Origin of the sequence: Enterobacter cloacae complex sp. FDA-CDC-AR_0164 (assembly GCF_003071645.1) — a bacterium.
GTDB classification, from domain to species: Bacteria; Pseudomonadota; Gammaproteobacteria; order Enterobacterales; family Enterobacteriaceae; genus Enterobacter; species Enterobacter ludwigii.
Genome location: NZ_CP028950.1, coordinates 632851 through 1094223, shown reverse-complemented (window position 1 = coordinate 1094223; position 461373 = coordinate 632851). Strand labels below are relative to the sequence as shown.

At 55.2% G+C, this 461373-nt stretch carries 427 protein-coding genes, 9 tRNA genes, 3 rRNA genes, 5 pseudogenes, 1 riboswitch and 1 other annotated feature (2 of these 446 cut by a window edge); of the genes and pseudogenes, 225 read left to right on the top strand and 219 right to left on the bottom strand.

Annotation, left to right across the window (positions count from 1 at the left end):
- From AM410_RS05350 to AM410_RS05340, 3 genes are all read left to right on the top strand, one after another.
- Nucleotides 1-428: the 3' portion of a glutathione S-transferase family protein gene (locus AM410_RS05350; protein WP_020882836.1), read on the top strand. The gene continues 244 nt to the left of window position 1, outside the view; 428 of the gene's 672 nt are visible here — the last part of the coding sequence; the start codon falls outside the window, past its left edge; it ends in the stop codon at nt 426-428.
- A gap of 296 nt (nt 429-724) precedes the next feature.
- Complete coding sequence (ghxP, locus tag AM410_RS05345) at nt 725-2074, top strand: guanine/hypoxanthine transporter GhxP (protein ID WP_020882835.1); 1350 nt, start codon at nt 725-727, stop codon at nt 2072-2074.
- A gap of 152 nt (nt 2075-2226) precedes the next feature.
- Nucleotides 2227-3873 carry a Na+/H+ antiporter gene (locus tag AM410_RS05340; protein ID WP_014168228.1) on the top strand — a complete coding sequence of 549 codons (1647 nt, stop codon included), beginning with the start codon at nt 2227-2229 and terminating at the stop codon, nt 3871-3873.
- A gap of 48 nt (nt 3874-3921) precedes the next feature.
- Here the strand turns inward: AM410_RS05340 and AM410_RS05335 are convergent, their stop codons facing one another.
- Nucleotides 3922-4803 carry a LysR family transcriptional regulator gene (locus tag AM410_RS05335; protein ID WP_025206385.1) on the bottom strand — a complete coding sequence of 294 codons (882 nt, stop codon included), beginning with the start codon at nt 4801-4803 and terminating at the stop codon, nt 3922-3924.
- A 102-nt stretch (nt 4804-4905) separates the two neighbouring features.
- Here AM410_RS05335 and AM410_RS05330 point away from each other — a divergent pair, with 102 nt between their 5' ends.
- Nucleotides 4906-5316: a CidA/LrgA family protein gene (locus AM410_RS05330; protein ID WP_032679393.1), complete on the top strand. Its 411-nt coding sequence runs from the start codon at nt 4906-4908 to the stop codon at nt 5314-5316.
- Complete coding sequence (locus tag AM410_RS05325) at nt 5309-5998, top strand: LrgB family protein (RefSeq protein WP_023310063.1); 690 nt, start codon at nt 5309-5311, stop codon at nt 5996-5998. Before AM410_RS05330 ends, AM410_RS05325 begins: the two co-directional genes overlap by 8 nt.
- A 32-nt stretch (nt 5999-6030) precedes the next feature.
- Here the strand turns inward: AM410_RS05325 and actP are convergent, their stop codons facing one another.
- The 3 genes from actP to acs form a co-directional block, all read right to left on the bottom strand.
- Nucleotides 6031-7680: a cation/acetate symporter ActP gene (actP, locus tag AM410_RS05320; protein WP_014168232.1), complete on the bottom strand. Its 1650-nt coding sequence runs from the start codon at nt 7678-7680 to the stop codon at nt 6031-6033.
- Entirely contained in the window at nt 7677-7991 is a 315-nt protein-coding gene (locus tag AM410_RS05315) for a DUF485 domain-containing protein (protein WP_014168233.1), read from the bottom strand. Before AM410_RS05315 ends, actP begins: the two co-directional genes overlap by 4 nt.
- Nucleotides 7992-8063: 72 nt before the next feature.
- Nucleotides 8064-10022, bottom strand: a complete 1959-nt coding sequence (gene acs / locus AM410_RS05310) for an acetate--CoA ligase (protein WP_020882831.1) — start codon at nt 10020-10022, stop codon at nt 8064-8066.
- A 423-nt stretch (nt 10023-10445) separates the two neighbouring features.
- On the opposite strand from acs, the gene gltP reads away from it, so the two are divergent.
- Entirely contained in the window at nt 10446-11759 is a 1314-nt protein-coding gene (gltP, locus tag AM410_RS05305) for a glutamate/aspartate:proton symporter GltP (protein ID WP_013095082.1), read from the top strand.
- A gap of 74 nt (nt 11760-11833) precedes the next feature.
- Here gltP and AM410_RS05300 read toward each other — a convergent pair whose 3' ends face one another.
- Together AM410_RS05300 and fdhF are read right to left on the bottom strand one after the other, a co-directional pair.
- Nucleotides 11834-12508 (bottom strand): tetratricopeptide repeat protein, encoded by a 675-nt coding sequence (locus tag AM410_RS05300; RefSeq protein ID WP_014168236.1) that lies wholly within the window; start codon nt 12506-12508, stop codon nt 11834-11836.
- Nucleotides 12509-12832: 324 nt separating this feature from the next.
- The gene (fdhF, locus tag AM410_RS05295; RefSeq protein ID WP_080471945.1) at nt 12833-14980 is read right to left on the bottom strand and encodes a formate dehydrogenase subunit alpha; all 2148 of its coding nucleotides are present in this window, start codon (nt 14978-14980) and stop codon (nt 12833-12835) included.
- A gap of 255 nt (nt 14981-15235) precedes the next feature.
- Between fdhF and AM410_RS05290 the strand changes: the two genes are divergently transcribed.
- A complete protein-coding gene (locus tag AM410_RS05290) occupies nt 15236-15967 on the top strand; it encodes a response regulator (RefSeq protein WP_025206379.1) in 732 nt (243 codons plus the stop codon).
- Here AM410_RS05290 and AM410_RS05285 read toward each other — a convergent pair.
- The 6 genes from AM410_RS05285 to AM410_RS05260 all read right to left on the bottom strand — a co-directional run bounded on the left by AM410_RS05285 (nt 15964) and on the right by AM410_RS05260 (nt 22094).
- Nucleotides 15964-16971 carry a carbohydrate kinase family protein gene (locus AM410_RS05285; RefSeq protein WP_108647613.1) on the bottom strand — a complete coding sequence of 336 codons (1008 nt, stop codon included), beginning with the start codon at nt 16969-16971 and terminating at the stop codon, nt 15964-15966. The two genes, AM410_RS05290 and AM410_RS05285, sit on opposite strands and share 4 nt — an antisense overlap.
- Entirely contained in the window at nt 16968-17828 is an 861-nt protein-coding gene (locus tag AM410_RS05280) for a ketose 1,6-bisphosphate aldolase (protein ID WP_025206378.1), read from the bottom strand. Before AM410_RS05280 ends, AM410_RS05285 begins: the two co-directional genes overlap by 4 nt.
- 10 nt (nt 17829-17838) lie before the next feature.
- Nucleotides 17839-18525 (bottom strand): D-lyxose/D-mannose isomerase, encoded by a 687-nt coding sequence (locus tag AM410_RS05275; RefSeq protein ID WP_059306578.1) that lies wholly within the window; start codon nt 18523-18525, stop codon nt 17839-17841.
- Nucleotides 18526-18609: 84 nt separating this feature from the next.
- Nucleotides 18610-19551 carry an ABC transporter substrate-binding protein gene (locus AM410_RS05270; RefSeq protein WP_014168243.1) on the bottom strand — a complete coding sequence of 314 codons (942 nt, stop codon included), beginning with the start codon at nt 19549-19551 and terminating at the stop codon, nt 18610-18612.
- A 30-nt stretch (nt 19552-19581) separates the two neighbouring features.
- On the bottom strand, nt 19582-20577 hold the full coding sequence (locus AM410_RS05265; protein ID WP_014168244.1) for an ABC transporter permease subunit: 996 nt from the start codon (nt 20575-20577) through the stop codon (nt 19582-19584).
- The gene (locus AM410_RS05260; RefSeq protein WP_108647612.1) at nt 20574-22094 is read right to left on the bottom strand and encodes a sugar ABC transporter ATP-binding protein; all 1521 of its coding nucleotides are present in this window, start codon (nt 22092-22094) and stop codon (nt 20574-20576) included. The genes AM410_RS05265 and AM410_RS05260 overlap by 4 nt, the downstream gene beginning before the upstream one ends.
- A gap of 181 nt (nt 22095-22275) precedes the next feature.
- Here AM410_RS05260 and AM410_RS05255 point away from each other — a divergent pair, with 181 nt between their 5' ends.
- Entirely contained in the window at nt 22276-24564 is a 2289-nt protein-coding gene (locus tag AM410_RS05255; RefSeq protein WP_108647610.1) for an ATP-binding protein, read from the top strand.
- Here AM410_RS05255 and alsK read toward each other — a convergent pair.
- The 6 genes from alsK to AM410_RS05225 all read right to left on the bottom strand — a co-directional run bounded on the left by alsK (nt 24509) and on the right by AM410_RS05225 (nt 30602).
- Nucleotides 24509-25453 carry an allose kinase gene (alsK, locus tag AM410_RS05250; RefSeq protein ID WP_025206375.1) on the bottom strand — a complete coding sequence of 315 codons (945 nt, stop codon included), beginning with the start codon at nt 25451-25453 and terminating at the stop codon, nt 24509-24511. The two genes, AM410_RS05255 and alsK, sit on opposite strands and share 56 nt — an antisense overlap.
- Nucleotides 25437-26132, bottom strand: a complete 696-nt coding sequence (gene alsE, locus AM410_RS05245; protein ID WP_020882821.1) for a D-allulose 6-phosphate 3-epimerase — start codon at nt 26130-26132, stop codon at nt 25437-25439. Before alsE ends, alsK begins: the two co-directional genes overlap by 17 nt.
- Nucleotides 26133-26142: 10 nt before the next feature.
- A complete protein-coding gene (gene alsC, locus AM410_RS05240) occupies nt 26143-27123 on the bottom strand; it encodes a D-allose ABC transporter permease (RefSeq protein ID WP_014168249.1) in 981 nt (326 codons plus the stop codon).
- Nucleotides 27102-28634, bottom strand: a complete 1533-nt coding sequence (alsA, locus tag AM410_RS05235; protein WP_073397721.1) for a D-allose ABC transporter ATP-binding protein AlsA — start codon at nt 28632-28634, stop codon at nt 27102-27104. The genes alsC and alsA overlap by 22 nt, the downstream gene beginning before the upstream one ends.
- A gap of 76 nt (nt 28635-28710) precedes the next feature.
- Nucleotides 28711-29646: a D-allose transporter substrate-binding protein gene (gene alsB / locus AM410_RS05230; RefSeq protein ID WP_014168251.1), complete on the bottom strand. Its 936-nt coding sequence runs from the start codon at nt 29644-29646 to the stop codon at nt 28711-28713.
- A gap of 65 nt (nt 29647-29711) precedes the next feature.
- Nucleotides 29712-30602: a MurR/RpiR family transcriptional regulator gene (locus AM410_RS05225; protein WP_014168252.1), complete on the bottom strand. Its 891-nt coding sequence runs from the start codon at nt 30600-30602 to the stop codon at nt 29712-29714.
- Nucleotides 30603-30953: 351 nt separating this feature from the next.
- Between AM410_RS05225 and rpiB the strand changes: the two genes are divergently transcribed.
- Both rpiB and yjdP read left to right on the top strand, forming a co-directional pair.
- Nucleotides 30954-31403: a bifunctional allose-6-phosphate isomerase/ribose-5-phosphate isomerase RpiB gene (rpiB, locus tag AM410_RS05220; RefSeq protein ID WP_032681899.1), complete on the top strand. Its 450-nt coding sequence runs from the start codon at nt 30954-30956 to the stop codon at nt 31401-31403.
- 69 nt (nt 31404-31472) lie between these two features.
- Nucleotides 31473-31796, top strand: coding sequence for a DDRRRQL repeat protein YjdP (gene yjdP, locus AM410_RS05215; RefSeq protein ID WP_014168254.1), 324 nt, complete (start codon nt 31473-31475; stop codon nt 31794-31796).
- A 54-nt stretch (nt 31797-31850) separates the two neighbouring features.
- Here the strand turns inward: yjdP and phnP are convergent, their stop codons facing one another.
- From phnP to AM410_RS05135, 16 genes are all read right to left on the bottom strand, one after another.
- Nucleotides 31851-32609, bottom strand: a complete 759-nt coding sequence (gene phnP / locus AM410_RS05210) for a phosphonate metabolism protein PhnP (RefSeq protein WP_014168255.1) — start codon at nt 32607-32609, stop codon at nt 31851-31853.
- A gap of 9 nt (nt 32610-32618) precedes the next feature.
- Nucleotides 32619-33053, bottom strand: a complete 435-nt coding sequence (phnO, locus tag AM410_RS05205) for an aminoalkylphosphonate N-acetyltransferase (protein WP_014168256.1) — start codon at nt 33051-33053, stop codon at nt 32619-32621.
- On the bottom strand, nt 33046-33597 hold the full coding sequence (gene phnN / locus AM410_RS05200; protein ID WP_040018699.1) for a ribose 1,5-bisphosphokinase: 552 nt from the start codon (nt 33595-33597) through the stop codon (nt 33046-33048). The genes phnO and phnN overlap by 8 nt, the downstream gene beginning before the upstream one ends.
- Nucleotides 33594-34730, bottom strand: coding sequence for an alpha-D-ribose 1-methylphosphonate 5-triphosphate diphosphatase (phnM, locus tag AM410_RS05195; protein WP_108647608.1), 1137 nt, complete (start codon nt 34728-34730; stop codon nt 33594-33596). Before phnM ends, phnN begins: the two co-directional genes overlap by 4 nt.
- A complete protein-coding gene (gene phnL, locus AM410_RS05190; protein ID WP_020882817.1) occupies nt 34727-35407 on the bottom strand; it encodes a phosphonate C-P lyase system protein PhnL in 681 nt (226 codons plus the stop codon). Before phnL ends, phnM begins: the two co-directional genes overlap by 4 nt.
- A gap of 9 nt (nt 35408-35416) precedes the next feature.
- Nucleotides 35417-36172, bottom strand: coding sequence for a phosphonate C-P lyase system protein PhnK (gene phnK, locus AM410_RS05185; RefSeq protein WP_014168260.1), 756 nt, complete (start codon nt 36170-36172; stop codon nt 35417-35419).
- A complete protein-coding gene (phnJ, locus tag AM410_RS05180; RefSeq protein ID WP_014168261.1) occupies nt 36169-37014 on the bottom strand; it encodes an alpha-D-ribose 1-methylphosphonate 5-phosphate C-P-lyase PhnJ in 846 nt (281 codons plus the stop codon). Before phnJ ends, phnK begins: the two co-directional genes overlap by 4 nt.
- A complete protein-coding gene (locus AM410_RS05175) occupies nt 37007-38071 on the bottom strand; it encodes a carbon-phosphorus lyase complex subunit PhnI (protein ID WP_108647606.1) in 1065 nt (354 codons plus the stop codon). Before AM410_RS05175 ends, phnJ begins: the two co-directional genes overlap by 8 nt.
- Complete coding sequence (phnH, locus tag AM410_RS05170) at nt 38071-38655, bottom strand: phosphonate C-P lyase system protein PhnH (RefSeq protein WP_014168263.1); 585 nt, start codon at nt 38653-38655, stop codon at nt 38071-38073. The genes AM410_RS05175 and phnH overlap by 1 nt, the downstream gene beginning before the upstream one ends.
- Entirely contained in the window at nt 38652-39104 is a 453-nt protein-coding gene (gene phnG / locus AM410_RS05165) for a phosphonate C-P lyase system protein PhnG (RefSeq protein ID WP_047355928.1), read from the bottom strand. Before phnG ends, phnH begins: the two co-directional genes overlap by 4 nt.
- A complete protein-coding gene (gene phnF, locus AM410_RS05160) occupies nt 39105-39830 on the bottom strand; it encodes a phosphonate metabolism transcriptional regulator PhnF (protein WP_025206370.1) in 726 nt (241 codons plus the stop codon).
- A 20-nt stretch (nt 39831-39850) separates the two neighbouring features.
- The gene (phnE, locus tag AM410_RS05155; protein WP_025206369.1) at nt 39851-40630 is read right to left on the bottom strand and encodes a phosphonate ABC transporter, permease protein PhnE; all 780 of its coding nucleotides are present in this window, start codon (nt 40628-40630) and stop codon (nt 39851-39853) included.
- A 52-nt stretch (nt 40631-40682) separates the two neighbouring features.
- The gene (gene phnD, locus AM410_RS05150) at nt 40683-41699 is read right to left on the bottom strand and encodes a phosphonate ABC transporter substrate-binding protein (protein ID WP_014168267.1); all 1017 of its coding nucleotides are present in this window, start codon (nt 41697-41699) and stop codon (nt 40683-40685) included.
- A 24-nt stretch (nt 41700-41723) separates the two neighbouring features.
- Nucleotides 41724-42512 (bottom strand): phosphonate ABC transporter ATP-binding protein, encoded by a 789-nt coding sequence (gene phnC, locus AM410_RS05145; protein WP_108647604.1) that lies wholly within the window; start codon nt 42510-42512, stop codon nt 41724-41726.
- A gap of 136 nt (nt 42513-42648) precedes the next feature.
- On the bottom strand, nt 42649-43086 hold the full coding sequence (gene yjdN, locus AM410_RS05140) for a VOC family metalloprotein YjdN (protein WP_014168269.1): 438 nt from the start codon (nt 43084-43086) through the stop codon (nt 42649-42651).
- An 80-nt stretch (nt 43087-43166) separates the two neighbouring features.
- Entirely contained in the window at nt 43167-43502 is a 336-nt protein-coding gene (locus tag AM410_RS05135) for a zinc ribbon domain-containing protein YjdM (protein ID WP_020882810.1), read from the bottom strand.
- Between the two features lie 596 nt (nt 43503-44098).
- Here AM410_RS05135 and crfC point away from each other — a divergent pair.
- Entirely contained in the window at nt 44099-46453 is a 2355-nt protein-coding gene (crfC, locus tag AM410_RS05130; RefSeq protein WP_108647602.1) for a clamp-binding protein CrfC, read from the top strand.
- Complete coding sequence (locus AM410_RS05125) at nt 46450-47328, top strand: diguanylate cyclase regulator RdcB family protein (protein ID WP_014168272.1); 879 nt, start codon at nt 46450-46452, stop codon at nt 47326-47328. The genes crfC and AM410_RS05125 overlap by 4 nt, the downstream gene beginning before the upstream one ends.
- A 32-nt stretch (nt 47329-47360) precedes the next feature.
- Here AM410_RS05125 and kdgT read toward each other — a convergent pair whose 3' ends face one another.
- Nucleotides 47361-48353, bottom strand: coding sequence for a 2-keto-3-deoxygluconate transporter (kdgT, locus tag AM410_RS05120; RefSeq protein ID WP_014168273.1), 993 nt, complete (start codon nt 48351-48353; stop codon nt 47361-47363).
- Nucleotides 48354-49000: 647 nt separating this feature from the next.
- Here kdgT and proP point away from each other — a divergent pair.
- The gene (proP, locus tag AM410_RS05115; RefSeq protein WP_020882807.1) at nt 49001-50503 is read left to right on the top strand and encodes a glycine betaine/L-proline transporter ProP; all 1503 of its coding nucleotides are present in this window, start codon (nt 49001-49003) and stop codon (nt 50501-50503) included.
- Nucleotides 50504-50536: 33 nt separating this feature from the next.
- Here the strand turns inward: proP and AM410_RS05110 are convergent, their stop codons facing one another.
- Nucleotides 50537-51490, bottom strand: coding sequence for a nickel/cobalt transporter (locus AM410_RS05110; RefSeq protein ID WP_025206367.1), 954 nt, complete (start codon nt 51488-51490; stop codon nt 50537-50539).
- A gap of 493 nt (nt 51491-51983) precedes the next feature.
- On the opposite strand from AM410_RS05110, the gene AM410_RS05105 reads away from it, so the two are divergent.
- The 4 genes from AM410_RS05105 to rrf all read left to right on the top strand — a co-directional run bounded on the left by AM410_RS05105 (nt 51984) and on the right by rrf (nt 56961).
- Nucleotides 51984-53523 (top strand): 16S ribosomal RNA (locus tag AM410_RS05105).
- 85 nt (nt 53524-53608) lie between these two features.
- A tRNA-Glu gene (locus AM410_RS05100) sits at nt 53609-53684 on the top strand.
- 192 nt (nt 53685-53876) lie between these two features.
- Nucleotides 53877-56782, top strand: a 23S ribosomal RNA gene (locus AM410_RS05095).
- Between the two features lie 63 nt (nt 56783-56845).
- Nucleotides 56846-56961: ribosomal RNA gene (gene rrf, locus AM410_RS05090) — 5S ribosomal RNA — on the top strand.
- The 16S, 23S and 5S rRNA genes sit together here with 1 tRNA gene alongside, the layout of an rRNA operon.
- A 315-nt stretch (nt 56962-57276) precedes the next feature.
- On the opposite strand, the gene AM410_RS05085 is transcribed toward rrf, so the two are convergent.
- The 6 genes from AM410_RS05085 to aspA all read right to left on the bottom strand — a co-directional run bounded on the left by AM410_RS05085 (nt 57277) and on the right by aspA (nt 63074).
- Nucleotides 57277-57352, bottom strand: a tRNA-Phe gene (locus AM410_RS05085).
- Between the two features lie 126 nt (nt 57353-57478).
- Nucleotides 57479-58054 (bottom strand): transcriptional regulator, encoded by a 576-nt coding sequence (locus AM410_RS05080; RefSeq protein ID WP_020882970.1) that lies wholly within the window; start codon nt 58052-58054, stop codon nt 57479-57481.
- A gap of 49 nt (nt 58055-58103) precedes the next feature.
- A complete protein-coding gene (locus tag AM410_RS05075) occupies nt 58104-59807 on the bottom strand; it encodes a protein-disulfide reductase DsbD (protein ID WP_032681891.1) in 1704 nt (567 codons plus the stop codon).
- Nucleotides 59783-60106 (bottom strand): divalent cation tolerance protein CutA, encoded by a 324-nt coding sequence (gene cutA, locus AM410_RS05070; RefSeq protein WP_014168278.1) that lies wholly within the window; start codon nt 60104-60106, stop codon nt 59783-59785. Before cutA ends, AM410_RS05075 begins: the two co-directional genes overlap by 25 nt.
- 113 nt (nt 60107-60219) lie before the next feature.
- On the bottom strand, nt 60220-61521 hold the full coding sequence (locus AM410_RS05065) for an anaerobic C4-dicarboxylate transporter (RefSeq protein ID WP_006178930.1): 1302 nt from the start codon (nt 61519-61521) through the stop codon (nt 60220-60222).
- Nucleotides 61522-61637: 116 nt separating this feature from the next.
- Nucleotides 61638-63074: an aspartate ammonia-lyase gene (gene aspA, locus AM410_RS05060; protein WP_020882968.1), complete on the bottom strand. Its 1437-nt coding sequence runs from the start codon at nt 63072-63074 to the stop codon at nt 61638-61640.
- Between the two features lie 335 nt (nt 63075-63409).
- Between aspA and AM410_RS05055 the strand changes: the two genes are divergently transcribed.
- The gene (locus AM410_RS05055; protein WP_032681890.1) at nt 63410-63874 is read left to right on the top strand and encodes an FxsA family protein; all 465 of its coding nucleotides are present in this window, start codon (nt 63410-63412) and stop codon (nt 63872-63874) included.
- A gap of 42 nt (nt 63875-63916) precedes the next feature.
- On the opposite strand, the gene yjeH is transcribed toward AM410_RS05055, so the two are convergent.
- A complete protein-coding gene (gene yjeH, locus AM410_RS05050) occupies nt 63917-65155 on the bottom strand; it encodes an L-methionine/branched-chain amino acid transporter (RefSeq protein WP_083599676.1) in 1239 nt (412 codons plus the stop codon).
- A gap of 178 nt (nt 65156-65333) precedes the next feature.
- On the opposite strand from yjeH, the gene AM410_RS05045 reads away from it, so the two are divergent.
- The 3 genes from AM410_RS05045 to AM410_RS05035 all read left to right on the top strand — a co-directional run bounded on the left by AM410_RS05045 (nt 65334) and on the right by AM410_RS05035 (nt 67794).
- Complete coding sequence (locus tag AM410_RS05045) at nt 65334-65627, top strand: co-chaperone GroES (protein WP_003855929.1); 294 nt, start codon at nt 65334-65336, stop codon at nt 65625-65627.
- Between the two features lie 32 nt (nt 65628-65659).
- Complete coding sequence (groL, locus tag AM410_RS05040) at nt 65660-67303, top strand: chaperonin GroEL (RefSeq protein ID WP_014168284.1); 1644 nt, start codon at nt 65660-65662, stop codon at nt 67301-67303.
- Nucleotides 67304-67440: 137 nt separating this feature from the next.
- Nucleotides 67441-67794, top strand: coding sequence for a DUF4156 domain-containing protein (locus AM410_RS05035; protein WP_020882965.1), 354 nt, complete (start codon nt 67441-67443; stop codon nt 67792-67794).
- A 63-nt stretch (nt 67795-67857) separates the two neighbouring features.
- Here AM410_RS05035 and epmB read toward each other — a convergent pair whose 3' ends face one another.
- On the bottom strand, nt 67858-68886 hold the full coding sequence (gene epmB / locus AM410_RS05030; RefSeq protein ID WP_108647601.1) for an EF-P beta-lysylation protein EpmB: 1029 nt from the start codon (nt 68884-68886) through the stop codon (nt 67858-67860).
- A gap of 40 nt (nt 68887-68926) precedes the next feature.
- On the opposite strand from epmB, the gene efp reads away from it, so the two are divergent.
- The 3 genes from efp (at nt 68927) to ecnB (ending at nt 69938) form a co-directional block, all read left to right on the top strand.
- On the top strand, nt 68927-69493 hold the full coding sequence (gene efp, locus AM410_RS05025) for an elongation factor P (RefSeq protein WP_014882207.1): 567 nt from the start codon (nt 68927-68929) through the stop codon (nt 69491-69493).
- 58 nt (nt 69494-69551) lie between these two features.
- Entirely contained in the window at nt 69552-69683 is a 132-nt protein-coding gene (locus tag AM410_RS05020; protein ID WP_086533154.1) for an entericidin A/B family lipoprotein, read from the top strand.
- Nucleotides 69684-69791: 108 nt separating this feature from the next.
- On the top strand, nt 69792-69938 hold the full coding sequence (ecnB, locus tag AM410_RS05015; protein ID WP_014168289.1) for a lipoprotein toxin entericidin B: 147 nt from the start codon (nt 69792-69794) through the stop codon (nt 69936-69938).
- 38 nt (nt 69939-69976) lie between these two features.
- Here the strand turns inward: ecnB and AM410_RS05010 are convergent, their stop codons facing one another.
- Complete coding sequence (locus AM410_RS05010; protein WP_014168290.1) at nt 69977-70576, bottom strand: LuxR C-terminal-related transcriptional regulator; 600 nt, start codon at nt 70574-70576, stop codon at nt 69977-69979.
- Between the two features lie 262 nt (nt 70577-70838).
- Here AM410_RS05010 and sugE point away from each other — a divergent pair, with 262 nt between their 5' ends.
- Nucleotides 70839-71156: a quaternary ammonium compound efflux SMR transporter SugE gene (sugE, locus tag AM410_RS05005; protein WP_014168291.1), complete on the top strand. Its 318-nt coding sequence runs from the start codon at nt 70839-70841 to the stop codon at nt 71154-71156.
- Here sugE and AM410_RS05000 read toward each other — a convergent pair.
- Together AM410_RS05000 and blaACT are read right to left on the bottom strand one after the other, a co-directional pair.
- Entirely contained in the window at nt 71153-71683 is a 531-nt protein-coding gene (locus AM410_RS05000; RefSeq protein WP_014168292.1) for a lipocalin family protein, read from the bottom strand. The genes sugE and AM410_RS05000 overlap by 4 nt on opposite strands.
- A 98-nt stretch (nt 71684-71781) precedes the next feature.
- Nucleotides 71782-72927 carry an ACT family cephalosporin-hydrolyzing class C beta-lactamase gene (gene blaACT, locus AM410_RS04995; RefSeq protein ID WP_108647599.1) on the bottom strand — a complete coding sequence of 382 codons (1146 nt, stop codon included), beginning with the start codon at nt 72925-72927 and terminating at the stop codon, nt 71782-71784.
- Between the two features lie 132 nt (nt 72928-73059).
- Here blaACT and ampR point away from each other — a divergent pair, with 132 nt between their 5' ends.
- On the top strand, nt 73060-73935 hold the full coding sequence (gene ampR / locus AM410_RS04990; protein WP_047743138.1) for a LysR family transcriptional regulator AmpR: 876 nt from the start codon (nt 73060-73062) through the stop codon (nt 73933-73935).
- 29 nt (nt 73936-73964) lie between these two features.
- Here ampR and frdD read toward each other — a convergent pair whose 3' ends face one another.
- The 4 genes from frdD to frdA are packed head-to-tail and all read right to left on the bottom strand — an operon-like array spanning nt 73965 to nt 77258.
- Nucleotides 73965-74324 (bottom strand): fumarate reductase subunit FrdD, encoded by a 360-nt coding sequence (gene frdD / locus AM410_RS04985; RefSeq protein WP_020882959.1) that lies wholly within the window; start codon nt 74322-74324, stop codon nt 73965-73967.
- 10 nt (nt 74325-74334) lie between these two features.
- Entirely contained in the window at nt 74335-74730 is a 396-nt protein-coding gene (gene frdC / locus AM410_RS04980) for a fumarate reductase subunit FrdC (RefSeq protein ID WP_014168296.1), read from the bottom strand.
- A 10-nt stretch (nt 74731-74740) separates the two neighbouring features.
- A complete protein-coding gene (gene frdB / locus AM410_RS04975) occupies nt 74741-75475 on the bottom strand; it encodes a fumarate reductase iron-sulfur protein (protein WP_020882957.1) in 735 nt (244 codons plus the stop codon).
- Nucleotides 75468-77258, bottom strand: coding sequence for a fumarate reductase (quinol) flavoprotein subunit (gene frdA, locus AM410_RS04970; RefSeq protein WP_063925743.1), 1791 nt, complete (start codon nt 77256-77258; stop codon nt 75468-75470). The genes frdB and frdA overlap by 8 nt, the downstream gene beginning before the upstream one ends.
- Nucleotides 77259-77568: 310 nt before the next feature.
- Between frdA and epmA the strand changes: the two genes are divergently transcribed.
- Nucleotides 77569-78546, top strand: coding sequence for an elongation factor P--(R)-beta-lysine ligase (gene epmA, locus AM410_RS04965; RefSeq protein ID WP_020882955.1), 978 nt, complete (start codon nt 77569-77571; stop codon nt 78544-78546).
- Nucleotides 78547-78746: 200 nt separating this feature from the next.
- Nucleotides 78747-80246: a glutamate/gamma-aminobutyrate family transporter YjeM gene (gene yjeM / locus AM410_RS04960; RefSeq protein WP_108647597.1), complete on the top strand. Its 1500-nt coding sequence runs from the start codon at nt 78747-78749 to the stop codon at nt 80244-80246.
- Nucleotides 80247-80285: 39 nt separating this feature from the next.
- Here the strand turns inward: yjeM and mscM are convergent, their stop codons facing one another.
- The 3 genes from mscM to rsgA form a co-directional block, all read right to left on the bottom strand.
- Nucleotides 80286-83609: a miniconductance mechanosensitive channel MscM gene (gene mscM, locus AM410_RS04955; RefSeq protein ID WP_073396999.1), complete on the bottom strand. Its 3324-nt coding sequence runs from the start codon at nt 83607-83609 to the stop codon at nt 80286-80288.
- Between the two features lie 19 nt (nt 83610-83628).
- Nucleotides 83629-84597 (bottom strand): archaetidylserine decarboxylase, encoded by a 969-nt coding sequence (gene asd / locus AM410_RS04950; protein WP_020882952.1) that lies wholly within the window; start codon nt 84595-84597, stop codon nt 83629-83631.
- A gap of 97 nt (nt 84598-84694) precedes the next feature.
- A complete protein-coding gene (rsgA, locus tag AM410_RS04945; RefSeq protein WP_020882951.1) occupies nt 84695-85747 on the bottom strand; it encodes a small ribosomal subunit biogenesis GTPase RsgA in 1053 nt (350 codons plus the stop codon).
- Nucleotides 85748-85854: 107 nt separating this feature from the next.
- Here rsgA and orn point away from each other — a divergent pair, with 107 nt between their 5' ends.
- The 4 genes from orn (at nt 85855) to AM410_RS04925 (ending at nt 86915) form a co-directional block, all read left to right on the top strand.
- A complete protein-coding gene (gene orn, locus AM410_RS04940; RefSeq protein ID WP_025206260.1) occupies nt 85855-86400 on the top strand; it encodes an oligoribonuclease in 546 nt (181 codons plus the stop codon).
- A 215-nt stretch (nt 86401-86615) separates the two neighbouring features.
- Nucleotides 86616-86691: transfer RNA gene (locus AM410_RS04935), tRNA-Gly, on the top strand.
- A 36-nt stretch (nt 86692-86727) separates the two neighbouring features.
- Nucleotides 86728-86803, top strand: a tRNA-Gly gene (locus AM410_RS04930).
- Between the two features lie 36 nt (nt 86804-86839).
- Nucleotides 86840-86915 (top strand) — tRNA-Gly (locus AM410_RS04925).
- A 269-nt stretch (nt 86916-87184) separates the two neighbouring features.
- Here the strand turns inward: AM410_RS04925 and queG are convergent.
- Complete coding sequence (gene queG, locus AM410_RS04920; protein WP_020882949.1) at nt 87185-88324, bottom strand: tRNA epoxyqueuosine(34) reductase QueG; 1140 nt, start codon at nt 88322-88324, stop codon at nt 87185-87187.
- Here queG and nnr point away from each other — a divergent pair.
- The 14 genes from nnr (at nt 88323) to rlmB (ending at nt 104103) form a co-directional block, all read left to right on the top strand.
- Nucleotides 88323-89846, top strand: a complete 1524-nt coding sequence (nnr, locus tag AM410_RS04915) for a bifunctional ADP-dependent NAD(P)H-hydrate dehydratase/NAD(P)H-hydrate epimerase (RefSeq protein ID WP_040018457.1) — start codon at nt 88323-88325, stop codon at nt 89844-89846. The two genes, queG and nnr, sit on opposite strands and share 2 nt — an antisense overlap.
- The gene (gene tsaE, locus AM410_RS04910) at nt 89839-90300 is read left to right on the top strand and encodes a tRNA (adenosine(37)-N6)-threonylcarbamoyltransferase complex ATPase subunit type 1 TsaE (protein WP_020882947.1); all 462 of its coding nucleotides are present in this window, start codon (nt 89839-89841) and stop codon (nt 90298-90300) included. Before nnr ends, tsaE begins: the two co-directional genes overlap by 8 nt.
- A 16-nt stretch (nt 90301-90316) precedes the next feature.
- Nucleotides 90317-91654, top strand: a complete 1338-nt coding sequence (gene amiB / locus AM410_RS04905; RefSeq protein ID WP_014168308.1) for an N-acetylmuramoyl-L-alanine amidase AmiB — start codon at nt 90317-90319, stop codon at nt 91652-91654.
- A gap of 9 nt (nt 91655-91663) precedes the next feature.
- Entirely contained in the window at nt 91664-93508 is a 1845-nt protein-coding gene (gene mutL, locus AM410_RS04900; protein ID WP_025206257.1) for a DNA mismatch repair endonuclease MutL, read from the top strand.
- On the top strand, nt 93501-94451 hold the full coding sequence (gene miaA / locus AM410_RS04895; RefSeq protein WP_108647595.1) for a tRNA (adenosine(37)-N6)-dimethylallyltransferase MiaA: 951 nt from the start codon (nt 93501-93503) through the stop codon (nt 94449-94451). Before mutL ends, miaA begins: the two co-directional genes overlap by 8 nt.
- Before the next feature lie 85 nt (nt 94452-94536).
- On the top strand, nt 94537-94848 hold the full coding sequence (gene hfq, locus AM410_RS04890; protein WP_014168311.1) for an RNA chaperone Hfq: 312 nt from the start codon (nt 94537-94539) through the stop codon (nt 94846-94848).
- A 74-nt stretch (nt 94849-94922) separates the two neighbouring features.
- Nucleotides 94923-96203 (top strand): ribosome rescue GTPase HflX, encoded by a 1281-nt coding sequence (hflX, locus tag AM410_RS04885; protein ID WP_073397005.1) that lies wholly within the window; start codon nt 94923-94925, stop codon nt 96201-96203.
- A 56-nt stretch (nt 96204-96259) separates the two neighbouring features.
- Nucleotides 96260-97522, top strand: coding sequence for an FtsH protease activity modulator HflK (gene hflK / locus AM410_RS04880; protein ID WP_014168313.1), 1263 nt, complete (start codon nt 96260-96262; stop codon nt 97520-97522).
- A gap of 2 nt (nt 97523-97524) precedes the next feature.
- Complete coding sequence (gene hflC, locus AM410_RS04875; protein WP_014168314.1) at nt 97525-98529, top strand: protease modulator HflC; 1005 nt, start codon at nt 97525-97527, stop codon at nt 98527-98529.
- Between the two features lie 71 nt (nt 98530-98600).
- A complete protein-coding gene (locus tag AM410_RS04870) occupies nt 98601-98798 on the top strand; it encodes a DUF2065 domain-containing protein (protein WP_014168315.1) in 198 nt (65 codons plus the stop codon).
- A gap of 104 nt (nt 98799-98902) precedes the next feature.
- Nucleotides 98903-100201 carry an adenylosuccinate synthase gene (locus tag AM410_RS04865; RefSeq protein WP_025206256.1) on the top strand — a complete coding sequence of 433 codons (1299 nt, stop codon included), beginning with the start codon at nt 98903-98905 and terminating at the stop codon, nt 100199-100201.
- Nucleotides 100202-100393: 192 nt separating this feature from the next.
- Nucleotides 100394-100819, top strand: coding sequence for a nitric oxide-sensing transcriptional repressor NsrR (gene nsrR / locus AM410_RS04860; protein WP_014168317.1), 426 nt, complete (start codon nt 100394-100396; stop codon nt 100817-100819).
- A gap of 38 nt (nt 100820-100857) precedes the next feature.
- Entirely contained in the window at nt 100858-103299 is a 2442-nt protein-coding gene (gene rnr, locus AM410_RS04855) for a ribonuclease R (RefSeq protein ID WP_041162388.1), read from the top strand.
- A 69-nt stretch (nt 103300-103368) separates the two neighbouring features.
- Nucleotides 103369-104103: a 23S rRNA (guanosine(2251)-2'-O)-methyltransferase RlmB gene (gene rlmB, locus AM410_RS04850; RefSeq protein WP_014168319.1), complete on the top strand. Its 735-nt coding sequence runs from the start codon at nt 103369-103371 to the stop codon at nt 104101-104103.
- 67 nt (nt 104104-104170) lie between these two features.
- Here the strand turns inward: rlmB and AM410_RS04845 are convergent, their stop codons facing one another.
- Nucleotides 104171-105445: an MFS transporter gene (locus AM410_RS04845; protein WP_063214271.1), complete on the bottom strand. Its 1275-nt coding sequence runs from the start codon at nt 105443-105445 to the stop codon at nt 104171-104173.
- 194 nt (nt 105446-105639) lie between these two features.
- On the opposite strand from AM410_RS04845, the gene AM410_RS04840 reads away from it, so the two are divergent.
- Complete coding sequence (locus AM410_RS04840; protein ID WP_073397010.1) at nt 105640-107262, top strand: isovaleryl-CoA dehydrogenase; 1623 nt, start codon at nt 105640-105642, stop codon at nt 107260-107262.
- Here AM410_RS04840 and AM410_RS04835 read toward each other — a convergent pair.
- The 3 genes from AM410_RS04835 to bsmA form a co-directional block, all read right to left on the bottom strand.
- Complete coding sequence (locus AM410_RS04835) at nt 107259-109190, bottom strand: methyl-accepting chemotaxis protein (protein WP_047355591.1); 1932 nt, start codon at nt 109188-109190, stop codon at nt 107259-107261. The two genes, AM410_RS04840 and AM410_RS04835, sit on opposite strands and share 4 nt — an antisense overlap.
- Nucleotides 109191-109361: 171 nt before the next feature.
- The gene (yjfN, locus tag AM410_RS04830; protein WP_025206250.1) at nt 109362-109637 is read right to left on the bottom strand and encodes a DUF1471 family protease activator YjfN; all 276 of its coding nucleotides are present in this window, start codon (nt 109635-109637) and stop codon (nt 109362-109364) included.
- Nucleotides 109638-109785: 148 nt separating this feature from the next.
- Nucleotides 109786-110115, bottom strand: coding sequence for a biofilm peroxide resistance protein BsmA (gene bsmA, locus AM410_RS04825; RefSeq protein WP_025206249.1), 330 nt, complete (start codon nt 110113-110115; stop codon nt 109786-109788).
- A 137-nt stretch (nt 110116-110252) separates the two neighbouring features.
- On the opposite strand from bsmA, the gene yjfP reads away from it, so the two are divergent.
- Nucleotides 110253-110975 (top strand): esterase, encoded by a 723-nt coding sequence (yjfP, locus tag AM410_RS04820; protein WP_025206248.1) that lies wholly within the window; start codon nt 110253-110255, stop codon nt 110973-110975.
- Here yjfP and ulaR read toward each other — a convergent pair.
- Nucleotides 110972-111727: an HTH-type transcriptional regulator UlaR gene (ulaR, locus tag AM410_RS04815; RefSeq protein ID WP_014168326.1), complete on the bottom strand. Its 756-nt coding sequence runs from the start codon at nt 111725-111727 to the stop codon at nt 110972-110974. The genes yjfP and ulaR overlap by 4 nt on opposite strands.
- Nucleotides 111728-111838: 111 nt before the next feature.
- The gene (ulaG, locus tag AM410_RS04810) at nt 111839-112903 is read right to left on the bottom strand and encodes an L-ascorbate 6-phosphate lactonase (protein WP_073397013.1); all 1065 of its coding nucleotides are present in this window, start codon (nt 112901-112903) and stop codon (nt 111839-111841) included.
- Between the two features lie 358 nt (nt 112904-113261).
- Here ulaG and ulaA point away from each other — a divergent pair, with 358 nt between their 5' ends.
- From ulaA to AM410_RS04780, 6 genes are read left to right on the top strand one after another with little or no spacing between them, the layout of a single operon-like run.
- Nucleotides 113262-114662, top strand: coding sequence for a PTS ascorbate transporter subunit IIC (gene ulaA, locus AM410_RS04805; protein ID WP_073397016.1), 1401 nt, complete (start codon nt 113262-113264; stop codon nt 114660-114662).
- A 12-nt stretch (nt 114663-114674) separates the two neighbouring features.
- Nucleotides 114675-114980, top strand: coding sequence for a PTS ascorbate transporter subunit IIB (gene ulaB / locus AM410_RS04800; RefSeq protein WP_014168329.1), 306 nt, complete (start codon nt 114675-114677; stop codon nt 114978-114980).
- A gap of 9 nt (nt 114981-114989) precedes the next feature.
- Entirely contained in the window at nt 114990-115457 is a 468-nt protein-coding gene (gene ulaC / locus AM410_RS04795) for a PTS ascorbate transporter subunit IIA (protein WP_014168330.1), read from the top strand.
- Between the two features lie 13 nt (nt 115458-115470).
- A complete protein-coding gene (ulaD, locus tag AM410_RS04790) occupies nt 115471-116121 on the top strand; it encodes a 3-keto-L-gulonate-6-phosphate decarboxylase UlaD (RefSeq protein ID WP_008502901.1) in 651 nt (216 codons plus the stop codon).
- 9 nt (nt 116122-116130) lie between these two features.
- Complete coding sequence (locus AM410_RS04785; RefSeq protein ID WP_073397018.1) at nt 116131-116991, top strand: L-ribulose-5-phosphate 3-epimerase; 861 nt, start codon at nt 116131-116133, stop codon at nt 116989-116991.
- Nucleotides 116984-117670, top strand: a complete 687-nt coding sequence (locus AM410_RS04780; protein ID WP_032679424.1) for an L-ribulose-5-phosphate 4-epimerase — start codon at nt 116984-116986, stop codon at nt 117668-117670. The genes AM410_RS04785 and AM410_RS04780 overlap by 8 nt, the downstream gene beginning before the upstream one ends.
- 141 nt (nt 117671-117811) lie before the next feature.
- On the opposite strand, the gene yjfY is transcribed toward AM410_RS04780, so the two are convergent.
- Entirely contained in the window at nt 117812-118087 is a 276-nt protein-coding gene (gene yjfY / locus AM410_RS04775) for a DUF1471 family protein YjfY (protein ID WP_025206244.1), read from the bottom strand.
- 341 nt (nt 118088-118428) lie between these two features.
- On the opposite strand from yjfY, the gene rpsF reads away from it, so the two are divergent.
- From rpsF to AM410_RS04750, 5 genes are all read left to right on the top strand, one after another.
- Nucleotides 118429-118824 (top strand): 30S ribosomal protein S6, encoded by a 396-nt coding sequence (gene rpsF / locus AM410_RS04770; protein WP_014068637.1) that lies wholly within the window; start codon nt 118429-118431, stop codon nt 118822-118824.
- Nucleotides 118825-118830: 6 nt separating this feature from the next.
- On the top strand, nt 118831-119145 hold the full coding sequence (priB, locus tag AM410_RS04765; RefSeq protein ID WP_003856035.1) for a primosomal replication protein N: 315 nt from the start codon (nt 118831-118833) through the stop codon (nt 119143-119145).
- Between the two features lie 4 nt (nt 119146-119149).
- Nucleotides 119150-119377 (top strand): 30S ribosomal protein S18, encoded by a 228-nt coding sequence (gene rpsR, locus AM410_RS04760; RefSeq protein ID WP_000135199.1) that lies wholly within the window; start codon nt 119150-119152, stop codon nt 119375-119377.
- Between the two features lie 41 nt (nt 119378-119418).
- Complete coding sequence (gene rplI / locus AM410_RS04755; protein WP_014168334.1) at nt 119419-119868, top strand: 50S ribosomal protein L9; 450 nt, start codon at nt 119419-119421, stop codon at nt 119866-119868.
- A gap of 149 nt (nt 119869-120017) precedes the next feature.
- Nucleotides 120018-120947: a DMT family transporter gene (locus AM410_RS04750; RefSeq protein WP_108647593.1), complete on the top strand. Its 930-nt coding sequence runs from the start codon at nt 120018-120020 to the stop codon at nt 120945-120947.
- Between the two features lie 45 nt (nt 120948-120992).
- Here the strand turns inward: AM410_RS04750 and AM410_RS04745 are convergent, their stop codons facing one another.
- Complete coding sequence (locus tag AM410_RS04745) at nt 120993-121637, bottom strand: OapA family protein (protein ID WP_108647591.1); 645 nt, start codon at nt 121635-121637, stop codon at nt 120993-120995.
- 233 nt (nt 121638-121870) lie between these two features.
- Here AM410_RS04745 and fklB point away from each other — a divergent pair, with 233 nt between their 5' ends.
- A complete protein-coding gene (gene fklB / locus AM410_RS04740) occupies nt 121871-122491 on the top strand; it encodes an FKBP-type peptidyl-prolyl cis-trans isomerase (protein WP_025205816.1) in 621 nt (206 codons plus the stop codon).
- A gap of 312 nt (nt 122492-122803) precedes the next feature.
- Nucleotides 122804-124213, top strand: a complete 1410-nt coding sequence (cycA, locus tag AM410_RS04735; RefSeq protein ID WP_014168338.1) for a D-serine/D-alanine/glycine transporter — start codon at nt 122804-122806, stop codon at nt 124211-124213.
- Nucleotides 124214-124277: 64 nt separating this feature from the next.
- Here the strand turns inward: cycA and ytfE are convergent, their stop codons facing one another.
- A complete protein-coding gene (gene ytfE, locus AM410_RS04730; protein ID WP_014168339.1) occupies nt 124278-124940 on the bottom strand; it encodes an iron-sulfur cluster repair protein YtfE in 663 nt (220 codons plus the stop codon).
- Between the two features lie 245 nt (nt 124941-125185).
- Here ytfE and AM410_RS04725 point away from each other — a divergent pair, with 245 nt between their 5' ends.
- Nucleotides 125186-126835, top strand: coding sequence for a methyl-accepting chemotaxis protein (locus AM410_RS04725; protein WP_014168340.1), 1650 nt, complete (start codon nt 125186-125188; stop codon nt 126833-126835).
- Here the strand turns inward: AM410_RS04725 and AM410_RS04720 are convergent.
- The 3 genes from AM410_RS04720 to AM410_RS04710 form a co-directional block, all read right to left on the bottom strand.
- Nucleotides 126832-127797, bottom strand: coding sequence for a DMT family transporter (locus AM410_RS04720; RefSeq protein ID WP_032679428.1), 966 nt, complete (start codon nt 127795-127797; stop codon nt 126832-126834). The two genes, AM410_RS04725 and AM410_RS04720, sit on opposite strands and share 4 nt — an antisense overlap.
- A gap of 75 nt (nt 127798-127872) precedes the next feature.
- Nucleotides 127873-128697 (bottom strand): AraC family transcriptional regulator, encoded by an 825-nt coding sequence (locus AM410_RS04715; protein ID WP_025205813.1) that lies wholly within the window; start codon nt 128695-128697, stop codon nt 127873-127875.
- 81 nt (nt 128698-128778) lie between these two features.
- A complete protein-coding gene (locus AM410_RS04710; protein WP_025205812.1) occupies nt 128779-129627 on the bottom strand; it encodes an SDR family oxidoreductase in 849 nt (282 codons plus the stop codon).
- 84 nt (nt 129628-129711) lie between these two features.
- Here AM410_RS04710 and AM410_RS04705 point away from each other — a divergent pair, with 84 nt between their 5' ends.
- Nucleotides 129712-130098: a winged helix-turn-helix transcriptional regulator gene (locus AM410_RS04705; RefSeq protein WP_014168344.1), complete on the top strand. Its 387-nt coding sequence runs from the start codon at nt 129712-129714 to the stop codon at nt 130096-130098.
- Nucleotides 130099-130142: 44 nt separating this feature from the next.
- Here the strand turns inward: AM410_RS04705 and AM410_RS04700 are convergent, their stop codons facing one another.
- The gene (locus tag AM410_RS04700) at nt 130143-132086 is read right to left on the bottom strand and encodes a bifunctional 2',3'-cyclic-nucleotide 2'-phosphodiesterase/3'-nucleotidase (protein WP_025205811.1); all 1944 of its coding nucleotides are present in this window, start codon (nt 132084-132086) and stop codon (nt 130143-130145) included.
- Between the two features lie 190 nt (nt 132087-132276).
- On the opposite strand from AM410_RS04700, the gene cysQ reads away from it, so the two are divergent.
- Nucleotides 132277-133017 (top strand): 3'(2'),5'-bisphosphate nucleotidase CysQ, encoded by a 741-nt coding sequence (gene cysQ, locus AM410_RS04695; protein WP_014168346.1) that lies wholly within the window; start codon nt 132277-132279, stop codon nt 133015-133017.
- On the opposite strand, the gene AM410_RS04690 is transcribed toward cysQ, so the two are convergent.
- Nucleotides 133011-133568 (bottom strand): YtfJ family protein, encoded by a 558-nt coding sequence (locus tag AM410_RS04690; protein WP_014168347.1) that lies wholly within the window; start codon nt 133566-133568, stop codon nt 133011-133013. The two genes, cysQ and AM410_RS04690, sit on opposite strands and share 7 nt — an antisense overlap.
- Before the next feature lie 324 nt (nt 133569-133892).
- Here AM410_RS04690 and AM410_RS04685 point away from each other — a divergent pair, with 324 nt between their 5' ends.
- Entirely contained in the window at nt 133893-134099 is a 207-nt protein-coding gene (locus AM410_RS04685; protein ID WP_003856054.1) for a DUF1107 domain-containing protein, read from the top strand.
- Between the two features lie 78 nt (nt 134100-134177).
- Here AM410_RS04685 and AM410_RS04680 read toward each other — a convergent pair whose 3' ends face one another.
- The 6 genes from AM410_RS04680 to AM410_RS04655 all read right to left on the bottom strand — a co-directional run bounded on the left by AM410_RS04680 (nt 134178) and on the right by AM410_RS04655 (nt 141787).
- Nucleotides 134178-135515: a hemolysin family protein gene (locus tag AM410_RS04680; RefSeq protein WP_014168349.1), complete on the bottom strand. Its 1338-nt coding sequence runs from the start codon at nt 135513-135515 to the stop codon at nt 134178-134180.
- A 193-nt stretch (nt 135516-135708) separates the two neighbouring features.
- Nucleotides 135709-137256 carry an MFS transporter gene (locus AM410_RS04675; protein WP_073397028.1) on the bottom strand — a complete coding sequence of 516 codons (1548 nt, stop codon included), beginning with the start codon at nt 137254-137256 and terminating at the stop codon, nt 135709-135711.
- Nucleotides 137257-137323: 67 nt separating this feature from the next.
- Nucleotides 137324-138358, bottom strand: coding sequence for a Gfo/Idh/MocA family protein (locus AM410_RS04670; protein WP_020882923.1), 1035 nt, complete (start codon nt 138356-138358; stop codon nt 137324-137326).
- 12 nt (nt 138359-138370) lie between these two features.
- Complete coding sequence (locus tag AM410_RS04665) at nt 138371-139438, bottom strand: Gfo/Idh/MocA family protein (protein WP_032679504.1); 1068 nt, start codon at nt 139436-139438, stop codon at nt 138371-138373.
- A 2-nt stretch (nt 139439-139440) separates the two neighbouring features.
- Entirely contained in the window at nt 139441-140619 is a 1179-nt protein-coding gene (locus tag AM410_RS04660; RefSeq protein ID WP_108647590.1) for a Gfo/Idh/MocA family protein, read from the bottom strand.
- Between the two features lie 16 nt (nt 140620-140635).
- Nucleotides 140636-141787: a Gfo/Idh/MocA family protein gene (locus AM410_RS04655; RefSeq protein ID WP_032681857.1), complete on the bottom strand. Its 1152-nt coding sequence runs from the start codon at nt 141785-141787 to the stop codon at nt 140636-140638.
- 193 nt (nt 141788-141980) lie between these two features.
- On the opposite strand from AM410_RS04655, the gene AM410_RS04650 reads away from it, so the two are divergent.
- Nucleotides 141981-143039 carry a LacI family DNA-binding transcriptional regulator gene (locus AM410_RS04650; protein WP_014168356.1) on the top strand — a complete coding sequence of 353 codons (1059 nt, stop codon included), beginning with the start codon at nt 141981-141983 and terminating at the stop codon, nt 143037-143039.
- On the opposite strand, the gene msrA is transcribed toward AM410_RS04650, so the two are convergent.
- Nucleotides 143040-143681 carry a peptide-methionine (S)-S-oxide reductase MsrA gene (msrA, locus tag AM410_RS04645; protein ID WP_020882919.1) on the bottom strand — a complete coding sequence of 214 codons (642 nt, stop codon included), beginning with the start codon at nt 143679-143681 and terminating at the stop codon, nt 143040-143042. It lies immediately after the preceding gene.
- A 225-nt stretch (nt 143682-143906) separates the two neighbouring features.
- Here msrA and tamA point away from each other — a divergent pair, with 225 nt between their 5' ends.
- The 3 genes from tamA to AM410_RS04630 are packed head-to-tail and all read left to right on the top strand — an operon-like array spanning nt 143907 to nt 149760.
- Complete coding sequence (gene tamA / locus AM410_RS04640) at nt 143907-145640, top strand: autotransporter assembly complex protein TamA (RefSeq protein ID WP_073397034.1); 1734 nt, start codon at nt 143907-143909, stop codon at nt 145638-145640.
- Entirely contained in the window at nt 145637-149413 is a 3777-nt protein-coding gene (tamB, locus tag AM410_RS04635) for an autotransporter assembly complex protein TamB (protein WP_073397036.1), read from the top strand. The genes tamA and tamB overlap by 4 nt, the downstream gene beginning before the upstream one ends.
- 2 nt (nt 149414-149415) lie before the next feature.
- Entirely contained in the window at nt 149416-149760 is a 345-nt protein-coding gene (locus tag AM410_RS04630; RefSeq protein WP_014168360.1) for a gamma-glutamylcyclotransferase family protein, read from the top strand.
- 42 nt (nt 149761-149802) lie between these two features.
- On the opposite strand, the gene AM410_RS04625 is transcribed toward AM410_RS04630, so the two are convergent.
- The gene (locus tag AM410_RS04625; protein ID WP_059306513.1) at nt 149803-150096 is read right to left on the bottom strand and encodes a hypothetical protein; all 294 of its coding nucleotides are present in this window, start codon (nt 150094-150096) and stop codon (nt 149803-149805) included.
- A 511-nt stretch (nt 150097-150607) separates the two neighbouring features.
- The gene (gene ppa, locus AM410_RS04620) at nt 150608-151138 is read right to left on the bottom strand and encodes an inorganic diphosphatase (RefSeq protein WP_020882913.1); all 531 of its coding nucleotides are present in this window, start codon (nt 151136-151138) and stop codon (nt 150608-150610) included.
- A gap of 309 nt (nt 151139-151447) precedes the next feature.
- Between ppa and ytfQ the strand changes: the two genes are divergently transcribed.
- From ytfQ to AM410_RS04590, 5 genes are all read left to right on the top strand, one after another.
- Entirely contained in the window at nt 151448-152404 is a 957-nt protein-coding gene (ytfQ, locus tag AM410_RS04610) for a galactofuranose ABC transporter substrate-binding protein YtfQ (RefSeq protein WP_020882912.1), read from the top strand.
- 124 nt (nt 152405-152528) lie between these two features.
- Nucleotides 152529-154031, top strand: a complete 1503-nt coding sequence (ytfR, locus tag AM410_RS04605; RefSeq protein ID WP_020882911.1) for a galactofuranose ABC transporter, ATP-binding protein YtfR — start codon at nt 152529-152531, stop codon at nt 154029-154031.
- Nucleotides 154032-154041: 10 nt separating this feature from the next.
- Nucleotides 154042-155067, top strand: a complete 1026-nt coding sequence (gene ytfT, locus AM410_RS04600) for a galactofuranose ABC transporter, ATP-binding protein YtfT (RefSeq protein ID WP_025205793.1) — start codon at nt 154042-154044, stop codon at nt 155065-155067.
- Nucleotides 155054-156055, top strand: a complete 1002-nt coding sequence (gene yjfF, locus AM410_RS04595) for a galactofuranose ABC transporter, permease protein YjfF (protein ID WP_020882909.1) — start codon at nt 155054-155056, stop codon at nt 156053-156055. Before ytfT ends, yjfF begins: the two co-directional genes overlap by 14 nt.
- 93 nt (nt 156056-156148) lie before the next feature.
- The gene (locus AM410_RS04590) at nt 156149-157720 is read left to right on the top strand and encodes a methyl-accepting chemotaxis protein (protein ID WP_025205790.1); all 1572 of its coding nucleotides are present in this window, start codon (nt 156149-156151) and stop codon (nt 157718-157720) included.
- Here the strand turns inward: AM410_RS04590 and AM410_RS04585 are convergent.
- Nucleotides 157692-158048, bottom strand: coding sequence for a helix-turn-helix domain-containing protein (locus tag AM410_RS04585; RefSeq protein WP_025205788.1), 357 nt, complete (start codon nt 158046-158048; stop codon nt 157692-157694). The genes AM410_RS04590 and AM410_RS04585 overlap by 29 nt on opposite strands.
- A 148-nt stretch (nt 158049-158196) precedes the next feature.
- Nucleotides 158197-159195, bottom strand: a complete 999-nt coding sequence (gene fbp / locus AM410_RS04580) for a class 1 fructose-bisphosphatase (protein WP_020882906.1) — start codon at nt 159193-159195, stop codon at nt 158197-158199.
- Nucleotides 159196-159392: 197 nt separating this feature from the next.
- On the opposite strand from fbp, the gene mpl reads away from it, so the two are divergent.
- Nucleotides 159393-160769, top strand: a complete 1377-nt coding sequence (gene mpl, locus AM410_RS04575) for a UDP-N-acetylmuramate:L-alanyl-gamma-D-glutamyl-meso-diaminopimelate ligase (protein ID WP_044866774.1) — start codon at nt 159393-159395, stop codon at nt 160767-160769.
- A 91-nt stretch (nt 160770-160860) separates the two neighbouring features.
- Here mpl and yjgA read toward each other — a convergent pair whose 3' ends face one another.
- Complete coding sequence (yjgA, locus tag AM410_RS04570; RefSeq protein WP_014168373.1) at nt 160861-161412, bottom strand: ribosome biogenesis factor YjgA; 552 nt, start codon at nt 161410-161412, stop codon at nt 160861-160863.
- A gap of 95 nt (nt 161413-161507) precedes the next feature.
- Here yjgA and pmbA point away from each other — a divergent pair, with 95 nt between their 5' ends.
- The 14 genes from pmbA to AM410_RS04500 all read left to right on the top strand — a co-directional run bounded on the left by pmbA (nt 161508) and on the right by AM410_RS04500 (nt 172868).
- Nucleotides 161508-162860, top strand: coding sequence for a metalloprotease PmbA (gene pmbA, locus AM410_RS04565; protein ID WP_108647588.1), 1353 nt, complete (start codon nt 161508-161510; stop codon nt 162858-162860).
- 41 nt (nt 162861-162901) lie between these two features.
- Nucleotides 162902-163288, top strand: coding sequence for a cytochrome b562 (cybC, locus tag AM410_RS04560; RefSeq protein WP_014168375.1), 387 nt, complete (start codon nt 162902-162904; stop codon nt 163286-163288).
- A 318-nt stretch (nt 163289-163606) separates the two neighbouring features.
- Nucleotides 163607-163945, top strand: coding sequence for a glycine dehydrogenase (locus AM410_RS04555; RefSeq protein WP_014168376.1), 339 nt, complete (start codon nt 163607-163609; stop codon nt 163943-163945).
- A gap of 10 nt (nt 163946-163955) precedes the next feature.
- Nucleotides 163956-164318, top strand: coding sequence for an SFCGS family glycine-rich protein (locus tag AM410_RS04550; RefSeq protein WP_003830384.1), 363 nt, complete (start codon nt 163956-163958; stop codon nt 164316-164318).
- A 2-nt stretch (nt 164319-164320) separates the two neighbouring features.
- Nucleotides 164321-164620 (top strand): DUF4312 family protein, encoded by a 300-nt coding sequence (locus AM410_RS04545; RefSeq protein WP_006810338.1) that lies wholly within the window; start codon nt 164321-164323, stop codon nt 164618-164620.
- 22 nt (nt 164621-164642) lie between these two features.
- The gene (locus AM410_RS04540) at nt 164643-165419 is read left to right on the top strand and encodes a DUF4311 domain-containing protein (RefSeq protein WP_014168378.1); all 777 of its coding nucleotides are present in this window, start codon (nt 164643-164645) and stop codon (nt 165417-165419) included.
- 13 nt (nt 165420-165432) lie between these two features.
- Nucleotides 165433-166074 carry a DUF4310 family protein gene (locus tag AM410_RS04535; RefSeq protein ID WP_014882285.1) on the top strand — a complete coding sequence of 214 codons (642 nt, stop codon included), beginning with the start codon at nt 165433-165435 and terminating at the stop codon, nt 166072-166074.
- Between the two features lie 42 nt (nt 166075-166116).
- On the top strand, nt 166117-167250 hold the full coding sequence (locus tag AM410_RS04530) for an amidohydrolase/deacetylase family metallohydrolase (RefSeq protein WP_108647586.1): 1134 nt from the start codon (nt 166117-166119) through the stop codon (nt 167248-167250).
- The gene (locus AM410_RS04525) at nt 167234-168352 is read left to right on the top strand and encodes a DgaE family pyridoxal phosphate-dependent ammonia lyase (RefSeq protein WP_104440427.1); all 1119 of its coding nucleotides are present in this window, start codon (nt 167234-167236) and stop codon (nt 168350-168352) included. Before AM410_RS04530 ends, AM410_RS04525 begins: the two co-directional genes overlap by 17 nt.
- Nucleotides 168349-169089, top strand: coding sequence for a 2-dehydro-3-deoxy-phosphogluconate aldolase (gene dagF, locus AM410_RS04520; RefSeq protein WP_059306432.1), 741 nt, complete (start codon nt 168349-168351; stop codon nt 169087-169089). Before AM410_RS04525 ends, dagF begins: the two co-directional genes overlap by 4 nt.
- A gap of 118 nt (nt 169090-169207) precedes the next feature.
- Entirely contained in the window at nt 169208-170344 is a 1137-nt protein-coding gene (locus AM410_RS04515; RefSeq protein WP_108647584.1) for a lactonase family protein, read from the top strand.
- Between the two features lie 19 nt (nt 170345-170363).
- The gene (locus tag AM410_RS04510; RefSeq protein ID WP_014168384.1) at nt 170364-172274 is read left to right on the top strand and encodes a BglG family transcription antiterminator; all 1911 of its coding nucleotides are present in this window, start codon (nt 170364-170366) and stop codon (nt 172272-172274) included.
- A 77-nt stretch (nt 172275-172351) separates the two neighbouring features.
- Nucleotides 172352-172594, top strand: a complete 243-nt coding sequence (locus AM410_RS04505; protein WP_108647582.1) for a type II toxin-antitoxin system RelB/DinJ family antitoxin — start codon at nt 172352-172354, stop codon at nt 172592-172594.
- Nucleotides 172584-172868, top strand: coding sequence for a type II toxin-antitoxin system RelE family toxin (locus tag AM410_RS04500; protein WP_108647580.1), 285 nt, complete (start codon nt 172584-172586; stop codon nt 172866-172868). Before AM410_RS04505 ends, AM410_RS04500 begins: the two co-directional genes overlap by 11 nt.
- Before the next feature lie 3 nt (nt 172869-172871).
- On the opposite strand, the gene nrdG is transcribed toward AM410_RS04500, so the two are convergent.
- The 5 genes from nrdG to AM410_RS04470 all read right to left on the bottom strand — a co-directional run bounded on the left by nrdG (nt 172872) and on the right by AM410_RS04470 (nt 180514).
- Nucleotides 172872-173336: an anaerobic ribonucleoside-triphosphate reductase-activating protein gene (nrdG, locus tag AM410_RS04495; RefSeq protein ID WP_059306428.1), complete on the bottom strand. Its 465-nt coding sequence runs from the start codon at nt 173334-173336 to the stop codon at nt 172872-172874.
- A gap of 92 nt (nt 173337-173428) precedes the next feature.
- The gene (gene nrdD, locus AM410_RS04490; RefSeq protein WP_020885401.1) at nt 173429-175567 is read right to left on the bottom strand and encodes an anaerobic ribonucleoside-triphosphate reductase; all 2139 of its coding nucleotides are present in this window, start codon (nt 175565-175567) and stop codon (nt 173429-173431) included.
- Nucleotides 175568-175934: 367 nt separating this feature from the next.
- Nucleotides 175935-176507, bottom strand: coding sequence for a PTS sugar transporter subunit IIA (locus AM410_RS04480; protein ID WP_108647578.1), 573 nt, complete (start codon nt 176505-176507; stop codon nt 175935-175937).
- 1 nt (nt 176508) lies between these two features.
- Complete coding sequence (locus tag AM410_RS04475; RefSeq protein ID WP_108647577.1) at nt 176509-179106, bottom strand: glycoside hydrolase family 38 C-terminal domain-containing protein; 2598 nt, start codon at nt 179104-179106, stop codon at nt 176509-176511.
- Between the two features lie 10 nt (nt 179107-179116).
- The gene (locus tag AM410_RS04470; RefSeq protein ID WP_073397052.1) at nt 179117-180514 is read right to left on the bottom strand and encodes a PTS fructose transporter subunit IIC; all 1398 of its coding nucleotides are present in this window, start codon (nt 180512-180514) and stop codon (nt 179117-179119) included.
- Nucleotides 180515-180693: 179 nt separating this feature from the next.
- Between AM410_RS04470 and AM410_RS04465 the strand changes: the two genes are divergently transcribed.
- On the top strand, nt 180694-181353 hold the full coding sequence (locus tag AM410_RS04465) for a MurR/RpiR family transcriptional regulator (protein WP_014168392.1): 660 nt from the start codon (nt 180694-180696) through the stop codon (nt 181351-181353).
- An 8-nt stretch (nt 181354-181361) separates the two neighbouring features.
- Here the strand turns inward: AM410_RS04465 and AM410_RS04460 are convergent, their stop codons facing one another.
- From AM410_RS04460 to treR, 4 genes are all read right to left on the bottom strand, one after another.
- Entirely contained in the window at nt 181362-182108 is a 747-nt protein-coding gene (locus AM410_RS04460) for an oligogalacturonate-specific porin KdgM family protein (RefSeq protein ID WP_025205757.1), read from the bottom strand.
- A 134-nt stretch (nt 182109-182242) separates the two neighbouring features.
- Nucleotides 182243-183898, bottom strand: coding sequence for an alpha,alpha-phosphotrehalase (treC, locus tag AM410_RS04455; RefSeq protein WP_108647575.1), 1656 nt, complete (start codon nt 183896-183898; stop codon nt 182243-182245).
- A gap of 51 nt (nt 183899-183949) precedes the next feature.
- Nucleotides 183950-185368 (bottom strand): PTS trehalose transporter subunit IIBC, encoded by a 1419-nt coding sequence (gene treB, locus AM410_RS04450; RefSeq protein WP_025205752.1) that lies wholly within the window; start codon nt 185366-185368, stop codon nt 183950-183952.
- Between the two features lie 128 nt (nt 185369-185496).
- Complete coding sequence (treR, locus tag AM410_RS04445) at nt 185497-186444, bottom strand: trehalose operon repressor TreR (protein ID WP_014168396.1); 948 nt, start codon at nt 186442-186444, stop codon at nt 185497-185499.
- Between the two features lie 392 nt (nt 186445-186836).
- Between treR and mgtA the strand changes: the two genes are divergently transcribed.
- Nucleotides 186837-189545, top strand: a complete 2709-nt coding sequence (gene mgtA, locus AM410_RS04440; RefSeq protein WP_050737609.1) for a magnesium-translocating P-type ATPase — start codon at nt 186837-186839, stop codon at nt 189543-189545.
- 151 nt (nt 189546-189696) lie between these two features.
- Nucleotides 189697-192081 (top strand): beta-N-acetylhexosaminidase, encoded by a 2385-nt coding sequence (locus tag AM410_RS04435; protein WP_108647573.1) that lies wholly within the window; start codon nt 189697-189699, stop codon nt 192079-192081.
- A 65-nt stretch (nt 192082-192146) separates the two neighbouring features.
- Here the strand turns inward: AM410_RS04435 and ridA are convergent, their stop codons facing one another.
- From ridA to AM410_RS04415, 4 genes are all read right to left on the bottom strand, one after another.
- Nucleotides 192147-192533, bottom strand: a complete 387-nt coding sequence (gene ridA / locus AM410_RS04430) for a 2-iminobutanoate/2-iminopropanoate deaminase (RefSeq protein ID WP_014168399.1) — start codon at nt 192531-192533, stop codon at nt 192147-192149.
- 74 nt (nt 192534-192607) lie between these two features.
- Nucleotides 192608-193069, bottom strand: coding sequence for an aspartate carbamoyltransferase regulatory subunit (gene pyrI / locus AM410_RS04425; RefSeq protein ID WP_025205744.1), 462 nt, complete (start codon nt 193067-193069; stop codon nt 192608-192610).
- A 12-nt stretch (nt 193070-193081) separates the two neighbouring features.
- The gene (pyrB, locus tag AM410_RS04420; RefSeq protein ID WP_014168402.1) at nt 193082-194014 is read right to left on the bottom strand and encodes an aspartate carbamoyltransferase; all 933 of its coding nucleotides are present in this window, start codon (nt 194012-194014) and stop codon (nt 193082-193084) included.
- Nucleotides 194015-194048: 34 nt separating this feature from the next.
- Nucleotides 194049-194153, bottom strand: a complete 105-nt coding sequence (locus tag AM410_RS04415; protein ID WP_168769597.1) for a pyrBI operon leader peptide — start codon at nt 194151-194153, stop codon at nt 194049-194051.
- Between AM410_RS04415 and AM410_RS24320 the strand changes: the two are divergent.
- Nucleotides 194133-194250 (top strand): annotated as a pseudogene (locus tag AM410_RS24320) (hypothetical protein). The gene AM410_RS04415 and the pseudogene AM410_RS24320 sit on opposite strands and share 21 nt — an antisense overlap.
- Nucleotides 194251-194253: 3 nt before the next feature.
- On the opposite strand, the gene AM410_RS04410 reads toward AM410_RS24320, so the two are convergent.
- The 5 genes from AM410_RS04410 to arcA (AM410_RS04390) form a co-directional block, all read right to left on the bottom strand.
- Entirely contained in the window at nt 194254-194733 is a 480-nt protein-coding gene (locus AM410_RS04410; RefSeq protein WP_025205741.1) for an arginine repressor, read from the bottom strand.
- An 80-nt stretch (nt 194734-194813) separates the two neighbouring features.
- A complete protein-coding gene (locus AM410_RS04405; RefSeq protein WP_020885390.1) occupies nt 194814-196217 on the bottom strand; it encodes a YfcC family protein in 1404 nt (467 codons plus the stop codon).
- 46 nt (nt 196218-196263) lie between these two features.
- Nucleotides 196264-197268, bottom strand: a complete 1005-nt coding sequence (gene argF / locus AM410_RS04400) for an ornithine carbamoyltransferase (protein ID WP_108647571.1) — start codon at nt 197266-197268, stop codon at nt 196264-196266.
- A 90-nt stretch (nt 197269-197358) separates the two neighbouring features.
- Nucleotides 197359-198270: a carbamate kinase gene (gene arcC / locus AM410_RS04395; RefSeq protein ID WP_108647569.1), complete on the bottom strand. Its 912-nt coding sequence runs from the start codon at nt 198268-198270 to the stop codon at nt 197359-197361.
- A gap of 10 nt (nt 198271-198280) precedes the next feature.
- Complete coding sequence (arcA, locus tag AM410_RS04390) at nt 198281-199501, bottom strand: arginine deiminase (RefSeq protein WP_020885388.1); 1221 nt, start codon at nt 199499-199501, stop codon at nt 198281-198283.
- Nucleotides 199502-200176: 675 nt separating this feature from the next.
- On the opposite strand from arcA (AM410_RS04390), the gene AM410_RS04385 reads away from it, so the two are divergent.
- The 5 genes from AM410_RS04385 to AM410_RS04365 all read left to right on the top strand — a co-directional run bounded on the left by AM410_RS04385 (nt 200177) and on the right by AM410_RS04365 (nt 207087).
- Nucleotides 200177-200629 carry a YhcH/YjgK/YiaL family protein gene (locus AM410_RS04385; RefSeq protein WP_014168409.1) on the top strand — a complete coding sequence of 151 codons (453 nt, stop codon included), beginning with the start codon at nt 200177-200179 and terminating at the stop codon, nt 200627-200629.
- A gap of 218 nt (nt 200630-200847) precedes the next feature.
- Nucleotides 200848-201756 (top strand): 2-keto-3-deoxygluconate aldolase, encoded by a 909-nt coding sequence (gene yagE / locus AM410_RS04380; protein WP_108647567.1) that lies wholly within the window; start codon nt 200848-200850, stop codon nt 201754-201756.
- 14 nt (nt 201757-201770) lie between these two features.
- Nucleotides 201771-203738 carry a xylonate dehydratase YagF gene (gene yagF / locus AM410_RS04375; RefSeq protein ID WP_108647565.1) on the top strand — a complete coding sequence of 656 codons (1968 nt, stop codon included), beginning with the start codon at nt 201771-201773 and terminating at the stop codon, nt 203736-203738.
- A 335-nt stretch (nt 203739-204073) separates the two neighbouring features.
- Nucleotides 204074-205456, top strand: coding sequence for an MFS transporter (locus tag AM410_RS04370; protein WP_072126504.1), 1383 nt, complete (start codon nt 204074-204076; stop codon nt 205454-205456).
- Nucleotides 205457-205467: 11 nt separating this feature from the next.
- On the top strand, nt 205468-207087 hold the full coding sequence (locus tag AM410_RS04365; RefSeq protein ID WP_108647563.1) for a glycoside hydrolase family 43 protein: 1620 nt from the start codon (nt 205468-205470) through the stop codon (nt 207085-207087).
- A 4-nt stretch (nt 207088-207091) separates the two neighbouring features.
- On the opposite strand, the gene xynR is transcribed toward AM410_RS04365, so the two are convergent.
- From xynR to argL, 3 genes are all read right to left on the bottom strand, one after another.
- Entirely contained in the window at nt 207092-207850 is a 759-nt protein-coding gene (gene xynR, locus AM410_RS04360; RefSeq protein WP_068795274.1) for a DNA-binding transcriptional repressor XynR, read from the bottom strand.
- A 133-nt stretch (nt 207851-207983) separates the two neighbouring features.
- Complete coding sequence (gene argF / locus AM410_RS04355; RefSeq protein ID WP_108647561.1) at nt 207984-208988, bottom strand: ornithine carbamoyltransferase; 1005 nt, start codon at nt 208986-208988, stop codon at nt 207984-207986.
- Nucleotides 208958-209032, bottom strand: coding sequence for a putative translational regulatory protein ArgL (argL, locus tag AM410_RS24015; RefSeq protein WP_223399268.1), 75 nt, complete (start codon nt 209030-209032; stop codon nt 208958-208960). The genes argF (AM410_RS04355) and argL overlap by 31 nt, the downstream gene beginning before the upstream one ends.
- 120 nt (nt 209033-209152) lie before the next feature.
- On the opposite strand from argL, the gene rraB reads away from it, so the two are divergent.
- The 4 genes from rraB to AM410_RS04335 all read left to right on the top strand — a co-directional run bounded on the left by rraB (nt 209153) and on the right by AM410_RS04335 (nt 211331).
- Nucleotides 209153-209578: a ribonuclease E inhibitor RraB gene (gene rraB, locus AM410_RS04350; RefSeq protein ID WP_014168417.1), complete on the top strand. Its 426-nt coding sequence runs from the start codon at nt 209153-209155 to the stop codon at nt 209576-209578.
- A 46-nt stretch (nt 209579-209624) separates the two neighbouring features.
- Complete coding sequence (miaE, locus tag AM410_RS04345) at nt 209625-210383, top strand: tRNA isopentenyl-2-thiomethyl-A-37 hydroxylase MiaE (RefSeq protein WP_108647559.1); 759 nt, start codon at nt 209625-209627, stop codon at nt 210381-210383.
- 30 nt (nt 210384-210413) lie between these two features.
- The gene (locus AM410_RS04340; RefSeq protein ID WP_108647557.1) at nt 210414-211142 is read left to right on the top strand and encodes a topoisomerase II; all 729 of its coding nucleotides are present in this window, start codon (nt 210414-210416) and stop codon (nt 211140-211142) included.
- 104 nt (nt 211143-211246) lie between these two features.
- Nucleotides 211247-211331 (top strand) — tRNA-Leu (locus AM410_RS04335).
- Between the two features lie 149 nt (nt 211332-211480).
- Here AM410_RS04335 and AM410_RS04330 read toward each other — a convergent pair.
- The 4 genes from AM410_RS04330 to AM410_RS04315 all read right to left on the bottom strand — a co-directional run bounded on the left by AM410_RS04330 (nt 211481) and on the right by AM410_RS04315 (nt 215485).
- On the bottom strand, nt 211481-212407 hold the full coding sequence (locus AM410_RS04330; protein ID WP_032681767.1) for a tyrosine-type recombinase/integrase: 927 nt from the start codon (nt 212405-212407) through the stop codon (nt 211481-211483).
- Nucleotides 212397-214016: a MobH family relaxase gene (mobH, locus tag AM410_RS04325; protein ID WP_032681766.1), complete on the bottom strand. Its 1620-nt coding sequence runs from the start codon at nt 214014-214016 to the stop codon at nt 212397-212399. The genes AM410_RS04330 and mobH overlap by 11 nt, the downstream gene beginning before the upstream one ends.
- Nucleotides 214017-214194: 178 nt before the next feature.
- Nucleotides 214195-215106, bottom strand: a complete 912-nt coding sequence (locus tag AM410_RS04320; RefSeq protein WP_108647555.1) for an ArdC family protein — start codon at nt 215104-215106, stop codon at nt 214195-214197.
- A gap of 85 nt (nt 215107-215191) precedes the next feature.
- A complete protein-coding gene (locus AM410_RS04315; RefSeq protein WP_032681764.1) occupies nt 215192-215485 on the bottom strand; it encodes a hypothetical protein in 294 nt (97 codons plus the stop codon).
- Between the two features lie 531 nt (nt 215486-216016).
- Here AM410_RS04315 and AM410_RS04310 point away from each other — a divergent pair.
- From AM410_RS04310 to AM410_RS04300, 3 genes are read left to right on the top strand one after another with little or no spacing between them, the layout of a single operon-like run.
- Nucleotides 216017-216985, top strand: a complete 969-nt coding sequence (locus tag AM410_RS04310; protein WP_032681763.1) for a DNA-methyltransferase — start codon at nt 216017-216019, stop codon at nt 216983-216985.
- Nucleotides 216982-218994, top strand: a complete 2013-nt coding sequence (locus AM410_RS04305) for an ATP-binding protein (protein WP_032681762.1) — start codon at nt 216982-216984, stop codon at nt 218992-218994. Before AM410_RS04310 ends, AM410_RS04305 begins: the two co-directional genes overlap by 4 nt.
- On the top strand, nt 218994-220382 hold the full coding sequence (locus tag AM410_RS04300) for a hypothetical protein (RefSeq protein WP_032681761.1): 1389 nt from the start codon (nt 218994-218996) through the stop codon (nt 220380-220382). Before AM410_RS04305 ends, AM410_RS04300 begins: the two co-directional genes overlap by 1 nt.
- A gap of 111 nt (nt 220383-220493) precedes the next feature.
- Here AM410_RS04300 and AM410_RS04295 read toward each other — a convergent pair.
- Both AM410_RS04295 and AM410_RS04290 read right to left on the bottom strand, forming a co-directional pair.
- A pseudogene (locus tag AM410_RS04295) lies at nt 220494-221982 on the bottom strand (conjugal transfer protein TraG N-terminal domain-containing protein).
- Nucleotides 221980-222200: pseudogene (locus AM410_RS04290) on the bottom strand (hypothetical protein); the annotation flags it as partial. The pseudogenes AM410_RS04290 and AM410_RS04295, both read right to left, overlap by 3 nt.
- 348 nt (nt 222201-222548) lie before the next feature.
- On the opposite strand from AM410_RS04290, the gene AM410_RS04280 reads away from it, so the two are divergent.
- Nucleotides 222549-223490 carry a hypothetical protein gene (locus AM410_RS04280; RefSeq protein WP_108647553.1) on the top strand — a complete coding sequence of 314 codons (942 nt, stop codon included), beginning with the start codon at nt 222549-222551 and terminating at the stop codon, nt 223488-223490.
- A 538-nt stretch (nt 223491-224028) separates the two neighbouring features.
- A complete protein-coding gene (locus tag AM410_RS04275; RefSeq protein ID WP_108647551.1) occupies nt 224029-224481 on the top strand; it encodes a SymE family type I addiction module toxin in 453 nt (150 codons plus the stop codon).
- A 95-nt stretch (nt 224482-224576) separates the two neighbouring features.
- On the opposite strand, the gene AM410_RS04270 is transcribed toward AM410_RS04275, so the two are convergent.
- The 4 genes from AM410_RS04270 to AM410_RS04250 all read right to left on the bottom strand — a co-directional run bounded on the left by AM410_RS04270 (nt 224577) and on the right by AM410_RS04250 (nt 227498).
- Nucleotides 224577-225323: an SAM-dependent methyltransferase gene (locus AM410_RS04270; RefSeq protein WP_108647549.1), complete on the bottom strand. Its 747-nt coding sequence runs from the start codon at nt 225321-225323 to the stop codon at nt 224577-224579.
- A 10-nt stretch (nt 225324-225333) separates the two neighbouring features.
- Nucleotides 225334-225591: a YjhX family toxin gene (locus AM410_RS04265; RefSeq protein ID WP_014168433.1), complete on the bottom strand. Its 258-nt coding sequence runs from the start codon at nt 225589-225591 to the stop codon at nt 225334-225336.
- A gap of 288 nt (nt 225592-225879) precedes the next feature.
- The gene (locus tag AM410_RS04255) at nt 225880-226452 is read right to left on the bottom strand and encodes a DUF1349 domain-containing protein (protein WP_047356922.1); all 573 of its coding nucleotides are present in this window, start codon (nt 226450-226452) and stop codon (nt 225880-225882) included.
- A gap of 50 nt (nt 226453-226502) precedes the next feature.
- A complete protein-coding gene (locus AM410_RS04250; protein WP_108647547.1) occupies nt 226503-227498 on the bottom strand; it encodes a LacI family DNA-binding transcriptional regulator in 996 nt (331 codons plus the stop codon).
- 241 nt (nt 227499-227739) lie between these two features.
- Here AM410_RS04250 and AM410_RS04245 point away from each other — a divergent pair, with 241 nt between their 5' ends.
- From AM410_RS04245 to AM410_RS04220, 6 genes are all read left to right on the top strand, one after another.
- Nucleotides 227740-228978, top strand: a complete 1239-nt coding sequence (locus tag AM410_RS04245) for an MFS transporter (protein ID WP_014168436.1) — start codon at nt 227740-227742, stop codon at nt 228976-228978.
- Nucleotides 228979-228997: 19 nt separating this feature from the next.
- Nucleotides 228998-230431, top strand: coding sequence for a glycoside hydrolase family 32 protein (locus AM410_RS04240; protein WP_050737550.1), 1434 nt, complete (start codon nt 228998-229000; stop codon nt 230429-230431).
- 92 nt (nt 230432-230523) lie between these two features.
- Nucleotides 230524-231789 carry an OmpG porin family protein gene (locus tag AM410_RS04235; RefSeq protein ID WP_108647545.1) on the top strand — a complete coding sequence of 422 codons (1266 nt, stop codon included), beginning with the start codon at nt 230524-230526 and terminating at the stop codon, nt 231787-231789.
- 14 nt (nt 231790-231803) lie between these two features.
- A complete protein-coding gene (locus AM410_RS04230; RefSeq protein WP_108647543.1) occupies nt 231804-233297 on the top strand; it encodes a glycoside hydrolase family 32 protein in 1494 nt (497 codons plus the stop codon).
- A gap of 12 nt (nt 233298-233309) precedes the next feature.
- A complete protein-coding gene (locus AM410_RS04225; protein WP_063925699.1) occupies nt 233310-234323 on the top strand; it encodes an OmpG porin family protein in 1014 nt (337 codons plus the stop codon).
- Between the two features lie 108 nt (nt 234324-234431).
- Entirely contained in the window at nt 234432-235382 is a 951-nt protein-coding gene (locus AM410_RS04220; RefSeq protein ID WP_108647541.1) for an aminoimidazole riboside kinase, read from the top strand.
- Nucleotides 235383-235654: 272 nt separating this feature from the next.
- Here AM410_RS04220 and guaD read toward each other — a convergent pair whose 3' ends face one another.
- The 5 genes and pseudogenes from guaD to trpS form a co-directional block, all read right to left on the bottom strand.
- Nucleotides 235655-237034, bottom strand: coding sequence for a guanine deaminase (gene guaD / locus AM410_RS04215; RefSeq protein WP_181012751.1), 1380 nt, complete (start codon nt 237032-237034; stop codon nt 235655-235657).
- Nucleotides 237035-237095: 61 nt separating this feature from the next.
- Complete coding sequence (locus tag AM410_RS04210) at nt 237096-237542, bottom strand: hypothetical protein (protein ID WP_108647537.1); 447 nt, start codon at nt 237540-237542, stop codon at nt 237096-237098.
- A gap of 401 nt (nt 237543-237943) precedes the next feature.
- A complete protein-coding gene (locus AM410_RS24290; RefSeq protein WP_108647536.1) occupies nt 237944-238282 on the bottom strand; it encodes a hypothetical protein in 339 nt (112 codons plus the stop codon).
- Nucleotides 238283-238322: 40 nt separating this feature from the next.
- A pseudogene (locus AM410_RS24075) lies at nt 238323-238490 on the bottom strand (hypothetical protein); the annotation flags it as partial.
- Between the two features lie 173 nt (nt 238491-238663).
- On the bottom strand, nt 238664-239668 hold the full coding sequence (trpS, locus tag AM410_RS04195; RefSeq protein ID WP_108647534.1) for a tryptophan--tRNA ligase: 1005 nt from the start codon (nt 239666-239668) through the stop codon (nt 238664-238666).
- A 199-nt stretch (nt 239669-239867) separates the two neighbouring features.
- Between trpS and fosA the strand changes: the two genes are divergently transcribed.
- On the top strand, nt 239868-240293 hold the full coding sequence (gene fosA / locus AM410_RS04190) for a FosA/FosA2 family fosfomycin resistance glutathione transferase (RefSeq protein ID WP_047743480.1): 426 nt from the start codon (nt 239868-239870) through the stop codon (nt 240291-240293).
- Here fosA and AM410_RS04185 read toward each other — a convergent pair.
- Nucleotides 240279-241286 (bottom strand): LacI family DNA-binding transcriptional regulator, encoded by a 1008-nt coding sequence (locus tag AM410_RS04185; protein WP_014168446.1) that lies wholly within the window; start codon nt 241284-241286, stop codon nt 240279-240281. The two genes, fosA and AM410_RS04185, sit on opposite strands and share 15 nt — an antisense overlap.
- A gap of 185 nt (nt 241287-241471) precedes the next feature.
- Here AM410_RS04185 and AM410_RS04180 point away from each other — a divergent pair, with 185 nt between their 5' ends.
- The gene (locus AM410_RS04180) at nt 241472-242560 is read left to right on the top strand and encodes a cellulase family glycosylhydrolase (protein WP_108647532.1); all 1089 of its coding nucleotides are present in this window, start codon (nt 241472-241474) and stop codon (nt 242558-242560) included.
- A gap of 45 nt (nt 242561-242605) precedes the next feature.
- Nucleotides 242606-244000: an MFS transporter gene (locus tag AM410_RS04175; protein WP_020885339.1), complete on the top strand. Its 1395-nt coding sequence runs from the start codon at nt 242606-242608 to the stop codon at nt 243998-244000.
- 33 nt (nt 244001-244033) lie between these two features.
- Here the strand turns inward: AM410_RS04175 and AM410_RS04170 are convergent, their stop codons facing one another.
- A complete protein-coding gene (locus AM410_RS04170) occupies nt 244034-244420 on the bottom strand; it encodes a VOC family protein (protein WP_108647530.1) in 387 nt (128 codons plus the stop codon).
- 93 nt (nt 244421-244513) lie between these two features.
- Between AM410_RS04170 and AM410_RS04165 the strand changes: the two genes are divergently transcribed.
- The 3 genes from AM410_RS04165 to AM410_RS04155 all read left to right on the top strand — a co-directional run bounded on the left by AM410_RS04165 (nt 244514) and on the right by AM410_RS04155 (nt 247187).
- Nucleotides 244514-245284 (top strand): DeoR/GlpR family DNA-binding transcription regulator, encoded by a 771-nt coding sequence (locus AM410_RS04165; RefSeq protein WP_108647528.1) that lies wholly within the window; start codon nt 244514-244516, stop codon nt 245282-245284.
- A 63-nt stretch (nt 245285-245347) separates the two neighbouring features.
- Nucleotides 245348-245950 (top strand): ATP-dependent Clp protease proteolytic subunit, encoded by a 603-nt coding sequence (locus tag AM410_RS04160; protein WP_014168451.1) that lies wholly within the window; start codon nt 245348-245350, stop codon nt 245948-245950.
- Nucleotides 245951-246065: 115 nt separating this feature from the next.
- Nucleotides 246066-247187: a ribosomal protein uL16 3-hydroxylase gene (locus AM410_RS04155; protein ID WP_040018535.1), complete on the top strand. Its 1122-nt coding sequence runs from the start codon at nt 246066-246068 to the stop codon at nt 247185-247187.
- A 38-nt stretch (nt 247188-247225) separates the two neighbouring features.
- Here AM410_RS04155 and AM410_RS04150 read toward each other — a convergent pair whose 3' ends face one another.
- On the bottom strand, nt 247226-247420 hold the full coding sequence (locus AM410_RS04150; protein WP_020885335.1) for a DUF2767 family protein: 195 nt from the start codon (nt 247418-247420) through the stop codon (nt 247226-247228).
- A gap of 229 nt (nt 247421-247649) precedes the next feature.
- On the opposite strand from AM410_RS04150, the gene AM410_RS04145 reads away from it, so the two are divergent.
- The 3 genes from AM410_RS04145 to foxA all read left to right on the top strand — a co-directional run bounded on the left by AM410_RS04145 (nt 247650) and on the right by foxA (nt 251205).
- Nucleotides 247650-247883 carry a DUF2171 domain-containing protein gene (locus AM410_RS04145; RefSeq protein WP_020885334.1) on the top strand — a complete coding sequence of 78 codons (234 nt, stop codon included), beginning with the start codon at nt 247650-247652 and terminating at the stop codon, nt 247881-247883.
- A 138-nt stretch (nt 247884-248021) separates the two neighbouring features.
- Nucleotides 248022-248975, top strand: coding sequence for an AraC family transcriptional regulator (locus tag AM410_RS04140; protein WP_108647527.1), 954 nt, complete (start codon nt 248022-248024; stop codon nt 248973-248975).
- A gap of 121 nt (nt 248976-249096) precedes the next feature.
- On the top strand, nt 249097-251205 hold the full coding sequence (foxA, locus tag AM410_RS04135) for a ferrioxamine B receptor FoxA (RefSeq protein WP_108647525.1): 2109 nt from the start codon (nt 249097-249099) through the stop codon (nt 251203-251205).
- A gap of 66 nt (nt 251206-251271) precedes the next feature.
- Here foxA and AM410_RS04130 read toward each other — a convergent pair whose 3' ends face one another.
- On the bottom strand, nt 251272-252687 hold the full coding sequence (locus AM410_RS04130) for an aminotransferase-like domain-containing protein (protein WP_014168456.1): 1416 nt from the start codon (nt 252685-252687) through the stop codon (nt 251272-251274).
- A gap of 176 nt (nt 252688-252863) precedes the next feature.
- Here AM410_RS04130 and AM410_RS04125 point away from each other — a divergent pair, with 176 nt between their 5' ends.
- Nucleotides 252864-253025: a DUF1127 domain-containing protein gene (locus AM410_RS04125; protein WP_014168457.1), complete on the top strand. Its 162-nt coding sequence runs from the start codon at nt 252864-252866 to the stop codon at nt 253023-253025.
- Nucleotides 253026-253084: 59 nt separating this feature from the next.
- On the opposite strand, the gene AM410_RS04120 is transcribed toward AM410_RS04125, so the two are convergent.
- Nucleotides 253085-253339 carry a DUF4282 domain-containing protein gene (locus AM410_RS04120; protein WP_020885330.1) on the bottom strand — a complete coding sequence of 85 codons (255 nt, stop codon included), beginning with the start codon at nt 253337-253339 and terminating at the stop codon, nt 253085-253087.
- An 81-nt stretch (nt 253340-253420) separates the two neighbouring features.
- Nucleotides 253421-254809, bottom strand: coding sequence for a MocR-like pyridoxine biosynthesis transcription factor PdxR (pdxR, locus tag AM410_RS04115; protein ID WP_014168459.1), 1389 nt, complete (start codon nt 254807-254809; stop codon nt 253421-253423).
- A gap of 102 nt (nt 254810-254911) precedes the next feature.
- Between pdxR and AM410_RS04110 the strand changes: the two genes are divergently transcribed.
- Entirely contained in the window at nt 254912-255391 is a 480-nt protein-coding gene (locus tag AM410_RS04110; protein ID WP_032679560.1) for a carboxymuconolactone decarboxylase family protein, read from the top strand.
- Here the strand turns inward: AM410_RS04110 and AM410_RS04105 are convergent.
- Nucleotides 255378-256280 (bottom strand): LysR family transcriptional regulator, encoded by a 903-nt coding sequence (locus tag AM410_RS04105; RefSeq protein ID WP_108647523.1) that lies wholly within the window; start codon nt 256278-256280, stop codon nt 255378-255380. The two genes, AM410_RS04110 and AM410_RS04105, sit on opposite strands and share 14 nt — an antisense overlap.
- Nucleotides 256281-256380: 100 nt before the next feature.
- On the opposite strand from AM410_RS04105, the gene AM410_RS04100 reads away from it, so the two are divergent.
- The 7 genes from AM410_RS04100 to AM410_RS04070 all read left to right on the top strand — a co-directional run bounded on the left by AM410_RS04100 (nt 256381) and on the right by AM410_RS04070 (nt 262022).
- On the top strand, nt 256381-257796 hold the full coding sequence (locus AM410_RS04100) for an aldehyde dehydrogenase family protein (RefSeq protein ID WP_108647521.1): 1416 nt from the start codon (nt 256381-256383) through the stop codon (nt 257794-257796).
- A gap of 108 nt (nt 257797-257904) precedes the next feature.
- Complete coding sequence (locus AM410_RS04095; protein ID WP_059306417.1) at nt 257905-258228, top strand: antibiotic biosynthesis monooxygenase family protein; 324 nt, start codon at nt 257905-257907, stop codon at nt 258226-258228.
- Nucleotides 258221-258598, top strand: a complete 378-nt coding sequence (locus tag AM410_RS04090; protein WP_108647519.1) for an amino acid-binding protein — start codon at nt 258221-258223, stop codon at nt 258596-258598. The genes AM410_RS04095 and AM410_RS04090 overlap by 8 nt, the downstream gene beginning before the upstream one ends.
- Nucleotides 258591-259286 (top strand): ArsR/SmtB family transcription factor, encoded by a 696-nt coding sequence (locus AM410_RS04085; RefSeq protein WP_108647517.1) that lies wholly within the window; start codon nt 258591-258593, stop codon nt 259284-259286. Before AM410_RS04090 ends, AM410_RS04085 begins: the two co-directional genes overlap by 8 nt.
- A gap of 135 nt (nt 259287-259421) precedes the next feature.
- Nucleotides 259422-259892 (top strand): MarR family winged helix-turn-helix transcriptional regulator, encoded by a 471-nt coding sequence (locus AM410_RS04080; protein ID WP_025205651.1) that lies wholly within the window; start codon nt 259422-259424, stop codon nt 259890-259892.
- Nucleotides 259889-260956, top strand: a complete 1068-nt coding sequence (locus AM410_RS04075; protein ID WP_086533213.1) for an HlyD family secretion protein — start codon at nt 259889-259891, stop codon at nt 260954-260956. The genes AM410_RS04080 and AM410_RS04075 overlap by 4 nt, the downstream gene beginning before the upstream one ends.
- Nucleotides 260946-262022 (top strand): DUF2955 domain-containing protein, encoded by a 1077-nt coding sequence (locus tag AM410_RS04070; protein WP_014168468.1) that lies wholly within the window; start codon nt 260946-260948, stop codon nt 262020-262022. The genes AM410_RS04075 and AM410_RS04070 overlap by 11 nt, the downstream gene beginning before the upstream one ends.
- Here the strand turns inward: AM410_RS04070 and AM410_RS04065 are convergent.
- From AM410_RS04065 to AM410_RS04055, 3 genes are read right to left on the bottom strand one after another with little or no spacing between them, the layout of a single operon-like run.
- Entirely contained in the window at nt 262019-263290 is a 1272-nt protein-coding gene (locus AM410_RS04065) for a DUF445 domain-containing protein (protein ID WP_014168469.1), read from the bottom strand. The genes AM410_RS04070 and AM410_RS04065 overlap by 4 nt on opposite strands.
- Nucleotides 263291-263293: 3 nt before the next feature.
- The gene (locus tag AM410_RS04060; RefSeq protein ID WP_086533214.1) at nt 263294-263947 is read right to left on the bottom strand and encodes a LysE family translocator; all 654 of its coding nucleotides are present in this window, start codon (nt 263945-263947) and stop codon (nt 263294-263296) included.
- A 39-nt stretch (nt 263948-263986) separates the two neighbouring features.
- A complete protein-coding gene (locus AM410_RS04055; protein ID WP_032681723.1) occupies nt 263987-264739 on the bottom strand; it encodes an AraC family transcriptional regulator in 753 nt (250 codons plus the stop codon).
- Nucleotides 264740-264893: 154 nt separating this feature from the next.
- Here AM410_RS04055 and AM410_RS04050 point away from each other — a divergent pair, with 154 nt between their 5' ends.
- Nucleotides 264894-266264: an NAD-dependent succinate-semialdehyde dehydrogenase gene (locus AM410_RS04050; protein ID WP_032679567.1), complete on the top strand. Its 1371-nt coding sequence runs from the start codon at nt 264894-264896 to the stop codon at nt 266262-266264.
- A gap of 44 nt (nt 266265-266308) precedes the next feature.
- Here AM410_RS04050 and AM410_RS04045 read toward each other — a convergent pair whose 3' ends face one another.
- A complete protein-coding gene (locus AM410_RS04045) occupies nt 266309-266629 on the bottom strand; it encodes a hypothetical protein (RefSeq protein ID WP_020885318.1) in 321 nt (106 codons plus the stop codon).
- The gene (locus AM410_RS04040; RefSeq protein WP_108647515.1) at nt 266629-267174 is read right to left on the bottom strand and encodes a YfaZ family outer membrane protein; all 546 of its coding nucleotides are present in this window, start codon (nt 267172-267174) and stop codon (nt 266629-266631) included. The genes AM410_RS04045 and AM410_RS04040 overlap by 1 nt, the downstream gene beginning before the upstream one ends.
- A 412-nt stretch (nt 267175-267586) precedes the next feature.
- Between AM410_RS04040 and AM410_RS04035 the strand changes: the two genes are divergently transcribed.
- Nucleotides 267587-268945 (top strand): esterase-like activity of phytase family protein, encoded by a 1359-nt coding sequence (locus AM410_RS04035; RefSeq protein ID WP_044859180.1) that lies wholly within the window; start codon nt 267587-267589, stop codon nt 268943-268945.
- A 46-nt stretch (nt 268946-268991) separates the two neighbouring features.
- On the opposite strand, the gene yjiA is transcribed toward AM410_RS04035, so the two are convergent.
- The 14 genes from yjiA to hpaG form a co-directional block, all read right to left on the bottom strand.
- Nucleotides 268992-269945 carry a GTPase gene (yjiA, locus tag AM410_RS04030; RefSeq protein WP_020885316.1) on the bottom strand — a complete coding sequence of 318 codons (954 nt, stop codon included), beginning with the start codon at nt 269943-269945 and terminating at the stop codon, nt 268992-268994.
- 10 nt (nt 269946-269955) lie between these two features.
- Complete coding sequence (locus AM410_RS04025; protein WP_003856610.1) at nt 269956-270159, bottom strand: YbdD/YjiX family protein; 204 nt, start codon at nt 270157-270159, stop codon at nt 269956-269958.
- Nucleotides 270160-270255: 96 nt separating this feature from the next.
- Nucleotides 270256-272409, bottom strand: coding sequence for a carbon starvation CstA family protein (locus AM410_RS04020; RefSeq protein ID WP_020885314.1), 2154 nt, complete (start codon nt 272407-272409; stop codon nt 270256-270258).
- A 190-nt stretch (nt 272410-272599) separates the two neighbouring features.
- Nucleotides 272600-273517, bottom strand: coding sequence for a helix-turn-helix transcriptional regulator (locus AM410_RS04015; protein WP_020885313.1), 918 nt, complete (start codon nt 273515-273517; stop codon nt 272600-272602).
- Between the two features lie 178 nt (nt 273518-273695).
- On the bottom strand, nt 273696-274205 hold the full coding sequence (locus AM410_RS04010) for a 4-hydroxyphenylacetate 3-monooxygenase reductase subunit (RefSeq protein WP_047743336.1): 510 nt from the start codon (nt 274203-274205) through the stop codon (nt 273696-273698).
- 17 nt (nt 274206-274222) lie between these two features.
- Nucleotides 274223-275785, bottom strand: coding sequence for a 4-hydroxyphenylacetate 3-monooxygenase, oxygenase component (hpaB, locus tag AM410_RS04005; protein ID WP_014168483.1), 1563 nt, complete (start codon nt 275783-275785; stop codon nt 274223-274225).
- A 164-nt stretch (nt 275786-275949) separates the two neighbouring features.
- Entirely contained in the window at nt 275950-276861 is a 912-nt protein-coding gene (gene hpaA, locus AM410_RS04000; RefSeq protein ID WP_020885311.1) for a 4-hydroxyphenylacetate catabolism regulatory protein HpaA, read from the bottom strand.
- Nucleotides 276862-276870: 9 nt separating this feature from the next.
- The gene (gene hpaX / locus AM410_RS03995) at nt 276871-278223 is read right to left on the bottom strand and encodes a 4-hydroxyphenylacetate permease (RefSeq protein ID WP_020885310.1); all 1353 of its coding nucleotides are present in this window, start codon (nt 278221-278223) and stop codon (nt 276871-276873) included.
- Nucleotides 278224-278244: 21 nt separating this feature from the next.
- Nucleotides 278245-279042 (bottom strand): 4-hydroxy-2-oxoheptanedioate aldolase, encoded by a 798-nt coding sequence (hpaI, locus tag AM410_RS03990; RefSeq protein ID WP_050737530.1) that lies wholly within the window; start codon nt 279040-279042, stop codon nt 278245-278247.
- A gap of 9 nt (nt 279043-279051) precedes the next feature.
- Entirely contained in the window at nt 279052-279855 is an 804-nt protein-coding gene (gene hpaH, locus AM410_RS03985; protein ID WP_014168488.1) for a 2-oxo-hept-4-ene-1,7-dioate hydratase, read from the bottom strand.
- A 78-nt stretch (nt 279856-279933) separates the two neighbouring features.
- Nucleotides 279934-280314 carry a 5-carboxymethyl-2-hydroxymuconate Delta-isomerase gene (locus AM410_RS03980; protein WP_020885308.1) on the bottom strand — a complete coding sequence of 127 codons (381 nt, stop codon included), beginning with the start codon at nt 280312-280314 and terminating at the stop codon, nt 279934-279936.
- A gap of 9 nt (nt 280315-280323) precedes the next feature.
- Nucleotides 280324-281181: a 3,4-dihydroxyphenylacetate 2,3-dioxygenase gene (gene hpaD / locus AM410_RS03975; RefSeq protein ID WP_020885307.1), complete on the bottom strand. Its 858-nt coding sequence runs from the start codon at nt 281179-281181 to the stop codon at nt 280324-280326.
- A gap of 2 nt (nt 281182-281183) precedes the next feature.
- The gene (gene hpaE / locus AM410_RS03970) at nt 281184-282650 is read right to left on the bottom strand and encodes a 5-carboxymethyl-2-hydroxymuconate semialdehyde dehydrogenase (protein WP_014168491.1); all 1467 of its coding nucleotides are present in this window, start codon (nt 282648-282650) and stop codon (nt 281184-281186) included.
- Complete coding sequence (gene hpaG, locus AM410_RS03965) at nt 282647-283924, bottom strand: 4-hydroxyphenylacetate degradation bifunctional isomerase/decarboxylase (protein ID WP_025205621.1); 1278 nt, start codon at nt 283922-283924, stop codon at nt 282647-282649. The genes hpaE and hpaG overlap by 4 nt, the downstream gene beginning before the upstream one ends.
- 269 nt (nt 283925-284193) lie before the next feature.
- Between hpaG and hpaR the strand changes: the two genes are divergently transcribed.
- The gene (hpaR, locus tag AM410_RS03960; RefSeq protein ID WP_014168494.1) at nt 284194-284634 is read left to right on the top strand and encodes a homoprotocatechuate degradation operon regulator HpaR; all 441 of its coding nucleotides are present in this window, start codon (nt 284194-284196) and stop codon (nt 284632-284634) included.
- 85 nt (nt 284635-284719) lie between these two features.
- Nucleotides 284720-286384, top strand: coding sequence for a methyl-accepting chemotaxis protein (gene tsr, locus AM410_RS03955; protein ID WP_032682055.1), 1665 nt, complete (start codon nt 284720-284722; stop codon nt 286382-286384).
- Nucleotides 286385-286452: 68 nt separating this feature from the next.
- Here tsr and AM410_RS03950 read toward each other — a convergent pair whose 3' ends face one another.
- The 13 genes from AM410_RS03950 to AM410_RS03885 form a co-directional block, all read right to left on the bottom strand.
- Entirely contained in the window at nt 286453-286959 is a 507-nt protein-coding gene (locus AM410_RS03950; RefSeq protein ID WP_108647512.1) for a GNAT family N-acetyltransferase, read from the bottom strand.
- 29 nt (nt 286960-286988) lie between these two features.
- Complete coding sequence (locus AM410_RS03945; protein ID WP_020885303.1) at nt 286989-287462, bottom strand: hypothetical protein; 474 nt, start codon at nt 287460-287462, stop codon at nt 286989-286991.
- A 1-nt stretch (nt 287463) separates the two neighbouring features.
- Nucleotides 287464-288204, bottom strand: a complete 741-nt coding sequence (locus AM410_RS03940) for a winged helix-turn-helix domain-containing protein (RefSeq protein ID WP_032679574.1) — start codon at nt 288202-288204, stop codon at nt 287464-287466.
- A 270-nt stretch (nt 288205-288474) separates the two neighbouring features.
- Nucleotides 288475-289014: a helix-turn-helix transcriptional regulator gene (locus AM410_RS03930; protein WP_040018564.1), complete on the bottom strand. Its 540-nt coding sequence runs from the start codon at nt 289012-289014 to the stop codon at nt 288475-288477.
- Nucleotides 289015-289275: 261 nt separating this feature from the next.
- On the bottom strand, nt 289276-291567 hold the full coding sequence (opgB, locus tag AM410_RS03925; protein ID WP_014168500.1) for a phosphatidylglycerol--membrane-oligosaccharide glycerophosphotransferase: 2292 nt from the start codon (nt 291565-291567) through the stop codon (nt 289276-289278).
- 269 nt (nt 291568-291836) lie between these two features.
- Nucleotides 291837-292319: a DUF2501 domain-containing protein gene (locus tag AM410_RS03920; RefSeq protein WP_020885299.1), complete on the bottom strand. Its 483-nt coding sequence runs from the start codon at nt 292317-292319 to the stop codon at nt 291837-291839.
- Between the two features lie 85 nt (nt 292320-292404).
- Nucleotides 292405-293142: a DNA replication protein DnaC gene (gene dnaC, locus AM410_RS03915; RefSeq protein ID WP_014168503.1), complete on the bottom strand. Its 738-nt coding sequence runs from the start codon at nt 293140-293142 to the stop codon at nt 292405-292407.
- Entirely contained in the window at nt 293139-293684 is a 546-nt protein-coding gene (dnaT, locus tag AM410_RS03910) for a primosomal protein DnaT (protein WP_025205613.1), read from the bottom strand. The genes dnaC and dnaT overlap by 4 nt, the downstream gene beginning before the upstream one ends.
- A 147-nt stretch (nt 293685-293831) precedes the next feature.
- A complete protein-coding gene (locus tag AM410_RS03905; RefSeq protein ID WP_108647510.1) occupies nt 293832-294260 on the bottom strand; it encodes an organic hydroperoxide resistance protein in 429 nt (142 codons plus the stop codon).
- An 84-nt stretch (nt 294261-294344) separates the two neighbouring features.
- Entirely contained in the window at nt 294345-294797 is a 453-nt protein-coding gene (locus AM410_RS03900; protein WP_014168505.1) for a MarR family winged helix-turn-helix transcriptional regulator, read from the bottom strand.
- Nucleotides 294798-294838: 41 nt separating this feature from the next.
- Nucleotides 294839-295480: a TetR family transcriptional regulator gene (locus AM410_RS03895; protein WP_108647508.1), complete on the bottom strand. Its 642-nt coding sequence runs from the start codon at nt 295478-295480 to the stop codon at nt 294839-294841.
- Between the two features lie 67 nt (nt 295481-295547).
- Nucleotides 295548-296021 (bottom strand): threonine/serine exporter, encoded by a 474-nt coding sequence (locus AM410_RS03890; protein WP_020885295.1) that lies wholly within the window; start codon nt 296019-296021, stop codon nt 295548-295550.
- Nucleotides 296012-296788 carry a threonine/serine ThrE exporter family protein gene (locus AM410_RS03885; RefSeq protein ID WP_014168508.1) on the bottom strand — a complete coding sequence of 259 codons (777 nt, stop codon included), beginning with the start codon at nt 296786-296788 and terminating at the stop codon, nt 296012-296014. The genes AM410_RS03890 and AM410_RS03885 overlap by 10 nt, the downstream gene beginning before the upstream one ends.
- Before the next feature lie 411 nt (nt 296789-297199).
- On the opposite strand from AM410_RS03885, the gene AM410_RS03880 reads away from it, so the two are divergent.
- A complete protein-coding gene (locus AM410_RS03880; protein WP_014168509.1) occupies nt 297200-297937 on the top strand; it encodes a helix-turn-helix transcriptional regulator in 738 nt (245 codons plus the stop codon).
- On the top strand, nt 297934-298569 hold the full coding sequence (bglJ, locus tag AM410_RS03875) for a DNA-binding transcriptional activator BglJ (protein WP_108647507.1): 636 nt from the start codon (nt 297934-297936) through the stop codon (nt 298567-298569). Before AM410_RS03880 ends, bglJ begins: the two co-directional genes overlap by 4 nt.
- Nucleotides 298570-298607: 38 nt before the next feature.
- On the opposite strand, the gene AM410_RS03870 is transcribed toward bglJ, so the two are convergent.
- Nucleotides 298608-299066, bottom strand: a complete 459-nt coding sequence (locus AM410_RS03870; protein WP_108647505.1) for a YbaK/EbsC family protein — start codon at nt 299064-299066, stop codon at nt 298608-298610.
- Between the two features lie 328 nt (nt 299067-299394).
- On the opposite strand from AM410_RS03870, the gene AM410_RS03865 reads away from it, so the two are divergent.
- Complete coding sequence (locus AM410_RS03865) at nt 299395-300741, top strand: PTS sugar transporter subunit IIC (protein ID WP_025205610.1); 1347 nt, start codon at nt 299395-299397, stop codon at nt 300739-300741.
- A 47-nt stretch (nt 300742-300788) separates the two neighbouring features.
- On the opposite strand, the gene fhuF is transcribed toward AM410_RS03865, so the two are convergent.
- Both fhuF and AM410_RS03855 read right to left on the bottom strand, forming a co-directional pair.
- The gene (gene fhuF, locus AM410_RS03860; protein ID WP_108647503.1) at nt 300789-301577 is read right to left on the bottom strand and encodes a siderophore-iron reductase FhuF; all 789 of its coding nucleotides are present in this window, start codon (nt 301575-301577) and stop codon (nt 300789-300791) included.
- 94 nt (nt 301578-301671) lie between these two features.
- Nucleotides 301672-302736: a GGDEF domain-containing protein gene (locus AM410_RS03855; protein WP_020885291.1), complete on the bottom strand. Its 1065-nt coding sequence runs from the start codon at nt 302734-302736 to the stop codon at nt 301672-301674.
- Between the two features lie 215 nt (nt 302737-302951).
- Between AM410_RS03855 and AM410_RS03850 the strand changes: the two genes are divergently transcribed.
- A complete protein-coding gene (locus AM410_RS03850) occupies nt 302952-303221 on the top strand; it encodes a DUF1435 domain-containing protein (protein WP_062777987.1) in 270 nt (89 codons plus the stop codon).
- A gap of 40 nt (nt 303222-303261) precedes the next feature.
- Here AM410_RS03850 and AM410_RS03845 read toward each other — a convergent pair.
- The 4 genes from AM410_RS03845 to rsmC all read right to left on the bottom strand — a co-directional run bounded on the left by AM410_RS03845 (nt 303262) and on the right by rsmC (nt 304785).
- Nucleotides 303262-303348 (bottom strand) — tRNA-Leu (locus tag AM410_RS03845).
- A gap of 32 nt (nt 303349-303380) precedes the next feature.
- Nucleotides 303381-303467 (bottom strand) — tRNA-Leu (locus tag AM410_RS03840).
- A 28-nt stretch (nt 303468-303495) separates the two neighbouring features.
- A tRNA-Leu gene (locus AM410_RS03835) sits at nt 303496-303582 on the bottom strand.
- 174 nt (nt 303583-303756) lie between these two features.
- Nucleotides 303757-304785, bottom strand: a complete 1029-nt coding sequence (gene rsmC, locus AM410_RS03830; protein WP_014168516.1) for a 16S rRNA (guanine(1207)-N(2))-methyltransferase RsmC — start codon at nt 304783-304785, stop codon at nt 303757-303759.
- Nucleotides 304786-304887: 102 nt separating this feature from the next.
- Here rsmC and AM410_RS03825 point away from each other — a divergent pair, with 102 nt between their 5' ends.
- The 8 genes from AM410_RS03825 to AM410_RS03790 all read left to right on the top strand — a co-directional run bounded on the left by AM410_RS03825 (nt 304888) and on the right by AM410_RS03790 (nt 311255).
- Nucleotides 304888-305301, top strand: a complete 414-nt coding sequence (locus tag AM410_RS03825) for a DNA polymerase III subunit psi (RefSeq protein WP_014168517.1) — start codon at nt 304888-304890, stop codon at nt 305299-305301.
- On the top strand, nt 305270-305713 hold the full coding sequence (gene rimI, locus AM410_RS03820) for a ribosomal protein S18-alanine N-acetyltransferase (protein ID WP_020885288.1): 444 nt from the start codon (nt 305270-305272) through the stop codon (nt 305711-305713). The genes AM410_RS03825 and rimI overlap by 32 nt, the downstream gene beginning before the upstream one ends.
- Nucleotides 305714-305732: 19 nt before the next feature.
- Nucleotides 305733-306410, top strand: coding sequence for a pyrimidine 5'-nucleotidase (gene yjjG, locus AM410_RS03815; RefSeq protein WP_014168519.1), 678 nt, complete (start codon nt 305733-305735; stop codon nt 306408-306410).
- Nucleotides 306411-306501: 91 nt separating this feature from the next.
- A complete protein-coding gene (gene prfC / locus AM410_RS03810; protein WP_014168520.1) occupies nt 306502-308091 on the top strand; it encodes a peptide chain release factor 3 in 1590 nt (529 codons plus the stop codon).
- 303 nt (nt 308092-308394) lie between these two features.
- A complete protein-coding gene (gene osmY, locus AM410_RS03805; RefSeq protein WP_020885287.1) occupies nt 308395-309012 on the top strand; it encodes a molecular chaperone OsmY in 618 nt (205 codons plus the stop codon).
- Nucleotides 309013-309141: 129 nt separating this feature from the next.
- Nucleotides 309142-309303, top strand: a complete 162-nt coding sequence (locus tag AM410_RS03800) for a DUF1328 domain-containing protein (RefSeq protein WP_003856556.1) — start codon at nt 309142-309144, stop codon at nt 309301-309303.
- 120 nt (nt 309304-309423) lie between these two features.
- Nucleotides 309424-310476, top strand: coding sequence for a patatin-like phospholipase family protein (locus AM410_RS03795; protein WP_020885286.1), 1053 nt, complete (start codon nt 309424-309426; stop codon nt 310474-310476).
- On the top strand, nt 310473-311255 hold the full coding sequence (locus AM410_RS03790; RefSeq protein WP_047356946.1) for a TatD family hydrolase: 783 nt from the start codon (nt 310473-310475) through the stop codon (nt 311253-311255). Before AM410_RS03795 ends, AM410_RS03790 begins: the two co-directional genes overlap by 4 nt.
- Here the strand turns inward: AM410_RS03790 and AM410_RS03785 are convergent.
- On the bottom strand, nt 311250-312110 hold the full coding sequence (locus AM410_RS03785; RefSeq protein WP_020885284.1) for a YjjW family glycine radical enzyme activase: 861 nt from the start codon (nt 312108-312110) through the stop codon (nt 311250-311252). The two genes, AM410_RS03790 and AM410_RS03785, sit on opposite strands and share 6 nt — an antisense overlap.
- Nucleotides 312085-313632 (bottom strand): YjjI family glycine radical enzyme, encoded by a 1548-nt coding sequence (locus AM410_RS03780; RefSeq protein ID WP_040018574.1) that lies wholly within the window; start codon nt 313630-313632, stop codon nt 312085-312087. The genes AM410_RS03785 and AM410_RS03780 overlap by 26 nt, the downstream gene beginning before the upstream one ends.
- Nucleotides 313633-313893: 261 nt before the next feature.
- On the opposite strand from AM410_RS03780, the gene deoC reads away from it, so the two are divergent.
- The 4 genes from deoC (at nt 313894) to deoD (ending at nt 318156) form a co-directional block, all read left to right on the top strand.
- The gene (gene deoC, locus AM410_RS03775; RefSeq protein WP_020885282.1) at nt 313894-314673 is read left to right on the top strand and encodes a deoxyribose-phosphate aldolase; all 780 of its coding nucleotides are present in this window, start codon (nt 313894-313896) and stop codon (nt 314671-314673) included.
- A gap of 56 nt (nt 314674-314729) precedes the next feature.
- Nucleotides 314730-316052 carry a thymidine phosphorylase gene (gene deoA, locus AM410_RS03770; RefSeq protein WP_014168528.1) on the top strand — a complete coding sequence of 441 codons (1323 nt, stop codon included), beginning with the start codon at nt 314730-314732 and terminating at the stop codon, nt 316050-316052.
- A gap of 53 nt (nt 316053-316105) precedes the next feature.
- The gene (gene deoB, locus AM410_RS03765; RefSeq protein ID WP_020885280.1) at nt 316106-317329 is read left to right on the top strand and encodes a phosphopentomutase; all 1224 of its coding nucleotides are present in this window, start codon (nt 316106-316108) and stop codon (nt 317327-317329) included.
- A 104-nt stretch (nt 317330-317433) separates the two neighbouring features.
- Nucleotides 317434-318156, top strand: a complete 723-nt coding sequence (deoD, locus tag AM410_RS03760; protein ID WP_013095492.1) for a purine-nucleoside phosphorylase — start codon at nt 317434-317436, stop codon at nt 318154-318156.
- Nucleotides 318157-318202: 46 nt separating this feature from the next.
- On the opposite strand, the gene AM410_RS03755 is transcribed toward deoD, so the two are convergent.
- The 9 genes from AM410_RS03755 to AM410_RS03715 form a co-directional block, all read right to left on the bottom strand.
- A complete protein-coding gene (locus tag AM410_RS03755) occupies nt 318203-318904 on the bottom strand; it encodes a DUF1120 domain-containing protein (RefSeq protein ID WP_040018575.1) in 702 nt (233 codons plus the stop codon).
- 117 nt (nt 318905-319021) lie between these two features.
- Nucleotides 319022-319591, bottom strand: a complete 570-nt coding sequence (locus tag AM410_RS03750) for a hypothetical protein (protein ID WP_223398459.1) — start codon at nt 319589-319591, stop codon at nt 319022-319024.
- Nucleotides 319588-322002, bottom strand: a complete 2415-nt coding sequence (locus AM410_RS03745; RefSeq protein WP_108647502.1) for a fimbrial biogenesis usher protein — start codon at nt 322000-322002, stop codon at nt 319588-319590. The genes AM410_RS03750 and AM410_RS03745 overlap by 4 nt, the downstream gene beginning before the upstream one ends.
- A 15-nt stretch (nt 322003-322017) precedes the next feature.
- Nucleotides 322018-322722: a fimbria/pilus chaperone family protein gene (locus AM410_RS03740; protein ID WP_073397139.1), complete on the bottom strand. Its 705-nt coding sequence runs from the start codon at nt 322720-322722 to the stop codon at nt 322018-322020.
- A 72-nt stretch (nt 322723-322794) separates the two neighbouring features.
- The gene (locus tag AM410_RS03735) at nt 322795-323511 is read right to left on the bottom strand and encodes a DUF1120 domain-containing protein (protein WP_014168534.1); all 717 of its coding nucleotides are present in this window, start codon (nt 323509-323511) and stop codon (nt 322795-322797) included.
- A gap of 251 nt (nt 323512-323762) precedes the next feature.
- On the bottom strand, nt 323763-324473 hold the full coding sequence (locus AM410_RS03730; protein WP_020885275.1) for a DUF1120 domain-containing protein: 711 nt from the start codon (nt 324471-324473) through the stop codon (nt 323763-323765).
- 271 nt (nt 324474-324744) lie between these two features.
- On the bottom strand, nt 324745-325437 hold the full coding sequence (locus AM410_RS03725; RefSeq protein ID WP_020885274.1) for a DUF1120 domain-containing protein: 693 nt from the start codon (nt 325435-325437) through the stop codon (nt 324745-324747).
- A 408-nt stretch (nt 325438-325845) separates the two neighbouring features.
- A complete protein-coding gene (gene lplA / locus AM410_RS03720; protein ID WP_073397141.1) occupies nt 325846-326862 on the bottom strand; it encodes a lipoate--protein ligase LplA in 1017 nt (338 codons plus the stop codon).
- A gap of 39 nt (nt 326863-326901) precedes the next feature.
- Nucleotides 326902-327546 (bottom strand): YtjB family periplasmic protein, encoded by a 645-nt coding sequence (locus AM410_RS03715; protein ID WP_020885273.1) that lies wholly within the window; start codon nt 327544-327546, stop codon nt 326902-326904.
- A gap of 117 nt (nt 327547-327663) precedes the next feature.
- Between AM410_RS03715 and serB the strand changes: the two genes are divergently transcribed.
- Genes serB through nadR form a run of 3 tightly spaced genes read left to right on the top strand, consistent with a single transcriptional unit; the run spans nt 327664 to nt 331297 of the window.
- Nucleotides 327664-328632, top strand: coding sequence for a phosphoserine phosphatase (gene serB, locus AM410_RS03710; RefSeq protein WP_020885272.1), 969 nt, complete (start codon nt 327664-327666; stop codon nt 328630-328632).
- An 11-nt stretch (nt 328633-328643) separates the two neighbouring features.
- Nucleotides 328644-330029: a DNA repair protein RadA gene (gene radA / locus AM410_RS03705; protein ID WP_014168542.1), complete on the top strand. Its 1386-nt coding sequence runs from the start codon at nt 328644-328646 to the stop codon at nt 330027-330029.
- Nucleotides 330030-330064: 35 nt separating this feature from the next.
- Nucleotides 330065-331297, top strand: coding sequence for a multifunctional transcriptional regulator/nicotinamide-nucleotide adenylyltransferase/ribosylnicotinamide kinase NadR (gene nadR, locus AM410_RS03700; protein WP_014168543.1), 1233 nt, complete (start codon nt 330065-330067; stop codon nt 331295-331297).
- Nucleotides 331298-331357: 60 nt separating this feature from the next.
- Here nadR and AM410_RS03695 read toward each other — a convergent pair whose 3' ends face one another.
- A complete protein-coding gene (locus AM410_RS03695; RefSeq protein ID WP_108647500.1) occupies nt 331358-332359 on the bottom strand; it encodes a zinc-binding alcohol dehydrogenase family protein in 1002 nt (333 codons plus the stop codon).
- Nucleotides 332360-332467: 108 nt separating this feature from the next.
- Here AM410_RS03695 and AM410_RS03690 point away from each other — a divergent pair, with 108 nt between their 5' ends.
- Nucleotides 332468-333367 carry a LysR family transcriptional regulator gene (locus AM410_RS03690; protein WP_032681692.1) on the top strand — a complete coding sequence of 300 codons (900 nt, stop codon included), beginning with the start codon at nt 332468-332470 and terminating at the stop codon, nt 333365-333367.
- Between the two features lie 64 nt (nt 333368-333431).
- Here AM410_RS03690 and ettA read toward each other — a convergent pair whose 3' ends face one another.
- Complete coding sequence (ettA, locus tag AM410_RS03685; protein ID WP_014168546.1) at nt 333432-335099, bottom strand: energy-dependent translational throttle protein EttA; 1668 nt, start codon at nt 335097-335099, stop codon at nt 333432-333434.
- Nucleotides 335100-335326: 227 nt separating this feature from the next.
- Between ettA and sltY the strand changes: the two genes are divergently transcribed.
- Nucleotides 335327-337264 carry a murein transglycosylase gene (gene sltY / locus AM410_RS03675; RefSeq protein WP_073397143.1) on the top strand — a complete coding sequence of 646 codons (1938 nt, stop codon included), beginning with the start codon at nt 335327-335329 and terminating at the stop codon, nt 337262-337264.
- Between the two features lie 54 nt (nt 337265-337318).
- Nucleotides 337319-337648 carry a trp operon repressor gene (gene trpR, locus AM410_RS03670; protein ID WP_020885267.1) on the top strand — a complete coding sequence of 110 codons (330 nt, stop codon included), beginning with the start codon at nt 337319-337321 and terminating at the stop codon, nt 337646-337648.
- Here trpR and yjjX read toward each other — a convergent pair.
- On the bottom strand, nt 337639-338154 hold the full coding sequence (gene yjjX / locus AM410_RS03665) for an inosine/xanthosine triphosphatase (RefSeq protein WP_014168549.1): 516 nt from the start codon (nt 338152-338154) through the stop codon (nt 337639-337641). The genes trpR and yjjX overlap by 10 nt on opposite strands.
- A 50-nt stretch (nt 338155-338204) precedes the next feature.
- Here yjjX and gpmB point away from each other — a divergent pair, with 50 nt between their 5' ends.
- A complete protein-coding gene (gpmB, locus tag AM410_RS03660; RefSeq protein WP_014168550.1) occupies nt 338205-338852 on the top strand; it encodes a 2,3-diphosphoglycerate-dependent phosphoglycerate mutase GpmB in 648 nt (215 codons plus the stop codon).
- Here the strand turns inward: gpmB and robA are convergent.
- A complete protein-coding gene (gene robA / locus AM410_RS03655) occupies nt 338849-339718 on the bottom strand; it encodes an MDR efflux pump AcrAB transcriptional activator RobA (RefSeq protein ID WP_014168551.1) in 870 nt (289 codons plus the stop codon). The genes gpmB and robA overlap by 4 nt on opposite strands.
- Nucleotides 339719-339929: 211 nt before the next feature.
- Between robA and creA the strand changes: the two genes are divergently transcribed.
- Genes creA through creD form a run of 4 tightly spaced genes read left to right on the top strand, consistent with a single transcriptional unit; the run spans nt 339930 to nt 343937 of the window.
- Nucleotides 339930-340400, top strand: coding sequence for a protein CreA (gene creA, locus AM410_RS03650; RefSeq protein WP_014168552.1), 471 nt, complete (start codon nt 339930-339932; stop codon nt 340398-340400).
- Between the two features lie 14 nt (nt 340401-340414).
- A complete protein-coding gene (gene creB, locus AM410_RS03645; protein WP_014168553.1) occupies nt 340415-341104 on the top strand; it encodes a two-component system response regulator CreB in 690 nt (229 codons plus the stop codon).
- Nucleotides 341104-342528, top strand: coding sequence for a two-component system sensor histidine kinase CreC (gene creC / locus AM410_RS03640; RefSeq protein ID WP_073397145.1), 1425 nt, complete (start codon nt 341104-341106; stop codon nt 342526-342528). Before creB ends, creC begins: the two co-directional genes overlap by 1 nt.
- Before the next feature lie 56 nt (nt 342529-342584).
- Nucleotides 342585-343937, top strand: a complete 1353-nt coding sequence (gene creD, locus AM410_RS03635; protein WP_014168555.1) for a cell envelope integrity protein CreD — start codon at nt 342585-342587, stop codon at nt 343935-343937.
- Nucleotides 343938-343980: 43 nt separating this feature from the next.
- Here creD and arcA (AM410_RS03630) read toward each other — a convergent pair whose 3' ends face one another.
- Complete coding sequence (gene arcA / locus AM410_RS03630; protein WP_003856501.1) at nt 343981-344697, bottom strand: two-component system response regulator ArcA; 717 nt, start codon at nt 344695-344697, stop codon at nt 343981-343983.
- 95 nt (nt 344698-344792) lie between these two features.
- Here arcA (AM410_RS03630) and yjjY point away from each other — a divergent pair, with 95 nt between their 5' ends.
- The 7 genes from yjjY to AM410_RS03595 all read left to right on the top strand — a co-directional run bounded on the left by yjjY (nt 344793) and on the right by AM410_RS03595 (nt 351574).
- Complete coding sequence (gene yjjY, locus AM410_RS03625; protein ID WP_001541509.1) at nt 344793-344933, top strand: protein YjjY; 141 nt, start codon at nt 344793-344795, stop codon at nt 344931-344933.
- Nucleotides 344934-345332: 399 nt separating this feature from the next.
- Nucleotides 345333-346019: a tRNA/rRNA methyltransferase gene (locus AM410_RS03620; RefSeq protein WP_032679596.1), complete on the top strand. Its 687-nt coding sequence runs from the start codon at nt 345333-345335 to the stop codon at nt 346017-346019.
- 211 nt (nt 346020-346230) lie between these two features.
- Nucleotides 346231-346299 carry a thr operon leader peptide gene (thrL, locus tag AM410_RS03615; RefSeq protein ID WP_015572623.1) on the top strand — a complete coding sequence of 23 codons (69 nt, stop codon included), beginning with the start codon at nt 346231-346233 and terminating at the stop codon, nt 346297-346299.
- Nucleotides 346238-346355, top strand: a sequence feature (Thr leader region). Its footprint overlaps the gene before it by 62 nt.
- 24 nt (nt 346356-346379) lie before the next feature.
- A complete protein-coding gene (gene thrA / locus AM410_RS03610; RefSeq protein WP_059306843.1) occupies nt 346380-348842 on the top strand; it encodes a bifunctional aspartate kinase/homoserine dehydrogenase I in 2463 nt (820 codons plus the stop codon).
- Nucleotide 348843: 1 nt separating this feature from the next.
- Nucleotides 348844-349773: a homoserine kinase gene (gene thrB / locus AM410_RS03605; RefSeq protein ID WP_014168558.1), complete on the top strand. Its 930-nt coding sequence runs from the start codon at nt 348844-348846 to the stop codon at nt 349771-349773.
- A 3-nt stretch (nt 349774-349776) separates the two neighbouring features.
- Nucleotides 349777-351063, top strand: a complete 1287-nt coding sequence (gene thrC, locus AM410_RS03600) for a threonine synthase (RefSeq protein ID WP_020882536.1) — start codon at nt 349777-349779, stop codon at nt 351061-351063.
- 211 nt (nt 351064-351274) lie between these two features.
- Nucleotides 351275-351574, top strand: a complete 300-nt coding sequence (locus tag AM410_RS03595) for a DUF2502 domain-containing protein (RefSeq protein WP_020882537.1) — start codon at nt 351275-351277, stop codon at nt 351572-351574.
- 31 nt (nt 351575-351605) lie between these two features.
- On the opposite strand, the gene yaaA is transcribed toward AM410_RS03595, so the two are convergent.
- Complete coding sequence (yaaA, locus tag AM410_RS03590; RefSeq protein ID WP_108647499.1) at nt 351606-352379, bottom strand: peroxide stress protein YaaA; 774 nt, start codon at nt 352377-352379, stop codon at nt 351606-351608.
- A 66-nt stretch (nt 352380-352445) separates the two neighbouring features.
- Nucleotides 352446-353876, bottom strand: coding sequence for an alanine/glycine:cation symporter family protein (locus AM410_RS03585; RefSeq protein ID WP_032681687.1), 1431 nt, complete (start codon nt 353874-353876; stop codon nt 352446-352448).
- Nucleotides 353877-354138: 262 nt separating this feature from the next.
- On the opposite strand from AM410_RS03585, the gene tal reads away from it, so the two are divergent.
- From tal to AM410_RS03570, 3 genes are all read left to right on the top strand, one after another.
- Complete coding sequence (gene tal, locus AM410_RS03580; protein ID WP_014168563.1) at nt 354139-355092, top strand: transaldolase; 954 nt, start codon at nt 354139-354141, stop codon at nt 355090-355092.
- A 111-nt stretch (nt 355093-355203) separates the two neighbouring features.
- Nucleotides 355204-355791, top strand: a complete 588-nt coding sequence (gene mog / locus AM410_RS03575) for a molybdopterin adenylyltransferase (protein WP_020882540.1) — start codon at nt 355204-355206, stop codon at nt 355789-355791.
- 122 nt (nt 355792-355913) lie between these two features.
- A complete protein-coding gene (locus tag AM410_RS03570; protein WP_068795223.1) occupies nt 355914-357236 on the top strand; it encodes an MFS transporter in 1323 nt (440 codons plus the stop codon).
- Here the strand turns inward: AM410_RS03570 and satP are convergent.
- Nucleotides 357213-357779 (bottom strand): acetate uptake transporter, encoded by a 567-nt coding sequence (gene satP / locus AM410_RS03565; protein WP_020882542.1) that lies wholly within the window; start codon nt 357777-357779, stop codon nt 357213-357215. The two genes, AM410_RS03570 and satP, sit on opposite strands and share 24 nt — an antisense overlap.
- Before the next feature lie 297 nt (nt 357780-358076).
- On the opposite strand from satP, the gene dnaK reads away from it, so the two are divergent.
- The 4 genes from dnaK (at nt 358077) to nhaR (ending at nt 363538) form a co-directional block, all read left to right on the top strand.
- Nucleotides 358077-359990, top strand: a complete 1914-nt coding sequence (gene dnaK, locus AM410_RS03560; RefSeq protein WP_014168568.1) for a molecular chaperone DnaK — start codon at nt 358077-358079, stop codon at nt 359988-359990.
- Nucleotides 359991-360077: 87 nt separating this feature from the next.
- A complete protein-coding gene (dnaJ, locus tag AM410_RS03555) occupies nt 360078-361223 on the top strand; it encodes a molecular chaperone DnaJ (protein ID WP_020882543.1) in 1146 nt (381 codons plus the stop codon).
- A 182-nt stretch (nt 361224-361405) separates the two neighbouring features.
- Nucleotides 361406-362581, top strand: a complete 1176-nt coding sequence (nhaA, locus tag AM410_RS03550) for a Na+/H+ antiporter NhaA (protein WP_014168571.1) — start codon at nt 361406-361408, stop codon at nt 362579-362581.
- A gap of 57 nt (nt 362582-362638) precedes the next feature.
- A complete protein-coding gene (gene nhaR, locus AM410_RS03545) occupies nt 362639-363538 on the top strand; it encodes a transcriptional activator NhaR (RefSeq protein WP_014168572.1) in 900 nt (299 codons plus the stop codon).
- A gap of 59 nt (nt 363539-363597) precedes the next feature.
- Here nhaR and rpsT read toward each other — a convergent pair whose 3' ends face one another.
- A complete protein-coding gene (rpsT, locus tag AM410_RS03540; protein ID WP_008502037.1) occupies nt 363598-363861 on the bottom strand; it encodes a 30S ribosomal protein S20 in 264 nt (87 codons plus the stop codon).
- A 102-nt stretch (nt 363862-363963) separates the two neighbouring features.
- On the opposite strand from rpsT, the pseudogene AM410_RS24070 reads away from it, so the two are divergent.
- From AM410_RS24070 to AM410_RS03500, 8 genes and pseudogenes are all read left to right on the top strand, one after another.
- A pseudogene (locus AM410_RS24070) lies at nt 363964-364182 on the top strand (DUF2575 domain-containing protein).
- Between the two features lie 7 nt (nt 364183-364189).
- Nucleotides 364190-365128, top strand: a complete 939-nt coding sequence (ribF, locus tag AM410_RS03530) for a bifunctional riboflavin kinase/FAD synthetase (RefSeq protein ID WP_014168574.1) — start codon at nt 364190-364192, stop codon at nt 365126-365128.
- 34 nt (nt 365129-365162) lie between these two features.
- Nucleotides 365163-367979 carry an isoleucine--tRNA ligase gene (ileS, locus tag AM410_RS03525; protein WP_073397151.1) on the top strand — a complete coding sequence of 939 codons (2817 nt, stop codon included), beginning with the start codon at nt 365163-365165 and terminating at the stop codon, nt 367977-367979.
- Nucleotides 367979-368479 (top strand): signal peptidase II, encoded by a 501-nt coding sequence (lspA, locus tag AM410_RS03520; RefSeq protein ID WP_020882545.1) that lies wholly within the window; start codon nt 367979-367981, stop codon nt 368477-368479. Before ileS ends, lspA begins: the two co-directional genes overlap by 1 nt.
- 92 nt (nt 368480-368571) lie before the next feature.
- Nucleotides 368572-369021: an FKBP-type peptidyl-prolyl cis-trans isomerase gene (gene fkpB / locus AM410_RS03515; protein ID WP_020882546.1), complete on the top strand. Its 450-nt coding sequence runs from the start codon at nt 368572-368574 to the stop codon at nt 369019-369021.
- A 1-nt stretch (nt 369022) separates the two neighbouring features.
- The gene (ispH, locus tag AM410_RS03510; protein ID WP_020882547.1) at nt 369023-369973 is read left to right on the top strand and encodes a 4-hydroxy-3-methylbut-2-enyl diphosphate reductase; all 951 of its coding nucleotides are present in this window, start codon (nt 369023-369025) and stop codon (nt 369971-369973) included.
- A gap of 158 nt (nt 369974-370131) precedes the next feature.
- Nucleotides 370132-370686, top strand: a complete 555-nt coding sequence (locus AM410_RS03505) for a glucose-6-phosphate isomerase family protein (protein WP_047955031.1) — start codon at nt 370132-370134, stop codon at nt 370684-370686.
- Nucleotides 370679-371449 carry a glucose-6-phosphate isomerase family protein gene (locus AM410_RS03500; protein ID WP_073397153.1) on the top strand — a complete coding sequence of 257 codons (771 nt, stop codon included), beginning with the start codon at nt 370679-370681 and terminating at the stop codon, nt 371447-371449. Before AM410_RS03505 ends, AM410_RS03500 begins: the two co-directional genes overlap by 8 nt.
- A 26-nt stretch (nt 371450-371475) precedes the next feature.
- Here AM410_RS03500 and AM410_RS03495 read toward each other — a convergent pair whose 3' ends face one another.
- From AM410_RS03495 to AM410_RS03475, 5 genes are read right to left on the bottom strand one after another with little or no spacing between them, the layout of a single operon-like run.
- Complete coding sequence (locus AM410_RS03495; RefSeq protein WP_025205463.1) at nt 371476-372294, bottom strand: PTS system mannose/fructose/sorbose family transporter subunit IID; 819 nt, start codon at nt 372292-372294, stop codon at nt 371476-371478.
- A complete protein-coding gene (locus AM410_RS03490) occupies nt 372294-373091 on the bottom strand; it encodes a PTS mannose/fructose/sorbose/N-acetylgalactosamine transporter subunit IIC (protein ID WP_025205460.1) in 798 nt (265 codons plus the stop codon). Before AM410_RS03490 ends, AM410_RS03495 begins: the two co-directional genes overlap by 1 nt.
- 10 nt (nt 373092-373101) lie before the next feature.
- Complete coding sequence (locus AM410_RS03485; RefSeq protein WP_025205458.1) at nt 373102-373596, bottom strand: PTS system mannose/fructose/N-acetylgalactosamine-transporter subunit IIB; 495 nt, start codon at nt 373594-373596, stop codon at nt 373102-373104.
- A 9-nt stretch (nt 373597-373605) separates the two neighbouring features.
- Nucleotides 373606-374034 carry a PTS sugar transporter subunit IIA gene (locus tag AM410_RS03480; protein WP_025205457.1) on the bottom strand — a complete coding sequence of 143 codons (429 nt, stop codon included), beginning with the start codon at nt 374032-374034 and terminating at the stop codon, nt 373606-373608.
- Between the two features lie 2 nt (nt 374035-374036).
- Complete coding sequence (locus AM410_RS03475; RefSeq protein ID WP_108647497.1) at nt 374037-375779, bottom strand: class I mannose-6-phosphate isomerase; 1743 nt, start codon at nt 375777-375779, stop codon at nt 374037-374039.
- 188 nt (nt 375780-375967) lie between these two features.
- Between AM410_RS03475 and AM410_RS03470 the strand changes: the two genes are divergently transcribed.
- From AM410_RS03470 to folA, 8 genes are all read left to right on the top strand, one after another.
- Nucleotides 375968-376975 (top strand): LacI family DNA-binding transcriptional regulator, encoded by a 1008-nt coding sequence (locus tag AM410_RS03470; protein WP_073397157.1) that lies wholly within the window; start codon nt 375968-375970, stop codon nt 376973-376975.
- Between the two features lie 133 nt (nt 376976-377108).
- Nucleotides 377109-377930, top strand: coding sequence for a 4-hydroxy-tetrahydrodipicolinate reductase (gene dapB / locus AM410_RS03465; protein ID WP_073397159.1), 822 nt, complete (start codon nt 377109-377111; stop codon nt 377928-377930).
- A 454-nt stretch (nt 377931-378384) separates the two neighbouring features.
- The gene (gene carA / locus AM410_RS03460) at nt 378385-379533 is read left to right on the top strand and encodes a glutamine-hydrolyzing carbamoyl-phosphate synthase small subunit (RefSeq protein ID WP_020882556.1); all 1149 of its coding nucleotides are present in this window, start codon (nt 378385-378387) and stop codon (nt 379531-379533) included.
- 18 nt (nt 379534-379551) lie between these two features.
- On the top strand, nt 379552-382776 hold the full coding sequence (gene carB, locus AM410_RS03455; protein WP_014168589.1) for a carbamoyl-phosphate synthase large subunit: 3225 nt from the start codon (nt 379552-379554) through the stop codon (nt 382774-382776).
- A gap of 138 nt (nt 382777-382914) precedes the next feature.
- A complete protein-coding gene (locus AM410_RS03450; RefSeq protein WP_010427047.1) occupies nt 382915-383148 on the top strand; it encodes a YgdI/YgdR family lipoprotein in 234 nt (77 codons plus the stop codon).
- A 105-nt stretch (nt 383149-383253) separates the two neighbouring features.
- The gene (kefF, locus tag AM410_RS03445; protein ID WP_020882557.1) at nt 383254-383784 is read left to right on the top strand and encodes a glutathione-regulated potassium-efflux system oxidoreductase KefF; all 531 of its coding nucleotides are present in this window, start codon (nt 383254-383256) and stop codon (nt 383782-383784) included.
- Entirely contained in the window at nt 383777-385642 is a 1866-nt protein-coding gene (gene kefC / locus AM410_RS03440) for a glutathione-regulated potassium-efflux system protein KefC (protein WP_073397161.1), read from the top strand. Before kefF ends, kefC begins: the two co-directional genes overlap by 8 nt.
- A gap of 114 nt (nt 385643-385756) precedes the next feature.
- A complete protein-coding gene (gene folA / locus AM410_RS03430; RefSeq protein ID WP_008502023.1) occupies nt 385757-386236 on the top strand; it encodes a type 3 dihydrofolate reductase in 480 nt (159 codons plus the stop codon).
- A gap of 39 nt (nt 386237-386275) precedes the next feature.
- Here the strand turns inward: folA and apaH are convergent, their stop codons facing one another.
- From apaH to lptD, 6 genes are read right to left on the bottom strand one after another with little or no spacing between them, the layout of a single operon-like run.
- Nucleotides 386276-387124: a bis(5'-nucleosyl)-tetraphosphatase (symmetrical) ApaH gene (gene apaH / locus AM410_RS03425; protein ID WP_025205445.1), complete on the bottom strand. Its 849-nt coding sequence runs from the start codon at nt 387122-387124 to the stop codon at nt 386276-386278.
- A gap of 4 nt (nt 387125-387128) precedes the next feature.
- Nucleotides 387129-387506, bottom strand: a complete 378-nt coding sequence (apaG, locus tag AM410_RS03420) for a Co2+/Mg2+ efflux protein ApaG (RefSeq protein ID WP_014168594.1) — start codon at nt 387504-387506, stop codon at nt 387129-387131.
- Nucleotides 387507-387509: 3 nt separating this feature from the next.
- Entirely contained in the window at nt 387510-388331 is an 822-nt protein-coding gene (gene rsmA / locus AM410_RS03415) for a 16S rRNA (adenine(1518)-N(6)/adenine(1519)-N(6))-dimethyltransferase RsmA (RefSeq protein ID WP_014168595.1), read from the bottom strand.
- Complete coding sequence (gene pdxA / locus AM410_RS03410) at nt 388328-389314, bottom strand: 4-hydroxythreonine-4-phosphate dehydrogenase PdxA (RefSeq protein WP_020882559.1); 987 nt, start codon at nt 389312-389314, stop codon at nt 388328-388330. Before pdxA ends, rsmA begins: the two co-directional genes overlap by 4 nt.
- Nucleotides 389314-390600 (bottom strand): peptidylprolyl isomerase SurA, encoded by a 1287-nt coding sequence (surA, locus tag AM410_RS03405; protein WP_014168597.1) that lies wholly within the window; start codon nt 390598-390600, stop codon nt 389314-389316. Before surA ends, pdxA begins: the two co-directional genes overlap by 1 nt.
- A 53-nt stretch (nt 390601-390653) precedes the next feature.
- Nucleotides 390654-393005, bottom strand: a complete 2352-nt coding sequence (gene lptD / locus AM410_RS03400) for an LPS assembly protein LptD (protein ID WP_049023061.1) — start codon at nt 393003-393005, stop codon at nt 390654-390656.
- Between the two features lie 239 nt (nt 393006-393244).
- Between lptD and djlA the strand changes: the two genes are divergently transcribed.
- Complete coding sequence (gene djlA, locus AM410_RS03395) at nt 393245-394060, top strand: co-chaperone DjlA (RefSeq protein ID WP_014168599.1); 816 nt, start codon at nt 393245-393247, stop codon at nt 394058-394060.
- A gap of 30 nt (nt 394061-394090) precedes the next feature.
- Here djlA and rluA read toward each other — a convergent pair whose 3' ends face one another.
- The 6 genes from rluA to araB all read right to left on the bottom strand — a co-directional run bounded on the left by rluA (nt 394091) and on the right by araB (nt 404200).
- On the bottom strand, nt 394091-394750 hold the full coding sequence (gene rluA / locus AM410_RS03390) for a bifunctional tRNA pseudouridine(32) synthase/23S rRNA pseudouridine(746) synthase RluA (RefSeq protein ID WP_014168600.1): 660 nt from the start codon (nt 394748-394750) through the stop codon (nt 394091-394093).
- 12 nt (nt 394751-394762) lie between these two features.
- Complete coding sequence (rapA, locus tag AM410_RS03385; RefSeq protein ID WP_040018606.1) at nt 394763-397669, bottom strand: RNA polymerase-associated protein RapA; 2907 nt, start codon at nt 397667-397669, stop codon at nt 394763-394765.
- A gap of 128 nt (nt 397670-397797) precedes the next feature.
- Entirely contained in the window at nt 397798-400155 is a 2358-nt protein-coding gene (polB, locus tag AM410_RS03380) for a DNA polymerase II (protein WP_073397163.1), read from the bottom strand.
- A gap of 74 nt (nt 400156-400229) precedes the next feature.
- Entirely contained in the window at nt 400230-400925 is a 696-nt protein-coding gene (gene araD / locus AM410_RS03375) for an L-ribulose-5-phosphate 4-epimerase (protein WP_032679615.1), read from the bottom strand.
- Between the two features lie 52 nt (nt 400926-400977).
- Nucleotides 400978-402480: an L-arabinose isomerase gene (gene araA, locus AM410_RS03370; RefSeq protein ID WP_014168604.1), complete on the bottom strand. Its 1503-nt coding sequence runs from the start codon at nt 402478-402480 to the stop codon at nt 400978-400980.
- Nucleotides 402481-402490: 10 nt separating this feature from the next.
- Nucleotides 402491-404200 (bottom strand): ribulokinase, encoded by a 1710-nt coding sequence (gene araB / locus AM410_RS03365; RefSeq protein WP_047356973.1) that lies wholly within the window; start codon nt 404198-404200, stop codon nt 402491-402493.
- Between the two features lie 336 nt (nt 404201-404536).
- Here araB and araC point away from each other — a divergent pair, with 336 nt between their 5' ends.
- Together araC and AM410_RS03355 are read left to right on the top strand one after the other, a co-directional pair.
- Nucleotides 404537-405382 carry an arabinose operon transcriptional regulator AraC gene (araC, locus tag AM410_RS03360; RefSeq protein WP_025205437.1) on the top strand — a complete coding sequence of 282 codons (846 nt, stop codon included), beginning with the start codon at nt 404537-404539 and terminating at the stop codon, nt 405380-405382.
- A gap of 128 nt (nt 405383-405510) precedes the next feature.
- Nucleotides 405511-406278, top strand: coding sequence for a DedA family protein (locus tag AM410_RS03355; RefSeq protein ID WP_014168607.1), 768 nt, complete (start codon nt 405511-405513; stop codon nt 406276-406278).
- A 27-nt stretch (nt 406279-406305) separates the two neighbouring features.
- On the opposite strand, the gene thiQ is transcribed toward AM410_RS03355, so the two are convergent.
- The 4 genes from thiQ to sgrR form a co-directional block, all read right to left on the bottom strand.
- Entirely contained in the window at nt 406306-407007 is a 702-nt protein-coding gene (gene thiQ, locus AM410_RS03350; RefSeq protein ID WP_020882567.1) for a thiamine ABC transporter ATP-binding protein ThiQ, read from the bottom strand.
- Nucleotides 406991-408601 (bottom strand): thiamine/thiamine pyrophosphate ABC transporter permease ThiP, encoded by a 1611-nt coding sequence (gene thiP, locus AM410_RS03345; protein ID WP_073397165.1) that lies wholly within the window; start codon nt 408599-408601, stop codon nt 406991-406993. The genes thiQ and thiP overlap by 17 nt, the downstream gene beginning before the upstream one ends.
- A complete protein-coding gene (gene thiB, locus AM410_RS03340) occupies nt 408577-409560 on the bottom strand; it encodes a thiamine ABC transporter substrate binding subunit (protein WP_063925655.1) in 984 nt (327 codons plus the stop codon). Before thiB ends, thiP begins: the two co-directional genes overlap by 25 nt.
- Nucleotides 409561-409591: 31 nt before the next feature.
- Nucleotides 409592-409692: riboswitch (TPP riboswitch) on the bottom strand.
- Between the two features lie 36 nt (nt 409693-409728).
- Nucleotides 409729-411384 carry an HTH-type transcriptional regulator SgrR gene (gene sgrR / locus AM410_RS03335; protein ID WP_047743405.1) on the bottom strand — a complete coding sequence of 552 codons (1656 nt, stop codon included), beginning with the start codon at nt 411382-411384 and terminating at the stop codon, nt 409729-409731.
- Nucleotides 411385-411472: 88 nt separating this feature from the next.
- Here sgrR and sgrT point away from each other — a divergent pair, with 88 nt between their 5' ends.
- Nucleotides 411473-411625: a glucose uptake inhibitor SgrT gene (sgrT, locus tag AM410_RS03330; RefSeq protein WP_014168612.1), complete on the top strand. Its 153-nt coding sequence runs from the start codon at nt 411473-411475 to the stop codon at nt 411623-411625.
- 119 nt (nt 411626-411744) lie between these two features.
- The gene (locus tag AM410_RS03325; protein ID WP_032679619.1) at nt 411745-412923 is read left to right on the top strand and encodes a sugar efflux transporter; all 1179 of its coding nucleotides are present in this window, start codon (nt 411745-411747) and stop codon (nt 412921-412923) included.
- Nucleotides 412924-413125: 202 nt separating this feature from the next.
- Here the strand turns inward: AM410_RS03325 and leuD are convergent, their stop codons facing one another.
- The 5 genes from leuD to leuL all read right to left on the bottom strand — a co-directional run bounded on the left by leuD (nt 413126) and on the right by leuL (nt 417985).
- A complete protein-coding gene (leuD, locus tag AM410_RS03320) occupies nt 413126-413731 on the bottom strand; it encodes a 3-isopropylmalate dehydratase small subunit (RefSeq protein WP_014168614.1) in 606 nt (201 codons plus the stop codon).
- A 10-nt stretch (nt 413732-413741) separates the two neighbouring features.
- The gene (gene leuC / locus AM410_RS03315; RefSeq protein ID WP_047743406.1) at nt 413742-415142 is read right to left on the bottom strand and encodes a 3-isopropylmalate dehydratase large subunit; all 1401 of its coding nucleotides are present in this window, start codon (nt 415140-415142) and stop codon (nt 413742-413744) included.
- A gap of 2 nt (nt 415143-415144) precedes the next feature.
- The gene (gene leuB / locus AM410_RS03310) at nt 415145-416236 is read right to left on the bottom strand and encodes a 3-isopropylmalate dehydrogenase (protein WP_025205430.1); all 1092 of its coding nucleotides are present in this window, start codon (nt 416234-416236) and stop codon (nt 415145-415147) included.
- Nucleotides 416236-417807, bottom strand: coding sequence for a 2-isopropylmalate synthase (leuA, locus tag AM410_RS03305; RefSeq protein ID WP_014168617.1), 1572 nt, complete (start codon nt 417805-417807; stop codon nt 416236-416238). Before leuA ends, leuB begins: the two co-directional genes overlap by 1 nt.
- Before the next feature lie 91 nt (nt 417808-417898).
- Entirely contained in the window at nt 417899-417985 is an 87-nt protein-coding gene (gene leuL / locus AM410_RS24315) for a leu operon leader peptide (protein ID WP_071530973.1), read from the bottom strand.
- A 635-nt stretch (nt 417986-418620) separates the two neighbouring features.
- Between leuL and leuO the strand changes: the two genes are divergently transcribed.
- From leuO to mutT, 23 genes are all read left to right on the top strand, one after another.
- Entirely contained in the window at nt 418621-419565 is a 945-nt protein-coding gene (leuO, locus tag AM410_RS03295; RefSeq protein WP_108648572.1) for a transcriptional regulator LeuO, read from the top strand.
- Nucleotides 419566-419945: 380 nt separating this feature from the next.
- Nucleotides 419946-421670 (top strand): acetolactate synthase 3 large subunit, encoded by a 1725-nt coding sequence (gene ilvI, locus AM410_RS03290; protein ID WP_014168620.1) that lies wholly within the window; start codon nt 419946-419948, stop codon nt 421668-421670.
- 1 nt (nt 421671) lies between these two features.
- Entirely contained in the window at nt 421672-422163 is a 492-nt protein-coding gene (gene ilvN / locus AM410_RS03285; protein ID WP_003856371.1) for an acetolactate synthase small subunit, read from the top strand.
- Nucleotides 422164-422342: 179 nt separating this feature from the next.
- Nucleotides 422343-423350: a catabolite repressor/activator gene (gene cra / locus AM410_RS03280; RefSeq protein WP_014168621.1), complete on the top strand. Its 1008-nt coding sequence runs from the start codon at nt 422343-422345 to the stop codon at nt 423348-423350.
- 598 nt (nt 423351-423948) lie between these two features.
- Nucleotides 423949-424407, top strand: coding sequence for a division/cell wall cluster transcriptional repressor MraZ (mraZ, locus tag AM410_RS03275; RefSeq protein ID WP_025205427.1), 459 nt, complete (start codon nt 423949-423951; stop codon nt 424405-424407).
- A gap of 2 nt (nt 424408-424409) precedes the next feature.
- The gene (gene rsmH / locus AM410_RS03270) at nt 424410-425351 is read left to right on the top strand and encodes a 16S rRNA (cytosine(1402)-N(4))-methyltransferase RsmH (RefSeq protein WP_014168623.1); all 942 of its coding nucleotides are present in this window, start codon (nt 424410-424412) and stop codon (nt 425349-425351) included.
- On the top strand, nt 425348-425713 hold the full coding sequence (gene ftsL / locus AM410_RS03265; protein ID WP_008501989.1) for a cell division protein FtsL: 366 nt from the start codon (nt 425348-425350) through the stop codon (nt 425711-425713). Before rsmH ends, ftsL begins: the two co-directional genes overlap by 4 nt.
- Nucleotides 425714-425728: 15 nt before the next feature.
- A complete protein-coding gene (locus AM410_RS03260) occupies nt 425729-427495 on the top strand; it encodes a peptidoglycan glycosyltransferase FtsI (RefSeq protein WP_014168624.1) in 1767 nt (588 codons plus the stop codon).
- Nucleotides 427482-428969: a UDP-N-acetylmuramoyl-L-alanyl-D-glutamate--2,6-diaminopimelate ligase gene (gene murE, locus AM410_RS03255; protein WP_014168625.1), complete on the top strand. Its 1488-nt coding sequence runs from the start codon at nt 427482-427484 to the stop codon at nt 428967-428969. The genes AM410_RS03260 and murE overlap by 14 nt, the downstream gene beginning before the upstream one ends.
- Complete coding sequence (murF, locus tag AM410_RS03250; RefSeq protein ID WP_073397167.1) at nt 428966-430324, top strand: UDP-N-acetylmuramoyl-tripeptide--D-alanyl-D-alanine ligase; 1359 nt, start codon at nt 428966-428968, stop codon at nt 430322-430324. Before murE ends, murF begins: the two co-directional genes overlap by 4 nt.
- Nucleotides 430318-431400 carry a phospho-N-acetylmuramoyl-pentapeptide-transferase gene (gene mraY / locus AM410_RS03245; RefSeq protein WP_008501985.1) on the top strand — a complete coding sequence of 361 codons (1083 nt, stop codon included), beginning with the start codon at nt 430318-430320 and terminating at the stop codon, nt 431398-431400. Before murF ends, mraY begins: the two co-directional genes overlap by 7 nt.
- Nucleotides 431401-431402: 2 nt before the next feature.
- Nucleotides 431403-432719 (top strand): UDP-N-acetylmuramoyl-L-alanine--D-glutamate ligase, encoded by a 1317-nt coding sequence (gene murD, locus AM410_RS03240; RefSeq protein ID WP_025205419.1) that lies wholly within the window; start codon nt 431403-431405, stop codon nt 432717-432719.
- A complete protein-coding gene (gene ftsW / locus AM410_RS03235; RefSeq protein ID WP_014168628.1) occupies nt 432719-433963 on the top strand; it encodes a cell division protein FtsW in 1245 nt (414 codons plus the stop codon). Before murD ends, ftsW begins: the two co-directional genes overlap by 1 nt.
- Nucleotides 433960-435024: an undecaprenyldiphospho-muramoylpentapeptide beta-N-acetylglucosaminyltransferase gene (murG, locus tag AM410_RS03230; protein ID WP_049023069.1), complete on the top strand. Its 1065-nt coding sequence runs from the start codon at nt 433960-433962 to the stop codon at nt 435022-435024. Before ftsW ends, murG begins: the two co-directional genes overlap by 4 nt.
- 58 nt (nt 435025-435082) lie before the next feature.
- Entirely contained in the window at nt 435083-436558 is a 1476-nt protein-coding gene (gene murC / locus AM410_RS03225; protein WP_014168630.1) for a UDP-N-acetylmuramate--L-alanine ligase, read from the top strand.
- Nucleotides 436551-437471 carry a D-alanine--D-alanine ligase gene (locus tag AM410_RS03220; protein WP_020882578.1) on the top strand — a complete coding sequence of 307 codons (921 nt, stop codon included), beginning with the start codon at nt 436551-436553 and terminating at the stop codon, nt 437469-437471. Before murC ends, AM410_RS03220 begins: the two co-directional genes overlap by 8 nt.
- Nucleotide 437472: 1 nt before the next feature.
- The gene (gene ftsQ, locus AM410_RS03215) at nt 437473-438315 is read left to right on the top strand and encodes a cell division protein FtsQ (protein ID WP_014168632.1); all 843 of its coding nucleotides are present in this window, start codon (nt 437473-437475) and stop codon (nt 438313-438315) included.
- Complete coding sequence (gene ftsA, locus AM410_RS03210; RefSeq protein ID WP_006173845.1) at nt 438312-439568, top strand: cell division protein FtsA; 1257 nt, start codon at nt 438312-438314, stop codon at nt 439566-439568. Before ftsQ ends, ftsA begins: the two co-directional genes overlap by 4 nt.
- Nucleotides 439569-439631: 63 nt before the next feature.
- The gene (gene ftsZ, locus AM410_RS03205) at nt 439632-440783 is read left to right on the top strand and encodes a cell division protein FtsZ (RefSeq protein WP_008501978.1); all 1152 of its coding nucleotides are present in this window, start codon (nt 439632-439634) and stop codon (nt 440781-440783) included.
- A 101-nt stretch (nt 440784-440884) separates the two neighbouring features.
- A complete protein-coding gene (gene lpxC, locus AM410_RS03200) occupies nt 440885-441802 on the top strand; it encodes a UDP-3-O-acyl-N-acetylglucosamine deacetylase (RefSeq protein WP_014168633.1) in 918 nt (305 codons plus the stop codon).
- Nucleotides 441803-442085: 283 nt separating this feature from the next.
- Nucleotides 442086-442589 carry a secA translation cis-regulator SecM gene (gene secM / locus AM410_RS03195; protein WP_072126512.1) on the top strand — a complete coding sequence of 168 codons (504 nt, stop codon included), beginning with the start codon at nt 442086-442088 and terminating at the stop codon, nt 442587-442589.
- Between the two features lie 60 nt (nt 442590-442649).
- The gene (gene secA, locus AM410_RS03190) at nt 442650-445355 is read left to right on the top strand and encodes a preprotein translocase subunit SecA (RefSeq protein WP_014168636.1); all 2706 of its coding nucleotides are present in this window, start codon (nt 442650-442652) and stop codon (nt 445353-445355) included.
- Between the two features lie 57 nt (nt 445356-445412).
- The gene (gene mutT, locus AM410_RS03185) at nt 445413-445805 is read left to right on the top strand and encodes an 8-oxo-dGTP diphosphatase MutT (protein ID WP_014168637.1); all 393 of its coding nucleotides are present in this window, start codon (nt 445413-445415) and stop codon (nt 445803-445805) included.
- Between the two features lies 1 nt (nt 445806).
- Here mutT and yacG read toward each other — a convergent pair whose 3' ends face one another.
- Genes yacG through coaE form a run of 3 tightly spaced genes read right to left on the bottom strand, consistent with a single transcriptional unit; the run spans nt 445807 to nt 447374 of the window.
- Entirely contained in the window at nt 445807-446001 is a 195-nt protein-coding gene (gene yacG / locus AM410_RS03180) for a DNA gyrase inhibitor YacG (protein ID WP_020882580.1), read from the bottom strand.
- 9 nt (nt 446002-446010) lie between these two features.
- Nucleotides 446011-446754, bottom strand: coding sequence for a cell division protein ZapD (zapD, locus tag AM410_RS03175; protein ID WP_014168639.1), 744 nt, complete (start codon nt 446752-446754; stop codon nt 446011-446013).
- Nucleotides 446754-447374: a dephospho-CoA kinase gene (gene coaE / locus AM410_RS03170; RefSeq protein WP_014168640.1), complete on the bottom strand. Its 621-nt coding sequence runs from the start codon at nt 447372-447374 to the stop codon at nt 446754-446756. Before coaE ends, zapD begins: the two co-directional genes overlap by 1 nt.
- Nucleotides 447375-447602: 228 nt before the next feature.
- Between coaE and AM410_RS03165 the strand changes: the two genes are divergently transcribed.
- Nucleotides 447603-448646 carry a GMP reductase gene (locus tag AM410_RS03165; RefSeq protein WP_014168641.1) on the top strand — a complete coding sequence of 348 codons (1044 nt, stop codon included), beginning with the start codon at nt 447603-447605 and terminating at the stop codon, nt 448644-448646.
- A 33-nt stretch (nt 448647-448679) separates the two neighbouring features.
- Here the strand turns inward: AM410_RS03165 and hofC are convergent, their stop codons facing one another.
- The 4 genes from hofC to nadC all read right to left on the bottom strand — a co-directional run bounded on the left by hofC (nt 448680) and on the right by nadC (nt 452751).
- Entirely contained in the window at nt 448680-449864 is a 1185-nt protein-coding gene (gene hofC / locus AM410_RS03160; protein ID WP_049023071.1) for a protein transport protein HofC, read from the bottom strand.
- Entirely contained in the window at nt 449854-451236 is a 1383-nt protein-coding gene (gene gspE / locus AM410_RS03155) for a type II secretion system protein GspE (RefSeq protein ID WP_073397170.1), read from the bottom strand. The genes hofC and gspE overlap by 11 nt, the downstream gene beginning before the upstream one ends.
- A 10-nt stretch (nt 451237-451246) precedes the next feature.
- Nucleotides 451247-451684 carry a prepilin peptidase-dependent pilin gene (ppdD, locus tag AM410_RS03150; RefSeq protein ID WP_073397172.1) on the bottom strand — a complete coding sequence of 146 codons (438 nt, stop codon included), beginning with the start codon at nt 451682-451684 and terminating at the stop codon, nt 451247-451249.
- 173 nt (nt 451685-451857) lie between these two features.
- Entirely contained in the window at nt 451858-452751 is an 894-nt protein-coding gene (gene nadC / locus AM410_RS03145; RefSeq protein ID WP_073397174.1) for a carboxylating nicotinate-nucleotide diphosphorylase, read from the bottom strand.
- Between the two features lie 87 nt (nt 452752-452838).
- Between nadC and ampD the strand changes: the two genes are divergently transcribed.
- Together ampD and ampE are read left to right on the top strand one after the other, a co-directional pair.
- Complete coding sequence (gene ampD, locus AM410_RS03140) at nt 452839-453390, top strand: 1,6-anhydro-N-acetylmuramyl-L-alanine amidase AmpD (protein ID WP_108647495.1); 552 nt, start codon at nt 452839-452841, stop codon at nt 453388-453390.
- Between the two features lie 9 nt (nt 453391-453399).
- Entirely contained in the window at nt 453400-454254 is an 855-nt protein-coding gene (gene ampE / locus AM410_RS03135; RefSeq protein ID WP_025205391.1) for a beta-lactamase regulator AmpE, read from the top strand.
- 18 nt (nt 454255-454272) lie between these two features.
- Here ampE and AM410_RS03130 read toward each other — a convergent pair whose 3' ends face one another.
- The 3 genes from AM410_RS03130 to aroP form a co-directional block, all read right to left on the bottom strand.
- On the bottom strand, nt 454273-455223 hold the full coding sequence (locus AM410_RS03130; RefSeq protein WP_108647494.1) for a glycoside hydrolase family 43 protein: 951 nt from the start codon (nt 455221-455223) through the stop codon (nt 454273-454275).
- 10 nt (nt 455224-455233) lie between these two features.
- Complete coding sequence (locus tag AM410_RS03125) at nt 455234-456631, bottom strand: glycoside-pentoside-hexuronide (GPH):cation symporter (protein WP_014168649.1); 1398 nt, start codon at nt 456629-456631, stop codon at nt 455234-455236.
- Between the two features lie 164 nt (nt 456632-456795).
- Nucleotides 456796-458166 (bottom strand): aromatic amino acid transporter AroP, encoded by a 1371-nt coding sequence (aroP, locus tag AM410_RS03120; protein WP_014168651.1) that lies wholly within the window; start codon nt 458164-458166, stop codon nt 456796-456798.
- A gap of 537 nt (nt 458167-458703) precedes the next feature.
- On the opposite strand from aroP, the gene pdhR reads away from it, so the two are divergent.
- Nucleotides 458704-459468 (top strand): pyruvate dehydrogenase complex transcriptional repressor PdhR, encoded by a 765-nt coding sequence (gene pdhR / locus AM410_RS03115; RefSeq protein WP_013095596.1) that lies wholly within the window; start codon nt 458704-458706, stop codon nt 459466-459468.
- Between the two features lie 123 nt (nt 459469-459591).
- On the top strand, nt 459592-461373 hold the 5' portion of the coding sequence (gene aceE / locus AM410_RS03110; protein WP_014168653.1) for a pyruvate dehydrogenase (acetyl-transferring), homodimeric type. It continues 882 nt past the right edge of the window; only the first 1782 of its 2664 coding nucleotides appear in the window; the start codon lies at nt 459592-459594; its stop codon lies off the right edge, out of view.

Below are 461373 nucleotides of genomic sequence, written 5' to 3'. Positions count from 1 at the left end.
TTAAGCCTCTGGATCCTGCGCATAAGGTGCAGTACCGCTTCTGGTTGCACTATGCCGAAGGTTCGCTAATGCCGCTGCTGTTGATGAAGCTGGTTTTCAGTAGCCTCGGTAAGCCGCCCGTGCCGTTTGGTATCCGCACGTTGGGTAAAGCGCTGGGGCAGGGAGTGCAAAAAGCGTATCTCAACCGCCAGCTTGAAACCCATGCACGCTTTATTGAGTCGCATCTTGCCCATAACAGCTGGTTTGCCGGCGATACGCTCAGCATGGCGGATATTCAGATGAGCTTCCCGATTTTTGCCCTGCTGGCGCGCGGTGGCATCGATAACCTCCCGCATACCCAGGCCTGGAAGAAAAAAGTGGAGAGCAGCCCTGGCTGGCAAAAAACGCTGGAGCAAGGTGGCCCGTTATCGATTCCGGGTGGGGAGTGAAATGTAAACAAATTGCGCACAGACGATAACGTTTGCGCATCCTCTGTTTATTTCTTCAGCGTCATAAGGGAATTTTAGCGAAAAACGATAAAGTTCAGTTGAAAAGGGCGGGGATTAGGCTAGATAATCGTTTGCCTTAATTTGACCACCCGTTTGTAAGCGCGGAGCTAAACGTTTGCTTTTTCTGTGACGCCCCTTTCGTCGCAAATGCAAAACACGGATTTGACGTTTAGCTGGCAGTGGCGTCTCCACCATGCTTACGGACTTTCTATAAAAACTCTCAGGGGATGTTTTCTATGTCTACGCCATCTGCGCGTACTGGCGGTTCGCTTGACGCCATCTTTAAAATTTCGGCTCGCGGCAGCACCGTGCGTCAGGAAATCGTTGCCGGTCTGACCACGTTTCTGGCGATGGTTTACTCCGTCATTGTCGTTCCGGGTATGCTGGGTAAAGCGGGCTTCCCACCGGCGGCCGTCTTTGTTGCTACCTGTCTCGTGGCGGGCGTTGGCTCCATCGTGATGGGCCTGTGGGCGAACCTGCCGCTGGCAATCGGTTGTGCAATCTCGTTGACCGCCTTTACCGCTTTCAGCCTGGTTCTGGGTCAGCACATCAGCGTACCGGTTGCGCTCGGTGCCGTGTTCCTGATGGGGGTACTGTTTACCGTTATCTCCGCCACCGGCATCCGTAGCTGGATTTTGCGCAACCTGCCTCAGGGCGTGGCGCATGGCACCGGCATTGGTATCGGGCTGTTCCTGCTGCTGATTGCCGCAAACGGCGTCGGCCTGGTGATCAAGAACCCGCTGGACGGTCTGCCGGTGGCGTTGGGTCACTTCGCGAGCTTCCCGGTCATTATGTCCCTGATCGGTCTGGCGGTGATTATTGGTCTGGAAAAACTGAAAGTCCCGGGCGGCATTTTGCTGACCATTATCGGGGTGTCCATTGTTGGCCTGATTTTCGATCCTAATGTTCACTTCTCCGGGATTTTCGCCATGCCGTCGCTGAGCGATGACAAAGGCAACTCTCTGATTGGCAGTCTGGATATCATGGGGGCATTGAACCCGGTGATCCTGCCAAGCGTGCTGGCGCTGGTGATGACCGCGGTGTTTGATGCAACGGGTACCATCCGTGCCGTCGCGGGTCAGGCGAACCTGCTGGATAAAGACGGTCAGATTATCGATGGCGGCAAAGCGCTGACCACCGACTCCCTGAGCAGCGTCTTCTCGGGTCTGGTGGGCGCGGCTCCGGCTGCGGTGTATATCGAGTCCGCTGCGGGTACGGCGGCAGGCGGTAAAACCGGCCTGACGGCCATTACCGTTGGCGTGCTGTTCCTGCTGATCCTGTTCCTCTCTCCGCTCTCCTACCTGGTGCCGGCCTACGCGACCGCACCTGCGCTGATGTACGTTGGTTTGCTGATGCTGAGCAACGTGGCGAAAATCGATTTTGCTGATTTTGTGGATGCGATGTCAGGCCTCATCACGGCGGTCTTTATCGTGCTGACCTGTAATATCGTGACCGGCATCATGATCGGTTTCGCGTCGCTGGTGATTGGGCGTCTGGTCTCCGGCGAGTGGCGCAAGCTGAACATCGGCACCGTTGTGATTGCCGTCGCGCTGGTGGCGTTCTACGCGGGCGGCTGGGCAATCTAAGTTGTCCATTGATGCGAAAACGGGTGGCTCAGGCCGCCCGTTTTTATTTTCAGGACTCATCCCGTTGTCTTTTGCGTTACTCTGGGGAAGATAGAATAATCGGCACGACGCCTTAGGTTTGGCTTTTAAGAAACACAGCAAACAGGGAACGCATGGAAATCTTCTTCACAATACTCATCATGACTCTTGTGGTCTCGCTATCCGGGGTAGTCACACGCGTACTGCCCTTTCAGGTCCCCCTGCCATTAATGCAAATTGCCATCGGCGCGCTGCTGGCGTGGCCGACGTTTGGCCTGCACGTGGAGTTCGACCCCGAACTGTTCCTCGTGCTGTTTATTCCGCCGCTGCTGTTTGCCGATGGCTGGAAAACGCCCACGCGTGAATTCCTTGAACACGGGCGAGAGATATTAGGTCTGGCGCTGGCGCTCGTGGTGGTCACGGTGGTCGGGATTGGTTTCCTGATCTACTGGGCGGTACCGGGCATTCCGTTAATTCCGGCCTTTGCGCTGGCCGCGGTGCTGTCACCAACCGATGCCGTGGCGTTGTCCGGCATTGTCGGTGAAGGCCGTATTCCGAAGAAAATCATGGGGATTTTACAGGGTGAGGCGCTGATGAATGACGCCTCTGGCCTGGTTGCCCTGAAATTTGCCGTGGCCGTCGCGATGGGCACGATGATCTTTACCGTAGGCGGCGCGACCCTGGAATTCTTCAAGGTGGCGATTGGCGGTATCCTGGCCGGGTTTGTGGTGAGCTGGCTGTATGGTCGTTCGCTGCGCTTCCTCAGCCGCTGGGGCGGCGATGAACCGGCGACACAGATTGTGCTGCTGTTCCTTCTGCCGTTTGCCTCTTACCTGATTGCCGAACATATCGGCGTGTCGGGCATTCTGGCGGCGGTGGCGGCAGGGATGACCATCACCCGCTCCGGCGTAATGCGCCGTGCGCCGCTGGCCATGCGCCTGCGTGCAAACAGCACCTGGGCGATGCTGGAATTTGTCTTTAACGGGATGGTGTTCCTGCTCCTGGGCCTGCAGTTGCCGGGCATCATGGAATCCTCGCTGGTGGCGGCCGAGGCCGACCCGAACGTCGAAACGTGGATGTTGTTCACCGATATCGTGCTGATCTACATGGCGCTGATGCTGGTGCGTTTCGGCTGGCTGTGGACGATGAAAAAATTCAGCATGCGCTTCCTGACGAAAAAACCGATGGAGTTCGGCTCGTGGACCACGCGGGAGCTGCTGATTGCTTCTTTTGCTGGCGTTCGCGGGGCGATTACGCTTGCCGGTGTGCTGTCCATTCCGCTGCTGCTGCCCACGGGCGATGTCTTCCCGGCGCGCTATGAACTGGTGTTCCTGGCGGCAGGGGTGATTCTGTTCTCACTGTTTGTCGGCGTGATAATGCTGCCTCTTCTGCTGCAGCATATTGAGACGGGTGACTCGACTCAGCAGCATAAAGAGGAGCGTATTGCCCGCGCGGCGACCGCCGAAGTGGCGATTGTGGCCATTCAGAAGATGGAAGAACGTCTTGCGGCGGACACGGAAGAGAACATCGACAACCAGCTGCTGACTGAAGTGAGCTCGCGCGTGATTGGTAACCTGCGTCGTCGTGCCGATGGCCGCAACGATGTGGAAAGTTCGCTGCAGGAGGAGAACCTGGAGCGCCGGTTCCGTCTGGCGGCGCTGCGCTCAGAGCGTGCCGAGCTGTACCATCTGCGCGCCACGCGGCAAATCAGCAATGAGACGCTGCAAAAACTGCTGCACGATCTGGATTTGCTGGAAGCCTTGCTGATAGAGAATCAGTAGTCCGTGCGGGCTGATGCCCTCACCCTGATCCTCTCCACCCGGAGAGGGTCAGGGAACCCAAAATCCTTCACAGCATTTCAGCCACGCCTGCGCGCTGTGCGATAAATAAACCCCTTCGCGCCAAATCATCCCTAACTGCCAGTGTAAATCGCTTTCCAGCGGGATCCAGCGCAGGGTGTTTTTATCGAGCCGTTCGCAAATCGGCTGCGGCAAAATCGCAATGCCGACACCTGCCTGCACCATCGCGGCCAGGAAATCCCACTGCCCGCTGCGCACCGCAATGCGCGGCTTCACGTTGTGTTGATTAAACAGCGCCATCAGCTGGCGGCTGAGGGCGAAATCTTCGTTGTAAATCAGCAGCGGGTGTTCTCCGAGCCGTTCGGGTTTCACCGTGTCGACCTTCAGCCAGTCACCAGAGCGGGGTACCAGCACGCACAGCGGGTGGCTAAAGAGCGGCAGCGTCGCCAGACCGCTCTCTTCCTCCACGGGGAGGGCGGTCATGGCGACATCCAGCTCGCCGTTGGTGACCGCCTGTTGAACCGTTAAGCCGCCAAACTCGGAAATTTTCAGCTCAACGCCGGGATAACGCTGGCGAAACAGGCTGATGGGGCCGGCCATCATCATCCCAACCATCGGCGGGATGCCGAGGCGCAGCAGCCCTTTTGTCAGGTGATTGATATCGCCAAGCTCCGCTTCCAGCTGGCGGAACTCCGCCAGGATCGCCAGCCCGCGTTCAAAGACGACCCGCCCGGTATCGGTCAGCAGCAGCTTGCGTCCGTCGCGGATAAGCAGGGTGCAGTTCAGTTCATCTTCGAGGTTTTTCAGCATCTTGCTGATGGTGGGTTGGGTGACAAACAACTTCTCCGCTGCGCGGGTAAAACTTTGCTGACGAACCACTTCGACAAAATAGCGCAGCGTTCTTATGTCCATGATTATTCCTCGGAACTATACCTTTGATGATTTTAATTCATTTCAGTCCATTACGTGCGCTCACTATACTGGCGCCTCGTCTCATTTTTGAGGAAAACCCCCATGGCCGTGGCGTTAAGCCGTGTTACGCCTGCCGTTGTGCAACGACTTCAGGTACCGGTTCAGGTACTGCTTTATGCGGGACTGTTTGTTTTCGCGGAATATCTTGTCAACTGGTTGCATCTGCCGCTGCCTGCCAACCTGGTCGGAATGGTGCTGATGCTGACGCTTATCCTCTGTCGCGTTATCCCCCTCAACTGGGTACGCGCCGGCGCGCGCTGGCTGCTGGCGGAAATGCTGCTGTTCTTTGTGCCCGCCGTGGTCGCGGTGGTGAACTATGCGCAACTGCTGAGGGTAGATGGCTGGCGCATCTTCGCGGTCATTGCGCTGAGCACGCTGATGGTGCTGGGGGCCACCGCCTGGGTGGTTGATAAAGTGTATCGGTTTGAAATCAGCAGGCAAAAGCATGACTAACTTCCAGATAAGCGTGTTGTGCCTGATTGCCACCCTGGCGATCTACTTTGCCAATAAACGGCTGTATCGCCGTTTTCACGCGCTGCCGCTGATGCCGCTGGTCTTCACGCCGATCCTGCTGGTCCTGATGCTGGTCTTCGGGCATATCTCCTGGCAGAACTACATTGGGGAATCCCACTGGCTGCTGTGGCTACTGGGGCCTGCGACCATTGCTTTTGCGGTACCGGTGTATGACAACCTGGCGATCATCAAACGCCACTGGATGTCGCTCAGCGCTGGCGTGATCACGGCCACGGTGGTGGCGGTCTGCAGTTCCGTCTGGCTGGCCCGGCTGTTTACGCTGCCCGATGAAATTCAGCGCAGCCTGGCCGTCCGTTCGGTCACCACCCCGTTTGCGCTGGCCGCGGCCAAGCCGCTCGGCGGACAGCCGGATCTGGTCGCGTTATTTGTGGTCGTGACGGGCGTCTTCGGGATGGCGGTTGGCGACATGCTTTTTTTGCGGCTGTCGATCCGTGAAGGAATGGCGAAAGGGGCGGGATTTGGCGCGGCATCGCACGGTGCGGGAACGGCACGTTCGTATGAACTCGGGCAGCAGGAAGGGGTGGTGGCAAGCCTGGTGATGATGCTCTCTGGCGTGGTGATGGTATTGATTGCACCGCTGGTGGCGTGGGTGATGTTCTGATTTCCCCGGCCGGAAAGGCCGGGGAGACGAGGTTAGTGCGCGCGGCCTTGCTCGACGCCCAGACCCGTTTGTGAGCGGATAAACTGGGCGCGGAATTTCTCACGCTCCAGGTTACCTTCCGGCGAGTTATCGGTCGCGGAGAAGACCCAGATACCAATAAACGCCACGGCAATGGAGAACAGCGCCGGGTATTCATACGGGAAGATAGCGCTTTCGTGACCGAGGATCTGTACCCAAATCGTCGGGCCAAGGACCATCAGAATCACGGCCGTCAAAAGCCCCAGCCAGCCGCCAATCATCGCCCCACGTGTGGTCAGTTTTGACCAGTACATGGAGAGCAGGATGATAGGGAAGTTACAGCTTGCCGCAATGGAGAAGGCCAGCCCCACCATAAAGGCGATGTTCTGCTTCTCGAACAAAATCCCCAGCAGAATAGCGACCACGCCCAGCACCAGCACGGTGATTTTCGAGACTTTCAGCTCATCACGTTCGCTTGCTCCTTTGCGGATAACGTTGGCATAGAGGTCGTGCGATACCGCAGACGCGCCCGCCAGCGTCAGCCCGGCAACCACCGCGAGGATGGTGGCGAAGGCCACGGCCGAGATAAAGCCAAGGAACAGATTACCGCCTACCGCGTCGGCCAGATGCACTGCCGCCATGTTGTTACCGCCAATCAGCCCGCCCGCCGCGTCTTTAAACGCCGGATTCGCCCCCACCAGCATGATGGCGCCAAAACCAATGATAAAGGTCAGGATGTAGAAGTAACCCATAAAGCCCGTGGCGTAGAAGACGCTTTTGCGCGCTTCACGCGCATCGCTCACGGTGAAGAAACGCATCAGGATGTGTGGCAAGCCAGCCGTACCAAACATCAGACCCAGACCGAGCGAAAGCGCAGAAATAGGGTCTTTCACCAGCCCGCCAGGGCTCATGATCGCTTCCCCTTTCGGGTGTACCGCCATCGCTTCAGTGAACAGATTATTGAAGCTGAATCCGACGTGTTTCATGACCATAAAGGCCATAAAGCTGGCGCCGAACAGCAGCAGGACCGCTTTGATGATTTGCACCCAGGTCGTGGCCAGCATGCCGCCGAACAGGACGTACATCACCATCAGCACACCCACCAGCACCACCGCGATGTGGTAGTTCAGGCCGAACAACAGTTCGATCAATTTACCCGCGCCGACCATCTGCGCAATCAGATACAGCGCGACCACCACCAGCGAGCCGCAGGCGGAGAGGGTACGAATCGGCCCCTGCTTCAGCCGGTAGGAGGCCACGTCTGCGAAGGTATAGCGGCCCAGGTTGCGCAAGCGTTCTGCGATCAGGAACAAAATAATCGGCCAGCCCACAAGGAAGCCGAGGGAGTAAATCAGACCATCGTAGCCGGAGGTGTACACCAGCGCGGAGATACCGAGGAAGGAAGCGGCGGACATAAAGTCGCCTGCAATCGCCAGCCCGTTCTGAAAACCGGTAATGTTGCCGCCTGCGGTGTAGTAATCATTACGGGAGCGCACGCGTTTCGAGGCCCAGTACGTGATGTACAGCGTCAGCAGCACGAAAATCAGGAACATGATAATCGCCTGCCAGTTGGTTGGCTGGCGCTGCACCTCGCCGGTGATGGCATCAGCGGCGTTGGCGGCAAAGGGAAGTGTGGCGGCAAGCGCCGTCAGGACTCTCTTCATGATGCTTTTACCTCTGCCAGGACTGCTCTGTTAAGACGATCGAATTCGCCATTGGCGCGCCAGACGTACACGCCGGTCAGCACAAACGAAATGATTATCACGCCAATCCCAATCGGAATTCCGCGCGTGACGCTGGTGCCCGCGTGCAGCGGCGTACCGAGCCAGTGTGGGGCAAAGGCAATCAGCAGAATAAAGCCGACGTAAATAATCAGCATGATGATGGAAAGTAAGAAGGCAAACCGTTGCCGTTTATCCACGAGCTCCCTGTAGTGCGCACTATTCTCTATCTGCTGACAAATATCGTTATTCATCAGAGGTCTCCAGAAGTATTTATAGGGGAGGTTTTTTTATTCCCTCTCCCGGGGGGGAGAGGGGAGATCGCGTTACGATGGCATTGCGATGGACTGCTTCTCTTCGAGCAGTTTTTCCACCACGCCAGGATCGGCAAGCGTTGAGGTATCACCGAGGTTGCTGGTGTCACCGGCTGCGATTTTGCGCAATATGCGGCGCATAATTTTGCCTGAGCGGGTTTTCGGCAGAGAGTCGGTCCAGTGCAGCACGTCCGGCGTGGCAAGCGGGCCAATCTCTTTACGTACCCAGTTGCGCACCTCGGCATACAGCTCTGGTGACGGCTCTTCGCCATGATTCAGCGTGACGTAGGCGTAAATCGCCTGGCCTTTAATGTTGTGTGGGATCCCGACGACGGCGGCTTCGGCGATCTTCGGATGAGATACCAGCGCGGATTCAATCTCCGCGGTACCCAGACGGTGGCCGGAGACGTTAAGCACGTCGTCCACGCGCCCGGTTATCCAGTAATAACCGTCCTCGTCACGCCGGGCGCCGTCACCGCTAAAGTACATGTTTTTAAAGGTCGAGAAGTAGGTCTGCTCAAAGCGCTCGTGGTCGCCGAACAGGGTACGCGCCTGGCCCGGCCAGGAATCGGTGATTACCAGATTGCCTTCGGTGGCTCCGTCCAGCGGATTGCCTTCGTTATCCACCAGCGCAGGTTGTACGCCGAAGAACGGTTGAGTTGCTGAACCGGCTTTTAACTGCGTCGCACCCGGCATAGGGGTGATCATAAAGCCACCGGTTTCGGTCTGCCACCAGGTGTCCATCACCGGGCATTTTTCGTTGCCGATTTTCTTCCAGTACCACTCCCAGGCTTCCGGGTTGATGGGCTCGCCAACGGAACCGAGGATGCGCAGCGAAGAGCGGTCAGTGCCTTCAATGGCCTTATCGCCTTCCGCCATTAATGCGCGGATCGCCGTTGGGGCGGTATAGAGAATATTGACCTTGTGTTTGTCGACCACCTGACACATGCGCGCCGGCGTTGGCCAGTTCGGTACGCCTTCAAACATCAGCGTAGTGGCACCACAGGCCAGCGGGCCGTAAAGCAGGTAGCTGTGACCGGTGACCCAGCCTACGTCGGCAGTACACCAGTAAATGTCGCCCGGATGGTAGTCGAATACGTACTTGAAGGTGGTAGCGGCATAGACCAGATAGCCGCCGGTGGTGTGCAACACGCCTTTCGGTTTGCCGGTTGAGCCGGAGGTGTAAAGAATAAACAGCGGGTCTTCCGCGTTCATCTCTTCCGGCTGATGCTGATCGCTGGCTTTTTCAATCAGATCGCTCCACCACAGGTCGCGTCCTTCGTTCCAGTCGATCTTGCCACCGGTACGCTTGAGGACGATGACGTTGCTGACGGTTTTCACGTTCGGATTTTTCAGCGCTTCATCGACGTTTTTCTTCAGGGGAATGCCACGGCCAGCGCGCACGCCTTCATCGGCCGTGATCACCAGTTTCGAGCTGGAATCGACAATACGTCCGGCTACCGCTTCCGGTGAGAAGCCGCCAAAAATCACCGAGTGAATCGCACCGATGCGCGCGCAGGCCAGCATGGCTACTGCCGCTTCAGGCACCATTGGCATATAGATAGCCACCACGTCGCCTTTTTTAATGCCCCTTTCCAGCAGAACGTTGGCAAAGCGGCACACGTCGCGGTGCAGTTCTTTATAAGTAATGTGTTTGCTTTGAGAGGCGTCGTCACCCTCCCAGATAATGGCCGTTTCATTACCGCGTTCGGCAAGGTGGCGGTCAAGACAGTTTGCTGCCAGGTTCAGCGTGCCGTCTTCGTACCATTTAATGGAGACGTTGCCGGGCGCAAAGGAGGTGTTCTTCACCTTCTGATAAGGTTTAATCCAGTCAAGAATATGGCCCTGCTCACCCCAGAAGACGTCCGGGCTGGAGACGGATTGCTGATACTTCTCGTGGTACTGCTCCGGGTTTATCAGGCAACGGTCCGCAATGTTTGCGGGAATGTCGTGTTTATGTACTTGGCTCATGGCTTTTTTTCTCCTTGTAAGATGTTAATAATATGTCGCAAAAACGTTAATAGTAGGGGCTTTACAAGCTTTGTTTATTATTTGGGCTACAGATCACGCATTGTTTGAAGAGTATGAAAAATGAGCGAATGAAACTTTGAAGGAAAATAATTCACCGTGCCGATTATTCACAATTTCCATTAAAAAAGCCTTTTTATAACAAAAAGTTATTGATGGGAATTGTGACAAACTCACGTCATGACCGCTTTTTGTAGCGAAATGTGCCGTTCTTTAAGGCTTGCGCAACATGCCGCGCAAATGATACTCATACGCCGCGTTAAAAAATCCCATAAACCAACGCAACACAATTCATACCCTTTCAGTATGTATCCATATTCATGCAGTTTATGTGAATAGGGCGCTTCATTGAGGAAGTCAGTTTCTATGAAAAACGTTAAAGTCAGCCTGGCCTGGCAAATCTTGCTAGCCCTTGTGCTGGGTATCCTGCTGGGTAGCTACCTGCATTATCACAGCGACAGCCGCGAGTGGCTGATTGCGAACCTGCTCTCGCCGGCAGGGGATATCTTTATTCATCTGATCAAGATGATTGTCGTACCGATTGTTATCTCAACGCTGGTCGTCGGCATTGCCGGTGTGGGGGATGCAAAACAGTTAGGCCGTATCGGCGCGAAGACAATTCTTTATTTCGAAGTGATCACGACGATTGCCATCATTCTGGGGATCACGCTGGCGAACGTGTTCCAGCCAGGATCCGGGATCGATATGTCGCAGCTGGCGACGGTGGATATTTCGAAATATCAAAGCACTACCGCTGAAGTACAGAGCCACGCGCATGGCCTGATGGGAACCATCCTTTCGCTGGTGCCGACCAACATCGTGGCTTCCATGGCGAAGGGCGAGATGCTGCCGATCATCTTCTTCTCGGTGTTGTTTGGTCTGGGTCTCTCCTCCCTGCCTGCCACGCACCGTGAACCGCTGGTCACCGTGTTCCGCTCAATTTCTGAAACCATGTTCAAAGTGACTCACATGGTGATGCGCTACGCGCCGGTTGGGGTGTTTGCGCTTATCGCGGTAACCGTGGCGAACTTCGGTTTCGCCTCCCTGTGGCCGCTGGCGAAGCTGGTGATTCTGGTTCACTTCGCCATCCTGTTCTTCGCGCTGGTGGTGCTGGGAATTGTGGCGCGCCTGTGTGGGCTGAGCATCTGGATCCTGATCCGTATTCTCAAAGATGAGTTGATTCTCGCGTACTCCACGGCAAGCTCTGAAAGCGTACTGCCGCGTATTATCGAGAAGATGGAGGCCTACGGCGCGCCGGCATCGATTACCAGCTTTGTGGTGCCAACCGGCTACTCCTTTAACCTGGACGGCTCAACGCTGTACCAGAGTATTGCGGCTATCTTTATTGCTCAGCTGTACGGCATTGACCTGTCTCTGTGGCAGGAGATCGTGCTGGTGCTGACCCTCATGGTGACCTCAAAAGGCATCGCAGGCGTACCTGGCGTCTCCTTTGTCGTCCTGCTGGCGACCCTGGGCAGCGTAGGGATCCCGCTGGAAGGTCTGGCGTTTATCGCCGGTGTCGACCGTATCCTCGACATGGCGCGTACGGCGTTGAATGTGGTGGGTAACGCCCTGGCGGTGCTGGTTATCGCTAAGTGGGAGCACAAATTCGACCGTAAAAAAGCGCTGGCGTATGAACGCGAAGTGCTGGGTCGTTTTGATAAGACCGCAGACCAGTAAAATAAAAAGGCCGGGGTTAACCCGGCCTTTTCGCATTCCTTCTCTGTCCAAAAGAGAGGGCCGTGTAAGAGACTTTACTCCCCACTCAACGCGTCAAATTCTTCACATCCCGTATCAAACCCTTCGGTACAGCTCAGGTTCAGCCAGTAGAGCGCTTTCTGCTTATTCGGCGTTATAAAGCCTTTCTCGCCCTGCTGGAACAGCATTCCGGCCCAGTACTCCGCGTAACCCGTACGCGAAAGGGAGGAGCTGCGTTTGAACCACGACGCGGCTTTGACGTCGTCCTGCGCCACCTCAACGCCGTTGGCATAAATCATCCCCAGCAGCATTTGCGCATCCACCGCGGAGTCGTTGTCGATATCTTCGGTTGCCGTTTGCAGCAGTGCGATGGCCTGTGGGTAGTCAGTTTTTCCTGCCTGGGTGTTGACCAGCACGCGTGCCAGCATAATTGCGCCGCGTTTACTGCCGGCGATAGTGGCCTGCTGCGCCAGCGCTTTGGCCTGCGCGTAATCGCCCTGTGTAAACTGGATTTGCGATAACAACGCCATGGCGTCGACATCGCCCCCTTTTGCTGCTTTCTCTGCCCACTGCGCGGCCTGCTTGCTGTCGCCGGAACTGAAGTAGGTATCGGCAAGGTAATACTGGGCGCGGGCGTCACCCGCTTCCGCCTGTTGCTTGTACTGGCTGCCAATCTCATCCGCGTGGACGAGTGACGTAAAAAATAACAACATCAGAAAAATTGATTTCATGGATTCTTATCATCTGGGTACACGCCGCGCAGTATAATCGTCGTCGCAGAAGAAAAAAACGGGCGCGGTAAAGGTGAATGAACATTTCCCGGTGTCCGCCGCGTTTCGTCTCACAATAATGCTTGTGAAAGAGGGCATTAGACGCTCGCGGGGGAGATTCTCTCACTGAATTAAAATACAAAGCCGGGTATTTATTTCGGTGCTAATGACATTATTGCTGCGGGGCAGCGTGCACAATATATATTGATAATATAAATAGCTTATTAAGAAATAAAAAAGGGGTGAATAAGTCACCCCCTTTTATTCATCGATTAATTAACAGCATTAACCCAACGCGCTTTCGCGCAGTCTGGCTTTCAGCTTGCTATATTCGTCAATCACATACTGTTCCGCGGCGTGCTGGTCAGCAATCGGCTCCACGCGTACGGCGCAGTACTTATACTCCGGCGTTTTGGTTATCGGGCTTAAGTTCTCCGTCACCAGTTCGTTGCAGGCACCAATCCACCACTGGTAGGTCATATAGACCGCTCCTTTGTTAGGTCGGTCGCTGACCTGCGCACGGGTAATGATGCGTCCTTTACGCGAGTGCACCCAGATCAGGGCTTCATCTTCAATGCCCAGACGCTCTGCGTCAGCGGTGTTGATCTGCGCATAGCCCGGTTCATCCGCCAGTGCCGCCAGCGCAGCACAGTTACCGGTCATTGAGCGACAGGAGTAGTGGCCCACTTCACGCACGGTAGAGAGCACCATCGGATACTCATCGGTGAGTTTATCGATTGGCGCGACCCAGTCGCAGGTGAAGAACTGCGCCAGTCCGTTCGGGGTGTCGAACTTCTCTTTAAAGAGATACGACGTGCCCTGATCGGCCTCTGACTCATCGCGGCATGGCCACTGAATATACCCCAGCTCACCCATTTTCTCATAGGTGGCACCGGTGAAGTCCGGACACAGTTTGCGCAACTCGTCCCAGATTTCCTGGGTGTTGTTGTAGTGCATCGGATAACCCATGCGGGTAGCGATTTCGCTGATGATCTGCCAGTCGGTTTTCAGATCCCACTTCGGCTCCACCGCTTTGAAGAAGCGCTGGAAGCCGCGGTCTGCCGCCGTGTAAACACCTTCATGCTCGCCCCATGACGTTGACGGTAAAATCACATCCGCCGCCGCCGCGGTTTTGGTCATAAAGATGTCCTGGACAATCACCAGTTCGAGATCCTCAAAGCCTTTACGCACCGCTGACAGCTCGGCGTCGGTCTGCAGCGGATCTTCACCCATAATGTAGGCGGCACGCACTTCACCGTGCGCCGCACGGTGCGGCAGCTCGCTGATGCGATACCCGGTATGTTCCGGCAGGCTCTCCACGCCCCAGGCCCTCGCGAATTTCTCACGATTTTCCGGGAACTTAACGTACTGATAGCCCGGATAGGTATCCGGCAGTGCGCCCATGTCACACGCACCCTGCACGTTATTCTGACCACGCACCGGGTTCACGCCCACATGCGGTTTGCCCAGATTTCCGGTCAGCATCGCGAGGCTTGTCAGGGAGCGTACGGTTTCCACGCCCTGATAGAACTGGGTTACGCCCATGCCCCACAAAATGGCCGCGGTTTTCGCCCCGGCGTACATCCGCGCTGCCTGACGGATCTCTTGCGCGCTTACGCCGGTTATCGCTTCAACGGACTCCGGCGTGTAGCCTTCGACAATTTTCCGATACTCGTCAAACCCTTCCGTACGGGTCGCGACGAACGCCTGGTCGTACAGATTCTCCTCAATAATGACGTGGCCCATCGCATTCAACAGCGCGATATTCGAGCCGTTTTTCAGTGCAATGTGCATATCCGCAATACGTGCCGTTTCAATTTTGCGCGGATCGCAGACGATGATTTTCGCCCCATTCTGTTTGGCGCGAATCACGTGGTTCGCGACGATAGGGTGAGAATCCGCCGGGTTATAGCCAAAAATAAACACGAGATCGGTGTTATCTATCTCGTTGATCGCATTACTCATAGCGCCGTTACCGACCGACTGGTGCAGACCTGCAACCGATGGGCCGTGTCAGACGCGAGCGCAGCAGTCGACGTTATTGGTACCAATAACGGCGCGCGCGAATTTTTGCATTACATAGTTGGTTTCATTACCAGTACCGCGTGAAGAGCCGGTAGTCTGGATCGCATCCGGGCCATACTTGGCTTTGATGGCGCTCAGGCGCGTGGCGACATAATCCAGCGCCTCGCTCCAGGAGACGGCTTCCAGCTTGCCACCGCGCTCGCGGCGGATCATAGGGGTTTTCAGGCGTGGGGTAAGGATTTGGGTATCGTTAATAAAATCCCAGCCGTAGTAGCCTTTCAGGCACAGCGTGCCCTGGTTGGTTTTCCCCTGGGCGGCCTCCGCCCGGACGATTTTGCCGTTATCGACCACCAGGTTGATCTTGCAACCCGAGGCACAATAAGGGCAAACCGTGACGACTTTTTTCATCAGTCTGCTCCAGTTAATCAATGCTTACGCCCCACTATGCAGCTTCTATGCCATGTTTTTATTGTGGGTATCAACAGACTTTACGGCCAACTGAGGGGCAAAACCCTGACGAAAAACAGCCAATCGTCAAAATTGACGTGTCGAATGGGCAGTGGATGTGACATGGGTTGTAATTCCGTCATGTAAAAGTCAAATTGGCTGGAGCCGACGGCAGAATAGTTCAGACTTAACATAATCCCCTGATGGAAGCATGCGATGAAACCGGCGATTCTGGTGGTTGATGACGATACCGCAGTCTGCGAGCTGCTGCAGGATGTGCTGAGTGAGCACGTCTTTAGCGTGCTCGTCTGCCATAACGGCCAGGACGCGCTGAGTCTGGTTCAGCATGAGCCACACATCGCCCTTGTCCTGCTGGATATGATGCTGCCGGATATCAACGGCCTGCAGGTATTACTGCACCTGCAAAAGCAACGTCCGGAGCTGCCGGTGGTGATGTTGACCGGGCTGGGCAGTGAGTCAGACGTGGTGGTGGGGCTGGAGATGGGGGCCGACGATTATATTGGCAAACCGTTTAACCCGCGCGTGGTGGTTGCCCGGGTTAAAGCCGTGCTTCGCCGGACCGGGGCGCTGGCCGCAGACACCCCGGTGCCACGCGTGGCGGGCGTGACGTTCAATGGCTGGACGCTGGATACCTCCCGCTGTGAACTCAGCGATCCGCAGCGTAACCCCGTACCGTTGACCCAGGGAGAATATGGTCTGCTGCTGGCGCTCACCCAGAACGCCCGGCGGGTGCTCAGCCGGGAACAACTGCTCGAGCTGACGCACAGCGAAAGTGCCGAGGTGTTCGACCGCACAATCGATGTGTTGATCATGCGCCTGCGCCGTAAAATAGAAGCCAACCCGCATCAGCCCGTACTCATTAAAACCGTCCGTGGGCTGGGCTACGTCTTTGCTGCCGATGTGTCTCACAGCGAGAAAGCGGCTTAAATATTCTCTTTAATAAACAGCTGCAGCTCGGCCAGCGTTTTTGCCCCATCAATGGCGTTCGCAGCCAGCAGGCTTGCCCGCGCGCAGGCATGGGCCAGATAAATACTCTCGACCAGCGGCAACGCTTCATGGCAGCCGTATAAGAAGCCTGCGCAGAAGGCATCACCCGCCCCGACGCTGCCGATAATCTCTTCCCGCTCCAGCAACCAGGAGGAGATCCAGCGCCCTTCATCGTCCGGTGTTAACCCCCACGCCCCTTCCGGACAGTGGATCACCACCCGCTGACGCACGCCAGCTGCCAGAAGCTGTGAGGCGGCTTCCGCGATATGGGCAATGTGCGGGGCATCGTTCTCGTCGCGCATCTCCAGCCCGCTAAACTCGCCGGCTTCCAGTTCGTTGATGACCAGATAATCAAGATGGCGCAGGGCAGGGAGGACCAGCGGCTGATAGCGAGGGTCACCCTTTCGCGAGACCAGATCGAGCGAGGTTTCATACCCCTGATCGCGCATCTGGGCCAGCAGCCGTGCGCTGCGGGTGCCGTACTCGTCATCGGGCATATCCAGGCTGTCGAGCAGTAACAGGTAGCCGAGATGGAAAATCTTCATTGCGCCGTCGAGGCGGTCGAAGGCGGGCAGATCCAGAAGACGGTTGGCGCCCGGGGAGTGGAAAAAAGTGCGCTGCCCGCTGGGGTCGGTCATAACCTGCGACATAGAGGTTGGCGCAAAGGTCGTGCGCTGCACCCGCTGGCGGTTGACGTGATACTGGTCGAGCATCGCCAGGATGTAATCGCCGTCGCTATCTTCGCCAATCAGGCCGACGGCCTGCAGCGGCAGGCCAACGTGCATTTTGGCCAGCGTCAGCAGGACGTTCAGCGGCGCACCGCCGGTTGAACGTTCGCTGTGGGTAATTTCCGCCAGCCAGCCGCGCTCCGGCCATTGCACAATCTGGTGGACGTGATCCACCAGCATATTGCCGGCGGCGATAATCCCTTTACGTTCCATTATGCCTGCCCCGCGCTGCCAAAGATGCGCATTTGCGCGGCGACCGTATCGGTAATCGCCTCTTCTATACCCAGCAACAGTTCTGCAAATTCATCGTACAGAGGCTGACGTTTTGCCATCCGTTGCTCAACGGCGGAGAGCGCGGCCTGTGACATACCGGTATAAAAGTTGATTTTATGGATCCCCAGTTCGATGGCGCGACGAAAATCGGCATCGCTGATGCCGGAGCCGCCGTGTAAGACCAACGGCAGGCCGGTCTGCTGGCGAATGGCGTCCAGACGAGGGAAATCGAGTTTTGGCTCGCCTTTGTATTTACCGTGCGCGTTGCCAATGGCGACCGCCAGCGCATCAATGCCGGTGGCATCGACAAACTCGCGCGCCCGCAGCGGGTCCGTAAACAACGCTTCATCCGCATGGCCATACAACGCGCCACCTTCGTCACCGCCTACCGCACCCAGCTCCGCTTCTACCGATACGCCAACCGCGTGGCACATCTTCACCACCTCCCGCGTCTGGCGAATGTTTTCTTCGTAGCTCAGGGTGGAGCCATCAAACATCACGGAGCTGAAGCCTACGCGCAGCGCACGTACCACCGCCTCGAAATGCAGGCCGTGATCGAGGTTGAGCACCACCGGAATATCATGACGGGCGGCTTCAAACCTGACCGCTTCGACCAGCGACTCCAGGGAGACATACTTAAAGTGGACTTCCGCAATATTAATGATAAACGGCGAGCGTTCCTGTTTCGCGGCAGCAAACAGCGCGCGCAAAAAATGGGAGTCGAGAACGTTAAACGCGCCGAGCGCGTAGCGGTGTTTCCTGGCGTGCTCAAGACCGTCGGCAAGAGAAATCAATGGCATTATTTACTCCTTATTTCCGAAACAGGTTGTACTCGTTGCACAACACCAGCACCGCCGGTTCGTCTTCTTCGATATTGTTATAGCGGGCAATGGGCTGTAAAAAATGGTTATCGTGTTCATCGTCATTCACCGATGACACTTCCCCCACCAGTACGTCGCCAAAACCGCGTTCGCCCCAGAAACTGTGGTACAGGCCGGGGGTGAGGCAGATGCTGTCCCCGGGTTGCAGGCGTAACTGACTGCCGGGCGCGTGGGTTTGCAGACAGCCGTCGAGGGTAACGGTCACGTCGGTATTTTCAGGTTCTTGATGTGCATCGGCATTCCATAACTCGACGATCAGGTTTCCGCCGCCACGGTTGATGATGTCTTCCCGTTTACGCCAGTGAAAATGCATGGGCGTCACCTGACCATCCCGGACGTGCATGATTTTTTCGGCATAGCACTTTTCATAGGGCACGCCGTTCGGTGAGCCATTGCGCAGGGTAAAGAGCGTTAGCCCCTGTGCGGCAAAATGGTCGCCGCCGAATGCCGTTACGTCCCAGCCAAGCCTGAGATCAAACACTTCCTGCCAGGCGGCCGGATCAAGCTGCTGCCATTTCGTCGGCGGAAAACTGGCAAAGGGAGGGAGATGCACGTCGTGCATGGAGAAGAACTGCCGCGTGTGGCCAAGGATTTCATTGATTTCGGAGCGTTTCATGGGGCCCCCTGGACGCTATGTCAGGCCTCACCCCAACTCTCCCGCGAAGAGAAGATCAGGGTGAGGGCATCAAACCGCACTACATCACTTCACTGTCCACCCCTTATAGGATCCGACGTTCTTTTTATCGATCATCGTCACCGGGATCAGCACAGGCTCTTTAGGCGCAGGTTTGCCCTGCAGAATGTCATAGCCGATCTCAACCGCTTTTGCCGCCATTACCTGCGGATCCTGAGCCGGCGTCGCGACAAACAGGGAGTTTTCACGCTTAAGCGCTTCCTCGCCGTCCGGGCTGCCGTCTACGCCAACGATAAAGAATTCATTGCGTTGGGCCTGTTTTGCTGCCAGATCGGCACCGATCGCCGTCGGATCGTTAATCGCGAACACGCCGTCGATCTTCGGATTGGCCGCCAGCAGTGAGGTCATCACTTCCAGACCGCCTTCACGGCTACCTTTGGCGTTCTGGTTATCAGAGAGCACCTTGATATCCGGATGTTTTTTGAACTCGGTCTGGCAGCCTTCGACGCGGTTTTGCACCGCGGACACTGGCGGCCCGTTGATGATGACCACGTTGCCTTTGCCTTTCAGGCGGTCAGTAATGTATTTACAGGCCATTTCCCCCGCCTGGGTGTTATCGGAGGTGATGGTGGCATCCGCCCCTTCCGCCGCGACGTCAACCGCGACAACCACGATCCCGGCCTCTTTCGCGCGTTTAACCGCCGGGCCGATCCCTTTGGAATCCGCGGCGTTAAGGATGATCATGTCCACTTTGGCCGCAATAAAGTTGTCTATCTGCGCCACCTGCTGGCCGAGATCGTAACCGCTGGAGACCAGCGTCACTTTGACGTTATCCCCCGCCAGTTTGCGCGCTTCCAGCTCGGCACCTTTGGTGATCTGCACGAAGAATGGGTTGGCCAGGTCGCCCACCGTCACGCCGATGGACTTCAGATCTTTCGCCTGCGCAAACGGCGTTGCGGCAAGCAGCGCGCCAGCACAGAGCGCGGTCACTAACGGTTTCAAACGCATCTTCTCTTCCTCGCTTGTAGGGTATTGTTGTTATGCACTTTGATGGTGTCGGGTACGGTATTTGTCGATCAGCACCGCTATGATGATCACCGCCCCTTTGATCACCAGTTGCCAGAAGTAGGAGACGCCCATCAGCGTCATGCCGTTGTTAAGCGTGGCGATGATCAGCGCCCCCACCAGCGTGCCGGTGATCGTGCCGATCCCGCCAACAAAGCTGGTACCGCCGAGGATCACCGCCGCAATCGCATCCAGCTCGTAGCCCATGCCCAGGTTGCCGTTGGCGCTGTAGAGACGCGAGGCACTCATCACGCCGCCCAGGCCCGAGAGCAGCCCGCTCATGCCGTACACAAACAACAGCACCAGCCAGACCTTAATGCCTGTCAGACGCGCCGCCTGCATGTTGCCGCCAACCGCATAAATGTGAACGCCAAGCGTGGTGCGACGCAGAATAAACCAGCACAGCACAATGACCGCCAGCGCGATCACCACCAGCCACGGAATGGGTCCAAGGTAGTTATTGCCGATCCACTCAAAGTTAATGTTGGAGTTAATGACGGTCGTACCGTCCGCCAGCAGATAAGCCGCACCGCGCAGTGCCGTATAGGTACCGAGCGTCACGATAAACGGCGGCAGCCCGGCAAAAGCCACCAGCGCGCCGTTGAACAAACCCAGCACAAGGCCGAGCATGAGCGCTGCCGGAATAGAAAGCATGGCGAACTCAGGTATTAACGACACCACCATCGCCGCCACGGCCGTGGTGCCCAGAATGGAGCCGACGGAGAGGTCGATCCCGCCGGTCAGAATGATGAAGGTCATCCCTGCGGCCAGCACGATGTTGATCGACGCCTGGCGGGTGATATTGAGCAGATTACTTTCGGTAAAGAAGTTAGGCGCGATAAAACCAAATACCGCCACAATCAGGATCAAGATGGGCAAAATGCCGACCGTCTGCATCAGATCGCTCATCAGCATTTTTTTGGCAGAGGCGGACTTCGCCACCTGCTGCGGATGGGTTGAATTTGTCATAGTTGCACCGCCTGATGAGGAGAGTCGTTCACGCCGGTCGCCAGCGTCATGATGTTTTCCTGTGAAATTTCTGCCCCGTGAAGTTCACCTGCAATGCTGCCTTCACGCATGACATAGACGCGGTCGCTCATGCCGACGATTTCCGGCAGCTCGCTGGAGATCATCAGGATCGCCACGCCCTTGCGCGCCATCTGGTTCATGATGCGGTAGATTTCACTTTTCGCCCCGACGTCGACGCCGCGCGTCGGTTCATCCAGAATCAGAATGCGTGGGCCGATGGCCACCCAGCGGGAGATAAGCAGCTTTTGCTGATTGCCCCCGGACAGGCCACCCGCGCGGACCTGTGAATGCGGCACGCGGATGTTAAGCAGGGCGATTGCATCGTCAGAAATGGTCTGCGCTTTTTTGCGATTCAGCATGCCGAAGGTGGCGTCGCGCTCCAGCGTCGCCATGGTGATGTTCTCCTGTGCGGCCAGCTCGAGGAACAGCCCTTGTTCTTTGCGGTTCTCGGTGAGAAAACCGATCCCGTTGTCGATGGCGGCACGCGGGGAGTGGATCACCACCGGTTCGCCGTCGACCTCAATCATGCCGCCCGTGGCTTTGCGCGCGCCGAAGATCAGCTGCGCCAGTTCGGAACGTCCGGCGCCCACCAGACCTGCCAGCCCGACAATTTCTCCGGAACGCACCTGCAGACTGCAGGGGAGCACTTTCTTGCCGTCGGTAAGGTGATGCACGTTAAGACGCGGGCTGCCGAGCGGGATATCGCGCTCTTTGTTAAACAGATCGCTTAGCGGACGGCCGACCATCATCTTCACCAGCTCAGAGGCGTTCAGTTTGTCGCGCGTCAGGCTACCGACGTACTGCCCGTCACGCAGAACGCTGACGCGATCGGAGAGTTCATACACTTCCGCCATGCGGTGGCTGATATAGATAATCGCCATTCCTTCCTCTCGCAGGCGCAGTATCAGCTCGAACAGGCGATGGGTTTCACGTGAGGAGAGGGCGGCGGTGGGTTCATCCATCACCAGAATGCGGCTGTTGCGGTGCAGCGCGCGGGCAATTTCAACCTGCTGCTGCTCGGCGATGGTCAGCCTCATTACCAGGTCGGTCGCCTTGAAGTGCGCGCCCAGACGGTCAATCACCGCCTGCGCCTGTGCGGCCATCTCTTTGCGCTGTACCAGCCCCGCGCGCGACAGCTCGCTGCCCAGGAAAATGTTTTCAGCGACGGTCAGATTGGGGGCAAGCTGCATCTCCTGATAAATGAGGGTGATACCCGCGGCCAGCGCATCCTTTGGCCCTTTGATGTGAAACGGCTGTCCGTCAATCAGGATCTCGCCGCTGGTGGCGGTATAGGCCCCCGCGAGGATCTTCATCAGGGTACTCTTTCCTGCGCCGTTTTCCCCCATCAGCGCGTGGATCTCACCGGGGTACACCGTCAAATCCACACCCTTGAGCGCGTGGAAATGGCCAAACGTTTTGGCAATGTTGCGCATCTCCAGTACCGGGGTTCTGCTCATGGCGGATCTCCTTGAATGTCGATATCCGCACTTCATCACAGGTTGGTAAATGCAAAATGTCAGAAGCCGTTCATATTTGTCATAGTTATGAATAGTTAACTTACATCACAATTCCCCGCTTTTTCCCTCTCAGCAGGAGAGGGCCAGGGTGAGGGCATCACATTGCACCGGAGCTTACCGTATGCCATCACACCGTCCGCCCTTCTTTGCCAGCGCCCGTGGTCGCCTGCTGATTTTTAATCTGCTGGTGGTGGCGGTGACGCTGATGGTCAGCGGCGTGGCGGTGCTCGGCTTTCGTCATGCCAGCCAGATCCAGGAACAGGTGCAGCAGCAGACGCTGGATGACATGACCGGCAGCATGAACCTCGCCCGCGATACCGCCAATGTGGCAACGGCGGCGGTGCGGCTCTCGCAAGTTGTAGGCGCGCTGGAATACAAGGGCGAAGCCGAGCGCCTGAAGCAGACGCAGATGGCGCTGCGTCACTCGCTGGAACAGCTTGCCGATGCGCCACTGGCGCAACAGGAGCCCGCGCTGGTGGCGCGAATTATTCAGAGAAGTAATGAGTTACAGCAGAGCGTGACGGGCATGCTGGAGCGCGGGCAGCGGCGTCATCTGGAGCGTAATGCGCTTCTCAGCGCGCTCTATCAAAGCCAGAGCTATTTGCGCCATCTGCAGGACATCAACCGCCGTTACGCCAGCAACGTCCCGGATGCGCAACAGCTTATGGAAATGGACAGGCTCATCATCGCCGCTATTGAAACGCCCTCGCCGCGCGCCACGGTTCAGCAGCTGGATGCCGTGACGGCAACGCTGCCCCGAAGCGTGACGCAGCCCGTGGTGAACGCTATCCTGCCCGATTTTAATGCCGAGCTTCACAAGCTTGTTCCGCTCTCGACGCAGCTGGAGGAGAGCGATCTGGCGATCAGCTGGTATATGTTCCACATCAAGGCGCTGGTGGCGATATTAAACAGCGACATCAATCAGTACGTTGAACAGGTGGCGCAGGCCTCCCGGCTGCGTACTGCCCAGAGTCACCAGGAGCTGCGCTCCATCAGCGTATTTATCAGCGTGTTCGCCGTGCTGGCGCTGATCATCACCGGGTGCGCCTGTTGGTATATCTACCGTAATCTGGCCTCCAACCTGACGGCCATCTCCCGGGCGATGTCGCGCCTTGCTCACGGCGAGCAGGATGTTTCCGTCCCCGGGCTGCAGCGCCGTGATGAGCTGGGTGAGCTGGCGCGAGCGTTTAACGTTTTTGCCCGCAACACCGCCTCGCTTGTCCACACCACCCGCCTGCTGAAAGAAAAAACCACGCAGATGGAGATCGACCGCATCGAGCGTCAGGGGCTGGAAGAGGCGCTGCTGCACAGCCAGAAGATGAAGGCCGTCGGGCAGCTGACGGGCGGTCTGGCGCATGACTTTAACAACCTGCTGGCGGTGATCATTGGCAGTCTGGAACTCACCGATCCTGACTCACATGACGCCCCGCGTATCACCCGGGCACTCAAGGCCGCCGAGCGTGGTGCGGTGCTGACCCAGCGCCTGCTGGCGTTTTCCCGCAAGCAATCCCTGACGCCGCACGCGGTAGAGATGAAACCGCTGCTCGAGAACCTGCGGGAGTTGATGTACCACTCGCTGCCGGCCACCCTGACGCTGGAAATTGAAGCGCAATCACCGGCGTGGCCGGCGTGGATAGACGTCAGCCAGCTGGAAAACGCCATTATTAACCTGGTGATGAACGCCCGCGATGCGATGGAGGGACAGACGGGGGTTATTAAGATCCGCACGTGGAATCAGCGCGTGACCCGCAGTGACGGACGCAGGCAGGATATGGTGGCGCTGGAGGTTATTGACCGGGGAAGTGGAATGTCGCAGGAGGTCAAATCCCGGGTCTTCGAACCGTTCTTCACGACCAAGCAAACCGGGAGCGGTAGCGGATTAGGCCTGTCGATGGTCTACGGTTTTGTACGCCAGTCCGGTGGGCGCGTGGAGATCGAAAGCGCGCCAGGGCAGGGGACCACCGTGCGGCTGCATCTGCCACGCTCGACGCTGCCTGTTCGTTCTGCTGATGAGACCCAGGCCGCCGCGGCTGCCGTTGAAAATGAACGCCTGGTACTGGTGCTGGAAGATGAAGCCGATGTCCGCCAGACCCTGTGCGAGCAGCTGCATCAGCTGGGCTATCTGACGATTGAAGCGGACAACGGCGAACAGGCCCTGAAGATGCTGGACGCGTCACCGGATATTGGCATGTTTATTAGCGATTTAATGCTGCCCGGCAACCTCAGCGGCGCCGAGGTGATCAACCATGTGCGCAGCCATTATCCGCAGCTTCCGGTGTTGCTGATCAGCGGCCAGGATCTGCGTCCGACGCATAACCCGCAACTGCCGGACGTGGCGTTACTGCGTAAGCCTTTTACCCATGTACAGCTGGCGCAGGCGTTGCGCAAGGTGATGACAGGAACTGGCTGAGAGCCAGGGTCGCCGCCCCCTGAGCACCGTTAAAGGATGACGATGATGCTGTAATGAAACGGACTGCCTCATACGGCAGCGGACGGCGCAGATGCTGTTTAATTCTGGCAATCAGCGCGTCGCGTGGAAAATCGACCATATCCATCACGCCGCCGCCGAGGATCACCGCATCCGGGTCGAAGAGATTTACGCTGGTGGCAATGGCTCGGGCTGCATGATTTAAGAGCTGTATGACAAAGGGGTCATGACACGCTGAGGTAAAAATCTCGCCAATCGCGTAATCACGGGGCTGTTGTTCATACCACTGTTTCAGGGCAATACCGGAACAGACGGTTTCCAGACATCCTGTGTTACCACAACCGCAATGGCGTGACATATCGCCCTGCGGAATATGTCCAAGCTCGCCCGCGACCCCGTGTGCACCTGTCCAGGGCGCGCCGTTCAGCCAGATGGCGAACCCCATGCCGGTACCGAGATAGGCTGCCAGAACCTGCTGTTGCTGCAAGTTGTGCTGCATAACATCAAAAGAGAGCTGGAGGTTAACGTCACGGTAGAATTCGACCGGGCATCCCAGCGCGTCTGCCAGTTTGCCCGCCAGGTCCCGTCGGTCTGTTGCCTGTAATGGCAGGTTTGGTGTCGAGATAATGGTGCGTTTGTCTTTGCCGACCAGCGCAGGAAAACCCATCACCAGACCCCGACAGCGAACCTGATAGTGGCGAAGCCTTGCAACGATCATTTCTGCGACGCCGCACATGACGCCTGAACGGATAATGTCTGCTGTACGGTGTTTTTCACAGTGCAGCACGGCCCCCTCGGCTGTAAGCAGGCAAAAACGGATATGGGTAGCGCCCATATCCACTCCGGCAACGACATCAGGCTGTTTTTGCATGAGGAAGGGCCTCGTTCTTTGCCGAAAGAATCTGTCCGGCCATCAGTTGCCATGCGTCGTCGATATTCTCTGCGTGGTTGAACAGTCCTGACGTCCCGACGATAAAGACATCAGCCCCGGCGGCCATCAGTTTTTTGTAGGTGGACTGATTGCAGGAGCCATCGATCTCAATCTCATAGCGCAGCCCTTCACGTTCGCGCCAGGCTTTCAGCTCGGCAATTTTTTCGAGCATTTCCGGAATGAAAGGCTGCCCGGCAAAGCCAGGATCGACGGTCATGACCGTAATTTTGTCCGCCTTGTGAATGTAATATTTCATCGCTTCAACGGGCGTTTCAGGGTTGAGGATCAGACCGACTCTCATGCCATGACGGCGAATTTCGTCAATCAGGCGGAAGGCCTGACCGTTAATCGTTTCCGGATGCAGGGTGATGAAATCCGCTCCGGCCTGTGCCAGTTGACTAATGTAGTCCTGGGGGCGCGTCACCATCAGATGGCAGTCCAGCGGTTTGGTGGCGAGCTTCTTCACCTGGCTGACAAAGAACGGTGATAGCGTCAAATTGGGCACAAAGTGACCGTCCATGATATCGATATGGAAGTAGTCCGCGTGCTGGTCTATGAATTCGATCTGCTCTTTGAATTTCAGCAGGTCCATACACATCAGGGAGGGGGAAATTTTCATCGTCAATTCCTTACTTACTGATCAATCTATCGAGGGCGACAGCGGCGATAATCAACCCGCCCATCACCACCAGTTGGTAGTAGGTTTGTACTTGTAAAATATTGAGTCCGTTATTGATGGTGCCGATGATGAGCCCCCCAATCACGACAGAGAAGATGCGCCCTTTACCGCCAAAGAAGCTGGTTCCCCCGATAATGGCGCTGGCAATGGCGTAGGTTTCAAAGCCCATACCAGCCAGCGGCTCTGCTGCCCCCAGTCGTGCCGTTGACACCACGCCTGCCAGCCCTGCACACACACCGGAGATAATGAAAACCACCAGGATATGAAACTTCACGTCAATACCGGAGTAGAACGCCGAGTTCTTGTTACCGCCCAGCGCGTAGATGTTGCGTCCCAGCCGCATACGGGTGGTGAGGAACCAGAGGATCACCGCCACTACCAGCGAGAAGATCACCGGCACGGGAATACCTAAGAGATTGGCGGCAAAAAAGTTTACAAAGTCGAACGAGAAGCCGTATACCGAGTTGGCATCCGAAATCACCAGCGTAATGCCGCGAAAAATGGCGTTAGTGCCCAGGGTGATAATGAACGGATGCAGCCCGGTCCAGTTGACCAGACAGCCGTTGATCGCGCCTAACGCACCGCCAACCAGCACGCCGCCAATGAGCGCTGCCAGGAACGGGTCGACGCCGGCCAGCATGAGCTTTGCGGTCACCATCCCGGACAGCGCCAGAATCGCCCCGACGGACAGATCGATACCTGCCACCAGAATGGCAAAGAACTCGCCCATCCCGATCAGCACCGTCACCGAACTCTGGACAAAAATCTGAGTGATGTTGTTGGTGGTCAGGAAGTATTCCGACGACAGCGTGCCAAAGATGGCAACGATGATCGCGAGGATGAAAAAGGTGCCGTACTTGTCCCAGAACAGCGCGAAATTAAACGGTTTTTTTTCGTCCATATCGCGTTTCACTCTTGTGGTAATGCCCATGCCATAATCTCCTCTTCGCCCATGTCGTCGCGATTGGTCAGGATTTGCGTCAGTCGCCCTTCGCAGAACACGGCGATGCGGTCGCAGACGGCGATAATTTCAGGTAGCTCGGATGACACCATCAGGATGACCTTGCCCTCGTCAGCCAACTGGCGCATCACCTTGTAGATTTCGGCCTTTGCGCCGACGTCGATGCCGCGGGTAGGTTCATCAAAAATGATGACGTCCGGGTTGCAGCACAGCCATTTGGAAATCAGCACCTTCTGCTGGTTTCCGCCTGAGAGCTCAGTGATGTTTTGCTCCACGCTATGGCACTTTAACGCCAGCAGCTGGCGCTGCGTTTCAGCAGTTTTGCGCTCTTCATGTTCGCGAAACAGGCCCATGGCGCCTTTGTAGCCGCCATTTTTCAGGCTTTGGCTGACCGCCATGTTCTGAGCAATAGAGAAGTTGGGGAAGAAGCCGTTTTCCCGACGGCTTTCAGTGATGTAGGCCATCCCTTTTTTCAACGCATCCAACGGCGAGTGTGGGGAGATGGTTTTACCGTTGAGACGGATTTCACCGCTAGCGCGTTTATCCACCCCGAAGAGGCAGTCCATCAGCTCGGTGCGGCCTGAGCCGACGAGTCCTGCAAAGCCAAAGATTTCACCGCGGTTCACGCTGAACGAGATATCACGTACTTTTTTCTTGTCCCGGCTGGTGACGTTTTTCACTTCGAACACGGTATCGCGTTCGAGGTTGCCGGTACTTTCTTTCATCGCGTTAAAGCGGTTTTGCAACTCGCGGCCCACCATCAGGCGCACAATATCGTCGTTTGTGACATCACTCACCATGCCCGTGCAGACGCTGCTTCCATCTTTCATCACGGTAAAGCGGTCGCAAATGCGGCGGATTTCTGCGAGCTTATGCGAGATATACACAATTGCTGTGCCCTCTTTACGTAATTGATTCATGATCAGGAAAAGATAATCCACCTCTTTATTGGTTAAAGACGATGTGGGCTCATCCATAATGATCGCTTTAGCGTTGAGCATTAATGTTTTTGCAATTTCCAGCATTTGCTTGTGGCTGATGGATAAATTCGCCACCTTTTCATCTAAATCGACTTTCAATCCCACGCGTAAAAGCATCATTGCGCCGCGAATGCGCATCTCTTTCCAGTCGATCATATTGACGCCACAGACTTTTTTCGTCAGATGACGGCCAATATATAAATTCTCCAGAACAGTTAATTCATCGATAACGCTAAGTTCCTGGTAAATTATGCCAATGCCCAACTGTGCTGCCAGTTTATGATCGAGCTTGTCGTAATTTACCTCGTTGATAGTAATAGTTCCTTTGGTCGGTTCATGTATTCCCGACAATACTTTCATTAAGGTTGATTTACCGGCGCCATTCTCCCCTAATAACGCATGAATCTCGTGGGGATAAATAGTTAAATCAACCGACGTTAATGCGTGAACCGGACCAAAGGATTTGCCGATCCCCGCCATTGAGATATATGGCGTGACCATGTTTACTCCTTATGTTTTCCCTCTCATCCTGTGGGAGAGAGCTGGGGTGTGGGCTTCTGACCGCACCGGATATCAGTTATTTCGTCACCAGAACCGAATCAACCAGTTTGAATTCAGGCGTTTTTTCTAGGGGGATCACGTTGCCGGTTTTCGCCGCATCCACCATCAACTTCAGGCCCGTGGCACCAATATCCGCTGGGTTCTGCGCGACGGTGGCGGTCATTTGTCCGGCATCGACCATCTTACGTGCTTCAGGAATGCCATCCGTGCCAACGACCAGTACTTTTCCTGTTTTACCGGCGTTTGCCACCGCCTGTGCCACGCCCATTGCCATGGTATCGTTTGCACAGTAGAAGGCTTTCAAATTCGGGTTGCGTTGCAAAACGTTGGTGGCGACATCCAGGGCTTTAATGCGATCCCAGTCGGCGGGTTGGCTGGCAACGAGCTTGATTTGACTTGCTTTTTTAAAGGTTTCTGTCGCGCCATTGCGGCGTGCCTCTCCCGATGCATTTCCGGCTTTCCCTTCAATAATCGCGACTTCACCGCCCTGCACACCGAGTTTATCAATGATAAAGCCTGCGCCTTTTGCCCCAACGGCTACGTTATCCGTCGTGACAAAACCTTCAACGTTACCGCCGGCTTTTTTCAGGTTATCCATATCGATTTTTTCATCGAGGTTGACCAGAAAAATGCCTTTCTGCCAGGCGCGTGAGACGGGCATCACCAGGTTGACCGAGGAGAGTGGGGCAAAGGCAATGCCTTTGTATTTCTTATTACTCAAGTCTTCAAAAAGCTGCAGTTGAGACTGAAAATCACCTTCTGACGGCGAAGCAAAAATATCAACACTTACCCCCAGGGTTTTTGCTTCATCTTCGATCCCTTTCTTCATATCCACCCAGAATGGATTGTTCAATGTTTTTAATACTACCGCATATTCTGCGGCAGCAAATGCGCTGGTAGATAACATTAAGCCCATAGCGGCGCCGCTGAAATATTTCAGATATTTATTCATAGCAGTGTTCTCAATGTAGGGTATATTTTTGTTGATCCCGTTAATACGGGATCAACCTTTTATCGTTACTTCAGGGCGCCAGGGGAGAAGAAATCCACAATAGCACCGGTTTTTTGCATGTTGAGTGTGGCCTGTTGAATATTCTGTTGTGCAACGGATACAAATAAAGCATCTAATAGTGTGAGTTGTAATATACGCGCGGAGGCGTTACGCCCTAATAAAGGGGTCTCTGGTGCTGGCGAACAAATAATATAATCAGCGAGTTTGGCAATGGGTGAATGATAGCTATGGGTAATGCAGATAATCTTCGCACCGTTCTTTTTCGCTAACTCTACTGCGGCTTTCACATCGCTGGTGCGTCCTGAGTGTGTTACCACCAGCACTACGTCTCCCTCTTTCAGCAGCGATGCTGACATCATCATGATATGGGCGTCCTGATAAGACTGGCAGCGCACGCCGATACGTAAAAACTTGTGCTGGATGTCGGCACAAATGGCGTTAGAGCCACCGACGCCGTACAGATCGCGCTGGTTAGCCTGAGCGAAGAAACGTGCTGCGCGATGAATTTCATCCACATTAACAATCGACTGGCCTTCCATAATGGTGCGAAGCGTAATGTTGAACACTTTATTAACCACATCCTGTGGCGCTTCATCAAAGGCGAGTTCAGCGGGGAGCACCTGCTCGGATTGAGAGAAGTAGTCCACAAGCGCTGCGCGCAGAGTACGAAAACCGCTAAACCCGAGCAGCTTGGCTACTTTGACGATCATCGCTTCCGAGACCAGCAGTGTTTCGGCAACATCTTTAATTGCCGGCGCACCGCTCAGGTTACCTGGCTGAAGCAGCCAGTCGACGATACGGCTCTCGTTGTCGGTCATCCCTTCCTGTTTCATACGCAGGTAAGGTGCCAGACCGATGCCATTAGGCAGCTCTTTTTCAAATTCTGACTGACTCATCGCTCTCTGTTGTCCTTAAAAATGAAGACGACACTATATCATCACAACCTTCCCGGGAAATATGTTGCCAACTTCACAGTATTTATAAATTCATAAAGTTTTATTGGTTGTGAAGTTTTTGGCTGTGTGTTGTTGCTTCATTCGTTGTAAATCAATTACTTAATTTCTTCGGCATTTAATGGCCTAAGACTTACAGGCAAACTTAACCATCAGGTCAGGGTTGAAATGCGATCCTCAGGGGTGTAGAACACGCTCAGAACGCGATGGTTTTGTGGTTTTATTGCACAACTAACCGGTCTTAAATCACAAAATACATCGCGTTCGTAAAGTTTACTCACTGAGAGGCAAATCATGAAAAGGATTGCGTTTGGTTGCGATCACGTTGGCTTCATACTGAAAGAGGACATACTGGCCCATCTGCGTGGGCGTGGCGTAGAGGTGGTGGATAAGGGCACCTGGTCGCCCGAACGCACCGATTACCCGCATTATGCCAGCGCTGTTGCGACCTCCCTGCTCGACGGTGAAGTTGATGGCGGCATCTTAATTTGTGGTACCGGCGTTGGGATCTCTATTACGGCCAACAAATACCCCGGCATTCGTGCAGTGGTATGTAGTGAGCCTTATTCTGCGCAGCTTTCAAGGCAGCATAACAACACCAATATACTGGCATTTGGCTCACGTGTTGTTGGCCTTGAGCTGGCAAAAATGATTGTCGATGCCTGGCTCAATGCAGAATTTGAGGGCGGGAGACATCAGGTGAGAGTGGAAGCGATAGGGGTGATTGAACAGGCGCAGAAATGAGATTCCTCCGCTACCCCAGCCAGCTGTTGTTCATTACCGTAAGGCCAGTCCACCTGCGAGTCTGGTCTTATGAAACGTTACTCTACCGCTCTGTTATTTGGTCTGCTGTCACTTACCAGCCAACTGGCTCACGCCGATGTTATTGATGAAGCCATTGGCAATATTCAGCAGGCGATCAACGATGCCTATAACCCCAGCAGCAGTCGCAGTAGCGATGACGACGACGATCGCTACGATCGCAGCCGCCAGACCGACAGCCGTCAGTATGACGATCGCCGCAGGCAACTGGAGGATCGCCGTCGCCGTCTGGATGAGCGTCAACGCCAGCTGGATGATGACAGACGTCAGTTAGAAGAAGATGAACGCCGGTTAGAAGACGATTACGATCGCTGATACGCGCGGTTTAGCATCCATACGCCTCGCCCTCTCATTCAGAGAGGGAGTGACCTAATCCAGCAACAACGTCATTCCGTCATATCCCGCCTCGAACCCGTCGGGTAGCGGGTTATCCATCATCCATACGTCGAACTGATGACTGATATGGGTCAGGATCACCTGCGGACAGCCGATGATCTCATTTAAGGCAATAACCGTATTCAGATCGCAATGGTTGCGCGGCGTTTCGTCACGCGGCTCGTGGCTGCAGTCGATGATCATCGCCTGCGGCCGGTTATTGAGCAGGAATTTTACCGTTTTATCGGGTAATCCGGCGGTATCGGAGAGCCAGGCCACGCGGCTGTGGGCGGACTCCAGCAGGTAGCCAAAGGTGATTTTCGAGTGATTCAGCGGCAGCGGCGTGACCCGCAGGCCCTGCAGTTCAAACACCACAAACGGCTCTACCGTATGGCTGAAATCCAGAATCCCCGGGTGTTTAAACAGGTCGTCACACCCCGACTCGTCTGGCGGACCGTACACCGGAACAGGGGCACCGACGCCCCAGCGCAGGGGGAACAGCCCCTGGACGTGATCCATATGGTAGTGGGTCAGTAAAAACTGCTGAAAGCTGCCTGCTGGCCAGTCGTCCATCAGGTGCGGGATACCGGCGTCCAGCAGCGTTACCGCATCGTTGAATTTGACTACCGCGCTACAGGGGCGACGGCGATGGTTATCCTGCAGACGCGCCCGGCGACACGCGGCGCAGTCGCAGCCAAACACCGGCACCAGCTGAGCGCTACCGGTTCCCGTTAACGTAATCGTCAGACTCATCGTGCACCTCTACAACAGTTTGGTGAAACGAAAATGGCTCTGCGTATACCCTTCACGCGCATAAAAACGGTGAGCGTCCAGGCGCTTCACGCTGGTGGATAGCTCTGTCAGTTCAGCGCCCGCCTGCCGCGCCACGTTCTCCGCCCAGGCCAACAGCTGGCTGCCCACCCTGAGACCGCGCGCCTGCGGCATGACCACCAGCTCCTGGATCTCGCCAATCCATCTGGCGTGGTGCAGGTGAAACTGCATATGCAGGCCAATCATGCCCACCACCTGGCCGTTTAGTTCAGCCAGCTGGTAGCGCATATTGTGGTCCTGCAGATTGGCAAGATACCCGGCGTGGAACGCCTGATGATCAAACTCACTCTGCTTGAGTTCGCAAATCAGCGCATAAACAATCTGCGCATCGTCGGCAGTGGCGGGGCGAAGCTGGCAGTCAGGCATGCTGTTTCTCCTTCTGACGGATAAGCGTTAAAAAGTTATCGACTGACTGTAGCAAACTTCCGTCGTTATTGAGGATATGACAGTTCGATGGGGTATAGCGCGCCGCACGTTCAAGCCGCTGCTCGATCTCTTTGGCGTTTTCGCGACCCCGGCTCTGCAACCGGCTGCGCAGCACATCAGGCGAGACCTGCAGACAGACCGGCAACAGCGCTGCTTCATAGCGGGCGCGCGCTTGTTGAAGGTGCGCGCGTGAGCCGTTGACCAGCACGTCGAACCCGGCGTGCAGCCACAGGTCTGTCTCGATGCCTATCCCGTAGTAATAACCGTTGGCGTGCCAGCTGAGCGCCAGCAGATTTTGCCCGGCGCGCGTGAAAAATTCCGGCTCGCTCAGGGCGATATGGTTCTCACTCCCGGCATTCGCCGCACGGGTGATATAGCGGTGCGCAACCAGAAGCTGGGGATGTTCCCGCTGCCGTAACGCGGACAGCAGGCTGTCCTTACCAGAGCCTGACGGCCCCATTAGCCAGATTAGTCTTCCCATCAGAACACCCGTTTTCCCTGACGCCAGACGTGGTCGATATGGATGTGCTCGCCCTTACGGTGAACCAGCACCAGATCCGCCCGTTTACCTTCAGCTATCTCTCCACGATCGTGAAGATTGAGTGCCGTTGCCGGGTTTTTCGTTACCAGACGAATCGCCTGCGGCAGCGTAAAGCGATTGTTTTCGTCAGCCGCGACCCGGAAGGCGGCGTCCAGCAGGCTGGCGGGGTAGTAGTCGGACGAGAGGATATCCAGCAGACCTAGCGACGCGAGCGCGCTTGCCGCCACGTTGCCGGAGTGTGAGCCGCCGCGCACGATATTCGGCGCCCCCATCAGGACGTTCATGCCGTGGGTGCGGGAGGCTTCTGCTGCCTCAAACGTGGTGGGAAATTCAGCGATTACGCTGCCAAGCTGGTGTGATTCGCGCACATGTTCATGCGTCGCATCATCATGGCTGGCTAAGGCAATGTTGCGATCCCGACACATGGCGGCAATGGAGAGCCGGTTTGGTTGAGACCACTGTGCCGCAAGCTGTCGCTGTTCCTCTTCATAACGCGCCATTTCCTCGTTGGTCAGCGAGTATTTTCCCTGATAATACTCGCGGTATTTCTCTATTCTGGCGAACTGACGCTGCCCCGGCGAGTGGTCCATCAACGAGACCAGTGAGACCGGTTCGCGGTCCACCAGCTTTTCAAACAGCGGCAGAGTGGTGTGATGCGGGAGTTCACACCGCAGGTGCAGACGATGCTCGGCGCGGTTAAGGCCGCGTTTTTGCGTCTCTTCCACGGCGTTGATCATCTTCTCGAGGTTTTCCAGACGGTCGCCGCCGTCGCGCACGTCGCCAATCGCTACGGCGTCCAGCACGGTGGTGATGCCGCTGGCGACCATCAGCGCGTCATGGCTGCTCATCGCGGAATGGGCAGGCCAGTCGACTTTCGGACGCGGGGTAAAGAATTTATCCAGATTATCGGTGTGCAGTTCGATAAGACCTGGCAGCAGCCAGCCTCCTTCACCGTCCATCGCTTCCGGGGCGCGGCTCTGGGTTTCCGCAAAGGCGCGGATCTCTCCGGCCTGGATCTCAATCGAGCCATCAACGACTTCATTTTCCAGCACCAGCTTTACGTTATTCACGATCATGCGAGCGTCCCCATCGGGTGCAGCCTGTCTGCGACGCGGGAGCGAACGGTGTCGTCGTGGAAGATCCCCACGATCGCCGCGCCGCGTGCTTTGGCCTGTTCGATCAGTTCAACCACCGCCGCGCTGTTCTTGCTGTCGAGCGAGGCAGTGGGTTCATCAAGCAGTAAAATCGGGTAGTCGACGATAAACCCGCGGGCGATATTCACCCGCTGCTGCTCGCCACCGGAAAAGGTCGACGGGGCAAGGTGCCAGAGGTGTTCCGGCACGTTCAGGCGCGTGAGCAGGCCGGCGGCTTTCGCGGCGCAGGTCTCGCGCGGAACGCCCAGGTCCAGCAGCGGCTGCATGACCACGTCCAGGGCGGAGATCCGTGGGATCACCCGCAAAAACTGGCTGACCCAGCCGATCGTCGAGCGGCGCACGTCCAGCACCTTACGCGCCGGCGCCTGCACCAGATCGACCCATTCATTGCCATGACGAATATAGATGTGGCCTTCGTCCGGCAGATAGTTGGCGTACAGGGAGCGCAGCAGCGTCGATTTGCCGCTGCCGGAATGGCCGTGCAACACCACGCATTCACCCTTGCTAACCTCCAGAGAGGCGCTGTGCAGGACCGGCAGGCGCACGCCGTTTTGCTGGTGGAGCACAAAGGTCTTACTGACATTTTCTACGCGGATCATGGGGGCCTCTTAATTCTGTAATACCGATGACACCAGCAGTTGGGTGTACGGATGGTGGGGATCGTCGAGTACGCGGTCGGTCAGCCCACTTTCCACCACCTGACCCTGCTTCATCACCAGAAGACGGTCCGCCAGCAGGCGGGCAACGCCTAAATCATGGGTGACAATCACCACGGCCAGGTTCAGTTCCACCACCAGGCCGCGCAGCAGGTCGAGCAGACGCGCCTGAACGGAGACGTCCAGCCCACCGGTGGGTTCATCCATAAACACCAGCTTCGGGTGAGTGACGAGATTGCGGGCAATCTGCAGGCGCTGCTGCATACCGCCGGAGAAGGTGGTGGGCAGGTCATCAATGCGCGAGGTGGGGATCTCCACATCGCTCAGCCATTGCTGTGCCGTGGCGCGGATGTTGCCGTAATGGCGTGCGCCGGTGGCCATCAGCCTTTCACCGATATTGCCTCCGGCCGAGACCTGCCGGCGCAGGCCGTCCATGGGATGTTGATGCACCACGCCCCATTCGGTGCGCAGCAGGCGACGGCGTTCGGCCTCGCTCATGCCGTACAGCGACCGGCCCTCATATAAAATGTCGCCCTTTTGCGGCGTCAGTCGTGCAGAGATAGATTTCAGCAGGGTGGTTTTGCCCGAGCCGGACTCGCCGACAATGCCCAGCACCTCGCCCGGCCACAGCTCAAACGAGACGCCGCTGAAGCCTTTGCCCGGCGCGTAAAGGTGGGTCAGGTTATTAACCGAAAGCAGCGGTTTCATTGGCTTTTCGCCTCGCTCTGTTGGCGGCAGAAGTCGGTGTCGGAGCAGACAAACATCCGTTTGCCCGTGTCATCCAGCACCACTTCGTCCAGATAGCTGTGTTTTGAGCCGCAAATGGCGCACGGCTCGTCCCACTCCTGCACCGTAAACGGGTGGTCGTCGAAATCGAGACTCTCCACGCGGGTGTAAGGCGGTACGGCGTAGATGCGTTTTTCACGCCCGGCACCAAACAGCTGCAGGGCAGGCATCATGTCCATCTTCGGGTTGTCGAATTTGGGGATGGGGGACGGGTCCATCACGTAGCGTCCATTGACCTTGACCGGATAGGCGTAGGTTGTGGCGATATGGCCGAAGCGGGCGATATCCTCATACAACTTCACCTGCATGACGCCGTACTCTTCCAGGGCGTGCATGGTGCGGGTTTCCGTTTCACGCGGCTCGATAAAGCGCAGGGGCTCCGGAATAGGCACCTGAAAAATCAAAATCTGATCTTCCGTCAGCGGCGTTTCCGGAATGCGGTGACGGGTCTGGATCAGCGTCGCATCTTCGGTTTTTTCGGTGGTATTGACGCCCGTCACGCGTTGAAAGAACTGGCGAATCGACACGGCGTTGGTGGTGTCATCAGCCCCCTGGTCGATGACCTTCAGCACGTCCGACTCGCCAATGACGCTGGCGGTCAGCTGAATGCCGCCGGTACCCCAGCCGTATGGCATGGGCATTTCGCGACCGCCGAACGGCACCTGATAACCGGGGATGGCCACCGCTTTCAAAATGGCGCGGCGGATCATGCGTTTGGTTTGTTCATCCAGATAAGCAAAGTTGTAGCCGCTTAAGTTAGTCATGTGCGCGCTCCCGTTGCAGGCGTTTCAGCAGTTCCAGTTCGGCCTGGAAATCGACGTAGTGCGGTAGCTTGAGGTGGGAAACGAAGCCCGCGGCCTCGACGTTATCCGCATGGGCCAGCACGAACTCCTCGTCCTGCGCCGGGCCGGAGACTGCTTCGCCGTAGTCCGGTGCCTGCAGGGCACGGTCGACCAGCGCCATCGCCATTGCCTTGCGCTCACTCATGCCGAACACCAGCCCATAACCGCGGGTAAAATGCGGGGCCTCGTTCTCGGGGGCGACAAATCCATTCACCATTTCGCATTCGGTCATGAGCAGTTCGCCGACGTTCACCGCAAAACCCAGCTCTTCGGGCACGATCTCGACGTTAAGGTAGCCGCTACGAATTTCCGCCGCGAACGGATGGTTGCGGCCGTAGCCACGCTGGGTGGAGTAGGCCAGCGCCAGTAAATACCCCTCGTCGCCGCGCATCAGCTGCTGCAGGCGCGACGAGCGTGAACAGGGGTAAACCGGCGGCGTGCGGGTGATGTCGTCAGGTTGCGCGCCAGTATCGTCTTCGGCCTTCGCCAGACCCTGTTTCGCCAGCAGGCTAAAAACGTGCGGGGAGGGAATCTGCTCTGCATCCGAGGTGCTCAGCTGGGGCGTTTCGCCGTTCGCCAGCAGGGTGAAATCCAGCAGACGGTGGGTGTAGTCATAGGTGGGCCCAAGCAGCTGGCCACCGGGGATGTCTTTATAGACCGCTGAAATACGACGTTCCAGACGCATTTCTGCCGTATTGATCGGTTCGCTCACCGCCAGTTTCGCCAGTGTGGTGCGATAAGCGCGCAGCAGGAAGATGGCTTCGACGTTGTCGCCGCTGGCCTGTTTCAGCGCCAGCGCCGCCAGTTCGCGATCAGCGACGCCGCCTTCAGTCATTACCCGGTCGACGGCCAGATTGAGCTGCTGCTCAATCTGGGTGACGCTGAGCTCGGGAAGCGCGTCATCACCCCGTCGTCTGTGCGCCTGCAAGGCATGGGCGGCGGCGATAGCTTTCTCGCCCCCTTTGACGGCAACGTACATCAGCACACCTCCACATGAGTGGTACGAGGGATGGCCAGCAGGCGTTCTCCGCAGGTGAGGATCAGGTCAATACCGAGCGGGAACGGGTGCGGGCGTTCGGTCAGTTCATGAATGATGCACTCCGGCAGCTGTGGCGCGACCATGCGCTCTTCGGCAATACCCGCCCCCGTGAGGCGCAGCATGCGGCCACCGCTCAGGCTTGATACCTGCAAAATCAGCGTGGCGCTGGTCTCCGGTGCCACCGCGCTTCCTTCGCTCAGGGCATTAAGCTGCTCGTGGCTGATTTGCTCGTCGGCCACGGCAAACACCGCCTGCCGGGGTTGTTCAACCAGCGGGGCGTTGGTGTGAAAGCGCAGGTTCTGGCTGGCGATATCATTCGATAACGCGCCAGAGAGCCACACCGGGGTGTCGTTGTCGGCGAGCGTCAGCAGTACGCTGGTGGTCGCCAGATTCAGCGGCAGCCAGCCCTGAGAGAGCTGATGCAGCGAGACGATGACGCCCGGCTCGCTCATGGCTTTCAGCAGGCGACGAAAACTTTGTTGGGCATCCTGGACGGCCAGGGTAAAAGCGGGTTGAAGCGTCATGCGTTATCTCCGCGAACGAGCGTAAAGAAGTCGACCCGGCTGGTGTTTATCTGGGCCTGGCGGGCGGCAATCAGTGCAGCACGGTCGGCTTCCAGCGGGGCAATAAGGGTTTCCATCAGGGTCTGGAAATGAGGGTGTTCCTGTAACAGGGCGTCAATCACCGCGCAGCGTTCGGCGTGTGGTTTGTCGCGCCCGAGCACGTAGCTGTAGCCCAGCGTGCCGCTGTTCAGGCGGATCACTGCGCGGGTGAGGGTGGCATCGCCGGCGAAGAAGCGCTCACCGGTACCGCCCATACGCGCCTGGATCTGCACCAGACCGATTTCCGGCGCGCGGATGAGGTCATATTCCGGCGTCAGATTCAGCGCCTGCATGCGGTCCGAAAGCGCAGCGGGCTGGCTGTGCGCCAGTACGCCCATCCAGCGCTGGCGGGTGGAGGTGTCGAAATGCATTCAGTGCTCCATGGTGAATTCGATCATGTCGGCGCGGGTCAGGCTGACGGAGTATTCCGTCGCGTCTATTTCGCCGTCACGGTGGTTGAGGGTACGTACGCAGAGCAGCGGAGCCATGTTGGGGATCTCCAGCACTTTGCTCTCTTTGGCCTGCGCGCGGCGGGCGCTGATGCGCGTCTGGGTACGTTTAAGCGAGATGCCCGTGGCATCCTGAAGAAAATCATGCAGCGAGCCGCTGGAGAAATTTTGCAGCACCGGCCACAGCGCCAGGTCGGCGAAGTAGTGGTCTATCTGGCACACCGCCACGCCGTTGACCCGACGCAGGGTACGCAGGTGGATGACATTGTCGCCCTCCTGAATGCCCAGCGCGTCCGCGACGTGGCTTGAGGCCGGGCGCAGCACCGACAGCAGTTTTTCGCTGGTCGGGTGGCTGCCCTGATCCAGCAGGTTCTGGCTAAAACGCGCCTGCGCATTGAGCGGATAGTCAAACGGGCGCATCAACACCAGCACGCCGACGCCCTGACGGCGCTGCACCCAGCCGCGCTCGACCAGCTGATCAATGGCGCGGCGCAGCGTGTGTCGGTTCACTTCATAGCGGTCGGCAAGCTGCTGCTCGGCAGGCAGGTAGTCTCCGCAGCGGTAGTGGGTGCGAAGTTCCACCTCGAGCTTTGCCGCTATCTCTTGCCAGCGGGTAGGGTAACTGGTCGGATGTCTGGATAAGTGCATACAAATCAAAGCCTCGCTTCTCAGATGAAGTGCTTACGCAAACGTTGAGACATAAAATCCAGCAGGCTGACGGTGATGATAATGAGCACCATCAGGGCGCAGGTTTGCTGGAACTGGAACCCGCGAATCGCTTCCCACAGCGTGACGCCAATACCGCCTGCGCCCACCATGCCGACGACGGTGGCGGAACGAACGTTGGATTCGAAACGGTACAGGGAGTAGGAGATCAGCAGCGGCATCACCTGGGGCAGTACGCCGAAGAGAATCTCTTCAATTTTGTTGGCGCCCGTTGCGCGGATCCCTTCGACCGGGCCCGGCTCGATAGCTTCCACCGCTTCGGAGAGCAGCTTGGAGAGCACGCCGGTGGTATGAATAAACAGCGCCATCACCCCGGCGAACGGACCCAGGCCGACGGCCACCACGAACAGCATGGCAAAGACCATTTCGTTGATGGCGCGGCAGGCGTCCATCAGGCGACGCATCGGCTGGTAAATCCACCACGGAACGATGTTCTCGGCGCTCATCAGGCCGAACGGAACAGAAAGGATGACGGCCAGGGCGGTGCCCCAGACGGCGATTTGCAGAGTGACCGCCATTTCGCTGAGGTAATCCTGCCACTGGCTGAAATCAGGCGGGAAGAAGTCGGCGGCAAAAGTGGCCATATTGCCGGCATCTTTAAACAGCAGCAGCGGATCCATTTCCGCGCCCTGCCAGGAGATAACGAGCACCGCAAGCAAAATGGCCCAGCTAAAAAGCGAGAACCAGCTGCGTTTCGGCGGTGGGAGGGTGATGGTTTGCATGTGTGCCCCTTTGGTCTGAATGCCCTCTCCCACCGGGAGAGGGCGGTAAGCGTTATTGCACCGCTTTATTCACGCTGCTCATGGCGCCGAGCGCCGCGGTCAGGCGGTCAAGGTCTTCGAGCTGAGCCTGAATCGCAGCCACTTTGCTGCTCTTCTCCTCCTCCTTCAGGCCCTTGTTGTCCTTCACGCCCTGCATCTCTTTAAACAGCGCCAGCTGGCGAATCGGGACCAGCTGCAGGTCGCTTGACGGGCGGAAAGGTGCCCAGCCCAGGCGTTCCAGAACCGTTTTTTCTTCCGGCGTTTTGCCGTAATTCATAAAGAAGTCGTACACCTTGTCTTTGGTGGTCTCAGACAGGTTTTTGCGCCAGACAATGGGGTCGCCCGGGATCAGAGGGGATTTCCAGATAACCTTCAGCGCTTTCAGCTTGTCCGGTGCCGAGGTTTTCAGCTTGTCGAGGTTCTCGGTGTTATTCGTGGCGACATCCACCTGCTTATTGGCCACGGCCAGCGCGTTGGTTTCATGGCTGGCGTTCACGGTGCGCTTAAACTCGCTGGCAGAGGCGTTGTTTTTAGCAAAGACGTAATAGCCCGGCACCAGGAAACCTGAGGTGGAGTTGGGATCGCCGTTACCAAACGTCAGCTCTTTACGTTTGGCGAGCATGTCGTTCAGGTTGTTAATAGGGCTGTCTTTATTGACGATCAGCACGCTCCAGTAACCCGGAGAGCCATCTGCGGCAACGGTCTGGGCAAAGACCTGGCCGTTCGCGCGATCCACCGCTTCCATGGCGGAGAGGTTGCCGTACCAGGCGATGTCGACTTTGTTAAAGCGCATCCCCTGGATGATGCCCGCATAGTCCGGGGCGAAGAAGGCGTTCACTTTGATCCCCAGTTTGGTTTCCATATCTTTCAGGAACGGTTCCCACTGAGGTTTCAGGTTCTGCTGTGATTCCGTCGAAATAATGCCAAAGTTCAGCGCTTTTTCCTGCTCCTGGGCGTACGCAGGGCTTAACAGAGTGCTTATGCTGAACATGCTGGTAAACGCCAGCGCGGCAACGGCTTTGTAGCTCATGTACTTTCCTCGGATCGGTTTTAATTAAGCAGCCTGCGCGTTCTCTTCGACGCGGTTAATGCTGCGGTAGAGATGGTCGAAACGGTCGTTATCAAACTGATGGCTTGGGCCATCAAAGAACACATGCCCCTGACGCAACGCGACGATGCGCTCGCAATAGCGCAGGGCGTAGTCCACCTGGTGCAGCGTCACCACCACGGTGATGCCGTCGTTGAGGTTGATGTCGCGCAGGGTTTCCATCACGATGCGAGCCGATTCCGGGTCCAGCGAGGCAATGGGTTCATCGGCAAGAATGATTTGCGCTTTTTGCATCAGGGCACGGGCGATAGCCACGCGCTGCTGCTGTCCACCGGACAGGGTGGCGACGCGCTGGTGGGCGAAATGCGCCATTCCGACGCGGGTCAGCGCCTGCAACGCTTCCTGCTTTTGAGAGGGGGAGAACCAGCGCAGACAGGTACGCCAGAACGGGGTGCTGCCGAGCGCGCCAATCAGCACGTTCTCCAGTACCGTCAGGCGATTGACCAGGTTGAACTGCTGGAAGATATAGCCCGTCTGGGCGCGGCTTTTGCGGATATCCCGCGCCAGGCGTCCTGCACGCTGCACGGTGTTGCCCAGCAGCTCGACGTGGCTTTCTGAGGTCTTATCACAGGTGATAAGGCCGCTTAAATGACGCATAAGGGTGGATTTACCAGAGCCGGATGGCCCCAGGAGCGCCACCATTTCGCCCTGCTGGACGGTCAGATCAACGGCATGCAGGGCCTTGTTGTGATGAAAGGTCTTGCTCAGTTTCTCGACGCGGATAACAGTTTGCATATGCTGGGCCTCACAATAAATGTGGCCTCATGCTGGCGCATCAATATGACATTTGGGTTAAGTCTCGGTTGCGGGAGTTTGAAGAGTTGAGGGGAGTTTGATGACAGGCGGGGGCAGACTGCCCACCGCCAGAAGATCACTGCTGTTGCTTAACGACGTTAATCATCCACGGCACGCCGTATTTGTCGGTGACTTTACCGAAACCGTGCGCCCAGAAGGTCTCCTGCCAGGCCATTTCGATATGGCCTTCCGCGGCCAGATTGTCGAACCAGCGTTTGCCTTCCGCCACGTCCTGGGTGTCCAGCACCAGCGTGAACCCGGCATACTGTGCTTTGCTGCCGGGCGGCTGCCCATCACTCATCATGATATCGCTGCCCGCAATGCGAACATTCGAGTGGGCGATCGCCGAATCCGGAAACTGCATGCCAGACGGACAGCCTTCTTCGCTGCTGTCGCCTTTTGGCATTTCACCGAAGGTGATTTTATAGAGGAGCTCTGCGCCGACGGCGTGCTGATAAAAGGCGGAGGCCTCGGCACAGTTACCGGCGAAAGAGATGTAGGGACTTAACGGCATAATCTATACCTCACGTAAGAAGAGCCCGTTAAGTGTAGTTCTCGCCAGCCCGGTAAGCGAAGCACCACCGGGCGGGTAAATCAGTTCTTTTTCACAAACTCTGATTTCAGTTTCATCGGGCCAAAGCCGTCAATTTTGCAGTCAATATTATGGTCGCCTTCTACCAGACGGATATTCTTCACTTTAGTGCCGATCTTCAGCATGGAAGAGCTGCCTTTAACCTTCAAATCTTTAATCACGGTGACGCTGTCGCCATCAGCCAGCAGATTACCGTTCGCATCTTTTACAACAAGCGTATCAGTATCGTGCGACGGCTCGGCGTCATTCCATTCGTGAGCGCATTCCGGGCAGATGAACATGCCATTATCTTCATAGGTGTATTCAGAATTGCATTTCGGGCAGTGTGGGAGTTGCATAAGGGTATCCTCAAAAAGTGCGTAACACGCTGGAAAGTGCCAGCAAAATGACGGCTGGGTGCCGAAAAAGGGGGCAAGTATAACGCAAATCCACACCGTTGTCGGTGATATTCTATTTAAAAAAAAAGCAAAAAGCGTGTCGCCAGTGACATTTCCTGTCAGTCAGTTAAGCGATGCTTACGGCATTAACACGGTGGAAAGAAATGGCAGTAAATATATCGAATATTTTATTGCAGCAAATTGCTACGCACCTCCATTTCGGATAAGGTGAAGCGACACATTGTTATTTATCTCCTGACTTCCCCGTCATCCATATCTTATGGCGGTGACGCATTACCTCTCTTTTTAGGTGGGTAAATAATGATGATATATCCTGAAGTTTCTTAAAAATGGGCCAGGCTTTTATCTTTTGGCTGTCATGCCAGAGGGGAAGCTTTACACGCCATGCAAGGATAGCGATTTATTTCTGATTATCTTCAATCAGTTATATTTCGGTGAACATGTTTTCCACACGTGATCATATAAGCCTGAACAACATAATTAAAACCAGTGGCTTAATAAAAGTAATAAATTTGCGTTAAGGAAAGGCTTTTATCATGCACACACAGACCATTTTTGAATTAAGCCAGGAAGCAGAGCGTTTGTTACAGCTCGCCCTGCAAAATCTTGATACGTTGAAATCAATGCCGACGGCGAAGCTGGAAAGCACCGCCGCAGCCATTACCGGTGAAAAGAACAACGTCTTACCTTTGCATTTTAGTGCGCGGGGTGTCGAAGCCCAGCAGGCTATGCTGAATAATGAATTACGGAAAATAACCCGTCTGGAAATGGTGCTGGCAATTGTGGGCACCATGAAAGCGGGGAAATCGACCACCATTAATGCCATTGTCGGAACCGAAGTGTTGCCGAACCGCAACCGACCGATGACGGCGCTTCCGACATTGATCCGTCATACGCCGGGTCAGAAAGAGCCGGTGCTCCATTTTGCTCACGTCTCTCCTATCGATGAATTAATCCTCCTGTTACAGAAAAAGCTCTGCGATTACGATCGCGGGAAGCTGGCGCAGCGTCTGGAAATTGATAAGGACATGATTACGCTGCTGGAAAGAATTGAAAATGGTGAGGCTTTCGAGAAGCATCACCTTGGTGCGCAGCCGATATTTCATTGTCTGAAAAGCCTTAACGACCTGGTGAGGCTCTCACAGGCGTTGGGCGTCGAGTTTCCGTTCGTTGAATATGCGTCCATCGAACACATTCCGGTGATTGAAGTGGAGTTCGTGCATCTCGCGGGTCTGGATGCCCACCTTGGGCAACTGACGCTGCTTGATACCCCCGGGCCGAATGAGGCCGGGCAACCGCATCTGCAAAAAATGCTGAGCGAGCAGTTATCACGCGCGTCGGCGGTGCTGGCGGTGATGGATTACACCCAGCTCAAATCGATTTCCGATCAAGAGGTCCGGCAGGCCATTTCAGTCGCCGGTAAATCGGTGCCGCTGTATGCGCTGGTCAATAAATTCGATCAGAAAGATCGTAACAGCGACGATGAAGAACAGGTTAAAGCGATGATCTCCGGCACCTTAATGAAAGGGAATATTTCGCCGGGGCAAATTTATCCCGTTTCGTCGATGTGGGCGTATCTGGCGAACCGCGCCCGTTATGAGATGACTACCCACGGTCAGCTACCGGATCACAAGGAGCAGCGCTGGGTTCAGGATTTTGCCGAAGCCGCGTTGGGACGCCGCTGGCGTACGGAGGATTTGGACGACATCGACCATATTCGTCATGCTGCCGATTTGCTGTGGGAAGATTCGTTATTTGAACAGCCGATCCGCAAGCTTATTTATGCCGCCTATGCCAATGCATCGCTCTTCGCCCTGCGTTCGGCGTCGCATAAGCTGCTTAACTACGCCCAAAATGCCCGGGAGTACCTGGACTTCCGCTACCAGGGGCTGACGGTCGCTTTTGAGGCGCTGGAATTGAATATCGCGCGTCTGGAAGAGGACATGGCTCTGCTGCATACGCGTCAGCGCGTGGTGAGCGACGAAGTGAAGCATGAAGTGGAGCAGGCGCTTAACGCCACCGCTGACTTTATGATGTCGCAGAATACTTCACTCCAGCAGGCGATTAGCCATGTGTTTAGCGCCCGCTCTGTTCTCGACCTGGCGGGCATCGAACCGCGGGATCTTCGCCGTGACGAGCCGCAGGCGCTGAAACAGCTGGTACTGGATGATGAAGGGCAGGCGCAAATTGCGCTGAGTAAAATCCGCTCCTCCTGCGAGCTGATCATGCTGGATGCGCAGACGAAGATCGGCCGGGAGCTGGCGTTACGCTTCGATCAACTGGAGTCGACGCTGGCGCGCTCGCTGAATGAAGCTATGCGGCCAATCGAAACGCGTATTAAAGAACAACTCAGCCATGCGGGTTTTCGCGCGCGGATAAGCTTCCCGGCGTTTCAGGCGCATCAACTTAACTTCAACACCCGGGCCCTGTTTAACGATGCGATTGCGCAGGACCACCGCCCGGCAGGCCAGCCAGCGGGCGCCGCGAGCATGCGTGAAACCGTCTCTCGCTGGCTGAATAACCCGGGCTGGGGCTGGGAAGATTATGTTGTCGCACGCACACGCTATGTCATTGATATTGAACAGCTGCATGAAAAATTCAAGCAGCATATCGACCAGTTCTGTGAACAAATCCGTAAAGCTTTGACCGCCCAGGTCGATGTCTCTGTTACGGCGGGGATGGCAACGTTCTTTGCGGAATTTTCGTTATGCCTGACCGGGTTACAGGAAAGTTTGCGTGATAGCCTCGCAGTACGTCAGCAAAATGAGCATTCGACCCGAGCGCTCAGCCAGCTGTTAAAGCAAAGTATCACGACTGCGACGTGGATACAGGAAGATACCCGACTGTTACGCGATGATATTCAAACCCTATTCGCGGCAGAACAACCATGACAACACAACTACTGGACGGCCCCGGGCGAACGCTGGAGTGTATTCATCCAAAATTTATGGTCGATCTGGTTCAGGGGGTAGACGCGGCGCGTCATCCCCACCCGGGACCACAACAGCTGCAGTTTCGTGAGCGTTTGACCCAGGAGATCATGACGCATACCCGGCTACGGCCCTGGGCGATGGCGGGTATGCTTAATGAAAATGCGGCGCTGCGCCTGGGGCTGGCGGAAAAGCTGGCCGGTATGCTTGACCCCGGGCACCTTGCGCTGACGCTGATGGCAGACAAATTGATTGCGCTGCGTCAGCAGACTAACCCGCGGGCCCAGCAATCGCCCGGCCTGATTCAGCAGTACGCTGAGCTTTCCGCTCATTTTACGCAACGAGCCGCCTATAAAGAGAAGGCGCTCTCCCAGCGAGGGCTGACGGTGCAGGCGGGTGAGCACAGTGAACAAATTTTTACCCGCTGGCGAGCCGGTCACTACGATGGCTGGTCGCTGGCCGGGCGTTGCTATGTCGTCCTGGAAGAGCTGCGCTGGGGTGCATTTGGTGATGCCTGTCGCCTGGCGAATGAAGACGTGGCGGCGATGCTCAAGGATAACTTACGCAGTATGGCGGCAAACTATCTTGCGCAGGGCATCAACGCTTCTCCTTCCACCCGCCATTTCTACCATCAGTGGCTGACAACGCCCGCGTCGCCGGGATTGATAGATCATAAAGACATGCTCGGCTGGCTGGGCGACTGGTGTCAGGCGGATAACCATCCGGTGAGCTGGTCGGTGACGCAAAGCTGGCACACTGTCGCGCTGGGTATGCCGAGGCTGTGCTCGGCAAAACGGCTTGTGGATGGGATGGTGGAAGAGATTTTTGGTGGCTGAAATCCCCCTCTCACCGGGAGGGGGAGCACCGGTTAGTGGTGTGTTTCAACAGGCTTAGGCTCTGTCTGAACCTCAGCAACATGTCCGACACGTTTTGCGTACAGTGCGGTGATGATGGGAACCAGAATCGCGGTCACAATCACGCTGGCTGCAACCAGTGCCGTCGCGGACGCGGCCACCGGTTCAAAAGCCGGGTTAATCTGCGCAATGATCACCGGGTTGGCCACGGCTGCACCTGCGGCAGAAGAGGCGGCGATCCCCGCCGTTCCGTTTCCTCCCCCAATGACCCGGTCGGCAATAATCAGCGGAATACCGGTGATGATGATCACCGCCACGCCCAGCACGATACCCAGCAGACCCGTATCGAGGATGACATTCAGGTTGATGGTGTTACCCAGCGCAAAACCGAAGAACGGGATCAGCACCGGCGTGGCTTTGCTGAAGAAATCACGCAGATCGTGATCCAGGTTACCCAGAGCAAAACCGATCAGGAAGGGCAGGATCGCGCCGATAAAGTGGTGGGGTTCAAAGGACGCCAGGCCAGCAGAGCCCAGAATCAGCATGGTCATCAGCGGACCGGACTCCAGAGACATCAGGACAAATGCACCTGACTCTTCTTTGGTGCCGTACTGGTTCATCAGGCTGGCATACAAACCGCCGTTGGTCATATCCATCGCAGAGACAATTGCCAGAACCGATAATCCGGCGAAGAATCCGGTCTGAATTCCATTCTCCGGAATGAACATCGCACAGATCATTGCCACTACCCAGGCCACGGCAATTTTCGTAATCACCAGCGTGCCGGATTTCCGTAATACGGTGCCTGTTGCCCGTAAATTAATTGAGGCGCCGATACAAAAGAACCAGACGGCCAGAATGGGAACGGTGCCCGTAATCATCCCTTTTGTGAACCCGCCAAAATAAGCGCCGGTTTCAGGAGCCAGGGTATTCAGGATAGCGCCCAGTACAAGCGGAACTAGCATCATACCGCCCGGTATGCGTTCAATCGTGGCTTTAATCTTCATAGATAACCCTCAAATCGTATCCCGCATGGCGGGCGGCAAAAACTAAAATAAATCAATAAATTCAATGAATTGAATGTCTTTGGGTTCGATGGTGTCATTACCCATGCAATAAAACTAAAAAAGCGATCCTGGTAAACGCGGTGCCACAGCACCGGGAACGTGGTATTCGGAATTATCATGCGATCATTGGAATGATGATTCAATTAAAATAAAACAGTGTTTTAGTTATCTGCATCACATATTGACGTAAACGTTTTAAACGCGCGGCGGAGGGTTAGAATTTATGTAAATCTGATGTGAAGTAATGGGGTTTCATTTTCCGTTGTCCGGGAAATAATGACGTGTGTGAGGATGTGTTTTTATGGCGATTGAGAACGTGCAGATTTGCGCTAATTGACAAAAACTGCAGCCAGCTGACGTAACATAAATATATGTGTGAAGTTGATCACAAATATAAACGCTGGTAGGGTAAAAAGGTCATTAACTGCCCAGGCAGGCGTCAACAGGTTCGGTTGTATCGACGTAAAACGTCAATGTAAGTAAACCTGCTACGCTTGAATAAGGCGATTCGCATGGAGCGGATCCCATGGTTCACAGATCGCATACGGGACTGTGAAACGGACAGGGCCGAGTCTACGAGGATAGCTATGCTCAGAAGGAAAAAAATCAAACCCATCACGCTTCGCGACGTCACCATTATTGATGACGCCAAACTGCGCAAAGCGATCACCGCCGCCTCGCTGGGTAATGCGATGGAATGGTTCGATTTTGGTGTTTACGGCTTTGTGGCCTATGCGTTAGGTAAAGTGTTCTTCCCCGGCGCCGACCCCAGTCTGCAGATGATTGCCGCGCTGGGTACGTTCTCCGTCCCCTTCCTGATTCGCCCGCTGGGTGGTCTGTTCTTCGGTATGCTTGGCGATAAATATGGTCGCCAGAAGATCCTTGCTATCACCATTGTCATTATGTCGATCAGTACGTTCTGTATCGGCCTGATACCGTCCTATGCCAGCATCGGCATCTGGGCTCCGATTCTGCTGCTGCTTTGTAAGATGGCCCAGGGCTTCTCCGTAGGCGGTGAGTATACGGGTGCCTCTATCTTTGTCGCAGAGTATTCCCCGGACCGTAAGCGCGGCTTTATGGGAAGCTGGCTGGACTTCGGCTCGATTGCCGGGTTTGTCCTGGGTGCGGGCGTGGTGGTGCTGATTTCTACCGTCGTCGGTGAAGAGAACTTCCTCTCCTGGGGCTGGCGTATTCCGTTCTTCCTGGCGCTGCCGTTAGGGATTATCGGTCTTTACCTGCGTCATGCTCTTGAAGAAACGCCGGCGTTTCAGCAGCACGTTGAGAAGCTGGAGCAGGGCGACCGCGAAGGACTGCAGGATGGCCCGAAAGTCTCCTTTAAAGAGATTGCGACGAAGCACTGGCGCAGCCTGCTGACCTGTATTGGTCTGGTCATCTCCACGAACGTGACCTACTACATGCTGTTGACCTACATGCCGAGCTATCTGTCGCATAACCTGCACTATTCAGAAGACCACGGTGTGCTGATTATTATCGCCATCATGGTGGGTATGCTGTTTGTGCAGCCGATTATGGGGCTGTTGAGTGACCGCTTTGGCCGTCGACCGTTCATTATTCTGGGGAGTGTCGCGCTTTTTGCCCTGGCAATCCCGGCCTTTATTCTGATTAACAGTAATGTGCTGGGTCTGATTTTTGCCGGTCTGCTGATGCTGGCGGTGATCCTTAACTGCTTTATCGGGGTGATGGCCTCGACGCTGCCTGCGATGTTCCCGACACACATTCGGTACAGTGCGCTGGCGGCTGCCTTTAACATCTCGGTGCTGATTGCCGGTCTGACCCCGACGCTTGCCGCCTCGCTGGTGGAAAGTACGCAGAACCTGATGATGCCGGCTTATTACCTGATGGTTATCGCGGTGATTGGTTTGATTACCGGTATTACCATGAAGGAGACGGCGAATCGTCCTCTTAAAGGGGCCACGCCTGCGGCGTCTGATATCCAGGAAGCGAAAGAGATCCTGCGCGAACACTACGATAATGTAGAGCAGAAGATTGAAGACATTGATGCAGAGATTGAAGAGCTGCAGCAAAAACGCTCCCGCCTGGTGGACCAGCATCCACGAATCAACGAGTAATAAAAAAACCCGCCGCTGGCGGGTTTTCTTTTATTAGCAGCCTGCGGCGATGTAATCGCCATTGGCACTGATGGGGAGTACCGTCAGGAACAGCACGGTCGCGAACAGGATCAGGACTATCCCGCCGGCTATTTTAAAGACCGGAACCAGCCAGCTGAGTGAAGCCCCGCCGCCAAACCAGGCCACCGTCCGCTCTCGGGCATAACGTACCGCCAGTGACAGGCCCATAATCGACAACGCCGTTCCCAGCGACATGGTCATGACCGCGGCCATCCCCCAGGTAACAATACCCAGCGCATTTGAAAACATCAGGATCATGATCGCCCCGCTGCACGGACGCGCACCAATCGCCAGTATGACGCCCAACCGGGTTTTCCAGTCGCCTTGCGCCAGATCTGCACCTACACCGTGATGACCACAACCACAGTGTTCATTATGTTGATGAAGGGGCGTGATAGCTGAGATAGCCATCCGGCGAGGTCGCAGGCTTTTCAGCGCCTGGTAAATGACAAATACACCAAATGCACCGATGAGCACCGCGCTGATCTTCTCGACGTACCAGCGGCTGGTACTGATATCCCCCGATGCGAGGTTAAACCCTACCGCCAGAATAAAGACAAAGAGAATGGCGCTGACGCCCTGCATCAGGCTGCCAAGAAAAGGAACGACCCGGGCGGCCCGTTCGCTTTCTTTATTTGTCGTGAGGTAGGTCGTCACAATGAATTTCCCATGCCCCGGCCCGATGGCGTGCAACACGCCATAGAAGAAGGCGCCGGTTAATAGCCATAACCCGCCGCTGTACTGGTGGTTGTTAAGCTGGAGCAGGTACATCACCAGATAACGGTGCAGGGTAATTTGCGTGGCAAGGCACCACTGAAGAAAGGTGTTCCAGTGCGTATGCAGGGTAAACCCGGCTAAGAGGATCGCCAGCAACATGATGCCTGCTGTAGGAAGGCGCCAGTCACGCGTCAGTTGTTGTGTGGTCATGGGGTGGCCTGGTGGGGGAATATTTGTCGCTAGTATAGTTGATCTTGCCTGTTAATCCGTAGGATCGCACAGAGATCCCGCCTCAATTGTGGATAAGTCTGTGCGTAAAAGGGTATAAAGCGGGGTTTTGCTGGGGAATACAGCAGTCAGTCATCTTTTTGCAACTTTTAGGTTGCGGCCTGCAGAGAACTCCCTATAATGCGCCTCCATCGACACGGCGGATGTGAATCACTTCACAGTTAACCCGGTCGGTTGAAGAGAAAAAATCCTGAATTTCAGGGTTGACTCTGAAAGAGGAAAGCGTAATATACGCCACCTCGCGACGGTGAGCTGTAAGCCGCGTCGCAACTGCTCTTTAACAATTTATCAGACAATCTGTGTGGGCACTCAAAGTGACATGGATTCTTAACGTCCTCGGACGAAAAATGAATACCAAGTCTCTGAGTGAACATACGTAATTCATTACGAAGTTTAATTCACGAGCATCAAACTTAAATTGAAGAGTTTGATCATGGCTCAGATTGAACGCTGGCGGCAGGCCTAACACATGCAAGTCGAACGGTAGCACAGAGAGCTTGCTCTCGGGTGACGAGTGGCGGACGGGTGAGTAATGTCTGGGAAACTGCCTGATGGAGGGGGATAACTACTGGAAACGGTAGCTAATACCGCATAACGTCGCAAGACCAAAGAGGGGGACCTTCGGGCCTCTTGCCATCAGATGTGCCCAGATGGGATTAGCTAGTAGGTGGGGTAACGGCTCACCTAGGCGACGATCCCTAGCTGGTCTGAGAGGATGACCAGCCACACTGGAACTGAGACACGGTCCAGACTCCTACGGGAGGCAGCAGTGGGGAATATTGCACAATGGGCGCAAGCCTGATGCAGCCATGCCGCGTGTATGAAGAAGGCCTTCGGGTTGTAAAGTACTTTCAGCGGGGAGGAAGGTGTTGTGGTTAATAACCGCAGCAATTGACGTTACCCGCAGAAGAAGCACCGGCTAACTCCGTGCCAGCAGCCGCGGTAATACGGAGGGTGCAAGCGTTAATCGGAATTACTGGGCGTAAAGCGCACGCAGGCGGTCTGTCAAGTCGGATGTGAAATCCCCGGGCTCAACCTGGGAACTGCATTCGAAACTGGCAGGCTAGAGTCTTGTAGAGGGGGGTAGAATTCCAGGTGTAGCGGTGAAATGCGTAGAGATCTGGAGGAATACCGGTGGCGAAGGCGGCCCCCTGGACAAAGACTGACGCTCAGGTGCGAAAGCGTGGGGAGCAAACAGGATTAGATACCCTGGTAGTCCACGCCGTAAACGATGTCGACTTGGAGGTTGTGCCCTTGAGGCGTGGCTTCCGGAGCTAACGCGTTAAGTCGACCGCCTGGGGAGTACGGCCGCAAGGTTAAAACTCAAATGAATTGACGGGGGCCCGCACAAGCGGTGGAGCATGTGGTTTAATTCGATGCAACGCGAAGAACCTTACCTACTCTTGACATCCAGAGAACTTAGCAGAGATGCTTTGGTGCCTTCGGGAACTCTGAGACAGGTGCTGCATGGCTGTCGTCAGCTCGTGTTGTGAAATGTTGGGTTAAGTCCCGCAACGAGCGCAACCCTTATCCTTTGTTGCCAGCGGTCCGGCCGGGAACTCAAAGGAGACTGCCAGTGATAAACTGGAGGAAGGTGGGGATGACGTCAAGTCATCATGGCCCTTACGAGTAGGGCTACACACGTGCTACAATGGCGCATACAAAGAGAAGCGAACTCGCGAGAGCAAGCGGACCTCATAAAGTGCGTCGTAGTCCGGATTGGAGTCTGCAACTCGACTCCATGAAGTCGGAATCGCTAGTAATCGTAGATCAGAATGCTACGGTGAATACGTTCCCGGGCCTTGTACACACCGCCCGTCACACCATGGGAGTGGGTTGCAAAAGAAGTAGGTAGCTTAACCTTCGGGAGGGCGCTTACCACTTTGTGATTCATGACTGGGGTGAAGTCGTAACAAGGTAACCGTAGGGGAACCTGCGGTTGGATCACCTCCTTACCTTAAAGAACCTGCCTTTGTAGTGTCCACACAGATTGTCTGATGAAAAGTAAATAGCAAGGCGTCTTGCGATTGAGACTTCAGTGTCCCCTTCGTCTAGAGGCCCAGGACACCGCCCTTTCACGGCGGTAACAGGGGTTCGAATCCCCTAGGGGACGCCACTTGCTGGTTCGTGAGTGAAAGTCACCTGCCGACATATCTCAAAACTCATCTTAGGGTGACGTTTGAGATATTTGCTCTTTAAAAATCTGGATCAAGCTGAAAATTGAAACGACACACAGTTAATGTGTGTTCGAGTCTCTCAAATTTTCGCAAACCGGTGATGAATCGAAAGAAACATCTTCGGGTTGTGAGGTTAAGCGACTAAGCGTACACGGTGGATGCCCTGGCAGTCAGAGGCGATGAAGGACGTGCTAATCTGCGAAAAGCGCCGGCGAGGTGATATGAACCTTTGACCCGGCGATGTCCGAATGGGGAAACCCAGTGTGATCCGTCACACTATCGTTAACTGAATACATAGGTTAACGAGGCGAACCGGGGGAACTGAAACATCTAAGTACCCCGAGGAAAAGAAATCAACCGAGATTCCCCCAGTAGCGGCGAGCGAACGGGGAGCAGCCCAGAGTCTGAATCAGCTTGTGTGTTAGTGGAAGCGTCTGGAAAGTCGCACGGTACAGGGTGACAGTCCCGTACACGAAAGCACACAGGCTGTGAACTCGAAGAGTAGGGCGGGACACGTGGTATCCTGTCTGAATATGGGGGGACCATCCTCCAAGGCTAAATACTCCTGACTGACCGATAGTGAACCAGTACCGTGAGGGAAAGGCGAAAAGAACCCCGGCGAGGGGAGTGAAAAAGAACCTGAAACCGTGTACGTACAAGCAGTGGGAGCCTCTTTATGGGGTGACTGCGTACCTTTTGTATAATGGGTCAGCGACTTATATTCTGTAGCAAGGTTAACCGTATAGGGGAGCCGAAGGGAAACCGAGTCTTAACTGGGCGTTAAGTTGCAGGGTATAGACCCGAAACCCGGTGATCTAGCCATGGGCAGGTTGAAGGTTGGGTAACACTAACTGGAGGACCGAACCGACTAATGTTGAAAAATTAGCGGATGACTTGTGGCTGGGGGTGAAAGGCCAATCAAACCGGGAGATAGCTGGTTCTCCCCGAAAGCTATTTAGGTAGCGCCTCGTGAACTCATCTTCGGGGGTAGAGCACTGTTTCGGCTAGGGGGCCATCCCGGCTTACCAACCCGATGCAAACTACGAATACCGAAGAATGTTATCACGGGAGACACACGGCGGGTGCTAACGTCCGTCGTGAAGAGGGAAACAACCCAGACCGCCAGCTAAGGTCCCAAAGTCATGGTTAAGTGGGAAACGATGTGGGAAGGCACAGACAGCCAGGATGTTGGCTTAGAAGCAGCCATCATTTAAAGAAAGCGTAATAGCTCACTGGTCGAGTCGGCCTGCGCGGAAGATGTAACGGGGCTAAACCATGCACCGAAGCTGCGGCAGCGACGCTTATGCGTTGTTGGGTAGGGGAGCGTTCTGTAAGCCGTTGAAGGTGTCCTGTGAGGGGTGCTGGAGGTATCAGAAGTGCGAATGCTGACATAAGTAACGATAAAGCGGGTGAAAAGCCCGCTCGCCGGAAGACCAAGGGTTCCTGTCCAACGTTAATCGGGGCAGGGTGAGTCGACCCCTAAGGCGAGGCCGAAAGGCGTAGTCGATGGGAAACAGGTTAATATTCCTGTACTTGGTGTTACTGCGAAGGGGGGACGGAGAAGGCTATGTTAGCCGGGCGACGGTTGTCCCGGTTTAAGCATGTAGGCGGAGGTTCCAGGTAAATCCGGTACCTTATTAACGCTGAGGTGTGATGACGAGGCACTACGGTGCTGAAGTAACAAATGCCCTGCTTCCAGGAAAAGCCTCTAAGCATCAGGTAACATCAAATCGTACCCCAAACCGACACAGGTGGTCAGGTAGAGAATACCAAGGCGCTTGAGAGAACTCGGGTGAAGGAACTAGGCAAAATGGTGCCGTAACTTCGGGAGAAGGCACGCTGATATGTAGGTGAAGCCCCTGCGGGTGGAGCTGAAATCAGTCGAAGATACCAGCTGGCTGCAACTGTTTATTAAAAACACAGCACTGTGCAAACACGAAAGTGGACGTATACGGTGTGACGCCTGCCCGGTGCCGGAAGGTTAATTGATGGGGTTAGCGGCAACGCGAAGCTCTTGATCGAAGCCCCGGTAAACGGCGGCCGTAACTATAACGGTCCTAAGGTAGCGAAATTCCTTGTCGGGTAAGTTCCGACCTGCACGAATGGCGTAATGATGGCCAGGCTGTCTCCACCCGAGACTCAGTGAAATTGAACTCGCTGTGAAGATGCAGTGTACCCGCGGCAAGACGGAAAGACCCCGTGAACCTTTACTATAGCTTGACACTGAACACTGGTCCTTGATGTGTAGGATAGGTGGGAGGCTTTGAAGCGTGGACGCCAGTCTGCGTGGAGCCAACCTTGAAATACCACCCTTTAATGGCTGGTGTTCTAACGTAGACCCGTAATCCGGGTTGCGGACAGTGTCTGGTGGGTAGTTTGACTGGGGCGGTCTCCTCCCAAAGAGTAACGGAGGAGCACGAAGGTTAGCTAATCCTGGTCGGACATCAGGAGGTTAGTGCAATGGCATAAGCTAGCTTGACTGCGAGAGTGACGGCTCGAGCAGGTGCGAAAGCAGGTCATAGTGATCCGGTGGTTCTGAATGGAAGGGCCATCGCTCAACGGATAAAAGGTACTCCGGGGATAACAGGCTGATACCGCCCAAGAGTTCATATCGACGGCGGTGTTTGGCACCTCGATGTCGGCTCATCACATCCTGGGGCTGAAGTAGGTCCCAAGGGTATGGCTGTTCGCCATTTAAAGTGGTACGCGAGCTGGGTTTAGAACGTCGTGAGACAGTTCGGTCCCTATCTGCCGTGGGCGCTGGAGAATTGAGGGGGGCTGCTCCTAGTACGAGAGGACCGGAGTGGACGCATCACTGGTGTTCGGGTTGTCATGCCAATGGCACTGCCCGGTAGCTAAATGCGGAAGAGATAAGTGCTGAAAGCATCTAAGCACGAAACTTGCCCCGAGATGAGTTCTCCCTGAGACTTTAAGTCTCCTGAAGGAACGTTGAAGACTACGACGTTGATAGGTCGGGTGTGTAAGCGCAGCGATGCGTTGAGCTAACCGATACTAATGAACCGTGAGGCTTAACCTTACAACGCCGAAGATGTTTTGGCGATGAGAGACGATTTTCAGCTGATACAGATAACAGAATTTGCCTGGCGGCTTTAGCGCGGTGGTCCCACCTGACCCCATGCCGAACTCAGAAGTGAAACGCCGTAGCGCCGATGGTAGTGTGGGGTCTCCCCATGTGAGAGTAGGGAACTGCCAGGCATCAATTAAAAGAACCCCGTACCGTATGGTGCGGGGTTTTTTGCTTTGGGGCGCGAAATACACATCTGAATTCCCCAAAGAGTGCCGCCAGACAAGGCGAAGCCACGATACGGTAACCCCAACCCCCATCATCTCCCTTCAGGATCCCCCAAACACTTCAGATCAGTACGGAATTTAGCGTGCACAGGACCACTTTAAGCGCCATGAAATACTGCAGGAACAGGTTTACGAGGATGTGACCAGAGAGTGGTTACAGGAGAGTTTATCAGACGCAGGAAAGCAAAAACCCAGCCATAGGCTGGGTTCTTTAAATAGTGGTGCCCGGACTCGGAATCGAACCAAGGACACGGGGATTTTCAATCCCCTGCTCTACCGACTGAGCTATCCGGGCAACGGAGCGCATTAAACCGCAATCGCGCCTGATCGTCAACACTATTTCGGGAAAAGCCGTTCAACTGCTTAACTTTGCGGCAATCTGACGGTTTACGCGCCGAACAGGTCAAATTCTTCAGACAGATTACGTCAGCGCGCCACCCATACGACACTGTGCAAAACGCAGGATATCTTCGGCCAGACGGTGTGCTGTATCCACATCGGCCTGGCTACGGTTTACCAGCATACGGCTCAGGCAACCTTCCAGTACCAGCTCCATCTGCTTAGCGACCATCGCCGGGTCATCCACTTCGAGCGTGGTCAGCAGTTCGTGCGTGAAATCATGCGCCGCCCGCTTTTGCTGATCCGCCAGTTGATGGATAGGATGGCCGGGGTCAGGGTAGAAGGTGCAGGCGGCAATAAACAGGCAACCCGGATAACGGTTGTTGCTTACGCATTCGCTCAGGGCGGTATAACGCGCCAGCAGCTTTTGCTCCGCAGTCAGTTCTTCATTTAACATTAGCTGCCTGCGCCAGACATCAACCTGCTGGCTGAGATAACGCAGGGCATCGTAAAGCAGCGCCTCTTTATCCGGCCAGAAGCGCATGAGTTCATCCAGAGGATAATCAATACGGTCGGCTACCATCTCAAGCGTGGTGCTGGCGATCCCTTGAATCTCAAGTAATTGCAGGGCTTGTCCCAGTACGTCTTCGCGTTGCACGGTTATCTCCTCCGTTATTCCCAACGGTTTGTCCCGTTTCAAGTGTTGTTTACGGTTGGCGATTGCGCAAATGCGCGCTGAATGCCGTCGCGTCCATAAACCCGGTTACACGCTGTGCAGGCTGCTCCTGGCCCTGTTCGTTGAAGAACAGAATGGTTGGCAGACCCAGCACGTTAAGTTGCTTCAGCAGTGCCTTATCCGCTGTACTGTTGGCGGTGACGTTTGCCTGGAGCAGAACCGTCTCTTTCAGTGCACTTTGCACCTGCGGATCGCTAAACGTGTACTTTTCGAATTCTTTACAGGCGACACACCAGTCAGCATACAGATCCAGCATGACCGGTTTGCCTTTCGCCTGCGCCAGTGCGCTGTTGAGTTCATCCACGTTCTTTATCTGGATGAAGTTCAAATGCGCCTGCGTTTGTCCCGCGGGTGTGCCAAATGCCCAGTCCTGCAGTGGCCGTACGCTCACCAGCGCGGCGGCGAGCAGGAGGATTTGCACCAGACGCATCCACGGCTTTTTCGCTGCCAGGCTTGTGATAAACGCCCAACAGAAGAAGGCAACACCGAGCATTGCCCACAGGCGCATCCCCCAGGCGTCGCCGATAATACGCTCGAGCAAGAACACCGGCAGCGCCAGAATGACAAAACCAAACGCGGTTTTCACCGTCTCCATCCATGGGCCGCTCTTGGGCAGCAGACGGTTGCCGAATACCGTTACCAGAATCAATGGCAGACCCATTCCCAGCGCGTAGAGATACAACGTACCACCGCCGAGCCACATGTTACCGCTCTGGGCAATATATAGCAGGATCGCGCTCAGTGGCGCGGTAGTGCACGGTGAGCAAATCAACCCGGCGATGGCACCCATCACGAACACGCCGCCCGGGGAGCCCCCCTGCTGACGGTTACTCATCAGCGTTAAGCGAGTCTGCAACGCGGACGGCAGCTGTAAGCTGAACAAACCAAACATCGACAGCGCCAGCAGAATAAATACGATCGACAGGCCAGCCAGCACATAAGGGTGCTGAAGTGCAGCCTGGAACTGCAGTCCGGCAGCAGCAACCACGAGGCCCAGTGCGGTGTAGGTTAACGCCATACCCTGCACGTAGATAAAGGCCAGCAGCAGGGCGCGTGCGGTTGAAAGACGTTGCTTGCCGCCAAGGACAATTCCGGAGATAAGCGGATACATGGGCAGCACGCACGGCGTGAAGGCGATGCCGATACCAATCAGTAAAGCCCACAAGGCGGAGAAGGGCAGTGCTGTGTGACCGTCGTCCTTCATTCCGGCGCTCTCATCTGCGGGAGGCGCAGGCATACTGTCGGCCGCTTTAACTTCGCTCAGCGGAATGACTTTGGTTTCCGGCGGATAGCAGAAGCCCGCGTCGGCACAGCCCTGATACGTGACGGTCACTGTGGCGCCTTTATCGGCCTGATTGAGCGTCACGGGCACGCTTAACCGCTGGCGATAGATTTCACTTTTGCCGAAAAACTCGTCTTCATGCCACTCGCCCGCAGGCATCTGAAGTGGGCCTACCTTTGCCTGAGCAGGCGTGATGCTGACCTGCTTGCGATAGAGGTAATACCCCTCTTTTATCTGCCAGGTAAGATTCAGGTCATGCTGGTCTTGTTGAAAATCGAAAACAAATGCCTGGTCGGCAGAAATAACGTTCGAACGGCCGGGAGCGTCAAATAACCCGGCAAAAACTGATGTGCTGCACAGCAGCAGGATCAGCGTAAGGAAGCGTTGAGCCATGAGAGATAATCGTTGTCGCCGTGGACCACTGGCAATACCAGCAGTTCGGGGGTTTGATAAGGATGATGAGATTTGAGGCAGTCCAGGAGTGCCTGCTGGTTCGCCAGATTGGTTTTGAGCAACATCTGGACTTCGTACTCCTGCTCCAGTTTACCTTCCCAGTAGTAAAGGGAGGTGGCGCCAGGAAGGAGCGTCACGCAGGCTGCCAGTTTTTCGGCCAGCACTTTGGCGGCGAGATCCTGGGCAGAGGCTTCATCAGGGGCGGTACAAAGGACAACAACAGCATCAGGCGTGTTCACAAGTCGACCTCCTCATCACGAAAGTCTTCACTATATCACGCAAGGCTATTGGTCATTAATGAAACGGGCCGCAGAGCGGCCCGTTTTTAACTATTTTTACAACCCATCATTGTTTACAGCACGATGCCGCCAATGATAAAGCCGAGGATCACGCACAGCGAGATAGCCACCACGCCCGGGATCAGGAACGCATGGTTAAACACGTACTTACCGATGCGAGTCGAGCCAGTGTCATCCATCTCAACCGCCGCCAGCAGGGTTGGGTAGGTGGGTAAAACGAACAGTGCAGAAACGGCAGCAAACGAGGCAATAGCCGTCAGCGGGGTAACACCCAGCATCAGCGCCGCAGGCATCAGGGCTTTGGTGGTGGCCGCCTGAGAGTAAAGCAGGGTTGCGGCAAAGAACAGCACCACAGCCAGGAGCCACGGATAGTTGTGCAGCAGGTCGCCCGCAACGGTCTGGATATCGCTGATGTGAGCTTTCACGAAGGTATCACCAAGCCAGGCCACACCCAGTACACACACGCAGGCGCTCATACCGGATTTAAAGGTGCTGGCGTTGAGCACTTCGCTGGTGTCGATTTTACAGGTGATGCTGATCAGCGTAGCGATAGTCAGCATGAATACCACAATCGCTTCGTTACGCGGCAGGACCGGGTTTTGGATCAGACCCACGGTGTCACTGATGGCGGTTGCGTAGAACATGACCGCAACGATACCGATCAGGAACAGCAAGACAGAGCGTTTTGCATGCGGCTTCAGTTCGAAGACCTGGCTACCACGCAGTTTCACTTCACCTTTTGCCAGACGCTCCTGATAAACCGGATCGTCTTTCAGTTCGGCGCCGAGGAAGTTACACAGCACGGCGGTGATCATCACTGCAATCAGCGTCACCGGAATACAGATGGCCAGCAGCGTCAGGTAACTCACGCCCATAGGCTCAAGGATACCGGCGAAGAAGACCACCGCAGCGGAGATAGGTGATGCGGTAATCGCAATCTGGGACGCGACCACGGCAATCGAGAGTGGACGAGACGGACGGATGCCCTGCTCTTTCGCCACTTCGGTAATGACCGGCAGCGTGGAGAAGGCGGTGTGGCCAGTACCGGCGAGAATGGTCATAAACCACGTCACCAGCGGGGCAAGGAAGGTAATGTATTTTGGATGGCGGCGTAACATACGCTCCGCCAGGCTCACCAGGTAGTCCATACCGCCTGCCACCTGCATGGCTGCGATAGCGGCAATAACCGCCATGATGATTTCGATAACGTCAAAAGGGATTGCGCCGGGTTTAATCTGAAAGATAAGGGTAAGTACGAGCACCCCGAGACCGCCGGCAAAACCAATGCCGATACCCCCGAGTCTTGCTCCCAAATAAATCGCCAACAGGACGATGACGAGTTCTGCTCCAAACATAAGGACCTGCCTTGCTTATTAACAAGTTGATATTGAATTGTTGTATTTTGGTAACGCCTATAAAGAAAAAAGGCACGTCACAAGTGACGTGCCTTAAGGAAGCCTAGCCTGAACTGCTACTGTTCGCTTTCATCGGTATATCGTTTCGCTTTGTATGCCGGGTGCATCAGGTTCTGGGCCGAGAAGATATCGTCCAGCTCGGCTTCGGTCAACAGTCCACGTTCCAGAACGACTTCACGCACGCTCTTACCTGTTTCGGCGCAAATCTTACCGACGATGTCGCCGTTATGGTGGCCGATGAACGGGTTGAGGTAGGTGACGATGCCGATGGAGTTGTAGACATACCCTTCACAAACTTCTTTGTTCGCGGTGATGCCGTTAACGCATTTCTCCAGCAGGTTGTAGCAGGCGTTGGTCAGAATGTGGATGGATTCAAACATTGCCTGGCCGATGACCGGCTCCATGACGTTCAGCTGCAGCTGGCCGGCTTCAGAGGCCATGGTCACGGTTGTATCGTTACCGATGACTTTAAAGCAGACCTGGTTCACCACTTCTGGCACTACCGGGTTCACTTTCGCCGGCATGATGGACGAACCGGCCTGCAGCTCTGGCAGGTTGATTTCATTCAGACCAGCGCGTGGACCGGAAGAGAGCAGGCGCAGGTCATTACAGATTTTGGAGAGTTTCACCGCCAGACGTTTCAGGGCGCTGTGAACCATAACGTACGCGCCGCAGTCGGAGGTGGCTTCAATCAGATCTTCTGCAGGCACAACCGGCAGGTTAGAGACTTCAGCCAGCTTCTGTACCGCCAGCTGCTGGTAACCGTCCGGCGTATTCAGACGCGTGCCGATGGCGGTTGCGCCCAGGTTCACTTCCAGCAGCAGCTCGGAGGTGCGCAGCAGGTTTTTAGTTTCTTCGTTAAGCAGCACGTTAAACGCGTGGAATTCCTGACCGAGGGTCATCGGAACCGCGTCCTGCAGCTGGGTACGACCCATTTTCAGGATGTCCTGGAACTCAACGGCTTTGCGCTGGAAGCCATCACCCAGCTGATTAATGGCGTCCACCAGTTTCACCACGGAGGCATACACCGCGATACGGAAGCCGGTTGGATAGGCGTCGTTAGTGGACTGACATTTATTAACGTGGTCGTTCGGATTCAGATACTGGTATTCACCTTTCTGATGACCCATCAACTCCAGGCCGATGTTTGCCAGTACTTCATTGGTGTTCATGTTGACGGAGGTACCCGCGCCGCCCTGATAGACATCGACCGGGAACTGATCCATGCATTTGCCGTTGTTCAGCACTTCATCGCAGGCAGCGATAATCGCATTTGCCGCGCTTTTCGGAATGGTTTGCAGCTCTTTATTGGCCAGTGCTGCGGCTTTTTTCACCATCACCATGCCACGTACAAATTCAGGGATGTCGCTGATTTTGTTGTTGCTGATGTAGAAGTTTTCAATCGCTCTCAGAGTGTGAACACCATAGTAGGCATCCGCTGGAACTTCCCTGGTACCCAACAAGTCTTCTTCGATACGAATGTTGTTTAACATGTGAACCTTCTTTTCAAGCTGCCGATGGATTGTACTAAACACACAGTATTTATGTGGTTTTGAATATTTTCTGACCGACGATTATTCCCTCAATCAGCCAGATGTTCGAGATCATATGCTGATGATAGCGAATTGCCGTAATCTGGATCACTTATTATCGACCCGATTCCATGATAATTATTAATCTGTGAAATGAGTCACCGCTTTAAAATTTCCAGAAAAAATATCCGTGCAAACCGATTGAATTTTGGCTAACCGTCACCATTTCTTACAGACGCGTTTCGCGAACACATTCAGACAGGGGCCTGAGGGCGCCTGCCACACAGGAGATGCCAGTGCGCTGGGTACCATTTATTGCTTTCTTTCTCTATGTTTACATCGAGATTTCAATTTTTATCCAGGTCTCCCATGTACTGGGTGTCCTGCTAACGCTGATTCTGGTGATTTTCACTTCGGTGATCGGCATGTCGCTGGTGCGTAATCAGGGTTTCAAAAATTTCCTGATAATGCAGCAGAAGATGGCCGCAGGCGAAAGCCCGGCCGCAGAGATGATCAAAAGCGTCTCGCTGATTATTGCTGGCCTGCTGCTGATCCTGCCGGGGTTCTTCACTGACTTCCTCGGCCTGCTGCTGCTTCTGCCGCCGGTGCAAAAACACCTGACCATGAAGCTACTGCCGCATCTGCGTTTTAGCCGTATGCCGGGCGGTGGCTTCAGTACAGGGCCGGGGGATACTTTCGAAGGGGAGTATCAGCGTAAAGATGAACAGCGCGACCGTTTAGACCATAAAGACGATCGGTAAAAGAGGCCAGGCCCGGTAAGCGAATCGCTACCGGGCTTTGTTTTACAGGGTGCCGCGTTTCGGTAAAAACAGCCACAGCCCCGCCAGCATGCTAATCGCATACAGACTTTTCCACCCCACCATCGCCAGCAACAGCAGGCAAAGCACGCCACCAACCACTGCCAGCGCTTTATAGCGACCTTTCAGCAGACGACAACCCGCCAGCATGCACAGCAGGTAGATCATGATGAAAATCCCGTTGGCGTACACGATCAGGGCATCAAGATTGATATTCAGCGCGTAAATACATAGCGAACTCAAGACGCAGCAGCCCAGCACGGTATTAAGCGCATTCAACGGCAGCTGACGTTTAGACAGGCGCGCAAGGCGGCTCTCTGGTCTACCAAGCGCCTGTGACCATACCAGACGCGCAAAGCTCTGGATGTAGATATTGAGGCTGGCAAAACAGGCCAGATAGCCAATAACACAGGCGACCCACAGCACTTTCAGACCAAACAGTTGCACCACAATGCCCGGCAGCGAGGCAGCGGCCGCTTTATCCGCGGCGAACGCGTTGAAATGCAGTACCAGCACGGTACAGGCCCAGTAAACGGTACCTGCTAACAGCAGGCCAATCATCAGGGCGCGCGGGAAATCCCGTTCCGGTTGTTTAAACTCAGAGGCCAGATGGGCGAACGCCTCCAGCCCGACAAAACACCAGAACATCACCGATAGCGCAGCGAACAGCTGCGAATGGTTGACGTCACTTACCGCGGGGAAGGGGATCTCCTTCAGCGTAATATCCCCTTTCCACCAGATGGCGACAATGAGTGCCACAATCAGTATTGCAACGACGGTTTGCAGGTTGGCACTCGAGCTGGCACCCCGTGAGCCGACCCACCAGACGATGGCCAGCGTACCCAGCTCGGCCAGCAGCAGTTGCTCGTTATGCCAGCCAAACAGCGCCTGGCCAAAACCGGTCGCGATATGCAACGCTGCCGGTAGACCGACCGGAATAACAGAAAGAAACAGCCAGCCGGTGACCCGCTCCAGTCGCGGACCAAACGCCATACCGACAAAGTGCGCTACGCCGCCCGCGCTGGGGAAATGCCGTCCGAGGATGGCAAACACGACCGCGACCGGAAACACCAGCACAATCAGCACTGGCCACGCCCACAGGCTATTATTGCCGGCCACCAGAGCTGCCAGCGCGGGTACCGCAAACACACCCGTACCTAACAAGGAGGTCGACAGCAGACCCACGCCCTGCGCCAGTCCCAACTCCTGTTTTAGTCCACTCATTGACATCGCCCTGCCACGATCAAAAGAGAGGCGATGGTAACACTTTCGCAAATTTTTTTTCGTCTGCCCCTTGAAGGGAGAAAAAGCTATCCCCATCTCTCAGGGCACTAGTCGGAAAACCGCATGCGGACCGGCGTCATCCATAACTGATAATGACTTTCTCAAAGGAGAGCTATCAATGAGTATTCGTCCGTTACATGATCGTGTGATCGTCAAACGTAAAGAAGTTGAAACCAAGTCTGCTGGCGGCATCGTTCTGACTGGTTCTGCAGCAGCAAAATCAACGCGTGGCGAAATCATCGCTGTCGGTAAGGGCCGCATTCTGGAAAACGGAACTGTGCAGCCACTGGACGTTAAAGTTGGTGACATCGTAATTTTCAACGATGGCTACGGCGTGAAATCCGAGAAGATCGACAATGAAGAAGTGTTGATCATGTCCGAAAGCGACATTCTGGCAATTGTTGAAGCGTAATTTTACGCACGAGAATTTGAGGAAATAAGAACATGGCAGCTAAAGACGTAAAATTCGGTAACGACGCTCGTGTAAAAATGCTCCGCGGCGTAAACGTACTGGCAGATGCAGTTAAAGTGACCCTGGGCCCGAAAGGCCGTAACGTAGTGCTGGATAAATCCTTCGGCGCGCCAACCATCACGAAAGACGGTGTTTCTGTAGCACGTGAAATCGAGCTGGAAGACAAGTTCGAAAACATGGGCGCGCAGATGGTGAAAGAAGTTGCCTCTAAAGCGAACGACGCTGCAGGCGACGGTACCACCACCGCAACCGTACTGGCACAGGCTATCATCACCGAAGGTCTGAAAGCCGTTGCTGCGGGTATGAACCCAATGGATCTGAAGCGCGGTATCGACAAAGCGGTTACTGCGGCGGTTGAAGAGCTGAAAGCGCTGTCCGTTCCATGCTCCGACTCTAAAGCGATTGCTCAGGTTGGTACTATCTCCGCTAACTCCGACGAAACCGTAGGTAAACTGATCGCGGAAGCGATGGACAAAGTCGGTAAAGAAGGCGTGATCACCGTTGAAGACGGTACCGGTCTGGAAGACGAACTGGACGTGGTTGAAGGTATGCAGTTCGACCGCGGTTACCTGTCCCCATACTTCATCAACAAGCCAGAAACGGGCGCTGTTGAGCTGGAAAGCCCATTCATCCTGCTGGCTGACAAGAAAATCTCCAACATCCGTGAAATGCTGCCAGTGCTGGAAGCCGTTGCGAAAGCAGGCAAGCCGCTGGTTATCATTGCTGAAGACGTTGAAGGTGAAGCACTGGCGACCCTGGTGGTTAACACCATGCGTGGCATCGTGAAAGTGGCTGCGGTTAAAGCACCTGGCTTCGGCGACCGCCGTAAAGCGATGCTGCAGGATATCGCTACCCTGACTGGCGGTACCGTAATCTCTGAAGAGATCGGTATGGAGCTGGAAAAAGCGACCCTGGAAGACCTGGGCCAGGCTAAACGCGTTGTGATCAACAAAGACACCACCACCATCATCGATGGCGTGGGTGAAGAAGCGGCTATTCAGGGCCGTGTTGCTCAGATCCGTAAGCAGATTGAAGAAGCAACCTCTGATTACGACCGTGAAAAACTGCAGGAGCGCGTAGCGAAACTGGCAGGCGGCGTGGCAGTAATCAAAGTGGGCGCGGCAACTGAAGTTGAAATGAAAGAGAAGAAAGCACGCGTTGACGATGCTCTGCACGCGACCCGTGCAGCAGTAGAAGAAGGCGTGGTAGCTGGTGGTGGTGTCGCGCTGGTGCGTGTTGCCGCTAAACTGGCTGGCCTGACTGCTCAGAACGAAGATCAGAACGTGGGTATCAAAGTTGCGCTGCGCGCAATGGAAGCACCACTGCGTCAGATCGTTTCCAACGCCGGTGAAGAGCCATCCGTGGTTGCGAACATGGTGAAAGCGGGCGAAGGTAACTACGGTTACAACGCTGCAACTGAAGAATACGGCAACATGATCGACTTCGGTATCCTGGATCCAACCAAAGTGACCCGTTCTGCACTGCAGTACGCGGCCTCTGTAGCGGGTCTGATGATCACTACCGAGTGCATGGTGACTGACATGCCTAAAGGCGACGCACCTGACTTAGGTGCTGCGGGTATGGGCGGCATGGGTGGTATGGGCGGCATGATGTAATCGTGCGCTTTACCGCTTAGAATGAGAAAAACCCCCGGGCAGAAATGCTCGGGGGTTTTTCTTTTGGTCATCTTTTTAGTATAAGGTTTACACACGGACAACATCTGCTGTCCAGCTTATTGAAAACGAGGAATAACATGCGCGTAAAAGTCTGTGCAGGGATCGTAGGAGCAGCATTGCTGCTGGCGGGTTGTAGCTCCAGCAATGAGCTGTCTGCTGCAGGTCAGGGCGTTCGCTTTGTTGAAGATAAGCCGGGTAACGAGTGCCAGTTTTTAGGCACGGCAACCGGTGAGCAAAGCAACTGGATGTCGGGTCAGCACGGTGAAGAAGGTGGATCTATGCGCGGTGCCGCTAACGCGCTGCGTAACCAGGCTGCAGAGATGGGTGGCAACGTGATTTACGGTGTGAGCAGCCCGTCGCAAGGGATGTTGTCCAGCTTCGTGCCAACGGCCAGCCAGATGAATGGCCAGGTCTATAAGTGCCCTAACTGATCTACATTGCTGATGGCGCTGCGCCCAACCCCACCGGGCGGATAAGCGTAGCGCCACCTGCCGTTATTGTTGCCGCAGTTGCAAATCCAGCGGTGTCTTACTCGGCTCACCGCCAATCTCTCGCGCCAGCTTCGGCACCATATAGCCTGAAACCAGCGTTAACAGTTCGCGCATAATCTGCCGGGCCTCATTATCCGTGACCATGAAATGCGCCGCGCCTTGCACACGATCCAGTACGTGCAGGTAGTAGGGCATCACGCCCGCATCGAATAACGCATTACTGAGCTCCGCCAGAACCCGGGCATTATCATTCACACCGCGCAGCAACACGCTCTGGTTCAACAGCGTCACCCCCGCTTTGCGCAGACGCGCCATCGCCGCCCGGAATGCCTCATCGATTTCATTCGCATGGTTGATATGGTTCACCAGCAGAACCTGTAAACGAGACTGCTCAAGGCGAGATACCAGACCGTCCGTAATACGTGCCGGAATAACAATCGGTAAACGGCTGTGGATGCGCAAACGCTTGATGTGTGGAATGGCTTCAAGCTGGGTCAACAGCCAGTCCAGCTCATGATCTTTTGCCATCAGCGGATCGCCACCTGAAAAAATGATCTCATCCAGTTCCGGATGGGCGGCGATATAGTCCAGGGCGACCTGCCAGTTGCGTTTATTACCCTGATTTTCGGCATACGGGAAGTGGCGACGGAAACAATAACGGCAGTTTACCGCGCAACCGCCTTTCACCAGCAGCAGGGCACGGTTGAGATATTTGTGCAGTAAACCCGGTACCACACTGTTCTGCTCTTCCAGAGGATCGGTGCTGTATCCTGGCGCTGATATAAACTCTTCCTGCGCAGTAAGCGTTTGTTTTAATAATGGATCGTCAGGGTTTCCTTTCTCCATACGGGCAACAAACGCGCGGGGAACACGCAGGGCAAAAAGTCGCTTAGCCTCGCGGCCTGCAAGCAACTCTGGGTGCTGATCGAGGTCTAACAGACGCAGCAATTCATCAGGACTGGTGATTACATCGGCAAGTTGCGATAACCAATCTTCTCTGGACGGGGTGTTTAGGGTTACAATATGCGCCATTTTGTGGCTTAGCTACCAGTTAACAAATTTAGAGGGCCTTATGGCAACGTACTATAGCAACGATTTTCGTGCTGGTCTTAAAATCATGATGGACGGCGAACCGTACGCGGTTGAAGCCAGCGAATTCGTTAAACCAGGTAAAGGCCAGGCATTCGCGCGCGTTAAGCTGCGTCGCCTGCTGACCGGTACCCGTGTTGAGAAAACCTTCAAGTCTACTGACTCCGCTGAAGGCGCTGATGTTGTCGATATGAACCTGACTTACCTGTACAACGACGGTGAGTTCTGGCACTTCATGAACAACGAAACGTTCGAGCAGCTGTCTGCGGATGCTAAAGCGATTGGCGATAGCGAAAAATGGCTGCTGGACCAGGCTGAGTGCATCGTGACCCTGTGGAACGGCCAGCCTATCGCTGTTACCCCACCAAACTTCGTAGAGCTGGAAATCGTTGAAACCGACCCAGGTCTGAAAGGTGATACCGCAGGTACTGGCGGCAAGCCAGCTACCCTGTCCACCGGTGCAGTGGTTAAAGTTCCACTGTTCGTACAGACTGGTGAAGTGATCAAAGTAGATACCCGCTCCGGCGAATACGTATCTCGCGTGAAGTAATTTACGTCAAGACTGAAGGCGCAGCGCCCGCTGCGCCTGTTTTTTGCAGGCAGGGATGATGAACCGTACCGTTAAAATTCTGCTTCTGTTAGCGCTGTCCAGCGCGTTGCTTTCCGGCTGTAACACCGCGCGTGGAATGGGGGAAGATATCCAGGATCTCGGCCATATCATTTCTCACGCGGCCAGCTAACCCCGTCTAATTTTCCTAAAAATGCGTCCTTTTCCGTCAAACGACGGGATATTGTCTATTCTTAAATTGCTATACACAAAACAACTTTGGCTATAAAAGGACGATATTATGGTTAAGAAGACAATTGCAGCGATCTTTTCAGTCCTGGTACTTTCTTCAGTATTAACAGCCTGTAATACCACGCGTGGCGTTGGTCAGGATATTTCTGAAGGTGGTAGCGCAATCTCTGGTGCGGCAAGTAAAGCACAGCAGTAATTGAATAAACGGTACGGAACCAGACGGGTTTCGTACCGTCAGCTTTCTGATTCCTGCAGGGATAAAAACGGTGAATAACGCGTATCCATATGCAATTTCATGCGGATATTCCGTTTATAGGTATAGACCGTTTTACCGTTAATACTCAGGTGAGCCGCAATTTTCTGATTGCTGGCACCCTCCATCCACAACGTCAGCACTTTCTCCTCCTGGCGCGTCAGCAAAGGCGCGGTTACCTTTGGCTTTTCACTGTTCGCGTGCGAAATGAGTGCGTCGTGGATAACTGTCCCCAGTTGTTCAAGACGGGCATTTTTCAACAGCGATGACCAGACCGGGAATTGCTTCAGCCAGGCGGTCATTTCACTATCCTCACCCGATTGCAGCAAAATAAAGGGCACTCTTTCGCTGGCGTTCAGCAAAGATGAGAGGGACTGAAAGGGATGGACATCCTGTCTGAACCCATGCAGGTCAGCAATGACCAGCGTCGGTTTCCATTGCAGAATGTGCTCTCTGGCGAGGAAAAGATTATTCAGGCCGGTCACAACGACGTTTTCCGGAAATAAACCGGAATGATTGAGCCATGCTTCAAACCCGGTGCGGGTGAAGTGACAACGGTCAATCAAAAGAATTTTGAACATATTATATTCGCAGTCGGCTAGTGGTTTGGCTTCCTGCCATCAGAAAGCACATCATCATAGAGAAGTCGGATGAGTGATAAATGCCTGAACTGCGCGGCATACTGCGGCTATTTCTTGCCTTAACATGTTCAGCACAAAAGGATTGAAAAAAAATCGCACGCTAACCAAAATATGAGGCGTAATCTTTGCCTTGCGGGACGACCCGTAAGCGCTTCCTTCATCGGGGACGGCCCCAACTTGCATTTAAGTTAAGGAGCCTGAAATGTCCTGGATCATTCTTGTTATTGCTGGCCTGCTCGAAGTGGTATGGGCGATAGGTCTGAAGTACACCCACGGTTTTACCCGCCTGACACCCAGCGTCATTACCATCACCGCGATGATTGTGAGTATCGTTTTGCTCTCGTGGGCGATGCGTTCTTTACCGGTGGGGACAGCGTATGCCGTCTGGACGGGAATTGGCGCCGTGGGGGCGGCCATCACGGGGATCCTGCTGTTGGGTGAGTCAGCGAGTCTGGCGCGTATCGCCAGTCTCGCCCTGATTGTGGCCGGTATTATTGGGTTGAAGCTCAGCACCCATTAATGGGGTTGTTCTACCCAGATGAGTTTCGACACATCAAACCCTTGCCGGGTCGCGACGTCCAGCATCTGCTGTTTCATCTCAGGTGAAAGGGTTGGGGTGCGAGAGAGGATCCACAGATAGTTGCGATCCGGCCCGCAGACCAGCGCGTGACGGTACTCTCTGTCGAGCGCGATCACGTTATATCCGCCATAGAACGGGCCGAAGAAGGAGACTTTGAGCGCGGCCCGTCGCGGGTCGCCGGTAAAGTACGCTTGTCCAATCGACTGCTGCCACATTTCCCGGTCCGGATTATAGCCCCGGTTGATAACCTGAATACCGCCGTCATCCATCGGGCTGTAATTTGCCGTGACCTTCTCTAAACCCCGTTCAAAACGGTGGTCAAGGCGCGCGATTTCATACCATGTTCCAAGAAAACGTTGTGCGTCGAAATTGCTGACAACGGTGACGCCGGGAGGGGGAGTAGGGGAGCTGCAGGCAACCACTAAAAACGCGGCTGTCACTGCGGCGATAACAGGCAAAATGCGCATAGGAGTTTCCTTACTGTTTTTTGTTAAGTGTAGATGACAGCAAGGAAAATGCGGGAATTTTGCAGGCCGGGTGGGCATCAGCATCACCCGGCAAGATTTTACTGCAGAGCGCTCAGAATACGGTATGCCGCTTCCACGCGTTCCGGGTTCGGGTAGCTCTTGTTCGCCAGCATAACGATGCCGAGTTCCTTCTCAGGAATAAATGCCACGTAGCTGCCAAATCCGCCCGTCGAGCCTGTTTTATGTACCCATGACGCTTTTACCGGTGGAGCCGGAGGGTTCACTTCTGCCACGGGCAACGGCGCAAGCGCTACCTTGTTGTCGCTGCCCTCCACCACGGTTTTAGCTTCTACCGGCCAGTTGAGCATCTCCCAGCCCAGGCCCTGGTACATCGAGCCTGTGCGCCAGTAGCGAGACTGTGCAAGCACCATGCCCTGCTTCAGTGAGGCATCCTGTACGCCATCGGGAGCCATGTTAGCCATCACCCAGCTCGCCATATCCTTCACGTTGGTTTTCACGCCATACGCTTCGGCGTCGAGCATGCCGGGCGAAACGTGAACCGCTTTACCGTCACGATAACCCCAGGCGTAATGCGGTTCTTCTGACTTCGGAACGTTAATCCACGTATGGTTCAGGTTAAGCGGCTTCAGGACCCGCTCCGTCATCGCCTGCTCAAAGCGCATGCCAGAAGGTTTCACCGCCAGAGCCCCAAACAGACCGATGCTGGCATTTGCATAAAGACGCGTGGTGCCTGGCGCCCACTGTGGTTGCCAGGACTGGTAAAAACGCAGCAGCGAGGCATTATCGGTAACCTCATCGGGCACCTGTAACGGCAGGCCACCGGCAGTATAGGTTGCCAGGTCCAGCATGCGAACGCCCTGCCACTGTTTGCCGGTCAGCTCAGGCCAGTATTTGGTCACCGGATCGCCCAGCGAAATTTCACCGCGAGCAATAGCATCGCCACCCAGAACGCCGGTGAAGGTTTTGCTGATTGAGCCCAGCTCAAACAGCGTTTGTGCAGTGACGGGTGTGTTCGCGGCGACATCGGCCTTGCCGAAGGTGAAGTAGTGCGGCTGGCCCTGATAGATCACGGCGACCGCCATACCCGGAATAGACTGCGCTTTCATCAGGGGCGTAACGGTACGTTCCACGACCTTCGCCAGCTGTGTTTCTGACAGAGGTGCGGCTAATGCAGCGCAGGAGGTGCTGAGCAGCAGGGCGCAGCACAGGGATTTTTTCATCATCAGTTATCTTCCGTAATAGCGAGTCAAGGGAGTGTCCGGGCCCGTCAGACATACCCAGTCTGTTGGATTTGACTGTGGCTGACAAACGGTTAAATTTAGCATTAGCTGTTAATTTTTCTAACGGATGGGTCGATGACACGCAGCTATTTACCGCTTAATTCGCTTCGTGCCTTCGAAGCCGCTGCAAGGCACCTCAGTTTTACTAATGCTGCCATTGAGCTGAATGTCACCCATTCAGCCATCAGTCAGCACGTTAAGACGCTGGAACAACATCTGAACTGTCAGCTGTTTGTCCGGGTTTCGCGCGGATTGATGCTGACGACAGAGGGCGAGAATCTGCTGCCGGTGCTGAACGATTCGTTTGATCGTATCGCCGGCATGCTGGATCGCTTTGCCAGTCATCGCGCGCTGGAGAAGCTTAAAATTGGCGTGGTGGGGACTTTTGCGACCGGGGTGTTATTCGCGCAGCTGGATGATTTCCGTCGCCGCTATCCGCATATCGATCTGCATCTTTCGACCCATAATAACCGCGTCGATCCGGCCGCCGAAGGGCTTGATTACACGATCCGCTACGGTGGAGGGGCGTGGCATGGCACTGAAGCGACGTTTCTGTGTTCTGCGCCGCTGGCTCCGCTGTGCACGCCTGAAATCGCCGTCGGGCTACAAGCACCGGCGGACATACTAAAATTTACGCTGCTGCGCTCCTACCGACGCGATGAATGGTCGGCGTGGATGCAGGCCGCGGGCGAACTCCCGCCGTCACCAACGCATCGGGTGATGGTGTTTGATTCATCCGTTACCATGCTGGAAGCCGCGCAGGCCGGCGTGGGAATTGCTATCGCACCTGTGGGTATGTTCACTCATCTGCTGAACAGCGAACGTATCATTCAGCCGTTTGCAACACAGATTGAGCTGGGCAGTTACTGGTTAACCCGATTGCAGTCACGGACAGAAACCCCTGCAATGCGTGAGTTTGCGCAGTGGCTGGTGGGGAAAATGCAGAAATGAAAGGCCCGCCGGGAGGCGGGCCTGATGTATCAGATAGTAACCACGGCAATCAGCGTAACCACCGTCAGGATGGTTGCCAGACCGTAGAACACCCATTTCCCGCTCGGGACATGGATTTTCAGGTCATGCATCGCGTGGTGAATACGGTGCAGGCCACACCACAGCGGCAGGACGATCATCAGGAAGATGAACACACGGCCAATAAAGCTGCTGGCAAAGGCCAGTACTCGCTCGTAACCCAGCGCATCGCCCGGAAACAGCCCCAGTGGCAGCATAATACCGACCAGCAGGATGATGACCGGCGCGATGATGGCGCTCCACATCCCCCCTGCACCAAACAGTCCCCAGAAGACCGGCTCGTCAGAACGTTTTGGATTTGGATTAATCACAGTAGTCTCCTTACCAGAACAGTGCGACAAACAGAATGACCACAGTGACGAGGATCGTCACGCCCCATAGCCCTTTAATGACCGGCTCTGGCCCCATTTTCTCGTCTTTAATGATGATGTTCGCCGCTTTTGGCGCCAGTTCAAACCAGGTTTTGGTATGAAGCAGCGCTGCCGCGAGCACAATCAGGTTCAGGATCACGATGATGGGGTTTTGCAGGAAGCCGACAAAGCTGGCCCAGGTTTCAGGGCCATGTTTGAGGGCATAAACGCCGTACATCAGCTCCAGGCTGAACCAGACCGCCGGCACTGCGGTGCCTTCACGCAGCATATAGAAGCGATAAAACGGCAGTTTCTTCCACCAGGTGGACGGCATTGGCCGCACGTAGGCTTTGCGTTTAGTCGTCATTATGCACTCCTTAGCGTGGTTTCAGGGTGGCGATAAGAAAGTCTTTCGAGCTTTCCACTTTACCCTGCTGAATAGCGGCGGCCGGGTCGACGTGCTTCGGACAGACTTCGGAGCAGTAACCCACAAAAGTACAGCTCCAGACGCCGTTCTGGCTGTTAAGCTGCGCCATACGTTCTTTTTTACCGTGGTCGCGGCTGTCCTCGTTATAGCGGTGTGCCAGGGTAATGGCCGCCGGGCCAATAAACTCTGGATTCAGACCAAACTGTGGACACGCGGCGTAGCACAGACCACAGTTGATGCAGCCGGAGAACTGATGGTATTTCGCCATCTGAGCTGGCGTCTGGGTGTTCGTCCCCTGATCCGGCGTACGTGGATTGCCGATGATGTACGGCTTAATCGCTTCCAGACTTTCGATAAAGTGGGTCATATCGACCACCAGATCGCGTTCAATCGGGAAGTTACCCAGCGCTTCTACTTTGATGCCTTTGGTGTATTCACGCAGGAAAGTTTTACAGGCCAGTTTCGGCACTTTGTTGACCATCATGCCGCAGGAGCCGCAGATTGCCATACGGCACGACCAGCGGTAGCTCAGGTCCGGCGCAAGGTTATCTTTGATATAGCCGAGCGCATCCAGCAGAGAGGTTTGCTCGTCATAAGGGACTTCATAGAATGCGCTGTGCGGTGCGGTGTCCACTTCCGGATTGTAGCGCACCACTTCGATTTTCAGTTTCTGCATCTCAGCCATTCGCCTTCTCCTTCTTCTCGGCGGCTTCTGCTTCTGCGCCATACACGCGTTTAGCCGGTGGCAACGTCGTGATTTTCACGTCGCTGTAGTCCAGACGGGTGGTGCCATCCGCATCGCGCCAGGCGAGAGTGTGTTTCAGGAAATTGACGTCATCACGTTCGGTGCAGCCTTCATCAAGACGCTGATGCGCGCCGCGTGACTCTTTACGTGCCAGCGCAGAGTGCGCCATACATTCCGCCACGTTCAGGCCGTGACCCAGCTCGATGGTATAGAGCAGGTCTGTGTTGAACACGCTGGAGGTATCGGTAATGCGCACGCGCTTGAAGCGCTCCTGCAGCTCTGCCAGCTTATCCACGGTTTTTTGCATCAGTTCAGGGGTACGGTAGATACCGCAGCCTTCTTCCATCGACAGGCCCATCTCGTCGCGGATTTTCGACCAGTTTTCATTTCCTTCCTGGTTCACCAGGCTCTTCAGCCGTTTTTCGACGTCAACGACCTGGGCATCCAGCGCCGCGCTGTTCGCCTCGCCGGCGGTGGCAGCACGTTCCATCGCGCGTTCGCCCGCCATGCGGCCAAAGACCACCAGCTCCGCCAGTGAGTTTGACCCCAGACGGTTAGCACCGTGCAGGCCGACAGAAGAGCACTCGCCCACGGCAAACAGCCCTTTAATGCGGGTTTCGCACTGCTGATCGGTTTCGATACCGCCCATGGTGTAGTGGGCCGTTGGACGTACCGGAATCGGCTCTTTCACCGGATCGACGCCAACATAGGCTTTTGCCAGTTCGCAAATGAACGGCAGACGTTCCAGCAGTTTCTTCTCGCCAAGATGACGCAGGTCGAGGTAGACCACATCGCCGCGTGGCGTGGCGATGGTGTTGCCTTTGCGCCATTCGTGCCAGAAGGCCTGAGACACTTTGTCGCGCGGGCCCAGTTCCATGTATTTGTTTTTCGGCTCGCCGAGCGGGGTTTCCGGACCCATGCCGTAATCCTGCAGATAGCGGTAGCCATTTTTATTGACCAGGATCCCGCCTTCACCACGGCAGCCTTCCGTCATCAGAATGCCGGAGCCCGGCAGGCCAGTAGGGTGATACTGCACGAACTCCATATCCCGCAGCGGCACGCCGTGGCTAAGCGCCATGCCCATGCCGTCACCGGTGACGATACCCCCGTTGGTGTTGTAGCGGTAAACACGCCCCGCACCGCCGGTAGCCATTACCACCGCGTTGGCGCGGATCTGGACGAGGGTGCCTTCCATCATGTTCATCGCCACCAGACCGCGCGCCTGACCGTCATCAACCAGAATGTCGAGGACGAAATGTTCGTCAAAGCGCTGAATCTGTGGGAACTGAAGGGAGGTCTGGAACAGGGTGTGCAACATGTGGAAGCCGGTTTTATCGGCGGCGAACCAGGTACGTTCGATCTTCATCCCGCCGAAGCGGCGAACGTTGACGCTGCCGTCCGGACGACGGCTCCACGGACATCCCCACTGTTCAAGCTGGGTCATCTCCGTAGGACAATGGTGTACAAAGTAGTCAACGACATCCTGCTCGCAAAGCCAGTCGCCCCCTGCAACCGTGTCGTGGAAATGGTATTCGAAGCTGTCATGATCCTGCGCAACGGCGGCGGATCCTCCTTCTGCGGCAACCGTATGGCTGCGCATCGGATAGACTTTTGAAATCAATGCGATTTTAGCGTTGGGATTAGCTTGTGCTGCAGCAATCGCAGCACGTAATCCAGCCCCGCCAGCGCCTATAACGGCAAGATCGGCTTGAAAAGTTTGCACGACATTCCTCCAGATTTTTGTTATTTCGCAACGCGATAAACTAAAGGTAGTTCACCCGTCCAAAAGGACGATTGCGAAAGCGTTTCCACTGCTCCTTTATGGGTAAAGCAGTATAACCGCGTGGATGTCAGGGAAATTTGACGTGTTCGATTTTTTTGCTGTTCTGTGCGGCGATTTATCGCGGTGAGTAATGAATTTCGTCGCGCAATTGTTCACCTAAATGAAATGCGCTTTTTTACTGCGCAAAATTTGTCTCCGTCCCTGGTAACGAGTAGACTTCGTGCCCTTGTCTGAAATCGGAGAAAAACTCATGAGCGAAACGGCCACCTGGCAGCCGAGCGCATCCATCCCCAACCTGCTAAAACGCGCTGCAATTATGGCGGAGATCCGCCGCTTCTTTGCCGACCGCGGCGTCCTTGAGGTGGAAACCCCGTGCATGAGTCAGGCAACGGTAACGGATATTCATCTGGTCCCGTTTGAAACCCGTTTTGTTGGTCCTGGCCACTCACAGGGCATGAATTTGTATCTGATGACCAGCCCGGAATACCACATGAAACGTCTGCTGGCGGCAGGATGTGGCCCGGTCTATCAGCTGTGCCGCAGTTTCCGTAATGAAGAGATGGGGCGTCACCACAATCCGGAATTCACCATGCTGGAGTGGTACCGTCCGCATTATGATATGTACCGCCTGATGAACGAGGTGGACGATCTGCTGCAGCAGGTGCTGGAGTGCTCAGAAGCGGAAACGCTCTCTTATCAGCAGGTTTTCCAGCGTTACCTGGAAATTGATCCGCTCTCTGCGGATAAAGCGCAGCTGCGCGAAGTGGCGGCAAAACTGGATCTGAGCAACGTGGCAGATACCGAAGAAGACCGCGACACGCTGCTGCAACTGCTCTTCACCTTTGGCGTTGAGCCGCAAATTGGCAAAGACCGGCCGACGTTTGTATATCACTTCCCGGCAAGCCAGGCTTCGCTGGCGCAGATCAGCACCGAAGATCACCGCGTGGCGGAGCGTTTTGAGGTCTATTACAAAGGTATCGAGCTGGCGAACGGCTTCCACGAACTGACCGACGCACGCGAACAGCAGCAGCGTTTTGAGCAGGATAACCGCAAGCGCGCGGCACGTGGTCTGCCGCAGCAGCCCATTGATACCCATCTGCTGGAAGCATTGAAAGCGGGTCTGCCGGACTGCTCCGGCGTGGCGCTGGGCGTTGATCGTCTGGTGATGCTGGCGCTGGGTGCAGAACAGCTGGGCGAAGTGATCGCGTTTACGGTCGATCGCGCATAACGCATCGCATTGCCGGGTAGCGCTGTCGCTTACCCGGCTCACCTCTGATGTCAATTAACCTTTCCATTTCCGCACGACAACATTAAAAACTGCCACATTCTCTGTACGCAGGTCTTTTTCTTAATTTGCCCCTAATAGCCACAATATTAGTCTGGTCTTCTGCTACCATCCGCGCAGTTTAACTTCCTTTGGATGGCGCTATGTCCCAGTCACTTAAAAAGATGACCCTCACCGGGCTCATCCTGATGATTTTTACCTCCGTCTTTGGCTTTGCCAACAGCCCGTCGGCTTTCTATCTGATGGGCTACAGCGCAACGCCGTTCTACATCGTCTCGGCCCTGTTTTTCTTCATACCGTTTGCGCTGATGATGGCTGAAATGGGGGCGGCTTACCGCAAAGAAGAGGGCGGGATCTATTCCTGGATGAACAACAGCATCGGCCCGCGCTACGCGTTTATCGGCACGTTTATGTGGTTCTCCTCGTATGTGGTCTGGATGGTCAGTACGGCGGCCAAGGTCTGGGTACCGTTTTCGACGTTTGTTTTCGGCAGCGATTACACTCAGGTCTGGTCTTTGGCCGGTCTGAGCTCCACGCAGGTGGTCGGGATTCTGGCCGTCTGCTGGATGGTGGTTGTAACGCTGGTGGCGTCTAAGGGCATCAACAAAATTGCCCGCATTACCGCCGTGGGCGGGATCTCGGTGATGTGCCTGAACCTGGTGCTGCTGCTGGTCAGTATTGCCATTCTGTGCCTGAACGGCGGACACTTCGCTCAGGAGGTGAACTTCGTTTCCTCGCCCAACCCGAGCTATCAGTCCGGGCTCGCTATGCTCTCCTTTGTGGTGTTTGCCATTTTTGCGTACGGCGGTATTGAGGCGGTGGGCGGCCTGGTCGACAAGACCGAGAACCCGGAAAAGAACTTTGCGAAAGGCATTATTTTTGCCGCGATAGTTATCTCCATTGGCTATTCGCTGGCAATTTTCCTCTGGGGCGTCAGCACCAACTGGCAGCAGGTACTCAGCAACAACACCACTAACCTGGGCAACATTACCTATGTGCTGATGAAAAGCCTGGGGATGACGCTGGGACAAGCGATGAATCTGACACCGGAAGCGGCGGCAACGATGGGCGTCTGGTTTGCACGCATCACCGGCTTGTCCATGTTCCTTGCCTATACCGGCGCGTTTTTCACGCTGATTTACTCTCCGTTGAAAGCGATAATTCAGGGCACGCCAAAAGCGCTGTGGCCTGCACGCATGACGCAACTGAATACCGCAGGTATGCCCGCCAACGCCATGTGGATGCAGTGCCTGCTGGTCTGCGTGTTCATTTTGCTGGTGTCGTTTGGTGGGGATACCGCGTCAGCGTTTTATAACAAGCTGACCCTGATGGCGAACGTGTCGATGACGCTGCCTTATCTCTTTCTGAGCCTGGCCTTCCCGTTCTTTAAGGCGAAGGAGGATCTTGAGCGTCCGTTTGTGATTTTCAAAACGCGCGCCGCCACGCTGCTGGCAACCGCGGTGGTGGTGCTGGTAGTGGCATTCGCCAACATCTTTACCGTTATTCAGCCGGTGATTGAGGCGAATGACTGGAGTAGCGCACTGTGGATGGTGGGCGGCCCGGTCTTCTTCTCGCTTCTGGCGATGGGGATTTATGAGAATTACCGCCGACGTTCTGTGGCGTTGCTGACGGAAGTGGCGTAGCGGTTAAACATTCCCCTCCCGGAAGGGAGGGGAGAAGGGTTACAGACTTCCTGCCGGGCGTGTGCGCGCCGCTGACGTTAACGTTCTTCCCTTTTTACGCCCGTCCAGGCTTTCCAGACGCATCTGGAACGGTGGGAACGGCATATCAATGCCGTGCTCACGGAACCCTGCCAGAATCAGCTGGTGGATCTCATGACGCAGTGGCATACGGTGTCCCATTTCGGCGGCGTAAATACGCAGTTCGAAAATCTGGATCCCCTGTTGTAAATCCACCAGGAACACTTCTGGCGCCGGGTTATCGATCACGAATGAACAGCGCTCTGCGGCGGTGTAGAGGATCTGAGTGACCTCTTCGCTGTTGGCATCCGCCGGCGCAGGTACCGTCAGCACCACACGCGTGACGGAGTCTGACAGCGACCAGTTGATAAACTGCTCGGTAATAAACGCCTTGTTCGGCACGATGATCTCTTTACGGTCCCAGTCGCTGATGGTGGTGGCGCGCGTGTTGATCCTGGTGATGCTGCCGGTCAAATCGCGGATCGTTACCGTATCGCCAATACGAATCGGTTTTTCGAACAGAATAATCAGGCCAGAGATAAAGTTGGCGAAGATCTCCTGTAAGCCAAACCCTAACCCCACACCAAGTGCCGCCACCAGCCACTGCAGTTTCGACCATTCAATACCAATCATTGAGAAGCCGACCAGCCCGCCAAACAGCATGATCAGATATTTGGTGATGGTGGTAATTGCATATCCCGTCCCCGGGGTTAAATCGAGATGCTGCAGCAGGGCCAGCTCCAGCAGCGCCGGGAAGTTACGCACCAGCTGGGTGGTGATGATCAACACCAGAATGGCAATCAACACCGCGCCTAAGGTAATCGGCTCCAGGCTCTCCACACCTTGTACCGTGGACGTTACGTCCCACAGGGAGATGTTTTCCAGGAAGCCAAACGCGGAGTGAATTTCCGACCACAGAAATATCACCGACAGCAGGGCAATCAGCATCAGGATGGAGCGTACCAGTCGCAGGGATTGGGTACTGATGGCATCCAGATCCAGCTCGACTTCGTCAGCTTCCGTCGTGCCTTCTGTGCTGTTGACATGGTTTGGCTCTTCCTCGCCACGCGCACGCTGGGCGAGGATCTCTGCCCGCCGGTGCTTGGCACGGTCGAATGCCAGACGGCGGCGCTGGATCAGCATCCAGCGGCGTATCACGTGATACACCACCAGAAGCAGGAACCAAATCGCCACCGAGGTTTCAAGCCTCGCCAGCAGCGCCTTGGCGGTCGCCAGGTAACCCACCGTCGCTGCCAGCATGGCAATCAGCGGTGCGCTCAGCAGCAGGTTCCAGAGCAGCCGGTTGAACATGTTGTCGCCGTTACCGGATTTATCCAGATAGAGCGGAATACCGGCGCGTTTCAGGCTGAGCGTGACAATTGCCAGCGCCCCGCATATCAGCATAAAGCAGAGGCGGCCCAGAGACCCTGAGAATTCCCGGTCGTTGAGTTTATCGAACATGATCAGCGCCATAATCAGCGGCACAATCAGTCCGATGCTCATCAGGTAGTAACGCATGGCGCGTGCAACGCGATTACGCGGCCAGCCGAAGTGAGCGATGAACAAACCGTTGGGCCGCGCGAACGTGGCGCAAATCATTACCACCCACAGCAGTGGCACCGTGGCAGTGACGCCATCGCCAATGGCCACCGCGAGCGGGTAGGGCCAGGCTTCCCGCAGGCCATATCCAAGCGTCATCCACAGGACCGGTAGCGGTGAGGCGACGAGAATCGACCAGAAGACGGTGCGTAACGTCAGCCAGAAGTGATCCTGCGTAACTTTCCCCACCCGGGCGCTGGAGCGTTCCAGGAATCGGGTGAAATACCGGCGCGAGTAAATGCTGAAGCCCACCAGAATCAGCGCGGCCAGCAGCGGGAAAATGGTCTCTTTACTGGTGAGCATCATCACGCTGGCCTGGCCCAGCTGGCTGAAGGTATCCAGCGAAATAAGGCGGCGCAGATCCTGGACAATCTCAATCGGCCACGAGAAGGTCATCGGCCGCACGTCGGAGGTCCAGAAGAGATAACGGTGCGTTGCCTCATTCACCTCTTTCAGCGCATCTTCCAGTTGGCTATTAGAGACCTTGAGCTTGGTCAGTTCCAGAATCAGCGTATCCCCGCCCTGGAGCAGGGAGTTCAGCAGTTCACGCTGGGTACGCAACTGGGCTTCCAGAATGCGGTTCTGCTCGCTGGTCAGCGGCTGTCCGTCAGCCTGACGGATCTGGCGGATTTGCGGCTGTTTGTTGAGCAGATCCTCAAAGTGCAGTCGCTGCACGCGCAGCTGAGCCATTTCGGTATCCAGCTGCTGCGGTTTGGGCATTTCCGGCAGGCGTGAGACCTGCGCGCGTAACGCTTCACCCAGCAGGTTTGATGACCCTAGCCACTGGGACTGCTCACGAAGTGTGTTAAGCGCCTGGCGGACCTGCAGGGTTTGATTGGTAGCCTGGCGCTGTTGCGAGGCTACCAGATCCATACGCTGCGCCTGTTGGTTCAGCGCCGCAGAGAGCTCGCGGTTGACCTTAAACTGCTCAACGATGCCGCTGGGCAGGTTCGCGCTGTTTTCCGCCAGCAGCTCGGTGCTTTCAAGCGCACGCTCGGCTTCGCGCTGCCGCTGGCTGTTAAGCTGATTACGCAGGGCCTGCAGATATGCATCCAACTGTTCGCTCTGCTTCTGCGCCAGCTCAGAGCGCATCCGCGACAGCTCCTGGCGGTTATTGGCGGACAGCTGCGCCAGCTCCAGTTCATCGACAAGGGCTTTGAGGCGAGCAGATTCGGCCTGCAGCCCCAGATTCTGCGCCTGCGCTTGCGGCGTGTTGCCGCTTTGCGTGCCAACGCGACGCTCAACTTCATTAAGCTGGCGGCGGGCATCGGTTTGCTGCTGGGGAAGCTGGCTGAGCGAGTCGGCAATTTCACGCGCCCGCTCCTGCTCCTGCTGAGCCAGACGGCTCTTTTCCAGAAGCTGGCTGCTGACCTGGAGGATCTCCTGATTCAGCGCATCAGAAGACATGTCCGCCGGTATATCGCGCGGTTCATCACGCAGATTACTGAGCTGCGAGCGCAGCGTTTGCGAGAGTTTCGGGAAGTTGTCGATAACCTGCTGATATTGCTGCGCACGCTCAAGGGAGCCTTTTCGCTCCGCAAGCGCGTTCAGGGCGGACTGGAGCGACTCAACGGTCTCTGGCTGAGCGGGTTTTGCCGCTTTTGCCTGCTCCAGTTCCTGGGTTATCTGTTTTGCGTCGGGGGCTGTCGCTGCGTACGCCCCCATGCTGAGGCACCAGGCCATCAGTAGAACGATAATCGGGCGCACGTCAGCGATCCTTCTGTTATTAGCCTTCGTCTTTTTTGTCGTCAACCAGCGGGCTGGCGTCGTGCTCGGCGTCGATCTCTTCTTGGGACAACGGTGCAGGTTCTGCCACCGGCGTTACGAAGGTTTCGGTAGAGACGGCCAGCGGCTGACCCAGTTTGGTGACCGACAGGCTTTCAAGCTGTTCGGCCAGCTTAACTTTACCCGGTGCAAACAGGTTGATAACGGTTGATCCCAGCTTGAAGCGACCCATCTCCTGACCTTTCAGCAGGGCGACAGAGCCTTCTTCTTCACCGGCAGGCCAGGTCCAGCGCTTGATCACGCCTTCACGTGGTGGGGTGATGGTGCCAGCCCAGACGGTTTCAATGCTGCCGACAATGGTCGCGCCCACGAGAATCTGCGCCATAGGGCCGAATTCAGTATCAAACAGGCAAATGACGCGTTCGTTACGGGCGAACAGGTTAGGTACGTTCTGCGCCGTGAGGTGGTTCACGGAGAACAGATCGCCCGGAACGTAGATCATTTCACGCAGGATGCCGTTGCACGGCATGTGCACGCGGTGATAGTCGCGCGGTGAGAGATAGGTGGTCGCGAAGGTCCCGTTACGGAACAGATCCGCCATCAGGTAGTTACCTGCCAGCAACGCTTCCAGGCTGTAGTTATGGCCTTTCGCCTGCAGGATTTTGTCGTCTTCGATGTGACCCAGTTGGCTAATCACGCCATCTGCAGGCATCACCAGCACGTTAGGGTCCGTATTCAGCGGGCGCACGTCGTCGCGCAGTGGGCGGACGAAAAACTCGTTGAAGGTGCGGTAGCTGGCGGTATCCGGCTTCTGCGCCTCTTTCATGTCGACCTTGTAATATTTTACGAAAAGGTCGATGACCAGTTTGGTCAGCCAGCCCGCTCGTTTGCTCGCGCCCCAGCCCGCCAGGCGAGTGAGCCACAGTTTCGGCAGAATGTATTGAAGCGAAAGTTTAAATGAGTTTAACAAGGTAGCCTCCAGGCCATTGTTTTGTCGTTCCAGATCCGGCCGCAAAGCGCCGGAACCTGAAAAAAGGGGACGATTTTAGCGATGCTTAGCTTAGTTGTCAGTTATCAGAATCAGAAAAGTTTTTACGCGTTTTTACCTGATCCATGCTCTCGAGAATGCGGTGGTAGTTTTCAAAGCGGGTCTCCGCTATTTCGCCTTTCTCGACCGCTTCACGGATAGCGCAGCCCGGGTCATTGTCATGTTTACAGTCGCGGTATTTGCAAGCGCCTAAATAATCATGGAATTCGACAAATCCGTTGAAGATTTGTTCCGGCTCAAGGTGCCACAAACCGAATTCACGCACGCCCGGGGAGTCAATGACATCGCCGCCGTGCGGGAAGTGATACAGGCGTGACGCGGTCGTGGTGTGCTGGCCCAGGCCAGAAACATCAGACACATCGTTGGTCACGATCTCTTGCTGGAGGCCGAGAAGGTTGTTCAGCAGGCTTGATTTGCCCACACCGGACTGTCCCGCAAAGATGCTGATGCGATCGGTAAGCGCCTCTTCAAGCGGTTTCAGACCATCTTTGGTATAGCTGGAAACCATCAGAACGCGATACCCGATGTTACGGTAGATATCCATCTGCTCGTTGACGAAGTTCATACCGTCTTCATCGAGCAGATCGATTTTGTTGAGTACGATGATCGGTTCAACCTGCAGCGTTTCACAGGCGACAAGGTATCGGTCGATAATATTGAGCGAAAGTTCGGGCAAAATCGCTGAGACGATAACGATCTGGTTAATGTTGGCTGCGATAGGTTTAACCCCGTCGTAGAAATCGGGACGGGTCAGTACCGACGTACGCGCGTGGACCGCCTCAACGATGCCTTTTACCGTGACGCCTTCCGCCGCTTCTTTACCCGGGCGCCAGACCACGCGATCGCCGGTTACCAGAGAACGAATCGTCCGGCGGATGTTGCAGCGGTGAATCTCACCGTTGGCGGATTCCACGTCGGCGTGCATACCGAAACGGCTGATGACGATGCCTTCCATCGGTTCGCCAAACAGGTTGTCGTCGTAATCGACCTTCTCCGAAGTGGTTTTAAGACGGCGCTGGTGATTGGCATTCACACGGCGCTGCTGCCCTTTGGAGAGTTTATTTTTACTCAATCGCGCTGGCTCCTGGTCGCCCGTAAGGGGCAAAACCTCTATGATACACTCTAATTAATACTAGTTAACCTGCTACAGCCGGTTATGCGAGAAGGGTGGAAAATAACATGAGCGCGGATGAAAACAACCTGATTTGGATCGATCTTGAAATGACCGGGCTGGATCCCGAGCGCGATCGCATTATTGAGATTGCAACCCTGGTGACCGATGCCAACCTGAATATTCTGGCGGAAGGGCCGACTATCGCGGTTCATCAGTCCGACGACCAGCTTGCGTTAATGGATGAGTGGAACGTGCGCACCCATACGGGGAGCGGGCTGGTGGAGCGCGTTAAGGCCAGCACCATGGGCGATCGCGAGGCGGAGCTGGCAACGCTTGCGTTTCTGAAACAGTGGGTTCCGGCGGGCAAATCACCTATCTGCGGTAACAGCATCGGTCAGGATCGCCGTTTTCTGTTTAAGTACATGCCGGAGCTGGAGTCTTACTTCCATTACCGCTATCTGGATGTGAGCACCCTGAAAGAGCTGGCGCGTCGCTGGAAACCGGAAATCCTGGATGGCTTTAAAAAGCAGGGTACGCATCAGGCCATGGACGATATCCGTGAGTCTGTGGCCGAACTGGCGTATTATCGCGAGAACTTTATTAAGCTGTAATTCAGGCGGTTGCCGGGGGCGTTGCGCGTTACCCGGCCTACAGAACGCATGAATGGTGTAAAAACGTGCAAAGCGATGAATATTCCATCACTTGAACTGAATTTCACAAAAAACGCTTTTAGGGGGGTTGCAGCTAAACGGATTTCTCGTATAATGCGCCTCCCGTAACGACAGAGAAATACACGTTACGACAGCAACAAAAGCAGTGCAAATTTGCGGGAATAGCTCAGTTGGTAGAGCACGACCTTGCCAAGGTCGGGGTCGCGAGTTCGAGTCTCGTTTCCCGCTCCAAAATTTGAAGGTGCTTCTAAAGCACAGACCACCCAAGCGGGAATAGCTCAGTTGGTAGAGCACGACCTTGCCAAGGTCGGGGTCGCGAGTTCGAGTCTCGTTTCCCGCTCCAAAATTTGAAAGTGCTTCCACAGCACGGACCACCCAAGCGGGAATAGCTCAGTTGGTAGAGCACGACCTTGCCAAGGTCGGGGTCGCGAGTTCGAGTCTCGTTTCCCGCTCCAAATTCTTATCATCTCCAGATTATCCACAGCGGAATGCTTCGTTGGGGACATTTTCTATTGCATCTGAAATACTCTTGTGAACAGAGTTATCCACAGAAGCCCTACTCAGTTACAGACCAGAAGAAAATTAGCAGGGTGAATAATATCTTCGTAACATACTGAATTTAATTAAGTAAATTTCATTTCAAAATGTTATTTAGATCACTTGACCTCATTGCCAGCCCCGATGGCGCTTGAGTTTTTATTTTTATTCACAGGCTGTGAATATATCAAGCATCCCGTACAAGCCCTTTTTCAATCACTCTCACCAGCCGTTGTTTCTTCGGCAGCTGCACCTCGACAACGCAGGCATTACGCTTCTCGATTTGCTGCGCAATCGCCCATTCTATGTGTTCATCAAGAAGTGGGTGCTCACCTCTGCGACTTTCGAGCGCCTGAATATTGGCTTCATCCCAGGGCGCATTGCCCAGCGCAACGGCGACATTTCGTAGCCAGCGCAGATGCCCAATACGCCGAATGGCGGATCCTTCGGTGACTTTCAGGAACCAGGCCTCACTCCAGGCGAAGAGCTCGATAAGCTGAGGCGCATGAAGCGCTTTACGAGGACTGAAATCGTCTTCATCCGTAAGCTGCGAGTAACGATTCCAGGGGCAGATCAGCTGGCAGTCATCGCAGCCGTAGATACGGTTCCCGATAAGCGGACGGAATTCTTCCGGTATCGCCCCTTCGAGTTCAATGGTGAGATAGGAGATGCAGCGGCGCGCATCCACCGTATAAGGCTCAACGATGGCACCCGTCGGGCAGATGGTCATGCAGGCCACGCAGCGCCCGCAACCTTCCTCTACCGGACCATCTACCGGCAGCGGCAAATCTATGAGCAGTTCACCGAGGAAAAAGAACGATCCGGCGTCGCGGCTAAGGATAAGTGAGTGCTTACCTGTCCAGCCAAGCCCGGCTTTTTCTGCTATCGGGCGTTCAAGAACAGGCGCAGAGTCTACAAACGGTCTAAAATTCAGCGACACACAGTGCTGCTGAATAGTTTCCCCAAGTTTTTTTAAACGGTTACGCAGAAGCTTATGGTAATCACGGCCCAGGGCGTACCGGCTGACGTAACCGAGAGCGGGATTTTTTAACGTGCGAGCAAACGCCGCGTTGGCGGGCAGGTAGTTCATGCGTACGCTGATGACGCGTAATGTACCGGGTAACAGCTCGTGTGGGCGGGCACGCATCATGCCATGACGCGCCATCCACTCCATTTCGCCATGGTATTGTTTATCCAGCCATGCCTGCAGTTTCGGCTCGCTGGCGGAAAGGTCGGTATCGGTGATACCCACCTTCTGGAAGCCAAGCTCAGCACCCCACTGTTTAATTTTTTGCGCTAATTCATTGAGATCGAGGGGCTGTGACATGACGGACCATACTGTGAAGAAAAACCCCGAAAGTATACCACATTCCATCTGGCATGCGGATGACCTCCGGCACGCCGAAAAAGAGGCCGCAGACAGCCTCGGCATTACCCTGTATGAACTGATGCAACGCGCGGGCGAAGCGGCGTTTAACGTTACCCGCACGGCTTACCCTGAATCGTCGCATTGGCTGATTTTATGCGGACACGGCAATAACGGCGGTGACGGTTATGTCGTCGCCCGACTGGCGGTTGCCGCCGGGATCCACGTGACGTTGCTGGCGCTGGAGAGCGATAAACCGCTGCCAGAAGAGGCCAGTGCGGCGCGGGAAGCCTGGCTGAACGCGGGCGGTGTTATTCATGCCACCGATATCGTCTGGCCGGAAGAGATTGATGTGATTATTGATGGCCTGCTGGGCACCGGACTACGCAGTGCGCCGCGCGACCCGGTTGCCACCCTGATTGCACGTGCCAATGCCCACAGCGCGCCGGTGGTGGCCCTGGATATACCTTCTGGCCTGATGGCGCAAACCGGCACGACGCCGGGCGCGGTGATTCAGGCCGCGCACACCGTTGCCTTTATCGCCCTGAAACCGGGGCTGCTTACCGGTAAAGCGCGGGATGTCACGGGAACGTTGCACCATAACGCACTGGGGCTGGAGAGCTGGCTTGCCGGACAGGAAACCCACGTTTCGCGCGTTGATGCTTCGCTGCTGGCACAGTGGCTACCGCCGCGCCGCCCGACGTCCCATAAAGGCGATCACGGCAGGCTGGTGATCATTGGAGGTGACCACGGCACGGCGGGGGCTATCCGCATGACGGGGGAAGCGGCATTGCGTTGTGGTGCCGGTTTAGTGCGGGTGCTGACGCGCATCGAAAATAGTGCGCCAATTATTACGGCCCGTCCGGAGCTGATGGTGCATGAATTGACGCCGCAGTCGCTTGAAGAGAGTCTCGAATGGGCGGATGTCGTGGTCATTGGCCCGGGGCTTGGGCAGCAGGCCTGGGGGAAACAGGCCCTGCAGAAGGTCGAGAATTTTCGTAAACCGATGCTGTGGGATGCCGACGCGCTGAACCTTCTGGCAATCAATCCTGATAAGCGTCACAATCGCATTCTGACGCCGCACCCCGGCGAAGCCGCGCGCCTGCTTAACTGCAGCGTGGCAGAAATTGAAAGCGATCGCTTACTTTCTGCCCGGCGTCTGGTAAAACGTTACGGAGGTGTTGCCGTTCTGAAAGGGGCAGGAACCGTTGTCGCCAGCGACGAGGCACTGGGCATTGTCGATGCCGGAAATGCGGGCATGGCGAGCGGCGGAATGGGCGATGTGCTTTCCGGCATCATTGGCGCATTGCTTGGACAGAAACTTCCCCTTTATGATGCAGCCTGCGCTGGCTGTGTGGCCCATGGTGTCGCGGCGGATAAGCTGGCGGCACGTTACGGTACACGCGGAATGCTGGCCACCGATCTTTTTTGCACGCTACGGCGTGTTGTTAACCCGGATGTGATTGACGTAGAAAATGACTAATCGAGCGATTTCTTTACCTGATGAACAAGCCACTTTAGATCTTGGCAAACGCGTGGCACAGGCCTGTCAGGGGGCAACCGTCATTTATCTGTATGGTGATTTAGGTGCGGGTAAAACCACCTTCAGCCGGGGTTTTCTGCAGGCGTTAGGCCATAAAGGCAATGTGAAAAGCCCAACCTACACGCTGGTAGAGCCGTACACCCTTGAAAATCTCATGGTGTACCACTTTGATTTATACCGCCTTGCGGATCCCGAGGAGCTGGAATTTATGGGGATCCGTGATTATTTTGCCAATGATGCCATCTGCCTGGTGGAGTGGCCGCAACAAGGTGCGGGTGTGTTGCCTGACCCGGATGTCGAAATTCACTTAGATTACCAGGCACAAGGGCGTGAGGCACGCATCAGTGCTGTTTCCTCATCAGGTAGTTCCTTACTGGCGCGTCTGGCCGGTTAAGCGTAGGGATGACGGGATGATTAGTCGCGTTAAAGGTTGGTTATTGGCTGCCACGGTGCTGCTGTGCGCGCAGGCCGGGGCGGCAAGCCTGTCGGATATTCAGGTGTCGAACGGCGAAAGCCAGGCCAGGATCACGTTCAGCTTTATGGGCGATCCGGAATATGCTTTTTCACAGCCAGACAGCCACAGCGTGGCGCTGGATATCAAACAAACCGGGGTTATCCAGGGGTTACCGCTCCAGTTCAGCGGCAATAATCTGGTTAAAAGCATTCGTTCCGGCTCGCCAAAAGATAGCCAGTCATTGCGTCTGGTGGTCGACCTAACCGAAAAGGGTAAAACCAGAGCGGTTAAGCAGCAAAACGGTGCGAATTATACGGTGGTCTTTACCATCAACGCTGACGCCCCTCCGCCGCCTCCGCCTCCACCGGTGGTGGCGAAACGCGTGGAAGAGCCGGTTTATACCCCGCGCCCATCTGAACCGGCACGTAATCCGTTTAAAACGGACAGCGACCGCATTACCAGCGTTACCAGCAGCAATACCGTGACGCGGCCGGCGGCCAGCGCACGTCGCGCGGTCAGCGGTGATAAAGTGATTATCGCCATTGATGCGGGGCACGGCGGTCAGGATCCCGGCGCAATTGGCCCGGGCGGTACGCGGGAGAAAAATGTCACCATCGCGGTTGCCCGTAAGCTGCGGACGCTGTTAAACGACGATCCTATGTTTAAAGGCGTGCTGACGCGCGACGGCGATTACTTTATCTCGGTGATGGGCCGTTCGGATGTAGCACGTAAGCAAAATGCCAATTTCCTGGTGTCCATTCATGCGGATGCCGCGCCAAACCGTAACGCCACGGGAGCCTCAGTGTGGGTGCTGTCAAACCGTCGGGCGAACAGTGAAATGGCAAACTGGCTTGAAGAGCACGAGAAACAGTCCGAACTGTTAGGTGGAGCGGGTGATGTGCTGGCAAACAGCCAGGCCGATCCCTATCTCAGCCAGGCGGTGCTGGATTTACAATTCGGTCATTCCCAGCGCGTCGGGTATGATGTCGCTACAAATGTATTGAATCAGCTGCAGGGCATCGGGTCATTGCACAAGCGACGTCCGGAGCATGCGAGCCTTGGCGTTCTACGATCGCCGGATATTCCATCGATTCTGGTGGAAACAGGCTTTATCAGTAATAACGCTGAAGAACGCCTGCTGGGCAGCGACAGCTATCAGCAGCAAATTGCCGAAGCGATCTATAACGGTCTGCGTAAATACTTTGATGCGCATCCGCTGCAGTCCGCGCCACAGGGCGGTGCCGCCCAGACGGCCAGCGCAGCGCAGCCAGGTGAGATGACCGCGACCAACTAAGGAGAATTCATGCCGATTCAGGTTCTACCGCCGCAGCTCGCGAACCAAATCGCCGCCGGTGAGGTGGTTGAGCGCCCTGCATCGGTGGTGAAGGAGCTGGTAGAAAACAGCCTTGATGCGGGGGCCACCCGCATTGATATTGATATCGAACGCGGCGGCGCAAAGCTGATTCGCATTCGTGACAACGGCTGTGGAATTAAAAAAGACGAGCTGGCGTTAGCGCTGGCACGTCATGCCACCAGTAAAATTGCCTCTCTTGATGACCTGGAAGCGATCATCAGCCTCGGTTTTCGCGGGGAAGCGCTGGCCAGTATCAGCTCCGTTTCCCGCCTCACGCTCACCTCCCGTACCGCTGAACAGCAGGAAGCCTGGCAGGCGTACGCCGAAGGGCGTGATATGGACGTGACGATTAAACCAGCGGCGCATCCGGTCGGTACGACGCTGGAAGTGCTGGATCTGTTTTATAACACCCCCGCCCGACGCAAGTTTATGCGTACCGAAAAAACCGAGTTTGGGCATATCGATGAGATCATTCGTCGCATTGCCCTGGCGCGGTTTGACGTGACCATTAACCTTAGCCATAACGGCAAAGTCATGCGCCAGTACCGCGCCGTGGCGGAAGGTGGGCAAAAAGAGCGCCGCTTGGGCGCTATCTGCGGCGTACCGTTCCTCGAGCACGCGCTGGCCATTGAGTGGCAGCATGGCGATCTGGCCATGCGCGGCTGGGTGGCTGACCCCAACGCGAGCAGCGCCGCCTTCGCTGAGATCCAGTATTGCTACGTGAACGGCCGCATGATGCGTGACCGCCTCATCAACCACGCCATTCGTCAGGCCTGTGAAGATAAACTGGGTGCAGATCAGCAACCGGCGTTTGTGCTCTATCTAGAAATCGATCCACACCAGGTGGACGTTAACGTCCATCCTGCCAAGCATGAAGTGCGGTTCCACCAGTCACGTCTGGTGCATGATTTTATCTATCAGGGCGTGCTGAGCGTATTGCAACAGCAGGCTGAACCAACGCTGCCGCTGGAAAAAGAAGAACCCGCCCCGCGCGCGTTTCCGGAAAACCGTGTTGCAGCGGGCCGGAACCATTTTGCTGAACCTGCCGTGGCGCGTGAGCCGGATGCCCCGCGTTTCTCTGCTGCGGGTAGCACACCGCGCCCAACGGGAGCGAACTATCCAAACGCCCAACCTGGCTATCAAAAACAGCAGGGAGCGTTGTACCGCAAATTGCTGGAAACCCCCGCGGTGGAGCGCAAAGCGCCTGTCGCGGTGCCAGCGCCTTCGCTGGATGGCCACAGCCAGAGTTTTGGCCGGGTTCTGACGATTATCGCACCGGATATGGCGCTGCTGGAGCGCGAAGGCCACGTGATGCTTCTGGCATTGCCGGTGGCGGAACGCTGGCTTAAACAAGTGCAGCTTACGCCGGGTGAAAACGCGGCCTGTGCACAACCGCTGCTGATCCCCGTTCGGCTAAAAATATCCCCTGAAGAAACAGGGGTACTGCGTCGCGCAGAGGCCCTGTTGGCGCAGATGGGCATTGAAATGGTGCTCGAACCACAACATGTGACCATTCGCGCAGTGCCTTTACCCTTACGCCAACAAAATTTACAAAACTTGATTCCTGAACTGATAGGCTACCTGGCGCAGCAAACGTCGTTTGATGCCGCCAACACCGCGCAGTGGATCGCCCGCCATCTGGCAAGCGAACATGCGCCGTGGAGTATGGCGCAGGCCATTAGCGTGCTGGCGGAGGTTGAACGCCTTTGTCCGCATCTGGTGAAGACACCGCCAGGTGGGTTATTACAACCTGTTGATTTACAAACGGCGATGAATGCCCTGAAACATGATTGACGTAAGCAAGGCGAGCCTGCCAAAGGCGATTTTTTTAATGGGCCCTACGGCCTCCGGCAAAACGGCACTGGCCATTGAGTTGCGTAAAGTTTTGCCTGTAGAGTTGATTAGTGTCGATTCTGCCCTTATCTACCTAGGGATGGACATCGGCACGGCGAAGCCTGACGCAGACGAACTGCGTGCGGCACCGCATCGTTTGCTGGATATTCTCGACCCGGCTCAGGCATACTCCGCAGCGGATTTCCGCCGCGATGCGTTAGCCGAGATGGCCGAGATAACGGCGGCGGGACGTATACCGCTGTTGGTTGGCGGAACCATGCTTTATTTCAAGGCGTTGCTGGAGGGGCTTTCACCTCTGCCATCAGCGGATCCGGAAGTAAGAGCAAAAATTGAGCAGCAGGCGGCAGAGCAGGGATGGGACGTTTTGCATAAGCAACTGGCCGAGATTGACCCGGTTGCCGCAGCACGGATCCATCCAAATGATCCGCAAAGGCTTTCCCGGGCACTGGAAGTTTTTTTCATTTCGGGTAAAACTTTAACGGAACTGACGCAAACGTCAGGAGACGCTCTGCCGTATCAGGTGCATCAGTTCGCCATCGCCCCGGCGAGCCGTGAACTGCTCCATCAACGAATTGAGCAGCGTTTTCATCAGATGTTAGCTTCAGATTTTGAAGCAGAAGTGCGGGCGCTATTTGCCCGTGGAGATTTGCATACGGATATGCCTTCCGTTCGTTGTGTGGGATACCGCCAGATGTGGTCATATCTTGAAGGCGAGATTTCATATGATGAAATGGTTTATCGAGGTGTTTGCGCCACGAGACAGTTAGCGAAGCGCCAGATCACCTGGTTGCGCGGTTGGGACGGTGTTCACTGGTTAGACAGTGAAAAACCGCAACAGGCGTTAAACGAAGTGATTGAGGTTGTTGGTGATATCGCTCACTGAATGTGTACAATTGAGTCGTATCGTGCGCAATTTTTCAGAATCGCAAGGTTCTAAGTACAAAACAAGCATATAAGGAAAAGATAGAATGGCTAAGGGGCAATCTTTACAAGATCCGTTCCTGAACGCATTGCGTCGGGAACGTGTTCCAGTTTCTATTTATTTGGTGAATGGTATTAAGCTGCAAGGTCAGATTGAATCTTTCGATCAGTTCGTGATCCTGTTGAAAAACACGGTCAGTCAGATGGTCTATAAGCACGCTATTTCTACAGTTGTTCCGTCTCGTCCGGTATCCCATCACAGCAATAACACTGGCGGCGGCACGGGTAGTAACTACCATCATGGCAGCAGCGCGCAGGGTTCTTCTTCTCCTGCGCAGGACAGCGAAGATACCGAATAAGGTTTCAGGCTGTTATCCACACGGGGAGCCAGGGATCCTGCGTTCCCCGCTGATCTTTTTTGAGGAATTTACGCTTGTTTGACCGTTATGATGCCGGTGAGCAGGCGGTGCTGGTACACATCTATTTTACGCAAGACAAAGATATGGAAGACCTCCAGGAGTTTGAATCTCTGGTCTCTTCCGCCGGTGTCGAAGCAATGCAGGTGATTACCGGTAGCCGTAAAGCGCCGCACCCAAAGTATTTTGTTGGTGAAGGTAAAGCATTTGAAATTGCGGATGCCGTAAAAGCAACCGGCGCGTCAGTCGTGTTGTTTGATCATGCGCTGTCTCCGGCTCAGGAACGTAACCTGGAACGTCTTTGCGAATGCCGTGTTATCGATCGCACGGGTTTGATTTTAGATATTTTCGCTCAACGTGCGCGTACTCACGAAGGTAAGCTGCAGGTTGAGCTGGCGCAGTTGCGCCATCTGGCAACGCGGCTTGTGCGTGGCTGGACCCACCTTGAAAGACAAAAGGGCGGGATTGGTTTGCGCGGTCCGGGTGAGACCCAGCTTGAAACCGACCGCCGTCTGTTGCGTGGCCGTATTACCCAGATCCTTTCACGTCTGGAACGCGTTGAAAAACAGCGTGAGCAAGGACGTCGGGCGCGATCGAAAGCTGACATCCCGACGGTGTCGCTGGTGGGGTATACCAACGCCGGTAAATCCACCCTGTTTAACCAGATTACTGAGGCCCAGGTTTATGCCGCAGACCAGCTGTTTGCGACCCTGGACCCCACATTGCGTCGTATTGACGTCGCCGACGTCGGTGAAACGGTGCTGGCGGATACCGTAGGGTTTATCCGTCACCTGCCGCATGACCTGGTGGCTGCGTTTAAAGCCACCCTGCAGGAGACGCGTCAGGCGACTCTGCTGCTGCACGTCATTGATGCTGCAGACGTTCGCTTGCAGGAGAACATCGACGCGGTAAACGTGGTGCTCGACGAGATCGACGCCGACGACATCCCAACGCTGTTGGTGATGAACAAGATCGATATGCTGGAGGATTTTGAGCCGCGTATCGACCGAGATGAAGAGAACAAACCGATTCGGGTCTGGCTTTCCGCTCAGACCGGTATTGGTGTGCCACTGCTTTTCCAGGCTTTGACAGAACGTCTTTCCGGTGAGGTAGCCCAGCACACGCTGCGATTGCCGCCACAGGAAGGCAGGCTGCGCAGCCGGTTTTATCAGCTTCAGGCGATAGAAAAAGAGTGGATGGAGGATGACGGCAGCGTGGGGATGCAGGTGCGTTTGCCGATCGTTGACTGGCGTCGCCTCTGTAAACAAGAACCTGCGCTGGTCGACTATATCGTCTGATCAGAAAGGGGATGCCTGAATAATTCGCCCTTGCATAACAAATATGGAGCATATACATGGCGTGGAATCAGCCCGGTAATAACGGACAAGACCGCGACCCGTGGGGAAGCAGCAATAATCAAGGCGGCAACTCTGGGGGAAATGGCAACAAAGGTGGTCGCGAGCAGGGGCCGCCGGATCTGGATGATATCTTCCGCAAGCTAAGCAAGAAGCTTGGTGGTCTTGGCGGAGGTAAAGGTTCTGGCTCTGGTGGAGGTTCCACTCAGGGGCCGCGCCCGCAGTTAGGGGGCCGCGTGGTGGGCATTGTTGCCGCTGCCGTGGTGATCATCTGGGCTGCCAGCGGGTTCTACACCATTAAAGAAGCGGAACGCGGTGTGGTCACCCGTTTCGGGAAGTTCAGCCATCTGGTTGAGCCAGGTCTGAACTGGAAACCGACTTTCATTGACGACGTGACCGCGGTGAACGTGGAGTCTGTCCGTGAACTGGCGGCGTCCGGCGTGATGCTGACCTCCGACGAGAACGTTGTGCGCGTTGAGATGAACGTCCAGTACCGCGTCACCGATCCGCAGCACTACCTGTTTAGCGTGACCAGTGCAGATGACAGTCTGCGCCAGGCCACAGACAGTGCGCTGCGCGGTGTGATCGGTAAATACACCATGGACCGCATTCTGACCGAAGGTCGTACCGTTATTCGTAGCGATACCCAGCGTGAGCTGGAAGAGACCATTCGCCCGTACAACATGGGTATCACCCTGCTGGACGTCAACTTCCAGGCTGCTCGTCCGCCGGAAGAGGTGAAGGCCGCGTTTGATGACGCGATTGCCGCCCGTGAAAACGAACAACAGTACATCCGTGAAGCGGAAGCGTACACCAACGAAGTTCAGCCACGTGCTAACGGTCAGGCGCAGCGTATTCTTGAAGAAGCGCGTGCGTATAAAACCCAGACCGTCCTGGAAGCTCAGGGTGAAGTGGCGCGCTTCGCGAAGATTTTGCCAGAATATAAAGCGGCTCCGGAGATTACCCGTGAACGTCTTTATATTGAGACCATGGAAAAAGTGCTGAGCCATACGCGTAAGGTACTGGTTAACGACAGCAAAGGTGGAAACCTGATGGTACTGCCGTTGGATCAGATGCTGAAAGGCGGTTCGGCGCCGGCGGCAAAGGCGGATACCAGCGGTGCCAACAACCTGCTGCGTCTGCCACCTGCGGCATCCGGTAGCTCAAGCGCCACAACCACGCCTTCTTCGAACGATGGTGACATTATGGACCAACGCCGTGCTAACGCGCAGCGTAACGACTACCAGCGTCAGGGGGAATAAGGATGCGTAAGTCAGTTATTGCGATCATCATCATCGTATTGGTCGTGCTTTATACCTCTATCTTTGTGGTGAAAGAGGGCGAGCGTGGAATTACCCTGCGTTTTGGTAAAGTTCTGCGCGACAGCGAGAACAAGCCGCTGGTGTTTGAGCCGGGCCTGCACTTTAAAATGCCACTGATTGAATCGGTGAAAACGCTCGACGCCCGTATCCAGACCATGGATAACCAGGCCGACCGTTTCGTGACCAAAGAGAAGAAAGACCTGATCGTTGATTCCTACATCAAATGGCGTATCAGTGATTTCAGCCGCTACTACCTGGCAACGGGCGGTGGCGACGTTTCTCAGGCGGAAGTGCTGTTGAAACGTAAGTTCTCTGACCGTCTGCGCTCTGAGATTGGTCGTCTGGATGTGAAAGACATCGTCACCGACTCCCGTGGTCGTCTGACGCTGGAAGTGCGTGATGCGCTGAACTCCGGCTCTGCAGGAACCGAAGACGAAGTCACCACCCCGGCAGCGGATGATGCCATTGCCAAAGCGGCAGAACGCGTTCAGGCTGAAACCAACGGCAAAGTGCCGGTGATCAACCCGAACAGTATGGCTGCTCTGGGTATCGAAGTGGTCGATGTCCGTATCAAGCAGATCAACCTGCCAGCGGAAGTGTCCGAGGCGATTTACAACCGTATGCGCGCCGAGCGTGAAGCGGTAGCCCGTCGTCATCGTTCACAAGGTCAGGAAGAGGCGGAGAAACTGCGTGCGGCAGCGGATTACGAAGTGACCAAGACGCTGGCAGAATCTGAGCGTCAGGGCCGTATTCTGCGCGGTGAAGGGGATGCCGAAGCAGCAAAACTGTTTGCCGATGCCTTCAGCCAGGATCCCGACTTCTACGCCTTTATCCGTAGCCTGCGAGCTTACGAGAACAGCTTCCAGAGCAACCAGGATGTGATGGTGCTCAGCCCGGACAGCGATTTCTTCCGTTACATGAAGACGCCGGCTAACGCAACGCGATAAACTCAGGCCAGTTTGAGTATTCAAACCACCGCTCTCAACGGAGCGGTGGTTTTCTTTTATAAGGATTAAAAATGAATTCAACGATTTGGCTTGCGCTGGCCCTGGTTCTGGTGCTGGAAGGCCTTGGACCGATGCTTTATCCGCGTGCATGGCGTCGGATGATAGCCTCTCTGAGCCAGTTGCCGGATAATATTTTGCGTCGATTTGGGGGCGGACTTGTGGTTGCCGGCATCGTTATCTACTACATGTTGAGGAAAACGATTGGCTGATCAAAAAGTAATCTGGTTTGGCGTATTTTGAGGTCAAAAAGTGCTGTATATCTGAAAAAGCGATGGTAGAATCCATTTTTAAGCAAACGGTGATTTTGAAAAAAATGGGTAACAACGTCGTCGTACTGGGCACCCAATGGGGTGACGAAGGTAAAGGGAAGATTGTTGATCTTCTGACTGAACGGGCTAAATATGTTGTACGCTACCAGGGCGGTCACAACGCAGGCCATACTCTCGTAATCAACGGTGAAAAAACCGTCCTCCATCTTATTCCATCAGGCATTCTTCGCGAAAACGTCACCAGCATTATCGGTAACGGCGTTGTGCTGTCTCCGGCTGCTCTGATGAAAGAGATGAAAGGTCTGGAAGACCGTGGTATCCCCGTTCGCGAGCGTCTGCTGCTCTCCGAAGCCTGCCCGCTGATCCTTGATTATCACGTGGCGCTGGACGTAGCGCGTGAGAAAGCGCGTGGCGCGAAAGCGATCGGCACGACCGGTCGTGGTATCGGCCCGGCTTACGAAGACAAAGTTGCTCGTCGCGGTCTGCGCGTGGGCGATCTGTTTGATAAAGAGACGTTCGCTGAAAAACTGAAAGAAGTGATGGAATATCACAACTTCCAGCTGGTGAACTTCTATAAAGCTGACGCTGTTGACTACCAGAAAGTGCTGGATGACGTCATGGCGATTGCTGACATTCTGACCGGTATGGTTGTTGATGTGTCCGATCTGCTGGACCAGGCGCGCAAGCGTGGCGATTTCGTCATGTTCGAAGGTGCGCAGGGTACGCTGCTGGACATCGACCACGGTACCTATCCGTACGTCACCTCCTCTAACACCACCGCGGGTGGCGTTGCGACCGGTTCTGGTCTGGGTCCACGTTATGTAGATTACGTTCTGGGCATCATCAAAGCTTACTCCACTCGCGTGGGTGCGGGTCCATTCCCGACTGAGCTGTTTGATGAAACCGGCGAGTTCCTGTGCAAGCAGGGTAACGAGTTTGGCGCGACCACCGGTCGTCGTCGTCGTACCGGCTGGCTGGACGTGGTAGCCGTGCGTCGCGCAGTACAGATTAACTCCCTGTCTGGTTTCTGCCTGACCAAACTGGACGTGCTGGACGGTCTGAAAGAGGTGAAACTCTGCGTAGGCTACCGTATGCCTGATGGTCGCGAAGTGACCACCACTCCGCTGGCTGCGGATGACTGGAAAGGCATCGAGCCAATCTACGAAACCATGCCAGGCTGGTCTGAAACGACGTTCGGTGTGAAAGAGCGTAGCGGTCTGCCACAGGCAGCACTGAATTACATCAAGCGTATTGAAGAACTGACCGAAGTGCCGATCGACATTATCTCTACCGGCCCTGATCGTACTGAAACGATGATCCTGCGCGACCCGTTCGACGCATAATCTTCGTGACTGCTGGCCTGCGGGACAACCCGCAGGCTGGATACGCGTCGCGCCATCCGGCGAACGCTCCTCGATCTCCGCTTTTTCGCCCCGTCTGTCAAATAAATTAGCCGCTTACTATCTGGCTGGTTTATCATCATTAATGAATATCTGTGCGGTTTATCCGCGTTTTCCCTTTTTCCTGAGGTTGATGTGCAGTTAACAAGTTTCACCGATTACGGCTTACGCGCGCTGATTTACATGGCGTCGTTACCCGATGGGAAAATGACCAGTATCTCTGAGGTTACAGAGGTATACGGTGTGTCCCGTAATCATATGGTCAAAATAATCAATCAACTTAGTCGTGCCGGATACGTTGCTGCCGTCCGCGGGAAGAATGGTGGGATCCGTCTCGGTAAACCGGCGCAGAGTATTCGTGTTGGGGATGTGGTACGTGAACTGGAGCCATTGTCTCTGGTGAACTGCAGCAGCGCGTTCTGCCACATTACGCCCGCTTGTCGCCTTAAACAGGCACTTTCTCTGGCCGTGCAAAGTTTTCTCAAGGAACTGGATAACTACACGCTGGCCGATTTGGTTGAAGAGAATCAACCACTTTATAAATTATTGCTGGTGGAATGAAGAAAATTTCCACCGGAGCTGACAACGGAGGAACCGATATGTCACATGATCCTTTCCAGGAACGCGAAGCCGAAAAATACGCGAATCCTATCCCCAGCCGCGAGTTCATCATTGAACACTTAACAAAACGCGAAAAACCCGCCAATCGTGAAGAACTTGCCGTTGAATTAAACATTGAAGGTGAAGAGCAAATTGAAGCCCTTCGCCGCCGCCTGCGCGCGATGGAGCGCGACGGGCAACTGGTCTTTACCCGCCGTCAGTGCTATGCGCTTCCCGAACGTCTTGACCTGCTGAAAGGCACCGTCATCGGCCACCGTGATGGCTATGGCTTCCTGCGCGTAGAAGGCCGTAAAGACGATCTTTATCTTTCCTCTGAGCAGATGAAGATGTGCATTCACGGTGACCAGATCCTGGCGCAGCCGCTGGGCGCGGACCGTAAAGGTCGACGCGAAGCGCGCGTGGTGCGTGTCCTGGTCCCTAAAACCAGCCAGATTGTTGGCCGCTACTTTACCGACGCTGGCGTGGGCTTTGTGGTGCCAGACGACAGCCGCCTGAGCTTCGATATCCTGATCCCGCCTGAAGAGGTGATGGGCGCCCGTATGGGCTTTGTGGTGGTGGTTGAACTCACCCAGCGTCCTACCCGCCGCACCAAGGCGGTCGGGAAAATCGTCGAAGTGTTAGGCGATAACATGGGCACCGGCATGGCCGTTGATATGGCGCTGCGTACTCATGAAATTCCTTACGTCTGGCCGAAAGCGGTTGAAGAGCAGGTTGTCGGCCTGAAAGAAGACGTGCCGGAAGAGTCCAAAGTGGGCCGCGTGGATCTGCGCGATCTGCCGCTGGTGACTATTGATGGTGAAGATGCCCGCGACTTCGATGATGCCGTTTATTGCGAGAAAAAACGCGGCGGCGGCTGGCGTCTGTGGGTTGCCATCGCTGACGTAAGCTATTACGTGCGCCCGCATACTCCGCTGGATAACGAAGCGCGCAGCCGTGGAACGTCGGTCTACTTCCCGTCGCAGGTAATCCCGATGCTGCCGGAAGTCTTGTCTAACGGCCTGTGCTCCCTGAACCCGCAGGTTGACCGCCTGTGCATGGTCTGCGAGATGACCATCTCCACCAAAGGGCGCTTAACGGGTTACAAATTCTACGAAGCGGTAATGAGCTCCCATGCGCGCCTGACCTACACCAAGGTCTGGCATATGCTGCAGGGCGATCAGGATCTGCGTGAGCAGTATGCGCCGCTGGTGAAACACATCGAAGAGCTGCATAACCTCTACAAAACGCTGGATCAGGCGCGTGAAGAGCGCGGCGGGATCTCGTTTGAGAGCGAAGAGGCGAAGTTCATCTTTAACGCTGAACGCCGCATTGAACGTATTGAGCAGACCCAGCGTAACGATGCCCATAAGCTGATTGAAGAGTGTATGATTCTGGCAAACATCTCGGCGGCACGTTTCGTTGAGAAAGCCAAAGAACCTGCGCTGTTCCGTATTCACGATAAACCGTCGACCGAAGCCATCACTGCGTTCCGCTCCGTACTGGCTGAACTGGGTCTGGAACTGCCTGGCGGTAACAAGCCAGAGCCGCGTGATTATGCTGAATTGCTGGAGTCGATTGGCGATCGCCCGGATGCGGAAATGCTGCAGACCATGCTGCTGCGTTCCATGAAGCAGGCGATTTACGATCCGGAAAACCGCGGTCACTTCGGTCTGGCGCTGCAGTCTTACGCCCACTTTACCTCGCCGATCCGTCGTTATCCGGACCTTTCCCTGCACCGCGCGATCAAGTATTTGCTGGCGCAGGAGCAGGGTCATAAAGGTAATACGACCGAAACCGGTGGCTACCATTATTCAATGGAAGAGATGCTGCAACTCGGTCAGCACTGTTCCATGGCCGAACGTCGTGCAGATGAAGCGACGCGCGACGTGGCAGACTGGCTGAAGTGTGACTTTATGCTGGACCAGGTGGGTAACGTCTTTAAAGGCGTGATTGCCAGCGTCACCGGTTTTGGTTTCTTCGTCCGTCTGGATGAACTGTTTATCGACGGTCTGGTGCATGTCTCCAGCCTGGATAACGACTACTACCGTTTCGACCAGGTCGGGCAGCGCCTGATTGGCGAATCTGGCGGCCAGACCTATCGTCTTGGCGATCGCGTGGAAGTGAAGGTCGAAGCCGTTAATATGGACGACCGTAAAATTGACTTTAGCCTGATCTCCAGCGAGCGTGCCCCGCGTAATGTGGGTAAAACGGCGCGTGAAAAGACGAAAAAAGGGGGCAACGGCAACAGCGGTGGCAAACGTCGTCAGGCGGGTAAGAAGGTAAACTTCGAGCCAGACAGCGCGTTCCGCGGTGAGAAGAAACAGAAGCCGAAGGCCGCGAAGAAAGAGGCCCGGAAGGCGAAAAAGCCGTCCACCAAAACGCAGAAAATTGCGGCTGCCACCAGGGCAAAGCGCGCAGCGAAGAAACAGCAGGCGGAGTAATTCTCCCCCTCAACCTGACCCTCTCTCCTGCGGAGAGAGGGAAAAGAAAAGACAGAACGAGAACCATCAATGAGTGAAATGATTTACGGCATCCACGCGGTGCAGGCCCTGCTGGAGCGCGCACCGGAGCGTTTTCAGGAAGTGTTTATTCTGAAAGGGCGTGAAGACAAACGTCTGATGCCGCTGATCCACGCCCTGGAAGCACAAGGTGTCGTGATCCAGCTGGCGAACCGCCAGTTCCTGGATGAGAAAAGTGAAGGTGCCGTTCACCAGGGCATTATTGCCCGCGTTAAGCCAGGTCGTCAGTATCAGGAAAACGATCTGCCGGATCTTATCGCCGGGCTGGAAAATCCATTCTTCCTGATCCTTGACGGCGTGACCGACCCGCACAACCTTGGCGCATGTCTGCGAAGCGCAGATGCGGCAGGTGTTCATGCGGTTATCGTGCCGAGGGATCGCTCTGCACAGCTTAACGCGACGGCGAAGAAAGTGGCCTGTGGCGCAGCGGAAAACGTACCGCTGATCCGCGTCACCAACCTGGCGCGCACCATGCGTATGCTGCAGGAAGAGAACATCTGGATCGTCGGTACCGCGGGTGAAGCAGATCATACTCTGTATCAGAGCAAGATGACCGGCCGTCTGGCACTGGTAATGGGTGCCGAGGGCGAAGGTATGCGCCGTCTGACCCGTGAGCATTGCGATGAGCTGATCAGCATTCCAATGGCGGGCAGCGTGTCGTCTCTGAACGTTTCCGTGGCAACAGGTATCTGCCTGTTTGAAGCGGTACGTCAGCGCGGGGAATAAACAGCAAGGCCGTCCTGAGGACGGCCTTTCGTATTTTCTGTGGGAGGGTCACCAGACGGTGAAAAACTCACTCCTCCAGTGACCGCAAATGGTCATCCTTCCTGAGCGTCATCAGCGCGAAGATACTCACTACCGCTGTCGCCATGACGTAATAAGCCGGAATATCCAGGTTGCCCGTCTCTTTAATCAGCCCGGTAATAATCAGCCCCGCGCAGCCCGAGAAAAGGGCGTTCGACAGGGAATAAGCCAGCCCAAGCCCGGTATACCGTACGCGCGTCGGGAACATCTCTGAGAGCATCGCCGGCCCGGGGCCTGCCAGCATCCCCACCAGACCACCCGCAATCAGCACCACCAGCGCTTTGATGGCCAGCGTGCTGGACTCCGCCTGTAAAACCTTCAGCAGCGGCAGGGCAAGGAGCAGCAGCAACGTGGTGGCGACGATCATCACCGTGCGGCGTCCGATTTTGTCGCTCAGGATCCCGGACGGAATAATCGTCAGCGCAAAACCGATGTTCGAAATCACAGCAATCAACAGCGCCTGATTAAACCCGGTATGCAGCGTCGACTGCAGATAGGTGGGCATAATCACCAGATAGGTATAACCCGCCGCTGACCAGACCATCACCCGGCCAATGCCCATCGCAATGGCATTGAGCGTGGCAACGGTATCAGCCTGAGTGGCAACCGGCTTTTCCTGCTGTTGCACAAAGCTTGGCGTCTCTTCCATACTCACCCGCAGCCACAGCGCCACCACGCCCATCGGTAATGCCAGGAAGAACGGGATGCGCCAGCCCCAGTCATGCAGGGCTTCCGGTGTCAGAAGGGCGGAGAGCAGTGCGACAATGCCAGCGCCTGCTAACAGGCCCAGCGCGACGGTAAATGACTGCCATGCACCGTAGAGGCCCCGCTTGCCGCGTGGGGCAAACTCGGTCATCAGCGAGACGGCGCCACCATACTCACCACCGGCGAACAATCCCTGCAGGATGCGCAGCAGCGTGATAATCAGCGGGGCGGCAATACCGATGCTGGCATAGACCGGCACAATACCGATTGCGGCGGTGGCCAGCGTCATCAGCACCAGTACAATAATCAGCGTCGGTTTTCGGCCTATCCGGTCACCTATTCTGCCAAACACCACCGCGCCCAGCGGGCGAAAGAAGAAGGCGATGGCAAAGGAAGCGTAGGTAAGGATCAGGCTGGTCAGCCCCGCGTCCCCCTCAAGCTGGAAGAAGTTCTTCGCAATTACGGTCGCCAGAAAACCATAGACCGCAAACTCATACCACTCGATAAAGTTACCAATGGAGCCTGCAATTAATGCACGCTTGTGCGCGTCCGGTTGCATAACGTTCCTCACTGAAAGGGGGTAAGAATAAATTATTCAACAAAAGCGAATGCGCGAAATAGTTTATTCTTATGTTCTGTGACCTATTTCACGAATGATATCAGCGGGATCGTCATCGTGTGACCTCACTCCCATGCAGCGTGCACGTGGCCTGTCCATACTTATCTTCATTGCCATTGAAGGAGGGAGACAGCATGCACTGGCAGACCCATACCGTTTTTAATCAACCTGCACCGCTCTCAAACAGCAACCTTTTCCTCTCTGATTGCGCTCTGCGTGACGCGGTTGTTCGCGAAGGCGCCGAGTGGGATATCGAGCTTCTTGCCAGCATCGGCCAGCAGTTAGGAACCGCGGAATCGCTGGAACTGGGCAGGCTGGCGAACGTTAATCCGCCGGAGTTATTACGCTATGACGCCACCGGGGAGCGACTGGATGACGTTCGCTTTCATCCCGCATGGCACCTCTTAATGCAGGGACTTTGCGCCAACCGTGTCCATAACCTGGCGTGGGAAGAGGAGGCGCGCAAAGGCGCGTTTGTCGCCAGAGCTGCACGTTTTGTCCTGCACGCTCAGGTAGAAGCGGGCACGCTTTGCCCTGTCACCATGACCTTTGCTGCTACACCGCTGCTGCAACAGGCGCTGCCCGAGCCGTTCCGTGACTGGATTACGCCGTTAATGAGCGATCGTTACGATCCTCATCTTGCCCCAGGGGCGCAAAAGCGCGGCCTGCTGATTGGCATGGGGATGACAGAAAAACAGGGCGGCTCGGACGTACTCAGCAACACCACCAAAGCGGAAAAGTGCAGTGACGGCAGCTACCGGCTTATCGGGCATAAATGGTTTTTCTCTGTGCCGCAAAGCGATGCGCATCTGGTGCTGGCCCAGGCGAAAGGGGGGCTGTCCTGCTTTTTTGTTCCACGCTTTTTACCTGACGGGCAACGCAATGCCGTACGTCTGGAGCGGCTGAAAGAGAAGCTCGGCAACCGCTCTAACGCCAGCAGCGAAGCGGAGTTCCTGGATGCGTCCGGCTGGCTGCTGGGGGAGGAAGGAGAAGGGGTACGCCAGATCCTCCGAATGGGCGGGCTGACGCGGTTTGACTGCGCGCTGGGCAGCCATGGGCTGATGCGTCGGGCTTTATCCGTGGCGCTTTACCATGCGCATCAACGCCAGACGTTTGGTAAAAACCTTATCGACCAGCCGCTTATGCGCGATGTGCTGAGCCGCATGGCGCTGATGCTGGAGGGCCAGACGGCACTGTTGTTTCGTCTGGCCCGGGCGTGGGACAAGCGTGCCGATCCTCAGGAGGCCGCCTGGGCGCGGCTTTTCACCCCCGCGGCGAAATACAGCGTCTGCAAAGCGGGTATCCCGTTTGTGGCGGAAGTCATGGAAGTGCTCGGCGGCACAGGCTACTGCGAGGAGAGTGAGCTTCCCCGTTTGTACCGTGAGATGCCCGTGAACAGCATCTGGGAAGGGTCCGGCAATATTATGTGCCTGGACGTTCTGCGTGTACTGACGAAGCAATCCGGCATTCTCGACCTGCTTGTGGATGATTTTGCCCAGGTAAAAGGGCAGGACAGGCACTTCGATCGCAGCTGGCGTCAGCTTCAGCAAAAACTGCGAAAACCGCAGGAGGCGCAGGGGCGGGAGATCACGCAACAGCTTTTCCTGCTGGGGGCCGGAAGTCAGATGCTGCGGCACGCATCGCCACCCGTGGCGCAGGCGTGGTGCCGCATGATGCTTGATACCCGCGGCGGTACGCTGATGAGCGAGCAGGTGCAAAATGACCTGCTGTTGCGTGCCACGGGCAGGGTTGGCTAACTCTTTAGCTGGAACAGGCTCACCAGTTGGGTGAGGTGTGAGCCTTTCTCACGCAGCGTGTGTGCGGTTTGTTCGCTACGTAAGACGCGGTCGGCGTTTATGTGCGACGCTTCGCCAATGTGGGTCATGGCCAGATTAACCTGGCCTATTCCCGCGGATTGCTCGCGGGACGCATGGTTAATCTCCGTGACCAGCTTGTTGATGTTATCGATGTGCACGATGATGGAATCCATCGCCAGACGCGTTTGTTCAGACAGCGCATGGCCTTCGCTGACTTTTCTGAGCGTATCACCGATGAGCTGTTCAATCTCCTTCACCGCGTTGGCGCTGCGTCCTGCCAGCGCGCGTACCTCCTGCGCCACCACCGCAAAACCTTTTCCGTGCTCGCCTGCGCGGGCTGCTTCAACCGCTGCGTTAAGCGCCAGAATGTTGGTCTGAAAAGCGATGGATTCAATCACGCGCGTGATGTCTTCGATTCGCTTTGATGCTTCGCGAATATCATCCATGGTAGCGACAGCGTGGGTGACCGTCTCACCGCCCTGGTGTACCGCGCGCGACGTTTCGCCTACCAGCTGCTGCGTTTGCTCCATGTTGGCGGCATTTTGCTGCACGGTCGCGGCCAGTTGCTCCATGCTGGCAGACGTCTCTTCTACACTGCTGGCCTGCTTGTTAATCTGCCCGGAGATTTCTTCGCTATCGGATGCCAGCGCGTTGGTGCCCATATGGATCTCCGCAGCGGCCTCGCGCACCTGAAGAACAATTTTCTGCAGTCCCCCTCCAATACCGTTAATGGCATCGATGAGCTGACCGACCTCATCCTGGCGGGTCACGGGCAGGCTGGAGCGCAGATCGCCTGCGGCATACTGTCGGGCCAGGTGGATCACATTGCGCAATGGGCGTGTCAGTATGCGTCGTATAATGACCACAAACAGACCCGCGAAGAGCACTGACAGCACCACCCCTGCCAGCAGGAAGCGGTCGCGCATGGCGGTCACGCTTGAGAGCAGTACCGATTTATCCACTTCGCCGACAATGGCCCAGTTCCAGCCTGGCAGCGGCGTATACGCCATGGTCAGCGTGCGACCATCGGCACTGACGCGCTCCAGCGTGCCGGATTTATCACTCAACAGCTGTTGCTGGATAGCGCTATCCCACTCCGGTACTTTTCCCTCCGCGCTGGTGTGGAACAGATACTGCCCGCGCGTTTTGCCATGGCTGCGGTCCAGAACAAAGAAGTGACCGCTCTCGCCCAGTCGACGGTTGAGGATTTTCTCGCGCATGACGTTCCAGGAGTGAGTGATGTCCACACCAACAAAGATGATTGCAATGACCTGGCCGTCCGCGTTTTTAACCGGCTGGTATTGGGTGATGTAGCGCTTGCCGAACAGCAGCGCCAGACCGCGATAAACCTCGCCCCGGGTGACGGCAGCAAAAGCCGGGCTGGTGGTATCCAGAACGGTGCCCATTGCCCGCTCGCCGTTCTCTTTGCGCAGCGATGTGGCGACGCGTACAAAGTCGTTACCGCTACGCACAAACAGGGTCGAGATTGCCCCTGTCCGGCTCAGAAAATCGTCTGAAAGGGTATTGTTTTCATGTAGCCCGGTTTCCCCTCCTTTCAGGAGCGGAACGTTAATCCCGTTAATCGTCTGGGTTTGCGTGTTATCAACGCTCAGTGGCTGGGGCAAAAAGGTGGTAAACAGCCGGGTATAACTCTCGACCTCTTCACTCAGGCTGGTGTTAAACATCTGCACCATATCGACCATGCCGGTGGATTGATTATGCAGGTCTTCTATCGCGAGGGCTTCAAGCTGCTGGCTGGCTTTTTGGCTGAGCAGAAAAGTGAAAAACAGAAACAGGATGGCGACACTGGCACCGGTAAGCAGCGACAGCTTTGCACCCAGACCTGCACGACGGAAAAAGTTGATCATAAATTGCTCATCATTGAAAAGGTATGGCTTTTCAACGGCAGAGCAGAGATAACGTTTACTGGTTTAGTGTAACAAAATGTTATTTAATTGTTTTTAATTGGTTTGCTAAAAGATAAAAAATTTGCAAAAACGAAAAGCCACTAAAAGTAAGTGGCTTTTATCGGAGGGGGATTACGCGTAGAGAATGGCCTGTACCCGCCAGTGATCGATGTACTGATCTTCCTGCATCTGGATAATGCGATACCATGAAGCACCCTGCTCATCGGCCTTTAATGCAACGACACGTTCAACGTCCTGCGGGCTCCCCGAGATATTATTCACGGAGATCTGGCCAATTTCATTCAGGCCAGTCACACAATCAGCACTGGCAAATTCAGCTGACTGCGCGGTTGTGCTCACAAGACCTGCTGAGAGCAACAGTGTGGTCAAAGCAAGAGTTCGTTTCATCGTCAGCTCCATTTCACATGTCTCCGGTATCCGCCGGGCAATCCTTCGCGAATAAACTCACTTCCATTGTTGCGGGCATGGAGTTTATTGTGGACAGGAAAGTGTCTATGGACGCAAAGCAGTGTAAATGTCGTTCAAATGAAGACGATCATTGACGATACAGAATGGCCTGTGAGTACCACTGTCCCGTAATGATGGTTTCGTCGATCATAATGATGACGTAATAATCTGCTTTGGCGGCGACGGCTTGTGCCTTTATTGCTTCTTCCGCGTCATCCGGGGAGCCGCGAACCAGCGCAGAGACGGTACCCATACGCTGTAATCCTTCCGTCTGATTACGACGGATTTCCTGCGGGTGATCGGCCACCGGGGGAGCGGGTTGTGGCGTTCCCTGCAGCGCGCTACAGCCACTGAGCAGTAACATCAGCAATAAAGCAGCAAACCTGCGCATAACCATATCTCGTTTCCTGATAGCCATAGTGTAGTTGTCTGTGAATTTAGTTTTGGGGGAATGTTCCCGAAGTGTTAGCTGGGGCGTAATTTTCGAATGAAAATAGCGTGAAATCGTAACCCAGTTCTCAACATTATGAATCATTCATCATTACAGGGTCGACAATGATTGAAATTGAAATACGCCATCTGGGTGATCGTGAAATATTACACGCAACACCCGCCGGAAAACGTGAGGAACCACTGCCTGTTATAGTGTTTTATCATGGATTTACCTCATCGAAGCTGGTCTACAGCTATTTTGCGGTGGCACTCGCGCAGGCCGGTTTTCGTGTGGTCATGCCGGATGCACCTGACCACGGCGCACGTTTTACCGGCAACGAACAGGCGCGGCTTGGGCAGTTCTGGCACATTTTGCACGGTAGCCTGACCGAGTTTGCCGGGCTGCGCGATGCGCTTTACCAGGCAGGGCTGGTGGCTGATAATCGGCTGGCCGTGGCTGGGGCATCGATGGGCGGGATGGCGGCGCTGGGGATCATGACGCACCATCCAGAAGTGAAGTCAGTGGCTTGTCTGATGGGCTCGGGCTACTTTACCTCACTGGCGAAGACGCTTTTTCCACCTCAGGCACTCACAGAGGTTGAGGCGGCGCTTGCAGAGTGGGAGGTTACCCGGGCGTTACCGCGTCTGGCCGATCGTCCTTTGCTGTTGTGGCATGGTGATGCGGACGATGTGGTCCCACCCGGAGAAACGTTCCGGCTTCAGCAGGCGCTGCAGCACGAGGGGCTGGATGGCAACCTGACCTGCCTGTGGGAAGCGGGCGTTCGCCACCGCATTACGCCAACGGCGCTGGACGCTACGGTGGACTTCTTCCGCCAGCACCTTTAAACGCACAGGACGTTGACACCCTGATCTTTCAGTTTCTGGAGGATCTCAGGGTTGGCACCTTTGCCGGTGATCACCATGTCTATCTGTTCAGCACGGCTGAACAGCATTCCTGCGCGTTCGCCCACTTTACTGCTGTCGACCAGCACAACGAGCTTGCCCACCACGTTAAGCATGTTTTGTTCTGCCATGGCGGTCAACATATCGGTTTTGTAGAGGCCATCCGCGGTCAGGCCTTTGCCACTGGTAAACATCCAGTGTCCGGCATAAAGACTGTTTTCGCTGTCCTGCGGGCTGAGCGTAATGGACTGGCTCTTGTTGTACTGGCCGCCCATGATCACCACGCTCTCATGCTCCTGATCGATAAGATAGTTGGCGAGCGGCAAGTAGTTCGTGATGATTTGTACCGGCTTTCCGCACATCTCCCGACCTAACAGAAACGCCGTGGAGCCGCAGTTGATCACCACGCTCTCGCCGGGGTTCACCAGCTGCGATGCCGCTCTGGCAATACGGACTTTTTCATCATGATTTTGCGCCTGATGAATGTTCATCGGCGTCCAGCGTGGACGCTGCTGGCTAATCGCTTCCGCACCGTTGCGGACTTTTTTCAGCTTACCGCTTTCATCCAGCTTATTAATATCCCGCCGCGCTGTTGCCGGGGAAATCCCTAAACGTTCGATCACTTTCTCAACGGTGACAAACCCTGTTTGCGCCAGGAGTTCCAGTAATATTTGATGCCGTTGCGCTTCCGTCATGAGCTATTCCGATAAGAATTGATTTTAAAAGATGATATTTGAAATAGCGTGAAATTACTAAAAGAAATATGAAACCGCCAGACACACGGGTCTGGCGATGGGCCTTAATAATCAGAGGAATGACTTGAACGGCAGGTCTGGCTCAAGAGTAAAGCAATCATCAAAGCCGCGTGGGTAGTGATACTCGAGATTGTCTTTGTCCAGCGGCCAGGTGAACTTACCTCCTACCTGCCAGATGAACGGCTTAAAGCCATACTTCAGGCGGTCTTTTTTCATTTCCCACAGTACGCGTATCTCCTGCGGGTCGGCCTGGAAGTTTGACCAGATATCGTGGTGGAAAGGGATCACTACTTTGGTGTTCAGCGCTTCCGCCAAGCGCAGCATATCGGCGCTGGTCATTTTGTCTGTAATGCCGCGTGGGTTCTCCCCGTATGAGCCGAGCGCCACATCAATCTGATGCTCATTGCCGTGCTTTGCATAGTAGTTTGAGTAGTGAGAGTCACCGCTGTGGTACAGGGAACCGCCGGGCGTTTTAAACAGGTAGTTCACCGCACGTTCGTCCATACCGTCTGGCAGTACGCCTGCGGCTTTCTGATCGGCCGGAAGGGTAATCAGTGCAGTGCGGTCAAAGGCATCCAGCGCGTGGATCTCAACGTCTTTAATTTTGACCACATCGCCCGGTTTCATGACGATGCAGCGCTCTTTCGGTACGCCCCAGCCGATCCATAAATCCACGCAGGTTTGCGGCCCGATGAACGGTACGTCATCGGCACAGTTTTGCATGACCGCTGCCGCCACGTTGACATCAATATGATCGTTATGATCGTGCGTAGAGAGAACGGCATCGATCTGGCGAATGGCGAACGGATCAAGAACAAACGGTGTGGTACGCAGGTTTGGCTGAAGTTTTTCCACGCCCGCCATGCGTTGCATCTGATGGCCTTTTTTCATCAGCGGGTTACCGTGACTCTGTTTGCCGGTGCCGCACCAGAAATCGACGCAAATATTCGCGCCACCTTCTGATTTCAGCCAGATCCCCGTGCACCCCAGCCACCACATTGCAAAGGTACCAGGAGCAACCTGTTCCTGCTCAATCTCTTCATTCAGCCAGCTACCCCATTCCGGGAAAGTGCTCAGAATCCATGATTCACGGGTAATGGTGTTCACTTTACTCATCGTTTTGACTCCTGGTTTAATCAAAAGTAATCAACATGTGATTTGTTGTGATTAATGCTGGCACCATTTCACGCGTATTGCAACGATCAAAATGTGTAATTTTATCTGCATGACGTCACGGACGCTCTTCTCGCTTCTTGTTATCTTTTACCGTATTAATAATTAATTGTATGAATTATATGGAAATAATTTTATATAACATGTCGAAGTGAAAATCATTACTAACACCAGGGAAATAATTTGCGTGATGCGTCACAAATAATCAGATTTAATCTTGTGGTGATTATTTGTGATTAATAGAGTGTTGTCACCAACCGCACAGGGATTGCCCCTCGTGTTCTCATTTCTGGAGAGAGTTATGGAGATCCTCTACAACGTCTTTACCGTGTTCTTTAATCAGGTAATGACTAATGCCCCGCTGTTGTTGGGCATCGTGACGTGCCTTGGCTATATCCTGCTGCGTAAAAGCGTCAGCGTTATTATTAAAGGCACCATTAAAACCATCATCGGTTTCATGCTGTTGCAGGCGGGTTCAGGCATTTTGACCGGCACCTTCAAGCCGGTAGTGGCCAAAATGTCGGAAGTCTATGGCATCAACGGCGCCATCTCTGACACCTACGCCTCGATGATGGCCACCATCGATCGCATGGGCGATGCCTACAGTTGGGTAGGGTATGCGGTTCTGATCGCGCTGGCGCTGAACATCATTTACGTTCTGTTGCGCCGCATTACCGGTATTCGCACCATCATGCTGACTGGCCATATCATGTTCCAGCAGGCAGGGCTGATTGCGGTTTCCTTCTTTATCTTCGGCTACCCAATGTGGACGACCATTATCTGCACCGCGGTGCTGGTCTCGCTCTACTGGGGTATCACCTCCAACATGATGTACAAGCCCACGCAGGACGTCACCGACGGTTGCGGTTTCTCCATCGGCCACCAGCAGCAGTTTGCCTCCTGGATTGCCTATAAAGTCGCGCCGTATCTGGGTAAAAAAGAAGAGAGCGTCGAAGATCTTAAACTGCCGGGCTGGCTGAATATTTTCCACGACAATATCGTCTCTACGGCGATTGTGATGACCCTCTTCTTCGGTGCCATTCTGCTCTCCTTTGGCATTGACGTCGTACAGGCGATGGCGGGTAAAACCCACTGGACTGTCTATATCCTGCAGACCGGTTTCTCCTTCGCGGTGGCGATTTTCATTATCACCCAGGGCGTGCGTATGTTCGTTGCCGAGCTGTCCGAAGCCTTCAACGGTATCTCTCAGCGTCTGATTCCAGGTGCGGTACTGGCGATTGACTGCGCGGCTATCTACAGCTTCGCGCCAAACGCGGTGGTCTGGGGCTTTATGTGGGGCACCATCGGCCAGCTGGTTGCGGTGGGTATCCTGGTGGGCTGCGGCTCTTCCATTCTGATCATTCCTGGCTTTATCCCGATGTTCTTCTCCAACGCCACCATCGGCGTCTTTGCGAACCACTTTGGTGGCTGGCGCGCGGCGCTCAAGATCTGCCTGGTGATGGGGATGGTGGAAATCTTCGGGTGTGTGTGGGCGGTCAAGCTCACCGGTATGAGCGCCTGGATGGGCATGGCCGACTGGTCAATTCTGGCACCACCGATGATGCAGGGCTTCGCCTCTGTTGGCCTGATCTTTATGGCCGTCATCATCCTCATTGCTCTGGCTTATATGTTCTTCGCTGGCCGCTCTCTGAGGGCTGAAGAAGATGCAGAAAAACAAACAGCAGAAGTTTCTGCTCATTAAGGAGTTTCGATTATGACCGTACGTATCCTGGCTGTGTGTGGCAATGGGCAAGGGAGTTCCATGATCATGAAGATGAAAGTGGACCAGTTTTTAACCCAGTCAAACATCGACCACACGGTGAACAGCTGCGCAGTGGGCGAATACAAAAGTGAACTGAACGGCGCGGACATCATCATCGCCTCTACCCACATCGCCGGTGAGATCACCGTGACAGGCAACAAATATGTGGTAGGCGTGCGCAACATGCTGTCGCCAGCCGACTTTGGGCCAAAGCTGCTGGAAGTGATCAACGCGCATTTCCCACAAGATGTGAAGTAAGGACGCAACATGAAACTACGTGATTCGCTGGCAGAGAACAGCTCCATCCTTTTACAGGCCGACGCCAGCACCTGGCAGGAAGCGGTGAAACTTAGCGTTGACCTGCTGGTAAAAGCCGATGTTGTCGAGCCGCGTTATTACCAGGCCATTCTGGATGGTGTTGCAGAGCACGGCCCTTACTTCGTGATTGCACCAGGGCTGGCGATGCCGCATGGCCGCCCGGAAGAGGGTGTTAAAAAAACCGGCTTTGCGCTGGTTACGCTGAAAACACCACTGGCTTTCAACCACGAAGATAACGACCCGGTCGACATCCTCATCACCATGGCGGCTGTTGATGCCAACACCCACCAGGAGGTGGGCATTATGCAGATCGTGAATCTGTTTGATGATGAGGCCAACTTCGACCGTTTACGCGCCTGCCGCACCGAGCAGGATGTGCTGGATTTAATTGATAACGCCACTGCGGCGGCAGTTTAAGAGGGAATTGAAAATGTCATTACCAATGTTGCAGGTCGCGCTGGATAACCAGACTCTGTCTCACGCTTACGAAACTACCCGCCTGATTGCGGAAGAAGTGGACATCATCGAAGTCGGTACCATTCTGTGCGTGGGCGAAGGCGTTCGCGCCGTCCGCGACCTGAAGGCGCTGTATCCGCATAAAATCGTGCTGGCGGATGCCAAGATTGCCGATGCGGGCAAAATTCTTTCCCGTATGTGTTTTGAAGCCAATGCCGACTGGGTCACCGTTATTTGCTGTGCGGATATCAACACGGCTAAAGGTGCGCTGGATGTGGCAAAAGAGTTCAACGGTGATGTGCAGATTGAGCTGACCGGGTTCTGGACCTGGGAGCAGGCGCAGGAGTGGCGTGACGCGGGCATTCAACAGGTGGTTTATCACCGCAGCCGTGATGCGCAGGCCGCTGGGGTAGCGTGGGGGGAAGCGGATATCAGCGCGATTAAGCGTCTGGCCGATATGGGCTTCAAAGTGACCGTGACCGGAGGCCTGGCGCTGGAAGATCTGCCGCTGTTCAAAGGTATCCCAATTCATGTCTTTATCGCAGGCCGTAGCATCCGTGATGCCGCCTCTCCGGTAGAAGCCGCGCGTCAGTTCAAACGCTCAATCGCTCAGCTTTGGGGCTAAGGAGCGGGTATGTTGTCTAAACAAGTCCCGCTCGGCATCTATGAAAAGGCACTCCCTGCGGGGGAGTGCTGGCTGGAGCGGCTGCAACTGGCGAAACAACTCGGCTTCGATTTTGTTGAAATGTCAGTGGATGAGACGGACGAACGCCTGTCTCGCCTGGACTGGAGCCGCGAACAGCGTCTGGCACTGGTTAGCGCCATTGCTGAAACGGGGGTACGTGTGCCTTCCCTGTGCCTCAGCGCCCATCGTCGTTTTCCGCTTGGCAGTGAAGATGATGCTGTGCGTGCTCAGGGGCTGGAGATCATGCGTAAAGCCATTCGCTTTGCCCAGGATGTCGGCATCCGTGTGATCCAGCTGGCGGGGTATGACGTTTACTATCAGGACGCCAATAATGAAACGCGCCGTCGTTTTCGTGACGGCCTGAAAGAGAGCGTCGACATGACCAGCCGTGCTCAGGTGACGCTGGCGATGGAGATCATGGATTATCCGTTAATGAACTCCATCAGCAAGGCGCTGGGTTACGCGCACTACCTGAATAATCCGTGGTTCCAGCTCTACCCTGATATCGGCAATCTGTCAGCCTGGGATAACGACGTGCAGATGGAACTGCAGGCGGGTATTGGTCATATCGTGGCGGTTCATGTCAAAGATACCCGGCCTGGTGTATTCAAAAATGTTCCGTTCGGCACCGGGGTGGTGGATTTCGAACGGTGCTTCCAGACGCTCAAACAGACAGGGTATTGCGGGCCTTACCTGATTGAGATGTGGAGTGAAACGTCGGACGACCCGGCAGCCGAAGTGGCGAAGGCGCGGGACTGGGTCCGTGAACGTATGGCGCGGGCTGGGTTGATGGAGGCTGAGCATGCATAAGCTTAAGCAGCAGGTCTTTGAGGCCAATATGGATCTACCTCGCTACGGTCTGGTGACGTTTACCTGGGGTAACGTCAGCGCCATCGACCGTGAGCAGGGGCGGGTCGTGATTAAGCCCAGCGGTGTGCCCTATGAGTCCATGACCGCCGACGACATGGTGGTTGTGGATCTTCATGGCAACGTGGTTGACGGAAAGTGGCGTCCTTCTTCTGATACCGCCACCCATCTGGCACTGTATCAGCGTTATCCCTCCCTGGGCGGCGTTGTGCATACACACTCGACTCATGCCACGGCCTGGGCGCAGGCAGGGCTGCCCATTCCGGCTCTTGGCACCACGCATGCAGACTACTTCTTTGGCGATATTCCCTGCACGCGGGCATTAACGCAGGCCGAAGTGGAAGGGGAGTATGAACTCAACACCGGTCGCGTCATTATCGACACGCTGGCTGAGCGTGAGCCGCTGCATACGCCGGGTATTGTGGTGTATCAGCACGGTCCATTCTCGTGGGGAAAAGACGCTCACGATGCCGTGCATAACGCGGTGGTGATGGAGGAAGTGGCGCGAATGGCGTGGATCGCCCGCGGCATCAATCCGCAGCTTCAGGGCATTGATGATTACCTTATGAATAAACATTTCATGCGTAAACATGGGCCCAACGCCTATTACGGGCAGAAGTGAATAAGTGCTCTGGAATACCGAAAAACAGTTGTAACCGGTGGTATTTCAGAGCCATTAGCAAAAAAAAGCCCCCGGGCAGGGGGCAAGTTAAACTATGGCTATGTTCTCTTTGTTGGCTTTCCTGGTGCTAGCGTTAAAGCGTTATCGGTAGATATCTGCACTGGCGTGCATATTGCCGTTGCTGCCGGGCTCACGCATCAGTATGACGTGATAATATTGTGCACCCTGAGCATCGGTCTCTTGATTGAGAGCCTGATCTGCTTCACTTTCAGTGGCGAAATTATGATTGATGTAGATTACGCCTAAGCTTTGCACATCATCCATGTTTTGGGCCTGCCGGCCGTCTATCTTGATGGCTGCCATCGCGTTTGCACTGAGCAAAAGTGCAGCCATTACGGCAAATGCGATTTTTTTCATGATATGCGCTCCACGACTGCGTGCTGTGAAAGGGGGTGTTGCTCTCCTTTTATAAATAAGGTCTCTGATTAAAGTGTAATCACTTATCCGGCGGGGATGCGTGACCATTTCTGATGCTGTTGTTCAAAAAAACAACGCTTCCTGATGTGATTAATTTTAAATCACCCACTTAGACCAGCTTTACGCTTTGTGCGAATTATTTGTGCAATCAGCTTGAGTTTCCAGGGGCGCGCAAGTATTATGACGCGTCAATTTTTCAGCCGACCTTTAACACGTTCCTTGCCTCCCCGGGCCTCGGCTGACCCAGACAGGAGGCTGAATAATCCGTAAGGAGCAATTCGATGCGTCATTACGAAATCGTTTTTATGGTCCATCCTGACCAGAGCGAACAGGTTCCGGGCATGATCGAGCGCTACTCTGCTGCCATCACTGGTGCAGAAGGTACGATCCACCGTCTGGAAGACTGGGGCCGCCGTCAGCTGGCTTACCCGATCAACAAACTGCACAAAGCACACTACGTTCTGATGAACGTTGAAGCGCCGCAGGAAGTGATCGATGAGCTGGAAACTACCTTCCGCTTCAACGATGCCGTTATCCGCAGCATGGTTATGCGTACCAAAAACGCAGTGACCGAAGCATCTCCGATGGTTAAAGCGAAAGACGAGCGCCGTGAGCGTCGCGATGATTTCGCAAACGAAACCGCAGATGATTCTGATGCTGGGGATTCTGAAGAGTAATTTCTGATGACCAACCGTCTGGTGTTGTCCGGTACCGTGTGCAGGACCCCCCTTCGTAAGGTCAGTCCATCAGGAATTCCGCATTGCCAGTTCGTGCTTGAGCATCGTTCTGTGCAAGAGGAAGCCGGCTTTCACCGGCAGGCGTGGTGCCAAATGCCCGTTATTATTAGCGGACACGAAAACCAGGCCATTACTCACAGTTTAACGGTCGGTAGCGCAGTAATCGTTCAGGGGTTCATTTCTTGCCACAAGGCAAAGAACGGCCTGAGCAAAATGGTTCTGCATGCCGAGCAGATTGATTTGATAGATTCTGGAGACTAGCCATATGGCACGTTATTTCCGTCGTCGCAAGTTCTGCCGTTTCACCGCGGAAGGCGTTCAAGAGATCGACTATAAAGATATCGCAACGCTGAAAAACTACATCACCGAAAGCGGTAAGATTGTCCCAAGCCGTATCACCGGTACTCGTGCAAAATACCAGCGTCAGCTGGCTCGCGCTATCAAACGCGCTCGCTACCTGTCCCTGCTGCCGTACACTGATCGTCATCAGTAATCGGGCACGGTCCATTAATACGACTTTAAGAGGATAAGGTAATGCAAGTTATTCTGCTTGATAAAGTAGCAAACCTGGGCAGCCTGGGTGATCAGGTAAACGTTAAAGCGGGCTACGCTCGTAACTTCCTGGTTCCACAGGGTAAAGCTGTTCCAGCTACCAAGAAAAACGTAGAGTTTTTCGAAGCACGTCGCGCTGAACTGGAAGCCAAACTGGCTGACGTTCTGGCGGCTGCTAATGCTCGCGCTGAGTCAATCAACGCACTGGGCACTGTTACCATCGTTTCCAAAGCTGGCGACGAAGGTAAACTGTTCGGTTCCATCGGTACCCGCGATATCGCTGATGCAGTAACTGCAGCTGGCGTTAAAGTGGCTAAGAGCGAAGTTCGTCTGCCGAACGGTGTTCTGCGTACCACTGGTGAGCACGAAGTGGACTTCCAGGTTCACAGCGAAGTGTTCGCTAAACTGGTTGTTAACGTTGTAGCTGAGTAATTTTACTCTGCTCACGTCGAAGCGCCGGCCTTGTGCCGGCGTTTTGCTTTTTAAGGGACCAGACTCGCGCTTTAGTGCTTGTAGGGTCGCTATTCCTGGCGCATTCTCTGATAATAAAATGAAACGTAATTTTATTTATGAGATTCGACATGGAAACCGCTCTGCCCACGCCCGTATTTGCCCGTCGAAAGGTGGCCTATGCCTGCGCCACGCTCTGCTGTCTGCTTTGGGGTAGCTCTTACCCGGCCATAAAAAGCGGTTATGAACTCTTCCAGATTGCCACCGATGATATTCCCTCAAAGGTCGTGTTCGCCGGTTACCGTTTTCTGTTTGCGGGTGTGCTGCTGCTTCTCTTTGCGTTAGCACAGCGCAAGCCCATCGGCAGGTTCACGCCCGGGCAGTTTGGGCAATTGACCGTCCTGGGACTGACGCAGACGAGCATTCAGTACATCTTCTTTTATATCGGACTGGCCTACACGACAGGCGTGAACGGCTCAATCATGAACGCCACCGGTACTTTCTTCAGCGTGCTGCTGGCGCACTTCATCTACCACAACGACAAGCTCAGCTATAACAAAACGCTTGGCTGTATTCTGGGCTTTGCCGGAGTGATGCTGGTTAACTTCCACGGCGGGTTAAGCGAATTCAGCTTCGTCTGGAAGGGGGACGGGTTTGTGGTGCTGGCAGCCTTTATCCTTTCTGCCGCCACGCTTTACGGAAAACGCATCTCCCAGACCGTCGACCCGACGGTGATGACCGGCTGGCAGCTGGCTATCGGCGGCGCGGCGCTGGTGGCGGGTGGCTATCTCACGGGAGGGACGCTGGAAGTGCATAGCATGACGGCCGTCGCGGTGCTGGGGTACCTGACGTTACTCTCTTCGGTAGCGTTCGCCCTCTGGAGCGCGCTGCTGAAAGTGAACCGCGTAAGTATGATTGCCCCGTTCAACTTTGTGATTCCCGTTGCCGGGACGGTGCTGTCTGCCATTTTCCTCGGTGAAAACATTCTGGACATCAAATATGCGATTGCGCTGGTGCTGGTCTGCTCGGGGATTTGGTGGGTAAATAAGCGGGGTCACTAAGAAGGGCATTGCCGGGGGGCTGGCTCGCCTTACCCGGCCTGAACATTAACGTGCTCTGATAAAACTGCCGTCAGGCTGGCGGGTAAACAGCACCTGCTGGCCATTTCCCGTATCAATCGTGAGCCCGGTGACGACACCGCTGGCATTCTGACGTATCTGCACCAGCTGGCCATTCTGCAAATTACTGAGCGGCTTACCTGCGCCTTCCACCTGCGCCATGGCATACACATCGGTTGGCGGCAAATTGTGGTCGCGGAACAGCTGCGCAAGGGTTTTACCCGGCTCTACGCGATAGGAACGCCACTGCTGCTCAATGCCGGTTGGCTGCTGAGCCTGTGGCTCTGCCGGGGCCGCTGCCTGTTCCTGTGGCTGTTCATCCTGAATGGGTTCCGGTTCAACAGGCGCAACCTGTCCCGGATCGTTCGACGGGGTGACCAGTTGCGTCTGCACAGGCTGTGTGTCCGGCTGCGGTCGCGTTTGCGACTGAATATCCAGTTGGGCATTGCGGGTCACCGTCGCGGTGTCGGCGTCATCGCCACCGGAAGGAAGCAGGAAGCCCACGATCACCATCAGCGCGCCAATGATGATCCCTCTGCGATGCAGAGGCGGCAGCGGGTCCATGATGCGAAAATTGTCCGGCGACTGCCAGATTTTCGCCAGGGTAGGTTTCAGTTCAAATCGCCCGGGCATGGCTCTCCTCCTGCTCCGCGTCTTTTTTATCCTGTGCTCCGAAGTATAGTTTGCTAACTGCCTGAACGGCGTAGCAAACCCGACATCCGTGACATTCGTTCGGGATTAATCCTGGTTCTCTCTATTGTTTCTGTTTCGTCGCGGTTTGTCACCTTAACTTCAGACAAAGTTTTACCCATAAGGGCATGGCTGATATGCTGCCCGCTACTTTAAATGTGATGGAAGGAAAACCCATGACCACCCCGACTTTTGACACTATCGAAGCGCAGGCAAGTTACGGTATCGGCTTGCAGGTAGGACAGCAGCTGAGCGAATCCGGCCTGGAAGGTCTGTTACCCGAAGCGCTGGTGGCGGGTATCGCTGATGCGCTGGAAGGCAACAACCCGGCAGTTCCGGTTGATGTTGTGCACCGTGCGCTGCGTGAAATCCACGAACGTGCTGACGCCGTGCGTCGCGCGCGTTTCGAAGAGATGGCTGCAGAAGGCGTGAAATATCTGGAAGAGAACCGTGAGCGTGAAGGCGTGAACAGCACCGAGTCTGGCCTGCAGTTCCGCGTGATCAATCAGGGCGACGGCGCAATCCCGGCGCGTACTGACCACGTTCGTGTGCACTACACCGGTAAACTGATCGACGGTACGGTGTTCGACAGCTCTGTAGCACGTGGCGAACCGGCTGAATTCCCGGTTAACGGCGTTATCGCGGGCTGGATCGAAGCGCTGACCCTGATGCCAGTGGGTTCCAAATGGGAACTGACTATCCCGCACAACCTGGCGTACGGCGAGCGTGGCGCTGGTGCGTCCATCCCGCCATTCAGCACCCTGGTGTTTGAAGTCGAGCTGCTGGAAATTCTGTAATCAGCTTTTCTTATTTCCTCTCTCCTTCGGGGGAGAGGAATATAGTGATAAAACCTATAGTTACGACGGAATCAACATTTTATCTTGCAAACGAAACTGTTGCGTGTATTTTTGTGAGCTGTTTCGCGTTGTATGAGTGATATGACACTCACTTTAAACATATTATTAACATAATATCCAAATCATAGTATTCATCCCGCCGATTCTTACCTAATATCGATGAGTCCTTTCATGGGACCGTTATTTTTTTGACGTATTTAAAGGCCAGAAGAGCCTTAACAACACAGACAGGCATAAACAGGAAAATATCACATGGTAGATCAGGTTAAAGTCGTCGCCGACGAAGAGGCGTCGTCTGAACAGTCGCTACGGCGCAATCTCACAAACCGTCATATTCAGCTCATTGCCATCGGGGGTGCCATCGGTACCGGGCTGTTTATGGGGTCAGGTAAAACCATCAGTCTTGCCGGGCCGTCGATCATTTTCGTTTATATGATCATCGGTTTTATGCTCTTCTTCGTGATGCGTGCAATGGGTGAATTGCTGCTCTCGAACCTCGAATACAAGTCCTTTAGCGATTTCGCTTCCGACCTGCTCGGCCCCTGGGCGGGCTACTTCACTGGCTGGACCTACTGGTTCTGCTGGGTGGTGACCGGCATGGCGGATGTGGTCGCCATCACGGCCTACGCGCAGTTCTGGTTCCCGGGATTATCGGACTGGGTGGCCTCGCTGGCGGTGATTGTTCTGCTGCTGAGCCTTAACCTCGCCACCGTTAAAATGTTCGGTGAGATGGAGTTCTGGTTTGCGATGATCAAAATCGTGGCGATTATCGCCCTGATTGTTGTCGGCCTGGTGATGGTACTGACGCACTTCCAGTCTCCAACCGGCGTTCAGGCTTCGTTCGCGCATCTGTGGAATGACGGCGGCTGGTTCCCGAAAGGCATCAGCGGCTTCTTTGCCGGTTTCCAGATTGCGGTGTTTGCCTTTGTGGGGATTGAGCTGGTCGGTACCACGGCGGCGGAAACTAAAGATCCGGAGAAATCCCTGCCGCGCGCGATTAACTCCATCCCGATTCGTATCATTATGTTCTACGTGTTCGCGCTGATTATCATCATGTCCGTGACGCCGTGGAGCTCCGTTGTACCGACCAAGAGCCCGTTCGTTGAGCTGTTTGTACTGGTTGGACTGCCTGCGGCCGCAAGCCTGATTAACTTCGTGGTGCTGACCTCCGCGGCCTCTTCGGCCAACAGTGGGGTGTTCTCTACCAGCCGTATGCTGTTTGGTCTGGCACAGGAAGGGGTTGCGCCACGCGCGTTTGCCAAACTGTCTAAGCGTGCGGTGCCGGCGAAAGGGCTGACCTTCTCCTGTATCTGCCTGCTGGGCGGTGTGGTGATGCTCTACGTGAACCCGAGTGTGATCGGTGCGTTTACCATGATCACCACGGTCTCTGCGATCCTGTTCATGTTCGTCTGGACCATCATCCTGTGTTCTTACCTGGTGTACCGCAAACAGCGTCCGCACCTGCATGAAAAATCGATCTACAAAATGCCGCTGGGCAAGCTGATGTGCTGGGTGTGCATGGCGTTCTTCGTCTTCGTGCTGGTTCTGCTGACGCTGGAAGACGATACCCGTCAGGCGTTAATCGTCACGCCGCTGTGGTTCATCGCGCTGGGGCTGGGATGGTTATTTATCGGTAAGAAACGTATGGCAGGCATGCGTTAATAAAAAAGGCCACAGATGCTGTGGCCGAATGATAACCTCAGGAAGGCGCTCTCGGGCGCCTTTTTTATTCACCTGCGAGGGCACGCGGGAACAGGACGTTGTTCTCAAGACTGATGTGTTCCATCAGGTCGTCGATCATCTCGTTAATGCCGTTGTACATCGCTTTCCACGTGGTGCACGCCTCTGGTGGCGGTGTAACGTTATGGGTAGTGTGTTTAATCACTTCCAGCAGCTCGCCTGCATCATCATGTTCGCTTTCCATGACGCTGATGGGCCCCATCGCCTGGCTGCCCATACCCTGTTTGATCATCGGGAAGAGGATTTGCTCCTCTTTCATCATGTGGCTGGAAAGCTCTTCGTGAAGCAGGGTCAGGTATTTCGCCAGACCGCGCGGTACGGAAGGTTTGTCGGCGTGAACGCGCTCCACTTTTGTCGCCTGCAGGATCAGTTCAGGCAGCTGTTCGCGGTGACGGTCATGAAAACGCACGATGATATGGTCGATGATGTCGGCAAGGGCTGCAGTGCGCCAGTCTTTCTCAATAGGCTGCTCAGCCAGTTGCGCCAGCTCCGCTTCAATGAGCCCCACATCCAGCTCTTTACGCGAGGCGGCACGTGCCAGGGTTTGCTTACCGCCACAGCAGTAATCCATATCGTATTTACGAAACAGCGCGGACGCGCGCGGGATGGAGAGCGCCAGCTCGCCAAGGGGTTGGTCGCGGAAGGCCATAGCAGTTACCTCGTCATCAATAATATAAAGTGCATTTTAAATGCATCTTTAAGGCGGCGCTATAACCCTTTAGAGGGAAGGGGAAAAGTGAGAACCAGATCACAAAAAAATAATGACTTTTAACTTGCTGAATGAATGCAGGAAATTACTTTAGAAAGTTTTTTAACGTGGGGAAACAGTAAACAACTCGCCGTGCCTGCCGATATATCCACGTCAGACAAACCTGCATATAAAAAAGGCAACGCATGTTTAAACGTATAAAAGTCATTACCCTTCTTATTTCGGTGCTGCTTGTGCTCGGCATCATGCAAGTCATTTCCGCCGGCATTTTTATCAACGCGCTGAATAACGACAAAGATAACTTCACCGTCTCGCAGCTCTCAAGCCAGAATGTCGCCGAGTTTACCGATGCATGGATCAGCCTCAACCAGGCCCGCGTGACCCTGAACCGCGGCATGCTGCGTCTGCAAAGCAGCATGGCGTCTCAGATTAACGGCGGCCAGTTGAATGAACTGGTGAACACGGCGAAGAACCTGCTGGCGGATGCGCAGTCCCATTACGATAAATACTACGCTTTGCCTAATACTCCGGGTCTGGACGAGAATCTGGCTAACCGTCTGGAAGAGCAGTACCGCATTTACTCCGCCACGCTAACGCAAATGAACGTCCTGCTGGGCCAGGGCAATCTGGAAGATATGTTCAAGCAGAATGCGGAGCAGAAACAGACCGCGATGCAGAACGTGTACCGTGAATGGCGTGAAGCGCAGGCCGTCCTCACGGACAGAGGGATTAAAGACAACGAAAACGATTATAAACGTATCCTGTGGATCCTCTCTGCGGTCATGCTGCTGGTGATTGCTGTGATCGTCTCCAGCTGGATTGCGATGCGCCGCGTTCTGCTGCTGCCGCTGCAGGATGTGATTGGCCATATCCGCGCCATTGCCGCAGGGGATTTGACCCAGCCGATTCAGGCAGAGGGTAAGAATGAAATGGCAATCCTGGCGCGCAACGTTCAGGAGATGCAAACCTCGCTGGCAAACACGGTGGGCGTGGTGCGTGAAGGTGCAGACACCATTTACACCGGTGCAGGGGAAATCTCTGCGGGCAGCAACGACCTCTCTTCCCGTACCGAGCAGCAGGCTGCCTCTCTGGAAGAGACGGCTGCCAGCATGGAACAACTGACCGCCACGGTAAAACAAAACGCCGATAACGCACGTCAGGCTTCCCGTCTGGCGCTCGATGCCTCCTCAACCGCGAAGAAGGGCGGTAACGTGGTGGAAGGTGTGGTGCGCACCATGGACGACATTGCGACCAGTTCCAGCAAAATTGCGCAAATTACCAACGTAATCGACGGCATTGCCTTCCAGACCAACATCCTGGCGCTGAACGCGGCGGTGGAAGCCGCGCGTGCAGGCGAGCAGGGCCGTGGCTTTGCGGTGGTCGCAGGTGAGGTGCGTACCCTTGCCCAGCGTAGCGCTCAGGCGGCAAAAGAGATTAAAGCGCTGATCGACGATTCCGGCGAGCGCGTGAATGCCGGCTCACAGCTGGTAAACGAAGCCGGGGCGACGATGGCAGAGATCGTGAATGCGGTCACCCGCGTGACCGACATCATGGGCGAGATTGCCTCTGCCTCTGACGAGCAGAGCCGCGGTATCGATCAGGTAGGTCAGGCGGTGGCCGAGATGGATCGCGTGACCCAGCAGAACGCCTCGCTGGTAGAGGAGTCTGCGGCAGCGGCGGCCGCGCTGGAAGATCAGGCGGCACGCCTGAACGAAGCGGTAGCGGTGTTTAAAATTACCCGCAACCCGGTAGTCAACGCCGCGCCGGTGAAAAGCTACACTCCAGCGGCTAAACCTGTCGCGGCGACGTCTGAAGCGAACTGGGAAACGTTTTAACTCTCTGAGGCCGGAACGACCATCGGTTTTTCCGGCTTTGCTCTCACCGCCATCACGACCCCAACGACCAGCAATATAATCCCGCAGGCGGTTAACAGCGGCGGTACGCTCTGGCGCATCAGGAAGGTGTAAAGCAGCCCGGCCAGCGTTTCGAATACAATCAACGGCCCTAAAATCACCGTCGGCAGCTTCTGGCTGGCGATATTCCAGCACAGCGCGCCCACCCACGAGCAGAGCACCGCAATCGCCAGCATCAGCCCGACAAAGACCCACGGTCTCGGCCCGAACGGTTGAGCGAAATCCGGTTGCTGGTGGCCTAACCAGAGACAGGCCCCCACATAGCCCATAAGCGAAACCGGGAGCGTGACCAACGCCTGAGCCGTCGCCCACATCATCGGGTGTTTATCCGGGTTTTCCCGCAGCCAGCGCGCATTGCGCAGGGCATACCACGCCCAGCACACCACGGAAACGAATGCCAGCAGGATGCCAGAACCGTAACGCAACAGTGAGAAGTTCTCCAGCCCATGCTGCAGCTCGGCAATGTTGACGCAGACCAGCCCCACGGCGGTACACACCAACGCTGGTACCATTTTTGACCACGCCAGTTTCCCGTCGCGGTGGCTGTAAAGCAGGTTAGCGAAGACCGGGATCACCACGGGCAGCGTGCCGATAATCATGGTAGATACCGGTGCCCCGGTTCGCTGAATGGCGCTCGCCAGGCAAACATAATAGATAAGGTTGCCCATCATGGTCAGCGCCAGCGCGGTGAACCAGTCCTGCCGGCCGAGCTGACGCAAACGTGCACGACCGAGCCACGCCAGCGGGAGAGCAATCAGTCCCAGTGCCAGATAACGTCCGGTCGACTGCAGTATTGCCGGGTACTCCGGCACGATCAGCGGGCCGACAAAAATCAGTCCCCACATCAGACCCGCAAGCAGGGCATACAACACACCACTAATCATTTTTCCATCCACATCGGTTTATTCTGCGTTCAGTGTAGGAGGGGGAAGGGCGCGCGTATTGTATGAGGTTGCGCATCAGCGCTTAACGACCTGTTTCTGGTAGCGCACGGGGGTAATGCCATAGCGGCGGGTAAAGGCGCGAGTCAAATGGGACTGATCGGTCAGCCCGGTCGCGGCGGCGACTTCGGCGGCGGGCATGCCGTGTGTGAGAAACGCTTTGGCGCGCCACAGGCGGATAGCCATCAGCATCTGATGCGGAGTGACATGGAAATGCGCCTTGAACTGGCGCTGAAAATGGTAGGGGCTGAGTGAGACCACGTTGGCCAGCTCGTCCAGCGTCAGGGCGTGCATGTAGTTGTCGTGCATATACTCACGAACCCGTTCGAACCGGTGTGCACCTTCCCGGGTAACCGGCGCGTGGCGGGCTAACGGCTGGAAGGTCTCGATCAGATCCAGCAGCAAGCCTTTTTGCGCCAGCGGGTCGTCCGTATGCCACAGGCCATAGATAAGCCTGCCGATTTGCTGTGAGCGCAGCGGGTCATGGCGGGTTACGTCGCTAAACCACCAGTGGCGAAGGCCGGTCACCTCTTCCAGCAGATCGGGTTCAATGTAAACCATCCGGTAGCGCCAGCCGCCATCCGTCGCCGACTCCCCGGTGTGGATCTCGTCCGGGTTCATGGTCACGACGGATTTTTCCGCTGCGAGATGCTGAGTACCGCGATAGCGAAAGCGTTCGGCACCGGTTTCAATGGTGCCGATGCCGAAGGCTTCATGCGTATGAGGCTCAAAGGCGTAGTCAGAAATATGCGCGTGATAAAGCTCCAGGCCCGGCAAATGCGCCAGATGGCGAAAGCGCGCGCTGTCTCTCTCATCAATGAACTGTTCCGGTACGCCCTGCACGGTGAACCTCCTCATGAGTCATCTCTCCATTATCAGAGATGCCCCGAGGGGATGCTACAAAAAATAACCATTGTGCAACATTTACAGGATGGCTTTAATGCTCTCTGAAAGCGGTGTGGTTGGACGCCCGATCAGTTTGCTCAGCGTATGGCTGTCATCAAACAGACCGCCTTTAGACGCGCCCACATCGGAGTCCGCCAGCATATCCGCCAGCCCGGCAGGCAGGCCAACGCCCTTCAGCGCCGCGGCAAAATCCGCCTCGCTCATGTTCTGATACGCCACGTTTTTGCCGCTCTGTTTGCTGAGTTCGGCCGCCAGTTCACTCAGCGTCCAGGCGTGGTCGCCGGCCAGCTCGTATACGTTGCCTGCATGGCCGTCCCCGGAGATGACTTTTGCCGCAGCAGCCGCGTAATCCGCACGGGTGGCAGAGGCGATTTTGCCTTCACCGGCCGCGCCAATAAATACGCCATGCTCCAGCGCGGGCGGTGCGCTCGCCAGATAGTTTTCGGTGTACCAGCCGTTACGCAGCAGGGCGTAAGGGATGCCGGACTCCGCCAGCGCCTTCTCCGTCGCGACGTGTTCAACGTGCAGGCCCAGCGGCGATTTATCCGCATGCAGCAGGCTGGTATAGGCGATGAATTTCACGCCAGCGGCTTTGGCAGCATTAATGACGTTCTGATGTTGGGTGGCGCGCTGACCTACTTCGCTGGAGGAGATCAGCAGCAGCTTATCTACGCCTTTAAGCGCGGAGGTCATTGTGCTTTCGTCAGCGTAATCCCCCTGACGAACGGTAATTCCCTGCTGGCTCAGGGCTTCAGCTTTTGCCGGATTGCGGACAATCGCCACAATCTGGTTTGCCGGTACGGTGTTTAACAGCTGTTCGATAACGAGCTGGCCAAGCTGGCCGGTTGCGCCGGTAATTGCGATCATGATGAATCCTCTTCGTGTTTGTCTGGTGTTGTGGCACACTAGCACCATAGCTAACTTTTAGTAAGTACGTACATAAAGGTAAGTATGAAAACAACGATACCGACACTCAGCGAACAAATGCGCGATGGCAACCTCTTCGCGGAACAGTGTCCTTCCAGAGAGGTTCTCAAACATGTCACCAGCCGCTGGGGCGTGCTGATTCTGGTGGCCCTGCGGCAGGGAACCCACCGTTTCAGCGACCTGCGCCGAAAAATGGGGGGCGTCAGCGAAAAGATGCTGGCCCAGTCGCTACAGGCGCTGGAACAGGACGGGTTTGTGAATCGCGTCTCGTATCCGGTTGTACCACCGCACGTTGAGTATAGCCTGACGCCGTTAGGGACAGAGGTGAGTGAGAAAGTGGCCGCGCTGGCGGACTGGATAGAAGTGCATACGCCGCAGGTGATGGCGAACCGGGAAGAACGCGCGGCGTAAAGGCAGGCCGGGTAAGGCGAAGCCGCTACCCGGCACACACCGCGTTACTTGCTTAAATCCACCTGATAAATGGCGAAGCCAATATCATCCGTTGCAACTTTCTTCATCGGATAGTGGGCTTTATCGTTAATAAACGCCGCCGCTTTATCGGACGGTGAAGTTTCAAAACGGATGTCCAGCGGCGTGTCGCTGTGAATGGGAGCCAGGCGCCAGTTGTTGTCCACTGCCGGATGAATGCCCCCCGCTTTTTTGGACTCCGCGCTGATCCACGCCGCCAGCACCGAGCGATTCTCGTCCGGTGAGGCAAAGGCAATATGGCTATCTCCCGTGCCGGCAAACTTGCCGCCGTAGGCGCGGTAGTTATTGGTTACCACCAGGAAGGTGGCATTCGGGTCGATGGCTTTGCCCTTAAAGGTCAGGTTTTTGATGCGCTCGGCCTGCGGGTTAATGACCTGGCATTCGCCGTCATATTTTGCAGGCTGGGTAACATCAATCTGATACTCCACGCCGTCAATCACGTCAAAGTTATAGGTCCGGAACCCGTCCCAGTTAATCAGCGACTGCGGCTTGCTGCTGTGCGGATCAATCTGGTTAAACTGCCCGGCGGAGCACTCCAGCCACGCTTTCACCTCTTTGCCCGTCGCTTTGACCACCACCAGGGTGTTCGGATAGAGGTAGAGATCGGCGGCGTTACGGAAGGTCAGCTGGCCCTTTTCGACTTCAACGTAGCTTGCCGGGTCATTCTTACGCCCGCCCACTTTGAACGGTGCCGCGGCCGACAGCACCGGCAGTTTTGCCAGGTCCGGGTCGCCCTGAATAACGTGTTCGACATAGGCTTTTTGTGCCATGTTAACCACCTGGACAGTCGGGTCATCCTGCACCAGCGCCAGGTAGCTGTACATGTTATCGGCGGATTTACCGATCGGCTTGCTGACGAAGTCGCGGGTGGCGTCGTGGTCATGCTTCAGCACGTCGACCAGTTTTTTATCTTCGGCGGCGAGTGATTTTTTAGCCGCAGCGTCGTAAATCGGGCGCGCCTCTGCTTTTGACTGAGTGACCTTCCAGTTGCCGCCGTCGTTATTGAGGACCAGATCCACCACACCAAGGTGGTCGCCCCACATACCCGGCATCACCGACGGCACGCCATTGAGCGTCCCTTTCTCGATGTCTGCACCCTTAATGTTGGCAAAGTCCTTACCCGGGAAGACCGCGTGGGCGTGGCCGAACAGAATCGCATCGACGCCCGGGACTTCACTCAGATAATAAACGGAGTTTTCCGCCATGGCCTGATACGGATCGGCGGAGAGTCCCGAGTGCGCAACCACCACCACCAGATCTGCGCCTTTTTCGCGCATTTCCGGCACGTATTTGCGCGCAGTTTCGGTAATATCGTTAACGGTCACTTTACCGTCGAGGTTGGCTTTATCCCAGGTCATGATTTGCGGCGGTACAAAGCCGATATAGCCGATTTTAAGCGTCTGTTTTTTACCGTCCTGATCGACAACCTCGGTCTCTTTAATCAGATAGGGGGTAAAGAGCGGCTTCTGCGTCTTAACGTCGATGATATTGGCGTTAACGTACGGGAATTTCGCGCCAGCCAGCGCATCGTGCAGGTACTTCAGGCCGTAGTTAAATTCGTGGTTGCCCAGGTTGCCGACGGTATAGTCCAGGGTGTTCATCGCTTTATACACCGGGTGGATCTCGCCTTTCTTCAGCCCCTTCGCCGCCATATAGTCCCCGAGCGGGCTACCCTGAATGAGATCGCCGTTGTCGACCAGTACGCTGTTTTTAACTTCATTGCGGGCGGCAGCGATCAAACTTGCCGTGCGTACCAGTCCGAATTTTTCCGTCGGGGTATCTTTGTAGTAATCGAAGTCCATCATGTTGCTGTGCAGGTCGGTAGTTTCCAGAATTCGCAGGTCTACCGTCGCCGCCTGTACGCTCACTGCAATCAGCGTCGCCAGGAGCGTTGCGCTAAACTTAATCATCAGAGGAGTCCTTTTTTCGATCCAGGCCACAAAAGAGTATGTATCTATAGCGTGTTGCTTACAGAAATGTGAATCCTGACAGAAAAAAGCGCCATGAAACCAGAATTGCTTCACAGATAGCGGAATTGTTCCCATTACGATATAACTAAAACAAAGAGTTAACCCCACTGCGTTAACAAAGAGGTGGAGAATGTTAGATAAGATTTGTCAGCTCGCACGGGATGCGGGAGATGCCATCATGCAGGTGTATGACGGTGCAAAACCGATGGAGGTCGTCAGCAAGGCAGATGACTCTCCGGTCACCGCGGCAGATATCGCGGCTCACAAGGTGATCCTGCAAGGGCTGCAGGCCTTAACGCCGGATATCCCGGTCCTGTCAGAAGAAGCGCCGCAGAGCTGGGACGAGCGTCAGCACTGGCAGCGTTACTGGCTGGTGGACCCCCTCGACGGCACCAAAGAGTTTATCAAGCGTAACGGTGAGTTCACCGTCAACATCGCGCTGATTGAAAAAGGCAAAGCGGTGCTTGGGGTGGTATACGCGCCGGTGATGAAGGTCATGTACAGCGCTGCAGACGGTAAGGCGTGGAAGGAAGAGTGCGGCGTGCGTAAGCAGATTCAGGTGCGCGATGCGCGTCCACCGCTGGTGGTGATCAGCCGGTCGCACAGCGACAGTGAACTGCAGGAATATCTGCAACAGCTGGGTGAACACCAGACGACCTCGATTGGTTCATCACTGAAATTCTGTCTGGTGGCGGAAGGCCATGCCCAGCTCTACCCTCGCTTTGGGCCAACGAACGTCTGGGATACCGCGGCAGGGCATGCGGTCGCCACGGCCGCCGGGGCACATGTTCATGACTGGCAGGGTAAGCCGCTGGACTACACCCCGCGCGAATCCTTCCTTAACCCCGGCTTCCGCGTCTCTATTTATTGAGCCAGCAGTTTGTGCAGCAGGGCGACAACCTGCTGCACCTCTTCCTGGGTTAATGCCCCGTCTTTCACCCACTGCACGCGGCCGTCTTTATCCAGCACGATGATTGCGGAACTCTCTTCCTCCAGCTGCCACGCCTTACGCGTCACGCCGTTGCTGTCGACAATAAACTGCGACCACGGATAGAGTTTTTTATTGCTCTCAAGGCTTGAACGCACAAACATTCCGGAGCCAGGAATGGCATCGTCAGTATTAACGATCGTGGTGGTCTGGTAGCGGTCGTGTGGGAATTTTGCGGCCTTGATCGCTTCCACCAGGTTGGCATTTTTCTCTTTTGCGGATGTACGACCGGCAATATGTTGTACAACTCTCACTTTGCCTGCGAGCTGCGCGCTATTCCACGCTTTGTAGCTAAACTTATCATTGTCGAGAATCAATTCTCCCCGGTCAGCAATGCCGACTGGTGGTACTCGTTGTCCTTTTTCAATCGCGTGAGCGCTAGCCCACAGGGGCAGAAGCAGGCAGGCTGCTGCAAGGATAGTACGTAGGGTCATGGTGTTTCCTTATTGTTTGCAGGTGATCCGACCACTTGGTCATACGCTTTTAATCATAAGTGCGATCAATGTGGTTTTCCCGCAATCCCGATGCCAGTTTGCGGGTGAACGCACATATCCATGAAAAAACGACGGCTTATACTGCCCTGAGTGAAGCTTTGCAAAGATTATTCTGAATAATTGTAATCAAACGGTAAATAAACTTATGCATACTGGGTAACACCGTAGTTCTGGTCTATAGTTCTTGGGCAACAAAATTTGCGCTCAGGACAGTCGGGCCGATTGTGGCACCGCAAGAGCGTATGATTCGCAGGAGATACAAGAATGAAAATTTTCCAACGCTACAACCCGCTTCAGGTGGCGAAGTACGTGAAGATCCTGTTCCGTGGACGGTTGTATATCAAGGATGTTGGCGCTTTTGAGTTTGATAAGGGCAAGATCCTTATCCCAAAAGTGAAGGACAAGCAGCACCTGTCTGTGATGTCTGAAGTCAACCGTCAGGTTATGCGTCTGCAAACTGAGATGGCTTAATCACCGTGCTATGCAGTAGTTAAAAACGCAGTTGATAAAAAAACGGCTCCCGATGGGAGCCGTTGATGTTTATGGACCTTACGCCGACACTTTCTCTTCTGCGTCAGGCATCCGCGGCACCAGCACGGTCGGTTTATTATCGATACGCGTCACCAGCAGCTGGTCGATGCGGTAGTTATCAATATCCACCACTTCAAACTTGTAGCCAGAGAACTTCACCGAGTCGGTACGTTTCGGGATTTTTCGCAGCATAAACATCATAAAGCCGCCAATGGTCTCGTAATTACCTGACTGCGGGAACTCGTCGATATCCAGCACGCGCATGACATCGTCAATCGGCGTACCGCCGTCGATAAGCCATGAGTTCTCGTCACGCTGAACAATCTGCTCTTCCAGCCCCTGGCCAACCAGGTCGCCCATCAGCGTGGTCATCACATCGTTGAGGGTGATGATGCCCACCACCAGCGCGTATTCGTTCATGATAACGGCAAAATCTTCACCGGCCGTTTTGAAACTTTCCAGCGCTTCAGAGAGGGTGAGGGTATCCGGAACAATCAGGGTATTGCGGATCTGAACGCCGCTGTTGAGCGCCAGGCTCTGGTTAGCCAGCACGCGGTTCAGCAGGTCTTTCGAGTCCACATAACCGATGATGTGGTCGATATCTTCATTACAGACCAGGAACTTGGAGTGCGGGTGCTCGGCCACCTTTTGCTTCAGGCTCTGCTCGTCTTCGTGCAGGTCGAACCAAATCACGTTTTCGCGTCCGGTCATGGATGACGGTACGGTACGGGATTCCAGCTCAAACACGTTCTCAATCAACTCGTGCTCCTGCTTGCGCAGCACGCCCGCCAGGGCACCCGCTTCGAAGACCGCATAGATATCATCAGAGGTGATATCGTCTTTTCGCACCATCGGAATTTTAAACAGGCGGAAAATGCTATTGGCCAGGCCGTTGAAGAACCACACCAGCGGACGGAACAGGAACAGGCAGAAGCGCATCGGGTTGATGATGCGCAAAGCCACAGCTTCTGGCGCAATCATACCGATGCGTTTCGGGGTCAGATCAGCGAAGAGGATGAACAGGCCAGTCACCAGCGAGAAGGAGAGAATAAAACTCAGTTGCTCGGAGAGTTCAGGTGAAAAGTAGCGTGCGAAGAGGCCATGAAATACCGGTGAAAATGCTGCATCCCCCACGATACCGCCCAGGATGGCGACCGCGTTCAGGCCAATCTGCACCACGGTGAAAAACATTCCCGGATTTTCCTGCATTTTGAGTATGCGTGATGCGTTAACGTTGCCTTCGTCAGCAAGCAGTTTCAGTTTGATTTTACGGGAGGCGGCCAGCGAGATCTCGGATATCGAGAAAAATGCACTGACGGCAATGAGACAAAGTATCACTAAAATACTGTTTAACATAGTTTATCCGGCTTCAGCCAGATCCTCGGAAGGGAAGTTAATTACATTTGTGTGAAGACACATAGAACGTCAGCTCGTAGCGTTGAGCTGATTATTTCAGCGGGTAGTATAGCGTAAAGGCGTGTAAATCTGCCAGAGGTCACATTTTGGCATAAAACCGGCCGGACAGCGAAGCGCTGCCCGGTACGTACGGCTATTTTACGGCGGATAAACTGGCGTTTCCTGCCGCCCGGCGCGTGGCATCCCCTCCCCACACCTGGTCATACTCATAGCCGGTGAGCTGTTTGATCACCACGCGGGTGTTGGCGTCGCAGTCGCGATAATCTCCGCCCAGCTTGCGGCGCGCAATCTCCTTCAGCAGCAGCTTGTGCGTCTCGCGGGTCAGTTTAAATTTGTAGGTCGTGAAGAAGCTCACGGCCAGAAGGGCCGCCGTCGCGAAAATCAGCAGGCCGATAATGGCCCCCAGCGCGCTTTCAGGCTGTGCGCCGCTGCCCTTCACAAACCCTGACTCCTGCAGCACCAGGCCGATGATCATAATGGCAATCGCCACGGTGCTTTTGCGGGTCAATACCATCACCCCGGCAAAAATCCCTTCGCGGCGCTGCTGCGTTACAATCTCATCGATATCAGGGATGAAACTGTAGATATTCCACGGGATGTAATAAAGACCAGAGCGGGCGGCACCGAGCAGGATAAAGACCCCCGAGAACAGCAGCGTTGGCACCTGCGTTTTGGTGAGGTAGACCGTAAACAGGAATACCAGCACGGCGAAGATACAGCCATACGAGAGGCGCAGCGCGGCGGACGGCGTGATATTCAGCCGGTTCAAAAGCAGCATAAATCCGTACGTGCCTGGTACCGAGGCAAAGGCGGCAATGCTCAGCCAGCCCGACACGGCCGCCGCATCCTGGCTCAGACAATAAACGACATAATAGGTAAAGACCGAGCCGAAGACGTCCATCGCAGTAAACGAGAAGATATAAATAATGATATGCAGGCGGAATGCGCGGATGCGAAAGGACGAAAAGAGGTCCAGTACCAGATATTTCAGATGATTGGCTACCCCGCTGCTGCGCTGGTTATCTATCTTAAAATCGGACTCCTGATGCACATCTTTCGCTTCCCAGGTGGTGTACCATGTAATAAACACCGCAAGGCAAAAAATGCAGGAAAATATCAGTCCGGTGAGCGTATAGGTAAACGGATTGTCTTTCCCGGTGAACTGCATAATGACGCCGGGGACGGAAACGGCAAGGAACCCCCCAAGCTGAGAGCAGATCATGCGCACCCCTGAAAGTCGGCTGCGCTCTTCGTAGCGGTTCGTCATTTCTGCGGCCAGCGTCTCCCACGGCACCAGCACCATCGCCGACAGCAGTTCAATCGAGAGATAGGTTCCCAGGTAATACCAGTACCCCATATCCGTCAGCCACAGCAGGGCATACAAAAACATTAACGGGGAACTCAGTAATAAAAAGAAACGGCGACGGCCAAATTTACGGCCAAGCCAGGTACCCGCAAAATTATCAGTGATATAACCCATGATCGGGCTTAACAGCGCATCAATGACGCGGGCGATAGCAAATATAGAGCCCGCTTCAATAACAGACAGCCCGCAATAGGTCGTGTAAAAAAATAACAGCCAGGTGCCGATAATGGCGAAAGCGCCTCCGCCAAACAGATCGGTTATGCCGTAGCCAAGCGCCACGCCATAACCAACTCTACGTTCAGTTGGTTTGACCATAATAATATCCAGTGTAGGGTAATGATTAACCCGTTTTACGGGGCGTATTTTTATTAACGTCTGGAATTCAAATTACGTTCTGGTTGTTGATATTTATCCATTGTCTTGTTTGAGATGACCGATAAATAGCCTCCACAAGGGTGAGTGATTTTCCGGCGGTACGGATATCGATATAGTCTCTGTTTTCCGGATGATGAACGGCAGTATAAAACCGGTGGATCGCCTGCTGATGACCCAGCCCCCAGTAGCTTTTTACCGTGCCGTCGGGGGAATCATCGCTTGCCAGTTTTAACCGCTCACCCGGTGTGACGCGCCAGAGAGTGTTGTCATTCAGCAGCAGCGAGCCGTGTTCACAGTGGATCTCCAGCAGGAGAGGGGCGTCCGTGGTGTGGCAATTGCTGGCATAAAACAGGCCGCGGGCGCCGTTGGCGAAGTGTAGCGTGGCCATTGCGCTGTCTTCGCCTTCGGTCACGTCTGCCAGCTCACCGCTATCCACCACGCCTTTCACTCGCGTCACGCCTTCACCGAACCACTGCATCAGGTCGAGCGTATGGATTGCCTGGTTGATCAGCAGACTCCCGCCTTCTGTTGCCAGCCGACCGCGCCAGGGGCTTTGCGTGTAGTAAGCGCCCGCGCGTGACCATGTGAGTACTGCCCTGATGCTGAGCATTTTCCCCAGCTGTCCATGGCCTAACTCCTGCCGAATACGCTGGCTGGTGGGGTTGAGCCGGTTCTGATAGCACACGCCGAGCAGGCTCTGAGCCCGATCGGCGGCACGGGTGATATCAATGAGTTCACGGGTGTTCATGCCCACCGGCTTTTCGCAAAAAACATGCTTCCCGGCGGCAAGTGCCGCCAGAATCATCTCTTTATGCTCGAAATGGGGCGTACAGATGTGTACCACGTCGATGGCATCATCCAGCAGCATTTCCCGGTAATCCTGATAAAAACGGCATTGATAGTCTTTCGCCAGCGCCAGTCCTTTAACGCTGTCGATGTCGACCAGCGCACGCAGTGCGACGTTGGGTATCTGGCGCAGGGCATTGACATGGCAGCCATGAATCGCCCCGCCGCCGATGATAGCGGTATTCAGGATAGTCATCTTCGGCTCCCCTTAACCCGCCGCGTTGGCGAGCATTTGAGCCTTCACGCAGAGCTCCGCAGCCTTGAAGGCGTGCGCCTGCGTCATGGCATTTTCAGTCCGATGGAGACAGTCGAGGATCAGTTCGCCAAAGAACGGGAATCCGACCTGGCCTGCCACCGGATAACGGAACTCCCCCTCTTTATTGACGAGATAAACCACATCCTGCTCGCCACGGGTTAAATCGACGTATTTGCGGATTTCGATGTAACCCTCGGTGCCGAGCAGCGTCAGTCGTCCGTCACCCCATGTGGACAGCCCGTCCGGGGTAAACCAGTCGCAGCGGAAGTAGCCGCTGGCGCCGTTTTCGCCTTTGAGCATTGCGTCGCCAAAATCTTCAAAGGCGGGGTACTGCGGGTGTTTAACGTTCCGGACCTGGCTTGCTATCACGGTGGCATCGCGGTTGCCGGTGTAAAAAAGGAACTGCTCAATCTGATGGCTGCCGATGTCACACAGGATGCCGCCGAAGTATCGCCGATCGTAAAACCAGTCTGGCCTTCCTTCGCCTTCACGGTGTGGGCCTGTCCCCAGCGTTTGTACCACGTCGCCGATGGCACCTTGCTTTACCAGTTGACCGGCAAAGACAGCACTCTCAACATGCAGACGTTCGCTGTAGTAAACCGCGTATTTCTTACCGGTTTTTTCAACCATCGCTTTGGCATCTGCCAGCTGTTCAAGGGTGGTGAGCGGCGCTTTGTCGGTAAAGTAATCCTTCCCCGCCGCCATCGATTTCAGCCCCAGCGCACAGCGCTCAGAGGGGATGGCGGCGCCTGCCACCAGACGCACCTCGTTATCGGCGAGGATCGCCTCCAGCGAATCCGCCACTCTGGCCTGCGGATACTGCTGGATAAATTTATCCACTCTGGACGGATCGGGATCGTAAACCCATTTCAGCGTGGCGCCGGCTTCAATCAGCCCGTTACACATTCCATAAATATGCCCGTGGTCGAGCGCGGCAGCGGCAAAGACAAACTCACCTTCCCGGACAACGGGCTGAGGTTTGCCGACTGGCGCGTAGTTCATTCCGTCATGTTTATTCATCTTCAGATTCCTCGATCCAGATCTTTACCCAGGGGGATAGCGCCCACTTCGCTGAAGTTGGCCACGCTTGTGGATTTCTCATGAAAACGGGGGGCGAGGGTGTTAATCCCGCCGGTACGGTAAAACGGATCGTCACGTGGAATGGGGAGCGAGACCACGGTGCGGGTGATGGCAGATTTATAAATTGCGGTAATCAACTCCAGCGAGCGTTTTCCCTGTAATCCATCCACCAGCGGAGCCGTGCCGCGTTCAATACTCAGCAGCAGGTCGTTAATCTGCCCGGTATGCAACGTCCACGCGAGTGCTGGTGTCTGCGCAAAAACAGCGTTGAGCTGTGCTTCCCGCTGCTGGTCGTGAGTTTCCTGAGGAAAACCGTTATCAGCACTCACGCTGGCACAGGCTTGCCAGGGGGCAGAGATGCGCGCGCGCTCGCCCTGGATGACGATCGTCTGATCTTCGCCGTGATGCACCACCGAGGCGGTAAGCTGCGTGAGTGCGCCGCTGGGATATTTGAATATTGCGGCGCTGAGGTCTTCCACTTCGGCATTGTCATGCGCCACGTTGGTCATCATCGCCACCACCTCGGATGGAAACCCGAGCATCCACTGAATAGCGTCGATATGGTGAACCGCGTGATTGAGCGTGCAGCCGCCCCCCTCTTTTTCCCAGGTGCCACGCCACCACAGATCGTAATAGCAGTGGCCGCGCCACCAGAACGAATCCACCTGCGCATGGCAGATTTTGCCCGCGAGGCCGGAATCCAGCGCTGCTTTTAAGCGCCAGAAGGCATCGGTAAAGCGATTTTGCGCAATGATGGAGAGCGTTTTACCGCTGGCCTGCTGAGCCGCAATCATCGCGTCGCACTCCTCAAGCGAGGCGGCCATCGGCTTTTCACACAGCACATGACACCCGGCCTCCAGTGCATCAATGCTGATCTGTGCGTGGACATACGGCGGGGTGCAGACATCGACGATATCGACGTCTGGCTCGGATGCCAGCATCTGCTGATGGCTCTCATACACGCGGGCCTGCGTCAGGCCATAGCGCGTTTTTTTCTCGTGCGCTTTTTCCGGGTAGATATCCACCAGCGCGACAATCCGGCAGCGCTGACCAAACTGCAAATAACCCTGAATATGGTTATGTGAGATATTGCCTGTACCTACAATGGCGATATTTAGCATCGTGTCGTCTCCGGAGTTACCAGGTGCCTGAGGCATCAAGCGTCACGTTTATGGCCTCTTTAGCAACTGAGGTGCTGATGCGTTGCTGGAGCAGGCGCAAGTAGTGTTTCTCGTTGATCGGCAGTTCGACCCAGTCGTCAGTCCAGGTGGAAAGATGCATGGCATTGGAGAGCGTCAGGCCGTGGATCCCGTCCAGGCCCGGCGCAATCAGCGGTTCACCGCGCAGGATGGCGGCGCAGAAGTTTGCGGTAATGACATGATGTTCGCTGCATTCGGCGGCGACAGGAATGTCGACCTCCCAGCATTCAGGCTCCCCAAAACCGTTTTGCCAGCGGGCGTTAAACGCGGTTTCGGACTCACGTAGCCGCCAGTAGCGAAGCCGTCCCTCTTCGACGACCACTTTGCCGCGATCCCCGACGATCTCCAGGCGATTTGTCCCCGGCGTTTCTGCCACGGTAGTGATAAATACACCGGTAGCCCCATTGGCATACTCGGCATAGGCGGTGACCTCGTCTTCCACTTCAATGTCACGATGTTTGCCGAACTGGCAAAACGCGCGCAGACGGACCGGCATGCCCACCAGCCACTGCCAGAGATCGAGCTGATGCGGATCCTGGTTGAGCAAGACGCCGCCGCCTTCTCCTTTCCAGGTCGCGCGCCAGCCGCCGGAGTTGTAGTAGCTCTGCGAGCGGTACCAGTTGGTGATTATCCAGTTAGAGCGGCGGATCTCGCCCAGCTCACCGCTGTCGATAAGATCCTTAACCTTCCGGTAGAGCGGGTTTGGTCGCTGGTTGTACATGATGCCAAACACCACGTCGCACTCGCGCGCGCAGGCGTTCATCTCCTGCACCTGCGCCGTATAAACGCCTGCCGGTTTTTCACACAGGGTATGAATGCCGTTACGCATCGCCAGCATCGACAGGCGCGGATGTTCGTAATGGGGCGTGGCGACAATCACCGCGTCGATAAGCCCGCTCTGGATCATCTCCTGGGCATCACTGAACAGGGGAATGGCCCCCACCAGCTGGCGAATGGCCGGGTGTTTTTCCGGCGCATTGTCACAAACTGCCGTCAGGCAGGCGTCATTGACCGTACCCGCGAGTAAATAACGTGCGTGGACCGTACCGATATTACCTATACCAATAATGCCAAAACGTACCTTCTCCATGTCACACCTTAATTTCAGTTGAAAAGAAGTGATGACCGGAAAATAGGAAAGGCGAGGCGTAGCGACAATGTGTTTTTGTGAGAATACTCGCAAGGTGAATAAGTAATCTCCAGGCTTTCTGAAATTTGGTTTTAAAATCAAAAGGCTGTTTCTGCAAATATTTGCAAAAACTGATTGAGAGCGAGGTCACACTATGCCGGGCAGGTTAAAAATGGAGGAGATCGCGGCCCTCACGGGATATTCCGTTAGCACGGTGTCGAGGGTATTAAGCGGCAAGTCATATACCAGCGATAAAGCCCGGGATGCGATCGTTCGCACCGCACGAGAGCTGGGCGTGCTGGAGTCCATGGCCAGTGGACGGCTGTTGATTAACGGTATTGCCGTTTTTGCTCCGGAAAGAACCTTTCAGGGGCGCGGCGATATTTTTTATCTTGAGGTGACCAAAGGGATTGCTGAGGCCTGCTCGCCACACAATGTGTGGGTCAGCTGTTGCGGATTAGAAGAACAACACGCCGATGTAAAATTATTTATGGAAAAGGCCAGCCAGAAGAACATCAACGCGATAATTATTATTGGTACTGATGATGCCACCATATTTAAACTGGCCAGCACGCTCAATAAACCCTGCGTCTTAATTAATTCCGTGGACCGGGAGCGGGTACTGGATTCGGTATCACCCGATCACCGGGCGATTGGCTTCACCGCCATGCAGTATCTCTTTGAACAGGGGCATCGGCGGGTCCTGACGCTGACCTGCCTTCGGCGAGATACGCTTTACGCTCGTCTGGATGGCATTAAAGAGGCGTATCGCCATTTTCACGTCGCCTTTGAGCCGCAGCGTGATTTACTCGTGACGGAGTGGTTTACCGCAGACGAAGCCGAGCGGGCGCTGGATGAGTGGCTGCTGAGTCATGACAGAGCGCAGTGGCCAGAGGTGATTTTCCCAAACAGCACCAGCATGACCGAAGGTGTGGTGAGGGCATTAACCCGCCACGGGCTGCGCGTTCCGGAAGACATCTCTCTGATTACCACCGATTTTGCCTGGAATTTAGCGCACCGGCTGGAAAAACCGGTCACGGGGGTCACGGTGCCCTGCCGCGAACTGGGGATTGAGGCCGTGCACCTGCTGCAGACCCGCCTTAACAGGCCGCAGGCACCGGTTTTTAACCTGCTGTTGCAGGGAAAAGTCATGAATTATGGGTCGGTCAGTAATGCCACGCGCCACGCGGCTCGCGTGGCGCTAGACCAGTAATCAGGCCAGCTGTGGCGGCAGGCAGACGCCGATACCCCCGATACCGCAGTAGCCGTACGGGTTTTTATGCAGGTACTGCTGGTGGTCGTCTTCCGCATAGTAGAACGGTTTGGCAGAGGCGATTTCCGTGGTGACCTCGCGGTTGTCACCGGCATCGTGCATCGCTTTCTGGAAGCGCTCAAGGCTTGCGCGGGCGGCCGTCTCCTGCTCAGGAGTGAGAGGGTAGATAGCCGAGCGGTACTGGGTGCCGTGGTCGTTACCCTGACGCATGCCCTGGGCCGGGTCGTGGTTTTCCCAAAACACCTGCAGAAGTTGCTCATAGCTAATGACGGCAGGGTCATACACCACGCGTACGGCTTCGGCATGACCGGTCTCGCCAGAGCACACTTCGCGGTAGGTTGGGTTTGGCGTATACCCCCCCGTGTAGCCCGCCGCGGTGCTGTAAACGCCGGGGAGTTGCCAGAAGAGGCGTTCTACGCCCCAGAAGCAGCCCATGGCGAACAGGGCGATTTCCATTCCATCAGGAACGTTTGTCATTGAATGGCCATTCACGGCGTGTAAGGTCGCCACAGGCATAGGGGTGTTGCGTCCCGGTAATGCATCAGCTTGTGAAACAAGATGCTTTTTGTCGAATAAACTCACGATGGGGGCCTCCCGGGCTGCGATGTTTCGGTTAAGGTTGTCACGAAGCGTTTAATTGAACACAATAAATGCGCTGAATGAGTCTAGATTTAATCATAAGAAATATTTGGGTGTTACACCCGTTTTCAACCCGTGATGTGGGTTTTTGGCTAACAGGCCGTATTTTGCCGCGGAGCGGCACTTCATTTGCTTCCAGGGTGGAAAAAGGGATATTCAGGAGAAAACGTGACAAAAATCCGCCAGTTATGTTTGGTCAGTTTATTGCTGACAAGCGGGGTTGCCAGCGCGGCGAATGTCCGTTTGCAGGTTGAGGGGTTATCCGGGGCGCTGGAAAAAAACGTGCGTGCGCAGCTGTCGACCATTGAGAGCGACGAAGTGACGCCGGACCGGCGTTTTCGCGCGCGCGTGGATGATGCGATCCGCGAAGGGCTGAAAGCGCTGGGCTATTACGAACCCACCATTGATTTCGATCTCCGTCCGCCGCCAAAGAAGGGGCGACAGGTGCTTATTGCCCGCGTTTCACCGGGTGAGCCGGTCTTGATCGGCGGCACTAACGTCATTCTGCGCGGCGGCGCGCGTACGGACCGGGATTACCTGGATCTGCTCAGCACGCGGCCGAAAAACGGTACCGTGCTGAACCACGGTGACTACGACCATTTCAAAAAAGAGCTGACGAGCGTCTCCCTGCGTAAGGGTTACTTTGACAGCCAGTTCGACAAAAGCCAGCTGGGCATTGCGCTCGACAGGCACCAGGCCTTCTGGGATATCGATTATGACAGCGGCGAACGTTATCGTTTCGGCGATGTGACCTTCGAAGGCTCACAAATTCGTGAAGAGTATCTGCAAAACCTCGTGCCTTTCAAAAAGGGCGATTACTACCAGTCGCGTGATCTGGCGGAGCTGAACCGCCGCCTCTCCGCCACCGGGTGGTTTAACTCGGTGGTTGTCGCGCCGGAGTTTGATAAATCGCGCATAACCAAGGTGTTGTCGCTGCATGGCGTTGTTTCGCCGCGCACCGAGAACACCATTGAGACCGGTGTTGGTTATTCGACCGACGTCGGTCCGCGCGTGAAAGCCACGTGGAAAAAGCCGTGGATGAACTCATACGGTCACAGCCTGACCACCAGCGCCAGTATCTCAGCGCCGGAACAGCAGCTCGATTTCAGCTACAAAATGCCGCTGCTGAAAAACCCGCTTGAACAGTATTACCTTGTTCAGGGCGGTTTTAAGCGTACCGACCTGAACGATACCGAGGCAGATTCCACCACGCTTGCGGTATCGCGATACTGGGACCTCTCCAGCGGCTGGCAGCGCGCCATTAACCTGCGCTGGAGTCTGGACCACTTTACCCAGGCCAACGTCACCAACACCACCATGCTGCTCTACCCGGGGGTGATGATCAGCCGTACCCGCTCGCGCGGCGGCCTGATGCCAACCTGGGGCGATTCCCAGCGTTATTCCATCGATTACTCCAACACCATGTGGGGTTCCGATGTGGATTTCTCGGTAATTCAGGCGCAAAACGTCTGGATCCGCACGCTGTATGACAAACACCGTTTCGTGATGCGCGGCAACCTCGGCTGGATTGAAACCGGCGACTTCGACAAAGTTCCGCCGGATCTGCGCTTCTTCGCCGGTGGCGACCGCAGTATTCGCGGTTACAAATACAAATCCATCGCGCCGAAAGATGATGACGGCAAGCTGATTGGTGCCTCCAAGCTGGCTACCGGCTCGCTGGAGTACCAGTACAACGTCAGCGGAAAATGGTGGGGCGCGATGTTTGTCGACGGCGGCGAAGCGGTAAGCGATATCCGCCGCAGCGACTTTAAAACCGGCGCGGGCGTGGGCGTACGCTGGCAGTCTCCCGTCGGGCCAATCAAGCTCGATTTCGCCGTGCCGGTGGGTGATAAAGAAGAACACGGTTTACAGTTTTACATCGGTCTGGGGCCTGAATTATGAGTTTATGGAAGAAGATAAGCCTCGGGGTGCTGATTTTTATCGTACTGCTGCTCGGTACGGTGGCGTTTCTGGTCGGAACGACGTCTGGCCTGCATCTGTTGTTTAACGCGGCTAACCGCTGGGTTCCCGGGCTGGAAATTGGCCAGGTGACAGGCGGCTGGCGCGATCTGCGTCTGAAAAACATCCGCTATGAGCAGCCTGGCGTGGCGGTAAACGCGGGGGAATTTCACCTCGCGGTGAAGCTGGGCTGCCTGCGGGACAGCAAGCTGTGCGTTAACGATCTGTCGCTGAAAGACGTGAACGTGGCGATAGATTCGAAGAAAATGCCGAAATCGGCCCCCGTTGAGGAAGAGGATAGCGGCCCGCTGAATCTCTCCACACCGTATCCGATTGCCCTCTATCGGGTAGCGCTGGATAACGTCAATGTTAAAATCGACGACACCACCGTCTCTGTCATGGATTTCACCTCCGGCCTGCGCTGGCAGGAGAAAAACCTCACCCTGACGCCAACCTCCCTTCAGGGGCTGCTGATTGCGCTGCCGAAAGTGGCGGACGTGGCGCAGGAAGAAATTGTCGAGCCGAAGATCCAGAACCCGCAGCCGGAAGAGAAACCGCTGGGCGAAACGCTGAAAGATCTCTTCTCTAAACCTGTGCTGCCGGAGATGACGGACGTTCATTTGCCGCTGAACCTGAATATCGAAGCGTTCAAAGGCGAGCAGCTGCGTCTCACTGGCGATACCGATCTGACGGTCTTCAACATGCTGCTTAAAGTCAGCAGCATCGACGGCAACATGAAACTCGACGCGCTGGATATCGACACCAACCAGGGCTCGGTTAACGCGTCAGGGAATGCCCTGCTGCGCGACAACTGGCCGGTGGATATCACCCTGAACAGTTCGCTCAACATCGACCCGCTGAAAGGCGAAAAAGTGAAGGTCAACGTGGGCGGGGCGCTGCGCGATAAACTGGATGTCGGCGTTAACCTCTCCGGCCCGGTGGATATGGTTCTGCGCGCGCAAACGCAGCTGGCGGAAGCGGGGCTGCCGCTCAACCTTGAGGTTGTCAGTAAGCAGCTCTACTGGCCGTTCACCGGCGAAAAACAGTTCCAGGCCGATGACCTGAAGCTGAAGCTGAGCGGCAAAATGACCGATTACACCCTGTCGTTCCGCACGGCGGTGAAGGGGCAAGGTGTTCCGCCTGCGACGATTACGCTGGATGCTAAAGGCAACGAACAGCAGGTAAATCTCGACAAACTGACCGTCGCGGCGCTGGAAGGTAAAACGGAACTGACCGCGCTGCTCGACTGGCAGCAGGCGATCAGCTGGCGCGGCGAGCTGAAGCTGACGGGGATCAACACGGCCAAAGAGGTGCCGGACTGGCCATCAAAACTGGACGGCCTGATCAAAACCCGCGGCAGCCTGTATGGCGGTACGTGGCAGATGGACGTGCCGGAAATCAAGCTTACCGGTAACGTGAAGCAGAATAAGGTCAACGTTGAAGGCTCGCTGAAGGGCAACAGCTATCTGCAGTGGGTGATCCCGGGTCTGCACGTGGCGCTGGGCCGTAACACGGCGGATATCAAAGGCGAGCTGGGGGTGAAAGATCTTAATCTCGATGCCACCATTGATGCGCCAAATCTGGATAACGCCCTGCCAGGGTTGGGCGGTACGGCGAAAGGGTTAGTGAAGGTGCGCGGCACGGTAGAGGCTCCGCAGCTGCTGGCCGATATCACCGCCAGCAACCTGCGCTGGCAGGCGCTGACCGTTGCGCGGGTTCGCGTCGAAGGGGATGTGAAATCCACCGATCAGATTGGCGGTAACCTGAACCTGCGCGTGGAGCGCATTTCTCAGCCCGACGTGAACATTAATCTGGTCACTCTGGATGCCAAAGGTAACGAAAAACAGCACGATCTCCAGCTTAAGGTGCAGGGCGAGCCGGTATCCGGTCAGCTTCATCTGACCGGAAGCTTTGATCGCAAACAGGCGCGCTGGAAAGGGACGCTGGACAATACCCGCTTCAACACCCCGGTAGGGCCGCTGGCGCTGTCCCGCTCTATCGCGCTGGACTACCGCAACGCCGAACAAAAGATCAGTATCGGGCCGCACTGCTGGACCAACCCGAATGCGGAACTGTGCGTACCGCAGACCATTGATGCGGGGGCTGAAGGGCGTGCGCAGATCAACCTTAATCGCTTCGACCTGGCGATGCTAAAACCGTTTATGCCGGACACGACTCAGGCCAGCGGCGTCTTTAGCGGGAAAGCCGATGTCGCGTGGGACACAACCAAAGAGGGGCTGCCGCAGGGTAGCGTGACGCTCTCTGGTCGCAACGTGAAGGTGATACAGGAGGTAAACGACGCACCGCTGCCGGTGGCGTTTGATACCCTCAACCTGAGTGCCGATCTGCATAACAACCGCGCGGAGCTGGGGTGGCTTGTCCGTCTGACCAACAACGGTCAGTTTGACGGGCAGGTGCAGATTACCGATCCGCAAGGACGCCGTAATCTCGCCGGTAACGTTAATATCCGCAATTTCAACCTGGCGATGGCCAACCCGATTTTCTCACGCGGAGAAAAAGCGGAGGGGATGCTCAGCGCGAACCTGCGCCTGGCGGGCAATGCGCAAAGCCCGCAGCTGTTTGGCCAGATGCAGCTTAACGGCGTGGATATCGACGGCAACTTTATGCCGTTTGATATGCAGCCAAGCCAGATTGCGATGAATTTCAACGGGATGAGCTCGACCCTCGCCGGGGTGGTGCGTACCCAGCAGGGGCAAATCAACCTCAGCGGCGACGCCGACTGGAGCCAGCTTGATAACTGGCGGGCCCGTGTCGCGGCCAAAGGCAGCAAGGTGCGGATCACCGTACCGCCGATGGTACGTCTGGACGTATCCCCGGATATTGTCTTTGAAGCCACCCCAAGCCTCTTCACGCTGGACGGCAACGTGGACGTACCGTGGGCACGCATCGTGGTGCACGAGGTGCCTGAGAGCGCGGTGGGCGTCTCCAGTGACGAAGTCATGCTCAATGAAAATCTCAAACCCGTTGAGCAGAAGAGCGCCGGTATTCCGATCAACAGTAACCTCACCGTTCATGTCGGCAATAACGTGCGTCTGGATGCGTTTGGGCTGAAGGCGAGACTGACGGGGGATCTGAAAGTCGCGCAGGACAAGCAGGGGCTGGGTCTGAACGGCCAGATCAATATTCCTGAAGGGCGCTTCCATGCCTATGGTCAGGATCTGATAGTGCGTAAAGGTGAACTGCTGTTCTCCGGTCCGCCGGATCAGCCACTGCTCAATATCGAAGCGATTCGTAATCCGGAAGCCACCGAAAACGACGTTATTGCGGGTGTTCGCGTTACCGGCTCTGCTGATGAACCGAAGGCTGAGATCTTCTCCGACCCGGCAATGTCCCAACAGGAAGCCCTGTCTTACCTGCTGCGTGGGCAAGGACTGGAGAGCGGCCAGAGCGACAGTGCAGCGATGACCTCGATGTTAGTGGGTCTGGGGGTTGCACAAAGTGGGCAGGTTGTGGGTAAAATCGGCGAGACGTTCGGCGTAAGCAATCTGGCACTGGACACCCAGGGCGTGGGTGACTCCTCGCAAGTGGTGGTCAGTGGCTATGTACTGCCGGGTCTGCAGGTAAAATATGGCGTGGGGATCTTTGACTCACTGGCAACACTCACGTTACGCTATCGCCTTATGCCTAAGCTATATCTGGAAGCAGTGTCCGGCGTAGACCAGGCACTTGATCTGCTCTATCAGTTTGAGTTTTAGCAATGCGAATATTTGTCTACGGCAGTTTACGAACCAAGCAAGGCAACAGTCACTGGATGACCAATGCCCTGCTGCTGGGGAATTACAATATCGAGAACTACCAGTTGTATAGCCTGGGCCACTATCCAGGCGCGGTTCCTGGGGAAGGAACAGTACAGGGTGAAGTTTATCGTATTGATAATGCTACACTTGCCGAACTTGATGCCTTGCGCACCAGGGGCGGTGAATACGCTCGCCAGTTGATCCAGACGCCGTATGGAAGTGCGTGGATGTACGTCTACCAGCGTCCGGTCGAGGGGTTAAAGCGGATTGTAAGCGGTAACTGGTTAGACAGAGACCAGTACTGAAAAAAACAACGCCACCGTCAGGTGGCGTTGTTTTTTATGGGCTTAGCTCTCTTCTGTGCTTCGGCGTCGGGTCAAAAACAGCGGAACAAAAAGCATGATGTACGGAGCAACCAGCCATATCAGGCACAGGGCGCGTGAAAAGCCGTAGTAGTTGATGCACCGCGTATTGCTTGAAATGACGGGAATAAAAAACAGTAAAAACAGCAAAATGGCATAATCGCTACGGTAGGGGATCCATAAATAAAACAAAAACCAGGCGAGCTGGAATGCCATGATGCAGAGATACTGCCATTTGCTGTCTTTGCCGTAACAGTCAAACGCCTTTATGTAGCCCATCTTTATGCTGTGAAGAAAGAAACGTAGCATGTAAAACGCTCACGATCGCGACGGTCAGGAGTGTGCTGGCCAGCAACTCGATTAAAAAATAGCTATGGGTGATATTAGTAGCACCTGAGCTCAGGGTATGCCGTTTATTCTACCCGCTGTGCATTGCAACAAAAAGGGTAGACACACCTGTCTTCATAAAGCCCTGAAGCAGACACGAAACGGGCATATTCGTCGGTAATTGTTTTAACGCAGCGAGTAGGGCAAAAGCAGGCTATTAATAGCGTTAGATAATATCAAAGACCTCTATCGGTAAATATCAGGCCATCACTCTCATAATACCCTGCAAGCTCTTCAAACAGGTCGGCTCTGCCGGGGACAAAATCTGGGGTCACAAGCTCATATATTCTGCTGGTTCCTTGAAATGGTACCCGCTATACCGTATTTAGCGTGCCAGTGTCGCGTCAGACGCAAGGCACAAAAAAGCCCCGACTCGCGGGGCCTTATTATTCAGCGGTAAGAATTACTTCTTCGCAGCGCGTTCGAAAGAGGAGATGATTTCCGCTTTCGCTGCTTCTGCGTTTTCCCAGCCGTCAACTTTAACCCACTTGCCTTTTTCGAGGTCTTTGTAGTGCTCGAAGAAGTGAGTGATCTGCGCTTTCAGCAGTTCTGGCAGGTCGTTCACATCTTTGATGTGATCGTACTCTTTGCTCAGTTTGGTGTGCGGAACAGCAACCAGTTTCGCATCTTCACCAGATTCGTCGGTCATTTTCAGCACGCCAACAGGACGGCAGCGAATGACTGCGCCTGGCTGCAGTGGGTATGGCGTTGGAACCAGTACGTCAACCGGGTCACCGTCCAGAGACAGGGTGTGGTTGATGTAACCGTAGTTGCATGGGTAGAACATGGCGGTAGACATGAAACGGTCTACAAACAGCGCACCGCTCTCTTTGTCCACTTCGTATTTGATAGGATCTGCGTTAGCCGGGATTTCGATAACTACGTAGATGTCTTCTGGCAGTTCTTTACCCGCAGGGACGTTGAGTAAGCTCATGTCTGTGTCCTTTAAAATGGATGGTAAACAAGTGGCAGGTATTATAGCCAACTGGCGCTGAATGTCTCCGCCTGTTTTCGTCTTCTCTCCACGTTCTCCCCACTTTTCAGACCGATTCCATGACAGGAAAATCCATAAACTCAGCCGCTTTTTTAATGGTGAAATGAAAGCGATTACAAACTTGTGATTAACGTTTTATTCACTTTTCTGAAGTGTGATGTAACGCAATTCGTTACATATTTCATTGGCTATAGTCATTTCGCAGAACATCTTTTAACCAACAATAAACACCCCTACGAGGACGTTCATATGTGGAAGCGCTTACTTCTTGTCACAGCAGTTTCGGCAGCCATGTCGTCTATGGCGATGGCCGCCCCTTTAACCGTAGGTTTTTCCCAGGTCGGCTCTGAATCCGGCTGGCGAGCGGCAGAAACCAACGTTGCGAAAAGCGAGGCCCAGAAACGCGGTATCACCCTGAAAATCGCCGATGCGCAGCAAAAACAGGAAAACCAGATCAAAGCCGTGCGGTCATTTATCGCCCAGGGCGTTGATGCCATCTTTATTGCGCCGGTTGTGGCCACTGGCTGGGAGCCGGTCCTGAAGGAAGCGAAAGACGCTGAGATCCCGGTTGTTTTGCTCGATCGTTCCATTGATGTAAAAGACAAATCTCTCTATATGACCACCGTCACCGCCAACAACGTTCTCGAGGGCCAATTAATTGGTGACTGGCTGGTGAAACAGGTGGATGGCAAGCCGTGTAACGTCGTTGAGTTGCAGGGGACCGTCGGGGCGAGCGTGGCCATCGATCGTAAGAAAGGCTTCGCGGAGGCCATCGCCAAAGCGCCAAACATTAAGATTATCCGCTCTCAGTCCGGCGACTTTACCCGCAGTAAAGGTAAAGAGGTCATGGAGAGCTTTATCAAGGCTGAAAACAACGGCAAGAACATCTGCATGGTTTACGCCCACAACGATGACATGGTGATCGGGGCTATCCAGGCCATCAAAGAAGCGGGGCTGAAGCCGGGCAAAGATATCCTCACCGGCTCTATCGATGGCGTGCCGGATATCTATAAAGCGATGATGGACGGCGAAGCGAACGCCAGCGTGGAGCTGACGCCAAACATGGCTGGCCCGGCATTCGATGCGCTGGAGAAATTCAAGAAAGACGGCACCCTGCCTGAAAAAGTGACGATCACCAAATCGACGCTCTACCTGCCTGACACCGCGAAAGAAGAGTTAGAGAAGAAGAAAAATATGGGCTACTAAGGCCTTTTCCCTCGCCCCTTACCCCACTCCTCTCCCCAGAGGGGAGAGGGTGTACAAGGGCGGGTAGACTGGCATGAACATTTCCCTCTCCCCAACCGGGAGAGGGCGAGGGTGAGGGGGAAACATGACCGACACACAACACCAGGAAATCCTCCGCACAGAGGGCTTAAGCAAGTTTTTCCCCGGTGTAAAAGCGCTGGATAACGTTGATTTTAGCCTGCGACGCGGTGAGATTATGGCGCTGCTGGGAGAGAACGGTGCGGGAAAATCGACGTTGATTAAGGCACTTACCGGCGTTTACCATGCCGATCGCGGCACGATCTGGCTAGAAGGCAACGCCATTTCGCCAAAAAACACCGCCCATGCGCAGCAGCTGGGGATTGGGACGGTTTACCAGGAAGTGAACCTGCTGCCGAATATGTCGGTGGCGGATAACCTGTTTATCGGCCGTGAGCCAAGACGCTTCGGCCTGTTGCGACGCAAAGAGATGGAAGCGCGGGCCACCAGGCTGATGGAATCCTATGGTTTCTCCCTGGACGTTCGCGAACCGCTGAACCGTTTTTCCGTCGCGATGCAGCAAATTGTCGCGATTTGCCGGGCGATCGATCTCTCCGCGAAAGTGCTGATCCTTGATGAGCCTACCGCGAGCCTTGATACCCAGGAAGTCGAAATGCTCTTTACCCTGATGCGCCAGCTGCGCGATCAGGGGGTAAGCCTGATCTTCGTCACCCACTTCCTCGATCAGGTGTATGAGGTCAGCGATCGCATCACGGTGCTGCGCAACGGCAGCTTTGTCGGCTGCCGCGAAACCCGCGAGCTGCCGCAGATAGAACTGGTCAAAATGATGCTGGGCCGCGAGCTGGAAACCAACGCGCTTCAGCGCGCAGGCCGCACGTTGCTCAGCGATAAACCGGTCGCGGCCTTCAGCGATTTTGGCAAAAAAGGGGTGATCTCGCCCTTTAATCTGGACGTACGGCCCGGTGAAATTGTCGGGCTGGCGGGCCTGCTGGGTTCCGGGCGCACCGAAACCGCCGAGGTGATCTTCGGGATCAAACCTGCGGACAGCGGCAGCGCGCTGATCAAAGGTAAACCGCAGACCCTGCGATCGCCGCATCAGGCCTCCTGCCTGGGCGTGGGCTTCTGCCCGGAAGACAGGAAAACCGATGGCATAATTGCCGCCGCCTCGGTGCGGGAAAATATCATTCTGGCTCTGCAGGCGCAGCGCGGATGGCTACGCCCCATCCCGCGGAAAGAACAAAACGCCATAGCCGAGCGATTTATCCGTCAGCTCGGTATTCGTACGCCGAGCGCTGAACAGCCCATTGAATTTCTCTCCGGTGGCAACCAGCAGAAGGTATTGCTGTCACGCTGGCTGCTGACTAAACCCCAGTTCCTGATCCTCGATGAACCGACGCGCGGTATCGACGTTGGGGCGCACGCCGAAATTATCCGGCTTATCGAAACGCTGTGTGCAGACGGTCTGGCGCTGCTGGTTATCTCATCCGAGCTGGAAGAGCTGGTGGGGTACGCCGATCGCGTCATCATCATGCGCGATCGTAAGCAGGTGGCAGAGATCCCGCTGGATAAACTGTCCGTTCCGGCAATCATGAATGCCATCGCGGCGTAAGGAGTTAATCGTGATGCCCCGTTCGCTTCCGCAAACCGGTGCAACCAGGCGCCGCTTCACCTGGCCTACCGGCACGCCGCAAATTATCGCGTTGCTGCTGGTGCTGCTGATCGATAGCCTGGTCGCCCCGCATTTCTTTCAGATTATCGTGCAGGATGGCCGGCTGTTTGGCAGTCCGATAGACATTTTAAACCGCGCCGCCCCGGTGGCGCTTCTGGCCATTGGTATGACGCTGGTGATTGCCACCGGCGGGATTGACCTCTCCGTCGGTGCGGTGATGGCCATCGCCGGCGCCACGGCAGCGTCCATGACCGTCGCCGGGCACAGCCTGCCGGTGGTGCTGCTGGCTGCATTAGGTACTGGGGTGCTGGCCGGACTGTGGAACGGCATTCTGGTGGCGGTCCTGAAAATTCAGCCGTTTGTTGCCACTCTCATCCTGATGGTGGCCGGACGCGGTGTGGCACAGCTTATCACCTCGGGTCAGATTGTGACCTTCAACTCCCCCGGCCTGGCATGGCTTGGCAGCGGTAAGCTGTTCTTCTTCCCGACGCCGATCGTTATTGCGCTGGTCACATTAGTGGTGTTCTGGCTCTTTACCCGTAAAACGGCGCTGGGCATGTTCATTGAAGCGGTTGGGATTAACATCCGTGCGGCGCGAAACGCCGGGGTTAATACACGGCTGATGGTCATGCTGACCTACGTGCTGAGCGGCATTTGCGCCGCCATTGCCGGGGTGATCGTCGCGGCGGACATCCGTGGTGCGGATGCCAACAACGCCGGGTTATGGCTGGAGCTGGATGCGATCCTGGCGGTGGTTATCGGTGGCGGATCGCTGATGGGCGGGCGGTTTAATCTGCTGCTCTCGGTGATCGGCGCGCTGATTATTCAGGGTATGAATACTGGGATCCTGCTCTCCGGTTTTCAGCCGGAACTCAACCAGGTGGTGAAAGCGGTGGTCGTGCTCTGCGTGCTGATCGTCCAGTCGCCGCGCTTTGTCAGCATCATTAAAGGGATCCGTGGCCATGATAAAACGTAATTTACCGTTAATGATCACCTTGGGCGTGTTTGTGCTGGGTTATCTCTACTGCCTGACGCAATTCCCGGGCTTTGCCTCTACCCGGGTGATTTGCAACATTCTGACGGATAACGCCTTTTTAGGCATTATCGCCGTTGGCATGACCTTTGTGATCCTCTCCGGCGGGATCGATCTCTCGGTTGGGTCGGTGATCGCTTTCACGGGCGTATTCCTCGCAAAAGCGATCGGTTTCTGGGGGATCTCGCCGCTGCTGGCCTTCCCGCTGGTGCTGGTGATGGGCTGCGCGTTTGGCGCCTTTATGGGGCTTTTGATCGACGCGCTGAAAATTCCGGCTTTTATTATCACCCTCGCCGGCATGTTCTTCCTGCGCGGCGTGAGCTACCTGGTCTCGGAAGAATCGATTCCGATTAACCATCCTGTCTACGACACGCTCTCCAGCCTGGCATGGAAAATCCCCGGCGGCGGTCGTCTGAGCGCGATGGGGTTGCTGATGCTGGGCGTGGTGGTGGTGGGGATCTTCCTTGCCCACCGTACCCGGTTTGGTAATCAGGTCTATGCCATTGGTGGCAGTGCCACCTCGGCAAATCTGATGGGAATCTCCACCCGCAGCACCACAATCCGCATCTATATGCTCTCGACCGGACTGGCGACGCTGGCGGGGATCGTCTTCTCGATTTATACCCAGGCGGGTTATGCTCTGGCAGGCGTCGGGGTGGAACTTGATGCCATCGCCTCGGTGGTGATTGGCGGCACGTTGCTCAGCGGCGGCGTTGGCACGGTGCTGGGGACGCTGTTCGGCGTGGCGATCCAGGGGCTGATACAGACCTATATCAACTTTGACGGCACACTCAGTTCATGGTGGACCAAGATCGCCATTGGCATTCTGTTGTTTATTTTTATCGCTCTGCAGCGCGGCCTGACGGTGCTCTGGGAGAACCGACAAAGCTCGCCTGTTACCCGTGTAAACACTTCAGTAACAGAGCCATAACACGCTGAATTTGCTTAAAGTCTAAACATTTTCCGGTAGCGGCCGATACTCTTTTTTTATGCCCAGAAATATCTCGCTACCGGAAATAATATCATGCTTAAAACGCTATCGATTCGTACCGGCTTGCTCTCTTTACTGGCCGTTATGACCCTTCTGCTGCTGATTGTCAGCGGCATTGGCATTTATGCCCTCACACAGAGTTCTTCTTCACTCCAGCGCATCAACCACCTTCAGGGTGAGCAGATGGTGCAGCTTAATTCTGGCTATACCCTGATCCTGCGCGCGCGTAATGAAGCGGGTCAGGCGGTCCGGATGATGGAAATCGGCATGCTGGATGATGCGGCCAAATCGGTGAAAAACATCAATCAGGAGATTGCCCAGGCCCGTAAAACGCTGAAAGGCGTGATCGACGGCGGGGTGGCGGATGAGCAGGGACAAAAATTGCTGGATAAGGTGGCCGCGAGCCTGGCGACCTATAACCAGCAGGGGATCGACCCGATGCTGAAAGCCCTGAACGATCAGAGCGCAGACAGCTATTACGATCTGCTGGAGAACACGCTGATCCCGGTGGCGGCGCAGTTTGATAATGATATGCAGGTCTTTCAGAAATGGAGCGAAGCGCGCGGGAAAGCGGAAGTGAAGGCCGTGCAGTCGAGCAAAAACCGGGTACTGATCCTGATCGTGGTGGCCGCGCTGCTGACGGCTGGCATTATTGTGCTGGCGTGGCTGGTACTGCGTCACATGCTGCTCAAACCGCTTTCGGCCTCCATTGCTCAGCTGGAGAACGTGGCGGCGGGCGATTTAACCCATACGCTGAATGACCCGGCGAGCCAGGAGTTTAACCGCCTGAACGCGGCCATTGAGGGGATGCGGCAGTCTCTGATGAACTCGGTTTTACGGGTACGTGATGCCAGCTCGCAAATTGATACCGGCAGCCGCGAGCTGACGGCGGGGAACATGGATCTTGCCCAGCGCACGGAATCCACCGCGACATCGCTTGAGCAGACGGCCGCCAGCATGGAAGAGATCACCGCCACGGTGAAACTCAATGCAGACAACGCCGAGCAGGCGCACCAGCTGGCGAAATCCGTGTCTGACACCGCCGATCACGGCAGCGAAATGGTCTGCTACGTCATTGAAAAAATGCGTGATATCGCCGGCAGTTCGGCACGCATCGCCGATATTCTGAGCGTCATTGACGGCATTGCCTTCCAGACCAATATTCTGGCGCTGAACGCCTCGGTGGAAGCGGCGCGCGCGGGTGAGCAGGGGCGCGGGTTTGCCGTTGTTGCCGGTGAAGTGCGAAACCTCGCCAGCCGCAGCGCAGACGCAGCAAAAGAGATTCGTTCGCTTATCAGTGATTCTCAGACCCACGTAAACGAAGGCAGCGAGCTGGCGCAGCAGGCTGGCGAAACGATGGATGAGATCGCAACAGAAGTACTGCGCATGACCAAACTGATGCGCGAGATTGCGACCGCGTCCCAGGAGCAGAGTCGCGGCATTGAGCAGGTGAATATTGCCGTGAATCAGATGGACGAAACCGCGCAGCAGAATGCGGCGCTGGTCCAGCAATCTTCTGCCGCGACGCGCTCGCTGGAAGAGCAATCGCGTCAGCTGATGGACGCCATGGCATCATTTAAACTGACGGCTCAGACAGCGGCATAATATTTTCCCGCCCCGGCGCATTCTGTGTCGGGGTTTTATGTGTCGCTGAATTTAATGCGCCAATATTATCGTGAATGTCGCCCATTAATATTTCCAGAGACTGGGTTAATGCTAATGCATTTTCAGTCGGCTCGAGATATAACCCTTTGCGGAAAAATAGCGGCTCGTCAAACAGCTGATTAAAGCGTTTTAATGCCAGACTCACCGCGGGGCGCGACATCTCCAGACGTACAGAGGCTTTTGCCATACTGCCGCAGCGGACCACTTCAATAAAAACAGGGATAAGATTTAAATCAATGCCGGTATTAGCACGGGAATAATTTTTCATGACGATTAGGCTCCAGGAAATATTTGTCAAACTGTTATGGAAATAATGCAGGAGCAAAACCGAATATTAAAGCGTGTTTTTTATAAACACTTATACGGTAAAATATATAAATGAAGCGGGAAGCCTGAAGGGCTCCCCGTGTTATGGGTTATGCGTCCGGATACTCACGGATAAAACGTTCAACGTCATCAACCATATGAGTGTTGCCGACAAAGAACGAACGACGCTGGTGCAGGCTTTCCGGCACGATGTCCAGAATACGCTCTTTACCGTCGCTCGCCTTGCCGCCAGCCTGTTCGGCCAGGAACGCCATTGGGTTGCATTCATACAGCAGACGCAGCTTGCCGTCAGGGTGGCTTGCCGTGCTTGGGTAGAGGTAGATACCGCCTTTCAGCAGGTTGCGGTGGAAGTCAGCAACCAGCGAGCCGATATAGCGGGACGTGTACGGGCGCTGAGTGGCTTTATCTTCTTCCTGGCAGAACTTGATGTATTTCTTCACGCCGTTCGGGAATCGGATGTAGTTGCCTTCGTTGATGGAGTAGGTATTGCCCTTCTCCGGGAAGCGCATACGTTCCTGGCTCAGGCAGAAAACGCCCAGCGAGGGATCGTAAGTAAAGGCGTGAACGCCGCAGCCCGTGGTGTACACCAGCATGGTGGAGGAGCCATAAACGACGTAACCGGCCGCCACCTGGTTACTGCCCGGCTGCAGGAAATCTTCCTCTGTCACCGGCGTGCCAACAGGCGTGACGCGGCGGTAGATGGAGAAAATGGTACCGACAGAAACGTTAACGTCGATGTTAGAGGAACCGTCCAGCGGATCCATCAGCACAACGTATTTAGCGTGTTCACACCCTTCGAAAACGACAATTTCATCTTCTTCTTCGGAGGCGATACCCGCCACGATGTCGCGCGCGCGCAGTGCAGCTTTCAGTTTTTCATTTGCGAACAGATCGAGTTTCTGTTGAACCTCGCCCTGAACGTTCTCGGCACCGCTGGCACCCAGGATATCGACCAGACCGGCCTTGTTGATATCACGGTGGATGATCTTAGCGCCCAGCTTTATTGCCGACAGCAAAGCAGTGAGTTCACCCGTAGCATGAGAAAACTCGTGCTGCTTTTCGACAATAAATTCACCTAACGTTTTCATAACACTTTCCCTGCATCTTTGTGAGTAGAGCGATTGTATGTTCACTAAAACGACTAAAGCCCAACAATCTTAACAAACATTCAAATATTAGCGCAGAGGTGAATCGCGCCAGCAATATACGGATTTACCTGAAATGCGTTTCGCTGTCGCTGACATGTGAGTAAAATGTGCGCCACATTGAAGAAGGATAGTGACGTATGCGCATTCATATATTGGGGATTTGTGGCACTTTCATGGGCGGACTGGCAATGCTGGCGCGCTCTCTGGGCCATGAAGTGACAGGTTCGGACGCCAATGTGTATCCGCCGATGAGCACGCTTCTGGAGAAACAGGGCATCTCTCTGATTCAGGGATACGATGCCAGCCAGCTGGATCCTGAGCCGGATCTGGTGATCATTGGCAACGCCATGACCCGCGGTAATCCGTGCGTTGAGGCGGTTCTGGAACGCAACATTCCGTTCATGTCTGGCCCGCAGTGGCTGCATGATTTCGTGCTGCGCGACCGTTGGGTCGTTGCCGTAGCCGGCACGCATGGCAAAACCACGACCGCCGGAATGGCGACCTGGATCCTCGAAGCCTGTGGTTATAAGCCAGGTTTTGTAATCGGGGGTGTACCGGGTAATTTCGATGTTTCTGCGCGTCTGGGTGACAGCCCGTTCTTCGTGATCGAAGCCGACGAGTATGACTGCGCGTTCTTCGACAAGCGCTCCAAGTTCGTGCACTACTGCCCGCGGACGCTGATCCTCAACAACCTTGAGTTCGATCACGCCGATATTTTTGACGACCTGAAAGCGATTCAGAAACAGTTCCACCATCTGGTGCGCATCGTTCCGGGTCAGGGCCGCATCATCCTGCCGGAAAACGACATCAACCTGAAGCAAACCCTGGCGATGGGATGCTGGAGCGAGCAAGAGATGGTGGGCGAGCAGGGGCACTGGCAGGCGAAAAAACTCAATGCGGATGCCTCCGAGTGGGAAGTGCTGCTCGACGGCGAGAAAGTGGGTGAGGTGAAGTGGGGCCTGGTGGGCGAGCACAACATGCACAACGGCCTGATGGCGATTGCCGCGGCACGTCATGTGGGCGTTCAGCCTGCGGATGCGGCGGATGCGTTAGGCTCGTTCATTAACGCCCGCCGTCGTCTGGAGCTGCGCGGTGAAGCCCACGGCGTCACGGTGTATGACGACTTTGCGCATCACCCGACCGCCATTCTGGCGACGCTTGCGGCCTTACGCGGCAAAGTCGGCGGGACCGCTCGCATTCTGGCCGTGCTGGAACCGCGTTCGAACACCATGAAAATGGGCATCTGCAAAGACGATCTTGCGCCATCCTTAGGGCGTGCCGATGAAGTCTTCCTGCTGCAGCCGCAGCATATTCCGTGGCAGGTGGCCGAAGTGGCCGATGCCTGCATTCAGCCTGCGCACTGGAGTGCGGATGTGGATGCGCTGGCGGATATGGTGGTGAAAGCCGCACAGCCTGGCGATCACATTCTGGTGATGAGCAACGGCGGTTTTGGTGGGATCCATCAGAAGCTGCTGGACGGTCTGGCGAAGAAAGCGCAGGCGGTCGTAGAGTAAAAAAAAGCCCGGTAGCGCTCACGCTTACCGGGCTTTTTCTCCCTCGCCCACAGGGAGAGGGGCGGGGTTAAGGCACTCAGCGATGCTGTGCTTACTCTTCGTTTTCAGACAGCTCACGCAGATACTGGAAAATCAGGCGTGCAGACTTTGGCGGCTTGTTCGCTTCTTTCTCTTTCTGGGCATTGCGGATCAACGAACGCAGCTGCTGGCGATCGGCATCTGGCCACAGGTTCAGTACTTCCGGTACCGCATCATCACCTTGTTCAATCAGACGATCGCGGATCTGCTCAAGCTTATGGAACAGCGCAACCTGCTGGTTGTGGCGGTTTTTCAGTTTGTCCAGCGCCTGGCGGATCGGTTCAACGTCACGCTGACGCAGCATTTTACCGATAAGCTGAAGCTGACGGCGACGGCCTTCTTTCTTGATTTTCTGTGCCAGTTCAATGGCATCGCGCAGATCCTGGTCGAGCGGGAGTTTATCCAGCGCGTTTTTACCCAGTTCTACCATTTCCGCGCCAAGCTGTTTTAACTCTTCGGCGTCACGTTTAATTTCACTTTTACTGACCCAGATGATCTCATCATCTTCGTCTTCGATGTCATCACCGGGAACGTCGTCGAGCCAGTCTTCGGGCTGCTTAGTCATGTCAGGCTCCTTAAAAAAAGAGGCTAATGTTACCAGTTAAGACGCGCACTGAAAAACGGTTCTCTGTTAGACTTCAATTAACTCTCTCTTACAGTATGGCATTTGCGATGAAAGTAACCTCACAAGTTGAAGCGCAGCGTAAGATTCTGGAAGAAGCCGTCTCCACCGCGCTGACGCTCGCTTCAGGTAAATCAGATGGCGCCGAAGTGGCGGTAAGCAAAACCACCGGCATCAGCGTCAGCACCCGCTACGGCGAAGTGGAAAATGTAGAATTCAACAGCGATGGCGCCCTGGGGATCACGGTTTATCACCAGAATCGCAAAGGCAGCGCGTCATCGACCGATCTCAGCCCGGATGCCATTGCCCGTACGGTGCAGGCTGCGCTGGATATTGCGCGTTACACCTCGCCCGATCCTTACGCCGGCGTTGCCGACAAAGAGCTGCTGGCATTCGATGCCCCGGATCTCGATCTTTTCCACCCGGCGGAAGTGACGCCGGACGAAGCGATCGAACTGGCTGCCCGTGCCGAGCAGGCGTCTCTGAAGGCCGATAAACGCATCACCAATACCGAAGGCGGAAGTTTTAACAGCCACTACGGTATCAAAGTGTTTGGTAACAGCCACGGGATGCTGCAGGGCTACTGCTCAACGCGCCATTCGCTCTCCAGCTGCGTTATCGCTGAAGAGAACGGTGATATGGAGCGTGATTACGCCTACACCATCGGTCGCGCGCTGGGCGATTTGCAGTCTCCTGAGTGGGTTGGCGCAGAATGCGCGCAGCGCACGCTGTCCCGTCTGTCGCCACGTAAACTCTCCACCATGAAAGCCCCGGTCATTTTTGCCAATGAAGTGGCGACCGGCCTGTTTGGCCACCTGGTGGGGGCGATTGCCGGGGGCTCCGTTTACCGTAAATCGACGTTCCTGCTCGACTCGCTGGACAAGCAGATCCTGCCGGAATGGTTGACCATTGAAGAGCATCCGCACCTGCTGAAAGGGCTGGCCTCGACGCCGTTCGACAGCGAAGGTGTGCGCACCGAGCGCCGCGATATCATCAAAGACGGCATTCTGACGCAGTGGCTGCTGACCAACTACTCTGCGCGCAAGCTGGGTCTGAAAAGCACCGGTCACGCGGGCGGCATTCACAACTGGCGAATCGCGGGTCAGGGCCTGAGCTTTGAGCAGATGCTTAAAGAGATGGGCACCGGTCTGGTCGTCACCGAGTTAATGGGCCAGGGCGTAAGCGGCATTACCGGCGATTATTCGCGCGGCGCGGCGGGCTTCTGGGTTGAGAACGGTGAAATTCAGTATCCGGTTAGCGAAATTACCATCGCCGGCAACCTGAAAGACATGTGGCGCAATATTGTTACTGTCGGTAACGATATTGAAACACGTAGCAATATACAGTGTGGTTCAGTCCTCTTACCGGAGATGAAAATCGCCGGGCAGTAATACCTGTAAAGGCGTTTTAATAATAAAAAAGGAAGTGAGCAATGCGTAAACACCTGTTAGCGATCGTCGCAGCGTCAACGCTGGTTCTTGGTTCTTCTGCGTTTGCTGCCGATCTTGAAGACGACATGGGCATCCTCAGTGAAAACCTGAAGGTGGTGCAGAAAACGGACAATGCGGCGGAAATGAAAGGCGCATTGACCAAAATGCGTGAAGCGGCACTGGACGCGCAGAAATCCACGCCGCCAAAGCTGGAAAATAAAGCGGCAGACAGCGCTGAGATGAAAGACTACCGCCACGGCTTTGACGTGCTGGTCGGCCAGATTGACGGTGCACTGAAGCTTGCCAACGAAGGCAAAGTGAAGGAAGCCCAGGCGGCAGCCGACCAGTTTGTGACCACGCGTAATACCTATCACAAAAAGTATCGTTGATTCTCGGTACGCGCTTTCCCCGTGCGGGGGCGGTTAATCGCCCCCGCATGTTTGCTTTCCGGGCATAAGAAAACCTTATCCACCTCACATATTTGCACGCCTGCCCATAATCTTTTTCGCTCCCACGCCCCCTTAATTGCCGTCAGATAGCGTGATATTCATCACGTAAATACAGTGATTTATCTATATTCAGCATATTTATGTGGCACAGATCACTGCCGGTGCTCGCCTTTCCACTTCGAAGTGGAAAACAACTCGCTACAAACAATTCCCCCCCAACGTTAGTTTTATTCCAGAGCCATTAACGGGGTAAGACGAGTGATTAACGGAGCGGTAATGAACGACGTTGGAGATCAGGCGGTGCAAACAGAGCAGCTCGCTAACACCATGCTGGCGCAGGTGTATGCCCTGCTGGCCCGGCACAACATCATCCCCAACGCAGTACAGGAACAGATGCTCACCTCCCACGTTCGCGCGATGGCGCACCGGTCCGTGACCGGCGAGCCGCTGCCGGAGGTTGAAGCCGAGCTGTTCGACGAAATTTCTCCCGATTCAATGCGGCTTGCCCGTGAAGTGGTCGCGCAGTTTGGCAACCTTCCTGATGAAGAGGCCTGGCTGCTCTCCGTTCACTTCGAAGTCGCGAAAGACAACCTTTAAGGAGCAACACATGGAACAGATTACAGTCGTGATTGGCGATCGCCTGGGTAAAGGTCAGAAAGTGGCGGCAGGCGTTGAAAAAGCCGGTGGACGCGCGGTTGTCGTGCCGGGTGTGGCGGCAGACATGAAGCTCGGGGACGTGATGAAAGCGGAAAATGCCACCTTCGGCATCTCCTTCTGCGGCAGCGGCGGCGCGGGTGCCATCACCGCACAAACCAAATATGGCTACAAAGCCAAATACGGCATGCGTTCAGTGGATGAAGGCGTCACCGCCATCAATGAAGGCTGCAATGTGCTGGGCTTTGGCTTTATGGATAAAGAAGAGCTGGGCGAGCGTCTGGTTCAGGCGTGGCAGAAGAAACACGGCGCATAAGCATGAAAGAACAGTTCACAACCACGGTGAGAGTGAAGGGCAAAGGCGACGCTAAAGCGCGCGCCTTCGCTGATGCGCTCAACCACGTTCAGGCCGCGGTGATGAAAGCCTCACCGCATATCTTACTGCGTATTGAGCCACAGGATGTGCAGGTCGTTCAGGCGCAAGAAGCGGTGCGTAAAGAAGCTTTTCTGTTCTTCTTTTTGCGCCGGGAAAGACGCACCTACAGCGTGGAGCTGGATGTGACCGTCAACGTGACTGCCATCAATCTCGACCAGGTGGATTTCGTCACGCAACGCTGATTATTCATAAAAGGGCAGACTGATGTTCTTAATTATATTAATAAAATCGCTCATCATTGGCGGCCTGGTTGGCGTCGGTGTGGGGGCCGGGGCTGCACGCATGTTTCATGCGCCTACCACTCAGGGTATGGGCGCGTTTCGTACGTTGGGGGAACTGAACTCCTGTGAAGGGGATCCGGCTTCTCACTTCTCCTTTGGGTTAGGCTTCTTCTTTAACGCCTGGGCCTCTTCCGTGGCTGCAGGGGCATTCACACAGGACGTTGACCACCGCATCATCCCGAACTGGGGTGCTGCAGCACTGATGATTAAAAACCGTAACGTCGGCGAAACGCTGCACGATCCGCGCAAAATGGCGATTGCCTGCGGCGTAATCGGCATGATTGTCGTCACCTTCCTTAACCTCACCGCCTCTTCTGTTCCGGCTGCGCTTCAGGTAACCGCCGTGAAGGTGCTGGTGCCTGCAGCAAACCTGCTGGTCAACACCGTGATGCCGGTGATCTTCTGGCTGGCCGCCATCGATGCGGGTAAAAAATCGGGCTTCTGGGCCACCATTTTTGGCGGCGCGGCGCAGCTGATCATGGGTAACGCCGTACCGGGTCTGGTGCTGGGTATCCTGATCGGTAAGGGCGTTGAAGAGAGCGGATGGAACCACGTCACCAAAGTGATGATGGCGGCCATCGTGGCGCTGTTCGTGCTGAGCGGTTTCTTCCGTGGCTTCGACATGAAGATGATCGAATCCTTCCATCTGACCGTGCCGAACTGGCTCGACATGATCCACAACGCGCTCAGCGGTAAATAACAGGAGCCTCGACATGGAACAGAATAAAGGTTTTTGGTATGCCGACTGGTCGTTCCCGATCTTCGTTGGCCTGCTCTCTTCCGGTGTTTTCGCCGGGACGCATATGTACTACCTCTACGGCATCGGCGCGTTCAACGAAGTGGCCTTCGTGGCGATGCTGAAAGCGGGGATGGATACCGGCGTTTACGGCGCGGTGGCGGCGTTCGGTGCCAGCTTCTTGTTCGCCCGTATTATCGAAGGGTCGCTGGTCGGTATCCTTGATATCGGCGGGGCGATCCAGACCGGGGTGGGCCTCGGGGTTCCGGCGCTGCTGCTGGGCGCGGGCATCATGTTCCCGGTGACCAACTTTATCGCCGCGCTGATCACCGGCCTGGTGATTGGCCTGGCAATTGGCTACGTCATCATCCTGGCGCGTAAGTTCACCATCAATCAGAGCAACTCCACCTACGGGGCGGACGTGATGATGGGGGCCGGTAACGCCTCCGGTCGTTTCCTCGGGCCGTTGATTATCCTCAGCGCCATGACCGCCTCCATTCCTATTGGTGTCGGCTCTCTGGTGGGTGCGCTGCTGTTCTATATCTGGCAGAAGCCGATTACCGGTGGCGCCATTCTCGGTGCAATGATTCTGGGCTGGCTGTTCCCGGTCGCCCTTTAATGCCCGCGGGCGCCCCGGCGCCCGCCTTATCAGGAGATCCTCATGTTTGATTTACTCCTGCGCCGTGCGCGCCTCACCGACGATACCCTGACCGATATCGCCATTCAGGACGGAAAAATCGCGGCGCTGGGCGACATTACCGCGGCCGCCCGCAAAACGGTTGAGTTGAACGGTGAAGTGTTCGTCAGCGCAGGCTGGATTGACTCCCACGTTCACTGCTACCCGAACTCCCCTATTTATCACGACGAACCGGACAGCGTGGGCATCGCCACCGGCGTGACCTCAGTGGTGGATGCCGGCAGTACCGGCGCGGATGACGTGGACGATTTTTATGAAATCACCCGTAAAGCCTCAACCGATGTTTATGCCTTACTGAACATCTCCCGCGTGGGGCTGATTGCCCAGAACGAACTGGCCAATATGGCCAACATTGATGCGAAGGCCGTGAAGCAGGCCGTTACGCGCTACCCGGATTTTATCGTTGGCCTGAAAGCGCGCATGAGCAGCAGCGTGGTTGGCGAAAATGGCATTACGCCGCTTGAGCGCGCGAAAGCCATCCAGAAAGAGAACGGCGACCTGCCGCTGATGGTGCACATTGGCAACAACCCGCCCAACCTCGATGAAATTGCCGACCTGCTCAGCTCAGGCGACATCATCACCCACTGCTACAACGGCAAGCCGAACCGCATTCTGACGCCATCCGGTGAACTGCGTGCGTCTATCACCTCCGCCCTGAAACGCGGTGTGCGCCTGGACGTCGGGCACGGTACGGCGAGCTTTAGCTTTGAGGTGGCGAGACGCGCCATTGCGATGGGCATTTTGCCACACACCATCAGCTCGGATATTTACTGCCGCAACCGCATTAACGGCCCGGTAGGGTCGCTGGCAAGCGTGATGTCGAAGTTTCTCGCCATCGGCATGTCGCTGCCGCAGGTGATTGAGTGCGTCACCGCGAACGCCGCCGACGGGCTGCGTCTGACGCACAAAGGCCGTATTCAGCCAGGTCTTGATGCTGACCTGACGCTGTTCACGATAAAACGCCAGCCAACGCTGCTGGTGGATGCTGAAAATGACAGCCTGCAGGCTGAACACATTCTGGTGCCGCTTGCCGCCATCCGCGCAGGCAAGGGCTACATGACCGAACAAGGGAGCACGGAACATGCCTTCGATTTATGAGAAGTATCACTTAAAGCAAGTCATCAACACCTCAGGCCGTATGACGGCGCTGGGGGTTTCCACGCCGCGCCCGGACGTGGTGCAGGCGGCGATGGATGGCATGAATCACTATTTCGAGATGAAGGATCTGGTCAACAAAACCGGCGAATACATCGCGAAGCTGCTGGATGTGGAAGGGGCGACGGTGGTCTCCTGCGCGTCAGCGGGCATCGCCCAGTCCGTGGCGGCGGTGCTGGTCAAAGACAGCGACTGGCTGCTGGAGAACCTGCACGTCACTCCGATTGAGAACAACGAAATCGTGCTGCCGAAAGGCCATAACGTTAACTTTGGCGCACCGGTAGGCACCATGGTGGCGCTGGGCGGCGGCAAGCTGGTGGAAGCGGGCTACGCGAACGAATGCTCCGCCGATCAACTGGCGGCGGCCATCACGCCGCGTACCGCGGCCATTCTTTACATCAAGTCTCACCACTGCGTGCAGAAAAGCATGCTCAGCGTAGAGCAGGCGGCGGTGGTGGCGCGTAAGCACGATCTGCCGCTGATCGTGGATGCGGCCGCGGAAGAAGATCTTCACGTTTACTACCGCTCCGGTGCCGATCTGGTTATCTACAGCGGTGCGAAAGCGATTGAAGGGCCAACCAGCGGGCTGGTGATCGGCAAAACGCAGTATGTTGAGTGGGTGAAACGCCAGACGGCGGGGATTGGCCGCGCAATGAAAGTGGGTAAAGAGGGGATCCTCGGCCTCACCTGTGCCATCGAACACTACCTGACGGCGACCAAAGAGAGCGGCGAAGAGATGGTGGCGAAGATGACGCCCTTTATTGACGCGCTTAATACCCTTAACGGCGTGACGGCACGCGTGGTCTGGGACAGTGCCGGTCGCGATATCGCCCGTACCGAGATTAAGTTTGATGAAGCCACCACCGGTGTTGGCACCGGCGACCTGGTGACCGCGCTGAAGCAAGGCGAGTACGCCATTTACTTCCGTGGCTACAAGGCCAACGAAGGGATTATCGAAGCGGACGTGCGCAGCGTGAATGCCGATCAGCTGAACATTGTTTATCGCCGCATTAGTGAAGTGTTAGGACAGGAGAAAAAGGCATGAAACTGACCCCCAACTTTTACCGTGACCGCGTCTGCCTGAACGTGCTGGCAGGATCGAAAGCCAACGCCAGCGCCATTTACGAGGCGGCGGAAGGCCACGTGCTGGTGGGCGTGCTCTCCAAAAATTACCCGGATGTCGCCAGTGCGGTTGCCGATATGCGCGACTACGCTCAGCTTATCGATAATGCGCTCTCTGTGGGCCTCGGCGCAGGCGATCCGAACCAGTCCGGGATGGTCAGTGAGATCGCCCGTCAGGTGCAGCCGCAGCACGTTAACCAGGTGTTCACCGGCGTGGCAACCAGCCGTGCGCTGCTGGGGCAGAGTGAATCCGTGGTCAACGGCCTGGTCTCTCCGACCGGCACCGTTGGCAAGGTGAAAATCTCCACCGGTCCGCTGAGCAGCACGGCGCCGGACGGCATTGTGCCGGTTGAAACCGCGATTGCCCTGCTGAAAGATTTTGGCGGCAGCTCCATCAAATACTTCCCGATGGGAGGCCTGGCGTGTCGGGACGAATACCAGGCAGTGGCGGAAGCCTGCGCCCGTCACGATTTCTGGCTGGAGCCGACCGGTGGGATCGATCTGGAGAACTATGAAGCGATCCTGCAGATCGCCCTTGATGCGGGCGTGAGTAAAATCATTCCGCATATCTACAGCTCGATTATCGACAAAGCCAGCGGCGACACGCGTCCGGAAGATGTGCGTACGCTGCTGGAGATGACGAAGAAGCTGGCTAAGTAGTCTTTACCCCTCACCCCGGCCCTCTCCCCAAAGGGGAGAGGGTGTAATAGTCCCCTCTCCCCTTTGGGGAGAGGGTTAGGGTGAGGGGCACAAACCGCACAAAACCAAAGGAGCCACCATGCACACCCGCAATCTGCTCGTCGCTTCACTCTCGTTACTCGCTACCACCGCCATCGCCCAGACGCAGTACGCCTGGGTCGGGACGTACAACCCCAACGGCGAGGGGCTGTACCGCTTTACGGTCGATCCTCACACTGGTGCGCTGTCGAATAAAACGCTGGTCAGCACGCTGCCAAACGCCGCGCAGCTCACCGTCTCGCAGGATGGTAAGACGCTCTATCTGGCGAGCGAAGTGGAGCAGGGCGTGGTGCAGGCGCTGCGCGTGGGCGATAACGGCGAACTGAGCGAGCTTAATCAGGTGGCGTCCGGCGGAGCGGGGCCGGTCTATCTCTCCCTGACGCCAAAGGGTCACCACCTGCTGGTGGCGAACTACGTCAGCGGCTCGATTGCTGTTCTGCCCGTTAATGCAGACGGCAGTCTGGGGGAGGCCACGGACACGCACCAGGATCGGGGAGAGCCGGGCGCGGCGAAATCGGTGGCGGCGGTGGAAGGCAGTTTTGCCATTAGCGATCACAATGGCCCTCATGCGCACATGATCGCCGCCGATCCGCGCGGGAAATACGTTTTTTCTACCGATCTGGGTCTGGATCGTATCTACCAGTACCGTTTTGACGATCAAACAGGCAAGCTGACCCCGAACGATCCGCCGTTTATCAGTGCCTCCTCGAAAGGGGCCGGTCCGCGGCATTTCGTCTTTACGCCGAAAGGCGATGCGTTATGGCTGATTAACGAAGAGGCATCCACGCTCACGCACTATACGCTGGATGCCCGGGGCAGGCTGCAGGAGGGGAAAACCCTCTCCGCCCTGCCACACGGCTATAAAGGCACCAGCTTTGCCGCCGGGCTGGCGCTCAGTGCCGATGGCAAGCAGCTGTATGTGGCTAACCGTTTGCATAACAGCATCGGGCACTTTACCGTAACAGCGGATGGCACGCTGGCGCATCAGGACGATGTGTGGACGCGTGGTGATTACCCGCGCACCCTGACGCTCGACAAACAGGGGCGCTGGCTGTACATCATGAATCAGCGCAGCGACAACATTACCCGTTTTCGCGTGGCGCAGGACGGCAAGCTCAGCGCCGAGCCGGACTATACCCCGGTCGGCAGCCCATCCCAGATGGTCATTTCACCCTAAGCCGTAAGAGGACAACCCCGTGCGATTTCCGAACCAACGTTTAGCGCAACTTTTCGATCTGTTGCAAAACGAGACGCTGCCGCAGGACGAACTGGCGCAGCGGCTGTCGGTCTCCACGCGAACCGTCCGCGCTGATATCACCGCCCTGAACGCGCTGCTGGCGAGCCACGGTGCGCAGTTTATTCTCAGCCGCGGCAATGGCTATCAGCTCAAAATTGACGATGCAGAACGCTATCAGCAGCTTCAGTCCTCACACCCGCGCGCGCTGCGCATTCCCCGCACCGGGCCGGAGCGCGTGCACTATCTGGTGGTCCGTTTTCTTACCTCCGCGTTTTCGCTCAAGCTGGAGGATCTGGCGGATGAGTGGTTTGTCAGCCGTGCGACGCTGCAAAGTGACATGGTGGAAGTGCGCGAGTGGTTCCACCGCTACAACCTGACGCTGGAAACCCGACCGCGCCACGGCATGAAGCTGTTTGGCAGCGAGATGGCGACCCGCGCCTGTCTCACCGATCTGCTCTGGGAGCTGGCACAGCAGGATAGCCTGAACCCGCTGGTGACCGACGTTGCGCTCAATGCGGGGGTGGCGGAGCAGATGGTTCCCGTGCTGCACGATGCGCTGACGCGGCATCACATTCGTCTGACTGACGAGGGCGAGTTGTTCCTGCGCCTGTACTGTGCGGTGTCGGTGCGTCGCATCAGCGAGGGCTATCCGCTGCCGGAATTTCACGCAGAAGATGTGGCCGAGAATGTCCGTGAGGCGGCGAAAGACATCGCTGTGACCATTCAACAGCTGGCGGATAAAGCGCTTTCGCCTTCAGAAGAGAGCTGGCTCTGCGTTCACATCGCGGCACGCCAGATCCAGGAGATTGCCCCCAGTGCCATCAATGCCGATGACGACGAAGCGCTGGTCAATTACATCCTGCGCTACATCAATACCCACTATAACTACAACCTGCTCAGCGACGAGCAACTGCATGCGGATCTGCTCACCCACATCAAAACCATGATCACCCGCGTGCGCTATCAAATCATGATCCCGAATCCGCTTCTGGATAACATCAAGCAGCACTACCCGATGGCATGGGATATGACCCTCGCGGCAGTGTCGAGCTGGGGGAAATACACGCCGTATGTGATCAGCGAAAACGAGATCGGTTTCCTGGTACTGCATATCGGTGTCGGGCTGGAGCGCCACTACAACATCGGCTACCAGCGTCAGCCGCGCGTGCTGTTAGTTTGCGATGCCGGGAATGCGATGGTCCGGATGATTGAAGCGGTGTTGCAGCGCAAATATCCGCAGATTGAGGTGACCCGCACGCTCACGCTGCGCGAGTATGAGCTGGCGGAACCGATCGGCGAAGACTTTGTTATCTCGACCGCCCGGGTGAGCGAAAAGTCTAAACCGGTGGTGATGATCGCCCCGTTCCCGACGGACTACCAGCTTGAGCAGATAGGTAAGCTGGTGCTGGTGGACCGAACCCGCCCGTGGATGCTGGATAAATACTTCGATGCCGCCCATTTCCGCATTATCGACAGGCCGATTGACCAGCAAACGCTGTTCCGGGAGCTGTGCGAGCAGCTCGAAGAAGAGGGGTTTGTTGGCGCGGAGTTTCTGGATTCGGTCGTGGAGCGAGAGGCCATCGTCAGCACCATGCTGGGCGACGGCATTGCGCTACCGCACTCCCTCGGGCTACTGGCACAAAAAACGGTGGTTTACACCGTGCTGGCACCGCAGGGTATTGCCTGGGGGGATGAAACTGCCCACGTGATTTTCCTGCTCGCCATTAGCAAGCGCGAGTACGAAGAGGCGATGGCGATTTACGATATTTTCGTGACTTTCCTGCGTGAGCGCGCCATGTCACGGCTGTGCAGTTGCAATGATTTCGCCGGGTTTAAAGCGGTGGCGATGGAGAGTGTGAGCCGGTTTTGAGAGACGTTATCCAGAATTCGATGTAATGCAAATGTAATGCTAAGATGCATTACACATTCGATTTCACTGGAGGCATAATGGCCACGCTGAACGTCCGTCTGGATGACAAACTCAAAAACGAGGCTTATGCCGTGCTTGAAAAACTCAATATCACGCCAACGGAAGCCGTTCGGTTACTGTTTCAGTACGTTGCGGAGACGGGGCGTATGCCGGTGAAAACGGTCACTGTTAGCGACAGTGAAGATGAACTCATACAGACAGTCCGGGAGCGGCTGGCTAATCCGCAAAAAGGAATTAAGGTTAGGCTGGATGAGTTATGAACTCGTATTTGATCCGAGGGCGTTCAAGGAGTGGACCAGGCTGGGTGATACCGTAAAAAATCAGTTTAAGAAGAAGCTTGCGAACGTGTTGGTGAACCCCAGGGTTGAATCGGCTCGCCTGCATGGCCTGCCTGATTGCGACAAGATAAAACTCAGATCCCAGGGTTATCGTTTGGTCTATCAGGTTCAGGACAACGTTGTGACGGTATGTGTTATTGCTATCGGTAAGAGAGAGAAATCAGCCTTTTATCATGACGTAAACAAACGGCTTTAGCGATCACCGCAAATGATGCACAACCTGGTTGCTGCTGCCGCGCCAGATCAGCGCAGGGTCTTTTAAATCCTGCACAAACTTGCCGTCAACCAGCACGTTAATCAAATCCACCACTTCCCTCTGTTCAGCATTCAGTTCTTCGAGCTTATAACCCGTCCAGACCCAGATATCCTTGCCTGCACATTCGCGGCGAATGCGTTTTATCAGCTTCAGAATGTCCGGCACGTTTTGCGGGTGAAGCGGGTCGCCACCGGAGAGTGAAATCCCCTGGCGATGAATGCGCGTGTCGTTGAGATCGTGGATGATCCGCTCTTCCATCTCTGCGGTGAACGGCAGGCCTGAATTCAGGCGCCAGGTGCTTTTGTTGTAACAGCCGGGGCATTCATGGACGCAGCCTGAGACAAACAGGGTGCAACGTGTACCGGGACCGTTGACGATGTCGACGGGGTAGTATTGATGATATCGCATAAGAAGATGTCCAGAGTGTGTGCGCGCGGGTGCCCTCACCCCAGCCCTCTCCCACCGGGAGAGGGGTAGGGTGAGGGGAAACCCCCGACGCCTTAACCGATCTGCCCATTCCCCAAATGCTTCACGCGTCGCTTAACCTCTTCCTGCTTACCGGCATTAAACGGACGCGCATCGGGACTTCCGAGATAGCCACACACGCGGCGGGTCACCGAGACGCGAGCCGCATCGTGGTTACCGCATTTCGGGCAGGTGAAGCCTTTGCTGGTGCACTCAAACTCACCGGTAAAGCCACACTCGTAGCACTCGTCAATCGGGGTGTTGGTCCCGTAATACGGCACGTGCTGATAGCTGTAATCCCAGACATCTTCCAGCGCCTTCAGGTTGTGCTGAATGTTCGGATACTCGCCGTAGCAGATGAAGCCACCGTTCGCGACGGGCGGATACGCGGCTTCAAAGTCGATCTTGTCGTAAGGGTTCACCTTCTTCTCCACGTCGAGGTGGAAGCTGTTGGTGTAGTACCCTTTGTCGGTTACCCCTTCGACAATGCCAAATTCAGCGGTATCCAGGCGGCAGAAACGGTCACACAGGTTTTCACTCGGGGTGCTGTACAGGCTGAAGCCGTAGCCGGTTTCGTCTTTCCACTGGTCAACCGCATCGCGCAGGCGCTGAACAATGGCGACACCTTTTTCACGCAGGGCGTCGCTGTCATACATGTGCTGGTTGCCGAACAGCGCGTTGATCGTTTCATGAATACCGATGTAGCCCAGAGAAATCGACGCGCGACCATTTTTGAAGATCTCCGACACGTCATCGTCCGCCTTCAGGCGCACGCCGCAGGCCCCTTCCATATACAGGATGGGCGCAACGCGGGCTTTCACCCCTTCCAGACGCGCGATACGGGTCATGAGGGCCTTTCGTGCGAGCTGCAGACGTTCGTCCAGTAGCGCCCAGAAGGCCGCTTCGTCGCCTTTGGCTTCGAGGGCGATACGCGGCAGGTTGAGGCTGATCACGCCGAGGTTGTTACGGCCGTCGTGAACCTGTTCGCCGTTTTCGTCTTCATACACGCCGAGGAAGCTGCGGCAGCCCATTGGCGTTTTAAACGAGCCGGTCACTTTGACCACCTGGTCGTAGTTCAGGATGTCCGGGTACATGCGCTTGCTCGCACACTCCAGCGCCAGCTGTTTGATGTCGTAGTTAGGATCGCCAAACTTGTGGTTCAGGCCGTCGCGGATAGCGAACACCAGTTTCGGGAACACCGCTGTCTTACGGTTTTTACCAAGCCCGGAGATACGGTTGCGCAGGATAGATTGCTGAATCAGGCGTGATTCCCAGCTGGTACCCAGACCAAAACCGAAGGTCACAAACGGCGTCTGACCGTTGGCGGTATGCAGGGTGTTCACCTCGTATTCCAGCGACTGGAACGCGTCGTAGCACTCTTTTTCGGTACGGGAGTGCGCGTAGCCCTCGGCGTCCGGGATTTGCCACTCTTCAGCGGTTTGACGGTGTTTATTGAAGCTTGCCGTGACGAACGGTGCCAGTACTTCATCAATGCGGTTAATGGTGGTGCCGCCGTAAATATGGCTGGCGACCTGAGCGATAATCTGCGCCGTGACCGCAGTGGCCGTGGAGATCGATTTTGGCGGCTCAATCTCGGCATTACCCATTTTAAAACCGTGGGTCAGCATGCCTTTCAGGTCGATGAGCATGCAGTTGAACATCGGGAAGAAGGGCGAGTAATCGAGATCGTGGTAGTGGATCTCACCGCGCTCATGCGCCGAGACCACGTCGCGCGGCAGCAGGTGCTGACGGGCATAGTGTTTGGCAACAATGCCGGCCAGCAGGTCGCGCTGGGTGGGGATCACTTTGCTGTCTTTGTTGGCATTTTCATTCAGCAGGGCGGAGTTGGTCTGCTCCACCAGGCCACGAATCTCCTGATTAAGACGACCGCGTTTCTCACGCTGAACGTCCCGATCGTGGCGGTATTCGATATAGGCGCGGGCTAACTGCTTGTAGGGGCCCGCCATCAGCTGGTTTTCAACCGCGGTCTGGATCTCATTGATATCGACCTGGCTGCGTTCGTTCATCTGGCTGCTAACGACTTCTGCGACGGTGGCGCAGTAATCTGCGTCATCGACACCCGCTGCTTTAGCTGCACGCAGAATGGCTTCCTGGATGCGCTCTGATTTAAACGGCACTTTACAGCCATCACGTTTCATCACATGCGGTGTCATGATCACTCCATTTTTAAAAACAGGTTATCCACAAAGGTGGAGAAGTGTTCACCGGGCGTATTGTCAGCCAGGCCAGAGACTTCCCACGTTCCCAACGCGTGTTATCCACAATTCCGGAGAGCTGAGTCGCCGTCTTGTTGTTGGAATAGTAGACGATAAATACAATATGTTGGGTCGGCGTGCATTTTAAGTGCTACATATAGTGATTTGCATCAAACATGTTTGCGATTTATTTGATTCAGAACAAAGTAAAAAGACGAGAGTACAAACGACGGGCACTCCAGCGTTTGTAAAGACGAGAGGGAAAATTCTGATTAATTATTCAACAAAAACAAGCGCTCAGCAGCATGTGCCGAGCGCCAGTCGGTTAACTCACCCCGCATGCCCAGTTCAGTCCGGCCTGGAGAAAGGCTGCCGCCGCAATACCCCCCAGTATCAGCGGGATAACAAGTGAGCGCCCGGGTTCGGCGTCCGCGTTTTGTGGCATTTCTCTGCGCAACGCGGACAGCGCTTCTTCGCCGGTGCGCGCCGCCAGAAGCGCGTTACGCACGCGCTCTTCCGCCAGCGAACTGGTCAGCGCCGTCAGCAGCTGCATATGCGTACTGCCGGCCTCGGCGTGCGGAATGGCGAGCAGAAAAACCATCCTGACCGCTTCATCGCCTTCCAGCCCCGGCCAGATAACCGGCTCATCAAAAAGCGCCAGGCAAAACGCCGCCTTCTGCACCGCGTCTGATTTACCGTGCGGAACGGCCAGCGCTTCGCCCAGCGCGGTGGGACCTTCACTTTCGCGGTGTAAGACGCTCTGGATAAAGGCGTCTTTATCGGTGATGACGTTTCGCCCGACAAGCGGTTCGGAGAGCCAGCGGATCAGCGCTTCAGGCGTGCGGCAGGGTGGGTTAATAAACACCAGTTCGGGGTGCGTGAGTTCAAGCAAGTTCATGTTAAGCCTCAATCAAAAAATCACAGGTCGCAGAAGGGGGGATCATCGTCACCGATGGTACGTGTTCTTCCAGATAATTGAGCTGGGGACGCTCTGCCAGGCCAGCCGGAACAGGGACAGGCTGCGTCCCGGCGTTGAACACGCGGGCGATCGTGCCAGGCGATTGTTGTGCATGGGGCAGGGCAGAAAGAACGAGCGGTTCCGGTAAGGCGAATAACGAAAATTCTGCCGGCAGCGTGCGTTCGGGCAGGCGCAGCGAAAAACGCTCAAGCCGGTTATCGAGGGTATGCAGCGTTTGCCGTTGATAGGTGAAGGGGTGACCCGTCGCCTGATTCTCCAGCTGGCGCAGCGTCAGATGGTCTGCGTTATCGGCCAGCGCCACGGTGAAGGAAAAGTGCAGCGGTTTGAGCAGCTGCGCATCGGGCGTGTCGACCACCGTATTGTTAATGCCAGACGCCCGGCCAGGTCGCCAGTCAAGATCGCTGCGCCCCAGTACGCCGGTTGATTTGAATAAGGTCAGGGCAATGACTGCCGGATCGCTTCCAATAACCTGAAACTCTTTCATGCCGCGGCTATTCACGACCAGCGCTTTGCCCGCTTGCGCGATAGCGATAATGCCCTCGCTGGTTTCGATGTCCACGGGTTTCTCACGATAGCGCTCCTGCCAGTGAGTATCGTCGTACCCCGTTTCGCGCTCGATTATCGAGAACGGCTGCGAGGCGAGGGAGTGACGGGTGCAAATATCGCTGTTGATCAGTAAACGCAGCCGGTGATCGCAGTGGCTGTTTACCAGCGAGCTATCGACATGCAGGTTCGGATCGTCGTGACGTAATTCGCACACTATGCGCATTGATAACGGCGTGCGGGTATTTTCCCGGCGTCCAGCGAGATCCGGCGGCAGCGACATGACCGCCTCAAGCACTATCGTTTGGCAAAGAGGGGTTTTGCTGCAGTCGATCAGCGTGAAATGCGCGCAGCGCGTCGGTTCATCGCCCGCGAGCGGCGAGAAATCATAGCTGTCTCCGGCATTCGCGCAGTCTTCAAGACTGAATAACGACGTGATGCGCCTGGCGTTGCGTTTGTCTTCAAGCACCAGCGTACCGCCCTCCAGCGTCAGTCGATAAACCGTATTCTCTATCGCCTCTCCTTTCGCGGCGCAGGTCCTGGCAAACGGAGCCGGTGTGTCTGTTACGTTGACGGTGATATAGCCCACCGGCGGCAGGAGAGGCGTCTGCAGAACAACATGCCAGCGGAAATAAGGCGGAAGGTGTGTTTCGCGTTCGCCCTCACAGGTGAGGGTGATGGCCGTTCCTCCGGGTAACGTCTCGCGTTCCAGAACGTCGAAGGGCAGCGGCTGGCCCTGATACGTCAGGGTGATATTGTCGGCCCGACTGTACAGGGTGGTGTGGATCACGCAGCGGGTCGGGGTGGCCAGCGGGTTGAAAATGAGCAGGTCACCCTCCTGACAGCATGCGGCGGCCAGTGACTTCACCACCAGATTCCACAGGCTGTGACAAAGCTGCTCTGTCTGCTCGAGCCGATGAAGAATATCGCGGTTAGTGGCATCGCTGTTGCAGCCGCCCATGGAGTCGTGGGCATGGCTTCGCAGAAGCTTCTTCCAGAGGGTGTCCACAATCGGGAGCGTGACCGGAATGCCCTGATGACGCGCCATGGCGATAGTGGGCTCCAGCTGTCGCAGGATGAACTGCTCGATGTCGGCATTTTTCTTTTTGATATCGTAACGCACAGACCCGATCGTTTTGTGAATGCGGGTGTAGCGCGGCGATTTCAGCTCACCTTCCCATAACGCCAGCTGTTCCCGTTTTGTGCGCAGCAGTGCGACGTACTGCTCCAGCGAGCTGAGGACGTAACGGTCCTGCGTGGGAGAGTGCGCGCTGGCAGCCTGCAGGATATGCGGCAGCGCCGGGTCGATGCTCACCTGATCGCCGCCGCAGGGCAGGAGCAGGTCGTCAATCTGCGACCGTGAACGCAGCAGATCCACCATCGGGTAGATCTTGCCGTGCAGATGGCTTGCCTCCGCGCGCATGTTCTTGGCCGCACCATACCCCAGCGCCATTGCACAGGCGATGATGGTTGCACCTGACGGCGCGCGCCAGAGAAACTGGCTGTTTTTGGCCTGAGTGTCGTGGTCGATACCGCGCCAGAAAACGATATTATCGATATTGCAGCCCTGCAAAATCGTGGGCATCTGCGCGTTATGCCCAAAGGTATCCGGCAGATAACCGACCTGCATGGCATGCCCCAGCGCCCGAGCGGCGAAAATGCCGTACTTGAGGTTGCGGATAATCGATTCGCCGTGAACGTTGTAGGTATCCGTCTGGGTGAACCACGGCCCGACAAACACGCTTTTCTCCCGGACCAGTTTTTCCAGCCGGGGCCGGTAATCGGGATTGATGGCGAGAAAGTCATCCACCACCGCCATCTGCCCGTCAAGGTGATAGCACTGCCAGGCCGGGTCCTGCTCCAGCGTCTCGATGACCTCCGCAAAGTTGTATGACGCCAGCACCATGCTGTCCTGGCGGGTGAAATACCACTCCTGATCCCAGTGGGTATGGGCTATGACGTGGATCTGGCTCATTGCGCTCTCCTTATCTGGCGTTCTTTGGGCTGAGATAAAGCACGCCCAGGGCGCAAATCAGTGCGCCAATAAAGACGCTTGCCAGGTACCCGACCACATTGGTCGCCAGCGGCCAGCCCCAGATAGCCGGCAGGGGCAACGTCTGCTTCACGCCGAGGGCAATCGCCACCAGCGCACCCGCGACGGCTCCTGTCATGAACACGGGGATCAGGCGTGGGTTTTTCAGAATGAACGGGATAGCGCCTTCTGAAATACCGATAAAGCCCAGCAATAACGAAGTGCTGCCAACGGTTTTCTCTTCACGGCTGAACACATCCGGCAGGCCAAAACGCCCATTGAGGAACGCGGCGAGGCCTACCCCAATAGAAGGAATCACGATGGAGAGCTCGCGGGCGGTTAAATCAAATGTCTCGCTCATGCCGTTCAGGCCAAGCGCGACTGATCCTGCCGCCTTGTTGACCGGGCCGCCGAGATCGAACGCGGTACCCGCGGCGATCATGGCCGAATAGAAGCCGCGTCCGGTATCACCCGCCGAGGTAAAAAAGACCACCATCAGCTGGTTAAGCGAACCAAAAATCGGGTTGATCAGATATTCCATTACCATCACCAGCGTAATACCGGTGATCAGCGGAACGACCAGCATGGTTTTAAGGGTGGTAAGCTGCTGTCGGACGTGAATTGCATCATTCAGCCAGCGCACCAGATAGCCGACAAAAAAGCCGATGCCAATTGCGCCGAAAAAGCCGGAGGGCATAAAGCCTTCAATATCAAAGAAGCGTTTGTAGACCTCATCTGACATGATGCCGCCGATCAGTCCGGGGATCAGCGCCGGTTTACCGGCAATGGAAAAGGCCAGATACATCGCAAAGACCGGGTACATGAACTTGATGGTCATAAAGCCCATTTTATCCAGCACGCTGAACGGCGAATGCTCAATGTTAATAAACTGCCCGGTAATTTTGGCCGTCGCCATCATCAGGCCGCCCATCACCACGACCGGTAACATATAGCTGATGGCCGCCATGATATGGCCGATAAAAATCTGGTAAGTCGAACGCTGAATGGCGTCTTCATACGTCACAGTGGTGACGTTTTTCTGCATGGCCAGCGCCTGACGCAGGTAGCGGTCGGTATTTTTAATCAGCTCCTGCGTGCGGGTCTGAAGGTGAGGAACGTGTTCAAAACGTTCTGCGTCCTGAATGGGAACGTCGGTTGCAAGAATAATGGCCGTGGCGGAGGCAATATCCTGTTTCGTTAATCTGTTTTTTACGCCGTCGCTGCCCTGCGTTTCGACCTTGACCTCAATATTATGCGCTTTTGCCCATGCAATAATTTTACTTGCCGCCATAAACGTGTGCGCGATCCCTGTAGGACAAGCCGTTACAGCGATAATTTTTTGATTCATCATTGTAATAATTCCCTGGGTGTGAAAATAGCGAAAGTATAAAGAGAACTTAAAACAGTGTTTAAGGTTTGCTAATACTAATTACGTATCGTCATACGCTATGTTGCAATATGTGAAGCGCCTTCCAGAGACTATTTCGCTATTCTGCTAATATCCTGTTAGGTTTTAACAGGACGTAATAAATGAATTCATTTCAGGGAAGTGAACGGTTGATATTTGAATACATTCAGCACCACGCACGCAATATTTCTGATATATCGGCAAAAGAGATTGCGCGTGATACTTTTACGACAACCACCTCGGTGAATCGCGTCTGTAAGAAAATGGGCTATAAAAGTTATACCGAGCTTCGCTATCGGTTTTTACGCGACCATTTTACGTCTGTCCCTGCCGAGCCTGCGATGGGGCCGCAGGCAGACGATATCGTGGTGGACGTGTCCCGGTTACTGACCCATTCCAGCCATATCTATTTATATGCACGCGGGGCGTCTCTCACCAGCCTCAACTACCTGTCGCGTTTTTTGTCACTGGCGAGCCTGCCGCACCTGATTCTGAATGATATGCACCAGTTGACCCGGGTATCGAAGGGCACGCTGGTGTTGATCAGTAAATCCGGGGAGACGCAGTCGCTGATTGAAATGGCGCGTAACGCGCTGCGTAAAGGGCTAAAGATTATTGCGATTACCCGTCAGGGTTCGACGCTGGCCGGGCTTTCGACTCTGTGCTGGCCGTTGTCGATTGATATGAATGCCGTCTCGTTATACCAGCGAGAGGGACAGCTGGACCTGTTAAGCGCCGTCGATCGTATCGGCTGCAGGCTTCTGCAGCACGATACGGAGTAGGCAGGCTGTCAGAGCTGTTTCACGATACCCAGACGAATGGCGTAATCATTTTCATGATTGCCATCCTGAGTGAGGTAGGTTTTATCCAGCGACACCAGTTCGACGTAAGGCGTCCAGCCGTCGTCGAGCTTGTAGTTGAACGCTACGGTGTGCTCCCAGTAGGTATCATCCCCGGTTCCCTGATCGACATTATCCTGCCAGCGGAAGCGCGGGTTATAGGACATGCCGAATTTCCCGATGTTGTACGCGAACCACAGGTCGAACTGGTGCGACTCGCGGCGGGTGTAGCCGCTGCCATCCAGGCGTTTGTCACTGTGCGCGTCGTTAACGGTGTTATAGCGGTAGCGGGCAGACAGGTTCAGGCCGTTATCGAATGCTTTCCAGCCCTGGATGAAGGGGCGGTAATGCGTATTGCTGGCGGTAAAGACGGTCACCATCCCTGGTGCGATGGCGAACCCATTTCCCAGATCAAAACGCCAGCGTGTTTCGATTTCCTGTGCTGCCTCCGTTAACCCTTTTTCGTCCGGATTATATCGGTCGGTATCGCCAAAGAACGTATCGTTATGGTTTTGCGCCGCTTCGACGGAGAAGTAAAAACCGTTATCAGCCTGATGCATCACTTTAATACGTGAATCATTTACGTCTGAGCGCGTATTATGACCAAAGCGAAGATCGACGGAGGTATTTCCGCACCATCCCTGGGTACTTAATAATAATGCGCTAATACATGTTGCTTTAATAATTGTCTTTTTCATAATGTCCTGCCGAGGTTATTTAAATGGCAGGGCTATTCTTATTTTGGCACACCGTGAAGTAAAAGTTATCGTCGTACATTTAGCGTATCGCTAAACATAAAAAAAGAGATACAGCTGGCTGTATCTCTTGAGGGTTATTCCTGTATCCACCAGATGGCTTCAAACGGGCGCAACAGCAGGTTGTCGGGCTGAGGGGGAGCATCCGCATAGTTGCTCAGTGCGACCCGCCAGGTTCCCTGTACTGACGCGGGAACCCATTGCTGGCGCTCACGGCTCAGGTTTGCCACCACCATCAGCGTCTGGCCCTGCGACCGCCGGCGATAGCACCACAGGGCAGGGTGGTCAGGCAGCAGATCTTCATAATCTCCCCACGTCAGCACCGGCAGGGTTTTGCGCAGGCGAATCAGCGTCTGGTAGGTGTAAAACACCGAATCAGTATCGTCCAGTGCCGCACGGGCATTGACCGTCTCATAGTTGTCGCAAACGCCAATCCACGGCTCACCCTCGGTAAAGCCCGCACTGTGTGTGGCATCCCACTGCATTGGCGTGCGGCCATTATCGCGGGATTTACTCGCCAGAATAGCCAGCAATTCTTCGGGGGTGCGACCGTTGGCCCGCAGTTCAGCGAACATATTAAGGCTTTCAACGTCGCGGTAATCGGTAATACGGTTAAAGTGCGGGTTGGTCATACCCAGCTCTTCGCCCTGGTAAATATACGGGGTGCCCTGCATTCCGTGTAGCACCATGCCGAGCATTTTCGCGGCGTGGGGACGGTACTCCCCTTCATCGCCAAAGCGCGACACAATGCGCGGCTGATCGTGGTTACACCAGAACAGCGCGTTCCAGGCTTTGTTGTGCATGCCCTGCTGCCAGTGGCGGAAGAGGGTTTTCAGCGCCACGAAGTCCGGCCTGGCCAGGGTCCACTTTTCGCCGCCGGGGTAATCCACTTTCAGGTGGTGGAAGTTGAAGGTCATCGACAGCTCGCGCCCGTCGAGAGAGGCGTATTGCTGACAGTTTTCCAGCGAGGTCGACGACATCTCGCCTACCGTCATCAGGTTTCGCGGGGTAAAGACGTCGCGGCTCATCTCCTGAAGATACTCATGAATGCGCGGTCCGTCGGTATAGAAGCGACGGCCATCGCCCACGGCGTCATCCGGGAAATCCTGGTCTTTGGAAATCAGGTTAATCACATCGAGGCGTAAACCGTCCACGCCACGGTCGGCCCAGAACTCGCATACCTTTTTCAGCTCGGCGCGCACCTGCGGGTTTTCCCAGTTGAGGTCCGCCTGCTCGGGGGCGAACAGGTGCAGATAGTACTGCTCGCTCTCGGCGTGCCAGCGCCAGGCGTTGCCGCCAAATTTGGAGCGCCAGTTATTGGGCAGTTGTTCCGGTGTACCGTCGCGCCAGATGTAGAACTGGCGATACGGGCTCTCTTTATTCAGCGATTCCCGGAACCAGGCGTGCTGCGTTGAGGTATGATTGAACACCATATCCAGCACGATACGAATGCCGCGTTGATGGGCCTGCGCGACCAGCTCGTCAAAATCATCCAGCGTGCCGTAGGCCGGGTCGATGGCGGTGTAATTCGCCACGTCGTACCCGTTATCTACCTGCGGGGAAATATAAAACGGCGTCAGCCAGATGGCGTCGATGCCAAGGGTTTGCAGGTAGTCCAGCCGCTGCGTGACGCCGCGTAAATCGCCGGTACCGCTGCCCGTCGTGTCCTGAAAACTCTTTGGATAGATCTGGTAGATAACGCCGTTCTGCCACCAGTGAGGAAGGGTATTCATAATGCGTTCCTGCAAATGCGAAGGGGCGCAACTGCGCCCCGAAAGATGAAGTTAAACAATCTGCAGCGCGCCCTGACGGTACTTACGCTGGTAAACCACGGTGGTGAGAGCCATTGGGACGACAATCGCGATGACCATCGCCAGGGAAAACACCTGCCAGAATGCGGGCTGGATGGAGAGAATACCTGGCAGACCGCCGACACCGATCCCGTTCGCCATCACACCGTACAGACCGCATACCAGGCCTGCCAGACCGGAGCCGATCATCGCGCACAGCATCGGGAAGCGGTATTTCAGGTTGATACCGTACATCGCCGGTTCGGTAACGCCGAGGTAGGCGGAGATGGCGGCCGGAACAGAAATCTCACGCTCGTTATGCTTGCGGCTGACCAGGATAATGCCCGTGACCGCCGAGGCCTGCGCAATGTTAGACAGCGCGATGATAGGCCAGACCGGCGTACCGCCCAGGCTCTGAATCATCTGCATATCAATCGCCAGCGTGGTCTGGTGCACGCCGGTGATCACCAGCGGGGCGTACAGGAAGCCAAACAGCATGGCACCAATCGGCGCGAAGCTGCCGGTCATCAGGTGACGTACCGCGAAGGCAACGCCGTCGCCAATCATGCGGCCAAACGGACCGATAAACGCATGGGCGAGGAAGACGGCCAGAATAAGGGAGCAAACCGGCACCACCACCAGATAGAGGTAATCCGGTACGATGCGTTTCAGGCGCGTTTCAATAAAGCCCAGCGTCAGACCGGCCAGCAAGGCTGGGATCACCTGTGCCTGATAGCCCACTTTCGCGATGGTGAACAGACCGAAGTTCCACACCTCAGGCACCTGCTGACCAAGTAAGTAAGCGTTCATTAACTGTGGAGAGACCAGTGTGACGCCCAGCACGATACCCAGAATCGGCGTACCGCCCATTTTGCGCACCGCTGACCAGCAAATCCCGACCGGCAGATAGAAGAAGATCGCTTCGCCAATCAGCCACAGGAAGTCGTAAACGGTTTTCAGCGCCGGGTACATCTGCGCCAGGGTTTTGCCGTCGCTCATCGGCACATCACCGATAACGTTGCGGAAGCCCAGAATCAGACCGCCGCTGATCAGCGCCGGGAGCAGCGGGAAGAAAATCTCCGCGAAGTGGGAAATTAACTGCTCGTGCCATTTCATATTCTGGCGTGCAGCTTTCTTGGCTTGCTCTTTATCGGCTGAACTGTGCCCGGTTGTCGCCAGCAGAGCCTGATAGTAATCGCCCACTTCGGTACCGATGACGACCTGGAACTGACCGGCGTTGGTGAAGCAGCCTTTGACCATGGAAAGCGCTTCAATGGCTTTCGGATCGGCTTTGGCCGGATCGTTCAGCACGAAGCGCAGGCGGGTAATGCAATGGCTGACGGTCGCGATGTTTTCACGGCCGCCTACCAGGACAATCAACTGGTCGATATCTTCTTGTTTGACTTTACTCATCATGAAACCTCATGACCGATGGTGAGGGGGGTAATGACCTGAGCGCAAGCCTACTCCTTCAGCGTGACGGCGAAAATGGGAACGTTCCCGAAATCGGGCGAAGATCACAATAAACGGATAAACGAGGGTTATGAAAGGTGGGCGGGAATCACGATCTGACGCGGCTCAGCACGCCCGTTGATCTGCTCGATCAGCTGTGCAGCGGCCTGCCTGCCTGACTCGGCGTAGCCCGGGTCGACAGTGATAATCTCCGGGTGCAGAAACTTCATCAGCGGCGTACTGCCTACGCTCGCGATCTGCAGCCCTTCTATGCGTTGCTCCTGAAGATATTTACTCGCGCCCAGCGCCAGGGTATCGGTGGCGCACACCAGCGCCGTGGTCTGCGGGGTCAGCACGCTGGCGACCTGCTCGTAGCCCTGTTTCATTCCCAGCCCCGGCAGAGACGCGACGGCGGAAAGGTTGTGCTGTTTACAGAAGGTCAGGTAGGCCTCGTGACGCCGCTTGCCGGTGGTAACGTCCGCATGCGGTACGCCGAGGTAGCTGATATGGCGATGGCCTTTATCGTACAGACGCTGCATCAGGGTAATAATCGCCCCCTCATCGTCGTAACAGACGGAGGCAAAACCGTGGGCATCGCGCGCCAGCATCACCATCGACGCCTGCCAGGGCTTCAGCATCTCCTCTTTGATGCCGGTAAAACCGAACAGCACCACGCCGTCAATGTTGCGCCGCTGGAGCATACCCAGATGCTCTTCAACCAGCTGCGTGGAGAACTGGCTCTCCATCATGATTGGGTCGTAGCCCTGCTCATAAAAGGCGGGCAGCATGGTCTGAACGGCGAGGTTCTCGGACAGGGAATCCAGACGCGAGACGATAATGGCAACCACTTTGTCACTTTGCCCGCGCATGGCGCGCGCAGAGCGGGAAGGGGAAAAACCGTGCTGATTCATTACCGCCTCGACGCGCTCGCGGGTGCGTTCGCTGACACCGCTCTCATTGTTGAGCACGCGCGATACGGTGGATTTCCCCACGCCGCTTAAACGCGCGATGTCTTTTATCGTAAGGCGGTTCTGCATGCTGTATTCCCTGTAACAATGACAACGTGGTCAGTAGAGCCTAATGCTATAGCGTGTTTTCGCTATGGGCAAAGTCTGGTTTACGTTCGGTTTATTTGCGGGGGAGTATAATACCGCCCGAATCGCCGCAAACGGTACGGTTAAATCCTTATACTGCGCGGCGGCACCCTACTTTTTTACTTACCGGAGGTGACATGGATCCCGATCCCACGCTTCTCCTGAACGGGAGCGTTCTTTCTTTCCGGTAAGCCAGCCTTTGTGCTGTCTCACCGGTATGTGAGGCAGCAACGTCCTGCACGTTCCTGCTTAAAACATTAAGTGCCTGTCAGGTACGGCCTTGCCACGCCTGCAGGAAATACTGTGTCCGCGTTTGCGGGCGCGGGGGAATGACTATGTTTAAAAATATCACCCGGCAGCTGCAGGCGATGCTGAGCCGCCACCTGCCACATCGTCTTGTTCAGCGCGACCCGCTGCCAAATGCCAAAAATATGGCCTCTGCAGCGATCCCTGCTTCCCTGAGCCAACGCTGCCTGAACGTGGCGGCGATGGATGAAAACGAAGTCTGGCGTGCCTTTGGCGGGCATCCGGAGGGGCTGAACGCGGCGGAAGTGGAAAAAATCCGTGCCGTGCATGGCGATAACCAAATTCCGGCGCAAAAACCGGCGCCGTGGTGGGTGCATCTGTGGACCTGCTACCGTAACCCGTTCAACCTGCTGCTGACCGTGCTTGGCATTATCTCTTATGCCACCGAAGATCTGTTTGCCGCCGGGGTTATCGCCCTGATGGTGGGGATCTCCACGCTGCTGAACTTTATTCAGGAGGCCCGCTCTACCCGCGCGGCAGACGCCCTGAAAGCGATGGTAAGCAACACCGCAACCGTCTCGCGCGTCATTAACGATCTCGGGGAGAACGCCTGGGTTGAGCTGCCCATCGACCAGCTGGTGCCGGGCGATCTGGTGAAGCTGGCGGCCGGCGACATGATCCCCGCGGATTTACGTATTCTTCAGGCGCGGGATCTGTTCGTGGCGCAGGCCTCGCTGACCGGTGAATCTCTGCCGGTAGAAAAAGTGGCGCGCACCCGCGACCCGCAGCAGATGAACCCGCTCGAGTGTGACACCCTCTGCTTTATGGGCACTACGGTGGTCAGCGGCACGGCGCAGGCAATGGTCATCGCTACCGGCGGCAACACCTGGTTTGGACAGCTGGCCGGGCGCGTGAGCGAGCAGGAGAGCGAACCGAATGCCTTCCAGAAGGGGATTGGCCGCGTCAGCATGCTGCTGATCCGCTTTATGATGGTGATGACGCCGATTGTGCTGCTGATCAACGGCTATACCAAGGGCGACTGGTGGGAAGCGGCGCTGTTTGCGCTCTCCGTCGCCGTAGGGTTAACGCCTGAAATGCTGCCGATGATTGTCACCTCCACGCTGGCGCGCGGAGCGGTCAAACTGTCAAAACAAAAAGTGATCGTCAAACACCTGGATGCCATTCAAAACTTTGGCGCGATGGACATTCTCTGCACCGATAAAACCGGCACGCTGACCCAGGACAAAATTGTGCTGGAGAACCACACCGATATCGCCGGTAAAACCAGCGATCGCGTGCTGCACAGCGCCTGGCTGAACAGCCACTACCAGACCGGGCTGAAAAACCTGCTCGACGTCGCCGTGCTCGAAGGCGTGGATGAAGAATCTGCCCGCACGCTCTCCGGGCGCTGGCAGAAAGTGGATGAGATCCCGTTCGACTTCGAGCGCCGCCGCATGTCGGTGGTGGTGAGCGAGCATCCGGACGTGCATCAGCTGATCTGCAAAGGCGCATTGCAGGAGATCCTCAATGTCTCAACCCAGGTGCGCTATAACGGCGACATTGTGCCGCTGGATGAAACCATGCTGCGCCGTATCAAGCGCGTCACCGATAACCTGAACCGTCAGGGGCTGCGCGTGGTGGCGGTGGCGAGCAAATTCCTGCCTGCACGCGAAGGGGACTATCAGCGAATCGACGAATCCGATCTGATCCTCGAGGGTTATATCGCATTCCTCGATCCGCCGAAAGAGACCACCGCGCCTGCGCTGAAAGCGTTAAAGGCCAGCGGCATCACCGTGAAAATCCTTACCGGCGACAGCGAGCTGGTGGCCGCCAAAGTGTGTCATGAAGTGGGGCTGGATGCGGGTGACGTCGTTGTGGGAAGTGATATTGAGCACCTCTCCGATGATGCGCTGGCGACGCTTGCGCAGCGCACCACGCTGTTCGCCCGGCTGACACCCATGCACAAGGAGCGCATTGTCACCCTGCTGCGTCGCGAAGGGCATGTGGTGGGCTTTATGGGCGACGGCATTAACGATGCGCCCGCCCTGCGTGCGGCGGATATTGGTATCTCCGTAGACGGTGCGGTGGACATTGCCCGTGAAGCGGCGGATATCATTCTGCTGGAAAAGAGCCTGATGGTGCTGGAGGAGGGCGTTATCGAGGGACGTCGTACCTTCGCCAACATGCTGAAGTACATCAAGATGACCGCCAGTTCCAACTTCGGTAACGTTTTCAGCGTGCTGGTGGCGAGTGCGTTTCTGCCGTTCCTGCCGATGCTGCCGCTGCACCTGCTGATCCAGAACCTGATGTACGATGTCTCTCAGGTTGCCATCCCGTTTGATAACGTGGACGACGAGCAGATCCAGAAGCCGCAGCGCTGGAACCCGTCCGATCTGGGGCGCTTTATGCTGTTCTTTGGCCCGATCAGCTCCATCTTCGACATTCTGACCTTCTGCCTGATGTGGTTTGTGTTCCATGCCAACACGCCGGAACACCAGACGCTGTTCCAGTCCGGCTGGTTCGTGGTAGGGCTGCTGTCGCAAACGCTGATTGTGCATATGATCCGTACGCGTCGCATCCCGTTCATCCAGAGCCGGGCCGCGTGGCCGCTGATTGTCATGACCGGCATCGTGATGGCGCTCGGCATTGCACTGCCGTTCTCGCCGCTGGCCAGCTACCTCCAGCTGCAGGCGCTGCCGCTGAGCTACTTCCCGTGGCTGGTGGCGATCCTCGCGGGCTACATGGTGCTAACGCAGATGGTCAAAGGCTTCTATAGCCGTCGGTATGGGTGGCAGTGATTTCTCCCCTCTCCCGGCACGGGAGAGGGGGTACGTTTCCTCCCAAATTCAACAACCTGTGATCTCCGTCAGCGCATTCGCTTGACGACAAAATGAGCGCATGTTAACTGAATGTTTTGCCTTTATTTGGCCCGTCAGATAAGGAACATTCATGTTACGGTACAGTCTCTTAACCGCCGGGCTGATGCTCGGCGCGTCAGCGTTTGCCGCTCCGGCAGGCGACCTTCCCCTGATGCCCTGGCCTGCGAAGGTTGAACGTCCCGCGACGCAGGGCGCACTGGTACTCAGCAACACCCTTTCCGTCAGCGTTACCGGAGACGACCTCGGCGACGCGGTCAACCGTCTGCGCCAGCGCATCGCCCTGCAAACCGGCTGGACGCTACAGCCGCAGGCCGTTAAACCGGACAAGCCCACTATCCGCATTGCCATTACCAAAAAAGTGAAGCCGCAGCCGCTGCCGGACAGCGATGAGCGCTATACGCTCACGGTCGATGCCAGTGGCGTGGATATCACCGCCAACACCCGTTTTGGCGCGCTGCGCGCCATGGAAACCCTGCTCCAGCTGATACAAAACGGGGCGGAAAACACCTCCCTGCCGTGGGTCACTATTGAGGATTCCCCCCGCTTCCCGTGGCGTGGGCTGCTGCTTGACTCGGCACGACACTTTATCCCGCTGCCGGATATCAAACGGCAGATTGACGGTATGGCGGCGGCAAAACTCAACGTGCTGCACTGGCACTTGACCGACGATCAGGGCTGGCGCTTCAGCTCGACACGCTATCCAAAGCTCACGCAGCTTGCCAGCGACGGGCTGTTTTACACGCCGGAACAGATGCGCGACGTTGTGCGCTATGCCACCGAACGCGGCATCCGCGTGGTGCCGGAGATCGACATGCCGGGCCACGCCTCGGCGATTGCCGTGGCCTACCCGGAACTGATGAGCGCCCCGGGACCGTATGAGATGGCGCGCCACTGGGGCGTGCTGAAACCGGTCCTGGATCCGACAAAAGCGGCGACCTATCAGTTTGCGGAGGCGATGGTCAGTGAACTGGCGGCGATCTTCCCCGATCCGTATCTGCATATCGGCGGCGATGAGGTGGATGACACCCAGTGGAAAGCGAACGCCGCCATTCAGCAGTTTATGCGCGACAACACACTGGCAGACAGCCACGCCCTGCAGGCCTATTTCAATCGCAAGCTGGAAAATATCCTCGAAAAACACCACCGGCAGATGGTGGGCTGGGATGAAATTGCTCATCCTGATCTGCCAAAAAGCATCTTGATCCAGTCCTGGCAGGGCCAGGACGCGCTGGGGCAGGTGGCGCAAAATGGCTATAAAGGCATTCTCTCGACCGGCTTTTACCTCGATCAGCCCCAGTCCACCGCCTATCACTACCGCAATGAAATTGTGCCGCAGGGGTTAAACGGCGAGGATGTGATTGGCGACACCGACAGCGCTCAAAGCTGGACATTCACCATGCCGCGTCTGAAAGGCAAGCCGGTGGAGGGGAGTTTCACCCTGGTGAAAGGGGATTCCGGCTGGCGTGGATTTATTGATTTCGCCGGGAAATCCCGTCGTGCGGTACAGGATATTGCGTGGCGCGACGACAATCAGGTGACGTTTACCGTCGATACCTGGATGGGCGAAACGCGCCCGGTGGTGTCGGTGGACAACGATAAGCTGAGCGGCTATTTCCTGGTGGGCAATGCCCGCTATCCCATTAGCGGCAAGCGCCTGGACGATATCCCCAAAGGCATCCCGCCGGTGGTACCGGACGCCGCTCATCAGGTGAACCTGCTCGGCGGGGAAGCCGCGCTGTGGGCGGAAAACGTGGTCGCACCGGTGGTGGATATCCGCCTGTGGCCGCGCACCTTTGCGGTGGCGGAGCGGTTATGGTCCGCGCAGGACGTTAACGATGTCGACAACATGTACACCCGCCTGCAGGCAATGGACAGCTGGTCGACGGTCTCGGTCGGGCTGCAGCAGCATACTCAGCAGCAGGTGCAGTTCACGCGTCTGGCGAATAACGCCGATACCCTTCCGCTGCAAATCCTCGCGCAGGCAATTGAGCCGGCGCAGTATTACACCCGTCAGCACCTTAAGTTCCAGGCCGGAAATTACCATCAGTTCGAACCGCTCAACCGGTTTGCTGATGCGCTCAACGCCGAAAGTGCCACGGTGCGCCAGATGAACAAATGGGCTGACCGCCTGGTCAGCGACGCGGAAGACGCGGAAAGCGCCGACGCGCTGCGCCACGTCTTCAACCGCTGGCAAAGCAACACCAGCGATGCGCTGGCATTGAGTGAAAACAGCTACGCACTGAAGGCGATTAAACCGGTCATTCAGGAGGTGGATAAGCTGGCCTCGATTGGCCTGCGGCTGACGGATCTGGTGGCGCGTCAGGGGACGCTGGATGACAACGAGATTGCCTCTATTCAGGGCGAGCTGGATAACGCGGCGAAAATACAGGATGAAGTGGTGATTGCGGCGGTGTATCCGCTGGAGACGCTGCTACGGGCGACGCGGAATCAGTAGCAAAACGCCCGGTAGCGCGTTGCCTGCCGGGCGCAAAGGCAGCCTCGGCTGCCCCAGGCTGAAACTTAGCGACGTACGGCGATCGCTTCGATTTCAATTTTCACGTCTTTAGGCAGACGCGCAACTTCCACACAGGAGCGTGCAGGGAAAGTGGCGTTGTGCTCAGTGAAGAACGCTTCGTACGTGGCGTTAACGGTCGCGAAATCGTTCAGATCTTTCACGAACACGGTGGTTTTCACGATGTCGCCTACTTTCAGACCCGCAGACTCCACGATAGCCTGTACGTTTTCCAGCGACTGACGCGCCTGCGCCGCCACGTCTTCTGGCACTTCACCCGTTTTTGGGTTCACCGGGATCTGGCCAGAGGTAATAATCATGCTACCCAGATCAACGCCCTGAACGTATGGGCCGATAGCCGCTGGTGCATTTTCCGTCGCGAGTACTTTGGTCATGATTTCTCCAGAATAACAGCTGATTAAATGTTCCCGGCCATTATAGGGAGGCCGGGATCCTTTACCAACCTCAATTAGTTGGCCAGCACCACATAATGAGAAAACTCTTTTTCGCAGTATTTGCATTTGAGTGCGATGTCATCGGCACGTTTTTTCACTGCAAAACTGGACGAAACCGGCTCAGCATGACTGATGCAGTTGCTGTTCGGGCAGACCAGCACATTTTCAATGCGATCCGGCAGATTAGGACGGGATTTACCGACCACTTCGTACTCGTCGATGCGGTTCACGGTGGCATCCGGCGCGTACAGAGAGAGCTGGTTAACCTGCTCGTCGGTCAGGAAAGTGTTTTCAATCTTGATCAGGTCTTTGCGGCCCATTTCACCCGACGGCAGGTTCAGGCCGATGGTGATGCGCTGATCGGTTTCGGTCAGCTTGAACAGCGTCAGCAGCTTAAAGCCGATCTGGGCAGGGATGTGGTCAATCACGGTGCCACGTTTGATGGCTTCAACCTGGAGTTTGTTATCGTGTGTCATTGTCATTTCCCCTTACAGAGCCAATTCGCGATTCAGAACCAGTGCCAGTAACGCCTGGCGGGCGAAGATGCCGTTTCCGGCCTGCTGGAAGTACCAGGCGTGCGGCGTTTTATCCACGTCGGTGGTGATCTCATCGATACGCGGCAGCGGGTGCAGCACCTTCATATTCTCGCGTGCGCCGTCGAGGTCGCTGGCGCGCAGCACAAACTGTGCCTTCACGTTGGCGTATTCAGACGGATCCAGACGCTCTTTTTGCACGCGGGTCATATACAGAATATCGACGTTGCCCATCACCTCTTCGATGCTGGCATGCAGACTCCACGGGATCCCTTTTTCGTCCAGCATGTCGAGGATGTACTGCGGCATTGCCAGCGCGTCCGGCGCGATGAAGAAGAAGTGGTTGCCGTTAAATTTCGCCAGCGCCTGGGTCAGCGAGTGAACGGTGCGGCCATATTTCAGGTCACCCACCATGGCGATGTTCAGGTTTTCCAGACGGCCCTGCGTTTCCTGAATGGTGAACAGATCCAGCAGGGTCTGCGTCGGATGCTGGTTGGCCCCGTCTCCGGCGTTCAGCACCGGAATACCGCCGGAAAATTCGGTCGCCAGACGCGCCGCGCCTTCCTGCGGGTGGCGCATCACAATCGCGTCAACGTAGGTACTGATAACTGAAATGGTATCCGCCAGCGTTTCGCCTTTTTTACCCAGCGAGGTGTTGCTGCTGTCTGAAAACCCCACCACGCTCGCGCCGAGGCGGTGCATGGAGGTTTCGAAGGAGAGGCGGGTGCGGGTTGACGCTTCGAAGAAGCAGCTCGCAATCACCTTGTGCTTCAGCAGTTCCGGTTGCGGATTTGCCTTCAGTTTTGCCGCGGTTTCCAGAACCAGTTCCAGCTCTTCGCGGCTGAGGTCGTTTATGGAAATGATGTGTTTTTGATAAAGCGGATTCATGTTTATCTCCTGACGCCGGGCAAAAAAAAGCCCCTCAAATGAGGGGCTCTGGGAATAGATTGTGCAACGGGAAGAAAAACGGCAGGCCAGCGTCTGATTTCAGACGCGGTAAGACGTTATGTCGTACACGCTTGACCATGCTTCCTCCCGGCAAATTGTCGGGCATTATACGCAGCTCGATTTTCGGATCAAGGGGTTTAATGCACACTTTACTCAATGCAAACGGTTCTTTATGAATATTAATTCGTTCTGAGTAAATAATTAATTTGTTTATGCACCAGCGCAGTACGTTTCACCACCCGGGGAGCGACCCAGACGATACTGCTTCCGGCAACCACACCTAAAATTTCCGGTAACTGGTGATAATCCAGAATTCGCGCCACCGCACGGCCATATCCGGCCACGGTATGAACAAGGATAAATTCGCTATTATGCTCCACGCTCACCACCATTTCGGAAACGGTACGCGCGGCATCGGGAGCAGGGCGCAACTGAGGATTCAACGAATAAATCTTTAGCCCTTTGGCATTTCGAATTTTTATGACACCGAGCAATTTCAGCAGACGCGAAACGGTCGACTGGCTGATGCTGTCAAACCCTCTCTCCTGCAAATCGCGGCGGATTTCTTCCTGGGAGAGATAACTCTTTTCGGCGATCAGCTGCTGGCACACCGTTAGCTGCAGTTGTTCTCTGGGAGAGCAGTCTTCGTAATCCATCATATTTCCCATATCAGTTCCCGACATAACCGGTGGCACCGCACCGGTCCGTAGGCCGGACAGGCGCAGTGCCAGCCGGCAAATTACAACAAGGCACCCAGGCTTAACGCCACCATAATCACCACCGTCAGGATCGCCAGCAGCGGCGCAACCCATTTCAGGTAACGCACGTAAGGCACACGGGCAATCGCCAGACCGCCCATCACAACCGCTGAGGTCGGCGTGACCAGGTTAACGATGCCGGAGGCCGACTGGTAAGCCGTAACCACCAGGTCGCGGTTGACGTTAGCGAAATCAGCAAGGGGTGCCATGATCGGCATCGTCAGAACGGCCAGGCCGGACGAAGAAGGCACAAGAAACGACAGCACGACCTCAAGCCAGTACATCACGTTGATAAACGCCACCGTGGACAACCCGCTGACCAGCCCTTCCGCGCTGTGCAAAATGGTGTGGGTAATCATGCCCTTATCCATAATGACTACGATACCGCGCGCAATGCCGATAATCAGCGCGACGCCCAGCAAATCTCGCGCGCCGTTGATAAACGTCGAGGTCAGCTCCTCTTCGCTCATACGGGCAATCAGCCCGACGATAATGGCGCTGGCCAAAAATACCGCCGAGATCTCCGCCATCCACCAGCCCAGCACCGCTACGCCGTAGATCATCACCGCGAAGGCGAGGGCGAAGATCAGCAGAATGATTTTGCGCACCGGGGTAAATTCCAGCGACTGCTCGCCTTTATTGCCGAGGAAGTGGGCGAGGTTCTCTTCCTGCTTGTCTGCGACGATAGAGCATGACGGATCCAGCCGCACTTTACGGGCATAGCGCATCACCCATGCCACGCAAATGATCCAGCCGATCACCAGCAGCGCCACGCGCAGGGCGATACCGTTGGTAAACGGGATCCCGGCGGCGTTAGCGGCGATCACCGTGGCAAACGGGTTGATGGTGGAGCCGAGCGTGCCGATCCCCGCCCCGAGCAGCACGGTGGATGCGGCGACAACCGGATCGAAACGGGCGGCCAGCATTACCGGGACCAGCAGGGTATAGAAGGGCAGGGACTCTTCGGCCATGCCGTAAATGGTGCCGCCAGCCGCGAACAGCGCCATCAGGATCGGGATCATCCACTCTTCACGTCCGCGAAGGCGGGTGGTTACGCGCTCGATCCCGGCGTCGATCGCCCCGGTTTTGGTGACGATCCCGAGAAATCCCCCGATGATCAGGATAAACAGCGCGACGTCGATCGCCCCGGCCTGGCCGGAAACGGGATCGTACAGCCCGGCAATGGGGGCCATCAGTACGGAAACCAGCCCCTGCGGATGCGCCGCCACGTGCGCGTACGTTCCGGCAATCGGCACTTCTTTACCGAGGGTTTCATTCATTGCCATCTGATACTGACCGGCAGGCACGACCCAGCTCAGTGCCGCCACAACGGCAATCAGAAAAAAGAGAATGGTGTAAGCGGAGGGAAACTTGAACTTGCCCATGATGTTCTCCTGTACCCGGCGCACCCCGTGGCGCGCCGGGCGGTGATTAGTCGCCGAGTGTCGCCACCATGACCGCTTTAATGGTGTGCATGCGGTTCTCTGCTTCGTCAAAGACGATTGAGTTCGGTGATTCGAAGACCTCTTCCGTCACCTCCAGCCCTTTCAGACCGTAGGCCATCTCGATTTCACGGCCGACTTTGGTGTGTTCGTTGTGGAACGCCGGCAGGCAGTGCATGAACTTGACGTTCGGGTTGCCGGTGGCTTTCATCACCTGGGCGTTAATCTGGTAAGGCTTCATCAGGCTGACGCGCTCGGCCCAGGCCTCTTTCGGCTCGCCCATCGAGACCCACACGTCGGTGTAGAGGAAATCGGCACCGTGTACGCCTTCCTCCACGTCGTCGGTGAGCGTGATGCGTGCGCCGGTCTCTTTGGCGATGGCGCGGCATTGCTCAACCAGCCCGGCTTCCGGCCAGAACGATTTCGGTGCGACGAGGCGGATATCCATCCCCATTTTGGCGGCACCGACCATCAGGGAGTTGCCCATGTTATTCCGCGCGTCGCCAAGGTAGGCAAAGCTCAGGTCCGGCAGGGTTTTGCCTGGGGCATGCTCCAGCATGGTCATCAGGTCGGCGAGGATCTGCGTGGGGTGAAACTCGTTGGTCAGGCCGTTCCACACCGGCACGCCCGCATACTCGCCCAGCTCTTCCACGATGGCCTGGCCGTAGCCGCGATACTCGATGCCGTCGTACATCCGCCCCAGCACGCGGGCGGTGTCTTTCATCGACTCCTTGTGGCCAATCTGCGAGCCGCTTGGGCCGAGGTAGGTCACCTGTGCGCCCTGGTCAAAGGCACCGACTTCAAAGGCGCAGCGGGTGCGCGTGGACGTTTTTTCAAAAATCAGGGCGATGTTTTTCCCGACCAGGGTTTGTTTTTCACGTCCGGCTTTTTTGGCGGCTTTGAGTTCGATGGCCAGGTCGATCAGGTACTGGATTTCTGCCGGGGTGTAGTCCAGCAGTTTGAGGAAATTACGGTTTTTCAGATTGATGGTCATTGGGTCGTCCCTTTTAAAATGGTGTTGTCTGGTGCCCTCACCCCGACCCTCGCCCACAGGGAGAGAGGGAAGGTGAGGGGAAAATACGGTTCAGTGGCGAATCAACGTGCCTTTCTCGCCCGCCAGAATGTCTGCCCCGTCGGCCAGCGCGCCGATCCCGGCGATGCCGTTGCAGGCCTCGACAAACTCGCGGCAGGCGGCCACTTTTGGCCCCATCGAACCGGCGTCAAACTGCATGCCCATGAGCAGTTCCGGCGTGACCTGTGCCAGCGGACGCTGGGTTGGTTTGCCCCAGTCGAGGTACACCGCGTCGGCATCGGTCAGGATCAGCAGGGCATCGGCTTCAATCTGGCGCGCCAGCAGGGCGGCAGAGAGGTCTTTGTCGATCACCGCTTCAATGCCGTGATACCCATTGGCGTTTTCCACCACCGGCACGCCGCCGCCGCCGTTGCAGATCACCAGGTGATCGCGCTGTATCAGTGCCGTGATGGCGTCGCTCTCAACGATGCGTTTCGGCTGTGGAGAGGGAACCACCCGGCGGAAATAGCTGCCGTCGGCCTTGAACACCCAGCCTTTCTCCGCCTGCAGCGTTTTTGCCTGGGCTTCGCTGTAGACCGGGCCGATGTATTTGGTCGGGTTGGTAAACGCCGGATCGGCGGCGTCCACTTCCACCTGGGTGAGCAGGACGCTCACCTCACGCTGGGGTAGGTTGTTTTTCAGCGCCTGCTGGAGCATGTAGCCGATCATTCCCTGGCTTTCGGCGCCGAGGATGTCCAGCGGGTAGGGGGTGACTTTGTCGTACGCGCTGTTTTGCAGCGCCAGCAGCCCAACCTGCGGCCCGTTGCCGTGAACCAGTACCACGCGCCACTGTTCCGTCAGCCCGGCGATGGTGCGGGCCGCTAGCTCGATGTTCTGGCGCTGGATCTCCGCTTCCAGCGGCTCGCCGCGTTTCAGCAATGCGTTACCGCCAAGCGCCACAACCAGAGTGGGTTTTCGTTCCATGATGGCTCCTTTAAATTCCGTCGCGTTCCAGTGGGCAGCTCATGCAGCGCGCGCCGCCGCGGCCGCGTCCCAGTTCGTCACCCGGGATAGGCAGCACGGTGATACCCGCTTTGTCATATTTCTCGTTGGTCCAGACGTTACGCTCGTAGCCAATCACCACGCCCGGGCGGATGGTCAGCACGTTATTCGCGTCATTCCACTGTTCGCGTTCGGCTTCAAAGGCGTCGCCGCCGGTGGTGATCAGGCGTACCTGATTAATGCCGAGCGCTTTTTCAATGGCGTGCAGCAGATCCGTTTCCTGGGTGCGCAGCAGGCCACCGCGGCCGTCCGGGGTGAGCGTCCAGCACTGAGCGTCTTTGCGCACCACTTCCGGGTAGACGGAGAAGGTGTCCACGTCGATGTGGGTCATGACGGTATCGAGGTGCATACAGGAGCGGTGTTTTGGCAGTTCCACAGCGATGACGCGCTCGGCCTGGCGGTGTTTGAACAGGCTATTGGCGAGGAACTCAACCCCCTGCGGCGTAGTACGTTCAGACATGCCGATTAACACTGCGCCGCGGCCAATGACTAATACGTCGCCGCCCTCTAACGTGGCGTGGTCGTAATTAATGTTTTCATCGCCGAAATACTTAATAAAATCGCCATCGGCAAACGCAGGGTGCCAGCGATATATGGCCCGGAGATTATTGGTTTCACGCTGGCGGGCCGCTTTGGCCATCGGGTTAATTGACACGCCGTTATAAATCCAGCACGAGGTATCGCGGGTAAATAAATGGTTAGGCAGTGGCTTCATAATAAAATCATTTGCCGTATGGGTATCCACCACCATATTTTTAAAGGCCGCCGGAATTTCACCGTAGGTTAATCCGCCGCTTAATCTGCGTGCCAGTTCACGGTGTGGCATATCTGCCAGCCAGCCGCGCACGTCGCCGGCAAAGGTTGGCCCGAGGCGATAGTCAGAGATTTGCGTCTCCAGCAGCCAGGTTTTGGCCTCCGCAATATCAAGCGTTTGCGTGAGAAGATCGGTCAACAGCAGGACTTCCACACCCTGTTCGCGCAGGGTGTTAGCGAAGATGTCATGCTCTTCACCCGCCCGCTCAACCGAGAGCACATCATCGAATAGCAGCTCCTGGCAGTTCGATGGCGTTAAACGTTTCAGACTTAAATTTGGGCGGTGCAGCATAACGCTACGCAATTGACCAATTTCAGAACCGACGTAATGCTTTTCCATAATTATTCCTTTAACTGTTTTTCAGAATAAAAAGGGCATGCGCCATGTGATGTCTTTATTTACATGGCGGCTAAGCTCAATTGATTTCGAGATTTATAGTAGGCGCTTAAATAATGAATATTGTGACGTCGCTCACGTGAAAATGGCTATTAAGGAGTTTGTTTTCATTTGCATGATTCGTATCAGATAATGATTAATTTGATTATATTTGCGGGTGAATAGCTAAGCAGGATCCGTTGGCATTATTTGGAGTTGTTATTATTTTGTAGAATTTAATGTTTTGACATATTTAGTTATGCTATTGATTTTTAATATAATTAAACGGCACGCAGAATGACTATGCACTATTACCCATTAACTATTTTTGACTTAAGAAAAATCAATAAATAATTATGGGATTTAATAGCAAATTACCAAAATGATAAAGTGTGAAGTCACAGAGAGTTTTGCTATGAAGCGTATACGATCAGTAAGTTAGCATCACGGCCTGAAAGCGGAGGGCTGAGGTTATGCATAAAGACTGCATAAATGCCTGTGAGCGATTAACAGTGGAGTAACACATTTCCCGATAAACATGCGCTCGCGCAAAACTCATCGAAAAAGCGGTGGTAGGACAGTCTGAATTCTCGTATAAAAGATTAAAATGAAACGCTGTTTTATATTGAGGGTTTATTTATGATCGCTGGCAACATCCATCATCTGCAGTCCTGGCTACCTGAAGAACTGCGTCAGGCTATCGAGTACGTCAAGGCGCACGTTACCGATGCTACCCCCTGCGGCAAACACGACATCGACGGCAACAGCCTGTTTTATCTGGTGTCTGAAGATATGACCCAGCCGTTTGCCGAGCGCCGCGCTGAGTATCACGCCCGCTATCTGGATATTCAGATAATCATGAAAGGCCAGGAGGGGATGACCTTCAGTACCCTGCCGCACGGTACGCCGGACACCGACTGGCTGGCGGATAAAGACATCGCGTTTTTGCCCGAGGGCGGGCAGGAGAAAACAGTGGTGTTAAGTGAAGGTGATTTTGTGGTGTTCTATCCGGGTGAAGTGCACAAGCCGCTGTGCGCGGTGGGCGCGCCTGCGAAGGTGCGTAAAGTGGTGGTGAAAATGCTGGTGGGGTAAGCCCTGTTAGCGTAAGCGAAGGGTGAAACATTCCCTCTTCCGGTGGGAGAGGGTGAAAGCATCAGGCCGCAGCCCGTCATTATGTGATCCAGCTTATATTTTCCGCACTCCCTCATCGCCTCCCATTTACCTGCGCTTTTTCTGCGTCATAGTATGATCGTTAAATTAATGAACGCTGTTCTATAATGTAGAACAAAATAATTCAGCAAGGAGATCTCATGCCGCAGACCGCGTTGTTCACGGGAATCATTCCCCCTGTCTCCACCATCTTTACCGCCGATGGACAGCTTGATAAACACGGCACCGCCGCGTTGATCGACGACCTGATCGCCGCAGGCGTCGATGGCCTGTTCTTTTTGGGCAGCGGCGGCGAGTTCTCCCAGCTAAGCGCCGAAGAGCGTAAAACCATTGCCCGGTTTGCTGTCGATCATGTCGATCGCCGGGTGCCGGTGCTGATTGGCACCGGTGGCACCAACGCCCGGGAAACCCTTGAACTGAGCCAGCATGCACAGCAGGCCGGCGCCGACGGGATCGTGGTGATCAACCCGTACTACTGGAAAGTGTCAGAAGCGAATCTGATCCGCTATTTCGAACAGGTGGCAGACAGCGTCACGCTGCCGGTAATGCTGTATAACTTCCCGGCGCTGACCGGGCAGGATCTGACTCCGGCGCTGGTCAAAACCCTGGCCGACTCGCGGAGCAATATTGTCGGCATCAAAGACACGATCGATTCCGTCGCCCATCTGCGCAGCATGATCCACACCGTCAAATCTGCCCATCCGCACTTCACGGTGCTGTGCGGCTATGACGATCATCTGTTTAATACCCTGCTGCTGGGGGGCGATGGCGCGATCTCGGCCAGCGGTAACTTTGCTCCGCAGGTGTCGGTGAATCTGCTGAAGGCCTGGCGTGACCAGGAGGTGGCGAAGGCGGCCGAATACCACCAGATCCTGCTGCAAATACCGCAGATGTATCAGCTCGATACGCCGTTTGTGAACGTCATTAAAGAGGCGATTGTGCTGTGCGGCCGCCCGATCTCCACGTACGTGCTGCCGCCCGCGTCGCCACTGGATGAACCGCGTAAGGCGCAGCTGAAAACCCTGTTGCAACAGCTCAAGCTCTGCTGAGCCGGAAGACGACGATGACCATTGAGAAAATTTTTACCCCACAGGACGATGCGTTTTATGCCGTCATCACCCATGCGGCCGGGCCGCAGGGGGCACTGCCGCTGACCCCGCAAATGCTGATGGAATCCCCCAGCGGTAACCTGTTTGGCATGACGCAAAACGCCGGTATGGGCTGGGACGCCAACAAGCTGACCGGCAAAGAGGTGCTGATTATCGGTACGCAGGGCGGCATTCGCGCCGGGGACGGGCGACCTGTTGCGCTGGGCTACCACACCGGGCACTGGGAGATTGGCATGCAGATGCAGGCGGCGGCGAAGGAGATCACCCGTCATGGTGGGATCCCGTTCGCGGCCTTCGTCAGCGATCCGTGCGACGGACGCTCTCAGGGCACCCACGGCATGTTCGACTCCCTGCCGTACCGTAATGACGCGGCGATCGTGTTTCGTCGTCTGATCCGCTCCCTGCCGACGCGGCGCGCGGTGATCGGTGTGGCAACCTGCGATAAAGGGCTGCCCGCGACCATGATTGCGCTGGCCTCCATGCATGATCTGCCGACCATTCTGGTGCCGGGTGGGGCGACGCTGCCGCCGACCGTGGGGGAAGATGCCGGAAAAGTGCAGACCATTGGTGCGCGTTTCGCTAACCATGAGCTGTCGCTGCAGGAGGCTGCCGAGCTGGGGTGCCGCGCCTGTGCATCACCCGGCGGCGGCTGTCAGTTTCTCGGCACCGCGGGAACGTCACAGGTGGTGGCCGAAGCGCTGGGTCTGGCGCTGCCGCACTCCGCGCTCGCCCCGTCCGGGCAGGCCGTGTGGCTGGAGATTGCCCGTCAGTCTGCGCGGGCGGTGAGCGAGCTGGATAACCGGGGGATCACGACCCGCGATATCCTGACCGACAAAGCCATTGAAAACGCCATGGTGCTTCACGCGGCGTTTGGCGGCTCCACCAACCTGCTGCTGCACATCCCGGCGATTGCCCATGCGGCGGGCTGCACCATTCCGGATGTGGCGCACTGGACACGCATCAACCGTAAGGTTCCGCGTCTGGTGAGCGTGCTGCCAAACGGCCCGGACTACCACCCGACGGTGCGTGCTTTCCTGGCGGGCGGCGTGCCGGAGGTGATGCTCCATCTGCGCAAGCTGGGGCTGCTGCATGAAGATGCCATGACCGTTACCGGCCAGACGGTCGGGGAGAACCTCGACTGGTGGGAAAACTCAGCGCGTCGGGCGCGTTTTCGTCAGTGCCTGCGCGAGCAGGATGGCGTCGATCCGGATGACGTGATCCTGCCGCCTGAGCGCGCCCATGCGAAAGGCCTGACCTCGACGGTCTGCTTCCCGACCGGCAATATCGCGCCCGAAGGGTCGGTGATCAAAGCCACGGCCATCGACCCGTCTGTTGTGGATGACGATGGCGTTTACCGCCATACCGGCCGGGTGCGGGTGTTTGTCTCTGAAGCGCAGGCCATCAAGGCCATTAAGCAGGAAGCGATCCAGCAGGGCGATATTATGGTGGTGATTGGCGGAGGCCCGTCCGGCACCGGCATGGAAGAGACCTACCAGCTGACCTCCGCACTGAAACATATCTCGTGGGGCAAGACGGTCTCGCTGATCACCGATGCGCGCTTCTCGGGGGTATCAACCGGGGCGTGCTTCGGCCATGTGTCGCCGGAAGCGCTGGCAGGTGGCCCCATCGGCAAGCTGCGCGACAACGATATCATTGAGATCAGCGTCGACCGCCTGTCCTTAACGGGCAGCGTTAACTTTATCGGCACGGCGGAACAGCCGCTGACGCCGGAAGAGGGGGCGCGCGTGCTGGCGTCGCGTCCGGTGCATCCTGACCTGCACGCCCATGCATTTTTGCCGGACGATACCCGCCTGTGGGCGGCTCTGCAGTCGGTGAGCGGCGGCACCTGGAAAGGGTGTATCTATGACACCGATAAAATCATCGAGGTAATTAACGCCGGTAAAAAAGCGCTCGGCCTTTAATTATATTTCTGGCTCTTGTCGTCTACGGAAAATATTCCGTGGACGGCTTTTGCATGTCTGTTTTTTATTATTTCGAAAATAATGTAATTGCATGAAAAACAAAGTCTTTAAATGATATCAGGATGTCGAGTGGCGTCACAAAAGCAAAATATCATAATTCAGAAATAAGATATGACCATTGTCGGTTAATTGAACACTTAATTACACTCTATTAACACGATGTTGTGAATTCAGCACACGAAATAAGGGTGTATTCCTGATGATGCACCGGGCATTTATTTGCCTGAATCAGGACCCTGGCGTTTGCACTGTTCCACGTACTGCCGTTGGGGGTAATGATGCAATTAACCATGAAAGATAAAATTGGCTACGGGCTGGGTGACACCGCCTGCGGCTTTGTCTGGCAGGCCACCATGTTCCTGCTGGCCTATTTCTATACCGACGTGTTTGGCCTGTCGGCGGGCATTATGGGGACGCTGTTTTTAGTTTCCCGCGTGCTGGATGCCGTCACCGATCCGCTGATGGGGCTGCTGGTTGACCGCACCCGCACGCGTCACGGCCAGTTCCGCCCGTTCCTGCTGTGGGGCGCGATCCCGTTTGGGATTGTCTGCGTGCTGACCTTCTACACGCCGGACTTCTCCGCGCAGGGTAAAATCATCTACGCCTGCATAACCTACATTCTGCTGACCCTGGTTTACACCTTCGTTAACGTCCCTTACTGCGCCATGCCGGGCGTCATCACCGCTGACCCGAAAGAGCGCCACGCGCTGCAGTCCTGGCGCTTTTTCCTCGCGGCGGCGGGATCGCTGGCCATCAGTGGCATTGCCCTGCCGCTGGTGAGCATCATAGGTAAAGGCGATGAGCAGGTCGGCTATTTCGGCGCCATGTGCGTGCTGGGGTTGAGTGGCGTGGTGCTGCTCTACGTCTGCTTCTTCACCACCAAAGAGCGCTACACCTTTGAGGTGCAGCCGGGGTCGTCGGTGTCGAAAGACCTCAAGCTTCTTTTCGGCAATACCCAGTGGCGCATTATGTGTGCGTTCAAAATGATGGCGACCTGCTCCAACGTGGTCCGCGGCGGGGCGACGCTCTACTTCGTGAAATACGTCATGGATCACCCGGAGATGGCGACGCAGTTTCTGCTTTACGGCAGCCTCGCCACCATGTTTGGTTCGCTCTGCTCATCCCGCCTGCTGGGGCGCTTTGACCGGGTGACCGCCTTCAAGTGGATAATCGTGGCCTACTCCCTGATCAGCCTGCTGATTTTCTTCATCCCGGCCGAACATATCGCCCTGATTTTCGCCCTTAACATTCTGTTCCTGTTCGTCTTTAACACCACCACGCCCCTGCAGTGGCTGATGGCCTCTGACGTGGTGGATTACGAGGAGAGTCGCAGCGGACGCCGCCTCGACGGGCTGGTGTTCTCCACCTACCTGTTCAGCCTGAAGATCGGTCTGGCGATTGGCGGCGCGGTGGTGGGCTGGATCCTGGCGTATGTGAACTACTCCGCCAGCAGCAGCGTGCAGCCGGTCGAAGTGCTGACCACCATTAAAATTCTGTTCTGCGTGGTGCCGGTGGTGCTCTACGTGGGCATGTTCATCATGCTGTCGTTCTACAAACTCACCGACGCCCGCGTGGCGGCCATCAGCCAGCAGCTGATTAAGCACCGTGCAACGCAGGGTGACGCCGTGCCCGACGCTGCGACAGCCGCATCCCATTAACAGGAGGCAACATGACAACGATAACAAACCCGATCCTCACCGGCTTTAACCCGGACCCGTCCCTGTGCCGTCAGGGGGAGGATTACTACATCGCCACCTCGACGTTTGAATGGTTTCCGGGCGTGCGCATCTACCACTCCCGCGACATGAAGAACTGGTCGCTGGTCAGCACGCCGCTGGACAGGGTGTCGATGCTGGACATGAAGGGCAACCCGGACTCCGGCGGCATCTGGGCACCGTGCCTGAGCTACGCCGATGGCCAATTCTGGCTGCTGTACACCGACGTGAAAATTGTCGATTCGCCGTGGAAAAATGGCCGTAACTTCCTCGTCACTGCGCCCTCCATCGAGGGGCCGTGGAGCGAACCGATCCCGATGGGCAAAGGAGGGTTTGACCCGTCGCTGTTCCATGACGACGATGGCCGCAAATACTACCTCTACCGGCCGTGGGGGCCGCGCCATCACAGCAACCCGCATAACACCATCGTGATGCAGGAGTTTGACCCGCAGACCAGCACCCTTTCGCCCGAGCGCAAAACCCTGTTTACCGGCACGCCGCTCTGCTACACCGAAGGGGCGCACCTTTATCGTAAAGAGGGCTGGTACTACCTGATGGTCGCCGAAGGCGGCACCAGCTATGAACACGCGGTGGTGGTGCTGCGCTCAAAAACGCTCGACGGGCCGTACGAGTTGCATCCGGACGTGACGATGATGACCAGCTGGCATCTGCCGGAGAACCCGCTGCAGAAGAGCGGCCACGGCTCGCTGCTGCAGACCCACACCGGGGAGTGGTATATGGCCTACCTCACCAGCCGACCGCTGCGCCTGCCGGGTATACCGCTGCTGGCCTCGGGCGGGCGCGGCTACTGCCCGCTGGGACGCGAGACCGGCATTGCGCGCATCGAATGGCGCGACGGCTGGCCGTACGTTGAAGGCGGCAAACACGCGCAGCTGACCGTCCCCGGCCCGCAGATAGCGGAGCAGCCCGCCGCCTCCCGGGACCGCTGGCGGGAGGATTTCGACGGCAGCACGCTTGACCCGGAGCTGCAGACCCTGCGCATTCCGTTCGACGACACCCTCGGCTCGCTCAGCGTGCGCCCGGGGTATTTGCGGCTTTACGGCAACGACTCGCTTAACTCGACCTTTACCCAGTCGACCGTGGCACGCCGCTGGCAGCACTTCGCCTTCCGGGCAGAGACGCGCATGCAGTTCTCGCCGGTTCACTTCCAGCAGAGCGCCGGGCTGACCTGCTACTACAACAGTAAAAACTGGAGCTACTGCTTTGTGGACTACGAGGAGGGGCAGGGCAGAACGATCAAAGTGATCCAGCTTGACCACAACGTGCCGTCGTGGCCGCTGCATGAACAGCCGATCCCGGTACCGGACAGCGCAGAGAGCATCTGGTTACGGGTTGACGTCGACACCCTGGTTTACCGCTACAGCTACTCGTTTGACGGTGACACGTGGCACACCGTGCCGGTGACGTATGAAGCGTGGAAACTGTCGGATGACTACATCGGTGGGCGCGGCTTCTTTACCGGCGCGTTTGTCGGCCTGCACTGCGAAGACATCAGCGGTGACGGCTGCCACGCTGACTTTGATTACTTCACCTACGAACCGGCCGCGAAATAGCGGCTCAGGCCGGGTAACCCAGCGCGCGTGAGAGCTGGAGCCCGGCCTGCTGAAGCTGCTCGCGGAAGCTGGCCAGTTCGGCGTCATCCACCCGCGACGTCAGCGTCGACAGACTCAGGGCGGCAATCACGCGGGATTCATGGTTCCACACCGGTACCGCCACGCAGCGCACGCCCTGCTCGTTCTCTTCGCGGTCGAAGGCGTAACCCTGCACGCGAGTCTGTGCGAGGGCCTCCAGCAACGCGTCGCGGGAGGCAAGGGTGGAAGGGGTATAGGTGGTGTACTGATAGCCCTCAAGCAGGGCGTTCAGCTCGGCCTCGCCAAGCCAGGCAATCAACACCTTGCCGATGGCGGTGGCGTGAACCGGCAGCCGACGACCAATGCGTGAATAGGCGATAGCCGCCAGCTTGCCTTCAATCTTCTCGATATAAACGCCTTCACGGCCGTCCAGGATCCCCAGATGGGTGGTCTGCCCGGTACGCTGCGACAGCTCCGTCAGCCAGCCTTTGGCCTTCTGACGTATATCGATTGAGCCCACCACAAAATGGCCGCGCTCCACCAGCTTCATGCCGAGGCGATATTTACCGTTTTCCGGGTTCTGATCGATATAGCCGTGAAGCTGCAGGGTTTTCAGCAGCGAGTGGAGGGTACTTTTGCTCAGCCCCATCAGTTTGCTGATGTCGGTGATCTTAAGCTCGGTGGCCTGCTCGTTAAACAGGTCGAGGATCTGCAACGCACGTTCAACAGACTGAATAATCGGCATAATGCTGGTATGTCCACGCAGGAATTAAGGCGAAAACGTACCTTTTTCAGGCGGAAAAATCAATGAAGTGGCGCCGGCTTACGCCCTCTCCCGGTGGAAGAGGGCCGGGGTGAGGGCACAAGACCGCAGAGGATCACTCCCCAAGCGTCGCCACCATCACCGCCTTAATGGTATGCATCCGGTTTTCTGCCTGGTCAAACACAATGCTCGCCGCCGATTCAAACACCTCGTCCGTCACTTCCATTCCGACGTGCAGATCGAACTCTTTCGCCATCTGCTTACCCAGCGTGGTCTGGTCGTCATGGAACGCTGGCAGACAGTGCAGGAACTTCACGTCCGGGTTACCGGTCAGCGCCATCATCTGCGCGTTCACCTGATACCCGCGCAGCAGGGCAATCCGCTCGGCCCACTTCTCTTTGGCCTCGCCCATCGACACCCACACATCGGTATAGATGAAGTCCGCCCCTTTCACGCCGGCCGCTACCTCTTCCGTCAGGGTGATCTTCCCGCCATTCTTCTCCGCCAGCGCGCTGCACTCCGCCACCAGGCGCTCTTCCGGCCAGCAGGCTTTCGGTGCCACGAGACGCAGATCCAGCCCGGTTAACGCTGCCGCTTCCAGCATTGAGTTACCCATGTTGTTACGCGCATCACCCGCATAAACCAGCGTCATCTCGTTAAACGCTTTGCCCGGCAGGTGCTCCTGCATGGTCAGCAGGTCCGCCAGCAATTGCGTTGGGTGGAACTCGTTGGTCAGCCCATTCCACACCGGCACGCCCGCATGCTGCGCCAGCGTTTCGACCACGTCCTGGCCGTGACCGCGATACTGAATGCCATCGTACATCCGCCCGAGTACCCGCGCGGTGTCCTTAATTGATTCTTTATGCCCAATCTGGCTGCCGCTCGGCCCTAAATACGTGACGCGCGCGCCCTGGTCAAATGCGGCAACTTCGAAAGAGCATCGTGTACGGGTTGAGTCTTTTTCGAAGATGAGCGCGATGTTTTTGCCAGTAAGCTTTTGTACTTCCTTACCCTTTTTTTTATCGGCTTTAAGCTGAGCGGCAAGGGTCAGCAGGGAATTGAGCTGTGCAGGGGTAAAATCGAGCAATTTCAGAAAGTGTTTCTTGTACAGATCAGACATTTTATCCTCACATGGCAAACGCCACTTATTGAATTAAAATTCACTTTATATGTCTAATTATTCATTTGCAACCCCGTTTCACAAATCTTTCCAACAAAGGTGGAGGCAAACCCGTCCGTGTGTGAAAATAGAAGTATCTGCCGCACTTTAAAGAGGAATGAGCCATGGCAAACCCGGAACATCTGGAAGAGCAACGCGAAGAGACGCGCCTGATTATCGAAGAACTGCTGGAAGACGGTAGCGATCCGGACGCGCTGTACACCATCGAGCACCATTTCTCTGCTGACGATTTCGACGCGCTGGAAAAACTGGCGGTAGAAGCTTTCAAACTGGGTTACGAAGTGACCGAGCCGGAAGAGCTGGAAGTGGAAGAGGGCGACACCGTCATCTGCTGCGATATTCTGAGCGAAGGCGCGCTGAAAGCAGAACTGATCGACGCTCAGGTCGAACAGCTGATGAACCTGGCCGAGAAGTTTGAAGTGGAATACGACGGCTGGGGAACCTACTTCGAAGATCCGAACGGTGAAGACGGCGAAGAAGGCGACGACGAAGATTTCATCGACGAAGACGACGACGGCGTGCGTCACTAAGCGTTTCAGGCGGTGGCGCATGCCACCGCTTTTTCAAGGCAGAACCATGGATTACCCGCAGATACTCGCCCCCGTTCTTAACTTCCTCCAGTGCCCGACCCCAAAAGCATGGATTGATCACGCCCGCGACCCGGCGAACCTGCCGCTGCTGCTCACCGACCACATGGTGTGCGAGCTCAAGGCCGCCCAGACCGCGCTGCTACTGGTGCGCAAATACGTCGCCGACGAAAGCGGTGCCGACGCGCTGCTCGACTGGCTCAAACCCTACGAAGCGTTCACCTTCCGCGAAGGCCCGGAGCCGGATTTTGTGGCCCTGCACAAGCAGATTGGCAAAAGCGTCATGCCCAAAACCGACGACCCGTGGGGCCAGGCGCTTATCGACAGCATGGTGCTGCTGATCAAAGAAGAGTTGCACCACTTCTGGCAGGTGCGCGAGGCGATGCTGGCGCGCGACATTCCGTACGTCAAAATCACCGCCAGCCGCTACGCCAAAGGGATGCTGAAAGCGGTGCGCACGCACGAACCGCTGACGCTTATCGACAAGCTCATCTGCGGTGCCTACATCGAAGCCCGCTCCTGCGAGCGTTTCGCCGCGCTGGCCCCGTTCCTCGACGACGATCTGCAGAAGTTCTATCTCTCGCTGCTGCGCTCGGAAGCGCGCCACTATCAGGACTACCTGACGCTGGCCCAACAGGTGAGCGACGACGATATCTCACCGCGCATACAGCTTTTTGGCGAAATTGAAGCCACACTTATCTCGACACCGGACAATGAGTTTCGCTTTCACAGCGGCGTGCCGGTGTAAACCGGCATAGCGAAAAGAAAAGGATGCGAGATGAATAAAACGTGGATCCGTATAGTCGTGGTGACTCTCCTGGCCGCCGTCGTGGCGTTCTGGGTCTACTTCGATAAACAACGCCAGCACACCCCCGAACAGCAGCTTGATACCACCCTCAACGCAATGCCCGCCTGGCAGGTGATTAAAGAGCAGGAGCCTGTGCTTCATCAGCGCATTCTTGACCAGATGGCGGCCCTGCAAAAAGCCGGCGAGCCGGAGCAGAAGATTATCGACACCATCCAGCCGCAGATCCTGCATCTGCAGATGTCGCGCCTGCAAAACGCGCCGGACGCTAACGTGGTGAACTATATGACGATCAACATGGAGCAGACCGCCGCCATCCAGAAGGTGAGCGACGATGCCTGTTTCCGCTTCCTCTACCCGGCGGTAAAAGGGGGCATCAACCCGATGCGCATGTTGGATAAAGACCTGATGACGCGGCGCATGCAGGCCGACGCCGACATGATGCGCGCGGCCTACGGCAAAAACCGCCACACCGTAACCCCGGAAGAACGCGAAGCCGCGGTGACGGATGTCCGCCCGATTATGAAAACGCTGGCCGACAAGTACGGCGAGGACATCCAGTTGCTGCAGATGCCGGAGAAGGCGGTGGGCAAAGAGAAGCTCTCCTGCGACATGGTGCAGGAGATGTGGGCGAAGGTGCTGGCGCTGCCAGAGCAGAAGGCGGCAGGCGTGATTCGACTGGCGGTTTCCGAGATAGAATGACAGGGCGCTGGTTTTTTGGGCACTTAGCGTAGGTTTAGCGCGTCGCCGCTTGCATGGCGACGCGCGACAGGTATAATCCACAACGTTTCCGCATCCCCTTCAGTGCCGAAGTGGCGAAATCGGTAGACGCAGTTGATTCAAAATCAACCGTAGAAATACGTGCCGGTTCGAGTCCGGCCTTCGGCACCAAAAACGATTGTGATAATCGGAAAACCTACAACAATCAATACGTTGTACAATGAAGCTGGACGTTGACGGCAACTACAAAATGGCCGCATCTCCGGCTTTTTTTGTTTATAAAGCCTCGGGCCGGATCTTTTCACTCACTCCCTGTTTTGTCAATCTCTCTCCACGCAACTTCTGAGCATCTCGACATTGTGTTCAATATAGCTGAGCGTCACCTTAATATCGCGGTGGCCGAGTAGTTTCTGCGTGACATACAAATTTTGCTCCGGTTTCTGCATCAATTCTGTGGCCACGGTATGACGGTAGCGATGTGATGAAAACCGGCTGTGGCAGGCATCGCTGAGTTTGGCAAAGAAATAACTGACCTGATTTTCTGTCATCGGTTTACCCTGGCGCAGCGTCCGCCGACTGAAGCGGTTGATGTTGAACAACTGATCGTCAGCCCGTATTCCTCTTGTTTTAGCTTCTTCAAGCAGATGCTCCAGATAGGGTCGAAGCCGGGAGGCAATGGGAACGATATGTTCATCATGGCTTTTGCTGCCTTCGCTCTGAATAAACAGCGTGTCATGGACCAGATCGACATCCTTAATGCGCAGATGGATAAGCTGGTTCAGCCGGATAGCGGTGTAGTTGAAGGTTTCAACCACGGTCAACCAAAACCATGCAGGATACAAAGGTGAACGATAGCCGCGCTGCATTCTCTCCCGTTCGATAAACTGGTTCAGCACTTTGCGGGATGCGAGGATTTGCTCGCGGGTCAGGGTTTTCTTTTTCTTACGGGATTCCCGCAGTGATGTTTTCTGGAATGGATTGATGAACTGCTCCAGTAATCCCTGTTCAATCGCGAAGTTATACAAGGCCCGCATATGGCGCATATAGTGATTCCAGCTCACCGGCTTGATACATCGCACATTTAGCAGGTAATGACGCCACTCCAGCACCATATGCGGTGTGACTTCGGCGGGTAACACGTTGCGCCAGTGGGTAAACTGATTTACTGCCGTGCAATAGCAGCTCTGGGTATCAGGGCGTAGCAGGCGGGCAAAAAAATACTCTTCCAGGAGCTGTTCAAAGGTCATGGGTGTCTTCTCCTTCACTGAGCAAGAGATGAGGGTTATTAAAGGGAACGTCATCTCCAAAAAGCGGCGTGGGATCGTCAAGCAGATATCCCTTCAGACGTGAACAACGGCGTGGGCCGACAACGGCGCAGTGCCAGATGTTGAGGCCGTTTTTTTGTTTTCGGTGAAGATTCAGGTTCTGGAACTTCTTCTGTACCTCCCGCCAGTATTCTTCTGGGACATTCTGACCGCAGGTGCTAAGCCAGAGTTTGAAAATACCGGGCGTCACCAGAAACACCGACCCGGCGACGGTATGAATCCGGGCGTTAGGTTCATTGACTTCCAGATGTTGGGCCTGAACGTTACGCACCAGCCACTGCCAGAATGCTTCGCCTGAAAGTAGGGCATCGTTCTGTTCGGGTTGAGGGGATAGTTGTTCTACTACCGCGTCCGTTGCAATCACTGCTTCTGTCTCATTCTGGACTTCCGCTATTGGCGTAACAGTTCCACTGAATGTTGCGGGCCGCTGTTGTGGATCTTCCCAAATCAGCGAAGGAGAAAAGCGCAGCAGCGTAAGCTCACTGCTCCAGCCGCCGCTGGCCTCAATCCGGCAATGCCAGATGGCTTTATCCTCACAGGGAATAAGCAACTGGTGTGCCTGCATCTCGTCGAACAGCCGCACGTTATGTTGTGGTACGGCGTCAATCCCCTGGCGCAACAACCAGCCACGCACTGCATCGGCAGCGTTCTTGCTGACCAGCCACAGCGCCTCTTCCGTCAGCCAGCCGTCAGAACCGCCGTTCGGGTTGTTGAGCCGGAACTCATGCGCCAGCAGGTCGCGCAGGGCCGCGATGATTTGCTGCGGCAGCGAGGTTTGTGGACGATGGATAGCCTTAACTGGATCGCCGCCGAGATTAAATGCCACCGACGCCCGGTCGGCTTTCTGCACCAGTTCACCTGCCAGCCCGGCATACTGATATTGCCCGTTCAGGCAGTGAAGCAGGGTGGATAAGGCAACTGAATCAGCAGCGAGCCAGTCTAGGCTTTCCGGTGGGAGAAGTTGGGTAAGCAGAAGGGCTGCCGCAGCCGGATGGCGCAGATAATCACGTTGCGGCAGATAGCGAAACCGATAAGGCTGGGTTAGCGGGCCATGCCATGGAAACCAGCGTTGCCCGCTGGCATCTTCCACCTCAATATCGGTGATGAGTTTGCCTAGATCGTGCAGCAGCGCGGCGTAGATGATAACGGTGGTCCAGCGTTCGGACTGAGCAGCCTGATCTTCCGGCGCTGCATCAGGCGGAAAAAGATAACTCTGCCGCAGTCGTGCGGCATAACAGGCGGCTTCAAGGCTGTGATCGAGCAGACCGCCCGCGTGGGAATGGTGGTGGTTTTCCGAGGCCGGAAACAACTGCGCCAGTTCTGCGAAGCGGTGGACTGGTATCAGCCAGAAGCGTTCAAACAGTGAGGCGGGAAGGGCGGTGCTCTGCCGAATAAACTGGATCAACTGTTGGCGGGTAGTTTCAGCCAGTAGCGTTTGCGCGGATTCAGGATGCAGCCATCCCTCCGTGACGTCTGGTTCGCCAGTGGATGGTGTAGTGTTTTGCTTTTTGCGCGTCAGCCATATCCGCATAATGGCCTTTTCCCCTTTTTCGGGTAAGCCCGTTACCCCTTCACTCTCTTCCCCTTCACCCTTTGGATTTTGCCTTTTGGTGCCGTCAGATTTGGGGCGAAATTGTTTATTGGGCAGCGCAAATTTATTGAAGTGGAGAAAAACGGCAGAGCAGGATGCTCCGCCGTTGATATGAAGGTCATGCGCTCAGCGCTAACGGCTGCTGTGCCTGTTCAAGCAGATATTCACAGGCATTACGCGCTAATCCGCTGGCGCGGAAAATCGCTTTTTTGTCCTGCTGCAACACCTTCAGCCACGATGCGATGTAACTGTCATGTTGTAGCTTCGACTGGATGCCAACATGAGCACACAGGAAAGCCGCTCCCATTTCGGCGACCAGCTCTTCAAAACTGTACGTCGGATCGCCGAAGGTATGCTTTCCGGCAGTGATGCCATCCCGGTTCAGCCGTGAAGCGTGTCCGGTAGCGTGCGTCAGTTCATGCAGCAGCGTGCCGTAATAATCCTCACGTGAGGCGAACTGCTCAGGATGCGGCATGATGATGCAGTCGCGCCCCGGCGAGTAATACGCCCGGTTCTGGCGTCGGTGAGTGATCACCACCGCACTTTGCCGGGCAACCTGCTCAGCGGTGGCGATAGGATCATCGACCATCACGACAGGCTGTGAAAACGCCTCCGGCAGTCCTTCACATTGCTGAATATTGAACAGCCGGAACTCGCGTACTACGGCGTAGGATGTCAATTTAGGGTTGCCGTCAGCATCAAGAACCGTATTTCCGTTGCTGTCCACTACCTCGCGTTGCTGGGGCAGATAAAACACGGCCAGTGTGGATTTTTCGTTCTTGCGGATGTTTCCGCCTGCATTGCGAATTTGTGTGAAGGTCAGCCAGCGATCGCTCTCATATCCCTGTCGTTCTGCGCTGTTCCAGAGCAGAGGAATATTGATGCCGTGATAAAACCGCCCGGACAGGGCATTCATCGGCACCACCGGTTCCCCTTCCCGCCACGGGCGAACCCAGGGGATCACGCCTTTCTCTAGCGCGGCGATAATTTCATCGGTGACTTTCTGGTAAAGATCGTTGCTTCTGTTCATAAGCGTAACCTCATGATAAAGAAGCCGGGTACGACGCTCCCGATCGGGAATCGCCCGGCACGGGTAGTGAAGAATGCTGAGGTAATCAGCTGGTGTGAAGGGCAGTAACCAACAGGTGGTCATCTTCAATGATTAAGCGCAGCGGCGTCATCAGCGGTACATTGCTGCTGCCGTCTGCGGGCAAACAGTACAGACCGAAATTGATACTCTTACGGTCCGGGCCTGCGCTTTTGAATGTCAGTATGGTCGCGACAATCAGGTTTTCGAGGCGGTCATCTTCCTGAGAGGGATCGGGTGGAAAACTGACTACCTTTTCCCAGGCCTCAGATGAGATAGACAATGATAAGGAAGTTGCTTCAGTGATGGATGAAGTTGGCATAGTATTTCTCCAGTGATGAAAGCAGAGAAACACCGCCCGACAGGGAGGAATTCCCTGCATGGTGGGGTAGAGGATGTATCAGGCGCTAAGCGCTGTCCGCGAGGATGATACGGAGCGGACGAAAAGGCGAGCCTCACCGGGTAGGGTGGCAACCTTAAGGCTCTGGTTGCGGACAAATCAGTTTGAATTATGCACAACTTTGGTTATTGAGCAATAGGGTAATTTACTCGTGATTAAAGTGAACTATCTGGTTTTATTGAATATATTGTTACTACTGTAACAGATTATGATTGACGTCTTAGAATGTACACTCAGATGCGCTATACGGTAGAATTGTGTCTACAAATGCTCAAATGCGCTGAAAACCTGAAACATTTAACAGCAAAAGAATTTTGTAAGGGATAGATTTCTCGTGCGAACTTAAGAATCTCAGTCCCTTTGAGACTCTGTGTTACTTGGGCTGAAAGTAGCTGAGAAAACACAGATTTGATTTTAGAAAACTTGATAAATTTACAAGGTATTCAATACCATATGAATCTCTACTATAAAACAGAACTTGGAAAGCTTTATCTTGGGGACTCTCTTGATGTCCTTAATGACGAGGACATCAGTAAATACGTAGGGAAAGTAAACCTCATCGTTACATCACCACCTTTCCCATTGAATAATAAGAAAAAATATGGAAATGAGATAGGCGAAGCATACCGAGAATGGTTTAAAAAACTGACACCTATATTTAATCAACTCCTTGCTGATGATGGTTCACTTGTCATTGAGATAGGTAACGCTTGGGAACCGGAGAGGCCTGTGCAATCAACTTTGCACTTAGAATGTTTGTTTGAAATGACAAAACAGAAGAATTCTGAGCTCAGATTAATTCAGGAGTTTATTTGCTATAACCCTGCAAAATTGCCATCTCCTGCTCAATGGGTCACAGTTAATAGGTTGCGTACTGTTGATAGCTATACCCATGTTTGGTGGCTTGCTAAGACTGATTATCCGAAAGCAGACAATAAAAAAGTCTTACGGCCTTATAGTAAAAGTATGCGAAAACTATTAGAGCGCCAAACCTACAATGCTGGAATGCGACCATCTGAACACAAAATTAGTGAAAAAGGTTTTCTAAAGGATCATGGTGGAAGTATATCCCACAATTTTTTTGAACTTGAGCCTATAGATGAATCTCGAGAGGTTCGATTACCTCATAATGTAATGTCTTTTTCAAATGTATCATCTAATGATTTTTTTATTAGAAAATGCAAGGAAATGGGTATTAAACCTCATCCAGCACGAATGAATAAAGGTATAGTTAATTTCTTTATCGATTTTCTAACAGATGAAAACGATCTTATATTTGATCCTTTCGGTGGTAGTAATACAACGGGATTTTGTGCAGAATTAAAAAAAAGAAGATGGTTAGCAATAGAAGCGGATGAGAAATACGCAGAACAATCAAAAGTCAGATTTGAAGACCCTGAATTGAAAAAGGAAATAGTATGAATTTAAATGCGGCTTTATCAACAGATTTATTAAAAGAAGGTAGAAATAAGGAACAGTTTGTTGGTCGACCGTTCTATTTATCTTATGATATTGCTAGGCTGTTAGTTTGTGATGCCTGGAAAGCACAGGTTAAAGGGATACCAGCCGGTTGTTTTCTACTTGCATTTTACGATGGTGAAGACGGTGTTGAAGAGGCAGTATTGCTTAGGGCACTTTCTCAGACAAAACTCCCTACTGATAATGATGTAATATCATCAATGATAGAGTATTACAAGGATAACTTAGATATATCAGGGCGAGCTGGTAGTTTGAAAGGCGGGAAGTTAGATGAATTTACACGTTACGAATTTAGTTTTTCAGGTTTAGAATGTAGGGTTCTTGGAGTATTTTATAGAACACAGAAAGGTAATATAGAATTTGGTGCTGACCTTGAGAACTTTTATGCAGCTAATAATTACACTGTATACAAAGCCAATAGAGATGTTCTTGAGTTTATAGTAAACCAACGAGATGATGGCGGTTTAGTTGGTCAGGACTCTGAATTTAAAATTGGTAGCGTAAGATATTCATCTAGCCGTAGACATCAATCTCAAGAGGAAAATGTTAATGTATGGGTAAATCCTAAAGATTTTTTAGGAAAAAGGTCTGCTATGTTTGGGATGACCCGTACTGGTAAGTCGAATACTGTAAAGAAAGTGATAGAAGCAACAGAGGAAATTTCAAGAAAAGCTTTAATACTATTGGATTCAGCTTCTCCTGAAACATCTGAGTTTACATCTTCTGGAAGTCCAACATTTCCAGTAGGGCAGATTATATTTGATGTGAATGGTGAGTATGCAAATGCAAATAGACAGGATTCTGGAACAGCTATATATGATTTATATAAAGAAAAAGTTTATAGATATAGTGTATTAGAGAAAAATGATTTTAAAGTGATGAAAGTTAATTTCTTTAAAGACATTGAAAGTGGTTTTAGTCTTATATCTAGTTACTTTCAAGAGCAATCTTTAGGGGGCGACTATGTTAACAACTTTATTGCTGTTAGTTTTGAAAAACCTGAAAGCACAAATCTGAATGGTTCAGAATGGACAAGATATAATAGATTAGTTGCTGCCTATAAATGTTGTTTGTACAGAGCTGGTTTCAAGGCGCCAAATGGTGAAAAAATTAGATTTACTGGAGCGGCAGAAATTAATGGTGAAATCCTAGAGGGTAGAGTTTTGGATCCTAAACAAGGATTAACCCTTGAAGAGGCTTGTACATGGTTTGAAAGAGTATGGGAACAGTATGACGAGCTGAAGTTTTTTAAAGATTATATAAATAAGAAAGGATATGAATGGGCAAATGATGATTTAAAATCAATGATGGTATTTTTAACGACTTACAAATTACCGGGTAAAAAAAATCAAGTAAGTGGTTATAAGAAAATTCGTGTAAAACAATTGCATAATTTACACACTACAAGTATGGATGAATCGTTTGAAATAGAAATTCCTCGTCTGCTACAGCAAGGGAAAATTGTTATTGTTGACTTGTCACAGGGGGAACCGGTAGTTCAGCGATTATTCTCTGAGAAAATTTGCCGTTCTACATTTAACATCTCTATGGATCGCTTTATCAATAACCTTCCAAATAATTTTATCCAATTTTATTTTGAAGAGGCGCATAACTTATTTCCTAAAAAAGATGATAAAGATCTTAGTCAGATATATAACAGAATTGCAAAAGAAGGAGCTAAGCTACACTTAGGGATGATATATGCTACTCAAGAGGTTAGCTCTATTAGCTCGAATATATTAAAGAATACACAAAACTGGTTTATCGCACATCTAAATAATATTGATGAAACAAAAGAACTTGAGAAATATTATGATTTTAAAGATTTCACACATTCATTAGTTAATTTTTCTGCAACCAATGATAAAGGCTTTGTTAGGATGAAAACTTATACAAATCCTTTTATTGTTCCAGTCCAAATTGATCGTTTTTTAGCTAATAAGGGTATGTGATGAGCTATAATGCAAAAGGCAACCGCCCATTCGAGTGGGCTAGTAAATCACAGCATACTCATGTGATCAATGATCCTTCTGTTCAAAACTTGATGAAAAGATGTAAATTCCCGTCTACCAATGAAGAGTCGAAAAAAGATGTCCTTGAGCATTCTATTGAAATAAATACAGGTGCATCTAGAGACGTAACGACCATCATAGCTGTCGATGGTGGTTATACTGAGGTAACTGTAAGGAAAAATTATCCGAGCTCGAAGGTTGCATTCTTTCAATTTGGTGGACTGGAATTTAGTTTGGATGACTTAAAACAGTTGGGGGATTATCCCTTTATCCATCCAGAAAAAATGGAAAAATTTAAAAAACTAGCAAGATTTAAACTTGCTATCCCTACAAAGGCAACGTCTTTAGATTCTCTTTCAATGGTTGATTCTGTCAGAATACCTATAATTGAATTTTTTAATGAGAGTAGGGACGGTAAAAAATATATAGATACACTTAAGTGGTTGGTATTTCATGAGTTTAAAAGGAAAAGCATTGATTGTGATTCATCTCTTCACCAAATAACATTTGGGAGTTTGCCTAAACGGAATGGTGAGATATTTAAAGATGTTGTTGTTAATAAATTTGATATAGATGGTCAAGGGTATTTTGTCTATGGTGGGGAGACATTTAATCTTATTGATATTTTAAGGTTTCATGAGGTTGTAGATGAGGAATTAGGGGCTAGCGGTATTTTAGGATACTTGACGAATGTGATTGAGCATATAATTATTGTTCATTGTATAAAAGAAATTGTAACTCGGAAACCTTCATTTTTGAAACGATTTCTTTTCATTAAAGATGGTCCTTTAGGCTTTTTTGGACAAACGGCGAAATTGCATAAAGATATGAGGGAGTTATGTAATTTATATATTGATGAGCATTCGCTAAAATTAGTCGGCTTAGAAAAATCAGGTTCTTTTGTTGAACATGCAGAGCAAATCTCTTCTGGAGATAGTGCTTGTTTGCTAAAAGGTCAAGCGCTGCCACTTTTTAATAATTATATTTATAAGCATATACTTCCTGGCCCTTCTACTGAAGAGGAATTAGATAAGGTTCCTCCATATGCCTCAACTTCCTATTACAGTGGAAAATTGATTTATCGTAGCAAATCGGATAGGGTTTGGGTTTTAACTATACCTATTAAAACCAGTGAAGAAATAAAAAAGTTAAATAGAAATTCATTTTCTAATTTAGATGAAATTCTTAATGTTGTTGAACATCTGAAGTGTGACATGTATGAGAATGCTATTGTCCCTATCGCGTTAGTTAATCAGCTAGTATCTCTTGCAAATCATCCATCTTCTAATATGTTAGAAAAATTTGCCATTCAATCAATGAATGAATAAGTGCACAAAACCTTAGGGATGAAGGTGAATTAATGTTCACCTTCATGCTCTGTTAAAATAACTAAGTGCATATAATTTTTTTCTTTAGATTATTAGGTATATTTATTAGAACTATTGTTTATTCACAATAATCATCCCCCCAGCCTTCCCCCCACTATCCTGCGCCACCTTAACCCCACCTGTCAGTGTTCCATTCACCGCCACGCCAACCCTCACTCCTGCCCAAGTCATAGCACCCAGCCAGAACGTCGGCAGCACCAGAAACATCGACCCCATCACCAGATTGATAATTACGTCATCCTGCGTATTCTGAATCCCGGCCAAATTCCAGCTACTGTGGGTATCGCTGTTGTAGAGTACATCCAGCAGCCAGCTATCGAGCCACCTCGCCAGTTCCCACCAGAAGGTGAGAAAGAACAGCGCAAACTGCACAAACGTTAGCGTCATCACCGCCTTCACATCCCATGCCGAACATAGTGTTACCAGTGGAATACAGATCACCAGCGCCATTTGCAGTAGCGCCTGTACCATCGGTAACGCCTGGCGCACGCTGTCGAATGCCGGGAACGCCGCTATGCTGCCGAGGATATTTCCGGCGCTGGATGCCAGCCGGGTGGCTGCATTGGCGACAGTGCCATCAACATTACCTCCATAGCCTGGATAAACGCGCCCGTTCTGCGATACCTGCATATTGCGTTCACTGACCAGCGAGCGCAGCACAGCCTCTTCATATGCCGCTTGCGGCAGACCGATCTTTTTAAACGCTGTCCAGATATCCGGGGCCGGGAGTTGCAGGAGTCGGGCCTTCAGCCCAACGGTGTCGTCGCCCACCATTGTTTGCAGGTGGGGTAGCCGCCAGCGCCAGTGTCGGCCAGCCCGGCATCGCGTGATGCGCTATACGACCAGTCGCTATGTGGTGAAAGTGCATGATCGGTATCGTAGTAACCAGCCGTGTTGAGAAAGTACGATGATCCCACCCAGGCCGTATCGTCACTGGTGTCATCGTCCAGCTCTCCAGTGCGAAATTTCAGACGGGCGCGGGAAGGGGCATAACACTCCTCAACGAAATCCCGCAGTTCCTGAGCCAGAGCAGGATCCTTAATCCGGGTGTGCTGCACCTCAAAACGGATCTGGCGGAGGTCCGGCTGGCAGGGCAGGGTAGCAATCGTTGCGCTGGTGATGCCTTTGCTGATCACATGAATAAAGTACCACCAGACCGGGACGGCGGCGGTTTTACCGCCCAGCGAGTTAATAATCGGCTGATAGCCGGTATCGGCGGGTTGCGGTACTGACATCCCGCACTGCTTCGAGCGTGTGGTGTCATATTTGATGGTATCGAGGTCGATGTTCAACATTGGCACGCAGGTAAACATAATGACCAGCAACGAGGTGTACATCAGGTGCTCGGTCCATACCAAAGAAAGCGCGGCTTTATTGCCCTCATCCGCCCCCTGGCTTCTGGCCTGTAGCCACAGCGCCAGCAGCTTAATCAGAGCAGTGGCCGGGCGAATAACCCGGTAGCACTGATCGCATTCCATAGCCCGTTATTGACCACCAAGTCGAAAATATTCCAGCTAGCTGTAGGTCGCCACCTGAACACCTCCAGCACGATAAACCACTGTGCGATGCGGCGAGTCGCCGGGCGATACGGTGGGAATTGGTCATACAGACGCCAGCCCACGCAGGAAATCGTAGCGTACAGCGTTATACGCCAGAGTAACGGATCGCTGCGGTTAATCTGCGGCGAGTAACCTGAAGCCAGGTAAACTGTCGCTGTGATGCAAGCAGCAGGGAGCCGGACAGCATCATCCGTTTCATTGCGTATCCCCGCTAGTTGGTTTGCTGAGATCGTCCACCCGCTTGTTGGCGTCGTCTTCTACGCCGACGGCTTGGCCTTTGTTCTTCGCTAAAGTTGTCTGGCGCTCAGGGATGGTGAGCGCTGCGTTATTGGTCTACGCTCGGTGCCTCTTTCATACCACATGTACAAGCTAAAAATGCCTATTGACACAGAATGCCAAAATTTTCTAATGTATTAATAAGGTTCGCGCAGACCGGTCAGCCTGTAGACAAATTTGCCATCGCGCATATCTAACATCTAGCTTTAACAGAGCACTCTTTTCCAGCTCTGTGTTTACAGGCCGCAGGGTATTACATAAAGGAAATGATATGCTCTCAGAATTAGCATTCAATGATGATGTCATTGATCTCCCGCCTCCAGAGAAAGAACAGCTACGCAAACATGCTCGTTTTCTCAGAAATCACTGTAATGTTCCTCTTGGTCATGCTCAGGAAATGGTTGCCTGGTTTTACCATTTCAAAAGCTGGAGTGATCTGACCGCCCGGCATAGTCAAACGACAGATATTATCGCCGAGAATAAAATAGCAGAAGTGCGAGAATCTCTGCAATTGCATAGAAACAACATATCTGTTGCGGAGTTGGCAGAGCTTTCAGCTCTCAATGCGATGCCGGGAACGCTAACTGAAGCTGTGGTGAGCAATCGCATCGCTCAGCTTAACCAGCATGATCTCATTTTGCTTTACCGCTATATTTATGACGAAGAGTATTGGGGAACTGCCGTACCTGTATCCTGGTCTAAAGGTTTACGAAGAGCGGACCGTTGCCTAATTTTATTGGCTAAGACAATAGGCGAAAAAGGCAAGGCCAGCAGAATTAATCCACATCTATATTTCCCGTGGTTTGGCCTGCGTATGTATGGTTACTTAGAGGTTAATGGAGTCGAGCTAAATTATGATTGCACGGAGCTGGATAGCTACTTTTTCCCCACAATTGATCGACTCGATGCATTATTTCGTAGGGAATGGTTTGTACCATATTTTATTGGATTTGCTAGCTATCTCTTACAGACGTTGGAACTATCCGGCTATGTAGGCCGCTTGTCATTTGGAAGAGTTCATAATGAAGGTTTGATTGAAAAAGCGATCAGCGGAGTAAATGGTAAGCAATTTCATTACACAAGATACAGTCTTAATGGTAATGAATTAACTGACGGGCCGATTGAAAAATTGGTTGAAGAACTGCTTGCAATGGGAGGGCGTATCAACCCAACCCTGCAACGTATTGAATTTAGTTTTGGTAAGGAGGTTTGACAGTATGGATTTAAATCTCCTGACAGAACTAAAAAATGCCTCACCTTCCGCTTATGGTGTGCTTATCATTGCATTTGTACTTTGCACTCTAGCCCGGCAGGGGTGTTTGTCCCGTTTGTCATCCCGTCAATCCTTTTGTTTATTGATGACGGCAATTAGCCTCATTGGCATAAAATCGTTTCTGCTTTAATTAATAGATTATCGTTTATGATACAAAGTATATTCTTCGACTAAGCCATAAAGGCGCCTTGGGCGCCTTTCTCAAATAATTGATGTTAGCTCTTTCATTGCTATCCTAGAATTTTTATATCTAAAAAATGCCAACCAACTACCGTATGATTTCTGAATCCCACTCGCATTTTTTAAATTTACCCCACCAAAAAACGCTGTATTTATATTCAGCCCTGTATAATACACATCAGAAATTACGCCGAACGGCAAAGGAAGTATCAGAGAAATTTAAAGAGAGAATTCGCGATATGAAGGTGCTGCAACACCCCCATACCGCTAACCACTACCAACTAAGAAGGAGTTGAAAATGGCTGCGCCGAATTTTAAGCCAGAGTTTACGGTTTGCAAAATAGAATCAGATGCTTTCACCGGCATGATTGAAAACCGCGAGCTGGTACGCAAAAACAGTACCCGCCGACTTCACGGCAACCAGACCAGTGCCGCGCCAGTCCATCCCCGCGCAGAAACGCCGGAAGCAAGTTCCGCCTGCTGTGAATTCTATGCCCGGATAGATAATAAATATCTTCCGCTGGGGGGAGACTGGCTAACCCGGGCAGGGTTTATCAGCGGTATGCCGGTTAAAATCCGGGTGATGAAAGACTGTATTGTGATCACGCCGCAGCATACAAGAGAATTATGGGGATGCCTGGAAGGGATGAGTGTGGTGAATATCAATAAACAAAAAGTCGCTCAGTGGTTAAAAACATTTCCAGGGGCGTTAAATGATACGGGCGATATCCCGGTGATTAAGCGTGGGTAAACGTGACGGAATCCGCGTTCATATTATCCTGAGCCGCCTTAATACCTGATGCGTGAAGGCGGTATAGTCGTTAAGGCTATACCGCCTGTTTCAGGCTATCGGGCAATCAACGCAAACACCCCCCAGCCAAAGTACTCTCGTGTGTAGGTGACGTGGCGTTTGGGCGCAATTGTCAGCTCCGCCCGAACTTCTTGTGCAAAGTCATCGTCAGGGTTTTCCGCCAGCCAGCGACGCAGGGTCATCCATTTCGCCGCTTCGTATCTGTCCCAGCCTTCCTGGTCTGCGAGGACCATTTCCACCAGGTCATAGCCCTGCGCGTCGAACGAGGCGACCAGGTCGGGCAGGGTGAGAAAGTCTGCGATGGACGAGACGCCGCAGGCCTGGGCTACCTCATCGCTCGCAGGAACCTGACGCCAGTAGGGTTCACCGATGAGTATCATCCCGCCAGGCCGGAGGCTTTTTGCCAGCAGCGCCATTGTTCCGGCGACGCCGCTGGCAATCCAGGTGGCGCCTACGCAGGCCGCCACATCACATTTTTCATCTGCGACGTATCCGGCCGCATCGTCATGAATAAAACGCACGCGCTCGCTGACGCCGAGTTCATCAGCACGGCGCGTTGCCTGTTCGGTGAAAAGTCGGCTCATGTCGATGCCGGTGCCGGTAATGCCGTGATCGCGCGCCCAGGTGCAGAGCATCTCCCCCGAGCCGCTGCCGAGATCGAGAATGCGCGTGCCTGGCTTCATGCGTAACACGCGGCCCAGCGTGGCGTACTTTTCCGGGGTGAACGGGTTATGAATGCGGTGTTCGCTTTCGCTGACGGTAAAAATACGTGGGATATCCATCATCCTCTCCTTAACGATTATCTGGCTGGGCACGAACGCTGTTCAGCCCGGTCGTGTTAATGCGGTAGGGCTGACCGTTGACGGACTTGATCAGCTTTTTGGTTTTGAGTTTTTTGAAGACGGCGAGCGTGCAGTCGGCGAGCAACAGCCCTTCGCGGCTGTAGCATTCAACGGCGGTGACGCGGCCTGAGCTATCGCGGACGTGCGCAATACGTCCACCTTTGGCGAGAACGTGTAAGGTACGTTGTTCCTGACGGGATAAATTCATACTGGAAAACCTGTTTAATCATCATGTGCAAAACGTGCAAACACACCGCGGTGTCCGCATTCGATTTCGGCGCATTGATAATCAGTCCGGCCTGAAAGGTCGGGGAGCTGATTATCGGATGATGACATTCTCCAGCATCAAAGCCTCGGGTTGAGTTGAGAGGTATTTACGGGGTGAATAATATCACCTGTTTATTTTAAGGGAATGGTCGGGTGGGAAAAGTGTGATCCAGGTGGAAGCTCAGGCAGCGCCATCAACGGCTCGTAGAACCGGATGGCGCGATGTAAATCAGCTGAGATCGTGCAGCGCTTTATCCATGGCCGGAGCGAGACTGAAATCACTAAACTCGACGGCTAAGCCGCTGCGTTCAGGCGTGCAGCACATGACACCGACTTTCACTGGCCCCGACGGGAAATGGCATAAACGCAGCAAAGGCCACGAAAGCCCGTCTGCTGAGTACTGTAACCGCAACGCGTCTCCCTTGCGGGTCAGGCGAAGCCAGAACTCCCGGGGGTTACCCGGGAAGATACCGGTTGCCCAGTCGGAGGCCTGTAACGTCAGTACGCTGCCAATGGCCGGCGCGCCATCATTGTATTCAATCCCGGCCTTGAGCCAGTGTTGCTCGTCCGACATCAGCATGATCCCCGCCTGGTCATAGAGCGTGCTGAAATCAGCGCGGATTTGAGTCTGAAACGTGAAATCACCCGCCGCGTCAGTCGCGTAGATGTGGCCCGAGAAACGCTCGAATCCGTACCACGTATGGCGCCAGAAATCGGTGTGGTCGTCGGTCACGACCGATAACGTGTTGTTCTCGCTATGCCATTCGGCGGGTTCGTTTATCCAGTAAAATTCGTTTTGCATAATGTCCCCAGGTGACTGTCAAAAGGTTGTCGGTATGCGGCCTCTCTTGCTCAACAGGATTCGCGCCTGAGCCAGGGGCTCTCGACCAGCACCTTATCCTTGTGGGTGTCGCCATTGATAATGTGCAGGGTACTTAAGCGCCCAATCTCATAATGCGGCAGTTGGACCGTGGATAGCGGGGGTAAAAACAAATTTCCGATGCCGACAAGATTATCGTAGCCAAGAACAGCAATATCCTGTGGGATTCGGATACCCTGCGTTAACAGCGTCTGATACACCATGAAGGCAATACGGTCGTTACCACAGATGACTGAATCAAATTGCGGTTTCCCCTGAACGATATGCGCCAGCAGCATCTCCGGAATATCCCGGTAGTGCTCATCGCCGAATTGCATATAGCAGTGCTCAAGCGTATCAGGATCGATACCGGCTTCACGGCAGGCGCGATCAAGCCCCCGACGGCGGCGACGCGTCGCCAGATGGTTGACAGGTAAATGCAGGCAGAGAGGGCGGCTGTATCCCGCCGCCAGCAAGGCCTGTACGGCCGTATACTGGCCTTGTTCATCGTCAGGTATATAGCTGGCAACCGGTTCTCCCGTGTTCTCGCAGTTGGCCAGAACGCAAGGGTGCTCCAGTAGCCGGGGAGGGATGCTCACTTCACGCAGCCCCATGGTGGTGAAAATGATCCCCCCGGGCCGGTGGGCGAGCAGCAGGTCGACAATATCGTCAGGGTTATCATCGGTAAACATATTCACCACGAAGCTGTTCCAGCCATACGCCCGTGCGGTTTCTTCGATAGACAGCGTGATTTCTACCGAAAAAGGGGTGGTGACGGTATCCAGCGCCAGCACACCGATGGTTTTGTTCCGGGAGCCGACACGACGAACCTGCCGGGCTGAGAGGTCAGGCACGTAATTTAACTGCAGGATCGCCTCCTGCACACGGGACAGGGTTTCAGGCTTTACGCGTTTCGGGTCATTGAGCACCCGTGAAACCGTCATGAGCGATACATTGGCCAATTTGGCCACATCTTTTAAAGACGCCATAGCTTTCCATTATCTGAATGCATTCGACCCGGTAAGGTGTTGTGAGCCAATGCGAATGTCCTATTCTAGGCACCGACACCCAGGGTTACGCAAGTCACGCTCAAAAGTTTGAGCGCGATCTCAACACATTAATGTTAACGTTAACTTTTGTGATTAACATCGAGTATCACATCAAAATCGAGTGTACGCCTGAAATGTTAACGTTACCATCTTAGCATATCCTTCTTGCGAGATTACGTAGATGAAAAAACGGCCTACTCGAAGTTACATGCTGCTCAGCGCTCTGCTGTTCTTTTTCTTTGTGACCTGGTCCTCATCAAGTTCACTTCTCTCAATCTGGCTTCACCAGGAAGTGGGGCTAAAGGCATCGGAAACCGGCATTATTTTTTCCGTGTTATCCGTCTCCGCGCTCTTCGCACAGGTCTGTTATGGCTTTATCCAGGACCGACTTGGTCTGCGCAAACATTTGTTATGGTTTATCACCGCGTTGTTGATCCTCTCCGGCCCGGCTTATCTGCTTTTTAGCTACTTGCTGAGCGTTAATATTCTGCTGGGCAGCGTATTCGGGGGCTTATTTATTGGGCTGACGTTTAATGGCGGTATCGGCGTTCTGGAGTCCTATACCGAGCGCGTTGCGCGTCAGAGTACCTTTGAGTTTGGGCGGGCACGCATGTGGGGGTCTCTGGGCTGGGCGGTTGCCACGTTTTTTGCCGGGTTACTGTTTAATATCAACCCTGACCTTAACTTCCTGGTGGCGTCATGCTCAGGGTTAATCTTCTTCTGTCTGCTGGCCCGCTTAAAGGTGGCCGCGCCGGCAAGCATGGAGAAACTCGAAATTGGCGCTAAAAAAGTTTCTCTGGAAGACGCCCTGCGTCTGCTGACTCTGCCGCGCTTCTGGGCGCTGATATTCTTCGTGGTCGGAACCTGCATTTACGGCGTATACGATCAGCAATTCCCGGTCTATTTCTCGTCACAGTTCCCGACATTACGAGAAGGGAACGAGATGTTTGGCTATTTAAACTCTTTCCAGGTCTTTCTTGAGGCCGCGGGTATGTTTTGTGCGCCGTGGCTGGTTAATCGCATTGGCGCTAAAAATGGCCTGATATTCGCAGGAATGGTGATGGCGCTGCGCATGATTGCTTCCGGGCTGGTGGAAGGCCCCTTGCTTATCTCCATTACCAAACTGCTTCACGCGGTCGAACTGCCAATATTGTTAGTCGCCATATTTAAATACAACAGCCTGAATTTCGACAAACGTCTCTCCTCCACCATTTATCTGGTGGGATTTGCCTGCACCAGCTCCGTCATTGGCACTGTCTTGTCCCCGCTGGCAGGCTTTAGCTATGAGAGATTTGGCTTCGCCCAATCCTATCTGATCATGGGCATCATGGTGTTCAGCACCACGTTTATTTCCATTTTCCTTTTGCGCTCAACTAAATCCTCATCTGAGCCATCTTTTCTGCAGCAAAACGCTGTGTAATGTACTGAGAGTAAAGACGATGACATCCTTATTAGAACAGGCTGAACAGGTGCTTGAAAAAGCACAATCCGGGATTAATCCGCGCTGGTATCCGCGCTATCACCTCGCCCCTCGCGCAGGCTGGATGAATGATCCTAATGGCCTGGTATGGTTTGACGGCTGGTATCACGCCTTTTATCAACACCATCCCTATTCCCCGAAATGGGGACCGATGCACTGGGGACACGCCCGAAGCAAAGATCTGGTGCATTGGGAACATCTGCCCGTCGCGCTAGCGCCGGAAGGCCCGGCGGACAAAGACGGCTGTTTCTCCGGCTCCGCCGTGGTGGACGGCGATACGCTGGCGCTCATCTACACCGGACATAAATTTCACGGCCCGTCGGACACAGACGACAACCTCTACCAAGTGCAGTGTCTGGCGACCAGTCGTGACGGCATCCATTTTGAACGGCACGGCAGGGTGATTGATACACCGCCCGGACTGCATCACTTTCGCGATCCGAAGGTGTGGCGCGAAGGGGAGTTCTGGTACATGGTTGTCGGCTCCCGCGTGGAAAATACCGGCCAGGTGCGCCTGTACCGTTCCACCGATCTCCGCGAATGGCATGACGAGGGTATTTTCGCCGAGGCTGATGCAGGCAAGGGCTTTATGTGGGAATGCCCGGATTTCTTCACCCTGGGAGAGAAGCGTGTCCTGATGTTCTCGCCGCAGGGCATGGCGGCGGAAGGGTATCACTATCGCAACCTGTTCCAGAGTGGCTATTTACTTGGGGACTGGCAGCCAGGTCAACCGTTCACCCACAGCGGACAATTTACTGAGCTGGACCATGGCCACGACTTTTATGCCCCGCAGAGTTTCGTGACCCCGGATGGCCGACGCATTGTCATCGGGTGGCTGGATATGTGGGAATCACCGATGCCCGAACAGCAGGATGGCTGGGCCGGAATGCTCTCGCTTCCGCGCGAATTAAGCCTTGTCGATGGCCGGGTGAGAATGAAACCGGCTGCCGAAGTGACCGCGCTGCGTGGCAGCTATTATCCCACGCCCGTCCGCTGCCTGAACAATCAGAACGTCCTTGTCGCGGCAGATGCTGACGCGGTCGAAGTACAGCTGGCATGGGATTTGAGCGCATCGACGGCTGAACAGTTTGGTATCGCGTTGGGCGACGGGCTGAGAATTTACGTCGACGATCAGGCCGGGCGTCTGGTGGTGGAGCGCCGCTATCCGGAATATTCGCTGGAAGGCACGCGCAGTATTCCGCTACCAGCGGACAGCGTTCTGTCACTGCGAATTTTTATTGACCGCTCATCGGTGGAAGTTTTTGTTAACGATGGTGACGCTTGCTTAAGCAGTCGTATTTATCCGCAGCCGGGCGAGCGCGATATTTCATTGTTTGCAAATCAGGGTGTGGCCTCATTATACGATGCGGGATACTGGTCTTTAGATAAATAATTCTCCGTTCCGACCTGTTTCTTGCAGGGTGAGTTTTTATTTCTGCCAGTCTCTGGCTGGCATGTTATTGTCTGGAATAATGAGAGAGCAAAATGGATGAAAGCGTAATACCTCAAAATTGCATTACCGCGAAAGATAAAAACATATTTGTTCCAGGAAAACAGACGCTGGCATTAATGGTGACATTAGCGGCATTTCCTGCCATTGCTGAAGACGTTACAGGAAACTATCAAAGCTATTTTCAGGATGAATCAGACACCAACGGTACGAGTGTATCATCAGCCAATAACGGTAATGAACAATCGTCCCTTCATGCTTCGTCTTCTCCGGTTGCTGCAGGTCAACAACCTGAACTCACGACCTCGCCAAAGCCCGTGACGTTATCGGCGCACGCGGAGAATAAAAAAGCGGAAGTGAAAAAGCGTTCTAAAGGGGATAACCCCGAAGACGTCAGTCTGTTGCGTTTAAGGCAGGAAGATCCGCCGGTTCACTGGAACAGTATCGGTCGTAATATGGAAGTGGGTGGCCTGCACGGAAACATCGGGTCTCAGATAGAAATTGACGATGTTCGCTGGAGCAATAATAAGAAAAACAGCGGCAAGTTTAAACTCGCCACCATTCAGGCTTTTTTAAGGCACGATGAATTGCCTAACTGGTATTTCGGTTTCTGGAATGCCAGAGAAGACAGTTATAAAGGACAGTTCAGTAATCAGGACTATCAAGGCACCAATACTATCAATGAATTTTTTGTGGGCCATATTTTCGAAACCTGGCGAGGTAATATCGGTACGGAAGTTATGGTCGGCTCCGAAACGGCAACGAAACGCTGGAAAAACCGGTTCAAGGTCTGGCAGGACCTGCGACTGTCCAACAAATGGAGCCTGGCCGGATACGCGTATGGCGAATATCAGCCTCAGGGTAATGAACCGGGGAATGGCGATCTGGAGCAGTACATTTTCGAAATTGAGCCAGCCATTCAATACCGCGTGAATCCGGATCTCGGACTCTATTTGCGACCCTATTATTACCATAACCGCCAGGAACGTCAGAGCTGGGGCGATATTGTCGAAGAAGAATGGAAAGTCACGGCTGGGCTCTGGCGAAACTGGTATCCATTATTAACCTCCCTGTATGTTGGATTTGGCCAGGACAAAATAGATAACGCCAGCAATGCCAGCGAAGTTTTCTATGACGGTCGGTATAAGTTTATCGGTGGCACGCTGAGTTATCCGGTATTTGGTGAAGTGCGATTATACGGTGAATTCAAAGCACAATTTACGAAAGAAACCGGGCTTTGGACATCGACCGGTCACTCATGGAACCCGTTTACCGTGGTTGGCGTGAATTATAACTTCTGACATTCAGGTGTAGCATGAAAAAATTAATAGTTGCGGCATCTGTCGCGCTGCTTGCGCTTTCACTCGGCAATAATCCTGCCTGGGCGCAGCCTTCGAAAGAAACATTACAGAATAAAAGTATCACCCATATTAATGGCTTTTTCCCGCGGGTTGACGGTTCATTTGTGGGCGACCCCATGCCCGTTTTTAACGATGACAAATTTGATATTTATTATCTTAATGATGTCCGCGGCGGCAGCGATCTGGGGGTACATGCTTTTCATCTCTTGTCGAGTGCCAACTTGTATGACTATCAGAACCATTCCGAAGTGATCCCCTACGTTAACGACGTTGACGATCCTGAACTGTTATTGGGAACCGGTTCGATTATTAAAGTCGGCGATACCTGGCATGCCTGGTACACCGCACACAATGAAAATGTGTTCCCGGTTGAGTCTATTATGCACGCGACCAGTAAGGACCGCCTTCACTGGGTGAAACACCCGCAGGACACCATTTTACCCGGCGGTAACTATCGGGGTAATGATTTCCGGGACCCTCACGTCGTTTGGGTTGAGGAAAAGAAAGAATACTGGATGTTAATTACTACCCGCAGTAACGGTCGTGGGGTTATTGCCCGGTACAGTTCAACGGATTTAACGCACTGGGAAGATCGCGGCGTATTTTTTGATAACGACACCATCACCAGCAATGCCAACCTCGAATGCCCGACACTGGTTTACTTCAACGGACGCTGGTATCTCAGCTTTAGCGACCAATGGCCGTTACGCCTGACACAATACCGGGTTGCGGATAATCCGGAGGGGCCGTGGCGGAAACTGGGCAATTATGTGGTCGACGGCTCGGGTTTTTACGCGGGTAAACTGGTACTCAAAAACGATCGCCTGTTTGTTTTCGGCTGGATCCCGACGAAAGCCGGTAACCGTGACAGCGGCAACATTGACTGGGCAGGGAATCTGGTTGCTCATGAGCTCACCGCAGATGACCAGGGCCAGCTCAACAGCATCCTGCCCCAGGAGCTTCAGAAGGTCATCAGTGAGAATCCTGGTCCGGTGACCACCTTAACGAGCACCAAAACGCTTAAAACGGCCACGTCGTTCGGCCCCTTACAGTCGGCGCTGTACCCGGCCTTGCCTGAACGCGGTGAGTTGAGCGCAACTATTGATGTTCCTTCTGCCGGAATGGTGATGAGCTTTGGTCTGACCGACGACAGAGTCAGTGATGCGATGCTGAACGTTGTGTTCAATAAGAGCAAAGGAAAAGTCTATTTTTTCAACGCGCCGCTCGCGTCGATTCATCAGGCTAACGCGGAATCCTGGGTAGATGTTCCGATCGGGGAAAAAATTGAGTTACGCGTTCTCATTCAAAACTCAATTGCTGTCTTTTATATAAACAATAAAGCGGCATTCAGTACCCGGATGTATTCCATGCAAGAAAAGCCGTGGAGTATTAGCCTGCCTCAAAACGACCATTTTCACGCGACGTTGAAAATAAAAGAAATGATTTAACGGGATATTATTATGAAAAACTATCATGCCCTGTCTGTTATTTTTGCTCTTCTGTTTCCCGCGCTGGCGAATGCGAGCATGAGCATCATGAAGGATCCCTCGGGAAAGGTTGTTGCCGTGGATCCGTGGTCCTATCTGGATGAAGAGGTTATGTGGACCTCAGCCCGCTCCTCCAATCCTGCCGGTGGCCGCGTTCATGGCCAACTGAAGATGAAATATGCCATTGAGGACAATAACTGGCGTAACAGCCATTTCCACAACGGGAATGATTCACTGACGTTTGTACAAGGCGTGATGCGACACGATGCGTTACCCGGTTGGTATCTGGCTTTTTCTGAGGGCAGAACCACCCACTATAACGGGACGTGGGAGGATCAGTCTTACCTCAGCCAAAACCAGTGGACTCAGTTGATCATCGGCCATGAATATTTTTACAAACGTCTGCGCTATGGCTGGGATGTCATGGGTGGAAGCGCCTCAATCGAGGACCGCTGGCAAGGCCGCGTTAAGTTCTTTACCGATCTTCGGGTTACGGACAATTTCTCATTCTTTAACTATTTGTATCAGCAGATCGATCACCGCCGCAGCGGTGGATCGCAAAATGACCGCGACGTGCGTTCATTTCAGATTGAGCCTGGCGTGCAATATATTATTAATAACACCACCGGCGTCTGGTTCCGCCAGCAATTTGCCTCTGCCATTTTAGACAGGGCGCAGTGGGGCGATATTGACGAAAAAAGCTGGACCACGTCTGTCGGCGTCTGGCGCAACTGGGGGAAATTATCCACAACGCTCAGCGGCGGGTATGGCCATTATAAGAAATACAATGCGCAGCCTGAAGATGGCGAAGTCTTCCAGAATACCCGCAACCGCTTCCTGAAGGTATCGGCGAATTACCCTTTGACCTCTCGTTTTACCGTGTCCGGAGAAGTTACTGGCTCGTTGATAAAACAGGACGGAAGCTGGGTGACCCACGGTGAGGCTATTACCACCGAATATAAGCTGATGCTGGATTATAACTTTTAAACCGTATGCCTGGATAATCCATGGCACCTGTTCACGCTTAAGCACTATTAAAAAACTGACCTTCCCGCAGGTCACATTTAAAAAGTTAATTATTATTGAGGAAATGTCATGAATATCTGGACTCTTGGCGATGCAGTGGTGGATCTTCTACCGCTTTCAGACATGCAATATCAGGCCTGCGCAGGAGGTGCCCCGTTCAATGTGGCAATTGGCGCTGCGCGTCTGGGCTGCCAGAGTGGTTTTATTGGCCGGGTCGGTGAGGATGACTTTGGTTATTTTCTGAAGAAAACGTTGTCTGACGCAGGCGTTTCAACCGAAAGTCTGCAGTTGGATAATCAGCACAGAACCAGCACGGTATTGGTCTCTCTGGGCCGCGCTGGCGAGCGTGGATTTACGTTTTTAACCAACCCCTCCGCGGATCAATTTTTAACGCCCGATGCGCTGCCCGGTTTTAGCGACGATATTCTGCACTTCTGCTCTTTGGCCCTGGTCGCCGAAACGTGTCGTCATACGCTCGTCACCGCCATCAGCCATGTAAAACAGCGTGGGGGATTACTGAGTTTCGACGTGAATTTACGGGAGCAAATGTGGCCCGATAAGCATGAAATGCTCGAGACGGTGCGTCATTTCGCCGCGCAGGCCGACATTCTTAAACTCTCGGAAGAAGAATGGCACTGGATGACAGGCTCTCACGATTTTTCCCATGCGCTTAATGCTCTCAATGCTCTGCCCGCGCAACTCAAAGTCGTGACCTACGGTGAGCAAGGTGCCATGGTGCTGTGGCGCGACAGCGTTATTCATTTCGACGGTTATACCGTCAACAGTATTGATACAACCGGGGCTGGCGACGCGTTTGTCGCAGGGTTGCTGGCCTGGATTGCACATCGCGGGATGCCGCAGAATGTTGAACAACTCCACCAGTCCATGGCTCAGGCCAGCGCCTGCGGTGCCCTCGCGACAACGCGCAAAGGGGCGCTGACCGCGCTACCTGATACCAACGCGCTCAATACCTTTATCACTCGATTCTCGCTACCGGATTACGAGGTGAAAAAGGGCTAAAAAGGATGAGAACATGTTTGGCTGGGGCGCGCATTTTCGTGGAGACGTGTACTCAAGTCATTTCAAACTTAGCAGGGAAGACGACAATGGCCGAATACGGGGGGCAAACAGGTCGCTGCAAAACTTCAACTCCCCGCTTGCTGGTTCAGCCATGCGGATAATCCCTGCTTCGTGTTTACACCAGGCTCGCTTCTGGCATACCTCTCCCTGAGAAAAGGAAAGCATTTCACAGGGAGCCACGATGATGCCGCAGACGGTGCCGCTGTATGACCTTACTGAACTTTCACGGCTTTTCCGTCTACCCAGACACGGCTGATGTTATTTCGCCTGGCGTTAAAGATGATTTTTTGCAGTTTATCTTCAGGCTGGTCTTCAGCAGGATGAATATAAATATCGCTTCCTGCAGCCCGGGTATCGATAACGATGGCATCGAACTGGTATCCGACCTCCAGCTTTCCTACAGGCAGCTCAAGCACGCCACCCGCACCGGCTGTCGCCAACCAGAATGCTTCCTTGAAGCTGACTGCCGAGCCTGGTCTGCCGCGGTGTTCCGGTTTGATACGGGCATCGACGCCATCATTCAGGGCTTTACTGGCGGTGATGGCATGGCGGCAGGCATCAAATACCGAGGGGCTATGGCCACCGGCAATATCGGTGCCTAACCCGACGTTCAGTCCACGGTCCAGCATTGCTCGCAGAGGGAATACTGCATTGGCAAAATAGAAATTTGAAAGGGGGCAGTGCGCGACGCCAGCCCCGGTTTTCTTAATCAGGTCAGCATCGTCATCTTCAATGTGGTTTGAATGCGCGAGGATGGTTTTTTGGGTCAACAGGCCAAAATCATGCAGCGCCACGGTGTCCGTTTTCCCCAGGCGTTCTTTAACGTAACCATGTTCCCAGTCACTTTCTGAGCAATGGGTTTGCACGTGGCAGCCTGTTTCTTTCGCCACCGTGCCCAGTCTTTTCAGCAGGTCGTCCGTGCAGGAGGGAATAAACCGCGGGGTGATAACCGGGAGCACACGTTTTGCCGTATTGCCGGGTAACTCTGCGACAGCGCGAATAAATGCACGCGTTTCCGCCTCGGCCGATGCCGCCGTTTCGTCCCGATAATAGTCAGGGCACTGGGAGGGATCGTCCATCGCGACGCGGCCCACCAGGGCGCGCTGCCCCTGGGCCAGGCATATGCGGGCCAACTCGACGCTGCTTTCAGTGTGCAGGGTGGCGAAGTAGACGGCGGTGGTTGTGCCGTTCGCCAACAACGCGCTGACCAGTTCCGTATAATTTCGGCGGGCAAAATCGACGTCGGCGTATCGGGCTTCCAGCGGGAACGTGTAGTCATTCAGCCACTTCTCAAGCGGTTTATCCAGCGCCTTGCCCATCTGAGGCCACTGCGGGGCGTGGACATGCAAATCGATCAGGCCGGGCAGAAGATACTGGTCAGAAGAGAGTTCAGTGAGCTTACCCGCTTTACGGGCGGCGTCACGTACGTGCCGGAACGCGCCATCGTTATGTTGAATAATATCCACAATGGTGCCGCTACCGTCGATACAGAACAGCGTGTCGGTGAAGTGAATTACATTTTCCTTTGATTTTGCCGTATAGCCCTGCGCGCTAACAACCCGTTGCCAGGGGAATGCGTGGTAGGTGTTCATCTGTTTGTCCTTTTTCACGATTATGCTTAAGGGAAAATGTCCCGGATGGCAGTAGGATTTTTCAGGTCGCAGGATCCTGAACTATCCAGACCCCCGTGTTCTGCCTGATATCCGGTTTAATGGCGCCCTGGCGCTGGTTGTAGACAAAGGTGCCGGTCCTGTCGCTCAGGCAGACGAGCGTGAGGGTAAACAGTGTCGTCTGGCCCTGAAAATCCTCCTCCGCTTCCAGAACACCTACGCTGTGTGCCAGGCCTGTTTGGCTTTTAAAAACTTCATAACGGTATTTCCCTTGCACCTTATTGCCTGTGCGCAAGATATGGCTGGTATACGTATCGTCAGTGAACTCCAGCCGGAGCAGGCTATCGGCATTGGGGTTTTGCACAGACCATAGCGGACCCGTTTTATTGATAAAGATTTTGCCGGAGAGCGTCTCCGGTACGTTGCAGGTCGCCTGAGTAAATAGCGGAAGCGCCAGCAGTACTGAAAGTAATGTTATCCTGAGTTTCATCTTATTTGTCCATCTCTTTGCCGGAGGAGAGGTAGGGCATCTTCCATGCATTCATTTTTATTCGTTAAAAATCCTGGCACAAAAATGAAATACATCAATAAATCGAAAGGTTAATAAGATGGCGAAAGTTGAGGCTATTAAAGAGATAGCAATGATTTATTCCGCTGGGCATGCTTTATAAGCCGAAGGGTGGATGCGGTAGTGTGTCTGGCAGGGCATGATTAAGAAAAATGACGAAATGACTGTTGTCTTATTGTCGGTTTGAATGGCTTTTTTATCGCGGTATTTTTCATATACTTCGTGTTGTGGTGAATCCCCCTGTGCGGTGGGGCATAATTTATAGGTTAACGTCATTATGCGGGCTTTGCTCACCGGGAGGCACCCGGCACCACACTGTTCTATTAAATGTTTATAAAAGAAGGTAGATATAACATTGCCACGACCCATATTAATAAGCCAGGAATTTTCAAAGGCCACGGCTCAAGGATAGCTATGCAAGCAAATGCACCTACCACGAGCACAGGGCCTGATAACACGTTCAGGATCCCACCTAAAGTAAGTATCTTTCCTGGCAGTAATCTATTGAGTACTAATGAAATAATGTAAGCACTCATAGTAATGATGGAAAAGGCGATTGTTTTATCATGCCATGTGTCGAATTCAATCCAGCAAAGACTATAGGCAAAAATTAAATATGAGCAAAGAAGCAGGTTTATAATTGGGATGGTAAACTTACTCATATGACCCTGCCGTAGTGTTTGTTTTTGGTTTTTCTATTGTTATTTTCTCAGTCTTGTGTGTATATCGTGTGTCCGTGTCAACGATACCATAAACCCGATATCCATAATCTAACGGTACAGATAGCCCTCCATTTATAAGTCCAGTCACGGTATCAGGCGAGGAGATTATATTGCATAATCTCCTCGCTATATCTTCTACGTCAGCCATAGTATCTCTTTAAATCTGTTATAAAGAGTAATATCGATGTAATATTAATGCAATTAAAGCAATTTATATAATCTACACGAAAAATTAAGAATTATTAGGGGCATTAATATTATCTTAAATGAGACAATAAGCGGTTTCATGCCAATCCCACGCACTCCACCGCTCAAACTAACTTAACTAAACACCGGCACCCCCAGCCCAACCTTCACCTCCTTTAGCGTCCCCTGCGTCACCGCCTGCGCCCGTTCCGTGCCGCGCTTCAGCATCGCCATCAGCTCCCCTTTATCCTGCATGTACATCGCCCTCCGTTCCCGCATCGGTGCAATCAGCTCCTGCAGGCACGCCTCCAGCTCGTTCTTGCATGCCCGGTCACCCAGTCCGCCCGCCTGATAATGTGCCTTCATCGCTGCCACTTTCGCTTTGTCCGGATGAAACGCGTCGAGGTAGGTAAACACCACGTTTCCCTCAATCTGCCCCGGGTCGCTCACCTTCAGGTGGTTCGGGTCGGTGTACATGGCACTGACCGCACGGTGAATCGTCTCTTCACTGGCGGAAAGGTGCAGGGTGTTGCCCAGTGATTTCGACATCTTGGCGCTGCCGTCGATGCCGGGCAGGCGGCCGGTGTCGCTGAGCATCGCTTTGCAGTGGCGCAGCACCGGGGCAGGCAACAGGCTATTCATCTTGTGCACAATCTCATTGGTCTGCTCAATCATCGGCAGCTGGTCGTCGCCGACGGGGACGCACTCGGCTTTGAACGCAGTGATGTCCGCCGCCTGGCTGATGGGGTAGGCCATAAAACCAACCGGCAGCGAGCGGGCAAAGCCTTTCTGCGCAATCTCGTTTTTCACCGTCGGGTTACGCTCGACACGGGCGACGGTGACGATGTTCATATACAACATTGTCAGCTCGGCGAGAGCGGGCAGGGCGGACTGCAGGCAGAGTGTCGTCAGGTTCGGGTCGATGCCGGCGGCGAGGTAGTCGGCGAGCACTTCAGGGATGTTGTCGCGGATTTTTTGCGGGTTGCTGCCGTTGTCGGTCAGCCCCTGCAGGTCGGCAATCAATACATACTGGTTATGCGTCTGCTGTAGCGCCACGCGCTGGCGCAGCGAACCGACGAAATGGCCCAGGTGCAGCGGGCCGGTTGGGCGGTCGCCGGTGAGGATGGTTTGAACGTTCATAAAGACTCCTTAATGTGCAAGTGCCGAAAGGGGTCTTAGAAATGTAAAAGCCGCCTTTCGGCGGCTATCTGAAAATGGGGAAAACTACTCCGTGCCGCCTTTAAGAAGGCAGCCACCAGCGGTTTACGGTGAGCACGGCGTGGTTTATGTTCATGAAGTTACCGTACCACGTCTGGCGCAAAAAACAAAAGGGCACGTCATGCTGCAATCACTCAACCATCTGACCCTCGCGGTCAGCGACCTGCAAAAAAGCGTTACCTTCTGGCACGAGCTGCTGGGGCTGACGCTGCACGCCCGCTGGAATACCGGGGCCTATCTTACCTGCGGCGATCTGTGGGTCTGCCTGTCGTACGACGAGGCGCGCCAGTATGTGCCGCCGCAGGAGAGCGACTATACCCACTACGCGTTTACCGTGGCGGCGGAAGATTTTGAGCCGTTCTCGCACAAGCTGGAGCAGGCGGGCGTTACCGTCTGGAAGCAAAACAAAAGCGAGGGGGCATCGTTCTATTTTCTCGACCCGGACGGGCACAAGCTGGAACTGCACGTGGGCAGCCTCGCCGCGCGGCTGGCGGCGTGCCGGGAGAAACCCTATGCCGGAATGGTCTTCACCTCAGACGAGGCTTGATGTCCGTACCTTCAGCCTGCCCGCCAGCGTCACGTGGGTGGCGGCATCTTCCTGATTGCACAGGTACTCCACCGCCAGCCGTCCCAGTTCGCTGTAGGGAAGCTGGATACTGGTCAGCGGTGGGGTGAGTTGCTCGGAGATCTTCTGGTCGTCGTAGCCCGCCAGCAGCATATCCTGCGGGATGCGCACGCCGTTTACCGCCAGCGCCTGATAGCAGCCGATCGCCAGCCAGTCGCTGGCGCAGAAGATGGCGTCCGGGCGTTCGTCCAGCGCCAGCAGAGAGGTGGTGGCGGTAAAGGATTCGCTGAACTGCCAGTTGGTCTGGCGCACCAGACTCTCGTCACAGGCTAAACCGGCCTGCTGTAAGGCGGCCTGATAGCCGGCCAGCCGCTGGCGGGAGGCCTCCATCCAGCTCTCGCCGGTGATGTGGGCGATACGCGTAGCACCGCAGGCGATCAGGTGTTTGGTCACCTGGAAGGCGTTGGCGTAGTCGTCCGGAATAAACGACGGCAGCAGCGGCGAGCCGGGATCGCGCTGATTGAGCAGCACCAGTGGAATGCGGGTGCAGTCCTGAAAAGCGGTCATGTCGACAAGGGTGGTAACGGGGGAGGCGAGGATAATCCCCACGCAGTTGCGCTTCTCCAGCTGGCGGATAATGTTCAGCGCCAGCTCTACGTCATCACCGTAGTCGTACACCGTCAGCAGCGCTTCGTTGCGCCATGCGGCTTCCCGCGCCTGGCTGATGGCATCGATAAAGGGATCAAAGCTTTGCAGGGAACTTACCAGCAGGGCGATTTCCTCCTGGTTGCGCGGGGCGTGAATGGCAGGCAGGCGGTCATAACCGAGCTCGGTCGCCACGCCGATCACCCGCTGGCGGGTCTCGTCGCTGAGCTTGATGTTACGGGACTGGTTGAGCACCAGCGATACCGTCGCCTGCGACACCCCCGCCGCCCGCGCAATATCGTTCATCGTGACTTTTGTTTTTCGCTTCATCCGTCCTCTCCCTCTCGCGACACCGCATCATACCCTAACTGTTCGCTTACGCGCCGTCGATCACGTTTCTTATTCGCGCCTGCATGAACTTTGTGAAGGCTGTCGCTTTTCGGAGCGTCATGAATTGCGCATTTATCCCGCAACTAATATTTATTAGCTAAATATTATCAGTAAGAGGACGCGTAATGAAAGAGCAGTGGAGCAGGGAGCAGGCACAGGCGTGGTATGAACAAAAAGGCTGGCTGTGTGGGTTTAACTATTTACCGTCGACGGCGGTGAACTGGACCGATATCTGGCAGGAAGAGACCTTCGATGCCGATACCATTGACCGCGAACTGGGCTGGGCGGCGGAGGCGGGCTACAACACCCTGCGCATCAACCTGCCGTTTATTGTCTGGGAACACGACCGCGACGGCCTGATGGCGCGCATCGACGCGTTTCTGGCGATGGCCGACAGCCACGGGTTCAGCACCATGCTGACCCTGATGGACGACTGCGGTTTCTCCGGCGATGAACCGTATCTGGGGCCGCAAAAACCGCCGGTACCGGGCAAGCACAACAGCCAGGCGGCAGCGAGCCCGGGGCGCGATAAAGTCTGCAATCCCGACTGCTGGCCGCAGATTGAGCGCTATATCCGCGACGTTATTCGCCAGTTCCGCGACGATGAGCGCGTACTGCTATGGGATCTGTATAACGAGCCGGGCAACCGCGGCATTTTTGCGACCGGTACGCAGGAGGTGCAGTACGACGCGAAGCTGGAGGCCTGCGCGCATGAGCTGATGAAGCTGGCGTTCCGGTGGGTGCGTGAAGAGGATCCCACTCAGCCGCTCACCGTCTGCGCGTGGCGTCTGCCGGCGGAAGAGGAGGGCGAGACGTTTTATCAGCATCCGCTGGATCAAACCGCGCTGGCGCTATCCGACGTGGTGAGCTTCCACGCTTACACCAACACCGGACGCATGACCGCGATTATCCAGCAGCTGCAGGCGCTTGGGCGGCCAATCTTCTGCACCGAATGGCTGGCCCGCCACGTGGGCAGCACCCTCGAGGAGCAGCTCCCGCTGATGTACACGGCGAAGGTCGCGCCGTATCAATGGGGGCTGGTGCGCGGTAAAACCCAGACGTGGCTGCCGTGGCCGGTGGTGATGAAGGAGTCTACGGACTACTGCCGCCTCTGGTTCCACGACGTCTTTGAGGAGAACGGTATCCCGTTCTCGCGCAGTGAAATGGCCTTAATGAAGAAGCTCCGTAAGATCGCCCCGAAAGCGCAGGGCTAATAATATCGACCCGGCGGTCTGCCGCCGGGCAACCAGGTACGCACTATGGCAATGACAATGAAAATACCGTCTCGCGAGTTGTGGTCTTATTTTGGTTATGGATTAGGTCAGTGTTTTAGCTTTGGTTTAGTGGGTTCGTTTATTAACTATTTTTACACCGACGTGCTCGGGATTTCGGCGCTGGCGGCGAGTACCATCTTCCTGATTGCCCGCGCGTGGGATGCGGTTCACGACCCGCTATTTGCCAGCATAATGGACACCATTAACACCCGGTTCGGCAAGTTTCGCCACTTTTTGCTGATCGCCCCGTTACTCATTACCGGCGTCACGCTGCTGTCGTTCTATAAAATCGAAGCGGACATGACCACCAAAATTCTCTACGCCGGGGTGACGTACATTCTGTGGGGAACGCTGTACGCCATCTCTGATATCCCGTTCTGGTCGATGTCGTCGGTGATGACTAACGACTCCGGGCAGCGCACCCGCGCGGTGACGGCGGCCATGCTGGGGGTTAACGCCGGGATCGCCTGCGCCAATATTTTCTTTCCGAAACTGGCGGCGTTCTTCGCCCAGTACAGCAACGACAAAGGCTATTTTATGGCGGCGCTGGTGATGATGCTGGTCGGCCTGCCGCTGATGCTCAACGGCTTTATGCAGATTAAGGAGCGTGTGCCGCCGAGTCCGGAAAAGGTGACGATACGTGACACTTTTCATAACCTGCGCCAGAACAAGCCGCTGTTTATCGTGCTGCTGTCGTTCTTCTTCTGCGTGTTCCATAACGTGGCCGGCGGCCTCTACATCTACTTCTTTATCAACAATATGGGTGACGGCAGTCTGCAGATGGCGATCGGCGTGATGGGGATTATGGCGGCGGTGGTGTGTCTCGTCGCCCCGATGCTGACGCGCAGGATGCAGAAGCGGAAGCTGTTTATGATCCTCTGCGGACTGGATGTCGCGGTACGCGTGGTGATGTGGTTTGTGGGCTATCAGCAGACGGCGATGCTGTTTATCCTGCTTGGCCTGAGTACGCTGTTTGTGATGATGTCCAACATTCTCACCTCGTCGATGATTGCCGACACCATTGAGTATGCGGAGTACCACACCCACAAGCGCTGTGCGGCGATCACCTTCTCCGGACAGACCTTTACCGGCAAGATGTCGGTGGCGGTCGGCGGTGGGTTAATCGGCGTGTTTTTGACGATGATCGGCTATGTCCCGCAGGCGCAAACCCAGAGTGACGGCGTGCTGTCGGGGCTGTTCTTTGGTATCTGTCTGCTGCCCGCCATCGGCTCGCTGATCCGGCTTGGGTTTATGTCGCGCTTTACCTTTACCGAGGAGAAGCATGCGGAGATTTGTCGGTTACTGGCGGAACGTCAGCACGAGAAAGCGCAGCAACGTGAGGGCGAGGAAAATCTGGCGCGCCCGGCCACGGTGAATTAAACATTAACGCCTGCATGGCAGGCGTTATGTCTTTTACTCTCCTGTGAGCTCAATCCGGTTGCCGTCCGGGTCCGCAATCACCGCTTCATAAAACCCATCCCCGGTCTTGCGGGGGGCGCTGAGCAGGGTGCCGTTTGACTGCGCCTGCGCCGCCATACGGTCCACTTCAGCCTGGCTGCCGACGTGAATGGCGATATGCGCCCAGCCAATAAACTCCGGATGAGCCGGGGCGTCGGGCAGGTCCGGCACCGTCATCAGTTCAAGGGTTGGCCCGCCATCCAGGGTAATAAAATGTGACGCAAAGCCCGGGCGATTTTTGCTGAGGTAGCGTTCATTACGGCGTCCGCCAAAAACCGTTTCCCAGAACTGTACCTGTGCATCAAGGTGTCGGGTCCAGAGTGCAACATGGGCAATGTTCATTGTTATCCTCGCGGTGAGTGCTGATTGACAGAGCTCGCGCAGTGCAACATTATGCGCTTTGATGCTCGGTTTTGTTATTTTAAAGGACTTATAATGCTCGATTATGCTGCTTTTCCGGAGCAACGACAAGTGCTGATCCGTCAGATCCTTCAGGAGAGCGGAAGGGTGGTGTGCACCGAACTGGCGACACAAATGAAGGTCTCCGAGCACACCATTCGCCGTGATTTACATGAGCTTAGCAAAGAGGGCTTCTGTAAAAAGGTCTACGGTGGCGCGGTACTTCAGCTGCCGGATGCGGGGATATTTAGCCGCCGCGAGCAGGAAAACAGTGCACAAAAAACCACAATCGCGCAGAAAGCGGCAACGCTGATCAAAGCAGGTGGCTGTATCTTTATGGATACGGGCACCACCAACCTGGCGCTGGCGAAAGCCCTTCCTGCCGAACTCAGCGTGACGGTGGTGACCAACTCCCCGGCCATCGCGACCGCGCTGCTGCAACATCCGCTGTGTGAGGTGATCATCACTGGCGGGCAGATCCAGCGGGCGTCCGGCGCGACGGTGGGTGCCACGGCTGCAAGCCAGCTTGAGGGGATTATCTTTGATCAGGCCTTTATCGGTGGCTGTGCGATGGATCCTGAGATGGGGCTGACCGGCTTTGATTTTGCCGACTGTGCGTTCAAAAAAGCGGTGATCGCCCAGAGCAACCAGACCATCGTGGCGTTGACTGCTGACAAGCTTCCCGGCGTGGCGCGCTTTGTCGTGGCAAAGAGCCGGGACATTGATGTGCTGGTGGTGGACGCGAATATTAAACAGGACGTTATCGACGCGTTTGCGGCGCAGGATGTTCGCATTGTGTGCGCCTGAGGACTTTGACCGGTAAAACAGGCTACACTCTGGTTTTGAGCGCTAAATGCTGAGGACATAACAATGCACTACACACTGAAAGAAGGCGATAAGGATAAAGCGGAAGGGTCAAACGGCGCGGGCGCGCTGCAGCAAAAACTGCTCGAGTCCCGCTCGATTGTTATCTCCGGTGAGATCAACCAGGAACTGGCGCAAAAAGTCATTACCCAACTGATCCTGCTGCAAAGCGTGAGCAACGATCCGATCAAGCTGTACATCAACAGCCAGGGTGGCCACGTGGAAGCGGGTGATACCATCCATGACTTCATCAAGTTCATCCGTCCGGACGTACACATCATCGGCACCGGCTGGGTGGCGAGCGCCGGGATCACCATCTTCCTGGCGGCGAAAAAAGAACATCGCTACTCTCTGCCCAACACCCGCTTTATGATCCACCAGCCGCTGGGTGGCGTGCGTGGTCAGGCGACGGATATTGAGATTGAAGCGCGCGAGATCATCCGCATGCTGGATCGCGTGAACAAGCTGATTGCTGACGCCACCGGCCAGCCGCTGGAAAAAGTGAAAAAAGACACCGACCGCAACTTCTGGATGTCTCCGGCAGAAGCGCTGGACTACGGCATTGTGGGTAAACTGATTACGCATTATGACGATCTGAAGCTGGATTGATCCCTCAGGGCCGGACGTTTGCGCCGGCCTTCTCCTCTCGTTTGACCCATGACAAGTTCCCCCTTGACCGTCTCCCCTATAATCGCGCCTGTTTACCCTCTCACTGGTGCTACCCATGGCGTATCAACTGAACCTGAACTGGCCGGAATTTCTTGAAAAATACTGGCAGAAACAACCCGTAGTGCTGAAAAATGCCTTCCCTGATTTTGTCGACCCGATTACCCCGGACGAACTGGCAGGGCTGGCGATGGAGCCTGAAGTCGATAGCCGTCTGGTCAGCCATTCCAACGGTAAATGGCAGGCCAGCAATGGTCCGTTTGAGCACTTTGATGGCCTGGGTGAAACCGGCTGGTCGCTGCTGGCGCAGGCGGTAAACCACTGGCACATGCCTGCCGCGGAGCTGGTGCGCCCGTTCCGCGTCTTGCCAGACTGGCGTCTGGATGACCTGATGATCTCCTTCTCTGTCCCTGGCGGCGGCGTGGGCCCGCATATCGATCAGTACGATGTGTTTATCATTCAGGGGATGGGAAGCCGCCGCTGGCGCGTGGGTGACAAGCTGCCAATGCGCCAGTTCTGCCCGCATCCGGCACTGCTGCACGTTGATCCGTTTGAGCCGATCATCGACGAAGATCTGGCCCCGGGCGATATCCTCTACATTCCACCTGGCTTCCCGCACGACGGCTTTACCCACGAAACGGCGCTCAACTACTCCGTCGGTTTCCGTGGTCCGAACGGTCGCGATCTGATCAGCAGCTTTGCCGATTACGCGCTGGAAAACGATCTGGGCGGCGAGCACTACAGCGATCCGGATCTGACCTGCCGCGAACATCCAGGACGCGTGGAACAGTACGAGCTGGATCGTATTCGCCAGATGATGATCGACATGATCAGCAAGCCTGATGATTTCACGAAATGGTTCGGTAGCTTTGTCTCGACGCCGCGCCATGAGCTGGATATTGCCACCGCAGAACCGCCGTACACGGCAGAAGAAGTGCGTGATGCATTGCAGGGTGGCGAAACGCTGTCTCGCCTGAGCGGTCTGCGCGTGTTGAATATCAACGGCAGCGTCTTCATCAACAGCGAACTGCTGGAAACGGTAGATGCGAAGGCTGCGGACGTGCTGTGTCGCTACACGGAACTCGGCCAGGCTGAGCTGGGCGAGGCGCTGAACAATCCGGCGTTTATTGACGAACTGACCGGACTGATTAACCAGGGCTACTGGTTCTTCGACGAGTAACGGCTGGCGGCGTTTAGCCAGGCTAAACGCCGCCTCGTTCAGACCAGCATATTACAGGCTTTCCAGTAATTCAGGAGCCGCTCATCGTCGCGCTCCTTCTCTGCTTTTGTTTTCATTGCCTGCGCCAGATTTTCACGCGACAGCTCGTGGCCTTTTTGCACAATGTCTAAAACCGCTTCACCAAGAGCCAGTGAAATTTCTGTACGATTATTACGAATATTACGAATCGTCATTAATGCCTCCTCGTTGGTTGCGATAATGTAATTATGAAATAAAAAATAAACGTCGAGAATAATTCATCTTATTCTTATTTTTTCATTATGCTTCGCTATGCCTCGCGGTAGCCATAATATCCTGTTGTGTCAATGATGTTTCAAAATGCTAATAAGCGCCCGCAAGCCAAATTTATGCGCTACAGTTAATCCCGTGCAACGGCCAAATAACCAAAACGGGAGAATTATTATGGTAGATAAAAACGCAATTATGGATCACGCTCAGGTTGTCGCCAGCTGCGGAACACACGTCGGTGTTGTGGACCATCTGGATGGCGAGCGTATAAAGCTTGCGAAAAGCGATCCGGAATCCGGTGGGAAGCACCACTTTATACCGCTCGGTTGGGTGGACAAAGTGGATGATAATAAAGTTGTCCTGACCAAAAACCATAAAGAGGTTTTTGCTGAGTGGCAGCAAGCATAAATATATCTCTTTAACTGGAATATATTTCTTCGCTCCGGCTCAGACCGGAGCGTAATACGTTTTATGCCCAGTGATTGCTGCCACCACCAATGAATGGTACTGTTTCGTTTGTCCTTTCCCCGATGCAGGCACCGTCATATGCTCCAGCGTGAAAATAGATCAGCGAAACGCCTGTTTTTTGTTGAGGATTTTCAGATATTCGGTGAACGCTACGGCATCGACTACCGGTTCCCGCAGTTAAAAAATGCGCAGGTCAACAACCGCGCCGTGCTGCAGGGGAATGTGGAAGAGATGACGCTTTCATCCGGCATTTCACTGACCCACTCCAACGTTCGCGTTTTACAACCTTACGAAACCACCTCTCGCCATAGCAGCCCACTCTATATGCTGGTGGTGCTGGAAGGCGGCGTCACGATCGCGCTCAATGGCGTTGAATATGTCGTACGATCCGGCATGGCCTTCAGCTCCCGCCTGAGTGAAGAGCAGATAATGTGCGCGCGTCACGATGCCGACAGCACGCTGAAAACGCTCTCGTTTGGTCTATTCCCACACGATGCCAGGCGCGAGACCCTGCTTGAGTCGCTGCTCCAGGAATGGCAAAGCCTGAATGCGCCCACCCTGGTCTGGCACGTTCCTGAGTTTGTCCTTGCGGGGATCCAGCATGCTCAGCAGCAGGGTCTAAGCGCGTTATCCCGTCAGCTGTTGCTGGAAGGGCTGATGTATCAGCTTCTGGGCCAGGGTTTGGCGCAGCGCCAGCAATCCTTCCCGTGCCGGCCTGAGCATGCGCGTCTTGAACGCGTGCGCAGCAGGCTGGAACAGTCTCCGGAGCAGGATCATACTCTTGCGCAGCTGGCCGCCCTCGCCGCCATGAGCCCGAGCAGCCTGCGCAGCAAGTTTCGTCAACGCTACGGCTGTACCCTTTTCGATTACCTGCGTGAATGTCGGCTCGCGCTGGCGCGTCGCTATCTGCTTGAAGGCTACAGCGTGCAGCAGGCGGCGTGGATGTGTGGCTATCAGCACGCCACCAATTTCGCTACCGCGTTTCGTCGCCATTACGGTATTGCACCGGGCGACGTGCGCAAACGCCGCTAACCTACTTTCTCTCTTCGCGCGAACGCAACCCGTGCGGTTTAGCACCGCGCATACGTATCCTGGCGGCGCGCATAGCTGTTTGCCCTCTCAAAAAGGTAATAATTCTTATTAACAATAAGAAATACCTTTGGAGAGGGTTATGTTTGCTAAGTCACGTCTGGCACTGCTGGTGGGATGGGTTACCGGTAGCGTCGCTTTTCCTTTACTGGCGCAGGATGCCCAAAAAACGGACACCGTTGTGGTCACGTCGCAGATGCAATCTGCTGCCACCAAGCTTGAAACGCCGGATATAGAGACTCCGCAGTCGGTCTCTATCGTTACCCGCGAGCAGTTTGAAGAGCAGGGCGCGACCAGCGTGCGCCAGGCGGTGAGTTACACGCCGGGGGTTTACAGCAACCAGATTGGCGCGTCAAACCGCTTCGACTACATGGTGCTGCGCGGTTTCTCCGACGGCAGTCTGGATAATGTCTACCTCGACGGCCTGAAGATGATGGGAGACACCAACTCTCACAGCTCGCTGGTGGTGGATCCCTGGTTCCTCGACAATATCGAGGTGGTGCGTGGCCCGGCCTCCGTGCTGTACGGCCGTTCATCGCCGGGCGGTATCGTGGCGCTGACCTCCCGCAAGCCGTCGTTCGATCCGGGCGGGGAGATTAAGCTATTTGCCGGGAACAATAACCAGCGCGGGGCGATGTTCGACGTTACCGGTCCGGTCGATGATAACGACCGCGTGGCGGTGCGCCTCAGCGGTATGACCCGCTATGCCGATTCCCAGTTTGATCCGCTGAAGGAAGAGCGCTACGCGCTGATGCCGAGCCTGACCTGGCGCATCACTGATAACACACGTCTGGATCTGATGGCCTATCTGCACCGCGATCCGGAAGGGGGGAGCCACTCCGGCCTGCCTTATGACGGCACCGTGGTGCCACATAACGGTAAGAAAATCACCAACACCTTCTTTGAAGGTGAGGATGATTACGACAAGTACGATCGTCGGGAAAACATGGTGGGCTACAACATTGAGCACATGTTCGACAGCGGCTGGACGGTGCGCCAGAAGCTGCGCTATCTGCACACCAAAGTGGAGCTGAATCAGGTATATGCCGCGGGCTGGCTGAACGATACCGAGCTCAACCGCGGCTATTCCGGTTCTGACGAGAAGATGAATGCCATCACGCTGGATAACCAGGTCGACGGCAGTTTCGATACCGGGGCAGTTAACCACCGCGTGCTGATTGGCCTGGATTATCAGGACCGTACCAATAACGTGACCGGCTACTACGGCGGTTTCCCGCCCATCGACGCGTTCCACCCGGTTTACGGTGCGAAACCGGATTACATCACCCAGTACAGCAAGGAAAAACATAAGCTGCGCCAGACCGGGTACTACCTGCAGGATCAGATGTCCATTGACCGCTGGCGCCTGACGCTGGGCGGGCGTTATGACCAGGTAAGCGTGTCGAACGTTGATAACGTTAACCATACCCGCAGCGACCTGGATAAGAACAACGTCAGCAGCCGCGCGGCGTTGCTGTATCTGTTTGATAACGGTGTCGCGCCGTACGTCAGCTACTCCACGGCCTTTACGCCGACCAGTTTCGCCGATGAGCAGGGCAACATTCTGGACCCGATGAAAGGCAAGCAGTGGGAAGCGGGCGTGAAGTATGAACCCGAGGGGATGAACAGCCAGTTCAGCGCCTCGGTGTTCCGCATCAACCAGAAGAATATCGCCACCAAAGAGGAGCCGACCGATCCGTACCGTTCCATCGGTGAAATCGAGTCCGAGGGCGTTGAGCTGGAAGCGGTGGGTCAACTGACCGACAGCCTGCGCATGCAGGCGGCGTACACCTATACCGACATTCGCTACAAGAAGAGCAGCCCGGAAGAGGAGGGCAAGCGCGCCGTCTATGCGCCGCGGAATATGGCCAGTGCCTGGCTCAGCTACGACGTGAAAACGGGCCCGCTGGACGGCCTGACCGTCGGCTCCGGCGTTCGTTACGTCAACGGCATTACCAGCGATCGCCAGAACACCCATACGCTGCCGTCGTATACGCTGGTGGATATGGTGGTGGGGTATGACCTGTCGAAGGTGGGGCTCACGGGCATGAGCGCGCAGCTGAACGTCAATAATCTGACCGATAAACGCTATGTGGCGGCGTGTAACTCGCTCTCCTACTGCTATTTCGGCGCGGAACGCAGTATCGTTGGCAGCGTTTCATGGACGTTTTGAGTCGGTGACAGTGCCGGGCGGCGGTGACGCCTTGCCCGGCCTGGTGGAGGAGGGCATCAGGCCGCACTACTCCTCCATCGCAATCACAATTGCCTCACCCATCTTCTTCAGCGCCTCACGATGCTTCTCCGTTGGCGGTAACGCAACGTTGATCCGCAGGCAGTTGCGGTACTTGCCGGACGCAGAGAACAGCGACCCGGCTGCTGCCTGGATCTTCAGCCGGCACAGCTGCTTGCTGACGCACACCATGTCGACGTTTTCCGGTAACTCCACCCACAGCAAAAAACTGCCCTGCGGACGCGTCACGCAGATCTCCGCCGGGAAGTACTGCCGCACCCAGCAGGTATAGGTTTCCATATTCTGCTGATAAATCTGGCGCATACGGCGAACGTGACGATGATAATGGCCGTCGCGAATAAACGCCGCCACCGCCATCTGCGTTCCCGGCACGTTAAAGCCGCCTGCAGCGTATTTCATGTGCATCACCCGGTCGTAATAGCGCCCCGGCACAATCCAGCCGACGCGCAGGCCCGGTGCCACGGTCTTGGTAAACGAGCTGCACAGGAGCACGCGGCCATCAATGTCCATGGAGTGAATGGTGCGCGGGCGCGGGTATTCCGCCGCCAGCTCGCCGTAAATATCATCCTCCACGATCACGATATCGTGCCGCTGGGCGAGAGCCAGCACCTGCTTCTTCCGCGCTTCCGGCATGATAAAACCCAGCGGGTTATTGCAGTTGGGCACCAGGATCACCGCTTTAATGGGCCACTGCTCCAGCGCCAGCTCTAACGCTTCAATGCTGATCCCGGTTTCGGGATCGGTGGGAATTTCGATGGCTTTGATGTTGAACCCGCGCAGCATCTGCATGGTGCCGTGAAACGACGGGGATTCCACGGCCACAATATCGCCCGGTTTGCATATCGAGAGCAGGGCAATCGACAGCGCGCCGTGGCAGCCATTGGTGATGACAATCTCATTCGCGGCCACGGTAGAGCCGCCGTCCAGCATCAGCCGTGCGATCTGCTCGCGCAGCTCGAGCCGACCGTCGAGCACGTCATAGCTCAGCATCTCGCCCGGATTGTGCTGCGCGATGCGGCTCATTTCACGCCACAGCGGTTTCAGGCTCGGTTGATTGACGTCCGGCGAGCCGCCGCCAAAGGAGATCATCTCTTTGTCGGCACGGGCATCCAGCAGCATCATCACTTCATCCCACTGGGTGACGTCTACCGGACGCTGCACCGGACGCGTCATTGCCGGTACGGGCGGCATGGCCTTACGTTGCGAGACAAAATAGCCGGAGCGTGGCTGAGGCGTGATCAGCTGCAGATTTTCGAGGATCTGGTAGGCCTGCTGTATGGTGCTGATGCTAACGCCATGCTCCTGGCTCAGCGCGCGCACCGACGGCAGGCGTTCACCGCTGCGATACAGCCCTTGTTGAATGCGTTCCGCCAGAAGATTGGCGAGATGTTGGTAGCGCGTCATGCTGTATCCTTTGTTTTCACCATACAGATTGTAAAACCAGTACAGATTGCCGCAAAAAACGGCATGCAGATACAGTTTTAGCGGATCTGTATGTTAAACAAAAGATGTTTTTGAATCTGTATTGTACGACCTGAATTCCACGATGATAACGCTACTGGCACAGTGAGGAGAGCATCATGGAATTTTACGAGAACCGTTCAAAACGTCCGTTTATTGTTTTTGTCTGGATCGGCAAAACGCTACGCAATTGGTACCGTATTCACCGCACACGTCGCATCCTGAGCAAGATGAGTGACGAGCAGCTCAAGGATGTCGGGTTGTCGCGCTATGATGTGTAAGCAGGCAGGGTCGGCGCTGGCCGGGTAAGGAGAAACCCCTACCCGGCGCAACGGAGAGATTATTCGACTGATTTCACCGCGGTGTTTTCAGCGATGCGGCGCAGATATTCGTTATTCTTAAACGCAACCATGATCAGTTCGAACGTCACGCGACAGCCGATCAGGCTGAAAATCATCCCGATAAATCCGGTGATCAGATGATCGGTAAACATGGAATACACGCCGGCAATCAAAATCACCAGCATGACGATCCAGTAGAAGAAGACCAGCACGCGTGGCGTTAATAAGTAGTCAAATCCCAGAATGGCTTTCATTTTCTTTTCCTTAGAAATATAAAAAAGGCTCAAGATTGTATCTTTATCACGTTCTTTTATGGCGTGGATAGCTATCTGATTTCAGAGTAGTAATTCCAGCGTTTCTTGTTTTGGCCTTTCAAGTAGTGCCACCGCCTCCTGATACGTGCGCACGTTGTTATAGCCCATCACCAGTCCGTACCGCTTGCCGGAGCCGCGATACCACTCCGAGAGCGCGTTAACCTGCAGCTGCTGCGCTTGCCAGCAGTGCGCGATTTCCCGGTCACAACTCCCCTTCGAAAGGAATGCCACGATGTGCATCCCACCGTCGTTTTGCTCGGTGAAAAACAGGTCGCCATACACCTCCTGTAAAGCCTTAATCATCCACTCCCGCCGGGTCTGATACAGGGCCCGCATCTTCTTAAGATGCCGGAAAAAATGGCCTTCGTTGAGAAAGGCGGTGAGGATCTTTTGCGTCAGCACCGGCTGGCCGCTGGTAACGATGTCCGCGCAGTCGGTAAACGCCCCGAGGGTGCTGGCGGGCATCACCACGTAGCCCATGCGCAGCGACGGCATAATGGTTTTGCTGAAGGTGCCCATAAAAATGACCCGGTCGTGCCGGTCGAGGCTTTTTAGCGACGGCAGCACCTTGCGGGTGTAGTGAAATTCCCCGTCGTAGTCATCCTCAATAATCCAGGCCTCGTTCTGACTCGCCCAGTCGAGAAGCTGTTGTTTACGCGGCAGAGAGAGGGTGACCGCCAGCGGGCTCTGGTGCGACGGGGTGACGATGGCGAAGCGGGCATCGCGATGGTGGCGCAGCAGGTATTCCGTATCGATCCCGGCGCGATCGACCGGCACGGTGTGCAGGCGCGGCACGATCCGCTTGAGCAACTGCTGGCCCATAAAGTAGCCCGGATCTTCAAACACCACCTTGTCGCTGCGGCTGGCCAGCGTATCGAGGATCAGGCGCAGGCTACCGCTGTAGCCGCTGGTGATCAGCACCTGCTCGGCAGTGCATGCGAGCCCGCGTGAAATATTAAGGTAGCTGGCAATCGCCTGGCGCAGCGGATACCAGCCCAGCACGGGTGGATTCAGCATCTCTTCCTGGCGCATGGCGCGCGTCGCCTGGCCTGAAAGCAGCAGCCATTTTTTATAGGGAAAGCTGTCGAGGGAGGGAATGCCGGGGCGCAGAAAGCCTGCCCGTTCGCGCTGGCCGATCAGCGAGGCCGGAAGCGTGCCGGTGGTCTGCTCCGCTGGGGCGTGCTGCGCAGGCAGTAACAGGTCCGGATTGACCCGCGTGCCGCGTGCCCCCTGGCTTACCAGATACCCTTCGCCCGTCAGGATGGCGTAAGCGGTTTCAACGGTTTTGCGCGCCACCTTCAGCTCTTCCGCCAGCACGCGAATGGCGGGGACTTTGTCGCCAGGCTTTAGCACGCCACGCGTGATGTTGTCGCGATAGCGGGTATAAATAGCGTGATAGCCCGGTTTCATGTCCTACCTCGTTTGACGGTTTATGTATCTTTTTACTATGTCATTATCCGCGTAGATTGTCCTCATCGCATGACATATGCCGCACAAAAAAGAGGAAAGACAATGAGCACTCGCGTCAACCACCATAAGATCACACCTGCCCTCGCCAACGCGCTGTCCAACCTGAGCATGGAAGTGGCGAAAACCTCTCTCGACCCGGCGCTGAAGCACCTGATCGACATTCGTGTCTCACAGCTGAACGGCTGTACCTTCTGCCTGGATATGCACTCGAAAGAGGCCAAAATCGCCGGAGAACGCGAGCTGCGCCTGTACCATCTGGCGGCATGGCGCGAGTCCCCGCTGTTCAGCGCCCGTGAGAAAGCGGCGCTGGCCTTCGCCGAAGCGCTGACGCAAATTAGCGTGCATGGCGTGAGCGATGCGCTCTACCGCAGCGTGGCGGAGCACTTCTCGGACGTGGAGATTTCAGAGCTGAACTTTGCCATTGTGGCGATCAACGCCTGGAACCGTCTGGGGATCACGTCCCGCATGGCGCCGGGCTCGCTGGACGCGGCTTACGGGCTGAATAAAGCTAACCTCGAATAACCCCGCGCTCACGGATCATCGCCACCAGCGCCCGTAACCCTGGCGGGACGTGGCGATGCCCCGGATAGTACAAGCGCAGCCCGGCAAACGGCTGCGTCCAGTCGTTTAACACGCTCACCAGTTCCCCGCTTTCAAGCTCTTCCCGGATATACAGTTCCGGTAAAAACCCTATCCCTAATCCCGCCTTCACGGCCCGGATCGAGGCGAAGAGATCGGACGTGGCAAAGCGCGGCGGTACCGCCAGGGCGTACTGTTCCCCGCGACGCGCCAGCTCCCAGCGGTAGATCCCACCGTGCGCCATGCGCATACCGATCCCCTGATGTAAGAGCAGATCCTCCGGCGTGTGCGGCGTGCCGTGGCGGGCAAAGTAATCCGGCGTGGCGGTGACAAGCTGGCGGATCTCACCGGTCAGCGGCACGGCGATCATGTCCTGCGGCACGGATTCTTCAAGACGGATCCCGGCGTCGTAACCTTCTGCGACGATATCGATCATTCGCGCTTCGCTTAGCGTCTCGACGCGCATTTTCGGGTAGCGGATCATAAAGTCGATCAGCAATTGATCCAGAAAGAGCGCACCGATATGGTTCGGTACGTTTAAGCGCAGGGTGCCGGCAGGTTCGCCGGTATCACTGTGGATCTCTTCGCCGGCCTGGCGTATCGCCTGTAGGGCCGGGCCGATACGCGCCACGTAGCGCTGCCCGGCGTCGGTAAGCGCCACGCTGCGGGTGGTGCGGTTAAACAGGCGCGTCTCCAGGCGGCTCTCCAGCCCGGCGATAGCGTTACTTACCGCCGTGGCGGACATGCCCAGCTCCTGTGCCGCACCGCGAAAACTGCCGCGCCGCACCACCGCCATGACCACTTCCAGCTCTGTCAGACCTGAACGATGCATAGATTATCCTGAAAATCGAAACAACCCTTGCAGCATAGCGTGGATTATCGCAACGGAGAAGCCGTGCCAGACTGTGTCCATACAGCCTGAGGAGGTTTATATGCACAACATCGAACAGATCTTTATCAACGGAGAATTTGTTACCCCGCACGGCACCGAACGTTTTGATTTATACAATCCGGCGACGGCGCGGGTGATTGGCCAGGTTCGCCTGGCTGATGAGGTAGACGCTGAGCATGCCATCGCGGCCGCGAAAGCGGCATTTCCGGCATGGTCGCAAACCCCCCGACAGGAACGCATTGCCGCGCTGAAACGCATGCATGCCGCCGTGGCCGCCCGTCATGATGCGCTGCTGGACGCGGTGATTGAAGAGTACGGCGCGCCAGCCTCGCGCTCGGCGTGGATGGCCCGCTACCCGGCAGATGTCATTGCCCAGGCCATCGAGGCGCTGGAAGCCTTTGAGTTTGTGACTACGGCGGGGGCGGCAACGGTGCAGATGACGCCGCTTGGTGTCGCCGGGCTTATTACCCCGTGGAACAGCGACGCGGGGTTTATCTGCGGCAAACTGGCGGCTGCGCTCGCGGCGGGCTGCACGGCGGTGATTAAACCGAGCGAGATGAGCGCATTGCAAACCCGCATTGTCACCGAGGCGCTGCGCGATGCCGGGTTACCGCCGGGCGTGTTTAACATTGTCACCGGACGGGGCGATACGGTCGGTGAGACCCTCAGCCGCCATCCGGACGTGGCGAAAATTTCGTTTACCGGTTCGACCGTTACCGGCAAAGCGATACTGCGCAACGCGGCGGAGAGTGTTAAGCGAGTGACGCTGGAGTTAGGCGGTAAATCGCCGACGATCCTGCTTGATGATGTCGATTTGGCGCAGGCTATCCCGCTGGTGGTGCAGGCCGGGTTTATGAACAGCGGGCAGGCGTGCGTGGCCGGAACGCGCATTCTGGTACCGCAGTCGCGTAAGGCGGAAATCGAAACTGCGCTGGCGCAGGCCGTCGCGGCCGTGAAATCCGGCGATCCGCGCGATAACACGACAGAAATTGGCCCGATGGTCAGCGAAAAACAGTGGCTGCGGGTGCAGGGCTATATCCGTAAAGGTCTCGACGAGGGGGCAAACCTGCTGGTGGGGGGCGAAGGGCGTCCGGAAGGGACGCAGGACGGCTGGTTTGTGCGCCCGACGCTGTTTGCTGACGTCACAAATCAGATGGCGATTGCCCGGGAAGAGATCTTCGGCCCGGTACTGTGTGTGATCGCTTATCAGGACGAGGCCGAAGCCGTCGCCATTGCCAACGACACCGAGTATGGCCTGAGTGCGATGGTGCTGGGCAGGGATGTCGAACGTGCGCGTCGCGTGGCGCAGCAGATTGTCGCGGGCCGCGTGCTGGTGAACACGCTGGCCCATGAGCCTAAAGCGCCGTTTGGCGGGTTCAGGCACTCCGGCGTGGGGCGTGAGATGGGCGAGTGGGGGATCCGCGCGTTTATGGAGCCGAAGTCGATTCTGGGATAACCGTTTGTCGCCCTCCCGGGAAGAGGGCGACAATACTTCGCCCTTCACCGAAGCATCCGTATTTTCTTTCCTGCATGCTCTCCGCACCCTCACAACGGAGAGACAACCATGATTGCAGTCCTTTTCGAAGCCCAGGCCGTGCCTGCCCACCAGGCGCGTTACCTGCAGCTCGCAGCCGAACTCAAACCCCTGCTGGCAGATATCGACGGGTTTATTGATATCGAGCGTTTTCAGAGCCTGACCACCGACGGCAAAATTCTCTCCCTCTCCTGGTGGCGGGATGAAGAAGCGGTCCGCCGCTGGAAGCAGAACGTCTTTCATCAGGCGGCGCAGAGGGAGGGGCGGGAGGCCATCTTTACCTACTACCGCATTCGGGTGGCGCAGGTGGTGCGGGAATACGCCTCAGAAACCGGAGGGCATGCGGATGTATGACGTTCATGTGATTTTCGACGCTACGCCAGGGGAACTGGCGCGATTTGGCCAGCTGTTGGGGTGTAATGGTGTGGGGCTGGAGGGCGGCGGCGTGTTTGGTACCGAAGCCCATTTCCTGGTGGAAGAGGGCGAAAAAGCCCGTCGCGTGCTGCTTGAGGGCGGGTTTAACGTCCGGTCAGTCCGTAAACCGCTGATCAGAAAACTGCAGCAGGCGCGTCCCGGTGAGCTGGGCGAGATTGCCGCGGCGTTAGCGGCTCACGGTGTGTCTGTACTGACCCAGTACAGCGACCATGCGAATCACCTCATTCTGCTGACGGATAATGATAAGCTGGCGGCAGAGATCACCAGACCATGGGCAGTCCATGCTTAAGACCCGTTTACCCCCTGACAACAGCGCGCTGCTGGAGCAGGCCATGGCGGCAGTGGCCGCCGCCATGGCGGATCCGTCGCGTGTGAAAATGCTCTGTGCGCTGATGGATGGCAGGGCATGGACCGCCACCGAGCTGAGCGCGGCGGCGGATGTCGCCCCCTCCACCGCCAGCGGGCACCTGACCCGTCTGCTGGACGGAAAGCTGATTACCTGTCTGTCACAGGGGCGGCATCGCTATTACCGCCTGGCAGGACACGACGTGGCGGAGCTGGTCGAGCAGATGATGGGGCTGTCGTGGAGCCGCATCACCCCGCCGGAAACCACCGCCCCGAAAGCCCTGCGTGAAGCCCGCACCTGTTACGACCATCTGGCAGGGACGGTGGCCGTTCAAATCTATGATTTTATGCAGGCGCAGGACTGGCTGGAGACGGACGGGTCAGCCCTGACCGTGTATGGACGCGAACAGTTCCTGACGCTCGGTATTTCATTAAGCGCCAATCCGCGCCGTAAGGCCTGCTGTGCCTGTCTTGACTGGAGCGAGCGGCGGTTTCATCTGGGGGGCGAGGCGGGCGCGGCGCTCCTCGCGTACCTGGACAGCAACGGCTGGATCCAGCGGGTGGCGGGATATCGGGACGTGGTAGTCACCGCGTCGGGAAACGTTGCCATTAAAAAACGTTTTAGCCGCTAAATTCTCCGCGGTCTGATGCCCTTTCCCACCGGGAGAGGGCATTCGTTTTTCGCAATTCCTGCTCTTTTGTCTCTCGTTTCTTGATACTTACCCTGGTAACTATTACCTTGACCGCGTGTTACGAGAGGATATCCCATGCGTGAAGAAGAACTGTTTAGCCGCAGACCGATGGGGATGCGGATGGCCATGATCGTGCGTCAGTGGCGCGCCGTGATTGACGACGCCATTCTCGAGACCGGGTTAACCCAGTCGAGCTGGACGGTGATGATGCAGCTTCAACAGCTTGGGGATAACGTCTCGGTGAGTGAACTGGCGGAGGTGCAGGGTATTGAACTGCCGCCGCTGATGCGCACGCTGACACAGCTGGAAAAACAGGGTTACCTGTTACGCACCGTATCGCCTTATGACAAGCGTATCCGGCTACTCACGCTGACGCCGGAGGGGAACGCCGTACTCAGGACGCTCTCCCGGGTGATCGAGACATTTCAGGCGCGCGTATCGCAAAACATCGCGCCGGAACATCTCGATATTTTCAGCGCCACATTGAATCAAATCGCCTGCAATTTGCGGAAAATCCGCGAAGAAGATAACAAGACCGAAAAATAATGACTCCTGAACAAAAGTTTGCCCGCTGGGTAAGGGTAAGTATTGCCTCTTTCCTGCTGATGTTTGTCTACTTTGTCGTCGCGGACATCTGGATCCCGCTGACGCCGGACTCCACCGTCATGCGCGTGGTGACACCGGTTTCTCCGCGCGTCTCCGGCTACGTGGCGGCTGTCCATGTACACAACAACAGCCAGGTGAAGCGAGGCGACCTGCTGTTTGAGCTGGATGACACGCCGTTTCGCAATAAAGTGGAAGCAGCGCAAATCGCGCTGGAGCAGGCGCGACTTTCTAACGAACAGCTGGATGCGCAGATCGCGGCCGCACAGGCCAGCCTAAAAACCGCCGTGCTGACCGCGCGTAACGACAAGGTGACCTACGATCGTTATCAGAAACTCAGCACGCTGCAGAACGTGTCGCAGGCGGATCTGGATAAAGTCCGGACCACCTGGCAGAGCAGCGAGCAGTCCGTCAGTTCGCTGCAGGCGAACATCCGTAACCTGCGCATTCAGCGCGGTGAGCGGGAAGAACACCGCAACGTCACCCTGCAAAAATACCGCAACGCGCTGGATGAAGCGGAACTGAATCTTGGCTGGACGAAGGTTTACGCCCAGGCGGACGGCACGGTCAGTAACCTGCAGCTTAGCCCGGGTTATTACGCCTCCTCCGGCTCGGCCGCGCTGGCGCTGGTGAATAATCAGGCCGATATCGTGGCCGACTTCCGCGAGAAGAGCCTGCGCCATACCCATCAGGGAACCGATGCCGCCGTGGTGTTTGACGCCTTCCCGGGACACGTCTTCCGTGCGCATGTGACCAGCAGCGATGCGGGGATCCTCGCCGGACAGGAGGCGGTGAACGGCGAGCTGTCCGAGCCAGAAACCTCCAACCGGTGGGTTCGTGATGCCCAGCGTATGCGAATCCACGTGGCGCTGGACGAGGCGCTACCGAAGCAACTTCCGACCGGTGCGCGTGCCACCGTGCAGCTCTATAACAGCGAAGGGCCGTTTGCGCGCTTCTTCTCCGGGATGCAGATCCACCTGGTGAGCCTGCTGCACTATGTCTATTAACACTCTGGCGCGGGTGTTTACCCCGCACGGCAACATCGTCTATACGGCAAACGACTTTCGCCAGACCCTGCGCATCGTCTTTGCCGGCATGATTGCGCTGAGCATTTCGAGTTTTTACAACACTCACTACGGCGTGTTTTTCGTGGTCTACCCCATCATGCTGCTGTCACTGGTACCGGTCTTTAACCGCCACGTGGCGAAGCAATTTATCTTTAGCGCCTCGCTTAACTGCGTTGAAATGGTCATTATCATCGGCTATCTGTCGCAATGGCCGGTGATCATGACATTAGTCGTGTTCGCCCTGTACGTCATGCGTTTTCGCTTTATGAGTAAGGGACCGCTGTTTCTGTTTGGTTCGATGGGCGTGGTCTGCCAGAGCGTGATGCTCAACTTTATGAGCTATCCCACCACCGACTGGCATACGTTGCTGTTTTCCAATATCGAAGCGAGCGTTATGGCGGTGTGCCTGAGCGCGCTGATGAATTACCTGCTGCCGGACGTGGAGCCGCGCAAGCCGCCGCCGCTGATTGAAAAAGATGACGCCCGCGTGCGCCACGAGTCGCTGCTTTCCGGGACCGTTGCCACCCTGATTTTCGTCATCTTCCAGATAAGCGACCTGAGCGACTCACTTTCCGCGCTGATGGCCGGGGTATTGATTCTGTTTCCCATGCACTATCGCGGCGCGGTGATGAGTTCCCTCTGGCGCGTGGTCGGCGTGGTGCTGGGCTGCCTCTACATTCTGGTCGTCCAGCTTATCCTTTACGATCACAGCAGCCATATGCTGCTGATGATGCCGCTTATCGGCCTTGGGCTGGCATTTGGCGCGCGGCTGCATGTGATGGAGAAGGTCGGCGCCGGGGTCGGGTTTTCCAGCATCACCACCATCGGCATTATGTTCGGGCAGAACATGCACCCGGACAGCGACCTGGTGTTCAGCGATCTCTATCGCATTACCTCGGTGACCTTTGCGCTGGTGGCGACCCTGACAATGGTCTTCCTGGTGCATTTGATCCTCAATCGCTTTGCCCCTACGCGCTATGTGATCGCGCCGCCTGAGGCGAATTAATGCGCGAGCACGGCAGGCAATTGCGAGAGTAAAAACAGGATCAGGCCAATCGTCCCACCCACCAGCGTGCCGTTCACACGGATGAACTGCAGGTCTTTGCCGATGTTAAGCTCAATCTGGCGCGACATATCTTTGGCATCCCAGCTCTTGACCGTGTCGCTGATATGTCGCGTGAGGAACGCGGCAAAATCCGGTGCCACGCGGTGCGCCGCCTGCTCCAGATGCTCGTTCAGCGATGCCTGCAGGCTGGCATCGTTCGACAGCGTTTCACCAAACCACAGTCCGGCGTTGGCGATGCGCTGCCTGACGCGCGAGTCCTCGCTTTGCATATCCGCTTTCAGCCACTGACGCAGGTCGGCCCACATCTCGCCCAGATAACGGTTAAACGCCTCGTCGTTCTTCAGATAGTGCTTGATGTTATCGGCTTTGGCGGCCATTTCCGGATCGTTTTTCAGGTTGTCGATAAACTTCAGCGTGGCGCGGTCAAACGCCTGGCGGATCTGGTGCGTGCGGTCGTGGCTGATATCATCCAGCAGCGTATTCACCGCATTCGACACCATCTCCGCACTCTGATCGCCGAGCCACTCGGTAGGCAGCACCATGGCCTTGCGCGGATGCTCGGTCTTCAGCCAGTGCACAATCTGGTCGGCGATAAAGTCCCGCGTGCTGTCACGCTGGATAAGCGCGATCAGGCGGTTGATGATGGCGTCCAGCAGCACCTGATGGCGATTGTTCCGGGTCATGCTCTCCAGCATCACCGCGCTGGTTTCGGTGAAGTCGACCTTGTCGATGGCCTTGTGCACCGCCCGTTTGAGCAGCCGCTGAATGCGTCCGTCGTCGGTCAGTTCAAGAAAACCGCTCATTACCTGAATCAGATGCAGCCCGACGCGCCGGGCGTTGTCGGGCTGGCTGAACCAGGTGCCAATCATCTGTGCCGGTTCATAGCGGCGGATCAATGCCACCAGCGACTGGGTATCGAGAAACTTTTCCTGCACGAACTGACCCAGATTGTCGCCAATGCGGTCTTTGTTGCGCGGAATGATCGCCGTATGGCGTGAGATAAACGGGATAGGCACCCGGCGAAACAGCGCGACGACGGCAAACCAGTCCGCCAGTGCGCCGACCATCGCCGCCTCGGCAATGGCCTTTACGCCGCGCACCCAGAAGGTTTGCGGCAGGAACAGGGTGGTGATAAACGCCGCGGCGGCAATCAGCAGCAGCGACAGCGCCAGCAGCTTGGCGCGTTTAAGTTCAGCTATTTTTTCCATGGCTTAAGAATAGAGGGAGGCGGGAAGAAAATGCAAAAAACGCCACACGACCCACCCACCAAACGCCATCAGCACCACGCCAGCGGTTCGCTCAATCAGCCAGAGTGCACGGCTGAGCGTCCGCTGAACCACGGGCAAGCCCATCAGCGACACCAGTGCTAAATCCCAGACCAGCACCACCATTACCATCCAGACACCGCAGGTTGACTGCTGAAGCAGCGTGACATCCGGCCCTAACAGCGCCGTCATGAGCGCCAGATAAAAAAGCGCATTCTTCGGGTTTAACAGTGCCGAACCGAGCCCCAGCAGGATTTGCTTACGCAATGAGGGGCACCGCTGATGAGTCTCATTGAGCGCAAGCGTCTGCGGGCGGCTGCGCGCCAGCCGCGATCCAATCCAGAGCAGGTAGAGCGCGCCGGATAATTCGATAAGGGTGAACAGCCACGAAAACGTGCGCAGGGCGCTCCAGCCGATAATCACCAGCACAATATAGAGCGCGTTACCCGCGGCGATACCGAGGCACAACCCGGCACTGCCGCGCAGCCGGTAACGTGCGGCGTAACCGACCAGCAAAAAGAAATCCGGACCGGGGCTTAACAGGGCTACAAAATGCGCCAGCGCCAGGGCGAGAAAAGCGGAAGGGAAGAACAGTTCCATCGTGACCTCCAGAGCAAAAACGGAGATCACCTTACGGCGTTACGTATCCTGATTATTGTCTGATATTGATCGGCCCGTCGCGTACTGGCGAGGCGTGGCGGCCGTGTAGCTGACGAAGGTTTTATGGAAATGGCTCTGGTCGGCAAACCCGCTCTGGTAACCGACATCGGCGAGATCATCTCCCGCACGCAGTCGCGCTTTGGCGTATTCCACGCGAGAGATGCTGAGAAAGCGTCCTGGCGTCAGGCCGGTGTCCTGTTTAAAGGTGCGGATTAACGTCTCTTTGCGCAGTGAAAATCGCCGGGCAAGGTCGTCAAGGGAAGGCGGAGCGGTGAGGTTCGACAGAAACGCCTCTTGCACCTGCTGACTCAGTGAATGGGGCTTATCTGTGCGGCCTGTAGAGGGGGGAAGGGCGCAAAGCAGTGCGTTCAGGGAGGCCGCGGTCATGTTCTCAACCACTCCAAGATAGTGATTAAACAGCGTTTGGTCGCGAATGACCTGCAGTGCCAGCGAAAGGTCAGTGTCGATATACAGCATGTGGTAGCTGCGTGGCTGTCCCGCCACCGGGTTGCAGCTGTGGGGAGCATGCGCCGGGATGACGATGATGTCGCCAGGGGTCAGGATATACTCCCTGTCATGGACTGTGCAGCACGTCTGGCCTTCCAGGATCGCGCCAATAGAGAGCTGTGGGTGACAATGACGTTTATACGCCTGGGTGCTCTGCCAGGTGCTGCGCAGCTCGTGGCCGCAGGCGCGATGAAAGGTCTGGCGGATGTGTCGGGTCTCGGTCATGGGGGACTCCTGTCAGGAACGTTTTTTATACCATGCCCGCGCGACATGTTGCAGTACCACGCTAAGAACCTTCCGGATATACCCAACTTTACGTCCATCGCCAGTCATATTGTCTACCCTTAATACCCTAAGCGGTAAAACAAGGAGATTCGACATGGCTTACCAGACAGTAAATCCTGCCACAAACCAGCTCATCAAAGAATATCCCTCCCATACCGACGCGGATGTTGAAGCGGCGCTGAAGGCGGCCGATGCGCTTTACCATTCGGACTGGGCAAAAGGCGACATTAACCAGCGCCTGCCGGTACTGCGTAAACTTGCGGACCTCATCGACGAACGTACGGAGGATCTGGCCAGAATTGCCAGCAAGGAGATGGGTAAGCTCATTGAGCAGAGTCGCGGTGAAGTGAAACTGTGCGCGCAAATCGCCCGCTACTACGCGGATAATGCCCAACGGTTCCTCGCCCCGGTGAAGTACGACTCCGAACTCGGGGAAGCGTGGGTCGAGCACCACCCTATTGGCGTGCTGATGGCCGTTGAGCCGTGGAACTTCCCTTATTACCAGCTGATGCGTGTCCTCGCCCCGAACCTGGCGGCCGGTAACCCGGTGATCGCCAAACACGCCAGCATCGTGCCGCACTGTGCAGAGACGTTTGCACATCTGGTGCGTGAGGCCGGTGCACCGGAAGGGGCATGGACCAACCTGTTTATTTCGTCGGATCAGGTGGCGAACATCATCGCCGACGATCGTGTACAGGGTGCCGCGCTGACCGGTTCCGAAAAAGCGGGTAGCGTGGTCGCGGCGCAGGCGGCGAAGCACATCAAAAAATCGACCCTGGAGCTGGGCGGTAATGACGTCTTTGTGGTGCTGGATGATGCCGATCTGGAGAAGGCCGTGAAGACGGGCGTGAATGCCCGACTCAATAACGCCGGCCAGGTCTGTACGGCGGCGAAGCGTTTCATCGTGCATGAGAAGATTGCGGATGCCTTCCTCGCGAAATTCACCGAGGCATTTAAGCAGGTGAAGATTGGCGATCCGCTGGACGAGAGCACCACCCTGGGGCCGCTATCCTCTCAGGATGCGCTGGACACGTTGACCAGACAGGTCAACGAGGCGGTGAAAAACGGCGCGACACTGCATTACGGTGGCAAACCGGTGCAGCGTGACGGGTGCTTCTTTGAGCCGACGATCCTGACGCATATCTCGCGCGACAACCCGGCCTACTTTGAGGAGTTCTTCGGCCCGGTGGCGCAGATCTATGTGGTGAAAAATGATGACGAAGCGGTCGCACTGGCGAACGATTCCCACTATGGTCTGGGCGGCGCGGTGTTCAGCAAGGATATCGAGCGGGCGAAGAAAATGGCGTCGCGTATTGAGACCGGGATGGTGTATATCAACTGGCTCACCGATACCGCGCCAGAGCTGCCGTTTGGCGGCGTGAAGCGATCCGGTTACGGACGCGAACTGTCGGACCTGGGGATCAAAGAGTTTGTGAACCAGAAGCTGGTGGTGGTGCGTAAGTAACTCCGCGAATAAAAAACCTGCCATTCGGCAGGTTTTTTTTGGGGTTATTGCACTTCAATCTTGTCCCAGCCGCTTTTGAACATGCAGCTGTCGACTAAGGTATCCCGGCGATATTCATTCGCGTCTTCAACCGTGTAGCTCGTGGAAATATCCTTTTTCTTTTTCGATTTGTCCATTTTTTCCGAGCTCGAACCGGTCACAACATTGTCCGGGGGCAGATCAATCAGGGCCTGTGCTTCGCATTCCGTGAGCTTTTTATTCATCTCAGCGTCACTGACTCCCGGTTTCACCCATTTATACTGGACGCAACCGGTGAGCAGAAGCGTGATGCTCAGAACGCAAAGCGCGGTAATGCGGTGTTTCATCAGAAGGTGACTCCACCGCCTACATATGCGCCGTCGATCAGCGTGTGGCCAGGACGACCGTCTTTGCCGTCAACGCTTACGTGACGATAACCCACTTTCAGCGTCACAGGCGTGACTGGCGTCCAGCTCACACCGCCGTTGGCTTCCACGTAGTTTTTCACGCTGTTGTTCAGACCTTCTGGTGCGGCATACCCTTCGCCAAACACGTGGATGCTGTCCGTCAGCGCAACGTTAATACCGCCACCGATGGGGAATGCCACGCCGTTATCGCCTTTTTTCGGGCCAAGGTAGATTGCTTTGGCACCGGCATTCAGCATCACCGGGCCCACTTCCAGGTTGTAACCGGCGCCAACGCCACCTGTTTGCGTGCCGTCGTCAGTGTTTTTGAGCCAGTTGCTTTCAAGGTACACGCCGGATGAGGATTTACCCATTTCCAGATTAAGGTTAGTAAAGTTTTTACCTTGCTCAATCGTGCCGCCCATAGCCAGTGCGGAACCCGACAGGACGGTCAGAGCAGAAAGAAGAAGAACATTCATTTTTTTCATGTTTTATGCCTCGTCATTAATTTCATCTGAGGCCACCTTAACAAGCGATGTTTATGACTGCAAATGTGATTAAGGTCGTGTTTTTATGCTGTTTTTGTTAATGGCTGGCTTTTGAAATGTTGCTTTCATGTTTAGTTATCGCCGGGTCAATATGTATTGCCTGGACGTTTAGGACAGGTTTAGTTTTTTGACTAAATAGACACTGAACGAGACAGAGGATAACCGTTTGACATGAATTAATTGGCTTTCTAATAATTTCCAGAAACATTTCAAATTTTACACTTTGTGGTTTAGTTTTACATTTCTGGCGGTTCATGCGCCTGCAATTGCCTGCCCGCGTATCTCTGCGGTGTCATTTTCCTGACACGTTTGTTCTTTACGTTGTTGGCTTCACTTTCTGGATACTAACAATATGAAAAGAAAAATTATTCCTGTGCTTATCGGTTGTGCGCTCTCTTTCTCTGGCCTGGCGGCGCAGCCCACGGCCGAACACTATGTTGTCAGCTTCCCCGAAGGCACGCGCGTGAGCTACAGCGGCGCGTTTGCCGGTGCGTTCCCGAAGGGGCTCCCGGTCGGGATCGGCTCTGGCCTGCTGTTTACCGGTAAACAGGGCGATACCCTGACGTTTGCGACCGTGACCGATCGCGGTCCGAATGCGGATTCGCCGAAAGTGGGGAAAGACGAAGCCAAAATCTTTGTCACGCCCGATTTCGCTCCGCTGCTGATGACGATTCGCGTACAAAATGGCAAAGCGGAGGCCGTCGATGCGCGCCCTCTGCATGACGATAAAGGCGAGATCAACGGTCTGCCGCTGCAAAGCGGCGTGATTGGCTCGACCAATGAAGTGGCGTTCAGTGACACGTTAAAGGTGCTGAAGGGCGACAATCGCGGGCTGGATACGGAAGGTATCACGCCGGACGGTAAAGGCGGTTACTGGCTGTGCGACGAGTACGGTCCGTTCCTGATTAACGTCGACAGTAAAGGCAAGATCCTGGCGATTCACGGTCCGCAGGCGGCGGAAGGCGAGAAATCCATCGCGGGCGGCTTGCCGAATATTATTAAATGGCGTCAACCAAACCGGGGCTTTGAAGGCCTGACCCGTATGCCGGACGGGCGTATCATTGCCGCGGTGCAAAGCACGCTGGATATCGACGGTAAAAGCAAAAAACAGGCGCTGTTTACCCGCCTGGTGAGCTTCGACCCGGCGACCGGGAAAACCGCGATGTACGGTTATCCCATCGACAGCGCGGCCTACAGCAAAAACAGTGACGCCAAAATTGGCGATATTGTGGCGCTTGATAACCAGCAGCTGCTGCTGATTGAGCAGGGCAGCGATAAAAACGATGGCATGCGCAACCTCATCTACAAGGTGGACCTCAGCAAGGCGAGCGATCTGACACGCTTCGATAAGCCGGGCGAATACCCGGAGTTTGATGATGAGAAGACGCTGGCCCAGCGCGGCATTACGCTGGCGGCTAAAACCCAGGTCGTGGATTTGCGCGCGCTTGGCTGGCAGCAGGAAAAGGCCGAAGGGTTAGCGCTGATTGACAACAACACGCTGGCGGTCGCGAACGATAACGACTTTGGCGTGAAGGTGGCGATGGAAAATCCGGTCGAGGGCAAGAAGCTCAAGGACTATCGGGTGAATTCGCAAGGCGCGCTCACGATTGATGATAAACCGGTTGCGACCACCCTCGCCGTGAAGCCGCTGGCGAAGCCGGCGTCAGAAAGCGAACTGTGGATTGTGACGCTGCCCGACGCGCTGAAATAATCTCACAGCCCTCTCCTCAACTGCGGAGAGGGCTGCGTTCGTACGGTTATTTGCGCAGTGCTGCAAACGCTGTCCGGATCTCGTCTTCCGGCAGCTGTAGCCCAATAAACACCATGACGCTTCGCGGTGTTTCATCTCCCCACGGTCTGTCCCAGTCAGCGCTGTACAGCCGCTGTACGCCCTGGAACAGCAGGCGGTTCGGTTCGCCATCAATCCACAGCATCCCTTTGTAGCGCAACAGCCTGTCGGCAAAAGAGAGCAGCAGGTTTTCCATGACGCGGGAGACGTCGCTGATATCCACCGGGTAATCCAGCTCGACCACAATCGACGAGACGTCGTTTTGCTTATCTGCCATAAAGTGGAAGCGCGGCGTTGAGGTGACATGCTCTTCCAGCATAAAGCCGTTGGTGTTGAACAGCTGCGAGAGGTCGATATCACCGTGCGTCGCGATGTAAATCGGCGCCCGCGAGTTGATACGCGTCAGGCGCTCGCGCAGTTTTTCGCTGTCGCCCGCCACGTCGGTTTTGGTCAGCAGGATGCGATCGGCGTAGCCCACCTGCGACTGGGCGAGGGTGAACTGGTTCATCTGTTCGTCGGCATGAACCGCGTCGACCAGCGCAATGACGCCATCCAGCAGGTAGCGCTGGCAGAGGATCTCATGGGCGAAAAAGGTCTGAATAATCGGGCCGGGGTCAGCCATACCGGTGCATTCAATCACCAGGCGGTCAAAATCGATTTCACCGCGATCGCGGCTGTCGAGCAGATCCAGCAGGGCGTCTTCTAATTCATTTGAGCGGGTGCAGCAGATGCAGCCGTTAGTCAGGGTTTTGATCTGCGTGGCGCGATCGCCAATCAGCTGATCGTCGACCGAGACTTCGCCGAATTCGTTTTCGATCACGGCGATTTTGAAGCCGTGCTGCGCGTTCAGAATGTGGCGCAGCAGGGTGGTTTTACCGGCGCCAAGGAAACCGGTCAGCAGGGTGACGGCAATCGGGGTCATGGTCTCTCCTTTAGCAGCAGCGTACGCCGCCTTCTCCACTCCCGCCGTAGCGCGCTTCCTGACGCTCGCGGAAGAATTCGGTATAGGTCATGTACGGTTTATCCGGATGGTTGGTCTTCATATGCTCAACGTAGTTGTCATAGTCCGGAATGCCAATCAGCATTTTCGCCGCCTGACCGAGGTATTTTTTCGCTTCGCCTAAGTTACCAAACATTGTGCCTTCCAGATAGAAAAAGCCCGGCAGGGGCTGCCGGGCGTTGTTTCCCTTCACCCTAACCCTCTCCCGCAGGGAGAGGGATGCGAGGGCGGATTAGTGGTGTGAAGAGGTCTTCACGCCGCCTTCCGGTACCGGGACATACGGGGTTTCTTTATCCGTACGACCCTCGGCGTTACGCACGTTCAGCCAGGTTTTAATGCCGTAGAAGATGATGCTGTACACCACCACCAGGAACAGAATGCTCAAACCTGCGTTGGTGTAGTTGTTCACCACGATATGGTTCATGTTGGCAATCTGCTGGGCAGTGAGGTCCGCGCCGCCTGCGGCAATTTTCTCTTTGTACTGGTTAGCCATGAAGAAGAAGCCTTCCAGCTGCGGATTGGCGCTGAACAGTTTCAGACCAAGCGCCCAGGTGGTGCAGAGCAGCAGCCACAGCGCAGGGATCACGGTGACCCAGATGTATTTGGTGCGTTTCATCTTCACCAGTACAACGGTGCCAAGAACCAGGGCGACAGCGGCCAGCATCTGGTTAGAGATACCGAACAGCGGCCACAGGCTCTTCACGCCGCCCAGCGGGTCGACAACGCCCTGATACAGCAGGTAACCCCACAGACCCACGCAGCCCGCGGTTCCCAGAATACCCGCCACCAGAGAGTCGGTTTTTTTCAGGAACGGCACGAAGTTACCCAGCAGGTCCTGCAGCATAAAGCGTCCCGCACGGGTACCGGCGTCCAGCGCGGTGAGGATGAACAGCGCTTCAAAGAGAATACCGAAGTGGTACCAGAAGCCCATGTCAGCCCACGGCAGCACTTTGTGGAACACGTGTGCGATACCCACTGCCAGCGTCGGTGCGCCACCGGCGCGGTTCAGGACTGACGGTTCGCCAATGTCTTTCGCAGTCTGCATGATCTGCTCAGGCGAAATCACGAAGCCCCAGGAGCTGACGGTTGCGGCAGCATGTGCGCTCGCATCTTTCAGCTGCGCCATGATCAGCGCCGCGTTATCACCGCCCATCTCATGCAGGTTTGGCATGGTAATGCCCAGGCCTGCCGGAGGGGTGTTCATCGCGAAGTACAGCCCCGGTTCGATGATGGACGCGGCAACCAGCGCCATGATCGCCACGAAAGACTCCATCAGCATTGCGCCGTAACCAATCAGACGCGCGTCTTTTTCGTTAGCCAGCAGCTTCGGTGTGGTACCGGAAGCAATCAGGGCGTGGAAGCCAGAGACCGCACCGCAGGCGATGGTGATAAACAGGAACGGGAACAGCGCACCTTTCCACAGAGGACCGGTACCGTCGATGTACTGGGTCACTGCCGGCATTTTCAGATCCGGGTTAATCACCAGGATGCCGATCGCCAGACCGACGATAACGCCGATTTTCAGGAAGGTCGCCAGGTAGTCACGCGGTGCCAGGATCAGCCAGACCGGCAGCAGAGCGGAGACAAACGCATACCCAATCAACGCGAAGGTGATGGTGGTGTCCTTGAAGGTCAGCGCCGGGCCCCAGTACGGGTCGTGCGCAATCACGCCACCGAAGTAGATGGATGCAACCAGCAGCACAATACCAATCACCGATACTTCACCCACGCGACCCGGGCGGATAAAGCGCATGTAGATACCCATGAACAGCGCAATCGGCACGGTAGAGCAGACGGTGAAGACCCCCCACGGACTTTCGGCCAGCGCTTTCACCACGATTAACGCCAGCACCGCGAGGATGATGATCATAATCAGGAAGCAGCCGAACAGTGCGATGGTCCCCGGCACGCGGCCCATCTCCTCTTTGACCATCTCACCCAGAGAGGCGCCGTTACGGCGAGAAGAGATAAACAGCACCATAAAGTCCTGCACCGCCCCGGCCAGCACTACGCCCGCGAGCAGCCACAAGGTACCAGGCAGGTAGCCCATCTGCGCGGCCAGAACCGGGCCGACCAGCGGACCCGCACCGGCGATAGCGGCAAAGTGGTGACCAAACAACACGTAGCGGTTGGTGGGCACGTAGTTGAGGCCGTCATTATTAATGACCGCCGGAGTGGCACGCGTTGGGTCGAGTTTCATGACCTTCTGCGCGATGTATAAGCTGTAGTAGCGATAAGCAACAAGATAGACGGAGACAGACGCAACGACGATCCACAGGGCGCTTACGTGTTCGCCCCGGCGTAGTGCGACAACCGCCAGACAAAAAGCGCCGAGGATCCCGAGTAACGCCCAGGGCACGTGCTTCAGTAGTTTTTTCGTATCCATAGTAAGACCTGGTTTTTTATGTAATGAAAAAGGGTCAGGGTTCGTTATGAGGAGGTATTGATTAATGCTGGAGCGATCGTGCCAGAACCACGCGCGTGTAAAGACAGGTAAATGAATGAGCGGTTGAAAGGGCCAGGTGAGCGGTCAAAGAGGGCGGCGAGTGGTTCCGTCTCGCCGCCGCCGGGAGAAATTATGTGATTGAGATCACGTGGTTATCTGCTGTGCGCTCTACCGCCAGATAATTTTCCAGCGTTTTAAGCAGCTTCTCTTTTAGCCAGTTGGGCTCCAGGATTTGAATGTTCGGCAGCCAGTAGAACAGCAGCGGCAGGATCTGGTTCTCGTGTGCCGCCTGACAGCGCAGCGTGACGCCGTTGTGCTGCTCACCGACAAGCTCTTGTTCTGGCAGCAGGTCGCGGCGCATAAAGTAATGTGAAATAGTATCTTTAATGAATATTTTCACTTCGAAAGTGTCTTCCGACACCCACGGATCAAGGCTTTTTTCCAGCAGTCCGAGCGCATTTTCTTCCGGCGTGAAGGTTTTTTGTTGAATATCAAACCAGCTAATCTGACTCAACGAGAAGGATTTTAGCCGGCTATTCTCGGTGGCTTGTAAATACCATATATTTTTATTGTTAATGAGTTTATAGGGATTAATCAGGCGGGTTTTACCCTTATAAACGATCTGGCATACATTACGATTCTTAATCGATTTCTCGATTTTCGATAAATAGCGACGAATATCACGTTCTACCGTGTGCTCTGCTTCGTTGCCAAGAATAAGAATATGATTTTCGTCAACGCGTGTTTCAAGTTTCTGCCAGAATTCCGTATTTCTTTCCGGGAAAAAGCTATCGGCATTCAGGAAGTTAGCAATCGTGTGATGTAATCCTTGTCCACCGGGAGATTGTGCGGAGTGGATCAGACGATACAGTCCGTTACCGGTATGTTCCACAATAGGTGAAAGCGCATTTAAATCCCGGTAGACAGTGCGCTCGGTAATTTTAAATTTTTCCATGAGCGCACTGCGGTTTACCACACCATTTAAATGTAACTCAACCAGAATATCGACCAGACGTTCAGCCGAGCGGCTCCGCGTCGATTTAGCCATAAGGTCTTCCTGTATATTAGGGTATGCGCTGAATGATGCGGGTCGCACTGACATGTATTGTCAGTATTCAGACACAGAAAATTTCTCTTATGGCTATATAACGGCGTGATTAAGCGGAAACCTTAGGAATTTTTGTGGAAATTGGCGCTGGCCGGGAAACGGCCAGCGCAGGAGGGGGTCATACTGCGGCTTCTGTCTCCATCATGACGGGGTGGAAACGGCGTTTAAAATAGATCAGGCCGTGTCCCACTTCGCTCAGAATGATGTTTTTAATTTCAACGAGATAAACCAGATGGGTGCCGATGGTTTGCACCTGGCTAATCTCGCCTTCAAGGCTTGCCAGCGCGCCCTTCAGCACCGGTTGCCCCTGCGGACCTTTCTGCCAGCAGGAGAGGGCAAAGCGATCGTCCATTGCCATGCCGGTCATCCCGGCGAAGTGGCGGGCCATGATCTCCTGCTCATGGTTCAGCACGTTGACGCACAGCTTACCGTTACCCTGGAAAACCGGGTTCATGGCGCTGTTGGCATTGATGCAGACCATCAGCGATGGCGGGGTGTCCGTGACCGAACAGACGGCGGTGGCGGTAATGCCGCAGCGTCCTGCATCGCCCTCGGTGGTGACAACATTAACCGCCGCCGACAGGCTGGCCATCGCATCGCGAAAACGCAGGCGTTGTTCTGTATGCATTGAAACCTCCCGCTGCGTTATTTCAGCAGCTTATCCAGCATGTTGATATCGGAATTATTGTGCAGGTGCGGCACCGTCCAGCCATGCTGGTCGTACTCGGACATGCAGCGGTCGACCATTGCCATCATTTTGTCCATGTTGCCAGAGCTCTGTGCCTGACGCAGACACTGGAGACGGATTTCGTCCTGGCTGCCGGAGTAGTTGATCTCATACAGCTCGTGACGACCACCAAACTCGCTGCCGATGGCATCCCACATCAGTTTCAAAATCTTAATACGTTCCACGTGATCCATGCCGTTGGAGCCGCGTACGTATTTCGCCAGATACTGGTCGATCTGCGGATTGTTCAGGTCTCGCGCGCTGGACGGCAGATAGATCAGGCCGCTGGTGACGTTACGCTCGATGATGTTCTTGATCTTCGCATAGGCCATCGGGGCCATGACGCGGTAGGTCTGCAGCGCCGCGTGATCCGGCAGGTACGCGCCATTCACCCACGGCGTGGCTTCAGAACACATGGAGTCGCTCAGCGCCCAGAACATGTTGCGCCAGGCCACCACTTCCCCGAGATCCGCCTGCACGCCGCGGAACTCCAGGGTGCCGGTACACTCCAGCGATTTCTTCAGCAGCGCGGTAATGAAATCGAGCTTCACCGCCAGACGTACGCAGGCCTGCAGCGGGTACATGCGGGCAAAACCGCCTTCCATGGTCCAGCGACGGCAGCGATCGAAATCGCGGTAGATCAGCACGTTTTCCCAGGGGATCAACACATGATCCATCACCAGGATCGCGTCGTTTTCGTCGAAACGGCTGGAGAGCGGGTAGTCGTATGGAGAGCCGGTCGCACCTGCCACCATTTCGTAAGAGGCGCGAGAGATCAGCTTCACGCCTTCGGCGTCCATTGGCGCAACGAACATCAGCGCGAAGTCCGGGTTTTCGCCCATCACCTGCGCGGAGCCAAAACCGATCATGTTGTAGTGAGTCAGCGCCGAGTTGGTTGCCACCACTTTTGCGCCGCTAACGATGATCCCGGCGTCGGTCTCTTTTTCCAGCTTGATGTAGACGTCTTTTACTTCGTCCGCCGGTTTGTGACGGTCGATGGGGGGGTTAACGATGGCGTGGTTGAAGTAAAGCCCGGTTTCCTGAATACGGGTGTACCAGTTGCGGGCGTTCTGTTCGAACTGGCCGTAGAACGCCGGATTGGCACCGAGCGCGCAGCCAAACGCCGCCTTGTAGTCCGGGGTGCGGCCCATCCAGCCGTAGCTCAGGCGCGACCACTCGGCGATGGCGTCACGCTGCTGACGCAGGTCGTCGGCGCTTTTCGCCACGCGGAAAAACTTATGGGTGTAGCCGCCGCTGCCGGTATCGGTACCCCAGCACAGCGTGTCCTGCATGTCAGGCTTGTGCAGCGCATCGTACATCTGCGCGATGGAGGCTGCCGCATTGCGAAACGCCGGATGAGTGGTCACGTCTTTGACGCGCTCGCCGTAGATATAAATCTCACGGCCATCCTGCAGGCTTTTTAAATACTCTTCACCGGTTAACGGACGTTTGGCATCAGCGCGGAAATCTTCAGGCTTCATAGGGACCTCGTATCGGAATAGTGATGTTAAATTTATGTTTTGTTTTTGTTGTTTAATTGAAGCCTGAGCGGGGGTGAACGTGAAGGGACGATTGGGACAACGGCTGGTACTTTTCGCATATGATCGCAGAGTGTGATTTCCCTCACCCTGAACCCGGGAGAGGGTCAGGGCTGGGGTGGGGTAACAGACGACACCGGTACTTTTTGTGCCCGATACGCGCTCGGCGAACACCCCACTAACCGATTAAAAAACCGGGCAAAATAGGCCGGGTCTTTAAACCCCAGCTGCCAGGCGATTTCGCTGACCGCGCTGTCGGAGAAGAGCAGCATCCGCCTCGCTTCACGCAGCTGACGGTCAAAAATCAGCCGCTTCGGCGGGCGGTTCGCGAAGCGCCGGCAGATATCGGTCAGACGCGATTCGGTCAGGTGCAGTTCGCTGGCATATTCCGGTACCGTCCAGTGCTCATGAAAATGGACGTCAATCAACTGGGTAAAGCGCTGGAACAGTTTCAGCTCGCCGCGCATGCCGCTGGCGGCATGATCGTCGAGCTTCGCGTTGCGCAGCAGCAGGGTGAACACCGCCTGGGCTAGCAGAACCAGCGTGTGTTCGCGCCCGGGCAGTTGCGCCGTCGATTCCCGGGCAATCAGCGGCCAGTAGTGCTTCAGCGCCGCCAGTTCGTCCGGCTTATCGGCCAGCGAGAGGCAGATCCCCGGCAGGCCAAAGGCTTCCCGCGTGCCGGGGTAGAGCACTTCCAGCAGCGGCCAGATCAGATCCTCGCGCACCGTCAGAACGTGCCCGTCGCTGTCGGATTCGGTAATAAACGCGTGCGGCACCGACGGGGGTGTGAGCACAAACAGCGGAGCCTGCACCGAGTAGCGGTGATCGTCGAGCTGCAGTTCGATCTGTCCGGTATCCAGAAAGTGCATCTGAAAATACTGGTCGTGACGGTGAGCCTGCATGTCGCGGCCAAAAAAGGCCGCCATGCGGGCGAACGACTGATAGTGAACATCATCCGTTCCCAGACTTTCGTCGTACTCTTTGCTGATGTCGATATTCGCGATCGGGCTTTGGCACATAGCCGCTCCTTACGGGATTTTCTGCGCCGCCATACCCGGCTCGTGCTCAAGGCTTTCCCGCTGCGTCATCGGGATACGTGTCAGCACCAGCGCGCCGACCACCAGCAAGCCGGCAACAAACCACAACCCGGAGCTGAAGCTGCCGGTGCTGTCACGCAGAATGCCGATCAACAGCGGGCTGACGGCGGATCCGACGTTACCGATGGCATTGATCACCGCCAGTGCGACCGCCCGCGACTGCAGGCTAATAACCCGATCCGGCGTGGTCCAGAAGATCGCCATGGCGGTAAACGATCCGGTTGAGGCCATGATGATGCCAAGCAGCTGGATCAGGCTGTGGTGGGTCGCCGAGGCCAGTAACCATCCTGCCGCCGCAAAGAGATACGGCAGAATGGTGTGCTTTTTTCGCTCTTTCAGCCTGTCGGAGCGGCGGCTCCACCAGATCATCCCGAGGATGGTGCAAAACTGCGGGATCGCCGCCAGCAGGCCAATCACAATGTTGCTGCTGCCGGTGTTGAAGCTCTGCAGGATCTGCGGCGTCCAGATATTAATCGCGCTCAGGGTGTTCGTGAGGCAGAAATAGGCCAGGGTATAGAGCAGCACGGCCGGGGTAAACACTTCGCGCAGCGTCGAACGCGGCGTGACGGGGCGGGCGATGGCCGACTCCTGCTCGCGGGCGATCATTGTTTTAAGCGCCTGCTTTTCGTCGTCATCCAGCCAGCTGGCCTGATCCGGCGTGTCGTTCAGGTAGAACCACGTCACTACGCCGAGCACCACGGACGGTAGCCCCTCCAGCAGGAACAGCCATTGCCAGCCTTTCAGGTTCCACAGCCCGTCCATGGCCAGAATATAACCGGAGAGGATCGAGCCGAGCATCATGGTCACCGGCATGGCGATCATAAACAACGCATTGGCGCGGGCGCGGTGGTAGGCAGGGAACCACCAGGTGAGATAGACGAGGATCCCCGGCAGGAATCCGGCCTCGGCAATGCCCACCAGCATGCGCAGCACATAGAGCGTGTGCGGGCTGGTGGCGAACATGGTGCAGGTGGAAGCGATGCCCCACACCACCATGATCCCGGCGATCCAGCGCCGGGCGCCGACCTTCGCCAGCATGATATTGCTGGGGATCCCACATATCACGTAGGTGACGTAAAACAGGGTGGCGGCCAGGCCAAACATGGTCGAGGTGAGGCCCAGATCTTTGCCCATCGTCAGCCCGGCAAAGCCGATATTAATGCGGTCAAGAAACGAGAAGACAAACAGGATAAAGAGAAACACGATCAAACGACGAAACAGCTTCTGAATAACGCGGTGTTCTACAGCTTTATTATCATGGGTTTGCAGGGTAGAGGTCGTCATGTTGCGCTCCACATCGTACGTTTAGTAGACGGATTTATTGTTATTTACTGACGTAACCGGGATATCGATAAAACGTGCCGCCAGCGCCTCGGCGCTGCGTGCAAGCAGGGTGGTGTCGACCCCGACGGCGACAAACAGCGCGCCAAGCTCGAGGTAGCGTTTTGCCAGCGGCTCGCTAGCCATCAGGATGCCGGGCGCTTTGCCTGCCGCACGGATCTGCGCAATGGCCTTCTCGATGGCGGCCTGGACTTCCGGGTGCTGCGGATTTCCGGCAAAGCCCATGTCGGCGCTCAAATCCGCCGGGCCAATAAACACCCCGTCCACGCCTTCCACGTCGAGGATGTGCGGCAGATTTTTCAGCGCCTCGCGCGTTTCAATCTGCACCAGCACGCACATGGCATCGTTAGCGCGCTGCAGGTAATCAGGCGTGCGGTTCCAGCGCGAGGCGCGAGCCAGCGCGCTGCCCACGCCGCGGATCCCCGCCGGTGGATAACGCGTGGCGCGCACCGCCAGCCGGGCTTCATCGGCGTTTTGTACCATCGGCACCAGCAGGGTTTGCGCCCCGACGTCCAGCAGCTGTTTGATCTGGACCGGGTCGTTCCACGACGGGCGTACCACCGGCTGGCTGGCGTAAGGCGCGATCGCCTGCAGCTGGGTCAGGACGGTTTGCACGTTATTGGGCGCGTGCTCTGCGTCGATCAGCAGCCAGTCGAAACCCGCACCGGCCAGCAGCTCGGCGCTGTAACTGCTGGTCAGCCCCAGCCACAGGCCGATTTGCGGTTTTCCGGCGCTGAGCGCCGCTTTGAATCTGTTTTCCATGGTGGTCTCCTAAACAAAACGGCAGCTGATGGAGCCCATCTTGCCGTAGTCCACGTGGAAGGTATCGCCCTTGCTGGCCGGCACCGGGCGGGTAAACGAACCGCCGAGGATGATTTGGCCAGGCTCCAGCTGAACGTCGTACGGCGCGAGTTTATTGGCAAGCCATGCCACACCGTTGGCCGGGTGGTTGAGCACGCCCGCGGCGACCCCGGTCTCTTCAATGACGCCGTTGCGGTAGAGCAGGGCGGAGATCCAGCGCAGATCCAGCTCGTCGGGCTTAATCGGGCGACCGCCAAGGATCACACCTGCGTTGGCGGCGTTATCGGAGATGGTGTCGAACACCTTGCGCGGACGCTGGGTCTCGGGATCGATGTTGTGGCAGCGGGCGTCGATCAGCTCCAGCGCGGGGATGACGTAATCCGTGGCGTTGTAGACGTCGAACAGGGTGCAGTTTGGGCCGCGCAGGGGTTTTGCCAGCACGAAGGCCAGCTCCACTTCGATGCGCGGGACGATAAAGCGGTCGGCAGGGATATCACTGCCGTCGTGGAAGAACATGTCGTCGAGCAGAGCGCCGTAGTCCGGCTCGCTAATCTGCGAGCTGGCCTGCATCGCTTTGGAGGTGAGGCCAATCTTGTGGCCTTTCAGCACGCGACCTTCGGCGATTTTCAGGCTCACCCATTCGCGCTGTACGGCGTAGGCGTCGTCAAGGGTGATCGTCGGGTAGTCGAGCGAGATCTGGCGGATCTGCTCCCGGGACTGCTCCGCCTGATGCAGACGATGGGCGATCAGGGTATGGGTGTGTTTATCGAGCATGGCGATTTCCTGTTGTTGCCGGGTGGCGTGCTGCTCACCCGGCTTGCGTTCAAAGCCGTTGTCGGCCCGGTAAGGGCGCTACTTAAACAAAGCGTGCACGTTGTTTTGTTTGTAATTGAGCGTCGGGTGCAGCTCGTCTATTTCAAAAGAGAGCGCCAGATAGCGCGATGCCATCAGGTCGGCGAAGTGGGTTTTAATCAGCTCAAACAGTGCCTTTCCCACCGCCTCCCGGCTCTCCAGACTGCGCCCGGCGCCAATCTTCAGCGTCATATGCACAAAGGCGTAATCGTGCTTACCGTCGGCCATCTGCCAGGTGTCCAGCCAGTGCGCGCGGCTACGGATACCGCCGAGTGGGAAGATTCCCGTGGCGGCAAGCGCGTCGTTCACTTTGGCGAACAGTGCTGGCAGGTCCGCCTGCTCGCGGATGTTGTCAGTGCATTCAGCAATAAAGTGCGGCATGGTGGCTCCTTACGCGGACGCGGGCAGGGGGAAAACGGCGTTAACCTGGCCGGTGCCGGAGCTGGGGAACAGCTCGGTGAGGAACTCCACCTTGCCGTCGTATGTGTCCCAGCCGAGCATCCCCAGCAGCATCACCGTGTCGTGCATGTTGCCCTCGCCGTAGCAGTAGTGGGCATATTCCGGCAGCATGCTGCAGAACTCCCTGAACTTGCCTTCACGCCACAGCTTCACCACGCGTTCGTCCATCTGACGGTCGAACTCGCGGGTGTAGCTGTTCATTCCCTCTTCGGCGCGCTGGTCGTCGATAAAACGGTGCGACAGCGAACCGCTGGCGAGCACCGCCACGGTGCCGTCATATTTCTGAATCGCGCTGACGATGGCCTCGCCCAGCCTGCGGCTGTCGGCGAAGTCGTGGACGGTGCAGAACGCGGCGATAGAGATCACTTTGAAGTGCTTATCGCTGTTCATGTAGCGCATTGGCACCAGCGTGCCGTACTCCAGCTTGAGGCTCGGGATGTTGTGCGCTTTGGCACGTACACCGAGTTTCACCGCTTCGTCGGCGATAAGCTGGCCGAGCGCCGGGTTACCGTCGTAGTCGTAGGTCATGTCGCGGATAAAATGCGGCAGCTCGTTGCTGGTGTAGATGCCGGAGAAATGATCCGCGCAGTTGATGTGGTAGGCGCTGTTCACCAGCCAGTGGGTATCGAACACAATGATGGTATCGACGCCCAGCTCCCGACAGCGCTTGCTGATTTCTTTATGTCCGTCGATGGCGGACTGGCGGCAGCCGTGGTTTTTTCCCGGCAACTCAGAGAGGTACATTGACGGAACGTGGGTAATTTTTGCCGCTAACGCTAACTTGCCCATACTCAGATCCCCCATTTTGGAATCGGATGGTCGCCCATGGAGATGCAGACGTTTTTCATTTCGGCGAACACCTCGAAGCTGTATTCGCCCCCTTCGCGCCCGGTACCGGAAGCCTTCACGCCGCCAAACGGCTGACGCAGGTCGCGCACGTTCTGGGTGTTTACAAACACCATTCCGGCTTCGATATTGCGCGCCAGGCGCAGCACTTTGCTGACGTCCTGGGTCCAGATGTATGACGCCAGGCCGTACTCCACGTCGTTAGCCAGACGCAACCCTTCGGCTTCGTCCTTAAACGGCAGCAGGCAGGCAACCGGCCCGAAGATCTCTTCCTGGGCCACGCGCATCCGGTTGTCGACGTCTGCCAGCACGGTCGGGCGCAGGAAGTTGCCGTTTTTCAGGTGAGCAGGGAGATCGGTGGGTTTGTCAGGGCCGCCCGCCAGCAGGGTCGCGCCTTCTTCAATGCCAAGACGGATATAGCCGGAGACTTTTTCCCAGTGCTGCTGGCTGATCAGCGCGCCAACCTGAGTGTTCGGATCGGTCGGGTCACCCACGCGCAGACGGTTCGCGCGCTCGGCAAAGCGCCTGACGAATTCCGGGTAGATGCTCTGCTGAATGAAAATGCGTGAGCCAGCGGTGCAACGCTCGCCGTTGATGGAGAAGATGGTGAACAGGGCGGCATCCAGCGCGCGTTCGATATCCGCATCTTCAAAAATCAGCACCGGCGATTTCCCTCCCAGCTCCATGGAGTATTTCTTCAGTCCGGCGTTTTTCATGATGTTGCGCCCGGTGGCGGTGCCGCCGGTAAAGGAGACGGCGCGCACGTCGTGGTGACGTACCAGCGCATCGCCCGCCGTTGCGCCATAGCCCTGCACCACGTTCAGCACGCCCGCCGGAATACCGGCCTCCAGCGCCAGCTCGCCCAGACGGTCGGCGGTCAGCGGGGAGAGCTCAGACATCTTCAGCACCGCGGTGTTGCCCAGCGCCAGGCACGGCGCAACCTTCCAGGTGGCGGTCATAAACGGCACGTTCCACGGCGACACCAGCGCGCAGACCCCCACCGGCTGCACCAGGGTGTAGTTGAGCATCTTGTCGTCGACCGGGTAGGTTTTACCGTTCATCTGCTGGCACACTTCGGCGAAGAACGCGAAGTTGTGCGACGCGCGTGGAATAAGCACGTTTTTGGTCTGGTGGATCGGCAGGCCGGTGTCGGCGGTCTCGAGGGCCGCAATCTCCGGAACGTGTTGATCGATAAGATCTCCGAGGCGACGCATCAGGCGTGCGCGCTCTTTCATCGGCAGGTTAGCCCACGTCGGGAATGCCTCTTTGGCCGCCGCCACGGCCTGATGAATTTCAGCTTCACCGCCGGACGCGACCTCCGCCAGCACCTCTCCGGTGGCCGGGTTAGTGGTGTGGAAGTAATCACTTCCTGCGACGTTTTTACCGTTAATCCAATGGTTTATTTTTTTCATTTTGCAGTCTCCTCACTGACAATGCGGTTCACCAGGCGGCCCACGCCCTCCACTTCCACGACCACTTCGTCGCCTGGCTGTACGTCAGACAGACCCTTTGGCGTGCCGGTGGCAATCATGTCGCCGGGCTGCAGGGTCATAAACTCGCTGAGATAGGCAATCAGGAACGGGATGCTGAAGATCAGATCGGCAGTGGTCCCTTGCTGGCGCAATTCTCCGTTCACGAAGGTACGCAGGGTTAAGTTATGCGGGTCGGGAATGGCCTCTTTCGGCACGATATGCGGGCTGAGGGGGGTTAACCCGTCGCGGCTTTTCACCCGCAGGTTCGGGCGGTAGTAGTTTTCCAGGTAGTCACGGATGGCGTAATCGTTGCAGACGGTATAGCCCGCGACATAGTCCATCGCCTCGCGCTCACTGACCTTGTGCGCCGTTTTGCCGATGACCACCACCAGCTCCGCCTCGTAGTGCATGTACTCAATGTTGTTCGGGCGGACCGAGGTCTGGTTATCGCCGGTCACGGTGTTGGGGGCTTTGATAAACACCAGCGGTTCCGTTGGCGGCGTAAACGCCAGCTCGCTGGCGTGATCGGCGTAGTTCAGACCAAGCGCGAACAGCGTGGCGTGCGGATGTGGGCCTTGCGCATGGGCGACCTCGCGTTCATCAACCACCGGGTTTTCCAGGGACGGGAAGCCTTTCGCCAGAATGCGTACGCGATCGCCCGGCTGCAGCGGGACGCGCGAGTGTGGGGTGCCGAGCAGAATGGCATCGCCCGGACTGAGGGTGGCGAATTCGCTCAGGGCGCTCAGCAGTTCGGCGGCATTGCGCTGCAGGTCAGCGGTGTTCCAGTGGTCCGCTTCCCGGCCGTTAATTTCGGTGACGATGGTCAGGTTATCAACGTGGTCGACGGCGGCCAGCTCTCCCAGCGGACAAAAGCCGTCGCGGCATTTGGCCTTGATCGCCGGGCGATAAAAACTCTCTTCCGGTAGGCTCACTTCGTTGGCAAGCGCGTAACCGGCGATGTACTCCGCCGCCTCATCCACGGGAACGTTACGCGCCGTTTTGCCCACAACCAGCGCTACCGTGGCACCGCTTAACACGGTTTCTCCCTGCGGGAAGGGAATAGGGTCGCCCGTGCGAATCACGGTGTTATGCGGTTTGATAAACCACACGGCGGTTTTTGGCGGCGTGTTGTAGGGGGCTTTTTCAAACGCGTCGCGCCAGGCATCGCGCTGGCTCTGGTGGTTCAGCGCTACGGCAAAAACAGTACCTTTCATTCACTTACTCCTCAGGCCGGACGTCCGGCCTGTGATTTCATTAATATGTTAATGATCTGGTTGTATGCCTTTGCTGTTTATTTCGCAACCAGAAGTGAATAATTTGTGATATGAATAACAATAAATTTACATAAAGAGATTAAAGGCTATATTTATCATTGTGTTAATAAATCAGGCTTGTTTCTGTTAGACTTTTTGTCGTAAAACGCGTTGTTTGTAAAACCAGCAGAACTGAATTGTTCATGTGTTAATGATTACCGGGAGAGGCTATGCATGATTCATTAACTATCGCCCTGTTACAGGCGCGGGAAGCGGCGATGTCTTACTTCCGCCCGATTGTGAAACGGCATAACCTGACCGAGCAGCAGTGGCGCATCGTGCGCGTACTGGCCGAACATCCGTCGATGGATTTTCACGATCTGGCGTTTCGCACCTGTATCTTGCGTCCCAGTCTGACGGGCATTCTGACGCGCATGGAGCGTGACGGTCTGGTGCTGCGCCTTAAGCCCGTAAACGATCAGCGAAAGTTGTATGTGTCGCTGACCAAAGAGGGGAACAGGCTATACGAGCGTGCCCAGGCGCAGGTGGAAGAGGCGTATCAGCAAATCGAGGCCGAATATACGCCAGCGAAGATGCAACAGCTGACAGCGCTGCTGGAAGAGTTTATTGAACTGGGGAACCGGCATATCACAGCGCGCGAAGAAGAGTAAAAACCACAAATTTAAGGATGATTTTCGTAAAGTTTTCCCTTTCCAGGCCGAAAATCCTGTTATCTGTCTGATGGAAAGCGAAAACATGTTAAACCGTATCAAGATTGTCACCAGCTTAATGCTGGTATTAGCGATATTTGGCCTTTTACAACTCACATCCGGTGGTCTTTTCTTCAATGCCCTCAAGCATGACAAAGAGAATTTCACCGTCCTGCAAACCATTCGCCAGCAACAGTCCACGCTGAACGCCAGCTGGGTTGCCCTGCTGCAAACCCGTAATACCCTGAACCGTGCGGGTATTCGCTACATGATGGATCAGAGCAATATCGGCAGCGGCGCGACCGTGAACGATCTGATGCAAATTGCGGCGGCTTCTCTGAAACAGGCAGAAAAAAACTGGGCTGAATACGAAGCCCTGCCACGCGATCCGCGTCAAAACGACGCCGACGCGACGGAGATCAAACGTAACTACGATATTTACCACGGTGCACTGGCGGAGCTGATCCAGCTGCTGGGCGCGGGCAAAATCAACGCCTTCTTCGATCAACCTACCCAGAGCTATCAGGATGGTTTTGAGAAGCAGTACGTGAACTATCTGCAGCAGAACGACAAGCTGTATCAGATGGCGGTGGAAAACAGCAATAGCTCTTACAGCCAGGCAATCTGGGTGCTGATTAGCGTACTGATTGCGGTGCTGGTGGTGATCGTGGCCGTGTGGCTGGGTATCAAGCAGGCGCTGATTTCGCCACTTACCCGTCTTATCGACAACATTCGTCATATCGCCAGTGGCGATCTGGTGAAGCGCATCGAGGTGCAGGGCGCTAACGAGATGGGTGAACTGGCCGACTCGCTGCGTCATATGCAGGGCGAGCTGGTCCGTACCGTTGGTGATGTGCGTAACGGTGCTAATGCCATCTACAGCGGCGCGAGCGAAATCGCGATGGGTAACAACGATCTCTCTTCCCGTACGGAACAGCAGGCCGCATCCCTGGAAGAGACCGCTGCCAGCATGGAGCAGCTGACGGCGACCGTTAAGCAGAACGCCGAGAACGCCCGTCAGGCGAGCAACCTGGCGCTGAGCGCGTCTGAAACCGCGCAGAAGGGCGGTAAAGTGGTGGATAACGTGGTGCAAACCATGCGTGACATCGCGGGCAGTTCACAGAAAATTGCCGACATTATCAGCGTGATCGACGGCATTGCGTTCCAGACTAACATCCTGGCACTGAACGCCGCGGTAGAAGCGGCACGTGCGGGCGAGCAGGGCCGCGGATTTGCCGTTGTTGCGGGGGAAGTCCGTAACCTGGCACAGCGCAGCGCCCAGGCAGCACGTGAGATCAAGAGCCTGATTGAAGACTCTGTTGGCCGCGTGGAAGTCGGGTCTACCCTGGTAGAAAGCGCCGGCGAAACCATGGGTGAAATCGTTAATGCGGTAACCCGCGTGACGGACATCATGGGCGAAATCGCCTCTGCGTCTGATGAGCAGAGCCGCGGTATCGATCAGGTGGGTCTGGCGGTAGCTGAGATGGATCGCGTGACCCAGCAGAACGCCTCGCTGGTGGAAGAGTCTGCCGCGGCGGCAGCGGCACTGGAAGAGCAGGCGAGCCGTCTGACTCAGGCCGTGGCCGTGTTCCGCATTCAGCAGGAGCAGATGAAAGCCCGCGAGCAGGCCTCAGCGAAAACCGCTGCGGCCCCTATGATGGCGCGTAAAGCCGCGACCACCGATGCGGGCGAAAACTGGGAAACGTTTTAATCCTGCCACAGTGCCGGGGGGCGGCTACGCCTGACCCGGCCTGTAATGGGGCGTTTTGCAGGCCGATATCAAAGAGGCAGGCGCATGGCACAGCGGGAGTCATACGCGAAACCGTGCGCCGCTTCTTCCTCTCTTTTCTGACGCAGTTCAGGCGTTAGCATCGTCACCGTTTCAAACCCGAGTCGCGCATAAAACGGCGCATTCCACGGCACCTCGCAAAAGGTGGTCAGCGTCAGCGATGTCAGCCCCAGCGTGTGGGCATGGTCTGCGACGCAGGCGATAAGTCGCCGACCTATTCCTCTTCCCTGCCACTCCCGATGAACCGAGAGTTCGACAATAAACAGCGATGACGGATGGGCTTCTGCAAGGATAAACCCGACGGGCAGGTCGTTTGCCAGCGCCAGCCAGCTTAACCCGCGTTTCGCGTAATCAAGATGTTGTTCCGCGCAAATGACGTCGCCGTCTGCAAGCCAGGCCAGTCCGGGAACGTCCCGAAAACGCTCGCCTGCCGCGCGCTCGATGGCGGGCAGGGCTGCAACATCTTTGGGCGTCGTCGGTCGAAAGAGAATGTTCATGGCGGAAAGTATACCCCGACCAGCCGTGCCTATTCTGAACAAATCAGGACCGGCGCATAGAAATTGCTGATCACCAGCGCGTCTTCCGGCGTGCGTTCAATCTTCAGGAGTCTTTTGTTCCCCGGCGTCAGGCCGGCGACGTACTTTTCAAAGACCCCCGGTGGCAGGGTGTCATGGCTAAAGCGCGCCACGCTTTGTATGAATATTTCATAGAGTGAACCCTCAACGTGCCGCCACGTAAACATCTCCTGGCGGGAAACATCCCAGTGATGTGGCTCGTTAACCACGTCGCCGTTAAGCGTAAGGTACCCTGTGTTGTCGGGCTGAAAGCGCAGCGTAACCTCCCCTTCAAAGGAGAAATCATGATCGTCATGTCGGGCTGAAAATGTCAGGTTTCCTGCACAGGTTCCGGACAGCGGAGGCGTGTAGACATACCACGCCAGCGTCACGCCAATCAGCAACAGATTGAGCGCCAGAATAAGCCACACTTTTTTTTGTTTCATATCACCACTCGTAAAAGTAAAGCGTTCGGCAGGCGCTGGCTTTACCGTCCGTGAGAGAACACTGGGAAAGGACCAGACGCCCTTCGTGGCCATAGAAAAGTGTTCTCTGGATGTGCATATAGAAAATAGAGTTTTTCAGGCAGGGCAGATTACCTTCTCGCTGAAGCGTCTGCGCCAGCGCCATGGCCTTAGTGTGAAACACATCTGCCAGCGGGGCGAAGGTGTAGACCGGACAGGTGCCAATGTGGGTGAGCAGATGAGTGTCACTGTACTGGTGCGCCTGTTTCGTCAAACAGGCGCCGATGCACAGCGCCACGACCATCAGCGTAAGTACACCGCAGAATAGCCATTCTGGCTGAATGCGTCGTGAGGCCGGGACCGACTCCACCACGGGAAAATCGTCCTCCAGGGGCGTTACCGCGATATCAGCACTGAGCATAAAGCCCGTTTTCGGCACGGTGACGATAAACAGGGTGTCGGGCAGCAGGCTCGACAGCATTTTGCGCACAATACTGATGTATTGATTTAACGAATTGTTGGACCCCTGGAGCCCACGTTGATCCCAGACATCACTCAGAAAGGTGTCACGTTCGACGACGTTTCCGTGATGCTGAACCAGCAGCTTCATGATGGCGTTGGCGGTACAGGTGAGGATTTGTCTGTCCAGATCGGGTGCATTGATAAGAGAAACAGAACCGTCTTCGTCGTTATAGACGATGGCGTCAGCAAGCAGGTATTTCATAAGTTATTGTAATACAGAAAAAATAACAAAAAAGAAGATAAGGCTGTGCCTTGTCGGACATAACACGCTGGCTATTTTAGCGCCATTGTTACCGATAACATTGATCCAGACAAGATTTAAAGCAATTTACTCGTGCAGCCGGATTACCACGTCATCCCAACGTGGCGGGAAGGGCATAGCGAGACAGCAGCGCCAGCATCAACAGCCAGAGAATGAGACAGGGAAGATGACGCCGCATGATCTTATGTCCCGACGTGATTAGCCGTGCAGTTACAAACACGATGCCGGGTAGTCGAGCAGAAAGAGTTTGCGATGGAATTCCGCCAGGTTCTGGCAGTGAAATTTGTTCATCGCGTTACGTTTGTGGGTGTAGATCGTTTTCGGGGATTTATTCAGGATCTGCGCGATGCGAACCGGGCTGAACCCGTTGCGGAACAGCATGCAAACCCGAAGCTCCTGGCAGGTGAGCGTGGCGTTTTTTACGCTTGCGAACGGCGTGTTCTGAAAACAGCGGCTGAGCTGCGCGAGTGACAGGTTTCCCGCCACCACGTGGACACGCTCACCCCCCAGAATGATTTTAATATCGTTGACGCGGGACGCATCGGTGAATACCAGCCACCCTTTTTTGACGCGGATATTCAACATCAGTTGCCGCAGGGGCAGGATCCCCTCAGGGCTCACGTCGTTAATCCAGAAAATTTCAGGGCAGGGGTCCACACTCTGCGAGATGAACGTCTTCAGGCCCAGCCACAAGAAGGCATTGCCGCTTAAAACGATGACCTTATAGTCGGCATTCAGTGTCTGCGGCATCAGGGTTTTTTCCCCTGGTAGCGCTGGTCGTACTCCGCTGCGCTGTGCCAGGGTGGATTCGAACGTATGGCCGGTTAGCATGATAAAAAGTGGGTAACTCTCTCAGGATGTAAGAAGTTACACATTCTGAGATATGATTTCTTTCTGGTGAATTTATAAATAAAAATGAAAGATATATGGTATCTCTGTCTTATTTTTAATGGTTTTATAGGATTATATATTTACATAAAGCGCCCGGCAGAACGCCGGGCGCAGAAGGGATCAGCTCTCTTTACTGACAATTTTAATCTCTACCATCCCGATGCCGAGCTCGCGCGGTGAATGGCCAAGAATATTTCCCTCATTCGTCGGCTGCGGGTCCGGCGGAACAATCACCAGCGTATTGCTGCGGGAAGGATTATCAAAATGCAGCGTGGTGGTGGTGACGTCATTTCCCAGCGTCAGCGTTTGCTCTTTATCGCCCACACGCACCGGGATGGGACGGTTCGCGTTTGGACCATAGGCCCGGGCGGTGATCACCAGGTCGAATTTTTCCGGCAGAGGATGCGCGTACTCAATCTTCACTTCACTGCCCAGCTGCGCATTAGACCAGCGCCCCCAGGATTCCGGACGCGAGATGCCGCTGAACTGTTTGACCTCTTCCGGTGCCCCGGCCACGTTGAAGATAAAGCTGTCTGCTTTATAGCGAATATCGTTATCCACGATCTTCAGCATGTCGACATTTCGCTGATAGCGCGCGGTATCGATGACCGTATCGTTGAATGCGGTTTTGCCTTTCCACTGCGCTTTATCGACATGCTGCACGGTTTGCTCCCCGCCAAGCTGTCCCTGAGAAACGCACCAGTCGGTTGAGAGAGCCAGTGGCTGGGACCAGAGCTGGCCCATTTTGTAGCACCTGTCGACCCAGACAAAATTATCGCGAGGGGCGAAGTCGGCCAGCTGGAAACGCAGCGGCGCAGAGTATTCGCTTTCCGGCAGCGGTTCGACGCGCGTATCCGACACGCGCAGCAGCAGAGGCAGACGGAAATGGCTGCCGGAGAAGGCGATGGTATTTTTATCCTGATCGATGGTGAAGTCTTTCATCTCTTTCGGGAAGTTCCACAGGCGGATGATGTCCGGCTTCCAGGCGAGGATTTTCTCCTTCATGTTGAGGAACACTTCCGACAGCGACTGCCCCGAGAGCGTGCTGCGGCCAAGGCCAATAAAGTTATCCCCGCCCAGAATATCCAGCACGGTTGCGCCGTTATCCATGGAGTTGCGTTTGGTGGCGATCACGTCCTGTTGTGGCTGGTCGCCGCGCAGAATGAAGAACAGATTGCTGCGATCCTGTTTGCTGAGCTGATCCCAGGCGCTGTTTTTCATCGCCAGATGGTCAGATGAGACGACGATGACCGTGTTTTTAAAATACGGCGAGGCTTTGATTTTCTCGACCAGAGCGGCGATATGCTCCTGGCTGCAGGTTACCGCGCTGAACGATGTGTTGTTTTTGCCGTCAATCTCATAGCGTTTGCGCTTACAGGTGCGCGAGACAAACCCGTCCGGATGGTGGGTATCTACCGTCAGGGCAAAGAGGGAGAAACGCTTGCCGGCGCGGGACAGTTCCTCGAACTTTTTCCAGGTTTCGTCCAGTACCGTGTCGTCGTAAAAGCCCCAGTCGTTGCGGTAATGCGGGTCGGCAACGGTCGTTTTTAACTCTTCTGAGCCATACAGATGGTCAAAACCGTGGGATTTCAGGAACACATCTTTTCCGGCAAAGCGCAGGTTAGCCCCCTGTACGAAGTAGTTTTCGTAGCCGGAGTTTTTCAGGATATCGCCGAGGCAAACGTTCTGCGGGAAGAAGCTCGACATTGAGGCCGAGGCATTACCCTCAAAGGGGGCGAAGAGCGGGATACCGCACTGCGAGGCAACCATCCCGGCGATGGTGTAATCCGTACCGGGCAGCTGCGCGGTATGGCTGAAATCAAGGCTTTCGTTTTTCAGCGCGCCCAGCTCCGGCGTCAGGTTCGGGAAAGCATTGTTATCAAACCAGGTGCGTTCCAGACTCTCGCCATAGATATACACCAGGTTAAGCTTCGGGTTGGCTATTTTTTTGGACGGCTCTTTATACCAGGCCATGAAATCCGGGTCGCCGTCGCGCGACTGTGACTTTACCAGCTCGGTTATCTGATGAAATGCCGGGCTGGCATCCACGGACGCCAGCGCCAGACAGAGTGCCAGCAGGCTGTAGCCGCCATGATGCGGAAGATGTCGACGGCGGCGCAGCACCCAGGCCAGGGCGCCAAAAATAATCACCAGCGCCGCAATCAGCCCAAGCCCGGGAAGGATGTATTTACCCACGCCCGCGCCCGTCAGGCTATTCGTCAGCGTGTAGAGCACCGCATCGTTAATGCCGTCACCGGTAAAGTAATCGCTGGCGTATAAGGTAATGTTTAAAATAATAAAAATGCCGAGCACCACCAGCGTGGCGATAAACCACCAGGTGTTACGGCCCGCTTTGCAGGCGTAAACGCCGACAGAGGCCAGAAAAAGGACAAGGGACATTAACTCTGACAACAGTCTATCCTCATGACGCCAGGCGCTTAGCTGGCTAACTGATTATTTTTTGGGTTATACAATGTAATTGCGTTGTCGTGTAGCTGCAATTTTAGTGTCACGAAAGTGTGCTGTTGTTAGGATTTGGTTTAGAAAATCGTTTTTTTGAAGGGGGTCGCATCCTGACATATGGACGCTCAGACGGTGGCAGGCAGGAAAAAGACGGCTTTAACGCCGCGTTAAAAGAGTAACGTCTTAAACGCGGCGTGTAATGGCAATACAGGCGGGGATCAGGAGATGAAATTAACGCCTTGTTTCAGCACCAGATCGCAGGCTTTGGTTTTCACCTGTTTCGCCAGCGAGGAGTTGCCGATGGTGCTCAGGTTGAGCTGTTGACCGTTTTGCGCATTCAGCAGGCCCTGAATACCATCCATATAGTTGGTGTCCTGTTTCTGCTCCTGTGTATCCAGACCGAGTTTGCCCAGCACCTGATTTTTCACGTTTTGCGCGTCGGTCACGGAGGCCAGTTTTTGCTTCGCGCAATATTCCAGAATCCCCGCGGCATTGTTCATTGTGCCTGCGCTCAGGCTCTGAGTGCTGTTACCCAGCAGGCCGGTAAGGGAAGAGGCTGACAGCCCGCCCTGGGTGCTGCTGCTCTCTTTGGTCAGTTCGCTCGCTGCGCTGGACAGCGAATCCTGCCAGGATGCGGCCTGTGCCGCGCCGGTAACCAGCAGGGCGCCTAATACGGTGCTGAAAAGAAACTGTTTTTTCATAATGGCTTACTCAAAAAATGTCCGTTTTGGGGCGAAAGTGGAGTCAGTATATACCTCCGGGCCACCGGTCTTTCCTGGAAATATCTTAATACTCTTTACCGGTGACACGGCTGCGGTAACTTTCCCAGTCGAAGATGACATACAGACTGTTCCCGAGCTTCATGCGATCCATGACGCGTTCGCCCAGCAAGCGGGTCATTTCGTCGATGTTGTGGTTAGTCAGCATGCCGGTGGGGCGTTTGGAGGAAGAGCGGCGATCGACAATCTGGTTAATGATCACTTTTTCATAGCGGGATTCGGTCTGGACGCCAATCTCATCAATAACCAGTAAATCGACATTACTCAGGTCGTTAAGCAGTTGCTCTTCGCTGGTTTCGCGGTTGCTGAAGGTGTCTTTCATGGCGGACATGATATCGGCCACGGTGATGATCAGCACCGATTTCCCGCGCAGCAGCAGCTCGTTACAGATAGCGGCCGCCAGGTGGTTTTTCCCCGTGCCAGGCTTGCCGCTAAAAATGAAGCTGGCGATATTGCCGTCGAATTCATCCACGTACTGACGCGCGGCAGCGAGTGCATTCATCTGCCCGTTGGTCTCAATTTTATAGTTATCAAATGAGCAGTTCTGGTGCAGGGGGCGAATACCGGAACGGTTAAAGGTGCGCTGCATTTTCATCGCCCGGTTTTCGCGGGCCAGCGCGGCGGCGCGGATCTTACCCTGCTCTTTTTGCCACGCCAGGAGTTCTTCACCCGTCGTGAAGGCGGGCTTCACGTTGGCTGGCATCATCTTTTGCAGACGTTTCATCAGGTCGCCGACGTTCTTCATTTCGCACCTCGGAATCCATTAGGGATCTGTTTATCCGGTTCGGAAAACGCGTTGATATCACGTTTTGGCTGGCCGTTATTGCTGGCGCGATTAATTTGCAGATGACGCGCGAGCTTCTGTTGCCACTGAATATGGGTGAATACTTTGCCTTCCGCCTGCCACCAGGCGGTAAACGCGGCCAGCTCTTCGGGGGTAGCCGGTTGCGTTAACGCTATGCCCCACAATGCCGCCTGCCGTTGAAAATCAGCATCAGGTTGCCAGCCCGCATACAGGGCAAATTTTCCCATGGGAACGGCCATGGGGACGTTAACCGGCTCGTCAAAGAACTGGTTATCGAGGGTTACGTCGCTCGCCGGGCGGGACAACTGCGCTTCAATCTCCAGAAGCTGTGCCAGACGTTCCGGTGTGATGGCATAAAACGCCGGAGCGTTGTCAGCAAATACCGCAACCGTGCCGCCTTCGGCGTGGGTCAGCACACCGCGGGGATCGCGCATAAAGGCATCAATACCAGCAATGCTGGTGGTCAGAATTCTGGAGGACATAACGCTTACTCTACTGATAACTACGGGCGTGATATGGGCTTATGGTAGCACAGAGAGCGGGAAGGGAAGGAGGGTTTTCCCCGGCGGCGCGATGCCTGCCGGGGCGTCAACGGCTGGCCTGATAAGCGTAACGCCATCAGGCAGTTATCAGGCGATAATGTTCAGCGTTACGTCGATGTTACCGCGGGTCGCGTTAGAGTACGGACACACAATGTGTGCTGCATCGACCAGTTTTTTGGCTTCTGCAGGATCCATACCTTCAACGTGGATGTTCAGTTTTGCTTCGATACCAAAACCGGTTGGCAGCGGCCCAATCCCCACTTCGCCTTCAATAAAGGCCTCTTTCGGCAGGGTAAATTTATCGCGAGCGGCTACAAACTTCATGGCACCCAGGAAGCAGGCAGAGTAGCCGGCAGCAAACAGCTGCTCAGGGTTGGTGACGTCACCGCCCATGCCGCCCATCTCTTTTGGCACGCCGAGTTTAACATCCAGTACGCCGTCGGAAGAGGTCGCACGGCCATCACGGCCTCCGGTTGCTTTTGCTTTGGCAGTGTAGACAACTTTGACTAAAGACATGGCAGATTCCTCATCTTACATTAATGTGCGCTATTAAATAGCGTGCGATATATATGGGTAAATAAATACGCGTAAAGTATAGCCTTACGCGCGTTGGATCTGTTGTCGCAAACGTTCCAGTTGCTGCTTAAGTGACAGCATGGTCTCAGTATCACACTGGGCGGCGCATCCCACTGCATGGGGGATCCCGGAAGCCTGCTGCTGGAGATGACGTCCCGCATCGCTCAGGGTGACGGCGACCTGACGCTCGTCTTTACGTGAGCGGTGGCGGTTTATCAGCCCCGCGCTTTCCAGACGCTTCAACAGCGGCGTCAGCGTGGCAGAATCAAGGAACAACCGTTCACCGATGTCCGACACCGTAATGTCATCCTGCTCCCACAGCACCAGCATCACCAGGTATTGCGGGTAAGTCAGGTTCAGCGGTGCCAGCAGTTGCCGGTACAACTTGTTCAGCGCCAGATTTGCTGAATAGAGAGCAAAGCAGAGCTGGTTATCCAGCAGGAGCGCAGCGGTCGTGTCGTTCGTTTTCGCGTTCATGAGATGAATATAGATAGTGTACGATTTAATTGCAAGCTATTTTATGGGCAAGTATAACGGAGCGCCACTTGAACGGCCATTTTACGGTAGTGCTGGCGCTGTGCCTGTTCGTCCGCACCCTCTTCAAACAGCAGGGTGAAGGTGTAGCTGTTGGCAACGTAGTGGAAGCTGAAACTGCTGATCAAACGATGCAGATCGCGGGCTTCAACCGTCTGATTGAACAACTGCTTTTCTTTCCCGCGACGGAGGATCGCTTCCAGCAGATCAAGCGCGCTGCGGTTGACCTGGCGGAGGTAGCTGGACTGCTGCATAAAACGGCCACGCTGCATGTTTTCCATGCAGATAATGCGGATGTAATCCGGGTGGTCGGCATGGTAGTCAAAGGTGGCTTCAACCAGATGAACCAGTGCTTCGACAGGGGGCATTCCCGACAGGCTGAGCGCCTGTTCACTGGCGCGGATCTGGGTGTAAACATACTCCAGCACGAGAAGATACAGGTTCTCTTTGTTTTTGAAGTGGTAAACAACCATGCGTTTGGTGGTGCCGGCTTTCTCCGCAATTTGTTCCATGCGGGCACCGTTCAACCCGTATTCGGCAAACAGCGTGATAGCGCTCTGAAAGATTTTCTCTTTCAGGCTGGATTCTTCATTGTGCTCGGGGAGTTCGCTGCCTGGGTTAGCCACATCCTTTCCTTATCGTCACCAAACGGATTGGAGTGATTATCCTCACGGCAGCGTAATAACACAAATCTCAAACCCGTGGACGTTTGCGGTACAACCACAGTCCGGGGATCGACAGTCCGATAGAGAGCGCACCGACAATGGACGAAGCCTTAAGAAAGTTGCTCAGAAGGAGGATCATTTGCGGTTCGGTGTAGCCGAAATGGCTGATTTTTACCGCGGAAATCATGGCCGTATAGGCAGATATGCCGGGGAACATCGGGATAACGGCGGCGACGGTGAACACCTTGGGATGCGCCAGATACCAGCGCGACCACTGAATTCCGATGCTACCGACCAGCATTGAGGCCATAAATGTTGACCATTCAATGTTGAATCCCGCCGTCATCATCACCATTCGCGAGCCATGACCAATAGCACCCAACAGCGCGCACCACGGTAGCGCGCGTTGCGGAACGTTAAAGACCATCGCAAAACCGACGGCAGGGATCGCGGCCAGCAGCATATCCTGCGCCAGCGCCAGCAGAAAATCGATCACGCCCATCCGCGTAACCCCCAGAGTGTCATGGCCATTACCACACCAATGCAGGTTGCAAGCGTCAGCAGGCTGGCAATCGCCCAGCGTGCCAGACCGGTATTGATATGACCCTTAAACATATCGGCTACGGCGTTAATCAACGGGAAGCCGGGCACCAGCAGAAGCACGCTGGCCGCCATGGCAATCGTCGGCGTGTTGGCAAACTGCGGCAGACGAAGCAGCAGGCCAGACACCGTGGTGGCGACAAAAGCGGTAATGCAGAAATTAATTTGCGGGTGGAGTTGGCGGTGCGTCAGGAGTTGGCGCACGTACATGGCGATACTGCTGGCGAAAAAGGTGATGACCGCGCCGTCCCAGCCGCCTTTGTTGAGCTTACAAAAACAGGCGCAGGACAGCCCGACCATTAACACCACCAGCCAGCGGGGATAACGTAAGGGCTTAATCTGGTTGAACCGTTTTTCAATGTCGTGCAGGTCGAGAAGCTTATGCTCAGCAAGAATGACAATATGCTGGACCTCGGTTACAACGTGCATATTGATGCCGCGGTCGTGGTTTTTGCGGGTGGAGGTCAGGCACTGACCGTCTTTTATGGTGGTCAACACGATAGCATTGGATGAAATGGCGCTCTCAACGCTATCCATACCCAGCGCCAGCCCCAACCGGGTGGAGAGTTCCTCGACCAGCGCGCTTTCCGCCCCGTGCTGGAGCAGAAAAAGACCGCACTGAATACAGAGCCGCGTGATGGCACGCTGCGTTGATCGATCTGCCTGCATGTCATGTCCTGAAGAGAAGGTGAATAGCTTGCCTGATGGCCCGTCATGCTTACTTTTAGCACAAACTGCAGTGCCTCTAGCTGTGGGTCAGATCAAGATTTATGCAAACAGTTGCGGGCTGTCTGGCGGCGGGATGCGGTTTTGGGTCATAAATATGATGAATTATTAATTGAGAAATATAAGATATTTATATTTAGTTTTACTAAGTTTATATTTTAATTATTTTAAGGCCTTTATAATTAAATTTATCTGTGCTTTGTGAGATATTACCGCTGTTTTAGGCATTTCTTAAATGAAGCACACATCTCATCTTCTGCTTGTATTAATCAGTTTTACACTCAGGGACGAATACACTTATACCTTGATGCGTTTTAACGTTACTCATCATATGAAAATGGACACGGAGGGTCTATGTCGTCATTGAATGGTAAACATGGCGTCGTCATTAGCAGAATACCCGTAATGCAAAACGGGTTGGGGGGCGTGATGACACGCCATTTTGCCGATTTTGATTTAACGTTTTGCCGTTCGCTGCAGGAATTAACCCTGCTGCAGTTACGGCGTGCAGACGTCATTATCGCTGATATTTCAGGTGAATACAGGAATCCCCGGGGCACGCTCGAAGAATATTACGGTTTATTAAATCAATATCGGGATATTCACTGGATTTTTTTAGTCTCCCGACCGCTTTACCCTATTGCCGTTGAGCTGCTGATGCGTCCGGAAAGCACGTTGCTTTCTGATATGGAGCCGATAGAAGGCGTAATTAACGCCATCCGTGCAGGCAGTGAACGGGCAGAGCGGATAAGCCAGACGTTATTAACGCCCGAGCCTGCCTGTAACGATGATGAAGACGACCGCGTCATTGCGCTCACCCACTCTGAACGCAAGGTATTGCGTCTGTTAGGCAAGGGCTGGGGGATTAACCAAATTGCTACTTTGCTCAAGAAAAGCAATAAAACGATCAGTGCACAGAAAAACAGTGCGATGCGACGGTTGTCATTACGGAGTAATGCCGATCTGTACGCCTGGATCAACAGTACTCAGGGATTGAGAGAGCTGAGTTTAATGTCAGCCTATGGAGAGTTCGAGGAATGGATAAAACCGGTTCAACAAGACATATTGCCGTCATCGAAAATTGCGCGATGAGTGCCGTCGGGCTGGAGCACCTGTTTGCACTGCCCACGCTCAGCCGTTATCAACTGCACATGTTCAGTGAATTTGACAGCTTTAAGAAGGCGCTTCCTCATGTCTCTTTTTTCTCGCTGATCTATTCACTTTCTGATGCGCGAGAAGAGCGTCGAAACTGCCTGGCATCCCTGCGGGATCTCGCGTTTACGCATAATCATATTCAGCGCATCATCCTGGCGGCAGATGAAATGGAAGCGCGGTTAATCAGCCATCTTTCCCCTTCACGCCTTCACGGTGTCGTCAGTAAATCGGTGTCGCTCGACCGCCTGCAGGAGGAGTTGCTGGTGTTGCTGAGTGAAACGCTGCACATCAATGACAATATGCTCAACCACTGGTACAAGAGTCAAAACAGGATGTTAAGCCCAACGGAGCGGGCGATTTTGCGGTATATGTCCTGCGGGTTTTCTATTCCTGAAATCGCCGCGCAGCTTGAGCGCAATATTAAGACCATCCGGGCGCACAAGTTTAATGCGATGGTGAAGCTTGGGGTCAATTCTGACGTGGGACTGCTTGATGCGGCAGATATTCTGACTCATCTTCCGGCCCGGGATCCTCGAACATCAGTATTAAGCCAGCCGACATTTTTATAAGCTGATATCTGTGCGCCAGACAGGCTCTGGCGCCTCATTCAGATGCAAACATCTACCCATTTTGCGGACGTCAGTTCTGCCATTCTGTCTGGTGAAATACGCACGGCACTGTGAATTGCACCCGCGGCCGGCAGCACTTCAGCATACTGTTTCAGTGAAATATCGCAATAAACCGCGAGCGGATTTTCCAGCCCAAACGGGCACACGCCGCCAACAGGATGACCCGTGATGGTCACCACTTCATCACAACTGAGCATGCGTGCTTTTGCGCCAAACGTGTCTTTCAGTTTTTTATTATCCAGACGCGCATCACCTTTCGCGACCACCAGAATGATGTCATTTTTAACCTTCAACGACAGCGTCTTGGCGATTTGTCCCGGCTCAACATGATGGGCGGCAGCAGCCAACGCAACGGTTGCGGTACTCTGGCTAAGTTCAATAACCTCTATATCCGGAGCGTTGTCGGCAAAAAACTGCTGTACAGACTGCAAACTCATTGTTTCCTCCTGACAAATATCCCGCGTAATCTGTCATAAGAATTTATGCTCTGTAAATATCTCTTCAGTAACAAATATCCCACACGGTCGATTTCTGGATCGCCTTCACATTCACGGAAACCGGTTACAGTAACCGGTTGCAGACCGTGAGTGAGAGATTAATACTGACTGTGTAACGTCCCCTGTATCCAATAATAAGAGCTAAATATGAAACCATTCCGTCTGAGCAGTACCGCTGGTAAACGCGCCGGCAAGGTTGTGAAGGTGATGTATGGACCAACGTATGGCGTGAATGCGCCCGTCATAAACGTCTGAAAGGAGATCTGCTATGTCTGCCAACCATGCTGCGTTTAATCTGATATTTCGTTTTGTAGAAAATTACGTCAGCCCGATTGCCGGGCGGATCTCCTCCCAGCGTCATGTTATGGCTATTCGTGATGGCTTTATCTCCGCGATGCCGTTCATGATTGTGGGTTCATTTTTACTCGTCTTCGCGTATCCACCGTTTTCGCCTGATACCACCTGGGGTTTCGCGCGCGCCTGGCTGGACATGGCGAAGCAATTTGAAGGTCAGATCCTCACGCCGTTTGATATGACGATGGGCGTTATGTCCCTGTATATCTGCGCGGCCATTGCCTATAACCTTGGCAAACACTATGTCAAATCGCATCAGTTAGACCCGTTTATGTGCGCCATGCTGTCACTGATGGCGTTTCTGCTGGTCGCGGCGCCGAAAACCAAAGGCACGCTTCCGGTCGACAGCCTCGGCGGGACAGGCATTTTTACCGCGATTCTGGTGGCTATCTACTGCGTTGAGATGATGCGTTTTCTCAAAGCGCATAACATTGGGATCCGTCTGCCGGACCAGGTTCCGCCGATGATCAAAAACTCCTTTGATCTGTTGATCCCGGTGCTGGTGGTGGTGTTGACGCTTTACCCGCTGAGTCTGGTGATTCAGTCTGAGTTTGGCATGCTGATCCCGCAGGCGATTATGTCTGTCTTCAAACCGCTGGTTTCCGCCGCAGACTCCCTGCCGGCAATCCTGCTGGCGGTGTTGATTGGACATTTGCTGTGGTTCGCCGGGATCCACGGCGCCGCGATTGTCTCCGGGATGTTGCAGATGTTCTGGCTGACCAACCTGGGCGCTAACCAGACCGCGCTGGCCGCCAGCCAGCCGCTGCCGCATATTTTTATGGAAGCATTCTGGACGTTCTTTATCGTCATCGGGGGGTCAGGTGCCACGATGGGGCTGGTGTTCTGCTACCTGCGCAGCCGCTCCGCTCATCTGCGTTCTATCGGCCGCCTGAGCGTGGTGCCAAGCCTCTTTAACATCAACGAACCCGTTATTTTCGGTACGCCGATTGTCATGAACCCGGTGTTCTTTATTCCGTTCCTGCTGGCTCCCATGGTTAACGCCGTGCTGGCCTGGTCGGCGATGAAGTTCGATTTGATTGGCCGCGTGATCTCCGTTGTGCCGTGGACGGCACCTGCACCGGTAGGTGCCGCATGGGCGCTGGGCTGGGATTTCCGTGCAGCCATTCTGGTGGTGGTCCTGGCGTGCGTATCGGCCATCATCTACTTCCCGTTCTTTAAAGTGTACGAGAAGCAACTGCTGGAGCAGGAAGCGGAAGAAGCGCAACGTAATGCGGAAGAGGAAAATCAGCAGGTAGCGTGAGAAACGGATGCCGGGTCAGCGTTAATGCGGCCCGGCAACACCTGTCCTTACTTGAGCGTACAATCTCCACACTGCTGAACGTCCGGCAGGCGATAACGCTGGCAGCAGGTGCGGCGAACCAGAAGCCCGTCACGAAGGACCACGGTGCGGAATAACGGGTTATCGCGGCCATCGGAAAGCTGTTTTGCAAAGAAACAGGACTGGCGCAGGGCCTCGACCTTCTCATCACCGAGCAGAGGTTTCATTTCCGTCAAATACCAGTGGATTAAATACCCGGTATTGCTCCAGATAAGCTTCCCGTTGATTTCCCCCGTCTCTTCCAGCGCATCCACCACCGGGATCAGGGCGCGAGTTATGAGCAGCTCCATACGTTCCAGAGCAGAGAGGTGCTCCGCGTTCTGGTCTTCGTGGAGATCAATCCAGAAACAGGCCGCACGGCCGGTCTCGTGGAACTCGACATGAAAATATTCCGGGGAGAGTTCCAGCATGCCCTCTTGAGTGAGCAGCGCCAGCATGAGTGGGGGCACCATCAGCCCGATATACCACTGCGCCCAGAGGGAGAGCAGGGGTTTGTTTTCCCGCGTAAGGGTCGGTTGATTGCGATAGATATGGTCGGAATAGGTTGCCAGCAACGACTGCAGTGTCGACGGCTGTCGCCACTCTTCCAGCGTCATGGCGTGGTGCGGGTGCGCTTCATCCAGCCTGATAAAGTCCAGCAGGTGGGCGCGGGTTTTAGCGATCTTATCCCTGATGGCATCCGCAAGCGAAACATTCCCGGTGGGGAGGCGGGCTCTCCAGAGAAGGGGTTCAACGATTTGTGCGGTATGAGTGGCCATAGTAGAGATACAAATCTAAATGATAATGATTGCCAATCCTAACTATTGCTCATACCGATGGCAAGACTTTTGTCCTCGTTATATGACGCCGCGCTTACGCGGTCTGAAGCTCTTCGCTCAGCAGGATGTTATTGCGCCCCATATGTTTTGCTTCGTAGAGGGCTTTGTCCGCTTTCTCCAGTGCGCCTTCGGCATCTTCATCCTCAAAAATGGCAATTCCAATGCTGATGGTGACGTTTGTCGCCACGCTTTCATTGAACATATGCGGAATTTTTAAATCGTAGACTTTCTGGCGGATCCGCTCTGCCGTCTGGCGCGCATGCTCGAGAGAAATATTGGTCAGCAGAACCATAAATTCTTCCCCGCCGAAGCGCGCCACAATATCACGTGAACGCACGGCATCACGGATGGCAGCAGAGACCCGGATCAGCGCCTGGTCGCCCATCATATGGCCGTAGTGGTCGTTGTAGGCTTTAAAGTGGTCGATATCCATCAGCAGGACAAAGTGCTCGCCGTTCTCCACTGCCGGAAGATTCTCCAGCCGGCTTTGCAGTCCGCGACGGTTATAAAGGCCGGTAAGCGGGTCCATCATGCTCAGATCGGTGAGGGTCTCACGCTCCTCCAGCAAACGGGAGAGCAGTTCCTGCGCGAAGCGATCGTTACGTCTTTGCAAAATGTTATGAATCGCAATTGCTACCACAGGAAGTGCGAAAGAATAGGTCATTCTCAGCCATATATCATGATTACTTAACCACAGGCAGACAATAAAGGTGGGGAAGGAGTGCAGCGTAAATGCTTTGATATTACTGGCGAAGGCCAGCGTACCAATAAACAGTACCGTTAATAATGCCATGATCAAATAGGTCGCCTGATCGTGGGTAATTAACGAAAATTTCGAGGCCACCTGCCACGCCCATAAAATACCGAAGATCGCTGAAACGGCAGGAATATTTACCTTGCGGGTTCTCTTTTTCCAGTGCCAGACGAGCAGCCCGATGCTGATAACAAAAATAGAAATCAGAGGGACCGATAACAGGCGAATAGAATAGAGCGGGTTTGTTACCGAGAACACAGCTGAGGTCGCGTTCAGAAATAAAAATAAACGTAACGATAATTGATATTTACTGTGGACCAAAGACCGCCAGGATTGTGATGTCATAGTAGTGCGTTTTTATTAATATTTAATTAAAACAGGTAAATAGGTGTTGTTTCGCAATGAAAGATGCAAAAAACTCAAAGAGTAATTATCAGAAAAACTTTAGGTCTAGTTAACAGGTGAGCAATTTATCACCTTAGGCATTTCCTGTCATTACAGGAAAGGTAAAGGGGGAGAGTTTTTGATTAATCGCGCTGACAAATGATAATTGATATCATATGATATTGGTTATCATTATCAGTGTGAGAGGGCGAACCATGTTGAACAGGGCGCTGGGAAGTGGTTGGGGAGTGTTACTGCCGGGGGCGATTCTTGGCGGTCTGATGTTTGCCGATCTCTCCATTGATGTTTGGAAAGCGCTCATTGTGTCAGGACTGTTAGTGACGTCAGGGATGATCTGGCATAAACAGCTGCGCCACTTTGTGTTACTGCCGTCATGCGTAGCACTGGTCAGTGGAATTCTGGTGATACTGATGAGTTTGAAATAAGCGGAAAGCGAGAAGAACGTCAGAAAGGATGTAAGATAATTGGTGCGAGGGGGGGGACTTGAACCCCCACGTCCGTAAGGACACTAACACCTGAAGCTAGCGCGTCTACCAATTCCGCCACCTTCGCACAGTCATCTTACTTTTTTGATATCGCCTCGTTGGTGCGAGGGGGGGGACTTGAACCCCCACGTCCGTAAGAACACTAACACCTGAAGCTAGCGCGTCTACCAATTCCGCCACCTTCGCCCAGTGCGAGCAATATCAACGTGATTTATGGTGCGAGGGGGGGGACTTGAACCCCCACGTCCGTAAGGACACTAACACCTGAAGCTAGCGCGTCTACCAATTCCGCCACCTTCGCATACCATCGACACTGTAAAAGTATCGTAACCACGGAGGCGCATTCTAGATGTTTTCAGCTTTACGTCAACAGAAAAATGCGCACGCTGTTTTGATTGCTGCAAAAATGGCCGATGGTAGCGCCCGGTTTTGCCGGATAGCGGTTACGCGTATCCGGCCTGCCAGATAAGGAGGATTACTTCTTAGCCTGACGCGTCATCACGGTGCGGTAAACCTTAAAGCGACCCGTCTGGGCGATGACTTCATGGAAGCCAAAGGTTTCATCCAGCACTTTCGGGTACGGCAAGAAGGCGTTAGCCACGATACGCAGTTCACCCCCGCTGTTCAGATGACGTACTGCACCACGGATCAGCGTTTGCGCCGCTTCAAGGCTGGTTTCCATACCATCGTGGAATGGCGGGTTGGAGATGATCATGTCGAAACGGCCATTCACATCAGAGAAGACGTTGCTGGCAAACACGTCGCCTTCCAGGCCGTTTGCAGCAAGCGTTGCGCGGCTTGCTTCAACCGCCGGGGCGCTCACATCGCACAGGGTTAAGCGCACTTTTGGCGAATGGCTCGCCAGTACGGTCGCCAGTACACCCGCGCCACAGCCGACGTCCAGCACTTTGCCTTTCGTATGCGGCGTCAGGGTGGAGAGCAGCAGCTGGCTGCCCACGTCCAGACCGTCGCGGCTGAAGACGCCTGGCAGAGTTTTAATGGTCAGACCGTCAAGCTGATACTCATCCCAGAATTTCTCAGCATCAAAGGTCGCCTGTTTTTCCAGACGGCCGTGATACAGGCCACAGCGACGGGCGCTGTCGATTTTATTCAGCTGCGCATAGCCTTCCAGCATCTGTTCTGCGCTACGAACGCCGCTGCGGTTCTCACCGACCACGAAAATATCGCAGCCAACGGGCAGCAGAGAAAGCAGGTTCATCAGCTGGAACTGGGCTTCTGGCTTGTTCTTCGGCCAGTAGTAGATGAGCGTGTCGCAGTCGGCGATGTCGCTCTGTTCAGCGACCAGGCTAAAGCGCGCGCGGTCGTCCATCTGGCGGCTCAGTACCTGCCAGTGGTGGTAGTATTGGGTGTGGGCACGGCTTTCAGCACAGTCGAAACGTGCGGGCAGGTCATCCTGCATATCTCCGGCAAACAGAATACGGCTTTCTTCGAAATCATCACTGTGACGCAGCAAGACTTCACTTGCCGGGGTAAATGCAGACATGAATTGTTCCTCAATTAACTCAGGCGGGGATTATAGTAGGTAGATGGCGCAGTTTCGACACATTTGCTATATTTGCGCGCCTGAGAGACAGGAGTTTTCCCTATGACATCCCGACGAGACTGGCAGTTGCAGCAACTGGGCATCACCCAGTGGGCCTTGCGTCGCCCGACGGCGTTGCAGGGCGAAATCGCCATCTCCATCCCTGCGCACGTCCGGCTGGTGATGGTGGCGGAGGAACTGCCTGCCCTGAATGAACCCCTTATTGGTGATGTCCTTCGTAGCCTGAAGCTGACCACTGAACAGGTTTTACAGCTTACGCCAGACAGGGTCACCATGCTGCCATCCGACAGCCGCTGCAACAGCTGGCGTATGGGAGACATCGATGAGGTCTCCCTGGAAGGGAGCCAGATCTGCTCGCCAGCGCTGGACGAACTGAAAGCCAACCCAAAAGCGCGCAGCGCGCTATGGCAACAAATCTGCGAATATGAACACGATTTCTTCCCTCACGACGCCTGACCTGACCGCGGCGTACGCGATTGAAACGCGCGCCCATGCTTTTCCATGGAGCGAAAAAACCCTCGCCAGCAATCAGGGCGAGCGGTATCTGAATTACCGTCTGGACGTCGACGGCACGATGGCCGCTTTTGCCATCACGCAGGTCGTTCTGGACGAAGCGACGCTGTTTAATATCGCGGTTGATCCCGCGTATCAGCGCCGGGGGCTGGGAAGAGAACTGCTTGAGCATCTCATTCGCGAGCTCGAAACCCGTGACGTTTTCACCCTGTGGCTGGAGGTGCGCGCGTCGAATGTCGCCGCCATCGCACTCTATGAAAGCTTAGGCTTTAACGAGGCGACTATCCGCCGTAACTACTACCCCACCGCAGAGGGACGTGAAGACGCCATCATAATGGCTCTGCCGCTTGGATAACTAAAATAAGGTTGTAACGATGAAATGGGACTGGATTTTCTTTGATGCCGACGAAACGCTGTTTACGTTTGACTCGTTTGGCGGCCTACAGCGGATGTTTCTCGATTATAGCGTTACCTTCACCGCTGAAGACTTTCAGGACTATCAGGCGGTAAACAAACCGCTGTGGGTGGATTACCAGAACGGTGCCATCACCGCGTTACAGCTGCAGCACCAGCGCTTTGATGTCTGGGCCGAGCGGTTAAACGTCAGCCCGGGTGCGCTTAACGATGCCTTTCTTAATGCCATGGCGGATATCTGCGCGCCGTTGCCGGGCGCGGTTTCCCTGCTGGACGCCCTGAAGGGCAAGGCGAAGCTGGGCATTATTACCAACGGGTTTACCGCCCTGCAGCAGATCCGCCTTGAGCGTACGGGCCTGCGCGATCATTTTGACGCGCTGGTGATCTCTGAAGAGGTGGGCGTACCTAAGCCGGATCCGCGTATTTTTGATTATGCGCTGGAACAAGCGGGCAATCCCGATCGTGAACGAGTGCTGATGGTCGGGGACACCGCGGAGTCGGATATTCGTGGCGGGATGAACGCCGGCCTGTCGACCGTCTGGCTGAATGCACACGGTCGCACGTTGCCGGAAGGTATCCAGCCGACCTGGACCGTCACGTCATTGAACGAACTGGAGCAGCTCCTGTGTAAACAATGATTGCCTGCCCCCCATTGATGGGTAAAATAGCCGCATTTTTCGTATCCCATGATGCGCGGCCTGACGCCGCGCTTATATAGAAGATTTCATTATGACGTTGTCTCCTTATCTGCAAGAGGTGGCCAGGCGCCGTACTTTTGCCATTATCTCTCACCCGGATGCCGGTAAAACGACCATCACCGAGAAGGTGTTGCTGTTCGGACAGGCGATTCAGACTGCGGGTACCGTAAAAGGCCGTGGTTCCAACCAGCATGCAAAATCTGACTGGATGGAGATGGAAAAGCAGCGTGGTATTTCCATTACCACCTCCGTGATGCAGTTCCCGTATCATGATTGCCTGGTCAACCTGCTGGATACCCCAGGGCACGAAGACTTCTCGGAAGATACCTACCGTACGCTGACGGCGGTGGACTGCTGTCTGATGGTCATCGACGCCGCGAAAGGGGTAGAAGATCGTACCCGTAAGCTGATGGAAGTTACCCGTCTGCGCGATACGCCGATCCTCACCTTTATGAACAAACTCGACCGTGACATCCGCGACCCGATGGAGCTGATGGATGAAGTGGAAAACGAGCTGAAAATTGCCTGTGCGCCTATCACCTGGCCCATTGGCTGCGGCAAGCTGTTCAAGGGTGTCTATCACCTTTATAAAGACGAAACCTATCTTTACCAGACCGGCAAAGGCCATACCATTCAGGAAGTCCGTATCGTAAAAGGTCTGGATAACCCGGAGCTGGATGCAGCTGTGGGTGAAGAGCTGGCCGCGCAGCTGCGTGACGAGCTGGAGCTGGTTCAAGGTGCATCTCACGAATTCGACAGAGAGCTGTTCCTGAGCGGTGAAATCACCCCGGTCTTCTTTGGTACCGCGCTGGGTAACTTCGGCGTTGACCATATGCTTGATGGCCTGGTGGAGTGGGCGCCACAACCGATGTCACGTAAAACTGACACCCGTGAAGTGGAAGCGAAAGAAGAGAAGTTCACCGGTTTCGTCTTTAAAATTCAGGCCAACATGGACCCGAAACACCGTGACCGCGTCGCCTTTATGCGCGTGGTGTCCGGTAAGTATGAAAAGGGCATGAAGCTGCGTCAGGTACGTATCGGTAAAGATGTGGTGATCTCCGACGCGCTGACCTTTATGGCGGGCGACCGTTCGCACGTTGAAGAAGCCTATCCGGGCGACATCATCGGTCTGCACAACCACGGTACGATTCAGATCGGCGATACCTTCACCCAGGGTGAAATGATGAAGTTCACCGGTATTCCGAACTTCGCACCGGAACTGTTCCGTCGTATTCGCCTGCGCGATCCGCTGAAACAGAAACAGCTGCTGAAAGGGCTGGTTCAGCTTTCCGAAGAGGGCGCAGTCCAGGTGTTCCGCCCAATCGCTAACAACGATCTGATCGTAGGCGCTGTCGGTGTGCTGCAGTTCGACGTGGTCGTTGCGCGTCTGAAGAGCGAGTACAACGTGGAAGCGATCTATGAATCGGTTAACGTGGCGACCGCGCGCTGGGTAGAGTGTTCTGACGTGAAGAAATTCGAAGAATTTAAACGTAAGAACGAAGTGCAGCTGGCACTGGATGGCGGTGATAACCTGACGTATATCGCTCCAACCATGGTAAACCTGAACCTGACTCAGGAACGTTATCCTGATGTCCAGTTCCGCAAAACGCGCGAACACTGATCCCCTCTCAGAGCACGGCAATCGCCGTGCTCTTCTTTATTTCCTGTCTTATTAATCTCTTGCGGAATGTTCTTAATTCAACATTATTTCGCGTCTTTTGCTCGTTTTTTACCCAAATCTGAAAGCGGCACTGTGAGAGTGATCTATATTTAACTCAGTGTTTAACACCGGGCGTGGATGAATTAACTGTTCAATGCATGACTTTGGGTTCTCCATTTTGCCCGTGTGTTCATTCGCAATATATAAAACTAGCAATTAGGGAAGTATGTCGCCCGAATGACGGGTATACACAGGAATACATCGATGAATATGACAAGACTGAAGATTTCTAAAACTCTGCTGGCTGTGACACTGGGTAGCATCCTGGTAAGTGGTTCTGCTCTGGCTGAAACCAGCACTATGGATAAAGCGCAGTCCACCGCCGATACCGCAGGGCAAAAAATCGATAGCTCTATGAATAAAGTCGGTAATTTCATGGATGACAGCTCAATCACAGCAAAAGTGAAAGCCGCACTGGTGGATGATGAAGCTATCAAGAGCACCGATATTTCCGTTAAAACTGACAAGAAAGTTGTCACCCTGAGTGGTTTTGTAGAAAGCCAGGCCCAGGCCGAACAGGCGGTAAAAGTGGCGAAGGGTGTTGAAGGTGTAGCGTCCGTGAGCGACAAACTGCACGTTCGGGACAGCAAAAACGCGTCGGTGAAAGGGTATGCCGGAGATGCAGCCACCACCAGCGAAATCAAAGCTAAACTTTTAGCAGATGACATCGTGCCATCTCGTAAAGTGAAAGTGGAAACCACCGATGGCGTGGTTCAGCTTTCCGGTACGGTCGATTCTCAGGCGCAAAGTGAGCGCGCCGAGTCCATCGCGAAAGCGATCGATGGTGTTAAAAGCGTTAAAAACGATCTGAAAACGAAGTAAATCTGCACTATTCGCCCGTCTGGCTAACGTCAGCGGGCGAAATAAAAATGACTCTGGAAAATCGCCGGTGAGTGACCTGAGCGCGCTCACATTTAGCGGCCGACATTAACTATGGTAAAGGAGAAGCTTATGTTTCGTTGGGGCATTATATTTCTGGTTATCGCGTTAATTGCCGCCGCATTGGGCTTTGGTGGTCTGGCAGGTACAGCGGCATGGGCAGCAAAAATTGTCTTTGTCGTGGGTATTATTCTGTTCCTGGTCAGCCTGTTTACGGGTCGTCGACGTCCGTAGCAAACGCAATATTCCTTCAACAAAAAAAAGCCAGTCCTCGTGACTGGCTTTTTCTTGTTTCAGTCGCTGGTCGGGTGCGCTACTGTGTCATAACAGAAAAATGAAAACAGGAAAGCAGAGGTGGGGCAACGAATTCCCGTTACGCTCGGCAATATTGCGCCGCTGGCGTTAAAGCCGTTTCGCGCAGGCCCGCTTGCGCTGGTGTGTGAAGGTGGCGGACAGCGCGGCATTTTTACGGCCGGTGTGCTGGACGAGTTTATGCGCGCGCAATTCAACCCGTTTGACCTGTACTTCGGGACCTCTGCCGGGGCGCAAAACCTCTCTGCTTATGTCTGTAACCAGCCCGGCTACGCGCGAAAAGTGATCATGCGCTACACCACGGCGAAAGAATTTTTCAACCCGGTGCGCTTTGTGCGCGGCGGGAATTTGATTGACCTCGACTGGCTGCTGGATTCGACCTCAAGCCAGATGCCGCTGGCAATGGATACGGCGGCGCGCCTGTTCGACAGCGGAAAAGAGTTCTGGATGTGCGCCAGCCGTGGTGATGACTACACGCCGGGGTATTTCTCTCCTCAAAAAGAGAACTGGCTGGATATCATTCGCGCCTCCAGCGCCATTCCCGGTTTCTATCGTTCCGGCGCGCTGCTGGACGGCATCAGCTATCTCGACGGCGGCATCAGTGACGCGGTGCCGGTACAGGAAGCTGCGCGACGCGGGGCAAACACCATTGTGGTGATCCGCACCGTCCCGTCGCAAATGTACTATACCCCGCAGTGGTTTAAACGCATGGAGCGCTGGTTAGGCGACAGCAGCCTGCAACATCTGGTCAATATCGCGAAGCAGCATGAAACGACCTACGGCGCCATGCAGCGCTTTATTGAAAAACCGCCGGGTAAGCTGCGTATATTTGAAATTTACCCGCCCAAACCGCTGGTCAGCATGGCGCTGGGCAGCCGCGTTCCTGCGCTGCGTACCGATTACAAAACGGGGCGCCTGTGCGGGCGTTACTTCCTGGCGACAATAGGCAAACTGCTGGCTGAACAACCGCCTATACATCGTCATAAAGCCATTATTACCCCACCGGCAGTGGTGGCGAATGATGCGCTGGCGATGCCACTGGTGGATGCTCCGCAGGCGAATGACGCATTGTTAGATAATGAGGATCTGGCGTGACGTACCGGTTTATCGATACCCACTGTCATTTTGATTTTCCACCGTTTACGGGGGATGAAGAGCAAAGCATCACGCGAGCTGCACAAGCCGGCGTAGAGGCGATAATTGTGCCGGCGGTTGAAGCGGCATACTTTGAGCGGGTACTGGATCTCTCAAGGCGACACCAGGCGCTGTACGCCGCGCTCGGCCTGCATCCCATTGTGATTGAACACCATCTTGATGAGCATATCGACGCGCTGGACGCCATTGTGCAGACGGCTGGCGACAAACTTGTCGCCATCGGTGAGATCGGCCTCGATCTCTATCGCGACGATCCGCAGTTTGCGCGCCAGCAGACGATCCTTGATGCGCAGCTGCGTCTGGCGAAGCGCCACGATCTGCCGGTGATCCTTCACTCCCGTCGAACCCATGACAAACTGGCAATGCATCTGAAGCGTATCGATCTTCCGCGAAGGGGCGTTGTGCACGGTTTTTCAGGGAGCCTGCAGCAGGCGCAGCGCTTTATTGCGCTGGGCTATAAAATTGGCGTCGGGGGTACCATCACCTATCCACGCGCCAGTAAAACCCGCGATGTGATGGCGCAGCTGCCGCTCGAAGCATTATTACTGGAAACCGACGCACCGGATATGCCGCTCAACGGTTTTCAGGGGCAGCCAAATCGCCCGGAGCAGGCCGCTCGGGTCTTTGACACGCTCTGTGAGTTGCGCGAGGAGCCGGAAGAGGTGATTGCGCATGCCCTGCTGGAGAATACCCGCGCGGTATTTGGTATCACGCTATAGATAAAGCGCCGGTCGGATTACCACAATCTGCTGTTGTTCCAGCGCCCGCGCCAGCGGCTCAATATCTTCTGGCGTGGCGCTGCGCCAGGACGCCGCCTCACCGTAAACGCCGTGAGCATGAAAGGCGTTAATGCGTACCGGGACATTTCCCAACGCGTGGATAAACGCCGTCAGTGCTTTGAGATGCTCCAGATAATCACACTGCTCCGGGATCACCAGTAATCGCAGTTCCGCCAGCCGCTGGTGGTGTGCCAGCCAGCGGATACTGTGCTTAATCTGCGGATTTTCGCGTCCGGTCAGGAAGCGATGGTGTTCGTTCCCCCAGGCCTTCAAATCCACCATTGCCCCGTCGAATACCGGCAGCAGTTTTTGCCAGCCGGTTTCCCCTAACAGACCGTTGCTGTCCACCAGGCACGTCAGGTGTTGCAGGGCGGGATCGGCTTTGATCGCCGTGAAGAGCGCCACCAGGAACGGTAGCTGCGTTGTCGCTTCACCGCCGCTCACGGTAATACCTTCAATAAAGGGTGCGGATTTAGAGAGCTGAGTGAGGATCTCGTCGACGCTAAAACGGTGCGCCATTGGCGTTGCCTGCTGCTGGCACAACTGCAGGCAGGTATCACACTGCTGACACTGACTCTCCTGCCACCAGACCCGCCCGGCCTGTATGTTCAGCGCATCGTGCGGACAGTGGGGTACGCAGTCGCCGCAGTCGTTGCAGCGTCCGATGGTCCACGGATTGTGGCAGGTTTTGCAGCGCAGGTTGCACCCCTGGAGAAACAGAGCCAGGCGGCTGCCCGGCCCGTCCACGCAGGAGAAGGGGATCACCTGACTAACTAAAGCGCATCTGCTGTTCATGGCTTATCACGCGTGGCTGGCGCTCCAGGATGCGGGTGTGTCGGGCGGCTTCTTCTCCAAGCCAGGTGGTGTTAGTGCGTGACCCTGTTTCACGGTATTTCTCCAGGTCGGACAACCGCACCATATATCCGGTCACGCGTACCAGATCGTTACCGGCCACGTTGGCGGTGAACTCCCGCATTCCCGCGTTGAACGCACCCAGACACAGTTGCACCACGGCCTGCGGGTTGCGTTTGACCGTCTCGTCCAGCGTCAGGATGTCGCTAATCCCGGCGTGATAGTGCTTGTGGTGTGGCGCCACGCTCAGCAGGTGGCTAATCGGGTCCGGCTCCTCCCCGTAAGGCAACCGCGCGCCCGGCGTCGTACCGATATCAGAGCTTATTCCGGACTGGGCATGCAGCATCGCACGCTGTTTCCAGCCGTATTTTACCGGTGTGCTTTCAACAAACGCCGCGAGCTGTTCGCTGATCCGATACCCCAGCGCGTTGGCCTGGTCGTCTTTACCGTAACGGCCCGGTGAACCCGCTTTCTCACACAGCACGTTCACCGCTTCGGCCAGGCCATACATGCCGAACATCGGCACAAAGCGGTCGGGATCAATCAGCCCCTCTTTGACGAGGAAGCTATTCTCAAAGAAGCCGGATTTTTGATACAGGAACTCGCAGCGGGCATTGATGACGGCCAGTTGCTGCTGGCAGTAGTGGGGCAACGTACGGCTAAAAAAGTCTTCGGGCGAGTCGCTGTGTTCGGCAATGGCCTTCAGGTTCAGGCGCACCAGCGTGCTGCCACCGCCTGCCAGCGGCAGGGAGTTGTAACAACTCACGATACCATAACGGCTTTTTGTGAAAATTTTATCATTCACCGGGCCGTTAGAAATATGGGGTTTGCTGCATTCACAGAGGTTTTCGGCCACCCTGAGCAGCAGCGAGTCTGGCGTGATATCGGGATCATAAATAAAGGTCAGATTCGGTGCGACCTGCTTCAGCTCTGCATCAGCGCGTAAAATCGCGCGGGTAACGGGCGTGTCCGCCGGACCAATATTGGCATGCATAAACGCATCCGGAAGCGTTCTGTCGAGATAGCGCCAGAAACGTTTTATTCGGCTATCGATTTCTTCTTGTGTTAGAATATTAACATACGGTTGCAGTAATGCATCAAGATGACCGAGGAAGACCGGCATCGATGTGACAGAAGGAACATGGTGGTACAGGATGGTCAGCAGTGAGAGCGCGTCATCCAGATCCTTTGCCCCTTCCAGTTCCAGCCATGCCGAGCCGTTGGCGAGGAATCTGGCGTAATCAGGCAGAACATAGCGCGGTTTATAAGGCGCATGGCCTTCGAACATGTCGCAGATAAATCCCTCTTCCAGCGCGGTGCGAGCGGCCTGAGGCAGCGCGGGGTAGGGAAGATGGTTCTCCGCTTCCAGCGCCAGAAAATGACGTTTTTGCTCGGGGGTCAATACCGGGCTTGTCACAATTTGCTGGCAACGTTGTTGCAGTGCGTGAGGGCTGGCGTGGGACATATTCGCTTCCTTTATGGTTCTGCGGATGATGACCGAATTGTAGGAAGTCATCCCGGGGGGACTTTTGATCCCACACCGGGTATCGCTGCTTTAATCAGCAGCGATAGCAGTAAAATTTGAAGTTCATCTCATTACAGTAATGCAAATTTGTACGCAGTTTTCATTAACTGTGATGAATGTCGAAGTGTAAGTGCGGCTGGATGTTAGAATAGTCACAGACCGCAAGGTGAAATTTATACGGCGATGCCGTTGGAGAATGTTATGACCGATTTAACTGCAAGCAGCCTGCGCGCGTTGAAACTGATGGACCTGACCACCCTGAATGATGACGACACCAATGAGAAAGTCATCGCCCTGTGCCATCAGGCGAAAACGCCCGTCGGGAACACTGCAGCCGTCTGTATCTACCCGCGCTTTATCCCCATTGCCCGTAAGACGCTGAAAGAGCAGGGCACGCCGGATGTACGCATTGCAACCGTGACTAACTTCCCGCACGGCAATGACGACATCGAGATTGCGCTGGCTGAAACCCGCGCGGCCATCGCGTACGGCGCTGACGAAGTGGACGTGGTATTCCCGTACCGTGCGCTGATCGCCGGTAACGAGCAGGTTGGTTTTGACCTGGTGAAAGCGTGTAAAGACGCTTGTGCTGCGGCAAACGTGCTGCTGAAAGTGATCATCGAAACCGGTGAGCTGAAAGAAGAAGCGCTGATCCGTAAAGCGTCTGAAATCTCCATCAACGCGGGTGCAGATTTCATCAAAACCTCTACCGGTAAAGTGCCGGTGAACGCAACGCCGGAAAGCGCGCGCATCATGATGGAAGTGATCCGTGATATGGGCGTGGAAAAAACCGTAGGCTTCAAACCTGCGGGCGGCGTGCGCACGGCTGAAGATGCGCAGCAGTTCCTGGCGATTGCCGACGAACTGTTTGGTCCGGCGTGGGCGGATTCCCGTCACTATCGCTTTGGTGCATCCAGCCTGCTGGCGAGCCTGCTGAAAGCGCTGGGTCACGGCGACGGTAAGAGCGCAAGCAGCTACTAATTTTTATCCTGCGGCGGGCCATCCGCCGCATTTAACCTGTTTTCTCGGGGGTTACCGTGTTTCTCGCACAAGAAATTATTCGTAAAAAACGTGATGGTCATGCATTAAGCGACGAAGAGATCCGCTTCTTTATCAATGGCATTCGTGATAACACCATCTCTGAAGGGCAGATTGCTGCTCTGGCGATGACCATTTTCTTCCACGATATGTCGATGCCTGAGCGTGTATCGCTGACCATGGCGATGCGAGATTCAGGAACCGTTCTGGACTGGAAAAGCCTGAACCTAAACGGCCCGATTGTGGATAAACACTCAACCGGCGGTGTAGGTGACGTGACGTCACTGATGCTGGGCCCAATGGTGGCGGCCTGTGGTGGTTATATCCCCATGATCTCCGGGCGTGGCCTGGGACATACCGGCGGTACGCTCGACAAACTGGAAGCCATCCCGGGCTTCGATATCTTCCCGGATGACCATCGCTTCCGCGACATTATTAAAGACGTTGGTGTGGCGATTATCGGCCAGACCAGCTCTCTTGCTCCTGCAGACAAGCGCTTCTACGCGACCCGCGATATCACCGCGACCGTTGACTCTATTCCCCTGATTACCGCCTCTATCCTCGCCAAGAAACTGGCGGAAGGCCTGGATGCGCTGGTCATGGATGTGAAAGTGGGCAGCGGCGCATTTATGCCGACCTATGAACTTTCCGCGGCGCTGGCAGAAGCCATTGTGGGCGTCTCCAACGGAGCGGGCGTGCGTACTACCGCCCTGCTGACGGACATGAACCAGGTGCTGGCGTCCAGCGCAGGCAACGCCGTGGAAGTGCGTGAAGCCGTGCAGTTCCTCACCGGTGAATACCGGAACCCGCGTCTGCTCGATGTCACCATGGCCCTGTGCGTGGAGATGCTGATCTCCGGCAAGCTCGCCAGCGATGATGCCGACGCACGCGCCAAACTTCAGGCGGTGCTGGATAACGGCAAAGCGGCAGAGATCTTCGGCCGCATGGTAGCAGCGCAGAAAGGCCCGACCGACTTCGTTGAACACTACGCGAAATACCTGCCAACGGCGACGCTCAGCAAAGCGGTCTACGCCGATACCGAAGGCTTTGTCTCGGCGATGGATACGCGCGCGCTCGGCATGGCGGTCGTGTCGATGGGCGGCGGTCGTCGTCAGGCCTCGGACACCATTGATTACAGCGTCGGCTTTACCGATATGGCGCGTCTGGGTGACAGCGTCGATGGTCAACGTCCGCTGGCCGTGATCCACGCGAAAGATGAAGCCAGCTGGCAGGAAGCGGCGAAGGCGGTGAAAGCGGCCATTACGCTTGATGATAAAGCACCGCAAAGCACACCGACTGTCTATCGCCGTATCACCGAATAGCGGTATACTGATCTGATCGATAATTTTTGAAGCACTACGTACGGAGAACAATTATGAAACGTGCATTTATTATGGTGCTGGACTCATTCGGCATCGGCGCAACCGAAGATGCAGAACGTTTTGGTGACGTGGGTTCCGATACCATGGGTCACATCGCTGAAGCCTGTGCGAAAGGCGAAGCGGACAACGGTCGTAAAGGCCCTCTGACTCTGCCAAACCTGACCCGTCTGGGTCTGGTAAAAGCCCATGAAGGTTCTACCGGTAAAATTGCAGCCGGTATGGACGGCAATGCGGAAGTGGTAGGCGCGTACGCCTGGGCGCACGAGCTCTCTTCCGGTAAAGATACCCCGTCTGGCCACTGGGAAATCGCCGGCGTGCCGGTTCTCTTCGACTGGGGTTACTTCTCCGATCACGAGAACAGCTTCCCGCAGGAGCTGCTGGACAAGCTGGTCAAGCGTGCCAATCTGCCGGGCTACCTCGGTAACTGCCACTCTTCCGGTACCGTGATTCTGGACGAACTCGGTGAAGAGCACATGAAAACCGGCAAGCCGATTTTCTACACCTCTGCCGACTCCGTGTTCCAGATTGCCTGCCACGAAGAGACCTTTGGCCTGGATAAGCTTTACGAGCTGTGCGAAATCGCACGTGAAGAGCTGACCGAAGGCGGCTATAACATCGGTCGCGTGATTGCACGTCCGTTTATCGGTGATAAAGCGGGTAACTTCCAGCGTACCGGTAACCGTCATGACCTGGCCGTTGAACCACCGGCACCGACCGTACTGCAGAAGCTGGTTGACGAGAAAGACGGCCACGTGGTGTCCGTGGGGAAAATTGCAGACATCTATGCCAACTGCGGTATCACCAAAAAAGTGAAAGCCACTGGTCTGGATGCGCTGTTTGACGCCACCATCAAAGAGATGAAAGAAGCGGGTGACAAGACTATCGTCTTCACCAACTTCGTGGACTTCGACTCCTCCTGGGGCCACCGTCGTGACGTGGCCGGTTATGCCGCGGGACTGGAACTGTTTGACCGCCGTCTGCCGGAGCTGATGGAGCTGGTGGGGGAAGATGACATTCTGATCCTGACCGCCGACCACGGCTGCGACCCAACCTGGACCGGTACCGATCACACGCGCGAGCATATTCCTGTGCTGGTGTACGGCCCGAAAGTGAAACCTGGCTCACTGGGCCACCGTGAAACCTTCGCCGATATCGGTCAGACTATCGCGAAATACTTTGGTACGTCCGACATGGAATATGGCAAGGCCATGTTCTAAACACATCCGGGCGTATCCCCTCTCCCTTCGCGAGAGGGAGAACACCATGCAGGCCGGGCAGGCGCCGCCGCCACCCGGCAAAAACACGATAAAAGGAACTGAAGATGGCAACTCCTCACATTAATGCCGAAATGGGTGATTTCGCTGACGTCGTATTGATGCCGGGCGACCCGCTGCGCGCGAAGCACATTGCAGAAACTTTCCTCGAAGACGTGCGTGAAGTGAACAACGTTCGCGGCATGCTGGGCTTCACCGGTACGTACAAAGGCCGCAAAATCTCCGTGATGGGTCACGGTATGGGTATCCCATCCTGCTCCATCTACACCAAAGAGCTGATCACCGATTTTGGCGTGAAGAAAATCATTCGCGTAGGCTCCTGCGGTGCAGTACGTATGGACGTTAAGCTGCGTGATGTGGTTATCGGCATGGGCGCGTGCACGGACTCTAAAGTTAACCGTATGCGTTTCAAAGACCATGACTTTGCCGCCATCGCTGACTTCGGCATGGTGCGTAACGCGGTTGACGCCGCAAAAGCGCTGGGCGTAGACGCACGCGTGGGTAACCTGTTCTCTGCTGACCTGTTCTATGCACCAGACGGCGGCGAGATGTTCGACGTGATGGAAAAGTACGGCATCCTGGGTGTGGAAATGGAAGCGGCAGGTATCTACGGTGTCGCGGCTGAGTTTGGCGCGAAAGCTCTGACCATCTGCACCGTGTCTGACCATATCCGTACGCACGAGCAGACGACCGCTGCTGAGCGTCAGACCACCTTCAACGACATGATCAAAATCGCGCTGGAATCCGTTCTGCTGGGCGACAAAGAGTAATGTTGTACTGCCGGGCGGCGTTCGCTGCCCGGCATGCTCTTCCCGGTTACAAATACACCACGCTGATGGTCGCCTGACCGTCAAACTCCGTATCTTCCGTTAAAGACAGATTCTTCAGATTCTCGACCGCCAGCGACACGTTCAGCGGGAAAGAGACGCTGGTGACCGCCATCGGGTCGTTTTTGCCCGCCGGCGCAACGCTCATCAGACCCAAATCTTTATTGGCGATGGTACCACCGTTGGCTTTCTGCCAGCGGCTCACGCCCGCTCCCGCGGTCACGGCCGTACGGATAGGCTCTGCGTTATTGCCGTTCGCCGTCACATCGCCTGGCGTGGTGTAAATGGAGTACGCGCCGATGTTTTTACCATCGTGCGTTTTGCCCAGCCCAAAGGTGCTCATCGCACCGCGAAGCTCACCGCCGTTAGCATTGGCGTTTTTCACCTTCAGGTTACTGCTGCCCGTGCTGGCGTTGGAATCGGTACGGTTATCCGCAATGCTCCAGCCCACCTTTGTTGGCGTTGGGCAGTTGATCGTCAGCATCACCCCTTTTTCGCCCAGCTGCGTAGCCTGGGTTTGCGACAAATCGCCAATATGAATCCTGCCAAAATCGATCACGCCATTATTGCTCAGCTCCGGTACACACGAGGCACCGGCAAGCGAGGCTTTGACTTTCAGCACGGCGGTATCGCCCGCGTGTGCGGATGTGGCCGCCAGGGCCAGCGCGACAACGAGTAAACATTTTTTCATTGTTAATCCTTAACATAAATAAAAAGCATGACATTGCGGGGTATTAACCCGTCAGTATTGGTAACGGTAGTGCTTTTCTACGCTTCACGCAGGCAGGTACCTGACGCGTGAATGGGGTTATTCCTGTGTTAATAATTCCCAGGCCATATTGCTCTCAAGAAGGGTATTGTCAGCAACATGACGAAGCTGGCTGTTATTAATGACGGGAACAATCTTAAGGGTGAAGCTCATGTGTTTACCCCGCACCGGCACGGCATTTTGCCGGGCAACGAGACCTTCATTATTTTTGATAAACGCGCGTTGCGTCGGACTGGAGGAGGGCGTAAAACCGATACGGTCCGTCGTTTTCGCCAGCGTGCAGGCATGCCCGTCAACCACCATATTGTCGGCAATAATGGCCAGTCGCCCGTCCTGACCAAAGAGAACCCCCCCATTGACGCCCGCAGTGGACTGCAGAAACAGCGCCATCACTCTCGGCTCCGGGCAGAAGACGTTGGCCGTGATTTCTTTGGCCGGCATCCGGTTCCAGTTCTTCTGCGAGGCGGCGATATCCGACGGTTTGAGTTTTCCAAACGAGACAACGGGCTGCGAAAACGTAACCTGACACTCTTCACTGGACGCGCGTGCGGAGAAGAGCAAAATCATGCTGGCAAACGCCGCGAATAAAAGGGAATAACAGGTTTTCACTGGCACATTCCTTCTGCTTTTTCGTAATAGGACTCGGTATTTTTTTCTTCGCTGAGCGAATACGTGATGTGGCAAATTTTTGCCATGTTGTCGTCCACCACATACAGGGCGGGCGCATCCGTGGCGTCGGGAATAAACACGCTGCCGTTATCCATTACGCTCACGATATAACGGCTATCTTTATCCACCACGCTAAGCCCTCTGGCGAGCCATGACCCGTCAGGGCGTTTCACGGTCAGCATTAGACGACGCGTGTTCAGCACGTGGAAATCCACCTGCGCGAATGAGCCGTAAGCTGCGGAAACGGTCTGTATCCCGTTTGATAAATCCATTCCCTGTGGCAGGGAGCTGGCATCAATGACAATCTGAGAGGTTTGCCACTCGCGCAGACCCGGCACCACGGCTTGTCCCCACGCATCGGTCCAGACGGTTCCATCGGGCGTGGTGATTTGAATACCGCTTTCCGGCTCGCTTAATCGCGCAATGCCAAAGGTGTCTTTAATCGGGTAGGGTGCAAACGTAATGCCATGACCATGCAGGGCGATGCCGCCGCTGAGGGAGGTGCTGTAATTATGCTGGTTCCCGTCATTCAGCCCTGCGGCCATGCCCAGCTGTGTGTAGTGCAGGTTGGTGCTGACATTGCCGTTAAACGACTGGGTCTTGTCCTGATTGTCGCGATCGACCGAGAGGTTGTAATTGGTGTTTTGACCCCACGATCCGCTGTCCTGAATACCGAGGTTTTGTTTTTCACCCTGGCTGCGCATATAGGTACTGATGCGCTCAGTGCCAAACGGAATGACCAGATTAAGATAGAGCAGGTCGCCATCACTTGTGCCGCCCTTCTCCGTCTCACTGCTGCTGAGGGCGTGCTGCCAGTTCACTGAGAGCGACGTGTGCCCCAGACTCTTGCCCCAGGAGACCATCAGGTAGCGGGAGCTACTGCTCTCTTCATCGCCAGCATTCTCGCTGTACTGGAAAGAAAGCGAGCCAACCCATGCGTTGTTCCAGTTGAGGCTGGTATTCCAGGCGCTTTGATAGCGCTGGGATTCAGCGTCCATCGCCTCGTTTAACTCCCGGTAGCCGGTGCTGTAGGTTGATGCGCTGACCCCAAGCGTGAGTTGCTCGGGAAGGGAAAGGTGACTTTGCAATTCTATCTTGCGGCCATTTTGTTGACCGTAGAACTGCGAGCGGCTCATCTGAACGCTGGGAGAAAGGAGCCAGTACTCGGCTGGCGACCATTCCAGCATCGCCCCGACCGCCTGATACTGCTCTGCCAGCACGCCTGCTGTGACGCCGGTGAGCTGGGGCGTAAACCGGGTTCCGTCAGAAAAATTAAATACCCAGGGCGACCCCTGTTCATCCCCGGTATCGCGAACTTTACCCAAAGAGACGCTGAGCCCTTCGGTGCGCGTCATCCCGCTCACGTTCAGTGAGGAGGAGGGAACCGTAAACGTCGTGGTGGAACCGTCGGTTTCGACCACGCTGATGTCCAAATCCACGTTGCCACGCACCACCGGGACATCGGTCAGAGTAAACGGACCGGCATTCTCCAGCGAGGAATAGATAACCTGCCCGGACTGACGAACGTCAACGCGCGCCTGGTTGGTGCGGGCGATGCCGGAAATAGTCGTCGCCGGAATATTCGGTTGCAGGCCCGTTTCCGGCAGGAACTGAACGCCATTAATTTGTGCGCCACTGAACAGCGCCGAGTTGACGTTAATCTGCCCCGCCTGAATGCGAAGTTTCCGTTCTTCGAAGACGTGTTCTGCGTAGGTATAGAGATTCTCTGTGCTGCGGGTTCCGTTATCGTCGGTCAGGATAAAGTTGCTGCGCAGCGTCCAGTTCGCCACGTTGAGACCGGCGCCAATATTGCCCTGGGAAAAGGTACTGTTTCCACCGCTGCCGTACTCGTTGTAGTTGCTGAACGCACTGTAATTGATAAGACCCGCCGCACCGCCGTGTGCGTAGTATTTCGCGGCATAAAAACCATTGTCCATCGCCTCTGCGGGAACATAAATCTCAAGCGACTCCGCGTTGGGCAGCAGCGTGACGGTGGCCGTCGGGTAATCTTGCAGAAGATTATGGCAGGGCTCTTTTGCATCGATATTCAGCGGAAGAAGACCTGCCGCACGGGTAAAGTCATCATCCAGACACAGTTGCCCTTCCTCTCCCACGCGGATCGCAAGCGTGCCTTTATCGACGCCGTTAATCTTTACCTGCACGGCATGCGGCCCCGGCAGGTATCGCTGGGCCTGGGAGAAGTAGTGGGCGAGGTTGGTGCTGATACCGCGGGTCGCCAGAATATCGGTATTAAAATCCATACCGGCCGCCGATACCGACTGGGCGGGCAACGTCAAAGCCCCCAGTATGGCGGCGCGAAGCGTCTGATTACGCAAAGAGAACTCAATCACCAAAACATCCCTGTCTTACTGGCGCGTCAGGGAAGCGGTAAAGCTCTCAACTTCAATCCCGTAGCGGCTGGCCGGATTGAACTCAATGGCGTTATCGGTGCCGTTAACCGGGGTGTCGGTCTGCACCGTCATGGTCTCTCCCGGCAGGATAAACGTCTTGTTGACCAGACCTTCCGTATGCGAAGGCAGTAAGGTGACAGAGGTGGAGAAACGGACCACGTAGGCGGACGGATTCTGCACCTTGACCTCTTTCCCGGTGACTGACCAGGTCAGTAATTTCCAGGCGTCGGTGACCACCGGCAGATCTTTGGGATGGATCAGGACCGGTAAATCCTGACGCAGGTTGATCCCGACCTTCACGTTTTTATCCGTGCTTTTGGGCGGAATACCTTCGAACACCACGCGTTTGTACTGTTCAACGCTAAGCGGTTTGTCGGATTCAAGAATAAAGCGAACCTGTTGCTCCTGGCCTGGCTCGAGGCGCACCACCGGCTGGGTGACGTTGAGTTTTACCCCCTGGTCGCCCCCGATATCCCGGATGGAGGTATAAAGCAGGGTGGGAATGCTGTCGGTGTTTTTCACGCTCATGACGCCGCCGTGATTCGCTTCGTCAATCAGCAGCAGGGTGGTTTCAGGCACCATTCCGGCGGCAAAAAGCGAAGCCGGAAGGGCGAGGCACAGTGAGCAGATCAAACGTGTTGATGTGTGGATCGTAGACATAGTGGGTTTCATTCGCTGGTCAGGAAAAAAAACTCCCCATGTAACTGGAGAGTTTTGCGTCAGGGGGCTGGATTAGAGGTAAACCAGGGTGATCGTTGACTGGCCTTCAAGCTCGGTTTTGTCGGTCAGGGTCAGCTTGTCGCTTGGGGCTACGGCCAGCGCAATCTTCAGCGGGAATGCCGCGCTCATGAAGGCTAAAGGCGCACGCTGGCCGCTTTTGGAAACGGTCATGACGTCGGTGCCATCGTTGGAGAGGATGCCGCTGGTCCACATGTTCATCCAGCTTCTGCTGCTGATCGTGCCGCCGGTATACAGGGTAGCCGCGATAGGCTGTACCGCCGCGCCGTCTGCGGTAACGGAGGTCAGGTAGGTAGAAATGGCATACGCACCGATGTTCTCGCCGGCGCTGGTTTTACCTACGCCGTTCAGTTGGCTGGAGCCAGATGCCTGGCCACCGTTTGCGGTAGCGTTATCCACGTGGAACTGGTTAGCTGGCAGGCTGGCACCGGCGTTGGAGTCCGCGCGATCGTCGTGAAGCGTCCAGCCCACGCGTGTGGCGGACTGGCACTTGATGGTCAGGGTGACATCTTTATGGCCTGCCTGATATGGCACGCTGGAGGAGAGGGAGTCCAGACCGATTTCACCGAAGTTGGCCAGACCCCCGTTGCTGATTTCCGGCACGCAGCCTGCGCTGGTCAGTGAGCCCTGTACTTTGAGCATGGCGGTCGGTTCTGCGCAAACGGCTGTTGCCGCCATGGATAGCACGGTGGCAAGAAGAAGCTTTTTCATTGTTATTCCTTAACCTGAAAGAGAGTGACTAAAAAAGATATTTTTAGTCCGCAAAGTGCTTGCATGAATACACGTGTTAAATAACAAGCGCCGCTGATTCTATTAATGATTCACAGAATGCAATAATTAGATTTTCTAACGAGCACATTGAGATTTTATTAAGTCATTACAATCAGATATGAATGGATTTATATTCTGCTTTAAAACGGCGGGATATCCCGCCGGAGAAAAGAAAACATGACCTTAACGTATCAGAGATAAACCAGCGTAATGGTGGTTTCGCCGCTCAGTTGAGCTTCATCGGTCGTGGTCAGGCGATCGGTATTCACAATGGCCATCGAGACTTTAAACGGGAAGACGACGTTGGTAATCGCCAGCGGAGAAGATTTGCCTGGGGTGGTCGCCGTCATAATTTCTGCGTTACCGTTGGCAATAATACCGGTACTCAGGTTACGCCACATGTATTCGCCATTGCTGTTGACGTACGCCGGGGCATAAATAGCCTGAGCCGGAAGACCATTGGCGGTAACTTCATTCACGCGCGTTGCGATGGCATACGCCCCAATCTTTTCGCCCGCCGCCGTGGTGCCAACGCCATAGGTCGTACCAGCGCCCCAGGCATCACCCCCGTTATCCGCCGCATCGCGGATGTAGAACTGGCTGGACGTCAGGTCATTTGCCGCATTGGTATCTTCTTTATTGTCCGCGATGCTCCAGGCCACTTTGGTCGCTGAAGGGCAGGTAATGGTTAACGACATGTCCTTTTGACCCATCTGATTCGTCTGGGTAGGAGAAAGTTGATCCAGGGCGATGGTGCCAAAATCGATAGAACCGCCATTGCTTAATTCAGGCGTACAGGACGCATTATTCATTTTGCCTTTCACCTTCATCACAACGGTAGAGTCGGCGAGCGCAGCGTGAGAAGCCACGGCAATCAGAGTGGCGAGAAGAAGTTTTTTCACTGTTATTCCTTAACCAAAAAGTGGACATTTTCTTGTGTGCGTTTAATTAACGTATTGATTCACAAGCGCGGGAATTCTATTAATGGTCAGAGTTATTTGTGAAATGAGAAATTCTACACTCGGTTGTGAGTTTAATTAAGGGCTGTAAATACAATCATGTATGTATTTACATCTTGCGAATAATATGATGGATGCAGTATGAATAAAGGAATAAAAAACGGCGAATTAAATTCGCCGTCAGAGATACGTTATCGCCTGAGCGATAATTTAATTAGAGGTATTTTAGCGTAATGGTCGCCTGACCATCCAGTTCGGTATCTTCGGTAATGCTCAGTCTGTTGGTATTCCTGATTGCCATGGAGACTTTCATTGGGAATACGGCTTCGGTAAAGGCCATCGGCACGAGTTCACCCGGTTTGGCGACGGACATGGTTTCGTAGTCATCCAGAACAAGACGACCCGTCGTATTTTTATTCCATTTAGTCAGATTAGTGCCTCCCGCGGTAATCGCATCAGCAGGTGCGCCGTCTACCGTGACATATGGCAGGTTGGTATACACTGCCCATCCGCCAATCTTCTGGCCTTCTTTGGTAAAACCTAAACCGCTTGTGTACTGAGGGCTGAATGTCGAGCTGCCATCAACGGCAGAATCATCGACTTCAATATAATGGCCGTCAGCCAGACTGTCTTTGCGGTTGTCGTACATTGTCCAGCCGACTTTGGTCGCAGAATTACAGGTAATTGTCATGGTGATATCACGCTGGCCGAGCTGGTTATCCTCAGTCGCGCTCAGTGAGCCCATTGATATTTTGCCATAATCTACTGCACCGCCGTTGCTCATTGTAGGAGTACATGACGCGTTGGTCAGTTTGCCTTGCACTTTCATGACGGCGGTGTTAGCCGCATGGGCTGCGGTCATGGACGTTGCCGCAGCGATGGCCGCGACAAGAAGAATTTTTTTCATTGTTGTTCCTTAACGAAGAGAAATTATAGAGCTGTCGACTAGTAATGTAATCAATAGGTTTTATATATGGGTGTAACCACGGGCGGTAGTATATTGTGGCTGCTCTAAATGGTGTATTTAGAATTTCTAAACGGGCAGTAATGAAAATATAAAAGCATAGATGGTGTGAATATTTTCACGCTTTTTACGGGCATATTTCCGCTTTTATTGTTCAATTTATTATTGAAAGTTATTAGCGGTTTTCGTAAGGCCGGGAAGCATTCAATGCCCTTCCCGACGATAATATAATATTTTTTAATGAGATGGGGCTGGCTGGATCCCTGAAGCCTGCTTAAAAAATAAGAATAAGACGTTATCGCGTAAACAGGTTACATCACTCGCCCGGCGAAGCACGCCGGGCAACATGGTTTAGCGTACGGCCTGCGAAAGCCAGGCTGAAAGCTCGCCCAGCTCGATTGCCTGATCGGGGAACTCGCCACGTAATGCCTCACATGTCAGCTGCACCGTGTCGGCCCGATACAGGCAGCCCTGTAAGCGGCTGGCCAGCGCCTCCAGCGGCGCAGGGTTCAGGCTGTCCGTAAAGACCTGCGCCCGGGTAATGTGGCCTTTTTCCACGTCAAAATGAAGCTCCACGCCGCCCCAGGTGAAGCGCTCGTCCAGCAGGTGCGAGAAGGCCGGCGCCTGACCAAAGTTCCACTCCCAGCTGCTCTGACGGGCAAAGGTTTCCGCAAAGTTTGGCAGGTCAGGTGTGTTATCCGGGGAGATCACTTCGGCTTCGACCCGCTCGCCGTAGTGAGCGAAAAACGCTTCGCGGATGGCATCGCAGATCTGTTCATGGGTGATGCCCGGCAGTAATTCGGTCAGGTTGGCGACGCGGCCTCGCACGGAGGTGATACCTTTGGCCTGCAGCTTTTTCTTATCGGGATTAAGGTAATTCGCAAGACGGCTGAGGTCGGCATTCAGCAACAATGTACCGTGATGGAATCCCCGGTCCAGGGTTTCACGGTAGGCGGAGCCGGAGACTTTGCGATCCCCGTCGGGGGTTTTGACGACCAGATCGTTGCGGCCTGACGCTTCGGCAGTCACGCCCAGCGATGTCAGGGCGTTAAGCACAATCGCGGTGGAAATGGTTTTATCGTATTCAGGTTTGCCCGCCATAAAGGTAAAGCAGGTATTGCCGAGGTCGTGAAATACCGCGCCGCCGCCGCTGCTGCGTCGCGCCAGGCGGACGTTATCCTCTTCCATACGCCGGGTATTACACTCTTTCCAGGGATTCTGCGCACGGCCAATCACCACCGTATCGGCGTTGCGCCATAAAAATAACACCCGTTGAGTGGCTGGCATCTGACGGAAGATGCACTCTTCTACCGCGAGATTGAACCAGGGATCGTGAGAGTCAGAGATAAGCAGGCGTAACGTCGTCATGGCAAAGTTCCTTTTCCGAATCGTAAGCCTACTTTATCACTATTCTTTCTTATCGCCCTCGTCCTCTTCGGGAACCGATTTACTGGCGGTCAGGAGGAAAGGCGATTGCTGCCAGCGGGTGCGTTTACCCTGCAGCAGCGTGCGTGCCAGCACCACACCGATGGCCAGCGAGAGCAGCAGCATCAGGCGCAAAATATTGGTGGTGTTGTCCACCTGTTTTGCTTCGGTGGGCAGGGTGTGGGTGTCGAGCGTCAGGCGCAAATACCCGAGCGGACCATTTTTCCCCTGCACGGGTTCGACGATCTGCTGATTGAAATAGCCGCCGGCTTTTTTGCCGTCCAGCGCCAGCCTGTCACGGACGTCAACGTGCTCACCGGCACGGGCGATCAAGTCGCCCTGTTCGTCATAGACACCGGCATCAAGAATGCGGCTGTTTTCGGTTAACTGGCGTAATATCTGACCTATGCGCTTCTCGTCCGGCGTTTCGGTGCGCATCGCCGGGGCGATGTTGAGCGTGACCTGACGCGCCAGAGTACGCGCCAGTTCCTCAAACTGCGGGTTACGTTGCCGCTGGTGATTCTGGCTGAACCACGATGCCCCTTGCATCAGCGCGACCAAGAGTGCGAGACATATCAGGACAATCACGGCACGATGAAGTCGGAATTTCAGTTTTGCGCGAGCCATATTCCACCTGCTGAAAATTTACGGCTTAATGTTGCCAGAAGTGATGGTTACAAGGTAGCCTCATGCGTTATTTTCCCTCTGGAACCTTCCGGCGCGAACGAATTCACAGGAGCTTCAATGCCGAACATTACCTGGTGCGACCTGCCTACGGATGTCTCTTTATGGCCAGGATTGCCGCTCTCTTTAAGTGGTGATGAGGTGATGCCTCTGGATTACCACGCTGGCCGTAGCGGCTGGCTGCTGTACGGACGCGGCCTGGACAAACAACGCCTGACCCAATATCAAACCAAACTGGGTGCAGCGATGGTCATCGTGGCGGCCTGGTGCGTAGAGGATTATCAGGTCATCCGCCTGGCAGGTTCCCTGACGCAGCGCGCGACCCGCCTGGCGCATGATGCCGGCCTGGACGTGGCGCCTCTCGGCAAAATTCCACACCTGAAAACGCCGGGTCTGCTGGTGATGGACATGGATTCCACCGCCATCCAGATCGAGTGTATCGACGAGATCGCCAGGCTTGCCGGCAGCGGCGAGCTGGTGGCCGATGTGACCGAACGCGCGATGCGCGGCGAGCTGGATTTCACCGCCAGTCTGAGACAGCGCGTAGCGACCCTGAAAGGGGCGGACGCGAACATCCTGCGCCAGGTGCGTGATGAGCTGCCGTTAATGCCGGGGCTGACGCAGCTGGTGCTGAAGTTAGAAACGCTGGGCTGGAAAGTGGCTATCGCCTCGGGCGGGTTCACCTTCTTCGCCGACTACCTTCGCGACACGTTGCGCCTGACCACCGTGGTGGCGAATGAGCTGGAAATCATGGACGGCAAGCTGACCGGCCAGGTGATCGGCGATATCGTGGATGCCCAGTACAAAGCCAATACCCTGACCCGTCTGGCGGAAAAATATGAAATTCCTGTCGTCCAGACCGTTGCCATCGGTGATGGCGCGAACGACCTGCCGATGATCAAAGCGGCAGGCCTTGGCATTGCCTACCATGCCAAGCCTAAAGTGAATGAAAAGACGGAAGTCACCATCCGTCATGCTGACCTGATGGGGGTGTTCTGCATTCTCTCCGGCAGCGTGAATCAGAAATAACGAGGTAAACCGTGGCGAAAGCTCCAAAACGCGCATTTGTCTGTAATGAATGTGGTGCGGATTATCCGCGCTGGCAGGGGCAATGTAGCGCCTGTCATGCCTGGAACACCATCACCGAAGTGCGTGGTGTGGCGGCTTCGCCGAGCGTGGCCCGCAATGAACGCCTGAGCGGTTATGCCGGCAACGCCGGTGTCGCGAAAGTGCAAAAGCTCTCGGATATTAGCCTCGAAGAGCTGCCGCGTTTCTCGACCGGCTTCAAAGAGTTTGACCGTGTGCTCGGCGGGGGAGTGGTGCCGGGCAGTGCGATCCTGATCGGCGGTAACCCGGGAGCGGGTAAATCAACACTGCTGTTGCAAACGCTCTGCAAGCTCGCCGAACAGATGAAAACCCTGTACGTCACCGGTGAAGAGTCCCTGCAGCAGGTGGCGATGCGTGCGCACCGTCTTGGCCTGCCAACCGGCAACCTCAACATGCTTTCGGAAACCAGCATTGAGCAAATCTGCATGATTGCCGAAGAAGAGCAGCCGAAGCTGATGGTTATCGACTCCATTCAGGTGATGCACATGGCGGATATCCAGTCTTCACCGGGGAGCGTGGCGCAGGTGCGTGAAACCGCCGCCTATCTCACGCGCTTTGCCAAAACGCGCGGTGTGGCGATTGTGATGGTCGGCCACGTCACGAAAGATGGCTCGCTGGCAGGGCCGAAAGTGCTGGAGCACTGTATCGACTGCTCCGTCATGCTCGACGGCGATGCCGATTCCCGTTTCCGTACGTTGCGCAGCCACAAAAACCGTTTTGGTGCGGTGAACGAGTTGGGCGTGTTTGCCATGACCGAGCAGGGGCTGCGTGAAGTCAGCAACCCGTCTGCCATCTTCCTCAGCCGGGGCGATGAAGTGACCTCCGGTAGCTCGGTGATGGTGCTCTGGGAAGGGACGCGTCCGCTGCTCGTGGAAATTCAGGCGCTGGTGGATCACTCAATGATGGGTAACCCACGGCGTGTGGCCGTTGGCCTGGAACAAAACCGCCTGGCGATCCTGTTGGCCGTACTGCACCGCCACGGCGGCCTGCAGATGGCGGATCAGGACGTGTTCGTCAACGTGGTCGGCGGGGTCAAAGTCACTGAGACCAGTGCGGATCTGGCGCTGCTGCTGGCAATGGTCTCCAGCCTGCGTGACAGACCGCTGCCGCAGGACCTGGTGGTGTTTGGTGAAGTGGGTCTGGCCGGGGAGATACGCCCGGTGCCAAGCGGCCAGGAGCGCATCTCCGAGGCGGCGAAGCACGGCTTTCGCCGCGCCATTGTGCCCGCCGCCAACGTGCCGAAAAAAATCCCGGAAGGGATGCAGGTCTTTGGCGTGAAGAAACTCGCAGATGCGTTAAATGTCTTTGACGACTTATAATTACGTATTCGATTTTGCAGGAGGCACCGTAATTTATGTCATCATTTGACTACATCAAGACCGCAATCCGCCAGAAAGGCTGCACGCTGCAGCAGGTGGCGGATGCCAGCGGCATGACCAAAGGCTACCTGAGCCAACTGCTGAACGCCAAAATCAAAAGCCCCAGCGCACAAAAGCTGGAAGCGTTGCACCGCTTTCTGGGGCTTGAATTCCCGCGTATGCAAAAGAACGTCGGCGTGGTATTTGGCAAGTTTTACCCGCTGCATACCGGGCACATCTATCTTATCCAGCGTGCCTGTAGCCAGGTGGACGAGCTGCATATCATCATGGGTTACGATGAAACCCGCGACCGTCAGCTGTTCGAGGACAGCGCCATGTCGCAGCAGCCAACCGTGCCGGATCGCCTGCGCTGGCTGCTGCAGACCTTTAAGTACCAGAAAAACATTCGTATTCATGCTTTTAATGAAGAGGGCATGGAGCCGTATCCGCACGGCTGGGATGTGTGGAGCAATGGCGTCAAAGCGTTCATGGACGAAAAAGGGATCACCCCGAACTGGATCTACACCTCTGAAGAGTCCGATGCGCCGCAGTTCCGCGAGCATCTGGGCATTGAAACCGTGCTGATCGATCCAAAGCGTACCTTTATGAACATCAGCGGGGCGCTGATCCGCGAAAACCCGTTCCGCTACTGGGATTACATCCCAACCGAGGTAAAACCGTTCTTTGTGCGCACTGTTGCGATTCTGGGCGGCGAGTCGAGCGGGAAATCGACGCTGGTCAACAAGCTGGCCAACATCTTTAACACCACCAGTGCGTGGGAGTACGGGCGTGATTACGTCTTCTCACATCTGGGCGGTGACGAGATGGCGTTGCAGTACTCCGACTACGATAAAATCGCGCTCGGTCATGCGCAGTACATTGATTTCGCGGTGAAATACGCCAATAAAGTGGCCTTCATTGATACCGATTTCGTCACCACCCAGGCGTTCTGCAAAAAATACGAGGGACGCGAGCATCCGTTTGTGCAGGCGCTGATAGACGAATACCGCTTTGACCTGGTGATTTTGCTCGAAAACAATACCCCGTGGGTTGCCGACGGGATCCGCAGCCTCGGCAGTTCCGTCGACAGAAAAGAGTTCCAGAGCATGCTCATCGACATGCTGCACGAAAATAACGTGGAGTTTGTGCATGTGGAGGAGTCAGATTACGACAGCCGTTTCCTGCGCTGCGTAGAGCTGGTGAAAGAGATGATGGGGGAGCAGGGGTAATTCCCTCATCCTAACCCTCTCCTGAGGGAGAGGGCCGGTGTGAGGGGGAACCCCCCCCCCTCAATACTCAACCACCACTTTGCCACGCATATGCCCGTCCAGCACTTTTCGGTGCGCTTCGGTGATGCTTTCGACGCTCAGCCCGTGCAGCGTTTCGCTCAGTGAGCTTTCCACCACGCCGTTATCCACCAGCTTCGCAACCTCGTTTAAGATCTCGCCCTGACGCGCCATGTCGGCGGTCTGGTACATGCTGCGGGTGTACATAAACTCCCAGTGCAGCGCGGCGGATTTGGATTTCAGCTTATCCTGGTTCAGCGGATGTGCGTTCTCAACGATGGAGCAGATATGCCCCTGCGGTGCGATCAGTTCACTGACGGCATCCCAGTGGCCGTCGGTATCATTGAGAATGAAAATGTAATCCACAAACGTCAGGCCCTGTTTAGCCAGTTCACCTTTCAGGTCCCGGTAATTCACCACGTGATCGGCACCGCGATCGCGACACCACTGAGCAGAATCTTCCCGCGAGGCGGTCGCGACGATCTTCACGTTGCTGCGATGCTTCGCAAACGGGATCGCCAGCGATCCTACGCCGCCCGCGCCGCCAATAATGAGCAGCGTTTTGTCCTGGCCGGCATCCTGGATATTCAGCCGTTCAAACAATCCTTCCCAGGCGGTGAGGGCGGTTAACGGCAAGGCGGCTGCGGCAGCCCAGCCGAGGCTTACCGGCTTATGCCCGACAATGCGCGCATCGATCAACTGATGGGTGGTATTGCTGCCCGGGCGGGTAATATCGCCCGCGTACCACACTTCATCCCCCGGTTTAAAACCGCTAACGCCTGCACCCACGGCTTTCACAATGCCGCTGGCGTCCCAGCCGAGAACGCGTGGTTCTGTCAGGCCGCTTCTGACGATGCCCGCGTGAACTTTGGTATCGACCGGGTTGATGGAAACGGCTTTTACCTCAACCAGCAGATCGTGCTCGCCGGGCTGCGGCATCGGTTGGGTAATTTCAATGAAATCAGCAGGACTGTCTGGATTAACGGCAATGGCTTTAACTGACATGGTGAGCTCCTTTAGGGAAAGCGTGTTGTTGAGACTAGTCTATTAAGTGCTCAGCCGCGTGATAAGATGGACAATTAAGAACGAAGTGTTCGTACAGGATGAACAATCATGTTTAAACAACTTCAGGATATGGCGCTGTTTGCGCTGGTGGCAGAGCTGGGCAGTTTTACCGCGGCGGCACAGAAAGCTGAGCTGCCGAAATCCAGCGTCAGTCAGCGAATCAGCCAGCTTGAGCAGCAGGTGGGGATCCGCTTGCTCAATCGTACTACGCGCAGGCTGAACCTGACGTTCGCCGGCGAGCACTATCTGGTTCACTGCCGCGAGATGCTGGCGGCAAGTGAACGGGCCGAGTACGCCATTCAGCGGCTGCGTGAAAACCCCAGCGGTCGGCTGCGCATCACCTGCCCGGCCGGGATCGGCGCGACGCTGCTGGCGCATTTGAATGCGGAGTTCCAGCTCCGCTATCCGGATGTTTCGCTTGACGTGTCCATTTCTGACGACGTGCTCGACCTGGTCGAGTCAGGTTTTGACGTGGCGCTGCGTACCGGTAAGCCGCAGGACTCCTCCCTGATTGGCCGTATGATTGGTCATTGCCCGCGTTATATGCTGGCCTCACCGGCTTACCTGGCGCGCCGGGAGCCGCTGACGCATCCCCGGCAGCTGGTGGATCACCGCTGTATTACCCACAAGGCGTGGTCTGAGTGGCTGCTGCAAAGCGAAAGTGAGGATTACCGTTATCTGCCGGATAACGCCCATCTGACGGATAATCTGGTGTATGCGCGCGAATGTGCCATCGCCGGCGCCGGGATCACGCTGCTTCCCGCTTTTTTACTTGAGGATAAGGTTGAAAAGGGCGCGCTGGTGAAGGTGCTGCCGGAGTGGAACGTCGAGGGGAACGATCTGTGGCTGGCTTACCCGAGCCGCAAGCTGAACTCGCCGGCGCTGATGCGTTATATCGACTTTGCGATGCAGTGTGATGAGGTGAAGCGGTTTTACGTGGGTGGGTGAACGGTGCGTCACTCACAGGATGTAGGAACAAAAAAAAACGGCAACTGACGTTGCCGTTTTACATTTATTTCGCGATACGTTTGTACTTAATACGTTTCGGCTCCAGCGCATCCGCGCCCAGCGTACGTTTCTTGTACTCTTCGTATTCGGTGAAGTTACCTTCGAAGAACTCCACTTTCCCTTCGTCCTGGTAGTCCAGGATGTGGGTTGCGATACGGTCAAGGAACCAACGGTCGTGCGAGATAACCATTGCACAGCCCGGGAACTCCAGCAGGGCGTTTTCCAGTGCGCGCAGGGTTTCAATGTCCAGGTCGTTGGTCGGTTCATCGAGCAGCAGCACGTTACCGCCAACCTGCAGCAGTTTGGCCAGGTGCAGACGACCACGTTCACCACCGGAGAGCTCGCCCACGCGTTTACCCTGGTCGGTGCCTTTGAAGTTAAAGCGGCCAACGTAAGCGCGGCTTGGCATTTCAGTGTTACCGATACGCATGATATCCAGGCCGCCGGAGACTTCTTCCCACACGGTTTTGCTGTTATCCATGGCGTCACGGAACTGGTCAACGGAAGCCAGTTTCACGGTTTCACCCAGAGTGATTGAACCACTGTCTGGCTGTTCCTGACCGGACATCATGCGGAACAGGGTGGATTTACCCGCGCCGTTCGGACCGATGATCCCCACGATGGCACCTTTCGGTACGGAGAAGGTCAGGTCGTCAATCAGCAGGCGATCGCCATAAGACTTACGCAGATTGGTGACTTCAACCACTTTATCCCCCAGACGTGCGCCAGGCGGAATAAACAGTTCGTTGGTCTCGTTACGTTTCTGGTATTCGGTGTTGTTCAGCTCTTCAAAGCGTGCCAGACGGGCTTTGCCCTTAGACTGACGGCCTTTAGCGCCCTGACGAACCCACTCCAGCTCTTTCTCGATAGACTTACGACGCGCGGCTTCCTGAGAGGCTTCCTGCGCCAGACGCTGGTCTTTCTGCTCCAGCCAGGAGGAGTAGTTGCCTTCCCATGGAATGCCTTCACCACGGTCAAGCTCCAGGATCCAGCCTGCAACGTTGTCGAGGAAGTAACGGTCGTGGGTGATCGCCACAACGGTGCCTTCGAAATCGTGCAGGAAACGCTCCAGCCATGCCACGGATTCCGCATCCAGGTGGTTGGTCGGTTCGTCGAGCAGCAGCATGTCTGGCTTTTCCAGCAGCAGACGGCACAGCGCCACGCGGCGGCGTTCACCCCCGGAGAGGTTCGCGATTTTCGCATCCCAGTCTGGCAGACGCAGGGCGTCAGCGGCGCGCTCGAGCTGCACGTTCAGGTTGTGGCCGTCATGCGCCTGGATAATCTCTTCAAACTTGCCTTGCTGAGCGGCCAGTTTATCGAAGTCCGCATCCGGTTCAGCGTATTTGGCATACACTTCATCCAGACCTTTCAGTGCGTTAACGACGTCAGAAACCGCCTCTTCAACGGATTCACGAACGGTGTGTTCCGGGTTGAGCTGAGGCTCCTGCGGCAGGTAGCCAATTTTGATGCCAGGCTGCGGACGGGCTTCACCTTCGATGTCTGTATCGATGCCGGCCATGATGCGCAGCAGGGTGGACTTACCGGCACCGTTGAGACCCAGAACACCGATTTTTGCGCCCGGGAAGAAGCTCAGCGAGATATTTTTAAGAATATGACGTTTCGGCGGGACAACTTTGCCGACACGATGCATGGTATAAACGAATTGAGCCACGTTGGACTTCGCCTCTTTTATCGTGATGAGAAAGAATATCAGCCTCGAAGTGTAGCCTTTTTCCCGCCCTAATCCCAGCCAGGAACGTCGGGAGTGTTAAAACGCGCAAGAAAGGTAAAAAAGTGTCCGCGACGTGGCGCGTTGCAGGATGCCTGGTTAGCATAAGTTAATTAGACTTTGACGTGGCAAGACGCTGCAATTGACGAAAAAACAATGAGGAAGAGCTTGTGGGAAAAGCCAAACAGGTGGTCTGGCGTCTGCTGGCTGCCAGCGTATGCGTGATGGCGGCAAGCCAGGCGGTGCATGCCGATTCACTGGATGAACAACGTAATCGCTACGCCCAGATTAAACAGGCGTGGGACAATAAGCAGATGGATACCGTGCAGGCGCTGATGCCGACCTTAAAAGCGTATCCTCTCTATCCGTATCTGGAGTATCGGCAGATCACTGACGATCTCATGAATCAACCCACGGTCACCGTGAATAACTTTATTCAGGCGAACCCGACGCTGCCACCCGCGCGGACGCTACAGTCTCGTTTTGTGAACGAGCTGGCACGTCGTGAAGACTGGCGTGGGCTGCTGGCGTTTAGCCCGGAAAAACCGAACACCACCGAAGCCCAGTGTAACTATTACTATGCGAAGTGGGTTACCGGACAGCAGGAAGAGGCCTGGGCGGGCGCGAAAGATCTGTGGTTGACCGGAAAAAGCCAGCCAAATGCCTGTGATTCCCTCTTTGGCGCATGGCGTGCGTCAGGTAAGCAGGATCCGCTGGCGTACCTTGAACGTATTCGCCTGGCGATGAAAGCCGGAAACACGCGGCTGGTTACCACGCTTGCGGGGCAAATGCCGTCTGATTATCAGACGATCTCAACCGCCGTCATCGCCCTGGCGAACGATCCGAACAGCGTACTGACCTTTGCCCGCAGCACCGGCGCGACCGATTTTACCCGCCAGATGGCCGCGGTGGCTTTTGCCAGCGTGGCGCGTGACGACGTGGAAAATGCGCGGCTGATGATCCCGCAGCTGGTGCAGGCGCAGCAGCTCAATGAAGATCAAACTCAGGAGCTGCGCGACATTGTGGCGTGGCGACTGATGAGCACCGATGTAACCGACGAGCAGGCGCGCTGGCGAGACGATGCGATTATGCGTTCGAACTCCACGTCGCTGGTGGAGCGCCGCGTGCGTATGGCGCTGGGGACGGGCGATCGCCGGGGGCTGAACACCTGGCTTGCGCGTCTGCCAATGGATGCCAAAGAGAAAGACGAATGGCGTTACTGGCAGGCGGATCTGCTGATGGAGCGCGGGCGTGACGATGAAGCCAAAGAGATCCTTCATGCGCTGATGCAGCAGCGTGGGTTCTATCCGATGGCGGCCGCACAGCGTCTGGGTGAGGAGTACACGTTCCGCATTGATAAAGCCCCTGCTAACGCCAGCCCGACGTTGACTCAGGGACCAGAAATGGCGCGCGTTCGCGAGCTGATGTACTGGAACATGGACAATACCGCCCGTAGCGAATGGGCGAATCTGGTGACCAGCCGTACGACCGATGAGAAGGCACAGCTTGCCCGCTATGCCTTTGATAACCACTGGTGGGATCTGAGCGTGCAGGCAACGATCGCCGGCAAGCTGTGGGATCATCTCGAAGAGCGTTTCCCGCTGGCCTATAAAGATCTGTTTGAGCGCTACACCAGCGGTAAAGACATTCCGCAAAGCTACGCCATGGCCATTGCCCGTCAGGAGAGTGCGTGGAACCCGAAAGTCCGTTCCCCGGTCGGGGCCAGCGGCCTGATGCAGGTGATGCCGGGAACCGCGACGCACACGGTGAAGATGTTTAACATCCCGGGATACAGCAGCCCGTCACAGCTGCTGGATCCGGAGACCAACATCAATATCGGTACCAGCTACCTGCAGTATGTTTATCAGCAGTTCGGCAATAACCGCATCTTCTCCTCAGCGGCGTATAACGCAGGCCCGGGCCGCGTGCGCACATGGCTTGGCAACAGCGCCGGGCGCATTGACGCCGTCGCGTTTGTGGAAAGTATTCCGTTCTCGGAAACCCGCGGCTATGTGAAGAACGTATTGGCTTATGACGCCTACTATCGCTATTTCATGGGACAAAAAGATACCCTGATGAGCGATGCTGAGTGGCAGAGACGTTACTGATGGGGTGGGTTGTGTTATGCTGTACTCGTTAATGAGTACAACAGGCGGCATAACATGACCCAGCATTCCCCGTATTCCTCGGCAATGGCCGAACAACGTCATCAGGAGTGGCTTCGTTTTGTGGAGTTGCTCCGCCAGTCTTACGACCAGGATCTGCATTTGCCTTTATTGCAGCTGATGCTGACGCCGGATGAGCGTGAAGCTCTGGGCACACGCGTGCGGATCATCGAAGAGCTGTTGCGCGGTGAGATGAGCCAGCGTGAGCTTAAAAATGAGCTGGGCGCGGGTATCGCGACGATCACCCGCGGATCGAACAGCCTGAAATCCGCGCCGGTGGAGTTGCGTCAGTGGCTGGAGTCTGTGCTGCTGGGCGCTCAGCGATAAATCGCGTTATGGAACGGGCTCAGGGCCAGAATCACCGCCTGGTGGTAAACGCCTGAACGCGTTAGTGCGCCAGCGGTAAAGACGCCAATCGCGCCTTCTTTGCGGCCAATTTCATCGATGCCGGTGTACTGAGACATCACCGGCCCGAGCGCTTCACCCGCGGACACTTTTTCCAGAATGATTTTTGGCAGCGGCAGAGTTGCTGAACGCGCTTCTCCACGCTGTTCACGGTTCTCGATGACCACCCAGCTGAACGTCGCGCCTTCGTCGATACCCGCTTCAATTGCCACCCAGAAGTCAGCATCCGGTGCGGCAGCCCTGGCGTTTGCCACGCGATTTCGTGCGCCAGCGCGCGTTTCCTCGCTGCCAAACGGCTGTTCAGGCACGCCGCTCTCGACGCCGATGGCATCAATATGGCAGGATCCTTCGCCGAAAATCTCTTCGAATGCCCTTAGAATTGCCTGAATTTTGGCAGGATTGGTGGTAGCAGAGACAACATGGTGCATAATTAAGCTCGATTCAAAAAAAACTCATCGCAGTATAACGGAAAAAAAGCATGTTACAGGTATACCTTGTTCGCCACGGTGAGACGCAGTGGAACGCCGAGCGACGTATTCAAGGCCAGTCAGACAGTCCTCTTACTGAAAAGGGTGTGCAGCAGGCGTGGCAGGTGGCAGAACGCGCCAGAACGCTGGGCATTACGCATGTTATCACCAGCGACTTAGGTCGCACACAGCAGACGGCGCGCATCATTGCCGATGCCTGTGGTTGTGATGTCATGATCGAGCCGCGTCTGCGCGAGCTGGATATGGGCGTGCTGGAAAAACGGCATATCGATACGCTGACGGAAACGGAAGAGGGCTGGCGTCGCACGCTGGTCAACGGCACCGAAGATGGCCGTATTCCGGAAGGCGAATCCATGCAGGAGCTGAGCGTGCGCATGCATGCCGCGCTGGCGGAATGCCTGAAGCTTCCGGCCGGGAGCCGTCCGCTGCTGGTGAGTCACGGTATTGCGTTGGGCTGCCTGGTGAGCACGATTCTGGGGTTACCTGCGTATGCAGAACGCCGTTTGCGTCTGCGCAACTGCTCTATTTCCCGTATCGACTATCAGGAAAGCGCGTGGCTGGCGTCAGGTTGGGTCGTAGAGATGGCAGGGGACATTTCGCATCTTGATGCCCCTGCACTTGACGAACTTCAGCGTTAACGACGTATCGGAATTAAGAATTCCATACGCAGATTGATTGGGCCTTCTTCCGGTTTAGCATCGCTTGCCGGATAGTAGCGCTCAATATCCTGACCTTTACGGCGATTCAGGTTCAGCATTGGCATGCAGGTTCCGTAAACGGTCAGGATAAATTCCTGTACACCCGTTCCCAGCCCTTCATAAGCGAACATCACGTATTCGCCGCCTTCCAGCACCACGGGCTTTGAACCCTGAATATAGCCATTCGCCAGCTCTGGCGTTAACGCGGTGGTGTAGAACACCTCCTGCTCGTCGTCTTTTTCCTGGCTTGGGTGCGTTTCGTTGAGACCATACAGGATGGGCGGGATCGCCGGTGCATGGCTCAGGAAGTCGCGCCAGAACTGAACGCGCATCTGATGACGGAATTCGGAAATCTGCTCCAGCGAACATGAGTAGCTTTGCGTCGTACCAATCAGGTGCGTTTCTGGCAGGGTGATAAATTCATATTTCGGCATTGCAAACTCGCCCAGACGCAGCGGCGGACGCATGCCAAACGAGCTCCAGTCAGGCGAGCGGCGATAGAGCGCTGGCGTTAACGAGAACTGTTTTTTAAAGGCGCGGGTAAAGGTTTGCTGCGAGTCGAAACGATATTGCAGTGCAATATCCAGAATCGGCCGCGCGGTCAGGCGTAATGCCACCGCTGATTTTGACAGACGACGTGCGCGGATATAGGCCCCGATAGCATGACCGGTGACATCCTTGAACATCCTTTGCAGATGCCACTTGGAATAGCCTGCTTTAGCCGCCACATTATCCAGTGACAAAGGCTGGTCGAGATGACCTTCCAGCCAGGTGAGCAGGTCGCGAATAATTCCAGCCTGATCCATATACTATCCTCATCCTTAAAACAGCAGGTGCCTGATAACAGGTTAGCGGATAATAGCATTTTTTGATGTTTTAGCATTCAGTGTTTTTTTTGCGCATTAATGCCTTTTGTTCCTCGTTTTGGGTGAATATATTCTAATCCTGTGATCTTGCTACATTTTTGTCTACAGTGTTGAATAATCGCTCAGCGTAATTCTTAAAAATGGTAACAATATGAAATACAAGACTTTGATCTTCACTGCCCTGATGTTGACGGTGGGGCACGCCGCGCAGGCGGAACAGATTGGTTCTGTCGATACCGTTTTCAAAGTGTTCGGCCCGGACCACAAGATTGTGGTGGAGGCGTTTGATGATCCGGACGTGAAAAACGTCACCTGCTACGTTAGTCGGGCGAAAACCGGGGGCATTAAAGGCGGGCTTGGGCTGGCTGAAGATACCTCTGATGCGGCTATCTCCTGCCAGCAGGTCGGCCCTGTGGAGCTGAGTGACAAAATCAAAAACGGCAAAGCGCAGGGCGACGTGGTTTTCCAGAAACGGACCTCGCTGGTGTTTAAAAAGCTGCAGGTGGTGCGTTTTTATGACGCCAAACGCAACACGCTCGCCTATCTGGCCTATTCCGACAAAGTGGTTGAAGGCTCACCGAAAAACGCCATCAGCGCCGTGCCGATCATGCCATGGCACTAATTCAGGGATGAATCATGCAGCAACCTCTGGTCTGGCTGGTTGAGGACGAAATCAGTATCGCCGACACGCTACTCTACATGCTTCAGCAGGAGGGGTTTGCGGTGAAGGCTTTCGGGCGTGGGTTACCGGTACTGGAAGAGGCGCGGCGGCAGGTCCCCGCGCTGGCGATTCTGGATGTCGGGTTGCCTGACATCAGCGGCTTTGAACTCTGCCGTCAGCTTCTGGCGCAGCATCCGTCACTGCCGATCCTGTTCCTGACGGCGCGAAGTGACGAGGTGGATAAGCTGCTCGGACTGGAGATGGGCGCGGATGATTATGTCGCCAAACCCTTCTCCCCGCGTGAAGTCTGTGCCCGGGTGAGGACTATTCTACGGCGGTTACAAAAATCCACCGCCCCTGCCGAGATCGTGCGTATCGGGCAGTTTGAACTGAATGAACCCGCCGCCAGAATCAGCTGGTATGGGGAGCCTTTACCGCTCACGCGCTACGAGTTCCTGCTGCTCAAAACATTGCTGCAGGCGCCGGGCCGGGTCTTTTCTCGCCAGCAGCTTATGGACAAAGTGTGGGGCGAAGACGGCGATAGCTTCGATCGTACCGTGGATACGCATATCAAAACCTTGCGCGCCAAGCTGCGCGCGGTCAATGACGGGCTTTCGCCCATCAGTACCCATCGCGGGATGGGTTACAGTCTGGGGCTTTATTAATGCGTATTGGCATGCGTCTGCTGCTGGGCTATTTCCTGATTGTCGCTATCGCCGCGTGGTTTGTACTGTCTATCTTCGTGCAGGAGGTTAAGCCCGGCGTGCGCAGAGCCACCGAAGGCACGCTGATTGACACCGCGACCCTGCTGGCGGAAGTGGGGCGAGACGACCTGCTCGCAGGCAATTCGCAGGAGGGCCAGCTGGCGCAGGCCTTTTCACGGCTCCATCAGCGGCCGTTTCGCGCCAACATTGGCGGCATTCATAAAGTCCGCAACGAGTACCACGTCTACATGACCGATGCCACGGGCAAAGTGGTGTTTGATTCGGCGGGCCTGGCGGTAGGAAAAGACTACTCCCGCTGGAATGACGTCTGGCTGACGCTTCGCGGGGAATATGGCGCGCGCAGCACCCAGAGCAACCCTGACGATCCGGAAAGTACGGTGATGTATGTTGCCGCACCGGTAATGGACAGGGGCAACATTATCGGCGTGCTGTCGGTCGGAAAACCTAACAGCGCCATGGCACCGGTTATTCACCGTAGCGAGCGGCGGATCCTGTGGGCGGGTGGGGCACTGCTCGGGATTGCCCTGCTGATTGGTCTGCTGGTGGCGGGATGGATCAATCGTTCCATTGGCAGATTGTCGCGCTATGCCGATGCGGTGACCACGGACACGCCTCTCCCGCTGCCTAACCCCGGCAGCAGTGAGCTACGAAAGCTGGCGCAGGCGCTGGAAAATATGCGCATTCGCCTCGAGGGTAAGAATTACATCGAGCATTATGTGCATGCGCTTACTCACGAACTCAAAAGCCCGCTGGCGGCAATCCGCGGCGCGGCAGAGATCCTTAATGAGCAGCCACCGCCGGCGGTGGCCGCGCGGTTTATCGATAATATTCTGGTGCAAAACGCGCGTATGCAGTCGCTGGTGGAAAAACTGCTCTCTCAGGCGCGTCTTGAAAACCGGGTAGAGATAGAGCCGGTGAGCGTGAGTATCAGCACGCTGTTTTCACGGCTTGCGGATTCACGCTCCGCCGTTATCACGGCGAAAAATATCATCCTGACCTGCCAGCCCACTTCGCTGCAGGTGCAGGGCGACCCCGAGCTGCTTGAACAGGCGCTGGGCAATTTGCTGGATAACGCCATCGATTTTACTCCGCAGGGCGGGACGCTTCAGCTGGCTGCCGAGGAGACGCCAACCGAGATCCGGCTTACCGTAAGCGACAGCGGAAGCGGGATCCCGGACTATGCCATGGCGCGTATTTTTGAACGTTTTTACTCGCTCCCTCGCGAGAACGGGTTGAAAAGCAGCGGGCTGGGTCTGGCATTCGTGCAGGAGGTGGCGCGTCTGCATCAGGGGGACATTGCTCTGCATAACCAACCAGAAGGCGGCGTGAAAGCCACGCTGACACTTCACCGTCACTTCACATAACTTCAAACTGGCCCCACATAGCCCCGGTACGCTCTCCACATCACAAAGGAGACGTAATGATGAAATCCCCCCTGTTCTGGAAAGTAAGCACCCTGCTGGGGTGCATTCTGCTGTTGTTAGTCCCGCTCTTTATGGTCAGTAACCTGATTTCGGAGCGTGAGAGCTACCGTAACGATGTTGAACACTCGCTTCGCCAAAGCACCAGCGGGCCGCAAAAGCTGGTAGGACCGCTGATTGCCATTCCTGTCACCGAGGTTTTTTACAAACTTGAGGATGAGAAAAAGGTCGAATACAAAAAAAGCTACCTGCACTTTATCCTGCCGGAATCTCTGCTCGTTGAGGGAAATCAGCGCGTGGAGTCCAGAAGCATCGGTATCTATGACGGGCAAATCTGGAACACCGATCTCAAAATAAAAGCGCAGTTTTCGACGGAGAAAATGGCGCAGCTGAAGGGCGAAACCATGACGCTGGGGCAGCCATTCCTGGTGATTGGCGTGGGTGATGCCCGGGGCATTGGTACGGTGAAGGTCGCAAAAATCAACGGTGAGACGCTCAGCGTAGAACCGGGAACCGGCGTGTATGGCACACTTGCCGGTATTCATATTCCGCTGAGTGATAAAGCCCTTGAGCCGAAAACGCTCGCCCTTGATATGTCGTTTAACCTGGCGGGGACGGGCAGTTTTGCGGTGGTGCCAGTCGGGCGTAACAGCGAAATGACGCTGAGCAGTAACTGGCCGCACCCGGGATTTATGGGATATTACTTGCCTGTTAAACATCAGATTAGCGAGTCTGGTTTCCAGGCAAACTGGCAGAGCAGCTGGTTTGCTAACAACATGCAAAGCTGGTTCGCCGAGGGCGAGTCACCAGAGTGGAGTTCTATCCCGGCCTTTAGCGTGACGGTTGCCACGCCAGCGGATCAGTACCAGCTGACAGACCGCGCGATCAAGTACGCTATTTTACTGATTGCCCTGACGTTTATGGCCTTCTTCGTGTTCGAAACCCTCACCGGATTGCGTCTGCACCCAATGCAGTATCTGCTGGTGGGGTTGTCGCTGGTCCTCTTCTATCTCGTCTTACTTGCCCTGTCTGAGCATGTCGGGTTTACGCCGGCCTGGATTATTGCAAGCCTTGTCGGCGCGATGATGAATGGTGTGTACCTGCAGGCGGTACTGAAAAGCTGGAGGCGAAGCGGGGTGTTTATTCTGGCGCTGCTGGGGCTGGATGTCGTGATGTGGTTCCTGCTGCGTTCTGAGGACAGCGCGTTGCTGCTGGGAGCTGCCGTACTGGCGATGGCACTGTTTGCGGTCATGTACCTGACGCGTCACCTTGACTGGTATTCGCTCTCTCAGCCGAAGCGTCCCGTCCCCCCCGTTGAACCTGATGCGGATACGATGCGAGTCTGGAAATAAAAAACGGCGCGAAAGCGCCGTTTTTTTTACTTCAGTTGCCGGATTACTCCTGCAGGTCGCCGCAGAAACGATAACCTTCACCGTGAATAGTGGCGATAATTTCCGGCGTATCAGGCGTAGATTCGAAATGTTTACGGATACGACGGATGGTCACGTCTACGGTACGGTCGTGCGGCTTCAGCTCACGGCCGGTCATTTTCTTCAGCAGTTCTGCACGGGACTGAATTTTGCCCGGATTTTCACAGAAGTGCAGCATCGCGCGGAATTCACTGCGCGGCAGTTTATACTGCTCACCGTTCGGGCTAATCAGTGAACGGCTATTGATATCAAGTTCCCAGCCGTTGAACTTGTAGCTGTCTACGCTACGACGCTCTTCGCTGACCGTGCCCAGGTTCATGGTGCGGGACAGCAGGTTGCGTGCACGAATGGTTAACTCGCGTGGATTAAACGGTTTAGTGATGTAGTCATCCGCACCGATTTCCAGGCCAAGGATTTTATCAACTTCGTTATCACGGCCTGTCAGGAACATTAACGCGACGTTCGCCTGTTCACGCAGTTCGCGCGCCAGAAGAAGGCCGTTTTTGCCCGGCAGGTTGATATCCATGATCACCAGGTTGATATCATTTTCAGAAAGGATCTGATGCATCTCTGCGCCATCGGTCGCTTCAAAGACATCGTAGCCTTCTGCTTCGAAAATGCTCTTTAACGTGTTGCGTGTTACCAACTCGTCTTCAACGATAAGAATGTGCGGGGTCTGCATGTTTGCTACCTAAATTGCCAACTAAATCGAAACAGGAAGTACAAAAGTCCCTGACCTGCCTGATGCATGTCGCAAATTAACATGACCGGCCTAACGTGACTAAAGTACGTAATTGCGTTCTTGATGCACTTTCCATCAACGTCAACAACATCATTAGCTTGGTCGTGGGTACTTTCCCTTTGGACCCGACAGTGTCAAAAACGGCTGTCATCCTAACCATTTTAACAGCAACATAACAGGCTAAGTGACACCAGACACCCAATAAAACTACGCTTCGTTGACATATATCAAGTTCAATTGTAGCACGTTAACAGTTTGATGAAATCATCGTAGCCGAATGCTAGCCTTTGTCACAATTTTTCAATAAACCAACTAGTTGCGTACCTTGATTTATAAACGATACGAATCCAATCAGAAAAGAGTATTCATGAGGTCATTACCATTATAAAACATAAGGATAATAGCCTTCTGTTAACATTCTAACTGATTGTTCAGCCACAAAATAGTTTAGCGTTTTTAATTTGTTCTGAAACGCTATTTCGGTGATTTGTGTTGCATTTTTGTAAATTCGCGCCGCGTAATATGTTGAAGTGCATCACATTTTTACCCGCTAACTGATTAAAAAGAGAGCATAAATGCATCTGTCGATTGTACTGGTCGCCCCAGCCAGAGCCGAAAATATAGGCGCTGCGGCGCGTGCCATGAAGACCATGGGGTTTACCGATCTTCGCATCGTGGACAGCCAGGCGCACCTCGAGCCCGCGGCCCGTTGGGTGGCGCACGGTTCAGGGGATATTCTCGATAATATAACCACTTACGACACGCTCGCCGCTGCGCTGCACGACATTTCTTTTACCGTGGCGACCACGGCACGCAGCCGGGCAAAGTTCCACTATTACGCCACGCCGGCGGAACTGGTGCCGATGTTAACGGAGAAAAGCCAGTGGCTGACGAAGGCCGCGCTGGTCTTTGGGCGGGAAGATTCCGGTCTGACGAACGAGGAGCTGGCGTTGGCGGACGTCCTGACCGGTGCGCCGATGGTGGCGGATTATCCGTCGCTGAATTTAGGCCAGGCGGTAATGGTGTATTGCTATCAATTAGCCTCCCTAATACAAATTCCTCAACCCCAGGCTGAAGGGGCAGATGAAAACCAGCTGGCCGCACTGCGCGCTCGCGTTGACCATCTGTTATTACAACTCGGTGTCGCGGAAGATCAAAAAATGGCGGACTGGCTGCATCAGCGACTTGGGCGTCTTGAGCAGCGAGACACGGCAATGTTGCACCGTTTGCTGCATGATATTGAAAAAAAATTGGCCGAGTAAAATGCTGTCATAAGTTTTTACTATGGCGCATCCGTCTGTCCGGATGGGTTGCGTCTGGGGGAATCGGATGAAAATAAATCTGCAAGCAGCGGGACGTGAGAGCGTCCCGAATTGTGATCAAATTAAAAATTCATTGACTTAAGGTGCCCAATCCTTTAACCCTAAAAGAATACAGCACAGACAGATAATAATGACAGAGTACACAACATCCATGAAACGCATCAGCATCACCACCATTACAACAACCATCATCATTACCACAGGAAATGATGCGGGCTGACGCGTACAGGAAAAACAGAAAAAAGCCCGCACCCAAACAGTGCGGGCTTTTTTTTCGGCTAAAGGAAACGAGGTAGAACCATGCGAGTGTTGAAGTTCGGCGGTACATCAGTGGCAAATGCAGAACGTTTTCTGCGTGTTGCCGATATCCTGGAGAGCAACGCCAGGCAGGGGCAGGTCGCGACCGTGCTCTCTGCCCCGGCAAAAATCACCAACCACCTGGTGGCGATGATTGAAAAGACCATCGGTGGCCAGGATGCACTCCCGAACTTGAGCGACGCCGAGCGTATCTTCGCTGAGCTGCTGCAGGGACTGGCGGAGGCGCAGCCGGGTTTCCCGCTCGCACAGCTGAAATCCTTTGTTGATCAAGAGTTCGCCCAAATCAAACACGTGCTGCACGGTATCAGCCTTTTAGGTCAGTGCCCGGATAGCATCAACGCGGCGTTAATCTGCCGTGGTGAAAAATTGTCGATTGCCATCATGGCGGGCCTGCTGGAAGCGCGTGGCCACAATGTGTCGGTTATCGATCCCGTTGAAAAACTGCTGGCAGTGGGTCACTACCTCGAGTCTACCGTTGATATAGCCGAATCAACCCGTCGCATTGCCGCGAGCAAAATTCCGTCTGACCATATGATCCTGATGGCGGGCTTCACCGCCGGAAACGAGAAGGGTGAACTTGTCGTACTGGGCCGTAACGGCTCCGACTACTCTGCTGCCGTGCTGGCAGCCTGTTTGCGCGCCGACTGTTGTGAGATCTGGACTGACGTCGACGGTGTATACACCTGCGATCCGCGCCAGGTGCCGGACGCCAGGCTGCTGAAGTCGATGTCATACCAGGAAGCGATGGAGCTTTCCTACTTCGGCGCTAAAGTTCTTCACCCTCGCACCATCTCTCCCATTGCCCAGTTCCAGATCCCTTGCCTGATTAAAAACACCGGTAACCCGCAAGCGCCAGGCACGCTGATTGGTGCCAGTACCGATGAAGACGGCCTGCCGGTGAAAGGCATTTCTAACCTGAACAATATGGCCATGTTCAGCGTTTCCGGCCCGGGAATGAAAGGCATGGTCGGTATGGCGGCCCGCGTTTTCGCGGCCATGTCCCGCAACGGTATCTCGGTTGTGCTGATCACTCAGTCCTCTTCTGAATACAGCATCAGCTTCTGCGTACCGCAGGGGGATTGCCTGCGCGCCCGTCGTGCGCTGGAAGAAGAGTTTTACCTTGAGCTGAAAGAAGAGCTGCTCGAGCCGCTTTCTATCCAGGAACGCCTGGCGGTTATCTCGGTGGTGGGCGACGGTATGCGTACGCTGCGCGGTATCTCGGCCAAATTCTTTGCCGCGCTGGCCAGGGCCAACATCAACATTGTGGCCATTGCCCAGGGGTCATCTGAGCGTTCAATCTCGGTGGTCGTTGACAACGACGATGCGACAACCGGCGTTCGCGTGGTTCATCAGATGCTGTTCAACACCGATCAGGTGATCGAGCTGTTCCTGATTGGCGTGGGCGGTGTGGGTGGCGCGCTGCTGGAGCAGGTGAAGCGTCAGCAGGAGTGGTTGAAGAAAAAGCACATTGATCTGCGCGTGTGCGGTATCGCGAACTCAAAAGCGCTGCTGACCAACGTTCATGGTCTGAACCTGGAAAACTGGCAGACTGAGCTGAATGATGCCAAAGAGCCCTTTAATCTGGGCCGGTTAATCCGTCTGGTGAAAGAGTATCACCTGCTTAACCCGGTCATTGTCGATTGTACCTCGAACCAGGCGGTGGCCGATCAGTACGCCGATTTCCTGCGCGAAGGTTTCCACGTGGTGACGCCAAACAAAAAGGCCAACACCTCGTCGATGGATTACTATCACCAGCTGCGTCTGGCGGCGAGCAAGTCACGGCGTAAGTTCCTCTACGACACCAACGTGGGCGCGGGCCTGCCGGTGATCGAGAACCTGCAAAACCTGCTGAACGCGGGGGATGAACTGCAGCGTTTCTCCGGCATTCTTTCCGGCTCGCTGTCGTTTATCTTCGGCAAGCTGGATGAGGGCATGAGCCTGTCGGAAGCGACCCGTGCCGCGCGTGAACTGGGGTACACCGAGCCGGATCCGCGAGACGATCTCTCCGGTATGGATGTGGCGCGTAAGTTGCTCATACTGGTGCGTGAAACGGGCCGTGAGCTGGAGCTTTCCGATATTGTGATTGAGCCTGTTCTGCCTGCCGGGTTTGACGACAGCGGTGACGTGAACACCTTTATGGCCAATTTAGCGCAGCTAGACGACGCCTTTGCCGCACGTGTTGCGAAAGCCCGTGATGAAGGTAAGGTATTGCGCTATGTTGGCAATATTGAAGACGATGGTATGTGCCGCGTGAAGATTGCTGAAGTGGATGGCAACGACCCGCTGTTCAAAGTAAAAAACGGCGAAAACGCCCTCGCGTTTTACAGCCACTATTATCAGCCACTGCCGCTGGTGCTTCGCGGCTATGGCGCAGGGAATGATGTTACCGCGGCGGGTGTATTTGCCGATTTGCTGCGTACCCTGTCATGGAAGTTAGGAGTTTAACATGGTGAAAGTTTATGCCCCGGCTTCCAGCGCCAATATGAGCGTCGGATTTGATGTGCTGGGTGCGGCGGTGACGCCGGTGGATGGTTCGCTGCTGGGCGATACGGTAACGGTTGAAGCGGCAGAGAGCTTTAGCCTGAATAACGTGGGCCGCTTCGCCAGCAAACTGCCGACAGACCCGCGCGAGAATATCGTTTATCAGTGCTGGGAGCGGTTCTGTCAGGAGATCGGCAAAAATGTGCCGGTCGCCATGACGCTGGAAAAAAGTATGCCGATTGGCTCTGGTCTGGGTTCCAGCGCCTGCTCCGTGGTCGCCGGACTGGTGGCCATGAATGAGCACTGCGGCAAGCCACTGAATAATAACCGTCTGCTCGGGTTAATGGGCGAGCTGGAAGGGCGCATCTCCGGCAGCATTCATTATGACAACGTCGCCCCCTGCTTCCTCGGCGGTATGCAGTTGATGATTGAAGAAAATGGCATCATCAGCCAGCAGGTGCCAGGGTTTGATGAGTGGCTGTGGGTGCTGGCCTATCCCGGCATTAAGGTATCTACCGCTGAAGCGCGTGCGATCCTGCCTGCGCAGTATCGTCGTCAGGACTGTATCGCTCACGGACGTCATCTGGCCGGCTTTATACACGCCTGCTACACACGTCAGCCGCAGCTGGCAGCAAAATTAATGAAAGACGTTATCGCCGAGCCGTACCGCACTAAGCTGCTGCCTGGCTTTAACGAGGCGCGACAGGCGTCAATGGATACCGGCGCACTGGCGTGCGGTATCTCCGGCTCCGGCCCGACGCTGTTCGCCCTGTGCGATAAGCCAGACACGGCGCAGCGCGTGGCGGACTGGCTCTCTAAACACTACCTGCAAAATCAGGAAGGCTTTGTTCATATTTGCCGTCTGGACACGGCTGGCGCACGAGTACTGGGATAACGAATGAAACTCTACAACCTTAAAGATCATAACGAGCAGGTCAGCTTCGCGCAGGCGGTGACTCAGGGACTGGGCAAAAATCAGGGGCTGTTCTTCCCCCATGACCTGCCGGAATTTCAACTGACCGACATTGATGAACTGCTGAAGCAGGACTTTGTCACCCGCAGCACTAAAATTCTCTCTGCCTTTATCGGCGATGAAATCCCGCAGGAACTGCTGGAAGAGCGCGTGCGTGCAGCGTTCGCTTTCCCGGCACCGGTTAAGCAGGTTGAGCCGGATGTCGGCTGCCTTGAGCTGTTCCACGGTCCAACCCTGGCGTTTAAAGACTTCGGTGGCCGCTTTATGGCGCAGATGCTGACCCACATCAGCGGCGACAAACCGGTAACGATTCTGACAGCGACCTCCGGTGATACCGGTGCGGCCGTTGCCCATGCGTTCTATGGTCTGAAGAACGTTCGCGTGGTGATCCTCTACCCGAAAGGCAAAATCAGTCCGCTGCAGGAAAAACTGTTCTGTACGCTCGGGGGCAACATTGAAACCGTGGCGATTGACGGCGATTTCGATGCCTGTCAGGCGCTGGTCAAGCAGGCCTTCGATGATGAAGAGCTGAAAGTGGCGCTGGGTCTGAACTCGGCGAACTCCATTAACATCAGCCGTCTGCTGGCGCAGATTTGCTACTACTTCGAAGCGGTTGCACAGCTGCCACAGGAGGCGCGCAATCAGCTGGTCGTCTCCGTACCAAGCGGCAACTTTGGTGACCTGACGGCGGGCCTGCTGGCGAAATCGCTCGGCCTGCCGGTAAAACGCTTTATCGCCGCCACCAACGCCAACGACACCGTGCCGCGCTTCCTGAAAGACGGTAAATGGGCGCCGAACGCCACGCAGGCGACGCTTTCGAATGCGATGGACGTAAGCCAGCCGAACAACTGGCCGCGTGTGGAAGAGCTGTTCCGCCGTAAGGTCTGGCGTCTGGGCGATCTGGGTTACGCCGCGGTGACGGATGAAACCACCAAAGCCACCCTGCGTGAGCTGAAAGCGGTGGGGTACACCTCTGAACCGCATGCGGCGATCGCCTACCGTGCGCTGCGCGATCAGTTGAATCCGGGGGAGTATGGCCTGTTCCTGGGAACGGCTCATCCGGCGAAGTTCAAAGAGAGCGTGGAAGTGATTCTGGGTGAAACACTGCCGCTGCCAAAAGAGCTGGCCGAGCGTGCGGACCTGCCGCTGCTTTCGCATGAACTGCCCGCGGATTTCGCCGCGCTGCGTAAGTTGATGATGACGCGCGGATAACGGTTCTGTCACCCTATGCAGGCCGGGTAAGGTGAAACTTACCCGGCTTTTTTTATGGAGAAATTAAGGAGAAAAATAGCAGTAAAAAAGCAGAAATTCCCAATAAATGCGGTCACTTAGCGATTAGGATTGCAGAGAATAACATCCCCCGTCCTCCTCACGTATTCTCCTTACATCGGCCCACATCGGGTAAATGAATAAGGAGTCACCTATGTCTAAACTGAAACCTGCTCTGCTGGTGCTTTCAATGATGCTGGTCGCTCCGATGGCGGTTCAGGCCTCTGAAATCACCCTCGTCCCTGCGGTAAAACTGCAGATTGGCGATCAGGATAATCGTGGTCACTACTGGGATGGTGGCCGCTGGCGCGACCATGACTGGTGGAAGGCTCACTATGACTGGCGCGATAATCACTGGCGCCCACATGACGAGCATCACGATCGTCATCATGATGACCACCATCACGATCGTCACGACGACCCGCGTCCTGGCCCGGACTGGAAACACCATTAATGCAAAACCCCGCCATCTGGCGGGGTTTGTTTTACTGCTCGTGGCGCTTAAACACCAGTTCGCCTTTCCCTGACGCTTCTTCATCGAAGAAGTAGCCTTCGCTGTTGAAGCCGGTCAGTTGCTCCGGCTTCGTCAGGCGGTTCTGAATGATGTAGCGGCTCATCAACCCACGCGCTTTTTTGGCGTAGAAGCTGATGACCTTGAACTTGCCGTTTTTCTCATCGAGGAAAACGGGCTTGATAATTTCCGCATCCAGCTTTTTCGGCTTCACCGATTTGTAGTATTCATCGGAGGCCAGATTGATCACCACATTATCGCCCTGAGCACGCAGCGCAGCGTTCAGTTTGTCGGTGATGATATCGCCCCAGAAATGGTACAGATCTTTGCCTTTAGGGTTTTCCAGGCGGATACCCATCTCCAGACGATACGGCTGCATCAGGTCCAACGGGCGCAGCACGCCGTACAGACCTGACAACATGCGCAGATGCTGCTGGGCGAAGTCGAAATCGGCTTCGCTAAAATCTTCCGCCTGCAGGCCGGTATACACATCACCTTTAAACGCCAGAAGCGCCTGGCGGGCATTGTTCGGCGTGAAGTCCGGGTGCCACTCGTGGAAACGGGTCGCGTTAAGATCCGCCAGTTTGTCGCTGATGCTCATCAGCGAGGCAATTTGTGGCGCAGAGAGCTTACGCGCGATGTGAATCAGCTGTTGCGAATAGTCCAGCAGTTCAGGCCGGGTATAGCGCTCGGTGGCGAGCGGGCTCTGGTAATCGAGCGTTTTAGCAGGTGAAATCAGAATCAGCATATCCAGTCCTTGCAGGAAATTTAGAGCGACTTTAGCAAAAAATCGCCCTCAATTGATCGATAGCTGTTATTGCCGTGGCAAATCATCCCAGGTGCCGGGCGCAATTTGCGCCTGGATGTCGGGATAACGCGAGGCATCAAAGACCGGCGGTACGCCCAGTTTGCGCTGACGAAGATAGTCCCGTGCGATAAGCGTAACCACGGGTGAGAGCAGCAGGATCGCCGTCAGGTTAGTAATGGCCATGAGCGCCATAAAGACATCCGCCAGTTGCCAGACCAGCGGCATGCTGAGCAGTGAACCTGCTAACACCATCAGTATCACCCCGAGGCGCAGCAGCGTGATCATACGGCGGGAGTCCACTTTCAGGAAAATAAGGTTATTTTCGGCGTAGAGGTAATTCACAACAATCGAGCTGAAGGCGAATAACAGCAGGATGAGCGAGACAAACCCGGCTCCCCAGCCGCCCGTCAGATTCACCAGTGCCTGCTGAAGCAGTTGTATGCCGGCTGTTTCCGATGAGTGAGGTACCGGGCCGGCCAGCAGCAGGATCATGGCGCTGGCGGAACAGATAATAATGGTGTCCGTAAAAACGCCAATCATCTGAACAATGCCTTGTGCCGCCGGGTGGGGCGGCCAGGACGCGGCGGCGGCTGCGGCATTGGGCGTTGATCCCATACCGGCTTCATTGGAGAACATTCCGCGCTGAAAGCCCGACATCAGCGCCTGGCTGAAGGTATAGCCCAGTGCGCCCGATGCCGCCTCGCGCCAGCCAAATGCGCTTTTGAAGATGGTTGCAATCACTTCCGGCACCTGCTCGATATGCCGTGCGGCGACGAACAGGCTGGCGGCAACCCATAGCAGCGCCATGACAGGCACCAGCCACTGCATCAGGCGGGCGACACCTTTTAGGCCGGTCGAAATGGTCAGCAGGATACAGAGGGCTAAAACAAGCCCGGTGATCCACTCCGGACACGCAAAGGCATAGCGCAAGGCATGGGCGACAGAATTCGCCTGAACGGTATTAAAAATCAGACCGTACGCGAGCAGTAAAAACAGCGAAAACAGCACGCCCATCCAGCGCATTCCTAAGCCACGCGCCATGTACCAGGCCGGGCCGCCGCGAAACTGTCCGTTTTTATCTTTTTCTTTGTAGAGTTGGGCGAGGGCGCTTTCGGCAAAGGAGGTGGCCATCCCGATAAGCGCCGTGACCCACATCCAGAAAACGGCGCCCGGGCCACCGGCGCTGATGGCCAGTGCTACCCCTGCCATATTACCGCTGCCGAGGCGTGCGGCAATGCTGGTGCAGAGGGCCTGGAAAGAGGTTAATCCGCCCGGCTGGGGCGTGACGCTGTTTTTCAGACTTCTGCCAAATTTGCGAATATAACGAAACTGGATAAACCCGCTGCGTAGCGTAAACCAAATACCTGCACCCAGCAGCAGGTATATCATTATCGAACCCCAAAGGACTTCATTAATAAAGAAAAGGAAATCAGGCATTAACGTCCCTCTTGTTGATGCCAAAATGAATATGTAAGCGCTACCACTGATTGGACATGCTGTTACTTAGCAGCCTGTTAATATTCTGAGTTTATCATACTCTGTCTAAGCGCACTGTCTGCGGTTGCGCTACCCCTCCGTCGTGTTATCATCAGGGCAGACCGGTTACATCCCCCTAACAAGTAAACCTGTCATTTTTCCGCTGCAGGCATGCTGTCGGTAGCGTGAATTATCCAGGGCACGTTAAAAGAGAAACACTATCATGACGGATAAATTGACCTCCCTTCGTCAGTTCACCACTGTCGTAGCTGACACCGGAGATATCGCGGCAATGAAGCTGTACCAGCCGCAGGATGCCACCACCAACCCTTCTCTGATCCTTAACGCCGCACAGATCCCTGAGTATCGCAAACTGATTGACGACGCAGTGACCTGGGCGAAAGCACAGAGCAACGACCGCGCGCAGCAGGTTGTTGATGCCACTGATAAACTGGCCGTGAACATTGGTCTGGAAATTCTGAAACTGGTTCCTGGCCGCATCTCTACCGAAGTTGACGCACGTCTCTCCTACGACACCGAAGCGTCTATCGCCAAAGCAAAACGTCTGATCAAAATGTACAACGATGCTGGCATCAGCAATGACCGCATCCTGATCAAACTGGCGTCAACCTGGCAGGGTATTCGTGCAGCTGAACAGCTGGAAAAAGACGGTATCAACTGTAACCTGACGCTGCTGTTCTCCTTCGCACAGGCGCGTGCATGTGCGGAAGCCGGCGTATACCTGATTTCTCCATTCGTTGGCCGTATTCTGGACTGGTACAAAGCCAACACGGATAAGAAAGAGTACGCGGCATCTGAAGATCCAGGCGTCGTTTCCGTGACCGAAATCTACGAATACTACAAACAGCACGGTTATGAGACTGTGGTGATGGGCGCAAGCTTCCGTAACGTAGGTGAAATCATCGAACTGGCTGGCTGTGACCGCCTGACCATCGCCCCGGCACTGCTGAAAGAGCTGGCTGAAAGCGAAGGTGCTATCGAGCGTAAACTGTCCTACACCGGTGAAGTGAAAGCGCGTCCGGAGCGCATCACTGAATCTGAGTTCCTGTGGCAGCATAACCAGGATCCAATGGCTGTAGATAAACTGGCGGACGGTATCCGTAAGTTTGCTATCGACCAGGAAAAACTGGAAAAAATGATCGGCGACCTGCTGTAATCATTCTGCGTGACCGGGTTCCCGGTCACGCTACTTCTTTCGTACTCTGTCTGAATTTCCCCTCTGCGTGTATCATTCCCTTTAATCAGTACTTTTTTGAATGGAATGGATATGAATACCTTACGCATCGGCTTAGTGTCGATTTCTGACCGCGCCTCCAGCGGTGTTTATCAGGATAAAGGCATCCCCGCGCTGGAAGAATGGCTGGGCAGTGCGTTGACAACCCCCTTTGAGATCCAGACCCGCCTGATCCCTGACGAGCAGCCAATTATCGAACAGACACTCTGTGAGCTGGTGGATGAGATGAGCTGCCACCTGGTATTGACCACGGGAGGCACCGGACCTGCGCGCCGGGACGTCACTCCGGATGCCACGCTGGCGGTTGCCGATCGTGAGATGCCTGGCTTCGGTGAGCAGATGCGCCAGATCAGTCTACACTTTGTCCCGACGGCGATCCTCTCCCGTCAGGTCGGGGTGATCCGCAAGCAGGCATTGATTCTGAATTTGCCGGGCCAGCCGAAGTCCATCAAAGAGACGCTTGAAGGACTGAAAGCGGAAGATGGCAGCGTGATCGTGCACGGGATTTTTGCAAGTGTACCGTATTGTATACAGTTACTTGACGGCCCGTATGTGGAGACCGATGAGAAAGTGGTAGCAGCTTTTCGTCCGAAAAACGCCCGTCGCGAGACAATCTCCTGAAATTAATCAATATGTGACATTAGCTGAAGCGACGGTAGCGTGGTAAGGGTTTTACGGTATAGTAATTTTTTCTTTACGTTTGCTGTAAAAATAAATCCACAACACAAGACAAATGGTTCGCTATGTCACATAACACCCGACCTCTGAATCGACAGGACTATAAAACCCTCACGCTCGCGGCTTTAGGCGGTGCGCTGGAGTTTTACGACTTTATCATCTTCGTCTTCTTCGCCGCCGTGGTGGGGGAGCTTTTCTTCCCGGCAGATATCCCGGAGTGGTTGCGCCAGGTGCAAACCTTCGGCATTTTTGCCGCCGGGTATCTGGCGCGACCGCTGGGTGGCATTGTGATGGCCCACTTTGGTGACCTGGTCGGGCGTAAGAAGATGTTCACGCTCAGCATTTTACTGATGGCCGTGCCGACGCTGGCCATTGGTCTGCTGCCCACTTACGCCTCAATGGGCATTGTTGCTCCGCTGCTGTTGTTGCTGATGCGCATTCTTCAGGGGGCGGCAATTGGCGGCGAAGTGCCGGGGGCCTGGGTGTTTGTGGCGGAGCATGTGCCGGCGCGCCGCATCGGCATCGCCTGTGGAACCTTAACGGCGGGGCTGACTGTCGGTATCCTCCTCGGTTCAGTGGTGGCCACTATCGTGAATACCAGCATGACGCAACAGGCGGTTCACGACTGGGGATGGCGCGTACCGTTCCTGCTCGGCGGGGCGTTTGGCCTGGTGGCGATGTATCTTCGCCGCTGGCTGCAGGAGACACCCATTTTCCTTGAGATGCAGCAGCGCAAGGCGCTGGCGCAGGAGTTGCCGGTAAAAGCCGTGGTGGTGCGCCACCGAAGCGCAGTTGTGGTGTCGATGCTGCTCACCTGGCTGCTGTCGGCGGGCATCGTGGTCGTTATCTTAATGTCTCCGGTATGGCTGCAAAAGCAGTACGGTTTTGCGCCGGCGGTAACGTTGCAGGCAAACAGTATCGCCACCATTATGCTCTGCTTTGGCTGTCTGGCCGCGGGGCTGGCCGTTGATCGTATCGGTGCCGGCCTGACTTTCATCATCGGCAGCCTGCTGCTGGCTGCGTCGAGCTGGGCGTTTTACCACCTGGCAGGCAGCCATCCTCAACAGCTGTTCCTGCTCTACGGTACGGTCGGGCTGTGCGTGGGGGTTGTCGGTGCAGTGCCGTATGTGATGGTGCGAGCTTTTCCGCCAGAGGTCCGCTTCACCGGGATCTCTTTTTCCTATAACGTCTCTTACGCCATCTTTGGCGGGCTGACGCCGATTGCGGTCACGGTGTTGATGGGAGTATCCCCGATGGCACCCGCCTGGTATGTGCTCGCGCTGTCGGTGATGGGGCTGGTGTTAGGCATTTGGCTTCGGCAGAAACAGGGATGTCGTGCCCGCGAGGCGGACACGACAGATGGATCAGTGTTTTTCACCAATCGGTAGAATGGTGCGGTCAAACTGCTCGTTCAGCACTTCACCCATTGCCAGGTAGATAGCGCTTGCGCCGCACACCAGACCAATCCAGCCGGCAATATGCACGATGCTTTCGTTATCCACGAGGTGGCCGATCGCCAGCAGGGCGAACAGCACGGTCAGGCTCAGGAAAACAAACTGCAGTGCGCGGTTACCTTTCAGGGTGCCGAAGAACATAAACAGCGTGAAGACGCCCCACAGACCAAGGTAAACGCCCAGGAAATGTGCGTTTGCCGCGTCTGCCAGGCCCATTTTAGGCATCAGCAGGATCGCGACCAGGGTCAGCCAGAAAGAACCATAAGAGGTAAATGCGGTTAAGCCGAAGGTGTTGCCTTTCTTATATTCCAGCAGGCCCGCGAAGATTTGCGCGATACCGCCGTAAAAAATGCCCATCGCCAGGATAATGCCATCCATCGGGAACATCCCGATGTTGTGCAGGTTCAGCAGGATAGTGGTCATGCCAAAACCCATCAGGCCCAGCGGAGCCGGATTAGCCAACTTAGTGTTGCCCATAAGTCCTCAAAAAAATCATCATTAATATGGTGAAATGGTTAAACCCGCGTCAGTTCTCCCTGACGGGGCGCGGCATCATAATGGGCGCAATCAATGCCGTCTATGATCTCATCAGGGTGAAATTAAAAATTTTTTTTACCGTTCCCCCTTGATGGACGCTGGCGCGACCCCATCTTGTAGTCAACCGCAGTGTGTGGACCTGAAAAAAATCAATTGTGGGCAGTTGAAAAAGCACGTTCTGCCCTTATTACAGGTACACAACCACATGTTGACTGAATTTTAAGTGGAGACGTTTAGATGGGTAAAATTATTGGTATCGACCTGGGTACTACCAACTCTTGTGTAGCGATTATGGATGGCACTACCGCACGCGTGCTGGAGAACGCCGAGGGCGATCGCACCACGCCTTCTATCATTGCTTATACCCAGGATGGTGAAACTCTGGTTGGTCAGCCGGCTAAACGTCAGGCAGTGACAAACCCGCAAAATACCCTGTTTGCGATTAAACGCCTGATTGGCCGCCGCTTCCAGGACGAAGAAGTTCAGCGTGACGTTTCTATCATGCCTTACAAAATCATCGCAGCAGATAACGGCGATGCATGGCTTGATGTGAAAGGCACCAAAACGGCACCACCGCAGATCTCTGCGGAAGTGCTGAAAAAAATGAAGAAAACCGCAGAAGATTACCTGGGTGAACCGGTAACTGAAGCTGTTATCACCGTTCCTGCTTACTTCAACGATGCTCAGCGTCAGGCAACGAAAGATGCTGGCCGTATTGCAGGTCTGGAAGTAAAACGTATCATCAACGAACCAACCGCAGCGGCACTGGCTTACGGTCTGGATAAAGAAGTTGGCAACCGTACTATCGCGGTTTACGACCTGGGTGGTGGTACTTTCGATATCTCTATTATCGAAATCGACGAAGTTGATGGCGAAAAAACCTTCGAAGTTCTGGCAACCAACGGTGATACCCACCTGGGTGGTGAAGACTTCGATACCCGTCTGATCAACTACCTCGTTGACGAGTTTAAGAAAGATCAGGGCATTGACCTGCGTAACGACCCGCTGGCAATGCAGCGCCTGAAAGAAGCCGCTGAGAAAGCGAAGATCGAACTGTCTTCCGCTCAGCAGACCGACGTGAACCTGCCGTATATCACTGCAGACGCGACCGGTCCTAAACACATGAACATTAAAGTGACCCGTGCGAAACTGGAAAGCCTGGTAGAAGACCTGGTGAACCGTTCCATCGAGCCACTGAAAGTCGCTCTGCAGGATGCTGGACTGTCCGTGTCTGATATCAACGACGTTATCCTCGTCGGTGGCCAGACCCGTATGCCAATGGTTCAGAAGAAAGTGGCTGAATTCTTTGGTAAAGAGCCACGTAAAGACGTTAACCCGGACGAAGCAGTGGCTATCGGTGCTGCCGTTCAGGGTGGTGTGTTGACGGGTGATGTGAAAGACGTTCTGCTGCTGGACGTTACCCCGCTGTCTCTGGGTATCGAAACCATGGGCGGTGTGATGACGGCGCTTATCACCAAAAACACCACTATCCCTACTAAGCACAGCCAGGTGTTCTCTACTGCTGAAGACAACCAGTCTGCAGTAACCATCCATGTGCTGCAGGGTGAGCGTAAGCGTGCGGCGGATAACAAGTCACTGGGTCAGTTCAACCTGGATGGCATCAACCCGGCGCCACGCGGTATGCCGCAGATCGAAGTAACCTTCGATATCGATGCTGACGGTATCCTGCACGTTTCCGCGAAAGACAAAAACAGCGGTAAAGAGCAGAAGATCACCATTAAGGCCTCTTCCGGTCTGAACGAAGAAGAGATCCAGAAAATGGTTCGTGAAGCAGAAGCGAACGCGGAATCTGACCGTAAGTTCGAAGAGCTGGTTCAGACCCGCAACCAGGGCGACCATCTGCTGCACAGCACCCGTAAGCAGGTTGAAGAAGCCGGCGATAAACTGCCAGCTGAAGACAAAACGGCTATCGAAGCTGCACTGAGCGCGCTGGAAACGTCTCTGAAAGGCGAAGACAAAGCGGATATCGAAGCGAAGATGCAGGAGCTGGCACAGGCTTCTCAGAAGCTGATGGAAATCGCTCAGCAGCAGCACGCCCAACAGCAGGCTGGCGCTGACGCTTCTCAGAACAACGCGAAAGACGACGACGTTGTCGACGCTGAGTTCGAAGAAGTGAAAGACAAAAAATAATCGCCCTGATGCAGGGTAATTAATCGGCACGGGCGTAGGAGAACTCTCCACGCCCGTGCTCGCATGTTAAGGGGCTTAAAAAAACCAATGGCAAAGCAAGACTATTACGAGATTTTAGGCGTTCCGAAAACTGCGGAAGAGCGTGAAATCAAAAAGGCGTATAAGCGCCTGGCCATGAAATTCCACCCGGACCGCAACCAGGGTGACAAAGAGGCTGAAGCCAAATTTAAAGAGATCAAAGAAGCCTACGAAGTCCTGACCGATGCACAGAAACGTGCGGCCTATGACCAGTACGGCCACGCAGCCTTCGAACAAGGCGGCATGGGCGGCGGTGGATTCGGTGGCGGCGGCTTTGGCGGCGGCGCTGACTTCAGCGATATCTTTGGCGATGTTTTCGGCGACATTTTTGGCGGCGGTCGTGGCCGTCAGCGCGCGGCGCGCGGCGCCGACCTGCGCTACAACATGGATCTGACGCTGGAAGAGGCCGTACGTGGCGTCACCAAAGAGATCCGTATTCCGACGCTGGAAGAGTGTGACGTTTGCCACGGCAGCGGCGCGAAAGCAGGCACCCAGCCGCAAACCTGTCCAACCTGTCACGGTTCCGGTCAGGTGCAGATGCGTCAGGGCTTCTTCGCCGTGCAGCAGGCGTGTCCGCACTGTCATGGTCGCGGTACGCTGATTAAAGACCCCTGCACAAAATGCCACGGTCATGGTCGCGTTGAGAAAACCAAGACGCTGTCCGTTAAAATCCCGGCAGGCGTGGACACGGGCGACCGTATCCGTCTGGCAGGTGAAGGTGAGGCCGGCGAGCACGGTGCACCGGCAGGCGATCTGTACGTTCAGGTTCAGGTCAAGCAGCACGCCATCTTTGAGCGTGAAGGCAACAACCTGTACTGTGAAGTGCCCATCAACTTCGCCATGGCGGCACTCGGTGGCGAAATTGAAGTGCCAACGCTTGATGGTCGCGTCAATCTGAAGGTTCCAGGCGAAACCCAGACCGGCAAGCTGTTCCGCATGCGTGGTAAAGGTGTTAAATCCGTTCGCGGTGGTGCGCAGGGCGACCTGCTGTGCCGCGTGGTGGTTGAAACCCCGGTTGGCCTGAACGACAAGCAGAAACAGCTGCTGAAAGAGCTGCAGGAAAGTTTTGGCGGCCCGACGGGTGAGAAAAACAGCCCGCGCTCCAAAAGCTTCTTCGATGGCGTCAAAAAATTCTTCGACGATTTGACCCGCTGATCCGTTAGCTGGTGTTCATCTCAAAAAGCCCGGAAGCGATTTCGGGCTTTTTCTTTTTGTAGCTGTCCTCATGGCTATCATTCGGTAAAACTGAATATATACTCAACATTAATCTGCTTTTGCCGAGCTGTTTGGCCTGGTATTATGGTTTTACCGAAGTATTGCTGTAAGAGAGAGCCTACGTGAAATTAATACACCGTTTTTTTAGCAGTGAAGCATCAGGCGGCATCATCCTGATTATTGCCGCTGCGGCCGCGATGGCGCTGGCCAATATGGGGTTCACACGCGACTTTTACCACGCGTTTCTGGAAACTCCCGTCGAGCTAAAAGTCGGGGCGCTGGAAATTAACAAGAACATGCTGCTGTGGATCAACGATGCACTGATGGCCGTGTTTTTCCTGCTGGTAGGACTGGAGGTTAAGCGTGAGCTGGTCCTGGGCTCGCTTGCCAGCCGTCAGCGTGCTGCGTTCCCGGTGATTGCCGCATTCGGGGGGATGGTCATTCCGGCGTTGCTCTTCCTGGCGTTCACCTGGCAGGATCCGGTATCGCGTCATGGCTGGGCTATTCCGGCAGCAACGGATATCGCGTTTGCCCTGGGTGTGCTGGCCTTGTTGGGAAGCCGCGTGCCGGTGGCACTGAAAATCTTCCTGATGGCGCTGGCGATCATTGATGACCTGGGCGCGATTGTCATTATTGCGCTGTTCTACACCAGCGACCTGTCGATCCTGTCGTTGAGCGTTGCCGCAGGAGCGATTGCGGTACTGGCGCTGTTGAACATTTGCAACGTGCGTCGCATCGGGATCTACGTGCTGGTGGGGATGGTGCTGTGGACCGCGGTACTGAAATCAGGCGTGCACGCTACGCTCGCTGGGGTCATCGTCGGCTTCTTCGTTCCGCTTAAGCCGCAGGAGGGGAAATCGCCTGCCAAACAGCTGGAGCATGTACTGCACCCGTGGGTCGCCTTTATGATCCTGCCGCTGTTTGCTTTCGCTAATGCAGGCGTTTCGCTGGAAGGGGTAACCCTTGAGGGACTGACCTCAATGTTGCCGCTGGGCATTATTGCCGGACTGTTTATTGGTAAGCCGCTGGGTATTAGCCTGTTCTGCTGGCTCGCGCTGAAGCTGAAGCTGGCGTCACTGCCGCACGGTACCACGTTTAAACAGATCATGGCGGTGGGCGTGCTGTGTGGCATTGGGTTTACCATGTCGATCTTTATCTCAACGCTGGCTTTTGGTGCCCATGCGCCTGAGCTTATCGTCTGGGCGAAGCTGGGTATCCTTATCGGATCGTTACTGGCCGCAGTCACTGGCTATACCTTATTGAAGGTCAAACTGTCCGGACCGGTCGTTCAGGCATAACAGGAAACCGGGAGAAGAACACCTTCTCCCGCTACACGATCAGGGAGCGAAGACACGATGTCTCATTTGAATTACAACCACCTTTACTACTTCTGGCACGTCTATAAGCAGGGCTCGGTCGTGGGGGCGGCAGAGGCGCTCTACCTGACGCCGCAGACCATCACCGGGCAAATCAAAGCGCTGGAAGAGCGGCTGCAGGGCAAGCTCTTTAAGCGCAAGGGCCGTGGGATTGAGCCAAGTGAGCTGGGCGAACTGGTTTTCCGCTACGCGGATAAGATGTTCACCTTAAGCCAGGAGATGCTGGATATCGTTAACTACCGCAAAGAGTCAAACCTGCTCTTTGACGTCGGCGTGGCGGATGCGTTGTCAAAACGGCTGGTCAGCGGCGTGCTGGATGCGGCGGTGGTCGAAGATGAGCAAATCCACCTGCGCTGTTTTGAGTCCACGCACGAGATGCTGCTGGAGCAGCTGAGCCAGCATAAGCTGGATATGATTATCTCGGACTGCCCGATCGACTCTACGCAGCAGGAAGGGCTGTTCTCGGTGAAGATTGGCGAATGCGGGGTCAGCTTCTGGTGCATTAACCCGCCGCCGGAAAAACCGTTTCCTGCCTGTCTGGAGGAGCGTCGTTTGCTGGTGCCAGGCCGGCGTTCCATGCTTGGGCGCAAACTGCTGAACTGGTTTAACTCTCAGGGACTGAAGGTGGAGATCCTCGGCGAGTTTGACGATGCGGCGCTAATGAAAGCCTTCGGGGAGGCGCATAACGCCATCTTCGTTGCACCGACGCTGTACGTGCACGATCTCTATTCAGATAACAAGATTACGGAGATTGGCCGGGTCGATAACGTGATGGAGGAGTATCACGCGATATTTGCAGAAAGGATGATTCAACATCCGGCGGTACAGCGCATCTGTAACCGCGACTACTCGGCGCTGTTTACGCCACCGGCAATCTGAAGATATAAAAAAACCCGCGTTAAGCGGGTTCTTTTAAAACAAGCAACAACAAGTGGCGATTAAGCCAGTTTGTTGATCTGCGCGGTCAGGTTTGCTTTATGACGCGCTGCTTTGTTTTTGTGGATCAGACCTTTAGCAGCCTGACGATCCACGATTGGTTGCATTTCATTAAATGCGTTCTGCGCAGCAGCTTTGTCGCCAGCTTCGATAGCTGCGTATACTTTCTTGATGAAAGTACGCATCATAGAGCGACGGCTTGCATTGTGCTTACGAGCCTTTTCAGACTGGATAGCACGTTTCTTAGCTGATTTGATATTAGCCAAGGTCCAACTCCCAAATATGATCTATGTGGACAATTCAAAGGCCGAGGAATATGCCCTCTATACCTTCTTTTGTCAATGGATTTGTGCAAATAAGCGCCGTTGATTGGCGACGCTACGTTACGTAGTGATGGCGCAGGATTCTACCAGCTTGTCGCTCGTGAATACAGCTTTTCGGCACAAAAAACGCAGTTCACGGGCAGATTTTTTTGCTGTGAAAGGTCAGCCTGATGAAATCATTACGGCTTTCTGTTTTGCGCGAACAATCGCCGGTTAACCTTAACCGCTGTACAAGGTATACTTTGGCGATTTTCACTGTTTTGAGCCAGACATGAAGCTGATACGCGGCATACATAATCTCAGCAGAGCACCGCACGGGTGCGTGCTGACCATTGGTAATTTCGACGGCGTGCATCGTGGTCATCAGGCGCTGCTGCAGGGATTGCGTAAAGAAGGGGAGGCGCGTGGCCTGCCCGTTGTAGTGATGATTTTTGAGCCGCAGCCGCTGGAGCTGTTTGCCGGCGATAAATCACCGGCTCGCCTCACTCGCCTGCGCGAGAAGTTGCGCTACCTGGCAGAGTCCGGGGTGGACTACGTATTGTGCGTGCGTTTCGATCGCCGCTTTGCCGCGCTCACAGCACAAAATTTCGTCAGTGACCTGCTGGTCAGGCGCCTTGGCGTGCAGTTTCTGGCCGTGGGGGATGATTTCCGCTTTGGCGCTGGTCGTCAGGGCGATTTCTTGCTATTACAGAAGGCTGGCCTCGAGTACGGCTTTGATGTCACCAGCGCAATGACCTTTTGCGAAGGTGGCGTCCGGGTTAGCAGCACTGCGGTACGTCAGGCGCTGGCCAACGATGAACTGGATACGGCGGAAACGCTGCTGGGGCATCCGTTTAGCATTTCAGGCCGTGTGGTCCATGGCGATGCGCTGGGCCGCACCATAGGTTTCCCGACGGCGAATATACCGCTACGTCGTCAGGTCTCCCCGGTTAAAGGGGTATATGCGGTGGAAGTGGCTGGTCTGGGCGATAAACCGTATTTCGGTGTCGCCAATATTGGCACACGTCCTACAGTCGCCGGTGTCCGTCAACAATTAGAAGTGCACCTGCTGGACGTTGTAATGGACCTTTATGGTCGCCATATAGATGTGATACTGCGTAAAAAAATACGCAATGAGCAGCGATTTGCTTCGCTGGATGAACTAAAGGCGCAAATCGCGCGAGATGAATTAACGGCCCGCGAGTTTTTTGGGCGAGTAAACCCGGCTTAAATGCCTACGTGAAAAATACGGAACCGAGAATCTGATGAGTGACTATAAATCAACCCTGAATTTGCCGGAAACAGGGTTCCCGATGCGCGGCGATCTCGCCAAGCGCGAACCGGGAATGCTGGCGCGTTGGACCGATGATGACCTGTACGGCATCATCCGTGCAGCCAAAAAAGGCAAAAAAACCTTCATTCTGCATGATGGCCCTCCATATGCGAATGGCAGCATTCATATTGGTCACTCTGTAAACAAGATTCTGAAAGACATTATCGTGAAGTCCAAAGGCCTCGCGGGGTATGACTCGCCTTACGTTCCGGGCTGGGACTGCCATGGTCTGCCAATCGAACTGAAAGTTGAGCAAGAGTTTGGTAAGCCGGGTGAGAAGTTCACCGCGGCAGAATTCCGCGCAAAATGTCGCGAATACGCGGCTACGCAGGTTGACGGTCAGCGTCAGGACTTTATCCGCCTGGGCGTGCTGGGTGACTGGTCACGTCCGTACCTGACCATGGACTTCAAAACCGAAGCCAACATCATCCGTGCGCTGGGTAAAATCATCGGTAACGGCCATCTGCACAAAGGCGCGAAGCCGGTGCACTGGTGCGTGGACTGCCGTTCTGCGCTGGCAGAAGCGGAAGTGGAGTATTACGACAAAACTTCTCCGTCTATCGACGTGGCCTTCCACGCGGTCGATCAGGAGGCGGTGAAAGCCAAATTTGGCGTGACCTCTGTCAACGGTCCCATCTCGCTGGTTATCTGGACCACCACCCCGTGGACACTGCCAGCAAACCGCGCGATCTCCCTGTCCGGTGAGTTCGAGTACGCGCTGGTGCAGGTTGACGGTCAGGCGCTGATCCTGGCGAAAGATCTGGTCGAAAGCGTGCTGAAACGCGCGAACATCGCCGACTACACCGTGCTGGGCACCGTGAAAGGTGACGCGCTGGAGCTGATGCGCTTCAAACACCCGTTCCTGGACTTCGATGTGCCGGCGATTCTGGGCGATCACGTGACGCTGGATGCGGGTACCGGTGCGGTACATACCGCCGGTGGCCACGGTCCTGACGACTACAGCATCAGCCTGAAATACGGTCTTGAAATCGCGAACCCGGTGGGTCCTGACGGCTCTTACCTGCCAGGCACCTACCCGGCGCTGGACGGTATCAACGTCTTCAAAGCGAACGACATCATCGTTGACATGCTGCGCACCAGCGGCGCGCTGCTGCACGTTGAGAAAATGCAGCACAGCTATCCGTGCTGCTGGCGTCACAAATCACCGATCATCTTCCGTGCGACCCCACAGTGGTTCATCAGCATGGATCAGAAAGGCCTGCGCGAGCAGTCCCTGAAAGAGATCAAAGGCGTGCAGTGGATCCCGGACTGGGGTCAGGCGCGTATCGAATCCATGGTCGCTAACCGTCCTGACTGGTGTATCTCCCGTCAGCGTACCTGGGGCGTACCAATGTCTCTGTTCGTGCACAAAGAGACACAGGAACTGCACCCGAACACTCTGGCACTGATGGAAGAAGTCGCGAAGCGTGTTGAAGTTGACGGCATTCAGGCATGGTGGGATCTCGATTCCCGCGACATCCTGGGCGCTGATGCAGACAACTACGAGAAAGTGCCTGATACCCTGGACGTGTGGTTTGACTCCGGTTCAACGCACGCGTCTGTTGTTGACGTACGTCCGGAATTTGCCGGCCACGCGGCAGATATGTATCTGGAAGGTTCTGACCAACACCGTGGCTGGTTCATGTCATCGCTGATGATTTCCACCGCCATGAAAGGTAAAGCACCGTATCGCCAGGTGCTGACCCACGGTTTCACCGTGGATGGTCAGGGCCGTAAGATGTCTAAATCGATCGGTAACACCGTCTCTCCGCAGGACGTGATGAACAAACTGGGCGCGGACATTCTGCGTCTGTGGGTTGCTTCTACCGACTATACCGGCGAAATGGCGGTGTCGGACGAGATCCTGAAACGTGCTGCCGACAGCTATCGTCGTATCCGTAACACCGCGCGCTTCCTGCTGGCGAACCTGAACGGGTTCGATCCGGTAAAAGATATGGTGAAACCGGAAGAGATGGTGGTGCTGGATCGCTGGGCAGTAGGCTGCGCGAAAGCGGCACAGGAAGATATCCTGAAGGCTTACGAATCTTACGATTTCCACGAAGTGGTGCAGCGTCTGATGCGCTTCTGCTCCATTGAGATGGGCTCGTTCTACCTCGACATCATCAAAGACCGCCAGTACACCGCGAAAGCGGACAGCGTGGCGCGTCGTAGCTGCCAGACTGCGCTGTTCCACATCGCAGAAGCGCTGGTTCGCTGGATGGCACCGATCATGTCCTTCACCGCAGATGAAATCTGGGGTTACCTGCCAGGCGACCGTGAGAAGTATGTCTTCACCGGCGAGTGGTATGAAGGTCTGTTCGATCTCTCCGGCACCGAAGCGATGAACGATGCCTTCTGGGACGATCTGCTGAAAGTGCGTGGCGAAGTGAACAAGGTTATTGAGCAGGCGCGTGCTGACAAGAAAGTCGGCGGCTCGCTGGAAGCGGCAGTTACCCTGTACGCCGAGCCAGAGCTGGCGGCGAAACTGACGGCGCTGGGCGATGAATTACGATTTGTCCTGTTGACCTCCGGTGCGAAAGTTGCGGATTATGCCCAGGCCTCTGCTGATGCACAGCAGAGCGAACTGCTCAAAGGACTGAAAGTCGCACTGAGCAAAGCCGAAGGTGATAAATGCCCGCGTTGCTGGCATTACACCACTGATGTCGGCCAGGTGGCGGAACACGCAGATATCTGCGGACGCTGTGTCAGCAACGTCGCCGGTGACGGCGAGAAACGTAAGTTTGCCTGATGAGTAAAACTCTCTGTTCAACAGGACTGCGCTGGCTGTGGCTGGTGGTGGTAGTGCTGATTATCGATCTGGGCAGCAAGTTCCTGATCCTCCAGAATTTTGCTCTGGGGGAGACGGTGTCGCTGTTCCCGTCGCTTAACCTGCATTACGCACGTAACTACGGTGCGGCGTTTAGTTTCCTTGCTGACAGCGGTGGCTGGCAGCGCTGGTTCTTTGCAGGTATCGCTATCGGTATCTGTGTGGTGCTATCGCTGCTGATGTACCGCTCGAAGGCAACACAAAAGCTAAATAACATCGCCTATGCGCTGATTATCGGTGGCGCGCTGGGCAACCTGTTTGATCGCCTGTGGCACGGCTTTGTGGTCGATATGATCGACTTCTATGTCGGCGACTGGCACTTCGCGACCTTTAACCTCGCCGACAGCGCAATTTGCATCGGCGCGGCGTTAATTGTGCTGGAAGGCTTCTTGCCGAACGCGGCCGCGAAGAAACAGGCTTAAATGTAAATGCCGGGTGGCGCATGCGCCCCCGGCCTACAGAATGTCTGGCCTCCCGTCTCTCACCGGTGGGTCAAAACAAGCGAGCAATTTGCATGTCTAAATCCGTACAGAGCAACAGCGCGGTTCTCGTTCATTTCACGCTGAAACTGGATGATGGCTCCACGGCTGAATCCACCCGCAATAACGGCAAACCCGCCCTGTTTCGTCTCGGCGACACCTCCCTGTCTGAAGGTCTTGAGCAACAGCTGCTTGGCCTGAAAGAAGGCGAGAAAAAGGCATTTTCGCTGGAACCGGATGCCGCGTTTGGCGTGCCAAGCCCGGACCTTGTTCAGTACTTTTCGCGCCGCGAGTTTATGGATGCAGGTGAGCCGGAAATCGGGGCGATCATGCTCTTTACCGCTATGGATGGCAGCGAAATGCCTGGCGTGATCCGCGAAATCAATGGTGACTCCATCACCGTTGACTTCAACCATCCGCTTGCCGGGCGCACCGTCCATTTTGATATTGAAGTGCTGGAGATCGATCCGGTACTGGAGGCCTGAAATGCAGATCCTGTTGGCTAACCCGCGCGGCTTTTGCGCCGGTGTAGACCGCGCTATCAGCATTGTTGAAAACGCGCTCGAGATTTACGGCGCGCCGATTTATGTGCGTCACGAAGTGGTGCATAACCGTTATGTCGTCGACAGCCTGCGCGAGCGTGGCGCGATCTTCATTGAGCAGATCAGCGAAGTGCCTGACGGCGCGATCCTGATTTTCTCCGCGCACGGGGTTTCTCAGGCGGTGCGTAACGAAGCGAAAAGCCGCGATCTGACCGTGTTCGACGCCACCTGCCCATTAGTGACCAAAGTGCACATGGAAGTGGCGCGCGCCAGCCGTCGTGGTGAAGAGTCGATCCTGATTGGCCATGCCGGCCACCCGGAAGTCGAAGGTACCATGGGCCAGTACAGCAACCCGGAAGGGGGGATGTACCTGGTGGAGTCGCCGGAAGATGTGTTTACGCTGAACGTCAAAAATGAAACGCGTCTCTCGTTTATGACCCAGACGACGCTCTCCGTTGACGATACGTCGGACGTGATTGACGCCCTGCGCCAGCGCTTCCCGAAAATCGTCGGCCCGCGTAAGGACGACATTTGCTACGCCACCACCAATCGCCAGGAAGCGGTGCGTGCTCTGGCTGAACAGGCGGACGTGGTGCTGGTTGTCGGTTCGAAAAATTCCTCTAACTCCAACCGTCTGGCTGAACTTGCGCAGCGAATGGGGAAAGCGGCCTATCTGATTGATGATTCCAGCGATATCCAGGAAGCGTGGGTGAAAAACGTGGCCTGTGTCGGGGTAACCGCCGGCGCCTCGGCTCCGGATATCCTGGTGCAGAACGTGATTTCCCGTCTGCAGGAACTGGGCGGCGGCGAAGCGGTCCCGCTGGAAGGACGCGAAGAGAATATTGTTTTCGAGGTCCCGAAAGAGCTGCGTATCGACGCACGCGAAGTCGAGTAAGTTTCCTCGCGCATGACCCGAATGCCGGCCACGTCAGTGGCCGGCATTTTTATTGCTGATTAACTGTGATTCACCTGACACATTGCGCCTTTGATGCGCAGGTTAATCGTTTAAATTGTTATGCTGGGCGGGTTGTTCTCCTCGGGCCGGAGAAGACGATGACTTCAGATATTATCCTGCCGCCTCTGGTGGCCTGGGCCAGTGGTACACTTGCCCGCGGCGCACTTATTCTTAAATCCACACGCCTTGCCGATCTCAATGGTTTGTTTGCCGATCGAGACGCCTGGGCACAATGCGATCCGCATCAGACGGTGTATGACGTCGAAATGCTGGAATCGCCTGCACAGGAAGGGGCGTTGTTTGTCGGCGTTACCCATTTACATGCAGGTAAAATTGGCCGGGAATTCTTTATGACCCGCGGCCATTTTCATCAACGTCGTGAACAGGGCGAAGTCTATTTTGGACTGCGGGGAAGTGGCCTGCTTTTACTCCAGACGACATCCGGCGAAACCCATCTGGAGTGCGTGATGCCGGGATCCGTCCATATTATTGCGCCTTTTACCGCCCACCGTTTGATCAATACCGGTGAGACCACGCTCTCTTCACTCGCGGTCTGGCCCGCCGTCGCCGGACACGACTATGCCGCATTACCCCACGGTTTTGCCGTGCGGGTATTGGCCACTGACGGTGGCTGGGAGGTTCAGAATGGATAACTTTGGGCTCGACATGACCATCACCCGACACCCGCTGGGGTTCAGCTACGGTGAGGACGTCACTGGCCCGATGCCAGAGATCCGTAAGCTTGATGAGATCCGCGCGTCGTTACGGGACCCTGACTGCTCAGGCCCGGAAGACGTTTATGCTATTGCGATGGATGTCGCCCGTCTGGCAGACCGGCAGGAGCTGAAAAAACGCATGCTGCTGTTTGGGGTCGTGACCTACGCGACGGGAACGCTGGGTGAAGAGCCGATCCGCAGCCAGGGGCATGTTCACCGTAAAAGCCGTCACAGCGGCTGGTCTCCGCCCGAGCTGTATGAAATCTGGCAGGGGCGCGCCATTATCTATATGCAGGAGTATGTTGCGGACGATCCCGGGCGCTGTTTCGCCGTACTGGCCGGGCAGGGTGAAAAGGTGCTGGTTCCGCCTGGCTGGGGGCATGCCACTATCTCTGCCTCGCCGGATGAACCGCTGACCTTCGGTGCGTGGTGCGACAGGGAATATGGTTTTGAATATGATGCCGTGCGGGCGCGTAAAGGACTGGCCTGGTATCCGCTGCTGCAGGGGAGCCATATCATCTGGCAGCACAACACGCATTATCTGCCGGGGCGGCTACAGATGATCACACCGCGTCGCTACAGCGAATTCGGCCTGACGGATGAGCCTGTCTATACGCAATTTATTGCCGATCCTGCTCGCTTTCAGTTTATCTCTCGCCCGGATAAAGTGGCCGAGCTGTGGCATAACTTCCACCCATAAAAAACCGGGGCATTGCCCCGGCTGTCTTATCCGGCAAACAGACCTGACGCGACGCCCAGCGCCGCCAGCGCAAGCAGCACAATCATGGCCCTGACCGGGGAGACGCCACGTTTTGCCATCAGATACCAGGTGCCCAGAACCACCAGAAGCGGTAATAGCTGCGGGAAGATACCGTCAAGCATCTGCTGAACATGGATGTTAACCCCGTCACGGGTGATAAATTCCAGTCCGGTGCCCAGCTTAACGTAGCTTGCCGCCACGCCGCCCATCACAAATACACCCAGCAGAGACAAAGCTTCGCGCAGTCGCGTTGACTTGCTGCTCACCAGCATCTCGACCGATCCTGAGCCCATCTGGTAGCCTTTCAGAAACAGGAACCAGGATCCCGGGATAATGATGGCAAGCCAGGCGACGGTGTAAAACAACGGGCCAAGAACATTTCCTCCGGCGGCAAGCGCCATACCGATGCTCAGCAAAATGGGGATCAGCATGCCGGGGATCATTGAGTCACCAATCCCCGCGATTGGTCCCATCAGCCCTACCTTCAGGGTATTGATCGTTTCGCCATCAATGGGCTCGCCGTTGGCTTTTTTCTCTTCCAGCCCAAGCGCCATACCGTTTACGATGGCACCGATCTGCGGCTCCGTGTTGTAAAACGAGGCGTGTCGGCGCAGCATCTCGGTGCGCTGGGCGGCATTCGGGTAGAGTTTTTTGGCGACCGGTAACATGCTCAGACAGAAGCCGAACGATTCCAGACGCTCGAAGCTCATCGAAGAGAGGTTATGCATCATCCACGCTCGCCAGCAGCGGCGCAGATCTTTTCGGGTCAGTTTACGGTCTTCCATCAGAATTCATCCTCATCGTCGGCGGGCCTACCCGGCGTGACAGCCTGCGGCGCTTCCGGCTTGTAGTTGTAATGAATTAACGCCAGCAGGGCGCCCACAATCACCAGCGCCACCATGTTGAGCTTCAGGAACACAATGCATATGAAGCCCACCAGGAAGTAGATCAGCATGCTGTAGCTTTTGATGATCTGCTTAAGCAGGATGGCGATCCCAACGGCCGGTAAGATGCCCCCCAGCACGTTCATGGTCGAAAGCACGATGCCGGGCAGACTGTCCATAAACCCGCTGATGTACTGCGCGCCAAAATAGACGGCGATAAACGTCGGCACAAAGCGCAGAACAAAGTTCATCACCTGCGGCCAGACTGCGCTGTTAAGATAAATTCCGCGCTCATCGCCGAGCTCAAGCGCCACGTCGGCGCGGTGGTTCCAGAACGAGTTCAATACCATCATGGCGTTAAACAGTATCGTTCCGGCAATGCCAATGGTCGCCGCCAGCGCCACGGCCACCTCTGGCCCTTTGCCCGACAGAATCCCCAGCGCGATAGCAGGATAAGCGACAAAATTGAGGTCGGCAGGCATTGAACCGCCGGGGGTGACCATCGCGATATAAACGGCCTGCACCGCCACACCAATCATGATCCCGGTTTTAACGTCGCCCAGAATCAGGCCCACCAGCATCCCCGAAACCAGCGGGCGGGAGATGAGATACCAGCCGCCGGTCAGGCCAAACAGCCAGGGACTACTGAGTGCACCGAGATAGCAAAGCAGACCGATGAGAGAAGCTTCGAAAATCATCATGCGCTCCTTATTTCAGTTTTTGCCGGGCGTCCTGCCAGCTGTAAAAACTGGCATCGGGCACCAGACGAAACTCAATGGCATGCCCCTGTTCAGTCAGCCAGTCAAAGGCTGCTGCCTCCTCTGGCGTTACGGACTGATTAGGGCCAATGGTGGTGGTATTGGCGCGGGCACTCATTGGCCCGACGTTAATTTTGCCATTGCCGTTCTTCAGGCTTATGCCTGCCTGTTCAAGACGTTGCAGGGTGACAGGCGATTTGCCAATCACGAAGTAACGCTTATCGCTGGCAATCACTTTTGGCAGCTTTTCGATGGCGGTCAGGGTATCGAACAGCCACACTCTGGTATCTGACACCGCGCCTTTCATTACCGACGAGAGCAGCGGATCGGCCGCGACGGCATCGTCAATTGCCACGATGCCATCACAGGGCAGCTCTTTGGCCCAGCGCGTGACGAGCTGCCCGTGGATCACCCGGTCGTCAATACGTACAAACGAAATGCTCATATAAGCTCCTTAGAAATCGTCGTTCTGGGCGGATTCCACCCGTTTTGCCTGAACCAGGGTGGGCTGCGTTAATTCGATGAGCTGCGCCGCGGCGGCATGGACATCCCGGGCCATCAGGATGTCGTCGGTGAGCAAGAGCATGGGGAAGTTGACTCCCGCCACCACGGCGACCGGTGGATGCGTCTGGGGATTAAACGCGTATTCACAGGCCACATTCCACGGCGTTCCGCTCTGCATATCGCACAGGACGACGATGCCGTCTGCGCCCGCACCTGCGCGGTGGTATGCCGCAGCGAAATCACGGCGAAACCCCGCTATGCCAGCCTGTGCGTTCAGACATACCGCCTGTCGATGAGGAAGATCGCCATACACCATTTTTCCGCTTTCCAGCAGGGCAGTGGCCAGCGGGCCGTGTGTCGCCACAATAATGTGAATCATGGTTAACCTCTTACCCAGGCTTTAATGGTGGCAATGGATTTACCGCAGCTCGGCCCTGACGGAGAAATACGGTATTCGCCTGCGTCAGCGGGGACGATAAACGTTTCTGCGTAGTGCACGACGAACGGGGCGAATGCGCCGCCGGGGCTGTCTACCGTCGCCTCTTCACCTTCAACAAGATTAAGGACATTCACGCCTCCGTGGGGGGAGTGCGTCACCGGTTCACTGAACCAGTGGCGACGCGTTTCGATAAATTCACGTTCGTGAAGCCCGGTTCGTTCTTCGCGCCAGCCGGTGCCTTCGCCGAGGGGTTCACACTGATTCACAAGATGCTGTTCGACCCACTGCGTATCGCGTTGCCAGTCGATCACCTTTTCGCCATGCGCCAGATGAACCGGGCGGGGCTGTCCATCCATTCCCAGCCGTCCCCAGTCCCAGAGCTTGAAGGTAAAAATGTAAGGCGTGGCGCTGATCTCAAGTACCACGGTTCCTGCTCCAGAACAGTGAACCGTACCGGCGGGGATCAAAAAATGATCGTGCTTGTTCGCCGCAAGATGATTGACGAAGCGGGCGTCGTCGAACGGCTTTTCACCGCGGCTGGCCCGTCTGAGGTCGTCCATCATCTCTTCGGGCCGGGTACCCGTTCGGGTCCCCAGATACACCTGAGCCCCTGGCTCTGCCTCAAGGATGTAATAGCTCTCATCCTGGGTGTAATGCATACCAAAATGCTGCTGTATGTACTCCGTGGTCGGATGCACCTGAAAACTCAGGTTCTGCCCGCCGAGGGTGTCAAGCAGGTCAAAGCGGATGGGAAATTCCGCGCCAAAACGGGCATGCACTTTTTCACCCAGCAGCGCCCGGGGGTGCAGCAGCACCAAATCCAGAGAGGGGATCTCGATCCGCACCGCGCCGTAACGAAGCAACAGGCTGTTTTCCTCGGGCACGCAGTCAAAACACCATGCGTAGTTAGGCGCAGAGGGATCGAGATCGAATTTCTGTTTCATCCATTGTCCGCCCCAGACGCCGGGGTCGAAAAAGGGCACTACACGAAAAGGACGTTGGGTGGTGTGTTGCAACCCGGCGCGCAGTGCATCGCCGCCGACCATCGCCGGATCATCCGCCTGGGTGGTATCCAGGAGATAATCAGTACGCCGTAGCAGCGGGGTTTTGTGACGATCGAATACGCGCCACTCAATGAAAAAGGCGCGTTTGTAGCGACGCAGAATATCCTCGTTTTGGTTCGCTGCGCCCCAGTTAGCCAGTTCACCGCTGCGCATGCGCTGCTGGATCTCCCAGCGCGGTAAATCGGCGTAGACCAGAATATCGCCTGCATTAACCAGCGCGGCACCCGGCCCGTAAATAACGATTATCCCTTCGCGGCACAGTTCGACCTGCGCCTGCAACGCCTCGCGTTTCACCGGGTCGATGAATTCCTCGAGCTGGTGGCAGGAGAGCACGCCGAAGACGCGGTCGTCAGTGAGATGTCGGGCCAGCAACCGGCTTAAAGCATGTTCGTCGAGACGCATCTGTTCGGCATTGAGCGTCAGCGTGGCCCCCAATGCTGGCAGCAGTTTTGTCTCCAGTTCCTCCAGCCTGACGCCGGGGTAGCAGTCAATGACCAGCACGGTGCGTGTATATTGACCCGCTCTGTGGTTAAGCTCGCGCACAATCGCGTCCCAGCCCTGCCAGGCACAATCGTCATACCCCTCTACTGCGACTTCCGGGAATTTATCGTAAGTTGCCATCTTTTCTCTCCGTCTTCGTTGCTTAAGGTTATTCGATTAACCTTGTTTGGGAAGGGTGATTAACGCGATTAACCCGCCAGTTCTGGCGATAAGTGGCGAAAAGGCGGCCATTATGTGAAGAGGCTCACGCGCAAAAGTGCAAAATTAAGGTTATTCGATTAATCTGATGTGAACGACAAGGAGCGATCATGACGGGTATCACGCTGGCTGATGTGGCAAAACGCGCCGGGGTTTCAACCGCCACCGTATCAATGGTGCTGTGTAATAAAGGGCGGATCTCGCAACGGACCCGGGAGCGCGTACTTCAGGCGCTGGATGAATCGGGCTATGTTTACAATCAGACGGCAGCCAACCTGCGAAACCGCAGCAGTAATCAGGTGGGACTCCTGTTGCATGACATCACGAACCCTTTTTATGGCGAAATGACGGCAGGTCTAAGCCATGAGATGGAACGCCACGACCTTCTGCTGTTTCTGGCAAACAGCGAAGAGTCGTCCGAGCGACAGCAAAAGTTTGTGGATTCGCTGATGCGTAACAACGTCTGTGGCATGGTGCTGTGTGCCGCGCGAGAAACCCCGCAGGCCTTTTTCGATGGTCTTAAGCGACGCAATATTCCGGCAATTATGGTCGTGCGACCGCTAAGCGATCCGGACTTTGATTTTGTGGGAACCGATAACTTCCTTGGCACGCAAATGGCGACAGAGCATCTTCTGAGGATGGGGCATCGTCAGATTGCCTTTATCGGCGGTAGCCTGAATTCGGGGTCTCGCGCTCAGCGTATCGGCGGATTTACCAGTAAATTACTGGAGTATGGTGTGACGCCGAATCCCGAATGGATCGTCACCTCACAGGCAAGCCAGAGTGATGGCGCGCGCGTGGCGGAAGCGTTGTTGATGAACCATCCGCAGATTACCGCGGCAGTATGTTACCAGGACATTGTTGCCCTTGGCGTTATGCAGTGTTTACGCAAAATGGGACGCGAGCCGGGACGTCATTTTGCCCTGGTGGGCTTTGACGATATTACCGAGGCCGGGCTGGTACAGCCTGCACTGACTACCGTCTCCGTTGCCGCGAAGGAGATAGGACGTAAGGCCGGCGAACTGCTTTTCAGCCGGATACAGGGGAACCGGGAGCCGGCGAAACGCATTATTTTACCGCCCGCGCTGGTGGTCCGCGAATCATGCGGTTTTCGCTGAAGATTATGCCTTTTGCTGATATTTCTTCCTGTTTATCATTAAATTCTAATTATCGTCGTTTTCAGTTGGCAGCATCTGCAAAGGCTGGTTAATCTGAAAACGGTTTACATCATTTTAACGTAAGAGAATAACTATGCATGATGCACAGATCCGTGTCGCCATTGCGGGCGCGGGTGGACGTATGGGTCGCCAGCTGATTCAGGCGGCACTACAGATGGATGGCGTGGCACTGGGCGCGGCGCTGGAGCGTGACGGCTCATCGTTGCTTGGCGCTGACGCGGGTGAGCTGGCGGGCGCGGGTAAGACAGGCGTTACCGTGCAGAGCAGCCTGGAGGCGGTAAAAGATGACTTTGATGTGTTCATCGATTTTACCCGTCCGGAAGGCACGCTCACGCATCTGGCATTTTGCCGTCAGCACGGTAAAGGAATGGTGATCGGCACCACCGGTTTTGATGATACCGGGAAGCAGGCCATTCAGGATGCCTCACACGAGATTGCGATTGTCTTCGCCGCAAACTTTAGCGTGGGGGTGAACGTCATGCTGAAGCTGCTGGAGAAGGCAGCGAAGGTCATGGGCAGTTATACCGACATTGAGATTGTTGAAGCGCACCATCGTTATAAAGTCGACGCGCCATCCGGTACGGCGCTGGCGATGGGGGAAGCGATTGCTCATGCACTGGATAAAGATTTGAAAGACTGCGCGGTCTACACCCGTGAAGGGCACACCGGTGAACGTGTTCCCGGCACGATTGGTTTTGCTACCGTCCGCGCGGGCGATATCGTCGGCGAACATACGGCGATGTTCGCCGATATTGGGGAACGCGTCGAGATTACGCATAAGGCATCCAGCCGGATGACGTTTGCAAATGGCGCTGTACGCTCCGCCTTGTGGTTAAAAGGCAAGAAAGAGGGTCTTTTTGATATGCGAGATGTGCTCGATCTCAACAATTTGTAATCGTTATTACCCATCGTGATGTGGTTATTGCAGTCGTAAGGCTTTGATTGCATAGGGCAATATTTTATTGCCCTTTTATTTTATGTATTTCATGGTAATTTTATTAATTTGCACACTAAAGTTCATCTCTTCCACGTGTTTTGTGTTATCTGAATGTAAATTTTGACCGTCTGGTCCACTTTTTGATGCCATGAAGCGGCCTTTCCCATTAAACTTGCCGCGCAAGCGTTTTCCGCAGTGATTTACCTGATCTTTTTGCCGCTTAAGCTCTCCTGGCTCTCTCAGGCTCGCAAAAGAATATGACAAATCTCCGTTTTAAGTTGACTTTTAGCCACCAAATCCCCAGAATGCCGCCGTTTGCCAAAAATCCGCTGGCAACACATTTGCATTGATTCATGACGCGGTTATGAATTAATATGCAAATAAAGTGAGTGAATATTCTCTGGAGGGTGTTTTGATTAAGTCAGCGCTATTGGTTCTGGAAGACGGAACCCAGTTTATCGGTCGGGCCATAGGGGCAACGGGTTCGGCGGTTGGGGAAGTCGTTTTCAATACTTCAATGACCGGTTATCAAGAAATCCTCACTGATCCTTCCTATTCTCGCCAAATCGTTACTCTTACTTATCCTCATATCGGCAATGTCGGCACCAATGCTGCTGACGAAGAATCCTCTCAGGTACATGCGCAAGGCCTGGTCATTCGCGACCTGCCGCTGATTGCCAGCAACTACCGCAATACCGAGGACCTCTCTTCCTACCTGAAGCGCCATAACATCGTGGCGATTGCTGATATCGATACCCGTAAGCTGACGCGTCTGCTGCGCGAGAAGGGTGCACAAAACGGTTGTATCATCGCAGGAGATAACCTCGATGCAGCCCTGGCGCTGGAAAAAGCGAAAGCTTTCCCGGGTCTGAACGGCATGGACCTGGCGAAAGAAGTGACCACAGCAGAAGCCTATAGCTGGACGCAGGGAAGCTGGACGCTGGCGGGAGACCTGCCGGAAGCGAAAAAAGAGAGCGACCTGCCATTCCACGTGGTGGCGTACGATTTTGGTGCCAAGCGCAACATCCTGCGTATGCTGGTCGACCGCGGCTGCCGCCTGACGGTTGTCCCGGCGAAAACCTCTGCTGAAGAGGTACTGAAGATGAATCCGGACGGTATCTTCCTGTCCAACGGTCCTGGCGACCCGGCACCGTGCGATTACGCTATCGACGCCATCAAATCCTTCCTGGAAACCGATATCCCGGTATTCGGCATCTGTCTGGGTCATCAGCTGCTGGCGCTGGCGAGCGGTGCCAATACCGTGAAGATGAAGTTCGGTCACCACGGTGGGAACCACCCGGTGAAAGATATCGATAACAACACGGTAATGATTACGGCACAGAACCACGGCTTCGCAGTGGATGAGGCGTCAATGCCTGCTAACCTGCGCGTGACCCACAAGTCTCTGTTCGATGGCACCCTGCAGGGGATTCATCGTACCGATAAGCCAGCGTTCAGCTTCCAGGGTCACCCTGAAGCCAGCCCGGGCCCGCACGATGCCGCGCCGCTGTTCGATCACTTCATCGAACTTATTGAGCAATACCGTAAGACCGCTAAATAATCAGGAGCCGAGAAGACCATGCCAAAACGTACAGACATAAAAAGCATCCTGATCCTTGGCGCTGGCCCGATTGTGATCGGCCAGGCCTGCGAATTCGACTACTCCGGTGCCCAGGCGTGTAAAGCCCTGCGCGAAGAGGGTTACCGCGTTATTCTGGTGAACTCTAACCCGGCCACCATCATGACCGACCCGGAAATGGCTGATGCAACCTACATCGAGCCGATTCACTGGGAAGTGGTACGCAAAATCATCGAAAAAGAGCGTCCGGACGCGGTTCTGCCTACCATGGGCGGCCAGACGGCGCTGAACTGCGCGCTGGAGCTGGAGCGTCAGGGCGTGCTGGAAGAGTTCGGCGTGACCATGATTGGTGCGACAGCCGATGCCATTGATAAAGCTGAAGACCGTCGTCGCTTCGACGTGGCGATGAAGAAAATCGGCCTCGACACCGCGCGTTCCGGTATCGCACATACCATGGAAGAAGCGCTGGCTGTTGCGGCTGACGTTGGTTATCCGTGCATCATCCGTCCATCCTTCACCATGGGTGGCACCGGCGGCGGTATCGCCTACAACCGCGAAGAGTTCGAAGAGATTTGTGAACGCGGTCTGGATCTCTCCCCCACCAAAGAGCTGCTGATTGATGAATCGCTGATTGGCTGGAAAGAGTACGAGATGGAAGTGGTGCGTGATAAAAACGACAACTGCATCATCGTCTGCTCCATCGAAAACTTCGATGCGATGGGTATCCACACCGGCGACTCCATCACCGTAGCGCCAGCCCAGACGCTGACCGACAAAGAGTATCAAATCATGCGTAACGCCTCGATGGCGGTACTGCGTGAAATCGGCGTAGAAACGGGTGGCTCTAACGTTCAGTTTGCCGTGAACCCGAAAAACGGTCGCCTGATTGTTATCGAAATGAACCCGCGTGTTTCTCGTTCCTCCGCGCTGGCCTCGAAAGCCACCGGCTTCCCGATTGCGAAAGTGGCCGCGAAACTGGCGGTGGGATATACCCTCGATGAGCTGATGAACGACATCACCGGTGGCCGCACTCCAGCGTCCTTCGAGCCGTCCATCGACTACGTCGTGACCAAGATCCCTCGCTTTAACTTCGAGAAGTTCGCTGGCGCAAACGACCGTCTGACCACGCAGATGAAATCTGTTGGCGAAGTGATGGCGATTGGGCGTACTCAGCAGGAATCCCTGCAGAAAGCGCTGCGCGGCCTGGAAGTGGGAGCCACGGGTTTTGACCCGAAAGTGAGCCTGGAAGACCCTGAAGCGCTGACCAAAATTCGCCGCGAGCTGAAGGACGCAGGCGCAGAGCGTATCTGGTACATCGCCGATGCGTTCCGTGCGGGCCTCTCTGTTGATGGCGTGTTCAACCTGACCAACATCGACCGCTGGTTCCTGGTGCAGATTGAAGAGCTGGTACGTCTGGAAGAAAGAGTCGCGGACCTGGGTATCAATGGCCTGGACGCTGACTTCCTGCGCGTACTGAAGCGTAAAGGCTTCGCCGATGCGCGTCTGGCCAAACTGGCGGGCGTACGTGAAGCGGAAATCCGCAAGCTGCGTGACCAGTATGACCTGCACCCGGTCTACAAACGCGTGGATACCTGTGCAGCGGAGTTCGCGACCGACACCGCTTACATGTACTCCACGTATGAAGATGAGTGTGAAGCGAATCCGTCCGTCGACCGCGACAAGATTATGGTGCTGGGCGGCGGTCCTAACCGTATCGGCCAGGGCATCGAGTTTGACTACTGCTGCGTTCACGCCTCCCTGGCACTGCGCGAAGACGGTTACGAGACCATCATGGTCAACTGTAACCCGGAAACCGTGTCGACCGACTACGATACCTCCGACCGCCTCTACTTTGAGCCGGTAACGCTGGAAGATGTGCTGGAAATCGTGCGTATCGAGAAGCCTAAAGGCGTAATCGTGCAATACGGTGGCCAGACCCCACTGAAACTGGCGCGTGCGCTGGAAGCCGCTGGTGTGCCGGTAATCGGTACCAGCCCGGATGCAATCGACCGTGCAGAAGACCGTGAGCGTTTCCAGCAGGCGGTTGACCGTCTGAAGCTGAAACAGCCGGCCAATGCCACCGTCACCGCTATCGAGATGGCTGTTGAGAAGGCGAAAGAGATTGGCTACCCGCTGGTGGTACGTCCTTCCTACGTGCTGGGCGGCCGCGCGATGGAAATCGTCTACGACGAAGCTGACCTGCGTCGCTACTTCCAGACGGCAGTGAGCGTGTCCAACGATGCGCCGGTTCTGCTCGACCGCTTCCTCGACGATGCCGTTGAAGTGGATGTGGATGCCATCTGTGACGGCGAAATGGTGCTGATTGGCGGTATCATGGAGCACATCGAACAGGCAGGCGTTCACTCCGGTGACTCCGCATGTTCCCTGCCAGCGTACACCCTGAGCCAGGAAATTCAGGACGTGATGCGCCAGCAGGTGCAGAAGCTGGCCTTCGAACTGCAGGTTCGCGGTCTGATGAACGTCCAGTTCGCTGTCAAAGACAACGAAGTCTACCTGATTGAAGTGAACCCGCGTGCAGCACGTACCGTACCGTTCGTCTCTAAAGCTACCGGTGTTCCGCTGGCGAAAGTGGCGGCGCGCGTGATGGCGGGCCAGACGCTGGCACAGCAGGGCGTGACGAAAGAAATTATCCCACCGTACTACTCGGTGAAAGAAGTGGTACTGCCGTTCAACAAATTCCCGGGCGTCGACCCGCTGTTAGGGCCAGAAATGCGTTCTACCGGGGAAGTGATGGGCGTGGGCCGCACCTTCGCAGAAGCGTTCGCGAAGGCGCAGTTAGGCAGTAACTCCACCATGAAAAAATCTGGCCGTGCGCTGCTCTCTGTTCGCGAAGGCGATAAAGAGCGCGTGGTTGACCTGGCGGCTAAGCTGCTGAAACAGGGCTTCGAGCTGGATGCAACCCACGGCACGGCCATTGTGCTGGGTGAAGCGGGCATTAATCCGCGTCTGGTGAACAAGGTGCATGAAGGTCGTCCGCACATTCAGGATCGCATCAAGAATGGCGAATACACCTACATCATTAACACCACCGCAGGTCGTCAGGCGATTGAAGACTCCAAGCTGATTCGCCGCAGCGCGCTGCAGTACAAAGTGCATTACGACACTACCCTGAACGGTGGTTTCGCCACCGCGATGGCACTGAACGCTGATGCCACCGAGAAGGTGATTTCCGTTCAGGAAATGCACGCCCAGATTAACAAGTAAGCCAACATACCCGGCAGTATTCGCTGCCGGGTATTATTCCCACCTTCAGAACCTTCTGGTTTTCCAACCGCATTCAGTCAGTTAGCCTAAAATGGTTAGGTCGATAACGAAATTCAACTGAGAGCAGGGGAAAACACCATGCAAAATAAACTTCTGATCGCGTCCGTTCTGGCTGCCACCGCCATGTTTACCGTTGCGGGCTGTTCATCTAATCAGGCAGTAAAAACCACGGATGGCCGTACGATAGTGACTGACGGTAAGCCGCAGGTCGATGATGACACCGGTCTGGTTTCCTATAAAAACGCCGAAACGGGTCAAACTGAACAGATCAACCGTGACCAGGTGAAATCCATGGGCGAACTGGATAACTAGTTCAGATTTCTGACGTTAGCCCGTCAATAATATTCACTATTAGCCTGTTGAATTACTGACTACACTCTTTTGGTAAAAGAAGGCAGTAAAACAACAGGCTAATTAATGATTCTGATAATTTACGCACATCCGTATCCGCATCACTCGCATGCAAATAAACGGATGCTTGAGCAGGTAAGGACGCTTGATAACGTAGAGATACGTTCCCTCTATCAACTTTATCCCGATTTTAATATCGATATCGCCGCCGAACAGGAGGCGCTCTCTCGTGCCGATTTAATTATCTGGCAGCATCCGATGCAATGGTACAGCACCCCTCCGCTCCTCAAACTGTGGATCGATAAAGTCTTTTCCCACGGCTGGGCGTATGGCCACAACGGTCACGCGCTTAAAGGTAAAAGCCTGATGTGGGCCGTGACCACCGGCGGGGGAGAAAGCCACTTCGATATTGGTGCTTTCCCGGGCTTTGAGGTGCTGTCACAGCCGCTGCAGGCGACGGCGCTCTATTGTGGGCTCAACTGGCTCCCTCCTTTTGCGATGCACTGTACGTTCGTTTGCGATGATGAGACGTTGCAGGCGCAGGCACGCCATTATAAACAACGGTTACTTGAGTGGCAGGAGGCGAACAATGGATAGCCATACGCTGATACAGGCGCTGATTTACCTCGGCGCGGCTGCGCTGATTGTGCCCGTGGCGGTACGTCTGGGGCTGGGTTCGGTGCTGGGTTACCTCATTGCCGGCTGTGTCATTGGACCGTGGGGCTTCCGTCTGGTGACCGATGCCGAGGCGATTCTCCATTTCGCTGAGATCGGCGTCGTGCTGATGCTGTTTGTAATTGGCCTGGAGCTGGATCCCCGGCGGTTATGGAAACTGCGTGCTTCGGTATTTGGTGGGGGAGCCTTGCAGATGGTGGCCTGTGGTCTGCTGCTGGGCGGGTTCTGTATCCTGCTGGGCATGGACTGGAAAGTCGCGACACTCATCGGCCTGACGCTGGCACTCTCCTCTACGGCCATTGCCATGCAGGCAATGAACGAGCGCAACCTGACGGTCTCTCAGATGGGGCGCAGCGCGTTTTCGGTGCTGCTGTTCCAGGATATTGCCGCCATCCCGCTGGTGGCGATGATCCCGCTGCTGGCCGCAAGCGGTGCCTCAACGACCATGGGGGCTTTTGCGCTTTCCGCGCTGAAAGTGGTTGGTGCCCTGGCGCTGGTTATTCTGCTTGGCCGCTACGTGACCCGTCCGTTGCTGCGCTTTGTCGCTCGCTCCGGCCTGCGTGAAGTTTTCAGTGCCGTTGCGCTGTTCCTGGTGTTTGGCTTTGGTTTTCTGCTCGAGGAAGCCGGCCTATCGATGGCTATGGGGGCGTTCCTGGCAGGGGTGCTGCTGGCCAGCTCTGAATATCGCCATGCGCTGGAAAGTGATATCGAGCCGTTTAAGGGATTATTGCTGGGGCTGTTTTTCATCGGCGTGGGGATGTCTATCGACTTTGGCACGCTGGTAACGCATCCGCTGCGGATCCTCATCCTGCTGGCCGGTTTCCTGGTCATTAAGATGGGCATGCTGTGGCTGATAGCGCGTCCATTAACGGTGCCTAACAAGCAGTGTCGTTGGTTTGCCGTACTGCTGGGGCAGGGGAGTGAGTTTGCATTCGTGGTCTTTGGCGCGGCGCAGATGGCCAACGTACTGGATGCTGAGTGGGCGAAAGCGCTGACGCTTGCCGTCGCACTGTCGATGGCCGCAACGCCTGTTCTGCTGGTGGTGCTGGCGCGTCTGGAAAAAACGGGGAGCGAGCAAGAACGCGAAGCCGACGAGATCGACGAGGAGCAGCCACGGGTGATCATCGCCGGGTTTGGTCGCTTCGGGCAGATCGTGGGCCGTTTGCTGTTGTCGAGCGGGGTCAAAATGGTGATCCTCGACCACGATCCCGACCATGTTGAAACCCTGCGGAAATTCGACATGAAAGTGTTTTACGGGGATGCAACGCGTGTCGATCTGCTGGAATCCGCCGGGGCGGCGAAAGCGGAAGTGTTGATTAACGCGATCGACGATCCGGAGACCAGCATGCAGATGGTGGAGCTGGTCAAGGAACACTTCCCCGAGCTGACCATTATCTCTCGCGCCCGCGATGTGGATCACTACATCCGGCTGCGTCAGGCAGGGGTGGAGGCGCCAGAGCGTGAAACGTTCGAAGGTGCGCTCAAGTCTGGCCGGATGGCGCTGGAAAATCTGGGGCTAGGTGCCTATGAAGCACGTGAACGTGCGGACCTGTTCCGCCGCTTTAACACCGAGATGGTGGAAGAGATGGCGGCAATGGCGGGCAGCACAGCCACCGAGCGTGCAGCGGTGTTCAAACGCACCAGCGCGATGCTGACGGAAATCATTAACGAGGACCGCAATCACCTGTCGCTTATCCAGCGTCACGGCTGGCAGGGCACGGAAGAGGGCAAGCATACCGGCGATCCGGCGGACGAACCGGAGAGTAAACCTTCCGCGTGAAGTGGAGTTGCCAGCAATATTAAAAAATTTCTCTATCTTTACTCAGCCGCCAGTCGACGAAAGATTAAGCTTTCCGTATAGTGGCGGCAATTTTTTGCATCCGGGAAATTTTCAATGATCAGTCTGATTGCAGCGCTGGCGGTGGACCGTGTTATCGGTATGGAAAATGCCATGCCGTGGAACCTGCCTGCCGATCTCGCATGGTTTAAACGTACTACGTTAAACAAGCCGGTAGTGATGGGCCGCCTGACCTGGGAGTCGATTGGTCGTCCATTACCGGGCCGTAAAAATATCGTTATCAGTAGCCAGCCTGGCACTGACGATCGCGTCGAATGGGTAAAGTCCGTAGACGAGGCCATTGCCGCATGCGGTAATGCCGAGGAGATCATGGTGATTGGCGGTGGGCGTGTGTACGAACAGTTCCTGCCTAAAGCACAGAAGCTGTATCTGACCCACATTGATGCGGAAGTGGAAGGGGATACGCATTTCCCGGACTACGATCCTGATGAGTGGGAATCTGTCTTCAGTGAATTCCACGACGCGGATGCGCAGAACTCCCACAGCTACTGCTTCGAAATTCTGGAACGTCGCTAAGTGAATGTCCCTCTCCCGTCCGGGGGAGGGAAATCCTCATCAGGAGGCAACGGCCTCGTCTTCCCCTAAGTCCAGCTGTCGGTTGGATGGCTGAACAAAGTACGTTTTATCTTCCCAGCGCAAGCAGGTTAACTCCCCACCCCAGCAGCAGCCGGTATCGAGACCGTAGATCCCCTCCGGTGTGCCTTTTCCTTCAAGCGACGCCCAGTGGCCAAACACCACGTTATAGGCGTTGGTCACCGGACCGGGAATGGCAAACCACGGTTTAAGAGGCGCAGGGGCGCTTTCCGGTGTCTCTTTGCAATACATATCCAGCTGCCCGTTCGGGAAGCAAAAACGCATGCGGGTGAAAGCGTTCGTAATAAAGCGCAGGCGGGCCAGACCGCTAAGATCTTCGCTCCAGTGATTCGGCATATCGCCGTACATCGCGTCGAGGAAGAAAGGATACGAGTCGCTTGCCAGCACCGCTTCAACGTCACGCGCACAGGTTTTCGCCGTCTCAAGATCCCACTGAGGGGTGATCCCGGCATGCGCCATGACCAGTTTTTTCTCTTCATCGATCTGCAGCAGCGGCTGGCGGCGTAGCCAGTTGATGAGAACATCCGCGTCCGGGGCTTCCAGCAAAGGCGAGAGACGATCTTTGGGTTTGTTGCGACTGATCCCGGCAAAGACGGCCAGCAAATGCAGATCGTGATTGCCCAGTACCATGCGCACGCTGTCGCCCAGTGATTTGACGAAGCGTAGAACGTCCAGCGAGCCAGGGCCACGCGCCACTAAATCGCCCGTCAGCCAGAGCGTATCTTGTCCAGGCGTAAAGTCGACCTGTTTTAACAATGCGATCAGTTCATCGTAGCAACCGTGAACGTCGCCAATCAGATATGTAGACATTAGATTAATGAATGAGTGTTGTAACGGCGAGACGGAACACAGGAATAGCAACGCGGAACACATTGCCATCAACGTCGACCATTTCGTAATGGCCCTGCATGGTACCCAGCGGCGTTTCGATCACGGCACCGCTGGTATATTGATACTCTTCGCCAGGGTCGATGTGGGGCTGTTCACCAACCACACCTTCACCCTGAACTTCGATTTCGCGGCCGTTGCCGTTGGTGATAAGCCAGTAGCGCCCAAGCAGTTGCACAGGCATCCGCCCCAGATTGCGAATGGTCACGGTGTAAGCGAAGACAAAACGTTCTTCATCCGGTGAGGACTGGGATTCAACATAAACGCTTTGTACATGGACACATACGCGGGGCGAATCAATCATGGCTTAACTCTCCTTCGGCGGCGCATTTTCGCTGATGTAATTAGCCAGCTTGCAGTACTGTTCTACGGAAATATTTTCTGCACGCATTGCCGGGTCAATACCCAACTCAGTCAGCACTTCAACGGTAAACAGATTGCCCAGGCTGTTACGGATCGTTTTACGGCGCTGGTTAAAGGCTTCCGTAGTAATGCGGCTCAGCACGCGCAGGTCTTTCACCGGGTACGGCATTATTTTATGCGGTACAAGACGCACTACCGCAGAGTCCACTTTTGGTGGCGGCGTAAAGGCAGTTGGCGGTACTTCGAGCACCGGGATCACGTTGCAGAAATATTGTGCCATCACGCTCAAACGACCATACGCTTTACTGTTCGGCCCTGCAACCAGACGGTTAACCACCTCTTTTTGCAACATGAAGTGCATGTCGGCAATGGCATCAGTATAGCTAAACAGGTGGAACATTAGCGGTGTGGAGATGTTGTACGGCAGGTTGCCGAACACGCGCAGCGGTTGGCCCATTTTCTCCGACAGCTCACCAAAGTTCATGGTCATGGCATCCTGCTGATAAATCGTCAGCTTTGGCCCCAGGAACGGATGAGTTTGCAGGCGTGCGGCGAGATCGCGGTCGAGTTCGATAACGGTCAGTTCGTCCAGGCGTTCGCCTACGGGTTCAGTCAGAGCGGCAAGACCCGGGCCGATTTCGACCATAGCCTGACCTTTCTGCGGATTAATGGCAGACACGATACTGTCGATCACGAACTGATCGTTGAGGAAGTTTTGCCCGAAGCGTTTTCGGGCTAAGTGGCCCTGATGGACTCGATTAGTCATTGAGTATTAACAATCATTTTGATGGCGAGATTAAGCGCCGTAATAAAACTGCCGACATCCGCTTTCCCCTGGCCTGCCAGATCCAGCGCAGTACCGTGGTCAACGGACGTTCGAATAAAAGGTAAACCGAGGGTGATATTCACCCCGCGGCCAAAGCCCTGGTATTTTAGCACGGGCAGGCCTTGATCGTGGTACATCGCGAGCACGGCGTCCGCATTATCCAGGTATTTTGGCTGGAAAAGGGTATCGGCAGGCAACGGTCCGCTTAAGTTCATCCCTTTTGCCCGCATTTCTTCAAGCACCGGAATAATGGTGTCGATCTCTTCGGTTCCCATATGTCCGCCTTCACCGGCGTGCGGGTTCAGCCCGCAGACCAGCACATGCGGCTGTTTGATGCCGAATTTGGTTTGCAGGTCGTGATGCAGGATCCCGATGATCTCCCGTAAAAGAGACGGAGTAATGGCATCCGGAATGGCCCTGATGGGCAAATGGGTCGTCACGAGGGCAACGCGCATTGCTTCTGTCGCCAGCATCATGACCACTTTCGGGCTGTGCGAGCGCTCTTCAAAGAACTCCGTGTGCCCGGTAAACGGTATCCCCGCCTCGTTGATAACGCCTTTGTGCACGGGACCGGTGATCAGGGCGGCAAATTCGCCCTTCAGGCAACCGTCGCAGGCACGCGCCAGCGTCTCTACAACATAGTGGCCGTTTTCGGTACTGAGCTGACCCGGGATGACGGGAGTACGAAGTGGAACAGGAAGAAGCGTAAGCGTGCCGGCTTGCTGTGGTGCAGGCTGCTGGCCTTCAACGTAGGGGATGAGCGTTAAAGGCAGACCGAGCAGCGTTGCCCGGTCTTGTAACAGTGTTGCATCAGCGCAGACAACCAGTTCCACCGGCCAGCTGCGCTGGGCGAGCTGGACAACGAGGTCAGGCCCAATCCCGGCAGGTTCGCCGGGAGTGATCACAACACGATGCTGTTTCATTAGTTGCTCAGTACTTTCACATAAGCGCTGGCGCGTTGTTCCTGCATCCAGGTTGCTGCTTCTTCAGAGAACTTACGGTTAAACAGCATGCGGTAGGCTCTGTCTTTCTGCGCCGCGTCCGTTTTATCAACATTGCGGGTATCCAACAGTTCGATCAGATGCCAGCCGAAGGAGGAGTGCACCGGGGCGCTCATCTGGCCTTTGTTCAGCTTCATCAGTGCGTCACGGAACGCAGGATCGTAGATATCCGCGGCCGCCCAGCCCAGATCGCCGCCCTGATTAGCAGAGCCGGGATCCTGAGAGAACTCTTTCGCGGCATTCGCAAACGAGGTTTTTCCGCTCTTAATGTCTGCAGCAATCTGTTGCAGTTTCACGCGCGCCTGATCGTCAGTCATGATAGGTGACGGCTTGAGGAGAATATGGCGAGCGTGAACTTCGGTAACCGAAATGTTCTGACTCTGACCGCGCAGATCGTTCACTTTCAGGATGTGGAAGCCCACGCCTGAACGGATGGGACCCACGATGTCACCTTTCTTCGCCGTGCTCAGCGCCTGGGCAAAGATGGAAGGCAGCTCCTGGATACGTCCCCAGCCCATCTGGCCGCCTTTCAGCGCCTGTTGGTCAGCGGAGTAGGTGATGGCCAGTTTGCCAAAGTCACCGCCGTTACGTGCCTGCTCGACAATCGAACGCGCCTGGCTTTCAGCTTCCGCAGCCTGGTCGGAGGTTGGGTTCTCTGGCAGCGGGATCAGAATGTGGCTCAGGTTCAGTTCGGTGCTGGCGTCGTTCTGGTTACCCACCTGTTTTGCCAGCGCGTCCACTTCCTGAGGCAGGATCGTGACGCGGCGACGGACTTCATTGTTACGCACTTCCGAAATCAGCATCTCTTTACGGATCTGATTACGGTACGTTGCATAGCTGATGCCATCATAGGCCAGACGGCTGCGCATCTGGTCCAGGCTCATGTTGTTCTGCTTCGCGATGTTAGCAATGGCCTGATCGAGCTGCTCGTCAGTGACCTTCACACCCATTTTCTGACCCATTTGCAGGACAATCTGATCCATGATCAGACGTTCCAGGATCTGATGGCGCAGGGTAGCGTCATCCGGAAGTTGCTGACCTGCTTCACCCGAATTGAGCTTCACAGATTTCATCAAACCGTCAACGTCGCTTTCGAGCACGACGCCGTTGTTAACCACAGCGGCGACCTTATCAACAACCTGGGGGGCCGCGAAGCTGGTATTCGCAACCATAGCGACACCGAGCAGCAGCGTTTTCCAGTTCTTCATACTTTTTCCATTTCAATTAACCGCAAAGCGGATTACGTTGCAAATTAAGCACATTACAAGGAACTGCGGTACGGCAGAATGTTCGAGCGCAGCATCTGCTGCGTGCCCAGGCCGTAGTTGGAGCTCAGGCCGCGCAGTTCGACATTAAAGCCAATCACGTTATCGTATTTGCCCTGTTCATTCTTGGTATCCCAGCCGTTAAGCTTACGTTCGTAACCGACACGTAGCGCGTAGCAGCAGGAGTTATATTGCAGACCAACCATCTGGTCAGCAGGTTTACTGGTGTTGGTGTCAAAGTAGTAAGCACCGACGATTGACCAGCGATCGGCGATTGGCCAGCTCGCTGCGCCACCCACCTGCGAGATGCCGTCTTTGTACTGATCCGTATTCGCATAGTTTGGCAACGTGGCCTGAATATATTCCGGGCTGGCGTAACGATAGGTCAACTGCAGCATACGGTCTTCATCACGACGGTATTCAATCGCCGCACTGCTTGTCGCAACGTTGTTGAGACGCGTATCGTACTGCACACCCCCGCGTAAACCCCAGCGATCGGTCATACGCCAGTAAGTATCACCCGCCCACACCAGAGAACCCGTTTTGTTGTCTTTTTCCCAGTTAATGTCGTCATCACCGGTCCGGGACTCGGTGAAATAGTAGATTTGACCAACAGAAACGTTAAAACGTTCAACGGCGGCATCATCATAAACGCGCGTTGTGACGCCGGTCGTTAACTGGTTTGCTGACGCAATACGGTCGAGGCCACCGTAGGTACGGTCGCGGAACAGACCGCTGTAGTCAGACTGCAGGAATGAGGAGTCATAGTTCTGAATGTTGCTCTGATCGCGATACGGGACGTACAGATACTGCATACGTGGCTCAAGCGTCTGGGTATAACCCTCCGCCAGAAGACCCATATCGCGTTCGAAGATCAGTTTGCCGTCCATTTTGAACTGCGGCAGGACGCGGTTCACGGATTCTTCGAGATCGGTGCCGTAACGGTTGTTATACCAGTCGAGATTCTTCTGCTGGTAATGGGTGGCCATCAGTTTGGCCTCGGTATTCAGGCTCGACCAGTCATTTGACACCGGCAAATTGATGGTTGGCTCGAGGTGAACACGCGTGGATTCCGGCATATCCGAGTTGGTGTTAACGAAGTGCACGGCCTGGGCGTACACGCGGGTGTCAAACGGACCAACATCGTTCTGGTACCAGTTAACGTCCAACTGCGGTTCTGCACCGTAAGTACTTGTGTTCTGGCTGCTAAAGACCTGGAACTGCTTGGTAGAGACCGTAGCGTCGAAGTTCTGAATAGCGTACCCCACGCTGAATTTCTGCGTGGCGTAGCCATCGGTACTGGACCCGTATTTGGAGTCAAAGTCGTTGAAATAGTAAGGGTCGCTGACTTTGGTGTAGTCGACGTTAAACCGCCAGACCTGGTCCATCACCCCGGCATGTTTCCAGTAGAACAACCAGCGATGTTTATCACCTTCTGTTGGATGCTCATCCTGGAAGACTTTATCCGACGGCAGATAATCCAGTTCCATCAGGCCAGTACCCGCCTGCGTCAGGTAGCGGAACTCGTTTTCCCACATAACGTTGCCGCGCTTATGGATATAGTGCGGCGTGATCGTGGCGTCCATGTTGGGCGCGATGTTCCAGTAATACGGCAGATAGAACTCAAAGTAGTTCGTGGTGCTGTATTTGGCATTCGGGATCAGGAAACCTGAGCGGCGTTTGTCACCCACAGGAAGCTGCAGGTAAGGGCTGTAGAAAACGGGTACCGGACCGAGCTTGAAGCGGGCGTTCCAGATCTCGGCAACCTGCTCTTCACGGTCATGGATGACTTCACTTCCGACCACGCTCCAGGTATTAGACCCGGGCAGACAGGACGTGAAGGAGCCGTTTTCGAGAATCGTATAGCGGTTTTCGCCGCGCTGTTTCATCAGGTCTGCATCACCGCGCCCCTGGCGACCTACCATCTGGTAATCACCTTCCCAGACGTTAGTGTCTTTGGTATTCAGGTTTGACCAGGCTTTCGGACCTTTCAGGATGACCTGATTGTCGTCATAGTGCACATTACCCAGCGCATCCACCGTTCGTACCGGCTCGGCCGCACCTTCCGGCTGCTTCTGGTGTAATTGCACTTCATCTGCCTGCAGACGGCTGTTGCCCTGGTTAATATCCACATTGCCAGTAAATGTCGCATTGTCAGGATATGTGCCTTTAGAGCTATCGGCAGTAATGGTTACCGGCAAGCTATTCGTATCGCCCTTTACCAGTGGACGATTATAACTTGGGACGCCAAGCATACACTGCGAGGCGAGATCGGCCGCCAGTCCCTGTTGGCTGTACAGGGCGGTGCCAATCATTGTGGCCAGGAGGGTGGGGATACGTTTTTTCATACGTTGTATTTTATTGTTCCGTCATCAGTGGCTACGGCTTACAAACGCTCAGAGACTATCTTACTCATCAGCGCAGTACCAGCGTTAATCCTGCCCGTTTGCGCGCCAGAGTGTTAGGCTCGCTATCGAATGACGAGTATGATAAAGCAAATTATAGGCGATGTCCTTCAATTGACCGTGGCTTGAACACTGTGATGATGACGTTGCGTCGGCCAGGAACATGACTAACCGGGGAGTATATGCAGTATTGGGGTAAAATAATCGGCGTTGCGTTCGCCATCATCATGGGTGCCGGGTTCTGGGGGATCGTACTGGGGCTTATTATCGGCCATATGTTTGATAAGGCTCGCAGCCGCAAAATGGCCTGGTTTGCCAATCAGCGTGAGCGTCAGTCCCTCTTTTTCTCCACCACGTTTGAGGTGATGGGGCACTTAACCAAATCAAAAGGGCGTGTGACGGAAGCCGATATTCAGATAGCCAGCGTCTTTATGGACCGCATGAATCTGCATGGTGACTCCCGTCTCGCGGCACAAAATGCGTTTCGCATCGGCAAAGCGGATAATTATCCGCTGCGCGATAAAATGCGTCAGTTCCGCAGCATCTGCTTCGGCCGTTTTGATTTAATTCGGATGTTTCTGGAGATCCAAATCCAGGCGGCGTTTGCCGATGGTTCACTTCATCCTAATGAACGCGATGTTTTATACGTTATTGCGGAAGAACTGGGCATCTCCCGTATGCAGTTCGACCAGTTCCTGCGCATGATGCAGGGCGGTGCGCAGTTTGGCGGCGGCTATCACCAGCAGTCCTCTGGCGGTGCCTGGCAGCAGGCGCAGCGGGGTCCGACGCTGGAGGATGCCTGTAACGTGCTGGGGGTGAAGCCATCGGACGATGTGACCACCATCAAGCGTGCCTATCGTAAGCTGATGAGTGAGCACCACCCGGACAAACTGGTCGCGAAAGGTTTACCGCCGGAGATGATGGAGATGGCGAAGCAAAAAGCGCAGGAAATTCAGAAAGCGTACGAGTTGATTAAAGAGAAGAAAAGTTTCAAATAAAAAAAGGCCCGACACTGTCGGGCCTTTTTTTCAGAAGTCGACTGGGGCTTTAAACGTCATTGCATTGCCAAAAACCGGATGGGTGATGGTGAGCGTCTGCGCATGCAGCTGCAGGCGTGGCGCCAGCGCCAGTGCATCGGGCGGCGCGTAAAATCTGTCCCCCAGAATCGGGTGCCCCAGCGCAAGCATATGGACACGCAGCTGGTGCGAGCGCCCTGTAATCGGTTTAAGCAGCACGCGCGCAGTGTTATCTGGCGCGTACTCCAGCACTTCATACTCGGTTTGTGCTGCTTTGCCGGTTTCGTAACAGACCTTTTGTTTTGGTCGGTTCGGCCAGTCGCAGATCAGCGGTAAATCCACCAGCCCTTCCGCCGGCTGAGGATGCCCCCAGACACGTGCGACATACTGCTTTTTCGGCTCGCGATCGCGGAACTGGCGTTTCAGCTCGCGTTCCGCCGCTTTATTCAGCGCCACTACAATCACACCGCTGGTGGCCATGTCCAGACGATGGACAGACTCCGCCTGAGGATAATCACGCTGAATACGCGTCATCACACTGTCTTTGTGCTCATCCAGACGCCCTGGCACGGACAACAAGCCGCTGGGCTTGTTGACCACCATAATGTGCTCATCCTGATAAAGCACCACCAGCCAGGGATCCTGAGGTGGATTGTAAGGCTCCATCACCATCTTGCGCTCCGTTTACTGATGCGTCACAACGATAAGACGCAGGGCATCCAGACGCCAGCCTGCCTGATTAAGGCTTTCCAGCACCTGCTGACGGTTGCTCTCGATCGCTGCCAGCTCGTCATCGCGGATGTTTGGGTTTACCGCTTTCAACGCTTCCAGACGGGAGAGTTCCGCGGACAGTTTGTCGTCGGCTTCTTGACGTGCGGCATCAATCAGCGCCCGGGCCGCTTTTTCGATCTGCGTTTCACCCAGCTGCAGAATAGCGTGCACATCCTGCTGTACCGCGTTGACCAGCTTACTGCCGGTATGGCGGTTCACGGCGCTCAGCTGGCGGTTAAAGCTCTCGAATTCAACCTGAGCGGCGAGGTTCGTGCCGTTTTTGTCCAGCAGCAGACGCACAGGCGTTGACGGCAGGAAGCGGTTGAGCTGCAGCTGTTTCGGCGCCTGCGCTTCGACAACGTAAATCAGTTCCAACAGCAGGGTACCCACTGGCAGCGCTTTGTTTTTTAACAACGAGATGGTGCTGCTGCCGGTATCGCCTGAGAGTATCAAATCCAGACCGTTGCGGATCAGCGGGTGCTCCCAGGTGATGAACTGCGCATCTTCGCGCGACAGCGCCACATCACGTTCAAAGGTGATGGTGCATCCATCTTCCGGCAGGCCAGGGAAATCCGGGACCAGCATATGGTCGGACGGGGTCAGGACAATCAAATTCTCGCCACGATCGTCCTGATTTATGCCAACGATGTCGAACAGGTTCATAGAGAAGCTGATCAGGCTGGTGTCATCATCCTGCTCTTCAATGCTTTCAGCGAGCGCCTGGGCTTTTTCACCGCCGTTGGAGTGGATCTCCAGCAGGCGGTCACGGCCCTGTTCCAGCTGTGATTTCAGCGCTTCATGCTTATCACGGCAGGCTTTGATCAGTTCATCAAACCCGTCGGTGTTCTCTGGCGCGGCCAGGTAGCCGATCAGATCGGCGTGCACCTGATCGTAAATCGGGCGGCCGGTCGGGCAGGTATGTTCAAACGCATCCAGACCTTCGTGGAACCAACGCACCAGTACGGACTGGGCGGTTTTTTCCAGGTAAGGAACATGGATCTGAATATCATGCGCCTGGCCAATACGATCCAGACGGCCGATACGCTGTTCCAGCAGATCCGGGTTGAACGGCAAATCGAACATCACCAGGTTGCTGGCAAACTGGAAGTTACGGCCTTCAGACCCGATTTCAGAGCACAGCAGAACCTGGGCACCGCTGTCCTCTTCTGCAAACCATGCCGCGGCACGGTCACGCTCGACGATGGACATCCCTTCGTGGAACACGGCGGCGCGAATACCTTCGCGTTCGCGCAGGACCTGCTCCAGCTGCAGCGCGGTGGCTGCTTTGGCGCAGATCACCAGCACTTTCTGAGAACGGTGCGCGGTCAAATAGCCCATCAGCCACTCAACACGCGGGTCGAAGTTCCACCAGGTGCCGGTATCGCCTTCAAATTCCTGGTAAATCTGTTCCGGGTAGAGCATGTCGCGTGCACGCTCTTCAGCCGTTTTACGCGCGCCCATAATGCCGGAAACTTTAATGGCCGTCTGGTACTGCGTCGGCAGTGGCAATTTGATGGTATGCAGTTCGCGTTTCGGGAAACCTTTCACCCCGTTACGGGTGTTACGGAACAGGACGCGGCTGGTGCCGTGGCGATCCATCAGCATATCGATCAGTTCTTTACGCGCGGAATCCGCGTTGTCACTGTCGCTGTTGGCCGCCTGCAGCAGAGGCTCAATATCCTGCTCGCCAATCAGATCGCTCAGGGTGTTGAGCTCGTCATTCGAAAGATGTTTACCCGCCAGCAGCAGGGCAACGGCATCGGCGACCGGACGGTAGTTATTCTGCTCTTCAACGAACTGCTCAAAGTCATGGAAGCGGTTTGGATCGAGCAGGCGCAAACGGGCGAAGTGGCTCTCCAGACCTAACTGCTCCGGCGTTGCGGTCAGCAGCAGGACGCCTGGTACGCGCTCGGCAAGCTGTTCGATAGCCATGTATTCCCGGCTTGGTGCATCTTCGCTCCAGACCAGATGGTGCGCTTCATCGACCACCATCAGGTCCCATTCGGCGTCGCACAGATGCTCAAGACGTTGCTTGCTGCGGCGTACGAAATCCAGAGAGCAGATCACCAGCTGTTCCGTTTCAAACGGGTTGTCCGCATCGTGCTGGGCTTCTGCATAGCGCTCGTCATCAAACAGAGCGAAACGCAGGTTAAAGCGGCGCAGCATCTCGACCAGCCATTGATGCTGCAGGGTTTCCGGTACCACAATCAGCACGCGCTCGGCTGCGCCGGAAAGCAGCTGTTGATGCAGGATCATGCCCGCTTCAATGGTTTTCCCCAGGCCTACTTCATCTGCCAGCAGAACGCGAGGTGCGTGACGGCGGCCCACGTCATGGGCGATGTTCAGCTGGTGGGGAATAAGGCTGGTACGCTGACCGCGCAGGCCGCTCCACGGCATACGGTACTGTTCACTCTGGAACTTGCGCGCGCGATAGCGCAGGGAGAAGCGATCCATACGGTCGATTTGCCCGGCAAACAGGCGATCCTGCGGCTTACTGAATACCAGTTTGCTGTCGAGCAGCACCTCACGCAGGATGACATTGGCCTCGTCGGTGTCCAGGCGAGTCCCGATGTAGGCGAGCAGTCCATTCTCTTCTTTTACGTCTTCGACCTTTAGCTGCCAGCCGTCGTGGCTGGTCACGGTGTCACCCGGGTTGAACATCACGCGGGTCACAGGGGAATCATTGCGGGCGTACAGGCGGTTTTCACCGGTAGCAGGGAAAAGGAGGGTAACCATTCGTGCATCCACGGCAACCACGGTTCCTAATCCAAGTTCGCTTTCTGTATCGCTGATCCAGCGTTGACCAAGTGTAAAAGGCATATTTGTTCGGCTCTAATCGTAAATTGCAGGCAATAGTTCAACCACCGTCAAAAAAGACAGTCATTGAAAAATGGGTCCGGGAATGGAAAGGGCGCTATGGTACTGGATGGCAGCCATTTCGTCACGTGTCAAAATAGGCCAAGTTGCCCTGTCACTAGTGTAGCAAAGTCGTCGTCGATGAAGGGCAAAATTCCGTCCGCGACCGGCTGAAGCTGACGCGTAAGATAGTGCTCGTAATCCAGAGGCGAGTGCTGGTAATCCACGGGTTCCGGGCCGCTGGTGGTCCAGAGGTATTTGATGGTTCCCCGGTTCTGATACTGCTGGGCACGCCCCCGGCGCATGTTCTCCTCATCTGCCAGGCGCGCGGCGCGGACGTGCGGCGGAACGTTGCGCTGGTATTCCGCCAGCGGGCGGCGCAGGCGCTTGCGGTACACCAGCTGGGCGTCGAGTTCACCGGCCATCAGACTGGCAATTGTTTCACGCACGTAGTCCTGATAAGGCTCGTTGCGAAAGATACGCAGATAAAGCGTTTGCTGAAACTGCTGCGCCAGCGGCGTCCAGTCGGTGCGTACGGTTTCCAGCCCTTTAAAGACCATTCGCTGCTTGTCACCTTCCTGAATAAGACCGGCGTAGCGCTTCTTACTGCCCTGGTCGGTACCGCGAATGGTGGGCATTAAAAAGCGGCTGAAATGGGTTTCAAACTCCAGTTCTAACGCGCTGCTTAACCGCTCTTTTTGCAAACTTTCCTGCCACCAGGCGTTCACAAAAGCCACCAGTGATTTGCCGATTCGCGCGGCATCCTCTTCTGAATGCGCGCCCTTAAGCCAGACAAAGGTGGAATCCGTATCGCCATAAATAACGTCATAACCCTGGGATTCAATCAACGCTTTGGTCTGGCGCATGATGTCGTGCCCGCGCATGGTGATAGATGACGCCAGTCGTGGGTCGAAGAAGCGGCAGGCGCTGGTCCCCAGAACCCCGTAAAACGCGTTCATGATAATTTTCAGCGCCTGAGAAAGGGGCTTGTTGCCATGACGCTTAGCCTCGTCGCGACCGTGCCAGATGTTTCCCACGATTTCCGGTAGACAGTGCTTTTCCCGTGAGAAGCGGGCCCCGAGAAAACCTTCTGTGCTGTGCAAATCGTCAGGCTGCGCCATCCCTTCCACCAGCCCGACGGGATCGATCAGGAAGGTGCGAATAATGGACGGATAGAGGCTTTTGTAGTCCAGCACCAGCACGGAGTCATACAACCCGGGCCGGGAATCCATCACGTAACCGCCCGGGCTTGCCTGCGGCGGTACGTCACCGAGGTTGGGGGCGACATAGCCCGCCCGGTGCATACGCGGGAAATAGAGGTGGCTAAAGGCGGCCACGGAGCCACCGTGCCGGTCAGCGGCGAGGCCGTTCACCGTCGCGCGCTCGAGCAGGAAGGGCATGATCTCCGTTTTGTGGAAAATCTGCGTCACCAGTTCACAATCTTTCAGGTTGTAGGTGGCGAGCGCCGGTTTGTCTTCGTTAAAGCGCCGGTCGATTTCATCCATCCTGTCCCACGGATTGTCGATGGATTTCCCTTCGCCGAGCAGCTCCTGCGCCACCGCTTCCAGAGAGAAAGAGGAAAAATTCCAGAAGGCAGATTTGAGCGCCTCAATGCCGTCGATAATCAGGCGGCCATTGGCCTGCGCAAAAAACACACCGTTTTTAAAACCGTGCTCGCGCCATTCCAGCTCGCTGTTTCCGCGCCCCAGCATCAGGGGGATGCGGTAACGTTCAGCATGTTTTTGCAGCACGCGCAGATCGAACTGCACCACGTTCCAGCCGATCAACACATCGGGATCGCGATCGGCAAACCACTGGTTAAGCTTTTCCAGAAGCTGTGGCCGGCTGTTGACATACTCCAGCCGGAAATCCAGCGCGGATGCGTTGCCATTCGGGGGGCCAAGCATATAAACAACCCGATCCCCGCAGCCTTCAAGGCCGATACAGTACAGCTCACCGTGGCGAGTGGTTTCGATATCCAGCGAGACCCATTTCAACGGCGGCCGGTAGGTAGGGTTGGGTTTGAGACGGGCGTTAATAAGGCTGCCGTTTTGCGCGGTGCCGTCGACCCAGACGGGGGCAGTAATAAACCGCTCCATCAGAAAACGTTCTGGCGGGCGGATATCGGCTTCGTACAGCGTCACGCCAGCGTCGCGCAGCAGTTTTTCATAACGCATCAGCTGGCGATGGGCGCGGCAGTAAAGGCCATGTACGGGCTGACGGTGGAAATCTTTCAGTTCAAGCGGCGTCAGGCGCCAGCCATTTTCACCGCGCAGCAGTTGCTTTACTTTCTCAACATGATCGTTCGGGATAAAAGCCACGGATTCCTGCGGCGGCAGGGTCACATGCAGCGGGCCGTTGTCCGTCGCCAGCCAGAATGCCACCTCGGTGCCCTGAGGAGTATCCCGCCAGTGTCGGGTAAGTAAAAAACCTTCTTGCGCCTGCGCCACGCCGCTATCCCATAAAACAAAACCAGGCTTGATTATAGCCTGGTTGAATATTTTATGCTGGGTATATATACAGTTTACTGCCCGTAATAGGCTTTTGCGCCATGTTTACGCAGGTAGTGTTTATCCAGCAGGGTTGGCTGCATATCCGGAAGCTGCGGTGCCAGCTGGCGGCAGAAGATGCCCATATACGCGACCTCTTCCAGCACAATCGCGTTATGTACCGCATCTTCGGCGTTTTTGCCCCAGGCAAAAGGTCCATGGGAGTGCACCAGCACGCCGGGCATTTGCGCAGCGTCGATACCCTGTTTTTCAAACGTTTCGACGATAACGTTGCCGGTTTCCCACTCATACTCGCCGTTGATCTCTTCATCAGTCATCAAACGGGTGCAGGGAATGGTGCCGTAAAAGTAGTCTGCGTGCGTGGTTCCGGTAGCCGGAATGGACTGGCCGGCCTGCGCCCAGATGGTCGCATGACGCGAATGGGTATGCACAATACCGCCAATGGTCGGGAAGGCCTGGTAGAGCAGGCGATGCGTTGGCGTGTCGGAGGAGGGTTTTTTCTTTCCTTCCACCACTTCGCCCGTGGCGATGCTGACGACAACCATATCTTCTGCGGTCATTACCGTGTAATCCACCCCTGACGGCTTTATCACGAAGACGCCGTGCTCGCGGTCAACGGCGCTGACGTTGCCCCAGGTCAGCGTCACCAGATTGTGTTTGGGCAGCGCCAGGTTGGCTTCCAGTACCTGACGTTTGAGATCTTCTAACATGCAATCCTCCAGGAAAAGAGGCCCGCCCTGCGGCAGGCCAAAGGTTCCCCTGTTAACGTTTTGAACCGTAATAGACTTCGTTCCAGCGCAGCGCGTCTTTGAACGCGGGCAGGCGGGTATCGTTATCAATGACGGTCAGTTCGATGTCGTGCAGTTCGGCGAACTGACGCATGTCGTTCAGATCCAGCGCGTGGCTGAAGACGGTGTGGTGCGCGCCACCGGCCAGGATCCAGGCTTCCGAGGCGGTTGGCAGGTCAGGCTGCGCTTTCCACAGGGCGTTGGCGACCGGCAGTTTTGGCAGAGAATGCGGGGTTTCAACCGCATCCACACAGTTCACCAGCAGGCGGAAACGGTCGCCCAGGTCAATCAGGCTGGCGTTGATGGCAGGACCGGTACGGGTGTTGAAGATCAGACGTGCCGGGTCGGCTTTTCCGCCAATGCCAAGGTACTGCACGTCGAGGATCGGTTTCTCTTCAACGGCAATGGAAGGACACACTTCCAGCATATGCGAGCCCAGTACCAGGTCGTTGCCGTTTTCGAAGTGGTAGGTGTAGTCCTCCATAAAGGAGGTGCCGCCCTGCAGACCGGTTGACATCACTTTCATAATGCGAAGCAGAGCGGCAGTTTTCCAGTCGCCTTCGCCGGCAAAGCCGTAGCCCTGCTGCATCAGACGTTGTACCGCCAGGCCGGGCAGTTGTTTCAGACCGTGGAGGTCTTCAAAGGTGGTGGTAAAAGCATGGAAGCCACCCTGTTCCAGGAAGCGTTTCATGCCCAGTTCGATACGTGCTGCATCCAGCACGTTCTGGCGTTTGTCACCGTGAATTTGTGCCGCAGGGGTTAGACGGTAGCTGCTTTCGTATTCGTCGACCAGCGCGCTTACGTCGCCATCGCTGATTTCATTCACCACCTGCACCAGGTCGCCCACGGCCCAGGTATTCACCGAGAAACCAAATTTAATCTGTGCGGCAACTTTATCGCCGTCGGTGACCGCCACTTCACGCATGTTGTCGCCGAAACGCACCACTTTCAGGTGGCGAGTATCTTGTCGGGACACCGCCTGGCGCATCCAGGAGCCGATACGTTTTTGCGCATGCTGATCCTGCCAGTGGCCGGTGACGACCGCATGCTGCTGGCGCATACGTGCGCCGATAAAGCCGAACTCGCGGCCGCCGTGCGCGGTCTGGTTCAGGTTCATAAAGTCCATATCAATGCTGTCCCACGGCAGGGACGCGTTGAACTGGGTATGGAACTGCATCAGTGGTTTATTGAGGATGGCCAGACCGTTGATCCACATTTTGGCCGGTGAGAAGGTGTGCAGCCACACCACCATGCCGGCGCATTTATCGTCGTAGTTCGCGTCGCGGCAGATGTTCGTGATCTCATCCGGGGTCGTGCCGAGCGGTTTGAGCACCAGTTTGCACGGCAGTTTAGCCTCTGCATTGAGCGCGTTGACCACGTGCTCAGCATGTTTCGTCACCTGTTGCAGCGCTTCCGGCCCGTACAGATGTTGGCTGCCAATGACAAACCACACTTCATAATTATTAAAAATGGTCATTATTGTGTCCTTAATGTGTCAGGGTTGCCGTAGTGTCCGCGGTGTGTTTGGCCGGGGCGGCGACAGGGAGATAGTGAAGTTCGGCGCTTTTTGCCCATTGCTGATAGCGCTGATAAAGCTGTTCAAAACGCTGCGCCTGCTGAGCACGCGGCTGGAGGGTATTTTCGACAGCGCTCGCCATGTGCTGCTGCGCGGTCGGGATATCGGCATGAACGCCTGCCGCAACGGCCGCGAAGATCGCTGCACCGAGGGCACAGCACTGATCGGAGGCGACAATCTGCAGCGGACGGTTCAGCACGTCACAACAGGCCTGCATGATTACCGGGTTTTTACGGGCGATGCCGCCCAGTGCCATCACGTTGTTGACGTCGATGCCCTGCTCGGTGAAGCACTCCATAATGGCGCGCGCCCCAAAGGCAGTTGCGGCAATCAGGCCGCCAAACAGCGCTGGCGCGTCGGTGGCGAGGTTAAGATCGGTGATCACCCCTTTCAGGCGCTGGTTGGCAAATGGCGTACGGCGTCCGTTGAACCAGTCGAGCACCACCGGCAGGTGATCGAGAGAAGGATTCTTTGCCCACGCGGCGGTGAGCTGCGGCAAAAGCTGCTTTTTACTTTCGGCAATCTGGGTCTTCAGCTCAGGATGTGCCGCCGCCAGCTGATCCAGCGGCCAGCCCAGCACGCGGCCAAACCAGGCGTAGATATCGCCAAAGGCGGACTGACCCGCTTCCAGACCGATAAACTCCGGTACGACGCTGCCGTCAACCTGGCCGCAGATGCCTTTTACCGCCCGATCGCCTACGCTGGCTTTATCCGCGGTAAGAATGTCGCAGGTGGAGGTGCCGATTACCTTCACCAGCGTGTTTGGCTGGGCACCAGCGCCCACCGCGCCCATGTGGCAGTCAAACGCCCCGCCGGAGATGGCCACGTTTTGCGGCAGACCCAGGCGCGTCGCCCACTCTTCACAAAGCGTACCCACCGGAATATCGGCGGTGAAGGTGTCGGTGAACAGCGGGTATTGCAGACTCGTGTTGATGACGGGATCGAGTTCATCGAAGAACGCCGCCGGTGGCAGGCCACCCCAGCTTTCATGCCACAGGGATTTGTGTCCGGCGCTGCAGCGTCCGCGGCGGATATCCTGCGGACGCGTGGTACCGGAGAGCAGGGCTGGTACCCAGTCGCACAGTTCAATCCAGGATACCGCGGCCTGCGCAACGGATGCGTCCGCGCGGGTTACGTGGAGGATCTTGGCCCAGAACCATTCACTGGAGTAAATACCGCCGATGTAGCGCGAGTAGTCCGTTTTACCGGGCTGGTGACACAAGCGGGTAATGGCCTCGGCCTCTTCAACGGCGGTGTGATCTTTCCACAGCACGAACATGGCGTTCGGGTTATCAGCAAACTCCGGACGCAGCGCCAGAACATGGCCTTCGGCATCCACAGGGGCAGGCGTTGAGCCGGTACTGTCGACGCCAATCCCGACGATCTCTGCCCGCTGGGCGTCGGTCAGTTCAGCCAGCACGGTTTTGATTGCCGCTTCCATCGACTCAATGTAGTCACGTGGATGGTGACGGAACTGGTTATTTGGCGCATCGCAGTAGCGCCCCTCTTGCCAGCGCGGGTACCACTCAACGCTGGTTGCTATTTCCTGGCCGCTTGTACAGTCCACTGCCAGAGCGCGAACCGAGTCGCTGCCAAAATCGAGGCCAATCGCAATTGCCATGGTGTTGCTCCATCAAAAAACAGGTATGAGAGAACATTAGAGACTGGAGGCGAAAATCGTCAGGCAGGATCCGCTAATCTTATGGACTAAATTGCTGTTGCAATAGAAAGTGTGACGCCGTGCAAATAATCAATGTGGACATTTCTGCCGCACTTATAGACACTTTTGTTACTGCTGATCTGCCCCCGTGGGCGGATAAATCAGGGGGAAAGGCTGAAACATGGCGGACGTAAAAGAGGCGTGATGCTTTTTGGATCTTTTCGCGGGCCATTTTTATACTGCTTTTATCGATATGGACAATTGGTTTCCTTCAGGACCCTTGGGAGAACTGAATCTATGGCCGAAACGCAAAACGATCCCTTATTACCGGGCTACTCGTTTAATGCTCACCTGGTGGCGGGGCTGACCCCTATTGAGGCTGAGGGATATCTCGATTTTTACGTCGACCGACCGCTCGGGATGAAAGGGTATATTCTGAACCTGACGGTGCGTGGGGAAGGGATTATCAAAAATAACGATCAGCAGTTTGTCTGCCGTCCGGGCGATATGCTGCTGTTTCCGCCGGGAGAGATCCACCACTACGGGCGTCACCCGGAGGCCAAAGAGTGGTATCACCAGTGGGTCTACTTCCGCCCGCGCGCCTACTGGCAGGAGTGGCTCTCGTGGCCGGCTATTTTTGCGCACACCGGTTTTTATCGCCCGGACGAGGTTCATCTGGCTCAGTTCCGCGAACTCTTTGCCCAAATTATTGAAGCGGGGCAGGCGGGTGGCCGGTATGCCGAACTGCTGGCGATTAACCTGCTTGAACAGGTGCTGTTGCGCCGGATGGAGGCGATAAACGCGTCACTTAATCCTCCGCTGGACAACCGCGTGCGCGACGCCTGCCAGTACATCAGCGACCATCTGGCCGACAGCCAGTTCGATATCGCCAGCGTCGCCCAGCATGTGTGTCTCTCACCGTCGCGGCTGTCACATCTGTTCCGTCAGCAGCTGGGCGTTAGCGTCCTGAGCTGGCGTGAGGACCAGCGTATCAGCCAGGCGAAGCTCCTGCTCAGCACCACCCGCATGCCCATTGCCACCGTGGGGCGCAATGTGGGCTTTGAAGACCAGCTCTATTTCTCCCGGGTATTTAAAAAATGCACCGGTGCCAGCCCCAGTGAATTCCGGGCAGGATGTGAATAAACGGTAAAAAAAGATAAACAAGCAGGTGAAGTGTGGAAGCAACCTGTAAACTATTCAGACAATTGTTGTCTTGACGCGGTGCAGGGCGCTAAGCAGAATCCCTGATTCGTTTTCTGACCGGAATAGTTATGCAGGCATTGCTGGAACATTTTATCACCCAGTCCGTTATGTATTCGCTTATCGCCGTTGCGCTGGTGGCGTTTCTGGAATCGCTTGCACTTGTTGGGTTGATCCTCCCCGGCACGGTGATGATGGCGGGGCTGGGCGCGTTGATTGGCAGCGGTGAAGTGAATTTCTGGCAGGCGTGGATGGCGGGGATTATTGGCTGTTTACTTGGCGACTGGATCTCCTTCTGGCTGGGCTGGCGCTTTAAGAAACCGCTGCACCGCTGGTCGTTCATGAAAAAGAACAAAGCCTTGCTGGATAAAACCGAACACGCGCTGCATCAGCACAGCATGTTCACGATCCTCGTCGGTCGCTTTGTTGGACCAACGCGTCCGCTGGTGCCGATGGTCGCGGGGATGCTGGATCTGCCTGTTGCGAAATTCGTGGTGCCGAACATCATCGGCTGTGTTTTCTGGCCGCCGTTCTACTTTCTGCCGGGGATCCTGGCAGGGGCCACCGTTGATATTCCTGACGGAATGCAAAGTGGCGAGTTTAAGTGGTTGTTGCTGGCTACGGCCCTGCTGTTGTGGATCGCTGCCTGGCTGTGCTGGCGACTGTGGCGCAGCGCGAAAGCGAATGTTGATCGCCTGACGCGTTATCTGCCACGCTCGCGCCTGTTGTGGCTCGCGCCGTTAATGCTGGGGGTTGCCGTGGTGGCGCTGGTCGCCCTGATTCGCCACCCGCTGATGCCGGTGTACGGTGAAATTCTCTTGAAGGTGGTGAGCCGTTAATCTGTTTCCCTCTCCCGTGGGAGAGGGTCAGCCCGCACTGATGCCCAACAATGAAGACGCCCCTGCGTGACCACTGAGCAGTTCCTCTGTGCCGCCATCCCAGGCAATTCTCCCTTCTGCAATGACCACCGATCGTGGCGCAATCCGCGCGGCATCCTCGATGCTGTGCGAAACCATCAGCATTGTCAGTTGCTGACGCTGGCACACGTCCTGCACCAGGGTAAGCATCTCCTGGCGCAAGGCAGGATCGAGTGCAGAGAAGGGCTCATCCAGAAGCAGTATGGGCTGCTCGCGCACCAGGCAGCGTGCCAGCGCTACCCGCTGACGCTGCCCGCCGGAGAGGGCTTCGGGGAGGCGGTCAATAAACGCGGTAATGCCCATCTGAGCGGCAATCAGCTCCAGCTTCTGGCGCTGACCGTCGTTGAGTTTCAGGCCAGGATCCATACCCAGGGCGATGTTTTGCCGCACCGTCAGATGCATGAACAGATTATTTTCCTGGAACAGCATCGACACCGGACGTCGGGCGGGTGGCGTGCGCGTATGGTCGCGGTTTTCAATCACTATCGACCCGCTCGCCGGTTGCAGAAAACCGGCAATCAGATTGAGCAAAGTACTCTTTCCGGCCCCGCTCGGACCCAGAACCGCAATCATCTCTCCCTGACGAACCGAAAGGGAGAAGCGCATTGGCAGATGCTGGTAGAGCCAGGTTACATCAGTCAGTTTTAACATTACGCCCCGGAAGTTTTTCGATAACGGTAAATAAGGCAAAGCAGAGCACCAGTAACAGCAGCGCCGTGACGGCTCCCTCCTGGCTACGATAGGAGCCAATTTGCTGGTACAGCCAGTACGGCAGGGTGCGGAAATCTTCATTACCGAAGAGCGCCACGACACCAAAATCACCAATTGAGAGCACACAGGCGAAGGCCAGAGCCTGGGCCAGCGGGCGTTTCAGCGCACGCAGTTCGATAATCTTTAGCCGCTGCCAGCCCTGCAGACCGAGCGAATGGCACAGCAGCGCGTAGCGGCTGTTGATGTCTCGCATCGGATTTTCCAGCACCTTCAGCGCGTAGGGGATCGCCATTAGGGCATTGGTGAAAATCACGATGCCGTCGGCGTTTTCCGGCAGGCCAATGGTGCTGTTGAACAGTAAAAAGAACCCCGTCGCCAGTACAATGCCGGGCATCGCCAGGATCAGCATGCCTGTCAGCTCCAGGGCATGCCCGGCTTTACGGGCCTGACGCGCGTAAAGCTCGCGGCTGCTCCATAAAAGCATCATGGTCAGAATGACACACAGCAGCCCGGCGGCCAGCGCGATCCGTAACGAGGTCCACGTTGCCTGCCAGAGAACGGGCTGCTGCAACACGGTAACGAGATTCAGGTTCAGGCCATCGACGATGACGGCCATCAGCGGCGGAAGCAGAAGCAGCAGCGCCAGCGTGATAAGCAGCAGGTCAGCGATCCGGCTATGCATGCTGTCCTGCGGGTCGCGCCAGCCGGTTATCTGATTACTGCCCGGCGGGATGGCTTTGCTCAGACGCTGGCTCAGCAGCACAAGGCACAGGCAGCAAACCATCTGCACCATCGCCAGCAGCGCGGCGCGGCCGGGGTCATAGTCGTAACTGAGCGCCTGGTAAATTGCCAGTTCGATGGTGGTGGCCTGCGGGCCGCCGCCGAGTGAAAGCACGGTGGCAAAACTGGCGAAACAGAGCATAAAGATCAGAGCCGCAACCGGCGGGATCTGACGACGCAGCCACGGCCATTCGACCAGGCGGAAGAAGGATACGCCGCGCATGCCCAACTGGGCGGCAAGCTGGCGCTGTTCACCGGGGATGTTTTCCAGTGCCTGTAAAAAGAGTCTGGTCGCCATCGGCATATTGAAAAAGATGTGCGCCAGCAGAATGCCCTTCAGTCCGTAGGGCGAGAAGCGCCACTCCAGACCCAGCAGGCTGAAAAGTGAAGCCAGCCACCCCTGACGGCCATAGACGCTCAGGATGCCAAACACGGCCACCAGGACCGGCAGGATCAGCGTCATGGCGCACAGGCGCAGCAGGGCCTGCCTGCCGGGGAAACGGCGGCGATAAAGCGCGCGTGCCAGGAAAATGGCGGGGATAACCGACAGCAGCGCAGAGAGAAAGGCCTGCCAGAAAGAGAAACGGATAACGTGCCAGAGATAACTGTCGTGCCAGAGCGCGAACAGGTCGCTCTCTGGCGCGTTAAACCACAAGGCAAGGAATGCGCCCAGACTGACCGCCACCATCAATACGGCGGCGAGCAGCCCAGGAATTAACCAGCCGGGAATTAACGGCTGACGGCGCGTTGCCATTCACTTACCCATGCTGCTCGCTGCGCGGCAACCTGCTGAGGCGTAAACTCCAGCGAGGTTTGCGGTTTGGTCAGTTTCTCAAAGCCCGCTGGCAACGCCACGCTGGTCACGGGGTACATCCAGTTACCCGCTGGAATCGCGTTCTGGAATGCCGGGGAGACCATAAATTTCAGGAACTTCTCGGCCAGTTCGGGCTGTTTGCTGGATGCCGTGCGGGCTGCCACTTCGACCTGCAGATAGTGCCCTTCAGCAAAACTGGCGGCGGCGTAATTGTCTTTCTTCTCGGCGATGATGTGGTAAGCCGGGGAGGTGGTGTAGCTCAGAACCAGATCACTTTCCCCTTTCAGGAACAGACCGTAGGCTTCGCTCCAGCCTTTTGTCACGGTGACGGTTTTGGCGGCCAGCTTCTGCCACGCTTGCGGAGCGTCATCGCCGTAGACTTTCTGCATCCACAGCAGCAGCCCCAGGCCTGGCGTACTGGTGCGAGGATCTTCATAAATAACGCGCCATTTCTGCTCGCTTTCGACCAGTTCCTTCAGGCTTTTCGGCGGGTTTTTAAGCTTGTTTTTGTCGTAAACAAACGCGAAGTAACCGTAATCGAACGGCACAAAGGTGTCGTTCTGCCAGCCGCCCGGGACGCTGACGGCATCGGTGGCGACGCCGCTTTTGGCAAACAGTCTGGTTTTCGAGGCGGCCTCCAGCAGGTTGTTATCCAGCCCAAGCACCACATCGGCTTTACTGTTTTTGCCTTCCATGCGCAGGCGGTTAAGCAGAGAGACGCCATCTTCTAGCGCCACGAACTTCAGTTCGCACTGACAGTCAGCTTCAAAGGCTTTTTTCACCACCGGACCCGGACCCCAGTCGGCTGAGAAGGAGTCGTAGGTGTAGACCGTCAGGACGGGCTTCGCGACGGCAGGCAGCGCAAACAGCGCCAGAAGGGGGAGAACTTTTTTTAACACTTTGCACCTCAAGGTTGAGTGGCAAAGGATTTTGAGTGACAGCCTCAAATCCCTTCGCCGGCGTTATCCGGATCAGGTTCGACGGGTATTATCTCAGCGCACATCAGTGATGCAGCACCCCGTTGAGAACGGCGCTATTGTAATGATTTGGCAAATATTACGAAAGTGTTATGGCTCCGGCGGGGAAAACCAGGCGGATTTAAAATCAAACCAGCCCAGCGTATTCATTCTGACACCGCGCATACTACGCTGCCCCTGGATCATCAGCCAGTGATGGATCAACGGCACGATCGCTTGTTCAGCCAGCAACTGCTGGCACCATGAGGCCAGATTCATGTCGCCGGCGCGCCAGAGGGCCGCGTCCTGCTGCCAGTCCCGGTCTATGCAGTGCTGGATAAGCGGGACCTCATACAGGTGAGAGAAGAGCGAGAAATCAAGCGGCAGGGTAAAGTTGGCGCTGTTGAGCCAGATGTCGCTGACGATCTCCCCCTGATGCCATTCATCGTAATCCACCTCTTTGACATCCAGCCTCACCCCAACGGCGGCCAGCAGTCGGGTCATGATTCTGGCGATAAAGCGGTGTTCAACGTGCTCGCGATAGTAGGTCAGGGTGATGGACTCCAGCCCGGCGGGCTTGTCGCAGTATGTCGGACGGGCGTGATGCCAGCGAGGAAGCAGACCATACGCCGGGAACCAGTAGGTTTGGTACTGCTCCTCCGCATGATAAATCAGGCTGGAGGGCGACAACACGTGGCTTATCCATTTGCGCACCTCATGGTTTGCCCCGCGATGGGTACGGCTGTCGAACAGCAGGTAGTAGCACCCTTCTTCGAGCCGGCTCTCCACGGCCTTTTCGCCCGTGGTGGGCCCTTCCAGCGTCAGCCCGGCGCTCAGCTCTTCATTGAGATCCGGTAATACCCACACGTTCACTTCATCGATCAGCGCCCGGTAGCCAAAATAGTCATCAAAAGCGCGGATTTTCAGCTGGTTGTTGTTATTGCGCGATACAGAGTAGGGGCCGGTGCCAATCGGCAGGCTGGCAAAATTATTCATCGATTCCCATTCACCGGGCAAAATCATCGACGGTACATAGCCCAGCAGCCACGGAAGCCATTTGTCCGGCTGAGACAGTTCAACATCCAGTGTCCATGCCGTAGGGGAGTGAACGCGTGAAATATGGGAATAGAGCGGGAGCGTGCAGGCGCGCTCTAAAGAGGCAATCACATCGACCATCTCCAGCTCGCGGCCGTGGTGGAAATGAATACCAGGACGTAGAAAGAAGCGCCAGTGAAGAGGAGAAAGTTGCTGCCAGTGGTGCGCAATATCCGCTTCCAGTTCCCCATTTTCCTCATTTATGCGCGTCAGGCCGCTGAATATTTGTCGGGCCATATGGGTTTCAGAGCGGCGTAACGCCGTGCCGGGTAACAGGTTTTTCATTGGTCGATAGTAGAGCACCCGCAGAATGTGGCGACCCTGACGAAAGCTGCGCCCGAGATGCGACACCAGCATCTGGCGTACTGCCGCTTTGTCCCCCACCAGCTGCACCAGCTGGTCGATGCGGTCCTGTTCCAGCAGGTCTTCCGCCCGCTGCTGCTGCAACGCCAGCCCGGTATACAGGAAGGTCAGGCGCGAGCGTTTTCCGCGACCCGCCTCGGCCTCCCAGTTGAGCCAGCCCTGCTGCTGCATGGTATTAAGCAGCGTGCGCATGTGCCGGCGCGAACAGCTGAGCAGGTCCGCCAGCTCGTTCAGCGTGGTCTCCTGCGATCGCCCCTCGCAGCATTGCCAGAGGCGGATAAATTGTTGTTGCAGACGACCAGAGGGCATAAAAGGGGAACTCCTGACAAAAAATCAGCAATTTATTAATCCCTATATTAGGCCAATAATTCTTCCCGATGAAGTGAGGAGGTAAATTATGAAGAGGTCTACCGCACGTCAGTTTTATCAGCGTTATTTTTCAGCGACGCAGGGAGCGTCCTGGCTGGCCCGCCAGTGTGCAGAGCAACGGTTGAAAATCCTGGAAGATCTGATGCAGTGGGACGTTACGAAACCGACCTCTTCTTGCTAACTCGCCTCGATCATGTGTGACTGAGTATTGGTGCTTATCACCCGCCAGCAAAATGTTTTTGCTGGCTTTTTTCGTTTACTATTCACCCATTTTCGATTCGCTTTCACAAGGACTTGCGCATGCTCTGGTTGATGACGATGGGGCGACGCCTGAACGGCGTGTATGCCGCTTTTATGCTGGTGGCCTTTATGATGGGCGTGGCGGGGGCATTGCAGGCTCCGACGCTGAGTCTGTTTCTCAGCCGTGAGGTGGGGGCGCAGCCGTTTTGGGTGGGGCTGTTTTATACCGTGAACGCCATCGCCGGGATCCTGGTCAGTCTGGCACTGGCAAAACGATCGGACAATCGGGGCGATCGTCGCAAACTGATCCTCTTTTGCTGCGCCATGGCCGTGGGTAACGCGCTGCTGTTTGCCTTCAATCGCCATTACCTGACGCTGATTACCTGCGGCGTGCTTCTGGCCTCGCTCGCCAATACCGCCATGCCGCAGCTGTTCGCGCTGGCCCGTGAATACGCGGATAACTCGGCGCGGGAAGTGGTGATGTTCAGCTCGGTCATGCGTGCGCAGCTCTCTCTGGCCTGGGTGATCGGCCCGCCGCTGGCGTTTATGCTGGCGCTGAACTATGGCTTTACCACCATGTTTTCCATCGCTGCCGGCATTTTTGTCATCAGCCTGATACTGATTGCCTTTGCGCTACCCTCAGTGGCGCGAGTGGAGCTGACGACGGATAAACCCATCACCCAGGTGAGCGGCTGGCAGGATAAAAACGTCCGCATGCTGTTTATCGCGTCCATGCTGATGTGGACCTGCAACACCATGTACATCATTGATATGCCGCTGTGGATCAGCAGCGATCTGGGGTTGCCGGACAAGCTGGCAGGGATCCTGATGGGGACGGCTGCCGGCCTGGAAATTCCGGCGATGATCCTGGCGGGTTATTACGTTAAGCGTTTTGGAAAGCGCCGCATGATGATCGTCGCCGTGGCGGCGGGAGTGCTTTTTTATCTGGGGCTGATCGTCTTCCATTCGCGCGAAGCACTGCTTGCGTTGCAGCTGTTTAACGCCGTGTTTATTGGCATCGTGGCCGGGATTGGGATGCTCTGGTTCCAGGACTTAATGCCGGGACGGGCAGGCTCTGCCACTACGCTCTTTACCAACAGCATTTCAACGGGCGTTATTCTGGCAGGGGTGATTCAGGGGGCGTTGTCGCAAACCTACGGCCACGCGTCAGTGTACTGGATGATTGCGGCCATTTCCGTGGTGACGCTGGTGCTAACCTGCCGGGTAAAAGATGTGTGATTCTGAAAGGCGGCTTCACGCAATAAAACGATTTTCTGACAGGGTCTGAGAAGGCGCATAGAGTGCGTGGCGTCAGCCGAGGCTGTTTGCCTCAGGCTGACGCAAGAGGCAAACAGTGGTGAGTCCCACATCAATTAACACTGAGGGTGTACTGCACCCATTATGTTGGACGATGTTGATCTTCACCGGGATGGTACGCAGCCTACCCCATAAACGCAGGCTGTTTTTGCTCATAGGCGGAGATGGCATCTTCGTGCTGCAGCGTCAGGCCAATACTGTCCAGGCCATTCAGCATGCAGTGACGACGAAAGGCGTCAATGCTGAAGCTGTAGGATTTATCACCCGCTTTCACCACTTCCGCTTCCAGATCCACTTCAAACGAAATCCCAGGATTTGCCTTCACCAGGGCGAACAATTCGTCCACCTGCGCATCGCTCAGCGTCACCGGCAGCAGCTGGTTATTGAAGCTGTTGCCGTAGAAGATATCGGCAAAGCTTGGGGCGATAACCACTTTAAACCCGTAGTCGGTGAGCGCCCAGGGTGCATGTTCACGGGAAGAGCCGCAGCCAAAGTTTTCACGCGCCAGCAGAATCGATGCGCCTTTAAACTCCGGGAAGTTCAGCACGAACTCGGGATTGGGCACTTCGCCTTTGTCGTCCAGGAAACGCCAGTCGTTAAACAGATGCGCGCCAAACCCGGTACGGGTCACCTTCTGCAAAAACTGCTTTGGAATGATGGCGTCAGTGTCGACGTTAGCGGCGTCCAGTGGGACAACCCGGCCCGTATGTTGGGTAAATTTCTCTGCCATGATTGTCTCCTTATTTCAGGCTGCGAATATCGGCGAAATGACCGGTCACTGCCGCAGCGGCGGCCATTGCCGGGCTGACCAGGTGAGTACGCCCACCGCGGCCCTGACGGCCTTCAAAGTTACGGTTACTGGTGGAGGCACAACGCTCGCCAGGACTCAGGCGGTCATTGTTCATGGCCAGGCACATGGAGCAGCCAGGCAGGCGCCATTCGAAGCCGGCTTCGATAAAGATCTTATCCAGGCCTTCAGCTTCCGCCTGGGCTTTCACCGGGCCGGAACCCGGCACGACCAGCGCCTGAACGCCCGGTGCCACTTTACGGCCTTTGGCAATCTCGGCCGCCGCGCGCAAATCTTCGATACGGGAGTTGGTGCAGGAGCCGATAAACACTTTATCAATGGTCACGTCAGTCAATGGAATGCCTGGCTTCAGACCCATATAGGCCAGCGCTTTTTCCGCACTGGCGCGCTCGACCGGATCGCTGAAAGAGGCCGGGTCAGGAATGTTATCGTTAACGGAAATCACCTGGCCCGGGTTGGTTCCCCAGGTCACCTGTGGCGCAATGTCTTCCGCCTGCAGCGTAACCACGGTATCAAACGTCGCACCATCGTCGGTTTTCAGGGTTTTCCAGTACGCGACTGCTTCAATAAAATCCTGGTCTTTCGGCGCGTGCAGACGGCCCTTCACATAGCTGAAGGTTGTTTCGTCTGGTGCAACCAGGCCCGCTTTTGCCCCCATCTCAATGGCCATGTTGCAGAGCGTCATTCGGCCCTCCATGCTCAGTGCCTGGATGGCTTCACCGCAGAATTCAACCACGTGACCGGTGCCGCCTGCGCTGCCGGTTTTACCGATGATGGCCAGCACGATGTCTTTGGCGGTAATGCCCGGGGCCGCTTTGCCTTTCACTTCAATCTTCATGGTTTTGGCGCGGCCCTGTTTCAGGGTCTGCGTCGCCAGAACATGTTCGACTTCAGAGGTACCAATACCGAACGCCAGGGCCCCAAACGCGCCGTGGGTGGCCGTGTGGGAGTCACCGCAGACAATGGTCATGCCTGGCAGGGTGATGCCTTGTTCTGGCCCCATCACGTGGACGATACCCTGATACGGGTGGTTCAGATCGTAGAGCTCGACGCCAAATTCGTTGCAGTTTTTGATCAGCTCCTGCATCTGGATACGCGCCATTTCACCCGACGCATTGATATCTTTGGTTTGCGTGGAGACGTTGTGATCCATTGTCGCGAAGGTTTTACCAGGCTGGCGCACCGGGCGCTTATGCGCACGCAGTCCGTCGAATGCCTGAGGGGAGGTAACCTCGTGCACCAGATGGCGATCGATATACAACAGTGGGGTTTCGTTTGGTGCCTCGTAAACTACGTGCGCATCAAACAATTTTTCATATAACGTTTTCGCCATGATTACACCCCTTCAGCGACATAGCGGGCAATAATGTCGCCCATTTCATCGGTACTGACTGCCGCCGTGCCGCGTGCTAAATCACCGGTACGGACACCTTCTTCTAACGCACGGTTAATGGCGTTTTCAATTGCGGTTGCTGCATCACCGGCATCAAGGCTGTAGCGCAACAGCAAGGCCAGGGAGAGGATCTGCGCAATCGGGTTGGCAATGTTTTTGCCGGCGATATCGGGCGCGGAGCCGCCTGCAGGTTCGTACAGGCCAAATCCCTCCTCATTGAGGCTGGCTGATGGCAACATCCCCATAGAGCCTGTGATCATTGCGCACTCGTCCGAGAGAATATCGCCGAACAGGTTGGAACACAGCAGAACGTCAAACTGTGACGGATCTTTAATCAGCTGCATGGTCGCGTTGTCGATGTACATATGGGACAGTTCGACATCCGGATACTGTTTCGCGACTTCACTGACGATTTCACGCCACAAAATAGAAGACTGCAGAACGTTCGCTTTATCGATAGACGTCACTTTATGGCGGCGTTTGCGCGCCGACTCAAAGGCGATATGGGCGATACGTTCAATTTCAAAACGGTGATAGACCTCGGTATCAAAGGCTTTTTCATGCTGACCGCTGCCTTCGCGCCCTTTAGGCTGCCCGAAGTAGATCCCGCCGGTCAGTTCACGCACGCACAGGATGTCAAAGCCGTTAGCCGCGATATCTGCACGCAGCGGACAGAACGTTTCCAGCCCCTGGTACAGCTTCGCCGGACGCAGGTTGCTGAACAATTTAAAATGTTTACGCAGTGGCAGCAGCGCGCCGCGCTCAGGCTGCCCGGCGGGCGGCAGGTGTTCCCATTTAGGGCCACCCACAGAGCCAAACAGCACTGCATCCGCATTTTCACACCCTTCAACGGTCGCTTTTGGCAGCGGAGTACCGTGATTATCGATGGCGATACCGCCCACATCATAGTGGCTGGTGGAGATTTTCATCGCAAAACGCGTACGAACGGCTTCCAGTACTTTCAGCGCCTGTGCCATCACTTCCGGGCCAATACCGTCACCCGGTAACACAGCAATATGGTAATTCTTCGACATTACACGGTTTCCTTGTTGTTCTCTTTATTCTGAGCTTTGCGTTGCAACTCTTTTTCAACTTCAGCGGCGCGCCAGATGTTGTTCAGCACGTGGACCATCGCCTTCGCGGAGGATTCAACAATATCCGTCGCCAGGCCCACACCGTGGAAACGACGGCCATTGTGGGTGACCACGATATCAACCTGACCCAGGGCATTCTCACCGTGGCCCTTGGCCGTCAGGTCATATTTCACCAGCTCTACGTCGTACTCGGTGACGCGGTTAATTGCGCGGTAAATGGCATCAACCGGGCCATTGCCGTTTGCCGCTTCGGCCTTAATGTCTTCGCCACAGGCCAGTTTGACCGAGGCAGTCGCAATGTCGCTGGAGCCTGACTGCACGCTGAAGTAATCGAGACGGAAGTGCTCAGGCTCTTCCTGCTGTTTATTGATGAAGGCCAGCGCTTCCAGGTCATAGTCGAATACCTGACCTTTTTTATCGGCCAGCTTCAGGAAGGCGTCGTACAGCTGATCCATGTTGTAATCGCTGTCCTTATAACCCATCTCTTCCATACGGTGTTTCACCGCCGCACGACCGGAACGGGAGGTCAGGTTCAACTGAACCTGGTTCAGGCCGATGGATTCCGGGGTCATGATTTCGTAGTTTTCACGGTTTTTCAGCACGCCATCCTGATGAATACCGGAGGAGTGCGCAAAGGCGCCGGTACCCACAATCGCCTTGTTAGCCGGGATGGGCATGTTGCAGATCTGGCTGACGGTCTGGCTGGTACGCCAGATTTCGTTGTGATTGATACGGGTATGCACATTCATGATGTCTTTGCGCACTTTGATCGCCATGATCACTTCTTCCAGTGAACAGTTACCTGCACGTTCACCGATGCCGTTCATCGCGCCTTCTACCTGACGTGCACCGGCGTGCACCGCCGCGATGGCGTTGCCAACGGCCAGCCCCAGGTCATCGTGGGTATGTACGGAGATAATCGCTTGATCAATGTTTGGTACGCGTTCATACAGACCGGTAATGATGTTGGAGAACTCAAACGGCATGGTGTAGCCGACAGTGTCCGGGATGTTGATGGTTTTAGCGCCCGCATTGATGGCAGCTTCCACCACGCGCGCCAAATCTTCAATCGGCGTACGGCCAGCATCTTCACAGGAGAATTCAACGTCATCCGTGTAGTTACGGGCACGTTTGACCATGTAGACCGCGCGCTCAATGACCTCATCCAGCGTGCTGCGCAGCTTGGTGGCAATGTGCATAGGAGAGGTAGCAATAAAGGTATGAATACGGAATGCTTCGGCAACCTTCAACGACTCGGCTGCAACATCGATATCTTTTTCCACACAGCGTGCCAGGCCACAGACGCGGCTGTTCTTAATGGTACGCGCAATGGTCTGCACGGATTCGAAGTCACCCGGAGAAGAGACAGGGAAACCGACCTCCATCACGTCGACACCCATACGTTCGAGAGCCAGCGCGATCTGCAGTTTCTCTTTCACACTCAGGCTTGCCTGTAATGCCTGTTCACCGTCACGTAAAGTTGTATCGAAAATAATGACTTGCTGGCTCATGGGTTAGGTCCTTGTCAGTCTTAGGGCGCCTTGCTACGAGCATAAAAAAACCCGCGCAGTGGCGCGGGTTTTTAGTCTTACTGGTGACGATTCAACGCTGAATTTCGCCCGCCAGTCTACCGCGCACAGTGGATGCGTTTAGTAGTAGTAGACCGGTGAAACGAATGGTGCGAATCATGAATCGTGCTCCGTTAAATTCAATATGCTTTTAGTGGTACTGGATACGACTGTGCATGTCAACCCCTGCAGGCAAAAACGCACCCGGCTGGCCAGGTTGACAGGATATGTGCTTTAGCTAATTGTGCTGGGTTTTGCTTTTCCGACCCTGCAAATTGTCTAATTTTGGACTGAGAAAAAGGTTGCAGAAATAATTGAATATCATTGTGATGAATAAATTAAAAGTTCGCTACCCAATTCTGTGGGACGCAAATGGGTTTGATTTCATTAAGTTATAAATGTGGTGAATGTTTTTTATCACTTCGGATGTCTTATGGTTATTACAGATTGTTAACTTATTTAATCGGGGCTGCAATAACAGTTTAATAATACTTAAGACATCATTAACTCGCTGGCGATTGTATATTGGTCTAGTTTATGGTTTCATTCAAATCCTAAAGTGAAGCATATCATTTGTAGTGGTGTTTATTTTATCGTTTGTCAGTGGCGAAAAGTCATTTTCGCTAAACTGTTCTTTATATTTTCCGAATTTAAAATAATTCTCTTTCGCTGATCGTATATGCATGGTAAATCATATTCTTCGGAATTATTACAGTACGTTGGCAAAGGGAGTGTAGCGTGACAGTGGAGTCAGAAGTGCCAGAAATTAATATTAAACAACCTCAAACTACTGATGGGATTAAACCGCAGTTACGTACGGTGGACCTTAATCTGCTCACGGTATTTGATACTGTCATGCAGGAGCAGAATATCACCCGGGCGGCCCATACGTTGGGGATGTCTCAGCCCGCGGTCAGTAATGCTGTTGCCAGACTTAAGGTTATGTTTAACGACGAGTTATTCGTTCGTTACGGGAGAGGAATACAGCCTACCGCACGGGCATTCCAGTTATTCGGCTCTATCCGTCAGGCGTTGCAACTGGTTCAGAACGAGCTGCCAGGGTCAGGCTTTGAACCTTTAAGCAGTGAGCGTGTATTCAATCTTTGTGTTTGCAGTCCGTTAGATAATTATTTGACGTCGATTATTTATAATAAAGTTGAAGAGATCGCTCCCAATATCCATCTGGTTTTTAAATCATCCTTAAATCAAAACACAGAGCATCAGTTACGCTACCAAGAGACCGAGTTCGTTCTGGGATATGAAGAATTTCGACGTCCCGAATTTTCTTGCGTTCCGCTGTTTAAAGATGAAATGGTGTTGGTCGCCAGTAAAAAACACCCCCGACTCAATTCTCCGCTTCGGGAAAGTGACGTTTATAGTGAGCAGCATGCTGTTGTTGCGCTCGACAGATATGCTTCCTTTAGCCTGCCGTGGTATGACACGGCGGATAAACAGGCAAGCGTTGCTTATCAGGGAATGGCAATGGTCAGCGTATTGAACGTGGTCTCGCAGACACATCTGGTGGCTATTGCACCACGCTGGCTGGCTGAGGAGTTTTCCGGTCAACTACAACTGCAAATGTTGCCGTTGCCGCTCAAGCTGAATAGCCGTACCTGCTATCTCTCCTGGCATGAAGCCGCCGGTCGGGATAAAGGGCACCAGTGGATGGAAGAGTTGCTGATCAGTATTTGCCGTCGATAAGCGCATCAGGATAAATTGCATTTTCGCGTGTGATTTATCCTGGTTTTTTCTCTGTTATTGTTATTTTATTCTGTTGTGAATTTTTTCTTACTGCTCTCTGGCTCGCAAAAATAGATGATTTCCTGAATCGACGCGCTTTTCAGCGATGATTAATCATCTCATCCTCTAATACCAGATGAATTGACCATATCCTTCCTTAATACCTGTTTTTTCTGCTTTGCGAACCGTTTAGCTCACCCGGTCTGCTAATTGCCTGCCTCATAACGAGCGGTTAAGGTAACGATCACTCTGCAAAATATAAGATTGGTTTAACCCAGTCGTAAGACGGTGCGGAAATGAATTCTGCAGCTCGTCTATAACAAAATGCCTGGAGGCAAAGCATGGAGATGTTGTCTGGCGCGGAAATGGTCGTCCGATCGTTAATCGATCAGGGCGTGAAGCAAGTGTTCGGTTATCCCGGAGGCGCAGTCCTGGATATTTATGATGCGCTTCATACGGTAGGCGGCATTGACCATGTTTTAGTACGCCACGAGCAGGCGGCGGTACATATGGCTGACGGGCTGGCCCGCGCGACAGGTGAAGTAGGCGTGGTATTAGTGACGTCCGGTCCCGGCGCGACAAACGCCATCACCGGCATTGCCACGGCGTATATGGACTCTATCCCGCTGGTTATTCTTTCCGGCCAAGTGGCGACGTCACTGATCGGCTACGACGCGTTCCAGGAGTGCGACATGGTGGGGATTTCGCGTCCCGTTGTGAAGCACAGCTTCCTGGTTAAGCAAACTGAAGACATCCCGGGGATATTGAAAAAAGCCTTCTGGCTGGCAGCAAGCGGGCGTCCCGGCCCGGTGGTGGTCGATCTGCCGAAAGATATCTTGAACCCGGCGAACAAGCTTCCTTATGTCTGGCCGGAGTCGGTGAGCATGCGCTCATACAACCCAACGACGCAGGGCCACAAGGGGCAGATCAAACGTGCCTTGCAAACGCTGCTGGCCGCCAAAAAACCGGTAGTCTATGTCGGTGGTGGGGCAATTAATTCTGCCTGTGAAGGGCAGCTTCGGGAGCTTATCGAGAAACTCAATCTTCCCGTTGCGTCGTCGCTGATGGGGCTGGGTGCTTTCCCGGCAACTCACCGTCAGGCTCTGGGTATGCTGGGTATGCACGGTACCTATGAAGCCAACATGACGATGCACCATTCCGATGTGATCTTTGCCGTCGGCGTGCGCTTTGACGATCGCACCACCAACAATCTGGCGAAATACTGCCCGAACGCTACCGTGCTTCATATTGATATCGATCCCACCTCTATTTCGAAAACGGTGTCTGCGGATGTGCCGATCGTCGGTGATGCCCGCCAGGTGCTGGAGCAAATGCTGGATCTGCTGGCACAGGAGCCGCCTTCCCAGCCGCTGGATGAGATCCGTGACTGGTGGCAGCAGATCGAACAATGGCGCGCGCGTCAGTGCCTGAAGTATGACACGCAAAGCGACAGCATTAAGCCGCAGGCGGTGATCGAAACTATCTGGCGGCTGACGAAAGGCGAGGCATACGTGACGTCTGACGTGGGTCAGCATCAGATGTTCGCGGCCCTTTATTATCCGTTTGATAAACCGCGCCACTGGATTAACTCCGGAGGGTTAGGAACGATGGGCTTTGGCTTGCCTGCCGCACTGGGCGTCAAGCTGGCTCTGCCTGACGAAACCGTCGTCTGCGTGACGGGAGACGGCAGTATTCAGATGAACATCCAGGAGCTGTCGACGGCCCTTCAGTATGAGCTGCCGGTACTGGTGCTGAACCTGAATAACGGTTATCTCGGGATGGTGAAGCAGTGGCAGGATATGATTTACTCTGGTCGTCACTCTCAGTCCTACATGACGTCACTACCGGACTTTGTTCGTCTGGCTGAAGCCTACGGCCATATTGGGATGCGAGTGACCGATCCGGCAGAGCTCGAAACGAAGCTCGGTGAAGCGCTTGAGCACGTTAAAAATAACCGCCTCGTTTTTATGGATGTCATTGTTGATGGCACCGAGCACGTATACCCGATGCATATTCGCGGTGGTGGTATGGATGAAATGTGGTTAAGCAAAACGGAGAGAACCTGATATGCGCCGGATATTATCTGTTTTACTGGAAAACGAGTCTGGCGCACTGTCGCGCGTCATTGGCCTTTTTGCACAGCGCGGCTATAACATTGAAAGCCTGACCGTTGCGCCGACTGACGATCCGACGCTGTCGCGCATGACCATCCAGACCGTCGGCGATGCCAAAGTGCTTGAGCAGATCGAGAAACAGCTGCATAAGCTGGTCGATGTTCTGCGCGTCAGCGAGCTGGGGCAGGGTGCCTACGTTGAGCGAGAGGTCATGTTGGTGAAAATCCAGGCCAGCGGTTACGGGCGCGAGGAAGTGAAACGTAACACGGATATCTTCCGTGGGCAGATTATAGACGTCACGCCTTCTATATATACGGTTCAGTTGGCCGGAACGAGTGACAAGCTGGATGCCTTCCTGGCATCTGTACGGGATGTGGCAAAAATTGTTGAGGTTGCGAGATCGGGTGTTGTTGGCCTGTCACGCGGCGATAAGATCATGCGTTAGTTGTCTAAAAGGTTCGCCTCTTTCTGCCCGGTCACCAAAGCCGGGCTTTTTTTTGTGTAATCAGCCGACAACAGAGATAAAAGCGGTTGCCGCGAAGGCTATTCTGCGTTTAGATGTTAAAAGATTTAACCATAACCTTGCCAAGGCCATGGACTCTTTTCATTTTTTAAGGGGCAATTGTGAAACTGGATGAAATCGCCCGGCTAGCCGGCGTGTCACGAACAACGGCCAGCTATGTGATTAACGGTAAAGCAAAGCAGTACCGTGTCAGCGATAAGACCGTTGAAAAAGTTATGGCGGTGGTTCGTGAACATAACTACCATCCGAATGCTGTCGCAGCTGGCCTGCGTGCCGGACGCACCCGCTCTATTGGCCTGGTGATCCCGGATCTGGAAAACACCAGCTATACCCGTATCGCCAACTATCTTGAACGTCAGGCGCGCCAGCGTGGCTATCAGTTGCTGATTGCCTGCTCGGAAGACCAGCCCGACAACGAGATGCGCTGTATTGAGCATCTGCTCCAGCGTCAGGTCGATGCCATCATCGTCTCCACCTCTTTACCGCCTGAACACCCATTCTATCAACGCTGGGCGAACGACCCATTCCCGATTGTGGCGCTGGATCGTGCGCTCGACAGGGAGCATTTCACGAGCGTCGTCGGTGCCGATCAGGATGATGCCGAGATGCTGGCGGCAGAGCTGAGAACCTTCCCGGCTGAAACGGTGCTGTATCTGGGGGCGCTGCCTGAACTGTCAGTCAGCTTCCTGCGTGAACAGGGGTTCAGAACCGCCTGGAAAGACGATCCCCGTGAGGTGCACTACCTCTATGCCAACAGCTATGAACGTGAAGCGGCCGCACAGCTTTTCGAGAAATGGCTGGAAACGCACCCGATGCCGCAGGCGTTATTCACCACCTCATTTGCTCTGCTGCAGGGGGTGATGGATGTGACCTTACGCCGTGAGGGTAAACTGCCTTCCGACCTGGCCATCGCGACCTTCGGTGATAACGAGCTGCTCGACTTCCTCCAGTGCCCGGTTCTGGCGGTGGCTCAACGCCATCGTGATGTGGCTGAACGCGTGCTGGAAATTGTGCTGGCAAGTCTGGACGAGCCGCGTAAACCGAAGCCGGGTCTGACGCGTATTAAACGTAATCTTTACCATCGCGGAATTTTGAGCCGCCATAAATGAAATGACGGGGCGGAGAAATCTGCCCCCTTTTGACGAAATAATTCGCCGGGATAATTCCCGTAGAGAAATTAGGATAATTCTTGCGAATTTACCTTCTGCTATTTTTCTTAATTCATTTTGGCGTTTAATGGTTCCTTTAAAGGACGTTTAAACGATTTTAAATGCCTGTCTTTGTATTATTTTGTTACAAACCCTCTTCCGGCGATGAATATTCAGACGTTTTTCCTTCTCCTGTGCCAGCTTGCACGGCAACCGCTGCGTTTCGCGAGCCCTGGGGTGAATCTGGCGCTGTTATCCCCTGAGAATCTGTCATAAAATGCTGCCCGCGTCGCAAACTGACACTTTATATTTATCTGCGATGATATTGAGTGAGCCTTAACGCTAGTGTGCATATTCGGTTTTTTTCTTACAAATATTCATAACGTTAATTTTGCCTCGCCAGTTGTGCAGTTATTAACCAGGACTGTTTATCTCTGTAAATAGAGGCCTTTCGGGCCTGTATAGGGAGAGTCCTGGCTTGACAAGCTTTTCCCTCGCTCCGTAAACTCCTTTAGGTGGGAATTTGTGGGTTAAAGTGGTGAGGAGGGGTGAGACTGGCATGTTCCGTGGAGCTACGTTAGTCAATCTCGACAGCAAAGGGCGTTTATCGGTACCAACCCGATACCGCGACCAGCTGATTGAGAACGCTACGGGTCAAATGGTTTGCACCATTGACATCAACTCCCCCTGCCTGCTGCTTTACCCCTTACCTGAATGGGAAATTATTGAGCAAAAGCTGTCGCGACTGTCGAGCATGAACCCGCAGGAACGCCGCGTGCAGCGGTTGTTATTGGGACATGCCAGTGAATGTCAGATGGATAGCGCAGGCCGGTTACTGATTGCCCCTGTGTTACGGCAACATGCCGGTCTGACCAAAGAAGTGATGCTGGTCGGGCAGTTCAACAAGTTTGAACTGTGGGATGAAACGACCTGGTATCAACAGGTCAAGGAAGATATCGACGCTGAGCAGTCTGATTCCGCGACATTATCGGAACGGCTGCAGGACTTGTCTCTATAAATATGATGGAAAATTACAAACATAAAACGGTGCTGCTGGATGAGGCCGTTAACGGCCTGAATATTCGTCCGGACGGCATCTACATTGATGGCACTTTTGGTCGCGGTGGCCACTCGCGCTTAATCCTCTCCCAGCTTGGAGCGGAAGGGCGTCTGCTGGCAATCGATCGCGATCCGCAGGCGATTGCCGTTGCGCAAACCATCGATGACCCACGCTTTTCCATCGTGCATGGACCTTTCTCTGCGCTCGCTGATTATGTTGCCGAGCGCGGCCTGACGGGCAAGATCGACGGAATCCTTCTCGATCTTGGCGTCTCTTCACCCCAGCTTGATGATGCTGAACGCGGCTTCTCCTTTATGCGCGATGGTCCACTGGACATGCGCATGGATCCTACTCGCGGTCAGTCTGCCGCCGAGTGGTTACAGACCGCGGACGAAGCGGATATTGCCTGGGTGATCAAAACCTTCGGCGAGGAGCGTTTTGGCAAGCGTATCGCGCGCGCCATCGTTGAGCGTAACCGCATCGAGCCGATGACCCGCACGAAAGAGCTGGCCGAGGTGATCGCGGCGGCGACGCCGGTGAAGGATAAGCACAAACATCCCGCGACCCGTACCTTCCAGGCGGTTCGCATCTGGGTAAACAGTGAACTGGAGGAAATAGAGCTGGCGCTAAAAAGCTCGCTCGACGTGCTGGCCCCGGGTGGGCGGTTATCCATCATCAGCTTCCATTCGCTGGAAGACCGCATTGTGAAGCGCTTTATGCGTGAACAAAGCCGCGGTCCACAGGTTCCAGCGGGGCTGCCGATGACGGAAGAACAACTCAGGAAGCTGGGTGGCCGTCAGTTGCGAGCATTAGGCAAGTTGATGCCGGGCGAAGAAGAAGTGGCACAGAATCCACGCGCCCGTAGTTCAGTGCTGCGTGTTGCAGAGAGGACGAACGCATGATCGGCAGAGTGACAGAGACCCTAAGCAAAGTTAAGGATTCGTTAGGAAGCAACGAGCGCCATGCCTTGCCTGGCGTGATCGGCGACGATCTTTTGCGGTTTGGGAAACTGCCACTCTGTCTGTTCATTTGCATCATTGTCACGGCCGTCACGGTGGTCACGACTGCCCACCACACACGCTTATTAACTGCGCAACGCGAGCAGATGGTACTGGAACGCGATGCGCTGGATATTGAATGGCGAAACCTGATCCTTGAAGAAAATGCGCTCGGCGATCACAGCCGGGTTGAACGGATCGCAACGGAAAAGCTGCAATTGCAGCATGTTGATCCTTCTCAGGAAAATATTGTAGTACAAAAATAAGGGAAAACGCGACGCATGAGAGCAGCGGCAAAAACGCTTAAACCAAAACGTCAGGAAGAACAGGCCAACTTTATCAGTTGGCGTTTTGCGTTGCTTTGCGGCTGCATTTTACTGGCGCTGGGTTTCCTGCTGGGACGCGTGGCATGGTTGCAAATCATCGCCCCTGACATGCTGGTTCGACAGGGCGACATGCGTTCCCTTCGCGTTCAGGAAGTGTCGACGTCCCGCGGGATGATCACCGACCGCTCAGGCCGTCCACTGGCCGTGAGCGTACCGGTTAAAGCCATCTGGGCCGATCCGAAAGAACTGCACGATGCGGGTGGCATTACGCTTGATAACCGCTGGAAGGCGCTCTCGGATGCCCTGAAAATGCCGCTGGATCAGCTCGCTTCCCGCGTCAACGCCAATCCAAAAGGGCGTTTTATCTATCTGGCGCGTCAGGTCAACCCTGACATGGCGGACTACATTCGTAAGCTGAAGCTGCCGGGTATTCACCTTCGTGAAGAATCCCGCCGCTACTATCCTTCCGGCGAAGTAACCGCTCACCTCATTGGCTTTACCAACGTTGATAGCCAGGGGATTGAGGGCGTTGAAAAAAGCTTCGATAAATGGCTCACCGGCCAGCCTGGCGAGCGAATTGTTCGTAAAGACCGCTACGGCCGCGTTATCGAAGATATCTCTTCCACGGACAGTCAGGCGGCACACAACCTGGCGCTGAGTATTGATGAGCGTCTGCAGGCATTGGTCTACCGCGAGCTGAACAACGCCGTCGCCTTCAACAAGGCGGAATCCGGCAGCGCTGTGCTGGTGGACGTCAGTACGGGCGAAGTGCTGGCGATGGCCAACAGCCCGTCCTATAACCCGAACAACTTTACCGGCACCGCAAAAGATGCGATGCGTAACCGGGCGATTACCGACGTGTTCGAACCGGGCTCCACGGTGAAACCGATGGTGGTCATGACGGCGCTCCAGCGTGGCATCGTCAATGAAAACACGGTTCTGAACACGATCCCTTACCGTATTAACGGCCACGAGATTAAAGACGTGGCGCGCTACAGCGAATTGACCCTGACCGGGGTTTTACAGAAGTCGAGTAACGTTGGCGTTTCAAAGCTGGCGTTAGCGATGCCGTCCTCAGCGTTAGTAGAGACTTACTCACGTTTTGGGCTTGGAAAGGCGACCAATTTGGGGTTGGTCGGAGAACGCAGTGGCTTATATCCTCAAAAACAACGGTGGTCTGACATAGAGAGGGCCACCTTCTCTTTCGGCTACGGGCTAATGGTAACGCCGTTACAGTTAGCGCGAGTCTACGCAACGATTGGCAGCTATGGCGTCTATCGTCCGCTGTCCATTACCAAAGTTGATCCACCGGTTCCAGGTGAGCGTATCTTCCCGGAATCCATCGTTCGTACCGTCGTTCATATGATGGAAAGCGTGGCGCTGCCTGGCGGCGGCGGCGTGAAGGCGGCGATCAAAGGCTATCGCATCGCCATCAAAACCGGTACCGCGAAAAAAGTGGGGCCAGACGGCCGTTACATCAACAAATACATTGCCTATACCGCAGGCGTTGCGCCTGCCAGTAATCCGCGTTTTGCGCTGGTGGTCGTCATTAACGATCCACAGGCGGGTAAATACTACGGCGGCGCCGTTTCCGCGCCTGTGTTCGGGGCCATCATGGGCGGCGTGTTGCGCACCATGAACATCGAACCGGATGCGCTGGCAACGGGCGAGAAAAGTGAATTTGTAATTAATCAAGGCGAGGGTACAGGTGGCAGATCGTAATTTGCGCGACCTTCTCGCTCCGTGGGTGCCTAATGCACCGGAGCGAGCACTGCGAGAGATGGTACTGGACAGCCGTGCGGCTGCTTCTGGCGATCTTTTTGTGGCGGTGGTCGGTCATCAGGCGGACGGGCGTCGTTATATCCCGCAGGCGATTGCGCAAGGTGTTGCTGCCATTATTGCTGAGGCTAAAGATGAGGCAACTGACGGTGAAATCCGTGAAATGCACGGGGTGCCGGTCATCTATCTCAGTCAGTTAAACGAGCGTCTCTCTGCGCTGGCCGGACGTTTCTATCACGAACCGTCCGATCGGCTGCGTCTGGTGGGCGTGACAGGTACAAACGGCAAAACCACAACCACGCAGCTCATGGCGCAGTGGGCGCAGCTGCTGGGTGAAACCGGTGCGGTCATGGGAACTGTCGGTAACGGTCTGTTGGGCAAAGTGAGCCCGACCGAAAACACCACCGGCTCCGCGGTCGACGTACAGCACGTGCTGGCCGGCCTGGCAGGGCAGGGGGCAACCTTTGCCGCCATGGAAGTCTCTTCCCACGGTCTGGTGCAGCACCGCGTGGCGGCGCTGAAGTTTGCCGCCTCGGTATTCACTAACCTGAGCCGCGATCACCTTGATTATCATGGTGATATGGAGCATTACGAAGCGGCGAAATGGCTGCTCTACTCCACCCACCATAGCGGACAGGCCATCATCAACGCTGACGACGAAGTCGGTCGCCGCTGGCTGGCTAAGCTGCCGGATGCGGTTGCGGTGTCGATGGAAGACCATATCAACCCGAACTGCCACGGCCGCTGGCTGAAGGCGGTTGCGGTGGATTATCACGACAGTGGCGCCACCATTCGTTTTAGCTCCTCATGGGGTGACGGTGAAATTGAAAGCCGTCTGATGGGCGCGTTTAACGTCAGCAACCTGCTGCTGGCGCTGGCGACGCTGCTGGCGCTGGGTTATCCGATGAACGCGCTGCTGGAAACGGCTGAGCGTCTGCAGCCGGTATGCGGCCGTATGGAAGTGTTCAGCGCGCCGGGCAAACCGACCGTGGTGGTCGATTATGCCCACACGCCGGACGCACTAGAAAAAGCACTGGAAGCGGCGCGTCTGCACTGCACCGGTAAGCTCTGGTGTGTGTTTGGCTGCGGTGGCGACCGTGATAAGGGCAAACGTCCACTGATGGGTGCCATTGCTGAACAGTTCGCGGATATTCCGGTTGTGACCGATGACAACCCGCGTACTGAAGAGCCGCGCGCCATTATTAACGACATTCTGTCGGGCATGCTGGATGCAGGCCGCGCCCGCGTGGTGGAAGGCCGTGCGGAAGCCGTGACCAACGCCATCATGCAGGCTCAGGAAAACGACGTTGTGCTGCTGGCCGGGAAAGGCCATGAGGATTATCAGATTGTTGGCAACCGTCGTCTCGATTATTCGGACCGCGTCACGGCCGCGCGTCTGCTGGGAGTCGTGGCATGATTAGCATCACCTTAAGTCAGGCCGCTGCGGTACTGCAGGGCGAGCTGCTGGGTCACGATCTGACCATCGAGGCCGTGACGACCGATACCCGCAAAGTGACCCCGGGTTGTCTGTTTGTGGCGCTGAAGGGCGAACGTTTTGACGCGCATGATTTTGCACAACAGGCCAGGGAGAATGGTGCAGGGGCGCTGCTGGTCAGCCGTAAAATCGCTGTCGATCTGCCGCAGATCGTGGTGAAAGATACCCGTCTGGCATTCGGCGAGCTGGCGGCCTGGGTTCGTCAGCAGGTACCGACGCGCGTCGTCGCGCTGACCGGTTCATCAGGCAAAACCTCTGTGAAAGAGATGACTGCGGCCATCCTGAGCCAGTGCGGAAATACGCTTTATACGGCAGGCAACCTTAACAATGATATCGGCGTGCCGATGACATTACTTCGCCTGACCAAAGAGCATGAATTTGCCGTGATCGAGTTAGGGGCAAACCACCAGGGCGAAATCGCCTGGACCGTGAGCCTGACGCGCCCGGAAGCAGCGCTGGTGAATAACCTGGCCGCTGCACATCTGGAAGGTTTTGGTTCGCTGGAAGGCGTGGCGAAAGCTAAAGGCGAGATCTATACCGGCCTGCCGGAAGACGGTATCGCCATTATGAATGCCGACAACAATGACTGGCTGAACTGGCAACAGATCATTGGTTCCCGCAAGACCTGGCGCTTCTCGCCGAATGCGGCCAACAGTGATTTTACCGCGACCAATATTCATGTGACTTCGCATGGCACGGAATTCACCCTTAATACCCCAACCGGTGGCATTGAGGTGCTTCTGCCATTGCCGGGTCGTCATAATATCGCCAATGCGCTCGCGGCAGCGGCGCTGTCGATGGCGGTTGGTGCGTCGCATCAGGCGATTAAAACCGGTCTGGCAAATTTAAAAGCCGTGCCGGGGCGTCTGTTCCCGATCCAGCTTGCGGAAAACAAACTGCTTCTGGATGACTCCTATAACGCGAACGTCGGCTCAATGACCGCGGCGGTGCAGGTGTTGTCTGAGATGCCAGGTTATCGCGTGCTGGTGGTGGGCGATATGGCTGAGCTGGGTGATGAAAGCGAAGCCTGCCATGTCCAGGTGGGGGACGCGGCGAAAGCGGCAGGTATTGATTGCGTGCTGAGCGCCGGAAAACTGAGCCAGGCGATTAGCCATGCCAGCGGTGTTGGCGAGCACTTTGCCGATAAAGCCGCGCTGATTGAACGCCTTAAGGCATTGATGACAGAAAAACAAATTGTGACTGTGTTAGTGAAAGGTTCACGTAGTGCCGCCATGGAAGAGGTTGTGCACGCATTACAGGAGAACGGGACATGTTAGTTTGGCTGGCCGAACATTTGGTCAAATATTATTCAGGCTTTAACGTCTTTTCCTATCTGACGTTTCGCGCCATTGTCAGCCTGCTGACTGCGCTGTTCATCTCTTTGTGGATGGGCCCGCGCATGATTGCCCGTCTGCAAAAACTCTCCTTCGGTCAGGTTGTGCGTAACGACGGTCCGGAGTCGCACTTCAGCAAGCGGGGTACGCCGACCATGGGCGGGATCATGATCCTGACCGCGATCGTTGTTTCCGTACTGCTGTGGGCTTATCCCTCTAACCCGTACGTCTGGTGCGTACTTACCGTGCTGGTGGGCTACGGCATCATTGGGTTTGTTGATGATTACCGCAAGGTCGTGCGTAAAGACACCAAGGGCCTGATCGCCCGCTGGAAATACTTCTGGATGTCGGTGATTGCGCTGGGCGTGGCCTTCGCGCTGTATCTGGCAGGAAAAGACACCCCCGCCACCGAGCTGGTGGTGCCGTTCTTTAAAGACGTGATGCCGCAACTGGGGCTGTTCTACATTCTGCTGGCCTACTTCGTCATCGTGGGCACCGGTAACGCTGTAAACCTGACCGACGGTCTGGATGGCCTGGCGATTATGCCAACCGTCTTCGTCGCCGCCGGTTTTGCGCTGGTGGCGTGGGCCACCGGTAACATGAACTTTGCTAACTATCTGCACATTCCATACCTGCGACACGCAGGCGAACTGGTTATCGTCTGTACGGCGATTGTCGGGGCGGGACTGGGCTTCCTGTGGTTCAACACCTACCCGGCGCAGGTCTTTATGGGTGACGTCGGTTCACTGGCTCTGGGCGGCGCGCTGGGCATTATTGCCGTACTGCTGCGCCAGGAGTTCCTGCTGGTGATTATGGGTGGGGTATTTGTGGTTGAAACCCTTTCAGTGATTTTGCAGGTCGGGTCCTTCAAGCTGCGCGGTCAGCGCATCTTCCGTATGGCACCGATTCACCATCACTATGAACTGAAAGGCTGGCCGGAACCGCGCGTGATTGTGCGCTTCTGGATTATTTCGCTGATGCTGGTGCTGATTGGCCTGGCAACGCTGAAGGTACGTTAATCATGGCAGATTACCAGGGCAAAAAAGTCGTTATCATCGGGTTGGGGCTGACAGGCCTCTCCTGCGTGGACTTTTTCCTCGCGCGCGGCGTGACGCCTCGCGTAATGGATACGCGTGTTTCTCCGCCGGGTCTGGATAAACTGCCGGAACAGGTTGAACGCCACCTTGGTGGTCTGAATGATGACTGGCTGCTGGCAGCCGATCTGATTGTCGCCAGCCCCGGTATGGCGCTGGCGCATCCTTCACTCAGCGCCGCGGCCGATGCGGGCGTTGAGATTGTCGGTGATATTGAGTTGTTCTGCCGTGAAGCGCAGGCACCCGTTATCGCGATTACCGGCTCTAACGGTAAAAGCACCGTCACCACCCTTGTGGGTGAGATGGCGAAAGCGGCGGGCATGAACGTGGGTGTGGGAGGCAATATTGGCCTGCCAGCGCTGATGTTGCTGGATAAGGGCTGTGAATTGTACGTCCTCGAGCTTTCCAGCTTCCAGCTGGAAACGACCTCCAGCCTTCGTGCGGCCGCGGCGACGATCCTTAACGTTACTGAAGATCATATGGATCGCTATCCGTTTGGTCTGCAGCAGTACCGCGCCGCCAAACTGCGCATTTATGAAAATGCGAAGGTCTGCGTCGTCAACGCGGATGACGCCCTGACCATGCCGGTGCGCGGGGCGGACGATCGCTGCATTAGCTTTGGCATCACCATGGGTGACTATCATCTTAACCGTCAACTGGGCGAAACCTGGCTGCGCGTGAAGGGTGAGAAAGTGCTGAACGTGAAAGAGATGAAGCTTACCGGCCAGCATAACTACACCAATGCTCTGGCGGCGCTGGCGCTGGCGGATGCCGTAGGGCTGCCGCGTTCGTCCAGCCTGCAAGCATTGACCACCTTTACCGGCCTGGCGCACCGTTTCCAGCTGGCGCTGGAGCACAACGGTGTGCGCTGGATTAATGACTCAAAAGCCACCAACGTCGGCAGTACCGAGGCCGCCCTGAACGGCCTGCACGTTGAAGGGACCCTGCATTTACTGCTGGGCGGCGACGGTAAATCGGCGGATTTCTCCACGCTGAAACCGTATCTCGCCGGGAATAATATCCGCTTGTACTGCTTTGGTCGCGACGGCAGTGAGCTGGCTGAGCTGCGTCCTGACATTGCCGAGCAAACCGAGACCATGGAGCAGGCGATGCGGCTGATTGCCCCTCGCGTGAAGCCGGGTGATATGGTCCTGCTCTCCCCGGCCTGCGCCAGCCTCGATCAATTCAAGAATTTCGAACAGCGTGGCGATCTCTTTACCCGTCTGGCGAAGGAGTTAGGCTGATGCGTTTATCTCTCCCCCGCCTGAAAATGCCGCGCCTGCCAGGATTTGGCGTTCTGGCGTGGGTGTTTGCGGCACTCAAAGGCTGGGTGATGGGCTCTCGTCAAAAAGATAACGACAGCCTGGTTATGTACGACCGTACGCTCTTCTGGCTCACGCTGGGACTGGCGGCGGTTGGTTTTATCATGGTGACCTCGGCGTCAATGCCTGTCGGGCAGCGACTGGCGAACGATCCGTTCCTGTTTGCGAAACGTGATGGCCTGTACATCATCCTGGCGTTCTGTCTGGCGCTGGTGACATTACGTCTGCCGATGGAGTTCTGGCAGCGGCACAGTACCGCGATGCTGATCGCCTCCATCATTATGCTGCTGATCGTACTGGTGGTGGGGAGCTCCGTAAACGGGGCATCGCGCTGGATTGCCTTTGGCCCGCTGCGTATTCAGCCCGCGGAATTTACCAAGCTCTCCCTGTTCTGCTACCTGGCTAACTACCTGGTACGTAAAGTGGATGAAGTGCGTAATAACCTGCGCGGCTTCTTAAAACCCATGGGCGTTATTCTGGTGCTGGCGGTCTTACTGCTGGCGCAGCCTGACCTTGGTACCGTGGTCGTGCTGTTTGTCACCACGCTGGCAATGCTGTTCCTGGCCGGGGCGAAGCTGTGGCAGTTCATCGCCATCATCGGAATGGGTATCTCAGCGGTTGTGCTGCTGATCCTCGCCGAGCCTTACCGTATCCGCCGTGTGACCTCATTCTGGAACCCGTGGGAAGACCCGTTTGGCAGCGGTTATCAGCTGACGCAGTCGCTGATGGCTTTTGGTCGCGGTGAAGTCTGGGGTCAGGGCCTGGGCAACTCGGTACAGAAACTGGAGTATTTACCCGAAGCGCACACTGACTTCATCTTCTCCATTATTGGGGAAGAACTGGGTTATATCGGTGTGGTATTAGCGCTATTAATGGTATTCTTCGTCGCTTTCCGCGCCATGTCGATTGGGCGAAAAGCGCTGGAGATCGATCACCGCTTTTCAGGTTTCTTAGCCTGCTCAATAGGTATCTGGTTTAGTTTCCAGGCATTGGTTAACGTCGGGGCCGCAGCGGGTATGCTGCCGACCAAAGGCCTTACGTTGCCGTTGATCAGTTATGGTGGTTCCAGTCTGCTGATTATGTCGACGGCCATCATGATGTTGTTACGCATAGATTATGAAACGCGTCTGGAAAAAGCCCAGGCGTTTACACGAGGTTCACGATGAATCAACCGAAGCGGTTAATGGTGATGGCAGGCGGTACCGGTGGACATGTGTTCCCGGGGCTCGCAGTTGCGCACCATTTAATGGATCAGGGCTGGCAGGTACGCTGGCTGGGAACCGCGGACCGCATGGAAGCCGACCTGGTACCGAAGCACGGTATCGAGATCGACTTTATTCGCATTTCCGGCTTACGCGGAAAAGGCATTAAGGCCCAGCTTCTGGCACCGGTGCGTATTTTCAACGCCTGGCGTCAGGCGCGCGCCATCATGAAGCGTTTTAAGCCTGATGTGGTGCTGGGGATGGGCGGCTATGTTTCTGGCCCGGGTGGGCTGGCGGCCTGGTCATTGGGCATCCCCGTGGTGCTGCATGAGCAGAACGGCATTGCCGGTCTGACCAATAAATGGCTGGCGAAAATTGCCACCAAAGTGATGCAGGCTTTCCCGGGAGCCTTCCCGAAGGCGGACGTGGTGGGTAACCCGGTGCGCGTAGACGTGCTGGCGCTGCCATTACCGGATGCGCGCCTGGCGGGTCGTGAAGGGCCGGTCCGTGTGCTGGTCGTTGGCGGTTCTCAGGGCGCACGCATTTTAAACCAGACGATGCCGCAGGTTGCAGCAAAGCTGGGTGATGCGGTGACAATCTGGCACCAAAGCGGAAAAGGTGCTCAGCAGATGGTTGAGCAGGCTTACGCCGATGAAGGCCAGCCGCAGCATAAAGTGACGGAATTTATCGACGACATGGCCGCAGCGTATGCCTGGGCCGATGTCGTGGTCTGCCGCTCTGGCGCATTGACGGTGAGCGAAATTGCCGCCGCCGGGTTGCCGGCTCTGTTTGTGCCGTTCCAGCACAAAGACAGACAGCAGTACTGGAATGCGCTGCCGCTTGAGAAAGCCGGCGCCGCGAAAATATTTGAACAGCCACAATTTACCGCCGATGCGGTCGCCACCACCCTGGCGGGCTGGAACAGAGAGGCATTACTGGAGATGGCGCAACGCGCACGCGCGACCGCTATTCCTGATGCAACGGAACGGGTGGCAAAAGAAGTGAGCCTGGCAGCCCAGGCTTAACCCTCGCAGCGCGTGTTGCGCTGCACGAATTTTTTAAGTAGTCGATGGCGTTTAGAGAATGAATACACAACAACTGGCAAAACTGCGTTCTATCGTGCCCGAGATGCGTCGCGTCCGGCACATTCACTTTGTTGGCATCGGTGGTGCTGGCATGGGCGGTATTGCCGAAGTGTTAGCTAACGAAGGCTATCAGATCAGCGGGTCTGACCTGGCGCCAAACCCTGTTACGCAGCAGCTGGCGTCGCTTGGGGCGACTATCTATTTCAATCATCGCCCGGAAAACGTGCGCGATGCGAGCGTGGTGGTCGTGTCGAGCGCCATCTCCTCTGATAACCCGGAAATCGTGGCCGCGCACGAAGCACGTATTCCGGTGATCCGCCGTGCGGAAATGCTGGCGGAGTTGATGCGTTTTCGACATGGCATTGCGATTGCCGGAACCCACGGCAAAACCACCACCACGGCGATGGTCTCCAGCATTTATGCAGAAGCGGGCCTCGACCCGACGTTCGTCAATGGTGGTCTGGTAAAAGCGGCAGGCGTGCATGCGCGTCTCGGACACAGCCGTTATTTAATTGCCGAAGCGGATGAGAGCGATGCGTCGTTCCTGCATCTGCAGCCGATGGTCGCCATCGTCACCAATATCGAAGCCGACCATATGGATACTTACCAGGGCGACTTCGAGAACTTAAAGCAGACCTTTATTAATTTCCTGCACAACCTGCCGTTCTATGGACGCGCGGTAATGTGTGTAGACGATCCGGTGATTCGCGAGCTGTTGCCGCGCGTCGGACGTCAAATCACGACTTACGGCTTCAGCGAAGACGCTGATGTCCGCGTGGAAGATTACAAACAGCTGGGTGCGCAGGGGCATTTCACCCTGGCGCGTCAGGACAAAGAACTGCTGCATGTCACCCTGAATGCACCAGGGCGTCACAACGCCCTGAATGCCGCAGCGGCAGTGGCCGTGGCGACAGAAGAAGGCATTGATGACGAAGCCATTCTTCGTGCACTGGAAAGCTTCCAGGGAACCGGGCGTCGCTTCGACTTCCTCGGTGAATACCCGCTGGAGGCGGTGAACGGTAAACCCGGTACTGCCATGCTGGTTGATGACTACGGTCACCACCCGACGGAAGTGGACGCGACGATCAAAGCCGCGCGTGCAGGCTGGCCAGAAAAAAATCTGGTCATGATCTTCCAGCCGCACCGTTTCACGCGCACCCGTGACCTGTATGACGATTTCGCCAGCGTCCTGTCACAGGTGGATACGCTCCTGATGCTGGATGTTTATGCAGCGGGCGAAACTCCTATTCCTGGTGCAGACAGCCGTTCTTTATGTCGTACCATCCGCGGACGCGGTAAAGTAGACCCTATTTTGGTTTCCGATCCTGCCCAGGTGGCTGAAATTCTGGCCCCGGTGCTGACCGGCAACGATCTAATTCTGATTCAGGGCGCGGGAAATATCGGCAAAATCGCCCGTACCTTAGCTGAAATCAAACTGAAGCCGCAAACTCAGGAGGATGAGCATCATGGCTGATAAGATTGCTGTCCTGTCTGGCGGCACATCCGCCGAGCGCGAGGTTTCCCTGAATTCAGGTGCCGCTGTACTGGCGGGCCTGCGTGAAGGGGGTGTGGATGCGCACCTGGTCGATCCGAAAGAGACTGACGTAACCCAGTTAAAGGCGATGGGCTTCGATAAAGTCTTTATCGCGTTACATGGCCGTGGTGGCGAAGACGGCACCCTTCAGGGGCTGCTGGAACTCACCGGCATGCCGTACACCGGCAGCGGTGTGATGGCCTCCGCCATTTCTATGGATAAACTTCGCAGCAAACTGCTGTGGCAGGGCGCGGGTTTACCCGTTGCCCCCTGGGTTGCCCTGACGCGTCGCGAATTTGAAATGGGCCTCTCCGATAGCGTTAATGCACGCATTGCTGAGCTGGGCTTACCGGTTATTGTAAAGCCCAGCCGCGAAGGGTCGAGCGTTGGCATGTCCAAAGTTGAGAAAGCTGAGGATTTATCTTCCGCTTTAGCCCTGGCATTTCAACATGATGAAGAAGTTCTGATTGAAAAATGGCTCAGCGGGCCGGAATTTACCGTCGCGATGCTTGGCGAAGAAATTTTACCGTCAATTCGTATCCAACCGGCCGGAACCTTCTATGATTATGAGGCGAAGTATCTCTCTGATGAGACGCAATATTTCTGCCCAAGTGGTCTTGAAGCTGAGCGTGAAACCGATTTACAGTCCCTGGTGGTTAAAGCCTGGCATGTTCTGGGTTGCCGTGGATGGGGCCGCATCGACGTGATGCTCGACAGTGATGGACAATTTTATCTGCTGGAAGCAAATACTTCTCCGGGAATGACCAGCCACAGCCTTGTGCCGATGGCAGCGCGTCAGGCGGGGATGAGCTTCTCGCAATTAGTCGTACGTATTCTGGACCAGGCGGGCTGATATGTCTCAGGCTGCATTGAACACGCGCAACCGCGATGACGAAGAAGAATACTCTTCTTCACGCCGGAGTAATGGAACGCGTCTTGCAGGTATTATTTTCCTGCTCGGGGTGCTGTGCACCGTGTTTATCAGCGGCTGGATGGTTCTGGGCTGGATGGAAGATGCGCAACGGTTGCCGCTTTCGAAGCTGGTGGTCACCGGTGAGCGTCATTACACCCGTAACGATGACATTCGCCAGACAATTCTGGCGCTGGGATCGCCTGGCACCTTTATGACGCAGGACGTCAATATTATCCAGAGTCAGATTGAACGTCTGCCATGGATAAAACAGGCGAGTGTCAGAAAGCAATGGCCTGATGAATTGAAGATTCATCTGGTTGAATATGTGCCCATTGCGCGTTGGAATGATCAGCACATGGTTGACGTAGACGGAAATTCCTTCAGCGTCCCGGCCGATCGTGTCAACAAGCAAAATTTACCGATGTTGTATGGCCCGGAAGGTAGCGAAAACGAAGTGTTACAAGGTTTTCGTGAAATGGGGCAGGTGCTGGCGAAGGACAGGTTTACGCTAAAAGATGCTGCAATGACGGCGCGCCGCTCCTGGCAACTGACGTTAACGAACGGCATTAAGCTCAACCTGGGTCGCGGGGACACAATGAAACGTCTGGCGCGATTTGTAGAACTTTACCCGGTTTTACAGCAGCAGGCACAGACTGACGGCAAACGGATAAGCTACGTTGATTTGCGCTATGACTCAGGCGCAGCAGTCGGTTGGGAACCGGCTCCGGTCGAGGAACCTAATCAGCAACAGAATCAGGCACAGGTACAGGCAGAACAACAATGATCAAGGCGACGGACAGAAAACTGGTAGTTGGACTGGAGATTGGCACCGCGAAGGTTGCCGCTTTAGTAGGGGAAGTTCTGCCCGACGGTATGGTCAATATCATTGGCGTGGGCAGTTGCCCGTCCCGTGGTATGGATAAAGGTGGGGTTAACGATCTTGAGTCGGTGGTGAAGTGCGTACAGCGCGCCATCGATCAGGCTGAATTGATGGCAGATTGCCAGATTTCCTCTGTTTATCTGGCGCTTTCGGGTAAGCACATTAGCTGCCAGAACGAAATCGGCATGGTGCCGATTTCCGAAGAAGAAGTGACGCAGGAAGACGTTGAAAACGTTGTGCATACGGCGAAATCCGTGCGCGTTCGCGATGAGCATCGCGTGCTGCACGTGATCCCGCAGGAGTATGCGATTGACTACCAGGAAGGGATCAAAAACCCGGTCGGTCTCTCCGGCGTACGTATGCAGGCAAAAGTGCACTTGATCACATGTCACAACGATATGGCGAAGAACATTGTAAAAGCCGTTGAACGTTGTGGCCTGAAAGTTGACCAACTCATTTTCGCCGGTCTTGCAGCGAGCTATTCCGTGCTGACCGAAGATGAACGTGAACTGGGTGTCTGTGTGGTCGATATTGGTGGTGGTACAATGGACATGGCCGTGTATACCGGCGGTGCGCTGCGCCACACCAAAGTGATCCCGTATGCCGGGAACGTTGTGACCAGCGATATTGCTTACGCTTTTGGTACGCCACCGAGTGATGCAGAAGCGATTAAAGTACGCCACGGCTGTGCGCTGGGGTCTATCGTTGGCAAAGATGAGAGCGTTGAAGTGCCGAGCGTGGGCGGACGTCCACCGCGCAGCCTGCAGCGCCAGACGTTGGCAGAGGTCATTGAGCCGCGTTATACCGAGCTGCTTAACCTGGTCAACGAAGAGATTTTGCAGTTACAGGAACAGCTTCGCCAGCAGGGCGTGAAACATCATCTTGCAGCGGGGATTGTATTAACCGGCGGGGCAGCGCAAATTGAAGGTCTTGCGGCCTGCGCTCAGCGCGTGTTCCATACGCAAGTGCGTATCGGTGCTCCGCTGAATATCACCGGTTTAACGGATTATGCTCAGGAGCCGTACTATTCAACGGCCGTGGGCCTGCTCCACTACGGGAAAGAATCTCATCTCAGTGGTGAAGCAGAAGTGGAAAAACGCGTCTCAGTTGGGTCGTGGGTCAAACGACTGAACAACTGGTTGCGAAAAGAGTTTTAATTTTTTTAAGAGACCGGAGAGAATTAGCGGTCTCGGGCGACAGGCACAACGGAGAGAGAAATTATGTTTGAACCTATGGAACTGACCAACGACGCGGTGATTAAAGTCATCGGCGTCGGTGGCGGCGGCGGTAACGCCGTAGAGCATATGGTGCGTGAACGCATTGAAGGTGTTGAGTTCTTTGCAGTTAACACCGATGCACAGGCACTGCGTAAGACGGCTGTAGGCCAGACTATCCAGATCGGCGGTGGCATCACCAAAGGGCTGGGCGCTGGGGCTAACCCGGAAGTCGGTCGTAATGCGGCTGAAGAAGATCGTGAGGCCCTGCGCGCTGCACTGGAAGGTGCGGACATGGTCTTTATCGCAGCGGGTATGGGTGGCGGTACGGGTACCGGCGCAGCACCTGTTGTGGCTGAAGTAGCGAAAGATTTAGGTATCCTGACCGTTGCTGTCGTGACCAAGCCTTTCAACTTTGAAGGCAAGAAGCGTATGGCTTTCGCGGAGCAGGGGATCACTGAACTGTCCAAGCACGTGGACTCGTTGATTACCATCCCGAACGACAAACTGTTGAAAGTTCTGGGTCGCGGTATCTCTCTGCTGGACGCTTTTGGCGCAGCCAACGACGTGCTGAAAGGCGCGGTGCAGGGTATCGCTGAACTGATTACCCGTCCGGGTCTGATGAACGTTGACTTTGCAGACGTTCGTACCGTGATGTCCGAAATGGGCTACGCGATGATGGGCTCTGGCGTGGCAAGCGGTGAAGACCGTGCAGAAGAAGCGGCTGAAATGGCTATCTCTTCTCCACTGCTGGAAGATATCGACCTGTCTGGTGCGCGCGGCGTGCTGGTCAACATTACCGCTGGCTTCGACCTGCGTCTGGATGAGTTTGAAACCGTGGGTAACACTATCCGTGCGTTCGCCTCTGACAACGCTACCGTGGTAATCGGTACTTCCCTTGACCCGGAAATGAACGACGAGCTGCGTGTTACTGTTGTTGCTACCGGTATCGGTATGGACAAGCGTCCTGAGATCACCCTGGTGACCAACAAACAGACTCAGCAGCCGGTTATGGATCGTTACCAGCAGCACGGTATGTCTCCTCTGACTCAGGAGCAGAAACCGGCCGCGAAAGTGGTTAACGACCCCACTCCGCAAACGGCGAAAGAGCCAGATTATCTGGATATCCCGGCGTTCCTGCGCAAGCAAGCTGACTAAGAATTGGCTGGAATTTGGGGATTTTCGCTCTTTGTGCTAAACTGGCCCACCGTCAGTGATATACACTTTCGGTTGGATAGTTAATTTGGCGAGATTATACGATGATCAAACAAAGGACACTTAAACGTATCGTTCAGGCGACTGGTGTCGGTTTACATACCGGCAAGAAAGTCACACTGACGTTACGCCCTGCGCCGGCCAATACCGGGGTCATCTATCGTCGCACCGACTTGAATCCACCGGTAGACTTTCCGGCCGATGCCAAATCTGTGCGTGATACTATGCTCTGTACTTGTCTGGTGAACGAGCATGACGTGCGGATTTCTACCGTAGAGCACCTGAACGCCGCCCTGGCGGGTCTGGGTATCGACAACATTATGGTTGAAGTCGATGCGCCAGAAATCCCGATCATGGATGGTAGTGCTGCTCCGTTCGTCTATCTGTTGCTGGATGCCGGCATCGAAGAACTGAACTGCGCGAAAAAATTTGTTCGTATCAAAGAGACCGTTCGCGTCGAAGATGGCGACAAATGGGCTGAATTCAAACCGTACAATGGTTTCTCGTTGGACTTTACCATCGATTTTAACCATCCGGCGATTGATGCCAGCACCCAACGCTATGCGATGAACTTCTCTGCTGATGCGTTTATGCGCCAGATCAGCCGTGCCCGTACGTTTGGCTTCATGCGTGATATCGAATATCTGCAGTCCCGTGGTCTGTGCCTGGGCGGCAGCTTCGATTGTGCCATCGTTGTTGACGATTATCGCGTACTGAACGAAGACGGTCTGCGTTTTGAAGATGAATTCGTTCGTCACAAAATGCTGGATGCTATCGGCGACCTGTTTATGTGTGGTCACAACATCATTGGTGCATTTACCGCGTTTAAATCCGGTCATGCACTGAACAACAAACTGTTGCAGGCAGTCCTGGCAAAACAGGAAGCCTGGGAATATGTGACCTTTGAAGACGAAGCTGAGCTGCCGCTGGCCTTCAAAGCACCAAACACGGTACTGGCGTAACGGTTAAAGCCGTTTCGTAAAAAATCGACTGGTTAACCTGGTACTCTCTCCGACCAGGGAGACCAGTCGTTTTTATTTTTACCCCTCTTCATTTATTTGCCCCAGCGTCACTTCTCGTTTGCCCGGTGCAGAAAATCTGTGCGTTAGCTGCATTCTTGACCGTTTTTCCCCGCAGCAATACGTCATTCCTGCTGCTGTGTATTGGCTTTAGTGGTAATATCTGGGCGCTTAAAAGAATAATTGAATTCAGCCTTTTGAAGGCTGGCTTAATGTGGTGGAGCAATTGAGCGGAATACTGACGCGCTGGCGACAATTTGGCAGACGTTACTTCTGGCCGCATCTCTTATTAGGGATGGTCGCGGCGAGTTTCGGCTTGCCTGCGCTCAGCAACAGTGCGGAAGCGGCGACGCCGACGAAGACCTCCACAACCAAACACGATCTCAACACGCGGGTTAATTTTACTAACCTGGCGTGGCTTGAAGCCAATCGCCGCCCGAATTTCTCGGTGGATTACTGGCACCAGCATGCGATTCGTACCGTTATTCGCCATCTGTCATTTGCGATGGCTCCGCAGGCACTGCCTGTTGCTGAAGAGACGCTGCCGGTACAGGCGCAGCATCTTGCTCTGCTGGACACGCTTAACGCGCTGCTTACGCAGGACAGTCAGCCACCCGTCATGGTGCGTCAGACCACACAAATCGCGCACGTTCCTCCTGCGACCTTCTCCGTTTCGACATGGATTAGCCAGGCTCACGGCATCCGCGCCGGGCCTCAACGCCTCAGCTAAATTAACCTTTTTTCAATACCTTAATTTATCTGCCCAACCTGGGGCGTTTGAGAATTTATTATGCTAATCAAATTGTTAACAAAAGTTTTTGGTAGTCGTAACGATCGTACCCTGCGCCGTATGCGCAAAGCTGTTACCGTCATCAATGGCATGGAGCCGGCGATGGAGAAGCTCTCTGATGACGAGCTGAAAGCGAAAACCGTAGAATTCCGCGCGCGTCTTGAAAAAGGCGAAACGCTGGAAAGCCTGATCCCTGAAGCCTTCGCCGTTGTGCGTGAGGCCAGTAAACGTGTGTTTGGCATGCGTCACTTCGACGTTCAGCTGCTGGGTGGTATGGTGCTTAACGAGCGCTGCATCGCGGAAATGCGTACCGGTGAAGGTAAAACCCTGACCGCAACGCTGCCTGCCTACCTGAACGCACTGACCGGTAAAGGCGTTCACGTCGTTACCGTCAACGACTATCTGGCACAGCGTGATGCCGAAAACAACCGTCCCCTGTTCGAATTCCTGGGCATGACCGTTGGCATCAACATGTCCGGTCTGCCGGCACCCGCCAAACGTGAAGCCTATAACGCGGATATCACCTACGGTACCAACAACGAATACGGCTTCGACTACCTGCGTGACAACATGGCGTTTAGCCCTGAAGAGCGCGTGCAGCGTAAACTGCACTATGCGCTGGTGGATGAGGTGGACTCCATCCTGATCGATGAAGCGCGTACTCCGCTGATCATCTCCGGCCCGGCCGAAGACAGCTCCGAGATGTACCGTAAAGTCGATAAAATCATTCCGCACCTGCTGCGTCAGGAGAAAGAAGATTCCGACACCTTCCAGGGTGAAGGCCACTTCTCTGTCGATGAAAAAGCGCGCCAGGTGAACCTGACCGAACGCGGTCTGGTGAAAATTGAAGAGCTGCTGGTGGCTGAAGGCATCATGGAAGAGGGCGAGTCTCTGTACTCGCCGACGAACATTATGCTGATGCACCACGTCACTGCCGCGCTGCGTGCCCATGCGCTGTTCACCCGCGATGTCGACTACATCGTGAAAGACGGTGAAGTTATCATCGTTGATGAGCACACTGGCCGTACCATGCAGGGACGTCGCTGGTCTGACGGTCTGCACCAGGCCGTTGAGGCCAAAGAAGGCGTTGATATTCAAAATGAAAACCAGACGCTGGCCTCTATTACCTTCCAGAACTACTTCCGTTTGTACGAGAAGCTGGCGGGGATGACCGGTACTGCAGATACCGAAGCATTTGAATTCAGCTCCATCTACAAACTGGATACCGTGGTCGTTCCAACCAACCGTCCAATGATCCGTAAGGATATGCCGGACCTGGTGTACATGACCGAAGCGGAAAAAATTCAGGCAATCATTGAAGATATTCGCGATCGTACCGCTAATGGCCAGCCGGTGCTGGTGGGGACAATCTCCATCGAGAAATCCGAAGTGGTTTCCAATGAGTTGACCAAAGCGGGCATCAAACACAACGTTCTGAACGCCAAATTCCACGCCAAAGAGGCGGATATCGTTGCGCAGGCGGGTTACCCGGCAGCGGTAACAATCGCCACCAACATGGCGGGTCGTGGTACCGACATTATGCTGGGTGGTAGCTGGCAGGCAGAGATTGCCGAGCTGGAAAACCCAACGCCGGAGCAGATTGCTCAGATTAAAGCGGACTGGCAGGTACGCCATGACGCGGTGCTGGCATCCGGTGGTTTGCATATCATTGGTACCGAACGTCACGAATCTCGTCGTATCGATAACCAGCTGCGCGGCCGTGCGGGTCGTCAGGGCGATGCCGGTTCTTCCCGCTTCTACCTGTCTATGGAAGATGCGCTGATGCGTATTTTCGCCTCCGACCGTGTTTCCGGCATGATGCGTAAACTGGGTATGAAACCTGGCGAAGCCATTGAACACCCGTGGGTCACTAAAGCGATTGCTAACGCTCAGCGTAAAGTGGAAAGCCGCAACTTCGATATTCGTAAGCAGCTGCTGGAATATGATGATGTGGCCAACGACCAGCGTCGTGCCATCTATACCCAGCGTAACGAACTGCTGGACGTGTCCGACGTGAGCGACACCATCAACAGCATTCGCGAAGACGTATTCAAAGCGACTATCGACGCGCATATTCCACCGCAGTCTCTGGAAGAAATGTGGGATATCGAAGGTCTGCAGGAACGCCTGAAAAACGACTTCGACCTCGAACTGCCAATCAAAGAGTGGCTGGACAAAGAGCCTGAGCTGCACGAAGAGACCCTGCGTGAACGTATTTTCGAAACCGCGCTGGACGTATACAAGCGTAAGGAAGAAGTCGTTGGCGCTGAGATGATGCGTCACTTCGAAAAAGGCGTGATGCTGCAAACGCTGGACTCCCTGTGGAAAGAGCACCTGGCGGCGATGGACTACCTGCGTCAGGGTATTCACCTGCGTGGTTACGCGCAGAAAGATCCGAAGCAGGAGTACAAGCGTGAATCCTTCGCCATGTTTGCGTCCATGCTGGAGTCACTGAAGTATGAAGTGATCAGCACCCTGAGCAAAGTTCAGGTACGCATGCCAGAAGAAGTGGAAGCAATGGAGCAACAGCGCCGTGAAGAAGCTGAGCGTCTGGCACAGATGCAACAGCTGAGCCACCAGACTGACGAGAGCGAAGCTGCTGCAGCGATCGCGGCCCAGACTGGCGATCGTAAAGTTGGCCGCAACGATCCGTGCCCGTGTGGTTCCGGTAAAAAATACAAGGCGTGCCACGGTCGTCTGAGCTAAATTCATAACAAAACAAAAAGGCGCAGAAATCTGCGCCTTTTTTATGGAAGTGACAATATGAAAATACTGCAAATTGCCGTCGGGATTATTCGCAACCCGCAAAACCAGTTCTTTATCACCCAGCGCGCCGCCGACGCCCATATGGCGAACAAATGGGAGTTTCCGGGCGGGAAAATCGAGTCAGGCGAAACGCCGGAACAGGCACTGATCCGTGAGCTTCAGGAAGAAGTGGGGATCACCCCGCTTGGCGCAACGCTGTTTGACAAGCTCGAATACCAGTTTCCCGATCGTCACATTACGCTTTGGTTCTGGCTGGTGGAAAACTGGGAGGGGGATCCCTGGGGCAAAGAGGGGCAACCGGGTAACTGGGTTGAACTGCAGGCAAGCGATGCCGACAAATTCCCGCCGGCAAATGAGCCTGTGATTACCCGGTTAGTGCAGGGCGTTTAATTTACTGCTGTTCTTCACTCCAGTCATCGCTGTCCGAAAGAGTGCCTTCACTCGGAATGCGTTTCTCTTCCGCCGCCCATTCGCCCAGGTCAATTAACTGACAGCGTTTACAGCAGAATGGGCGGTATGGGCTCACTTCGCCCCAGACAACACTTTTGCCACAGGTTGGGCAGTTTACGATGGTCACGTCAGACATTGGCACTCCTTAACAACAGGCCAGTTCAAAATCGAGGCGTTCCGGCACGGTGCCATTTTCACTGTCCAGCGGCATAAAGCGAATCGCAAAACGGCTCTTATGCCCGGAAATTTGCGGGTAAAGCTGCACGTCGAGCGAAAGGTTCAGTCGCAGCAGATCGGCATCGTCCCCGTTATCCTGGTAAAAACCGTTCAGGCTGGTCTGCTTGCGGAACGGCGCAGAGTTACGGATAAGATCGAGGATCAGCGATAACGTCCGGTGCATCGGCTCCAGGCTTTCCAGCCAGATATTCACCTGCGCATCACGCTGCGTTTGCGGCATGTGCAGCCACATATGAAGCGTCGGCAGGTCAAAGCTGCAGCATCCACCGGGAATACTCAGGCGCTGCCGTACCAGGGCAATCAAGCGATCTTCACGCAAAAACTGACCAACGCGAGGGGCAGCCATTAACGTGCTGCTACTGCTTTTTAACTGCTGACGCAGGGAATCGATACGGCTTTGATCAACACCCGGGACTTCCGCCCATGCCTGCAGTTTACGCTGCTGACGCTCGAGTTCTTTCAGTAATTCGGTGCGAACATCTCCACGCTCAATCACATCCAGCAGGTCGCCCACATTGCGGAAGAAGTGCAACGCAGTGGCGTGATCGTTGACAGGCAGGTGTTGCGAGAGTTGTTGAATAAGAAATTCGATACGCAGCCAGGTACGCATTTTTTCGTTAAGCGGATGCTCAAAAAGGATGTGAGTCGACATTATGGTTTTTCCTGTGCAACGGCCTGCGCGGCGAAGGTCAAATACTGCGCGTGCAGACGGGCAACATCCGATGCAATGGCATCTGGTGCGCCGTTATTATCAATAACATCATCCGCAACGGCCAGGCGCTGATCGCGCGTGGCCTGAGCGGCAAGAATTTGTTCGGCATGTTCGCGCGAGACGCGATCGCGCGTCATGGTTCGCTGGATTTGCGTTTCGGGAAGGACATCAATGACCAGAACCCGATCGGCTTTCTTCTGCAGCTGATTTTCTACCAGCAACGGAACTACCCACAGCACATACGGTGAGCGGGCGGCGGCAATCTGACGCTGGGTTTCCTGGTGGATAATGGGGTGGAGCAGGGCATTAAGCCAGACCTTTTCCGCAGAATCGGAAAAAATGCATTCGCGAAGCTGCCGGCGATTTAGCGTGCCGTCCGCATTGATGATGGCCGGGCCAAAATGTTCTTCAATGGCCTTTAACGCGGGTGTATTCGGTTCTACCACCTGACGGGCAATGATATCGGCATCGATAATCGCGATACCCAGGCGAGCGAAAGCGTCCGCAACGGTACTTTTGCCACTACCGATGCCGCCGGTTAATGCGACGGTATACCCCATTAAATCAAATCCTGGGAATTATTCATTATTAAAATCAGTTGGTTGAAATTCAAACGTGTGCCAGCCAATGTTTAGCTCTCTTTACCGGCTTTTTACCAGGTAAATTTATAGGATTGTAGCGTAAAAAAAGAGAATTTCGCAGTCTTGCGGAGCAGGTATTAGTGCGTATGATAACGTCACTGGAGTTGTGCTTTTAACATATTTGCCTCTAACCCCAGGAATCCGCACATGCGTATCGAAGAAGATCTGAAGTTAGGTTTCAAAGACGTTCTTATCCGCCCTAAACGCTCTACACTGAAAAGTCGCTCAGACGTTGAACTCGAACGTCAATTCACCTTTAAACATTCCGGTCAGACCTGGTCTGGCGTGCCGATCATCGCTGCCAATATGGATACCGTGGGAACCTTCGAGATGGCAACCGCGCTGGCACAGTTCGACATCCTCACGGCAGTTCACAAACACTACAGCCCTGAAGAGTGGAACGCCTTTGTGGCATCCGCTTCTGCTGAGGTCGTGAAGCATGTGATGGTCTCTACCGGAACCTCAGATGCCGATTTCGAAAAGACCAAACAAATCCTCAAGAGTAACCCCGCGCTGAACTTCGTCTGTATTGATGTAGCGAATGGTTATTCCGAACACTTCGTGCAGTTCGTGAGCAAGGCGCGTGAAGCCTGGCCGAACAAAACCATCATTGCGGGTAACGTAGTGACCGGCGAGATGTGTGAGGAGCTGATCCTCTCTGGCGCAGATATCGTCAAAGTGGGCATTGGCCCGGGTTCCGTGTGCACCACGCGTGTCAAAACCGGTGTCGGTTATCCGCAGCTTTCTGCGGTTATTGAATGTGCCGATGCTGCGCACGGCCTGGGCGGCCAGATCATCAGTGACGGCGGTTGTACTACCCCGGGTGATGTCGCGAAAGCTTTCGGCGGCGGCGCAGACTTCGTGATGCTTGGCGGTATGCTGGCAGGTCACGAAGAGAGTGGCGGTACCGTGGTGGAAGAGAACGGTGAGAAATTTATGCTGTTCTACGGTATGAGCTCTGAATCGGCGATGACCCGTCACGTGGGTGGCGTTGCAAAATACCGTGCGGCAGAAGGCAAAACCGTGAAGCTGCCGCTGCGCGGTCCGGTTGAGAATACCGCACGTGACATTCTTGGTGGCCTGCGTTCGGCCTGCACCTATGTGGGGGCATCCCGCCTGAAAGAGTTGACGAAACGCACGACCTTTATTCGCGTTCAGGAACAGGAAAACCGCGTTTTCAACAGTCTGTAATCGCGTAAGCTGGCGCACATCCGTGTGCCAGCGTTATCCCGCACTCATCGCATCCCCGAGATGGAAGATAGGCAGATACATTGCCACCACCAGCGTGCCGATAATCACACCCGTTACAATCAGCAGCACAGGCTCCAGCACGGCAGCCAGGTTATCTGCTGACTGAAAGGTTTGCTCCGTGTGGTGACGCGCCAGGTTTACCAGCATGATGTCGAGCGCACCTGACGTTTCGCCGGTTCGCAATAGCTGAATACACAGCGGAGTAAAAACCGCCGCCTTTTGAAAGGATGCCCAAAGGGGATAACCCTTTTCAATGTCTTCCCGGATGGCGCGGAGTATCCCCTGCCAGTACCTGCTCTCAACCGTCTCTTCTGCACTCTCCAGACCCTTTAAAAAAGCGATGCCCGCCTGCTGCGTGAGCGACAGCACGGTAAAAATTTGCCCCAGCTTTTGTCCTTTAGCCAGCGCGCCCATGACGGGGATATGCAGCAGTACGTGTTGCCAGCGTGGATCCTGCCGCCAAGCCCAGGCGATGCTCACAGGAAGGAGTAGCCCCGCGAACAGCGCGAGGGCATAGGACTGTATAAACGTTGCCATTCCCATGACTATTTGTGTCAGCATCGGGAGCGGGGTATTAAACGTTTTGTAGATGGCGGCGAATTCGGGCAAGACCAGAGTGACCATGGCCAGCACCACGAGTACCGCCAGAGCCAGGATTACCATCGGGTAACGCAGTGCCTTTTTCACTTTCGCACTGAGTTGCTGCTGTGATTTTTGTTGCTGGGCAAGCTCACGGCAGCACGTCTCCAGCTTCCCGGTTAGCTCGCCGGTCTTCACCATCGACACATACAGTGGGCTAAATACCGCGGGCCAGCGCTTCAGCGCCTCAGAAAAAGGGCATCCTTCACTCAGCTCATCGGCAAGGCTTTGCAGGAGTGCCTGCCAGGGCGTTATCGGATGCTGATCCGCCAGCATCTGCAGGCTGTCAGACAATGTCAGGCCCGCCTGCAAAAGCGTGGCGAGCTGGTGAAATACCTCGTAGCGGTGATGTGGTCGCCAGCGATACCTCTGCGTGCAGCGGGTGATTGTCAGAGGATGCAGCGCTTTGCGCATCAGCCTGTCGAAAGCCGCATTGCGGTCAGTTGCCCACAGAGCCCCGCTTCGGGGCTCTCCTTCAACGGATAGCGCACGCCAGCGCCAGAGGTGATTAGCAGCCATCGGGCATTCCCAGGATACGCAGCAACTCTTCGAGCGTGGTCAGTCCCTGTTCAACAGCCATACAGCCATGTTCGAAAAGGGATGTCATTCCTGCCTGACGGGCGCTGGCCTCTATCACCTCTGACCCCGCTCCGCTGGCAATGGCCTGCCGGAGTGTCTGGTCAATGACGAGCACTTCAAAAATGGCGACGCGACCATAAAAACCGTGATAACAGCGCTCACAGCCGGTGGGTTGCCAGCGCGGTAGCGGCCGGGGCCAAACGGAGCGAGGCAGTTCTGCCCGCTTGTCGGTTTCCTGGCGGCAATGGGGGCATAAACGGCGCACCAGCCGCTGGGCGATGACCAGCGAGAGGGCGGAAGAGATCATCCATCGCGCCACCCCCATCTGCTGCAGGCGGATCAGGGTTTCCGCCGTCGAGTTGGTGTGTAGCGTCGACAACACCAGATGCCCGGTTTGTGCGGCATTAATGGCAATCTCTGCCGTTTCGCCATCACGAATTTCGCCGACCATAATGATGTCAGGATCCTGACGTAGCAGCGCTCTCAGCACCGTCTGGAAGGTGAGGCCCGCACGCGGGTTTATCTGCGTCTGGTTTAATCCTGCAAGCGGGATCTCTATCGGGTCTTCCACGCTGCAGATGTTCACATCCGGCGTGTTTCGAGCCTGCAGCGCGCTGTACAGCGTCACGGTTTTACCGCTGCCGGTGGGGCCGGTAACCAGAATCAGCCCCTGCGGCTGGTGGAGCACTTCGCTAAAGCCGGCCAGCTGTTTAGCATTCATCCCCAACGTTTCTGGCTCAAGAGATTGCTGAACCTGACGCAGCAGGCGCAGTACAATTTTTTCACCCCCGCTGCAGGGAAGTGTGGCGATGCGAAATGAGACCGGCTCGTTTGCCAGCTCAATCGTAAACTGACCGTCCTGCGGTAAACGGCGTTCCGCAATATCGAGGTTACCCAGCACTTTTAACCGGGCGCTGAGCATGGTGGCCAGCGCGGCTGAAAGTGGGGGCTGCGGGCAAAGCACGCCGTCGATGCGCAGGCGAATATGGCAAGTCTGCTCCATCGGTTCAATATGAATATCAGAAGCGCGTTGGTTAATCGCCTGCTGCAGCGTGTGGTTAAGAATATCCACCGCTGAGTGTGTCGGCGTAACGACGGGCAGATGCGTTTGTGTGGTTAACTGCCGGTGTTTTTCCATGCGCTCGGTGCTCCAGCACTCGATATCAATCCGTTTCTGGGTAGCGAAACGCAGGGCTTCCATCAGTTCAGGGCCGGGGTTTCCCACGACGGCAATGCTAATCATGTCGCTATCGCTGCTCAGCAGAAGGGCATGGTGACGCAGACAAAGTGCGACAAGCTGATCGGTATTCATCATCCGCTCCTCAGTGGGTGTCGAAGCGGAAAACGTCTTCACAGGCCTGCTTGAGTGCGCTGTCGGTACCGATGTTGCAGTTACGCGTCCACCCCGTCATGCCGTTGCCATCATTCCATTGTGGCGTCATGACCACCTCCAGCCCGTTAAGGCTCTCCTGGCCGGTTAAGGTCACGACGCCTTTCGCCACGTTCATGCCTGAAACGTAGCGGGTAGTGGTGGGGGACGGGATGCCATTACTGCCTCCGTCACAGCTCTCCACGCCGCCGTGATCCAGGGCGCAAAGCTCAATGGCGGTACGGTAGGGAATGAAGGTTTGCAGCATATCGGTCAATGCTGCTTTTCGCAGGTAGTTCTGGTACGCGGGGACGCCGATGGCGCTCAGAATGGCAATAATGCCGATCACCACCATCAGCTCAATGAGTGTGAATCCTTGTTGTCTGTCCATGTCTGCTCCTTACGTTAAGTAGGGCTACTCTGGCAGTGAGACAGCGCAGAAACGAGGGGCAAAAAAAAGAACGTGAAGGGGCTTTCAGGGAATTCGTGGCGTGTTGCAGGGTAGGGCAATGGTTTTGCGAGCGGGAGTGAATTTCCCCTCTCCGCAACGAGAGGGGAGGGACATTATTTGAAGCGCATCGAGAGGTCGAGGGCGCGAACGTGCTTGGTCAGCGCCCCAACGGAGATGAAATCAACGCCGGTCTCGGCGAATTCACGGATCGTATCAAACGTCACGTTGCCGGATACTTCAAGCTGGGCTTTGCCGTTAGTCAGTTTTACCGCCTCGCGCATCTGCTCGGTTTCGAAGTTATCAAGCATGATGATATCGGCGCCGGCCTTGATAGCCTGCTCCAGCTCCTCCAGGTTTTCGACTTCCACTTCGACGGGCACATCCGGATGCAGCCAGAAGGCTTTTTCGACCGCCTGACGCACGGATCCTGAGGCAATGATATGGTTCTCTTTAATCAGGAACGCGTCAGACAACCCCAGACGATGGTTTGCACCGCCGCCACAGAGCACCGCGTATTTCAACGCAGTGCGCAGACCTGGTAGCGTTTTGCGGGTATCCAGCAACTGCGTGCGGGTACCCGCCAGCAGGTCAACGTAGCGACGCACTTCGCTTGCCACGCCGGACAACGTCTGCACGAAATTCAGCGCGGTTCGTTCGCCGGTCAGCAGTACGCGGGAAGGTCCATCAAGTTCGAACAGCGGCTGATTTGCCGTAATTGCATCACCGTCGTCGACATACCAGGTGATCTGCACCTCATCGCCTGCCAGTTGGGTAAAGACCTCTTCAACCCAACGCTTACCGCAAAAAATGCCCTCTTCGCGCGTAATAATGACCGCATGTGAGCGAGTCTCTTTTGGCAATAATTGTGCGGTAATATCCCTGTCGGCGCTGACGTCACCGCCCAGATCTTCTTTCAGGGCATGGGCAACACTTGCCGGAATATCCATACTAATACGTTCCAGAAGCGCTTCACGTCGGTTGTCGGGGTTGTAACGGCGAGGCGGCATGATAAAACTCCAAATTGGTAACGAATCATAATATTGAAACATGCTACTCTGAACCGAGTAACAGCACCATACATAAGGAGTTCCAGCATGTTGTTAGAAAACGGATGGCTGGTGGATGCGCGGCATGTGCCCTCGCCGCACCACGACCGCCGCCCGGAGGATGAAAAGCCCACACTGCTGGTTGTTCATAATATCAGTCTCCCGCCGGGTGAGTTTGGCGGCCCGTGGAGCGACGCGTTATTCACGGGGACCCTGGATCCTGATGCCCATCCTTTCTTTGCTGAGATTGCGCATCTGCGCGTGTCGGCTCACTGTCTGATCCGTCGCGACGGTGAAGTGGTTCAGTACGTCCCTTTTGATAAACGCGCCTGGCATGCCGGCGTGTCGATGTACCAGGGACGCGACCGCTGCAATGATTTTTCCATCGGGATTGAGCTGGAAGGCACTGACACCACCCCCTACACCGATTCACAGTATCAACAGTTGGTGGCTGTAACCCAAACGCTGATCGGGCTCTATCCCGCGATAGCCGGGAATATTACGGGACACAGCGATATTGCTCCGGCGAGAAAAACCGATCCCGGCCCGGCTTTTGACTGGCCCCGGTTTCGCGCCTTGCTTACCGCGTCGTCAGAATAAGGAGATAACATGACGTTGTTTACCATGCTGCTGGTTATCATCGCTGAACGCCTGTTCAAACTCGGTGAGCACTGGCATCTGGATCACCGGCTGGAGGTGCTTTTCCGCCGGATTAAACATTTTTCCATGCTGCGCACGCTGCTGATGACCGCTGGCGTGATGGTTATAACATTTTTACTGCTGCGTTCGCTTTACGGCCTCTTTTTCAACGTGCCGCTGCTGGTGGTGTGGATCCTGCTCGGCGTGCTCTGTATTGGCGCGGGCAAGGTGCGTATGCACTACCACGCCTATCTGAAAGCCGCATCCCGTGACGATGCCCATGCGCGGGGCGCCATGGCGAGCGAGCTGACGATGATCCACGGCGTGCCGCCGGATTGCGATGAGCGTGAATTTTTGCGCGAACTGCAAAATGCGCTGCTGTGGATCAACTTCCGTTACTACCTGGCACCGCTGTTCTGGTTTGTGGTGGGCGGTCCGTGGGGGCCGGTACTGCTGATGGGCTATGCGTTTCTGCGCGCCTGGCAGACCTGGCTTGCCCGTTACCTTACCCCGCATGAACGTTTATTGTCGGGAATCGATGCCATTCTGCATGTGCTGGACTGGCTCCCGGTACGTCTGGTGGGCGTCGTTTATGCGTTAATTGGCCACGGTGAAAAAGCGCTGCCAGCATGGTTTGCTTCGCTTGCCGACCGCCACACGTCTCAGTATCAGGTATTAACACGTCTGGCGCAGTTCTCGCTGGCGCGTGAGCCGCATACCGACAAGATTGAAACGCCGAAAGCGGCTGTCTCCATGGCGAAGAAAACGTCGTTTGTGGTGGTCGTGGTCGTGGCGTTGCTGACCATTTACGGCACGCTGGTCTAAGCCAGCGCGCCGTACCGGTCAGAGCGTATCAGCAGGCGGGATGCCAAAGTCAGGCATCCCGTTTTCGTCCCAGCGCACGCATTTAAGACGCGTGTGACGATTCGGGTCATAGAGCGGGTCGCCTTCAATCTCGGTGTAGTTTCGCGCGTGGTAGACCAGCACGTCCTCTCCCTCCGGCGTTTGTGTGAAACTGTTATGCCCGGGTCCAAACTGACGATTCTCGACGCTGGTTCGGAAAACCGGACGCGATGCTTTATGCCAGTTCGCCGGATTTTGCGGATCGGCAGTCATATCTATCCACAGTAACCCCATGCAATAGTTCTCATCCGTGGCGCTGGCGGAGTAGCTGATAAACAGCTTATCTTCGTGAAACAGCACTGCCGGACCTTCGTTGACCCAAAATCCGCGGCATTCCCAGTCATACTCCGGTTTACTGAGCATCACCGGCTCGCCTTTGAGCGTCCACGGATTCGCCATTTCGCACAGATAGAGGTTGGAGTTTCCGGAGATATCCGGGGCTTTTTGTGCCCACAAATACCAGCGTTTTCCCTGATGGGCGAACGTGGTGGCGTCCAGTGCGAAGGTGTCGAACGGGGTGGTAATCTGGCCTTTCTCGATCCACGTCCCGGTGAGGGGATCGGGGTCCGCACACTCCAGCGCAAACATACGGTGCTGGAACATCCCGAGGCTGTCCAGCGCCTGGGTATGGGTGGCGGCAAAATAGATATACCACTTACCGTCAATGTGGTGCAGTTCCGGTGCCCAGATCAACTGGCTCATCGGCCCGGTCTCCGGTTTACGCCAGACCACGACCTCTTCGGCATCGCGTAGTCCTTCCAGCGAGTCGGCGCGACGGATCTCGAGCCTGTCGTACTGCGGCACGGAGGCGATAAAGTAGTACAGACCCTCGTGGTGCAGAATGTAGGGGTCGGCACGTTGTTCAATAAACGGGTTTGGCCAGGTGTGCATTCGGCTTTCCTTATTTCGTCTCAGCGGCTTTGAGTTCCTGATAATTATTCAGCTCGCGATAATTGTTGCGACGCTTCTCGAGGTCTTCCTGGATCTGCTTCATCGTTTCGCGGTCAACCTTCAGCAGACGTACCACGCCTGCGGTAATGAGATACCCGACGCCCGGAATCACGGTAAACAGCAATACAATACCGTTGATGGCATCCGGACTTTGCGCTTTCGCCCCCGCGTCATAACCGTACCAGGAGAGCAGGAAACCAACCATCGCACCGGCAATCGCCAGCCCCAGTTTGAGGAAGAAGATGTTACCGGAGAAGCTGATCCCGGTGATGCGCTTACCGGTTTTCCACTCACCGTAGTCATCGACGTCGGCCATCAGCGACCAGTGCAGCGGAGACGGGATCTGGTGCAGGATGTTCAGCAGGAAGTAGAGCACCACAATGGTGACCGTGGCTTTCGGATCGAAGAAATAGAAGGCGCAGGAGAAAATCGCCAGCACGATGTTGGTCCAGAAGAACACTTTCAGCTTACACCAGCGGTCGGTGAGGACTTTCGCCAGCATACTGCCGAGCATCATGCCAACCACGCCCAGGCTGATAAACAGCGTGGCGAAATGGGTACTCTGGCCCATAACCCAGGTCACGTAGTACATCGTGGCCGCCATGCGGATAAAGCCCGGGCACACGTTGCACAGGGTCAGCAGCAGAATGCGCACCCACTGGTCGTTCTTCCACACGTCTTTCAGGTCGTTTTTCAGCTCGTCATGAGTCTGTACCGCCGGGCGTACACGCTCGCGAACGGTATAGAAGCAGAACAGAAACATACCGGTACCAATCAGCGCCAGCACGGTCATTGCCATCTGGTAGCCTTTGGCTTTGTTGTCGCCACCAAACCAGTCGGCCATCGGTAACAGCGTCAGCGACAGCAGCAGCGTGGCGATACCTACCAGCACAAAGCGATAGGACTGGCAGGCAACACGTTCCTGCGGATCGTTGGTAATCACGCCGCCTAACGAGCAGTAGGGAATGTTGATTGCCGTATAGGTTAAAGAGAGCAGGAAATAGGTGACGAAGGCATAGATAACTTTGCTGTTGTAGCTCCACTCTGGTGTAGTGAACATCAGGATGCTGAACAGCGCATAGGGAAAGGCAATCCACAGCAGCCATGGACGAAACCGGCCATATTTACTGCGGGTACGGTCGGCGATGGCCCCCATAATCGGATCCGTTACGGCATCAATTACGCGGACAGACAGCAGCAGTACGCCGACCAGTGCAGGCGCCAGACCAAAAATATCGGTATAAAAATAATTAACAAACAACATGATGGCGCCAAAGATGATATTGCAACCTGCATCGCCCATCCCATAGCCGATCTTCTCTTTTACTGACAGTTTAGCGTTATCCATAGACTGCTCTCCGGGTTACGGTATGGAGAGAATTATTTGCTGGCAAACGAATATATGCGTTGCAGTATCAGGGCGGTGATATGGATAAATGCGCTGTTGGCGTGAAACTGTGAGGGAGGTAACAACACGCGGTACCTGCAAAACGCAGATACCGCGGGGGAGACTTAGTGAGCTTTCAGGGCGTTGCGGCTTTTCTGGCTAAACAGATAGCCGATGCCAAGAACGGCAACCCAGACTGGGATCAGGTACACCGAGATTGCCATACCTGGGGTCAGCAGCATGATGACCAGCACTCCTGCCATAAACAGCAGGCAGATCCAGTTGCCCAGCGGATAGAGCAGGGCAGGGAAGCGAGTCTTCACGCCCTGCTGATGCTTGGCACGGCGGAACTTGATGTGTGCCAGGCTGATCATCGCCCAGTTGATAACCAGGGCAGAGACCACCAGCGCCATCAGCAGGCCAAACGCCGATTCCGGTGCCAGATAGTTAATCAGGACACACAGCGCCGTTACGATCGCCGAAACGATGATGGTGTTCACCGGAACGCCACGCTTGTCGACGTTGAGCAGCATCTTCGGCGCGTTACCCTGCTGGGCCAGGCCGAACAGCATACGGCTGTTGCAGTATACGCAGCTGTTATAGACCGACAGCGCCGCCGTCAGCACCACGATGTTGAGCGCATTCGCCACGACGGTATCGCCCAGCTCGTGGAAAATCAGGACAAACGGGCTGGTGTCGGCAGTAACGCGCGTCCACGGCAGCAGAGAGAGCAGAACGGCCAGTGAGCCCACATAGAAAATCAGAATACGGTAGATAACCTGGTTGGTCGCTTTCGGGATGCTCTGTTCCGGGTTGTCGGCTTCAGCTGCGGTGATGCCGACCAGCTCCAGACCGCCGAAGGAGAACATAATGATTGCCATCATCATCACGAGGCCCGTCATGCCGTGAGGCAGGAAGCCGCCCTGTTCCCAGAGGTTGCGTACCGTGGCCTGCGGGCCACCGTTGCCGCTAAACAGCAGCCAGCCGCCAAAGATGATCATCGCCACGACGGCAACCACTTTGATGATGGCAAACCAGAACTCCATCTCACCGAAGACTTTAACGTTGGTGAGGTTGATGGCGTTAATAATGACGAAGAAGGCCGCAGCAGAAGCCCAGGTGGGGATCTCCGGATACCAGAATTGAATGTATTTCCCGACGGCGGTCAGTTCAGCCATGGCAACCAGAACGTACAACACCCAGTAGTTCCAGCCTGACGCGAAGCCGGCGAAACTGCCCCAGTACTTATAGGCAAAGTGGCTGAAAGAGCCCGCAACCGGCTCTTCAACGACCATTTCACCTAACTGGCGCATAATCAGAAAAGCGATAAAACCGGCAATGGCGTAACCCAAAATAATGCCGGGACCGGCAGACTGGATAACGGATGCACTTCCCAGAAACAGTCCAGTGCCAATAGCACCGCCCAGTGCGATTAGCTGTATATGGCGGTTCTTCAGACCGCGCTTTAGCTGATCGCCGTGCTGTTGAGCTTCCATTTGAAACCTCGTGTGTGGTTGTTATGTTCACGCGACGCGTGTGTAATTATGAATATCCGTTTTCTGTATTTATTTCTTTACAGTCAATGAGACCGAAAAAAGCGGAGATGTCTTCCGTAAGCGCCAGAATAGTGGTAAGCGCTAGCGAATGCACCTGCTTTATGACGGGGCGATGACGAGTTGAATAAAAAGAAAGCATTTGTAAATCACCCCGCTAACCCTTCATACCCCAACCTATAGAATAGAAATGCTCCGTAAGTGGGCAAAATTTCATATTTTGCGTTGTTGAATCGCTTCAGATTGCAAAAACCCTCGTTTCATTAAGGTTAAAACTCCCACTAAGGGAGTAACTAACTCATTTGTGCGAAGTTACATTTCTGAAACGTTATTTCTGTAAGGTTGTTAAAATGTGCAGGGTTTACTGATTTCAATCAAAACCAATATGGACAGAAGGTGAATACTTTGTTACTTTAGCGATACGAACTTGAAATTGGTAAGACCAATTGACTCCGGGCAAAAAGGCGTAAGACAGGGAATATGGCCTACAGCAAAATTCGCCAACCAAAACTATCTGATGTGATTGAGCAGCAGCTGGAGTTTTTAATCCTCGAAGGGACACTGCGCCCGGGTGAGAAACTTCCGCCAGAACGCGAGCTGGCAAAACAGTTCGACGTTTCACGTCCCTCTCTGCGTGAGGCGATTCAACGTCTCGAAGCAAAGGGCTTGCTGCTTCGTCGCCAGGGCGGCGGAACCTTTGTGCAAAACAGCCTGTGGCAGAGCTTCAGCGATCCGCTGGTAGAACTTCTCTCTGACCACCCAGAATCCCAGTTTGATCTGCTTGAGACCCGTCACGCGCTAGAAGGTATCGCGGCCTATTACGCCGCACTTCGTAGCACTGATGAAGATCGCGTGCGTATCCGCGAACTTCATCAGGCCATTGAACGGGCACAGCAATCCGGCGATTTAGACGCCGAGTCCAATGCCGTTGTCCAGTATCAAATCGCCGTCACCGAAGCTGCACACAATGTTGTGCTCCTCCATCTGCTACGCTGCATGGAGCCGATGCTGGCCCAGAACGTTCGTCAGAATTTTGAATTGTTGTATGCCCGTCGGGACATGCTCCCATTGGTAAGCAACCATCGCACCCGAGTATTCGAGGCGATAATGGCCGGGGAACCGGAGCAGGCGCGCGAAGCGTCGCACCGACATCTGGCTTTCATTGAGGAAATCTTGCTGGACCGCAGCCGTGAACAATCGCGTCGCGAACGTTCATTACGCCGCATACAGCAACGAAAGGATTAAGCGCCAGGGTTTTTTAGAGCGCGGCAACTAAACGCAGAACCTGTCTTATTGTGTTCTTGCCCAAGAGCACAATGGGACAGGTTCCAGACAAATCAACGTATTAGATAGATAAGGAATACCCCCATGTCAGAACGTCTCCAAAATGACGTGGATCCGATCGAAACTCGCGACTGGCTACAGGCGATCGAATCGGTCATCCGTGAAGAAGGTGTTGAGCGTGCTCAGTATCTGATTGATCAGCTGCTTTCTGAAGCCCGCAAAGGCGGTGTGAAGGTTGCTTCAGGTGCAGGGGCTAGCAACTACGTAAACACGATTGCCGTTGAAGACGAACCGGAATACCCGGGCAATCTGGATCTGGAACGCCGTATCCGTTCTGCAATCCGCTGGAACGCCATCATGACCGTTCTGCGCGCGTCCAAGAAAGACCTGGAGCTGGGTGGCCACATGGCGTCCTTCCAGTCTTCTGCGACCGTTTACGAAGTGTGTTTCAACCACTTCTTCCGTGCAGCTAACGAGAAAGACGGCGGCGATCTGGTGTACTTCCAGGGCCACATCTCTCCGGGCATCTATGCACGTGCATTCCTGGAAGGTCGTCTGACTGAAGAGCAGATGAACAACTTCCGTCAGGAAGTTCACGGTAAAGGTCTGTCTTCTTACCCACACCCTAAACTGATGCCAGAATTCTGGCAGTTCCCGACAGTATCCATGGGTCTGGGCCCAATCGGTGCTATCTATCAGGCTAAATTCCTGAAATATCTGGAACACCGTGGTCTGAAAGACACCTCTGAACAGACCGTCTACGCCTTCCTGGGCGATGGCGAGATGGATGAGCCAGAATCGAAAGGCGCAATCACCATTGCGACCCGTGAGAAACTGGACAACCTGTGCTTCATCATCAACTGTAACCTGCAGCGTCTGGATGGTCCGGTAACCGGTAACGGCAAGATCATCAACGAACTGGAAGGCATCTTCGCAGGTGCTGGCTGGAACGTGATCAAAGTGATGTGGGGTTCCCGTTGGGACGAACTGCTGCGTAAAGACACCAGCGGTAAACTGATCCAGCTGATGAACGAAACCGTTGACGGTGACTACCAGACCTTCAAATCCAAAGACGGTGCCTACGTTCGTGAGCACTTCTTCGGTAAATATCCTGAAACCGCAGCACTGGTTGCAGACTGGACTGACGAACAGATCTGGGCTCTGAACCGTGGCGGCCACGATCCGAAGAAAATTTACGCTGCACTGAAAAAAGCGCGTGAAACCAAAGGTAAAGCGACTGTAATCCTGGCCCATACCATCAAAGGTTACGGCATGGGTGATACCGCAGAAGGTAAAAACATCGCTCACCAGGTTAAGAAAATGAACATGGACGGCGTGCGTTATATCCGCGACCGTTTCAACGTTCCAGTGACCGATGAGCAGGTAGAAAACCTGTCTTACATCACCTTCCCTGAAGGTTCTGAAGAGCATAAGTACCTGCACGAACGTCGTCAGGCGCTGAAAGGCTACCTGCCAGCTCGTCAGCCTAACTTCACCGAGAAGCTGGAACTGCCAGCGCTGGAAGATTTCTCTCAGCTGCTGGAAGAGCAGAACAAAGAGATCTCTACCACTATCGCTTTCGTTCGTGCCCTGAACGTGATGCTGAAGAACAAGTCGATCAAAGATCGTCTGGTTCCAATCATTGCCGACGAAGCGCGTACTTTCGGTATGGAAGGTCTGTTCCGTCAGATCGGTATTTACAGCCCGAACGGCCAGCAGTACACCCCGCAGGACCGTGAGCAGGTTGCTTACTACAAAGAAGACGAGAAAGGTCAGATCCTGCAGGAAGGTATCAACGAGCTGGGCGCAGGCGCATCCTGGCTGGCTGCTGCGACCTCTTACAGCACCAACAACCTGCCGATGATC

Excerpts from the sequence above, each read along its gene's own strand:
- AM410_RS04650 (WP_014168356.1), top strand. The coding sequence starts at position 141,981 with ATGCCGGGCAGGTTAAAAATGGAGGAGATCGCGGCCCTCACGGGATAT.
- murG (WP_049023069.1), top strand. The coding sequence starts at position 433,960 with ATGAATCAACCGAAGCGGTTAATGGTGATGGCAGGCGGTACCGGTGGA.
- AM410_RS04010 (WP_047743336.1), bottom strand. The coding sequence starts at position 274,205 with ATGCATACAGAACAACGCCTGCGTTTTCGCGATGCGATGGCCAGCCTG.
- lspA (WP_020882545.1), top strand. The coding sequence starts at position 367,979 with ATGAGTAAAACTCTCTGTTCAACAGGACTGCGCTGGCTGTGGCTGGTG.
- ulaC (WP_014168330.1), top strand. The coding sequence starts at position 114,990 with ATGAAACTACGTGATTCGCTGGCAGAGAACAGCTCCATCCTTTTACAG.
- AM410_RS03725 (WP_020885274.1), bottom strand. The coding sequence starts at position 325,437 with ATGAAAAAAATTCTTCTTGTCGCGGCCATCGCTGCGGCAACGTCCATG.
- rpsF (WP_014068637.1), top strand. The coding sequence starts at position 118,429 with ATGCGTCATTACGAAATCGTTTTTATGGTCCATCCTGACCAGAGCGAA.
- AM410_RS05000 (WP_014168292.1), bottom strand. The coding sequence starts at position 71,683 with ATGCGCATTTTGCCTGTTATCGCCGCAGTGACAGCCGCGTTTTTAGTG.
- ilvI (WP_014168620.1), top strand. The coding sequence starts at position 419,946 with ATGGAGATGTTGTCTGGCGCGGAAATGGTCGTCCGATCGTTAATCGAT.
- yagE (WP_108647567.1), top strand. The coding sequence starts at position 200,848 with ATGCCGCAGACCGCGTTGTTCACGGGAATCATTCCCCCTGTCTCCACC.
- AM410_RS04625 (WP_059306513.1), bottom strand. The coding sequence starts at position 150,096 with ATGGGCTACATAAAGGCGTTTGACTGTTACGGCAAAGACAGCAAATGG.
- hpaD (WP_020885307.1), bottom strand. The coding sequence starts at position 281,181 with ATGGGCAAGTTAGCGTTAGCGGCAAAAATTACCCACGTTCCGTCAATG.
- phnG (WP_047355928.1), bottom strand. The coding sequence starts at position 39,104 with ATGCATTTCGACACCTCCACCCGCCAGCGCTGGATGGGCGTACTGGCG.
- AM410_RS04545 (WP_006810338.1), top strand. The coding sequence starts at position 164,321 with ATGAAAGAACAGTTCACAACCACGGTGAGAGTGAAGGGCAAAGGCGAC.
- AM410_RS04060 (WP_086533214.1), bottom strand. The coding sequence starts at position 263,947 with ATGGAACTGTTCTTCCCTTCCGCTTTTCTCGCCCTGGCGCTGGCGCAT.
- fosA (WP_047743480.1), top strand. The coding sequence starts at position 239,868 with ATGCTGCAATCACTCAACCATCTGACCCTCGCGGTCAGCGACCTGCAA.
- pdxA (WP_020882559.1), bottom strand. The coding sequence starts at position 389,314 with ATGAAACAGCATCGTGTTGTGATCACTCCCGGCGAACCTGCCGGGATT.
- nnr (WP_040018457.1), top strand. The coding sequence starts at position 88,323 with ATGACGGACCATACTGTGAAGAAAAACCCCGAAAGTATACCACATTCC.
- AM410_RS03485 (WP_025205458.1), bottom strand. The coding sequence starts at position 373,596 with ATGAGCATTTCGTTTGTACGTATTGACGACCGGGTGATCCACGGGCAG.
- AM410_RS04305 (WP_032681762.1), top strand. The coding sequence starts at position 216,982 with ATGAATTTAAATGCGGCTTTATCAACAGATTTATTAAAAGAAGGTAGA.
- pyrI (WP_025205744.1), bottom strand. The coding sequence starts at position 193,069 with ATGACACACGATAACAAACTCCAGGTTGAAGCCATCAAACGTGGCACC.
- AM410_RS04105 (WP_108647523.1), bottom strand. The coding sequence starts at position 256,280 with ATGCATCGTTCAGGTCTGACAGAGCTGGAAGTGGTCATGGCGGTGGTG.
- AM410_RS04065 (WP_014168469.1), bottom strand. The coding sequence starts at position 263,290 with ATGGAAAAAATAGCTGAACTTAAACGCGCCAAGCTGCTGGCGCTGTCG.
- creD (WP_014168555.1), top strand. The coding sequence starts at position 342,585 with ATGATGAAATCCCCCCTGTTCTGGAAAGTAAGCACCCTGCTGGGGTGC.
- hpaH (WP_014168488.1), bottom strand. The coding sequence starts at position 279,855 with ATGCTCGATAAACACACCCATACCCTGATCGCCCATCGTCTGCATCAG.
- trpR (WP_020885267.1), top strand. The coding sequence starts at position 337,319 with ATGACCCAGCATTCCCCGTATTCCTCGGCAATGGCCGAACAACGTCAT.
- argF (WP_108647571.1), bottom strand. The coding sequence starts at position 197,268 with ATGACCATCAATCTGAAAAACCGTAATTTCCTCAAACTGCTGGACTAC.
- AM410_RS04110 (WP_032679560.1), top strand. The coding sequence starts at position 254,912 with ATGAGCACTCGCGTCAACCACCATAAGATCACACCTGCCCTCGCCAAC.
- araA (WP_014168604.1), bottom strand. The coding sequence starts at position 402,480 with ATGACCATTTTTAATAATTATGAAGTGTGGTTTGTCATTGGCAGCCAA.
- fhuF (WP_108647503.1), bottom strand. The coding sequence starts at position 301,577 with ATGGCCACTCATACCGCACAAATCGTTGAACCCCTTCTCTGGAGAGCC.
- AM410_RS04220 (WP_108647541.1), top strand. The coding sequence starts at position 234,432 with ATGAATATCTGGACTCTTGGCGATGCAGTGGTGGATCTTCTACCGCTT.
- mgtA (WP_050737609.1), top strand. The coding sequence starts at position 186,837 with ATGTTTAAAAATATCACCCGGCAGCTGCAGGCGATGCTGAGCCGCCAC.
- AM410_RS04245 (WP_014168436.1), top strand. The coding sequence starts at position 227,740 with ATGAAAAAACGGCCTACTCGAAGTTACATGCTGCTCAGCGCTCTGCTG.
- ilvN (WP_003856371.1), top strand. The coding sequence starts at position 421,672 with ATGCGCCGGATATTATCTGTTTTACTGGAAAACGAGTCTGGCGCACTG.
- AM410_RS03450 (WP_010427047.1), top strand. The coding sequence starts at position 382,915 with ATGCAAAATAAACTTCTGATCGCGTCCGTTCTGGCTGCCACCGCCATG.
- phnL (WP_020882817.1), bottom strand. The coding sequence starts at position 35,407 with ATGATCCGCGTAGAAAATGTCAGTAAGACCTTTGTGCTCCACCAGCAA.
- pdxR (WP_014168459.1), bottom strand. The coding sequence starts at position 254,809 with ATGAAACCGGGCTATCACGCTATTTATACCCGCTATCGCGACAACATC.
- ecnB (WP_014168289.1), top strand. The coding sequence starts at position 69,792 with ATGGTTAAGAAGACAATTGCAGCGATCTTTTCAGTCCTGGTACTTTCT.
- AM410_RS05175 (WP_108647606.1), bottom strand. The coding sequence starts at position 38,071 with ATGTACGTTGCCGTCAAAGGGGGCGAGAAAGCTATCGCCGCCGCCCAT.
- thrC (WP_020882536.1), top strand. The coding sequence starts at position 349,777 with ATGAAACTCTACAACCTTAAAGATCATAACGAGCAGGTCAGCTTCGCG.
- AM410_RS04180 (WP_108647532.1), top strand. The coding sequence starts at position 241,472 with ATGAAAGAGCAGTGGAGCAGGGAGCAGGCACAGGCGTGGTATGAACAA.
- creA (WP_014168552.1), top strand. The coding sequence starts at position 339,930 with ATGAAATACAAGACTTTGATCTTCACTGCCCTGATGTTGACGGTGGGG.
- leuC (WP_047743406.1), bottom strand. The coding sequence starts at position 415,142 with ATGGCGAAAACGTTATATGAAAAATTGTTTGATGCGCACGTAGTTTAC.
- AM410_RS04160 (WP_014168451.1), top strand. The coding sequence starts at position 245,348 with ATGCACTACACACTGAAAGAAGGCGATAAGGATAAAGCGGAAGGGTCA.
- AM410_RS03785 (WP_020885284.1), bottom strand. The coding sequence starts at position 312,110 with ATGAACAGCAGATGCGCTTTAGTTAGTCAGGTGATCCCCTTCTCCTGC.
- mog (WP_020882540.1), top strand. The coding sequence starts at position 355,204 with ATGAATACCTTACGCATCGGCTTAGTGTCGATTTCTGACCGCGCCTCC.
- gltP (WP_013095082.1), top strand. The coding sequence starts at position 10,446 with ATGAAAAACGTTAAAGTCAGCCTGGCCTGGCAAATCTTGCTAGCCCTT.
- ulaR (WP_014168326.1), bottom strand. The coding sequence starts at position 111,727 with ATGACGGAAGCGCAACGGCATCAAATATTACTGGAACTCCTGGCGCAA.
- phnE (WP_025206369.1), bottom strand. The coding sequence starts at position 40,630 with ATGCAAACCATCACCCTCCCACCGCCGAAACGCAGCTGGTTCTCGCTT.
- folA (WP_008502023.1), top strand. The coding sequence starts at position 385,757 with ATGATCAGTCTGATTGCAGCGCTGGCGGTGGACCGTGTTATCGGTATG.
- AM410_RS04140 (WP_108647527.1), top strand. The coding sequence starts at position 248,022 with ATGCTCCAGCGTGAAAATAGATCAGCGAAACGCCTGTTTTTTGTTGAG.
- surA (WP_014168597.1), bottom strand. The coding sequence starts at position 390,600 with ATGAAGAACTGGAAAACGCTGCTGCTCGGTGTCGCTATGGTTGCGAAT.
- acs (WP_020882831.1), bottom strand. The coding sequence starts at position 10,022 with ATGAGCCAAGTACATAAACACGACATTCCCGCAAACATTGCGGACCGT.
- arcA (WP_020885388.1), bottom strand. The coding sequence starts at position 199,501 with ATGGAAAAGCATTACGTCGGTTCTGAAATTGGTCAATTGCGTAGCGTT.
- AM410_RS04660 (WP_108647590.1), bottom strand. The coding sequence starts at position 140,619 with ATGCTAAATATCGCCATTGTAGGTACAGGCAATATCTCACATAACCAT.
- hpaB (WP_014168483.1), bottom strand. The coding sequence starts at position 275,785 with ATGAAGCCTGAAGATTTCCGCGCTGATGCCAAACGTCCGTTAACCGGT.
- pyrB (WP_014168402.1), bottom strand. The coding sequence starts at position 194,014 with ATGAATCCGCTTTATCAAAAACACATCATTTCCATAAACGACCTCAGC.
- AM410_RS04055 (WP_032681723.1), bottom strand. The coding sequence starts at position 264,739 with ATGACCGAGACCCGACACATCCGCCAGACCTTTCATCGCGCCTGCGGC.
- dnaC (WP_014168503.1), bottom strand. The coding sequence starts at position 293,142 with ATGAAGAACGTCGGCGACCTGATGAAACGTCTGCAAAAGATGATGCCA.
- AM410_RS04435 (WP_108647573.1), top strand. The coding sequence starts at position 189,697 with ATGTTACGGTACAGTCTCTTAACCGCCGGGCTGATGCTCGGCGCGTCA.
- AM410_RS04025 (WP_003856610.1), bottom strand. The coding sequence starts at position 270,159 with ATGTTTGGTAACTTAGGCGAAGCGAAAAAATACCTCGGTCAGGCGGCG.
- nrdD (WP_020885401.1), bottom strand. The coding sequence starts at position 175,567 with ATGACACCGCATGTGATGAAACGTGATGGCTGTAAAGTGCCGTTTAAA.
- ampD (WP_108647495.1), top strand. The coding sequence starts at position 452,839 with ATGTTGTTAGAAAACGGATGGCTGGTGGATGCGCGGCATGTGCCCTCG.
- yjeH (WP_083599676.1), bottom strand. The coding sequence starts at position 65,155 with ATGAGTGGACTAAAACAGGAGTTGGGACTGGCGCAGGGCGTGGGTCTG.
- AM410_RS04680 (WP_014168349.1), bottom strand. The coding sequence starts at position 135,515 with ATGTTAAACAGTATTTTAGTGATACTTTGTCTCATTGCCGTCAGTGCA.
- frdC (WP_014168296.1), bottom strand. The coding sequence starts at position 74,730 with ATGACGACTAAACGCAAAGCCTACGTGCGGCCAATGCCGTCCACCTGG.
- AM410_RS03570 (WP_068795223.1), top strand. The coding sequence starts at position 355,914 with ATGTCACATAACACCCGACCTCTGAATCGACAGGACTATAAAACCCTC.
- tal (WP_014168563.1), top strand. The coding sequence starts at position 354,139 with ATGACGGATAAATTGACCTCCCTTCGTCAGTTCACCACTGTCGTAGCT.
- AM410_RS05020 (WP_086533154.1), top strand. The coding sequence starts at position 69,552 with ATGAACCGTACCGTTAAAATTCTGCTTCTGTTAGCGCTGTCCAGCGCG.
- AM410_RS04750 (WP_108647593.1), top strand. The coding sequence starts at position 120,018 with ATGGAAACCGCTCTGCCCACGCCCGTATTTGCCCGTCGAAAGGTGGCC.
- xynR (WP_068795274.1), bottom strand. The coding sequence starts at position 207,850 with ATGCCGATTATTCAGTCTGTTGAACGTGCGTTGCAGATCCTCGACCTG.
- murC (WP_014168630.1), top strand. The coding sequence starts at position 435,083 with ATGAATACACAACAACTGGCAAAACTGCGTTCTATCGTGCCCGAGATG.
- AM410_RS03905 (WP_108647510.1), bottom strand. The coding sequence starts at position 294,260 with ATGTCTTTAGTCAAAGTTGTCTACACTGCCAAAGCAAAAGCAACCGGA.
- phnJ (WP_014168261.1), bottom strand. The coding sequence starts at position 37,014 with ATGACTAACTTAAGCGGCTACAACTTTGCTTATCTGGATGAACAAACC.
- dnaJ (WP_020882543.1), top strand. The coding sequence starts at position 360,078 with ATGGCAAAGCAAGACTATTACGAGATTTTAGGCGTTCCGAAAACTGCG.
- AM410_RS03715 (WP_020885273.1), bottom strand. The coding sequence starts at position 327,546 with ATGGCTCGCGCAAAACTGAAATTCCGACTTCATCGTGCCGTGATTGTC.
- AM410_RS04785 (WP_073397018.1), top strand. The coding sequence starts at position 116,131 with ATGTTGTCTAAACAAGTCCCGCTCGGCATCTATGAAAAGGCACTCCCT.
- AM410_RS05335 (WP_025206385.1), bottom strand. The coding sequence starts at position 4,803 with ATGGACATAAGAACGCTGCGCTATTTTGTCGAAGTGGTTCGTCAGCAA.
- AM410_RS04410 (WP_025205741.1), bottom strand. The coding sequence starts at position 194,733 with ATGATGGATTACGAAGACTGCTCTCCCAGAGAACAACTGCAGCTAACG.
- actP (WP_014168232.1), bottom strand. The coding sequence starts at position 7,680 with ATGAAGAGAGTCCTGACGGCGCTTGCCGCCACACTTCCCTTTGCCGCC.
- AM410_RS04250 (WP_108647547.1), bottom strand. The coding sequence starts at position 227,498 with ATGGCGTCTTTAAAAGATGTGGCCAAATTGGCCAATGTATCGCTCATG.
- ulaG (WP_073397013.1), bottom strand. The coding sequence starts at position 112,903 with ATGAGTAAAGTGAACACCATTACCCGTGAATCATGGATTCTGAGCACT.
- AM410_RS03930 (WP_040018564.1), bottom strand. The coding sequence starts at position 289,014 with ATGCCGCAGACACTGAATGCCGACTATAAGGTCATCGTTTTAAGCGGC.
- miaA (WP_108647595.1), top strand. The coding sequence starts at position 93,501 with ATGATTGACGTAAGCAAGGCGAGCCTGCCAAAGGCGATTTTTTTAATG.
- yjdP (WP_014168254.1), top strand. The coding sequence starts at position 31,473 with ATGAAACGTTACTCTACCGCTCTGTTATTTGGTCTGCTGTCACTTACC.
- murF (WP_073397167.1), top strand. The coding sequence starts at position 428,966 with ATGATTAGCATCACCTTAAGTCAGGCCGCTGCGGTACTGCAGGGCGAG.
- AM410_RS05315 (WP_014168233.1), bottom strand. The coding sequence starts at position 7,991 with ATGAATAACGATATTTGTCAGCAGATAGAGAATAGTGCGCACTACAGG.
- AM410_RS03220 (WP_020882578.1), top strand. The coding sequence starts at position 436,551 with ATGGCTGATAAGATTGCTGTCCTGTCTGGCGGCACATCCGCCGAGCGC.
- carB (WP_014168589.1), top strand. The coding sequence starts at position 379,552 with ATGCCAAAACGTACAGACATAAAAAGCATCCTGATCCTTGGCGCTGGC.
- fkpB (WP_020882546.1), top strand. The coding sequence starts at position 368,572 with ATGTCTAAATCCGTACAGAGCAACAGCGCGGTTCTCGTTCATTTCACG.
- AM410_RS03870 (WP_108647505.1), bottom strand. The coding sequence starts at position 299,066 with ATGAGTTTGCAGTCTGTACAGCAGTTTTTTGCCGACAACGCTCCGGAT.
- AM410_RS04370 (WP_072126504.1), top strand. The coding sequence starts at position 204,074 with ATGATGCAATTAACCATGAAAGATAAAATTGGCTACGGGCTGGGTGAC.
- AM410_RS04320 (WP_108647555.1), bottom strand. The coding sequence starts at position 215,106 with ATGAACAGAAGCAACGATCTTTACCAGAAAGTCACCGATGAAATTATC.
- AM410_RS05135 (WP_020882810.1), bottom strand. The coding sequence starts at position 43,502 with ATGCAACTCCCACACTGCCCGAAATGCAATTCTGAATACACCTATGAA.
- AM410_RS03850 (WP_062777987.1), top strand. The coding sequence starts at position 302,952 with ATGATATTGGTTATCATTATCAGTGTGAGAGGGCGAACCATGTTGAAC.
- AM410_RS03900 (WP_014168505.1), bottom strand. The coding sequence starts at position 294,797 with ATGAACGCGAAAACGAACGACACGACCGCTGCGCTCCTGCTGGATAAC.
- djlA (WP_014168599.1), top strand. The coding sequence starts at position 393,245 with ATGCAGTATTGGGGTAAAATAATCGGCGTTGCGTTCGCCATCATCATG.
- AM410_RS24290 (WP_108647536.1), bottom strand. The coding sequence starts at position 238,282 with ATGAGTAAGTTTACCATCCCAATTATAAACCTGCTTCTTTGCTCATAT.
- tsr (WP_032682055.1), top strand. The coding sequence starts at position 284,720 with ATGTTAAACCGTATCAAGATTGTCACCAGCTTAATGCTGGTATTAGCG.
- phnD (WP_014168267.1), bottom strand. The coding sequence starts at position 41,699 with ATGAGCTACAAAGCCGTTGCCGCGCTGGCGTTTACCAGCATGTTCAGC.
- hflC (WP_014168314.1), top strand. The coding sequence starts at position 97,525 with ATGCGTAAGTCAGTTATTGCGATCATCATCATCGTATTGGTCGTGCTT.
- AM410_RS04235 (WP_108647545.1), top strand. The coding sequence starts at position 230,524 with ATGGATGAAAGCGTAATACCTCAAAATTGCATTACCGCGAAAGATAAA.
- epmA (WP_020882955.1), top strand. The coding sequence starts at position 77,569 with ATGAGCGAAACGGCCACCTGGCAGCCGAGCGCATCCATCCCCAACCTG.
- AM410_RS03855 (WP_020885291.1), bottom strand. The coding sequence starts at position 302,736 with ATGACATCACAATCCTGGCGGTCTTTGGTCCACAGTAAATATCAATTA.
- AM410_RS05010 (WP_014168290.1), bottom strand. The coding sequence starts at position 70,576 with ATGTTCAAAATTCTTTTGATTGACCGTTGTCACTTCACCCGCACCGGG.
- phnF (WP_025206370.1), bottom strand. The coding sequence starts at position 39,830 with ATGCACTTATCCAGACATCCGACCAGTTACCCTACCCGCTGGCAAGAG.
- amiB (WP_014168308.1), top strand. The coding sequence starts at position 90,317 with ATGATTAGTCGCGTTAAAGGTTGGTTATTGGCTGCCACGGTGCTGCTG.
- yjfF (WP_020882909.1), top strand. The coding sequence starts at position 155,054 with ATGATAAAACGTAATTTACCGTTAATGATCACCTTGGGCGTGTTTGTG.
- AM410_RS04460 (WP_025205757.1), bottom strand. The coding sequence starts at position 182,108 with ATGAAAAAGACAATTATTAAAGCAACATGTATTAGCGCATTATTATTA.
- treB (WP_025205752.1), bottom strand. The coding sequence starts at position 185,368 with ATGAGTAAAGTCAAACAAGAAGATATCGACCAGTTGATTGTCCTGGTA.
- AM410_RS03125 (WP_014168649.1), bottom strand. The coding sequence starts at position 456,631 with ATGGATAACGCTAAACTGTCAGTAAAAGAGAAGATCGGCTATGGGATG.
- ulaD (WP_008502901.1), top strand. The coding sequence starts at position 115,471 with ATGTCATTACCAATGTTGCAGGTCGCGCTGGATAACCAGACTCTGTCT.
- AM410_RS05225 (WP_014168252.1), bottom strand. The coding sequence starts at position 30,602 with ATGAGTCAGTCAGAATTTGAAAAAGAGCTGCCTAATGGCATCGGTCTG.
- creB (WP_014168553.1), top strand. The coding sequence starts at position 340,415 with ATGCAGCAACCTCTGGTCTGGCTGGTTGAGGACGAAATCAGTATCGCC.
- satP (WP_020882542.1), bottom strand. The coding sequence starts at position 357,779 with ATGGGCAACACTAAGTTGGCTAATCCGGCTCCGCTGGGCCTGATGGGT.
- AM410_RS03490 (WP_025205460.1), bottom strand. The coding sequence starts at position 373,091 with ATGATTTTCGAAGCTTCTCTCATCGGTCTGCTTTGCTATCTCGGTGCA.
- AM410_RS04050 (WP_032679567.1), top strand. The coding sequence starts at position 264,894 with ATGGCTTACCAGACAGTAAATCCTGCCACAAACCAGCTCATCAAAGAA.
- treC (WP_108647575.1), bottom strand. The coding sequence starts at position 183,898 with ATGAATACCCTTCCTCACTGGTGGCAGAACGGCGTTATCTACCAGATC.
- AM410_RS04665 (WP_032679504.1), bottom strand. The coding sequence starts at position 139,438 with ATGAATAAACATGACGGAATGAACTACGCGCCAGTCGGCAAACCTCAG.
- dagF (WP_059306432.1), top strand. The coding sequence starts at position 168,349 with ATGAAACTGACCCCCAACTTTTACCGTGACCGCGTCTGCCTGAACGTG.
- efp (WP_014882207.1), top strand. The coding sequence starts at position 68,927 with ATGGCAACGTACTATAGCAACGATTTTCGTGCTGGTCTTAAAATCATG.
- AM410_RS05125 (WP_014168272.1), top strand. The coding sequence starts at position 46,450 with ATGACAACACAACTACTGGACGGCCCCGGGCGAACGCTGGAGTGTATT.
- AM410_RS03260 (WP_014168624.1), top strand. The coding sequence starts at position 425,729 with ATGAGAGCAGCGGCAAAAACGCTTAAACCAAAACGTCAGGAAGAACAG.
- AM410_RS04865 (WP_025206256.1), top strand. The coding sequence starts at position 98,903 with ATGGGTAACAACGTCGTCGTACTGGGCACCCAATGGGGTGACGAAGGT.
- guaD (WP_181012751.1), bottom strand. The coding sequence starts at position 237,034 with ATGAACACCTACCACGCATTCCCCTGGCAACGGGTTGTTAGCGCGCAG.
- AM410_RS04120 (WP_020885330.1), bottom strand. The coding sequence starts at position 253,339 with ATGAAAGCCATTCTGGGATTTGACTACTTATTAACGCCACGCGTGCTG.
- robA (WP_014168551.1), bottom strand. The coding sequence starts at position 339,718 with ATGGATCAGGCTGGAATTATTCGCGACCTGCTCACCTGGCTGGAAGGT.
- rpsR (WP_000135199.1), top strand. The coding sequence starts at position 119,150 with ATGGCACGTTATTTCCGTCGTCGCAAGTTCTGCCGTTTCACCGCGGAA.
- AM410_RS04020 (WP_020885314.1), bottom strand. The coding sequence starts at position 272,409 with ATGGATACGAAAAAACTACTGAAGCACGTGCCCTGGGCGTTACTCGGG.
- AM410_RS04095 (WP_059306417.1), top strand. The coding sequence starts at position 257,905 with ATGATTGCAGTCCTTTTCGAAGCCCAGGCCGTGCCTGCCCACCAGGCG.
- blaACT (WP_108647599.1), bottom strand. The coding sequence starts at position 72,927 with ATGATGAAAAAATCCCTGTGCTGCGCCCTGCTGCTCAGCACCTCCTGC.
- ampE (WP_025205391.1), top strand. The coding sequence starts at position 453,400 with ATGACGTTGTTTACCATGCTGCTGGTTATCATCGCTGAACGCCTGTTC.
- AM410_RS03735 (WP_014168534.1), bottom strand. The coding sequence starts at position 323,511 with ATGAAAAAGCTTCTTCTTGCCACCGTGCTATCCATGGCGGCAACAGCC.
- AM410_RS04480 (WP_108647578.1), bottom strand. The coding sequence starts at position 176,507 with ATGAACTTGCTTGAACTCACGCACCCCGAACTGGTGTTTATTAACCCA.
- AM410_RS03940 (WP_032679574.1), bottom strand. The coding sequence starts at position 288,204 with ATGAAATACCTGCTTGCTGACGCCATCGTCTATAACGACGAAGACGGT.
- lptD (WP_049023061.1), bottom strand. The coding sequence starts at position 393,005 with ATGAAAAAACGTATCCCCACCCTCCTGGCCACAATGATTGGCACCGCC.
- AM410_RS04310 (WP_032681763.1), top strand. The coding sequence starts at position 216,017 with ATGAATCTCTACTATAAAACAGAACTTGGAAAGCTTTATCTTGGGGAC.
- frdB (WP_020882957.1), bottom strand. The coding sequence starts at position 75,475 with ATGGCTGAGATGCAGAAACTGAAAATCGAAGTGGTGCGCTACAATCCG.
- AM410_RS04505 (WP_108647582.1), top strand. The coding sequence starts at position 172,352 with ATGGCCACGCTGAACGTCCGTCTGGATGACAAACTCAAAAACGAGGCT.
- AM410_RS05255 (WP_108647610.1), top strand. The coding sequence starts at position 22,276 with ATGCCATCACACCGTCCGCCCTTCTTTGCCAGCGCCCGTGGTCGCCTG.
- nadR (WP_014168543.1), top strand. The coding sequence starts at position 330,065 with ATGTCATCATTTGACTACATCAAGACCGCAATCCGCCAGAAAGGCTGC.
- AM410_RS05275 (WP_059306578.1), bottom strand. The coding sequence starts at position 18,525 with ATGAAACGCTCCGAAATCAATGAAATCCTTGGCCACACGCGGCAGTTC.
- thrB (WP_014168558.1), top strand. The coding sequence starts at position 348,844 with ATGGTGAAAGTTTATGCCCCGGCTTCCAGCGCCAATATGAGCGTCGGA.
- yjiA (WP_020885316.1), bottom strand. The coding sequence starts at position 269,945 with ATGACCCCGATTGCCGTCACCCTGCTGACCGGTTTCCTTGGCGCCGGT.
- deoC (WP_020885282.1), top strand. The coding sequence starts at position 313,894 with ATGACCGATTTAACTGCAAGCAGCCTGCGCGCGTTGAAACTGATGGAC.
- ytfE (WP_014168339.1), bottom strand. The coding sequence starts at position 124,940 with ATGGCCTTCCGCGACCAACCCCTTGGCGAGCTGGCGCTCTCCATCCCG.
- AM410_RS04720 (WP_032679428.1), bottom strand. The coding sequence starts at position 127,797 with ATGATTAGTGGTGTGTTGTATGCCCTGCTTGCGGGTCTGATGTGGGGA.
- AM410_RS03480 (WP_025205457.1), bottom strand. The coding sequence starts at position 374,034 with ATGATTCACATTATTGTGGCGACACACGGCCCGCTGGCCACTGCCCTG.
- alsK (WP_025206375.1), bottom strand. The coding sequence starts at position 25,453 with ATGCAAAAACAGCCTGATGTCGTTGCCGGAGTGGATATGGGCGCTACC.
- AM410_RS03500 (WP_073397153.1), top strand. The coding sequence starts at position 370,679 with ATGGATAACTTTGGGCTCGACATGACCATCACCCGACACCCGCTGGGG.
- AM410_RS04340 (WP_108647557.1), top strand. The coding sequence starts at position 210,414 with ATGAATAAAACGTGGATCCGTATAGTCGTGGTGACTCTCCTGGCCGCC.
- zapD (WP_014168639.1), bottom strand. The coding sequence starts at position 446,754 with ATGTCGACTCACATCCTTTTTGAGCATCCGCTTAACGAAAAAATGCGT.
- hpaX (WP_020885310.1), bottom strand. The coding sequence starts at position 278,223 with ATGACGACCTCTACCCTGCAAACCCATGATAATAAAGCTGTAGAACAC.
- AM410_RS04365 (WP_108647563.1), top strand. The coding sequence starts at position 205,468 with ATGACAACGATAACAAACCCGATCCTCACCGGCTTTAACCCGGACCCG.
- rplI (WP_014168334.1), top strand. The coding sequence starts at position 119,419 with ATGCAAGTTATTCTGCTTGATAAAGTAGCAAACCTGGGCAGCCTGGGT.
- AM410_RS03755 (WP_040018575.1), bottom strand. The coding sequence starts at position 318,904 with ATGAAAAAATGTTTACTCGTTGTCGCGCTGGCCCTGGCGGCCACATCC.
- AM410_RS04845 (WP_063214271.1), bottom strand. The coding sequence starts at position 105,445 with ATGCAACCGGACGCGCACAAGCGTGCATTAATTGCAGGCTCCATTGGT.
- AM410_RS05045 (WP_003855929.1), top strand. The coding sequence starts at position 65,334 with ATGAGTATTCGTCCGTTACATGATCGTGTGATCGTCAAACGTAAAGAA.
- cysQ (WP_014168346.1), top strand. The coding sequence starts at position 132,277 with ATGTTAGATAAGATTTGTCAGCTCGCACGGGATGCGGGAGATGCCATC.
- cybC (WP_014168375.1), top strand. The coding sequence starts at position 162,902 with ATGCGTAAACACCTGTTAGCGATCGTCGCAGCGTCAACGCTGGTTCTT.
- ampR (WP_047743138.1), top strand. The coding sequence starts at position 73,060 with ATGACACGCAGCTATTTACCGCTTAATTCGCTTCGTGCCTTCGAAGCC.
- secA (WP_014168636.1), top strand. The coding sequence starts at position 442,650 with ATGCTAATCAAATTGTTAACAAAAGTTTTTGGTAGTCGTAACGATCGT.
- rsmC (WP_014168516.1), bottom strand. The coding sequence starts at position 304,785 with ATGTCTGCATTTACCCCGGCAAGTGAAGTCTTGCTGCGTCACAGTGAT.
- AM410_RS03130 (WP_108647494.1), bottom strand. The coding sequence starts at position 455,223 with ATGCACACCTGGCCAAACCCGTTTATTGAACAACGTGCCGACCCCTAC.
- AM410_RS03945 (WP_020885303.1), bottom strand. The coding sequence starts at position 287,462 with ATGAAACAAAAAAAAGTGTGGCTTATTCTGGCGCTCAATCTGTTGCTG.
- arcA (WP_003856501.1), bottom strand. The coding sequence starts at position 344,697 with ATGCAGACCCCGCACATTCTTATCGTTGAAGACGAGTTGGTAACACGC.
- AM410_RS03585 (WP_032681687.1), bottom strand. The coding sequence starts at position 353,876 with ATGCCTGATTTCCTTTTCTTTATTAATGAAGTCCTTTGGGGTTCGATA.
- AM410_RS04870 (WP_014168315.1), top strand. The coding sequence starts at position 98,601 with ATGAATTCAACGATTTGGCTTGCGCTGGCCCTGGTTCTGGTGCTGGAA.
- AM410_RS03595 (WP_020882537.1), top strand. The coding sequence starts at position 351,275 with ATGTCTAAACTGAAACCTGCTCTGCTGGTGCTTTCAATGATGCTGGTC.
- phnH (WP_014168263.1), bottom strand. The coding sequence starts at position 38,655 with ATGACGCTTCAACCCGCTTTTACCCTGGCCGTCCAGGATGCCCAACAA.
- AM410_RS04540 (WP_014168378.1), top strand. The coding sequence starts at position 164,643 with ATGTTCTTAATTATATTAATAAAATCGCTCATCATTGGCGGCCTGGTT.
- pdhR (WP_013095596.1), top strand. The coding sequence starts at position 458,704 with ATGGCCTACAGCAAAATTCGCCAACCAAAACTATCTGATGTGATTGAG.
- ftsA (WP_006173845.1), top strand. The coding sequence starts at position 438,312 with ATGATCAAGGCGACGGACAGAAAACTGGTAGTTGGACTGGAGATTGGC.
- crfC (WP_108647602.1), top strand. The coding sequence starts at position 44,099 with ATGCACACACAGACCATTTTTGAATTAAGCCAGGAAGCAGAGCGTTTG.
- deoD (WP_013095492.1), top strand. The coding sequence starts at position 317,434 with ATGGCAACTCCTCACATTAATGCCGAAATGGGTGATTTCGCTGACGTC.
- AM410_RS03880 (WP_014168509.1), top strand. The coding sequence starts at position 297,200 with ATGTCGTCATTGAATGGTAAACATGGCGTCGTCATTAGCAGAATACCC.
- rsmH (WP_014168623.1), top strand. The coding sequence starts at position 424,410 with ATGATGGAAAATTACAAACATAAAACGGTGCTGCTGGATGAGGCCGTT.
- proP (WP_020882807.1), top strand. The coding sequence starts at position 49,001 with ATGCTCAGAAGGAAAAAAATCAAACCCATCACGCTTCGCGACGTCACC.
- AM410_RS05280 (WP_025206378.1), bottom strand. The coding sequence starts at position 17,828 with ATGCCATTGATTTCTCTTGCCGACGGTCTTGAGCACGCCAGGAAACAC.
- AM410_RS04550 (WP_003830384.1), top strand. The coding sequence starts at position 163,956 with ATGGAACAGATTACAGTCGTGATTGGCGATCGCCTGGGTAAAGGTCAG.
- leuL (WP_071530973.1), bottom strand. The coding sequence starts at position 417,985 with ATGATTCGCACCATTCGTTTCACCGGTCTACTACTACTAAACGCATCC.
- alsE (WP_020882821.1), bottom strand. The coding sequence starts at position 26,132 with ATGAAAATTTCCCCCTCCCTGATGTGTATGGACCTGCTGAAATTCAAA.
- AM410_RS04780 (WP_032679424.1), top strand. The coding sequence starts at position 116,984 with ATGCATAAGCTTAAGCAGCAGGTCTTTGAGGCCAATATGGATCTACCT.
- hpaA (WP_020885311.1), bottom strand. The coding sequence starts at position 276,861 with ATGTGCCAAAGCCCGATCGCGAATATCGACATCAGCAAAGAGTACGAC.
- AM410_RS04145 (WP_020885334.1), top strand. The coding sequence starts at position 247,650 with ATGGTAGATAAAAACGCAATTATGGATCACGCTCAGGTTGTCGCCAGC.
- AM410_RS04630 (WP_014168360.1), top strand. The coding sequence starts at position 149,416 with ATGCGAATATTTGTCTACGGCAGTTTACGAACCAAGCAAGGCAACAGT.
- priB (WP_003856035.1), top strand. The coding sequence starts at position 118,831 with ATGACCAACCGTCTGGTGTTGTCCGGTACCGTGTGCAGGACCCCCCTT.
- hofC (WP_049023071.1), bottom strand. The coding sequence starts at position 449,864 with ATGGCTGCTAATCACCTCTGGCGCTGGCGTGCGCTATCCGTTGAAGGA.
- murD (WP_025205419.1), top strand. The coding sequence starts at position 431,403 with ATGGCAGATTACCAGGGCAAAAAAGTCGTTATCATCGGGTTGGGGCTG.
- tamB (WP_073397036.1), top strand. The coding sequence starts at position 145,637 with ATGAGTTTATGGAAGAAGATAAGCCTCGGGGTGCTGATTTTTATCGTA.
- AM410_RS03865 (WP_025205610.1), top strand. The coding sequence starts at position 299,395 with ATGTCTGCCAACCATGCTGCGTTTAATCTGATATTTCGTTTTGTAGAA.
- AM410_RS05265 (WP_014168244.1), bottom strand. The coding sequence starts at position 20,577 with ATGACAAATTCAACCCATCCGCAGCAGGTGGCGAAGTCCGCCTCTGCC.
- thiP (WP_073397165.1), bottom strand. The coding sequence starts at position 408,601 with ATGGCAACGCGCCGTCAGCCGTTAATTCCCGGCTGGTTAATTCCTGGG.
- fklB (WP_025205816.1), top strand. The coding sequence starts at position 121,871 with ATGACCACCCCGACTTTTGACACTATCGAAGCGCAGGCAAGTTACGGT.
- ribF (WP_014168574.1), top strand. The coding sequence starts at position 364,190 with ATGAAGCTGATACGCGGCATACATAATCTCAGCAGAGCACCGCACGGG.
- phnP (WP_014168255.1), bottom strand. The coding sequence starts at position 32,609 with ATGAGTCTGACGATTACGTTAACGGGAACCGGTAGCGCTCAGCTGGTG.
- hfq (WP_014168311.1), top strand. The coding sequence starts at position 94,537 with ATGGCTAAGGGGCAATCTTTACAAGATCCGTTCCTGAACGCATTGCGT.
- pmbA (WP_108647588.1), top strand. The coding sequence starts at position 161,508 with ATGGCATTTGCGATGAAAGTAACCTCACAAGTTGAAGCGCAGCGTAAG.
- AM410_RS05330 (WP_032679393.1), top strand. The coding sequence starts at position 4,906 with ATGGCCGTGGCGTTAAGCCGTGTTACGCCTGCCGTTGTGCAACGACTT.
- ulaB (WP_014168329.1), top strand. The coding sequence starts at position 114,675 with ATGACCGTACGTATCCTGGCTGTGTGTGGCAATGGGCAAGGGAGTTCC.
- AM410_RS05290 (WP_025206379.1), top strand. The coding sequence starts at position 15,236 with ATGAAACCGGCGATTCTGGTGGTTGATGACGATACCGCAGTCTGCGAG.
- yaaA (WP_108647499.1), bottom strand. The coding sequence starts at position 352,379 with ATGCTGATTCTGATTTCACCTGCTAAAACGCTCGATTACCAGAGCCCG.
- AM410_RS03980 (WP_020885308.1), bottom strand. The coding sequence starts at position 280,314 with ATGCCGCACTTTATTGCTGAATGCACTGACAACATCCGCGAGCAGGCG.
- AM410_RS03890 (WP_020885295.1), bottom strand. The coding sequence starts at position 296,021 with ATGGGCGTGATCGATTTTCTGCTGGCGCTGGCGCAGGATATGCTGCTG.
- argF (WP_108647561.1), bottom strand. The coding sequence starts at position 208,988 with ATGTCTGATCTGTACAAGAAACACTTTCTGAAATTGCTCGATTTTACC.
- AM410_RS03950 (WP_108647512.1), bottom strand. The coding sequence starts at position 286,959 with ATGAACATTCTCTTTCGACCGACGACGCCCAAAGATGTTGCAGCCCTG.
- kdgT (WP_014168273.1), bottom strand. The coding sequence starts at position 48,353 with ATGAAGATTAAAGCCACGATTGAACGCATACCGGGCGGTATGATGCTA.
- AM410_RS04465 (WP_014168392.1), top strand. The coding sequence starts at position 180,694 with ATGAATTCATTTCAGGGAAGTGAACGGTTGATATTTGAATACATTCAG.
- AM410_RS03505 (WP_047955031.1), top strand. The coding sequence starts at position 370,132 with ATGACTTCAGATATTATCCTGCCGCCTCTGGTGGCCTGGGCCAGTGGT.
- AM410_RS04045 (WP_020885318.1), bottom strand. The coding sequence starts at position 266,629 with ATGAAACACCGCATTACCGCGCTTTGCGTTCTGAGCATCACGCTTCTG.
- gspE (WP_073397170.1), bottom strand. The coding sequence starts at position 451,236 with ATGAATACCGATCAGCTTGTCGCACTTTGTCTGCGTCACCATGCCCTT.
- rnr (WP_041162388.1), top strand. The coding sequence starts at position 100,858 with ATGTCACATGATCCTTTCCAGGAACGCGAAGCCGAAAAATACGCGAAT.
- AM410_RS05065 (WP_006178930.1), bottom strand. The coding sequence starts at position 61,521 with ATGTTTGGAGCAGAACTCGTCATCGTCCTGTTGGCGATTTATTTGGGA.
- groL (WP_014168284.1), top strand. The coding sequence starts at position 65,660 with ATGGCAGCTAAAGACGTAAAATTCGGTAACGACGCTCGTGTAAAAATG.
- AM410_RS04415 (WP_168769597.1), bottom strand. The coding sequence starts at position 194,153 with ATGGTCAAGCGTGTACGACATAACGTCTTACCGCGTCTGAAATCAGAC.
- AM410_RS04040 (WP_108647515.1), bottom strand. The coding sequence starts at position 267,174 with ATGAAAAAAATGAATGTTCTTCTTCTTTCTGCTCTGACCGTCCTGTCG.
- orn (WP_025206260.1), top strand. The coding sequence starts at position 85,855 with ATGAGCGCGGATGAAAACAACCTGATTTGGATCGATCTTGAAATGACC.
- aspA (WP_020882968.1), bottom strand. The coding sequence starts at position 63,074 with ATGTTAAACAACATTCGTATCGAAGAAGACTTGTTGGGTACCAGGGAA.
- ppdD (WP_073397172.1), bottom strand. The coding sequence starts at position 451,684 with ATGGACAGACAACAAGGATTCACACTCATTGAGCTGATGGTGGTGATC.
- AM410_RS05075 (WP_032681891.1), bottom strand. The coding sequence starts at position 59,807 with ATGGCTCAACGCTTCCTTACGCTGATCCTGCTGCTGTGCAGCACATCA.
- AM410_RS04100 (WP_108647521.1), top strand. The coding sequence starts at position 256,381 with ATGCACAACATCGAACAGATCTTTATCAACGGAGAATTTGTTACCCCG.
- yjdN (WP_014168269.1), bottom strand. The coding sequence starts at position 43,086 with ATGCCGTTAAGTCCCTACATCTCTTTCGCCGGTAACTGTGCCGAGGCC.
- nadC (WP_073397174.1), bottom strand. The coding sequence starts at position 452,751 with ATGCCGCCTCGCCGTTACAACCCCGACAACCGACGTGAAGCGCTTCTG.
- hpaG (WP_025205621.1), bottom strand. The coding sequence starts at position 283,924 with ATGAAAGGTACTGTTTTTGCCGTAGCGCTGAACCACCAGAGCCAGCGC.
- AM410_RS03475 (WP_108647497.1), bottom strand. The coding sequence starts at position 375,779 with ATGGCAACTTACGATAAATTCCCGGAAGTCGCAGTAGAGGGGTATGAC.
- AM410_RS04525 (WP_104440427.1), top strand. The coding sequence starts at position 167,234 with ATGCCTTCGATTTATGAGAAGTATCACTTAAAGCAAGTCATCAACACC.
- rraB (WP_014168417.1), top strand. The coding sequence starts at position 209,153 with ATGGCAAACCCGGAACATCTGGAAGAGCAACGCGAAGAGACGCGCCTG.
- ftsW (WP_014168628.1), top strand. The coding sequence starts at position 432,719 with ATGCGTTTATCTCTCCCCCGCCTGAAAATGCCGCGCCTGCCAGGATTT.
- serB (WP_020885272.1), top strand. The coding sequence starts at position 327,664 with ATGCCGAACATTACCTGGTGCGACCTGCCTACGGATGTCTCTTTATGG.
- AM410_RS04690 (WP_014168347.1), bottom strand. The coding sequence starts at position 133,568 with ATGACCCTACGTACTATCCTTGCAGCAGCCTGCCTGCTTCTGCCCCTG.
- AM410_RS05110 (WP_025206367.1), bottom strand. The coding sequence starts at position 51,490 with ATGACCACACAACAACTGACGCGTGACTGGCGCCTTCCTACAGCAGGC.
- ghxP (WP_020882835.1), top strand. The coding sequence starts at position 725 with ATGTCTACGCCATCTGCGCGTACTGGCGGTTCGCTTGACGCCATCTTT.
- AM410_RS03355 (WP_014168607.1), top strand. The coding sequence starts at position 405,511 with ATGCAGGCATTGCTGGAACATTTTATCACCCAGTCCGTTATGTATTCG.
- AM410_RS04535 (WP_014882285.1), top strand. The coding sequence starts at position 165,433 with ATGGAACAGAATAAAGGTTTTTGGTATGCCGACTGGTCGTTCCCGATC.
- yacG (WP_020882580.1), bottom strand. The coding sequence starts at position 446,001 with ATGTCTGACGTGACCATCGTAAACTGCCCAACCTGTGGCAAAAGTGTT.
- AM410_RS04265 (WP_014168433.1), bottom strand. The coding sequence starts at position 225,591 with ATGAATTTATCCCGTCAGGAACAACGTACCTTACACGTTCTCGCCAAA.
- AM410_RS04385 (WP_014168409.1), top strand. The coding sequence starts at position 200,177 with ATGATCGCTGGCAACATCCATCATCTGCAGTCCTGGCTACCTGAAGAA.
- AM410_RS03825 (WP_014168517.1), top strand. The coding sequence starts at position 304,888 with ATGACATCCCGACGAGACTGGCAGTTGCAGCAACTGGGCATCACCCAG.
- sgrR (WP_047743405.1), bottom strand. The coding sequence starts at position 411,384 with ATGCCCTCTGGTCGTCTGCAACAACAATTTATCCGCCTCTGGCAATGC.
- AM410_RS04835 (WP_047355591.1), bottom strand. The coding sequence starts at position 109,190 with ATGATCAACTTTTTCCGTCGTGCAGGTCTGGGTGCAAAGCTGTCGCTG.
- yjjX (WP_014168549.1), bottom strand. The coding sequence starts at position 338,154 with ATGCACCATGTTGTCTCTGCTACCACCAATCCTGCCAAAATTCAGGCA.
- AM410_RS05325 (WP_023310063.1), top strand. The coding sequence starts at position 5,309 with ATGACTAACTTCCAGATAAGCGTGTTGTGCCTGATTGCCACCCTGGCG.
- rluA (WP_014168600.1), bottom strand. The coding sequence starts at position 394,750 with ATGGTGATGGAGCCTTACAATCCACCTCAGGATCCCTGGCTGGTGGTG.
- ytfR (WP_020882911.1), top strand. The coding sequence starts at position 152,529 with ATGACCGACACACAACACCAGGAAATCCTCCGCACAGAGGGCTTAAGC.
- phnC (WP_108647604.1), bottom strand. The coding sequence starts at position 42,512 with ATGCAAACTGTTATCCGCGTCGAGAAACTGAGCAAGACCTTTCATCAC.
- sgrT (WP_014168612.1), top strand. The coding sequence starts at position 411,473 with ATGAAGAGGTCTACCGCACGTCAGTTTTATCAGCGTTATTTTTCAGCG.
- leuD (WP_014168614.1), bottom strand. The coding sequence starts at position 413,731 with ATGGCAGAGAAATTTACCCAACATACGGGCCGGGTTGTCCCACTGGAC.
- AM410_RS04155 (WP_040018535.1), top strand. The coding sequence starts at position 246,066 with ATGGCGTATCAACTGAACCTGAACTGGCCGGAATTTCTTGAAAAATAC.
- ftsL (WP_008501989.1), top strand. The coding sequence starts at position 425,348 with ATGATCGGCAGAGTGACAGAGACCCTAAGCAAAGTTAAGGATTCGTTA.
- deoB (WP_020885280.1), top strand. The coding sequence starts at position 316,106 with ATGAAACGTGCATTTATTATGGTGCTGGACTCATTCGGCATCGGCGCA.
- nrdG (WP_059306428.1), bottom strand. The coding sequence starts at position 173,336 with ATGCGATATCATCAATACTACCCCGTCGACATCGTCAACGGTCCCGGT.
- bglJ (WP_108647507.1), top strand. The coding sequence starts at position 297,934 with ATGAGTGCCGTCGGGCTGGAGCACCTGTTTGCACTGCCCACGCTCAGC.
- phnM (WP_108647608.1), bottom strand. The coding sequence starts at position 34,730 with ATGATCGTGAATAACGTAAAGCTGGTGCTGGAAAATGAAGTCGTTGAT.
- AM410_RS03325 (WP_032679619.1), top strand. The coding sequence starts at position 411,745 with ATGCTCTGGTTGATGACGATGGGGCGACGCCTGAACGGCGTGTATGCC.
- AM410_RS03800 (WP_003856556.1), top strand. The coding sequence starts at position 309,142 with ATGTTTCGTTGGGGCATTATATTTCTGGTTATCGCGTTAATTGCCGCC.
- leuA (WP_014168617.1), bottom strand. The coding sequence starts at position 417,807 with ATGAGCCAGCAAGTCATTATTTTCGATACAACTTTACGTGACGGTGAA.
- AM410_RS04705 (WP_014168344.1), top strand. The coding sequence starts at position 129,712 with ATGAAAACAACGATACCGACACTCAGCGAACAAATGCGCGATGGCAAC.
- AM410_RS04745 (WP_108647591.1), bottom strand. The coding sequence starts at position 121,637 with ATGCCCGGGCGATTTGAACTGAAACCTACCCTGGCGAAAATCTGGCAG.
- AM410_RS04230 (WP_108647543.1), top strand. The coding sequence starts at position 231,804 with ATGAAAAAATTAATAGTTGCGGCATCTGTCGCGCTGCTTGCGCTTTCA.
- coaE (WP_014168640.1), bottom strand. The coding sequence starts at position 447,374 with ATGGGGTATACCGTCGCATTAACCGGCGGCATCGGTAGTGGCAAAAGT.
- apaG (WP_014168594.1), bottom strand. The coding sequence starts at position 387,506 with ATGATTGATTCGCCCCGCGTATGTGTCCATGTACAAAGCGTTTATGTT.
- ftsQ (WP_014168632.1), top strand. The coding sequence starts at position 437,473 with ATGTCTCAGGCTGCATTGAACACGCGCAACCGCGATGACGAAGAAGAA.
- AM410_RS04475 (WP_108647577.1), bottom strand. The coding sequence starts at position 179,106 with ATGAGCCAGATCCACGTCATAGCCCATACCCACTGGGATCAGGAGTGG.
- lplA (WP_073397141.1), bottom strand. The coding sequence starts at position 326,862 with ATGACGACGTTACGCCTGCTTATCTCTGACTCTCACGATCCCTGGTTC.
- AM410_RS03690 (WP_032681692.1), top strand. The coding sequence starts at position 332,468 with ATGTTTAAACAACTTCAGGATATGGCGCTGTTTGCGCTGGTGGCAGAG.
- AM410_RS04080 (WP_025205651.1), top strand. The coding sequence starts at position 259,422 with ATGCGTGAAGAAGAACTGTTTAGCCGCAGACCGATGGGGATGCGGATG.
- AM410_RS04840 (WP_073397010.1), top strand. The coding sequence starts at position 105,640 with ATGCACTGGCAGACCCATACCGTTTTTAATCAACCTGCACCGCTCTCA.
- alsA (WP_073397721.1), bottom strand. The coding sequence starts at position 28,634 with ATGGTCACGCCATATATCTCAATGGCGGGGATCGGCAAATCCTTTGGT.
- rsmA (WP_014168595.1), bottom strand. The coding sequence starts at position 388,331 with ATGACTAATCGAGTCCATCAGGGCCACTTAGCCCGAAAACGCTTCGGG.
- trpS (WP_108647534.1), bottom strand. The coding sequence starts at position 239,668 with ATGAACGTTCAAACCATCCTCACCGGCGACCGCCCAACCGGCCCGCTG.
- AM410_RS04405 (WP_020885390.1), bottom strand. The coding sequence starts at position 196,217 with ATGGGCAAGTTCAAGTTTCCCTCCGCTTACACCATTCTCTTTTTTCTG.
- AM410_RS04130 (WP_014168456.1), bottom strand. The coding sequence starts at position 252,687 with ATGACGCGCTACCAACATCTCGCCAATCTTCTGGCGGAACGCATTCAA.
- aroP (WP_014168651.1), bottom strand. The coding sequence starts at position 458,166 with ATGGAAGCTCAACAGCACGGCGATCAGCTAAAGCGCGGTCTGAAGAAC.
- dapB (WP_073397159.1), top strand. The coding sequence starts at position 377,109 with ATGCATGATGCACAGATCCGTGTCGCCATTGCGGGCGCGGGTGGACGT.
- AM410_RS04225 (WP_063925699.1), top strand. The coding sequence starts at position 233,310 with ATGAAAAACTATCATGCCCTGTCTGTTATTTTTGCTCTTCTGTTTCCC.
- AM410_RS04085 (WP_108647517.1), top strand. The coding sequence starts at position 258,591 with ATGCTTAAGACCCGTTTACCCCCTGACAACAGCGCGCTGCTGGAGCAG.
- AM410_RS04675 (WP_073397028.1), bottom strand. The coding sequence starts at position 137,256 with ATGGTCAAACCAACTGAACGTAGAGTTGGTTATGGCGTGGCGCTTGGC.
- AM410_RS04240 (WP_050737550.1), top strand. The coding sequence starts at position 228,998 with ATGACATCCTTATTAGAACAGGCTGAACAGGTGCTTGAAAAAGCACAA.
- hflK (WP_014168313.1), top strand. The coding sequence starts at position 96,260 with ATGGCGTGGAATCAGCCCGGTAATAACGGACAAGACCGCGACCCGTGG.
- AM410_RS03165 (WP_014168641.1), top strand. The coding sequence starts at position 447,603 with ATGCGTATCGAAGAAGATCTGAAGTTAGGTTTCAAAGACGTTCTTATC.
- AM410_RS04150 (WP_020885335.1), bottom strand. The coding sequence starts at position 247,420 with ATGACGATTCGTAATATTCGTAATAATCGTACAGAAATTTCACTGGCT.
- epmB (WP_108647601.1), bottom strand. The coding sequence starts at position 68,886 with ATGGCGCATATTGTAACCCTAAACACCCCGTCCAGAGAAGATTGGTTA.
- ytfQ (WP_020882912.1), top strand. The coding sequence starts at position 151,448 with ATGTGGAAGCGCTTACTTCTTGTCACAGCAGTTTCGGCAGCCATGTCG.
- hpaE (WP_014168491.1), bottom strand. The coding sequence starts at position 282,650 with ATGAAAAAAATAAACCATTGGATTAACGGTAAAAACGTCGCAGGAAGT.
- kefC (WP_073397161.1), top strand. The coding sequence starts at position 383,777 with ATGGATAGCCATACGCTGATACAGGCGCTGATTTACCTCGGCGCGGCT.
- alsC (WP_014168249.1), bottom strand. The coding sequence starts at position 27,123 with ATGGGCATTACCACAAGAGTGAAACGCGATATGGACGAAAAAAAACCG.
- AM410_RS04530 (WP_108647586.1), top strand. The coding sequence starts at position 166,117 with ATGTTTGATTTACTCCTGCGCCGTGCGCGCCTCACCGACGATACCCTG.
- mutL (WP_025206257.1), top strand. The coding sequence starts at position 91,664 with ATGCCGATTCAGGTTCTACCGCCGCAGCTCGCGAACCAAATCGCCGCC.
- AM410_RS04590 (WP_025205790.1), top strand. The coding sequence starts at position 156,149 with ATGCTTAAAACGCTATCGATTCGTACCGGCTTGCTCTCTTTACTGGCC.
- yjfN (WP_025206250.1), bottom strand. The coding sequence starts at position 109,637 with ATGAAACGAACTCTTGCTTTGACCACACTGTTGCTCTCAGCAGGTCTT.
- gpmB (WP_014168550.1), top strand. The coding sequence starts at position 338,205 with ATGTTACAGGTATACCTTGTTCGCCACGGTGAGACGCAGTGGAACGCC.
- thrA (WP_059306843.1), top strand. The coding sequence starts at position 346,380 with ATGCGAGTGTTGAAGTTCGGCGGTACATCAGTGGCAAATGCAGAACGT.
- AM410_RS03740 (WP_073397139.1), bottom strand. The coding sequence starts at position 322,722 with ATGTCTACGATCCACACATCAACACGTTTGATCTGCTCACTGTGCCTC.
- lpxC (WP_014168633.1), top strand. The coding sequence starts at position 440,885 with ATGATCAAACAAAGGACACTTAAACGTATCGTTCAGGCGACTGGTGTC.
- yjeM (WP_108647597.1), top strand. The coding sequence starts at position 78,747 with ATGTCCCAGTCACTTAAAAAGATGACCCTCACCGGGCTCATCCTGATG.
- alsB (WP_014168251.1), bottom strand. The coding sequence starts at position 29,646 with ATGAATAAATATCTGAAATATTTCAGCGGCGCCGCTATGGGCTTAATG.
- ftsZ (WP_008501978.1), top strand. The coding sequence starts at position 439,632 with ATGTTTGAACCTATGGAACTGACCAACGACGCGGTGATTAAAGTCATC.
- mpl (WP_044866774.1), top strand. The coding sequence starts at position 159,393 with ATGCGCATTCATATATTGGGGATTTGTGGCACTTTCATGGGCGGACTG.
- AM410_RS04315 (WP_032681764.1), bottom strand. The coding sequence starts at position 215,485 with ATGCCAACTTCATCCATCACTGAAGCAACTTCCTTATCATTGTCTATC.
- sugE (WP_014168291.1), top strand. The coding sequence starts at position 70,839 with ATGTCCTGGATCATTCTTGTTATTGCTGGCCTGCTCGAAGTGGTATGG.
- rlmB (WP_014168319.1), top strand. The coding sequence starts at position 103,369 with ATGAGTGAAATGATTTACGGCATCCACGCGGTGCAGGCCCTGCTGGAG.
- AM410_RS04300 (WP_032681761.1), top strand. The coding sequence starts at position 218,994 with ATGAGCTATAATGCAAAAGGCAACCGCCCATTCGAGTGGGCTAGTAAA.
- AM410_RS03780 (WP_040018574.1), bottom strand. The coding sequence starts at position 313,632 with ATGTCCCACGCCAGCCCTCACGCACTGCAACAACGTTGCCAGCAAATT.
- AM410_RS05270 (WP_014168243.1), bottom strand. The coding sequence starts at position 19,551 with ATGCGTTTGAAACCGTTAGTGACCGCGCTCTGTGCTGGCGCGCTGCTT.
- AM410_RS05300 (WP_014168236.1), bottom strand. The coding sequence starts at position 12,508 with ATGAAATCAATTTTTCTGATGTTGTTATTTTTTACGTCACTCGTCCAC.
- tsaE (WP_020882947.1), top strand. The coding sequence starts at position 89,839 with ATGACTAATCGAGCGATTTCTTTACCTGATGAACAAGCCACTTTAGAT.
- AM410_RS04175 (WP_020885339.1), top strand. The coding sequence starts at position 242,606 with ATGGCAATGACAATGAAAATACCGTCTCGCGAGTTGTGGTCTTATTTT.
- AM410_RS04090 (WP_108647519.1), top strand. The coding sequence starts at position 258,221 with ATGTATGACGTTCATGTGATTTTCGACGCTACGCCAGGGGAACTGGCG.
- AM410_RS04255 (WP_047356922.1), bottom strand. The coding sequence starts at position 226,452 with ATGCAAAACGAATTTTACTGGATAAACGAACCCGCCGAATGGCATAGC.
- AM410_RS04210 (WP_108647537.1), bottom strand. The coding sequence starts at position 237,542 with ATGAAACTCAGGATAACATTACTTTCAGTACTGCTGGCGCTTCCGCTA.
- arcC (WP_108647569.1), bottom strand. The coding sequence starts at position 198,270 with ATGGAACGAAAACCCACTCTGGTTGTGGCGCTTGGCGGTAACGCATTG.
- treR (WP_014168396.1), bottom strand. The coding sequence starts at position 186,444 with ATGCAGAACCGCCTTACGATAAAAGACATCGCGCGTTTAAGCGGCGTG.
- AM410_RS04125 (WP_014168457.1), top strand. The coding sequence starts at position 252,864 with ATGGAATTTTACGAGAACCGTTCAAAACGTCCGTTTATTGTTTTTGTC.
- osmY (WP_020885287.1), top strand. The coding sequence starts at position 308,395 with ATGAATATGACAAGACTGAAGATTTCTAAAACTCTGCTGGCTGTGACA.
- mraY (WP_008501985.1), top strand. The coding sequence starts at position 430,318 with ATGTTAGTTTGGCTGGCCGAACATTTGGTCAAATATTATTCAGGCTTT.
- araC (WP_025205437.1), top strand. The coding sequence starts at position 404,537 with ATGGCCGAAACGCAAAACGATCCCTTATTACCGGGCTACTCGTTTAAT.
- AM410_RS04035 (WP_044859180.1), top strand. The coding sequence starts at position 267,587 with ATGAAAAGAAAAATTATTCCTGTGCTTATCGGTTGTGCGCTCTCTTTC.
- araB (WP_047356973.1), bottom strand. The coding sequence starts at position 404,200 with ATGGCAATTGCGATTGGCCTCGATTTTGGCAGCGACTCGGTTCGCGCT.
- araD (WP_032679615.1), bottom strand. The coding sequence starts at position 400,925 with ATGTTAGAAGATCTCAAACGTCAGGTACTGGAAGCCAACCTGGCGCTG.
- AM410_RS04170 (WP_108647530.1), bottom strand. The coding sequence starts at position 244,420 with ATGAACATTGCCCATGTTGCACTCTGGACCCGACACCTTGATGCACAG.
- AM410_RS03885 (WP_014168508.1), bottom strand. The coding sequence starts at position 296,788 with ATGCAGGCAGATCGATCAACGCAGCGTGCCATCACGCGGCTCTGTATT.
- AM410_RS04515 (WP_108647584.1), top strand. The coding sequence starts at position 169,208 with ATGCACACCCGCAATCTGCTCGTCGCTTCACTCTCGTTACTCGCTACC.
- AM410_RS04275 (WP_108647551.1), top strand. The coding sequence starts at position 224,029 with ATGGCTGCGCCGAATTTTAAGCCAGAGTTTACGGTTTGCAAAATAGAA.
- AM410_RS04470 (WP_073397052.1), bottom strand. The coding sequence starts at position 180,514 with ATGATGAATCAAAAAATTATCGCTGTAACGGCTTGTCCTACAGGGATC.
- AM410_RS04670 (WP_020882923.1), bottom strand. The coding sequence starts at position 138,358 with ATGACTATCCTGAATACCGCTATCATCGGCGGCGGGGCGATTCATGGC.
- AM410_RS04015 (WP_020885313.1), bottom strand. The coding sequence starts at position 273,517 with ATGGCTAAATCGACGCGGAGCCGCTCGGCTGAACGTCTGGTCGATATT.
- AM410_RS05340 (WP_014168228.1), top strand. The coding sequence starts at position 2,227 with ATGGAAATCTTCTTCACAATACTCATCATGACTCTTGTGGTCTCGCTA.
- rpiB (WP_032681899.1), top strand. The coding sequence starts at position 30,954 with ATGAAAAGGATTGCGTTTGGTTGCGATCACGTTGGCTTCATACTGAAA.
- dnaT (WP_025205613.1), bottom strand. The coding sequence starts at position 293,684 with ATGTCCTCCAGAATTCTGACCACCAGCATTGCTGGTATTGATGCCTTT.
- AM410_RS04070 (WP_014168468.1), top strand. The coding sequence starts at position 260,946 with ATGTCTATTAACACTCTGGCGCGGGTGTTTACCCCGCACGGCAACATC.
- AM410_RS03470 (WP_073397157.1), top strand. The coding sequence starts at position 375,968 with ATGACGGGTATCACGCTGGCTGATGTGGCAAAACGCGCCGGGGTTTCA.
- dnaK (WP_014168568.1), top strand. The coding sequence starts at position 358,077 with ATGGGTAAAATTATTGGTATCGACCTGGGTACTACCAACTCTTGTGTA.
- AM410_RS04655 (WP_032681857.1), bottom strand. The coding sequence starts at position 141,787 with ATGGAGAAGGTACGTTTTGGCATTATTGGTATAGGTAATATCGGTACG.
- ileS (WP_073397151.1), top strand. The coding sequence starts at position 365,163 with ATGAGTGACTATAAATCAACCCTGAATTTGCCGGAAACAGGGTTCCCG.
- AM410_RS03495 (WP_025205463.1), bottom strand. The coding sequence starts at position 372,294 with ATGGAAGACCGTAAACTGACCCGAAAAGATCTGCGCCGCTGCTGGCGA.
- yjgA (WP_014168373.1), bottom strand. The coding sequence starts at position 161,412 with ATGACTAAGCAGCCCGAAGACTGGCTCGACGACGTTCCCGGTGATGAC.
- ppa (WP_020882913.1), bottom strand. The coding sequence starts at position 151,138 with ATGAGCTTACTCAACGTCCCTGCGGGTAAAGAACTGCCAGAAGACATC.
- yjfY (WP_025206244.1), bottom strand. The coding sequence starts at position 118,087 with ATGAAAAAAATCGCATTTGCCGTAATGGCTGCACTTTTGCTCAGTGCA.
- yagF (WP_108647565.1), top strand. The coding sequence starts at position 201,771 with ATGACCATTGAGAAAATTTTTACCCCACAGGACGATGCGTTTTATGCC.
- fbp (WP_020882906.1), bottom strand. The coding sequence starts at position 159,195 with ATGAAAACGTTAGGTGAATTTATTGTCGAAAAGCAGCACGAGTTTTCT.
- kefF (WP_020882557.1), top strand. The coding sequence starts at position 383,254 with ATGATTCTGATAATTTACGCACATCCGTATCCGCATCACTCGCATGCA.
- AM410_RS04725 (WP_014168340.1), top strand. The coding sequence starts at position 125,186 with ATGTTTAAACGTATAAAAGTCATTACCCTTCTTATTTCGGTGCTGCTT.
- AM410_RS04280 (WP_108647553.1), top strand. The coding sequence starts at position 222,549 with ATGCTCTCAGAATTAGCATTCAATGATGATGTCATTGATCTCCCGCCT.
- apaH (WP_025205445.1), bottom strand. The coding sequence starts at position 387,124 with ATGTCTACATATCTGATTGGCGACGTTCACGGTTGCTACGATGAACTG.
- AM410_RS04685 (WP_003856054.1), top strand. The coding sequence starts at position 133,893 with ATGAAAATTTTCCAACGCTACAACCCGCTTCAGGTGGCGAAGTACGTG.
- ridA (WP_014168399.1), bottom strand. The coding sequence starts at position 192,533 with ATGACCAAAGTACTCGCGACGGAAAATGCACCAGCGGCTATCGGCCCA.
- mraZ (WP_025205427.1), top strand. The coding sequence starts at position 423,949 with ATGTTCCGTGGAGCTACGTTAGTCAATCTCGACAGCAAAGGGCGTTTA.
- AM410_RS04165 (WP_108647528.1), top strand. The coding sequence starts at position 244,514 with ATGCTCGATTATGCTGCTTTTCCGGAGCAACGACAAGTGCTGATCCGT.
- AM410_RS05035 (WP_020882965.1), top strand. The coding sequence starts at position 67,441 with ATGCGCGTAAAAGTCTGTGCAGGGATCGTAGGAGCAGCATTGCTGCTG.
- miaE (WP_108647559.1), top strand. The coding sequence starts at position 209,625 with ATGGATTACCCGCAGATACTCGCCCCCGTTCTTAACTTCCTCCAGTGC.
- yjjG (WP_014168519.1), top strand. The coding sequence starts at position 305,733 with ATGAAATGGGACTGGATTTTCTTTGATGCCGACGAAACGCTGTTTACG.
- AM410_RS04585 (WP_025205788.1), bottom strand. The coding sequence starts at position 158,048 with ATGAAAAATTATTCCCGTGCTAATACCGGCATTGATTTAAATCTTATC.
- AM410_RS04700 (WP_025205811.1), bottom strand. The coding sequence starts at position 132,086 with ATGATTAAGTTTAGCGCAACGCTCCTGGCGACGCTGATTGCAGTGAGC.
- cycA (WP_014168338.1), top strand. The coding sequence starts at position 122,804 with ATGGTAGATCAGGTTAAAGTCGTCGCCGACGAAGAGGCGTCGTCTGAA.
- AM410_RS03695 (WP_108647500.1), bottom strand. The coding sequence starts at position 332,359 with ATGTCAGTTAAAGCCATTGCCGTTAATCCAGACAGTCCTGCTGATTTC.
- yjfP (WP_025206248.1), top strand. The coding sequence starts at position 110,253 with ATGATTGAAATTGAAATACGCCATCTGGGTGATCGTGAAATATTACAC.
- prfC (WP_014168520.1), top strand. The coding sequence starts at position 306,502 with ATGACGTTGTCTCCTTATCTGCAAGAGGTGGCCAGGCGCCGTACTTTT.
- thiQ (WP_020882567.1), bottom strand. The coding sequence starts at position 407,007 with ATGTTAAAACTGACTGATGTAACCTGGCTCTACCAGCATCTGCCAATG.
- phnO (WP_014168256.1), bottom strand. The coding sequence starts at position 33,053 with ATGCCTGACTGCCAGCTTCGCCCCGCCACTGCCGACGATGCGCAGATT.
- bsmA (WP_025206249.1), bottom strand. The coding sequence starts at position 110,115 with ATGGCTATCAGGAAACGAGATATGGTTATGCGCAGGTTTGCTGCTTTA.
- rapA (WP_040018606.1), bottom strand. The coding sequence starts at position 397,669 with ATGCCTTTTACACTTGGTCAACGCTGGATCAGCGATACAGAAAGCGAA.
- ulaA (WP_073397016.1), top strand. The coding sequence starts at position 113,262 with ATGGAGATCCTCTACAACGTCTTTACCGTGTTCTTTAATCAGGTAATG.
- AM410_RS03620 (WP_032679596.1), top strand. The coding sequence starts at position 345,333 with ATGCATCTGTCGATTGTACTGGTCGCCCCAGCCAGAGCCGAAAATATA.
- creC (WP_073397145.1), top strand. The coding sequence starts at position 341,104 with ATGCGTATTGGCATGCGTCTGCTGCTGGGCTATTTCCTGATTGTCGCT.
- hpaI (WP_050737530.1), bottom strand. The coding sequence starts at position 279,042 with ATGGAAAACAGATTCAAAGCGGCGCTCAGCGCCGGAAAACCGCAAATC.
- AM410_RS04500 (WP_108647580.1), top strand. The coding sequence starts at position 172,584 with ATGAGTTATGAACTCGTATTTGATCCGAGGGCGTTCAAGGAGTGGACC.
- hpaR (WP_014168494.1), top strand. The coding sequence starts at position 284,194 with ATGCATGATTCATTAACTATCGCCCTGTTACAGGCGCGGGAAGCGGCG.
- nhaR (WP_014168572.1), top strand. The coding sequence starts at position 362,639 with ATGTCTCATTTGAATTACAACCACCTTTACTACTTCTGGCACGTCTAT.
- ispH (WP_020882547.1), top strand. The coding sequence starts at position 369,023 with ATGCAGATCCTGTTGGCTAACCCGCGCGGCTTTTGCGCCGGTGTAGAC.
- phnK (WP_014168260.1), bottom strand. The coding sequence starts at position 36,172 with ATGAAACCGCTGCTTTCGGTTAATAACCTGACCCACCTTTACGCGCCG.
- mobH (WP_032681766.1), bottom strand. The coding sequence starts at position 214,016 with ATGCGGATATGGCTGACGCGCAAAAAGCAAAACACTACACCATCCACT.
- AM410_RS04270 (WP_108647549.1), bottom strand. The coding sequence starts at position 225,323 with ATGGATATCCCACGTATTTTTACCGTCAGCGAAAGCGAACACCGCATT.
- mutT (WP_014168637.1), top strand. The coding sequence starts at position 445,413 with ATGAAAATACTGCAAATTGCCGTCGGGATTATTCGCAACCCGCAAAAC.
- AM410_RS04185 (WP_014168446.1), bottom strand. The coding sequence starts at position 241,286 with ATGAAGCGAAAAACAAAAGTCACGATGAACGATATTGCGCGGGCGGCG.
- AM410_RS04710 (WP_025205812.1), bottom strand. The coding sequence starts at position 129,627 with ATGATCGCAATTACCGGCGCAACCGGCCAGCTTGGCCAGCTCGTTATC.
- AM410_RS05260 (WP_108647612.1), bottom strand. The coding sequence starts at position 22,094 with ATGAGCAGAACCCCGGTACTGGAGATGCGCAACATTGCCAAAACGTTT.
- queG (WP_020882949.1), bottom strand. The coding sequence starts at position 88,324 with ATGTCACAGCCCCTCGATCTCAATGAATTAGCGCAAAAAATTAAACAG.
- rimI (WP_020885288.1), top strand. The coding sequence starts at position 305,270 with ATGAACACGATTTCTTCCCTCACGACGCCTGACCTGACCGCGGCGTAC.
- leuB (WP_025205430.1), bottom strand. The coding sequence starts at position 416,236 with ATGTCGAAGAATTACCATATTGCTGTGTTACCGGGTGACGGTATTGGC.
- AM410_RS03920 (WP_020885299.1), bottom strand. The coding sequence starts at position 292,319 with ATGAAAAAACAGTTTCTTTTCAGCACCGTATTAGGCGCCCTGCTGGTT.
- AM410_RS04330 (WP_032681767.1), bottom strand. The coding sequence starts at position 212,407 with ATGACCTTTGAACAGCTCCTGGAAGAGTATTTTTTTGCCCGCCTGCTA.